Here is a 461,373-nt window from a genome sequence, read left to right on the forward strand (position 1 = left end):
GCTGCGATCGCATCCTGTAGCCGCTTGACCGCGTCCAGGCGGCCGACCGACAGCAGCGCCGGAGCCCCGAGCAACGGTTGCCGTGACGTCGCGGGCAGGCACTGCTCGGCGGCGAGCACGGCATTGGGCAGCAGCAGGGCGCGCTTGGGCGGCAGCCGACGCTGTGAGAGGTATTGCTGCCAATACGCCGACAGCAGCACGGTGGGTTGTGCGCTTTGCAGCAGCGGCTTCTCGATCAAGCGATCCCAGCACCACTTGCGCGCGCGCTTGCTCGCTGCAAGATCGTCATCGTAATAGCAATGCGGTGTATAGATCACACGCTTGCCGCGCAGCCGGGCAAGCGCACCGGCGATCGCGGCGATTGGCGTGCGCGCACCGTGCACGTGCACCACATCGGCCCAGCCGACGTGATGCCAGAGCTGCGATGCGGTGGCGCGGACCACCGTATAGCCGTGTGGCGAGATGCCGTCCTCGGCCAACGGGGCCACGATCCGCAGCGTATGCCCGGCATCGGCAAGGGTCACTGCCAGCCCATGGATGTGCCGCGCCACCCCGCCGCCGCCGCTGTGCGGCGCGAAATCCTTATAGACGTGCAGGATACGCATCGCTCAACCTGCGGCCATGCCGGCGGCGGGCGCGGTGTGGTCCCTGCGTGTACGCACGATCGCTCGTCGGGTTGGCAGCGGACATTGGCAATGACGCAACGCGCCGCCCAGTAGCAACCAGAACCCCCCAGCGCCAGACACGGTCATTGCGTTGTCGGACGAGATCAAGGTTGTCGCCATGCCGCACAACAGCCAGAACATCGCCAATGCCAGGTGATTGTCGCGTTGGCGATAGGCGCGCCAGAGCGCGCGCAGGCTCCAGCCGATAAAGCCCAGAAACAGCAGGGCCGTCGGTAACCCCATCTGATACGCGATGGTAAAGATGGCACCTTCGCCACCGCCCAGATCGGTCAACGCCTGACGCGCAGCAACCGCCCCCTGGCGACCCAGCCCGCCGCCCCACAGGACCACTTGGTGCAGATCGGCCAGATTGCGCTGCAGCGCGTACCAGTGGCCGATGGTGGAGCCGTCGCGGAAATTCACCGACGTCACCACAATGCCGTAGGACGCGGCCGCCAGCATCGCCGCGATTCCGCCCACCAGCAGCAGCCGCGCCCAGGGCGATCGCACCAGCCCGCGTGAGCTGACCAGGTAGCCCAGCACCCCGACGATGCCGGCCAGCATGGCGCCCCGTGTGCCCGACATCCACACCCCCACCAGCAAGCCCAGGCACGTAAGCAGGGCGCGCCACGGCCAGCGCCGCTGCCACAGACCCAGTGCCGCCAGTGCCGCGGTAATCAGGAACTGGCCCTGCGCCAGGGGAGCTGCCACCAGTCCACCGGCACGGCGCGCGTAATCCTCGCCGCCGAAGAAGTTCCATGGCAGCCCGGTGTCCGGGTCGGTGTCCTTGGGAAGCACGCCTTTCACCTCGGCCAAGTAGTCCGGCAACCGCACGGTCTGCACCCAGAAATCGGTATGCGCCAAGTCCCACGCACCGAACAGAGCACTGACGATGCCCAACCAGACCAGCCAGCGCGCCCCGCGCCTGACATCGTGCGGATGCGGCATGCACCAATACCCGGCAAGCACCAGCAGCATCGGCAGCAGCAAGGTGCCAAGCGAGCCGACCACGATGCCGGCCGGCAACCCGTGGGCGTATCCGACCGGCGCATAGGCCAGCCCGATCATGCCGAACACCAGGATTATCGCCAGCAAGGCGCGCGGCATGCGCACCGTCGCCAGTGCAATGGCGGCCAGCACGATGAGCGTGCCATCGCGCATCGGCCGCAGCAGGGCGGCCGCCGGCAGCGCCCCGCCGTGGTACAGCCAGGCCACCAGCAGATCGCCCAGGTGGATCGCCAGCAGCACCGCCAGCAGCAGATAGGCGCGTTTCACGGGGTCGCTTCCAGATGGTGCGGCCATCGCGCATCGGCCGCGAAGGTCTGCTGCAGCCAATGGCGTTGCTGCGCGGCGAATCGCGCTCGCGCACCCGCATCGCTGCGCAGCGCCCGGACCAGTGCAGCCAGCGCGTCGGCATCGGCGACCTGATGTGCGGGCCGCCCGACCGCCAACGCATCGTGGGACGCGGAGGCGGGCCAGGCCATGCCGATCACGTAGTGACCGCGGCAGGCGGCCTGCAGCAGCGCGGTGGAACAAAATCCCACCACCAGTGCCGGACCTGCATCCGCCTCCAGGATCGCGTGCGGGGGCGCCTGGCAGCGCCGTTGCAGTGCCGGCTCTGCATACGGATGGGTACCGCGCACTTCCTCCGGATGCAGCAGGATGCGCACGGCCACGCCGTCTGCCTCCAGCGCCGGCAGCGCGTGCGCCAAGGCCAACAGATGCGCGGCAAGGGTGGGTCCATAAATCGGTGTGTGGCTCTGCGACATCAGATACAGCGTGGTCGGCACCGTTGCGGTATCGAGATCGGTCAACGCCATCGCTGGCCCATAGCCGATGGCCGCCGGTGCGACGCCGTGCTTGCGGTAGACCTGCGCACTACTAGGTCCCCACAGCAAATGGTGCCGCGCCCGGACCGGGAAGAACTCGTCGGTTGGCAGACCATGCTGGACGCATACGCTCCGCCAGCCGTCGCCGGCAGCGTGCAGTGCCGCCGCCGCATACATGTCGAAGTCGTTGTGCAGCAGCAGCGTTGCTCCTGCGGGCGCGGCGCCCAGCGTGCGTTGCCATGCGCCATGCCACAGGCGCTGGCGCAAGACGCAGGCGCGCACGATCCAGAGCGAGGCGACCGCCGGCCCGAGCGGCGTGCGGCGCAGGGCCAGCGCGCGCAACGCCGCCTGCCAGCCGGCCCAGGTTGGTCGTGCGGGCAGCTGTCCCTCGACGCTGCCGCGCAGGCGCGGATGGATCAGCACCGTGCATGCCGCACCCTGTCGCTGCAGATCGGCCAGGTACGGCGCCAGGGCGCCCCAGCCGTTGCTGCCCGGCAGGGTTGCCAGCGCCGTCCACTCCGAGAGCACGGGCGGGCGTTGCGGCAGCCGCAGGCACAGCCATGCATCACGCAGGACAGCCAGAGCGGCACGCAGCCCTGCACCGCGTCGGCGGGTCAGGAAGTAGATCTCATGGCGTACCGCGGCCGCCTCCGCGCCGAACTGGGCGTGCACGGCCTGCTGGAAGTCAGCGAAGTCCATCGTGCACCTGGTCCTTGCGCAGCTGGCGGTAGCCACGCCAGCGCTGCAGTTCACCGAACAGACCTCTGCCGAGCACCCGGATCAGGCCGTGCTTGAGCCGCCGCTGCAGCCGGTCCCGCCGGCTCCACCGGACCATGTCCAGCCGTGCGTCGACTGCGTCGACCTCGTGCGAATCGGCCAGCGCCAGCGACGCCGCGGCGTGCGGTTGCGCAGGCTGCCGCAGATGCAGCCAGATGTTTCCAGCCAACACACCACGATCGGAATACGGACCGCAGGAAACGACCTCCAGGCCTGCCGCATTGGCCAGCCGTCGTAGCAACGGCGCCGAAAAATAGCTTAGATGGGCCGGGTGGACATAGTTGCGCGAGCGCCATCCACTCATCAGGTCCGGGACCTCGATCCACGCCTGTCCCTCGGGAACGAGGATGCGCGCCAGCGACGACAGGAACGCGCGCGGGTCGGTCAAGTGCTCAAGTACATGGAAGGCGACCACGGCTTCGAACTCCCCGTCGGCCAGCGTGTCCAGCGCAGGCAGGAAGGTGACCGCCGCGCCATCCAGCAAGACGTGGCGATGTGTCACATCCGGCTCGCACGCCGACAGGCGCAGGTCTGGTCGCGTGGCGGCAGCGGCGCCAAGAAAGGCACCAAAACCCGAGCCCACCTCCAACACCCTGGCTGCCGGTGCAAGGGCGGGCGCGATCCGCTGTAGCCGGTTGTGCGCGATCCAGCGGTCGCCGCGCCACGCAAAGAAGCGCCGCTGGCTCCCCACGGGATTTCCGCGGGAAACAGCTGCCGATAATCGTGGGCATAGAAGTGCTGTAGCGCCGCTTCGGTGAGGTCAGGCGCCAGATACACCGCCGCACACGCACCGCAGCGGCGCAGCTCCTGACCAGTCCCTACATAGACTTCCGCCCAGACCGTGCGTTGCGCTTGCGTGCCGCCGCAACAGCGGCAATGCCCGTGGTCGGGCGTCCACAGCTCCTGTACCGTCGGCGGCGCGTTACGCATAGACGCTCCGATACCACAGCGCGACCGAGACCGCGAACCACAGCGTGCTGTGCGATCGTCCGCTGGCAAACTCCCGGCGCAGCCTCGCGACATTCAGCAGTTCGTTCACGCCTTCCGGCAACGTCGCCAGCGCCTGCTGCAACGGCATGCGATCGACCAGAAACTGTTCGGCATGTCCGAAGCCGGTGCTCTTGCGCTGCGTGGTCACGCGTGCCGGCAGGCGCTCGGCGAACGCGTGCCGCAACATGGCCTTGCCGTGATAGTCGCCCATCCGCTGCAGCGCAGGCGTCGACAACGCGCGTTCGACAACGCGATAGTCCAGGAACGGCGCGCGCACCTCGATGCCGGCGGACATGCTGTTGCGGTCGGTCATGCGCAACACCATCGGCAGATTGGTCGACAGCACGTCGCGACGCAAACGCGCCTCGATATCGACGCGGCGATCAACCTGCAACGACTGCAGCCGGGCGGCTTGGTCGTGCCACAGTGCCGAGGACATGCAGGCCACGCTCGGCCGCTGCCGGCGCAGCAGTGCGCCCAGCGCGCCGGCTGGCAGATCCCATGCAAGACGATTGAGCAGCAGACGCGGGTCCACCGCACCGGTGGACAGCAGCCTGATGGCGGTCGGCAGTCGTGCTTGGTGCAGCGCACTGCGCGCGCTCAAGGCCAGGTACAGGCGCACGTAGCCACCGAACAGCTCATCGGCGCCTTCACCATTGAGCACCACCTTGTAACCGGCGGCGCGGATGGCGCGATACATACGGAAACTGGCGAGTATCGACGGCGTACAGAACGGCTCTTCCTGCGCCGCCACCAGTGCCAGCAGTTCCTCCTCGTCCGGAATCGCGCGGGCGCGATGCACGAAGTGACGCTCGCTCTGCCCCAGCGTTTGCATCAAGCTCGCTGCGGCCTCGGTTTCGTCGAAGCCGGCCTGCTCGGTGTCGTCGTAGCCATAGGTGAAGGCGCCGGCGAAACAGGTGCGTGGCAGCGCACCGGCCTGCACGCTCAGGGTGGTCAGGATTGAACTGTCCAACCCGCCCGATAGCAGTGACACCGTGGGCGCATCCGAGCGCAAACGCAGGCGGGTGGAGTCTTCGAGCAGCTCCATAGTGGCCTGCGCGTCCAGCGGAGCAACTGCACCGGGCAGCGGCCACTGGTGGTACGGCGTGCGCCGGCTATGGCCGGCTGGCGACACCCGGTACAGCCAGCCGGGAGGAACCGCGCGGATGCCGGCGTAAAAGGTGTCGCTGGTGTGGTCGGAGAGACCGGTAACCAGGAAATCGAACACCGCGGCGGGATTGGGTGGCGGGTAGCCCCCCAGGCTGGCAGCGATGGCGCGGATCTCGCTGGCCAGCACCAACTGCCGCCCGTCGTGGTGCAGGTACAACGGTTTGACGCCGAGCCGGTCGCGGCAATAGATCAGATCGCCGCTTGCCTGCTCCAGCAGCACCAGCGCCCACATGCCATTGCAACGCGGGAACAGCCCCTCGCCCCATGCGCGCCAGCCATGCAGGATGACCTCGGTATCGCTGTCGGTGCGGAATTGATGACCCAACCCTTCCAGTTCGCGGCGCAGCTCAAGAAAGTTGTAGATCTCGCCATTGAACACCAGCACGTTGCCGGTCTCGGCGCAGCGCATTGGCTGGGTCGCAGCAGCGCTCAAGTCCAGGATCGCCAAGCGACGGTGGCCTAGCGCCGTCGGCACTGGCTGCTCCAGGCACAGCAGACCCTGCGCGTCCGGGCCGCGACGTGACAAGGCGTCTAGCGCGCGCTCGGCCAGCGCCTGCAACGGCGCCTCCGCAACGAAGCTGCGCAGCGCGACTATGCCGCACATGATGGCCCCCGATGCCGAAAGCAGAACATCGCAATCAAGGCGCAATCATGCATCACGCGCGCGCTGACAACGTGGTGTGCAGCAGGCTGCGGCGCTGCCATACCGTCCACGCCACCGGCACCAGCAACAACGCCGCCAGTGTCATGGTCACCGGGCCGCCACCGAGCGAGACCGCGAGCACCGCCGACAGCAGGGCCGCGTAGCCGCCGGCGTTCAAGCGCAGCCCGCACAGGTGCAGACTCGCCGCCGCCATGGCGAGCACGCACAGGAATCGCAGCCATAGCATCCACTGTGGTGCATGCGCCGCCGCTGCCGCGACCTGCAGGAGCGCGCTGCAGAGCGCGCCGCCCAACAACAACGGAACCATCGTCGCTTCGCGATGGCGTCCGATCAGCAAGGCCGCCAGCACGCTGCTGAGTAGTGTGGTCGCGCCTGCGGCCAGTACCGGGGTGACCCATGGCAGCCACGCGCGCTGCTCGGCGCTGCCCCAGGCGGCTGCAACCACCAGCAGCGCCAACGCGCCCACAGCGGCTGCGCCCAGCACCAACGAGACCAGCGCGCCTGCCCAGTGTTCCCCGGCCGGGCCGCGCGCGTCGGCCACCAAAAGGCGGTTGAACTGGTTGAATACACCACTGGCCCCATTGAGCAGATAGTTCAGGAACAAATACACCGGCAAAAATGCCGGCGCGACCGACGCCAGCAAGAGCGGTGTCAACCGATCGTGCAAGGTGCCGGCGATGCTCAGCAAGGACAGTTGCAGCGCGGGGCGCAGCATGCGCCGGCCGCCACCGCGACGCGGCCATAGCAACTGCAGCGGTGCACCGAACACGGCGATGTTGACCAGGGCCTGCAGTAGATAGCCCAAGCTGACAGCCAGCCCGGCGCCAAGCCCGCCGTCCCAGCCTGGCAGCTGTTGCAGCACGAACCAGGCGAGGATCGTCGCCGGCATCGCCACCTGCTGCACGATGAATCCGGCCAGCATCCGCCCGCGGGCGAGCAGCGGCGCCGAATAGCCCACCAAGCCAAACACCGTCGCCGAGAGCGCCGCCAGCAGATAGCGGAACCCTTCGCCTTGGCCGCGACCGGACCACCAGACGCCGGCGATCCACAGCAGATCCAGCACCAAGGTGGCGAGCAAGCGGTGCCACAGCGCCTGGCGCCAACGCGCGTTCCAGCCAGGTGCCGCAGGATCCTCGCGCAGAAAGAGCGAGGCATAGCCCAGATCGGCCAGGAACAGCACAGTGACCAAGCCAAGATGCGCCAGCCCTACGTCGCCATAGCCCTGCAGGCCGAACCGACGTAGCAACGGCCACTGGAATAGCAGCGCGCAGCCCTGACCGAGCGCATACAGCACTGCGCCGGCAACGAACCCCGCGCGCATGCGTTGCGCGGCGATCATGGCTGCGCGGCGGATGCAGGCGTCGGTACATGGCACAGAAAAGCGCGCGAGGCGGCGCCATAGGCAAACCAGGGCTCAAATGCGATGCCGACGTGGTCCGCGCATTCCTGTAGCGCCCGGCGTTCGCCCTGTCGGTTGTCGGCGCGAAACAGATCGTAGTCGTCGCACAGCAGCACACTGCCCTGCACCAGACGCGGTGCGATCAAGGTCAGTGCGTCGTGTGCCGAGCTGTAGAGATCGCAATCCACATGCACGATTGCTGCGTGCGTGTGGCCGATGGCTGCAGCATTGTCGGCGAACAAGCCTTGCACCAGCTGCAGATCCGGTGCTTTCAAACCAACGGCGGCACAGCGTGCCTGGGCCTGGGCCAGTGAGGCGAGAAAGCTGCCGCCCGCCAAGCTGTCTTCGCCTTCCAGATTGGCCGGCATCCCGGCAAACGTATCGAAACCGTAGAACCGTGGACGCTGCGCCAGAAACGCCGACACCGTTCCCTGCCGACGGTAGGGCAATCGCGCACTGCGCTCGAGATGGCGTCGGTGATGGCGGTAGCACAGCCACGCGTGAGCGAGACTGTTGCCGCGATAGACGCCGAACTCGTAGTAGTCGCCCGTCAGCTGCGTGGCATGTGTATACGCCCATGCCCGAAACAGCGCGCCGAGCGCATCGTTACGGTGCAGGTTCGCGCCGACGCGCAACCGACGATAGGCGAACTTGAGGCGTTCAATGGTCGTCGCAGACAAGCCAGACACCTTCGCAAGAACGGGGAGACCGCAGTGGGAGTATCCGGGCTGGGGACGCGCTAACGCAATTGCAGGCAGCACTTTCCATACAGACAATCGGGCGCATTTGGCCAGCGCCAAAGCTAAGGGGCTGCAGCGCCTATGCGGCGGTGAATGCCTGGTCGGTATGGCGCCGGATTTACGCACTGAGCAGACCCATCTCGAGATGGGCGCGTGGTGCCGCCGCCGCAACCGTTCGACCTGCGATGGTGATGCGCCGATGGTGTCGCACGACAACGCGGGCTGTTTGCACCGCAGGCGTTGCGATCAGCGTGGCAGCGGGCGAGGTGATCGCATCGCGCGGGCTCACGCATGTTGCCCGGCGGTGGGCGCATCGGTGACTCCCAATACGCGCTGCAGTGCCTCGCGCAGACTCCAGCGTGCACGCCAACCCAGCACGCGCGCCGCCTTGCCCGGATCGCCCAACTGATGGAGACGGTCGATACGCCGCTGACGCTGCGGGTCGACTTCCAGGCGCGGCGATCGCCCTAGCACGGCGCCGATCTGCTCCACCAGTTCGGCAACCGAATGCTCAACGCCCGAGCACAGATTGAAGACATCGAAGGCCGGGTCCGGCCGCGCATCGTCGAGCAGTGCGATCAGCCCTGCCGCAGCGTCGTCTGCGTGGAGATAGTCCCGGCACGGTTGCAGGTTGCCCAGGCGCAAGGTTGGCGTCGCGGCCGGATCGGCCGCCAGTTGCGCCAACACGTCCGGTATCAGGTGCGCATTGGGATCGTCATGGGCGATGGTGTTGAACAGCCGCGCCGCGCGCCCGCGCCGGCCGTTCGCGGCAGCGCACCACAAGCGCAATTGCGCTTCGTTGCAAAGTTTGGACAGCGCATAGTTGTCGCGCGCGTCGGTGGCGCTGACGTGTTCGTCCAGCGCGCCGTCGCCCCAGGCGTAGACCGCGCCGCTGGAGGCGATCACGACCTGCCGCAGCGCCGCGTCGCTGGCGGCGTGCAGCACGCTCTCGGTGCCGACCACGTTGACCTGCAGGCAACGCATGCGCTGCGTCTCGCAGGTGGGAATATGGTGGATGGCGGCCAGATGGATCAGCGCATCGGCGCGGAACTCGCGCAACGCGACGGCGACCGTCTCACGCTCGCCCACGTCGGCAACGATGGCCGCATGCAGGCCGTGCGGCAGGGACATGCCGCTGGACAGATCGTCCAGGCCTGCCACCGCGTCGCCTCGCTGCAACAGCGCGCTCGCCACGCGTCTCCCGATCATCCCGGCCGCGCCGGTGACCAGCACCCGCATCATCCAGACCCCAGCGGGCGCGCGTCGGTCGGCCCGAGCAACAGGCCACGCATGCGCTGCGGCAACCACGCAAACAACGGATCGGCGTGCGCCGACCAGGATGCATGCCGGTCGCCATTGCGACGCGCGATCACATACATTGCCAATCCCAACGAGGCGACCAGCAACACCCCAAGGAACACCGCCAGCGCGACCAGCGCCGGCCGGCGCGAGGGTACCGGCGCCGGCGATAACGCCGGGATCGCCCGGTAGCGCACCAATTGCGCGCGCCAGCGCTGTTGCGACAGCGCCAGGTCTATTTCGCTGGCGACCTGCGACAGCGCCGAGCCGGAGGGGGTGCCGCTGCCGAAGACGGCGCGTCGGCAGCTCTGCACCCAGTCTGCCAGGGCCCGGCCCAGATGCAGGCCCGGCGCGCGCTGGTCCACCCGCGCCAGAAAGCGCTGCTTGCCGTCCAGCTGTTCCAGCTCGCGTTCCACCTGACGCAAGGTGGTCCGCGTCCCGGCGATGGTCGATTGCAATGCGACGATCTGCGCCAGCGGCGAAAGGTAGCGTCCACCGCCATCGCCGACCGACACGACCGTGTTGACCTCGTTGCGCCGCAGTTCCGGATAGCGCTCCAGCAACTGCTGCATGTCCGCAGCCTGGCGTTCGTTCTGTTCGATCGCGTAGCGTTGCTGGATCTGGTCGATCTGCAACTGCGGGCGTTGTTCGAGCGTCTGCTGGCGCAGGCTGTCCAGGTAGTCGCGCAACCCGCCCCACAGCACGACCTGGCGCACGTGCTGCGCGATGGCGTCCAGCTGCTGGTTCGCGGCCGCATCGTCGCGTGCATACAACGACACTTCCAATCCCAGCGCGCCGACGCTTTTCGCATCGATGTTGACCTGCTGGCGGATGTCGTCGCGTTCGACCGCGCTGCGGTAGGTCACGCGCGTGTCCCAGTATTTCTTGAGCACGAAGGCGCGTTGCAGGCGTTCGCGCTGCTCCGGCGGCAGCTCGGTCATGCTGGCGAGCGAGGCCGCCACCAACTGACGGTCGGCCAGCATGGGTTGCAGCTTGCGCCATTGTTCCAGGCTCATCTGCGGCGTTTCCAGCAGCGCGGTGACCGCATACAGGGGCCGCGTGGCGACGACCACGCCGGCCAGTACGCCGCACAGCACGGCCAGCGGAATCAGCAGGCGGCCGAACTGTTGGTAGAAGCGCAGCACTTCCAGCAATAGATCGCCCAGGGAGACCTCGTCACGGCGTTCAGGGATCTCGTCTATACCCGGCATCAGATCGTCGCTGCGGTTCAAGGGAGGCATGGAAGCGCCACGCCGTATCGCCAGCACTGTGCCACAGCGATTGCGACGGCGGCAACGCGACTATGCGCGCGCGCGCCCTGCAGTCCGCAGCCCGCACCACAAGGTGGCGGTCAGCACCGCCTCGGTGGCGATCACGGCGATCGCTGCGCCGTGCACACCGTAGCGGCGGGTGAGCAGCAGATTCAGCGCGATGTTGACCACCGCCGCCACACTCGCGCCGAGCACGTACCAACGCTGCTGGTCGCAGGCGATGGCGGCCTGGGTCAGTACGTAGTTCGGCAGCACGAATACGAAGGCGGCAAACAACCAGCCCAGCAGTTGCCCCGCCACCGCGCGATAGGACGCTCCGTACAACAGCTCCATCAGCCAGTTCCCGAGCCAGGCGCCGCTGGCCGCCAGTGCCAGCCCCGCCGCAGCGGCCAGCCACAGGGCGCGATCTTCCAGCCGACGCGCGCGGCCTGCCTGCGCGCGCGCCAGGCGCAGCTGGCGGAACAGCAGCAAGGCGACCGGCATCGCCAGCAACAGCACGCCATCGAACACGCGATACGCGGCGGCATACTGGCCCACCTCCGCCGCAGGCACCGTGTGCTGCAGGATCACCACGTCGCTGCGACGGTACAGACCGGTGGCGGTGTCGATCCAGAAAAAGCCGGCGGCCGCGCGATACGCCAGCGGCTGTGGCCGCCAGTGCGGTCGCTCATGCAGGCCTCGCCCCAGCCAGACATAGGCCAACAGCAGGCCGCCTGCCCACGCAGCAAAGACCACGCCGGGGGCGTGACCGAGCAGCAGCACCGCCGTCACCACCAGCAGCGCGCTGAGTGCGCGCGCACCCGCCAGCCAGCTGGCGTCGCGTTGCCACTGGCCCGCCGCCTTCAATTGCGCCGACACCAGCTGGGTCAACGTGACCGCACCGAAGCACAGCACCGCCCAGACCAGTGCCGGATCGCTGCCGGCGCGCGTCGCCGCCAGGGTTGCGGCGACCAGCAGCAGCGTGGACCACAGCAGATGCCCGCGTGCCAGACCAGGCAGCGCGCGCGCCAGCGTCGCCGGGATTCCGGCCGCAACCCCTTCGCGCAATACCAGGGTGCGCATGCCGGCATCCTGCAACAGCGCCAGCAAGGTCGCCAGATTGAGCAGGTAGGCGTAGCGGCCGAAGCCGGCCGGGCCCATCCCGCGTGCCAGCCACACCGACAGCGCCAGCGAGACCGCAGCGGTGAACAGGATCGACAGCCACTGCGCCGACAAGCCGCGCACGAGGCCACGCCATGCAGGCGACAGATGCGGCGTCACCGGGCGCCGATCCAGATCGGCGCCACTGCCTGGCACGGGCCCTGCGCCACCAACCGCCCCTGGTCCAGGACCAGCACGGTGTCGGCCTGTTCCAGCAAGGCCAGCCGATGGCCGATGAGCAGGACAGTCAGCTCGCCATGCAGGCCCTGGATGGCGCTGCGGATGCGCGTCTCGTTGTCGTGGTCCAGCGCGCTGGTCGCCTCGTCCAGGATCAGCAATGCCGGGCGTTGCAGCAGCGCACGCGCCAGTGCCAGCCGCTGGCGCTCGCCACCGGACAATGGCATGCCGCCCTCGCCGACCGGCGTATCCCAACCCTGCGGCAGGGCATGCACGAACTGGGCAGCTGCCTGCTCCAGCGCAGCGTGTAGCGCCTGTTCGCTTGCATCTGGACAGGCGATCAAGAGGTTATTGCGCACGCTGTCGTTGAGGAGGAAGGCGTCCTGCGAGACATAGGCCACCGAGCGGCGCCAGGCCCGTCGCGCGGCTGCATCCAGCGCCACGCCGTCGATTTCCAGTGTGCCTTGGTCTGGGCCAAGCAGGCCGCTCAGGACATCGGCCAGGGTGCTCTTGCCTGCACCGGAGGCGCCGACCACGGCGGTGGTCGTCCGCGCCGGCAGCAGTAACGACAGATCCTGCAGCGCGGGCGTGCCGCGTCCGGGGTACTGGATCTGGACTGCAGACAGCGCAATCGAGGCTGTCAGCCGGATCGGCGGCGTGGCCTCGGGTAACGGCGGCTCGGCCCAGGTCCGGCTCTCCTGCAGGCGGCCTTCGATCTCGTCGAACGCGGCCATTGCATGCAGGCAATACTGGCGTTGCTGTTGGATGTTGCTCACTAGTGGCAACAGCCGGGCGAAGATTGCGACCAGCACCAGAAGTTCGGCCATGGCCATGTGCAGGAGCTGCAGGCCCGCATAGACGTAGCACGCCAGCAGGACCGCCCCGGCGCCATGGAGCAAGGCCTTGGAACTGCTCAGGCCATGGGCGAACCGCAGCTGCTGGTCGTGCATGGCACGCGCCGTGCGCCCGAATGCTGCCAGGTGGCGCGCTTCGGCGCCCAGGATCTTGGCCAGGCGCAATCCCGACAAGCGGTCATGCAGACCGGCGTGCAAGCGTTGGTTGGCCTGCGTCAGTTGGCGACCCAGCACGACCGTCCCGCGCCGCCGCTGGTCCGTGGACAACAACAGCACCGCCCCACTCAGCAGCGCGACCAGCGCCAGCTGCCAGGACAACGCAATCGCAGCGAGCAGGTAAAGCAAGGCGGTCGTCCCGGCGGCAAGCAGCGCCAGGCCTTGTCCCAGACCCACTTCGGCGCGGCTGACGTCGCTGAGCATGAGGCTGGCGTGGTCGGCGGTGCGCTGACCGACCAACCAGCGCCACTGCGCCCCGAGCAGCGCCGCGAAGCTGGCCATGCGCAGCCGCTCGCCCACATCTTGTTGCAGCTGTGCTGCCGCCCGCTCGCGGCCGAGCTGGATCGCAGTGCGCACCAGCACGACCGTACAGAACAGCAGCAGCAAGGGAATCGGCGAGCTGGTCGGAAGTCCGAGGGCGATGGGGACGCGCAGCAACTGCCCTGCCAGCCCGTCCGTGGCGGCGGCGTCGCCTTGCAAGGCACCGAGCAAGGGCACCAGCAACAGCATCCCGATGCCCTCCGTCGCGCCGGCCAGCACCATCAGCACGAACAGCCCGAGTCGCTGGCGACCTGGCGCCCACCGCAACAGGCGCGCCATGCCGTGCACGACCCTCATCGGGCCTGCCGTGCGCGCGGCACGAAGCAGCCGACGCGGGTGAACCGCTCGCTCGCGCGGCCCCCGGTGACGCGCGCGCTACCAGCGAGCACCCAGGCATGCGCCTGCAGTTGCGCGCCATCGTCGCTGCGCGTCACCCCCAGGCACAGCAAATGGGCGACCCGGAACAAGCCCAGCAGGTAATGTGCGGCCAGCGCCTGCGCCAGACAATTGGAGTCCCAGTAGGTGTAGCGGGCCGCCAGACGGACGGTCCGGCCGATCTGCAGGGCGCGACGTTCAGCACGTGCATCCAGGCCTGGCAGTGCCGGTGGCACGGACACCTGGTCGCCTAGCCAGGGCGCGAGGCGGCGGAAGCCAAGCCAGCGCACTGCCGCACGCACCAGGCCCAACAGAACCCAGGCCGGCACCAGCAGCAGCCGTTCGAACCGGGGCAGCCGGCCGACGGCCGCAAGCATGCGGCAGCCGCGCACGAGCAGGCGGGGCATGCTCACTGCCAGCGGTCCGCGCGCGCTGCGGACCGCTGGCGCAGCACGGCGGTCTCGGCGTCGATGGCGGTGCGCGCGAGCAGACGCGGCTGCGGTGCCTGCTTTCGCGACTGCAGGGCCGACGATGAAGAGAGCATGGCAGAGGGCACGTGTGGGGGAAGGTGGTCGAGCGGATCACGCCTGCGCATCTCCGAACTGGCGCGCGTGTCGAGGCGTTCTCGCTGCCCGCTAGCCTAACAAACGCCAGCGCGGGCAAGCCGGGCGTGCGGGTGTGGCTTCGATCACGGCGCATCGTCCACCAGGATCCAGCTGCTGCTGGCTCGGGCATGCACCGTACTCACGCGCCGCCGCGCTCGTGCCAGGCCAGGAAACCCGCCATCTGCAAGCCGGACGCCAGCAGCTGCAAGTACTCAAAGCGGCGCGCTTCGGCCGCTGCGGCATCCTGCGGCCAGTGGTCCAGCAGCGCCTGCAAGCGCTGCAGGTCCACGACCCGATTGGCCAGCGGCGAAGTGCGCGCTTGGCTCAGTTGCGCGTGCAGCGCATCGCGCTGCGCATTCAACCGCGCGAACCAGTCGCCTTGTTGCACGCCGACCGCACGGTTGGCGTGGATCTCCGGCGGCGCGCCGCGTGCGGCCAGCAAGCGGCGTGGCAACGACCGGCTGACACCATCGCGCAGGAATTGATCCAACGGCAGGCTGCCGAAGAATTCGATCACCCGTCGGTCTGCAAGCGGATAACGCGTGTCGACCCCGGACACCGCGCGCAGCGTGTTGACCAGGTCCATCGGACCGGCATCGCCCAGCATCCACTCGCGGAAGGTCGGCAGGGACGTGTGGCCGCCGCCGAGGCGCAACCGGTATCTGGACCGATCCAGCGACTGCTGCATCCCAAGCGACTGCGCCAGTGCCGGCTGCAATGCAGCCTGCGCTTCCCAGACCGCGGCAGGCAGGCCATGCCACAGGCGCAGCAGCGCAACCGGCGCGAAAGGGCGCAGCAGATAGCGCTGCACGGTCTTGCGCCGACTCAGGCCGAGGCTGCCGGCAAGTGCACCGACCTGTCCGGCCAGCACACGCCATTGCCGCTGACGCGCCAGCTGCGGCAGACGCAACAGGCCGTCGTAGCTGAAGAAGGCGTTGCCCAGTTCGCCGCCCAGCATCACCTGGCTCCCGCGTGCGTGCAGGAACCGGTACAGCGGGAAGAACCAGGCCATGTTCGAGGGCGAACGGACCGGCTGCGCACCCTCGCGCCACCAGCATGCCGGATCGTGTTCGCCCCAGTCCGCGTCGTCGTCGCCGACCAGGTGCCAGTCGATGCCTGGATGGCTGGCGGCCAGCCGCCGCGCGCGCGGCGACTCGTCGTAGTAGTGGGTCGCAGTGGCAGCGGCAGTCGCAGGCAGCGGTTGACGCGTGAGCACCAGCAACGGCGACGGCGCCTGTTGCCGCGCTGCCGACAGCGTGATCGAACCGCTGTCCAGTCCGCCGGTCAGACAGGTGGCCACCGGTCCGCGTGCGCGCAGCGCATCGGCCACGGCACGGTCCAGTACCTCGGCTGCCGCAGCTTCCACTTCGGCATCGTTGCGCAAGCGCAGCGATCCGGCCTCGGGCGGCGACCACCAGCGCTGGCAGTGTGTCGCCTCCGGGGTCAGCACGACCGCATGCGCCATTGGTACCCGGTCGATCGCGCGGTAGATGGTGCGCTCCGGTCGAGCACGGTCCATGATCAGTTTGTCGGCCAGGGCGCGCTCGTCCAGGTCTTTCGGCACCTGCGGAAGTGCCAGTAGCGCCCGCAGGCGAGTGGCGAATGCGATCAGGTGCGGTCCGCGATGCACGAACAGCGAACGCAAGCCAATCGGATCGCGGGCCAGCAAGAGGCGATGCCGGTCCGGCCGATACAGCGCCAGTGCATAACACCCGTGCAGGCGCGGCAGCGCCGCGGTATCCCAGCACTGCAAGGCCTCCAGCAGCAGCACACCATCGGGCAGGGTGACGTTGGCGGGGTGCTGCAGCGCAGACGCAAGTTCCTGGCGCGCGGCCAGCCTGACGTCGGCCGCCAGGACCGCGCCGGATGCCCCCACCCAGGGCATCGCCTCATCGGCATCCTGCGGGGTAAAGACATGTTGACGATGCACGATTGCGACCGGCCCATCCTGCCAGACACGCACCGGGCCTATCCCGCGCGCGTCCAGCGCCTGGCCCAAACGCTGGATGTCGCCCGGCGCAACTGGCGCGCCATCCAGCCGCCAGACGCCGGCGAAATCACTCATGACGCCAGGTGATGCCGATCAGGCTCAGGAGCCGGTAAACGTACCGTTGCCGTCGTCGCCCACGGTTGCGTTGCTCGCCGTTTCATCGATCGACAGGAAGGACACGACGGGTGCTGACCATGCTTTGCGTCCACCCTCGATCGACGTATCGGACAAGACAGCCGGTTGGTTCTCGTGCATCGCGCAATCTCCTTCTTGCCAGTGATGTGACACGGTCGCGTACAACCGAAGGTTCGTGCGCGTCAGCCGCGGGATGCGACCCGGCACACATCTCTACCACGTTGATATACCGTTCGCTCGCCACGCTCGGCGGTAAGCTACACGGGCGGCTCAGGTTACCACCACATGCGGTTCGCGACACCGGCACGTCCAGGTGCGGGGAGCTGCCGCCGTCACGGTGCTGAAAAGTGCTCTTCGTTCCGTTTTGCTTCACGCCCCACGCATCGGCCAGATGACCATCCAACGCTCCCGCTGGCGCAGCCTTTTGCCGATTCCCGTTGCAGTCCGGCTGCTCTATCGCGCGCTGCGCAGCCGCCAGGGCCGCGGATATGCGCGGCTGCAGCTCAGCTCGCCAGTGCCCTTGTTCCAGGATCATGCGACCACCTCGATGGATCGCTATCCCGCGCTGTTCGGGTTCGTCCAGCAGACCCTTGGCGCCGACAGCCAGGCGCGACTGCTGTCGTTCGGCTGCGCCAGCGGCGAAGAAGTCTTCAGCCTGCGCAGCTACTTTCCCAAGGCGATGATTACTGGGCTGGACATCCATCCCGATGCCATCCGCGCCTGCTACCGTCATCTTGGCGCCAGACCCGATACAGGGTTGGGGTTTCGCGTGGCCGGCAACACGGCAGAGGAGGGCGACGGCAGCTACGACGCCATTTTCTGCCTGGCGGTCTTACGTCGCGGCGACCTGGCCGCCCATCGCGGCGATCGTTGCGATCACTTGATCAGGTTCGAGGATGTCCAGGCACAGCTGCTGGATTTCGTACGCTGCCTGCGCCCCGGCGGCCTGCTGGTGCTGCGCCATGCCAATTTCCGCCTGCGCGACACCGAGGCGGCGCGTTGGTTCGACACGGTGCTGTGCCTGCCGACGCCTGCGCGCGCGGACACGCCCCTGTTTGGTCCGGATAACCGGCGGCTGCCGGTGCAGGCCGATGAGCAGAGCGTCTTCCGCCGCCGCGCCACCGCCTGGCCGCCGTGACCAGCCGCGCTTTGCAGCGCGATGCATCCTGGTAAGCTCCTGTTTCCCTATCGACTTGGCCCATGGATGCGCATCGCACCGAGCACGATCGTCGCCAGGACATCCGGTTGTCTAGCCGCAGAGATGGGCGATGAACTCGTCCTCATGAGCACCGAGCACGGGCTGTATCTGTCGCTGGATGCCATCGGCAAGAACATCTGGTCGCACCTGGATCCGCCTTGCGCGTTCGCCACGCTGTGCGATCGCCTGAGTGCGGAATATTCGGCGCCCAGGGCCACCATCGAAACCGACGTGACCGCGATGCTGCACACCTTGCGCGATGCCGGGGCGGTGGAGATGCGCGCCTGACCGACGCATCTGCCCACCAGCCAATGCCCACCACGCAGCTACATCACCACTACGTGCTGTGCGGCTGGCACGTCCGCAGTGCGTTGACGCTGCCCGAACTGCCGCCTTGGTCGGCGACTGCGACGCCTGTCGATGCGGACGTGGTGATCGAAGAGGGAGAGGTTCCGGATCGCCTGGACCTGCACGACCCGGTGGAGTCGTGGTTGAGCGTTGGTCGCGATGGCTCGGTCCTGCTGCAGGTGCCGCAGGTGGTGCGCATCCATGTGCACGCCGGTCGGGCGATGCGCGTGCAGCGGCTAAATCGGCACGATGAGAGTTGGCGGCTGTTTCTGCTCGGTTCGGCGCTGGGCTATCTGTGCCTGCAACGCAGCCTGTTTCCGCTGCATGCTGCCTGCCTGCGCATTGGCACACAGACCGTGGCATTTGCCGGCCACAGTGGTGCGGGGAAATCCACGCTGGCGGCGGCTTTGCTCAAACGGGGCCATGGACTGCTCAGCGACGATCTCACCGTCATTCGCCTCGACTCGGCCGGTGCCATCATGGTGCTGCCTGCGTTTCCGCGGCTGAAGCTCTGGCGCGACACCCTGGAGTCATTGCAGTTGCCGGTGACCGATGCGCCGCCGGTGCGGCCAGGCATGGAAAAGTTCGATCTGCGCCCAAGCGCGGGGTTCGATGCGGCACCGGTGCGCCTGGACGCGGTCGTCGTCCTTGGTGACGCTTCCGAACCGCATCTTCAGCGCCTGTCGCCGCAGCACGCATTGCCGCTGCTGCATGGGTATCTTGCACGCCCGCAGGCGGCCGTGCGGATGGGTCTGCATGCGGCGACATTTGCGCACGCTGCTGCGATCGCCCGCCAGGTCCCTGTCTGGCGCTTGCGGCGTCCGCGCCGCTTCGACGCGCTGGACATCACCGTCGACCTCATCGAAGCCCATGTCGGCGCATGAGCCGGCGCGGGATCGTCTGGCTCGCCTCGTATCCCAAGTCGGGCAATACCTGGGTGCGTTGCCTGATCGCCAGTTTGCGTAGCGGCGCCGCCGCGATGCAGCTCGAAGAGCTGGCACCGGCGCTGCCCAATGCCGCATCGCGGGCATGGCTGGAGCGTCATCTTGACGTGGATATCGGCGATCTGACCCCGGACGAACTACATCTGCTGCGCGGCACGGCCTATCGTCGTTGCGCAATGCAGGCCTCGAGCGTGCTCAAGGTTCACGACCGCTACGATGCCGCGCTGTTCCCCGCCGTGGCGACGCTGGGCATCGTCTATATCGTGCGCGATCCGCGCGACGTCGCACCGTCCTGGGCCGACCACGCCGGCATCGATCTGGATGCTGCCATCGGGCAACTGGGCCAGAGCGCAACCACCGTGAGCAGTACCCTGTCCAGATACCGGCCGCAGGCACGTCAACGCTTCGGCTCATGGTCCGAACATGTGGCCTCCTGGCTGCATGCGCCTGGTCCACGCCTGCTGCTGCGGTATGAAGACCTGTTGGACAACCCGTTGCGGGAAACCGCGCGGCTGGCCGGCTTTCTGGGGCTGTCCACGCAGCCGGTACAGATCGCGCAGGCCGTTGCGGCCTGTCGTTTCGAAGCGCTACGCGACAGCGAGGAGCGTCATGGATTTGCCGAGCGCCAACACGGGCAGGCGCGCTTCTTCCGTCAGGGCCGCGCGGGGGCGTGGCGCAGCGCACTCAGCGCGGCACAGGCGGCACGTGTACGTGCCCAGCATGGCCCCACCATGGCCTGGCTGGGCTACCGGGATGCTTGAGCACGTGCACACAACTCAGCGTGCGTGGGACACGCCGTGCGACCACGCCATCTTCCAGGCAACGCCGGTCTCGTCGTAAGCGCGAAAGCCGAGCCGACGATACAGCTCGAGCGCGGGATTGTGCTTGTCGACCTGCAAGACCACGTTGCGGCCGTCGCGGGTCACTTGCGCCACCAGCGCCTCGATCAACGCCGTGCCGATGCCTTGCCCGCGACGACACGCCAGCAGCAGGATATCCAGTAAGCAGACCGTCGTTGCCGCGTCGCCACCCAGGTACAGCCGCCCGATCACGTGGTCGCCCTCGGTGACGACCAGGAACAGCACCTGCTCCTGACCGAGGATGTAATGACGCCGCTGTGCGTCGAACTGCTGGTCGATGAATGCCTCTCGGGCTGCATCGTCCCACGGCAACAGTGCGAACTCGGCCCAGCGCTGGGTGCGGAACAGCGCGCGCAGCGTGGGCAAGTCCGCCTCGTGCTCGGCACGGATCGCCATGCCCCGTGCCACCAGGGACGCAGGACAGGCGAAGCGCAGCAGTATCACGGCCTTGGCGGGTAGATGCCGTCGGTAGCGCAGATGCAATAGCGGATCGTCGTGAACGGCTGACGATTCTCGTGCGCCTGCACCGCCTGCGAGCCCGACGGAAAGGGGGCCAGCGCGTTAGGCGACAACTGCACCATGGGTGTGGTCGTTGCCGGTGCATACGCCTTGTACGAGGTCGGCGGCGAGGTCGTCGGATTGAGCAAGCGCGACAGATACGAGCTCGAACTCGGCGTGTTGACCGCAGCACCCGGCGCGGTCGCGGGGGGCAGGAACATGGTGGTAATGGAGTGCGTGTGGGCGGGCAACTGCGTCGACGACACCAGGGCCACCGAATCGGTACCCTGCAACTGGCCGATGGTGTAGTTGCTCAGGCCGGGCCCCTGTCCCTGTCCGGTGACCGCGCGGCCGCGCAGGTCCGGCAACCCGAACGTAGTCTGCTTGTCGCCTCCGTAAGCAAAACCGATCACCCCGAACAGCGCCTGATACTGATTGATGCTGACCGTCTGCCCCATGCAATCGAGCCAGCCCTCGGGCGCGAAGTTGTAGGGAAACGCGCGCACTTCGCCGATGAAGCTATTGGACATGTCGAACTCCTTTGCGATAGCCGATCACGGCCGCTGCGGGTAGAACCCGTTCAAGCAGATCAGATAGCTCAGCGTCTGCGTCGCCATGTGGTTGTCGTGCGGCTGGCTGGCGCCGGCCACGTTCACCGCATTGGTCGCAAGCGTACTGGCGGCGGGAGTGGAGCCGGCAGGAGGCGTGAGGTACCCCGTATTGCCGCCCTGAGTGACGGCGGGCAACTGCCCGGTCGGCGTCAGCGAAGACGCTGGCGAATTGAACGCCTGCAGGGTATGGCGATGCGCCGGCATTTCCGCCAGCTGCAGCGACACCGTCTCGGTGCCGAATTGCTGCCCCAGCACGCGCGCGGTCAATTGCGGCGTCGGCGCACGCGCGATGCCCTGCCCTTGCGAGATCGCCACGCGGCCGCGCAGATCCGGCAGGTTGAAGGTGGTCCTGCCGTCGCCGCCGTAGGTAGTACCGATCAGCGAATACAGCGCCATGTAGGTATTGATCTGCAGCTGGCGTCCGTCGCAGAACGCCCAACCCTGAGGTTCGTAGTTGCCGGCGAAGAGGATGATTTGACCGGTATAGGCATCCATGGTGTGGTTCCTTTGTGGCCCGCGTCAGGGGCGCTGCGGATAGATGCCGACCGTGCAGATGCAGAAATTCAGCACCAGCGATGGCTGCATGTTGTTGTGGGCGGCACCGGCACCTTCCTGGCTTACCGAGTCGCCGGCCAGCGGGATCAGCGCACCGGTTGGCGCGTACAGAAACTGCGGCGTTGGGGTTTCGGCATGCAGGACGTTCGCATTGCTGGCCACCGCAGCGGTCGTGGCTGCCGCGGCGACGGCATTCACCATGTGGGTATGCGGCGGAACCTGTGTCGCAGTCAGCGCCACGCCCTCCAATCCGCCATAGGTGCCGACCGTGTAGGACACCGGCGGCGTGGTGAGCGGATTGACGCCCTGGCTGACCGGCGTGCGGCCACGCAGATCCGGCAGGTTGAACGTGGTCTTGCCGTCGCCACCGAACTGGGTGCCGAGCAGCGAGGCCAACGCGACGTTACTGGTGATGGGCAAGGTGCGGCCATCGCACGGCAGCCAGCCAGCGGGCGCCCAGTCGATCGGGAACAGGCGAATTTCGCCCACAAACGCTTCTGTCTCATTCATAGAACGGCTCCTCGACGATCGGCAATATCACGCGCATGTAGGTGGAACCCGGGACCGCCCCAGGTCATAGCGAGGACCTTGCACAACGCTTCCGCCACGCTTCCGCGCAAGCCGCGCCACGGTGAATGCTGTGCTATTAATAGTGCGGGGCATGCACAGCGCATCGGCGCTGGGCCGGCATGAAAGACACGGCCGTCAGGCGGCGCAAAACGGTGTGCATGGATTACCACTTCGCTCAGTTTTCCCCGCAATCCGCAAACGCGGATATGGCCCCTGGCAGCGAACGTAACACAGGCTACCGACGCGCTGGGGTGCGCGCGTTCACCACTTGCGATTCTCGTGCGCCCGCGCGTTGAAGCGCATTGCGCCGTGACGGTCGAGAACGCTTGCGCGACGTGGTCGCCCGCGTTCGGCTACCTGCTGTGGCTCTGGCGGCAACACGATCCTGCTGCTGCAAAACTGCCAGCGGTGGCCACGCCCCCCGATGCGGTTGCCTTCGAACGTTCGCTTGCACAGCATCGAATGGCATTAGCGTTGCCTGCTGCCGACACCCTGGGGCCCAGCATTCCTGTTGCGTTGCGCCAAGCGCTGCGGCGGCGGCAGCGACGCCTGCTGCTGCAGTCCTTGCAGCAAACAGCGGCCATCGGCGAGCTGGTGACGGCGTTGCAGCAGGCGGGTATCCGCTGCTGCCTGCTCAAGGGCTTGGGGTATGTGGCGCAGTTCGGCCGACTGCACCGCCGCGAAGCGTGCGATATCGATGTGCTGATCGAGCCGCAGGCCAGCCAACAGGCGCTGTCCGCACTGGCCGCGTTGGGTTATGTGCTGCAGTCGGACGCTGCATGCGATCCAGTGGAATACTGCCGCTACAACCATGCCCTGCCGCTGCGCCACCGTGACACCGGCGTGGTGCTGGAATTACATCTGCGGTTGGCCAACCACGAGCGCCAGTTCCCGCTCGGCCAACAGATCTGGCGCGATCATCTCGGTACGGTCGAATTGGGCGGTGTGCACGTGCCCACGCTGTCGCCGCCAGCGGCCGTGGTCTATGCCGCGTTTCATGGCACCAAGCATCACTGGCATCGCGCCTTCTGGTTGGTGGACATGGCGCACGCGATGGGCAGTGCGGAGCTGGACTGGGAGGCAGTGCTCGCGCTAGCACGCCGGCTTGGGGTGGAGAGACAGCTGGCACTGAGTGCGTTGCTGGCCGAAGCCAGCCTGGGAATTGCGCTGCCGGCGGCGCTACGGCAGCAGACCGCATTGCTGCGCAAGGCCCGACCGGTCGCCGCTGCGCTGCTACCGTGCTTGGATGCGCTCGGATCTGACCGCGGTGCGGACCTGGCGGTGCGGCTGGGACTGTTCGCCTACCTCAGGCATCTACTGTCGCTGCAATCGACATGGCGCGGCCGCTTGCACGTGCTGCCGGTGCTGCTCGTTCCCACCGACATGGATCGCCAGGCCGTGCCACTGCCCCGCGCATTGCACTGGGCCTACTTCGGTGTGCGCATGTTCCGGTTGGTCAAACAGCATCTGCTCAAACGCCGCCAGATGCAGGGATAGCGCACTCGCTCGAACGACGATTCCTTGGCTTGGCCGGCATTGAAACGCAACGCATCGCCGGGCCGGCCGGACGCTGCGCCCGACGCACGTACGCAGTTCCCAACGCAGACCGCGCTCGCTCCCGACACAGTCCGCATGGTTGTGAACATCCGCGGTCGCCAACGATGGCCCACCACGCGTGGCTGCCGTAGCGCCATGCGGCCGATCCGTCCAAGACGCAGAGCGTTGGCAACGCGCCATGAGTTGGCTGGCAGTACGTCGTTAATCCTGCAGGTCGTGGCGCTTCGGCGTCGGTGCTTCGGTGGTACGGGATTGGTGGACCTGGCGGCATCCATCCAGGGGCGGGCGATGTGTCCAGGCTGTCGCCGCCCGGTCATCCCGATCGGGTGTCGGTAGCACGCACTTGGCAGCACCCCTGCCATCCGGCCTATTGACGACAGCTGTAGTCACGTCTACCGTAGCGACAACTGTAGTCAGGGAGAACGCCATGCGCGGCAAGACCATCGGGGACCAGGAGCTGGCCCTGCTGCAATACATCGAAGAACAGCGGCATGCCAGCGTGGGCGAAGTGGCGGCCGCGTTCGGTGAGCCGCGCGGACTCGCGCGCTCCACCGTGCTGACCATGATGGAGCGGCTGCGGGCCAAAGGTTTCCTGCGCCGCAAGCAGGTCGACGGTGTATACCGCTACAGCGCCACCGCCGGCCAGGACGACGTGGTGCGCGGGGCGGTGGGGCAGTTCGTCGAGAAGACCCTGCAGGGCTCGGTGTCGCCGTTCGTGGCGTGGATGTCGCAACGCGCCGAAGTCAGCGATACCGAACTGGCCGAACTCGAAGCATTGGTCGCCAAGCTGCAGTCGCAGCGCAAGGAGGATTGAGTCATGTCGCCCCTGATCGAAGCGGTGTTATGGAAGCTTGGCGCCACCAGCGTGCAGACCGCGGTGCTGGTGCTGGTGGTGTGGGCGCTGTGCCGCGGCGTGCGCCGCCTTCCGGCAGCCACGCAGACCTGGTTGTGGTGGCTGGTGGGCGTGCAGGCGATGGTGGGCCTGGTGTGGAGCAACCCGGTCCAACTGCCGGTGCTGCCGGCGCACAGCGTGACGAGTGCGCTGGGCTCGGCCGACAGCCTGGCGCCACTGGCAAACGCCACCGCCGCGGCATCCACGGCCGCGCATGCAGGCGCCACCGCGCAGGCCATGCAGGCTGGCGCGTGGTCGACCTGGCCGGTGGTATTGCTGGCGCTGTGGGCGGCCGGCGTGCTGGTGCTGGCCGCCGGCACGGCGCGCGCCTATCTACGCAGTCGTGCATTGGTGCGCGTGGCGCAGCCCTGCAATGACAAAGCCTTGGTGCAGGCGTTGCAGATGGCTGCTGAGGCGCATGGCTTGTCGCGCCCGCCGGCGCTGCGGCTGTCGGCGCAAATCGACTCGCCGCTGTTGATCGGCCCGTGGCAACCGGTGTTGCTGTTGCCTGCTGCACGGTTGCCGCACATGGCCGATGACGATCTGGACATGGCGCTGACCCACGAGTTGATCCATCTGCGTCGCCGCGACCTGTGGTGGGGCCTGCTGCCGGCGCTGGCGCAGCACCTGTTCTTCTTCCACCCGCTGGTGCATCTGGCCGTGCGCGAATATGCGATCGCCCGCGAAGCCGCCTGCGATGCCGCCGTGGTCGCCGGGCACCGCCATTGCCGCCACGACTACGGCCGCTTGTTGCTGCAACTGGGTGTGGCCCCGCGTCCGCGCGGTGGTGTGGCAAGCGCCTCGCCTTCGTTCATCAGCTTGAAGCGCAGGCTGTCGATGTTGCAGGACACCCACGCGTTTCCGCGGCTGGCCGCGGCGATGATTTTGGCCGCGGTGGCCGTTTGCGGTGTACTGCCGCTGCGCCTGGTGGCCATGCCGGTGCCGGCACCGGTGACGTCTGCCGGCATGCAGCCGGTTGTGGTGACTGCCCCGCCAGCGCCACGTGCACAGGTCAGCAGCACGGCAGAGGCTGCCGACGCCGCAGCGCCGATGCGCGCGTTGCCTGCACCGGCGCTGCCGGCTGCGCCTGCGGAAGCGGCCGCCCCTGCCACGCACGGTGTCATCGTCGATGTGCTGGGCGCCGAACCGCTGCATGACGAGGACGCAGACCCCATGGACAGTGGCTGGAATCTCGACCTGGACCGCATCCGCCGCGATGCCAGCCGTGACGCGCAAGCCGCCGTGCACGATGCGTTCGCTGCCGACAACCACGACCTTGAACGACAGCAAGACCGCATGCAGGCCGCACAGGACGCATTGCAGGAAGCACGCGAACAACTGGCCTCCCTCGGCCCGGAACTGGCGCAGGCCAAACAGGAGGCGCAACAGCAAGCGCGCGAAGCCCAGCAGCAGATTCGCGACGTGGCGCAGCAGCATCGTCAGGCGCAATACGCGTATGCCGCCGCGGTGCGACAAGCGGACGCGCTGTCGCGGCACCAGGTCGAACTGGCCAAGCAGGCCGCTCTTCAGGGCCGCGCCGAGGCCAGACGTGGGCAACGCGAGGCAGCGCAAGCGCAGGTAGAGGCCGAAAAAGCGCAAGCAGAGGCAGACCAGGCGCAAGCGGAAGCAGAACGCGCGAACAACTAGACACCATTGACGAAACGCCTGCGCTCACGTCAGGCGGGCGTGGTGGTACGAGGAGTGAGCATGCACCACGCATAGGTTCGGGGACGCATCGCTTCTTGGCGTGCAAATTGCGCCAGCTGCCCGCCATAGCCGACAGCTGTTCGCACCGGCTTGTCGGCTGTCGCAGCGATCCAATCGCGAGAACCAGCGTGGGTCGCGGTAGACCGCAGGTTACCGCGGCGATGGGTTCCGTTGGCCACGGAGCAGCACGGCATGGCATGCAGCGTCACTCCGCATCCGGCCGTGCACGGCCGGCAGACACGCCGCCGCAGCAAGAGCGGAGAACATAACGTAGCGAGCAGTCGTCAGGTGGGCGTGGACGGCGCGATCGGAATCGCAGTGCACGCGCAGTACATGCCGATTCAGCGTACCGGCCGCACTCACCGGGCGTTGAGTGAAGTCACTTTTTGCTGCTTTTAGCCCAGGTCTTGACGCCAGGCACGTGCCTGCGCAATGCGCTGGCATCGCTTCGGTAAAGGCAGCACTTGCAACACCACGGGCCCGCCACAGCCCGGCACTCCTGCGTCACGACGCCTGCAGCGTCGGCAACGCCGTGGCCGCGTGATCGCTGTTTCCATCCGCCTGCGTGCCCTGCGCAGGCGCACTCAACTCACTGTGCCTTTCGTGGAGATCTCATGATCCAGACCACTTCCCCTGTGCTGTGCCTGCGTTCGGCGTTGCTGGTGGCCCTTGCCGCAGTTGCCGGCAGCGCGGCCATCGTACACGCCTCTGCCGTGCCTGCAGTTGCCGGTGTGCGCACCTCACCTGCTGCGCCGGTTTTTGCTGGTTTTGCTACGCCTTCAACGACGCAGGCTGCACCCATTGCCGATGTCGTGCGTGTGGGTGGCATCGCAACGCCTGCAGTAACACCGGAGATGAACTTTGCACGAACCGCGCCGGTTGTCGCTGCGCTGCGCGCGCCTGCGACCACTCCGCTAGCCGCGACCACACCCACGGCACCTGCGCTTGCCATTGCCGGTGCCGCCCGGGCAGCACCAGCAGCGCCCCCGGCCAATGCAGGACCTGCCGGACCTGCTGCACCTGCCATTTCTCCGGCAACACCGGTCGCTCCCACCGCAGCCGCTGCACCGGCACGGCCGCGCGTCGGCACGCATGAATCCTGCGGCCATGCCACTGCAAACACGCAGAGCCAAGGCGATGCCTACGTGCTGGTGCATGGCGAGGGCGAAGTGATGCACGGCACGCCCGATGACCTGCACACGGCGCGCCGCTACGCTGGCGATGGAAGACGCGTGCTGTGGTTTCGCGCCGATGGGAAGCAATACCTGGTGCGTGATCCAACCTTGCTCCATCAACTGGCTGTGGCGTATCTGCGCAGCCAGCAACTGGCCGATGCTCAAGCCAGGTTGGCCGCACGTCAGCAAGCCTTGAGCGAACGGCAGGCTGCACTCGCCGCGCAGCTGTCTGCGCATGCCGAGCCGCGCCTGCTGCAGGCCTCGACACGCACAGCATCTGCCACGACGTCCACCGCGGCGCAGCCGCCTGCGACGCCCGATGCGCTGCAGGCGTTGGCCAGGCAGCAACAGGCACTGGCGCAGCGACAGGCCGTGTTGGCGAGCAAGCAGGCCGGTGCATCCCGCCTGGCCACGCAACAGGCATTGAAGGTATTGCGCGAAGCACTGAGAAGCGGGCTGGCGACGCGTATCGACGGTTAGCCGGACTGCGCCGGTCGCGTGCATGTGCGTGCATCGTGGTGCGCTCGCCGATACTGTGCACAGACACAGGCGGCGAGCAGGCCATGACGTATCGGGTAGTGGTATTGGGCGGCTTCGGCCACTTCGGTGCACGCATCGTGCGTGCGTTGGCTGCAACCGCGCAGATCCACGTCATTGCCGCGGGCCGGCGTCCGGGCGATGCAGCGACCACCTGGCCGGGTGTCGCACCCGGCCGCATCTCCACCTGCCGCCTGGACATCGATGCAAGCGACTTTTCCGCGCAACTGGCGGCCACCGGCGCCGATGCGGTGGTGCATACCGCCGGGCCGTTCCAGGGACAGCAGTACGCGGTGGCCCGCTGCTGCCTGCAGGCCGGCATGCACTACATCGATCTGGCCGATGGCCGCGCCTTCGTCCGCGATTTCGCCGCGGCGATGGACCCCGCCGCGCGCCAGGCCCAGCGCGTGGCGATCAGCGGTGCCAGTACCTTGCCGGCGTTGTCCAGCGCGGTGATCGATGCGCTGTTGCCGCGCTTTTCGGCATTGCACGAGATCGGCATCGTCATCGCGCCCGCACAGGGCACGCCGTTGGGTCTGGCCACCGTGCGTGCGGTGCTGTCGTACTGCGGCACGCCTTTCAACTGGTGGCAGGCTGGCCGCTGGCAGCAGGTGGTGGGTTGGGCGCGCCCCACGCGCGTGCAGTTCGCGCAGCTCGCCCCACGCCTGGCCTCGCCGTGCGATGTGCCCGATCACGACCTGTTGCCGCAGCGCTATCCCGGCGTGCAGACCGTGCAATTTCGTGCGGCGCTGGAAGTGCCGTTCCTGCAGCGCTGCCTTGCCGGCGTCGCCTGGCTACGTCGACGCGGCGTGCCGCTACCGATGCAGCGCCTGGCCGATGTGTTTGCCAACGCCGGACGCTGGTTCGACCGCTTCGGTACCGACCTGGGCGGCATGCGGGTGGAGCTGCGCGGCACCTGCGATGGTAGAGACGGGACAAGCCGCCCGCTGGTGTTGCACTGGGACCTCACCGCCGCGATGCTGCACGGCCCGGAAATTCCGTGTTTCGCCGCTGTTTTGCTGATACGCAAACTCGCTGCCGGGCATCGGTTGCCGATCGGTGCGCATGCCTGCATGGGGCTGCTGACGCTGGCCGAGTTCGAGCAGGAGTTTGCCGCATGGCAGATGAGCACGGCGGTGACGCAAGCGCACCGGTAATCGGGCGAGGCGCAAGACCAGCGCAGCGCCAGGCCTTTGCCGACCACACCAGGCGGGAAACCAAGCTCTCTGTACGCGGCGGGGAGTTCCGAAACCACGTGGCCGGCGCACATCGCTGCGTCGCCGTCCCAACGCAACGTCAGACCTCTAGCACCGTGCGAAACGCGTCCATGTCGTTGAACGTACAAAAATGAAAGCGTGGCACCGTGATCGGTCCCGCGGCTGCCAGCTGTGTGAGCCAGCCGCGCACCGCAGTGCGATACGCCGTCTGCTCTGCCGCATCCAGCGTGTCGCACAGGTAGGCCAGCGAAATATGAAACTGGAAGTTGGTGTAGTCGGGGCGCTGCAAGCGTGTCAGTTGCATCAGCGCTTGGCGCGCCGCTTCCAGGCGCTGCGCGGTTTGCGTGTCGACCGGCTTCAACGGAATCAGCAGATTGTCGTTATTGCCGGTCCTGACTGCCGTCGGGTTGACCAGGAAGCGGCAAGCGCCCAATGGCGGCGCGGCGCGCTCCTTCAACCGCGCCAGATAGGCCACGTTGATGTCCGCCAAGGCATGGTCGCGCGGCAGATCGCTCGGCCAGGGCCCACGCGCACGGTCGATCTCATTGACCCCGCCCAACAAGGTCACGTGGTAGCTGCTCGGCGGCAGCACGGCGAACTTGTGGGCAAAGCGCTGCTCGGGGAATTGGCGGTAGATATTCAGCACGCGGTCGAAGCTGTCGTAGCCATCGCCCTGTTGTTCCAGGTGACCCACAAAGGTATTGCCGGCAAACGGCATCGGCCGTCGCGAGCGCAGAAACTTGCGGCCCACATCCGAGGGCGGCGGCGTCATGGCCCGTGTGGGCAGACCGGTGGTCAGCAGCGAGGCGCCGGTGGCAGCCATCAGGTGACGGCGGCTGATGCGTGTGTCCAGAAACGACGACATGGGAAAACCCTCAGAGTTTGACGTTGACGCCGAGCATCACGGTGGGTGCCATTTTCCAGGCCGATTGCACGTATTCCTGGTGGCGGCCGATGCGGTATTCGTAACCCTGGCCGGTCAGGTTGAGCACATCCAGGCTCACTGCCACTGCCGGCGAGACGTCCCAGGCCAGTTTCAGGTCGAGACGGTCCAGCGGCTGTTGGTAGCGGTTGCGATAAAACTCCTGCTGGTTGCTGTAGTTGGGGTAGCGGTCGTCCCACAGCTCGCCGGTCCGGCTCCAGGCCAGGGTGCCGCGCAGCGGCCCACGGGCGTAATTGAGGGTCAGATTCCACAGCTGCTTGGGCTGCTGCGGCAGCACCGACAAGGTGGTGCGGCTGCCATCGCCGAGCACCACCGGGTAGTCCACGTCCAGGAAGGTGACATTGGCGCCGACCGACAGCCCGGCCAGCGCGGGCAGCCATGGGCCCAGTTCCTTGATCGCGCCGAGTTCGGCGCCGCGCATGCGGACCGGCCGGTCGGTATTGCGCGGTTGGGTGACCAGCACCTGCTCGCCGTCGATGTTCTGCAGCTGGCCGTAACGGAAAATCTCGTTGTCGATGGTCTTGTGGAACAGCGCGATCGACAGCAGGCTGCCGCCGTCGTCGAACGTCCAGTCGTGGCCAAGGTCCAGATTCTGCGAGCGACGCGGCTGCAGGTCCGGGTTGCCCTGGTTGAGCGTGGGCGGGTTGCTGCCCAGCGCGAGCACGCCGCCGTTCAAGGCCATCTGGTCCAGGCGCGGTCGCCCGATCGAGCGCGAGGCGCCGAAGCGTAACGTGCCGTTGGCACTGGTCTGCACCTGGCCGGCCAGCGATGGCAACCAGTTGCGGTAGGTGCGTTGCGCACTGACAGGCGCCCAGACGGTGCCGCTCAATTGCTGGCCGCTGCTGCCAAAGCGGGTCTGCTCCAGGCGCACGCCGCCGGCCAAGCGCCAGCGCTCGCCGCGCCACTGTGCTTGTGCGAAGCCGGCGCGCACCTGCTCATCCACGGTGTAGGTACCGCTGTTCTGCGCGGTGATGTCCGCCACGCCGCGCGCCTGGCCGGACGCCGCATCCCAGCGGGCGTCGGCCAGGTCCGGGTCGATGGTCCACATGGGCGCGTTGCAACCCAGGGCGCAGGTGGGATCGCCCAGCACATCGGCCAGCGAATAAGGCAACCCGCTCCAGGTCGTGCGCTGGAACGCGGTCTGCATGTGCGTGCGCACCTGTCGCAGGCCAAAAGCCAGTCCCAGCCCCCGGCTGTCTTCGTCCATGTTGCGACGTAGCTCCAGTTGCAGGTCGCTCACCCGTTCGGCGTAGGTGGTGCGCTCCTGCTGGTGGTTGAGGTTGGCGTAGCGGGTCGGGTCGTCCGCCAGGGCCGGGTCCAGGGCCGTGAATGCCGGCAGGGTGCCGTTCCAATCGAAGCCGTAAGCCAGGCGGTTCTGCTGGAAGCGGTCCCAGGTCTGCGGGTTGTCCACCGTGGCGCGCGAGGTGCTTGCCCGCAGCGCGCCGCGCCACTGGCCAGGCAGCTCGGCCAGCAGTTCGCCATTGATGCCGGACAGCCCCCGCTTCCAGCGCAGCTGCCCCAGCTCGACGAGCTGGTTGAGATTGTCCAGCGTGCCGCTTTGCGCGCCGCTGCGGGTCAGGCGCGCGCTGTTCTGCACCTGGGCGACCTGGGCATTGCGGTCGGAGGCTTCGTGCTGGTTGAACGTGTAGCCGGACACATGGCCGCTGAGCGGACCGTCCGGCTGCCAATCCACGCGTGCGGTCACGCCGCGCCGTTCGCGGGTGTTGTCGTAGTTGTACCAGCGCCGTTCGCTGGGCACCGCAGCGCCGGTGCCGCCATAGGCCGACGGCGCGCGCGTGCCATCGGCGTTGTACCAGTTCAGGGCGCCGCCATTTTCCTGCTGCGGCACCGAAATCTCACGGCGCCAGATGCTGGCCGCACCCAGAAACGCGAACTGGCCGTCACGCCCGAAGCGCTTGCCCCATTTCAGCTCGCCTTCGCCCACCGGCGTGCGGCCGCCATAACGGCTCCCCATGAGGTTGGCGCCGCCCTTGGCCGAGGCGGTCAGCAGCCCATCGGGCCGGGCAAAGCCGGTGGCGGTGACCAGGTCGGTCACGCCCCCGATCGCGCCGCCGTCGTTTTCCGGCAGCAGCGACTTCACCACATCGATGCGGTCCACGAAGTTCGCCGGCAGCACATCCATCAGCGCCTGGCGGCTGCCGATGTCGTTGCTGGCGAAGGCAAAGCCGTCGATCAGCATGCTGTTGTAGTTGCCGTTGAGGCCGCGCACCGTCACATAGCGCGGTTCGCCCTGGTACTCCACCGTGCTCACGCCGGTGACCCGGCGCAGCGCATCGCCCACATTGAAGTCCGGCAATTGCCCGATGCTGTCGGCGGCGACCGAATCCACGATGGTGGGCGCCGCCTGCTTGGTGGCGATGGCGCGCGTGTTCTGCGACTGGAACGGGTTGCGCACCTGCACCGCATCCATGGTCAGCGCGTCGGCTCCGCCGGACATGTCGGCAGCGGTGGATTGCCAGGGAAGCCAAGCGATCAAGGCCAGCCCCAGCGCCAGCGATAGCGCATGCGGATGCGGCGGGCGAGACACGGCAGCGCAATGGGGTCGGGAAGGGGGATGCAACAGGCGCATGGCACGATACCAACGTCGGTGGCCCCAACGCAGGGCCGCGGACGGATTAAATTAAGCTGCTTAATTAAAGCGATTATGACAACGACGGACGTTCCGCCCTGCATGCCCTCTTTGTTCGCAAACGCAGCCATTCGTTCGCATTACCGTCGTCGCAGCGATGGGCAGGCCGCCGGGTCCAGCGAGCGCCTGCTGCTGGATCTGATCCGCAGGGCCGGGCAGTTCGAGCGTGCGGATCTGCCGCGCGCCAGCGGGCTCAGCGTGCCCGGCATCAAGGGCATCGTCGACCCGCTGGTGGCGCACGGCCTGCTGCAGCTGCGGCCCTCGTTGCGGCGTGGCCGCGGCCAACCGAGCGCGCAGGTGAGCCTGGTGCCGGGGTATGCATACAGCGTGGGGGTGTCGGTGATGGTCGATGGCTTCGCGGTGGTGCTGATCGACTTCGCCGGCCAGGTCCGTGGCATGCGCCAGCTCACGGCCTTCCCGCTGACGCTGGCGGTGGTGCGTGCACGCCTGCCGGCCTTGGTGGAGGCGCTGCTACGGACGGCCGGCGTGGATCGGCAGCATGTGTTCGGCGTCGGTCTGAGCATGACCGGCCCGCGCATCGGCGATGGCACCCGGGTCAATCCGCCCTTGTCGCTGGCAGCGGAATGGATGCAGGTGGAGCTGGACCGGTTTGTCGCCGATTGCCTGCAGCTACCGGTCTGGATGGACAACGACGCCCATTGCGCCGCCCTGGCCGAGGCCGTGTACGGCATTGGCCGCCAATCGCCGGACCTGGTCTATCTGTCGATCTCCGACGGCTTTGCTGCCGGCGTGATTGCTGCCGGCAACGTGCGCCGCGGCGCGCACGGCAATGTGGGCGAACTGGGGCGCATCTCGGCCATCACCGGCATGGCGCGGCCAACGCTGGAAAGCCTGCGCCAGGCGCTGGTCGCCGATGGCCACGCGCTGCCGGACCTGTACACCATGCTGCAGCATTACGATGCGGCGTGGCCGCAGATCGACGCGTGGCTGGATGCAGTGCAACCGACCGTGACGCTTGCGGTGGCGGCGATCATTGCGTTGATCGATCCGCGTGTGATTGTTTTTGGCGCGCGCCTGCCAACCGATCTTGCGCAACGGCTGATCGCCCGCATCGCCTTCGAACCTGCGCCGCGGCGTGGCGTTGCATTGCCGTATCCGACCCTGCAGGTCGGGCAGGTGACGGCGCATGCCACCGTGCTGGGCGCGGCCATGCTGCCGTTCAAGGAAACGCTGTTCTAGCGCGCGTCATGCGCGGCGATGTGCGCGCCAAGCGCTGTGCAACGCGTCCAAACGAGGCATGCGCTGCCCGCCTGCACCACCCGCACAACGCAGGCATCGTTTCGCATCCGGGCGGTACTTTTCGCCTAAATCGCGAATTGTCATATGCCACGCGCTTTACTGGCCGCCCGCCGCGTTTTCGAGGTCATCATGCGTATCGGTCCTCTGCAACCTTCTGTCGCGCACACCGCTGCGCCGGCATTACCAACGCACACCAGTGTGGTCAGCCCGACGCAGGTGCCGCACATGCCGGGCGACATCCCGCCACTGCGAGAAAGGCCGCGTCGCCGAGCCGACAGTGCGCCTCCGCTGGTGCCGTTGAACGACAGCGCGATGACCGGCAAGCCGGCCCTGGTGGCGCTCGACAGCGAGTTCTCCGAGCAGCGTCTGGCCGAAGTGCAGGCGCGCCAGATCACCGTGCAGACACTGCAAACCAAGCTTGCCACGCATCTTGCGCAGGCCGGCACGCCGCTCAAACCCGACAGCATTGCGGCACGCTTTGCCGCCGGGACACTGGAGCCGGTGTATCTGGATACCGCCGCCTTCAATGCCATGTCGCGCGGGCTGCCCGCACGCGCACGTGCGGCCGCTGGCCCGGTGCTGATCGATGCGCAACAAGGCCGCATCATCTTCAATCTGCAGCGCGCGTTTGCGCCTGGCGACAGTTCCAGCGACGCGGCGCTTGCCGCACTTGGCAAGCAGTTGAATCTTTCCGGCCATGGGCTGGCGACGCCGAACTGGCTGCAGCCTGCCGCACGCACGCCGGCGCGGCGCAAGTTGCAGCAAGCCGCGCGCTACCACGGCCACGAGGTGCCGGCCCGCGACGGTGGCGCCGGGTTCTTCAAGGCAAACGACCATCGTCTGCTGGAAGGCAAGCAAGCGCTGTTGCGCAATCATCGACAATCGCTCGTGCACGACCACTACTTCGAAGCACCCAGCACGCGTGCGTTCGGAAAGGACGTCATGGTGCATCGCGGGCTGTTCGATAACCACGCCGGCATCCCGGAAAACTCGCTGGCCTCCATCGATCATGCCTACGAGCAGGGCTACCGCAATCTGGAGCTGGACGTCGAGGTCAGTGCCGATGGCGTGCCGGTGTTGATGCACGATTTCAGCGTTGGCCGCATGGCAGGCGACCCGCAGAACCGCTTGGTGTCGCAGGTGCCGTTTGCCGAGCTGCGTGAAATGCCGTTGGTGATTCGCAACCCGTCTGACGGAAACTATGTCAAGACCGACCAGACCATCGCCGGCGTGGAGCAGATGCTGGAGCACGTGCTCAAAAAGCCCGAGCCGATGTCGGTGGCGCTGGATTGCAAGGAAAACACCGGCGAAGCGGTGGCGATGCTGCTGATGCGCCGGCCGGACCTGCGCAAGGCCGCGGCGATCAAGGTCTATGCCAAGTACTACACGGGCGGCTTTGACCAATTCCTGTCCAATTTGTACAAGCACTACCAGATCAACCCGTTGCACTCGCAGGATGCGCCGCGCCGCGCCGCGCTGGGTCGCTTGCTGGCCAAGATCAACGTGGTGCCGGTCTTGAGCCAGGGCATGTTGAACGACGAGCGCTTGCGCGGCTTCTTTCGAAGCAACGAGCAGGGCGCCGCGGGGCTCGCGGACACCGCGATGCAGTGGCTGGACAGCTGGACCAAGATGCGCCCGGTGATCGTGGAGGCGGTGGCCACCGACGATAGCGATGCCGGCAAGGCCATGGAAGCGGCGCGGGCGCGGATGCGCCAGCCGGACTCGGCCTACGCAAAGGCCGCGTATTCGGTGAGCTACCGGTATGAGGACTTTTCCGTACCGCGCGCCAATCACGACAAGGACTACTACGTTTACCGCAACTTCGGCGAGCTTCAAAAGCTCACTGACGAAGCCTTCGGCGTCAAGCGCACCACGGCCGGTGCGTTTCGCGATGATGGCGAAAGCCTGTTGACCGATCAGCCCGAGGCGGAATTGCTCGCCATCCTGGAAAACCGCACGCTGGCCCGGGGCCATACCGGCAACGAACTCGACGTGCCGCCGGAAACGCCCATCGATATCAACCGGGACGCCGAGATCGTGAAGCAGCGAACCCAGCAATTCCAGGCCAGCTCCATCCCCGCCGACCCGAACCACATCGCCGCGGTTCGCGAAGGCAGACAACGCGATCACACCGCAGACATGGTCAATGACCCTGCAGCAACGCGTGCGATGGACAAGCGCGCCAAAGCGCTTGGTGTGTTGACCGACAAATACCGTGGCGCTCCTGTGACCCACTACCTCAATGAGCAGGCCAAGCAGACGGAGACGGATTGAGCCTTCCAACCTCACGGCTTCGGTTGGTAGGTTGAGCGCTTTGGGCGGCATGCAAGCGCCCAAGCCACGCTCGGGCAGCGTCAGGGATTGCGAGAGCTCATGCGCCCGCCGGCAAGCCAGCGCGCCGGGAGCGATTGGGCGCCTGATCAGGCGCGCTGCAGGGCACTGCGTCCACGTGCCGCGGCGTAGGATGTCGCGGCACGTGGACCTGCATCCGCACTTGCCTCCCATCGATTCATCGGTGGAGGCAAGTGCGTGATCTCTTCGGAGTAACCCCGCAGCCGCCTGCAGTGCGCCATCACTGGGTTGGATGCTTTGCATCGCAAGCATCCACCCATGGCGGATGCGCTATATGCTCGACACACGGCGATGAATGACCGGACGGGTGGTCGTGGATTGCACGCAACGTGCGCCAAGCGCCCTGTAGTGGGGTCAGTCAAGCCGACGTTCTGCCCCACACCACCGACTCACCTCAATCGCTAGACCCGATCAAGGCCTGCACGCCAACGTCAGCGCGTTGCGCTCCTGCGCGTCCACCGCCACCAACCGTTGCATCAGTAGCGACAGCGTCACCACATCCTGGTGGTTGTGCTCGGCCACGCGGCGCAGGTTGCGCGCGCTGCCGCCGCGCAGGTAACTCAACCAGGCGGCCGGGGCCTCGGAGCCGGGCAGGTCGTCTTCGCGTACCACGCGCAGCAGTTGCCGTTCGATGGTGGCGAGCTTGCAGTTCTCCCAGGTGCCGCGATAGCGCCGGCGGGTGGGGAACAGCAGGTCCACATGGTCCAGTGCAGAAAGCGGGTCGCCGCGACGTGCCAGGCGGTAGCGCGTCTTCAGCAGCGGGGCGTCGTAGCAGCGACCGTTGTAGCTGGACAGCACGGTGCGCGGTGTCAGCCAGGTGCGGAACAGATCCAGCATCGCGCTTTCGGCTGCCATCGTGGACATCATCAGTTGACGCACGCGCAGGCCGCTGCCTTGCACGGCATCGACGACCCAGTCGGCCACGCCGATCATGAAGGCGCGGGTGCCGGTACCGCCGGCCAGGCCGGTGGTTTCGGTATCGAAGAACAGCAGGTCCATCGGGTCGACGGCATCGTCGCGTTTGGCGAAGGCCAGCGAGAGCGCCTCGGTGGGAATCGCCTGCGGCAGGAACGCCTGGATCAGGTGCAGGCCGGGCGCGATCTCGTTGCCGGGCAGAGATCGGTCGGTGGATGGCGCGCGGACCGGTGCGTGCGCCGAGACCGCGCGCTCGCGCAGGCCGATCATCTTGCGCAAGCCGGCGATGTCGGTGCGGCGTTGTGCCGGATGTGCCGGCGACATCGATGCGGGCGATGCCGTCGTTGTGCCGCGCGCTGTCGGCCAATGGCTTGCGCCATCCGCATCCACAGCGATGATTGCATCTACATCTACATCTACATCTACATCTACATCTACATCTACAGTCGACGGCAGCGCCGGCTTGTGGCGCACATCGTGCTCCACCCACGCAAATACCGATGCGTCGCGCGCAGGCGGTGCAGGTATGGACGACTGCAAGGCGCGGGGCGTGCGTGTTGATGCGGCGCGTGCCTCGTTCGGGCGACCGGCCACGGCGCCATGACGTGCAGCCGCGTTATCTCGCAGCGGCGGGCGCGCAGTAGGTAACGCGGCGCTGGGGACCGCTGCCCGCTGTGCGCGTGTCGGCATGACCGCATCGGCCTTGCGCGCGGCAGGCGTCAGCCCGCCAACCTGACGGCGCAGCAGGCGCAGACGTTCGGCGCTGACGCCTGGGGCATGACCAGGCGCAGGCGACCTGCCCTGCGTGTCCGCGCCGGCAGCCGGCGGCGCAACCTCACCGACAGGCGCAGCATCCACGGCCTTCGCATCCACCGCCGCCGCATCGTGCAGCGCATCGCCATCGTCAGCCTTCGCCGGCGCAGGCACATCCGCCTGCCCGGCCTGACGCCGCAGCAAGCGCAGCCGGTCCGCGCTCACACTCATGCAAGCACGTCCAGCGCCAGGTCGTCGTCCACCTGCGTGGCATGCCGCAACGGCGCATCGGCATCGAACAACAACGCCAGCACCGTCAGCGCCAGCGACTTGGGCGATTCGCCCTTGGCGGCCTCGTGCGCGGCCAGCACCGGGCCCACGCACGCCGGGCACCCGGCGCTGCAATCGCAACGCCGCACCAGCTCGTCGGCGCGCTGCAGCAGCTCGGCCTGGCGCAGCCACAGCGGCTCGCTCAAGCCCACCCCGCCAGGGAAGTTGTCGTACAGATACACCGTGGGCACGAACGCCTGCTGCAATTCCACCGTGGCCGCATCGCCTTCTTCCACGCCGCGCAGCTGCCCGCGCCCGGTCTGGTCGGCTACCGCAAACCACGCGCCATCGCCATTGCCTACGGCCTTTTGCAGATCGCGCGCATCGGCCATCACCGCCACCGTGGCGACCACGTGCAGCGCGTAGGCAGCACCGAGGAAGCCATCCAGCGCATCCTGCTTGGACGCAAAGGCCTTGCCCAGGGTCGCCTGCGGCAACTGCCACCATACCGCGGTGGTGTGCAATTCCTGGTCGGGCAGATTCACCGGCCCGTAGCCGATGTTTTCGTGCGTGTAGTAGCGGATCTTCTTGTAGCCGGACACGCGCCGCACCACATGCACTTCGCCGTGGTGCGAGTCGCCACGGCCGGCCACGCCGCCGTCGAAGCGGTCCAGCACCTTCAACTTGGTGTAGTCGATGCTGTCGGTGTAGTAGTCCACATGCGTGCGCGTCACGTACGCCTTGCGGCCTTCCCAGTCCAGCCGCTCCACCTGGTACGGCGTGCTCTGCACCATGTGGATGGCGCCTTCGTACAAGGTGAGCGCAGCGGCCGAATAATCCACCTCGGCGATGATCTGCTGCTTGCCGTCGCTCTTGTCCACCACCACGAAATTGCCGTCGGCCACCGAGCGCAGGCTCACCGCATTGGCCGGGTAGCTGTCGGCGATCCATTCCCAGCGGTCGCCTTCCTGGTGGATCACCTCGCTTTCGGCCAGCGCTTCCAGGAACACCAGCGGGTCGATCGGGCCGAATGGCTCGTCGGCGATGAACGGCAGCTCGAAGGCCGCGCAACGGATGTGATCGAACAGGATCAGCGGTTGGTCCGGCGCGGTACGCGCATGTTCGGGCGAGGCATCGGCGAAGAAATCCGGGTGCCGCACCACGTATTGGTCCAGCGGTTGCGAGCTGGCCACCAGCACGCCCAGTGCCGGTTGCTGGCGGCGCCCGGCGCGGCCGAAGCGCTGCCAGGTGGCGGCCACGCTGCCGGGGTAGCCGTTGAGGATCACCACGTCCAGTGCGCCGATATCCACGCCCAGCTCCAGCGCGGAGGTGGAAATGATGCCGTCGATATTGCCCGCACGCATCGCACGCTCTACCTCGCGACGCTCGGTGGGCAGATAGCCGCCGCGGTAGGCGCGAATGCGTGCCGGCTTGCGCGGGTCGTGGTCGAAGATGTCCTTCAGATACTTGGTCAGCACTTCCACCATCAGGCGCGTCTGCGCGAACACCAGCGTCTTCAGGCCGCTCTTGATGGCAATGCGCGCGATGCGGTTGCTCTGCGAACGCGCCGAGGCACGCAGGCCCAGATCCGCATTGACCACCGGCGGGTTCCACAACAGCACATGCTTGTCGCCGGTGGGCGCGCCCGATTCGGTGATGCCATGCACCTGCTCTTCGATCAAGGCCTGCGCGTGCGCATGCGGGTTGCCGATGGTGGCCGAGCACAGGATGAATTGCGGGGTGGCGCCATAGAACGCGCAGATGCGCTTGAGCCGGCGCAGCACGTTGGTGACATGGCTGCCGAATACGCCGCGGTAGGTGTGGATCTCGTCGATCACCACATAGCGCAGGTTCTCGAAGAACTGCGCCCACTTGGTGTGGTGCGGCAGGATCGCCTGATGCAGCATGTCCGGGTTGCTCACCACGATGTCGCCATGCAGCCGAATCGCCTGGCGCGCATCGCCGGGCGTGTCGCCATCGAAGGTGAAGGCTTTCACGCCCAGCTCGCCGGCGCGGTTCAACTCCAGCAGCTCGGCCACCTGGTCCTGCGCCAGCGCCTTGGTCGGGAACAGGTACAAGGCCTTGGCGCCGCTGGTCATCGCCGCGCTCACCACCGGCAGCGTGTAGCACAGCGATTTACCCGAGGCGGTGGGCGTCACGATCGCCACATGCTCGCCGCGCTGGGTCGCCGCCCAGGCATCGGCCTGGTGGCTGTAGAGCTGGCTGATGCCGCGCGCCTGCAGCGCATCGGCCAGCGCGCCGGGCACATCGCCGGGGATCGGCGCATAGCGGCCTGTGCGCCCGGGAATGGTGAAGCTGCCGGTGATGCGGTCGTGGTAACGCCATTCCAGGCGCTCGGTGAGCAAGGCGCCATCGCGGCTGGGCCGGCCGTCGGTGGTGGCCAGCGCGCGTTCGGCGGTTTCGGTGCGGGGAGCGAGGGCAAACGGCGGCATACGGCAAGGGCTCCCAAAGCGGGAGATCAAACGAAAAGGATGTCTCAGGGTATGAGACCGGGGCGCCCGCGCCCAGCCTGCCTCACTGAGCGGATTCAGCAAGCCGGGTATCCTGTCGCCCCCACAGCGTCACGGCTGCCTTGCACGCTGGGGGATCCCCCACACCGAAGAAACGCCGTGCCCGTGCCTGCCAACGTCACTGCTCCGCATTACAAGTCCGTCTCTGCCCGCCGCGCCGATATCGCGGTACATGCCGCCGGCCTGTTGCTGGCCATCGTCGGCGGCGCCTGGATGGTGGTGCGCGCGCACGCCAACCAGACCATGCTGCTGGCCACCTGCATCTATGCGCTGGGGCTGCTGGTGATGTTCGCCTGTTCGGCGGCCTACAACTTCGCCCCGCCGCAGCGCCAGCCGATGCTGCGCAAGTTCGATCACGCCGGCATCTTCGTCATGATTGCCGGCTCCTACACGCCGTTTTTCCTGGTGGCGCTGGACGGCAGCTGGCGCTGGGTGATGATCCTCAGCGTCTGGTGCGTGGCCTTGTTTGGCGTATTCGCCAAGCTGTGCCTGCCCGGCATCGCCAAGGGCTTCTGGGTGGCGATCTATCTGCTGCTGGGCTGGGCCGGCATCGTGGTGATCAACCAGATGATCGCCGGGCTGGACAGCGCGGTGCTGTGGCTCATCGTTGCCGGCGGCGCCTTTTACACCGTGGGCGTCGCGTTCTACGTGCGCAAATCCATGGTCTACAACCGCGCCATCTGGCACGCCCATGTGCTGGGCGGCGCATTGTCGCACTGGTGCGCCATCTGGCTGTGCCTGCGGCCGTTGGGCGAGGGGTGACCACGCAGTGTGGCGTCCTCGGGCCGGCCGCTTGCCTGGCCCGAAGTGATACTTTAGTGTCACTAGCATGCGCACCGAACTTGTCACCACGCTCAAGCGTCAGGCGACCGAACTCCTTGCAGCTGCAGAGCGCGACAAGGAGCCAATCCTGATCACACAGCACGGTTTACCCAGTGCCTATCTGGTGGATGTTGCCAGCTATGAGCGCATGCAGCAGCGCATTGCGCTCCTCGAAGGAATCGCCCGTGGAGAAATGGCAGTCGCGGAAGGCCGTACGCTGAGCCATGAACAGGCACGGCACCGCATGGCGCGATGGCTGAAATAATCTGGTCGGTGCCGGCATTGGCTGATCTGGACGCAATTGCCGACTACATCGCAATCGATAACGCACCCGCTGCAGCGGCGCTGGTGAAACGGGTGTTCGGGCACGTTGAGCAATTGATCGAACACCCGGACAGCGGAAGCCGACCACAGGAACTCAAGCGCTCGCGCTATCGCCAGATTGTCGAACCACCTTGCCGCGTGTTCTACCGCGTGGATGGGCAGCGCATCGTGGTGGTGCACGTCATGCGGTCGGAGCGCGCGCTTCGCGGGAACCGTCTTTCACGCTAAGAGCGGCCAACAAGACCACGGCACAGCCGCCAGGCAGGCGCGGCCGGTGCTTGGTGCGGCATGCACCACGCCGACACTGCGGTTGTGAGTGCGCCGTCCACATCCAGCGGACGACGGCTCGCCACGGCCTGTTCGCCGCTCTATGGCCGGCAGGCGCTCCAAGCGCCTGCCGCATCCCATCATTCCACCACGCGCGGTGCCAACAGGTCGTCCAATCCCACACGGTGCAGCATCTCTGCACGCAGGCGATCGAGGACCGCGAAGCCCACCTCGGCGCCATCGCCCGCCGGGTCGATATGCACCCGGAATGGCCGCTTGCCGAACGGTGCGTTCACCACCTGCACGATCGCCTGCGCCACCTCGGCCACGTCGGCGTCTTCGGGCACCAGGCGCGCAAACGCCTGCTGCACCTGTTCGCCAAAGCCCGCATACGGGCCGGCCTCGTACGCAGCGGCGCGCGCGGCATCGTCCGGCGTCCCGGCATGGGCGAAGTGGTTGGTGCCCTTGGTGAAGGCGCCGGGCACGATGATCGAGGTCTCGATGCCCCAGCGCGTCAACTCGCGTGCGTACTGCACCGCCAAGGCATCCATCGCCGCCTTGGCCGCGAAGTAAGGGCCCAGATACGGGGGGGTGCCGCCTGCCGAGCTGCTGCTGGACACCCACACCAACAGGCCCTGCTGCTGTGCCCGCAATTGCGGCAATGCCGCGCGGTTGACCCGCTGGGTGCCCAGCACGTTGATGTCGTAGACGTGCGCCAGCTGTTCGGCGGTGAACGCTTCGGCCGGGCCGAACACCATGTGCCCGGCGTTGTGCACCACCACGTCCAGCCCACCGGCCTGCGCCACGATGGATGCCACCGCCGCGTCGGCCGAGGCCTGCGATTGCACGTCCAGCTCTAGCGCGTGCAAGGCCAGCTGCTGCTTGCACGCCAAGTCGGCCATCTCCTGCGCCACGCCGGCATTGCGGCCGGCGGTATCGCGCATGGAGGCGTAGACGGTGTGGCCGGCGGCGGCCAGCGCTTGCGCGGCCAATCGGCCAAAGCCGCTGGACGCGCCAGTCACCAGAATGCGTTTGCTCATGTCATTGCTCCTCGAGGGGGAAAACCAGCAGCGTGCGCACTGCAGCGCGCCGCAGCGGGTCAGACCATGCCGCCGTTGGCGCGCAGGACCTGGCCGTTGATCCAGCCGCCATCCGGGCCGACCAGGAACGCCACCGCCGCCGCGATGTCGTCCGGGCAGCCAAGACGTTCCAGCGGGTTGGCCTTGGACAAGCGTTCGATCAACTCCGGCGACTTGCCGTCCAGGAACAGCGCCGTGCCGGTCGGGCCAGGCGCCACCGCGTTGACGGTGATGGCACGCCCGCGCAATTCCTTGGACAGGATCGCCGTCAGCGTTTCCACCGCCGCCTTGGTGGCCGCATACACTCCGTAGGTTTCCAGCTTCAGGCCGACCACGCTGGTGGACAGGTTGACGATGCGGCCCCCGTTGCGCAGCCGTCGTGCGGCCTGGCGCAGCGTGTTGAAGGTGCCTTTCAGATTGATCGCGATGTGTTTGTCGAACAAGGCATCGTCGCTGTCGGCCAGCGTGGCCAGCTGCATGATGCCGGCGTTGTTGACCAGCACATCCACGCCGCCGAACGCAGTCTCGGCCGCGGCAAACAGGCGCGCGACGGCGGCCGGGTCGCTGACATCGGCCTGCACGCTGATCGCGCGGCCACCGTCCGCTTCGATGCTGCGCACCAGTCGATCGGCCTCATCCGCATGGCCGGCGTAATTGAGCACCACGGCAAAGCCATCGCCGGCCAATCGCTGCGCGATGGCAGCGCCAATACCGCGCGAGGCGCCGGTCACCAATGCAACTTTCTGCTGCTGAGTCATGCAAGTTCTTCCGTCATGCCGCGGGCTGCGGCGTTGCGGAAACTATCCAATGCAATGACACGACGATCATCACACTAAACTGCACAGCATTGTTTCCAGCGCCCGAACAGTGGGCAGGGAGTGCCGTGGATCGGTTCGATGCCATGCGGTTGTTCGTGCGGATCGTGGAGCGGCGCAGCTTCACCGCAGCGGCCAACGACATGGAAATTCCGCGCTCCACCGCCACCAAGGTCATTGCCGAGATGGAAGCGCGCCTGGGCGTGCGCCTGCTACAGCGCACCACGCGCGTGGTGCGGCCCACGCTCGATGGCGAGCTCTTCCATCAACCCTGCATGCGCATCCTGGACGACGTGGACGATGCCGAAGGCGGCTTCCGCGGCGTGGCACCCAAGGGGCTGTTGCGGGTGGACGTGCAGGGCACGCTGGCGCGGCACTTCTTGCTGCCCGGGTTGCCGGCGTTCTTTGCACGCTACCCGCAGATCCAGCTGGTGATGAGCGAGAGCGACCGCTGGGTGGATCTGGTGGAAGAAGGCATCGACTGCGTGCTGCGCTATGGCCCGCTGCGCGACAGCGAATTGGTCGCACGCCGCGTGGCCATGCTCGAACGCCTCACCTGCGCCACGCCGCAATACCTGCAATGTTTCGGCATGCCTACGCAGCTGGAAGCGCTGGACCAACACCGCATGGTTGGCTTGCGTTCGATCACCACCGGCGTGGTCACGCCGCTGGAGTTCCAGACCGCCCAGGGGCTGCGTACCTTCGCATTGCCCAGCCCGCTCAGCGTCACCGGGACCGAAAGCTATCTGGCCGGCATCCGGCTTGGCCTGGGCATCGCGCAGGTGCCGCGCTTCCATGTGGCGCACGACCTGCAGCAAGGCACGCTGGTGGAAATCCTGCGCGATACCCCGCCGCCGTCCAATCCGGTGTCGCTGCTGTATTCCCGCGCCCGCCAGCTGTCGCCACGGGTGCGCGTGTTTCTGGACTGGGCCGCTGGCGAATTTGCCAAACAGGCCGGCGTGGCGCAGCCAATCGGCTAATCGCACCGGCGGGCCTTGTATTGCAGGTGGTCGGTGGCATCCGCAACACGGCGCGCGGCGGCAACCTGCACCATCCGCGCATCGCTGTCAGCCATCATCGGCCGCCGTGCACCGCGTGCCGGAGCACTGCAGGCATCGCATGGGCACTGCAGCTGCGTTGACGCCTCACCGCTGTGGCACGCGCACACCCACACCAAACCCTTGCATCGGCAGACACGGTTCCCCAGGCGCGCGCCGCTGCACCCACATATCGCCCATCATCCGGTCCAGCCCACGGTCCAATCCGGTTACCAACCCGGCGCCCGGGGTAAAGGTGAGTTCGCCGAAATACACCTGCCCGTGCTGGATATACCAATCCACTCGCACATAGTCGAAGTCGCTGGCCAGCACCTTGCTCAGTTCCAGCGCCTGCTCGAGAAGTTCCGGCGCACACGGCGGCGCGCGACCGTCGTCGCGGATGCGGTGAAACGCATCGTGCAAGTTGCCGACGAAGAACGTCATCGACAATTTCGGGGTGTCGAAGCGGCCGTAAATCACTTGCAGCACGTACTTGAAGGTGCCATCGGCCTGCCGAAACATATGGAACTTGTAGTCCACCGGCACTTGCTGCGCATCGCCGATGTATTTTTCCACCAGAATGCGTGGCGGAATATCGCGGTAATGGATCTCGCGCACCATGTCGGAAAAATCCGTGCGCATCCATTGGCCGCAACGCGCGATGATGCGGCGTTTCTGCTGCGCATCCGGCTCTTCGCGCACCACTTCCACCATGGCCGCGCCGTGGTTGGCCTTGATCACCGTCTGCTGCCATTGCGGCAAGCGCAGCAAATCTTGCGGATCGGTGGTGTCCAGTAATAGCGGGATCAGATGCGCCTGGCCGATCTTGGCCGCCACATACGGCCGCACCGCAAACTTGTCGGCCAACCGCTGGTATTGCAGGTAATCACCATGCACACACTTGCGGTAGAGGATCTTCTCGTTGAAGCATTTCGGCGCGTACAGATCCGGCAGGCGTCCAAACGTATGCAGGAAGTACAGCCGGTCCTGGTGCCGCCAAGGCAGCGTACGCACCAGGCTGCGCGCGCCCTTGCGCAGCAGGCGCTTGAGGGTGGCCGCATCTGCCGCGGTGCGCGGTAATGCGGCCGGGCGGGCAATGCCCACGGCCAACGCTGGCAGCAACGCGGCCCATGGTTGCCCGGCGGCCCCATGCGCACCCATCGGCTGCGTCTGCAGCCCCATCCTGTTCTCGGCCATATCCAGATCCTTCTTCCGCTATAAAGTGAGAAATCAATCACATTTTGTGTGATGTCTGTCACGATATACGGAAAAAATGAGACGAGGGTTGCGAAACGTCTCAAGCGACCTGATTACGCAAACATCGCATTGCTTATGGCCTAAAACAGCCGAATTTCGTGTCTTGTTGCGTCTGCTTTGACGCGTTGCAGGAGCCAGCGCGAGCGTCCGCGCCGGTTGAGTGCTTATGGACGTAAACACATGGGAAAAACCGGACTGAGTCGTATGGTGAGTGCTCGCCAATACCCGAGGATGTCAGTGCGCGCCCGCATTCAACGCAGCACGTTGTCGCGTGCTGATGCGCCTGCGTTAGTCGACGTCGAAGCTAGTAGGCGCTGTTGTACAGATCGGCGTGCATTGCTTGCGCGGTGCGCGGTCGACAGCCTGGCTTACACACCCGGCTGCATCTCGCGCAGCTGTCTTGACCGCGTCATCGCCGACACGCAAGGTGCAGGCTCCAAGGAGCAACGCAGATGCGGCGATGTGCAACCCGGCATATCCCGCACGCCAACAGGACAGCCTCATGAAATTCGCCAGCATCGCACTGACAAATGCGCCAACGCCAACGCCAACGCCAACGCCTGCACATGCAGCGTCAGTCGCCGCGCCGACAGTCCACGCACGCACCACCAACGACAGCGCCGCCTCGAATAACACGCCGCAGCCATCGATTACACGCGCAGCGCCGACCCATGCCGACACCACGCCGTATCTCTGCCAGCCCGGCGCCTATGCCTGCATCGCTGGCGGCCCGCTGCTGGCCAGCTCGCAGGCAGAAGCGCACTGGCTGATTGCCCACGGCTACCCATCGCCAGCCTAGCACGCACGCTTGAGCAAGCTGGATCTGGCCCAGTTGCAGGCCGAGTCGCAGGCGGGCAATCCCGCGGCCACTGTGCTCTACGGCAGCAGGACCGCACGCAGCAGCCGCTTCGAGAGCGGTGTGGCGATCTTGCGCAAGGCCGCAGCCACCGGAAATATCTACGCATACTATGGGCTGTCCGAGGTCTACAACGGCGACACCCCGCAAAAGAACCTGGTCGAGAGCGCAGCGTATCTGCGGCTCGCCTATCTGCTCGGCGATCGCAAGGCATCGGTGGCCATCGCTCGAAGAGGCTTGAGCGACGTCGAGAACATCGCCGCAGACGAGCGCGCTGCAGTGCTGTACCAGATCTTTGCCAACTCCCCGCGCCCGTCTCCACGGCCGTTTGAGTGATGTGCGATGGTGGGCGACAGGCTGCTGCACGACCCTGGACGCGCGGCCGCGTAGATTGCATGCGCTACTAGCAACGGTGATGCGGTTGCACGTCATGACTAGCGCGGCATCATGCAAGCGAGGTCATGACGCGGGAGCATCATTGGCACGCAGGCACGCAGGCACGCAGGCACGCAGGCACGCAGGCAGCTGGGCAGACCTGCACATCACAATGACGCAGCAGCTGTAGCCTGGAGTCAGCTGGTTGCGCTATCAGCAGATGCTCTTACGGCAAACAACCGCGCACCAATCGCGCGCGCCGTGTCCAAGTGCGATTGCGGAAAGCCCGCATCCGGCACCGTCAGCAGCTCCGAGGTGCGCACCGGCGCACCGCAGAAATCGAAGATGCCGTGGTTGATCTGCATTTTCATCGCACCGAAGTAGCCGTGCCGCGCATAGGTGCGCTCGTCCGCACCGCCGATGGCCAGCATGTGCACATCAAGGTGCTGCAGCTTCTTCACGATCTTGCCCTCGGCGCTTTCATCAAACGCCCAGCCCAGCGTCAACACCCGGTCGATCCAGCCTTTGAGCAGCGCGGGAAACGACCACCAGTAAATCGGGAACACCAGCACCAGCGCATCGGCGCGATCCAACCGCGCGTGTTCGGCCGCTACATCTGGCGCAGGTGCCGCGCGCTTCAAATAAAACGCGATATCGGGCGAGGGTAAAAGCATGATGGGTCCTGCCTGCGCAAATTCGTCTATTTAAAAGGTGGCCGACGCGGGTAACCACTCTAGAACGATTCACATCACCTTAGGTAGCTGCTACTTAGCTAACTTGGTGGAGCTTTGGGAGACGCCAAGCAGAGCCTTTGGCGACACGCAAGCCAAGATTCTTCTTAATTTTTTCTAAAAAAGTCCTAGTTCTTAGCTCATTTCTCAGATTGAGTGCCTCATCAGAGGTTGTTAATATGTTAACTGCGATCTCGGAATAAAGTTCCATGGCTTTCTTTGCATATTTTAGAAGTGAGTTGGAAAAAACCTCCGTTGCCATCTTTTCAAGTGTCAGTTTGCTTAGATCCGATCCAAATTTTATTATCAAATTATAAGCAACAAATATTCCCCAGGGCGTGCCATAAATTCCGAGGATCGCTTTCATCTGTGGATCTCCGCTTATGCTCGTATCTTCAAGTAAATTGGCGCGCTCAGCTTCAATATGGTGGGCTAATATCCATGCAAGATAAACAATTTCCGGACGTAGCCCTCGAGGGAAAATAGACTTGTAGGATCTGTCGAAAAGTTCAGCTTTTTTCGTAACGGCTTCAAGTATGGTGTCCTCGGAAGTAGATGCAAGATATTGGGCTATCCGATCTAGTTCAATTCTTTTATGACTCTTGGTTGCCTTTGCACCCTCTTGCTTAGGAGCATATTGTATGTCTATACGCGAGAAAGCTGTTCGCAGTCCCTCTTGTATCGGATCTAGCAAGCGGACGGCAGAAAGTTTTACAGGATTTTGCGTGTTGTTATATCTTACAATATCAGTAAGAAGTGCTTTCTTCGCTCCGACCACGCGGACAAGAATCTGGCATCTTTCAGCGCCCTTATCATGATGCACCGCTCTTGAAAGACTTACTGTTGATTGGCAGCCATTGACAATCGAGAGCTGGAATATTTTAAACTTTTTCGGAGTTATTTCTTCGAAATTATTCGCGACTATGGTAATGCCATTATTAAGCGCCCAGAAATCGCCGGGTTGATACGCCCAGGATTTCCTAGACATCTCAAGGCCATGGAAAATGGCTGATTCGGAGGTGTCCATGAGCAGTAAGCGGTATACGGATGAGTTCAAGATCGAGGCGGTCCGGCAAGTGACCGATCGTGGGTTCAAGGTGGCAGAGGTCGCCGAGCGACTGGGTGTCACCACGCACAGCCTGTACGCTTGGCTGCGCAAGTTCGGCAAGCCCGGCGTAGTACAGCGCGCTGAGGCGGACCAGAGCGCCGAAGTCCGGCGGCTGAAGATCGAGTTGCGCCGGGTGACGGAGGAGCGCGACATCCTAAAAAAGGCCGCCGCGTACTTTGCCAAGGGGTAAAGGCAAAGTACCTCTTCATGCAAGTCCACCGCGAAGAATTCAGGGTGTGCGCGATGTGCCGGGTTTTGCGGGTGAACCGGGCTGGATACTACGCGTGGCTAAAGTCGCCCGACAGTGAACGCGCCAAGGAAGACGAACGCCTGCTGGGGCTGATCAAGCACCACTGGTTGGCCAGCGGCAGTGTCTATGGGCATCGCAAGATTGCCAAGGATCTACGCGATCTGGGTGAGCGTTGCAGTCGCCATCGGGTGCATCGATTGATGCGCACCGAGGGACTGCGTGCCCAGGTGGGCTATGGCCGCAAGCCGCGCTTCCATGGCGGAACGCCGTGCAAGGCGGCAGCCAACCTGCTGGATCGACAGTTCGACGTGACCGAGCCGGACACGGCCTGGGCGAGCGACTTCACCTTCATCCGTACGCATGAAGGCTGGATGTACCTGGCTGTGGTGATCGATCTGTTTTCCAGGCAGGTCGTCGGCTGGGCGATGCGCGATCGAGCCGATACCGAGTTGGTCGTGCAGGCCTTGCTGTCGGCGGTGTGGCGGCGCAAACCCAGCGCTGGTTGCCTGGTTCATTCGGACCAGGGGTCTGTCTACACCAGCGATGACTGGCGCAGTTTCCTGGCGTCCCATGGCTTGGTGTGCAGCATGAGTCGGCGTGGCAACTGCCACGAGCGCGAAGCCTGCCCTTGGGGCACAACGCACCGGTGGAGAGCTTCTTTGGTCTGCTCAAACGCGAGCGGATCAGGCGGCGGATCTACCCCACCAAGGACGCCGCACGCGCCGAGGTGTTCGACTACATCGAGATGTTCTACAACCCACAACGCCGTCATGGTTCAACTGGCGACCTGTCCCCTGTAGAGTTTGAACGGCGCTACGCGCAACGAGGGTCTTGAGTGTCTACGGAACCCTGGGCGTATCAGGTCGTGAGCTGGCGGTTTCAATTATTTTTTCATTTATGCCTCCTTTTCGCTCGCCTATAAAAAGTCTTACATTCCCTTCAAAAAGACGATTTCCGTGCTTAGTATGTAACCGAGCCAACTCTGAAGCTTTGACGGCGCCCACTACTGCACTTCCAAATCCGTCTCTGATTTGTACGACATCACTATTAAAGATTATTTCATCTTCCGGAACGTTTCGATCCGCTGCTTTGGCAACAAGATGCTTCTCATACAATGTGTCTTGATGTTCATATAAAAATGATACATCTTTTCCATAGGTATTAGCCCGCTCTGTAGTTTCTCTCTGCCGCGCGATCTGATCGGACTTTCCCGCAAGAGTAACCAAACCGAAGACCTTTGCGTAGTTTGTCGGATCAATCTCTGTAAGTTGTTCAAAGATGTCATGCCTGCCCGAATGCTGAAATGAAATTGGATCTTGAATGTTTGAAATTGAAGCAATTAATGCATTCCATTTCTTTTGACTAGCACTTCTCTCAGGGCGGTCAGATACGTAACCTTGAAGCACATAAACAATTTCTTGATCATGGTCGATATAGATGAAATCGCAGCCCGCATCTTCGGCGCCATCCACTGATGCAGAGACAATTGCTTCATCCTCATCAATACCAAGAAGCGTCGTTGCATACCAGGCTGTTATAGCCTTATCTCTACTAATTCCACCGCGACGAGCTATGGCATCAATAGACGATATTAATTCCTTCCTCGCGTCGGAAGATGTTTTCTCTTCTTTAGGGGCCGGATTTTTCTTCTTCAACATTTTAATTTCCATGTTTGTGACATAAAGGGGTCAGGTTCTTAGGTATCCCCACGTTTTTAAAGCACCAGCGTCATCTGCTCACGCACTGCTTCGGGCAGTGTACGTAAGCGTTCTAGCCAGCGTGAGACAGGTTCCATCGGCCAGCGCCTGGCCAGCGCCTGGCGGCCGACACGCAGTGTCGAGTAGAGCTTGCGTGTACTGCTGCGTGGCGATAGCCACTGGGCGATACCGGTGGCTTCGCATCCCAGTCCTGCCAGCCAACTGGCAAAGGTGGCCAGTGTGTTGAGCAACAACAGGATCTGCAACCGCTCGCCGCGACGGGTCAGGCTGTCTTCCATCGCCTGACCGTAGCGATGCGACTTCAGATCACGAAATGCCAGCTCGATCTGCATCCTTCGTGCGTACAGATTGACCAAGTGTTTCGCGCTGGGTGCTTGTAACTGTGGGGAGGCAACGATCAACCACGGCTCGCGTTCACGCGCCGCTGCTTTCAAGCTGGAGGATGCACGCGAGACCTTCGCTGGCGAGCGGCGGTTGCGTTGCTGACGTCCCAGACGTGTCTTGGCATAGAGCACCAGACGGCAATCGAGTGGATCACTGCGATTGGCCTGCATCGGTGGCAATTCGCATGCACGGTTGGACGCCAATGCATGCAGGCGTCGGCTATCGATCCATTGCGCTGCATCATCGGGCACGTCTTGCGGTTTGACCTGCGTGCGTCCGCGAAGACGCCCGACCCAATCCCAGCCCATCGCCGACACCGCGCGAAACCATGGCGTGCGGAATCCGGCGTCCGTGACCAGGATCGGACGCACATCGTCTGGAATCATTCGCCTGAGCTGTTGCAAGAAGCGTTTTTCCGCGCCGGGCGATCCCTGCTGTTTCCCGGCAACCACCATGTCCAGCAAGGTGAGTGTGCGTCCACCGATCGGCACGGCTGCGCGCAGCAGACACCATGACTTGTCCGGCTTCAAATCGCTCCAGTCGATGACGATCACCGGCTGGTCGCCGCGCAACAGCCAATGCGCCATGTCCCGCTCGATCATGGATCGCTCGGCCTGCAACGTGCGATTGCACAGCAGGCGGTCGCATGCCTTGAGGGGCGCACGTACCCGCGTCGCGCCAGGCCACGCGCGTGCGATGTCGATCAGCGTCAGTCGGCCCCCGTGCACTAGCGCTTCAACCGCGCCCAGCAAGGTACGTTGGCGTAACGCATGCATCCCGGAGAGTGAGTTAGACAGGCACTTCTGCAATACTTCGCTGGCGCGCATGGTCGGCACTCTTCTCTGGCTTAATCACCTTGAAGCGTGCCCCATGCGCGCACCTTCTTCCACCGCCTGGCCCACCAAGCGCTTGATCTCGCAGGAAGAAATGTGGGGAAACCTCAGGGTCAGGTTTACTTACCCACCCAAACACCGCTGCCACCCACCCGCAGCAGCCGCCACCTGCTCCCATCCATTGCGCAGCCGCTTCATCGCTTGCCCGCCCACGCATGCATAACCCAGCTGCTTGGCTTCTGCAGTGCCAAGACCCGGCAATGTGATGACGGAGTCCGATGGGGCAGGGCGCCCCTGACGTTGCGCTTCATTGCGCAGCATCATGTTCTCGACGCCTTGGCAGTAACGCACCATGCCCGGATGCGGGTGCGTGCGGTATTGCTCGCAGTTGAAGGGCGTGGTGTCGTGCGCCATCGAGTTATACGGCTGTTGCGTTGGCGCAATGTACTTGCTTGTTGCCGTGCCGGTGGCCGAGCGCATGCCTTGTGCATGCGCCGGCTGCACGTATGCCGCGCCACACAGCACTGACGTTGCCAGCACGAGGCATCGCGCGATGGTGGTGATCCTGTCCATGGTGTTCCCCCTGTATGCACCGATCCTAGCCCACGCGCTGCATGCGCGTGTGGATCAGGTCGCTTGACGGTGCGAGCTTGCGTGCTCGATCACATGGCGCCTTGCTTGCATCGAAGAAAGTGCGTTACCGGGCGGTGCCCAAATCCCCCAGCACATCATCCACCTGCTCAGCCAAGTGCTGCAGGCAATGCGCCCACTGCTGCAGGGGAATGGCCGGCATGCCCATGGCGCCTTCCTCGCGGGTGCGCGGTGTGGCCAAGGTGGCCAGCAGACGCAGTTGGTCGCGTACGCGTAGCAGGTGGTATTGCGTGCCTTCGGACATCCAGTAGCCGGGTTCGTCGTGCATGCCGCTCTCCTTGCCATGGGCTGGCTCCCGCTGCACAACGCAGCGGGATGCCGGGAGGCTAGAAACCGCAGACAGCCGGCGGGCTTATTCCCCTTGCGGGTGTTGTATTCGCCGCCCTCCCGGCGCAAGAACGCCGAGCCGTGCCAGGCCTTTCGGCCAGGCACAAAAAACCCACCAAATTCTCGGAGGTGGGTGCCGCTGTCTGTGTGGAGTTTCTAGGCTCCGAGCGGGAGTGTGCGGGCGGTGGTGGCTAGGGTCAAGTTACAGCGCTCGCCCTGCGCCGGTGCGCAACTAGCATATGCGTACTGCGGGTTTGGCGTGTATCAAGCGGTGTGAGGTGATGCAACGCAGACCGCCATCGGGCTCTGATGGCGTCGTGGTGCTCCGCAAGCGTGCGATCTAGCGGGACAGGCTGCCCTGGTTAGGCTCGTTCATTCCACGCGCCACCTCTTGCTGCTGCGTCAGCGCCCTTTCCTGCGCAATGGCTTGGTTGGCCGCCAGGAGTTTCTGGTCCGACTGTTCCACCGGGGTGCGGATTGCCTGGTCGATCTCCACGTGCACCCGCCTGTGCGCTGGGTCATCCAGCCGCCCTTCTACCGCAAACATGTTGCCGGTCTTGCCCATCACAACATGGTCCACGCGGCTCAACGCATTGTCTGCCAGCGAGCGATCCCCCGCAGCCGGGTAGGCCTCGCGGTTGTCTTTGCACACGGCCAGCAGGCTACGGCTGACGCGCTCGCTCATGTCGTCGTACGGCTTGCCCACACTCTCGTCGATCTTGCGGACACCACTGCGAATCTGCTCCAGCATGCGGTGATCCGGGTGCGCAGGATCGTCCGGCCCGAGCGAGCCCGTTGCAGCAGGCGCACTGGGCACAACCGGAACATAGGTATGGTCGTGCGCGGGATTCACGCTTCCATCCTGGGTATGGTCGAAATGATGCAGCGTGGGCGGCCGGGTACTTGTGTCCTGATACGGAAACGGTGACTTGTTGACGCCTCGGTCCAGCCCTTCGTTCTCGATCAAATGTTCTTTGAGCCCCAGCGCTGCCATATCGATGGTCACTTGCGGCCGGGCACCTTGATACATCACGTTCGCGCGATCTTCGGCCTGCAGGATCTGCTCTACAGCCCAGGTGCCATAGTAATTGGTGTAATCCGCAGTGGGCTGCAGCTGGCCGGCTTGATTGCGGTGCTCGCCGGGGCCTACCGGGCGCTGGCCTGGCTGCGCGTAGAGGGGAGATGGACGGTCGAAGTAGTTTTGACCCATTGCCGCAATATTGCTGGGCGTTTGGGCAAGACTCCCGTCCTGATTGAAGCCGAGGCCAGGGTTTGCCACTGCCTTAGTGGTAAGCGGATCCCTGTGCACGAAATCTAGCGTCCTCGCATTCTTGGTGTTTAACATGAGATCAAGGCCATTGGCAGTCGGATTAGACTGTCTTTCGTGGCTGAGTAACGCATTCCAACCCGCGATTTCTGCTTTCGCTTCGTCCTCGCGTCCCGACTGGATATACGAACGCAGCTCGTTGGTGTAGTCGTGCACAGGAGTCTTGGCGACTGCCTGACTCCTTACATCATTCAGAAAGTTGGCGGTAGCTTTTGTTTTATCCGCATGATTAAAGCTGTGTTGAATTTCATGCCCAAGTACGAACACCATATCTTTCTCAGAGAATCTGCCCTGAGGGTTGCTGGCAGATGCTGTCTGTAAGCCAATCGGCGGCAAATTCATAACCCTGTTGTTGCCATCATAGGTCCCGCCGGCGGAGACACCCGGTCCAACAAATCCAAAGCTCTCAAGTTGTGCACGTTTCGGACTTGATGGATCCGAAGGATCGACGGTGGTTGCCGCTTTCTTAAGCTGATCAGCAAGGAACGGTGATTTGTTTAGCGTGGACTGCAAGTTGTCCACCATATCCTGCGTCACAGGATGACTGACTCTAGCCGCATCTTGATACGTGCTCCGAGCAAACCCCAGAGTCATATGTTGGACTTGCAGCGTAGCCTTTAAATCACTACTAGGAGTTGTGCCTGCTGGCTGAAAGCTTGCCGTCGGGAGCGTGATAACTCCGCTTTGCATGTCGTAACTGCCCACCAAATTTGGGGCTCTATTGGCTGATGACTGTAAGGAAAATCCCTGCAAATGCCCTTGTTTAGCCTCTTTCTCGAACTCTTTGAAAAGCGTTGTGTTGGAGATAATTGCCGTGCGCAGTTGCTGTGCTTGATCCCGCGTCACACTTGGATCAGTTGAAAAACGGGCAAGCGCTGCTTCGAGTTGGGGGCTGACGGCTGCCATCTTTCGTTCCTTGTTGATTAGTTCAACGTACCGATAGATTTGACGCAAAGTCGACCAGGCTCACGGACCACAATGTTCCTCGGGACAACGGAAATAGCGATATCCCCCCCAACTCCATCTTTTGCAAATTTTGTGTAACGCCAATCCTCAAGCTGACCAATCGGTCCGTAAGTAGGTGAGGCATTAAAGCCCATTGCTTCAAGTGCCTTGTCATAATGATCAAAATCAAGCCCGCAGACAGCAGACATATTAGACCAATCGTCTTTATCGTTTTGAAAAGTCAAGTCCACGCCTTTTAAAAGCGAGGGCGATTCCGGAACATAGGTAAATGCATAGCGCCACCCATCTTGCAGATCGATGCTCCAGTACGCCACTGACAGCTCTGCTGGATCTGGTTTCTTAAGAGTGATCCCCATCACTTCCCGGATACGTTCGGGATTCAGGTCATCACGGGAGTCTAGCCCCTCGATCAGTTTCAAGAACCGATTGCCTATTTCTTCAGCGCTAAGCGTAATTTTGTCGCCGGTGACAGCCTCTGGCAAAGTCATGTCAGCGTGCTCCTTCGGAAGCGGCTTCAGTGGTCCATGGGCACAAGCACTTAGTGCAGGTGCGCAGAGTGCGGTTAGGAAGAGCAGGGCTGCTCGGGGGAAGCGCATTAGCAGATCCTAAGGGGTGACAGACGCAGCATACAATGTGTGAATTCATATGTAGAAAAGCTGGCGAGAGCTGCTTCGAGTTGCGGGCTAGGCGTTGCCATCAGCTTCCGTCCTTGGTTAGTTCAATGTTCCAATTGATTTGACACATAGCCTGCCGGGATAACCAGGCACTTCATTTTGAGGAACGAGCGAAATCACAATATCGTTTCCGCTTACGTCTTTCGCGAACTTAGCAAACCGCAAGCTTTGTAGTTGGCCGATCTCACCATGCACGGGCGAATCCACAAATCCCAACTCAATAAGCGAACTTTTGTATTCCTCAAAATCGACGCAGTTACTTTGGAGACTTGAAGATCCTTTATCTTCGTTGACAAAAGACAAGCCAATGCCCTGCTTGAGAGCACGAGATTCGGGAGTAAGCTCCAATAAGTAGCTCCAGCCGTTACTAAGCGCTTAGCCGTGGATATACGACTCAAGACCCTCAGAGGGGAAGGAAAATTTCTTCAGAGAAATGCCAGTGACTTCGCGGACCCGATCGACTGTCAGATCTTTCCTGGAGTCCAACCCGCCCAGCAGTTTCAGAAATCTTTCGCCAATCTCAACAGCGCTGAGCGTAGGGTTGACCATTAAAGTATCAGGCGTCGTCATTGCACGCGGCTCTTTTGGAAGTGGCGAAGTAGGTTTATCAAGTGTATGTGCGCATGCACATAGCGAAGTTACGCAGAGGACGGCAACTGAGAACATTGCAACCTTGGTGGGTCTCATACGCGATCCGTACACGTAGGCAGGTCATCGTACTTGAGCAAGGCAGGTCGCGGGATCACTTACCCGCAAAGGATTCGACTCATATCATCGCTGCTCCACTGAGCACGTGACTCAGCGGCAGATCGGTGCACGCACACCATCTCGAATCCGTCCTGACATAACGTCATCGGCCCGGGTCGAAGTCGCGATGATCTTGAGCAGCCACGTCACCCTGCGGGAACACTACGCGTTCCTCTCTGCTGGTCTTCCATCAACCACAGCTCCGATGTCTTTCAGATGCTGGTGAAGTTAGGGATACTAACTCTTGTTGTCAACAAGCAGATTCTTCGAAAGGCGTGGCCTCCAAACGGTATCGCTTGCTCTAACTCATGCCCTTCAAAGCAGCCGACGTCACCACTCATCGCGTCGCCTCGACGGCATGCCTGTCGCGCTCATGCCGCTGCGCCGCTTCCAGCGCCGCCACGAATCCTGCATCGGCATCGGTACATAGGCTTGTGGTGAAGGTGCCGATGTCTCCTGCAATGCGGAAGCCTTCGCCCAGGCTGCTGCATTGGTGCGGTTCGCATTGCCGCGTGCTGCACCGTGTAGCAGCTGGCGTGAGGCAGCGAAGCTGCGGCCGCGGGTGATGAGATGGTTGCCTTCCGTCTCGCAGCCGTCATGCCAGGCGCTGCCATTAGTGAGTGGCCCCATAGTCCCGGTGCTGGCAAGACGCTCGCCAATATGCATACCCACCTGCAGACCCGGTTCGGTATGCACGCCAGCCTGCTGTCCCATACGCGCGATACCGCGTCAGCGCCGTGTGCCAAAACGCCAACGCCCCGACCAAGTCGGGGCGTTGGTGATCGAGCGCTGCTTACGCTACATCACTGCGTGCGATGTACGCGACGCATAGTCCTGATGCGGTTCACAGCACGGCAGGCATCCGCCTACCGATCATGCAACCGACTTACTTGGTCGATTTGACAGCATCGCGCACGTCATCGGCGACTTCGCCGGCCTTGCGCTGCACCTTGCCGACGTTCTTTTCAGCGGCGCCTTCCAATTCGGTGCTCTTGTCGCCAGTGACACGGCCGATGGCTTCCTTGACCGAGCCCTTGACCTGCTTGGCGGCGCCGTCGATACGGTTCTTATCCATGGGATGTCTCTCGTCGTTTGGGGAACCCGGCCAGTCTGTGCGTGACGGCGTGAGCATGATGTGCGCTTGCGAATGCACTAGTTGCGTTACTGCATTCGCGCCAGCCGCATGCAACCAGCAGGGCCTGGCTAAGCCGAATCTTCAAGCGCACGCAGTGGACATGGTCATTGGCTGCTTGACGCTGGATGCTGTGGTAAGCAATGGCCGTTGCCTCAGCGCAACTCACTCCACGCTTGCAGCCACCAGCCGTTGCCACAGTGCGGCGTTGGCCTCGCTGTCCGGCTCCAGGGTGGCCAGGATGCCGAGGGCGTGGTCTTCGTGCTCGGCGCCATGGCGGGCGAGCATGGCCAGGGCGGCGGCGAGGCGGCCGTAGCGCAATGCCAGGCCGAGCGGGGTGGCGAGCAAGCTGGCGTCGTGTTCGGGGCGCTGTTCGTCCAGCGCGGTGCCGAGCGGTGGCGGCAGTTCCCAGGCGTTGGCAATGGTTTTGGCCACGGTGGCGGTGTGGCGTTCGACCAGGGCGGCGGCCACTTCCAGGTTGTAGGGCACGGCGGGACGTTCGGCATAGGTGTCGCGCAAGACGCGCAGGATCACCACCGCACCCAGGCCCTGCAACAGGCCGGCGAGTTGACCGGACAAGGTGTCGCCGCCGCGTTCGCGCAGATAGGCGGCGGCGGCGGCGGCGGTGCGCAAGGCGTAATCCCACACGGCGGCGGGCAGCCGCGAATACAGCCCGCCATCCAGGCTCAGCACCGGCTGCATGACGGCCGCGGCGACGATCTGGCGCACGCCTTCGGTGCCGATATGCACCACCGCGCGCTCCAGGCTTTCCAGCGGACCGCCTTGCGGGCGGTACAGTGCGCTGTTGGCGATGCGCAGCAGGTTGGCCGCCAATGCGGGGTCCTGCGCGATGATTGCGGCGATGCCGCGGCCGGAGGCATCGGGGTCGTTCACCGCACGCATCAGCTGCGGCAACAGGTGCGGGCGACGCGGCAGCAATTGCGGGCGCAGGTCGACATGTTCGAGCGCGGCGGCGACGGCGGCCAGCACCTCGGCCTGGGCGGGGTCGGCGGGCAGCGTGCCCTCGGCCAGCGATGGGGTGGCCATCACGGCCGCATACATGCGCCGCAACAGCGGGCGCATCGGCGGCGGTTCGATCTGCAACGTCTGCGCAGCGGGCGGCGGGACAGGTTGCCGCAGCGGCGCGGCGGGTGATGGTGCCGGTGCGATCGGCGGGTGCGCTGTGGGCGCATTGCCGGCCGACGTCGGCGCGATGTCATCGGCCTTGGCATCGCGGCGTCGCGCCAGCAACCACCAAAGACCTCCGGCGAGCACAACGGCACCTAGCAGTCCGGCGGCGAGCAGCAACACAGTCACGAGCATCATGGAAAAATCGTCTGATCAGTGCGACGACTATCCGCGAAGCCGGTCGCGGCGGCAATGCGAGCGTTGCTAGGCACTGCGACGGCGTGACGGGCAAGCCCGTACGCGCACGCAGCAAAACCAACGTCGCGTCGTCGCGGGTTCACGCAATGGGTTGCGTACAGCAGGCACCAACCAGACATCCCTCGCCGAAGCCGCCGCCGCCCGGACATGACCATGCGCACGCGGGCCATGGCATGTCGATGATGTGCAATGGCGGGTTGGTCGCTAGCATGCAGAGACGTTCTCTGCCCAAGCGAGTGCCCATGTCCACCGTCACGCTCCACCGCGTCATACGTGCCAGCCCCGAGCGGATCTATCGCGCCTTCCTTCAGGCCGATGCGGTGGCAAAGTGGCTGCCGCCCAATGGCTTCACCTGCACCGTGGAGCATTTGCATGCGCATGTTGGCGGCACCTTCCGCATGGCGTTCACCAATTTCGCCAATGGCGAGCGGCACGCGTTCGGCGGCACCTACCGCGAGCTGCAACCCAACGTGCTGTTGCGCTACGACGATGCGTTCGACGACCCCTCGCTGCCTGGCACCATGGTCACCAAGGTGCAGTTGCATACGCTGCCGTGCGGTGCCGATCTGCACGTGGTGCAGGAAGGCATTCCCGAACAGATTCCGCTGCATGCCTGCTACCTGGGTTGGCAGGATTCGTTGATGCTGTTGGCGCATCTGGTGGAAGCCAATCCGGAGCACTAGGCGCGCCGTGCCATGCGCCGGTGGCGGTGCGCTGCAGCAATGAGGGGCGTGTCTTCAGACTGACCGCTGCGCTGCACGTGGCGCTAACGCGGTGCACGCCACCATGCGTCACCAGCTGTGCAGCCTTAGAGCATCTAGGCAGCTTAAAGGGTGCAGGCATCCGCAGTTGGACCATCTTCGCTGACCGACAGGCACCGCGCATTGCGCGGTGTCTTCGTTTGCGCGACTGGGCGCCTGCCGTGCGTTGCGCGCGAGTCAGCGCAGCACAATGCCTGCATGCGCAGCGGTGGCGGCCTGCGCTACAGCGTGCCCTGCTTCCACAGCTGCACGATTTCCGCAGGTGCATGTTCTTCGGGGATGCGCAGCGGCTCGCTGGCGCCATCCCAGACGATGCTGAAATAGCGGCGATCGCCACCGCCGGCCTGCGGCGCCGGCAGCGCGTGCGCCATGCACTGATCCAGCACGCTGCGCAGCCGCACCCGCTGCGCATCGTCCAGCGCATCCATCGCCAACTGGCGCTCGCGGCGCATGGCCGGAAACGCCGCCACCCCGCCTTCGCGCGCCAGCCGCAAGGTCACGCCCGTTTCCACTGGTGGCCGTTGTGGGCTCATGCGAGCACGCCCACGTCGCGCCAGGCTTGCCGGAGGGCCACAGCTTCGCTGCTGTTGGCGCCGTAGTCGGCGCTGGCCACGCTGGCGGTCAGGTCGGCGAACGTGGCGAAGTCCGCGCTGGCGGCCAGCTCGCCACCGGTGAGCGCGCGATACCAGATGCGCCCGGTCTTCTCCCACGCCGCCCCACCGATCGCGACGGCGGCGCGATAGAACGCGTGGTTGGGAATGCCGGAGTTGTAGTGCACGCCGCCATCGTCCTCTTGCGTGTCGACATAGCCGGCCATGGTCGCCGGCTGCGGATCCTTGCCCAGGGCCGGGTCATCGTACGCGCTGCCGGGCGCCTGCATCGAGCGCAGGCCCACGCCCTGGATGCCGGGCATCAGCAAGCCGGCGCCGATGATCCAGTCGGCCTGGTCGGCGCTCTGGCCCAGCGTGTATTGCTTGATCAGCACGCCGAACACGTCCGAAATCGATTCATTCAAGGCGCCGGACTGGCCTTGATAGATCAGGTTGGCGGTGCGCTCGGTGACGCCGTGGGTGAGCTCGTGCCCGACCACATCGATGGCGATGGTGAAGCGGTTGAACACCTCGCCGTCGCCATCGCCGAACACCATCTGCTCGCCGTTCCAGAACGCGTTGTCGTAGCCGCGCTCGTAATGCACGGTGCCGATCAGCGGCATGCCCGCCGCGTCGATCGAATCGCGCCCGTACACGGTCTGGAAGAAATCGTGGGTGGCGCCCAGGTAGTCGTAGGCTTCGGTCACCGCCACGTCCTGGGTCGCGGGGGCACCTTCGTCACGCGCCAGGGTGCCAGGCAGGGTGGTGCCTTGCTGGGCATCGTAGATGCGCCGCTGCACCGCCTGGGCGGTCTGCTGCGCCTTGGCGTCTGCCGCCGGCGCATCGGCGCGTGCCAGCAAGCCCAGCGCGCGCTGCTGCCGTAGCTGCGCGGTGATCTGCCGCGACAGCAGCGCGCACTGGCGCGCGTGTGCGGGCGCGGCCTGCGCCACGTGTTCGAGCAGATACGGCGGCAGGATCCCGGCGCGGCGCGGGCTGACGAACGTGGACATAAGCGACCTCCACAATGGGCTGCGCTGGCGACTATGCGGGCGCCGGCTTTAGGAATTCGTTAGCCGGAGCCAATTGCCGCGTGCAGTGCGGATCGCGCGGGGTGTTGCGTTCATTCCAGCTGCGACAGCGCCTGCGCAATGGGAGTCTGTCCGTCGATGAAGCCCATCGTTTTGCCGATGCTGCCCGGCGTTGCCAGTGCGGCGGCGATCACCCGCGCCACGTTGGCACGCGAGACGCCGCCGTCGGCATCGCTGCCCGGGTCGCGGGTGATGCGGCCCGAGGGCGGGTCCAGCGTGAGCCGGCCAGGGCCGAGCACGGTCCAGTCCAGCGTGGTACTGCGCAGGTGCGCATCGGCAGCGGCCTTGGCCTGCGCATAGGCGAAGAACGCATCGTCTGGCCCGATACCGTGTTCCAGCCCGGCGCCGAGATAGGACACCATCACATAGCGACGCACGCGTGCCTGCTCGGCTGCGTGCATGGCGCGAATGGCCGCATCGCGATCCACCGCATAGGTGCGCGCTGCATCGCCGCCGCCCGCCCCGGCCGACCACACCACCGCATCGTGACCGGCCAGTTGCGCGGCGATGGCGTCGGTCTGCGCGCGTTCGGTGTCCAATACCACCGGCGTGGCGCCATCGGCAATCACATCGTCTTCGTGTGCGGGGTTACGGAACAACGCAGTGACCTGATGCCCGCCCTGCACCAACAGCGGCGTGAGCAGGCGCGCCACCTTGCCGTGGCCGCCGATGACGAGAATTCGCGACATGGACCTCTCCAACAGCCGCGCGCCAGCATGGCGCGTAAGGAGGCCATCCTCGCCAATGCGGTGATAAGGCGGTGTCATCGGGCACCAGCGCTGCCATAACGCGATAGGGCGCATGCCTTCCGTCTCTGCGCGCCGCAGCCGGTGCTTCCTGGGGGGCGCTCCTCAGTGCCCAGGCGCGGGGCGATCGAACATGCCGGCCAGCATTCCCCGCAGCCGCCACATCTAGGACACTGATGCGCCAGAGTCTGCGAGAGTTGCTGATGCCGATGTCTTCCGAGTTACGCCCGCGCGTTGGCTGTGGCGCCTTCCTTCAGCGGGCCGACGGCCGCTTGCTGCTGGTGCTGCGCGGGCGGGCGCCCGAGCAAGGCCATTGGGGGCTGCCCGGCGGCAAGGTGGACTGGATGGAAACCGTGGAAGCCACGGTGGTGCGCGAAGTGCTCGAAGAAACCGGCCTGCAGGTGCATCCGCAGCGCGTGCTCTGCGTGGTCAGCCACTTCGAGCCGGACATGGACCCGCCGCAGCATTGGGTGGCACCGGTGTATCTGGCCAGCATCCAGGGCCCGGAACAGGCGGTGCTGCGCGAACCGCAGGTGCTGCTGGACATGGGCTGGTTCGCACTCGATGCCTTGCCCGCGCCATTGACCCGCTCGGCCATGCAGGCGGTGCAGCAGGTACAGGCCGAGCGCGCCGCCACGCGGGCATGACTGCGTTACAGCAGCGCTGAGGCGATCGTGCGGCGGGCATGTGCTGCGCCGCGCAGGCCACATGGATTTTGTCGCCGCGCTCGGCTATTTTCTGCGCTGCCGGGGCGAGGGGACAGCGCGCCCGGCGGATCGAATCGCACGGCCGGGATGCCGAACGACTGCGTGGCGCCCGGCCACTCATCAGGGGACACGAATGGAATCGCTCTATCCGCAAGGCCCGGCCGTGGTGCCGGAACAGCTCACTGCGCCCAGCAGCAACTATCGTCGCAACGCCTGGCTGGCCATGTTCGGCCTGGGCGGTTTCATCGCCGTGTACCTGGGCTTGCTGGTGTGGTTCGGCTGGACTGCCTACCGGCTGGTCGCCGGCTTGCTGCAGGGTTCCGGCGGCGAGCAAGCGTTCTGGCTTTGGGTGGTGGCCGCCGGCGCGGCGTTTCTGGCGGTGTTCATGGCCAAGGCGCTGGTGTTCAACAAGCGCGCCGAACGCGACACCCGCGCGCTGGAACTCACCCCCGCCGAGCAGCCGGCGCTGTTCGCCTTCCTGTACCGGCTGGCCGACGATGCCGGGGCACCGCGCCCGCACAAGGTCTATCTGTCTGCGCAGGTCAACGCCGGGGTGTTCTACGACCTGTCGCTGATCAATCTGCTGCTGCCCTCGCGCAAGAATCTGGATATCGGGCTGGGCCTGGTCAATGTGCTCAATCTGGGCGAATTGAAGGCGGTGCTGGCCCACGAATTCGGGCATTTCGCCCAGCGCACCATGGCGGTTGGCCGTTGGGTGTATATCGCCCAGCAGATCGCCGCGCACATCGTGGGCAAGCGCGATGCACTGGATCGCGTGCTGGCCACGCTGTCGCGCATCGACCTGCGCGTGGCGTGGATCGGCTGGGGGCTGTCGTTGATCGTGTGGTCGATCCGCTCGCTGGTCGAAATCGCCTTTCGCGGCGTGGTGCTGGCGCAACGCGCACTCTCGCGCGAGATGGAGTATCAGGCCGACCTGGTGGCCGCATCGCTCACCGGCAGCGATGCGCTGGTGCATGCACTACACAAGCTGGAAGCGGCCGATGATGGCTTCCAGCGCGCGCTGCGCTTTGCCGCGCGCGAATTCGCTCAGGACCGCCCGGTCAAGGATCTGTTCGCCATCCAGTCGCGCATCATCGAACACATGCGCGTGGTATTGAACGACCCCGGCCATGGGGCAGTGCCGGCGGTACCGACCGAGGCAGCGCCGATGCACCGGCTGTTTCATAGCGAAATCGCCCAGCCCTCGCAGATGTGGGCCACGCATCCGCCCAGTGCCGCGCGCGAAGAGAATCTCAAACGCCGCTACATCGCCTGCGCCATCGATGCGCGCCCGGCGATGGAGTTGCTGCATGACGCGCAGGCCCTGCGCGAGCGCGTGTCGCTGGGCATGTTCAACGGCGAAGCGCCCACCTGTGTGGACACTGCCGTTTCGCTGGAGCAGTTGGAACGCGAATTCGCCGCCCTGTCGTTGTCGCGGCGCTACCAAGGGCTGTACCTCGGGCGTTCGTGTACGCGCACGGCGCGCACCCTGGACGAGCTGTATGCCACACCGCTGCCGTCGGGCGATCTGCTGCAGGCATTGGACGGCCTGTACCTGCCCGACGATGGCCAGGCGATCGAACAGCTGCGCGAGCGCGAGCGCCAACGCGCCACCTTGCAAGGCTTGTTGGATGGCGGGCTGCGCGCCGCTGGCGGGGTGGTGACCTGGAAGGGCACCACGTTGTCGCGCACGCAGCTGCCGGCGGTGATCGCCGACCTGGACGACGAGCTGCGGGTGCTGCGTGCGCGCGTCAGCGGCCACGATCAGCGTTGCCGCAGCGTGCATCTGGCGGCTGCCAACCGCATCGGCGGCGGCTGGCCGGCGCTGCTGCGCGGCTACCTGGCGGTGCTGCATTACACCGACCACACCATCGCCGATCTGGAAGACGCCAACCTGCTGTACCTGCAGACCTTCCACGCCGTGATTGCCGATGGCCGCGTCTCGGCCAAGGAATTGCGCCAGCTGGTGGCGGCCTGCAATCAGGTGCAACGCGCGTTGCGTCAGGTGTACGCGCAGGCCGGGCAGGTGCAGTTGAACGCGCCGTTGGCGCACGCCCTGGGCAAGCCGCAGTGGTCGCAGTGCCTGCCGGAATTCGGTCTGGTCGAGGCCGACGACAACAACATCAACGCCTGGATGAAGGCGGCCGGTAGCTGGGTGCAGGTCACCCTGGACGCATTGGGCACGCTGCGCGATGCCAGCCTGGAAGAGTTGCTGCGTGCAGAAAACGCCGTGGCCGAGCGCCTGCGCAACGGCGACACCTTGCCAACCGACGACACGCCCCCGGCAGCGCCAGCCGATTACCCAATCCGCCTGCCGGGCGAGGTGCGCCAGCGCGATCTGCGGCAGAACCTGTGGCAGCGCTTTCTGGCCGCCGATGGCGTGTTTCCGTCGGTGGCGCGGGTGGCGGTGGCCGCAGCGATCGTGGCTGGCGTGTTGTGGGCCGGCGGTGTGGTGGGCATGGCCGAAGTGGTCGCCTACAACGGTTTGCAGCAGACCGTGACGGTGGCCATCGACGGGCAGGCCGCCACCATCCCCGCCAACGGCCGGCATGTGTTTCGTCTGTCGGAGCGCTCGACCCACCATGTCCAAACCCGCACGGCCAACGGCGCGGCGATCGAACGTTTCGATGCGCCCAGTGGCGGCCACGGCGGCCAGTTCGCCTACAACGTGGCCGGTGCCGCGCTGCTGCTGAACTGGCGCGCCAGCTACGGCTCGGCCAGCGAAGACACCACGCGCAGCCTGAGCACTACACGCTGGGAACGCACCCAGGCGCAGGACATCTTCAGCGAGCCGCCGCAGAAGGTCAGCGGCAAGGGCGGCCACTACCGCGACGTGCTGACGGCCGTGTCCGGGCGTTCGCCACACGAGCTGTTGGGCGAGCTGGGCCCGGAGCGCGATCTGGCGCTGGTCACCGCGCACGCACGCTGGGACGATGCGGGCTCGGCGTATCTGGAGCAGTGGATGGAACAATTGCGCCGCGCCGCGCCACACACCGTGCCTGCGCTTCTGGCCGAGCGCCTGCAGCGCAACCCGCAAGATGTGGCGGCGCTGCGCATGCAGCAGGACATCGCCACGCCCGAGCAACGGGCGCAGGTGTGCGGCCGGCAGACCGCCGCTGCGCAGGCGCATCCGGATGCGCCTGCGTTGCAGTACGCGGCGATCCGCTGCCGCAGCGATACGCCCGAGCGCGACCAGGCGTTTGTCGCCGCACAGGCGCGCTGGCCGAACGACCCTTGGCTGCAGCGCGCTGCAGCGGCCGTGCAGGTCGGTCAGCTGCATCTGCCGCAAGCCCAGGCGCTGTACGAACAGGCAGCGCGCGCGCCGGCACTGGCCGATGACGTGCTGCCGCTGCTGGCCCGTGTACAGCGCTACCGCGGCCTGGCGACGGACCTGCCGGGCATGGCGCAGCGGTCGCCATCGCTGGCATCGATCGTGGCACTGGAGGGCGGCGAGCGCACCCAGGGCACGCCGTACCACAGCTATTACGCCCTGGCCCACGGGCAACTGGACACGGCAGTGACAGACGCGGCCGCCGATGCCGACGTGCAGGCGCGCATCGTCCGGCTCGCGGCCGCGTCCCGTGGCGCCAGCGCCGCATTGCTGCAGCAGGCACGCGTGCTACCTGAGCGCGCCGGGCTCGACGCCATCACTGCACCAAGCGCCTGGGCACTGGCCGCGCGCGAGGGCTGGCAAACGGATGCGTTGCGCGCGGCAACTCTGCAAGGCACCGGCGAAGATGGCGCCTACATCGCGCGGTTCTTCGACGCGGTACAGGCCGGTAGCAGCCAACAGCAGGCCGAAGCGGCATTGGGCGGCGTGAGCCTGGTCGGCCGCGGCCTGGCGTACACCATGGCGGCGGTACTGCTGGGCCAGCGCTGCCCGGATGCATGGCGGCGTGGCGCGCAGCAGTTGTTGTTTGCCAGCGAGCGCCCCTATCTGGGCTGATGCAGTGCCCGGTGTACGGCGATGCACTGGCTCAGGCGAGGGCGTGACGTCCCTCGCTCGGACACTGCCGGACGTAGCGCACGGGATGACGCCGCGTTGCCGACAGGACGCCAAGCAAAAAAACAACACCTGCGCTCGCCGTCGCGCGGGTGCGGACCGGCTGCGGCATGCCTTCCATTTCCGACACGCTTCCGGAAAGCCAGCAGGCGCTACGCGTCATCGCGCGTTTTTTCAGCGAGCATCTGGAGCTGCCGTCGCCGCAGTTTCGACGCGCAGCACTAACGCGCTGCTGACACCGGCTAGGCGCAATCCTTACATCTTCTCACCTAGGTTGAGGCCGACTGGCGCTGCACTTGCAGCGTCGACATCGACCAGGAGAAACCGGATGAGTCTGCAAATTCCTCAGGGCGCCTTGGTAGTGGTGGCCGACGGCGGCGAAGCCCGCTGGTTCACCAATACCGGCAACGAAGGCAAGGTCGTGCTGCGCCAGCACGCGCGCACCGACGTGCAGAACGTCGATGACGACGGCCCGGCCGGCAAGGCGCCGCAAGATCTCACCGAAACAGACCTGGACGAAATGACATTCGCCAAGCAACTCTCGCACGCCTTGAACGATGGCGCCTTGAAGCACGAATACACGCATCTGGTGCTGGTGGCCGACCCCACCACGCTGGGCCGCGTGCGCCCGCTGCTGCACAAGGAAACCCAGCAGCGCCTGGTGGGCGACCTGGCCAAGGATCTAACCAACCTGCCGCTGGAAGATATCCAGCGCGCCTTGTCGTAATCAAGCGGAGCATCCAGACGATGGGGTTTGTTCGCGAGTACGCCGCCCAGGCACCGGAACGCAGCGCGGTGGAGGCACAGGCCGGTTTGCAGGTCCTGGAATTCGGTACCGACTGGTGCGGCCATTGCATTGCCGCGCAGCCGCTGTTGCAAAAGCTGTTGGGCGGATACGACGCGATCGATTACCGCAAGATTGAAGATGGAAAAGGGCGGCCGCTAGGCCGCTCCTTTCGCGTCACATTATGGCCCACCATCATCCTGCTGCGCGATGGGCAGGAATTGGCGCGTGCAGTCAGACCGCAAACGCGTGAGGATCTGCAAGACCTGTTATCGGTGCTGGATGCAGCCTGATTGCGCGCAGCATCGTATCGCCCCGAGATGCGCTTGCACGGCGCTGAGAATGGCTCACGACAGTTGGGCCTGACGCAGGCGCAGCAGTTTTCCTATTCGCTGTAACAAGCGAGCATCCGATGCGTCGTGCTGCTTCAGGTGCTACGCAGTGCAGAGCGCGCGCGACACCGTCGCAGCGGATGCGTAGAGCGAACGGGCACGTGCGCATCGCGCACCAGTACAGACGAATCGGCCAGAAACAAGGCGTTTTCCGCGCCTGGCGCCGTCGCGCCTGCATCAATCGACCGGCTGTAGTACCATAGCGCGCTGATCAAGCCCTTGGGCAATGCCCATCCCTTGGTCGTCTGTCCCGCAGCGCCGTTGAATCCACGCGGCCGTCCGGGAATGCCTCCGGTGTCATCCAGTGCAATGCGCTTGCGTGATGTGCCGTGTCCTGTGCGTTGCCAGGGCGAGCGGGTAGCGACGGCCTGCGCCCGGCGAGATATCCCGGGCGCAATTTACGGAGACCATAGATGCACGATGCCCGCGCGATGCGTTCGCACTTTGGCTGGTTCAAACGCCGCCGCCAGCTGCAACTGGATGAGGTCACCGTGGTGGACCGCAGCATGCTGCGCAGGGCCGTCGGCGCTGCGGCGCTCGGCAATGCGATGGAGTGGTTCGACTTCGGCGTGTACGGCTATCTGGCGGTGACGCTGGGCCAGGTGTTCTTCCCGGCAAGCAACCCTACCGCACAATTGATCGCGACCTTCGCCACCTTCACCGTGGCCTTTCTGGTGCGGCCGATCGGCGGCATGGTCTTCGGACCGCTCGGCGACCGCTACGGGCGCCAGAAAGTCCTGGCCGCCACGATGATCCTGATGGCGCTGGGCACCTTCAGTATCGGACTGATTCCGGCCTACCAGCGCATTGGCCTGTGGGCGCCTGCACTGCTGTTGCTGGCGCGCGTGCTGCAGGGATTTTCCACCGGCGGCGAATACGGTGGCGCGGCCACCTTCATTGCCGAATACGCCACCGACCGCAATCGCGGCCTGATGGGCAGCTGGCTGGAGTTCGGCACGCTGGGTGGCTACATCGCCGGCGCCGCCACCGTGACCGCCTTGCACATGAGCGTGACTCCGGCGCAGATGCTCGATTGGGGCTGGCGCGTGCCGTTCCTGATCGCCGGGCCGTTGGGGCTGCTGGGCCTGTACATGCGCATGAAGCTGGAGGAGACCCCGGCATTTCGCGCCCATACCGAACAATCCGAACAGCGCGAGCGGCAGACCGCCGCGCAGGGCCTGACCACGCTGCTGCGCCTGCATTGGCCGCAACTGCTCAAGTGCGTGGGCCTGGTACTGGTGTTCAACGTCACCGACTACATGCTGCTGACCTACATGCCCAGCTACCTCAGCGTCACGATGGGTTACGCCGAGAGCAAGGGCTTGTTGCTGATCATCCTGGTGATGCTGGTGATGATGCCGCTCAACATCGTCGGTGGCATGTTCAGCGACAAACTGGGCCGGCGGCCGATGATCATCGGTGCCTGCATCGCACTGTTTGCGTTGGCGATCCCGTGCCTGTTGCTGGTCGGCAGCGGCAACGATGGGCTGATCTTCGCCGGACTGATGCTGCTTGGCCTGGCCCTGGTGTGCTTCACCAGCTCGATGCCGTCCACCTTGCCGGCGCTGTTCTACACGCCGGTGCGCTACAGCGCGTTGTCGATTGCCTTCAACGTTTCGGTGTCGTTGTTTGGCGGCACCACGCCGTTGGTCACTGCCTGGCTGGTGGAGCGCACCGGCGACCCGCTGGTGCCGGCCTACTACCTGATGGGCGCAGCGGCGATCGGCTTGTTGACCATGCTGTTCGTGCGCGAAACCGCAGGATTGCCGCTACGCGGCTCGCCGCCGGCGGTGGCCAGCGATGCCGAAGCGCGCGCCCTGCTGCAGGCCGACAGCCCGGTGACGGTGGATGCGCAGTTGCCCGTCACCACCGCAGCCTCGATGGGCCAACCGCGCACGGCGTGAGTTGTCAGCTTTTCCGCACGACATGCATCCGCGCCACAGGCGCATATCGTGCTGTTGCAGCAACCGGTGACATAACGCAAGACGCGATGCCGGCGATGGCGCTGCGCATCGCTGCCAACTTGAAGGCGGGGCGAAGGCCGAAATGGGCGAAGATGACGCGATGAGGGCTAACACACCGTCGCCAGCGACCGTTGGCAATCTGCGCAGCAGCTTTGTTGGCTGTTCTTGTTCGACACGCACAGGATGGATTGAAACTTCGCCAAGTTTCAGGTCGGCACGCTGTTGCCCGTGATCGAGGCAGCGCGTTGACCGATGCTGCGGCTCGCCGCTGCCGCCTTTAGCGCGGGGTGTGCGGGTTCTGCGCTGGCAACTCGGGCATGTGCATATCGGCCGACGGCGCGCCTTCGCCGGTTTCCACATAGCGTTTGAGGCTGCTGCCGAGAAAGAAACGCCAGCCCCGCGCGCAGGCCTCCTTGCACGGCGAATCGCGGTAGCCGGACTGCACGAAATCCACCTGCGTGCCCTGGCTGATGGAGCGCAGTTCAAAGCGCATCACCGTGCCTTTCCAGGCATCGGTGTCGAGCATGTTGGAGTCGTGGCAGCGCCAGCACACCAGTTGGTGATCGGCGCCTTCATCGATACTCAGTTCCACGCGCCAGCCCTGCCGGCTCCAGTCCAGGCGCACCAGATCGTCGGCCAGGCTCACTTCGCGGGTCCACCAACGCGCAAGCTGCCTGGGCTCGGACAACGCAGCGCAGACCACTTCCGGCGCGGCGGCAATGACGATGCTGTGGCGGATCTCGCAATTCATCTGGTGAGCATTCGCTGCTTGGACGCCGATGATTTCCGCATTTTAACAGCCAATTGCGCTGCGGGCCCAACAGGGTCCAGTTCGCTTGTGCGGCACTCACATCGCGCTGGGTACCATCGGCCAGGTCCCAACCATGATGAGCAGGCATGACAACGCTTCCGATACCGGTGATGGACGCTGCCGCGCAGCGCGATCTGGCCACGGCCCACGCATTGCTGGAAAACCCCGGCGTGGCAGCGCAACTGGCCAATGCGCTGGGCGCGCCGATCGAGAGCCTGATCACCAAACGGCTTCCCAAGGTGGTGACCCGCAGCATCGACGGCGTGACCCGTCGCGCGCTGCAGGTGGCGATGAAATCGGCGTTGCTGAGCCTGCGCGGCAAGACCGATGCGCAGCAACCGGCATCCACGACGCGGCATACGTTGGCGGTGGCGGTTTCCGGCGGCGCAGGCGGGTTCTTCGGCCTGCCGGGCTTGATGGTGGAGCTGCCGGTGACCACGACGGTGATGCTGCGCTCCATCGCCGATATCGCCCGTGCCGAAGGCGAATCGCTGCACGACCCGGAAACCGCGCTGGCGTGCCTGGAAGTGCTGGCGCATGGCGGCCGCAGTGCCAGCGACGACGGCGCCGAATCCGGCTACTTCGCAGTGCGTGCGGCGATGGCGCAGCAATTGAGCGCCGCGGCCAGCTACGTGGCCGCGCACGGCTTCGCCAGCAAGGGTGCACCGGCGCTGGTCTCGCTGGTCTCGCGCATCGCGGCGAAGTTTTCGGTCAACGTGGGCGAAAAACTCGCCGTACAGGCGGTGCCGCTGGTCGGCGCGGTCAGCGGCGCCACGCTCAATACCGTGTTCATGCGCCACTTCCAGGCGATGGCGCGCGGACATTTCATCGTGCGTCGGCTGGAGCGTCGCTTCGGCGAAGAAGCGGTGCGGCGTGCGTATGAGGCCTTGCCGCCGCGGTGATGCGTACCGCTGCATGCGAAGGTCAGGATAGCTGCGAGGTCATCGTGCAGTGGGTGCGCAGCCATGGATGACGCTCGCAACGCAGTGCGGGCGAAGGGCAGCGGCATCCTGTTCACCGAACGGTTGCCGCCGAGCGATTCCTGCGCGCGACAATCGCCACAACCACGGCAGATGCCGATGATGCCCAAACCGTTTTCGCCAGCGTCCGCGCGCAACCGCGACCCGATTCTCGAGGTACTGCGCACGCATTTTGCCGACCGGCAGCAGGTGCTGGAAATCGGTGCGGGCACCGGACAACACGCAGTGCATTTCGCTGCGGCGATGCCGTGGTTGCAGTGGCAGGCCAGCGATCATCTCGAGCATCTTGCCGGCATGCGGCAATGGCTGGACGAGGCGGCACTGCCGAACACGCCGCCACCGATTGCACTACAGGCCGTGCCCACGCCCACGCCCGGGCTCGCACCGCCGCCCAGCCTGCCGGTGCTGGTTGGCGGCCAGCACGGCTTCGATGCGATCTACAGCGCCAATACCTTGCACATCATGGGCTGGCCGCAGGTGCAGGCCTTGTTTGCCGGCCTGCCGGCGGTGATGGCGCCCGATGCGGTGCTGGCGATCTACGGGCCGTTCAACCGCAATGGGCAATTCACCAGCGACAGCAATCGCGCCTTCGATGCCATGCTGCGCGAGCGCGACCCTGCCTCGGGTATTCGCGATGCCGAAGCGGTGGATGCCTTGGCGGCATCGGTGGGGTTGCAGTTGATCGACGATGTCGCGTTGCCGGCCAACAACCATTGCCGGGTATGGCGGCGCGTGACGGTGGTGAGTTGAATCGCCGGCACTGCTGAGCGTAGTGGATGGGCATGTTGTTGGGTCGGCGCAACGTCTCACCGTGTAGCCTGCGCATCTGCGTGCGGAGGCCAACGCGCGTGCGTAATACGATGCGCAAATGACGCACCCGCAAGCCGTCTGCTTTGAATCGCATCGCGAGATTCGAGACCACGCGTGTCTCTGTGCAGTAGGCTATTGCGTCCTTGGCAACGTCAATCTGCAACGCTGCCTTTCATACGTTCAAGCGCTTGTTACGGCACCCGTTGCGAAGCTCGCCTTCGCTCAAACCACCACAGCGCTGCGGCCACGCTGAGCCAGGCCAGCAGCCACGGCCAGCGCGCGCCGGGTTGTGTGGCAGGTGTGGCGATGGGGGCGAAGGGAGTGCCGCCTGTCAGCGCACTGGTCGCTGCGCGCAGTTGCTGGGCGTACATGGCTTGCGCGTCGTTGGGCGCGCGCACATAGAGCCAGCGTTGCGTGCTGCTGCTCTCCAGGCGATGCCAGCCGGGGGTTGCCGGCCAGTAGCCGGCACAACGCGGCCCATTGCCATTGCGCTCCGGCAGTAATGGGTGGCGCGCCCGGTCAGGGTCGGTCACCAAGGCGTCGGCGCGCAGGTCGCACAGCGTGATGCGTTGTTGCGACCAGCCTTCCTGCACCGGGGTGGGTAGCGCACCGCCCGGGCGGGCGACCGCGGCAGACAACTGCGCCCAGAGCGCGGCGTGCAGATCGCTGCGGCCGGCCAGCACCAGCGCGAAGCTGTCTTCGACCAGGCCGATGCCGATGCGGCCGCGGCCTTGGGCGCGCCACCAGCCCAGGGCGCTGCCATCGTCGGCGCGGGCGGCGATCAGGGCGTCGGTGGCTTGCGGTTGCAGGTCGCGACGTTGCAGCGGCGCCAGCGTCGGGGCGTCGCCGGGGCTGCCGGCAGGGTCGGCAGGTGCGGCAGGTGCGGCCGGCGGCGAGAGTCGCTGCGGTGCGGGCACCGGGCGGCTGGTGCCGCCGCCGCTGACGCCGAGGCCGAGCTCGGCCAGGGCGGTGCGTGTGCCGGCGTCCAGCGGCCCGTCGGTGCGCACCAATACACCCAGGCCGCGCTGGATCGCGGCGCGCATGGTCTGGCGCTGCGCAGTGCCCAGTGCGACCGGGCGGCGCGGGTCGACGATCAGCAGGTCCAGCCGGTCCAGGCTGGCCGCATCCAGCGCGGCGCCCTCGCCGAGCTGCACCCCGGGGCCGACCGCGATCTGGCTACGCACGTCCAGCCCGGCATCGCTGGCCCAGCGGCGCAGGTACTTCAGTTCCGGCTGCGGCGCGCCGGCCAGGAGCAGCACGCGCATAGGCGGCACGGCAGCGATCAGCACCGGCACCTCCACGCGGCTACGTTCTGCGCCGGCGGCATCGCGTGCACGCACGGCGAACAGCACCTGGCCCGGCGCGCGCGCCAGGCCGCGCAGGCGCACGCGGCCGGCGCGGTTGGCCACGGCGCTGTCCACCACCTGCCCGGCCGGATCGAGCAGTTCCACGCGCGCGTCGGGTAGGCCTTGCACCTGCGCGGCCACCGCAATGGTGTCGCCCGGGGTCACTGGCGGCGGTGGCGACACCGCGACCACGCCGCGTGGGGCGGGATCGAGCGTCAGCCGCAGCGGGATGTTCAGGCCCTCACGGTCGCGGGCGGGCAGGCCGCTGCCATGCACGACCAGCGCCGTGGTGCCGGGTGCGCGCCGCAGTGCGGTGGCCAGGTCCGGCACACGCATCACGCCCGGTAATGCAGGTGCCTCGGGCAAGGCGACCCAGCGCGCTAGGTCGCCAGTGGAAACCTGCCCGGCGGCGGTGCCGGCGGTGGCGACATGCAGTTCCCCATCGGTACCGGCGCGTGGCGGGGGCAGCAGCACCGGATAGAGCAATGCAGCGAGCAACGGTTGGGCGGCGAGCAGCAGCCAGAGCCGGGTGCGTAAATACGGTTGCCGTTGGTGCGCCCGCACCAGGCGTATGCAGCCGATGACGGCGATCAGCAGCAATGCCGCGCCGAGCAACCAGGGCAAGGAGAGCGTCATGGTTGGTGCTCCCGGCGCAATGCGTCCAGAGAGCGTCCGTCGTGCAGCGTTGGCGATGCGGTCCTTGCGCACGACAGCGGACCGCTTGCTGCCAGGTCTACAGACACCGTCGGTCCGAACGACCGCTGCACCGGAAGAAGGCGGATCGGGGTGGGACTCACGGCTGCATCTCCTGCCGCAGCGCATCCAGGTAGCGCTGGCCGCGCGGGTCGGGCGCGGCGCGGCGGTGTGGTGCTGCCGGCGGGGCGAGCAGGGTGCGCCAGACCTGGGCGCGCAGCTGGGCGCGGCAACGGGCGCAATCGGGTTCGGCGCGCAGGGTTTCCACGGCGGCGGCCAGGCCCAGCGGGTCGTGCAGGCGGTCTTGCTGGGTCTGCAGCCACTGCGCGTAACGGGCCAGGGTGGCGTCGGACACGGGGGCTGCCTCGCCCAACGCATCCCACAGCTGCAGCGCGGACGGGTCCGGGTCCGGGCGGGTGTCCAGCCCGGCGGCGCGGTCGCCCAGGCCGGTGCGATCGCCGCTCAGCCGGCGGCTGGGGTCGATCGGCGGCAATTGCGTGCCCACGCGCGCCAGGTAGATGCGTTCGGCCTGCTGCACCTGCTTGATGAAGCCCAGCGCCTTGTTGGCGTACGGCAGCGCGCGCTCCGGGTGGCCCTGGCGCAGCTCGCCTTCGGATTGCCACATCTGGTCCAGCGCGGCGCGCAGCAGGGCGCGGGTCTGCGGGTCGAGCAGGGTGGCGGCTTCGGCGTGGTCGTGGGTATGGCCGAATTCGGCCAGTACGTTTTCCGCCTGGCCGAAGCTGCTGCGCTCGGGCCGGCCGTTGCTGCCGCCGTGATCGTGGTCGTGGTCGTCGTCCAGTGCGGCAGCGCCGGGTGTGGCGGCGTGGGCGTCATGAGCGTGATCGTCGTGGTCATGCCCGGCGTGCGTGTCCGAAGCAGCGCCGGGTGCGCTTGGCGCATCGGCTGTGGGCATGTCGGCGGTGGGCAAATCGTCGGCCGGGGCGTCGCTGGTGGGCGGCGCGTCGGCAGTCGGCGGCCCTTGCGGCGCGCCCTCGCTTTCTTCGCCCAGGAACTGGCCGTAGCGCAGCCGCAGCAGGCGCTGGTCCACGCCGATGGCGTCCGAGCGCTTGAGGAAGGTGGCCGCCTCCAGGCGCGGTTTCTCCTTCAGCAGCGCCTCGGCGTCGATGATGATCTGGCGCTGGCTGCGGAAGTAGGCCGGCAAGGTCTGCTTGACACTGGCTTCCAGGCCGGCGGCCATGGTTTGTTCGGGCGGCGGCCAGCGCAGGATCACGCTGGCGCTGCGGCCTTCCTGCGGGCCGGGCTGGCGGGTGTCGTGGACGATGAGCTGGGCAATCAGGTCGTCGCCCGCGGCCATGCCCAGCGCGTGCGGCTCCAGGGTGATGGCGAAGCCGCGTTGCCTGGCCGGGCCACTGCCGGTCAGCGTGCGGCGCTGGGTCCTGAAGGTGATGTTTTCGCCGCTGCCCTGGGCCAGAGTGAGGCGCAGCTCGGCGTTGGTGGCCACCGCGTAGTCGTCGCTGGCCTCGAAGCGCAGCGTCCAGGTGCGGGCGGCCGGGGACCACAGCACCAGGCTCTGCTCGGGCGCGAGCACGCGCACCTGCGGTGGGCGGTCGGGCAGCACGTCCAGTCGATGCAGCTGGCGGTCGGCCGGCGCGCCGTCGATGAGGATGCGGTACAGGCTGGCGCGCTCGGCGACCCAGTGGCCTTGCCAGATATCGCCACGGCCTTGCCGGGCCAGCGCGACGGTGCTGCCGTCGGTGAGCCGCACGGCCACGCTGCGCGGCGCAGGGCCGACCTGCAGTTGCCAGTCCAGCCGGGTGCCGGCCGGCACTTTCGCATCCAGGCCGGGCAGGCGCGCGGCGGGCAGACCGGTGTAGGCCGGCGGGCTGCTGCGCAGCTGCGCCTGCCGCAGCGTGGGCGCGCCGCTGCTGGCACGCGCGGCGGCCACGCGGTCGGTTGGCGGGGTGCGGTGGGTGGCCGGTTGTGGCCACAGCAGCAGCGCGCCACAGGCGAGCACGCCCAGCACGCTCCAGGGCCAGGCGCGGCGCCACGGCCAGGCCGGGCGCAGGTCGCGCGGGCTGCTGCGCAGGCGCTGCTCCAGCCGTTGCCGTTGCAGGGTCTGCAGCGGACCGAGCCGGGTGGCCGGGGCGAACAGCAAATCGCTGCTGTCTTCCAGATCTGCATCGCGATCCAGCCGGTGGATCAGCCAGCTCTGGTCGAGCCGCCGCGCGGCCAGCAGGGCCACGCCGCCCAACGCCAGCAGGCCCAGCAGCAGCGCCACCACGGCTGCCTGCGCACCGGCGCGCCACGCCAGCGCCGCCGGCACCGCCGCCAGCGGCAGTCCGAACAGCAGCACGCCTGCGGCCTGTCGCCGCCGTGCCGCCTGCCACGCCCGCTGCAGTGCCGGCGTGCTCATGCGGGAGTGGACCGGCGCGGCGCGGTGGCCAGCCAGCGTTCGAGCGCGAACAGCAGCAGCACCAGGCCGATTAGCCACGGCGCCAGCGGCCACGGCGCCGTCGTCAGGCGGCTGGCGGCACCGCGTTGCGGTTGCTGGGTCTGTGCCAGCGCGCGCTGCGGTGTGGGCAGCGGCTGCAGGGCGTCGTGCAGGCGGGTGGGGAAATCGGCATCCAGCAGCGCCGGCAGTTGCTGCGGCTGCAGCGGTGCGGCCCAGCGCAACACGCGTCCGCGGCCGAGCGCTGCGGCGTCGAGCAATGGCTCGCCCGACGTAGCCTGTTGCACGGGCTGCAGTGTCGCGGCGAGGTTGGGCGGGACGGGTGTCTGCGCTTCCAGCACCAGCCTCCCACCGGCTGCGACCCAGGCCATCACCGGCGCCGGTGGGGCACTGCGCGAGAGCCATGCCACCACGGTGCCGGGCTGCCAGCGCGAAGGCTGCGCATCGGCCGGCGTGCCCACGGGCAAGCTGCCCGGCAGCGCCCAGGCGGCGTGTACGGCGCGCAGATAGCGCAGGGCCGGCGCGGCGCTGTCGTCGGCAATCGCCTGCAGGCGCAGCGGCGCGGCAGCGGCGGGCGCCGCAAGCGGCGACTGGCCGGGCACGATTTGCCACCGCACCTGATGCGACAGCTGCAGCCGTTGCGCATCCAGCGGGCCCCACTGGGCCGGCACGATCACGCTGAGCGCCGCATCTGGCGGCAGGCTGGCATCGAGCTCGCGCAACAGGCTGGAGACCGGTTGCGTCGCGCCCGCGGGCCTAGCGAGTGTCTTGTGGGTATCGGCATTGGTATCAGCATCGACCGGCGGGAAGCCCGGCGCCAGCCATACCCATTGCGCGTCCGCGGCGTGGCGCAGCTGGCGTGCGGCGGCCACATCCACCCCCGGGCTGAGCGCAATGCGTGGGCGTGCATCGTCATGGCCGCGCACGGCCGGCTCGGCCAGCAGCAGCGCCACGGCAGCGAGCAGCAGCAAGCGCACCAGCAGCAGCGGCCATTCGTCCAAGCGCACGTGGTGGCGTGGGCGCGGCAGCGCACGCAACCAGCGCAACGCGGCGAAGTCGGTCGGCCGGTGTTCGCTGCGCCGGGCCAGATGGATCAGCAGCGGCAGCAGCAACGCGGCCAACGCCGCCAGGCCGGCGGGGAAAAGCAACAGCAAGTTCATCGCGGCACCCGCCTGGCGACATGCTCGCGGCCGACCTGCCAGCTCATCGCTGCGCGCCTTGCCCGAACAACTGGCGCAACGCCGCGTCGGGTGCAGCGTCCAGATACTGCAGTGCATGTGCGATGCCGGCGGCCCGCCAGCGCGCCTGTTGCGCGCGTTGTGCAGCACCGAAGCGTTGCAGATAATCGGCGCGCATGGCCGCGCCATCGCCCAGCAATTCTTCGCCGGTTTCCGGATCGCGAAACCGGTGCCCGCCGCTGAAACCGAAATCGCGTTCGTCGCAGGTCAGCACCTGCAGTTGCATGACCTGGCGGCGTGCGGCAGCGAGTTTTTCCAATGCAATATTCAGGTCTTCGTCGAAGCCATCGCCGATCGACAGCACCAGCGCATGCGTGGCGATGCGTTCCCACAGCGGGCGTACGGCGGTCATGCCCGGCCAACGCCCCCCAGCGCGCAATCCATGCAGGGCCAGCCATAGCCGGTCGCGTTGACGCGGCCCGGCGCCGGCCGGCACTGCCACCAGCCCGCCGCCGTGTACCGCGAACAGGCCGACCTGATCGCCCTGCTGCAGCGCGATCTCTGCCGCGCAGGCCGCCAGCGTCGCCATGGTGTGCAGACGCGTGCCGCCGGGGCGCGCGTGATCGGCCTGGCCGGCGGAGGCAGTGGCATCGAGCACCAACCACAGCGTCAGCGGGCTTTCGCGCTCGGCTTCGCGCACGAAGAAGCGGTCCGAGCGCGCGTAGAGCTTCCAGTCGATCTGGCGCAGCGCATCGCCCGGTTCATAGGCGCGGTATTGCGCGAATTCCAGCCCGGCGCCACGGCTGCGGCTGGCGTGTTGGCCGATGTCGTGCGCACCCTGTGCGTGACGCGCACGCAGCTGCAGACCACGCAGGCGGCTGCGTACGTGGCTGGGAATCAATGCCGGCACGTCCACGCTCACGCCGCGCTAGGCCTCACGCCGGGAATGGCACGGCACGCAGCAATGCGGCGACCACGTCGTCGGCCGTGCGTTGTTCGGCCTCGGCGGCGAACGAGAGCAACAGGCGGTGGCGCATCACCGGTGCCGCAAGCGCCACCACGTCTTCGCGGGTGGCCGCAAAGCGGCCATGCAGCAGTGCGCGCGCCTTGGACGCCAGCACCAGCGACTGCCCGGCGCGCGGGCCGGCGCCCCATTTGATCCACTGGCGCACTTCGTCGCTGGCTTGCGGGCCGGGACGGCTGGCACGCACCAGCCGGTTGATCCAGGTCAGCAACTCCGCGCCCACATGCACCTGCCGCACATGCTGTTGCAGCGCCTGCACGCTAGCGGCATCCATCACCTTGGGCACCTGCGCGCTTGCGCTGCCGGTGGTCTGGGTAAGGATGTCGCGCTCTTCCTGCTCACTGGGGTAATCCACCCGCACATGCAGCAGGAAGCGGTCCAGCTGCGCTTCGGGCAATGGGTACGTGCCGGCCTGTTCGATCGGGTTTTGCGTGGCCAGCACGAAGAACGGCGCCGGCAGCGCATAGGTGGTGCCGGCATAACTCACCGTGCGTTCGCTCATCGCTTCCAGCAATGCGGCCTGGGTCTTGGGCGGGGTGCGATTGAGTTCGTCGGCCAGCAGCAGATTGGTAAAGATCGGCCCTTGCTGGAAGCGAAAATGCCGATGCCCGGTGCCGTGGTCTTCTTCCAGCAACTCGGTGCCCAGGATGTCGCTGGGCATCAGGTCGGGGGTGAACTGCACGCGGCGGAACTGCAGGTCCAATGCCTGCCCCAGCGAGCGCACCAGCAGCGTCTTGCCCAGGCCCGGCGCGCCTTCCAGCAGGCAATGGCCGCCGGCGAGCAGGCCGATCAGCAATTGCTCCACCACCGCGTCCTGGCCCACCACCGCCTGGGCCAGGGCGGCGCGCAGCGTGCCCAGCTGGGAGAGCTGCGCGGCGAGGATGTCGTTGTTGGGGGAGGTCATGGGCAAGTCTCGCTATAGGGTTGCTGGTGTAGGAGCGCGCTTGCGCGCGACGCTTCACCGGTACATCTTCATCGCGCGCAAGCGCGCTGCAAGGTGTCGATCAAAAGGCATCGCGATCGACATGCGGCGATCAATTGGTCAGCGCATACATCACGATGTTCACGCCGAACTTGGTGTTGTCTTCGGCCAGAAAGCGCTTGTTGCGCCAGTCGTAATCCCACTCACAACCGTAATCCTTGTTGCTGTAGAGCACCCCGAGGCGGCCATCGATGCTGATGCCTTTGAGATAGTCGTGCACCAGGTCGTCGCCCCAGCCATTGAGCTCGAAACCGGTTGCCGGCGGGCCATCGGGAAAGGTGAAGAATGCGCGATAGAGCCGATGGTTCTTGGGGAGTTTCTGCAACGCCGTCTTGCCGAAGATCGAGGTCATCTGCGCTTCGAACGAGGTGGCGAACAGGCCATCGATATCGTGATTGCAGTCGTCCACGAACACGAAGCCGCCGTTACGCACATAGCGCTCGAAATTGCGTCGCTCGGCCGGATTGAACTCCACCAGCTTGTGCCCGGACAGATAGCAGAACGGTGCCTGCAACATGCGCGGGTCGGCCAGATCCAGCACGTGTTCCTGCGGATCCACGCGCAGCTGGGTGTAGTCGATCAACGAGGTGATCAGGTTGGACGGCATGCGCGCATCCACATCCCAATCGCCGGAGTCGTAGCGCAACCGGGTGAACCAGAAATCGTAATTGCCGGCCGCGCGCGCGCGCTGCGGCAGCGCCAACGCAGCGACGCCACCAAGCAACAGGCCAAGGAAGTGGCGGCGCGGCGCGGACGACGCCGAGGCGCGTGGACCGGAAACAGGAGGTGCAGGAAAAACATCAGGCTGCGGAGAGCTTGCTGCGCTCTCCGACTCCCGACTCCCGACTCCCCAATCCCGGTCTTCAGTCACACCGCATCCGACAACGAGGTAAACGTGAAGTCCCGCAGCCGCATCGGCGGAATCATCATCACGAAGTTGGATTCGTCGCCGGCCACGCGCACCGGCTTGCCCAATTCGTCGATGTTGTTGAGCATGATCACCGGCGATTCGTTGAAGCGGAAATTCTTCACCGGATATTTGATCTGGCCGTTCTCGATGTAGAAGGTGCCATCGCGGGTGAGCCCGGTCAGCAGCACGGTCTGCGGGTCGACCATGCGGATGTACCAGGTGCGCGTGACCAGAATGCCTTTCTCGGTGCCACGCACCAGCTCGGCGATGTTCTTGTCGCCGCCGGCCATCAACAGATTGCCCGGCTCGCCGACCGCACGCTTGCCGTTTTTCTGCGCCCAGAAGCGCGAGTACTGCAGGTTGGCGATCTTGCCGTTTTCCACGATGGCCATCTTTTCGCGCGGCAGGCCTTCTTCGTCCCACGGCATCACTGCCGCACGCGGGTCCCACGGGTCGGCGGTGATGTTCACGCGCGGGTCGTAGACCTGTTCGCCGAGCTTGTTGCCGCCACCTTTCTTGGACAGGAAGCTGCGGCCTTCGTCGGCGCGGCGCGCGTCGAAGAAATTCATCATGAAGGAGATCAGGCCTGCGGCCGCCGCCGGCTCCAGGATCACCGTGTACTTGCCCGGCTCCAGCGCCTTGGCTTCGGCCGAATCGCTGGCCTTGCGCATCGCGATGCGGATGTCCTGCTCGGCCTTGAAGTCGGCGGCATCCTTCAGATTGCGGCCCACCCAGCCCGAGCCGCGGCCATCTTCGGTGCGCACGGTGCAGGTGTAGTCGAAGCGCGCACCGCGCTGATAGCCAAAGTTGCCCTTGCTGTTGGCAAAAGCGGTAAAGCTCTGGCCGTCTTCGAGGAAGCCGGCCGCGATCAGGCCCTTGCCCTTGCACGGGGCGATCGAATCGGCGGCCACCTGCGCGCGGAACGCCGGATCGATCGCTGCCGTGGATTCGCTGAAGGTGGGGCTGGGCCTGTAGGTCTGCTTGTCGACCGCCGGCATGAATTCCGGGTTTTCCGGTGCCAGCTTGGCCAGGTCTTCGGCACGGCGCACCACGCGCTCCAGCGAGGCGTCGTCGAACTCGTTGATGGTGGCCACGCCCACCCGCTTGCCGAACGCCACCTGCACCTGCAGGTCGGTGTTGTCGACGATGCCGCTGGTGGACACGTTGTTGAGCGCAAAACGGATATTGCCGTCGATCGAGCCGGTGAGGGTGGCGGTGCACTCGTCGGCCTTGGACAGCTTGATGACCTTGTCCAGGATGGCCTTGGCCTGCGCTTCGGTAAGGATGCTCATGTGGGTTTCTCCTGTCAGCCGAGCGAGCGGGCGGTGCTGATGACGTTGATGCCATCGAAGCGGGCGGTGGACGAACCGTGCGAGACCGCCGAGACCTGGCTCGGCTGGCCCTTGCCGTCGAAGAACGAACCGCCCAGGCGGTAGTCGCGCTGGTCGGCCACGGCGCTGCAGGCGTTCCAGAATTCCGGCGTGCGGATCTGGTAGGCCACGTCTTCGAGCATGCGGGTGATGGCGCCGTTCTTGATTTCGTAGAACAGCTGGCCACCGAACTGCGCGTTGTAACGCTGCTGGTCGATGGAGAACGAGCCATCGCCGATGATGTAGATGCCGTTTTCCACGTTCTTGATCAGATCGCTCACGCTCAGCGGCGTCTTGCCGGCGGCCAGCGACACATTGGCCATGCGCTGGAACTGCACGCTCGACCACGAGTCGGCATAGCAGCAGCCATCGGAGGCGGTCTTGCCCAGGATATGCGCCTGATCGCGGATGGCCTGGTAGTCCACCAGCTTGCCGTCGCGGATCAGGTCCCACTGCTTGGTCTTGACGCCTTCATCGTCGTAGCCCACCGCGCCGAGGCTGCCTGCTTGCGTCTTGTCGGCGAGGATATGCACCTTGTCGCTGCCGTACTGGAAACCGGCCTTGAGCTTGTCCAGCGTGGCGAAGCTGGTGCCGGCGTAATTGGCTTCGTAGCCGAGTACGCGGTCCAGCTCCAGCGGGTGACCGATCGACTCGTGGATGGTGAGCCAGGTGTGCGAGGGATCCAGCACCAGATCGTACTTGCCAGGCTTGACCGAGGGCGCCTTGAGCTTTTCCTGCGCCTGTTTGGCCGCCGCAATCGCATCTTCCTTCATGTCGTACGACAAGCCGTAATTGACCACGCCGTTGGGCGAGACGAACTTGCCGGAGGCGGCGCCATCGAGATATTCATAGCCCAGCCCCATCGGCGCGGACAACCCGTCGCGGGTGCGGAACTTGCCGCTGGCCTTGTCGATGGCGGTGACGCTCATCGGGGCCCAGATGCGGTGCACGTCCTGGTCGATGTAGGAGCCGTCGGTGCTGGCGAAATATTTCTGCTCGTTGACCACGAACAGCATCGAGTTGACGAAGTTGGCGCCGGCCGCCGTGGCGGCGGCATTGACGCCCAGCAGCAGGTCCACCTTGTCCTTGATCGGCACGTCCATGGCGTTTTTCTTGATCGGCGTCTTCCAGCTCACCTCGCCCACGCCCGGCGTCGGCGCCAGTTGCACCGGCGTGCCCTGCACCTTGGCATTGGCCTTGGCGATCGCCGCGGCCTGCGCGGCGGCCTTGGCCACGCCCTGCTCGGTGAGCTCGTTGGTGGCGGCAAAGCCCCACGCGCCGCCCACGATGACGCGGATGCCGGCACCGATGGACTCGGTGTTGACCACGTTCTGCACCTTGTCTTCGCGGGTGATCACGAACTGGCGCAGATAGCGGCCGATGCGCACATCGCAATAGCTCGCTCCGGCCTGACGCGCCGCGTTCAAGCCGGCATCGGCCAGACGCTTCTTGCGGCCCACATCGAAGGGCGTGAGCAACTGCTCGGCGGCAATGGCCTTGCCGAAGTAGGCCGGCACGATCAGCCCGCCCATGGTCAGCCCGGTGAGGGCCAGGAAATCACGTCGCTGCACGGGCAACTCCCCAATAGTCCCGCGCGGCGCGCAGGTGGTGTGGTGACACGCACATGGCTCTGCGCGCGGTATCGGCCGATTCTTGCCGGGCGATGAACGCTGCGTCAAATGACTTTCGGCAGGGGTGCATATGCAAACGTTGGCCCGTATGAAGCCGGTGGCACTCCCGGCTTGCGTTGATGCGTGGCGAGCGCGGCTGGCGGTGCGACGACTATTGCCGCGCGTTGGAGACGCAGACTGATTTCTTTCTCAACGAAGGCCGAGCAACAAAAGAGCTTCACCAGACCACCGACCAACTGTCTGGCGCGGTGAGGGCAACGTAGCTTGGACTGACCAGGTTTGGCGCATGCCAAGCGAGTGCAACAGATGAAATCGTAGCGTGTTGATGTGACTAGAAACATCAATCGCAGCGCAACTGATCCACCGACAATCACCCCAACGAACGCGCGGTATTGATCACATTGATGCCATCGAAGCGCGCGGTAGACGCGCCATGCGACACCGCCGAGACCTGGCTCGGTTGTCCCTTGCCATCGAAGAACGAGCCACCCAGGCGGAAATCGCGTTGATCGCACACCGCGCTGCAGGCATTCCAGAATTCCGGCGTGCGGATCTGGTACGCGCCATCTTCCACCAGGCGCGTGACCTGACCGTTTTCGATCTCGTAGAACAACTGCCCGCCGAACTGCGCGTTATAGCGCTGCTGATCGATCGAATACGAACCGCGCCCATGGATGTACAAGCCGCGCTCCACGTTCTTGATCATCTCGGCAACTGCCAACGGCGTCTTGCCCGGCGCCAACGACACATTGGGCATGCGTTGGAATTGCACGTTCGACCACGAATCGGCGTAGCTACAGCCATCGGACGCGGTCTTGCCGAGCAGGTGCGCCTGATCGCGCGTGCACTGGTAGTCGACCAGGATGCCGTCCTTCACCAACTCCCACTGCTTGGTCTTGACGCCTTCATCGTCGTACCCCACTGCACCCAGGCTGCCAGTCTGCGTTTTGTCGGCGAGGAAGGTCACCGCATCGCTGCCCCAGCGGTAACCGGCATCGCGCTTGTCCAGTGTGGCGAAACTGGTGCCGGCGTAGTTGGCCTCGTAACCGAGCACACGATCGAGCTCCAGCGGGTGCCCGACCGACTCATGGATGGTGAGGAACAGATTGCTCGGGTCGATCACCAGATCGTACTTGCCCGCCTTTACCGACGGTGCGGCGAGTTTGGCGCGCGCCTGTCTGGCCGCGGCGATCGCATCTTCGCGCGCGTCGTAACTGTGCCCGTAACCGATCAGCCCGCCCGGCAACTGGTGCTTCTGCTTGGCATCGCCATCCAGATATTCGTAGCCCATGCCCATCGGCGAGGACAACCCGTCGCGGGTGCGGAACTTGCCGCTGGCCTTGTCCACTGCGGTGACGGTGAACGGCAGCCACAACCGGTGCACATCCTGATCGATGTAGGAGCCATCGCTGCTGGCGAAATATTTTTGCTCGTTGATCGCAAACATGCGCGAGGCCACGAAGGTGGCGCCGGCGTTGAGCGCAGCGGCGTTGACGTCCATCAGCAGCGCCACCTTGTCCTGCAGCGGCACTTCCATGGCGTTCTTCCTGATCGGCGTCTTCCAGCTGACCTGCCCGGCCGCCGTGACCGGCGCCAATTGCACCGGCGTGCCGCCCAAGCGCGCATTCGCCTTGGCAATGGCCACCGCCTGCCGCGTGGCGATGGCCACGCCATCGCTGGTCAACGTGTTGGTGGCCGCGAACCCCCAGGCGCCATCGGCCAGCACGCGCACGCCCACCCCGCTGGATTCGGCATTGACCACGTTCTCCACCTGCGCCTCGCGGGTGATCACGAACTGACGCAGATAGCGCCCCACGCGCACATCGCAATAGCTGGCACCGGCGGCCTTGGCGGTGGTGAGCGCGGCATCGGAAAGGCGGCGGTTGCGTGCGGCATCCACTGGCGCAAGCAACTGCTCGGCGGCGATCAGCCGCGTATTGGGCAGCAGCAACCCGGCGGCACCGATGCCGGACAAGGTGAGAAAGGTACGACGATCCACGTGCGGTCTCTCCAATCGATGCGTGCAGCGCGAGAGGCGCACACCAGTATCCGAGCGTTACCGCGGACACCGATTTGGTCAAGTGCTACCGGTGTTCGATCCAAACAATTGCCTGCAACGCAAACCGGAACTGGCCTGCAATAAGCGAACGCGAGCAAGCCTGAATCGCATGCATGGCGGTGGCCCGCGACGACGCAGCCTTGCCTCGGCTGCGGATACAGCGGCGCTTTAGCAGGGCGTGCGCGCGCCGTCCATCGTGCGCAGGGAACATCCGATGACATCCCCGGATCACTGCGCTGCACATGGGCGCATGCGCATCATCGAACAGTGCCGCAAGCATGTCGACGCCCGGCACTTGAGCGCAGTCTCAGGGCATCGCGCTGCGCCGAAGCTTTCGGTCCAGCAGATAGCCGAGTACGCCGCCCAATGTGATTGGCAGCAACGCGTAAACCGGAATGAAGATCAGCGCCAATGCCGACTGTGCATCGGCGCGTAAATCGACGGTCGCATGCGCCCAGGCGAGCACTCCAAAGCCGATCAGGCACGGCACCAACAACGCAATCGGCCGGCGGTACAAGAAGCTGATGCCAAGCAGCGCACTCCAGGCGATCGCATTGAACCCACCCAACAACAGCCAACCGCCCAGGCCGACATCGGTGTATTGCCGTACCCACTCCAGTCCAAATGGCAAGCGTGCTGCGTACGGCAGCACCACGCCGGCGATCACAAGCAAGAGGCGAGCGCTAGCGAAGGTCATACACCGCTTTCCCTCTCTGTCGAAAAGAACACGCAACATCAAACACAGTATGAATGCACTGCCGGTGTCGTTGGTCGAATTGATCTGTCTGCGATGCCGTCGCTTGCGGGCCGGCTCGCAGTGGCCAGCGCTCAGGCCTGCCTGCATGGAGATGATCCATCAGCGGGGGTCATAAACCAAGACACCCGCGCGGGGCGGGTGTCTTGGTGGGATCCAGTTTGCGTGCCTTGCGAGCGGTACCCGCAGCCTTAGGCCTTGTCGGCATCCAGGTGATACCGCGTTGCTTCGGCCACTTCGTTCTTCGAGCCCAGGAACACCGGCACGCGCTGGTGCAGCTGTGTCGGCTGGATGTCGAGAATGCGTTCGCGCCCGGTGGTTGCCGCGCCGCCGGCCTGTTCCACCAGCATGCTCATCGGGTTGGCTTCGTACATCAGGCGCAGCTTGCCCGGCTTGCTCGGGTCTTTTTTGTCCCACGGGTAGATGAAGATGCCGCCGCGGGTGAGGATGCGATGCACGTCGGCGACCATGCTGGCGATCCAGCGCATGTTGAAGTCCTTGCCGCGCGCGCCGTCCTTGCCGGCCAGCAGGTCGCCCACGTAGGCCTGCATCGCCGGTTCCCAGTGGCGTTGGTTGGACATGTTGATGGCGTATTCGGCGGTGTCTTCGGGCACGCGCATGTTGGCCTGGGTCAGCAGGAAGCTGCCTTCTTCGCGCTCCAGGGTGAAGGCGTGGGTGCCGTGGCCCAGCGTGAGCACCAGCATGGTGCTGGGGCCGTAGATGCAGTAGCCGGCGGCGACCTGTTGGGTGCCCGGCTGCAGGAAGTGCTCGTCGCCCGGCTTTTCGGTGCCCTTGGGCGCGCGCAATACCGAGAAGATCGTGCCCACCGAGACATTGACGTCGATATTGGAGCTGCCGTCCAAGGGATCGAACAACAGCAGGAAATCGCCGCTGGGGTATTGGTCGGGCACCGGCTGGCTGTGGTCCATTTCTTCGGACGCGCACGCGGCCAGATGGCCGCCCCAGGCGTTGGCCTCGAGCAGGATGTCGTTGCTGAGTACATCGAGTTTCTTCTGTGCTTCGCCCTGCACGTTGCCGGTGCCGGCATCGCCGAGCACGCCGCCCAGAGCGCCCTTGCTCACGGCGATGGAGATGCGCTTGCAGGCGCGCGAGACGATGGTGATCAGCTGGCGCAATTCCGCATCGATACGGCCGGCGTGTTGCTCTTCGATCAGGAAGCGGGTCAGCGAGGGACGCGACATGGGAACGGGCAGCCTGTGTAGGAAGTGGGCCGCCATTGTCGCCATTGCGGCGTTAGATTTCGATCACTTGATGCGCGGTTTGCATCGCCGGTGATCGAATATGTGCGGATGGCGCGTGCGATAAGCAGGCGCTATCCCGCGCTACCGGCATCCAGCACGCCGTACGTCGGCGGGGGCAAGGCAACAGCAAGCAAAAAACCGGGAGGCTTGCGCGCTCCCGGCTTGATCGCGTCAGCCGATGTAGCCGATGAAGCTCCGCTGCACTACACCCGGCTGACAGTGGCCACGGCCTGGGCCACGTAGTCCAGGTTACGCTGGCTCAGTGCTGCCACGCAGATGCGGCCGGTGCCGACCGCGTAGATCGCGAACTCGTCGCGCAGGCGGTCCACCTGGGTCTTGGTCAGGCCCGAGTACGAGAACATGCCGGCCTGGCGCTGGATGAAGTCGAACTCCGGCGCACCCAGCGTGGCGAGTTTTTCCACCAGCCCGGCGCGCAGGGAATGGATGCGCTCGCGCATCTCGGTCAGTTCCTGCTCCCACAGATCGCGCAGCTCCGGGCTGGTCAGCACGCCGGCCACCAGGGCGGCGCCGTGCGTGGACGGGCTGGAGTAGATCGTGCGGATGATGCGCTTGACCTGCGACTGCACCGCCTTGGCTTCGGCGGCGGTGGCCGAGACCACCGACAGCGCGCCCACGCGCTCGCCATACAGCGAGAACGACTTGGAATAGGAACTGGCGACCACGTAGCTGTCGATGCCTTCGGCAGCCAGCAGGCGCACCGCATAGGCATCGGCCTCGATGCCCTTGTCGAAGCCCTGGTAGGCGATGTCGACGAACGGGAACAGGTTGCGTTCCTTCAACAGGCCGGCCACCTGCTTCCACTGTTCCTTGCTCAGGTCGGCGCCGGTGGGGTTGTGGCAGCAGGCGTGCAGCAGCACCACGGTGCCCGGTTCGAGCTTGGCCAGGTCGGCGAGCATGCCGTCGAAGTTCAGGCCATGGATGGCGGCATCGAAGTAGGTGTAATCGACAACCTCGAAGCCGGCCGCGCCGAACACCGCGCGATGGTTTTCCCAGCTGGGGTTGCTGATGGCGATGGTGGCGGTGGGCAGCAGCTTCTTGAGCAGGTCCGCGCCCACGCGCAATGCGCCGCTGCCGCCGACGGTCTGCGAGGTCGCCACGCGGCCGGAGGTCACCAGCGCAGAGTCGGCGCCAAACAGCAGCTCCTGGGTGGCCTTGTCGTACGCGGCCAGGCCGTCGATGGGCAGATAACCCCGCGGTTTGGCGTCCTGCGCGAGCTGCTGCTCGATCTTGTGCACGGCGCGCAACAGCGGGATGCGCCCGTTTTCGTCGTAATAGACGCCCACGCCCAGGTTGACCTTGTTGGGGCGGCTGTCGGCGTTGTAGGCCTCGGTCAGGCCCAGGATGGGGTCGCCTGGAACCTGTTCCACGTTTGCAAAGAAGGACACGGCATGACTCGCTGAAGGACGAAAGAGTGGGGTACTTCCGGATCGTTGACCGCTGCTGGGCCAAACCACTTCATCGTAGCAGCCCATGGCCGGCGTAGCATGCTTCGTTCCGTACGCAACAATGCACTGACAGTACGGATAAGGGACACTAGGCGCATGTCCAGACTCACCTTGTTGGCCGCCGCCTGCGGCCTGTTCGCCACGGGCGCCACATCGCCTGTCCTGGCCGCCGATCCGGCGCCGCCCGCCGCCACATCGATCCAGCGCCTGCCCGCCGTGCAGGTGGACGCCGCGCGCGTGCGCGGGGTGGACGACTTCGACCTGCCGGCCTCGTTCACCGTGGTGGCGGCCGATGACGACAACCGCCGCGGCGCGCAGGTGTCCGAGCTGCTGGACGGCATTCCCGGCCTGGTGGCGCGCGACCGCCAGAACTACGCGCAGGACACCCAGCTGTCGATCCGCGGCTTCGGCGCGCGCTCCACCTTCGGCGTGCGCGGCGTGCGGCTGTTGGTGGACGGCATTCCGGCCAGCATGCCCGACGGCCAGGGCCAGCTGTCGCACTTCAACGTGCTGGGCGCGCAACGGGTGGAAGTGCTGCGCGGGCCGTTTTCGGCGTTGTACGGCAACTCCTCCGGCGGCGTGCTGCAGCTGTGGAGCGCCGATGGCGAGCCGGACGACCCGTGGCGGCTGCGCGCCACCTACGGCAGCAACGCGACGGTCAACGTCGGCGCGCAAGTGCTCGGCCAGCAGGGCGCGGTGCATTACAACCTGGCCGCCAATCATTTCGACACCGATGGCTTCCGCGCCCATAGCCGCGCCAAGCGTGACTCGGTCAACGCCAAGCTCGGCTTCGATCTGGCCGAGGGCCGCCGGCTGGACCTGGTGCTCAACTATCTGGACGCACCCGACGCGCAGGACCCGCTCGGCCTGACCCGTGCGCAGTTCAATGCCGACCCGGCACAGGCCACGTCGGTGGCGACCCAGTTCGATACCCGCAAGTCGGTGCGTCAGTCGCAGGCCGGGGCCATCTTCACCCAGCGAATGGACGACCAGACGTTGCGCTTGATGGCCTATGGCGGCCAGCGCAGCGTGGAGCAATTCCTGGCGATCCCGGTGGCGGTGCAGCGCAACCCGCTGCATTCGGGCGGGGTGATCGATCTGGACAGCAATTACGAAGGGGCCGATGCGCGCTGGGCCTGGCAGGGCGAGGCGCTGGGCCGGCCGCTGCAGCTGACCGTCGGCACCAATGTCGACCGCCAGCGCCAGCACCGCACCGGTTACGAGAACTTCGTCGGCGACACGCTGGGCGTCAAGGGCGCATTGCGCCGTGACCAGCGCGATGAGGTCGAGAACGTGGACCAGTTCGCGCAGCTGTGGTGGCAGTGGAGCGACCGCTGGTCGGCACTGCTGGGCGTGCGCCATAGCGACGTGCGCTTCGCGTCGGACGACCACTACATCGTGGGCCGCAATCCCGACGACAGCGGCCGGCGCGATTATTCGGCGACCACGCCGGTCGCCGGCATCGTGTTCCGTGCCGACGAGAATCTGCGTTTCTACGCTTCGGTGGGACGCGGCTTCGAAACGCCCACCTTCAACGAACTGGGCTACCGCAGCGATGGCGGCGCCGGCCTGGCGCTGGACCTGGGCGCGGCCACCAGCCGCAACTACGAAGTGGGCAGCAAGTGGCGCGCGCAAAGCGGCGCGGCGCTGGAATTTACGGTCTTCCGCGCCGACACCGACGACGAGCTGGCGGTGGCCAGCAATACCAACGGGCGCAGCACCTATCGCAACATCGGCGCCACCCGGCGCCAGGGCGCAGAGCTCAGCTGGCAGCAACCGATCGGTGCCACCCAGCAGCTGCAGCTGGCCTATACCTTCGTCGATGCCACCGTGCGCGATGGTTACCTCACCTGTGCCAGCAGCGGCTGCGCAACGCCCACCGCAGCGGTGGCCAGCGGATCGCGCCTGCCTGGCGTGCCGCGTCAGCAACTGTTTGCGCGCTGGCAATGGCAGCCGGCGCAATGGCAGTTGGCTGCCGAATCGGTAGCCTCCGGCGCCACCGTGGTCAACGACCTGGCCACCGAACGTGCACCGGGCTACGCGCTGGTGAACCTGGAAGCCTCCCGGCGCTGGAGCACCCCGCAGGGCGCATTGCGCACCTTCGCACGCATCGACAATGTGCTGGACCGGCAGTACGTGGGCTCGGTCATCGTCAACGATGGCAACGGCCGCTACTACGAGCCCGGCCCGGACCGCACCTACACGGTGGGGCTGCAATGGGATTTTGGCGGCTGAGCCGTCAATGGGCGGTGCGCGTTCAACAACACGTCCCGCCCGTAGGAGCGCCCCCGGGCGCGACAAAGCCGTCCCGCCAATGCGCGCGTCGTCACGGCGATGCGCCTCCGCCAAACGGTCGGCCTGCAGCGTGATTTCGGCGGCTAATCCGGCCGCAGGCGGCGCGCATCCAACAACATGCACACCGCCCGTAGGAGCGCCCCCGGGCGCGACAAGGCCATCCCGCCAACGCACGGTCTGCCATCGACATGCCACACCCGTGCCCACCACATCAGGCCCACCATGATCGTCATCGATCACGCCCCCGCAGACTGGTTTCTGTTGCGCGCGGACAACCGCTACTGGCTGGACATCAACTGCACGATCTCGGCCACCGGCTTCTCGCTCCTGCTGGCGTTGAACGCAACCGAGCAGGCCGACGTGCTGGCAGACGGGCATGCCGCCTGCGCACGGCTGGCCGCACAGGTGCAATGGCGGCCGCACGATTTTGCCGCGCGTGATGTCGGCGCCAGTCACGGTGCGCAGGTCGCCGCAGCGGTGCGGGCGTGGCGCGCGGCAGGCACCAGCAACGCTCGCGCATGAATTCATCGCGTTGGGCAAACCGCTTGCGCTGTTCGCCGCGCGCGGCTGCAATGCACCGCGTTGATGCAGCGGTGACTGCCGGCGATGCGATGCACTAAGCTTGCAAGCGCATTCCCCGCACAAGGATGTTTCCGTTGAACACGCGCTACGCCCCGATCGATTTCAGCGACAAGCTCGCCCTGCTGTCGCAGCACTGGTCCCCGCGTGTCGTCGCGGAAATGAACGACTACCAGTTCAAGCTGGTCAAGCTGCAAGGTGCGTTCGTGTGGCATCGGCATGCGGACACGGACGAGGTGTTCATCGTGCTGGACGGCAACATGACCATCGAATTTCGCGACGGCGTGGTGGCGCTGTCGGCCGGGCAGATGCACGTGGTGCCCAAGGGGGTCGAACACCGCCCGGCGGCGGAGCACGAATGCAGCGTGCTGCTGGTCGAGCCGCGCGGTGTGGTCAATACCGGCGATGCGGGTGGCGCATACACCGCAGACAACGACGTCTGGATTTGAGTGTTGTGCAACGCGTGCTGGTGCACGGCGGCCGATCCGGCGCTTGGTTGCGGAGCCCTTGCCCCGTGCGCGCAATGATGCGCTGCAGCACAACGTCCACCACTGCGCGGGGAAAGACGGCTGCGCTGCAATGACGCAGCGCAACAGCGCATGACATGACATTGCGCTAGCGCTCGCGCGGGTATACACGTGCGCATCGGACCACCTCCGCAGGAGCCCATGATGAACGCGCTTGCCTCTGCAAAATCGCTCAACAACGATCCGCACTCCATCTTCAAACCGCGCTACGACAACTTCATCGGCGGCCAGTGGGTAGCGCCGCACAGCGGCCAGTACTTCGACAACACCACGCCGATCAACGGCAAGGTCTTTACCTCGATCGCGCGCTCCACCGCCCCGGATATCGAAGCGGCGCTGGATGCCGCGCACGCGGCCAAGGATGCGTGGGGCAAGACCTCCACCACCGAGCGCTCTAACGTATTGCTCAAGATCGCCGACCGCATCGAACAGAATCTCGAACTGCTCGCGTACGCCGAGACCTGGGACAACGGCAAGCCGGTGCGCGAAACGCTCAATGCCGACGTGCCGTTATGCGTGGACCACTTCCGCTATTTCGCCGGCGCCATCCGCGCGCAGGAAGGCGGCATTTCCGAGATCGACAGCGACACCATCGCGTATCACTTCCACGAACCACTGGGCGTGGTGGGGCAGATCATCCCGTGGAATTTCCCGCTGCTGATGGCGTGCTGGAAACTCGCACCGGCGCTTGCCGCCGGTAACTGCGTGGTGATGAAGCCGGCAGAGCAGACGCCTGCCTCGATCCTGGTGTTGATGGAACTCATCGGCGACCTGCTGCCGCCTGGCGTGTTGAACGTGGTCAACGGCTTCGGCCTGGAGGCCGGCAAGCCGCTGGCCAGCAACCCGCGCATCGCCAAGATTGCGTTCACCGGCGAAACCACCACCGGCCGGCTGATCATGCAGTACGCCAGCCAGAACCTGATTCCGGTGACGCTGGAGCTGGGTGGCAAATCGCCCAACATCTTCTTCGCCGATGTGATGGCCGAAGACGACGATTTTCTCGACAAGGCGGTGGAAGGCTTCGTGCTGTTCGCTTTCAACCAGGGCGAAGTGTGTACCTGCCCGTCGCGCGCGCTGATCCAGGAGTCCATCTACGACGCCTTCATGGAAAAGGCGCTCTCGCGCGTGGCCGCGATCAAGCAGGGCAATCCGCTCGACCCCAACACCATGGTCGGTGCGCAAGCGTCCAGCGAACAGTTGGAAAAAATCCTCTCCTATATCGACATCGGCAAGCAGGAAGGCGCCGAAGTGTTGATTGGCGGCGAGCGCAACACGCTCGATGGCGACCTGGCCGAAGGTTTTTACGTCAAGCCCACGGTGTTCAAGGGCCATAACAAGATGCGCGTGTTCCAGGAGGAGATCTTCGGCCCGGTGGTCTCGGTCACCACCTTCAAGGACGAAGCCGATGCGCTGGCGATCGCCAACGACACGCTGTACGGCCTGGGTGCCGGTGTCTGGAGTCGCGACGCTTCGCGCCTGTATCGGATGGGCCGTGCGATCCAGGCTGGCCGCGTGTGGACCAATTGCTATCACGCCTATCCTGCGCATGCTGCATTCGGCGGGTACAAGCAGTCGGGTATCGGCCGCGAGAATCACAAGATGATGCTCGACCACTATCAGCAGACCAAGAACCTGTTGGTGAGCTATTCGCCGAAGGCGCTGGGGTTTTTCTAAAGATGCCTGCGTGGCTGAGCGCATCGATGGATGCGCACACGAAGGCCAGTCGGCCTCGTTCCGTTGCACCATCGACGCGAAGGCATGCACACGGTCTGTGCGCGCAGGCACGCCCGCACACAACGGCGAGCGTATGGTGTTCGACAAGGCGGCCGCAGTGGCCGTGGGAGTTAGCCGATGCAAGACAGCACCACGCGCGTTGAGCTGCCGGCGCAGGTCACGGCCACGCTGGCGGCATTGCAGCTGATCGACAAGCTGCGTGCTCAGCACGGCGATGTGTTGTTCCATCAATCCGGCGGCTGTTGCGATGGTTCCTCGCCGATGTGTTTTGCGGTTGGCGAGTTCATCGTCGGCGACCGCGACGTATTACTGGGCGAGATTGGCGGCGCGCCGTTCTACATCAGCGCGCCGCAATTCGGATACTGGAAGCACACCCAGCTCATCATCGATGTGGTGCCGGGGCGCGGCGGCATGTTTTCGCTGGAAAACGGCGAAGGTGTGCGCTTCCTGGTGCGGTCGCGGCTGTTCGACGATGATGAGTTCGCACGGTTGCAGCAGGCCGGCCGGGCATGAGCGACGCGGTGCGAGGTTTGCCGCAGTGGCCACGACATGGACTGGTGCCTGTTGGCTTGCCTTACGACACCACGCTTCAGCCAAATAACTGTCGGGAACGAGCCAAATAACTGTCAGGAACGCCAGTCAGTCATCGGTTCCCGTTGATGGCGCGCTTCCCGGCTTCTTGGCCGGCGTCTGGTCATCGGCTGGAATCAGGCGCCCCGGTGCATCGCCAGCGCCGCGATCTTCATGGTGTTCGGCATCGCGCTTGCCGTGCTGTTCGCCCGGCTGGCTGGGTTGGTCGCGTAACGGGTCGCGGGACATGGTGGACTCCTGACAGCAAGATGGGCAGGCAGTTCACCGCGCCCGCGGTGAAGGGCGCGCAAATCGCGCAGCGCAAGCGAATTTCTCACGCATGGCTCACGGCAGCGGCGTTACTGATGTCAGCCCCCAATGCCGCACCGTGGAGCCGCCCATGCGCCCCCAGGATCGCCGTCCCGACCGTCGCCTGTTCAGTGCCCATGTCGAGCCCGCTCCGCCCAGGCGCGCGCATCGCAGTGCACGCATGCCGGACACCGCTGGCGTGGCGCAGGACTTCCACTGCTACAGCCTGGCCGACTACCAGCGCCGCCGTCGGCGTGGTGGGCCCACCTGGCGCGATTTATCGCCGGCCTATGCGTTTGCGCGGATCACCCACGCCGCCGATTGGCCGCGTGGGGCCGATATCGATTGCGAGCAGGCCCTGGCTGCGCAGTGGGACAGCATGCGTGGAGCCTCGCGACTGGACTGGCCGCATGTGCGCGACATTGTCGAGGATGCCTGGCTGGCCCTGGACCACATTCCCGAAGCCGCAATTCATGGAGCAGCGCACTGATGGCACGACCGATCTGGACCGGCACCCTTTCCTTCGGCTTGCTCAACGTGCCGGTGTCGTTGATGTCGGGCGAACGCAAGGTGGATCTGCATTTCCGGATGCTGGATTCGCGCGACAAGAAACCGATCCGCTTCGAACGCGTCAATGCCGACACCGGCGACGAGGTGCCGTGGAAGGAGATCGTCAAGGCATTCGAATACGACAAGGGCAGCTACGTCATCGTCGAAGAACAGGATATTCGCTCTGCGGCGCCGGAAAGCCATGAAACGGTAGAGGTGGAAACCTTCGTCGATGCAGCCGACATCGATCCACGCTATTTCGAAAAGCCCTACATCCTGGTGCCGGGCAAGAAGGCCGAAAAGGGATACGTGCTCTTGCGCGAAACCTTGCGCGACACCGGCAAGGTGGGCATTGCCAAGGTGGTGATCCGCACCCGCGAGTATCTGGCGGCGGTGATGCCGCAGGGCGATGCATTGATCTTGTTGCTGCTGCGTTATCAGCAGGAGGTGGTGGACCCGCAGGATTTCAAACTGCCGGCCGGTGCGGTGGGCGAGTACCGCATCACGCCCAAGGAACAGGAGATGGCCAAGCAGCTGATCGAGTCAATGTCCGGCACCTGGCAGCCGGAGGATTACCACGACGAATTCCGCGGCAAGCTGGAAAAGATCTTGCGCAGGCGCATCCAGGAAAAGGGCGGCACCACCACCGTGGACGTCGAGCCCCCTCAGCACGAAGACGCCACCACCAACGTGGTGGACTTCATGTCGTTGTTGCAGAAGAGCCTGCAGGCCAATACGCGTACGCCAGCCAAGAAATCCAGCACGGCCGACACGGCAAGCGCACCCGCGAAGAAAACGGCAACCAAAAAAGCGGCGAAGAAGGCCGTCAAGAAGGCAGCAGGCAAGACGACCAAGAAGACTGCGGCCAAGACGGCCGCGCCCAGGCGCAAGGCGGGGTAGGCAGGTTCGCAGAACCGACTGCAAGCGTGGCATCCCCGCCTATCGGCGCGCGCTTCGCCGCGACCGGTGGTGCACTTTCGGTCCGCTGCCTGGCTAACCGCTCACAGCAGTCGATTACGCGTTACGGTTTAGCGGCTTTATGGCGAGATCGCATCGGCACGCTCGCGCGTCACCCGGCTCAAAGCGTCGGCGCTGATGTCGGCGATGGAATGCGTGCCGGTCAGCGTCATCGCCACGCGCATTTCCTTTTCGATCAGGGTCAGCAGGTTTTCCACGCCGGCCTGCCCGGCGGCCGCCAACGCGTAGACGAACGCGCGCCCCAGCAATACCGCATCGGCACCGAGCGCGAGCATGCGCACCACGTCCAGCCCGCTGCGGATGCCCGAATCGGCCAGAATCTTCAGCTCGCCCTTCACCGCATCGGCAATGGCCGGTAGTGCGCGTGCGCTGGACAGCACGCCGTCGAGCTGACGGCCGCCGTGGTTGGAGACCACGATGCCGTCGGCACCGAAGCGCACCGCATCGCGTGCGTCCTCCGGGTCCAGGATGCCCTTGATCACCATCGGCCCGGTCCAGAATTCGCGGATCCATTCCAGGTCTTTCCAGGCGATTGACGGGTCGAAGTTGGCGCCCAGCCAGCCGATGTAATCCTGCAGGCCGGTGGGGCTGCCGCGGTAGGCGGAGATGTTGCCCAGATCGTGCGGTTTGCCGAGCAGGCCCACGTCCCACGCCCAGCGCGGGTGCGTCACCGCCTGCAGCATGCGCCGCAGCGAGGCGTTGGGCCCGCTCATGCCCGAGTGCGCATCGCGGTAGCGCGCGCCGGGCGTGGGCATGTCCACGGTGAACACCAGCGTGGTCACGCCCGCCGCCTTGGCGCGCTCCAGCGCATTGCGCATGAAGCCACGGTCCTTGAGCACATAGAGCTGGAACCACATCGGCCGTTCGATGGCCGGTGCCACTTCTTCGATCGGGCACACCGACACCGTGGACAGGGTGAACGGAATACCGCGCGCGGCCGCCGCACGCGCGGCCTGCACTTCGCCGCGGCGTGCATACATGCCGGTGAGGCCGACCGGCGCCAAGGCCACCGGCATCGCCAGGGTTTCGCCGAACAGCTCGGTGCTCAGGCGCAGATCCGACATATTGCGCAGCACCCGCTGGCGCAGCGCCACATCGGCCAGGTCCGAGACATTGCGCCGCAAGGTGTGCTCGGCATACGCGCCGCCATCGATGTAATGGAACAGGAAGGGCGGCAGGCGTGCTTCGGCGGCGGCGCGGTAGTCGGAAGCGGCGGAAATGATCATCGAAGACGGGACGGCAGCGGCAGGGGAGCCGCCGAGTGTAAGACCATCGGTGGCAGGTGGACCGCTGCAGCGGCAGGCCGCACGCGCTGCACGCGGCGTTTCGTCGGGCGCATGGGCGGTTTGGTCGCATCGCGCTGGCATCGGCACGGATCGGTTGCAAGACTGCGTTTGCTGCCGCAGCGGCGCTGGCGCTGGCGCTTGCCGGCGCCGCCCACGTGGGGCATCTGCAGCAACCACATCACGGACGGAGGGCGCCATGCGTGCAGGCACAGCAGCGGGATGGACGGTAAAGATCGGGCTGGCGATCGGTGTGCTTTGCAGTGGTCAGGCGTGGGCGGGCGGGCCGGGTCGGCCGCCCGCGCCGGACGCCATCACACGCACACTCCAGCAACACATGGACGCCGCCGGCATCGTCGGCCTGGGCGCGGCGATCATCCGCGACCGCAAGGTGGTCTGGACCGGCGGCGTCGGTTTTGCCGACCGTGCGCGCGGCACGCCATTCACGCCCGACACCGTCATGAACATCGGCTCGATCAGCAAGACCGTGACCGGCGTGGCGCTGATGCAGGCGGTGCAGGACGGCAAGCTGGCGCTGGATGCGGACATCAACACCTATCTGCCGTTCGCCGTGCGCAACCCGCAGTTTCCGCAGGTGCCGATCACCCTGCGGCAACTGGCCACGCACACCTCCAGCCTGACCGACCGCTGGGAGGTCTACCGCGACACCTATCGCTGGCAAGGCCTGCCGGTCGCGCCGTTGGGCGACTTCTTGCGCGGCTATCTGGCGCCCGGCGGGCGCGACTACCAGGCGCAGAACTACCTGCCGGTCAAACCCGGCACGCATCGCGAATACTCCAACATCGGTGCCGGCCTGGTGGGCTACATCGTCGCGCGCGCGGTGGGCCAGTCGCTGGAGCGCTACACGCACACGCGCATCTTCGCGCCACTGGGCATGCAGCACACTGCCTGGCATGCGGCCGATCTGCCGGCCGCCGCCCAGGCCACGCTGTATGTGAGCCAGTTCGGTGTGAGCGTGCCGATCCCGCCGTACGAACTCACCACCTACCCCGACGGCGGCGTGCGCACCAGCGTCAACGACCTCTCCAGGCTGTTCATCGCCCTGCTCGATGGCGGGCAGTACCAGGGCGTGCGTATTCTGGATACCACCACCACCGCGCAGATGCTGCGTTTCCAGTACACCGCCGCCAACACGCCCGACAATGTCGCCTTGAACGAGAAGAACTCCGGCATCTTCTGGTCCACCAAGTACAACGTCACCCGCATCGGCCACGGCGGCTCGGACCCGGGCGTGCACACCGAGATGCTGTCGGACCTGGCGCACGACAATGCGGTAGTGCTGATCAGCAACACCTCCTTGGACAGCAGCGATGCCAGGGTCAATGCGCAGCTCTTCGACGATCTGTGGGCGTATGCCGTGGAGCTCAGGCAGCAAGCGGCCTCCGCTGCCGGCCGTCGCCGCCCCGCACCGGATTGAGCGCAGCCAGCAGAACGGAAGCGGACCGGGCATGACCTGCGGCCCCGGGGTGGTGTGCCGGTGTGCGCACGCGCTGCAGCCGCGACAGGGGCCGCAGGTCATCGATCCCACCTGCCAGAAGTCACCTTCTGCCTGCGCACCATTGCCGAGCGCCTGCATGGCGGTCAGCATCGCCGCATGAACTCTTCCTTCTGCCACCTGTTGCACCCCCTGCGTCTGGCCGCTGCGTTCACCATTGCCGCGGTCGCGCTGTCGTTCATGCCCGATGCGTCTGCCCACGGCGCCTGGCGCTGGGGCGCACTGGCCGGCTTCACCGCATTGTTCGTGTTGCACACCGTGTTGCCGCAAACGCATGCATTGCGCACGGTGGCCACCCTGCTGCAGGCGGTGTTGGCATTGCTGCTGGTCTGGATAGAGCCGCGTGCCGGCACCGCGCCGGTCCTGCTGGTGATGCTGGTGGCGCAGGCGGGCATGACCTGGCCGCCGTTGCGCGTGCTGCTGCTGGCGCTGGCGTTGAACGCTGGCATGTACGCGGTGCTGGTGCACGCAGGCTTCGATCGCGCCTTGTTGATCGTCAGCATCTATGCCGGCTTCCAGGCCTTTGCCGCACTCACCGCGCATTACGCCCGCAGTGCCGAGCGGGCGCGCGACGCCTTGGCCTACGTCAACGCCGATCTGCTGGCCACCCGCGCGTTGCTGGCCGACAGTGCGCGCGATGCCGAGCGTTTGCGGCTGGCGCGCGAGTTGCACGATGTGGCCGGGCACAAGCTCACCGCCATGCGCATCAATCTGCGCCTGCTCAGCGCCGACCCGGCCCTGGCACAGCGCGACGAGGTAGCGGTGGTGGAACAGTTGTCGGCCGAACTGCTGTCGGACATCCGCAACGTGGTGCAATCGCTGCGCGACGACCAGGGCCTGGACCTGCAGACTGCCTTGCGTGCACTGGCCGCCCCGTTCCCGCGCCCGACGCTGCGCCTGCAGATCGATGCCGACGTGCGTGTCACCGATGCGCGCGTGGCCGAGCTGCTGCTGCGGCTGGTGCAGGAAGCGCTGACCAACGCCGTGCGGCATGCCGATGCCGATGAAGTGGCCGTGCACCTGCACTGCGAAGGCGCACAGCTGCACGTGGACATCTGCGACGATGGCCGCCGCGCCGAGCGCATCCGCGAAGGCAACGGCATTACCGGCATGCGCGAACGCCTGGCCGCACTGCACGGCCAGCTGGACCTTGGCCGCACACCCACGGGCGGCATGCATCTGATCGCGAGACTACCGGTATGAGTTCACGTCGTATTGCCCTGGCCGACGACCAGATCCTGGTGCGCGCCGGCCTGCGCGCGTTGCTGCAGCAGCAGGGCGTGGAGGTGGTGTGCGAGGCCGACGACGGCCAGGGCCTGCTGGATGCGCTCGCCATCCACACGGTGGACGTGGTGCTCAGCGACATCCGGATGCCCGGCCTGGACGGCATCCAGGCACTGGAGCACCTGCGCGCCCGCGGCGACCGCACCCCGGTGCTGCTGCTCACCACCTTCGACGACAGCGACCTGCTGCTACGCGCCAGCGAGGCCGGCGCGCAGGGCTTCCTGCTCAAGGACGCCGCCCCGGAAGACCTGCGCGAGGCGATCGAGCGCGTCGCCGCAGGCGACACCCTGCTGCAGCCGGTCAGCACCGACCCGGTGCGCGCCCGCTACCAGTTCCGCGACCAGCAGGCCCCGCGCGAGACCTTCAGCGAGCGCGAGGTGGCGATCCTGCGCCTGCTGGCCGGCGGCTATTCCAACAAGGAAATCGCCCGCACCCTGTTCCTGGCCGAAGGCACGGTGAAGAACTACGTCTCCACCATCCTGGAAAAGCTGGGCATCCGCGACCGCACGCGGGCGGTCTTGAAGGCGATCACGTTGCGGGTGATTTGAGGGTGGGCAATCGGGAATCGGGAATCGGGAATCGGAAGAGCGGGCGGTTGGGCAGTTTGGACCGGATCAGAAAGCCCTAGAGCAAGGGGGAACCTAAAGCCCCTCTCCCCCTGGGAGAGGGGTTGGGGTGAGGGTACGGGTAACGCTACTTGGTGCCGATGAGACCCCTTCACGGAGTCTTGGCCCGAGCGTCGAACTGCAGTCCTTCCTATGTGACTGTTTCATAAAGATCTATGGGCAACCGTCAGCTTCGGCCAGCAACCGTAAGGTTGCCGTCAGGTCAGGCGCGGACCCACGCACGAAGGTGATCCGGCGGCCAGCGAGGCCGCCCGGGGACGCACCGCGCTCCGGTCTGCTGCGGAGTCCGTCATGCGCCTGGTCCGGTCGTGGTTCGTGTTGATCGTCGTGCTGTCCACCAGCGCCTGGGGCGCGCCGACCCAGGCCGAATTGCCGATCAGCTGGTCCCGCGCTGCGTTGCCGATCCCAGCGGTCCCCGAACGCGACATGTGGGCCGTCGTGGGATACGCGTCGGCAGCGCAGGCGACGGCTGCCCATGCCTGCGATCGGCTGATCAGGCGCTTCGATGGGGACGGTTGGCGCCAAGACCTGGCGAGTCGGCCACGCAAGGTCGGCCAGACCGCTGGCCCTGACCACGCGGGCACGGACACCGGCATGGCCGGTACGTGGTCGACCCGTGGCCAGATCAAGCCGGCCTTCAGCAACGGAACCGAGCGCGACGAGCGGCTGCGCAGGTCGGCCGACATATAGCCGCGCCCGCGTGGTTGCCTGGGATGCGCCATTGCCGCGGCGACGGCCAGAGGCGGGGGCTGCGCTAGCGGTGCAGCGCCCGATCGATGCCAGGTGGAGACAGCAGCACGCCGCAATCCTGCTGGATCGGCCGACGCACGCCAGGCGCGCAGCGACACGGTCGATGCGAAAAGACGTATAAACATCCAAGGTCACCTCGATCTTCCAAGTGGAAGCGCAGTGCTGAGGAACATGACTGGATGAGCCTGTATCGGGTTGTCTGCGCCGTCTTGATGGCGACGTGCTCGCTCCTGACCGCCACCGGCTGTGCGAAGCAACCAACGTTATCGTCGCGCTTGATCGTGAGCGTCGATGCGCCGATGCTGGAAAAAGGCGGCGCGGTCATCGTGTTGGCGCGTCCGATCCCCGACCGCCAGTGGCGCCACCTTGAAAGCGCCACGTCGAGCGACGCCGGGGACGAGAAACAATTTCAGGTCACCGTCGCCTCGCCGGCATCGATCATCGAGCTGCATTACCCTGAGACGGGCACCTATAGTTTCAAACTTCGGCCGGCAGCACGCGCCAAACCACCATTTCTCCAATCGCGTCGGGTGCTGATCGGACAGGCCGACCTGACGGATCCGCAGACAAAACACCAAGTGCATTGGCCTTCGATGAGTGTTGTCCATGTCAGCGGCAACACCTACCCGGAAGGATGGGCGCGCATTCTGGCGTCCACATTCGATGTGCCTTTCGGAAGCGATGCGCCAGACACCTAGGTGATCTCCCATTTTCCTGCCGGTCGCCTGATCGCCCTGACGCCCAAGGCTATCGATCCCTATGTCCGTGACACCAACTGAGTGCCTGCATGAAGGTGCGTCGCGCGTGCAGGAGGTCCGCTGCAGAGCGGCTCCCACCCTTCGTCACACGCGCCAGCGCCGTGACTGTTGCCGTTTGCGACTGCGCCATCCGTCGATCGCGCTGCGGCTCCCGTCCGACGGCGCACCGTCGGACGAAAGTGGACGCGACGATCAGTGACGCCCGAATTCGGTTGGCGAAATTTCCGGGTCGTTGCCGACCTGGGGGTCGCAGCTGAAATGGTTGCCGGTGTGTGTGTCTTTCACCACTACGCTGAAAAAGATCAGTGTCCGATCTCTATTGGCATTGACCACCTGCACACCACGACCGTCGGGGTCGATATGTTGCGGGCCGATCTGCCCCGTCGAATCGGAATTCAGCAGGCTGATGATCTTGAAGCGGTGGGGCACCGATTTGCAGAACGCGTAGCGCAGGGTCACGTCCTGCTCGCCCTTGCCGACGATCAGCAGGTCCGGGGAGAAGCTGTAGAAGTAGGCGCCCCTGCCGGTATTGCCGCCGAACTCAACGTGCGCCACGGTCAGTGTGATGGGGATGATCTGGGGATCGGTCATGACGTTGGTGATTCCTTGAAGAGCGGGGCATAGAGGGAAACGAATCCCGGGTGGCGGTAGCCCGCTTGATACAGCCATCCGAGCTGTTGCGTCACGGCAGCGCGCCGACCCAGATGGATCTGTGCGCGAATCCAGGGGTCGAGCAAGGTCTTGTCGCGACTATTGCCGATATCGGCGCCGAGCACTGCCACCGTCCGTTGCCAGGCGGCGCGTGCACCGACGTGATCGCCGTTGGCGTCCAGCTGTTCGCCATACCAGACCAATGCAGTCGCCAGCGCCGACACGCCGATCAGGTCGGCCGGTTTGGCCTGATGCAGGGCATCCAGCCGCGCCACGATCGCCGCCAGACTGGCCGTCTGGCGGTCGCCACGCAGTCCCTGCACTCGGTTCAAGCGCAGCGCGATGATGGCGTCCAGCCATTCCCATTCCGGCAGCGGCTGGTGCGCCAGCACGCCTGCCAGCGTCTGCCGCGCCTGGGTCAGCTGGCGCGTGGCCGCAGCGGCGTGCCCGTCCAGCGCGGCCACCCAGCCGGCCTGCGCATAGGCATGCGCCAGATCGCGGCGCCAGGTGCGGTTGTCCGGTTGCTGCGCGACCAGCGGTTCCAGCATCCCCACGCTGGCTTGCGCGTCGGCTTGCGCCTGCGCCAGGTGACCGCGTGCCAGCGCCAGATTGGAGGTGCGCACCAACGAGGTGGCCATGCGCCGTCGCCAGGCGTTGGCATCGGGATCGTGCTGCACCAGCAGGCGCAGTGTTTCGATCTGCTCGCGATAGCCCTGTTCGGCCGGTGCCAGCAGGCCCTGGGTTTCCTGCGCCAGACTCAGCCAGGACAGGCTGTCGACAAGCTCGTAGCGCACGGACGCGTTGTCTGGGGTACGCGCCAATACCTGGCGTTTGAGCGCGATCGAGCGGGCGAACAAGCCGATCGCCGTGTTGGCCTGCCCTTCGCTACGCGCCAGCGTGCCAAGATTGTTGAGCGCGTACGACAACTCCAGTTGCCAGTGTGGATCATCCGGCGCGGTGCGCACCAACCATTCGCTGGCGGCCAGATACTGCGACCAATGGGTACGCGCCAACGGAAACTGTTTGCTGCGATAGGCCATGTTGCCCAGCCAATACGCCGTCTGACCTATTTCCGCATGCGCCTCCGCTGCCTCCGGCGCCTGCGTCCACGCCTGCTCGGCAGTGGACGCGGCACGCGTGAATGCGGCCTGCGCCTCCTCCAGCTTGCCCTGATTCATCAGCACTTCGCCGGTGGTACGCAGCGCACGTGCGTGGTTGATCAGATCACCGGTTGCCATGCCCGCCCGGGGCAGGTCTTCCAGATAACGCAGCGCACGGCTGCCGACGCTATCGAGCAGCTTGAGGTTGCCCACGGTGCGCAACTGCTCGGCCAGGTCGCCCAGCATATAGCCCACCAGTTGCTGGGCTTGATCGCGGCGTTGTTCGGCTACTTGCTGGGCCTGGCGCGCCCGCCAGCCGAGCAGCAGCGAGGCGCTGGCCAGCACCACCAGCAGTGCGGCAGCAGCGGCGTACAGACCGCGGCGCTGGCGTTGGGAGCGTTCGCAGGCGCGCAGGAAGGCATGATCCAGTGCGTCCAGATCCTGCGGCATGCGCCGTGCAGCCTCGCGTGCTTCGCTCAGCGGGCGGCCGCTGTTGAGCAAGTGATCGCTGCGCCGGCCTTCGGTGGCCCAGCGCTGTGCCGCCAGTTGCAGCCGCTTGCGTGCCTGCAACAGGCGGCGGTTTTCATGGATCCACTCGGCTGCGCGCGGCCATTGCCGCAACAAGGCTTCGTGCGCGACCGCAAAGCCCGGCTCGCCGGCCACCAGCTCGCTGACGAACAGGCGCGCATGCACGAACGCATCCACCAGCACGCGCGCTGCGCTGCTGGCCGGCAGTGCCGACCACAGCGCACGCCGCGCGGTGACGGCATCGCTGTCGGGGTGGATCACGCTCAGCAGCGTCAGCACCTCGCCCAGCGCGGCCCGCGCATCGGAAGGCAATGCGCGAAACGTCTGTTCGGCATGATGCGCCAGCGCGCCTTCCAGCCCGCCCAGCGCGCCATACGCCGCGAACGTCAGCACGCCGTCGTCGCTGCGCTGTGCGTGCAGGGCATGCAACAGGTGCTGCAGCAACGGCAAGGCATCGGGCTGGCGTGCGGTGGCATCGCGCAGCACATCGTCCAGGCGGCCGGCGCCGCTGTGGTCTTCTTCGAAGCGCAGCCCGGCCATCGCTGCCGGTATGCGAATGATCTGGCCGATCTCGCCATCGCGTGGCGGCAGCAGATCCACGTGCCCATCGCCGCGTTTGAGCTCGACGATGTCCGGCAGTGCATCGATCAGGCGCGGATAGAAATCGCTGCGGGTGAGCATCAGCACGGCCACGTGCGCGCTGGCGCAGAGCGCGTGCAAGGCCGCTGCCAGCGCGGCGCGATCGGCGGCAGTGATGCCGGGCGTGGCCACCATCGCTTCGGCATGGTCGATGACCAGCAGCAGATGGCGCTGGGTGTGCACGTTGTCGCGCGCGTGAGCGCCCTGGCGCATCGCTTCGTCGATGGCCGCATGCAGCGGCGCAGGTTGCTGCAGCCATTCGGGCAGGCGTGCCGTCTGCGCCGGCGACAGCACCGCGCGCCCACCCGGTGCCCATTGCCCCAGTGCGCGTGCGAGCGTGTCCAGCACATCGCCGCCGCGGCATTGCGCCAGGTTGCAGTACGCCACCGCGATGGCCTCCAGCCCATCCAGGCCGCCGGGCTGGCACAGCAACGGCACCACGCCGGCGCGCAGCAACGAGGTCTTGCCGCAGCCGCTGGCGCCGCTCACCAGCACCAGCCCGCGCCGGCTGTGCAATTGCGCGCGCAACGCGCCCAGCACCTGCGCAATGGCATGGCTGCGGCCGAAGAACACGTCTGCATGTGCCGGGTCGAATGCCTGCAGCCCCATGTACGGGTTGCCATGCCCCCACGCCGGCGTACCGATCACCGCACCGCGGTAATCGTCGGGAAACACCACCTTCGGCAGCAGCCGGTAGCCACGCTTGCGGATGGTCTCGATAAAGCGCGGCTGGCGGCTGTCGTCGCCGAGCTTGCGGCGCAGCTGGGCGATGGTCTTGTGCACCGGGTTATCGCCGTAGAAGCTGCCGTGCCACACCTCGATCAACAACTGCTCGGCGCTGATGACCTCGCCGGCGCGCTCGGCCAGCGCGATCAGCACTTCCATCATGCGCGGTTCCAGCGTGATGGTCCGGCCGTCGTCGATCAGCGTCAGCCGCTCCGGCTCGACCAGCAGCGGGCCAAGACGGAACCGCGGAACGGAGCCCAGCTGCGTGACGCGCTCGCTTCGAAGAGACATCGCTCAATAACCGGTCGCACAACTGGAAGGGGCCTCGACAATCGCCATCAGGCGCGGCCAGGCACGGCACGGCAGGGCGGAAACGTAGCACAGCCCGCTGCCGGGTAAGTCGATTGCGGTCGCTGTTCGTTGCGGCGCGCGCGCCGGTGCTGGCGTCAGGCTGCCCTGCGGCGGCCTTCATGCGCTTCCATACAGCGGCGTGTGTTACGCATCAGGCTGTTTCGTGCGCGCCACACGCACTAAGATGCCGCCAGCATCTTGCTGACCAGGAGTCCACGTTGATCATCCATCCCAAAGTGCGCGGCTTCATCTGCACCACCACGCATCCGCTTGGCTGCGAGCGCAATGTGCTCGAGCAGATTGCCGCAACGCGTGCGCGTGGCGTACGCACCGACGGCCCCAAGAAAGTGCTGGTGATCGGCGCGTCCAGCGGCTACGGCCTGGCCTCGCGCATCACCGCTGCCTTCGGGTTCGGTGCGGACACGCTGGGCGTGTTCTTCGAAAAGCCCGGCACCGCCAGCAAGGCCGGCACGGCCGGCTGGTACAACTCGGCCGCGTTCGACAAACATGCCAAGGCGGCCGGGCTGTATAGCAAGTCGATCAATGGCGACGCGTTTTCCGATGCCGCGCGCGAGAAGGTGATCGAGCTGATCAAGACCGAGATGGGCGGGCAGGTCGACCTGGTGGTGTATTCGCTGGCCTCGCCGGTGCGCAAGCTGCCGGGCAGCGGCGAAGTCAAGCGCTCGGCGCTCAAGCCGATCGGGCAGACCTATACCGCCACCGCCATCGACACCAACAAGGACACCATCATCCAGGCCTCGATCGAGCCGGCCAGCGCGCAGGAGATCGAAGATACCGTCACCGTGATGGGCGGGCAGGATTGGGAATTGTGGATCGACGCGCTGGAAGGCGCCGGCGTGCTCGCCGATGGCGCGCGCAGCGTGGCCTTCAGCTATATCGGCACCGAAATCACCTGGCCGATCTACTGGCATGGCGCACTCGGCAAGGCCAAGGTCGACCTGGACCACACCGCGCAGCGCTTGAATGCGCGCCTGGCCAGGCGCGGCGGCGGCGCCAATGTGGCGGTGCTCAAGTCGGTGGTCACCCAGGCCAGCGCGGCCATTCCGGTGATGCCGCTGTACATCTCCATGGTCTACAAGATCATGAAAGAAAAGGGTCTGCACGAAGGCACCATCGAGCAGCTCGACCGCCTGTTCCGCGAGCGCCTGTACCGCGAAGACGGCCAGCCGGCGCAGGTGGACGACGAAAACCGTCTGCGCCTGGACGACTGGGAATTGCGCGACGACGTGCAGGACGCCTGCAAGGCGCTATGGCCGCAGGTCACGACCGAGAACCTGTTCGAGCTCACCGACTACGCCGGCTACAAGCACGAGTTCCTCAAGCTGTTCGGCTTCGAGCGCACCGACGTGGATTACGACGCCGACGTGGCGACGGATGTCAGCTTCGATTGCATCGAGTTGGGCTGAGAATCGGGAATCGGGAATTGCAAGAGCGGTGGCTTGATGCAGCACTGATCTTGGGCGGACATCAAGACTTCGCGATAAGGACAACCGGTACGTTGCCGGTTGTCTTGCTGAGCTGCTGTGACGAATCCCCATTCCCTAATTCCGAATCCCGGCCCCCAATGGACAAACTTATCGCATCTGGTCCTGGCCTTTCTTGTCAGTGGCGTCTGTGCCGTGCTGTTGCGGTTTATCCGTGCGCACGGTGCGCTCAAAGCACTCGCCAATCCTGTGATCACTACGGCCGTGGTCTGCGCCGTTGTGGTGCAGGACGGCTCGGCACCGCCGTGGCAGAACGCGCTATTGATTGCGGCGTTCTTCAGCGTGCCTGCCTCGCTCTGCGTGGTGCTGGTAAGTGCCGCGATGGCATGGCTCATCAACAAGCGCCTCGCACGCAAGCCCGCCTGAAACGCGTCAGCGCCGCGAACAACACCTAGCGGGCATCTGCCAGCTGCCCGCTGGCGCGCAATCGCGCGCCAGTTCCGGATGCGCCGTGCTATCGGCAAAACATTCGAATCCAGTGCCGAAAACCAGCGCTGTCAGCTCTTACGATTCCCAATTCCCGATTCACCGCCTCACATCGAACCGCGCATCGCCCACGCAGGCCTGCACGTCGGCCACCGACAGCGGATTGAAATCGCCCGGAATCGAATGCTTCAAACAGCCGGCGGCCAGGCCGAAGCGCACCGTATCCTCCAGCGACCATCCTTCGATCAGGCCGTGCAGCACGCCGGCCGCAAACGCGTCGCCGCCGCCAATGCGGTCGATGATGGGTGTGAGCTCTTCGCTGGGCGCACGCGCCACCGCGCCCTGGCGCGGCACCAGCATCGCGCCCAGGCTGTGGTGGTCCACGTGATGCGCCACGCGTTGCGTGCAGGCCATCAACTGCAGCTGCGGGAATGCAGCGAAGGCGTGCTGCGCGGCCGCTTCCACGCGCGCTTCCAGCGTGTCCTGCGCGAACTCCCCGCCCAGTACCACGCCGATGTCGCGGTAATCTGCAAACACCACATCCGCACAGGCAAACAGCTGATGCAGGATGCCGCGCGCATCGCCCTGCCAGCGTTGCCACAACTTGGGCCGGTAGTTGCCGTCGAACGACACCTTCACCCCGGCCGCACGCGCAGCACGTGCCGCCGCCAACGTGGCCTGCGCCACCTCCGCGCCCAATGCCGGGCTCACCCCGGACAGGTGCAGCCACTGCACGCCTTCCAGCAGACGCGGCCAGTCGTAGGCATCGGCCGGTGCCAGCGCAAAGGCCGAGTCGGCGCGGTCGTAGATCACCTCGCTGGGGCGATGGATCGCCCCGGTGGTCAGGAAATACAGGCCCATGCGGCCATCCACGCGCCGTACATGGCGGGTATCCACGTCGTGCCGGCGCAGCTCGCCCAGTACCGCGGCGCCCAACGGGTTGTCCGCCACCGTGCTGACCATGGCCACGTCATGGCCGAAATGCGCCAGCGAGACGCCGACGTTGGCCTCCGCGCCGCCGCAGTGCACATCCAGCCGAGGCTGCTGCAGCAGCAGTTCATGGCCAGGCGCCCCCAGGCGCAGCAATAACTCACCAAAACACAGGATACTGGCACGGCTCATACGGCAATTACCTCGGCTGGGTGGTACGTGACGGGTGGGGGCGCCGTCGCGCACTGAGATGGCCATCGGTGTCATTCTAGCCGGCGCGAAATGCCGGCTGCTACGGCCATGATGCGACGTGAAGTGACCGCCTGCACCCGTTTTTCGGAAATTTGGTGGCGTTTTCTGCTGCGCTGCAAGATGTTACGGGACGATTCAGCTGGTAACGTCGTTTTGACCAGCGGTGTCATTGCCGCGTTCAACCCGCTATTTCACATTGTTCATGGACCCTTGGGAGGGGAGGACATGCAATTTCGGACCACCAGCCGGAAGACACCGGTTACCTTGCTTGCGCTGTCGATCGGCCTGGCGCTGAGCGGCCAGGCTGCCGCACAAGACGCCGCCCAATCGCCTGCCGAGCCCGCCGTCGACCTGGACACTGTCACGGTGACCGGTTACCGCGCCAGCGTCGAGAAGGCCCTGGACATCAAGCGCGGCGAAGCCGGCGTGGTCGATGCCATCGTGGCCGAAGACATCGGCAAGTTCCCCGACCTCAACCTGGCCGAGTCGCTGCAGCGCATTCCCGGCGTGGTGATCACCCGCGACGCCGGCGAAGGCCGCGCCATCACGGTGCGTGGCCTGGGCCCGGAATTCACCCGCGTCCGCATCAACGGCATGGAAGCGCTCACCACCGTGGGCGCCGGCGACCAGAGCGGCGGCACCAACCGCGGCCGCGGCTTCGACTTCAACGTCTTCGCCTCGGACCTGTTCTCGCAGCTGATCGCCCGCAAGACGGCCTCGGCCGATGTGGAAGAGGGCTCGCTGGGGGCCACCGTCGACCTGCGCACCGCGCGCCCGTTCGACTACAGCGGCTTTACGTTTGCCGCCAGTGGCCAGGCGGCCTACAACGCCATGGCCGAGAAGGCCAATCCGCGCGTTGCCGCGTTGATCGCCAATACCTGGGCCGACAACACCTTCGGCGCCTTGCTGTCGGTGGCCTACACCGAGCGGCAGGTGCTGGAAGAAGGCTCCAACACCGGCCGCTGGGCCAATGGGACGAGCAACGGCAACTTCAGTGCGGCATCGCCATTTGCGGCCGCACGCTCGGCGGACGTGTACCACCCGCGCTTCCCGCGTTATGTGCAGATGGAACACGACCAGCAGCGCCTGGGCGTGACCGGGTCGTTGCAGTGGAAGCCCACCGACCGCACCACCATCTCGCTGGACGCGCTGTACTCCAAGATCGACGCCACGCGCGATGAGCACTACATCGAGGCCATCTCCTTCAGCCGCGGTCGCGACAGCGGCACGCCGCGGCGCGCCGATCGCGACGGCAAGCCGGCCACCATCGTGCGCAATGGCGAGATCCGCAACAACGCGCTGGTGTACGGCGAATTCGACAACGTCGATATCCGCTCGGAGAACCGCCACGACGAGTGGAACACCGAGTTCAAGCAGGTCAGCCTGGATCTGGAGCACCGCTTCAGCGATGCTTTCTCCGTGTCCGGCCGTGTCGGTACCTCGCGCTCGGCGCACGAGAACCCGGTGCAGACCACCATCATCATGGACAAGTACGACGTCGACGGGTACAGCTACGACTATCGCGGCAACAATCGCGCGCCGGTGCTGAACTACGGCATCGACCCGACCAATCCTGCCGGGTGGGAACTGGCCGAAATCCGCCTGCGTCCGCAGACGGTGGACAACGATTTCGATACGGCGCAGATCGACTTCAACTGGAACATCAGCCCCGGGTTCCGCCTCAAGGGTGGCGTGCTGGCCAAGGACTACACCTTCAGCACGGTTGAGCTGCGTCGCGCCAGCGAAATTGCGGTGCCGACCTTCGCCGATGGCACCCGTATCGTGCCGACGGACCTGACCGAGCAGGCCGGCCTCAAGGGCATCAACGGCAGCCCGTCCAACTGGATCGTTCCCAACCTGGATGCAGTGGCCAACCAGCTCGGCATCTACAGCAACGCCGGCACCTACGCCGTGGCGCCGCGCGCCAACAACACCCGCAGCGTCGAAGAAAAGGACCGCGGCGTCTGGTTGATGGGCGAGTTCTCCACCGACCTGGGCTCCATCCCGCTGTCGGGTAATGTCGGCGTGCGCTATGTGCGCACCGAGCAGGAGTCCACCGGCTATGCGTTGATCAACAACGCGCCGGCGCTGACCACGGTGGGCCGCAAGTACAACAACACGCTGCCCTCGTTCAACCTGGTGGCCGAGCTCGCACCCGACCTGCTGCTGCGCCTGGGCGCGGCCAAGGTGATGTCGCGCCCCGGCCTGGGCAGCCTCACGCCCGGTGTGACCGTGGCGGTGGCCGGTGGCGCACGCACCGTGTCCGGCGGCAACCCGGATCTGGATCCGATCGAAGCCACCAATGTCGATCTTGGCCTGGAGTGGTACTTCAACGAGGGCGCGATGCTCGGTGTCGGCGTGTTCTACAAGGACATCGAAAGTTTCATCCAGACCGCACGCGAAGTGCGCCCGTATGCCAGCAGTGGCTTGCCGGCTTCCTTGCTGGATGGCACCGGCGCCAGCATCAACGACGACTTCACCTTCAGCATTCCGTTGAATACACCCGGTGGCGAGTTGAAGGGCGTGGAAGCGAACTATGTCCAGCCCTTTACGTTCCTGCCGGGCAAGTGGGCCAATCTGGGAGTGCAACTGAACTACACCTGGGTGGATTCGCAGATCCAGTACCTGTCCAGCACCGGCGCACCGGTGATGAAGAACGACCTGACCGGGCTGTCGCGCTCGTCGTGGAATGCGACCTTGTTCTACGAGGGCGAGTCCTTCGCCGGCCGCATCTCGGCCACCAATCGCGACGATTACCTGACCCAGGCCCCCGGCACGGAAGCGGGATTCAACGTCGATGGCGTGCACGGCATGAGCGGCACCACCATGATCGACGCCTCGCTGCGCTACAAGATCAGCAAGCAGCTGGAGCTGAGCCTGGAGGGCATCAACCTCACCAACGAAGCGTCCGACGAATGGGTGTGGTCGCCGCAAACCGGCGAGTTGCCGTTGCAGTACACCGAAACCGGCCGCCAGTACTTGCTGGGCCTGCGCTACAAGTTCTAAGTGCAGCCAAGTCGCGCCAAGTGATCTCGCGCCCGCCACGTACATCGCGTAGCGGGCGCGAGATCGACGTTGCAACGCATCTGTACGACGCACCGCACCCCGCTGCACGCAACCCAGTGGTGGATTGCAACCCGTCCGCGCCGCGCACGACGCACCGCCTGGGTCATCAGCGTGCATCCAGTGGTGACCAAGGTGCGATGCACGGGCAGGCTGGCACTGCGTAGTCTATGCAGGCCATCGCGGCGCCGGGCAGGACATGAGGCAGACCCGTGCCGGCGTGGGGCTGTCATCGCCATGCAGTTTCGAATATTCGCCGCGCGGTGACCCCGTGCGGCGATGCTTTTTGAGGAGTCGGGCAGTGAGCGTGCAGAAGTGGTGGATGGGTGTGCTGTTGTTGATTGCGCTGCCGATGCGTGCGGCCGCTGCCGATGCACCGGAGTTGTTGTTCCGCGTCTCGGCCGACCAGAGCCTGCAAGCCGATGTCGCCCGCGGCGATGGCGTGCCCAATTTCCGCGACAAGATCGCGCTGGTGCCCACCGGTAAACGCGGCAACGCCATCGAATGGGCCGACGACGGCGTGCTGTCGTGGAATGCGCCTGGCAACCTCTACACCCAGCGCGGCACGCTCGGCTTCTTCTGGCGTTCGCGTTACCCGGTCGGCGAAGCGCCATTCGTGATCTTCCGCGTCGGCTACGCCGACCACACCAGCTGGGACATGGCCTGGCTGCGCATCGACTGGAACGGCCACGGCTTCGATGCCTTCGTCACCGATGCCAATCTCGCGCGCACCCGTGTCTCCTTCAAGCTCGACAAGGCTCCGGCCGCCAGCGACTGGACCCACATTGCGTTTGCCTGGGACGAAACCCGCGGCGTGCGCCTGTATGTCGACGGCAAGGAGGCCGCACGCGCAGACTGCGGCGCGCCTTGCGCCAATGGCGGTTCGCTCGATTACGCCGCCGCACTCGACCAGTTCGGCCTGGCCGGCCGGGTGATGTCGCCGCACCAGGTGCAGAGCCGCTACAACTTCCTGCGCGGCAGCGACTTCGACGAGATCCGCATCTACGACCGCATGCTCGACGCCAGCGGTGCCGCTGCGCTTGCACGCCTGCAGGAACCCACCACCGCACCCGCCATCGCTGCGGACGCGCAACATGCCGCCTTCCTGCATCGCTACGGCTGGAACAACGGCCACGCGCCGCCCGCATTGACCGCACCGGTCACCCGCATCCGCAAGGTGGAATTCACCGACGCACGCGATCTCAAGCAATGGATGTGGAAGGCCACCGACGGCATCGCCGAAACCACCTGGCCCGGCGTCTACAACCGCTCGCGGCTGCCGGGGCGCAACGACTATTTCCAGCTGCCAGACTGGAACACCTATGTCGAAGGCGGCAAGGCACTCGACCTCACCCTGCCGGACGAACCCTTCAACCGCATCGAACTACGCGGTGCCGCCTACGGCCAGGCCACCTACGCTGCACCTAATGCACAGCCGCAACCGTTGTTCGCACGCCAGCAAGGCGTGGTGCGCAGCGTGGACCAGTTCGAAGAGCGCCGCGGCGGCACGCTGCGCTTTGCCAACAGCGCGCAGGAAACGCCCATCCAGGAAATCTGGGCCTACAACGTGCAGCCGGGCGAGGTGCCCAACGGCAGCGCGCAACTCAGCTACACCGTGCGCAGCGACATCCAGTCCGACTACGACAACCTCGCCCCCTTGCGCGCTGTCATCGCCGGCCGCTACCCGCCAGGCGAGCGCCAGACCGTCATCGCGCTGCCCACCAAGGCACCGGCGCGCAAGCGCCCAAGCGACAAGGCTGCAGCAAGCGCGCAGCAACCCATCGTGCACATCCTGGTGCCATCCAGCCTGGGCGACCCGCCGCCGGACCAGGCGCTGATGCGCAGCTGGTCCTACGGCTGGGAGAACATGCACGACGGCCTGGACGGCATCGCCATCACCCTGCCGGCGCTGAACCTGCCGGCCACCCACAACGGCAGCATCCCGCTCAACATCCGCATCAAGGACCCCATCTGGCCCGCACGCGACATGATCGATGTCTCGGTCGCCGTCGCCCCCGGCCAGGCCCGCACGCTGTGGCTGGACCTGCGCGACCGCATCCTCAGCAACGACAGCCTGATGCTCAGCATCGCCGCCGCCGCACCCGGCTTCGATGCCAATGCGCTCGACGGCACCCAACTGCAACTGGTGTTCAAGCCGCGCGCCGAGGCCATCACCGAACACGTCGCCGACCGCTTCAACCAGGTCAAGGACAACTGGGGTTTTCTGGTGGAAGAGCACACCACCTCCAAGCGCCAGCTGCTCTACAAGCGCCTGGACGCCGACATCACCGACCTGCTGCGCGTGGACCCGGACAACGCGCTTGGGCGCGAATACTGGAACGACATCAGCTACGCCAACCAGGGCGAGTTGCCTGTCGATTTGCCGGCCGTGCCCAAGGGCGTGCCCGCCTGGGCGTTCTGGCAGCTGCAAGACCTCAGCGCCACCCGTCGCTACATCCGCTGGTGGATCGAGCAGCGCCAGGTGGCCTACGGCGATTTCGGCGGCGGCATCTCCGACGACTCGGACCTGGTGCAGCAATGGCCCGGCGTCGCCCTGATGGGCGTGGACCCGGACATGCTCAACGCCTCCATGCTGGCGCTGTCGGATGCCAACTACCGCAACGGCATGTTCACCAACGGCCTGTCCACCATCGAAACCGACGAGCTGCATTCCTATGAAGAGGGCATCAACCTCAACAGCGCCCTGCTGTACCTCAACTGGGGCGACCCGCGCACCGTCGAGCGCCTGATGCAGACGGTGAAGGCCTTCGACACCATCATCCAGGTCAATCCGCAAGGCCACCTGTTGTTCGCCAGCAACTGGTTCGGCGGCCGCAAGGTCCACCGCGAGCCCAACTGGCAATGGCAAAAACCGTACTCCTTCCCCATCGTGCACCCGGCCATCCTGCTGGGCGGCTATAACGCCGACTCCAACAGCCGCCGCATCGTCACCGGATTAGCCGACGGCTATCTCGCCCATGCCTACACCAACGTCAAGGGCAACTGGGCCCTGCCCAACGAGATCAATTGGCAAACCGGAAAAACCCGCGGCGGCGAACTGTTCGAAGGCAGCGGCGGCGCCGACACCTTGCACACCTTCTGGGCCGCCTACCGCTTCACTGGCGATGCGCGTTATCTCAAGCCCATCGACTACCGCGTCGCCAACAGCGGCCCCAACGGCCTCTCCCTGCTCAACGAAAACTTCCTCGACGTCATGGGCAAGCGCAGCGACTGGAGCGCCAAGCTCATCGACGCCGCAAACAAGGACGACGAAAGCGCCCCGGACTTCCCGCACCACGTGGCCTGGGAGCAGACCGGCAACCTCGATTATCTCGCTTCCATTTACCGCAGCGAGACAAGAGAGAAACTGCAGAACTTCTACATGAACACCGAAGGCCACTGGTGGAGCGACCGCGTGGAATCCCCCACGGTCAACCTGCAACGCGCACGCCTTGGCGGCGTGGCCCTCAAGCGCAACCAGACCTACCCCGGCCACACCGTGAGCTGGCGCTTCGCCGATCCAGAAGCGGCGACCCAGGTCGCTATCGCCATTCCCGCACCCCGGCAAGACCGCTTCACCGTCATCGCCTACAACACCTCCAGTAAACCTCAGCGCGCCAGCATGACCGGCTGGAACGTCGCCCCGGGCCAATGGCGCATCACCCAGGGCGCGGACCGCGACGGCGACGGCAAGCTCGACAGCAACGCCAAGACGCAAGAGGTCGCTTTCGAAAAAAGCGCTTCCATCGACATCGACTTCCCCGCAGGCCGCACCACCGTCCTGCAGCTCGAACGCATCGCAGAAAGCAGCCCAGTCGAACTACGCCCGGACCTGGGTATTGGTCATGGCGATGTGCGCGTGACCGCCGATGCCATTGAGGTCACGGTGCACAGCCTCGGCCACGCCAACGCACCGGCTGGGTTTGTGGTGTTGGAGGATGCGCGTGAGAAGGAGTTGGCAAGAGCCGCGTTCCCAGCACTCGCGGCACCACGCGATCTGAGGCCAATCACCACGCAGGTACGCCTGCCGCTAGCCAACGCCGCAAACCTAAAAGCCACGCAACTGCGCGTCATCACCGATAACAACGTCGCAGAGATTACCGACCTCAACAATAAACTGCCGCTGCCAACCTCAACCACCGCGCCAACGACAAAAAACAGCCCATAACCAAACGCACCGATCCCTTCTCCCGCACGCGGGAGAAGCTGCCCGAAGGGCGGATGAGGGCAAAGCCGATAAAGCCAGCGATCAATCGCGCAACCGCATTGACGCAATCCAAAAACTCGGCGAGGATCGAGGCACGCAGTACTTAATGCAGCCGCAAAGCCACACATTTCTTCAGGGGGGAAGAAACAATGTTGAGCAAGGCATGGAGCATCGTGGCACTGACTGTGGCTGCACTGGGATTATTTGCCGCATCCGCGCAAGCGCGCGTCAGGGCCGCCGGTTCGCACCACACCACCAGTCACGGCGGTCACTACAGCGCAGGCCACGGCGCCTCGCACAAGGGTGGCAGCTACCGCAGCATCAGTACCAACAACCACTATCGGCGTCACAAGTCCTAGCAGGCCTCAAGCCAACGCCACTCGGAAGTGCAGCGTATGCAAGAACTAGGACGCGAAGAATGCGCTATCAAAAATTCCTGAAGCTGATGGCCGGCCTTGCCGGCGTCATGCTCGCGGCGACAGGCGCACTGCTGGTGGCGCTATTTGCAGCAGGCCAGGTACGTGAGGGACAGACGGGCGCATTGATCAGCGGAATTGGATTTCTGGTAATGGCCGCTCCTGCGCTGGCAACGCCGTTTTCCTTACGCGCTGCCAAGCGATTGCTGATGCTGACACTGTGCTGTCTCGCGGCACTCGCGATCTGGCTTTGCTTCTGGCCTAAAGAGGGTGTGACACCGACGCTACACCTGCGAATCGCCGTCCTTGCGTTTCCGGTGCTTCTGACATTCCGCTTGTTTCTGGCTCGCCATCGCAAGATGACGAAAATTAATACTGACAATTGATTCAAGCAGCTGCCACGATGTGGTCCCACTTAATTCAAGCGCTAGGAAAATCGATGGATATGATTCGTGTAGCCTCATCAGCCATCAGCGCTATTGGCTACGACCCAGTCAGCATGCGTATGAAAATTCAGTTCGTGCAAGGCCACACATACGACTTTTGCAGTGTGCCCTCGCACGTGTTTCAGGGGCTTCTCAATGTGGGCTCAAAAGGCGTTTACTACAACGATCATATCCGTGACCGCTATCAGTGCTAACTGATCGGCTACAGCGGGCGTGCGCTAAAATTTATTCCAGCCCAACACGTTTTTGCGTCTTGATTTAATTAGCAATTTAAAATGTCACGGGAAAGTACATGGCAATTCTTTCAGAAGCAGCGCTCGATTTCGCCAAGGCACATATCGAGAAGTACTACGACTCCGACTTTTTCCCAAAGGCTTTCGAATTCGAGGCGCTCTGGCATCAATGGCCCCAAGTCAAGCAGGAGCTGCGAAGCAAGAACATTTCAAAAATGTTGGTTTCCAATCCTTATAACTCGACCATACAAAAAGCACGCGGTGGATACCGAGTAGTCCATCAGTTGGAGCCAATGGAGGCTATCGCATACACCGCTATGGCTTATGAAGTTGGCGGTTCCATTGAGGCGATGCGTGCGCCAGCCACGCACAGAATCGCATGCTCGTATCGGATCAATATTGCAAATGGGAATTTTTTTGTGGGCGGCTCTGGGTGGGGTGATTTCAAAGCTAAGAGTCAAGAGCTGGCTAACGAAAACAAGTTCGCAGCAATAACGGATATTTCTGATTTCTACAATCAGATCTATCTACATCGCCTCCAAAATGCCATAGAAGCTTCTGGCCCAGCTCACAAGTCACTGGCATCAGATATAGAGGACTTTCTGTTGGCCTTGAACAACAAGGCTTCGCAAGGCGTGCCGGTAGGGCCGGCCGCTAGCATCGTTATGGCTGAAGCAGTGCTCATAGATATTGACTCATTCATCTCACAGTGCGGAGTTCTGCATACACGATACGTGGACGACATTCGAATCTTCAGTAATTCAGCAGCCAAGCTTGCCGAAACACTCGAAAAGCTCACGCTCTATCTCTACGAAAACCACCGGCTTACGCTTGCTACTGATAAGACTAAACTCATGCCAAGTGAAGATTTTATAGAAAACCATCTTCACAACCCATACTTAGATGACAAGGATGAGCTAATGGAAGAGCTCGATAATATCAGCCCTTACGGCGGCGAAGATGAAGATGAAGATGAAGGTTTGGACGATGACGATATCGGCGAAACATTAGCTGGTGCATTGTATAAAATACTTGGATTCGATTACATCGACCTAGGGCTGGCGAGGAGTATCATTCGAACGGCAAGGCGCAACAAAATTCCGAACATAATCACGATATTGCTGGAAAACTTCGAATACTTCGCTCCGGTTACTCCCGATATATTTCTGTATCTCGAAGAGTTATTCGATGCGTCGACAGCTGCAATAATAAGAGCAAAACTTGAAAAAGTTTGTGATATGCAGGAAGCGAACTGTGCGCTTGTGCGTATCTGGCTTGAACACTTCATTGCGTCACATTCCAGCCTTCTAGCAAATCAAAAGTTAAGAATTTTCGTGATGACTGGACCAAACATCGAGAACAAAGCCCGCGCCGCAATAACGTTAGGCGACATAGCATGGGTGCGGACCCACAAAGGTCAGATATACAATGTGGGTGCGCGCGCTCGTCGGTCAATCATTAATTCAGCTCGTGTACTGCCAAGCGATGAGCGCAATCCGTGGCTGACCTTAGTCGCTCAAAACGCTGCACTTCCTTTGGAAAGATGGTTAGCCGGTTGGGTTAAAGAAACGGCATGACAATCAGTAAATATCAAGCTTTGGCCATTTTTCTGATTAAATAATAGTCTGGATTCCTCTTGGCCAATAAGGGGGTCAGGTTCTTAGGTATCCCCACGTTTTTAAAGCACCAGCGTCATCTGCTCACGCACTGCTTCGGGCAGTGTACGTAAGCGTTCTAGCCAGCGTGAGACAGGTTCCATCGGCCAGCGCCTGGCCAGCGCCTGGCGGCCGACACGCAGTGTCGAGTAGAGCTTGCGTGTACTGCTGCGTGGCGATAGCCACTGGGCGATACCGGTGGCTTCGCATCCCAGTCCTGCCAGCCAACTGGCAAAGGTGGCCAGTGTGTTGAGCAACAACAGGATCTGCAACCGCTCGCCGCGACGGGTCAGGCTGTCTTCCATCGCCTGACCGTAGCGATGCGACTTCAGATCACGAAATGCCAGCTCGATCTGCATCCTTCGTGCGTACAGATTGACCAAGTGTTTCGCGCTGGGTGCTTGTAACTGTGGGGAGGCAACGATCAACCACGGCTCGCGTTCACGCGCCGCTGCTTTCAAGCTGGAGGATGCACGCGAGACCTTCGCTGGCGAGCGGCGGTTGCGTTGCTGACGTCCCAGACGTGTCTTGGCATAGAGCACCAGACGGCAATCGAGTGGATCACTGCGATTGGCCTGCATCGGTGGCAATTCGCATGCACGGTTGGACGCCAATGCATGCAGGCGTCGGCTATCGATCCATTGCGCTGCATCATCGGGCACGTCTTGCGGTTTGACCTGCGTGCGTCCGCGAAGACGCCCGACCCAATCCCAGCCCATCGCCGACACCGCGCGAAACCATGGCGTGCGGAATCCGGCGTCCGTGACCAGGATCGGACGCACATCGTCTGGAATCATTCGCCTGAGCTGTTGCAAGAAGCGTTTTTCCGCGCCGGGCGATCCCTGCTGTTTCCCGGCAACCACCATGTCCAGCAAGGTGAGTGTGCGTCCACCGATCGGCACGGCTGCGCGCAGCAGACACCATGACTTGTCCGGCTTCAAATCGCTCCAGTCGATGACGATCACCGGCTGGTCGCCGCGCAACAGCCAATGCGCCATGTCCCGCTCGATCATGGATCGCTCGGCCTGCAACGTGCGATTGCACAGCAGGCGGTCGCATGCCTTGAGGGGCGCACGTACCCGCGTCGCGCCAGGCCACGCGCGTGCGATGTCGATCAGCGTCAGTCGGCCCCCGTGCACTAGCGCTTCAACCGCGCCCAGCAAGGTACGTTGGCGTAACGCATGCATCCCGGAGAGTGAGTTAGACAGGCACTTCTGCAATACTTCGCTGGCGCGCATGGTCGGCACTCTTCTCTGGCTTAATCACCTTGAAGCGTGCCCCATGCGCGCACCTTCTTCCACCGCCTGGCCCACCAAGCGCTTGATCTCGCAGGAAGAAATGTGGGGAAACCTCAGGGTCAGGTTCACTTAATAAGTCAACCTGACCCCGTTCCCATATCGGCCAACATCTGACCAGCGCTTCGCGACCGATGCGCAGCGTCGAATTGCACTAGAGAAATTGGGAATGGCTATTCCGCGTAAGTTCTAACTACTCATTCAAGCCGATGCCTCTCCGCGGCGAGGTTAAATCCAGATGCCAAGCACTATGAAGATAGAGTCCGAATTTGTCGAACAGCTTTCTTCAGTTCATCCGCGAGACCTAATTGAGATTCTGCAGTCGGAAGATCGGCCTCACTTTGATAATCATTGGAAGATTTTTAATGAAATCAAACCCGGCGATCTCTACTGCTATCTGTATGGCCGCTTCGGCCCCCCAAACGGCATACAAAATTTCCTGCGTGGCGATCACTCTGAAAATCTTATCCATTGGGAGTGGGCTCTTGCCTCTCAAGGCCGAATCATCCTAGTTCAAGGGCACAATTTCCGAACTGAAATATGGGTTTCGGGAGATGACTTGGGGGCTGAAGCGCTTGATCAGTTGGTGGTGTGTGTCAAGGATGACTTCCCGAAGCATGGCCAAGCTATGGGGAAAGTCCGTAAAACATTGGAGCACTGGGTTGAGTTTATAAATCCATATCACCGAATCCGCAGCTCTGTTGAATGCTTGATGTCCGAAATTGAAGCTCTTGACGTCGAGGAGAAAACAAGCCAGCTTGGCGGCTTCGGCGAGTACGAAAGCCCAGAGCAATGGGCCAACGAATGGGAGCGGCAAGCAGAGATTGTCGCAAAGGCAACGGGTTTGTGCTTTGGTGCGCGGGCAATGCTGCCTGTAATGGCCGAGGCATTCGTGAATCTCCTGATGTATCTGCTTATGAAGCCGAACCTAAAACAGGATGATAGGTTACGGGAGAACTTGATCCGCCAGCCCATCGACGTTCGTATCAAAAGCCTTGCACACAACTGTGTCGGATTTCAGTCCGAGATTGATTACAGTCATGAGTCCTGCAGGCGCTATCACTCCATGGTGAACGAGAGGAATGATTTGCTTCACGGAAACGTAGTAATCGAAAAGCTGAGGTTCAACGAGCTCCACTTTAACGGGCGTGTTCCGGTCTTTGGCTCGTATGCGTCAATGTGGGAGCGAGCTTTCGGAGTGGCAAAAAGATCCGTGGGGTTAGAAGTCCTGCGCGATGAGCGCCAGGTTGTTGAGGGTTTTGTTGAGTATGTGATATCCCGCCTGAACGAGAAAAGGCAAGAGCAAGTTCGTATATTTTGTGCTCGCCGTGATTTGGGTATTTGTCTCGATGATGGACGCCTTGGGGTTTTGTTTTCTGGGCAGTTAGTGGATATGGCACCTGGACCCAGGGTGCGAGGATAAGGCGTGCTCTCGACAAGTCGCTACAAGCAGTTTGATCCGCCGCCAGTTTTCGCTATGGAAAAACGTTGTCTCCCACTCCCCTTAACTTAAGCGTTGGTCAACACCCGTTCCTGGCCGGAAGCGGACGTCTCCGCTAACGTCTGTAACCTATTGACCCATGTCGTCCCGCATGTCAATGGGGTGCCGCGGTCTATGCCGGACCTAGCGGTCGCCACGTTGGAGCCCTTGAGTATGCTGGGCGGCAGACCTGTGGCAGAACAGGCCGAATCCCTTACTGCCGCATCGGCCTGTCGCCCCCTCTCACGGGGACGTGGCGTCGCCACTGCAACATGGTCGTTATCGAATCAAGCGAGAGCTTGTGGCCGCGACCTTCCACGCGCGCGAGGCCGACGACCATTCGGGCAGCGGCGTCACCCGTATTTGGCCGTAACCCGTTGATTTACAGTGGGCGAAAACGTCGTCTTCGACTGCGAATTGCGAGCGTGAAACTTCTTTTGCTGTTGGCATCCAAGATCAAGTCTTACTACTTCTCGTTAGCGCCGTTCAACCCCAGCAACTCTCTGTCGTCGTCGCTCATTGGATTGTCCATAGCATGACGAATCCTGCGTTGACACCACTCGTAAAAATCTGGGTGCTCATGCTGCAGTTGCGCTTGTCCTACCTCGTTGAGATGGATCCTGTAGCAGTAGCGGACTGGGCCAATGGTAAGTGTGGAATGGAAAGCCTCGGGCGCGTGAGATTGCGGGTTGCCTGTGACGATCAGGCCGCCGTGGGCGGCGTAGCTATGGATTGCACCATTCTCTTGTAGACGGCGGTAAGCGACGTCGGCATCTACGCAAAGCAATACATAGTTGTTGTCACTTATACCTATGGCAAAATCTGCAATCGGCTCGTAAAAGGTAGCGCCCATCTCTGCCAAGTGACAGCACATAAGCTTCGCGAAATACCTGAAAACATCCAAATAAAGTGTTCCGCCACTTGCATTGAAGCGGGGGTCTTCATGCACCTTTGCGGGATCCTTCCCCGTTTTCAACAGGTCTGACGCCAGCGCCCTAAATGCATCAAATGCCAAATCAGCCGGCTGAGTTCTCGCGTTATTGCAGGTCCCGCATATGCGAGCGGAAAAATGAAACTGCTTTGAGCTTGGGCTCTGTGCGTGGCGGTAGCGCTCGCCTGGGCGTCCGATAACCATCGGCTGCGCACCAAACTCACTACGAAGCGCTGCGGCCTTGAGCTTATGCTCGCCTGAAAGCGCCTCGGTAGAGCCGCATAGGCAGCATTGGCTAGTAAGAGGTGGGGCAAATGGATCCATAGCTAATCTCCAGGGATGAGGGATCAGGTTCATTTTCCGGCCCCATCTGGGTAAAAACCGGAGTCAGATTCATTTGGGCATCATTCCCCGTTTCTTGTTGAGAATGATGGGGTTGCCAACCATTTGATAATGATAGGTGCGTGCACCTCATCGCCTCAACGCGACGGAACGGGGCCGCGATGTTGTTGCTCCTGCGAGCGCTGCTGTTCCACTGCCAAGTCTTGCGTGCGCTCCTGCGCTAGCCGCTGGTTGACGGACTCCAATTGCGTAAAGCTCTCTTGAACAGGCCGCTGCGCTGCATCAGCCGTCGGCATATGGGCGCGAAGCATTGCCGGATCCTTTGGATCGCCTTGAACTACAAACAGGGTTTGCGCAGCGGGCGAGTCTCTGGTCTTTTCGCTGAGCAGCACGTGATCCACCCGGGTTAGCCCATTGTCTTTGGCTAGCGTCAGCAGACTCGCGGTCATCCGCTCACTGGTTGCGTCGAACGTGCGGCCATTGGCGGCGTCCAGCTGCTCTACCTTGCTCCGGATCTGCTGATGCATGGCGTGGTCCGGGTGCCCCGCTTCTGCAGGCGTCAATGCGCGTCCAGGCTCATTCGGTGCCGCAAGATTGGGAGAACTGACGCCGCGTGTGCCAGCGTTCCTGAGCTGGACCATGCCATAGCCATCCTTGCCAAGGTCAAGGATGTTGAAGGTCTTTGCAGGACCCAGTTCCAGCCCATTGCGCTCCAGCTGCCTGGGGTCCAGTCCCAAGGATTTGAGATCGATGCGGACTTCCGGAGGCTGGCGGTCATGTGCAAGATGCGCGTAGTTCTGCGCGATGTGACTGATCGGATTCACGCCATAGTAGTTCCGGTAGTCGGAATCGCCATGTGGGCCTATGATACGCCCAGGATTTCCTAGACATCTCAAGGCCATGGAAAATGGCTGATTCGGAGGTGTCCATGAGCAGTAAGCGGTATACGGATGAGTTCAAGATCGAGGCGGTCCGGCAAGTGACCGATCGTGGGTTCAAGGTGGCAGAGGTCGCCGAGCGACTGGGTGTCACCACGCACAGCCTGTACGCTTGGCTGCGCAAGTTCGGCAAGCCCGGCGTAGTACAGCGCGCTGAGGCGGACCAGAGCGCCGAAGTCCGGCGGCTGAAGATCGAGTTGCGCCGGGTGACGGAGGAGCGCGACATCCTAAAAAAGGCCGCCGCGTACTTTGCCAAGGGGTAAAGGCAAAGTACCTCTTCATGCAAGTCCACCGCGAAGAATTCAGGGTGTGCGCGATGTGCCGGGTTTTGCGGGTGAACCGGGCTGGATACTACGCGTGGCTAAAGTCGCCCGACAGTGAACGCGCCAAGGAAGACGAACGCCTGCTGGGGCTGATCAAGCACCACTGGTTGGCCAGCGGCAGTGTCTATGGGCATCGCAAGATTGCCAAGGATCTACGCGATCTGGGTGAGCGTTGCAGTCGCCATCGGGTGCATCGATTGATGCGCACCGAGGGACTGCGTGCCCAGGTGGGCTATGGCCGCAAGCCGCGCTTCCATGGCGGAACGCCGTGCAAGGCGGCAGCCAACCTGCTGGATCGACAGTTCGACGTGACCGAGCCGGACACGGCCTGGGCGAGCGACTTCACCTTCATCCGTACGCATGAAGGCTGGATGTACCTGGCTGTGGTGATCGATCTGTTTTCCAGGCAGGTCGTCGGCTGGGCGATGCGCGATCGAGCCGATACCGAGTTGGTCGTGCAGGCCTTGCTGTCGGCGGTGTGGCGGCGCAAACCCAGCGCTGGTTGCCTGGTTCATTCGGACCAGGGGTCTGTCTACACCAGCGATGACTGGCGCAGTTTCCTGGCGTCCCATGGCTTGGTGTGCAGCATGAGTCGGCGTGGCAACTGCCATGACAACGCACCGGTGGAGAGCTTCTTTGGTCTGCTCAAACGCGAGCGGATCAGGCGGCGGATCTACCCCACCAAGGACGCCGCACGCGCCGAGGTGTTCGACTACATCGAGATGTTCTACAACCCACAACGCCGTCATGGTTCAACTGGCGACCTGTCCCCTGTAGAGTTTGAACGGCGCTACGCGCAACGAGGGTCTTGAGTGTCTACGGAACCCTGGGCGTATCAGTTGCCTGGCAAATCAGCTGAAAAGTTAATCAATGAAATGGTTTTGGTGGTTCATTGTCAGACGAGCACGCAGCCTGAGTGCAGCGGAGCACGCGGTTTTCCTTGGCATCGCTCAAGCGCTGTGTCCCATGGAATTGAGGTCTGCCGATGCGGCGGGTCTGATACTGAAGTTACTTGCTCGACCCAATGCGATCGGTCGGCGAGACGAACAGCGTCGAGAGACGCGCCCGCCTTGGTGGCGCCGACCTAGCTGATGCACTCCTTGGTTGGTCCAGCTATCGGCCTGCATCGTGTTGGTCGGCCTTCCCTACGTGGCGCCTGTCACCCGGCAGCGCATTCGATCGCCAACGGCAATGGGAGATGCCGTGCGCACGCCCCACAGCCGCGCTTGTTTGATTTTCGTCAATTCCACCGACACATGAAATTCGCAGGGGGGGTGCTTGACTGCATGGGTCAAGAATCGTTGCGGAGTCGCGCATGAGTGCAGTCACGGGTGGCAGGGTCGGTCGGGCAGCGTGCCGGCAAGCGTCAATACGGCAAGGTTCGGTACGTAGTGATGGTGGTGCGGCGCGCGGTGAGCAAAGGCTCGCAAGACTGCCACGTGGCACGCGTCCGCTGGCTTCCCACGTGACGGTGCGCGTGCGCGCCGTTGCCTGCTGAGGGGGCGCCATGCGCATCTGTGTTCTCAATGAAGCACTGAAGGACGCGAACGGGCTGGAGCAGCGCTGCGTGGCGGCGCGTGAGGCTGGCTGCGCTTACGTGGTGATGGCGGCACCCTTCGAACGCGATGCCGAAGGCCGTCTGATCGAGCCCGCGGCCGGCGCCCAGACGCAGGCGCAGCGCCTGCAAGAGGCAGTGCAGGCGGCGCACAGCGCGGGCGTGAAACTGTTGATCGATGTGCGCCTGGACGAAGTGGGCGGCGCCAGTGCGGTGGTGCGCGACAACCCGCAGTGGTTCCGGGCGCGCAGTACGGCGGTCCCGGACCCGCGTCAGCCGCGTGCCACGCCGGAGGTGGCCGAAGCGCGCTTTGCCTACGCGCAGGAAGGTGCGGCGCTGGTGGAGTGGTGGAGTGCGCGCCTGTTGGAGTGGGTGAGCCAGGGCGTTGGTGGCTTCCGTCTGTTGCAGCCGCAGCAGGTGCCGGTACAGCGCTGGCGCGAGTTGATCGCGCGCGTGCACGCGCAGGCGCCGGAGGTGGTGTTTGCGGCATGGACGCCGGGCCTGGGGCTGGAGGCACTGCAGCAGCTGGCCGGTGCCGGGTTCGATGCGGCGTTTTCCTCGCTTGCCTGGTGGGATGGTCGCGGCAGCTGGTTCTTCGACGAAGACAGTGCACTGCGCGCGTTGGCCGCGCAGGTCGTTGCGGTGCTGGATGCGCCCGATGGCAAGCGCGCCGCGGCGCCCGAGCAGCACTGGCAACTGGCGCTGGCATTGGGCGGGGCATGGTTGCTGGACGATGCGCACCTGTCGGCATTGCCATCGTCGATCCGCGCCACCGACGGACTGCCAACCAGCAATGCAGGCATGCGGTTGCGCCCGCTGCTGCGGGAGGCGACCGGGCTCACCGCGGTGGCGATCGAGCCGCTGGGCGGCTTGCCCTCCCTGTTATTGATCAATGGCGACACCCAGCACGTGGTGCCGGTGCCGGCTTCAGACCTGTTGCGGCTGCTCGGCGATGCCGAGGCCTTGGTGGCCGAAGATGGCCGCACCTTGTCCGGCGCCACGCTGGAGGCGCTGGAGCCGGGCGAGGTGCGCGTGTATCGCAGCGTGCCGGCGCGCCATGTGCTGGCAGTGCCGCGCATGCGCCCGCGTGCGCAGACCGCCGGCACGTGGCCGCGCGTGTGCATCGAGTCGGTGACCCCGTCGGTGGATAACGGCCGTTTTCCGGTCAAGCGCACGGTGGGCGACCGCATTTGTGTGGAGGCCGACGCATTTTGCGATGGGCATGACCGCATCGCGGTGGCAGTGCTGTGGCGTCCGGCCGACGCCAAGGCCTGGGCCAGCGCGCCAATGCGTGCGTTGGGCAACGACCGTTGGCGCGCCGAGTTTCCGTTGGAACGCATCGGCACCTACGAATTTCGCGTAGAAGCCTGGCGCGACGTCTTCGCCACCTTGCATGCGGATCTGGAAAAGAAACGTGCCGCAAATACGGTGCTCCCGGTCGATGTGCAGGAGGCGGTTGCGGCAGTGCAGGCCGCACAGGCGCGCAGCGACGGTGCGCTGGCCGAGCGCTTGCAGACCGTGCTCACCCGCATCGGTGCGCAGAGCGAACCCCTGCAGCAGCTGGCCATCGTGCTGGAGCCGGATACCGCGCAGGCGATGGCGCTGGCCGACGACAAGCCGTTCCGCTCGGAATATCCGGTCACCTTCCGGGTGGAATCCGAGCGCCGCGCGGCGCACTTTTCCAGTTGGTACGAACTGTTTCCGCGTTCGCAAAGTGGCGATGCGAGCCGGCATGGCACGTTCGATGACGTCATCAAGCGCTTGCCGCACATCCGCGCGATGAACTTCGACGTGCTGTACATGCCGCCGATCCATCCGATCGGCCTGAATAACCGCAAGGGCCGCAATAACTCGGTCACGGCGGTGGAAGGCGAGCCCGGCAGCCCGTACGCGATCGGCGCGACCGATGGTGGGCATACCGAAGTCCACGCCGAACTCGGTGGGCTGGAGGGCTTTCGCCGGCTGATCGAGGCCGCGCGCGCGCAGGGCCTGGAAGTGGCGCTGGATTTCGCCATCCAGTGCGCGCCGGACCACCCCTGGTTGAAGGAGCACAAGGATTGGTTCACCTGGCGCGCCGATGGCTCGATTCCGTACGCAGAGAACCCGCCCAAGAAGTACCAGGACATCGTCAACGTCGATTTCTACGCCAGCGGCGCGGTGCCGGACCTGTGGAATACGCTGCGCGACGCGGTGCTGTTCTGGGTCAACGAAGGCGTCACGCTGTTCCGTGTCGACAACCCGCACACCAAGCCGTTCCCGTTCTGGGAGTGGCTGATTGCCGATGTGCGCGGCCGGCGCCCGGATGTGGTGTTTCTCTCCGAAGCCTTCACGCGGCCGAAGATGATGTACCGGCTGGCCAAGTGCGGCTTCTCGCAGTCCTACACCTACTTCACCTGGCGCAACCACAAGCACGAGCTGCAGGCGTACGTGGAAGAGTTGAACGACGGCGTGCCGCGCGAATGTTTCCGCCCGCATTTCTTCGTCAATACGCCCGACATCAACCCGCTGTTCCTGCAGACCAGCGGGCGCAACGGCCATCTGATCCGCGCCGCGCTGGCCACCACGCTGTCGGGTTTATGGGGGATGTACCAGGGCTTCGAGCTCTGCGAAGCCACACCGCTGGCGCCTGGCAAGGAAGAGTATCTGGACTCGGAAAAATTCCAGCTGCGCGCATGGCCCGAACGCGTGCCCGGCGACATCGTCGAGGAGATCACCCGCTTCAACCAACTGCGCCGCATGCATCCGGAACTGCAGTCGCACCTGGGCACGCGCTTCTACCAGGCGCATAACGACCAGGTGCTGTACTACGGCAAATTCCTGGATGCCGGTTACCTGTCGCGCAGCCGCAGCATGGTGCTGGTGGCGATCAATCTGGACCCGCACGCCGGGCAGGACGCCGATATCGAAATCCCGTTGTGGGAACTGGGCCTGCCCGATCATGCCAGCGTTGCCGTGGAGGATCTGTGGGATGGCCATCGTTTCGCGTGGCACGGCAAATATCAACACATTCGTCTAGAGGCAACGCGACCGTTCGCGTTATGGCGCATCCGCGCAGGAGAGGTCGCATGAATGCAGTGGCATCGTTACAAGCCGACGCAGAGCAGTCGGCCGTGGTCGCCGACCAGCGTTGGTACAAGGACGCGATCATCTACCAGGTGCACGTCAAGTCGTTCTTCGATTCCAACGACGATGGCATCGGCGATTTTCCGGGGCTGATTTCCAAGCTGGATTACATCGCCGAGCTCGGCGTGGACACCATCTGGCTGCTGCCGTTCTATCCCAGCCCGCGCCGCGATGACGGCTACGACATCGCCGAGTACATGGCGGTGCACCCGGATTACGGCAGCATCGAAGACTTCGAGCACTTGGTGGCGCATGCGCATGCGCGTGGCATCCGCATCGTTACCGAGCTGGTGATCAACCACACCTCCGATCAGCATCCCTGGTTTCAGCGCGCACGCAATGCGCCAGCCGGCTCGCCCGAGCGCGACTTCTACGTCTGGTCGGACACCGACCAGGAATACGAAGGCACGCGGATCATCTTCTGCGATACCGAAAAATCCAACTGGACCTGGGACCCGGTGGCCGGGCAGTACTTCTGGCACCGCTTCTATTCGCATCAGCCGGACCTGAACTTCGATAACCCGGCCGTGCTGGACGCGGTGCTGGAAGTGATGCGTTTCTGGCTGGATCGCGGCGTGGATGGCCTGCGTCTGGACGCGGTGCCGTACCTGATCGAGCGCGCCGGCACTTCCAACGAAAACCTGCCCGAAACCCACGCCATCCTGCGCAAGATCCGCGCCACGCTGGATGCCGAATACCCGGACCGCATGTTGCTGGCAGAAGCCAACATGTGGCCGGAAGACACCCAGCAGTACTTCGGCCAGAACGCCGACGAATGCCACATGGCGTTTCACTTCCCGCTGATGCCGCGCATGTACATGGCGATCGCGCGCGAAGACCGCTTCCCCATCACCGACATCATGCGCCAGACCCCGGAGATTCCGGAGAGCTGCCAGTGGGCGATCTTCCTGCGCAACCACGATGAGTTGACGCTGGAAATGGTCACCGATTCGGAACGCGATTATCTGTGGCAGACCTACGCCGCCGATCGCCGCGCGCGTATCAATCTCGGCATTCGGCGCCGCCTGGCGCCGCTGCTGGAGCGCGACCGCCGCCGTATCGAGTTGATGACCTCGTTGCTGCTGACCATGCCTGGCACGCCGGTGCTGTATTACGGCGACGAAATCGGTATGGGCGACAACATCCATCTGGGCGACCGCGATGGCGTGCGCACGCCAATGCAGTGGTCGATCGATCGCAACGGCGGTTTCTCGCGCGCCGACCCGGCGCAGCTGGTGCTGCCGCCGGTGATGGATCCGCTGTATGGCTTCCAGGCGGTGAATGTGGAAGCGCAGATCCGCGACCAGCATTCGCTGCTGACCTGGACCCGCCGCGTGCTCAGCGTGCGCAAGCGCTACCAGGCCTTCGGCCGCGGCAGCTTGCGCTTCCTGTACCCGGGCAACCGCCGCATGCTCGCCTACTTGCGCTGCTATCAGGATGAAACCGTGTTGTGCGTGGCCAACCTCTCGCACACGCTGCAGGCCGTGGAGCTGGATCTGTCCGAGTTCGAAGGTCGCGTGCCGGTGGACATCATCGGTGGCGGCAGCTTCCCGCCGATCGGCCGGTTGACCTATCTGCTCACGGTGCCGCCGTTTGGTTTCTATGCGTTCCAATTGGTCAGCGAAGGCACCTTGCCGGATTGGCATGTGCCCAGCCCGGTGCCGCTGCCGGATTACCGCACGCTGGTGCTGCGCAGCGATGCCGACGAAAGCGCCGCACTGCTGCCGCATCTGCCCACCCTGGAAGGCGAAATCCTGCCGGCGTGGCTATCGGCACGACGCTGGTTCTCGGCCAAGGACCAGGTGTTGCGCAGCGTGCGCATCGCGCGCCGCACGCCGCTGCCGGGCGATGAGCCCATGACGCTGCTGGAACTGGAGGTAGCGCTGGAAGACGGCCGCCACGAGCGTTACATGCTGCCGGTGGGCATCGTGTGGGAGCGCGAGCAGCCGAGCACGCTGGCCGAGCAGCTGGCGCTGGCGCGCGTGCGCCAGGGCCGCGAGGTGGGCTATCTCACCGACGCGTTTGCGCTCAAGCCCATGGTGCGCGGTGTGATCGATGCGCTGCGCAGCCATGCGGCGCTGGACTTCTGCGACGGCGACGATGCCGCCCAACAGGGGCAGGTCTGCTTCGAAGCCACGCCGGCACTGGCAACGCTGGACATCCCGCAGGATCCGGAAATCCGCTGGTTGTCGGCCGAACAGAGCAACAGCTCGCTGGTGGTCGCCGACAAGGCCGTGTTCAAGCTGCTGCGGCATGTGGCCGTGGGCGCCAACCCGGAGATCGAGATCGGCCGCCGCCTGACCGAGATGGGCTACGCCAACGCTGCGCCGCTGCTGGGCAGCGTCAGCCGGATCGGCGGGCAGGGCACCGTCACCACCATCGCGTTGTTGCAGGGCTTCATCCGCAACCAGGGCGATGCCTGGCGCTGGACGCTGGACCATCTGGCGCGCAGCTTCGACGAATACGCCACTGCGCAGACCGACGAAGCGCGCGCCGAAGCGGTCGCCGGCTACGATGCCTTCGCCGCCGTGGTGGGCAAACGGCTGGCCGAATTGCACGAAGCGCTGTCGCGCGGCACCGACGATGCCGACTTCGCGCCGCAACGCATCGACCTGCCCACCGCCAACGACGTGGTGGCCGGCGTGGGACGCCAGGTCGAAGAGATGTGGGAGACCGTCAACGCACGCCTGGCCGGCAGCGAAGACAGTGCCGAACGCGAGGCGCTGGAGGCGGTGCTGGCGCAGCGCCCGCAGCTGGATGCCTTGCTCGCCAAGGCGCCGAGCGTGCTGGCCGACTCCTTGCTCACGCGCGTGCACGGCGATTTTCACCTGGGCCAGATCCTGGTGGCCTTCGACGATGTGGTGCTGATCGACTTCGAAGGCGAGCCGGCCAAGCCGCTGGCCGAACGCCGCGCCAAGGCCAGCCCGCTGCGCGATGTTGCAGGCTTCCTGCGCTCGCTCGATTACGCCAGCGAAGTGTCGGCACGTGGCGAGGAAGGCACCGCCGCCCGCGCCGGTGTTGGTGTGGATACGCATCTGGACCAATTCCTGGTGCAATTCCGCCGCCGCTCCACACAAGCCTTCCTAGACGCTTACCATGCCGTGCTCGACGCCAGCGCCCATCCGTGGATTGCGCCGGCGGCGTTCAATGCAGCCACCTTGTTGTTCCTGGTGGAGAAGGCTTGCTACGAAGTGCGTTATGAAGCGGCCAATCGTCCAGGGTGGCTGATGGTGCCGATCGAAGGCTTGCGACGCATCCTGCAACGCGCACGCGCCGGTGCAGGAGACACATGATGAGTGGAGTAATGACAGCAGTGAGCAATCGATGGGATTCCGGCGTGGTACGCGCCCTGGCAGAGGCGCGCCACGGCGACGCGTTTGCGGTCTTGGGTGCGCACCCGTCCGACAAGGGGCGCTTGTTGCGCACCTATCTACCCGGCGCCGACCGCGTCGGTGCGGTGCTCGACGATGGGCAGGTGGTGGCGCTGGACGCCGGCCCGGAGCCGGGCCTGTTTGCCGGCGAGTTGCCGGCGCACGGCGGGTATCGCCTGCGCATCGGCTGGCCCGGTGGCGAGCAGGAGACCGCAGACCCGTATGCGTTCGGCCCGCAGCTCAGCGACTTCGACCTGCACCTGATCAGCGAAGGCCACCATCTGCAGCTGGCCGACGCGCTGGGCGCCAACGTGGTCGAGGTGGAGGGCGTACGCGGCACGCGCTTTGCCGTCTGGGCACCGAATGCCTCGCGCGTGGCGGTGGTGGGCGACTTCAACAGCTGGGACGCGCGCCGTCATCCGATGCGGCTGCGGCATCAGTCCGGCGTGTGGGAATTGTTCGTGCCCGACGTCGGCCCCGGCGCGCATTACAAGTACCAGCTGCGTGGTCCGCACGGGCACGAGTTGCCGGCCAAGGCCGACCCGGTGGCGCGCCGCGCGGAGCTTGCGCCGGGCACTGCGTCCATCGTGGCCGATCCCACGCCGCATCAGTGGAGCGACGACGGCTGGATGGCCACGCGTGCGCGTCGCCAGGCCCACGACGCGCCGATGAGCATCTACGAGATCCACGCCGGCTCGTGGCTCCGCGAAGCAGGGGTTGACCTGGATTGGGATGGGCTGGCCGACCGCCTGATCCCGTACGTGGCCGACATGGGCTTCACCCATGTCGAGTTGATGCCGGTGAGCGAGCATCCGTTCGGCGGCTCATGGGGTTATCAACCATTGGGTCTGTTCGCGCCCACTGCGCGCTTCGGCACGCCCGATGGATTTGCGCGCTTTGTCGACCGCTGCCATCGCGAAGGCATCGGCGTGATCGTCGACTGGGTGCCGGCGCACTTTCCCACCGATGCGCACGGGCTGGCGCATTTCGACGGCACCGCGCTGTACGAGCATGCCGACCCGCGCGAAGGCTTCCACCGCGACTGGAATACGCTGATCTACAACCACGGCCGCCGCGAGGTGTCCGGGTTCCTGATCGCCAGTGCGATGGAATTTCTGCAGCGCTATCACGTGGACGGCCTTCGCGTGGATGCGGTGGCCTCGATGCTGTACCGCGATTACAGCCGCAACGCCGGCGAGTGGATACCCAACATCCACGGCGGGCGCGAGAACTACGAGACCATCGCATTCCTGCGCCGGCTCAACGAGGTGGTGCGCGAGCACACCCCGGGCGCGGTAATGATTGCCGAAGAATCCACTGCGTTTCCCGGTGTCACCGCCGAGGTGGCGCACGGCGGCCTGGGCTTTCACTACAAGTGGAACATGGGCTGGATGCACGACACCCTGCATTACGCCGGGTTGGACCCGATCTATCGCCGCTACCATCATGGCGAGCTGACTTTCAGCATGGTCTATGCGTATTCGGAGCGCTTCGTGCTGCCGATCTCGCACGACGAAGTGGTGCACGGCAAGGGTTCGTTGCTGGGCCGCATGCCGGGCGACGATTGGCAACGCTTCGCCAACCTGCGCGCGTACTTGGGTTTCATGTTCACCCACCCGGGACGCAAGTTGCTGTTCATGGGCTGCGAATTCGGCCAGCCGACCGAGTGGAATCACGACGCCGGCCTGCCGTGGCATTTGCTCGACGACCCTCGCCATCGTGGGGTGCAGACGCTGGTGCGCGATTTGAACCGGCTGTATGTCCAATACCCGGCGCTCCACGCACACGACGACGATCCGTCCGGGTTTGCCTGGGTGGTGGGCGACGATGCCGGCAACAGCGTGGTGGCGTTCCTGCGCAAGGGCAAACGCGGCGACGCACCGGTGCTGGTGGTGATCAACTTCACCCCGGTCGTGCAACACGCATATCGCATCGGTGTGCCACAAGGCGGCCAGTGGCGCGAGGTGTTCAATAGCGACGCCGGCATCTACGGCGGCAGCAACCTGGGCAATGGCGGCAGCGTCACCGCCGAGCAGCAATCCATGCATGGGCACGCGCAATCGCTGCCGCTGCTGTTGCCACCGCTGGGCGCCATCGTGCTGACGCCGTATGGCTGATGCCCCCTGCGCCTCCCACCAGGCAACTGGCCCGGTGGGAGGCGGCAGCTGCGTCACGCATCCAGCTGTCGTTGACGGGGTGGGTCATGCGCTGGCATCGCCTGCATTCCTGCACTCCCACTCGACCGTGATGGCATTGATCTCTCCAGGCCGGGAGTCTCGCAACAGATCATCCAGCAGCAGGTCGTCTCGATGATCGAGCGCAAACGCGGTGATGGCCAGACGGGCACCGGCACGCGGATCGGCGTGATCTCCGATACGCACGGCCTGCTTCGGCCCGAAGCGCTTGCCGCGCTCGAGGGCTGTGCGCACATCATCCATGCCGGCGATGTTGGCAAGCCGCAGGTGCTTGAGGCATTGCGGGCACTGGCACCGCTGCATGCCATCGCAGGCAATATCGATGACAAGCCCTGGGCGGCGGGTTTACCGCAGACGCTGGATCTGCAGATCGATGGCGTGCGCATCCATGTGCTGCACGATCTGAAGACGCTGGCACCGCAGGTGCAGGCCGACGTCGTCATCAGCGGCCATTCGCACAAGCCGCTGGTGCACATGCACGATGGGGTGCTGTATCTCAATCCGGGCAGCGCCGGGCCGCGTCGTTTCAGTCTGCCGATCAGCGTGGCCACGCTATGGCTGGGCGATGGCGCGCCACGTGCGCGCGTGCAGCCATTGGCGCTGGTTTGAAGCCCAAGGCTGAGTTCGCTGACTTGGCATGCACACCGGCGGGGCCATGCTCGTGGACCACGTTGTTGCAAGGAATTCCCATGAATACACGTCGCCAATTCCTTTCTGCTGCCGCGGCCGGTACTGCGGCATTGGCCGCTGCGCCGTTGATGGCGCAATCGTCGGCACCCGGCAGCGTGATGCCCACGCGCGGGAAAACCGATGCGGGCGCATTGCCGACCAATCCGCTCGTCAAGGGCGGACGCTACCGGCCTGGCAGTCGCCTCGGCTTCGGTGGCGTGGCGATCGGTAATGGCTTTGCGCCTGCCACCGACGCACAGAGCGAGCAGACGCTGGCAGCGGTGTGGGAGTCGGGCGTGCGGTATTTCGATACCTCGCCTTGGTACGGGTTGGGCTTGTCGGAGCGACGCACCGGCCATCATTTGCACAACCATCCGGCCGACGATTACGTGTTGTCGACCAAGGTCGGGCGCTTGCTCACCGCGACCGACACGCCGCCCAAGACGATGTGGCAGCAACCGTCGCCGTTCGACTATCGCTACGACTACAGCGCGTCCGGGGTGCGGCGCTCGATCGAAGACAGCCTGCAGCGTCTGGGTGTGTCGCAGATCGACATCGCGTATATCCACGATCTCTCGCCAGAGAACGAAAAAGACCTGGGCATGCCGTGGGAGCAGCGGTTCGCCGAGGCGGTGAAGGGCGCGATGCCGGAGCTGACCAAGATGCGCAAGGAGGGCTTGATCAAGGCCTGGGGCTTTGGCGTCAATCGTCCTGAGCCGGCCTTGCGCGCAATCGAAGAAGCCGACCCGGACATCTTCCTGCTCGCCTGCCAGTACTCGCTGCTCGACCATGCGCAGGCCTTGCATGACACCTTCCCGAAGATCGCAAAGCACGGCGCCTCGGTTGTGATCGGTGCACCGCTGTTGGCTGGCTATCTGGCCGGGCGCGAGCGTTATCTCTACGACGGCACCATTCCGCCATGGGCGCCTGCCAAGCGGCAGAAAGCGCTGGCCATCTGCGACCGGTACGGCGTGGATCTACGCACCGTCGCGCTGCAATTTGCTGCGGCCCCGCAGGTGGTGTCGGCCGTGATTCCCGGTGCGCGCACGGCCGAGCAGGCACGCGCCAATGCGAGCTCGATGCGGGTGGCGATTCCGTCGGCGGTGTGGGAGGCGCTCAAGCGCGAAGGCGTGATCGAGGCAGACGCGCCGGTGCCCGCGGCGCGTTGAGGGCTGAGCCCGCGCGCAGCGTAGGGTGTTCGCGCTGCATGGCAATCAAAACGTCCCGCGTTGAATGAACGGCGCTTGTTGATACAACAGGCGCTCGCCACCACGCGGATCCAGTTCCAACCGGCTTGGCGTGTCGAACACCAGCGTTTCGCGCCGTTTCAAGGAATACGGTTTCCAGTACGGCGCGCCGCGACGATTGGGGTCGCCCTGCCGCGCAAACGCAAGCAGCGCTTCGCTCATCTGCTCGGCCATGCGCTGCGCATCGGCACCATCGCCGGTGCGCGAGCCCGGCTGGCGCACGTTGTCGAACACCAGCGGAATATCCAAGGTATGGAAGGCGCCGAACTTGCCGCCATCCAGCGGCGAACCCCAATCCAGTTGATAGACCCAGGTGGGCGCGCCCTGACGGGCACGCGCTTGTGCTTCTTCGACAGCGCCGCGCCACGAGCGGCCGGCGGTGGTGGCTGCGAAGAACACCTGCGACGGCGTGTACTGCGGATAGAGCCGCCGATATTCGGCAATGACCACCTGCGGCAACAGGTCCACGTATTGCTGCGCCTCCAGCCTGGCCGGCAATTCGTCCCAACTCAGCGCGAAGTTCTTCGCATCGTTGCCGAGAAAGCCGCGTGTTTCATCGCGCGTATTGCCGATCACCATCGGAATACGTGCCGACTGCACCGGCGCCGTCGGCCAGAACGGATGCACCGGCACGTTGCGCGCATCCAGCACCGGGCCGAAATACAGCGCCGTGCTTTCCACCCGCGACGGGTCGCGCACGTGCGCGGCGCCCAGCAGTTGGGCCACAGGCAGCGTGCGCATGCGCGCGATCTCGCTTGGCGAAATCTTCAACGCGTCCAGCAGCAGCTGCGCGCGCTGGGTGGCCGCACGCGGCCCGGCCACGGTGACCTGTTGCCCGCTCATGGTCCAGGCGCGATGAAATAGCCCGCGCGCGGCCGGCATCGCCATCAGCGTGGCGATTTTGGCGCCACCGCCCGATTGCCCAAACACCGTGACATTGCCGGCGTCGCCGCCGAATTCGGCCGCGTGCTGGCGCACCCACTGCAGCGCCTGGATCAGGTCCAACTGCCCCGCATTGCCGGAGTCGGCGAAACTGGCATCGCCCAGCTGCGCCAGCGACAGATAGCCGAACAGGTTGAGCCGGTGATTGACGGTGACCACCACCACATCGCCGCGCTTGCACAGGCGCACGCCATCGTAGAGCGGATCGCTGCCGGAGCCGGTGGTGTAGCCGCCGCCGTGGATATAGAACAACACCGGCCGCTTGCCGCCATCGCGCAGGCCGGGTGTCCACACATTGAGGAACAGGCAGTCCTCACTGGTGGGCTCGCTGGCCTTGGGCTGTGGCGCCGCTGCACCGAAACCGCTGGCATCGCGCACGTGGTGCCACGGCGTTTCCTGCAGCGGTGCCTGGAAGCGTCGCGGAGCGGTGTCGCCGCCATAGGGGATGCCCTTGAACACGCAGACGCCCTGGTCGCGGTAGCCGCGCAGCGCGCCGCCACGCACGCGTGCCAGCGGCGCGCCGTCGTCGCGTGGCGGCGCAAGTACGGCCGCGGCAGCGAAGCCGGGAAGCGTTGCTGCCGCAGTCGCGAGCAGGCCACCACGCAGCAGCGTGCGGCGTCGCGTGTCAGGAGTGGCTTGGGTTGTCATCGCGCCATCTCCTTCGCGGGTGTAGGTGTCGGTGCGGGCTTGGCGACATGCGCGATCCAGGCTTGCGCCAGCTGCGGCCATGCGGACACGGTAAGACCGCTGCCGCTGGCGGTACCGAAGCCATGGCCGCCCTGCGGGAATACATGCAGCTCGCTGGGCACACCGGCGCGTAGCAGCGCATCGTGCATCAGCAGGCTGTTGCGCACCGGCACCACGCTGTCGTCCTGCGCATGCAGCAGAAAGGTAGGTGGCGTGCGCGCGTCCACGTGCAGCTGTGGCGAATAGGCCTGCACCTGCGCCTGGCTCGGGGCGCTGCCGAGCAGGCGTTCGCGTGAGCCTTTGTGCGCGTTGGCGCTGTCCATGTCGATCACCGGGTAGATCAGCAACTGGAAGTCCGGTCGTGCGCTCAGTGCATCGGCCGCGTCGATGGGCGGATACACCTGCGCGGCGTAGCGCGTGCCCAGGCTGGCGGCGACATGGCCGCCGGCCGAAAAGCCCATCACGCCCACGCGCTGCGCATCGATGCCATAGCGCGCCGCATTGGCGCGGATCAGCCGCAAGGCACGTTGCGCATCGGCCAGCGGCACGTCGGCGCCGTTCGGGTGGCCTTCGCCCGGCAGCCGGTAGCGCAGCACGAACAGGGTGATGCCGGCGACGTCGACAAAGCCGGGCACCAGCGCGCTGCCCTCGTTGTCCAGCACGATGCGTTGGTAGCCGCCGCCAGGCGTGACCAGCAGGGCGGTGCCGTTGGGCTGTTTGGGCCGGTAGACCACCAGATACGGCGTACTGACCTGCTGGATGTAGCGATCCGGCTGCGTCGGCTCGCTGCTGCGCTCGACGATGCGCTGCGGTTGCGGCAGCGCCGTATCCCCCGGTGCCAGCGGCGTTGGCCATAGCGCGATCCGGCTGGCTTGTTCGGCGGCAGTATCGGCGCTCGGTCGCTCGGCCGCCGGCGCCGGGCCGGCCAGCAGCGCGCCCAGCACAAGGACCGCCAGGCCATGCCGCGTGGCGCGCGAAAGTGCGGTCAACGCATGCGTTTGGCGTGTCTGTTGCATTCACCCCTCCCAGGGCCACTTCGTCACCGCGACCACAATTGCCGCAGTGCACATTGCCAATGACACCGGTTTACCATATACAGCACACCGTGCCGCTGTCGATTGGCAGTGCAACAAAACACCTATCGGGGAGACACCCTTGAGCAACGACGCCGCCACTCCGCCATCGTCCACACCCGCGCTGTCCGCCATTGCCCAGCGATTTGTGGAAGCACGCCGTGCAGGGGCATCGCTGCCTGACTTTCCCGGGCAAATCCCCGACGATCTGGTCACCGCCTACCAGGTGCAGGACATCGCCATCAGCCAGTGGCACGACCACGTCGTCGGCTGGAAGGTGGGGTACATCGCCGCCGAGCGCCGCGACGCGTCCGGCGACGAGCGTCTGCTCGGCCCGATCTTCTCTCGGAAGGTCTGGAATGCTACCGGTGGAACAACCGAGTTCCCGATCTTTGTCGGCGGCTTCGGCGCAGTGGAAGCCGAATATGTCCTGATGCTCGGTGCCGATGCCCCGGCCGATCAGACCCACTTCACCCCGGAGCAGGCGGCAGAGTTGCCGGCCACGTTGTTCATCGGAGTGGAAATCGCCAGCAGCCCGCTGGCCACCATCAACCAGTTGGGCCCGCGGGTGGTGATTTCGGACTTCGGCAACAACAACGGCCTGATTCTGGGCCCGGAAGTGACCGATTGGCTGGCGCGCGACGAGGCTGCGCTCACTGCCCAGACGCTGATCGACGAAAAGGTGGTTGGCACCGGTGGGGCCACCACGTTGCCGGGCGGGCTGCGCGCGGCCTACGCATTCGCGCTCAGCCGTTCGGCACAGCGCGGGCGTCCGCTCAAGCGCGGTGATCTGATTGCCACCGGCAATGCCACCGGTATCCACGACATCGAAGTGGGGCAGCGTGCCCTGATTCGCTTCGCCGGCATCGGCGATATTTCCTGTACGGCTGTGTCCGCCAGTTGACGGCGGTCCCCGTGACCAGACGCTTGGGAGGGCGCCAATGATCACACGCAGACATTTTCTCGGTGCCGGGCTCGGCGCCGCTGCTGCCGCCCCCTGGTTGGGTGCCGGCGCCACCACGCCGGTTCCCGGCGGGCAGTTGCTCACTGCCACCGATGTGCACGTCGGCGATTACCCCACCGTGGAAGCGGTGCGCTGGTTCGGCAAGCAACTGGAAGAACGCACCAACGGCCGGCTCAAGCTGCGCCAGTACCACTCCGGCCAGCTGGGCCGCGAATCGGAGGCGATCGACATGGCGCGCTTCGGCGCCATCGACATCACCCGTGTGTATTCCGGCGCGTTGAACAACACCTTCCCGCTCACTCAAGCGCTGTGCCTGCCGTATGTGTTCGACTCGGTACCGCATCTGCGTCGCGCCATCGACGGGCATGTCGGCGACAGCGTGCTGCGCAGCTTCGAGCAGCGCGATCTGGTCGGTCTTGCCATCTACGATTCTGGCGCGCGCTGCTTCTACAACACCAAGCATCCGCTGCACCGCCCGGAAGATCTCAAGGGCCTGAAATTGCGGGTGGCTTCGTCGGACATCTTCCTCAAGTTGATGCGCATGCTGGGCGCCAACCCCACGCCGATGTCGCTGGGCGAAACGTTTTCGGCGATGGAAACGCACATGATCGACGGTGCGGAAAACAACATGCGCAGCTTTCAGTCCAGCCGGCATTTCGAAGCCGCGCATTACTGGTCGCAGAGCGAGCATTCCTACGCGCCGGACATCCTGGTGATGTCGCGCCAGAGTTTTCAATCGCTGAGCGCGGCCGACCGCGGCCTGGTGGTGGAACTGGCGCGCGCCTCGGTGCCGGTGATGCGCAACTTGTGGGACGCCTCCGAGACGGTGGCGCGCAAGCAGGTGATCGACTACGGCGTGAAGCTCAACCAGGTCGACATGCCGGCATTCCGCGCTGCCGCTGCGCCGCTGTTGGCCGAATACCGCAAGCAGCCGGAGATCGAAACCCTGTACCGCCGCATCCGCGATTTCGCATAGAGGTGTCCCGATGACCGAACCCGAGACTGTTGCCGTCCCGGTCGCGCCGTTGCAACGTGCGCTGGACCGCGTTTCCGATATCGCCGTGGGCGTGGCCTCATTGGCGCTGCTGGGCCTGGTGGTCGTGCAGGGCTGGCAGGTGTTCACCCGCTATGTGCTCAACGACTCGCCCAGCTGGACCGAACCGGTGACCCTGTTGCTGCTGAGCACCGCACTGAGCCTGGGCGCGGCGGCCGGCGTGCATACCAACCGCCACTTCGGCTTCTACCTGCTGGGCGACCACGTGCCGCCGCTGGTGCGCAAGATGTTCGAAGTGATCCGCCCGCTGATGATCCTCTCCATCGGTACGGTGCTGGCATGGTGGAGCGCGGCACTGCTGGTCGACGGGCTGGATATCAAGATGGCCGGTGCGCAGATGCCGCAGAGCATCAACTACCTGCCGCTGTCGATCGGCGGTGCGCTGATGGTGCTGTTTGCCGTGTTCAAGTTGTGGCGTGTGCTGCGCCCGGTCCATGTCGGAGGAGTGCGCTGATGGGCATCGCCATGTTGTTGGGCACCTTCGTGGTGCTGCTGCTGATCGGCGTGCCGGTGGCCTACGCCCTGGGCGCGGCGGCGCTGGCCACGCTGCTGTATCTGGACCTGCCCATGGTGGTGCTGGTGCAGCAGATTTCCGCCGGCAGCGGCTCGGCGTCGTTGATTGCGATTCCGCTGTTTATCTTCGCCGGCGAGCTGATGCTGCGCGGTGGCATTTCCGAACGCTTGATCGCGTTGGCCTCGTCCTTGGTCGGGCGTGTCCGCGGTGGCCTGGGCCAAGTCAGCGTGCTGTCGTCGCTGTTCTTCGGCGGCGTCTCCGGCTCGGCGATTGCCGATGTCTCGGCAGTCGGCGGCACCATGATTCCGCAGATGATCAAGCGCGGTTACGACCGCGATTACGCGGTCAATGTGAGCATGACCGCTGCGCTGGTGGCCTTGCTGGTGCCGCCTTCGCATAACCTGATCCTGTTCTCGGCCGCGGCCGGTGGCGGCTTGTCGATTGCCGATCTGTTCGCGGCCGGCATCTTCCCCGCGTTGTTGATGACCGCCGCGATGATGGTGACCGGCTATGCGGTGGCGCGCCATCGCGGCTACGGCACCGAAGCCTTTCCTGGTTGGCGTGCGGTGGCCTTGCGCCTGATCGGCGCGCTGCCCGGCCTGGGGCTGGTCGGGTTGATCTTCATCGGGATTCGCGCCGGCATCTTCACCGCGGTGGAAAGCGCCGCCATTGCGGTGGTGTACGCATTGATCGTCACCGCGTTGTTGTATCGCCAATTGCGTTGGGCCGAGTTCTTCGCTGCGGTGACGCATGCGGCGCGCACCACCGGCGTGATCCTGTTCGTGATCGCCACCGCTGCTGTGTTCGGCTGGTTGCTGGCCTATCTGCAGGTACCTGCAGCGGCGGTGAAGTTCCTGCAGGCCATTGCCGACAGCAAGAACACGGTGCTGCTGATGATCGTGGTGATGCTGCTGTTGCTGGGCATGTTCATGGACCTGGCGCCGAAGATCCTGATCTGCACGCCGATCTTCCTGCCGGTGGTCAAGGCCTACGGCATCGACCCGATCCACTTCGGCCTGGTGATGGTGTTGGCCGGCGGTATCGGCCTGATCACGCCGCCGATCGGCTCGGTGTTGTTCATCGGCACCTCCATCGGGCAGATCACCATCGCGCAAAGCATGCGCACCATCTGGCCGTTCTGGCTGGCGGCGTTGTGCGTGCTGTTGATCGTGGCGTTTTTCCCTGAGTTGTCGCTGTGGCTGCCGCGCGCCCTGCGCGCCTGAGCCGGGGTAACTGCGTGATGGCATGACTGGCAGACGGGCGATCGGTACGGCTTGTTCGCGTCGTATCGATCGCCTGCCATCCACCTGCAAGCGTGCCAGACACCGTTGCCGGTGGCAGGGTTCTACCGCATCTGGTTAACCGGTGGCATTGCCCGCCATCGTGGTAAAGCCCGGCATCCGGGACTAGGAGAGAGCATGCGTGTGCGTCCCATTTCATCCCGGTGGCGTTGGCTGATGGCCGGCGGCTTGCTGTTGTGCGCCGGCCTGAGCGCTGCGGCGGACTGGAAGCGCGGTATCGAACACCAGCGCATCGCCGACCAGGGCGATGGCCGCTTTCTCAATCCGGTGCTGGCCGGCGACCATCCCGACCCGTCGGTGCTCAAGGATGGCGATGATTACTACCTCACGCTGTCCTCGTTCGATGCGTACCCGGGCCTGCCGATCTGGCACTCGCGCGATCTGGTCAACTGGCAGCCGCTGGGCCACGCCATCACCCAGAACGTCGGTGCGATCTGGGCGCCTGACCTGATCAAGCACGGCAAGCGCTACTACATCTATTTCCCCGCGCGGCGCGGCGATCAGGGCGAGCGCAGCAATTTCGTGGTGTGGGCCGACGACATCACCGGTCCATGGAGCGCGCCGATCGATATCGGCCTGGGCAAATACATCGACCCCGGCCATGCGGTGGGCGAAGACGGCAAGCGTTACCTGTTCCTGAGCGGCGGCGATTACGTGCAGCTGTCCGATGACGGCCTCAAGGTGGTCGGCACGCCCAGGCACGTCTACGACGGCTGGAAATACCCGGAAAGCTGGGACGTGGAAGGCTATGCCCAGGAGGGCCCCAAGATCACCCGCCACAACGGCTGGTACTACATGACGACCGCCGTGGGCGGCACCGCCGGCCCGCCGACCGGGCACATGGTGATCACCGCGCGCTCGCGCTCGATCCACGGCCCGTGGCAGAACGCGCCCAATAACCCGATCACCCGCACCAGCAGCGCGGATGAGCCGTGGTGGTCGCGTGGCCACGCCACCCTGGTGGAAGGCACCGACGGCCGCTGGTGGATGCTCTACCACGGCTACGAACACGGCTACTGGACGCTGGGCCGGCAGGCCTTGCTCGACCCGATCGAATGGACTCCGGACGGTTGGTTCGCCGCCAAGGGCGGCGATCTGGGCACCCCGCTGAAGAAACCCAGCGGGCAGGCGCTGGCCCACGGGATGGCGTTGTCGGACGATTTCCGTGCGGCCAGACTGGGCCCGCAGTGGGCCTTCTTCGACCCGGCTGCCGACGAAGCCAAGCGCCTGCAGGTGGGCAATGGCGTGTTGCGCCTGCAGGGCAAGGGCACCGCGCCGCGCAATGCCTCGCCGCTGACGGTGATCGCCACCGACCCGGCCTACCAGTTCGAAGTGCAGATGACCGTGGCGCCGGGCGGCCAGGGCGGGGCGTTGCTGTTCTACAGCGACAAGCTCTATGCCGGCGTCGGCAGCAATGGGCAACAGTTCGTCATGCACCGCTACGGCGAAGAACGCCCGGCCACGCTGTCGCCCAGCACCACCGGCGGCACGCTGTGGCTGCGCGTCACCAACAACCGCCACATCGTCACCATTCACAGCAGTCCCGACGGCAAGACGTGGACCAAGTACCCGGTGCAGATGGAAGTGTCCGGTTACCACCACAACGTGGCCGGCAAGTTCCTGGCCCTGAAGCCGGCGCTCTATGCCGCAGGCCCCGGCCAGGTGGAATTCCGCAACTTCCGCTACCGCGCCCTTGACTGACTGACCGTTCTGCATCGGCGGGCATGTCGTGGCGCCGCCTGCTGTGGCAGGCCCGGCACGGCGGACCCGGTGCAGCGGCAGGCCTCGCTCAGGTCTGCCGGCCGTCGGGCCGGTAGAATCCAATCAACTTTACTGGTTGACCGCTATGCCCGCCCGCAAGATGCCTGAAGAGGGAATGCCTGGCCTGCCGAAGGGTCGGGTCGCAACGATCAACGACATCGCGCGGATGTCGGGCGTGTCCAAGAAGACCGTCTCGCGGATCATCAACAATTCGCCACTGGTGCGCCAGGACACGCGCGAGAAGGTCGAGGCGCTGATGCGCGAGGTCGGCTACGCGCCGGATCCGCTCGCGCGTGGGCTGGCGTTCCGGCGCTCGTTCCTGATCGGTATGGTCTACGACAACCCCACCGCGCAATACATCGTGGACATGCAGTACGGCGCGCTGGACGCACTGCGCGGCTCCAGCTTCGAGCTGGTGGTGCACCCCTGCGACAGCCGCAGCCCCGGCTACATCGAAGGCGTGCGCCGTTTCGCCCAGGCGCAGAAGCTGCACGGCGTGATCCTGGTGCCACGCGCCTCCGAAGACCAGGCGCTGGCCGACATGCTGGCCGAGATCGGTTGCCGTTACACCCGCATCGCCTCGATCGCGCTGGACGCCACCTCGCAGACGGTCATCACCCACGACCGCGACGGGGCAGCGGAGGCGGCCGATTACCTGCTCTCGCTGGGCCACCGCGACATCGCCCTGGTCACCGGCCCCAGCGCCTACCGCTCCTCGATCGAGCGCACCTCCGGATTTGCCGACGCGCTGACCCGGCGCGGCATCGAGCTGCCGCCCGAGCGCATCGTCGAAGCCGGTTACACCTTCGAATCCGGCGTGGCGGCGGCCGAAAAGCTGCTGCTGGGCAAGAAACGGCCCACCGCCATCTTCACCGGTAACGACGAAATGGCCGCCGGTATCTACAAGGTCGCCCTGCGCGCCGGCATCAACATCCCGCGCCAGCTCTCGGTGATCGGCTACGACGACAGTTCGCTGGCCTCGCGCCTGTGGCCGCCGCTGACCTCGGTGCGCCGCCACACCCGCGACACCGGCCGCACCGCCGCGGCGATGCTGATCCAGCCCGACAACGCGCCGCAGCTGCCCACCGCCAGCGTGCGGCCGCACCTGATCGTGCGCGACTCCTGCCAGCCGCCGGAGGATTGATCGCCGCGCCGCGCGGGTTCAATCTTCCGGCGCTACGCGCCATCTTCTTCCCAGGAAGAGGGAACAAGCCTCCGCTCGGCCAGCGGCTGGCCCCCATCCGCCCTTCGGGCACCCCCGCTCAAACCCGCACGCTGATCCGGCGCTGTGCGCCACCTTCTCACAGGAAGAGGGAACAAGCCTCCGCTCGGCCAGCGGCTGGCCCCCATCCGCCCTTCGGGCACCTTCCCCCGCCGGCGGGGGAAGGCAGGCCGTCGATCGCTGCTGTAAAGCCCCTCTCCCGCCTGCGGGAGAGGGGTTGGGGTGAGGGTACGAGGGTACGGCGGCAGGCAGCCGTCCGAGAAAGCCAGCTGTGAGCCGAGGGGAAGTCACACATCAACGGTCACCCGCTCAAGCCCCGCACGCTGATTCGGCGCTGTGCGCCACCTTCTCACAGGAAGAGGGAACAAGCCTCCGCTCGGCCAGCGGCTGGCCCCCATCCGCCCTTCGGGCACCTTCCCCCGCCGGCGGGGGAAGGCAGTCCGGCGATGCTGCTGTAAAGCCCCTCTCCCGCCTGCGGGAGAGGGGTTGGGGTGAGGGTACGGCGGCAGGCAGCCGTCCGAGAAAGCCCAGCTGTGAGCGGAGGGGAAGGCACACATCAGCAGTCACCCGCTCAAACCCCGCAACGCTGATCCGGCGCTGTGCGCCACCTTCTCCCAGGGAGAAGGAACGGGCCCCCACACCGCCGACACCCATTTCGTGCACTGCGCAATGACACCGGTTAACCAGAGTCGGTAGAATGGCCCGGTGCAAGCCACTGCCCCCGCGCTTGGCACCGGAGATCGCGCATGTCCCTGTACTGCAAGACCCATTACGCCACCCATCCCGACGCCATCAAGGGCGCCAGCAACGACGACCTGCGCGAGCTGTATCTGCTCGATGGGCTGTTCGTGGACGACGCGGTGACGCTCAAATACACCCACTACGAGCGCTTCGTGCTCGGTGGCGCCGCGCCGCTGGGCAGGACGCTGGAACTGCCCAGACAGACCGAGCCCGCCTCGGCCGCCGGGCATCCGTTTCTGGAGCGTCGCGAGCTGGGCATTCTCAATGTCGGCGCAGGCACCGGCACGGTGATCGTGGACGGCACCGCCTACACGCTGGGGCCGAAGGACGGCCTGTACGTGGCGATGGGCAGCACCGATGTCAGTTTTGCCTCCGAAGACGCGGGCAACCCGGCCAAGTTCTATCTCGCCTCCACGCCGGCGCATGCGCGCTTTGAGACCAAGCAGCTCTCGATCAAGGATGCGGTGGCACTGGAGCGCGGTGCGCTGGAAACCAGCAACGAACGCACCATTTACCAGTACATCGTGCCGGCCACCTGCCAGTCGTCGCAGCTGTTGCTCGGCCTGACCGTGCTCAAGCCTGGCAGTGTCTGGAACACCATGCCGCCGCATCTGCACGACCGCCGCAGCGAGGTGTATTTCTATTTCGACCTCGGCGCCGACGACCGCGTCTACCACTTCATGGGCGAACCCGATGCGCAGCGCCACATCGTGATTCAGAACAACGAAGCGGTGGTGTCGCCGCCGTGGTCCATCCACATGGGCGCCGGCACCTCCAATTACGCCTTCATCTGGGCAATGGGCGGCGAAAACCTGGATTACACCGACATGCATGTGCTGGATATCTGCCAGCTCAAGTAAGGCCTGCGTCCACGCGCCTGCACGCAGGCGGCCGCGCCATGACGCCGCTTTGTTCAAGCCGGTGCCAGTCACGCCGGCGCGATTCAGATGCGCCTTCGGCGCTGCACCCATTCGTATGACGTCATCGTCCGCACACTACGCGGTTCACTCAGCACACCACGGCACATCCAGCAGGAGCGATAAGGTAATGAGCAATCCGTTCAGTCTCGAAGGCAAGGTCGCACTGGTCACCGGTGCCAACACCGGCTTGGGCCAGGGCATCGCGTTGGCATTGGCCCAAGCCGGTGCCGACATCGCTGCCGCCGGCATCCAGGCGCCCACCGAGACCGAAGCGAAGGTCAAGGCGCTGGGCCGCCGGTTCATCGCCATCGAAGCCAACCTGATCAGCATCGAGCCAGTGCAGCGCATCATCGACGAGACCATCGCCGGCCTCGGCGGGCTGGATATCCTGGTCAACAACGCCGGCCTGATCCGTCGCACCGATGCGGTGGATTTCAGCGAGCAGGATTGGGACGACGTGCTCAACGTCAACCTGAAGTCGGCCTTCTTCATGGCGCAGGCCGCAGGCCGTCACTTCATCGCGCAGGGCCGCGGCAAGATCATCAACATCGCCTCGATGCTGTCGTTCCAGGGCGGTATCCGCGTGCCGTCCTACACCGCCAGCAAGTCGGGCATCGCCGGCATCACCCGCCTGCTTGCCAACGAATGGGCCAGCAAGGGCGTGACCACCAATGCCATCGCACCGGGCTATATGGCCACCGACAACACTGCGCAGCTGCGTGCCGACGAAGACCGCAACAAGGCCATCCTGGACCGCATCCCGGCCGCGCGCTGGGGCGTGCCGGCCGACCTGGGCGGCACCGCGGTGTTCCTGGCCAGCAGCGCCTCGGACTACGTCAACGGCGCGATCATCCCGGTCGACGGCGGCTGGCTGGCACGCTAAACGCTCGCGCATGGACGGCTGTCCTTCTCCCTTCGGGAGAAGGTGCCCGAAGGGCGGATGAGGGTCGGCAACTACGCATCAACCAGATGCGCACTTCCGCTCCTGCAATTGCTCTTCCTTCCTGCATCAGCGCGTTGGCCGCTTCAGCAAACAACGCGCACGCCGTCCAAAAAGACCGGCAACCCAACACACACATCATCGCTATCTAGCAACAACTTTTAAAAAAACTTCCCCAACCAATCGGAGCATTCCCATGAAAATCGCACTCATGAATGAGTTTAGTCAGGCCGCCAAGAACCCGGTAATCCTGCAGCAACTCAACGACGTCGCCGGCGAGCAGGGCCATAGCGTCTTCAACGTCGGCATGGACGGCGACAACGACCACCGCCTGACCTACATCCACTTGGGCATCGTCGCCAGCCTGCTGCTGAACTCCAAGGCCGTGGACTTCGTCGTCGCCGGCTGCGGCACCGGCCAGGGCGCGATGATGTCGCTCAACGCGCACCCGGGCGTGTTCTGCGGCTATTGCATCGAGCCGACCGACGCCTACCTGTTCGCCCAGGTCAACAACGGCAACGCACTGGCGTTGGCATTCGCCAAGGGCTACGGCTGGGGCGCGGAAATCAACGTGCGCTACATCTTCGAAAAGGCCTTCAGCGGCGAGCGCGGCATGGGCTACCCGGCCGAGCGTCGCGAATCGCAGCAGGCCAACGCCGGCATCCTGACCCAACTCAAGCAGGCCACCGCCAAGTCGTACCTGGACGGCCTGCGCGCCATCGACCCGGAGCTGATCAAGCAGGCCATCGGCGGCGAGCGCTTCCAGCAGTGCTTCTTCGACAACGCGCAGGATGCAGAGATCCGCAACTTCGTCGCCGGCGTGCTGGGCAAGACCGAAGCTGCTGCTGCGTAATCGCTAAAGCCCCTCCCCGGTGGGAGAGTCAGTCAACGCGATTGAGCTCCTCTCCTGCGGGCCTTCGAGCGCCCACGCCGCAAGGCGTGGGCCGGCGCGCGGAGCAGGGGGAGGTACGGCGGAAGACAGCGAACCCAGGCGGCCAGGCGCACGCGCCGAACCATTGGACGAACGGCCACACCGTTGCATCGCTCACCAACCGCATCAACGCGTCGCTCTGCCGAGCCCAATGAGCGCGCGAAGCGCAATTGCGTCGCCCAAGACCACGCATGCGCTCCACGCGTCAGCACCGTATCGCAAACCGCAACAACACCAGCAACAGCAACAGCGCGCTCACTCAGCGGAGCCCCCATGCATCGACTGCTCATCGCCATGCTGTTGCTCTGCACCGGCATCGCCCATGCCGCGCCACAGCGCATCTTCATCGCCGGAGATTCCACCGCCGCCGAATACGGTGCCGAGCGCGCCCCGCAGGCCGGTTGGGGCCAACTGCTGCAGGACTGGTTCGACCCGGCGCAGTGGCAGGTGCACAACCACGCCAAAGGCGGGCGCAGCACGCGCAGTTTCATCGCCGAAGGGCGCCTGGATGCCATCGCAAGAGAATTGCAACGCGGCGATGTGTTGCTGATCCAGTTCGGCCACAACGATGCCAAGCGCGAAGACCCCACGCGCTACACCGATCCGACGACCGACTACATGCAGTTCCTGCGCCGCTACATCGCCGCTGCGCGCGACAAGGGCGCCACACCCATCCTGATCACTCCGGCCGCGCGCCTGCTCTACGACTTCGGCGCGCTGCTCGACACCCATGGCCGCTACACCCTGGCCATGCAGCAACTTGCCGCGCAGGAACACGTGGGCCTGATCGATCTCAACGCCAGTTCCAGCGACTGGATTCGCGCGCTCGGCGAGCGGGCGGCCAGACCGTATTTCCTGTTCGTGCCCGAACAGGGCAAGGCCGACGGCACCCACTTCAGCCGCGCCGGCGCGACCGCCATCGCCTGCCTGGTGGTGCAGGGTTGGGTCCAGCTGCAGCCGGCGCTCGAGTCGCAGCTGCAGCGCGATGCCGATTGCGGTGCTGCGCCCGACACCGCCACGCAACGTGCTGCACAACCGCGTCCGTCGTTGATCGCACACGAACGCGATCTCGCGCGTCGGCAGCCTGGCCCGCACGGCGGCGCCGGCCCGACCACGGCCTATCCGTTTTTCGCAGACGCGCCGGATCTGGCGTTCGTGCTGCGCAAGCGGGTGCTGCACAAAGGTGCCGGCATCGGCCTGCATCTGCACGACAAGGACGAGATCTATTACATCGTCAGCGGGCGCGGCTTGTACGCGCTGGACGGCAAGCAATACCAGGTCGCTGCCGGCGATGCGTTGTTGACGCGGCCGGGCAGTACGCACGCCTTGCAGCAGACTGGTGAAGAGCCGCTGGTGCTGCTATTGGCCTATCTCGCCAAGCCGGCAGGCTGAGCCTTCGCCCCGGTGCACCGCATCTGCCGGCACTGCACCTGCGCCGCCCATCGCTGTACTGCGGTGTCAGTCGGTCCAGGCCGGCAGCCATCGCCGCGTATTGCGCGGCATGACCTTCGGCATGCTGGCAGGCGACCTCGACCGGCGACAAGATAGGTCATCCCCACCGCGCCGACACGCATGAAAACTCCCTGGTCGCTGCTGTGTGCACTCCTCACGCTGGCCGCTGGCGCAGTGGCCAGCCCGGCGCCTGCAGAGCCTGCTCCGGTTGCGCTGGACCTGGAGCTGGCACCGCACGCAGTCGAGGGCGACGTGAGCACGGTGGAGGTGCGTCTGCGCCTGGCGACGCTTCGCGTTGCGCGCGGCGGCATCGTGGCGCAGCTGCCGATGCAGGTGCAAAACGTGGATACCGCTGCCGAGCACATCGCCGCGATCGAAGCGACCGATGCGCAGGGGACGGTGCAACTTGTAGGGCGTGCGGCCAAGGCGCAGGAAAGCGGTGACCAGGGCCCATTGCGCGTCTGGATCGCGCCACGCGCGCTCAGCGGCCCGCTCAGCCTGCACTACCGTGTCCCAGCCAATGCAACCCGGCCGCCGCGCGGCCCGGCACCGCCGATTTCGTTCCGCAACGATGACCATGCCTTTTCTGCGCTGTCGAGCATGTTTCTGGCACTGCCGCCGCAGGAGCAAAGCTATGCGCTGACCATTCGCTGGGATCTGTCGCAGCTGCCCGACGGCGCCAAGGGAGTCAGCTCGTTCGGCCAGGGCACGGTGCAGGTCGCGCAGATCGACAACAACAGCTTGTCCGGTGTGTTCTTCATGGCCGGGGAGGTTGGACGCTGGCCGGCCGTGCCGCGTGCGGACGGGTTTTCGGTCGCCTGGCAGGGGCAGCCGCCCTTCGATGCGGCCGCGTTGTCCGCGTGGGTGGGCAAGCTGCACGACCAGTTCGAGCTGCTGTTTCCGCAGCCCGCGCCCGCGCCCTACACGATCTTCCTGCGCTACAACCCGGTCAACGCCGGCGGCGGAACCGCATTGAACCAGTCCTTCGTCACCACCTATGGCGAAGGCGACGGGGCCGATCTGGACCTGATCAAGATCACCTTGTCGCATGAGATGTTCCATACCTACCAGCCGCACCTGTCCCGGCATGGGGCCGAGTCCACGACCTGGTTCAGCGAAGGCTCGGCGGTGTTTTACGAGGCGCTTCTGCCGCTGCGATTCGGCTTGCTCACCCCGCAGCAATTCCTGGACACGCTTAACACGACCGCGGCGCGTTACTACACCAATGCGCTGGGAAATCTGCCGAACGCACGCATCGATGAGGGATTCTGGAAGGACACCCGCATCCGCACGCTCGCCTACGACCGCGGCATGTTGTATCTGGCCACGGTAAACGATGCGCTGCGCAAGCGATCGCAGGGCAGGCGTTCGCTGGATGACCTGTTGCGTGCGCTGCTGGAGATCGGGCAGCAGCGCGAGGCAACCCAGGCCGATTGGGAGGCCTTGTTGAAAGCAGAGCTGGGCGACACGGCGGTGCAGGACTTCCACGCCTTCCTGGCCGGAACTGCGCCGCTGCCGGCATCGGATGCGTTCGGGCGGTGCTTCCGTAGGATCAGCAAGCCGCTGCGGCGCTACGTGCTGGGATTTGAGCCGGCGGTGCTGGCCGAACCCAGGCGCATCGTGCGCGGCCTGATGGCGGAGTCTGCTGCTGCACAGGCGGGAGTGCGCAATGGCGACGAGATCGTGCGGCCGGTGCCGCAGGACGGCATCCAGGGCAATCAGACCCAGCACCTGAAACTGCGCTTGCGCCGCGACGGCAAGGAATTCGACGTGGACTATCTGCCACGCGGCGAGCAGGTTGACGCCTGGCAATGGGAGCGCGTCCCCGGTGTGGATGATGCACAGTGCCGGCGGTAGATCGCGCGTTTGGCGTCGACATCAGCACCGCGCCGATGAGGTAGCGGCCAACCCCGCTGCGTCGCCGGCAGTTCAGGCCTTGTCCACCCCGTAGTGCGTCAGCCCCAGGCGCGCCAGTTCAGCCGAGCGGCGGTAGTAGACTTCTTCCCAACCATCCACGCGCTGGCGGTCGGTGTCGTTCATGGCATCGAGAATGTCTTCGATGCTGAGCAGATTCGGATCTTCTTCCAGGCGCTCGAACACCGCGCCCAGGCCCTCGATGGCTTGGCGCGCTTGCACCGCGCCCATGGCGGCCAGCCCCCGCAATGCATCGCTGCGGGTCGCCGCATCCCAACGGTCGAAATAGCGCGCGTAGCCGCTCTCGTTCATGTCCGCATCCAGCCGCGCCAGCGCGATGAGTTCGCGCTCGCCTGGCGACAGCGCATCCATGCGCCCGCGCAACTGGGTGAGCTTGGCCTGCGCACGGGCAGCGCGGCGGCGCCACAGCAACTCGGGCATGTTGAGCAGGCCCTCCGGGGTGGGGGGCGCCACCGCGGGCCAGTTCACCCCGAAGCCGTCTTCGGTGATCTGCCATTGCGCGCGTTGCGGCGGCGATGCCTTGAGCAAGAGCCGGTGCGCCTGGATGGGCTCGTCGATGCGCATGCCGTTGGCCAGGGTGAACAGCAGGCGGGTGTCGTCCAGCTCCAAGCGCCGGATGCGCAGATGCGTCAGGTCCATTGAGCGAAGGCGATGTGGGGAGGTTTGACCTTAGTGCGCGTTGGCGGTGGTGCCGAGTCGGTGCAGGCCACATCGCGGCATCGTGACCGGGCGGCACTGCGGCGCGCCGCGATCGGCGCCGCGTTAGCGCAGCAGTGACCTCACACGTCGCCGTCGCGGCTCCAACCCTCGCCGCTGCCGCGTTGGATCACCCGATCGCCCGGCAGCACGTCACCCGCCGGCATCTGCGGCTGTTGTGCAAGCTCGGCATAGATCGGGGTGAAGTCCGGCGCAGTGGCTTCCATCAACTGCGCAAAGCTGTCGATGACGAAATAGGTCTTCTGAAAGCTGTCGATGCGGTAGCGCGTGCGCATGATGCGTTGCAGGTCGAACCCGATGCGGTTGGGTGCCGGCGATTCCAGCGAATACAGCGATTCGCCCTTGGACGACACGATGCCGGCACCGTAGATGCGCAGGCCCTGGGGCGTGTCGATCAGACCGAATTCCACCGTGTACCAATACAGCCGGGTGAGGTTCTGCAGCGCGTCCGGGCCGATGCCGTGCGCCTTGACCCCGCCGCGGCCATAGGCCTGCATGAAGTCGGCAAACAGCGGGTTCATCAACAACGGCACATGCCCGAACAGGTCATGGAACAGATCGGGTTCGGCGATGTAATCGATCTGATCGGGCCGGCGGATCCACCAGGTCACCGGGAAGCGCCTGTTGGCCAGGTGATCGAAGAAATCCAGCTCCGGCAGCAGGCCCTGCACGCCGACCAGGGTCCAGCCGGTGGCTGCCTGCAGCACGCGATTGAGCGCATCGAAGCGCGGGATGTGCGTCTGGCCCATGCCCATCGCATCCTGCGCCTGCAGGAACTCCTCGCAGGCGCGACCGACCAGCAGCTCGCGCTGGCGCCGATACAAGGTGCCCCAGGTGGCGTGGTCGTCGGCGCTGTAGCCGTCCCACGGCTGCTCCACCACCGCAGTGGTGTAGACCGGGACATAGCCCTTGTCGGTGAGCTGGTTTTCGACGCGTTGCGGAGCGGTAGTCATGCAGCGGCACCTCCCGGTGATCAGGCCTCACCTTAGCCGGATGTCCGCGCAACGGGATTGCGAATCTTGCGTGCCATGTGCATCTTGGCGCAAGATCCGTGCGTCATCCTCTGCTGCTGCGCAACATATGGATCAGCCCATCGCCTTGGACCGCACCGATTTGCGCCTGCTCGCCCTGCTGCAGACGCAGGGGCGCAGCAGCAATGCGGAGCTGGCCGTGCAGGTCAATCTGTCGGCGTCTGCATGCCTGCGCCGCACGCAGCGACTGGAAGCCGCCGGCATCATCGCCGGCTATGGCGCGCGGCTGGATGCGCGCGCGCTAGGGCTGGGCTTGCAGGCGTTCGTGCGTGTGCAGCTGGAGCAGCACGGGCAAGCCGACATCGAGCATTTCGCCGAGGGCGTGCGCGGCTGGGACGAGGTGGTGGCGTGTTGGGCGCTGACCGGCGACATGGATTACCTGTTGCAGGTACAGGTGCGCGACCTGGAACACTTCTCGCGGTTTCTGCTCGATCGCCTGCTCAATGCCACGGGCGTGTCGGATGTGAATTCCAGCTTCGTGCTGCGCACGGTGAAGGCGCCGGAAGGTCTGCCGCTGTCGCATCTGGCCTGAAGTGCAGATCAGCCATGTGGCTTAGGGCAGGGCGCCGCTCGCCCGGTGCAGCCGGCAAGGTGCACCGGCGTGCCGTCGCTTTCCAGACGGACGCAAGAAACGTGCTGCTTGCCACATAAACGATAACGATTTACATTTAACTCACATCTTGGCCGCGTCCGGCCATGTCGTTCGTGTCGCATCGCCAGCCCACGCAGGGTCAGCCAGCCGGTTCGAGTGGACGCCCGCGTGTGCCTGCGCCTTTCCCTGTTGCGTGACGCGCTGCGTCGGCAACGATCGACGAGAACGCCCCATGTCTGCTGCCATCGCTCCCCTTGGCCTGTTGTCTGCCGCGCTGCTGTGCGCACTGTCGACCTTGGCCCCCGCCGCTGCTCATGCCGCCGAGGCCGCCGATGCGACCAACGCCACGACGCTTGACCAGGTCAGCGTCAACGGTACGGTGAGTCGCGCGCAACCGGCCACCACCACGCGGCTGCCGCTGACCCTGCAGGAAACGCCGCAGTCGGTGAGCGTGATCGGGTTGCAGCGCCTGGAAGAGCAATCGCTGTTCAGCATCGACGATGTGATGCGTCATGTCACCGGCGTCAACGTGTCGTTCTACGACACCCAGCGGCCGCTGTATTTCGCGCGCGGTTTCCAGATCACCGACTTCCAGGTCGACGGCCTGCCCACCTACAGCGGCGCCACCAATCAGGAATACGACACGGTCTTCTACGACCGCATCGAGGTGATCCGCGGCGCCAATGGCCTGCTCACCGGCGCGGGCATTCCCTCGGCCACGGTCAACCTGTTGCGCAAGCGCCCTGGCAAGGACTTCGACGCCTCGTTCGGCGTGAGCACGGGCACCTGGGATTTCCGCCGCATGCAGGCAGACGTCAATGCGCCGTTGACCGAAGATGGACGCTTTCGCAGCCGCGTGGTGGCCGCCTGGCAGGATCGCGATTACTACTACGACCGCTACCACGACAACAAGATGTCGGGCATGGCGGTGCTGGAAGGCGACCTGACCGAGAGCAGCACGCTGACCGTCGGCTACCAGCGCCAGGACAACACCCCGGTCGGTTCGACCTGGGGAACGGTGCCGTTCTTCGCGGCCGACGGCTCCTTCGCCAACCTGTCGCGCTCGACCAACATGGCGCCGGAATGGACGCGCTGGCAACGCGAAACCAGCACTGCGTTTGCCAACCTGGAACAACGCTTCGGGCAGGACTGGTTGCTGCGCGTCAACACCGCCCACACCAAGGGCGCCGTGCAGAGCCTGCGCGTCTACGGCACCGGTTACCCGGCCGCCGATGGCAGCGGCGTGTTTTTGCGCGCCAACGCTGGCGAAACGCAGGACACGCGCGATAGCGTGGACGTGTATCTGTCCGGCGGGTTCGCCTTGTTCGGCCGCCAGCACGATGTGGTGATCGGCGGCAGCTGGCAGGACCTGCAATCGACCACCTATACCGTGGCGCAGGCCTATCCCGACGACTGGGCCACCTGCGGCAGCGAACGTTGCTATTTCATTCCCAACATCCGCAACTGGAACGGCGACGCGTCCGAGGTGACCTATGCGCGTACCGGCGCGCGTCGCCAGGCACGCACCACCCAGCGCGGCGTGTATGCCTCCACGCGCTTGCGGCTGGCCGACCCGCTGTCGTTGATTGCCGGCGCGCGGCTGAGCTCCTGGGAAACCCGCACCCAGGCGTTCGATGCCAGCGGCAGCTACACCGGCACCAGCGGCCGTTATGAAGTAAGCGACGAAGTCACCCCATACGTCGGTCTGGTGTACGACATCGTGCCGGATGTGTCGGTCTACGCCAGCTACACCGAAATCTTCAATCCGCAGAACTACCGCGACAAGGACAACAACCTGCTCGCACCGGTGGAAGGGTCCAACCTGGAAGCCGGTATCAAGGCGCAGTTGTTCGATGGCCATGCGATGGCCACCGCCGCCGTGTTCGAAGCCAAGCAGGACAACTATGCGGTGCGCGACATGACCCAGCCGGAAGCTTCGCTGCCGGATGGCAGCTCGGCCTACATCGGCGTGGACGGCACCAAGAGCCGTGGCTGGGAAGTGGACGTCAATGGCGAAGTGCGGCCCGGTTGGACCATCAACGCCGGCTATACCCACGTCAAGGTGACGCGCGCGCCCACCGATGCGATCTACGCCAACCTGCCCGAAGATTATCTGCAGCTCTCCACCCAGTGGCGCCTGCCGGGGACGTGGGACCGGTTGAGCATCGGCGGCGGCGTGAGCTGGCAGAGCGCGGTGCGCGGCTTCAATATCGCACGCCCCACCGGCGACGGCACTGGCGCTACCAGGCCGGTCACCGTGGAGCAGAACCCGTATGCGCTGGTGCATTTCAACGCCAACTACCGCATCAGCGACCAATGGACCGCCACGCTGGCGGTGCGTAACGCATTGGACAAGACCTACTGGGCGAATCTGGATTATCAGAACTACGGCGAACCGCGCTTTGTCAGCGTGTCGCTACGTTGGCGGTATTGAGGCATTGCCGATGAAGTCCGGGCTTGAGACGTTGCCCATCAAGTCCAGGCGTTGCTACCGGTAGGCCTCGCGGCCAGGGCCGCTCCTGCAAGAGCGGTGCTGGCCGTGCCGACGTCGCCGATACACCTAAAGACCCCCGCCCCCGGTAGGAGCGGCCCCGGCCGCGACCCCATCCCGACACATCTCAGCGCACCCGAAAGAACCGCCACGCCGTCGTAGGAGCGGCCCAGGCCGCGCCCGTGTCCGGGCACCCTCAGTGCATCAACACAAGGCATCAACAACGCAGTCGCCCTACGCATCTGGTTCAAATGCGCGCGTCTGGAAACAGGCGCCCACGCCCGCTCAGTTCCGCATGACCTCGCGGGACCCGCATCAACTGCGCATCGCCTCGCACCGCAGCCGCATCACGGCGCCACGCAGGCCTCGTCCTTGCCGCGCAATTTTTCCCAACGCGAGCGTTGTTCCAGGCAGCGCTCGTACGCCTGTTGCCTGGCCGCTTTGGCCTGATCGGCGGCGGTCCGTGTCGCGCTGCTGCGCGCGGCCTGCAGTTGCGCAATCTTGGCGCGAATCTGCGGCATCACCGCCATTGCGGCGCGCTCGCCTTCGAGGATCGCCGCACCACGCTGGTTGAAATCGGCCGAGCCGATATCGTTGACCTTGGGGCGAACGACCACGTCGGCACGTTTGAGTTCGGCCTCGCCCAGGCGCTGGCCCATGATCGAGATCGACTGGTTCACCGTGCCCAGCAGGTCCCCCGGATTCTTGCCGCTGGCCTTGCTGGAAATATCCACGGCCACCACGAATTCGGCACCGAGCTGGCGCGCCGCATCCACCGGCACCGGGCTGACCACGCCGCCATCGACGAAGTGGTACTTACCGATGGTCACCGGCTCGAACACGCCGGGAATGCTGCTGGACGCGCGCACTGCCTGGCCGGCATTGCCGCGCACGAACACGGTGCGTTCGCCATCTTCCAGACGCGTGGCGACCGCCGCGAACGGCTTGCGCAGTTTTTCGATCGGTTTGCCGCCCAGCTGTTCGTTGACGTAGTCCTGCAGTTTCTGGCCTTGCACCAGGCCACCGGAAAACAGCCGCACATCGCGGATGCTGGTCTGGTCGAGCGCAACGGCCTTTTCCTGCATTTGGAACGCATCCATGCCGCTGGCATACAGCGCGCCCACCACGCTGCCGGCGCTGGTACCGGACACCACCACCGGTGCGAAGCCGTTGGCCTCGAGCATCTTGATCACCCCGATATGCGCAAAGCCCTTGGCCGCACCGCCACCGAGCGCGACGCCGATCTTGATGGGCTTGGGGGCTTCGGCCGAAGGTGCCTGCACCACGGGCGCCGGTGTCGCCGGGCGCGGCTCGCCCCCGCAGGCGCTGAGCAGACCGAGCATGGACAACAGGGCGAGCGAGCGGGAGCAGCGGAGCGCGATCATGGCGAAAACGTCGATGGGAAAGGCGAGGGAGAATACACGCGCCCTGCCACTGCTGCTGCGGCGGTATTGGCGTGAGTGGAGCTCATTCAGGACAGCATCGTTTACAGGCGTTGCGCTCCCTTCTCCCCTCGGGAGACGGTGGCGCGCAGCGCCGGATGAGGGTACGAGCGGAGCCTGATGCCTTCCCATACCACGTGTGGCTTCGCCCGTCCCCTCACCCCAACCCCGCTCCGCGCCCCAGCCCACGCCTTGCGGCGTGGGCGCTCGAAGGCAGGCGCGCCGATGGCGCTAGCCCTGCCTTTTCGCCCCGCAGGGAGAGGGGCTGCGGTTCCGTGCGGCGATGGACGTGGCTACGGTCAGGGTGCCGTCGCTGCACCAACGACTTGGTCGCCTGCCTTCTCCCGCCGGGACATTGTCTTCCTTCATGGCGGAGACGGTGGCGCAAAGCGCCGGACGAGGGCGCGCCTCAGCATCTGCCAGTGTCTGGCGCGACAAACGCGTCGCCACGCGCCTTCAGAGGTGACACGACGCTTGCTTCGCCCCCCGAATCCAAATCGTCATCGCGCCAACCCGCCGCGTCACCGCTCAGAACCGGTTATCGCCATCCAGCAAGCGGCCCAGGCCGCCCAGCACCGAGCCCTCGCCGCGCTGTTGGCCACCGCCTTGCGGGGCGGCCTGCAGCATGCGGCCGGCCATGCGCGAGAACGGCAGCGATTGCAGCCAGACCTTGCCCGGGCCGGTGAGGGTGGCCAGGAACACGCCTTCGCCGCCGAAGAACATGCTCTTCAGGCCGGCAACGCGGCGCACGTCCATGTCCACGCCGGCGTGATAGGCGACCACGCAGCCGGTGTCCACATCGATGCGCTCGCCCGGCCCCAGCTCGCGCTCGACGACCGTGCCGCCGGCATGCACGAACACCCATCCGTCGCCTTCGAGTTTCTGCATGATGAAGCCCTCGCCGCCGAACAGGCCGGTGAGGATCTTGCGCTGGAAGGCGATGCCCAGCGACACCCCGCGCGCGCCGGCCAGGAAGCTGTCTTTCTGGCAGATCAACTGCCCGCCATGCTCGGACAGACGCAGCGCCAGCACCGTGCCCGGGTAGGGCGCGGCGAAGGCGACCTTGGCCTTGCCGCTGCCGGCGTGGGTGAACACGGTGGTGAACATGCTTTCGCCGGTGACCACGCGTTTGCCGGCCGACAGCAGCTTGCCCATCAGCCCGCCGCCACTTTGACCGGCATGCGAGCCGTCGCCGAACACGGTGTCCATCTGCACCGCCGCGTCCTTGTACATCAGCGCACCGGCCTCGGCGATGGCGCTTTCGCCTGGGTCCAGCTCGACTTCGACAAACTGCATGTCGTTGCCGACGATGCGGTAGTCGATCTCGTCCGCGCGCCCGCTGATGCCGCTCAACGGCGGTGGTGCGCTAAGGCCGCCCTGCAGTTCGGCCAACTGACGGGCCGGCGTCCAGCCATCGAGCCCGTCGCGCCAGGCCAGCGCATCGGGATGACGCTGCGCATGCGCGCGGGCGCTGGCATCGTCGAGCGGGCCGAGACGGTCGGCCTGTCCGGGATTATGGAAATACCACTGGGCCATCGGGACGACTCCTGTCTGCGTGTGCGGCGAGTCTACGCGCAACCGCCGCGGCGGCGTCCCGTGTCCAAGGTCATGTCTGCAGCGCGTGGTTGTGACGCGGTTGCGGCCGTCCGGAGCGCTTCGCCATCGCGATGTCGAGCATCGTCGGCAGCTCGTGCACGGACACGGCCTGCACGGGCTGCAGGTGGGGTGGCGGTTACTCGCCCACCGTCGCCCAACAGCGCTCGCCATCGCGTTGCACCCGCACCGGGCCGTCGAATACGGCCGACAGGCTGGCATCGGTGAGTAGCGCCTCGCGCGTGCCGTCTGCCACCACCTTGCCGGCGCGCAGCAGGATCACCCGTTCGATCTCCGGCACGATTTCTTCGATGTGATGGGTCACCAGCACCAGCGTGATGCCTTGCCGGGCGAGGTGCCGCATCGTCTCGAGCAGGTGCTGGCGCGCCACCAGATCCAGCCCGGTGGACGGCTCGTCCAGCAGTAGCGCCTGCGGGCGATTGACCAGCGCACGCGCAATCAGCACCCGTCGGGTTTCGCCGGCCGACAATTCGGCAAATTGCCGGTCCACCAGCGGCAATGCGCGTGCCAGCGCCAGCGCTTCGCGCGCACGCGCACGCATGTCGTCGCTGATCTCGCGATGCGGCGGCACCACGTAGCTGGCGAAGAATCCGGATAGCACCGCGCTTTCCACATCCAGTCCGGGCATGTCGGCCAGATTGACGCTCAGATCGCCGGTGACGATGCCCAATTGCGAGCGCAGGCGATCCACCTGCCAGCGCGTTTGTCCCAGCACCTTCACTGCGGCCTGGCCGTCGGCGCGCGCCAGCGGGTACAGCTCGCGCGTGATCAATTTGATGAAGGACGATTTGCCGCAGCCGTTGGGGCCCAGGATCGCGGTGTGCTGCCCCAGGGCGATGCGCAGACTCAGCGCATGCAGCACCCGTACCTGGCCGCGCATCACACTGGCCTGGTCGAGTTCGATCAGCGGGGCGGCGTTGGCAACGGCGGTGGAATCGGCAGCATTTTCGGTGGCAACAGTCATACGGGTGACAGCAGACGGAAGTGGGGAAGGGGGTCTGAACCGCTTTAGAAATGTAGGTGCAACCCTACGCATCCGAAGGGTGAAGTTTGCCGCGATCGCCCCCATCATGTCTGCATCAAATGGAGAGCGCTGCTGTGGAGATGCCGATGTTGTCCGATCCGATCATCGACGTTCTGACCTCCGGCGTGGCAGGGCTGGGCGTGTGGGGCATGCTGGCGGTGCTGCTGGTCTTCACCCAGCTCACCATCTTTGCAGTGACCTTGTACCTGCATCGCAGCCAGGCGCATCGCGGTGTGGATTTCCATCCGGTCATCGCGCATTTCTTTCGCTTCTGGACCTGGTTGACCACCTCGATGATCACCCGCGAATGGGTGGCGATCCATCGCAAGCATCACGCCAAGGTCGAGACCGAGGAAGACCCGCATAGTCCGCAGACCAAGGGCATCGCGCAGGTGTTCTGGCGCGGCGTGGAGTTGTACCGCGAGGCACGGACGCAGCGCGCCGATATCGAGCAGTACGGCAAGGGCGCGCCTAGCGACTGGATCGAGCGGCATCTGTACACGCCGCATGCCAATGCCGGCCCGATTGCGTTGCTGGTCATCAATGCCGTGTTGTTCGGATTGCCGGGGATTGCGTTGTGGGCGATCCAGATGGCGTGGATTCCGTTCTGGGCTGCCGGTGTGGTCAATGGCCTGGGCCACTGGTGGGGCTATCGCAATTTCGAGTCGGCCGACACCTCCACCAACCTCACGCCGTGGGCGCTGTGGATCGGCGGCGAAGAACTGCATAACAACCATCATGCCTTCCCGAGCTCTGCACGGTTTTCGATGCGGCGGTGGGAGCTGGATATCGGTTGGGTCGCGATTCGCGGCTTGCAGGCGCTGGGCCTTGCGAAGGTATTGCGGGTGGCGCCGTCGCTGGATATCCGCCCCAATATCGCCGTGCCCGATGCCGACACGCTCAAGGCGCTGCTCTCGCACCGGTTCCAGGCCATGACCGACTACCAGCGCAATGTGTTCAAGCCGGCGTTGCGCGAAGAGGCGGCCGCCACCGGCGCCAAGCTGCGCGAGTTGCTGCCGCGTCGCCTGCGCAAGGGCCTGGTCGATGACGGGCGCTGGCTCAAGCCGGACGCGCGTGCACAGTTGCAGGCATGGGTGGCGCAGCGTCCGCGCATGCGCACGCTGGTGGAGTATCGTGCGCGGCTGACCGCGCTGCTGGAAGCGCGCAGCCACGATGCGTCCGAACGGCTTCGGCAATTGCAGCAGTGGTGCCATGAGGCCGAGGCCAGCGGCAATGCGGCCTTGCAGGCCTATGCGGCGCGGCTCAAGGGGTATGCGCTGAGTGGTGCGTAAAGCGGGCGCCAGGTGCGCTGTGGTGCGTGTACAGCGGGTGCGTGGTGTGATCGTGCGAACCTTCGTGATCGTGGGGTTGGCCGCTCTGCCGGCGGTTGCCGCGCAGGCCCAGGTCCAGGACAGCCAGCAATATCTGCAGCGCATGGATACCGATGGCGATGGGCGGGTGAGCCTGGACGAATATCTGGCCTGGATGAGCTACGCCTTCGACCAACGCGATACCGACCACGATGGCGTGCTGCAAGGCGATGAACTGCCGGGCCGCCGCGACAAGCCGATCACCCGTGCGGCGCATCGCGCCACCCTGATCGCGCGCTTCGCCCGGCAGGATGCCGATGGCGACGGCTACCTGAGCGCACGCGAATTGCTCGCGCCGCCGCGCTGATGCGCGCTTTGCTGATGCGCATCTTCGCGCGTGGCTGACGCTGCGTTCGGCAAGCTCGGCCGCATGTTCACTCTCGACCAGGTCAGCCGCCGCTACGGCCAGGCCATCGCGCTCGATGCTGTCTCGCTGACGTTCGCCAGCGGCATTACGACCGCATTGATCGGTCCCAGCGGCGCTGGCAAATCCACCGTGCTGCGCATGTTGGTCGGGCTGGAGTGGCCGGACAGCGGGACGGTCGCCTTCGATGGCACGCCGTTGCAGCGCGCCAACCTGCAGGCGCAACGGCAACGCATCGGCTACGTCATCCAAGAGGGCGGCTTGTTTCCGCATCTGGATGCGCGCAGCAACGTGATCTTGCTGGCACGGACGCTGGGCTGGACACGGGAGCGCATCGATGCGCGTCTGGATGCCTTGTGCGCTCTGTGCCAGTTGCCAGCGGAGTTGCTGGCGCGCTACCCGGCCGAACTCTCCGGCGGCCAGCGCCAGCGCGTCGGCCTGATTCGTGCACTGATGCTCGACCCGCCGGCCTTGTTGCTGGACGAACCGCTCGGCGCGCTCGATCCCATCGTGCGCTACGACCTGCAGGCGCAGATGCGCGAACTGTTCGCGCAGTTGGGCAAGACCGTGGTGCTGGTCACCCACGATGTGGCCGAAGCCGCCTATCTGGCCGACAACCTGGTGCTGATGCGCGTCGGCCGCATCGTGCAGCAAGGCCGTGCGCGCGATCTGCTGGAGCAGCCGGCCGATGCCTTCGTGCAGCGCTTTCTCACCGCCCAGCGCAGCATTGGCGATGCCGCATGATGGCGCGTGCGCTCATCGCCGTGGTGTTGCTGATCTGCAGTGTCGGCGCGCAGGCCGCGCAGGTCACCATTGGTTCGAAGAACTTTACCGAGGCGGTGATCCTTGGCGAAATCGCCACCGCTGCCGGCAGGCGCTATGGTGTAGACGTGCAGCACCGCGCACAACTCGGTGGCACGCGCATCCTGTGGCGCGCGCTGGAGACCGGGCAGATCGACGCGTATGCCGAATACACCGGTACGCTGGCACAGGAGCTGCTGCAATTGCCCAACGCCAGCCAGGCCGAGCTACGCGCCGCACTCGACGCACGCGGGCTGGCGATGACCGATTCGCTGGGTTTCCAGAACACCTATGCCTTCGGAATGAAGCGCGAACGTGCGCAGGCATTGGGCATCGTCTCGTTGTCGGATCTTGCACGACATCCCACCCTCAAGATCGGTCTGAGCAATGAGTTCATGCAGCGGGCCGATGGCTGGCCGGGCGTGCGCGCGGCGTACGCGTTGCCGCAGGCTGCAACCGGGTTGGATCACGACCTGGCCTATCGCGCGCTGCAGAGCGGGGCGATCGGGGTCACGGATCTGTACAGCACCGATGCGGAGATTCCGTACTACCAGTTGCAGGTGCTGCGCGACGACCGCCGCTATTTCCCGGATTACCAGGCGATTTTTGTCTATCGCAAGGAGCTGGCGCAACGCTCGCCGGCGATGTTGCAGGCATTGCGGGGGCTGCAAGGACGCATCGATGAAGCGACCATGCAACGGCTCAATGCACAGGTCAAACTGGAGCGGCAGTCCGAAGCGGCGGTTGCCGCGCACTGGTTGGGCGTCACGCCGGCCTCTGACACGGACTCGCGCTTGACGCGCCTGCTGCAGCATACGCGCGAGCATCTGGCGCTGGTTGGCAGTTCGCTGGGTTTCGCCTTGCTGCTTGCATTGCCGCTGGGCGTGCTGGCGGCGCGGCGTCCGCGCCTGGGACAGGTGGTGCTGTCGTTGACCGGCGTGCTGCAGACGCTGCCGTCGCTGGCCGTATTCGTCTTCATGATTCCGTTGTTCGGCATCGGCGCCAAGCCGGCGATTGCCGCGTTGTTTCTGTATAGCCTGCTGCCGATCGTGCGCAACACCCACGCAGGGCTGACCTCGATCCCACGCGAACTGCGCCAGACTGCGCATGCCATCGGATTGCCAGCGTGGACACGCCTGTGGCGTGTGGAACTGCCGCTGGCACGCCGCACGATCGTGGCCGGCATCCAGACCGCTGCAGTGATCAATGTGGGCACCGCCACGCTGGGCGCGCTGATCGGGGCAGGCGGCTACGGCCAACCGATTCTCGCCGGTATCCGCCTGGACGATCTCGGTCTGATTCTGGAGGGCGCCATTCCCGCCGCCGTGCTTGCGCTGCTGGTGCAGGCACTGTTCGAAGGAGTGGAGCGCTGGGCAACGCCGTCCGGGTTGCGGATCAGCCAGCGGCAGTGACATGCGGCCTGCCTCGGCAGCAGCGGGTTTTGCATTGCGGCGCGATCGGGAGTGTCCTGTCGTCGGCAAGCCTGCCCCGACACCGACTGTGTCAGTTCGCTGAAGACCGCGCGCCGCCGCTTTACTGCCGCTGATCCTTGCGCCAATTGTCATGCGCAGGGCTCACTGGCCTTCGATGAAACCTTCCGGTGCTACTGACCGCGCGCAGGCCTGCATCGCTGCAGATGCCGGGCCTTCGATGTCGGCGTGCGCCGCGCCTCACCTATCGGGTAGCGCTGCAACGACCTGTGACAACGCGTGGTCGGTGACGCTCAAATGCGGTGCGATGCGCAGACGTCCATGCCGACGCGTGCAGACCACACCACCGGCGCCGAGCGCCGTTGCCACCGCATCCAACGCTGCTGCCGGCGGCTGCAGTGCGGTGAGATGCGGCGCATGTCCAGGCGTGCACCAGCTGCCCAAGCCGCGCGCCTGCAGGGCGGCGTCCCAATGCGCGGTCAACTCGCCCAACGCGGCTGCGATACGCGCCGGCTGCCACGCGTTGAGTTGTTGCAAGGCCACCGTAGCCATTGCGATCCGCAACGGGTCGGCCACTCCGCCCGCATCGAATCGCCGTGCACCGCCGCGATATCCCGGCGCGTTGGCCGCCGGAAATTCCCAACTGCTGCCCGCATCGCGGCCGATCCAGTGTTCTTCGATCGGCAGCCCGTCTGTACGCCACTGCGGTGCCACCCACAGCCACGCCAATCCCATCGGCCCGAGCAACCATTTGTGCCCGACGCTGACCACGAAATCCGGTTGCCAGCGGAGCAGATCGGGTGGCAACACCCCCAGGCTCTGGCTTAGGTCCAGCACCAGGGCAGCCCCGCGTGCATGCACGGCGGCACTGATGCGGTCCAGATCCAGCATTCGCCCGTCCAGCCAGTATGCATGCGGCAAGCTCGCAATCCGCAGCGCAGGCGTCTCGGCAATGACCTGCAGCACCGCATCGGTCAAGTTGCCGCCAGCGGCCGTGGGCACCGGCACAAGACGCGCGCCGGCCTCTGCGCAGCGGCGCTGCCAGATCAACAGATTGGAAGGGAATTGCCCTTCCAGCACCAGCACTGCGTGGCCGGGTTGCACGGGCAGATTGCGTGCGGCCGTGGCCAAGCCGTGCGCGGCCGACGGCACCATGGCCACCGCATCGGCATCGCCATCCAATAGCGCGGCCGCAAGCCCGCGCAATACTTCGATCTGCTGCAACCACGCATCGAACGGCAACCGCCATGGTGCGGCCATTGCGTCAACCGCCTGGTGCGCCACCGTCTGCATGGCGCGCAACAACGGCCCGCGCGACGCCGCATCCAGATAGATGACCCCGGAAGGCAGCGCAAATGCCTGCTGACGCTGGGCCCAGTCGAGGGGTGCAGCAAGCGTACTGGACAGAGATGGCGATGACATGTCTACAGCTTACCGCTGGCTGCCACGTTGCCGACACAGCACGTTCACGGGCGCTACCCAAGCATATGGCGATGTCTGCACTCTCTCCTCTGCTGGGCCACCTCCAGCAACAGCAGTTGACGCTGCTGGAACGCTACGCGCAGACCCGCGCGCTGAGCGACCGTCTCGCCGCACCCTTGAGCGCCGAAGACGCGATGGTGCAGAGCATGCCGGATGCGAGCCCGAGCAAATGGCATCTGGCGCACACCACCTGGTTCTTCGAACGCTTCGTGCTGCAGGCCGATCCGGCGTACCGCGTGTTCGACCCGGCCTGGGATTTCCTGTTCAACAGCTACTACCAGAGCGTGGGGCCGATGCATGCGCGGGCGCGCCGCGGCGTGCTGTCGCGCCCTTCGTTGCAGCAGGTGCGCGACTACCGTGCTGCGGTCGATATGCAGATGCAGCAGCGCTTGCGCGACGGCCTGCTCGATGCGCAGGCCTGCACCATCGTGCAGCTCGGTATCCAGCACGAGCAGCAACACCAGGAGTTGCTGCTGACCGATATCAAGCATGCGCTGTGGAGCAACCCGTTGCAGCCGGCCTACCGCGACCTGCCCACGCCGCCTGCGGCCGTCGCCAGCCCGCTGCGCTGGCATGCGCGCGACGAGCAGATCGTCCAGATCGGCGCCGCCGCCTGGCCACAGGCCGACAGCTTCGCCTACGACAACGAATCGCCACGCCATCGCGTGCTGGTCGGTGCGCATGCGCTGGGCAGCCGTGTGGTCACCAACGCCGAGTTCCAGCACTTCATCGATGATGGCGGCTACCGCAGTGCTGGTGCCTGGCTCAGCGATGGCTGGGCGATGGTGCAGGCGCAAGGTTGGCAACATCCCTTGTATTGGGATGCCGATGGCCGCGAGTTCACCCTGCACGGTTGGCGCACGCGCGATCCGCATGCGCCGGTCTGCCACCTGAGCCTGTTCGAAGCCGATGCGTTCGCACGCTGGGCCGGTGCGCGCCTTCCCACCGAAGCCGAGTGGGAGCAGGCTGCGACCGGCGTGCCGGTACAGGGCAATTTCGTCGACACCGATGCGTTGCATCCGCGTGGCGCCGAAGCAGTGGACACCGGTATGCAGCAGCTGTTCGGCGATGTCTGGGAGTGGACCGGCAGCGCGTACCTGCCGTATCCAGGCTTTACCCCGTGGCCCGGGTCGCTGGGCGAATACAACGGCAAATTCATGAATGCGCAATGGGTCTTGCGTGGTGGCAGTTGCGCCAGCCCGGCCAGCCATCTGCGTGCCAGTTACCGCAACTTCTTCTCCTCCGATGCGCGTTGGCAATTTGCCGGCGTGCGCCTTGCCAAGGATCTGCCTTGAACGTCGCCGCCCATGCCATGCAACGCGCGCACGCCGCGCTGACCGACCTGCGCCCGCAGCCGGACGACATCACCGCCGATGCACTGGCGGGGTTGTCGCAAACGCCCAAGACGCTGCCGTCGAAATATTTCTACGATGCGCGCGGCTCGCAACTGTTCGAAGCCATTACGCAGCAGCCGGAGTATTACCTCACCCGTACCGAACTGAGTTTGCTGGAAGCCAGCATGGGCTCGATCGCACAGGCGATCGGCGCTGGCGTACACGTGGTCGAATACGGCAGCGGCAGCGGCCGCAAGACCGAATTGCTGCTGCAGGGCCTGCGCGATGTGGTGGCCTACACGCCGCTGGAAATCTCGCGCACGGCGCTGCTGGAAAGCACCGCGCGGCTGGCCCAGCAATTTCCGCAGATCCAGATGTTGCCGGTGTGCACCGACTTCACCAAACCGCTGCGCTTGCCCGATGCGCAGCGCCCGGCGCGGCGGCACGTGGTGTTCTTCCCCGGCTCGACGCTCGGCAATTTCGCCGATGCTGCCGCGATCGAACTGCTGGATGCGATGCGCCAGACCATGGGCAGCGACGGTTGCGCCCTGATCGGTATCGATCTGGACAAGGACGCCGGGCTGATCGAAGCGGCCTACAACGACGCAGCCGGCGTCACCGCCGAGTTCACCCTGAACCTGTTGGCGCGGCTCAATCGCGAGATCGGGAGCGATTTCGATCTGGACGGCTTTCGTCACCACGCGGTGTACGTCCGTGAGCGCGGCCGCATCGAAACCTTCCTGATCAGCCAGCGCGCACAGCGCGTGCGGGTCGGCGGCAAGGACGTCGCGTTTGCCGAAGGCGAAGCGATGCAGGTCGAATACAGCTGCAAGTACACCGACGCGCGCTTTGCCGAACTGGCCGCCGCAGCCGGGCTCAAGGTCACCCACGGCTGGAACGATGCCAAGGATTGGTTCGGCCTGCGCCTGCTGCGCCCATTGTGATGCTGCGGGGCGGGCGTGCAATCGCCCGATGATGCGCAGGTTGCCGCGTCGATCCGGCGCTTGCTTGCGCAACGTCGGCCCGAGCAATCGATCTGTCCCTCGGAAGTGGCGCGCGCGTTGAGCGATGACGCAGCGGTGTGGCGAAGCCTGATGCCCCAGGTGCGTGCGGTGGCCGCAGCTGCCGCCTGCGCTGGCGTCGTTCGTATCACCCAGCAAGGCAGAACGGTGCAACTGCCCGATGTTCGCGGACCGATTCGCCTGATGCGCGGGCCGCATTTCGACTGACGCCCCATCGATTGGATGCGCCAGCTACCATGTGTAACGGGATTCGCCGCTCGGTGGTTTGAGGATATGCGTGGTCGGGATGCGTCCGGCCGGGATGGCCCACTGCAGGCCGTCGTGCAGCAATGCGATCTTGGCCTGCGCGCCGGCCAGGCTGAACTGCCCCACGTCTTCGACTTGGCGCGCCGCACCGATGTCCTGACGCAGCCTGCGCAAGCGTGCTTCCAGTTCGCCATCGGTGAGCGGTTCGATGCCATCGCTGGCGCCGGACAGCACATCTTCGAGCCTCGCTTCGGTGACGAACTGCACCGCACCAGCGCAATCCTCGCCCACATGCGACAACAGGGCGAGCGGATTGCGCGGCGAGACCTGGAACCTGGAGGCCCAGCGTTGCAAGGTGGCTTCGTTGTCTGGCAGCAGGCCCCACAGCACTGCACTGACCGCCTCGGTCGGGTGATGTTCCCTGCTGAGGGGAAGGTTCAAAGACAGCGGTATCGCACTCTTTGAATGCTGCCAGTCCGGCGCGTAGGTGAATCGTGGATGCCCGTGCGGGTCGGACGCGAGGTGCCCGATCGTTTGGTTTTCGATCAGCGCGACCAGTCTCACGGAACGCCCTTCTTTTTGGAAGATGGCGAGATGACCTTGGATATTTTCTCTGCCTCGCCGATCTTCAAACTATCAGCTACTGTCTCGCCAATCTTCAAGCGATTCGTTGCTGAGAACTGCTTATGCAAGTGCTCATTGGCTGGATTCTTTTTAACGCTTGCACCGATAATCGGGGGAGATTTATCTAAGCCAGTGTTTTTCAGCGCATCGAACGGCGAGAATTGATTCTTGAAGATGTTGTTGTTGAACGCATTGAAAACGGTCGTTCCCAATGGTGGATTGGCCCGGTTATGTTCAATGATCGCGTCGAGATTGATCGGCGTTACGGTGTCGCGATCAGGCACGCCCACCTCCGAAACCTGGGCAACGCCTGGGCCCAACATCAACTCCAGCCCCAGCGCCTGCAGTGCCCGCAGGATCAATTGCAACTCCGCGCGCGGCTTGCCTTTCTCGATATCGACGATCCATTGTCGGCTCACGCCGATTTCGTGGGCCAGGCGAGCCTGATCCCAGCCCAGGCGCTTGCGCCTGGCACGGATGATATTACCGATATCGGAAGGCGTGCGGACAGTATCCATGAGCGCAATGTAAGCGATCGACGACATTGCTGCAATGTCGTCGATCGCTTACATCAACTTGCATTTTTCCACGCAAGGGCCCGGCCATCTCCACACGTCATGTCGTCGAGCGACTACATCAACAAAATGTAATCGTTCGGCGACGTCAAGCCGCCTGCACCACATGCAACGCCTTGGGATTGCGCCACTGTGCCAGCAGCGCGGCTTCGCGCGCCTTGGCTTCCTGCAGATGCGCATGCTTGACGTGGCCATAGCCACGAATGTGCTCCGGAATGCTGGCGATCTGCGCGGCCAAACCCACGTTATCGGCGTCCAGCCGTTCCAGCAGCATGTGCACGGTTGCGCTGTAATCGGCAATCAGCTGACGCTCGCCACGCCGTTCTTCGCTGTAGCCGAAGACGTCGAGCTTGCCGCCACGCAGGAACTTCAACCGCGCCAGCAGCTTGAAGGCGGTGAACATCCACGGCCCGTACTCGCGTTTGATCAGGTTGCCGTGCGCGTCTTTCTTTGCCAGCAACGGCGGCGCCAGATGGAAGCGCAGCGTGTAGTCGCCCTCGAACTGTTGCTGCAACCGGCGCTGGAAATCGCCACGCGTATACAGCCGCGCCACCTCGTATTCGTCCTTGTAGGCCATCAGCTTGAAGGCGTAGCGGGCCACCGCCTCGGTCAACGCGTTGCTGCCGGGCGCGCGCTGCAGCTCGTGTGTGCGTACGCGCTCGACCAGGCTGCGATAACGTTGCGCGTAGGCGGCATCCTGGTAGTCGGTCAAGAACGCGACGCGACGCGCGATGGCCTCGTCCAGCGAGTGCGCCAACTGCTCGTCGTCCAGCGGCGCGGCCGGCGCAGCGACCTCGCCATGCAGCGTGCTGCCATCGGTCTGCGCCAGCGCACGCGGCGCGCTCTGGCCGCTGAGATCGTGCTCTTCCCAGCTGCCTGGTCCGCGTGCGTACGGTGTATCGCCATGCAGATGTGCAGGCGCGTCGGCACCGGCCAGACCCGCAGCGCGTTGCACCGCCGGCAGATCGATCGCCGCCAGGCGCCCCCAGGCGAACGCCTGCTGATTCATCGCAACGGCTGCGCCATTGAGTTCGATCGCGCGCATCAGCGCCGCATGCGACAACGGCACCAACCCGTGCTGCCATGCGTAGCCGAGCACGAACAGATTGCTGGCGATGGCGTCGCCCAGCAACGCCGTTGCCAACTGCGTGGCATCCAGCAACAACGGCTCCTGACCACCGAGCGCGGTGCGTACACCGGCGATGATCTCGGCAGCGGGGAACTGCAGGTCCGGTTGCGTGGTGAATGTGCCCGGCATTGCTTCGTAGGTGTTGAGCACCACCTGGGTGCGGCCATCGCGTACTTTGGAAAGTGCCCAATAATCGTTGACCACCACCATGTCGCAGCCCAGTACCAGGTCTGCTTCGCCTGCCGCGATGCGCACGGCATGGATGTCGGCGGGCTGGCGTGCGATGCGGATATGCGTGGTCACCGCGCCGCCCTTTTGCGCCAGGCCGGTCTGGTCCAGCACCGTGGCGCCCTTGCCTTCCAGATGCCCGGCCATGCCGAGCAGCGCGCCGATGGTCACCACGCCGGTGCCGCCGACGCCGGTAATCAGGATATTCCAGGGCCGTTCCAGCGTGGTGCGCCTGGGCGGCTCGGGAAGCGCGTCCAGCAGCGTGCTGGCGTCGCGCCGCTTGCCCTTGCGCGGCGCACCGCCATGCACGGTGACAAAGCTCGGGCAGAAGCCGGAGACGCAGGAATAATCCTTGTTGCAGTTGGACTGGTCGATCTGGCGCTTGCGCCCGAATTCGGTTTCCTTCGGCAACACCGACACGCAAAAACTTTTCTCGCCACAATCGCCGCAGCCTTCGCACACCAGCGAATTGATCATCACCCGCTTGGGCGGATCGATCAGTTTGCCGCGCTTGCGACGGCGACGCTTTTCGGTCGCGCAGGTCTGGTCGAAGATCAGGATCGACACGCCTTTGACGGTACGCAGATGCTGCTGCACTGCGTCCAGTTCGCCACGATCGTGAAACGCGACCTCAGGCGGAAACAGGTCGCGTCGCCGCGTCCACTTGCCGATGTCGTCGCTGACCACCGCAATCTCATGAATGCCTTCGGCGCGCAACTGATGTGCAATGTCGGGCACGGTGAGCGTGCCGTCCACCGGCTGCCCGCCGGTCATCGCCACCGCATCGTTGTAGAGAATCTTGTAGGTGATGTTGACGCCAGCGGCGACCGACTGCCGGATCGCCAGCGAGCCGCTATGGAAATACGTGCCATCGCCCAGGTTCTGGAACACATGCGGGGTGCCGGTAAACGGTGCCTGCCCCGACCACGTCACCCCTTCGCCGCCCATGTGGGTGAAGGTGTCGGTGGCGCGGTTCATCCAGGTCACCATGTAGTGGCAACCGATGCCGCCCAGCGCGCGCGAGCCTTCCGGCACGGCGGTGGAGGTGTTGTGCGGGCAGCCCGAGCAGTAATGCGGCACGCGCGGGAATTGCGCGCGCGGCAAGGCCATTTCCGCTTCCTTGGCATCCATCCAGCGCAGGCGCTGCTGGATCGAATCGGTATTGATCGTGCTCGATTGCAGCAGGCGCAGGATGCGCCTGCCGATCACCGCCGCGATGGTGGCCGGTGTCAGTTCGCCGGTGGATGGCAGGATCCACGCGCCTTGCTCATCGTACTTGCCGACGATGCTCGGCCGCGCACCGGCACTGGCCGGCCAGTTGTAGAACAGCTCCTTCATCTGGCGCTCGATGAAGGCTTTTTTCTCTTCCACCACCACGATGTCTTCCAGGCCCTGCGCAAACGCGCTGATGCCCACCGGTTCCAGCGGCCAGGTCATGCCGACCTTGTAGACGCGGATGCCGATCTGCGCGCAGGCCTGCGCGTCCAGGCCCAGATATTCCAGCGCCTGCAACACATCCAGGTAGCTCTTGCCGGTGGTGACGATGCCCAAGCGTGCGTGCGGTGAATCCAGCACCATCTTGTCGATGTGGTTTGCGCGCGCAAAGGCTTGCGCGGCGGCAATCGCATAGCGATGCAGGCGCATCTCCTGATCCACCGGCGGGTCCGGCCAGCGGATGCTCAAACCGCCCGCCGGCAGCGCGAAATCCTCCGGCAGCACGATGGTGCGGGCGAACGGGTCCACGTTCACCGAGGCGGACGATTCCACCGTTTCGGCAATCGTCTTGAAGCCGATCCAGCGCCCGGTGTACCGGCTCATCGCCCAGCCCAGCAGGCCCATGTCCAGGATGTCCTGTACTCCGGCCGGGTTGAGAATGGGCATCATCGCGCTGACGAATTCGTCTTCCGACCCGTGCGGCAGGGTCGAGCTGCGGCAGGCATGGTCGTCGGCGGCCAGTGCCAGCACGCCGCCAAACGGCGAGGTGCCGGCAGCATTGCCGTGCTTGAATACGTCGCCGCTGCGGTCCACGCCCGGCCCTTTGCCGTACCACATGCCGTAAACGCCCTGCACTTTCGCGCCGGGGAACAGGTTGGTCTGCTGGGTGCCCCACACCATGGTGGCGGCAAGGTCCTCGTTCAGGCCCGGAGTGAAGGTGACCTTGGCCGCGTCCAGGTGTTTGCGCGCCCGCCACAGTTCCAGGTCCAGCCCGCCCAGCGGGCTGCCGCGGTAGCCGCTGATGAAGCCGGCGGTCTCCAGCCCGGCAGCGTCATCGCGCAGGCGCTGCAGCAGCGGCAGCCGCACCAGCGCCTGCACACCGGACAGGTAGATGCGCCCATCGGTGCGCGTGTACTTGTGGTCCAGCGTGTAGTCCGCATCTACCCGGCCGAGCTCCGGCGTGTTGGCAGAGTCGGGAGAAGAAAGCGCAGCAGTACTGGTCATGGCGTGCCCGAAAAGGGTGGCTGGGCCCCCGGTGCATGTCATCTGAAACTATCTGATGCACCCGACGGATTCCAAAACGGCGGTGCAAAGTGTAACAGCCAGCTTTCACGCACCTGTCCCTGTGCGGATGCGCAGCCGACGCGCTGCGGGTAGGATGGGGATGGGAAGGGGTCGTTTGCTGTCAGGGGAAAACACAGTGAAAAGGAAATACGCGTGGGCCGCTCTGGCCCTGCTCGGAGGGGTGTGGTCGTTGGCGCAGGCGCAGAGCTTGCCCAAGCCCAAGGAGTTCTATTTCGACGAAGACCGCAGTACCACCAAGGCGGTGGTGGCCGTACAAGGCCAGGGCGATGCAGTCGTCGACCGGCTGGCGGCGATGGTGCAACGTGACGCGCGCGCGGCCGATCCACGCGCGCAGTTGGCGGCGCTGGCCTACGCCGGTGGGCGTACCCAGTTGGGCGATGAGTTGTATCAGGGCGCGCTGGCGCTGGTCTCCAACGGCAGCCAGCAGTACCGGGCCATCACCTGGAACTATGGGTGGGACCTGCTGCGTGCCGACCAGCCCGACAAGGCACTGCAGCAATGGGCCAATCTGGCCAATGGCCGTCCGGCCACGCCGGAATGGCTGCCAACCACGGCTGCACTGGCGCTTTGGCGCGCCGGGCGCAAGCAGGAGGCGGTCGAGTGGTATGCGGCAGCCGTGCGCACCTGGCCGGACCGTTGGAGCAGCCCCGCCAACTACGCCAGCCTGTTGCCGGAATGGCGCGAAGCAGAGCGCGCCAGCCTGGCCGAGGTTTTCGCGGCCTGGCAGGCCAACCCGCCAGCGTTTCCGTAAGTGCCTCGCCGCGCTGCGGGGAGTTCCTGCGGCGCGGATTGTGCAGCGGGCTGATGCTGGGCTAGGCATTTTTGCCGGTCAACCAGGCCTCTCTCTGGTGCGTCGGCGTGCCGCTTACTTGAAACGAGACGCATAGCGCCGATTCCGCCATCTCGGTGAACGGCCGACCGGGTCTGTGCGCCTGAGTGGAACGATGGCTGAGCGCTTTGCTTTCCAAGGTTGCGAGGTCGATGCGGGAGAAGCAAAGCGCTGGTCTGTGGCCTGGCAGCAGGGTCTTGCCCGCCCACCAATCGCAGGACACACGCCGCAACTACGTCCCGCAATCGGCGAGGGCACCGCGCATTCGACGCTGCGAGTTTGCTGCAGGGCCTGGTCCGCCCGCCATCACGGGACACGTGGCAAGGAGGTGCCTGTCCAACGCACTGTCTGGAGCGCTTGGGGCACCGCGTGTTCGACATGCTGGCTTCCGCTATGGAAACAATGCCGCAATTGAGGCTTCAAGAGGTGAGCGGAGCTTGGCGGCGTGCACCTTGCACCCCAGCCAGGCTAACGCATCCAACGATGCGCACCGCGCGCTATGCGATCCTGTGCATCGCTTTCCAACGGACACGATCGCGCATGGCGATAGACGCATTTGCATTGATTCTGGCCATGTTGGGGCTGGGCCTGCTGTTCGCCCGCCTGCGGGTGTTGCCGGACAACAGCGCCGATGTGCTCAATCGCATCGTGCTGTACATCTGCCTGCCGGCGTCGGTGCTGACCTATGTCCCGCGCCTGCATCTGGACGCTTCGCTCGGTGGGGTGATTGCCACGCCATGGCTGCTGACCGCCATCATCGTGCCGCTGCTGTGGGGCTGCAGCCGCCTGTTGCGCTTCGGCCGCGCCGAATACGCCGCGCTGCTGATGTGTGTGGTGTTTACCAATTCCAGCTTTATCGGCTTTCCGATGGTGCGCGCGCTGATCGGCGATCACGCGCTGCCGTATGCAGTGGTCTACGACCAGTTCGGCACCTTCGTGTTGCTGTCCACGTTCGGGCTGTATGTGCTGGCCCGGTACAGCGGCGACACCCCGCCGACCGCACGCCTGATCGTGATGCGCGTGCTGCAGTTCCCGCCGTTGTGGGCGCTGCTGTTCGCCTTGACCCTGATGCCCGGGCAGCCGCCGGCCTGGATTGGCTCGGGCCTGAAGAACCTGGCCGATGCGATGTTGCCGCTGGTGATGCTGTCGGTGGGCTTTTCGCTGCAGCTGCGCCTGCCTGCCGACGAACTCAAGCCCTTGGCCGTCGGCCTGGTGTTCAAGCTGCTGCTGATGCCGGTCCTGGCCTTGCCATTGTCCTGGGTGCTGGGCCTGCGCGGGCAGATGCTGCAGACCAATGTGCTCGAATCGGCCATGCCCACCATGATCACCGCCGCCGCGCTGGCCATTTCGCACCGGCTGGCGCCACGCCTGGCTGCAGCGATGGTCGGCTACAGCATCCTGCTGTCGCTGCTGACGCTGCCTGCGTGGGCCTGGCTGCTGGCGCGGCTGGTGGCATAAGGCCGTCATGCTGGCAGCAGCCAGAGCGCGGTAGTGCTGCGCGCGCTTGCGCTTGTTCGAGCTGTGGTACGCCAACGGCTGCAAGATCGGCGCCATGCTGCATTGCGACGCCGCGGCCGAGCGATACGCGTGGACGATCTTGCGCCGTGCCAGGCTCCCATCGTTGCCACGCACAGCTGCGGCACAAGGCCTTGCGCTCATCGGCTGGAGGTCTGCGCTGTCGTCGGCTGTCCCGCAGCAGTGCGTTTAACGCGTTTCGACTACTTCCTCACCTTGCCGCGGTGTACGCTGCCGGCTTGCTCCCGGAAGCGAGGCGTGCATGAAGACAGTCCTGGTGGCCGCCTCCAAAGGCGGCGTCGGCAAGACCACGATCGCCACCAATCTGGCCGCACATGCGGCGTTGCAAGGCCAGCGCACCGTGCTGGCAGATGCCGATCCGCAAGGCTCGTCCACCCGCTGGGCAGAGCGCCGCGCCAGCCTGGAAAGTGCGGTCTTGCCGATCGATGCCACCAAGCGCCGCAGCTGGCAGAGTGCCGTGCCGGACGGCACCGATACCCTGATCGTCGATGCGCCGGCCGGCGCCATGGCCGAGGACCTGAGCGGATTTCTCGACCACGTCGATGCCATCGTGGTGCCGGTGTTGTCCTCGGCGCTGGATATCGAAGCGGTGGTCGGATTTCTCAACACGCTGGCCAAGGTGCCGCGCGTGCATCAGCGCAAACTGCCGGTGGGCCTGGTGCTCAATCGTGCCCGCCCCTGGACCCAGACGTCGCAACAGGCCGCCGACATGATCGGCAGCTGGCCGTATCCGCTGGTGACCCAACTGCGCGACACCCAGGCCTATGTGGTGATGGCCGGGCTGGGACGCAGCTTGTTCGACTACCGCTCGGCGCAGGTGCGCGACCATCAACAGGACTGGGAGCCGCTGTTCAAGTGGCTCAGGAAGTCCTAGAACCGGAAAGTTCCTATGCGCGAATTGATCTTGTTGCGACACGCCCACGCCGAACCGGCCGATACCGGCCAGGCCGATTTCGATCGCCCGCTGTCGCCGCATGGCATCGCCGAGGCCGAAGCGGCCGGGCGTTGGTTACGCGAGCAGCGGCTGGTGCCCGACCGGGTGCTGTGCTCACCGGCCCGCCGCGCCCGCGAAACCCTGGAGGCGGTGCTCGAGCTCACCGGCTATATCGAACAACGGCTGGACGAACGCATCTATGAGGCCACGCCCGGCACCCTGGCCAGCCTGGTGGACGAACATCGCGAGGCCGAGCGCCTGCTGCTGGTGGGCCACAACCCTGGCCTGGAACGGCTGGCCGCGCTGATGCACAGCGGCCAGACCGGCGATTACCGCGGCATGCCCACCGCCTCGATCGCGTTGCTGGCATTGCCGCTGGACGCCACCATCGAGCCGGGCATCGCCCGCCTGACCGCCTTCTGGTGGCCTTGATCCGTGTCATCGTCGCTGCGCTGGTACGCCTGGCTCGCGCTCTGGGTCGTGTTCCCCTGCATGGCGCAGCAGAAGGTGCAGTCCATCGACCCGGCGCAATCGCGCTTCGGGTTCGAGATCAAGACGCGCTTCGGGACGAAGATCGAGGGGTTTTTCCCGCGTTTTCGCGGTGACGTAGTGACGTTGGCCGATGGGCGTCAGCAGGTGCGTTTCCGGCTGGACGCCACTCAGGTGGAGATCCCCGGCAAGGACCGGTACACCAGCTGGATGCGCGGCGAAGATTTTTTCGACGTTGCGCAGTACCCGGTCGTCGAATTCGAGTCGCTGCCGTATGTCGACGAAGTGGTGAAGCAGGGGGGCGACATCGTCGGCAACCTGACCATCCGCGGAATCACGCATCTGGAAACGCTGCATGTGGTGCCGGCCGAATGCACGCGGCCGGGCTATGATTGCGACGTGATCAGTCGAGGGACGGTCCTGCGTGGACGTTACGGAATGAATGCGTGGCAGATGGCCCTGGGCGACAGGGTGACGTTCATTCTGCGTGGGCGCTTGCAGGAGGCGCGGCGTCCGTGACGTATCTGTTGAGGGTTTGCGTGCTGGCAACGTTGTTGCTCGGCACCGGATGCGCCAGCCTGTCACAAACCGAACGCAACCGTGCCGCCGGTGTCGCCGCTGCGGCACGCAGCACGGTGGTCAATTGCACCCAGGCCAATCGCTGTGCGCAACCCTCGCCATTGCGCGCGCTGGGCGGCGAAGCGATCACCGCCTCCACACCAGGAGCGCCGCGGCATTACGCCACCATCGTCGACCATGGCGAAGAATCGCTGGTGGCCCGGCTCAACCTGATCCGCAGCGCCACCCGCAGCATCGATCTGCAGACCTACATTTTCGATAAGGACGACAGCGCGCGCATGGTGCTGGACGCACTGGTGGACGCCGCCCAGCGCGGGGTCAAGGTGCGCATCCTGATCGATCAGTTGTCGGCGATCGCCGATCTGCAGATTCTCGGTGCGCTCGCCAGCAGCCATGAAAACCTGCAGCTGCGCATCTACAACCCCACCTTCGGCAAGGTCAAGCTCAATTACTTCGATTATGCTGGCAGCGTGCTGTGTTGCTTCCGCCGCTTCAACCAGCGCATGCACAACAAGCTGCTGGTGGTGGACGACGTGCTGGGCGTGGTCGGTGGGCGCAATTACCAGGACGACTATTACGACTGGGACAGCGAGTACAACTTCCGCGACCGCGACGTGATTCTGGCCGGGCCGGAAGTGCGCGCCATGGCCGCCAATTTCGATGCGTTCTGGCGTGCCCGGCGCAGCGTACCGGCCGAGCGTCTGAACGATGTCGGGCGCCTGCTGCTGGAGCAGGGCGTGCCGACGATGCCGCCGGCCGAGTTCCGCCGGCCCGACCGGGTGGCGCGAGTGGACCGCGAAGCGCACGACCCGCAATTCGTGCGCGACGCCTTCGTGACCCCGGCCATGCCGGTGAAGCGTGTGCTGTACGTGGCCGATCTGCCGCAAAAACACCGCCGGGAACATGCGGCCAAGGCAGTGTCCACGGCGCCGGAACTGGATGGCCTGATTGCCGGCGCGCAGCAGGAAGTGCTGCTGCAGACCCCCTACCTGGTCTTGTCCGACCAGGCGCAGGCGATCTTCCGCACGTTGCGCAAACACCCGCAGCCGCCGCGCATCGTGGTGTCGACCAATAGCCTGGCCGCCACCGACAACCCCATCGTGTATGCGCTGTCGTACAAGTTCAAACGCCGCAACATGCGCGAGCTGGGCTTCAATGTGTACGAGTTCAAGCCGTTTCCGCTCGATGCCCCGGTGGATTACGCCAACCTGGTGACGGACCCGCTCAACCCCGCCTCCGACGTCAATCAGGACAGCCGCAACAATCGCCTGATCGGCGGCAGCGCAGCGGGCAATGCGATGCGCGGCAGCAGCGGCCCGGAGGGCAACGCCAGCGCGAGCGCCGGCAGCGTGCTGCGCGGCAGTGGTGGCGGCCGTGCGCCGGGCGGGAGCGAAGTCGATCGGCGCGTGTTGCGGACCGAAACGCGGCCCTCGTTCCTGGGCACGCGCGCGGTCAACAAGCCGCTGCCGGTGACCCGCGCCGGTGCGCGGATGGGCTTGCATGCCAAGTCGTTGGTGGTGGATCGCCGCATCGGCGTGATCGGGACGCACAACTTCGACCCGCGCAGCGAAAACTACAACACCGAAGCGGCCGTGGTGATCGACGATGCGCGCTTTGCGCAGGCGTTGGCTGCCAGCATCGAACGCGACATCGCTCCGGAAAATGCGTGGACGGTGGCGCCGCGCGAAAAGCCGCCGGTGCTGAGCGGGTTGAACTACAGCGTGGGCAAGGTCTCCGAAGCCTTGCCGGTGCTGGACTTCTGGCCATGGCGCTACGCCACCAACTACCAGTTCCAGCCCGGCCCGGATTGTCCGTTTCCGCTCAAGCGGCAGGACCCGCAGTTCCGCCAGTGCTATGTGGCGGTGGGCGATTTCCCGGAGGTCAATGTCGGCCCGAAGTGGCTGCTGGTGCGCATGCTGACCGCTTTCGGCGCCGGGCTGGTACCGATTCTCTGATCGGCTGGCGTGCCACGCAGGTCGCAGCAGCGGATGCCTGACCGTGCAGCACGTTGTGGTTGGATGGACGCAGTTTGGCTGCGGATCGGCTCCTGGACGCCGGAAATCGTCGAAGCGGCTGCAGTTGCCACGGGCCAGGGTCGCGCAACGCAGCGGCGCCGCCAACGAATGCTGTCGGACGCCGGTACCACTGCCCAGTTGCATCGCACCCCAGGCGGCAGGATGCTCTTGCGCTTCCCGCTTCCCGCTTCCCGCTTCCCGCTTCCCGCTTCCCCATTCCCGCTTCCCGCTTCCCCATTCCCCATTCCCCATTCCCCATTCCCCATTCCCCATTCCCCATTCCCCATTCCCCATTCCCAGCCCATGACCTTCCGCGAACCCGTCGATCTAGCCGCCCTCAATGCCGCCAGCCGCGATACCTTGATCGAGCATCTGGGCATCGTCTTCACCGAGGCCGGTGACGATTGGCTGCGCGCCACCATGCCGGTGGATGCGCGTACCAGGCAGCCCTATGGCCTGCTGCACGGTGGCGCCTCGGTGGTGCTGGCCGAGACGGTGGGCAGCAGCGCCGGCAACCTGTGCGTGGATATGACGACCCAGATCTGCGTGGGCCTGGAGATCAATGCCAATCACCTGCGCGCTGCCACCCAGGGGCTGGTGATCGGCACTGCGCGGGCGGTACATGTGGGGCGTAGCACGCATGTCTGGGACATCACCATCGAAAACCCGGCCGGCAAACGCGTCTGTGTGTCGCGATTGACCCTGGCGGTGGTTCCACGCAGCAATGGCTGAGCTCGCCCGGCAGCGGCATGCATGGAACAGCGTCATCCGCTGCCGGCACTGCGCGGCGGCCACGCTGCTGTCACAATGGTTGCGCCTCCTTCCCCCGTTACCGGTTCCGTTCGTCGAATGAGCGAGTCATCCCTGGACGCCACGCGCGACGCTGGCGGCGCGTTGCGTTGGTTCCGGTATCTCTACCGGGTGCCACTGTTGTTGCTGCATCTGTGTCTCGGCCTGCCGGTCACCATGCTGTGCGTGGTGGTACCGGCGCTGGCGCGGATCCGCATCGGGCACGACGACACTCTGGAGGAGCGGATGATCCGCTGGTGGCAGGGCACCTTGATGCGCGTGTTCGGCTTCCGCCTGCGTCGCTTCGGGACGCCGCTACCGGGCGCGACCCTGTTCGTGGCCAACCACGTCAGCTGGGTGGATATCTCCATCCTGCACAGCCAGCGGGTGATGGGGTTCGTGGCCAAGCGCGAAATTGCCGGCTGGCCGCTGGTGGGCTGGCTGGCGACCAAGGGCCAGACCATCTTCCACCAGCGCGGCAATACCGAATCGCTGGGCGGGGTGCTGCAGGAAATGCTGCTGCGCCTGCAAAGCGGCAAGCCGGTGGGGGTCTTCCCGGAAGGACGTACCCGTGGGGGTACCGAAGTGGGCCCGTTCCATGCGCGCATCTTCCAGGCAGCGGTGGAAGCCGGCGTGCCGGTACAGCCGGTGGCGCTGCGGTACGGGTTGCGCGGCAACGCGCAGGCGGTGGTGGCCTTCGGTGAGCGCGAGAGTTTCTTCGCCAATATCGTGCGCCTGCTGGGCGAGCCGTCGCGGCTGGCCGAAGTGCATTTTCTCGAGCCGATTCGCGCGCTGGATATCGAGGGCCGTCGTCGCATGGCCGAGACCTCGCGCCAACGGATCGTCGCAGCGATGGAGTCCTAGCCGACGATGCGCACGCGCCTCTCCCCTGCGGTCAGCCGCAACGCCGGTGCGATACGCGCATGAACGCCTCCGACTACTTGCCGCCGCGCTGGCTGCGCAATCCGCACGTGCAATCGGTGCTGGGCAGCAGCGCCCTGCGGCGCATCCGCAGCCGCCAGTTGCTGGCCGCCAGCGGCGCTGTCACCAGCGAACATATCCTCGATGGCGGCGACGGTGTGCGCCTGCAGGGCTGGATGAGCGTCCCGCCCGGCGATGCGCCGCCACGCGGCACCGTGCTGTTGCTGCATGGCTGGGAGGGCAGCGCCGATTCCAATTACATGCGCCTGACCGCCGCGCGCCTGCTCGGTCTGGGCTACCAGGTGTTCCGGCTGAACTTCCGCGACCACGGCGGTACCCACCATCTCAATGTGGACCTGTTCCACTCCGACCGCATCGAAGAAGTGGTCAATGCCGCAGGCGATCTGTGGCGGCGTTTTCCTGCGCCGCAATTGCTGGCTGCAGGGTATTCGCTGGGCGGCAATTTCGCGCTGCGGCTGGCGCTGCGTGCGCCCGCCGCCGGCCTGCCGCTGGCGCGCGTGGCGGCGGTGTGCCCGTTGCTGGACCCGGCCGCCACCATGACCCAGCTGGAAAAGGGCCCGCAGTTCTACGATTGGTACTTCCGCCGTAAATGGCGCGAATCGCTGCTGCGCAAGCGCAAGCTGTTCCCCGAGCAGCACGGGTACGACGACGCCACCCTGGCGCTGGACATGCGCGGGCTGATGGCCTGGCTGGCGGTGAAACACACCGGGCATGGCTCGCTGGAAGCGTACTTCGACAGCTATTCGATTGCCGGCCAACGCCTGGCCAACCTGCAGGTGCCGGTCGACATCCTGATGGCCGAAGACGACCCGGTGATTCCGTTCGAAGATTTCGCTGCCTGGCAGTTGCCGGCGCATGCGCAGCTGGAAATCGCGCGCTGGGGCGGGCATTGCGGCTTTCTGGAAAACGCCCGCGGCGACGGCTTTGCCGAACGTTGGGTGGCCGAGCGGCTGGCGTCAGCGGGGCAATGATGTCGAGACGACATCCGTCCATGGATGCAATGGTCGCCGTTTTGGCAGTGGTTGTCGGTTGCGCGATGGTCTACTTCAGCGCGATCAGCCTCTACACCTATCTGCAGACCGGGGAGATCCTGTTCCGCTCACGCGCAGGATCGGTTTCCGTGGGCGCCCATGCTGCGCTCTGGCATCTGGGCCAGGTGGTGTTTGGGGCGTTCTGCGTGGCCTATGGCGCGAGCGTGCTGCATCGAAAGTTGGCATGCGTTTCAACCTCTGGCCGTGGCGAACGAGCGATATGAGTTCGCACCGCCGATAACGCCCACCTTGCACGCCGGCGCAGCGCCAGACGGCAGCGTCCGTTGCACATGCAAGCCGCCGCAGCGCGCATCGTTACAATAGCGGTTTGTCCGGGACCCGCCGCCGCCATGCAAGACGCCATTCTTCAAGCCCTGCGCCGCGATGCGGCCGACGATGCGGTGGCGCTGGCCCGCGAGTGGGTCACCAACGCGCCCGACCACGCCGCCGCCCACCGCTGGCTGGCGCTTGCGCTGCAGCAGCAAGGGCAGCCGGCGCTGGCGCTGGACAGCATCGACACCGCGCTGACGCTGACGCCCGAAGACGCCGACCTGCACCTGCTGCGCGCCGGCGCGTTGCTGGCCACGCGCGATCTGTCTGCCGCCGATGCCGCGCTGTCGCGCACCACTGCGCTGGATCCCAACCAGTTCAATGCCTACGTGATGCAGGCGCATCTGGCGGTGGCGCGCGGCGATCTGGACGAGGCCGAACGGCTCAGCCGCACCGCCGCGCGGCTGGCGCCGGAACATCCGCAATTGCTGGCGGTCGATGGCGTGGTCGAGATGCGCCGCGGCCAGGACGACCGCGCGCTGTCGCTGCTGACCCGCGCTGCCGAGCAGTTGCCCGACGATGCCCGCGTGCTGTTTTCGCTGGGCTTTGCGTATCTACAGAAAGAGCATTTCGCGTTCGCCGAGCGTGCCTTCGAGCGCGTGATCGAGCTCAATCCGCCCGGCACCGCGCTGCGCGCCTTCATTGCCCAGCTGGCCCAGCGCCAGGGCCGCCTGGACGACGCGCTGGCGGCGATGCAGGGCGTGCTCGACCAGCCCGACGGCGATCTGCCGGCCATGCGCCGGCTTGCCGGCGAGATGGAACTGCAGGCCGGTCGCCCCGATCAGGCCGCCGCGCACCTGCGCCTGGCACTGGCGCACTGGCCGGCCGACCGCCGCACGCTGCACGCGCTGCTCACCGCCTGGGAGCGGCTGGGCGCGGTGGACGACGCGCGCGACACCCTGGATGCGGCGCTGGCCACCTCGGCCACTGCGCACGACCTGTGGCTGGCGCGCCTGGCAGTAGAGCCGGTCGGTGGGCCGCAGGCGCAGGCAGTGATCGAGCGCTGGCTGCTGGCCATGCCCGAACACCTGCCGGCCCTGGAAGCGCTGATGCGCGTGCACGACATGCAGGGCCAGGCCGACGAGGCGGAAATGGTGGCGCGCCAGATCGTGGCGGTGGAGCCGGGCCGCATCAGCGGCGAGCAGCGCATTGTCGAAGCCTTGCTGCAACGCGATCCACCGGCGGCGATCGCCTGCGTCGAATCGTTGATCGAATCGCTGCCTGCACCGCAGCAGACCGTGCTGCGGCCATGGTTGGGCAATGTGCAGGACCGCGCCGGCCAGCCCGATGCCGCCGTGGGTACCTGGATGCAGTTCCACCGCGAACAGGCCCAGCATCGGTTGCCGTTGCCGCCGCAGGCAGCCAGGCAGCCGACGCAGTGGCCTGCGCTGGGCAGCATTCCCGACACCGTCACCGCACGCCCGCTGTTCGTGTGGGGCACGCCCGGCTCGCATGTCGAACGCCTGGTCGCGGTGATGGGCGCGGCCACCCCGCTGGTCCGCGGCGACCGCTATGGCATCACGCCGCCATCGGATGCGCTGCAGAGCTACCGCACCCTCGAACAGCTGGCCTCCGGCGAACTGGCACCGACGGCGCTGGTGGAAGGCTGGAAGGCGCAACTGCCGCGCCGCGGCATCGACGATGGCAATGTCATCGACTGGTTGCTGTGGTGGGACAACACCTTGTTGACCGCGCTGCGCCCGCACCTGCCCGAGGGCAGGCTGGCGATTGCGCTGCGTGACCCGCGCGACATGTTGCTGGACTGGCTCTCGGCCGGTGCGTCGGCGCCGCTGGCACTGCAATCGCCGCAACAGGCCACCGACTGGTTGCTGATCGCGCTGGAACAGCTGGCCACGCTGCACGAGCGCGACCTGTACCCCCACCGCATCATCCGGCTGGACGGGATCGAAGACGACCCGCAGGGAATTTCGACGGCCCTGGAACAGGCGTTCGGGCTGAGCTTCCCGCTGGTCGAACCGCGTGGCCCGGCGCGGTTGGCCTCCGGCCGCTGGCGCGATTACCGCGGCGTGCTCGGCGCCCAGTTCGATCTGCTCACCCTGATCGCGGTGCGCTTCGGTTACCCGCAGGACTGAGGCGCCATCAACGCGGTCGCGCCCCACGGCAGGTGGGCGTGGCCGCAGTCGCGTCGTCGCATTGTGTGCAGGCGCGGTACGTACGCGGCGGTAAACCCGGCCGAGCGCATCAGAAGGTTCCATGGCGGCGTCTTCCGCTGTGGCGCAGACCCAGGCACCCTGATCCGTATCGCTTCCCTCGGAGACCCGCCATGCGTCTGACCAGCAACAGCATCGAAAACGGCAAGCCCATCGCGGTGGAGTTTGCCGCCGGCACGCCGGAGGGCTTTGCGCCCAACCGCAATCCGCACCTGGCCTGGAGCGAGACGCCGGCCGGTACGCAGTCGTTTGCGCTGCTGTGCCTGGACCCGGACGTGCCGACCGTGCCCGACACCGTCGGCCGCGACGACTTGCAGATTCCCGTCGAGCAGCCACGCACCGATTTCGTGCATTGGGCCATGGCCGATATCCCCGCCGATGTGCATGAGATTGCGGCGGGCAGCTGCAGCGACGGCTTCGTGGTCAAGGGCAAGCAGCAGCCAGCCGGCCCGGCCGGTGCCCGGCAGGGCCTGAATTCCTACACCCAGTGGTTCGCCGGCAATGCCGACATGGCCGGCGACTACCGCGGCTACGACGGCCCGTACCCGCCGTTCAACGACCTGCGCGTGCACCGGTATTTCTTCCGCGTGTTCGCGCTGGACGTGGCCAAACTTGGCTTGCCCAGCAGCTTCACCGCCGCCGACGTGCTGTCGGCGATGCAGGGTCATGTGCTGGCCGAAGCGGCGTTGTACGGCACCTACACGCTGAACCCATCGCTGCGCTGAGTGATCGCGCCGATGGCGGCGGTCGCTCCATCCTCCATGACGCCAGCCACGTTCGGCCGGCGCCGCAGCACAGGCAATCCCCCTTGAAAGCATTCCAGATTGGCAATCAAACCGGCCTTGAGAGCCTGGTTGCGGTCGAGATGCCCGAACCAGTTGCAGGAGCCGGTGAGGTCATCGTCGCTCCGCGACTGGTCGGGCTGATCAACCGCGACCTGCAGATCCTGAAAGGCACCTACGGCGGCAAGCTTGCGCCTACGCGCGTTCCGGTTGCCGAGGGTGTGGGCATCGTGACCTGCGTCGGTGCCGGCGTCGGCCAGGTCGTGCCAGGCGACCGTGTCGTCAGTGGGCACTTTCCAACCTGGCTGGATGGCAGGTTCCGCGCCGAGATGTTCGCCCACGACCTGGGCGTGACCCATGACGGCTGGCTGGCCGAAAAGGTGTCGCTGCCCGCCAGCGCCCTGATCAAGGTGCCTGCGTCGCTGGAGGACGCGGATGTCGCTGCGCTGGCATCGGCCGCGGTGACCGCCTGGCACGCCCTGGTGGAAGTGGCCAGGATCAAGGCCGGCGACCTGGTGCTGTGTCTGGGAACCGGTGGCGTCTCGATGGCCGCGCTCCAGCTGGCCAAGCTCCACGGCGCCCGCGTCGCCATCACCTCGTCCAGCGACGACAAGCTCGAGCTCGCACGCCGCCTGGGCGCCGACATCACCGTCAACTACCGCACCCACCCCGACTGGGCCGAGGCGGTGATGCAGCTGTCCGGCGGCGGCGCGGACGTCGTCATCGAGACCGGCGGGCAGGACACCTTGGGCCAGTCGATCAAGGCGGCGGCCGCGAACGCGACCATCGTGGTGGTCGGCGTCACCCCGGGCGCGGCGTCGCCAATTCCCGATTACGTGGCGTTGATCCGCAAGAACGTGACCATCCGCGGGATCGCCAACGGAAGCCGGGCGATGTTCGTGGACCTGCTGCGGGCGATCGAGCAGCACCGCATCAAGACCCTGCACAGCAAGACGTTCCGGTTCGACGAGGCGCCCCAGGCCTTGGACTATTTCGCCAGGGCGCAACACGTGGGCAAGGTCCTCATCCGGTTGTGATGCGGGGCGGCGGCGGCGCGTGCGAGGCCGTTGCCGGCCCAATGCTGCGGCCGCGCTAGCTGCCGGCCTCGATCATCTGGTCGAGCACGTACACCGGTTTGGCGCCAGGCTCGCTGCCGGCCGGGTAGCGGGTCACGCGCAGCAGGGTGCGTATGCCGTCTTCATGGACGAAACCCTCGATCGCGCCGTCGTAGGGCTGCCATGATGTTGCGGCCTGTACGGTGGCAGGTGCGTCCGGGGCGTGCTCGCGCACTTGCAGGCAGCGGCGCGCAGGGTCGGAAACGCAGGGCACGGTCTCTGCGGCTACTTCGATCAACAGCGTCTGCCCCGGCCCGCCATACCGGGTGTCCGCAGTGGGCGTGCCGCCGAAGATCAGCACAGTGCCGTCGCTGCGGGTCAGGGTCAGGCGGGGCGCAGCTGCTGCGTTGTCCATGATCACTGCGAAGCGCCCGGACAACAGGTCGCTGGCCGCGCGCTCCTGCGCCATCCGGCGTGCATCGGCGCACATTCGCTTGCTCGAGACCACCCGGCCAATCTGCACGTGCGCCTCGGCCACGCTGTAGTTGGCGCCCAGCGCGTTGCAGGTCTGGCTGACCTGGATGCGCTGATCGCTGAAATCCAGTTGCACTGGCGGCACGCCGTCGACGAACAGGCTGCGCAAGGCCGTGCCATGCGCATCGCTGGCCCGCTGCAGGTGCCAGTGCTGCGCGCGCAAGGCGGCGCGCAACGGGACATTGTCCGTGTCAGGGGGGACGGCGACCGGCGCCCGCGCAGCAGCGTGGCTGAAGCCGGGCGGGTCCGGCGATGCACCCGACCCGCAGGCCGTCACGCCTGCCGCCAGCAATGCTGGGGCCAAGAACACGGCACGCATGCGCAGCTCCCGGTGATCGATGCGCCAGTGATACCGCCAGCGTGCGCCCGGGGCAATGACCGGCGTCACGACGTGGACGCCCCAAAGCCGCCAATCAAGCGAGTGCATCCAATATCAGGCGGGGCGGCCGCTGCCCGGAATCGGCTGGCAGCGCTCGTACGCGGCAGTGCCGAACGCGCCACCCACAACTTCTTGGGGACGGCGCTTTACGTTGCTGGCCGCCCCTGGCTGCACATCGCACCCGTCTCGGAGTGCAGGCAGGCGGTGCCGTGGCGTGTCAGCCCGCAGCCGCCGGCAGCCACAGCAGCAGGGCGGCGCCCAGCAGCATGCGGTACACCGCAAACACCGTGAAACGGTGCTTCTTGATATAGCCCAGCAGCCACTTCACCACCACAAAGCCGGTGATGGTCGCCGCCACGAAGGCCACGGCCACGTCGGCCCAGTTTTCGGTGCCGAAACCGCCTTCCTTGTACATCTCCAGCAGCGCGTAACCGCTGGCCGCGAACATGGTCGGAATGCCCACCATGAACACGAAATCCGCCGCTGCCGAGCGCTTGCTCAGGCCCAGCAGCATCGCGATGAAGATCGTCGAGGCCGAGCGTGACGTACCGGGAAAAACACCGGCCACGACCTGCGCCAGGCCCACTGCGATGGCCACCTTCCAGGTCACCACATCGCGCTCGGGCAGCTTGCCGGCGAAGTGTTCGGCCACCAGCATCCACACCCCGCCGATCAGCAACGCCCAGGCGACCGGTTGCAGCGTTTCGGGCAATTGCCAGCCGGCCTTGCGCACGATCAGCCCGACCACCGCTGTGACCAGGAAGGCCACGCCTACCTTGAGCACGTAGTCGCGGTTGGCGCGTTCGCCCAGGCCGGTGGCCAGGCTCCACAAGCGCTGCCGCAGCGCCAGGCAGATGGCCAGGATCGCGCCGGCCTGGATGACGATATTGAAGAAGTCAGAACGGCGTCCGAGCCATTGTTCGGCGATCAGCAGGTGGCCGGTGCTGGAGATCGGCAGAAATTCGGTGAGGCCTTCGAGAATGCCCAACAACAGGGCGGAAATCAGATCGGACATCGGACTGGGCAGGGGTGAGGGAGGCGCCAGGATAGTGCATTGCGGCATGCACCACATCGGTGCGGCGTGTCCATTTTTGCACCTCAATAGTGCAATACGGATTTTACGGTCGCGAGCGATGTAAGCAAAATCAAGGGCTTGTGAAGTGCCAGGGCTTGGCACGGTCCCTGCCGTAGTCCCGCCCACGAGCCACTTAACTCCTGCCTGAGGTTTCTTCCGATGTCCGTGGAAAATGTTGAAAAGCTGATCAAGGACAACAAGGTCGAGTTCGTCGACCTGCGCTTCGTCGATATGCGTGGTGTACAGCAGCACATCACCTTTCCGGTCAATATCATCGAGCCGGCGCTGTTTGAAGAAGGCAAGATGTTCGACGGCAGTTCGATCGCGGGCTGGAAGGGCATCAACGAGTCGGACATGGTGTTGCTGCCGGACGCGGGCACCGCGTATCTGGATCCGTTCTTCGCCGATCCGACCATCGTGCTGACCTGCGACATCCTCGACCCGGCCACCATGCAGAGCTATGAGCGCGATCCGCGCGGCATCGCCAAGCGCGCCGAGGCCTATCTGAAATCCTCCGGCACCGCCGACCAGGCGTTCTTCGGCCCGGAGCCGGAATTCTTCATCTTCGATTCGGTGCGCTTTGCCAACGACATGGGCCACACCTTCTTCCAGGTGGGTTCGGAAGAAGCGGCCTGGAACACCGGCGAAAAGTACGACGGCGGCAACAGCGGTTACCGCCCGGGCGTGAAGGGCGGCTACTTCCCGGTTCCGCCGACCGACAGCCTGCACGACCTGCGCGCGGAAATGATCAAGACGCTGGAACAGGTCGGCATCGAAACCGAAGTGCACCACCACGAAGTGGCCACCGCCGGCCAGTGCGAGATCGGCACCAAGTTCAGCTCGCTGGTGCAGAAGGCCGACGAACTGCTGACGATGAAGTACATCATCAAGAACGTCGCCTACCGCAACGGCAAGACCGCCACCTTCATGCCCAAGCCCATCGTGGGCGACAACGGCTCGGGCATGCACGTGCACCAGTCGCTGGCCAAGGGCGGCGTCAACCTGTTCACCGGCGACGGCTACGGCGGCCTGTCGCAGCTGGCGCTGTGGTACATCGGCGGCATCTTCAAGCATGCCCGCGCGATCAACGCCTTCGCCAACTCCGGCACCAACAGCTACAAGCGTCTGGTCCCGGGCTTCGAGGCGCCGGTGATGCTGGCCTATTCGGCGCGTAACCGTTCGGCGTCGTGCCGCATTCCCTGGGTCACCAATCCGAAGGCGCGCCGCATCGAAATGCGCTTCCCCGATCCGTTGCAGTCCGGCTACCTGACCTTCACCGCGCTGATGATGGCCGGCCTGGACGGCATCAAGAACCAGATCGATCCGGGCGCACCGAGCGACAAGGACCTGTACGACCTGCCGCCGGAAGAAGAGAAGCTGATCCCGCAGGTTTGCTCCAGCCTGGACCAGGCGCTGGAAGCGCTGGACAAGGACCGCGAGTTCCTCAAGGCCGGCGGCGTGATGAGCGACGACTTCATCGACGGCTATATCGCGCTGAAGATGCAGGAAGTCACCAAGTTCCGTGCTGCGACCCACCCGTTGGAGTACCAGCTGTACTACGGCAACTGAGTTCCACCGCGGTGATGGCGGAGGCCCCCCTCCCACCTCCGCCATCGCCGCACACTTGTTCGAGCGATCCGTGGCCCCGGCCGTGGATCGCAGGGGTATTGAGAGAGCACATCGTTCGCGGCGCGCGGGCCTGACCTCTCCCACGAGGCGGATGCATGACATCTGCTGGGGTCCGCGCAATCGCGAACGATCGGATGCCGGGGTAGGCATCCAGGTGACTGACACCGCCGGGCGGCGCAATGCCGGCCGATTCTTTCCACCATTCGGGGTATGCGCATGAAATTGATCACCGCCATCATCCGGCCGTTCAAGCTCGACGAGGTCCGCGAGGCCTTGTCTGCAGCAGGCGTGTCGGGCATCACCGTGACCGAGGTCAAGGGCTTCGGGCGCCAGAAAGGCCACACCGAGCTGTACCGCGGCGCTGAGTACGTCGTCGACTTCCTGCCCAAGATCAAGATCGAAACGGTGGTCACCGACGACCGCCTGGACGCGGTGGTCGAAGCGATCCAGAACGCCGCCGGCACCGGCAAGATCGGCGACGGCAAGATCTTCGTGACCGCGATCGAGCAGGTGGTGCGCATCCGCACCGGCGAGATCGGCGCCGATGCGCTCTGACCCCACCAGCCCCGGAGTTCGTATGAAGACAGCTCTTTTTGCCGGGTGGAAAGCCCGGTTCTACAGCGTGTGCATGCTGATGCTGTTCAGCGCGCTGATGGTGGGCGGCATGGGCAGTGCGCATGCGCAGTCCACGCCGCAGGTCACCCCGCTGCCGACCGAGCCGGTCACCACCGAACCGCTGCCGTCGGCGCAGCCGGCCGCCCCGCCGGCCGCCGCCGCCGAAGCCGCACCGGTCGTGGAGAAGGGCGATGTCGCCTGGATGCTGACCTCCACCTTGCTGGTGTTGCTGATGGTGGTGCCGGGCCTTGCGCTGTTCTACGGCGGCATGGTGCGCGCCAAGAACGTGTTGTCGGTGCTGATCCAGGTGGCGGTGGTGTTCTCGCTGCTGACCGTGCTGTGGGTGTTCTACGGCTACAGCCTGGCGTTCTCCGGCGAAGGCGCGTGGATCGGCAATCTGGACAAGGCGTTGCTCAAGGGCGTCACCATCGAAACCCTGGCGGCGACCTTCACCAAGGGCGTGAGCCTGCCGGAATACGTGTTCGTGGCGTTCCAGGCGACCTTCGCCGGCATCACCGGCGCGCTGATCGTGGGCGCCTTTGCCGAACGCGCCAAGTTCGCGGCGGTGCTGCTGTTCTCGGCGATCTGGTTCACCTTCGGCTACCTGCCGCTGGCGCACATGGTCTGGGCCACCGGTGGGTATCTGTTCGGGTTGGGCGCGTTGGATTTCGCCGGCGGCACCGTGGTGCATATCAACGCCGGCGTTGCCGGCCTGGTCGGCGCCTACTTCGTCGGCAAGCGTGCCGGACTGGGACGTGAGGCGATCAAGCCGCACAACGTGACCCTGACCTTCGTCGGTGCCTCGCTGCTGTGGGTGGGCTGGTTCGGCTTCAACGCCGGTTCCAACCTGGAAGCCAATGCCGGTGCGGCGCTGGCCTTCCTCAACACCTTGCTGGCCACTGCCGCTGCCATCCTGGGCTGGTCGCTGACCGAGAAGATCATCAAGGGCAAGTCGTCCGCCCTGGGCGTGGCCTCGGGCATGGTGGCCGGCCTGGTCGGCATCACCCCGGCCTGCGGCACGGTCGGCCCGTTCGGCGCGATCGTCATTGGTCTGGCGGCCGGCGTACTGTGCGTGTGGGGCGTCACCGGCCTGAAGCGCCTGTTGGGCGCGGACGACAGCCTGGACGTGTTCGGCGTGCATGGCCTGGGCGGCATCATCGGCGCCATCCTGACCGGTGTGTTCTCGGCGGCCTCGCTGGGCGGCCAGAAGGGCGGCGATTACGACATCGTCCACCAGGTCGGCATCCAGGCGCTGGGCGTCGGGATCACGGTCGGCTGGATCGGCGTGGTGTCGGTGGTGGGGTTCGTGGTTGCCAAGCTGGTGTTCGGCCTGCGCGTGAGCGAAGAAGCCGAGCGCGAGGGCCTGGACATCACCTCGCACGGCGAAGCCGCGTACGAGTCGTGAGCATGCACACCCGCGGCCGCGCTGCCGCGGGTGGCGCAACGACCCGGCCGGGAACGCCCAGCCGGGTCCGTTTTCCCCCGTCGCCCGTTGGGCGCGGAACCACTGCCGAGGTGCCTGCATGACCAGCCCCACGCCCGTGACTGCCGGCGCGGATGCACGCTGGAGCGGTGCGCCCCGCCGCCGTCTGGCCAGCATTGTTTCAACGCACGCTTCGCGTTGCGCGCCATCCGCGCATTCCCATTCTGTTTGCACTAAATTGGTGCAATGGTGACGTCCTCTTCCATGCCATCGCTGGACAGCCTGGGCACACCGGTCGCCTGGGCCGACCGCGAGGGCCGCGTGCTGGGCGTCAACCCGGCGTTTGCCCGCTGGCTCGGGGTCAGTGCACGGCGGTTGGTCGAACAGCCCCTGGCCGCGCTGGAAGTGCAGGGCGATGCGCTGGCGCGCTTCCTGCTCAACGACGAGCGCGACATATTGCGTCTGCACCGGCTGGCGCTGGGCCTGCCCAACGACGCGCCGCGCTTTGCCGAAGGCTGGCTGTCGCGGCTGGACGATGGCGGCTGGCTGCTGGAAACCCACCCGGTCGACGAATTCCCCGCGCTCGATCCCACCCACGCCCTGCCCAACGCCTTGAGCGCTGCGCTCAAAGGGTTGGCGCACGAACTGCGCAATCCGCTGGCCGGGCTGAAGGGCGCCGCGCAGCTGCTGGCACGCCGCGCGGCCGGGCGCGACGAAGACGAACGCGAGCTGATCGAGCTGATCGGCACCGAGATCGAGCGCCTCAATACCTTGCTCGAACGGCTGCTGTCGCCCACCCCGGCGCGCCCGCACGACCGCCTCAACATCCATGTGGTGCTCGAACGGGTGTTGCGCCTGGCCGAAGCCGAGGGCGGCTGGTCGGTGCAGGTGCAGCGCGACTACGACCCCAGCATTCCCGACATTCTGGGCGATGGCGACCGCCTGACCCAGGCGGTCTGGAACCTGGTGCGTAACGCCTTCCAGGCCGGCGCCACGCGCGTGACGCTGCGCACCCGCGTCGAGCATGGCCAGCGCATCCGCGACCGCGTGCATGCGATGTCGCTGCGGCTGGAAATCATCGACGACGGCGGCGGCGTGCCGGAAGAACTGGCCGAGCACCTGTTTCTGCCACTGGTCAGCGGCCGCGCCGAAGGCAGCGGGCTGGGCCTGGCGCTGGCCCAGCAGGTCTCGCGCGAACACCACGGCACGCTGACCTATCGCTCGCGTCCGGGCCATACCGTTTTCACCCTGCTGCTGCCCGAGCTGGCCGGCGATCACGACAAGGAGCATCTGCATGGCTGAGACCGCCGCCGTATCCCACATCTGGGTGGTCGACGACGACCGGTCGGTCCGTTTCGTGCTGTCCACCGCCTTGCGCGATGCCGGCTACGCCGTGGACGGCTTCGACAGCGCCGCTGCCGCGCTGCAGGCGCTCGGCATGCGGCCCACGCCGGATTTGCTGTTCACCGACGTGCGCATGCCCGGCGAAGACGGCCTGACCCTGCTCGACAAACTCAAATCCAAACACCCGCACTTGCCGGTGATCGTGATGTCGGCCTATACCGACGTTGCCAGCACCGCCGGTGCCTTCCGCGGCGGCGCGCACGAGTTCCTGTCCAAGCCGTTCGACCTGGACGACGCGGTGGCACTGGCTGCGCGCGCGCTGCCGGACGCCGATGCCGGCGTCGAAGAAATCGTCGCCACGCGGCTGGCCGAGGGCTCGGCCTCGTTGATCGGCGACACGCCCGCGATGCAGGCCTTGTTCCGCGCGATCGGACGCCTGGCGCAGGCGCCGCTGTCGGTGCTGATCAATGGCGAAACCGGTACCGGCAAGGAGTTGGTCGCGCGCGCGTTGCACAACGAATCCCCGCGCGCGCGCAAACCCTTCGTCGCGCTCAACACCGCCGCCATCCCGGCCGAATTGCTGGAAAGCGAGTTGTTCGGCCACGAAACCGGCGCGTTCACCGGGGCGACCAAACGGCATATCGGCCGCTTCGAACAGGCCGATGGCGGCACGCTGTTTCTGGACGAAATCGGCGACATGCCGTTGCCGCTGCAGACCCGCCTGCTGCGCGTGTTGGCAGAGAACGAATTCTTCCGCGTTGGTGGGCGCGAATTGATCCGCGTCGATGTGCGCGTGATCGCCGCCACCCACCAGGACCTGGAGGCGCTGGTCGAACAAGGCCGCTTCCGCGCCGATCTGCTGCACCGCCTGGATGTGGTGCGCCTGCAATTGCCGCCGCTGCGCGAACGGCGCGGCGACATCGCGCAACTGGCCGAAAATTTCCTGGCCATGGCCGGGCGCAAACTCGACATGCTGCCCAAGCGGCTGTCGTCGGCCGCGCTGGAAGACCTGCGCCAGTACGACTGGCCCGGCAACGTGCGCGAACTGGAAAACGTGTGCTGGCGCCTGGCGGCGCTGGCGACCTCGGACATCATCGACGTGGTCGACGTGGACGCCGCACTGGCGCGCGGCGGCCGTCGTCACCGCAGCGGTCGCAGCGATGGGCAGTGGGACGACATGCTTTCCAGCTGGGCCGCGCAACGCCTGAGCGAAGGTGCCCAGGGCCTGCACGCCGAAGCGCGCGAGCGCCTGGACAGGACCTTGCTCGAAGCGGCCTTGCAACTCACCCAGGGCCGCCGCGCCGAAGCTGCCGCCCGCCTGGGCCTGGGCCGCAACACGGTCACCCGCAAACTCGGCCCGGGGCGCAAACGTCGCTGATTTGGGTCTAACGCCCCTCTCCCATGAGAGAGGGGTTGGGGTGAGGGTGCCTGTGCCTGTGCCGATGCAAGCGCGACTGCACGCGCACCGATCCAACGAGGCCTTGATCGAGCCGAGCCTGCCCGACATTGCCCCCGGCAAGCGTCGATGCGTGGCACGCCGCCGCATCCGGTGGCTGTCGATAACGCCACCGCAGCCCTGCCGTGCCGACGCCGTCGTCCAGGCAGTTCGCACCGTGCCTGGCGCCGCGCACACCATCTGGCAATCCGACCCAGCACACCAACCCCGTAAACTCCTGCGCTGCCAGCGGGTGCATTTCATGACACGTGAACATGCGCCCGCATAGGTTTCCAGCCTGATCAGGAGAACTGCTCGATGCGTTACCGGTCGCCCACGATCGTTGCCCTCACCGCGCTGGCGCTGGCCGCCTGCAGCAGCACGCCGCCGCCGCCCAAGGCGCCTCCGGCGCCAGCGGCGCGGGTGGTGCCTGCGCGCCCGGTGCAGCAAGCCGAGGCTGCGCTGGCATCTGCCTCGGGCAGCCTGGTCAGCGGTCGGGTGGTGCTGGTGCCGGCGCTACAGGGTATCCGCCTCACTGGCACCATCGGCGGCTTGCGGCCGGGCGGTGTGTCCGGATTCCATGTGCACGAACGCGGCGATTGCAGCGCGGCCGATGCCAGCAGCGCCGGCGCGCATTTCAACCCGGGTGGTGCGCTGCACGGGCGTGCCGGCGGCGGCGCGCATCATCTGGGCGATATGGACAATCTGCGTGCAGACGCCGAAGGCGTGGTGCATCTGGACATGATTCTGTCCGGCATCAGTCTGGGCGACGGCGCTCCGACGGATGTGATCGGCAAATCGCTGATCGTGCATGCCGACCCCGACGACTATCGCAGCCAGCCCAGCGGCAATGCCGGTGCGCGCCTGGCCTGCGGCGTCATTCGCGTCACCCAATGGGGCACGCCCCCTTCGCAGCCCTGAGTCGGGGCATCAACGGCTGCAGTTGCGGCCTTTCTTCAGGAGTTCTCCATGCGTATTGTTCCGACCACCTTGTTTCTGGCCACCGCCCTGGTGCTGACCGCGTGCAAGCGCGACGAACCGGCGCCGGCCGAGCCGGCACCTGCACCGCAGGCCAGCACGCCGGCCGAAGCGGCGCACGGTGGCGAACACGCCGCTTCCATGGTCACCGAAGCAGCAGCCACCACCACCGCAACCGCCGAGCTCAAGCCGACCAAGGGTAATGACGTCAAAGGCACGGTGACGTTCAAGACCGTCGACGGTGCGCTGCGTGTCACCGGCCAGCTCAGCGGCCTCAAGCCCAATACCGAGCACGGCTTCCACATCCACGAGAAGGGCGATTGCAGCGCACCGGACGGCAGCAGCGCCGGCGGTCACTTCAACCCGTCCCAGTCCGATCACGGCAATATCAGCGCCGACCCGCACCACGGTGGCGACATGCCCAACATCACCGCCGACGCGCAGGGTAACGCCAGCATCGACGGCCCGGTCTCCAGCAACGTCAACCTCGGCAAGGCCGACCAGTTCGATATCGCCGGCCACGCGGTGATCGTGCATGCCGATGCAGACGACTACAAAACCCAGCCCACCGGCAACGCGGGCGGCCGCCTGGCCTGCGGCGTGATCACCACTGATAACGCGCAGGCGCCGGCCAAGTAAGTGCTCTGCGACCGTTGTCGATGCACGGCAACGGTTGAATAACGACGAACGCTGTGGACGATGTCGGCCGACGTGCCGATGGATGTGCAGGCAGCGCGGGAGCGCACACACCAACGCCGTGGCGATATCGTCGCGGCGTTGGCGTTTGATTAGGCGCGTGGTGCAGCGTCGAAGCTTCGGTCCGACCACGCTATGGCGCGCGTGCGGATGCATGCGCCTGGATGCGGCGGCTTGCCGATGCAGTAAGCGCAACCCGTGCGCATCCAGCGCAGCGATTGTTGAACGATCGCCGCGAACGCCGCCTTCCACTGCCCCTGGCGATCACCCGGCACTCGCTTGCGGGCGGTCATTGTGCTTCCCCAGACGCAGTTATCTGTTGTCCAAGGCCGGTCCGGCCAGAGCCAGGCGAGCAAGCGGACGGTTCGCCTGGAGGCAGTGCATGGCGTTCAAGGAGATCGAACCGGTGGCATCCAGCCTCCAATCGCGCGTTGTTGATCGATCACCGCATGCGGCTCACCCGGCAGCGATCACTCAATAATTCGCCCACAAGCCCGGTGTTGCCAATTCCAGCAGATGCGCATCGGGATCGCGGAAGTAAATGCTTTGCCCGCCGCCCGGCCATTGCGTACGGCCTTCGATGGCGACCCCGCAGGCATGCAGGTGATTTTCCCAGCCGGGCAGGGCATCGGTTGCGATGGCCAGTGCGAAATGCTGGCGCCCGTTGCCGTCATGCGGCGGAATCGTGCCGCCCGGCAGCGTAACCGTCGCCGAGGTGCTGCCTTGCAGGAACAGCAGCAGGACCTGCGCAGGCGCGATGGCGTAGGCAGCCATGCGCGTATCGCGATGCATCGGTTGCAGCCCCAGCACGCGGGCGTAGAAGGCGCATGCCCGCTCCAGGTCCGCAACATACACGCCGGTTTCCAGCACGCCCTGCAGCGCTGGGGGCAAGGCCGCCGGCGTCTGGCTCACGCCGCCAGCGCCTGCCGCGGATCCTGGCCCGGCTCGATATGCACGTACAGCACCGGCAGCCCATGCGCTTCCAGCACGGCGGCCATCTGCCGCTGGCGCGCCAGATAGTGCTCATATACGCCGCGCAGGCGTTCGCAGTCTTCGCGGTCGTGCGCGTAATAATCGCACCAGCCTGCCGGGTCGAACAAGGCGATGCGCACTTCGCCGTCGATGTAGCGCAACACCGGTTCGGGGGGCTGCTCCAGCCACTCTTCGGTATGCGGTGCCAGCAGTGCGGCTTCGATGAGGGGCCACAGCGGCGCCAGGCCCTGATTGTCGTACTGCATCGACATCATCGCCGCCAGATCGTTGGCGGTGAGATATCGCGCATGCTCGATGCGGGCGCCGAAGCTTTCCTGCGCCAGCAAGGCGGTGTCGGCCTGCGCCATGCCCTGAGCAAGCAAGATTTCTTCCATTGCATCGGCCACGGTGGCAACCGTCTGCGGGTCGCCGGACAGCAGGAACGGCAGCACGCGCAACCCACCGCCGACCAGTTGCGCATCGGCCTGGAACGGCAGCGGAATCTCGCCTTGCGCGTCGGCACCGAAGGCCAGCACCCGCGGGCCCTGGTCGCGCCCGGGTGCACGCGCCTGCAGCTCTTCCAGGCGCCGATGCAGCGGCCAGCCGGGCCGCAACACTTCCGACGGATCGAAATGCGCCAATGCCACGCTCAGTTCCAGATCGCGGACTTCCGGGATCCACTGCGCCAGGTCGCGGCCGATGCGTTCGGCCAGCATGCCGGCCTGCGCCGGCGCCAAGGCGCCGCGCTCGGGGGCGCTTCCGCCGGTCAATTCCAGCGCCAGCACACCCATGGCGGTTACGCCGTGTTCGGTCTTGCTCATGATTCGCGGTTGGCCCATCACGGGGTCGAAGCTACACTGCGGCCATTATGCCTGCCGGCCCTGTGCAGGCCATGTCCCCGAGTCCCCCATGCCAGGTCAACCGATGCCCGCAGCCCGTCCCGTCGCCATTCTGGGCGGCGTTCGTATCCCGTTCTGTCGTCAGAACACCGCCTACGCGGACGTGGGCAACCTGGGCATGTCGGTGCGCACGCTGGGCGCGTTGGTCGAGCGCTTCGGGTTGCATGGGCAGCAATTGGGCGAAGTGGCGATGGGCGCGGTGATCAAGCACTCCGCGGACTGGAACCTGGCGCGCGAGGCGGCGCTGTCGTCGGGTCTGTCGCCGCTGACGCCGGGCATCACCCTGCAGCGCGCCTGCGGCACCAGCCTGGATTCGGTCATCACCATCGCCAACAAGATCGCGCTGGGGCAGATCGACTCGGGCATCGGCGGCGGCTCCGACACCACCTCCGAAGTGCCGATCGTGTACGGCAAGAAGTTGCGCGCACGGCTGCTGGCCGCCAACCGCGCCAAGGCCACCGGCGACAAGCTCAGGGCGCTGCTGCGCGGCTTCAAGCTGGCCGAGCTCAAGCCCGAATTCCCCGGCGTGGCCGAGCCGCGCACCGGCAAGAGCATGGGCGACCATTGCGAGGACATGGCCAAGGAATGGAACATCTCGCGCGATTCGCAGGACGAATGGGCGGTGGCCTCGCACCACAAGCTGGCCGCTGCCTATGAGCGCGGTTTCTTCGACGCGCTGATCGCGCCGTTCCGCGGCGTCTCGCGCGACAACATCCTGCGCGCCGACACCTCGCTGGAAAAACTCGCGACCTTGCGACCGGCCTTCGACAAGACCTCCGGCCGTGGCACGTTGACCGCTGCCAATTCCACCCCGCTCACCGATGGCGCCGCCGCGGTGCTGCTCTCCAGCGAAGCCTGGGCGTTGGCGCATGGCCACACGCCGATGGCCTACCTGCGCGATGCACAGGTGGCGGCAGTCGACTTCGTGCATGGCGAAGGCCTGCTGATGGCGCCCACCATTGCGGTGCCGCAGATGCTGGCGCGCCAGGGCCTGACCCTGCAGGACTTCGATATCTACGAAATCCACGAGGCCTTCGCCGCGCAGGTGCTGTGCACGCTGCGCGCGTGGGAGAGCGAGGACTACTGCCGCAACCGGCTGGGCCTGGACGCGCCGCTGGGCCGCATCGACCCGGACAAGATCAATCCGCTGGGCTCGTCGCTGGCCACCGGCCATCCATTCGCCGCCACTGGCGCACGCGTGGTGGCCACCGCTGCCAAGCAGTTGGAAGAGCGCGGCGGCGGCCGCGCGTTGATTTCGATCTGCACCGCCGGCGGCATGGGCGTGGTGGCCATCGTCGAGCGCTGATGCCACTGCGCGGTACGGGATTGGGCATGGGTGATCCGGGATTCGCAGGCGCAGTCGCCGCCTTTGCGAATCCTCTCCTTCATTCCATCGCTGCGCGTGGCAACAACGCAACGTCAACTTCTTCGAAGGAGTAGATGCCCACTTGGCGAGCATTCGCCTTGTTCTTGGGGGTGCAATGCGGCGGTACGCACATCGCATACCGCCGCTGTCTCCACTACAGGATGCGATCGTCCGCTGCGTGCGGATCGATTGGCGCGGGGTCGTACGTGGTGATGACCGGCTCGCGCAACGACTGCCGTGGCATGAGGTCCTGCACCGGTTCGCCACGTGCGGCGCGCAAGGCATTGGCATAGCAATGCTGTGCCGACAGCAGGTCGCCGGAGGCGCCAAAACCGTGTCCCAGTTCTTCCCAGGCCTCGCTGCCGGCGCCGCCTGCGATGGCGCGATGCAGGAATTCCTCGGCCTGCGACCACTGCTGCTGTTGACGCGCGAGCCGCGCCAGTGTCAGCAACAGCCCTGGGCTGTCGGGATATTGGGTCAGCCAGCGCTGCGCGCTGGCGCGGCGCGAATCGTATTTTTCCAGCGGCAGCACGCCGTACAGGCGCACCAGCGATTCGTCCCATTGCGCGTCCAGCGCATGCTCCAGGCTGTGCACGGCGGCATCGTCCCAATGCAGCACGGCCGCACGTTGCGCGTAGGCGCCCACCACTGCCGGCGTGGTGCGTAATGCTTTGGGCAATGCTTCCCAGCGCTCGGCCAGTGCATTGGCGTCGCTGGCCTGCAACAGGGTCTGCTCGGCCAGCGTCGCTTCCAGCGTGCTGTAGGCATCGGGCGCCAAGACCGCCTGCTGACGCAGCGCACCGAGCTGGCCATAGGCTTCGTCGGCGCGACCGATCTGCGCCAGGGCGTGGGTGCGCAACAGCAGGCCGCGTGCCGGCAACGGCTGCGCGTTGGCGCTATCCACTGCATTGATTGCGTCGACCGGGCGCTGGCGCGCCAGGTGCCGCTCGCCCTGCAACAGCGCATATCCCGTCGGGTCGCGCTCGGCCAGTTGCTTTGCAAGTGCCGTGGCCGCCGCATCGTCGCCGCGCGCATCGGCCACGCGCACTGCGCTGGCCAGGGCAATGCCGCTCACCTCGTCGTCTTCGCTGGCACTGACCAGCAGCCGCTCGGCGCGTTGCCATTGGCCATGATCGGCAGCGCGCAGACCTTCGATCAAACGCGCACGGCCCTTGTTGCGGCGGTACTTGCCCCACACGCGGAACGGCAGGCTGATCAACGTCCATAGCAACCACAGCACCAGCAAGGCGATCAGCAGGATCAGCAGCGCCTGCGGCATGGCGGCGTGATAGTCGTTACCTCCCACACTGACAACGACGTTGCCAAGGTCGTAACTGTTCTGGTGCGATAGCCACTGTGCGCCGAGCACGCCCAGCGCCACGGCAACCAGCAGAATCAAGACGGTACGCAACACTTTCATTGGGTGGATCTCCCTTCACGCATGGCCTGCAGTTGCAGCAGGGTGGTGCCCAGTTCCGGCAGGCGCGGACGCAGTGGCGCTTGTTGCAGGCTGCGCAAGCGCGCACGCAGCTGACGACGTTGCGGCGAATCCGGCCAGAGCCGGGTAGTCCAGGTCTCCACGCGGCGCAGCGATTGCGCAAAACCGGCGGCATCGCCACGTTCCGCGGCCGCGCGGGCCAGGCTGATTTCGATCTGCACTGCATCGCGCGCAGCATGCCGGTCGCCGCCGGTAAGCAAGGCGTCGCCGCGGCTGGGACGGATGTCCACGAGCGGCGCCAGCGCCTTTTGCCACCACGGTTGCGCCGCGTCGCTGGCCTGCGCGGTCTGTTCCGGCAGGCGCTGCAACTCGGCGGCCAAGGCGTCCAGATTCTTGCCGGCCTCCGCCTGCGGGCCGGCCCCGAGACGCTCCAGCGCATCGCGTTCCTGCACCAATGCCTGACGCAGATTGAGATAACCGGGGTCGTCGATGCCGCTGAGTGCGCCGTTGGCCAGCGCATAGGCGCGCCGCGCGCCATCGGCATCGCCGGCGATGCTCAGGCGCTGCTGGCCAAGCCGCAGCAGCAGCTCCACTTCATCCAGGCGCAGCGCCTGTGCGCCATGACGGTTGGGGTCGGCCAGCTTTTGCACGGTGTCTTCGAGCAATGCGCTGCGCTGACTCAGGCCCAGCATCTCGTCGCGCAGGACGCGGTTGGTGGCCGCCGCGTCCTGCAGACGCTCGTTGGCCAGGCGCTGATCGCGGCGCAGCGTTTCCAGCATTTGCTGGGTGCCGTCCCAGCGTTGCTGCTGCGCCTGCGCGGCCTGCAGCTGCGTTGCCTGATAGTTCTGCCACGCGCGCCAGCCCAGCAGCAGCGCCACACCGACGGCCGCCACGGCCACGACAAGCAGCAGCCATGCCAAGGGAAAGCGTCGCGCAGGAGCGGGCATTTCGGTCATTCGGACATCCTCGGGCAGTCACGACCGGCGCAGGCGCCGCAGTCATCGCACACAGCATGGCGTGCAGCGCCGGACGGCGGCAAGCTGTGCTTGAGTTCGCAGTTCAGCAAGGTCGCGGTGGTGTCATGATCGCCGCCTCAGCAGCAGCGGCGAGCTGCAGCGGCAACGGGCCTTCTGCGCGCATGCCATGCGCGAAGCCGGCGGCATGTGCGGCGTCGAGCATACGATCGCTGGATGCCACGACCGGACGCTGTTGCCACGCAGCGACCAGTTCGGCAGGCAGCTGTTGCAGGACCAGCGTCAGCGCTTCGGCGCTACTGAGCGCCAGCACGCTGCGCGGCAGTGCAAGCGACAACGCCTGGATGGCCGAGGCGCGCAAGCGCAGCGGGACGCGTTGATAGACATCGGCACGCACGATGCGCGCACCGCGCTGCTGCAGCGTTGGCGCCAGCATGCCGCGTCCGCCGGGGGCGGTGATCAGCCCGACGGCCTGTAGCGGCGCCTGCAGCAACGGCAGCGCAAGCAGGCCTTCGCTGTCCATGCGCGCCGGCCGCACCACGGTGTCGATGCCGCAGGCGTGCAATGCGCGCGCAGTGCCGTCGCCCACGCTGACCCAGTGCGCCTGCGCCGGGCGCTGCAGCGGCGCCAGACGATGCGCCGCCTGCACTGCCGCCGGGCTGGTGAAAATCGCAATCGGTGCTGCCAGCGCCTGCCGCAGCGCGTCTCGCGCTTGTGCGGTGTCATGGGTCTGCAAGCGCCATGGCGACAGCGCAAGTACCCGTCCGCCATGCCGCGCAACTGCGCGCCGTAGCGGCGCATGTTCACCGCTGGGGCGCAGCGAGATCAGGGTCCAGGCAGCATCGGAATGGGCAAGGCCGGTCATGGCGTGATTATGCGAGAGCGCCGGTCACCTGCGGCGCGATGTCGCCGCATCCAGGGGTGCCAGTGCGCATCGATGACGAAGTGCCGGCCGCCGGAGCGATGTTTTTGGCACCCTGACTGGCGCCCTTCGACTCGATCCAGAACCTCTTGCAACCGCTGGGAATCCGGTCACGATCCTGGCCAACAACCGTGCTGGAGCGGCGAAGTGATCAAGTCCTACCTTATCAATATGCAGCGCAGCGGCGACCGGCTGCAGGCCATGTCGGCGCGCTTGGATGCGCTGGGCCTGCCGTTCGAGCGCATTGCTGCCGTCGATGGCGCCACGTTGACGGACGAGCAGATCGCCGACTTCGTACGCGAGCGTCCACTGGAAGGGTCGGGCGATGCCTTCAGCACCGGCCCACGCAAGTGGACAGCGTCCAACATCGGCTGCTTTCTCAGTCATCAGGCAGCGTGGCGCATTGCGGCCGATTCCGACGACGCCTACACGGCGATTTTCGAAGACGACATGCATCTGTCCGATGCGCTGCCGGCGCTATTGCGCAGCACCGATTGGCTGCCCGGCGGCAACAGCATCGTGCGGCTGGAGCCGTCCTACAACCGCATCAAGCTCGATGCCAAAGTGGCGGATGTCGCCGGGCGCCATCTGCGCCTGGTGCGGCCATCGAGGTATCAGCATTGTTGGCCGGTGTGCGCCGGCGCGCTGATCATCAGCAGGGATGCGGCGCGATTGCTGCTGGCTGCAAAGGCGCGCTGGCACACCATGGCCGATATTTTTTTGTTCGGGTGGAGCGAGTCGCCAGTGGCGCACCAGCTGTCCACCTATCAACTCTCGCCGGCTGCGTGCATCCAGGACAAGTTCTTCCACGCAGCTGCGGAAAACATCGTATTTACCAGCACGATCGATGCGCCGCTGACGCACGCACAGAAGCAGCGCAGTACGCATTGGAAAGCCAGGGCCACCGCGCTGTTGCGGGTGGCGCAGGGCTATCGCAAGGTGGTCTTTGCGCCATAGCGCGGCAAACAAACCGGCGCGCGCAGGCGTCGGTTCTGCCTGGCGGTTGCGCGGTCGTTGGCTGGCGGTTTTATGCATGGCGCGCTATCTGCAACGCCACCGGCAGGCACGTGGCGGACATCGCTTGCTGACCGAGCGGGCGATCCGGGTTGCACCAAGGTGTCGATACGTTTGTTGCACGCAACCAGAGCGATGCCGGCCTGCACATCGCACGTGGCGATGACTGCATTCACCATGCGGTGCCGCATGTCATGCAGGTGCACAAGACGCTCGCAGAACATTGCGGCATGATGCCGCCCTTCGCCGTCTTCCAGTCTTTGCCGATGACTCCTTCGTGCACGCTCGCATCCGCCCTGCAGTCGCTGCAGCAGCAGTTCATCGCCATGCCGCTGGTCCTGTCGATGGGCATCGCTGTCGACGGCTTGCACGATGGTGCGTTGCGCCTGCGGGCGCCGCTGCAGGCCAACGTCAACGACAAGGCCAATGCATTCGGCGGCAGCCTGGCCTCGCTGATGACGCTGGCCAGCTGGGGGTGGCTGACCCTGCAGCTGCAATTGGCCGGGCACCACGCCGATGTCTACGTCGCCGACAGCCAGCTGCGCTATGTCGCGCCGGTGTACGAAGACCTGGTCGCCAATGCCGAGCCGTCCGAGCTGGGGAGCTGGGAGGCCTTTCTGGCGACGTTCCGGCAGCGCGGCAAGGCGCGCATCGGCATGCGCGCGCAGATCGCGCTGGGCTCCGGTGCCGCCGCGGCCACGTTGAGCGGGCGCTTCGTGGCGTTTCCAAAACGGTAGGATGCCGGCTGGATCCGGGGGAATACGCATGCGTGCAGTCATTACAACGATCGTGCTGCTTGGGCTGGCACTGCTGAGCGGGGTGGCCAATGCCGGCAGCCGTGCCCAGGCGCGTGCGCTGGAAACCACCCAGGCCGCCTACACGGCCGCCGTGCGCTGGAACGATTTCGACGCCGCGCTGGGCTTCGTCGAGCCGGCCTATGCCCAGGCGCATCCGCTCAGCGACCTGGAACGTTCGCGCTACGAGCAGGTGCAGATTTCCGGCTACCGCGAAGTGCGCGTGGGCCAAGACCCCAACGGCGACCTGCGGCGCGAGGTCGAGTTGCGGGTGATCAACCGCAATACCCAGGCCGAACGGCTGGTGCGCAGCATCGAGATCTGGCGCTGGAATCCCGAGCAGAAGCGCTGGTGGCTGGCCAGCGGCCTGCCCGACCTGTGGAAGGGCCAGTAGCCTGCCCTTGCGCGCCGGGCGTCGCGTGCGCCAGCTGTGCGACAATTCCCGCCCGCTCGACTGACCCTGACCCCGTGAATTTCGAAGAGCTGCAGGCCTTTGTCGGCCGCAACCCCATGTTGTCGCTGGCCCTGGTGGGCCTGACCATCGCCCTGATCGTCACCGAGGTCGCGCGCCTGTTCCGCGGCTATCGCGCGCTCAAGCCGGCCGAGCTGACCCGTCTGATCAACAGCGAAAACGCGCTGGTGATCGACCTGTCGCCCACTGCCGACTTCGAAAAAGGCCACATCGCCGGCAGCCGGAACGTGGCGCTGGCCAAGTTCGACCCAGCCGGCAAGCTATTGGCCAACGCCAAGGCCTCGCCGGTGGTGGTGGTCTGCCGCAGTGGCACCACCTCCGCCGGTGCAGCCAAGACGCTGAAGAAAGCCGGCTTCGAACAGGTGTACTGGCTCGAAGGCGGCGTGGCCGCCTGGCAGATGGCCGAGCTGCCACTGATCAAGGGCCGCTGATCGGCCTTGTGCGGCACCCGGCACGCCCCCATTGCTGGCGTGAGAGACTCGCGCTTTCACGTTCGCATCACTCAACGCTGCATCCACCGAACCGTTTCTGGAGTTAGGAATGTCCGACGAAATCCTCAACGGCGCCGCTGCGCCGGCCGACGCCGCTGCTGGTCCCGCCTTCACCATCGAAAAGATTTACGTCAAGGACGTGTCCTTCGAATCTCCGAACGCACCGGCCGTCTTCAATGACGCCAACCAGCCCGAGCTGCAGCTGAACCTCAACCAGAAGGTGCAGCGCCTCAACGACAATGCCTTCGAAGTGGTGTTGGCCGTGACCCTGACCTGCACCGCCGGTGGCAAGACGGCCTATGTGGCCGAAGTGCAGCAAGCCGGCGTGTTCGGCCTGGTCGGCCTGGACCCGCAGGCGATCGACGTGCTGCTCGGCACCCAGTGCCCGAACATCCTGTTCCCGTACGTGCGCACCCTGGTCAGCGACCTGATCCAGGCCGGCGGCTTCCCGCCGTTCTACCTGCAGCCGATCAATTTCGAAGCCCTGTATGCGGAAACCCTGCGTCAGCGTCAGAACGAAGGGACCTCGCTGGCCGATTCCGAGCCGGCTGGCAACGCCTAAGCGTTGATTGCGCCGATGAGCGATTTGACCCACAAGATCGCCGTTCTCGGCGCCGGTTCCTGGGGCACGGCCCTGGCCGCGCTGCTCGCCAGGCATGGTCACCCGACCGTGCTCTGGGGGCGCGACGCGGCGATGGTGGATACCATCGACCGCACCCACGAGAACGCGCGCTATCTGCCGGGCATTGCACTGCCCGACAGCCTGCGTGCCACCACCGACCTGCAGGCGGCGGTCGCTGACGCCACTTGGATCCTGGTGGTGGTGCCCTCGCATGCGTTCACCGAGACGATCCGGCTGATCGCACCGCTGCGCCCGCCCGGTGCCGGCGTTGCGTGGGCGACCAAAGGCTTCGAACCCGGTTCCGGGCGGTTTCTGCATGAAGTGGCGCGTGACATCCTCGGCCCCAGCGTTCCGCTGGCCGTGGTGACCGGACCTTCCTTCGCCAAGGAAGTCACGCTCGGCCTGCCGACCGCCATCACCGTGCACGGCGACGATGCGGCGTTTGCGCAAGTGGTGGCCGACGCGATGCATGGCCCCACTTTCCGCGCCTACACCGGCGACGACATGGTGGGCGCCGAGCTCGGCGGGGCGATGAAGAACGTGCTGGCGGTGGCCACCGGCGTGGCCGATGGCATGCAGCTTGGTCTCAATGCACGTGCCGGTTTGATCACACGTGGCTTGAACGAGATGCTGCGTCTGGCGGCGGTGATCGGCGCTCGTCCGGAGACCTTGATGGGCCTGGCCGGGTTGGGCGATCTGGTGCTCACCTGCACCGGCGATCTGTCGCGCAACCGTCGCCTGGGTCTGGCCTTGGGGCGCGGGCAGAGCTTGGACGAGGCGATCCGCGAGATCGGTCAGGTGGTCGAATCGGTGCAGACGGCCGATGAAGTCATGCGTCAGGCCGAACACCACGGCATCGAACTGCCGATCTCCAATGCCGTGCGTGCGGTATTGCACGGCGAAATCACCCCGGAAGCAGGCTTGAAGGAATTGCTGGCACGCGAGCGCAAGCCAGAGTACCCGCAGACCTTGTTCACCTGAGAACAGCTGACAAAACGCTTCGCTCACCACCAGGCCTGCGTGGCCGGTGCTCGGAATCTCGCGTACCACTCTTTCACTGTGGTTCCGCGCGCACCGTCCACACCCACTGGATGATCGCTCGCTACGTTTTGTTCGCCGCTCCAAGACCGGTAGCGTTTCGGCGTCTATTGCGAAGATGCACGACACAACGCCCGGCACGACCGGGCGTTTTTGTTTGGCCGCGTGCCGCGGCGCAAGCAGGGCTTTGGCGGATCAGACGTCAGGTATGTGGAGGCGCCCAACGCACGCATGGCCAACCCTCGTGGCGCAGGCGCATCGTTGGCGAGGTTCCCTGTGGAAGCGATGCGTATCGCGACGTGCGTGCCCAAACCGCCAAAAGAAAGAAGCCCGGTCGGGGGACCGGGCTTCCAGTGCAACGCGGGAGAGAGATCGCGTTGCAGTCAAACGTGCGGCTTACCAGCTGAAGCGCGGGCCGACCGACCATTCCTTGTTGCCGTCGCCATCCATACGGATGTCGCCGTTGATGCCCCAGTTCTGGTTCAACTTCACCTGGGCGCCAAGACGGCCGTAGAAGTTGTCGCCGATGTCGATGCCACGCTTCTTGGAGAAGTCTTCGTAGCCAGCCAGTGCATAGACTTCGAAGTGCTCGCCGAAGGCGTTACGCAGACCGGCTTCAACGCTGTAGCCGTCGAAGTTGATGTTCGGGGTGTCCAGGTCCAGCTTGCGGTAGGCAACGCGCGCAACGAAGTCGGTGCTCGTGGCGATTTCGTGGTTGAAGCCCACGCCGACGCCCCACTGCTGGAAGTCCGAGTCGGTGTTCTCGAACACGTTGTTGTTGTCGTCAGCGTTCTGCTTGCTGTAATCGCCGAACACATGGAAGTTCGGAGCGATGGCGTAAGAGGCCTTCACGCCCCAGCCGTCCGCATCGCGACCTTCGGTCGGCGTGCGCACGTAATCGCCTTCGACGAAGTTGTAGGAGAGGTTTTCAGCAGCCGAAGCCGCAAACGGCAGAGCTGCGAGAAGGCCGAGGGCCAGCAAAGAAGTCTTCATGATCGGGGTACCTGTACTTATTTGATTGGACCGGCGCTGAGGCGAATGCCGTTCGCTGCCGAGATGTAAATTCTCCGTTATTCGATGGAACGCGACATGAATTTTGGACTGACCAGTTGATGAATCATCGCGCCAGATTCAGCTGCGCTTTCTTGTGTAGTGTGCAGATACGCGCACAGCACGTGCAAAACGTGACGCTCTAGCGCTTACGTTGCGCCGATGTGAGGCGTACGTGCATAAACGCAATAAACCGCTTGGTTTCCAGCGTTTTACCTGCGCTCGCTAGACAAGCACATTGCACTGACGCAGTCGCTGGGAGCATTGCACGCCTGTTGAACACACCTTGTGGAGCTGCATCGTGGCGAAGAAGAGAACGTTGGCGCGCTTTCTGGCCGAGACGCTGCAGAGCGCCGGGGTCGAGCGGATCTGGGGCGTCACCGGCGACAGCCTCAACGGCTTGACCGATGCCTTGCGCGAGATGCAGACCATCGAATGGATGCATGTGCGGCACGAAGAAGTGGCCGCATTCGCCGCAGGTGCCGAGGCGGCGGTGACCGGCCAGCTGGCGGTGTGTGCGGGCAGTTGCGGGCCGGGCAATCTGCACCTGATCAACGGGCTGTTCGATTGCCATCGCAGCCGCCAGCCGGTACTTGCGATTGCCGCGCATATCCCATCGTCCGAGATCGGGCTCAGCTACTTTCAGGAGACCCACCCGCAAGAGCTGTTTCGCGAGTGCAGTCACTTCGTGGAGATGGTGACCAACCCGGCGCAGCTGCCGGAAGTGCTGCATCGGGCGATGCGCACGGCCATCCTGCAGCAAGGCGTGACGGTGGTGGTGATTCCCGGCGATATCGCGTTGCTGGAGGTCGACAAACATGTCTCCAGTGCGTGGCCGGCGCTGCGTCAGCCGCGGGTGCTGCCTGCCGCCGAGGATGTGCGGCAATTGGTCGAGCTGCTGCAGCAGAGCAAGGCAGTGACGCTGTTGTGCGGCAGTGGCTGCGCCGGCGCGCATGACGCAGTGGTGGCGTTGGCCGACACGTTGGGTGCGCCGGTGGTGCATGCGCTACGCGGCAAGGAATACGTGGAGTGGGACAACCCGTTCGATGTCGGCATGACCGGCCTGATCGGTTTCAGTTCCGGTTATCACGCGATGCTCAATTGCGACACCTTGCTCATGCTCGGCACGGATTTTCCGTACCGACAGTTCTACCCGAAGGACGCGACCATCGTGCAGGTGGATCGCGACCCGAGCGCGCTCGGTCGGCGCACGCCGTTGCAGCTGGGCATTGCCGCCGATGTGGGCGAAACCATCGCAGCGTTGCTGCCGCAGCTGCAGCGCCGCGAAGAACGTGGCTTCCTGGAAAAATCGCTTGCGCACTACCGCAAGGCGCGCGAAGGACTGGACGATCTGGCGGTGCCGGCAGATCCCGGGCAGCCACTGCACCCGCAGTTCGTGACCCGGCTGATCAGCCAGATTGCCGATCAGGATGCAGTGTTCACCTGCGATGTCGGCACGCCCACGGTGTGGGCCGCCCGCTACCTGCGCATGAACGGCAAGCGCCGCTTGCTGGGGTCGTTCAATCACGGCTCGATGGCCAACGCGATGCCGCAGGCGCTTGGCGCGCAAGCAGCATTTCCTGGTCGGCAAGTCATTTCGCTATCGGGCGATGGCGGTTTTGCGATGCTGATGGGCGATTTCATTTCGCTGGCGCAATTGCATCTGCCGGTGAAGGTGGTGGTGTTCAACAACGCCTCGCTGGGATTCGTGGCCATGGAGATGAAGGCCGCCGGTTATCTGGATACCGGTACCGAGCTGCGCAATCCGGATTTCGCGGCGATGAGCAACGCGATGGGCATCCTGGGCATTCGTGTCGATGAGTCGTCGCAACTGGAGCGTGCATTGCGCCAAGCCTTCGCGCATTCGGGTCCGGCGCTGGTGGATGTGCGGGTCGCCACGCAGGAGCTGGCGGTGCCGCCGGCGATCAAGCTCGAACAGGCCAAGGGGATGGGCCTGTATCTGCTCAAGGCAGTGATGAGCGGGCGTGGCGATGAGGTCATCGCGTTGGTAAAGACCAACCTGCGTTAATTCAGTTGCACTCACGCACACTGGCTGTCCTCTTCAGGCCGCTTCGTCCATGCCCCGTTCGCTGCTCCGGCAACTGTTGCTGATCTGGATGGTGATCGTGGCCGCCTGTGTGGGCGTGGCCACGATGTTGTACGGCCTGTATCGGCAGACCGAGGGAGTGCGGCTGGAGGAGGCGCGCCAGCAATTGGGCGGGCAATGCGCGCGCATCGTGCAACGCTATGCCGGGGCAAGCGAGGCAGCGCGTCGCGGCGACGATGGCGCGGGCCTGGCAGCGGTGGTGGTGCAGCTGGTGCTGGCCGATGCACCAGGTGTCGAAGGCGGTGTCTGGGACCTGCACAAGGGCTTTGTTGCCTACGCGTACCCGACCTACGACGGCAGCGATCACAAGACCGATATTCCCGCCGCTGAGTGGGCCAACATCGTCAACGCGGCGCAGCAGAGCGTGACGACAAAGCAAGCGGCGCAATACCGTCGCGACGGTCGCCGCGAGGTCCTGCTGATCAGCGCCTGTCCGTTGGCATCCGGCAGCGCGGCATGGACGATGACGCGGGTGCCGGCCAGCAAGGCCGACGCGTGGCGGCCCCTGGTCGTCGGCATGTTGCTGATCTTCGCGATGGTGGCGATATCGGCCATTGCGCTGGGCGTGCTGGTGCGGCGCTGGAGCCAGCGCCTGCAGCGTATCCAGCAAGCGCTGGCCGCCGACACCGAGACGCCGCACATTCCGCCGACCGGGACGCCGGAACTGGACCGGCTGGGCGCGGCGGTCAACGACTATGCGCAGCGCAACGCGCAGGCGCTGGCGCAGACGCGCCGGCTGGCCGCCGAACTGTCGCGGCACGAACGGCTTGCCGCGCTTGGGCGTATGACGGCCACTGTGGCGCATGAAATCCGCAACCCGATTGCCACGATGCGGTTGGCGCTGGAAAACGAGATCGCGCGCGGCGATGCGACGCCGGACGATGCTGCGCATGGCGAGTTGATGCTGGGGCAGATTCGTCGCCTGGATGGTGTGGTCGAGAGCCTGCTCGGCATGGTGCAGCCGATCCGTCTGCAGCTGGAGACGGTGGTGGTGCAGGACTGGCTGGCGACGCTGCTGGAGCACGGTCCGTTACCGCCCGGCACGTCGCCGCCCCGCGTGCTGCTGCCGGCTGCGCCGTTGCGCTGGACCCTGGATCCGCAGCAACTGGGGCGCGCGGTGCACAACCTGCTGCGCAATGCCGCGCAGCACGCCGATCCAGGCAGCGAGGTTACGCTGCAAGCGGCTGCAGTGGAGGGCATGTTGCAACTTCAGGTCTGCAACCGTGGCGCGCCGATCGCAGAACCGATCGCCGCACACTTGTTCGAACCGTTCGTCAGTGGCCGCGCCGACGGCAATGGCCTGGGGCTGGCGCTGGTGCGCGAGATCGCGCGCGCGCATGGCGGACACGCGCGCTACGCACATGCCGACGGGCTGACCCATTTCATTCTGGAGTTGCCATGGCGCGCATCCTGATCATCGATGACGATGCCGCGTTTCGCACCACCTTGCAGGCCACCTTGCGCTCGCTCGGGCATACGGCGGTCGCCGCCGAGAATGGGCCGGACGGGCTGGCCCGGTTGAGCGAAGGCGGCATCGACATGGCGTTTGTGGATTTCCGCATGCCGGGCATGGATGGCATCGCGGTGCTGCGCGCGCGCCTGGACGATGCGCAGGCGCGTCAGGTGCCGCTGGTGATGCTGACCGCCCATGTGTCCAGCGGCAACACGATCGAGGCGATGACGCTGGGCGCCTTCGATCATCTGGTCAAGCCGGTTGGTCGTGCCGACATCGTGGAGGTGGTGGAGCGCGCACTGCTCAGTCGCGCCGAGGCGCAGGCTGCAGCGACAGACGCGTTGTCTGCGCCGGTCGAGGACGACGATGCACTGGTTGGCCACAGCCCGGCGATGCGCACCGTGCACAAGCGCATCGGCTTGGCGGCCGCCTCTGATCTGCCGGTGCTGATCACCGGGGAAACCGGCACCGGCAAGGAATTGGCGGCACGCGCGTTGCATCGCGCCAGCCCGCGCGCCAGTGCGCCATTCGCTGCAGTCAACTGCGCGGCCATTCCGCTGGAATTGATGGAGAGCGAGCTGTTCGGCCATCGCAAGGGTGCGTTTTCCGGCGCCAGCAGCGACCGACGCGGGTTGATTCGCGAAGCCGATGGCGGCACGTTGTTTCTGGACGAAATCGGCGACATGCCATTGCCGATGCAGGCCAAGCTGCTGCGTTTCCTGCAGGAAGGCGAGGTGACGCCATTGGGTGGCAGCGGCCCGCAGAAGGTGGATGTGCGGGTGCTGGCCGCCACCCATCGCGACCTGGCGGCCTGCGTGGCCGACGGGCGCTTTCGTAGCGATCTGCGTTACCGCCTCAATGTGGTGCCGATCGAACTGCCGCCATTGCGCGAGCGTGGCCAGGACATCCTGTTGCTGGCGCAGCACTTCCTGAGCGCCAATGCAGCGCGTGCGCAGAGCCTGTCGCCGGCCGCGCAGGAGCGCCTGCTCGCGCACCGCTGGCCTGGCAATGTGCGCGAATTGCGCAACGTCATGCAGCGCAGCCAGGTGTTGGTGCGTGGCGCCAGCATCGATGCGGCGGATCTGGAGGAAGCGCTGGGCGAGGCTGGCGAGGCGCCGCCAAATGGTGCATCGGCGTTGACCGGCACCCTGCCCGAAGCGGTGGCGCAGCTGGAAAAACGGATGATCCAGTCGGCGCTGGAACAGAGCCAGGGCAATCGGGCAGAGGCCGCGCGCCGGTTGGGGATCCACCGGCAATTGCTCTATCGCAAGCTGGAGGAATACGGCTTGTGACACGCGCGCACGCGTCGATCGCAGACTGCGCGACAGCTGTCCCAAAACCGGACAGGGTGGATGAAATGCAGACGTCTCTCTTCGGCTGTCGGCCAATGAAAGTCATTTCAAAACAATCACTTGCCAATTGGCACGATTGCTGCTTTGCCTCTGGTACGCGGCCCCTTCCCGCCGCGCAGGAGACATCCCATGTTGCGTCAGACTGTTCTTGCAATTGCCCTGGCCTGCACCATCGGCGCCGCCGCCGCACAAGTGGCCGCCCCGCCGCCGCCGCCGGCTCCCAATGGCCCGATCGGCGGTCCGCCGGCCCCGCCGACCCCGGTCGCCGCCACACCGGTGAGCGTGAGCGGTACCGTCGAGCGCTTCCTGCTCAATCCCAATGGTGACGTCGACGGACTGTGGCTGCGCGACGGCACCCAGGTCGGGTTTCCGCCGCATCTGTCCAGCGAGGTGAAGGCGGCCGTCCGTGCCGGCGACAGTGTCGTCGTGAAGGGCTTCCGCCTGGGCAATCTGCCGGTGCTGCAGGTCAGTTCGATCCGCTCCGGCCGTAGCGGCCGCGAGGTGGTCGACCGCCCGCCGACCTTCGGCGCGGCCCCGCCACCGCCGCCGACCCCCGGCCAGCTGACCCCGTTGCAGTCCGATGGCACGATCCAGCGCCTGGTCTATGGGCCTGCCGGCGAGATCAATGGTGCGCTGGTCAGCGATGGCACGGTGGTGCGGATGCCGCCGCATCTGGCGCTGCAGTTTGCCGATCTGCTGCGCGTGGGCGCACCGCTGAGCGCCAGCGGCCTGGGTGTGGCCACCCCGGACGGCCGTGCGATCGAGGCGACCCAGTTGGGGCGTGATCGCTCCTCGCTGCGCGCGCTGTTCACCGCGCCGCGTCCGGACGGCCCGCTGCCGCCGCCCCCGCCGGTCGCTCCAGTCCCGCCGGCCGGCCGTTGAGTCGTACCACCCCTGTCTTGTTCGTTGGTTTCCTCCGCTGGTCACGCAGCCGCGTGGCCAGCGGCTTGACCGGCAATGCCGGTCCTTTTTCGGAGTAACACCATGCATTGGGTCGACCCTGATTTCCTCCCCGCCACCCGCGGCACCCTGGCGCGTTTCCTGCTCAACCCCAAGGCCGATATCGACGGCCTGCTGCTCACCGATGGCACCGAAGTGCACACCCCGCCGCATCTGTCCGAGGCGCTGCTGAAGGCGCTCAAGCCGGGCAGCGCGCTCACCGTGCGTGGCCTCAAGCCGCGCGACGTGGAGATGTTGGTGGCGTTGGCAATCGATCCGGAAGGTGGCAAGCGCATCCTCGATGAAGGCCCGCATGGGCCGCATGCCAAGCCCAAACCCAAGCCACCCGGCAAACCGCCCAAGCCGGAAGTGGCCCAGCACAGCGGCACCATCACCCGGTTGCTGCATGGTCCGCACGGGCAGGTGCATGGCGTGCTGCTGGACGATGCGGTCACGGTGCGGTTTCCGCCGCATGCCGGTGGCGACTTCGCCAAACAGCTGGTGGTCGGCAAGCCACTGGTGGCCGAAGGCGAGACCAAGGCCACGCCGCACGGTGTACTGATCCATGCCCATGCCTTGGGTGGCAAGGCGGCGACGCTGAAGCAGATCGAGCATCCGCCGCACGGGCCCGCGCATAAACCCAAGCCCAAGCCCAAACACTAGGAGCCGGACATGCGGCCACCGCGCGCCACTGAGATGCTTGCCCCCTGGTCTGCCACGTGCGCCTTCGTGCGCGCTCGCAGTGGAGCATTGCCATGCCGATGACCAAGACCAGGCCCCGTGGCACGCGCGCGCTGGAAGCACTGCATTTCAGCGTGGCCGATGTGCAGGACGGGCTGGGGCCGTTCCTCAGCGTGTTCCTGCAATCCAAAGGCTGGTCGGTGGCGGCGATCGGCACGGTGATGAGCGTGGGCGGCATCGCCGGCATGCTCGCCACCACACCGGCCGGCGCGCTGGTCGATGCCACCCGGCGCAAACGCGCCGTGGTGGTGATCGGTTGCCTGGCGATCCTGCTGGCCACCGCCTTGATCTGGCTGCAGCCCACCTCTTCCGGCGTGGTCGCCGCACAGATCGCCTCGGCGTTGGCGGCGGCCGGCATCGGCCCGGCATTGACGGGCATTACCCTGGGGCTGGTGCACGCGCGCGGTTTCGACCATCAACTGGCGCGCAACCAGGTGGCCAACCATGCCGGCAACGTGCTGGCCGCGGTGCTGGCTGGCTGGTTGGGATGGCGTTATGGCTTTGCCGCAGTGTTCCTGCTGACCGCATTTTTCGGCGCCCTGGCGCTGGTGGCCGTGCTGGCGATTCCGGCTGCGGCCATCGACCACCGCGCAGCACGCGGTCTTGCGAGCAACAACGGTGGCGATGCGCTGAGTGGGTGGCGCGTGCTGCTGACGTGCCGCCCGTTGGCGCTGCTGGCGGTGACGCTGGGGCTGTTCCATCTGGGCAATGCGGCGATGCTGCCGCTGTACGGCATGGCGATCGTGGCGGCGCATGCCGGCGACCCGAGTGCGTTGACGGCCACCACCATCGTGGTGGCACAGGCCACGATGGTGGTGGTCGCGCTACTGGCGATGCGCTGGATCCGCGTGCACGGGCACTGGTGGGTGCTGCTGGTGGCGTTCATGGCCCTGCCGTTGCGTGCCTTGGTGGCGGCATCGGTGATCCATGGCTGGGGCGTGTTTCCGGTGCAGATCCTCGATGGGCTCGGCGCCGGCCTGCAAAGCGTGGTGGTGCCGGCGCTGGTCGCACGCTTGTTGCAAGGCACCGGGCGCGTCAATGTCGGCCAGGGCGCGGTGATGACGGTGCAGGGCGTCGGTGCGGCACTGAGTCCGGCGTTCGGTGGCTGGTTGGCGCATGCCTTCGGTTATCGCATCGCGTTTCTGACCTTGGGTGCGATCGCGCTGCTGGCGGTGGCCTTGTGGGCCGGCTGTCGCGGCATGTTGCAGGCAGGGGCCTCCGTGCAGGCCGAGACAATGCTGTGACCGATGCGCAGTGCGCGCACGAAGGTGGCTACCGATCGCTGGCCGTTGCGGCTTGCGCGGTATCGACCGCACTGCGCCGGCGAGGGTGAGCAAGTGCGATCTGATCCGGGGCGTGTCCTGTCGGCCAGGAGGCCCGGCATACGCGCAGATGACGCGGCGCGCAGCATCGCTTCGTTAATCCGGATCGATGCAGTGTCTATCGCCGTCGAACGATGACAGCCGACACCGATGAGGCGTCTTGGCGAGATATCAGGTGCGACAGCCAGGATCTCACCGCGCATGTGGCAATGCGGCCTGGCAGCGGGCAGGTAGGCGCATGTCGTTGCGCACAGTTCCGGCTATTGCGTGCTACTGGCCGCCAGCGAAATTCCATTGCCGCCAGGCTTCGAACACCATCACCGCAACGGTGTTGGACAGATTGAGGCTGCGGTTGTCCGGGCGCATCGGCAGACGTAGCCGGTGCTGCGGCGGAATCGACTCCAGCACCTCGGCCGGCAGGCCGCGGGTTTCCGGACCGAACAAAAACGCATCGCCATCGGCGAACTGCGGTGTGTCGTAGCGCACCGTACTGCGGGTGCTCAGTGCGAATACGCGCTTGGGCGCGATCGCGGCCAGTGCGCTGGGCAGGTCGGCGTGCACCTGCAATGGTGCGTATTCGTGGTAGTCCAGGCCGGCGCGCTTGAGCTGCTTGTCGCTGAGGTCGAAGCCGAGCGGCTCGATCAGGTGCAGGCGCGCGCCGGTATTGGCGCACAAGCGAATCACATTGCCCGTATTGGGCGGAATTTCGGGCTGAAACAGGATGACATCGAGGACAGGTGCTGACATGCGCGCAAGTGTAGCTGCGCGCCCGCTTAAAGGCTGATGGCGGCGTTGACCAGCGCTTCCAGTTCGGCCGGCGAGGGCTGCAGTTGCGGCGTCGGCAGGTTCACGATGACCTGCCCCATCAGTGCACCGATGGCGCCAGCTGCCTGGCTGGAGGCGCTCTGCGCGCTGGCGGCGGCGTTGCGTACCACCAGGTCGGCACGCTGCTCGGCCGAAGGGCGCACCTGCACCGCCGCCAAGGTGACGATGCGCGGGCCGGCCTGTTCGGAGGCCAGGGCGGCCACTTGCTCGGCCGAGGGGCGCACCTGCACGGCGGCCAGGGTGTGGATGCCGCTGTTGCGTTCCAGTGTCTGCTGGGCGATCTGGTCGGCGGCCGGGCGAACCTGCACGGTCTCCAGGGTGGTCAGGCTGGTGGCCTGGGCAAAGCCGGCCAAGGTGGCGCCAGCGAACAGGGCGGTGGAGAGGGCGATGCGCAGGGTCTGGGTCTTCATGGCGAGGTCTCTTGGTGTTGTTAGGCAGTGGTGTGGTAGTAAGGTAGTACACCGTTTCGGTATGCACAAGAACTTTTGCATGACTTTTGATTTTGTTCAGCGAAAAGTCAGTTTCAGGTGCGGCCCGTGGTTGCGAAATAAAGCAGAGCAAACGGTGTGCCAACTAAAGATCATTGTTTTTGAAGGGTTTTCAGACGGGTAGAGGTGTCCGCGTCCGGACACCCGGACGCGTTGCACGGCGGCGGACATCGCGCTCGAACGGGTACCCGCGCTCAAGGCAAGGCGGTTCGGCGCGCTGAATGGGTGGATTGCGTGTGCTACCGCGCGCCGGATCGCCAGCAGGCAACTGCGGCACAATCCGGCTTTCCCCACAGGTGTGATGACTTATGCGCGTGCTGATGCTGTCTGTTCTGGTTGCCACCTCCACTGCGGCGTGCACCTGGGTGCCGATCGAACAAAGCGGCAAAAGCGTGCGGGTGCTGCCCGCAGGCCCTGTGCCAGCGGGGTGTCAGCAGCAGGGCGAAGTGGTGGTGACGGTCAAGAGCAAGGTCGGCTTCTACAACCGCAACCCGCTGCGCGTGCAGGAAGAGCTGGAAACGCTGGCGCGCAACGAGGCCCCCGGCGCCAACGCCAATGCGGTGCAGGCGCAAGGCCAGCCGGCCGACGGCAGCCAGCGTTTCAACGCCTTCCGCTGCCCGCCGCGCTGAACCGTTGGGCTGGGGCGCAGGCGTTTCAAATGTAAAGATGCGGTAAAACCAGCCAGCGGCTAGACTAGCGCCCCCTCGCCTGACGCCATGGCGCTACTTCGATGCTCTTCCAGAATGTCTCCATCGCGGGACTGGCGCATGTTGATGCGCCGCACACGCTGACTTCCAAGGAAATCAACGAACGCCTGCAACCGACCTACGACCGCCTCGGGATCAAGACCGACGTGTTGGGCGACGTTGCCGGTATCCATGCACGGCGCTTGTGGGACCAGGATGTCCAGGCCTCGGACGCCGCCACCCAGGCCGCGCGCAAGGCGCTGATCGACGCCGGTATCGGCATCGAGAAGATCGGCCTGCTGGTCAACACCTCGGTGAGTCGCGACTACCTGGAGCCGTCCACGGCGTCCATCGTGTCCGGCAACCTGGGCGTGGGCGACCACTGCGTTACCTTCGACGTGGCCAACGCCTGCCTCGCCTTCATCAATGGCATGGACATCGCCGCGCGCATGCTCGAGCGCGGCGAGATCGACTACGCCTTGGTCGTGGATGGCGAAACTGCCAACCTGGTGTACGAAAAGACCCTCGAGCGCATGACCTCGCCGGACGTCACCGAGGAGGAGTTCCGCAACGAACTTGCCGCGCTGACCCTGGGGTGCGGTGCAGCAGCCATGGTCATGGCGCGTACCGAGCTGGTGCCCGACGCCCCGCGCTACAAGGGCGGCGTGACCCGCTCGGCCACCGAGTGGAACAAGCTATGCCGGGGCAACCTGGACCGCATGGTCACCGATACCCGCTTGCTGTTGATCGAAGGCATCAAGTTGGCCCAGAAGACCTTCATGGCCGCGCGCCAGGTGCTGGGTTGGGCGGTGGACGAGCTGGACCAGTTCGTCATCCACCAGGTCAGCCGCCCCCACACCGCCGCCTTCGTGAAGTCGTTCGGCATCGACCCGGCCAAGGTCATGACCATCTTCGGCGAGCACGGAAACATCGGTCCGGCCTCGGTGCCGATCGTGTTGAGCAAGCTCAAGGAGCTGGGCCGCCTGAAGAAGGGCGACCGCATCGCGCTGCTGGGCATCGGCTCGGGCTTGAATTGCTCGATGGCGGAAGTGGTTTGGTGATGCGTGGTTGCACGGCATGCCTTGCTGCATGCCGTGCAACCTCGCCGCTTAAGAAAAAAAGTGCTATCTAAGTTTCCTTGCAAGAACCATTGCTGCCTGTAAGGAAAGAAGATGCCGCATCGCACGACTGGGCATTATGTTGCCGGAGCCCTTGCCGGCAGCCGCTATCAAGCGTTCGTGCCCAGCCCACTGCCGCCGGAGCCGGCATTGGACTTCTCCCTGGTTGCGTTGGTTGCGCGCAAGGAGCTTGCCGATCAGGCATTGGGGCGATTGGATGGCATCACGCTGATGCTGCCGGACCCGGAGCTTTTCCTCTATCAGTACGTGCGCAAGGAAGCCTTGCTGTCATCCCAGATCGAGGGGACGCAATCGTCACTTTCGGATTTGCTGTTGTTCGAAATGGACGCGGCACCGGGCGTCCCCATCGACGATGTTGAGGAAGTCTCCAACTACGTTGCTGCCCTCAATCATGGTCTGCGTCGCCTGCGAGAGGACGATTTTCCGCTATCGCTGCGGTTGATCCGCGAAATGCATGCGTTGCTGCTGCAGGGTGGCCGCGGCGCCAGCAAGCAGCCCGGCGAGTTCCGTCGCAGTCAGGTATGGGTAGGAGGGGCATCGCCCGCACTCGCCCATTTCGTTCCGCCACCGCCAGATGCACTGCCCGATACGCTAGCGGCACTCGAACAGTTTCTGCATGCGTCGCAGGGCCAGATGCCCTCGTTGGTGAAAGCTGCCCTTGCGCACGTGCAGTTCGAGACCATCCATCCTTTCAGCGATGGCAACGGAAGGCTGGGACGGCTCCTGATTACCCTGATTCTGTGTAGCGAAGGTGTGCTGCGAGAGCCGAGCCTGTACCTCAGCCTGTATTTCAAGCGGCGCCGCGCCGATTACTATGACCGCCTCAACGCAGTCCGGCTCAATGGCGACTGGGAAGGGTGGCTGGGTTTCTTTCTGGACGGCGTGGCCGAAACCGCCCAGCAAGCTGTCGATACTGCACAGCGGTTGCTGGCGCTGTTGGCGCGCGATCGTGCACGCATCGCAGCGCTAGGCCAGCGAGCAGGCAATGTGGGCTTGGTGTTTGAGCAATTCGCGCGGCGTGTGGTGCTGGCGGTACCGCAGGTTGCGCCGCACCTGTCGCTGAGTGTGCCGACCATTCGCGCAGCGGTACGCACGCTGCAAGAGTTGGACATCGTCAACGAACTCACAGGCCAGCAGCGGCATCGCATCTTTGCCTATCAGGCGTATCTCGACATCCTCAGCGAAGGCGCGCAACCGCTGTGAGCGATTTCCTCGCACACCACTGTTGCAAACAGTTCAACCTTGCAGCGATGGTGAGGTGCGATGTCTTAGACGAATCGCCAGACGCATTTCAGTCCCTGCTTTACATCGAGAGATCATGAACTACCCCGGCTATCCCTTTCCCCCCAAGCGCCTTGAGGTGCGCCCCGGCGTTGCGATGTCGTATCTGGACGAAGGCCCGCGCGATGGCGAGGTGGTTGTCATGCTGCACGGCAATCCGTCGTGGAGCTATTTGTGGCGGCATCTGGTGAGCGGCCTGTCCGATCGCTACCGCTGTATCGTGCCCGATCACATCGGCATGGGGCTGTCCGACAAGCCCGACGATGCGCCCGACGCGCAGCCGCGCTACGACTACACGCTGCAATCCCGCGTGGACGATCTGGACACCTTGTTGCGGCATCTGGGCATCACCGGGCCGGTGACGCTGGCGGTGCACGATTGGGGCGGCATGATCGGTTTCGGCTGGGCGTTGTCGCATCACGCGCAGGTCAAGCGGCTGGTCATCACCAACACGGCTGCGTTCCCGCTGCCGGCGGAGAAGCCGATGCCATGGCAGATTGCGATGGGTCGGCACTGGCGGCCGGGCGAGTGGTTTATCCGCACGTTCAATGCGTTTTCGTCCGGCGCGTCGTGGTTTGGCGTCTCGCGGCGCATGCCGGCCGATGTGCGCCGCGCTTACGTGGCGCCGTACAACAACTGGCGCAACCGCATCTCCACCATCCGCTTCATGCAGGACATACCCCTGTCGCCGGCCGACCAGGGCTGGTCGTTGCTGGAGCGCTCGGCGCAGGCATTGCCCGCGTTCGCCGACCGCCCGGCCTTTATCGCCTGGGGCCTGCGTGATATCTGTTTCGACAAGCACTTTCTGGCCGGCTTTCGCAGGGCGCTGCCGCAGGCCGAAGTGACTGCATTCAACGATGCCAATCACTACGTGCTGGAAGACAAGCACGAGGTGCTGGTGCCGGCGATTCGCGCGTTTCTGGAGCGCAATCCGCTGTAACGCCTCGCAGATGGCAGCGCGCCGCGGCGCGTTAGCCATGCCGCACTCAAGGGCTGAAATTCCTGAAGTGGATCCCGATGCAGCGCACCGGTCATGCCGGCAATGTGCCGGCTGAGCTTGTTGCCAGCACGACACGCGTGCTGCGCTACGGTTCACACCGCCGGCAGCGGATTGCGTTGCGCATCGTCCACGCCCACCCAATCGGCGTCGGTCAGCGCGTGCAGGCCATGCGCCAAGCGCGATTTATCGCATTGCGCACTGCGCTGCCCGAATTCCAGCGAGGCCGGCACGGCCGCGCAGGACGACGGGCGGCGGTCGTGGATGCTGCAGCGGCTGTAGCGACCGATGTCTGCGTCCAGCGCGATACAACGCGGCTGCGATTGCGAGGTGCCGCGCATCGCCCGCTCATGCGTGCGTAGCGCCTCGGTCAGCTCGATCGGCACCCTGCCGCCCAATGCGGGATCGGCTTCGCTCCAATGGAAACTGACGCGGAAATAGGCGCAGCAGGCGCCGCAGGTAAGGCAGGGGTGTGCCATGGAATGCCGGGCCTGGCGCGGCGAAATCGCGTGGGAAGCGCGGCATTTTGACCGAACCGCGCCGCGATACAAGTAGCGTGCTGCGGTGACCGGTTAGCGATTCAGATGCGCTCCGCCACGCCCGGGTACGCGGCGCTCCGCAGGTGCCATAGCGCTCTGGCATGCGCTGCGAACGCGTTGCGGCGGTTGGGTCGGCCACTGCCGCGCATCGATGCGTCATGCCGCCGCACGATGAGGAGCCGCGCTTGCGCCCGCGTCGCGCGTTGCCTTCAGGCAGCCTGCAAGCGGCCGGCGCCATCGGCGCATGGGTGATAATGCGCCGATGACGACCCTCTGCAATATCGCGGCCACCCTTCCGCAACTGGCGCGCGAGCGCCCCGACCAGATCGCCATCCGTTGCCCGGGCGGTCGCGGCGCCAATGGGTTTGCCGCCTACGATGTGACCTTGAGCTATGCCGAGCTGGATGCGCGCAGCGATGCGATTGCCGCCGGCCTGGCACGCCACGGCATCGGTCGCGGCGCGCGTGCGGTGGTGATGGTGCGGCCGTCGCCGGAATTCTTCCTGCTGATGTTCGCCTTGTTCAAGGCTGGCGCGGTACCGGTGCTGGTGGACCCCGGCATCGACAAACGTGCGCTCAAGCAGTGTCTGGACGAAGCGCAGCCGCAGGCATTTATCGGCATTGCGCTGGCGCAGCTGGCGCGTCGCCTGTTGCGCTGGGCGCGCTCGGCAACGCAGATCGTTACCGTCGGCGGACGTTACGGCTGGGGTGGAGTCACGCTGGCGCGGGTGGAGCGCGATGGCGCCGGCGCAGGCAGCCAGCTGGCCGACACCGCGCCGGACGATGTGGCGGCGATCCTGTTCACCAGTGGCTCGACCGGTGTGCCCAAGGGGGTGGTGTATCGCCACCGGCATTTCGTTGGCCAGATCGAATTGCTGCGCAACGCATTCGGCATGCAGCCCGGCGGGGTGGATCTGCCGACGTTTCCGCCGTTCGCCTTGTTCGATCCGGCGCTGGGGCTGACCTCGGTGATTCCGGACATGGACCCAACGCGCCCGGGCAGCGCCGATCCGCGTAAGTTGCACGACGCGATCAACCGCTTCGGCGTGACGCAGTTGTTCGGTTCGCCCGCCTTGATGCGCGTGCTGGCCGACTATGGGCAGCCGCTTCCCAACGTGCGCCTGGCGACTTCCGCCGGTGCGCCGGTGCCACCGGATGTGGTGGCGAAGATCCGCGCGCTGCTGCCGGCCGATGCGCAGTTCTGGACCCCGTACGGCGCCACCGAGTGCCTGCCGGTGGCCGCGATCGAAGGTCGCACCCTGGACGCCACGCGCGCCGCCACCGAGGCTGGTGCCGGCACCTGTGTGGGCCATGTCGTGCCGCCCAACCAGGTGCGCATCATCGCCATCGACGATGCGGCCATTGCCGACTGGAGCGGCGTGCGCGAGCTGGCGACCGGTGAGGTCGGCGAGATCACCGTCGCCGGGCCCACCGCCACCGATACCTATTTCAACCGTGATGCGGCCACGCGCATCGCCAAGATCCGCGAATGCTGCAGCGATGGCAGCGAGCGTGTCGTGCACCGCATGGGCGATGTCGGATATGTCGACGCCGAAGGGCGCTTGTGGTTCTGCGGGCGCAAGACCCACCGCGTGGAAGCCGCCAGCGGCCCGCTGTACACCGAACAGGTGGAGCCGGTGTTCAACGTGCATCGGCAGGTGCGGCGCACCGCGCTGGTTGGCGTAGGTGCGCCCGGACAACAGCAACCGGTGCTGTGCGTGGAGTTGCAGCCGGGGGTGTCTGCGTCGGCGTTCGCACAGGTGGAAAGCGACCTGCGCGCGCTGGGCGCTGCCCACCCGCACACCGCAGGCGTCGCGCGTTTCCTGCGCCATTCCGGCTTTCCGGTCGACATCCGCCACAACGCCAAGATTGGCCGCGAAACGCTGGCGGTCTGGGCTGCGCAGCAGCTGCATAAGCGCGGCTGACAACAGGTAGCGCGCAGTGGTCAGTCGGGCGTGGAGGGGGCACTCAGAACGGCAGTGAGCGGTACATGCCGATTCCGGCAACGTCCACGCCCGACTGACGTGAGCGCAGGCATGTGTTGGCCGTTCCTGGTCGTCGACGTCCAGACTGCATGGCTACGCGTCGACGAGCAGATCGCCAAGTCGGGTGTGGCCGGCTATGGTGTCGTCCCTCAGAGGCGAGGTGTGGTGCGATGAAGGTATTGGTGACCGGTGGTGGCGGCTTTCTTGGCCAGGCGTTGTGCCGCGGCCTGCGCGCGCGTGGGCACGAGGTGGTGAGCTTCCAGCGCGGCGATTACCCGGTGCTGCAACGCCTGGGCGTGGGCCAGATCCGCGGCGACCTGGCCGACCCGCAGGCGGTGCGGCACGCCTTCGCTGGTATCGATGCGGTGTTCCACAATGCCGCCAAGGCCGGCGCATGGGGCAGTTACGACAGCTATCACCAGGCCAATGTGGTGGGTACGCAGAACGTGATCGAGGCCTGTCGCGCCAATGGCGTGCCGCGGCTGATCTATACCTCCACGCCCAGCGTCACCCATCGCGCCACCAACCCGGTGGAAGGACTCGGTGCCGATGAAGTGCCGTATGGCGACGATCTGCGCGCCGCCTACGCGGCGACCAAGGCCATTGCCGAACGTGCAGTGCTGGCCGCCAACGATGCCCAGTTGGCGACAGTGGCACTGCGACCGCGCCTGATCTGGGGGCCGGGCGACAATCATTTGTTGCCGCGCCTGGCAGCGCGTGCGCGTGCCGGGCGGCTGCGCATGGTCGGCGATGGCGGCAATCTGGTCGACAGCACGTACATCGACAACGCCGCGCAGGCGCATTTCGATGCGTTCGAACACCTTGCCGTGGGCGCTGCCTGCGCGGGCAGGGCGTACTTCATTTCCAACGGCGAACCGCTGCCGATGCGCGAGTTGCTCAATCGATTGCTGGCTGCGGTGGATGCGCCGGCGGTCACGTGCTCGCTGTCGTTCAACACCGCCTACCGCATCGGTGCGGTGTGCGAGACGCTATGGCCACTGTTGCGTCTGCCAGGCGAAGTGCCGTTGACGCGTTTTCTGGTGGAACAGCTGTGTACGCCGCATTGGTACAGCATGGAGCCGGCACGTCGCGACTTCGGCTATGTACCGCGCATCAGCATCGAAGAAGGCCTGCAACGGCTGCGATCCTCATCTTCCAACGACATCGCCATCACCCGATAAAGACCGGCATATCCACAAGATACGTCTGCGCCGATTCGGCACGACAACTTCTGGATACCTTGCCATGCTGCATTACGCCATCATCTTCTTCGTCATCGCCATCATCGCTGCTGTGCTGGGCTTTAGCGGTATCGCCGGTGCGGCGACCAACATCGCCTGGATCCTGTTCGTGGTGTTCCTGATCCTGGCAGTGATCTCGATGTTCCGTCGCGGCAAGGTATAACGCTTCGCTGCGATACGTCACGGCAGCGGCGCTGCCGGTTGGCGCTCACAGGGCCCGCTTCCGCAAGGACGCGGGCCCTGTGCGTTATGGCGGAATATGACCGGGTTTTGGCTGATGACAGCTGTTTTCCAGACACTGCACATGCTTGCCACTGGCCAGCACGGCATCGCCGATCGCGCAAACTCCAGCCGCCGATGCAGCGCCATCGAGGCGGGGTTGGCCAGCATCAGATTGACCTCGCACACCAGCCGCCGCTGTCTTACTGCATGTGGCTGACGGATGAGTTCGTCATGCAGCTGCGTAGCAGATCGCGCCGACGTGCATGCGCGCCATCACGATGCGATCGACATACACAACCCGTGCAAAGCGATCGGCCATCCCCCCGAAATTCGCAGTGGCATGACGCGCGTCCTGGTCCAGCGCGAGCAATCGATACCGATCAGCACCGGCTCGAAGCGTCGCGGGTCCAGCGCATCCAGGATATCGCGCGCCGATTGCAACGAGACCTCGTGCTCGGCCGATTTGCCTCCGAAGATGAGGCCGACCCGAATCGTGCGCATTGCCTGCTCCTGCCATTGGAAGTGGACAGGATGCCTGTGGCGTATGCGCTGAAGGACGTCTTGCCGCAGACAGTGCTGGCGAACAACGCCGGCATGCCCGATGCGCCTGACCATGCGCCGCCGTGCCTAGCAACGACCGCACGACCGCTACACCGGCAGCCGGCGCACGTGCCACACCGCCGTCAAGCAGCTGCGACATGCAGGGGCGGTAGAATGCGGGCATGCCCGGATCACTCTTCAACTCCCTCAAGCCGCTCGCCGGCCAGGCCCTGCAGGCAGCGCTCAACCGTGCGCTGGCGCTGGACCCGGATACCCGCGAGGCCCTGCTGCCGCTGGAAGGCCAGCGCATCGCGTTGACCCTGGAGGCGCCTGCGCTGGCCCTGCAGATTCGCGTGCACGAGCGCCGGTTGCTGGTCGGCCCGGTCGATCAGGCACAGGAACCCGACCTGGCGGTGCGCAGCAGCCTGGCCGGCTTGCTCGGGCAACTGCCGTTTCTGGCCAATGCACGTCGCACCGGCGCGCCGGCCGGTCGGCTCAAGGTTTCCGGCGATGCCGAACTGGCGCGCCAGCTGCAGCAACTGGCCGGCCGCTTCGACCCGGATTGGCAGTTGCCGTTCGTTGCGGTGTTCGGCGACATCCTGGGCGTGCAGATCGCCGGCGCGGTGCGCGCAGCGCTGCAGCAGGCACGGCGCAGTGCGGTGGATCTGGCGCAGAGCGCGGCCGAATTCGTCACCGAAGAATCGCGCGATGTGGTGCCGCGCGCCGAGCTCGAGGCGTTCCACGACGACGTGGACGAACTGCGCGATGACGTCGAACGGCTGGCCGCGCGCGTAAGCCGCCTGCGTGCGAGCGGAGGCGCGGCATGAAGGCGATCCTGCGGGCCAGCCGCATCGGCCGGGTGATCCTGCGCTATCGCCTGGACGCCTTGCTGGAAGGCACCCCGGCCGAGCGCTGGCTGCGTTTGGCCAAACCCTTCGTGCCGCGTGCCAGCGCCGAAATCGCCGCGCAATCGCGCGGTGCGCGGCTGCGCTTGGCGCTGCAGGAGCTGGGACCGATCTTCGTCAAGTTCGGGCAGATTCTGTCCACCCGGCGCGATCTGATTCCGGCCGACGTGGCCGAAGAACTCACCTTGCTGCAGGACCGGGTCAAGCCATTCGATGGCCAGGCCGCGCGCCTGATCGTCGAAGCCGCACTCGGCCTGCCGGTGAGCGTGGCGTTTGCCAGCTTCGATACCGTGCCGCTGGCCTCGGCGTCCATTGCGCAGGTGCATGCAGCCACATTGCCGCCCGATGCCAACGGCGTGCGCCGCGAAGTGGTGGTCAAGGTGCTGCGCCCGGAGATCGAGCGCCAGATCGACGCCGATATCGCGTTGCTGCACTCGCTGGCCACCTTGGTCGAGCGCACCCACCCGCGTGCCGACAAGATCCGTCCGCGCGAAGTGGTGGCCGAGATCGAAGGCACGCTGGCCGCCGAACTGGATCTGCAGCGCGAAGGCGCCAACGCCAGCGTGTTGCGCCGGTTCTGGGAAGGCTCGGACGATCTGTATGTGCCGGAAGTGATCTGGTCGCACACTGCTGAGCGCGCGCTCACGCTGGAGCGCGTGTACGGCATTCCGTCCGACGACATCGCCAAGCTCGACGCGGCCGGCATCGATCGCAAGGCGCTCGCGGCCAAAGGCGTGCGCGTGTTCTACACCCAGGTATTTCGCGACAACTTCTTCCACGCCGATGCGCACGCCGGCAACATCTGGGTCGATTCGGATCCGGAACGCCGCCTCAATCCGCGCTTCATCGCGCTGGATTTCGGCATCATGGGCCAGCTCTCGCAGGAAGATCAGTACTACCTGGCGGAGAACTTCATGGCGATCTTCCATAAGGATTACCGCCGCATGGCCGAGTTGCACGTGGAGGCTGGCTGGATGCCCAGCAACGTGCGCATCGACGAACTGGAAGCGGCAGCGCGCTCGGTGTGCGAGCCGTATTTCAACCGCCCGCTGTCGGAGATTTCGCTGGCGCAGGTGCTGATCAAATTGTTCCGCGTGGCGCAGCGGTACGAGTTGACGTTGCAGCCGCAGCTGATCCTGCTGCAGAAAACGCTGCTCAATATCGAAGGCGTGGGCCGGCAACTGGACCCCAGGCTGGATATCTGGGCGGTGGCGCGACCGGTGCTCGAACGCATCCTGCGCGAGCGTTACAGCCCGCGCCGCGTGCTGCGCGAACTGAGCAAGCGTCTGCCGGAGATCATGACCCATGCGCCGGACATGCCGCGGCTGGTGTACAGCTGGCTGACGCAGCAGGTGGAGGGTCGCCATCAGATCGCCATCCGCTCGCCCGAATTGCTTGCCCTGGACCTGAGCCTGCGCAAGCTGCAAACCCGCGTGGTGACCGCCATCACCGGCAGCGGGTTACTGGTTGTCGCGGCCGTGCTGTACGGCCTACATCCGGATGGCTGGTATCTGGGCACGGTGCCGGTGTGGAGCTGGATCAGCGGCGGCGCCGGTTCGGCCGCGCTGCTGGTCGCCTGGTTGCGGCGATAGGAGACGACCATGTCCGACGCAACCGATGCCTTGGACGCAAGCACACCGGTTGCCGGGATTGCCGCGCTGGATGCGCCACCGCGCACGCAACATTCCAGCTATCCGCCGGTGTTCGCCGCGCAGATGGGCGGCCGCCAGAAGCGCGCACTGGGCGAGGTGTTCGGGCTGCGCAACTTCGGCGTCAACCTGACCACGCTGGCGCCGGGTGCGCGCTCGGCGCTGCGGCACGGGCATTCGCAGCAGGACGAATTCGTCTACATCGTCAGCGGCGCGCCCAGCCTGATCACCAACGCCGGCGAGCAGTTGCTGCAGCCGGGCATGTGCGTTGGCTTCCGCGCCGGTGATGGCGATGCGCATTGCCTGATCAATCGCAGCCAGGCGGTGGTGACGTACCTGGAAGTGGGTGACCGCAGCCCCGGCGATTGCGTGACCTATCCGGACGATGACCTGATGCTGGTCCCCATGGCGGATGGGCAGCGCGCGTACCGGCACAAGGACGGCACGCCCTACTGAGCGCGCGGGTGGTGATCCATCTGTTGGCTTTGAATGATGCACACGCCACGCCACGCTACGCGCATCGCCCGCTCTGACGCTGGCGTGGTTCGGTCGCGTGAGATGCGAAGCAGCCACCCGCGCATTGGGCAGGCATCAGCTGCGTGGTAGCGCGCAGCAACCGCACCGTACGAGCGGTGCGGGCCGCAGCCGTTGCCGTGCGCGTGGCCTGGCGACGACACAGTCGTTTGTTCGCTGCGGCAGCGCGGCGATGCAGTGGCATGCGGTGTCGGCGATGCGGATAATTCGCCGGTGAGCATATCCCCCAAACATCTGCAGATTCTCTACCAGGACGATGTCCTGGCCGTCGTCGACAAACCCGCCGGCCTGATGGTCCATGACAGCAAGCTGGCGCGTGGAGAGGACGACTTCCTGGCCGACCGCCTGCGCGAGCAGCTGGGCAAGCCGATCTTTTTGGTGCACCGGCTCGACCGCGCCACCAGCGGCTGCCTGCTGTTGGCCTTCGATCGCGACAGCGCCAGTGCGCTGGGCAAGGCTTTGATGGCCGGCGAGGTGGAGAAACAGTATCTGACCGTCTGTCGCGGCTGGCCGGCCGAGGAGCGCTTCATCGTCGACCATGACCTGGACGGCGGTCCGGGCAAGCCGGTCAAGAAGCCGGCAGTGACGCATTTCCAGCGTCTGGCCACCGGCGAGCTGGAGATTCCTTCCACCGGGTTCACCACCTCGCGCTACGCACTGCTGCGCTGTCAGCCGCAAACCGGCCGCTTCCGGCAGATTCGCCGGCATATGAAGCATCTGTCGCATCACATGATCGGCGACACCAGCCACGGCGACGGCCGCCACAACCGCAGTTTCCGCATGCTCGGCATCCACCGCATGTTGCTGCACGCCGAACGCCTGGAATTTCCGCATCCGGCCGATGGCAGGCGCATCGGCGTCACCGCGCCGCTGGATGTCGAATTTTCCAAGGCCTGCGCGTTGTTTGGGTGGGAGATGGCGGGGTTGGGAGTCATGCAGACGGCGTGATGTGGCGTGCCTGGTTCGCAGATCGAGACGTTCACTCAGTCTGCTAGACATCTGCGCAAACGTCCCCTCACCCTAACCCCTCTCCCGCCGGCGGGAGAGGGGCTCAAGCGCGTGGGCGGGAGAGGGGCTCGAGTGCGTGGACGGGAGAGGGGCTCGAGTGCGCGGGCGGGAGAGGCGCTCGAGCGCGCCGCCCAATGCTCGCCTGCCGTGCTGCTTGCTTCCCCCGCTTGCGGGGGAAGGTGCCCGAAGGGCGGATGGGGGCCTGCTTGCAACAGGCGCTCTCCCGCGGGGAGTAAGGAGGCACCGTGTTCTTCCGTCACCGAAAGGTAAAGCACCGCCATCACCAACAACGCAATCCCACACCCACACTCGCACCCACACCGGTCGCAGCGATCACGCGGTTCCCACTCCCCAATCTCGATTCTCCAATCCCGCTCTCAGGGCTTCTTGGCCGGCGCAGGTTCGTTGACGATCTTCTCCAGATCCTTCTGCAGGTCGGCAAACAGCGGCAGCATCCTTTGCTGGATGGCGCCCATCAGGTTCTGGGTCAGGGCGGGGGTCTTGTCGAGCAGGCTCTGGCCGGCCGAGCTCTCGTAGAACTCGGCCATGGCCAGCACGTCCTCGCGCGAGAACGAGCGCTTGTAGATATCCACATACATCGGCCGCAGTTCCGACCACGACAGCGCCTTGCGCACGGTCTGGCGGGTGCGTTCCTGGATGCGTTGCAGCTGCGCCTGTTGGTCGGCGTCGAGCTGGCGCTGTGCGGTGAGCTGGGCGAATTGCTGCTGCTGCAATGCTTCGATCTGCGGCAGCATCGTGTCCAGCATGGTCTGCGCACGCGAGGCGGCCAGCAGGCGGTTGATGTCGGCATCGCTGGGCGCTTGCGCCCACGCGGCCGGGGCGGCCACGGCCAGCAGGGCCGACAGCAGCAGCCGGCACGCGAGGCGGCGCGCGGCAGCGAGCGAAGAAGTAGGTGTCATCGGAGCATCCTGCAAACGGGGGACCGGCCGCAGCATACGGGAAGCCGGCGTTCGCGCGCGCGTCCACGCCGCTGCCGATACAATCGGCGCTCATGGCCAGCGACCCGATCCAGATCACCCCCAGCCTGACGATTCCGCCCAGCGAACTCGTCGAGCGCTTCGTGCGTGCCAGCGGCGCGGGCGGGCAGAACGTCAACAAGGTGTCCACTGCGGTGGAGCTGCGTTTCGACGTGGCGGGGTCGCCCTCGTTGCCTGAGCCCTTGCGGGCCCGGTTGCTGTCGCGGCGCGACCGCCGCATGACGGCCGACGGTGTGCTGGTGATCGACGCGCAACGCTTCCGCACCCAGGACCGCAACCGCGACGATGCGCGCGAGCGACTGGTCGAAATCATCAGTGCGTGCCTGTCGGTGCCCAAGCGCCGGGTCGCCACCAAACCGAGTCATGGTGCCAAGCTGCGGCGGCTGGATGCCAAGCGGGAACGCAGCCAAATCAAGCGTGGACGCTCGGCGTCCCACTGGGAGTAAGCGTGAGTCAAGCCGACCCGTCGTTGCCACCGGTAACACAGGCCAACATCCTGCTGCAGCCATCTCCGCCCCGGATGCCACGCGCCCATGGCCGCTTCATCCGCTGGCTTGGCCGTACCGCCTTGCGCGTGACCGGCTGGCGCCTGCTCGGGCGGCTGCCCGACGAGCCCAAGCTGGTCATGATCGTGGCCCCGCATTCGTCCAACTGGGACGGGTTTGTGGGATTTGCGGCCAAGTTCGCGCTCGGCTTCGACGTGCGCGTGCTCGGCAAATCGCAGTTGTTCTGGTGGCCGCTGGGTCCGCTGTTGCGCAGGCTTGGCGCCATCCCGCTGGACCGCAGCTCGCCGCAGGGCACCATCGGCCAGGCGGTGCGATTGATCCGCAACTCCGAGCAAATGTGGTACGTGATCACGCCCGAAGGCACACGCAAGCGCGTGGAGAACTGGAAGGCCGGCTTCTGGAAGATCGCCTCCGATTCCAAGGTGCCGATCCTGCCGGTGTATTTCGACTACCCCAGCAAGACCGTGGGCATCGGCGAGCCGTTCTGGACCGGTAACGACATGGCCGCCGATATCGCCGCCATTCGCACCTGGTACCGGCCATGGCGCGGCAAGCATCGCGATACGTTGTGAGTGGCGTGGCGCGCGGTTGAAGGATGGCCGGCGTTGCTTGGTGAATCCGGTCCGCCTGACGTGAAACATTCACTCCATCGAGGAACTTCATGATCGCTAAGTCCGCACGCGCGTTATGCCTGTCGCTCTTTCTGCTGCTCATCGCCGGCCCGGCGCTTGCAGCCACGCCGATGCTGGTCATCCATGGTGGCGCGGGCGTGGAGAAATCCAGCCTTTCTAAGGACGAGCAGGCGCAGGCGCGCGAGGCGATGCAACGCGCACTGCGTGCCGGGCACGCGGTGCTGCAACGTGGCGGCAGTGCAGTGGATGCAGTGGCCGCCACCATCACCGTGCTGGAGGATGCGCCGCAGTTCAACGCTGGCCGCGGTGCGGTGTTTACCCATGACGGCAGGAACGAACTGGACGCGGCCATCATGGATGGCGCCAGCGGCAAGGCCGGTGCGATTACCGGCGTGCACACGGTCAAGAACCCGATCCTGCTGGCACGCAGCGTGATGGACCGCTCCAAGCACGTGATGCTGGTCGGCGACGGCGCTGAAGCGTTCGCGCGCGAGCAGGGCATCACCCTGGTAGACCCGGCCTATTTCCGCACCGACAAGCGCTGGCAGCAACTGCAGAAAGCGCTCAAGGCCGAGGCCGGCGACCGCCAGGCGCAGGCCGAGCTGGATCTGGAGACCGCCAAGCATTTCGGCACCGTCGGCGCGCTGGCGCTGGACCGCGACGGCCATCTGGCTGCCGGTACCTCCACCGGCGGCATGACCAACAAGCGCTATGGCCGGGTCGGCGATGCACCCATCATCGGGGCCGGCACCTATGCCAACAGCCAATGCGCGGTGTCCGGCACCGGCTGGGGCGAGTTCTACATCCGCGCCGTGGCTGCCTACGACATCTGTGCGCGCATGAAATACGCCGGGCAATCGCTGCAGCAGGCCGCCGAGACCGTGATCGACCAGCAGATCCCGAAGGCCGGCGGGGACGGCGGCGCCATCGCGCTGGATGCACAGGGCAACCTGGCGTTTCCATTCAATACCGAGGGCATGTACCGCGGCTGGATCGGCGCCGACGGCACCGCGCATGTGGCGATTTTCAAGGACGAGACGTTGTAACGCCGCCATCCCCAACCGCGGCCTTCCACCCAATCCAACGGCACATGCCAGCGGTCGCGAAACCCGCTAGCGTGCCCGGCTGCACTACCCACTCAGGAATCACACGCCATGTCGCGTACCGTCGTTCTGGCCGCTGCCATCACCCTGGCACTGGCTGCTTGTTCTGGAAAAGAGTCGTCTGGCCAGGAGTCCACCACCGTGCCCGAGAAAACCGCCCCGGCTCCGGCCGCGGATGCTGCATCCAACCCCTTGCTGACCGCCAGCACGCTGCCGTTCCAGGCGCCGCCGTTCGACAAGATCCAGGACGCCGATTATCTGCCGGCGTTCGAAGAAGGCATGCGCCAGCATCTGGCCGACATCCGCAAGATCGCCGATAACCCAGAAGCGCCGACCTTCGACAACACCATCGAAGCGATGGAGCGCGGCGGCGAAACGCTCACGCGCGTGTCGCGCATCTTCTTCGGGCTGGTGCAGGCCGATACCAGCGACGCACGCCAGAAAATCCAGGAAGAGATCGCGCCCAAGCTGGCCGCGCATCAGGACGAGATCAATCTCGACCCCAAACTCTTCGCCCGCGTCAAGACCATCTACGACCAGCGCGACACGCTGAATCTGGATCCGGAGCAGAAGCGTCTGGTCGAGCGCGACTACGAAGAGCTGGTACGCGCCGGCGCGCAGTTGTCCGATGCCGACAAGGACAGCCTGCGCAAGCTCAACGTGGAAGAAACCACCCTCTCCACGCAGTTCCATACCCGCCTGGTCGCCGCCTCGGCTGCCGGCGCGGTGGTGGTGGACGACAAGGCCAAGCTCGATGGCCTGAGCGAAGGCGATATCGCCGCCGCGGCCGATGCCGCCAAGGCCCGCAAGCTCGATGGCAAGTATCTGCTCACTCTGCAGAACACCACCCAGCAGCCGGTGCTGGCGTCGCTGAAAAATCGCGAGCTGCGTGCCGAGGTATTGAAGGCCTCTGAGACGCGCGCGGAAAAGGGCGATGCCAACGACACCCGCCAGACCATCCAGCGGCTGGCGCAGCTGCGCGCGCAGAAGGCCAAGTTGCTCGGCTTCGACAACTACGCCGCCTACAGCCTGGGCGACCAGATGGCCAAGACGCCGGATGCCGCGCTCAAGCTGCTGACCGACACCGTGCCGGCTGCCACTGCCAAGGCACGCCGCGAAGCGGCCGAGATGCAGAAGGTCATCGACGCGCAGAAAGGCGGCTTCAAACTCGCCGCCTCCGATTGGGACGTCTACGCCGAGCAGGTGCGCAAGGCCAAGTACGACCTGGACGAATCCCAGATCAAGCCGTACTTCGAACTGGACAACGTGCTCAACAACGGCGTGTTCTACGCCGCCACGCAGCTGTACGGCATCACGTTCAAGCAGCGCACCGACATCCCGACCTATCACGCGGATATGAAGGTGTATGAGGTGTTCGATGCCGACGGCACCTCGATGGCGTTGTTCTACACCGACTACTTCAAGCGCGACAGCAAGTCCGGTGGCGCGTGGATGGACGTGTTCGTCGAGCAAGACGGCCTGACCGGTGCCAAGCCGGTGGTCTACAACGTGTGCAACTTCACCAAGCCGGCCGCCGGCCAGCCGGCGCTGCTCAGCTTCGACGACGTCACCACCTTGTTCCATGAGTTCGGCCATGCGCTGCATGGCATGTTCTCCAAGGTGAAGTACCCCTCGATTGCCGGCACCAGCACCTCGCGCGACTTCGTGGAATTCCCCTCGCAGTTCAACGAGCACTGGGCGTCCGATCCGAAGGTCTTCGCCAACTACGCCAAGCACTACCAGACCGGCGCAGCGATGCCGGCCGAGCTGGTGGAAAAGATCAAGAAGGCCAAGACCTTCAACAGCGGCTACGCCACCACCGAATACCTGTCGGCGGCGCTGCTGGATCTGGCCTGGCATACCCAGCCGGCCGATGCGCCGCTGCAGGACGTGAGCAAGTTCGAAGCCGATGCCTTGAAGCGCTTCAAGGTGGATCTGGCCGAAGTGCCGCCGCGCTACCGCAGCAGTTATTTCGATCACATCTGGGGCGGCGGGTATTCGGCCGGGTACTACGCGTACTTCTGGTCGGAAGTGCTCGACGACGATGCGTTCGAATGGTTCAAGGAAAACGGTGGCCTGACCCGCAAGAACGGCGATACCTTCCGCGCCAAGATCCTCTCGCGCGGCAATACTGTCGATCTGGCCACGTTGTACCGCGATTTCCGCGGCAAGGACCCCAGCGTCAAGGCGCTGCTGGAAAACCGCGGGTTGACCGAGTGAGCGATGTGCGTGCGTAGGCATGCATGCCTCGCCAGTGCGATTGGCAAACAAAGACGGGATGGCCATGGCCATCCCGTCTTTGTTCGTGCGCATGTGACGCGCTATATGACGGTGGTGCCACTTTCAGGATCAGCATTCAGTTTTTCAACGCACCGTGCGCGGGTACATGCCACATCTTGCCGGTCGTATCCGCATGCCTGCCGCTGCAGTGCGAGACGCGCAGATCGAGACGCGAGGCAGTGGCACTAGCGATGTCGAAGAGCCTGACGTTGCCGATGTTTGCGTCACGCTGTGCACGCAGTCACCAGGACGCCGGCAAGCACCATGGCGTAGCCACACCGCAGCCCGCCACTTATGGCGTTGCCACCAACCCATCCGACGCGCTCGCCGCAGCGTCCTGCGGCCACCAACGCACGCGGTTGCCGGGGGCATTCAAGTCCACGCGCTCGCCCATGCACGGGGTGATCAGTGCGACACCAGCGCAGTCGGCCAGCGCCACGATCCGGTCCAGCGGTTCCTGCCACGCGTGCATGGCCAGATCGAAGGTGCCGTTGTGGATCGGCAGCAGGCTACGGCCGCCGACGTCGATGAACGCCTGCAGGCTCTGCTCCGGCTGCATGTGCACGTGCGGCCACATGTGGTCGTAGGCGCCATTTTCGATCAATGCGACATCGAATGGCCCGAGCCGCTCGCCGATGGTCTTGAAGTGCGGGCCATAGCCGCCGTCGCCACTGAAGAACAGGCGCAGGTCGCCTGCCTGGATCACCCAGGAACACCATAGCGTGCGCCCGTTGTCGAACAGCCCGCGGCCAGAAAAATGTTGCGACGGGGTGGCGGTGAGCTGCAGGCCGGCGACGCTGATCGACTCCCACCAATCCAACTGCCGTACCTTGGCCGGGTCCACGCCCCAGCGCACCAGCAGGTCGCCCACGCCCAACGGGGCGACAAACACGCCGACACGGTCGGCCAGCGCGCGGATGGTGGCGCGGTCGAGATGGTCGTAGTGGTCATGCGACAGGATCACCCCGGCCAACGGCGGCAGCGCATCCAGTGCAATCGGCGGGGCGTGGAAACGCTTGGGCCCGGCGAATGGCACCGGCGAGGCGCGTTTGGAAAACACCGGGTCGGTCAGCCACAGCCCGCCCGCCAGCTTCATCAGCAGCGTGGAATGGCCCAGCCGGTACAGGCTGCGATCCGGCGCGGCCAGCAGGTGCGCGCGTGTCAGCGGCTGCACCGGCAAGGGCGCGGCGGGCACCGTGGTGCGGGGCTTGCCGAACACCATGGCCCACATCAGGCCGAGCTGCTCGCGCAGGGTCATGACGGTGGTCGGCAACGGCATCGCATTACGGAAGCGGCCAGCGCGAAACTGTGGCGAATCGGCGTAGGGGGAAGGACGTGGGGGAGCCATGGGAAGTCCGAGCAAGACGTGGGAGAGCAGAAGAAGTACGAGCGATCAGGCAACGGCGATGCAGCAAGCACTCGGTGCACTTGGCGTAAGGATCGGCATGGACGGGACGTACAGCCAGCTTCCTACACACCAACTGCGGCGGGATGACAACGGCGGATCACACCAGTGCCAGGAGAGATTACACTGGACAGTGTAGTTTTATTTTCGTGAAAGTAAACTGCCAGGTGTAAAATCGCCAGATGTCGACCGCACCCTCCCTTCCGGCCAAGCCCCAGCGCCTGACCGACCGCAAACGCAACGCCATCGTCGAGGCCGCCATTGCCGAGTTCCGGCAGCACGGCTTCGAAGCGACCAGCATGGACCGTGTAGCCGCCACTGCCGGCGTTTCCAAACGCACGGTCTATAACCACTTCCCCAGCAAGGACGCCTTGTTCGGCGAGATTTTGCGCGGGCTGTGGCAACGCAGCGCCGAGGCGGTGAATCTGGCGTATCGGCCCGATCAACCGCTGCACCTGCAGTTGATCGCCTTGCTGCAACAGAAGCTGCGGCTGTTGGACGACCCGGCGTTCATCGATCTGTCGCGCGTGGCCATCGCCGAAGGCATCCACTCGCCGGCGCGGGCGCGCGAGTTGCTGTCGCAGCTGGGCAGCAAGGAAGAGGGCACCACCACCTGGCTGCGTGCCGCACTGGCCGACGGCCGGCTGACAGGCGTGGAGCCGGACTTCGCCGCGCAGCAGTTGCAGGCGCTGGTGAAGGGCTTTGCGTTCTGGCCGCAGATCACCCTGGGCCAGCCGCCGCTGTCGCCGCAGCAACAGACGCAGGTGGCCGAATCGGCGGTGGCGATGTTCCTGGGGTTGTACGCGCGCAAGTGAGCACGCGTCGGCACGCTCGCTTGCGCGTTTAGGGCGGCAACCGAACGTAGCGAGCAGTCGTCGGGTGGGCACGCCGGCGCACTCAGAGGCGCAATGGACGAGTGGTACACGCCGATTCCGGGCACCGGCCGCGCACGCCTGGCGGTGCGCGCAGGCGTTTGGTCGCTGCTCTCTTAGTCCTTCGACCACACCGCCAAGGGATAGCCATGCGGGTCGGCAAAGTGAAAACGTCGCCCGCCCGGAAACGCGAACACCGGTTGGGTGATCTGCCCACCTGCCGCTTCGATGCGTGCCTGGCTGCGTGCCAGATCATCGGAGGCGAGCACCACCAGCGCGCCACCCGGTTGCGGCGTGCCGTGGAAGAAACCGCCGCTCAGGCGGCCGTCGCGGAATTCGCAGTAGTCGGGGCCGTAGTCCTGAAATGTCCAGCCGAAGGCCTGCCCATAAAAGGCTTTGGCGACGGCGATCGAGTCGGCGGCAAATTCCAGATAATCGATGCGGTGCTGCGTGGCGTCGGTCATGGCGTGCTCCTGAGTAAGTGCACAGCATGCGGATGGCGCACGCCGGTGGCTTGGCGAAAACGGCCAACTCAGCGTGCGTGCTGCTGCACCAGTGCGCGCGGGCTCAGCCCGGTGAGCTGACGTGCATCGCGCACCAGGTGCGGTGCATCGCCGTAGCCGGCGTGCAGCGCGGCCTCGGTCAAGTTGCGGTGCCCTCGCACGATCCGCAGGAAGCGCTGCAGGCGCAGGACGCGCTGCAGCGTCTTGCTGCCGTAGCCGAATGCGTCCTGACAGCGGCGGCGCAGCGAACGCTCGCTGATCCCCAACGCATCGGTCAATGCGCTTAGCCGTGTCGGCGTGCCGACGGCCAGTTGTTCGAACAGCCAAGCCATCTGCGGATCGCGCGCTGCGGCGTGCTGTTGGCAGAGTGCCTGCAAGGTCTGTAACGGATCAGCACCGTCTTCCAGGCGATGCTGCCACATGCGGCCCTGCACGCCCCATAACGATTCCAGCGCGACGCGTTGGTCGGCAATGGCGTGTAACGGCAGCTGCAGCAGACCGGCCGCCACGCCCGCCGCCAGACGGACACCGGTCAACGTCGTGCCTGCTGCCACCGATGCAGGATTGGCCATGCGATCCGGTCCGGCGACGAATACTTCGCTGCCATCCCAGATCAGATCGACGCTGCCATCGGGCAACACCAGCACCGGTTGCGTCGCGCGACCGCCCTGGCGAAATTGCCAACTGCACTGTAGCCGCGCGCGTAACGCAGCCGGCGCCGCGCTTTGGGCATAACACGACTCAGCTGGGTTCGATGTGACGGAACCCTGCGGGGAAGCGGATGCGGGCATGTGCAGTGCCGCAACCTCGAGCGCGCGGTGATCCAACGCCATGCGCTCGGCCGCAGCGCAGTTGCATGCACGGTATCCGGCCTGACGCGGCACCGCAGCACCATCGCGCCCTCATCAGTGAGGCGAGTTGCTTGCGGCCAGCGCATCGGCCGCTGCGTGCCGCCTGCCCTGGAACCAGGCCACCATCGGCGACGCCATCACCGTGGTCACCAGCGTCATGCCGAACAACAGCGTAAACAGATCCGGCCCGATCACGCCGCTATCCAGTCCGATCTTGATCACCACCAACTCCATCAGCCCGCGTGCGTTCATCAGCGAGCCCACGGTGAGACTGTCGCGCCATCGATGGCCGCTCAGGCGCGCACCCAGCGTGCAGCCGAGCAACTTGCCGCTCACCGCCATGCCGATCACCAGCACAAGTCCGCTCAGGCCGGCGCCGGCGAACGCGCCAGGGCTGGTGGCTTGACCGGCAACGGCGAACAGCACCGGCATCAGCAAGGTGATGGCCAGCGGCTCGATGCGCCCGGCCAGATGCTCCAGCAGGCGGTCATCGCGCGGCAGGCAGATGCCGAACAGGAAGGCGCCAAAGATCGCATGCAGCCCGATCCACTCCGCCAGCGCGGCGCATGCCAGCAGCCCGATCAACGCCCATACCAGCGCGCTCGGTGCATACCGGCCGTCATGCGCGCGGGAGCGCAGCAGGCGCGCATAGGCAGGCTTGAGCACACCGAACACGCCGGCGATCAGGACCAACGCACCGATGGCCGTGAACGCCACACCGCCATGCGCGTTGTTGCCGGTCAGGGTCAGCACGATCGCCAGGAAGATCCATACCGTGGCATCGTCGATCACGGCCGCGCCCAGCGCCAGGCGGCCGGCCGGCGTCCGCGTCATGTTGCGGTCCTTGAGGATGCGTGCCAGCACCGGAAATGCCGTCACCGACATCGCCGCGGCAATGAACAGCGCGAACGGCCAGAAGCTGACGCCTTGCGGTGCGAAGCGCGGGAACAGCCACGGCGCGGCAGCCAGACCGAGCAGCAGCGGCAACACGATGCCGGCCACGCCCACCAGGACCGAGGCACGCACTTGCGTCTTGGTGCCTTCCGGCGCACGCAATTCCACGCCGACCACGAACATGAAAAGCACCACGCCCATCGTGGCCAGGCCGGACAGCGGCGGCAGGGTTTTGGCGGCGAACAACGCCGTGTGCAGGTCGGGCAGCCAGGCACCGAATGCGATCGGACCGAGCAACAGCCCGGCCGCCATTTCGCCGATGACCGGCGGCTGCCCAATGCGTTGCAACAACGCACCGCACAGGCGCGCAGCGCCCAGGATCACCGCCAACTGCACCAGCAACAACGTGGTTTGATTCATCGCCTCAGCATTCCAGTGGTTGAGTCGGCTCGGCCCTCGCGTCCTGCAGGTCATCGGCCAGTTCCCCCAGACCGACGGCACAGCGATGCGCCGCATGCGCTGGCTGCTAGTTTATGCGTGACGACGCGCTGCGATCACGTTGGTGATCGACACGCGCAGGCAATGCGCTTGAAGTGAGATGCTGATGGCCCGATGCACGCACCGGCATCTTGTCGCGTTCGCTCGCATTGCTGGATGGCACACGCGCTTAGCGCGCTTCATCGAGCGTCTTCCGGCGCATGCGCGTGCTGGATGGCGTGACGCGTGCTCGCATCGCCAGGCGATAACGCTGGGCCATATCGAACGGCTCAACGCTCCGAATCGCCGCTCTCGTCATAGCCACGCGGGGTGAACAGATCCGGCTGGATCAGCTCGATAAACGCGCGTGCTTGCGGCGACAGATACTTGCCCTTGCGCACCACCACGCCGTAACTGCGGGTCGGGAAAAAGTCCTTCAGCGAGCGCGTGGCCAGCTTGTCGCGGTCGGCCTCGGTGAGGCAGATGGCGGTGACGATGGAAATACCCATGCCCATTGCCACGTATTGCTTGATCACCTCCCAGCCGCCCACCTCCAGCGCCACGGTGTAGGGCACGCGCGCCTGCTGGAAGATCAGATCGACCAGGCGGTAGGTCACCTGCCGGCGCGGCGGCAGGATCAATGGATACGGCGACAGATCCTGCAGCGAGACCTCGGCCTTGCCAGCCAACGGATGGTCGGGCGGGGTGATCAGCAATTGTTCGAAACGGTAGACCGGCGCGTAGTTGAGGTCGGCCGGCACGTCCAGCATCGAGCCGACCGCCAGATCCACCGCGTCTTCGCGCAGCAGGTCGGTGCCATCGGCGCTGATGGCGTTGTGCAGGGTCAGACGCACGTCTGGATGGCGCGCGCGGAAGTTGGCCACGATGCGCGGCAGCAGGTACAGGATGGTGGAGCTGTTGGCGGCGATATTGAGTTCGCCGGCATCGAGCCCGCGCACCTTCTCGCGAAAGCTCGCTTCCAGCCCATCGAGGCTTTCCACCAGCGGCTGCGCCATGTCGTACAGCAACTGGCCCTCGCGGCTGGGCGCCATGCGTCGCCCGGAGCGCTCGAATAACGGCACGCCCAGATCACGCTCCAGCGCTTGCAGCTGCAAGGTCACCGCCGGCTGGCTGACATAGAGCGCCTCAGCCGCACGTGAGACAGAGCCCAGACGCACCGTCTGGCAGAACGCGCGCAACGGCTTGAGCCGATCGGATTTGTAGGAGAATCGAGGGGTTGGCGCCATGGTACTACTCTGCGCGGGTTTAATATAAGCCAGACTTATTTACAGCATTGATAAAACTGCTTTGTCAAATAGTTGTATCGGGCGCACGGTGCAGGTCCGGATGCACAAGGACCTCCACATGGCTGCCACCGCGTTTGCTCCCCGCCCCAACGACCACGCCACGCCCGGCATTGCGCTGACCACCCAGATCGCCGGCCAGGCGGAGCTGCTGCCGGCCGCTGCGCTTGCCTTGCTGGTCTCGTTGCACCGGGCGATCGAGCCCGGCCGCCAACAGCGTCTGGCCCAGCGGCGCCAGCGCCAGGCCGCCTTCGACGCCGGTCAGCTGCCAGACTTCCGTACCGACACCCAGGCCATCCGTACCGGCGACTGGCGCGTGGCCCCTCTGCCGGTGGCGCTGCAGGACCGTCGCGTCGAAATCACCGGCCCAACCGACCCGAAGATGGTCATCAACGCGCTGAACTCCGGCGCCAAGGTGTTCATGGCCGACTTCGAAGATTCCACCGCGCCGACCTGGCGCAACCTGCTGGCCGGCCAGCGCACCCTGGTTGCGGCGGTGCGCGGCGATCTCAGCTTCGATGCGCCCAACGGCAAGCATTACGCCCTGCGCCCGGAGGCCGAACGTGCGGTGCTGATCGTGCGTCCGCGTGGTTGGCACCTGGACGAAAAGCACGTGCTGATCGACGGCCAGCCGCTGGCCGGCGGCCTGTTCGATGCGGCGTTATTTGCCTTCCACAATGGCCGCACGTTGCTGGCCAAGGACCGCGGCCCGTACCTGTATCTGCCCAAGCTGCAGAGCATGGAAGAAGCCGCACTGTGGGACACCGCGCTGGCGCATATCGAAGCGATGCTGGGCCTGCCGCATGGGCAGATCAAGGTCACCGTGCTGATCGAAACGCTGCCGGCGGTGTTTGAGATGGACGAAATTCTCTACGCGCTGCGCGAGCGCATCGTTGGGCTCAATTGCGGGCGTTGGGACTACATTTTTTCCTACCTGAAAACCTTTCGTGCGCACCGCGACCGCGTGCTGCCCGAACGCGGCCAGGTCACCATGACCCAGCCATTCTTGAGGGCGTATTCGGAGCTGTTGATCAAGACCTGCCACCGCCGCGGCGCGCATGCGATGGGCGGCATGGCCGCGCAGATTCCGATCAACCACGATGAAGCCGCCAACGAACAGGCCATGGCCCGCGTGCGCGCCGACAAGCTGCGCGAAGTGAGCGCCGGCCACGATGGCACCTGGGTGGCGCATCCGGCGCTGATTCCGGTGGCGATGAAACTGTTCGACGAACACATGCCCACCGCGCATCAGCAGCATGTGTTGCGCAACGACGTGCAGGTGACGCGCGACCTGCTGATCGCGCCCTCGCCGGGCAATGTCACCCGCGCCGGCTTCGAAGGCAATGTCGAAGTATGCGTGCGCTATCTGGCGGCCTGGCTGGACGGCAATGGCTGCGTGCCGATCCACCACCTGATGGAAGACGCCGCCACGGCCGAAATCAGCCGCGCGCAGCTGTGGCAATGGTTGCACCACGGTCAGCACCTGGATGATGGCATAGCCATCGATCAACACCTGCTGCAGGCGACCCTGCGCGCACTGCCCGCACGGTTGGGAACCGCCACCGCGCTGCCCGGCGCTGCACGGATCGATGAAGCGATCGCCTTGCTCGAAGAGTTGAGCGGCGCCGACGAACTGGCGGACTTCCTTACTGTACCGGCGTACCGCCTGATCGACTGATCGCCAATGCGGCGACGCCTCGCCACCGGCGTCGCGCAGCTTCCACTTCAACGCAGTCAACGCCCGTTGCGCACGCACGCGCAACGACGGCCTCGCCATGCCGCCTGCCTTGGCATGCCCGCCATTCCTTCCTCGTTCCATCCGTCGTACTTCTCAGGAGAACGCAAGATGAGCACTACACTGCAAAGCGCCGAACAACTGCAGCAGGACTGGTCCAACAACCCTCGCTGGGCCGGCATCGCCCGCAATTACAGCGCTGCCGATGTGGCGCGCCTGCGTGGCACCGTGCATGTCGAGCATTCGCTGGCACGCCTGGGTGCAGAAAAACTGTGGAATTCCCTGCATGCCACACCGTTCGTCAATGCGCTGGGCGCGCTGACCGGCAACCAGGCCATGCAACAGATCAAGGCCGGCCTGAAGGCGATTTACCTGAGCGGTTGGCAGGTTGCCGCCGATGCCAATCTGGCCGGGCAGATGTATCCGGATCAATCGCTATACCCGGCCGATTCCGTGCCGGCGGTGGTCAAGCGCATCAACAATACCTTGCTGCGCGCCGACCAGCTCCATCATGCCGAAGGCAACGATGCCATCGACTTCCTGCAGCCGATCGTGGCCGACGCCGAAGCCGGTTTCGGCGGCGTGCTCAACGCCTTCGAACTGATGAAGGCGATGATCGAAGCCGGTGCGGCCGGTGTGCACTTCGAAGACCAGCTGGCCTCGGTCAAGAAATGCGGCCATATGGGCGGCAAGGTGCTGGTGCCCACGCGTGAGGCGATCGAAAAATTGAATGCCGCGCGCCTGGCCGCCGATGTGCTGGGCGTGCCGACGGTGCTGATCGCGCGCACAGACGCCGAAGCCGCCGACCTGATCACCAGCGATGTGGATGCCAACGATCAACCGTTCACCACCGGCGAGCGTACGGTCGAAGGCTTCTTCAAGACCCGCAATGGCCTGGACCAGGCAATCAGCCGCGGCTTGGCCTATGCCCCGTACGCCGATCTGATCTGGTGCGAAACGGGCAAGCCGGACCTGGAATTTGCGCGCGCCTTCGCACAGGCCATCCATGCCAGGTTCCCCGGCAAATTGCTGGCCTACAACTGCTCGCCGAGTTTCAACTGGAAGAAGAATCTGGACGACGCCACCATTGCCAAATTCCAGACCGAACTGGCGAGCTATGGCTACAAGTTCCAGTTCATCACCCTGGCCGGTTTCCATGCGTTGAATCACAGCATGTTCCATCTGGCGCACGGCTATGCGCGCCGGCAGATGAGCGCATTCGTCGAATTGCAGCAGGCCGAGTTCGAGGCGGCGGAGATGGGATTTACCGCAGTCAAGCATCAGCGCGAGGTGGGCACCGGCTATTTCGATGCAGTGACGCAGGCGATCCAGCAGGGGCAATCGTCCACGACCGCGTTGCGTGGCTCCACTGAAGAAGAGCAATTCCAAAGCGACAAGGCGGCCTGATTGCTGGCAGCACTGCAACGTCGGCGGATGTACATGAGGCAATGCAGTGACGCAGCACCTGGACGCTCAGTTGATGCAGCTGTCTCCATGGCAATGGACGACCAAGGCAAATTCAGCAGGCGCGACATTGCGCCACCCTGGGAGGGGAGGGCTCGGAAAACCGAGCCCTTTTTTGCGCCCACTACCCGTCAATTCGTCTCTTTCTTCATGAGAAGGAGTGTGACCTGGTGCTGAACAAGGGAGTCCTGTAGGATTTGTCCATGGGCTGACGTTGCAGGCCGGCCTAAGGGAAAACCGATGACTTGCCACAACGCCGCAGGCGCACTTGAGCCGACGGGGAGCGCTGCCAAAACGCTCCCCGACGGGCTGCATGCGCTGATGACTGCCGAGGAACTGGCGTTTTTCGCCCGTTTCGGCCGTTTACGCGAGGTGTCCGCGGGCCAGTCGCTGTTCGAGCGCGGTGCCGTAGGCACGCAGATGTACATCGTTGTCAGCGGCCAGATCGACCTGGATTTCGGTGAGGACCTGATGCTCAAGCATCTGGGCCCGGGAGAATTCTTCGGCGAGCTCGGCCTGCTGATCGGCGATCACGCGCGCAGCGCCGGGGCCAGCGCCTCCACCGACAGCCGTCTGATCGAGCTGGCACACGACGATTTCCAGCGCCTGGTCGACCAGGATCCCTCGATGGTGGCGCACTTCCTGCGCCGCTCCATCGTGCGGGTGGTCAACAACGAACAATTGCTGATCCGCCAGCTGCGCCGCCGCAATCACGATCTGGAAGCGGCGCTGGACAACCTGTACGTCACCTCGCACCAGCTCAACCACACCGAAGAACTGAGCCGTACCGACGAGCTCACCGGCTTGCACAACCGGCGCGGCCTGGCGTTGCACCTGCAGGAATGCCGGCGGGCCGGTCACGTGCCGGGCGTCGGCCTGATCCTGATCGACTGCGACCGCTTCAAGCGCATCAACGACGAGTTCGGTCATCTGGCAGGCGACCGCGTGCTGCAGAACGTGGCGCATGCCCTGCGTTCGGTGATCGCCGAAGGCGACTTGGCCTGTCGTCTCGGCGGCGACGAATTCTGCGTGCTCGTCGCACAAGGCACCAGCGAGCTGGTGCACCACATCGGCGAATGCATCGTGCGGGCGGTGGAAGCGCGGCTGTGCAACGGCCAGGGCGAGCAAGGCTGCTCGGTCAGCGTGGGCTCGTGCATGATCGATGCGGACGCGGCGTGGAACGACTGGTACACGCTCGCCGACAGCGCCTTGTACGAGGCCAAGCGGCAGGGCGGCAATGTGCTGTGCATGCAGGAGACGCTGGCCCTGGATCAACCGCCTGCATCGGGTCACCGCTGAGCGATGGGCAGCCGCACCCACGCACGCAAGGACGCGTCGTCGGAAGCGCTCCAGGCGCCGCGGCTGCGCACCTTGTTGTTGACCGATCTCTGCGATTCGACCGCGCTGGTCGAACGTATCGGCGACAACGCTGCGGCTGCTTTGTTCCGCGAGCACGACCGCCTGGTGGTCAAGCTGCAGCAGCACTGGCGCGGCCGCCTGATCGATCGTTCCGACGGGCTGCTGCTGCTGTTCGATCGCCCCATCGATGGCCTGGGTTTCGCGCTGGATTATGCGCGCGGGCTCAAGACCATGGGCGATGCGCATGCGCTCACGCTCTGCGCACGCCAGGGCCTGCATGTGGGCGAAGTGCTGACCTGGCGCAATAGCGACGAAGCGATCAGCATCGGTGCCAAGCCGCTGGAAGTCGAAGGGCTGGCCAAGCCCACCGCCGCACGCCTGATGTCGATGGCACGGCCCGGGCAGATTTTGCTCTCGGCGGTGGCCGAGTCGTTGACCCATCGCGCCGCGCGCGAACTCGGCAATCGCGCCGACCGGTTGTTGTGGAAATCGCACGGGCGCTGGCGCTTCAAGGGCATGCCGACTCCGATGGAGATCTACGAAGTCGGCGAAGTCGGCCTGACTCCCCTGCGCATGCCGAAGAATTCGGCAAAAGCCTGGCGCGACGTGCCGCTGTGGCGCAGGCCGGCCGCGTTGGTGGCCGAGGTGGGGGTGGTGCTGGCGGTGGGAATCGCAGCTTGGTTCTTCATCCGGCCGCAGCCTGCGATTGCCTTTGCCAGTCGCGATTGGGTGGTCGTCGGCGATGTGCGCAATCTCACTGGCAATACCGTGCTGGATGGAGCGCTGGAACAGGCGCTACGCATCAGCCTCGAGCAGTCGCGTTACGTCAATGTCCTGAGTGACATGAAGGTGCGCGACACCGTCACGCGAATGAAGCGCGATCCCAACACGATTGTTCTCGACCGCAGTGTGGCGTCGGAGGTGGCGTTGCGTGATGGTGCCAGCGCAGTTCTTCTTCCGACCGTCGCTGAAGTTGGAGGGAAACTACGTTTCAGCGTAGAGCTGGTGGATCCGCGCACGCAGACAACCGTGTATTCGGAGTTCGTCCAAGGCGATGGCTTACCGTCCGCGCTGTCTTCGGTGGATCAAGTCACACGTAAGCTCCGCCAGGGGCTCGGCGAGATGGTCGCGTCGATCGACAAGAATTCAGTGCCATTGCCTGCCGTCACAACATCGAGTCTGGACGCGTTGCGTGCTTATGCACTGGGCGTGGAAGCGACTGCGAAAGGTCGGTGGCGTGAGGGCCTGGAACTGTTCGATCGCGCGGTCGGAATCGACCCGACGTTTGCGTTGGCTTACCTGGGTGCGGCGCGCATCAAGGTTGCGGTGTCCGACCGCAACGGCGCGCTTCCGTATCTGGACAACGCGGTTCGGTTCCGTCAGCGCTTGCCGGCGCGTGATCAGCTCTATCTAGATGCCTGGATCGCCGAGCTGCGGGCGGTGGACACCGCGCTCCCACTGTGGCGAACGTTGGCGTCCTTGTATCCGGACAATTTCGCCGGTGCCGCCAACACTTCATGGCATTTGTTTGTGGCAAACCGCTTTGCGGATGCGCTGCCATATGCGCAGGCTGCCGATGTCGTACAGGATCCGCTGCGTTCTATTGCGTCCGATCGCATCGGCCGCATCCTGATGGCACAGGGGAAGGTCGAGGCTGCGTTGCAGCGCTTCGAAAACTCGAGCGATGGCGATCGGGCAGGTCCGTTGCGACGCCAAGCCGATGCCTTGGCAGTGCTTGGTCGTTATGCCGAGGCGCAGCGAACCCTCGACCGGATTGTAGACAACGGCTACGCCAACGATGACGTGGTGCCGCTGATCGACCGCACCAGCATCGCGCTGGATCAGGCCAATTGGGCGAACGCGAATGCGGCAGTAGCACAGGCCCTGGAGCGTAGCAAGCACACCGATGATTTCAGCTATCGGCAGTTCCTGGTGATTGGGGCCACCACCGCAGCCATCACCGGTGAAACAGCATCCGTGGGCCCCGGGATGAGTTCGACGTTTGAAGCGCTGGTGGGTGCAATAAAGGCCAATGGCCCGGCCGAGCCAAACCTTCAGGACGACGCTGCGATGGTGCTGTCCCTGGTCAGCCAGGCTCAGCGGAATGGCGACGATCAGTTCACTGCACGCGCGCTTTCGGCGATCAAGCCTGCGCTCGCACACGAAACACCCGTGCTTGCCGACCTACGCGCGATCGTCGAAGCCCAGCATCTGGCGCTGTCCGGCGATCGGGTGGCCGCCATCGCTCGTCTGCCTCCCGGTCCCGACGATCTGTTGCAGATGCGCGTGACCTTGTACACCTTGTTGCATGACAGCGGACGGCACGCGGAGGCACTGCAACAAGCTCGCTGGCTTTCCCTTCAGCGTGGGCGCGCCTACATCGAGGCAAATGCCTCGCAGACGTTACAGCCGCTCAATGTGGCACACACGCGGTTAGCCCGGTTATGGACCGCCGAGTCGCTGTACGCACTGGGGCGTACGCAGGAAGCCCGCGAGCAGGCGCAGGCGTTCGTGCGTGCCTGGCCTGCATCGCATCTGCCTGCTTACCTGCGCAGCAGGGTGGAGCGAATACTTTCGGATTCGAAAGCGAAGATCACGGTGTGATTGGTCTTTTCGGTCAGATAGCTCTGTAACTCGACACGCGCCAGCGCAATGTCTTCCTTTGAAGCGAGTTGACTGGTGGTCATGCAGTAATAAGGTTCTCCGGCACTGGGCACGCCGTCGTTGGCATTGGCTCCGGCAACACCGAGCTGAGCAAGCGCCTGTGCTGGGTTGTCTTGGAAGCAATCGCGAAAATCGTCGTCGTTGGAGAGCAGCTCCAGCAGCCTGTCGGCGATGGATGCATCAAACGGAGGGTGTGCCTTGTCGGCTGGATGGGTCATCGTCTTGTCCGCAGGTGAGGGGGCTGGCGCATGATGTGAGGGGATAGCTGAGACAATATCGACCATGCTCATGCGTCCTTGAGATGTCTCCATGCAGATTCGTCGCTGTGCCACGCTGTTCTTCGAGCTTCGCGACGATGCGACGTTCGATTTTGCTCAACTGCTTGCCGGCGGCGTTGGGCTGCGTCGCCGCACCCGTTGGCTGGCGCTCGCGCCCCACCTCGATGCCGAAGTGGAAGTGGCTGCGCACGAGCGCGACTGGCTAAGTCAACTCAGTCCAACGCGCTGGCAGCCGGTCGATCCGACGCAACCGCTGCTGCCCTGGATGGAGCGGTTGCTCGATCAAGGTCTGGCGATCAGCGACCAAGCCGCGCACGCAACCCATCGGCAGCATGATGAGCAGGTGCAGCAGCAGCGTTGGTGGCCGTTGGCCGCGCTTTGGCATCGTTTTGCACGCTGGAAAGGCGAAGACAGCGTCGCGACAATGGAAGAACAAGGCCTGACAACCGCAGAGGGGATGGTCGATCGCCTGGGCGCGCCGCCTGCCGAGGTCGTGGAGCGTGGGATAGGAGGTGTTGCCGCACGTATCACGCTGCCGCGTGCGGCCACCGGTGCCTTCGATGACCTGTTGTCACGCCGTGTGACCTGCCGCAATTTCGATAAGCAGCGCGCACTATCGCGTGAGTTATTGGGCCACATGCTCGAACGTAGCGTCATGGCGAGTGCGCGTGTTGCGGTGGGGCACGACACCGCGTTTTTGAAAAAGCCGGTCCCTTCGGGAGGAAGCCTGCATCCCACTGAGACCTATTTGCTGATTCAGCGCGTCCAAGGCATGCCAAGCGGGCTGTATCACTACCGTCCAATCGAGCACGCGCTGCAGCCCGTGGCGCCGCCGCCTGAGCCGCTGTCGGATTTCGCACGTCGAGCGCTCTCCGGTCAGCACTGGTTTGCCGAAGCGCCGGTGCTGTTGATTCTGGCGCCACGCTTCTTGCGCAGCTTCTGGAAGTATCGAAACCACGCCAAGGCCTATCGCGCGATGATTCTCGATGTCGGCCATATTGCGCAGACGCTCTATCTGAGCGCCACGGACCTGGGGCTAGGGGCGTTCGTGACGTCGGCCATCAATGAGGTCGACATTGAACAGGCACTGGGCCTGGATGGCCTGCAGGACGGTCCACTCGCCATTTGCGGATTCGGTTGGCGTGCCGAAGAGATGACGAACACCGAGCTGGATCCTAACGGAACGATCTGGCGGTCTAGCCGCAATTTAGACCTATCCAAGGATCTTGAGCAGCACTGACAGGACCTTCCAGCTCTCCGACACATGATCAGGGCAAGGCGGCTGCCTTCGCGGACGGAACTACTGCGCTGCCAGCAACACAAGTAGCGACGTCATCGAGTTGCTTTGGTGCTGTCCCGGATACCGACTTCGGTCGGTGGGCCGGCAACGGCACTAGCTGCTCAGCGCGTCCGCATCACGGGCGGCAGTACCCGCAGAACAGCGAGTACTGCCCTGAATACGATGCGCGGCTGCGCAGGTCAATTACTTCCGAATCGCCTGCGTATGCGTCTTCAAGGCCTCGCCCAGGCCGTTGATCTTGTCGGCGCCTTCCGGGACGGTGATGCTGGAGCCTTCCAGATCCGCACCGATCGGTTGCAAGCGGCCGCCCAGGCACTGGCTCAGGAAGCTTTCGGTCACTGCGTTGAAGGCCTTGCTGTTTTCCGGGCGGCGGAAGCCGTGGCCTTCGTCGGGGAACAGCACGTAGGTGACCGGAATGTTCTTGGCCTTCATTGCGTTGACGATCTGGTCGCTTTCGGCCTGTTTGACGCGTGGGTCGTTGGCGCCCTGGCCGATCAGCAGCGGCTTGCTGATCTTGTCGACACGGGTGAGCGGGGAGCGGTCGGTCAGCCACTGCTTGCCGGCTTCGGTGGCCGGGTCGCCCATGCGCCGGGTCAGCTGCTTGTAGAAGCTGGCCCAGTACGGCGGTACGGTGCCGAGCAAGGTGTTGAGATTGGCCGGGCCCACGATATCCACGCCGCATTTGAAGGCGTCCGGGGTAAACGTCATGCCGACTAGCGTGGCATAGCCGCCGTAGCTGCCACCCATGATGGCGACCTCGTCCGGTTTGGTGACCCCTTGCTTGACCGCCCATTGCACCGCGTCGAGCAGGTCGTCGTGCATCTTGCCGGCCCACTCGCCGTTGCCGGCGTTGGTGAACGCCTTGCCGAAGCCGGTGGAGCCACGGAAATTCACCGCCAGCACCGCATAGCCGCGGTTGGCCAACCATTGCTCGTACGGCCCGTAGCCGTAGCTGTCGCGCGCCCATGGGCCGCCGTGCACGAACAGCACCAACTTGTCGGCCTTGCCGTCGTGGTTGGCATCGGCTTCGGCCGGCAGGGTGAGGTAGCTGATCAGCTTGAGACCGTCGCGTGCGGTCAGCTCCTGTGGCCACATCGGCACCAGCGGCTTGCCCTCCAGTGCGGGCCGTGCGGAGAACAGCTTGGTCAGCTTCCCGCCATCGGCGCGATCGTAGCGGTAGTAGGTGAGCGGGGTTTCTGCCGCGGAATAGCCCACGATCCAGATGCGGTCGTCGAGCGTGCGCGCAGCCACGCTGGCATCGCCGCCGCCAAGGGATTTGAGTTTCTGCAGATCCGCGGCAATGCCGTTGTCCAGCGGCTTCCATTCTTCGCGCAGGTAGTCGGTGGACACCGCCTGCACCGCCCCGGTCTTGGGGTCGTTCAAGGTGGCGCCGACGTCGGCGCGCGGGTTTTCGAACAGCAGCGTGCGTGTGTTGCTGGCCGTGTCGATGGCATACAGCGCTGCGGTATCGCGGTTGCGCGAATCCTGCATGTACAGCGTCTTGCCATCCTCGGTCAGGCCCTCCGGTGCGGTGTTGGTGACATCCTCGAACGGAATGCGGTCCACGCTCTTCCAGCCGTCGCCATCGGGCACCAGCAACTCCCTGCCGGCGTCGTCGGTGGCGCGCGTGGCGTAGCGCAGCTGGTAGCCGCCATCGAGCAGGTACGCATCCAGGCTGCCGGTGTTCTTCTGCACCAGCGTGCGCTTGCCGGAGGCCAGGTCCACGCGATACAGGTCGTGCCACTTGGCATCGCGGTCGTTCATGCCGACCATGATCGACTCGGGATGCTGTGCGCTGACCCGATACACCTCGGCATTGGTTTTCTTGAACGGGGTGAGATCCTTGCTGCTGCCGTCAGTCAAATTGACTGAAAACAGGTGGAAATCTTCATCGCCACCGTTGTCGCGCAGATACAACAAGGTATTGGGTTGATAGGTCCAGAAGTAATTGCGAATGCCGCGTGCGGTGTCCTTGGTGATTGCGCGCGCCTGGTCGGGCGCATCCACCGGCGCCACCCAGACATTGAGCACGCCCTCCAGCGGCGCCACCCAGCTGAGGTACTTTCCGTCCGGACTGATGCTGACATTGGCCCGCTCGGGATTGCCGAACAGCGCATCGCGGGTGATCAGCGCAGGCGGCGCTGCGGGCGCTGTTGTCGCCGGTGCAGGCGCTGCCGCTTTCTCGGGAGCTGGCGCAGGTTTGTCACTGCACGCAGACAGCGCGAGCAGCATGCTGGAAACAAGAAGCAGGCGTTGCATGGGGACTCCGGTGGCAAGGCGGCCGAGCCGGCCGATTTGCCACGCTAGCGGCAGCGTGCGCGCAGGCGAACGTGCCGTTGGTCACCCTGCCATGCGCTGCTACGCAGACGCGGACACAAATTCCACCAGCGCCGCACCGTCATCCACCAGATCGCCCTCAGCCACCAGGTACGCCTGCACGGTGCCATCGCTGGGCGCGTGCAGGGTGTGCTCCATTTTCATCGCTTCCAGCACCACCAGTGCCTGCCCACGGGCGACCGGCTGGCCCACTGTTGCGGGCAGGGACACGATGCGCCCGGGCATCGGTGCGGTCAGTCCGCCGGCCTCCTGGGTAGGCTGGTCGGCTTCTGCCAGTGCATCGTGGTGACGGAAGACGGCCCGTTGCCTGGCCCCGATCAGGGTCAGCGTGGCGCCGTCGCGCAACACCTGTGCACGCCATTGCCGGCCATCCATCTCCACACGCAAGCCCGTCTCGTGCCGGTGGTAGCGCAAGGTATGCATCTGGTCTGCGTTGGTGACTTGCCAGCCATCGGCATCCGGGCGCACAGCGAGTTGGCGGCGCTCGCCGTTCGCTTCCAGGACGATGCGCTGCGCTGCATGCGCACCGATGCGCCAACCGTCCGTGTGCTGCCACGGCGAATGCGGATCGGCCGGATCAACGGCCACTGCCGGCAATGCATCGGCAATCAACACCGCTGCCAGGCACCACCAGGCGTTGTCGGGGCTGCGCGCCTCTGGGAACAGCACGGCGTGTTCGCGCTCGATCAACGCGGTGTCCAGATTCGCCGACGCGAACGAGTCGGTCGCGATCAGGCGCGACAGAAATGCACTGTTGGTGGTGACACCGATCGCGTGGAATTGCGCCAACGCCGCGCGCATGCGTGCCAATGCGGCCGGGCGATCGGTATCCCAGACGATCAGCTTGGCGATCATCGGGTCGTAATAAGGGCTGATGGTGTCGCCTTGCTCTACGCCCGCATCCACACGCACATGCGCACTGGCAGCAGGCATCTGCAACTGACGCAGCGTGCCGGTGGAGGGTAGAAAGCCACGCTCGGCATCTTCGGCGTACAGGCGCGCTTCCAGCGCATGCCCGTGGATGCGCAGCTCGTGCTGCCTGCGCGGCAAGCGCGCGCCTGCGGCAACCCGCAATTGCCACTCGACCAGATCGGTGCCGGTGATCAATTCGGTCACCGGGTGCTCCACCTGCAGACGGGTGTTCATTTCCATGAAATAGAAATCGCCGTCCGGGCCGGCGATGAATTCCACGGTACCGGCACCCACGTAGCCCACCGCCTGCGCCGCATCCACCGCCGCCCTGCCCATCGCGGCGCGCCTGGCCTCGCTCATGCCGGGCGCCGGCGCTTCTTCCAGCACCTTCTGGTGGCGGCGCTGCACCGAGCAGTCGCGTTCGAACAGGTACACCACCTCGCCATGCGTATCGCCGAACACCTGGATTTCGATGTGCCGCGGCCGTTGGACATATTTTTCCACCAGCACGTGCGCATTGCCGAATGCCGACTGCGCCTCACGCTGGCAACTGGCCAACGCGTCGTCGAACGCTGCGCTGGCATCCACACGGCGCATGCCCTTGCCGCCACCGCCAGCACTGGCCTTGATCAACACCGGATAGCCGATTGCATCGGCTTGCGCACGCAAGAATGCCGGCGCCTGTTCGTCACCGTGGTAACCCGGCGTCAGCGGCACGCCGGCCCGTTGCATCAGTGCCTTGGCCGCACTCTTGTCGCCCATCGCGCGAATCGCCGCTGCCGGCGGGCCGATGAAGACGATGCCAGCATGTGCGCAGGCCTCGGCAAATGCCGCGTTTTCCGACAGGAAGCCATAACCGGGATGGATCGCCTGCGCACCGGTGGCGCGTGCTGCTTGTAGGATCGCTTCGCCACGCAGATAGCTCTGCTGCGCGGGGGCGGCGCCGATATGCACTGCCTCGTCCGCCATGCGCACATGCCGTGCATTGCGGTCTGCATCCGAGTACACCGCCACCGTCGCAATGCCCAGGGCGCGGCAGGTGGCGATGACGCGGCAGGCGATCTCGCCGCGATTGGCGATCAGGATCTTGTCGAAGGGCGCTTGCGTTGCTGCGGCGATAGGGTCGCGCTGGGTCATCGGATCAGTCTCTGCACGTCGCCGTAGCGGCGGGTCGTCTTACGAAGATAAACAGCTTGCTGTTGCACACGGACATCGAGCGCAAGCAGGTTGGTTGTCACATGGCGTTGTGTGGCTGCAAGCCACCTGCACAAACGTCCACGATTGCCGGCACGCATACGACAGAACCTCACTCCAGCCTGCACACCAGCACGGGCACCGCAGCATTGCGGCTGCAGTGCGCCAAATGACCTCACATGCGAAACACACCAAAGCGCGTGGGTTCGATCGGCGCGTTCAAGGCCGCCGACAATCCCAGGCCCAGCACGCGGCGCGTATCGGCCGGGTCGATGATGCCATCGTCCCAGAGCCGAGCACTGGCGTAATACGGATGGCCTTGCTGCTCGAATTGCGCGCGGATCGGCGCCTTGAACGTCTCCTCGTCTTCGCCCGACCACGTACCGCCCTTGGCTTCGATACCATCGCGACGCACGGTGGCCAACACACTGGCCGCCTGTTCGCCGCCCATCACGCCGATGCGCGCGTTCGGCCACATCCACAAGAAGTTCGGCGAATACGCGCGCCCGCACATGCCGTAGTTGCCCGCACCGAACGAGCCGCCGATCACCACGGTGAACTTGGGCACCTTGGCGCAGGCCACCGCCATCACCAGCTTGGCGCCGTCCTTGGCGATGCCGCCATGTTCGTATTTGCGCCCGACCATGAAGCCGGTGATGTTCTGCAGAAACACCAGCGGAATGCCGCGCTGCGTGCACAGCTCGATGAAATGCGCACCCTTGAGCGCGGACTCGGAAAACAGGATGCCGTTGTTGGCAATGATGCCGACCGGGTAGCCATGCAGGTGCGCAAACCCGGTGACCAGCGTGCTGCCATAGCGCGGTTTGAATTCGTCCAGGCGCGAATCGTCGACGACGCGCGCAATCACTTCGCGTACATCGAACGGTTTGCGCGTGTCGGCAGGAATCACGCCGTACAGTTCGTCGGCGGCATAGCGTGGCGGCAATGGTGCCTGCAGCGCCAACGACGCGGCAGGTTTGCGCCAGTTGAGCTGCGCGATGATGGCGCGCACGCGCGCCAGCGCCTGCAGGTCGTTGTCGGCAAAATGATCGGCCACACCGGAGATGCGCGTATGCACATCGGCGCCGCCCAGGTCTTCAGCACTGACTTCTTCGCCGGTGGCGGCCTTCACCAGCGGCGGGCCGCCCAGGAAGATGGTGCCTTGCTCGCGCACGATCACCGTTTCATCGCTCATTGCCGGCACATAGGCGCCGCCAGCGGTGCACGATCCCATCACACATGCAATCTGCGGGATGCCTCGGGCGGACAGATTGGCCTGGTTGTAGAAGATGCGCCCGAAGTGATCGCGGTCCGGAAACACTTCGTCCTGCAACGGCAGGAATGCACCGCCGGAATCGACCAGATAGATGCACGGCAGCCGGTTTTGCTGCGCGATCTCCTGCGCGCGCAAATGCTTCTTCACCGTCATCGGGTAATAGGTGCCGCCCTTGACGGTGGCATCGTTGGCGACGATCACGCATTCCACGCCGGACACGCGGCCGATGCCGGCCACCACGCCTGCGCACGGGACCTGGTCCTCGTACATGCCATGGGCGGCCAGGGGCGCGATTTCCAGCAGGGCGCTGCCCCGATCCAGAAGTGCGTCGATGCGCTCGCGCGCCAGCAGCTTGCCGCGTGCCGTGTGCTTGGCGCGTGCGGCGTCGCTGCCGCCACGGGCGGTCTGGGCGAGGGTGCGGCGCAGGTCGTCGATCACCGCGCGCATCGCGGCAGCGTTGTGTTGAAAAGTCTCGCCGCTGACCTGCAGCTGGCTATCGATCACGCTCATGGTGGCTCCGTCAGGCGGTGCGTTCGAACAATTCGCGGCCGATCAGCATGCGGCGAATCTCCGAAGTGCCCGCGCCAATCTCGTACAACTTGGCATCGCGCCACAGGCGTCCGGTGGGGTAGTCGTTGATGTAGCCGTTGCCGCCCAGCACCTGGATGGCCTGGCCGGTCAGCCAGGTTGCCTTCTCGGCGGCGTAAAGAATGGCGCCGGCTGCGTCCTGGCGGGTGGTGCGCCCGGCATCGCAGGCGCGCGCCACCGCATACACATACGCGCGGCAGGCATTGAGCCCCACATACATGTCGGCCAGCTTGGCCTGCATCAACTGGAAGGTGCCGATCGGCTCGCCGAACTGCTTGCGCTCGTGCACATACGGCAGCACCACATCCATCGCTGCGGCCATCAGCCCGAGCGGGCCGCCGGCCAGCACCACGCGTTCGAAATCCAGCCCGGACATCAATACGCGTGCGCCGCCGTTGAGCGTGCCGAGCACGTTTTCGGCCGGTACTTCGCAATCGGTGAACACCAGCTCGCAGGTGTTGGAGCCGCGCATGCCCAGCTTGTCGAGCTTCTGCGCGGTGGAAAAGCCCGGCATGCCCTTTTCGACGATGAAGGCGGTGATGCCGCGCGCGCCGGCGTCCGGGTCGGTCTTGGCGTACACCACCAGCACATCGGCATCCGGGCCGTTGGTGATCCACATCTTGCTGCCGTTGAGCACAAAGCGGTCGCCGCGCGCATCGGCGCGCAGCTTCATCGACACCACATCCGAGCCGGAGCCGGCCTCGCTCATCGCCAGCGCGCCCACATGCTCGCCGCTGCATAGCTTGGGCAGGTAGCGCTGCTTCTGCGCGTGGCTGGCGTTCTTGCGCAGCTGGTTCAGGCACAGATTGGAGTGCGCGCCATACGACAACCCGATCGCACCGCCAGCACGCGAAATCTCTTCCATCGCCACCACATGCGCCAGATAGCCCATGCCGCTGCCGCCGTACGCGTCTTCTACGGTCAGGCCGAGCAGGCCTTGTTCGCCGAGCAGGCGCCATAGCTGGGCGGGGAACACGTTATCGTGGTCGGCTGCCGCGGCCAGCGGAGCGATATGGTGGCTGGCGAACGCGGCCACGCTTTCGCGCAGCAGGTCGATCTCTTCGCCAAGCTCGAAGTTCAAGGACGGCACATGCATGCAACAACTCCACAGGGATCGGGGTGTGCCGGGTGGGAGCGGGCGGACCGCGCGGCGAATACGGCCAGACTAGCGGCCCGCAACAAAAAAGTGAACCAAAATTCAACTATTGAACCAAGAATCACACCATGGCTTATCGACGCTCCGCCCTGATGGAAGAACGCTTGGCCGGCAACCGCGAACGGATCCTGCACGCGGCCCGCGTCCTGATCGCCGAAGGCGGCTACCGCAATGCACCGGTCACCGCGGTGGCCGCGGCCGCGGGCGTATCGACCGGGCAGATTTATCGACATTTCCCGTCAAAAGCCGAACTTTTCGTGGAAGTTCTAAGCGAGGCGGTGCAGCGTGAAATGGCCATCCTGCGTGCCATCGCCGCCACCCAGGCCAGCGCAGCCGAGCGCTTGCGTAGCGCGATCGCCACCTTCGTACGACGGGCGCTGGCCGGGCCGGCGCTGGCATACGCCTTCATCGCCGAGCCGGTGGAGAGCGAGGTCGACGCCGAGCGCATCCGCGGCCGCCGCCTGTTCGGTGAGGTGTTTCGCCAGCTGCTTGCCGAAGGCGTGGCGGCCGGGGAGTTTCCGCAGCAGTCGCTGGACGCCGCGGCTGCCTGCATCGTCGGCGCGTTTACCGAGGCCTTGGTGGGGCCGATCGCTCCCAGCCGTGGCGACCCGCAACAGGGCGAGCAACTGGTCGAAGCGATCTGCGGCTTCTGTCTGCGCGCGGTGGGGGCGGCGCAAACGAGCAGCTGACAGTGCACTGACCGCACATAAGGATGTGCCTCCCGGATGCAGCCGACTGTGCATATACTGTGCACCTACCTTGCCGGAGCCGTGCGATGGTCGCCGTTCTCAATCCACTGGCCTTGACCGAACGCCTGCGCGTGCCGGACCGGACCATCCTGTCGCCCTCGGCCATGGCCAGTCTGCTGGATCTTTCGCAACAGGAACTCGCCGACCTGGCCGGCGTGCACCGCAACAGCCTGCGCGTGCACCCGGAAAGCCCGCGCGTCCAAGACTTGCTGCGTAATCTGTCGCGGCTGCTGGTGGCGATGGCGCAGGTGCAACCGGACGAGCGCCAGGTAGTGTTCCATCTCAAGAACACGCCGATCCCCGCGTTCGAGTTCGCCACCTTGCTGGAAGTGGTCAAGCAGGGGCGCACCGACGATGCGCTGACCTATCTGCGCACGGTCGCCGCAGGGTCCGCCGGTTGAGGCTGAGCGCCCCGGCGTACTGCACGCTCTATCGCGCCTTTACCCCGCGCTGGGCCGCCGAACCACTGAGCGGTGCCGGTGCGGCGCGCTCGGGCGGGCGCTTCAATCGCTTCGGCCAGCCGGCGCTCTATCTGTCGCTGCAACTGGAAACCGCCGCGTCCGAATATGCCCAGGCCGCCCCGTTCCTGCCACCGTTGACGCTGGTCAGTTACGCCGCCGATCTTCCGGCATTGGCCGATCTGCGTCTGCTCGATGCCAGCTGGGATGCGGTGTGGGCCGACTGGGCCGACGACTGGCGCAAGGCGCTGGTCAACAAGATCGAACCGGTGAGCTGGGTGCTCGGCGACCTGTTGCGCGAAGCGGAGATCCCCGGCGTGATCTTCCCCAGCATGGCGCGGCCCGAAGGCGTCAACGTGGTGCTGTTTCTGGACATGCTGCAGCCCGAGCGCGTACTCCGCGTCCTCGACGATGGCCGCCTGCCGCGCGATGGCCGCAGTTGGGGCGATCCGCCGACGGTGGTGTGACTGGGCACGCGTTGATGTGCGCGCACCACGTGCAGCGCGTCACCCGACATCGGTATCGCGAACGTCACCGCACGTGCGTGTGGCGATAACGCAATGCGTAGCGAGGAGGGTCTCAAGGCCTCGCGCTGCAGAAGACGCGGTCGCCCTCCAGAAACACGACGGACGGAACCAGCGCACCCGTTGATTGATGATCAAGTCGATCGCATCTCGCGTCAGCTCGGCAAGCCCGTCGGCCGGTCGCTCGTGTTCTTTACGTGATCGTTGCCGCCGGTTAGGCATGCAAACGCACGTAGTAGACAGCTGGTTAGCCGCGACCAACCTTCAACCAGTCAGCACCTGCACCACGCCCGCCAGCACTGGCGCAGCCACCGCGGCCGGCAGGATCGCCCCGCGCCGATACGGCAGCAGCCACAGCGACAACACCGCCGCACTGGCGGTCAACGTGCCCAGCCACAGCACTGCGCCGATGCCCCAGCCCTGCGCATGCACCGCCAACGCGAAGGTGAGACACAGCAGCAACCAACCCGACACACGCAGTTGGCGCGATCGTGTAGTGCCCAGCAGGCGGCCGCGCAACTCCTGCTGATGCTTGTCCATCGCCAGGCACAGGGCAGCAAAGCCGGAAAAATTCAACGCCAGCAATAACAGCACGCTCATGCGCTTTCCTGGAGCGGCGCGGCTGGTTGTGCAGGCGTTGCGGCAGCAGCGCGCGCGCGTCGCGCCGAAGCCGGCTGCGGCGCTTTCCAACGCTGCAGGCGAAAGCCGGCGATCCCGAGGCAGAGGCCCAGGAACAGGCACACCAGATCTACACCGGCCAGTGCCCATTGCCTGGCCGGCAGCGTCACGCCCAGATGCACATCGGTGGTGATTGCGTTGAGTACCGGCACCAGCGCGAACAATGCCGCGCCCAGATAGAGCTGCCAGCTCCACATCGCACGCCGCGGCCACACGAATGCAGCCAGCAACGCCGTGGCCCACGCAGCAAAAAACACATTGGCCTCCATCGCTGCGCGCGCATCCAGGCTCACTGGCAACACGCGGTTGGCCCAGAAGAAACTGGAAAAGGCGATCGGCAAGCCGGCCACGGTGCCGATGTTGAGTGCGTCCACCAGGCGCAGGCCGAAGCCGATGCGCCCGGCTTTCAGATGCTTGGGGCGTTCTTTCACTGCCCACATCACCACGCCGCTGGCCACCATCAGGCAGCCCAGCAGGCCGGAGCCGAAGAACAGCGCGCGCAGCCATGGCCCGGCGAAATGGGCCAGATGCAGACCCACCATCACCCCGCGCGTCTGGCTGGCACCGCCCGGTTGCCCGCTGCGTTGCAGGCGCTCGCCACTTACGGCATCGAACAGGATGGAAGGCACGTCAGTGGAGAGGTTGTCGGCCAATCGGCTCACCCCGACGGCAGCATGCGCATCGTTGGGCAGTGACACCGCCACGCTGCCCACCTCGCCACCACGCCAATCGCTGCGCGCACGTGCCACGAACTGCTCCAGCGGCAGCATGTGCGCCGGTACACCAGCGGCCTTGCGCGTATCGGCCACCCGATTGGCCGCCTCGTCGTAGAAACGCATTTCATCGCTGGCATAGCGCGCCTTGATACCCCACGGCAGGTACATGAACATCAAGGTCACGATGCCGGTGTAGGTAATCATCGCGTGGTACGGCAACGCGGTCACCGCGCTGACGTTGTGGAAATCCAGCCACGACCGCAGCCCCTTGCCGGGGCGGAAGGTAAAGAAGTCCTTGAAGATCTTCTTGTGCGTAATCACCCCGCTGATGATCGCCACCAGCATGAACATCGCGCAGAACCCCACGATGTAGCGCGCCCACATCACCGGCACGTAATGCAGGTCGAAATGCAGCCGGTAAAAGAATTCGCCGCCCAGCGTGTCGCGTGCGGCGATGTCCTTGCCGGTAGCCGGGTCGATGATCGCCGTGCCGTACATCTGCCGGCGATCGACAGGTTTGCCGTCGGCGGGCGCGGGATTCTGCCAGTACATGCTCACCACCGGAGTGCGCGCATCCGGCAAGGTGATGTTCCAGCTCACTGCATCGGCTGCGTGTGTCTGCAGATACTGCTCGGCACTGCGCAGCGCAGTGGCGGTGCTCACCGTGGTGGTGGGCAACTCCGGGCGCATCCAGCGGCTGATTTCGTCGCGGTAATAACTGGCCGTGCCGCCCATGAAGATCAGCAGCAAGACCCAGCCGACCAGCAGCCCGGTCCAGGTATGCAGCCACGCCATCGACTGGCGAAAGCCCTGCTTCATGCCGCGCTCCGTTGCAGCCACGCGGCCAGCGCAAACATCAGCGTCGCCGGCACCGCGATGCCGGCACAGGCACGCCACACGCTGGCGGTGGCGAAGGCCCATAACGGCGCACACGCGCACACTACGATCCCGATCAGCATGCTGCTCAATACCGCTTCACTGCGCGGCATCGGCAACACCAGCGCCAACAACAGATTGGTGGCGCTGGCCAGCGCGTAGCCGCCGAAGATGGCTGCCAGCGTGCGCGCAAGCACCCCCAGCCAGGGGCGCCTGAACCAGGCAAGCGGCAAGGGCGATGCGCTGGACATCACGCCACCGCGCGCGATGGACGTGGCGCACCTGCCACACCGCAGCGCACCGTTGCCAAACCGGGTGGGACGGCAAACGCATGTGGCCACCGCGTGGGGCGTAGGACGCGCAAGCCAGGCATCGCCGCGACGCAGCGGCGGTGCTTGTTCCATGAGTGCGCGGGAGGTGTGCCGACCACGCTTATTCGGCCAGGAACGTCAGCGTGCTGATGTGGTGCACCATCGACACCTGCTTGCCGGCGATCTCGCGCTTCACCGGTTCCTTGTTGGTGGCCACCAGGATGTGGCGGCCGGCACGCAGGGTAGGTAGCGTCACCTGGCCCTTGGCATCGGAGGTCAGCGTCTTCTGCCACTTCTGCGGGTCGATCACCGTCACTTCCACCTTGGGCAGTGGCTTGTTGCGATAAAGCACGGTCAGCGTATTGCTATTGGCAGCGGTGGGGACCAGTTCGAAATTGAGTTTTGCAGCCGGTGTGGTACGGCCGGCGCGTGCGTAATAGCTCACCGTCTCGAAGCCGCCGGCTTCCCCCTTCCATGGCTCGAACACGCTGTCGTCGCTCAACCACGCATCGCCGCTGCCGGCCAGTGGCGCGGTCAGGAACTCGGCACCGCGCTGCAGCGGGCCGGCCTTGCCGGCAGCGCCGAACACGCTTGGTTTGACCACGCGCTTGATCTCGTCTTGGCCGTGGTCCAGCGCTTCCTGCGCCGGCTCGCCGAAGAAGATGCGCACCGGGCCGCTGCCGTCGCGCTCGATCCAGATTTCGTGGGCCTGGGCGGACAGGCTGATGCTGGCCAAGGCCAGGCAGGACAGCAGGAAGGATTTCATCGCGGCGACTCCTCAAGGACGGGACCGGCGAGGCGAGAACCGCGCCACCGTGGTTGTTGGGAATGATACGCAATTCCCACAACGGAGACCAATGCGCGGCATGCGGCGCTGCCGCAATTGGCCAGCCGGGGCGAGCTTGCCCGCGGACAGGAGCATCCGCCCATCGGGCGTGCAGCGCCCATCGCTGCGAAAACTGTCATGCAGGCTGGTCAGACTGGCGCAAAGTGTGCTCTATACTCCGGCGCTAGCAGAGGTCTTCGACCAACAGCCAGGGGTGAGCGCGTGCGGAATTACGACCTCGAGTTCCTGAAAAAATTCTCGATGGTGATCGGTTTACTCGTGGTGATCACCCTGGGCCTGATCGCCCTGGCAGCGTATTTGCAACGCGCCATCCCCGACGAAGTCTCGCCCACCGCCGCCAAACGCGTGCTGCAACGCATTGCGCCTGCCGGCGCGGTCTACGCCGGTGCGACTGGCGCGTCCGCACAGGCCGCAGCGCAGGCCGCCGCGCTGGCCAAGGCCGCCTCGCAGTCTGCGTACGGCGGTACGACCGACGGCAAGACCATCTTCAACAACCTGTGCACCGCCTGCCACACCACCGGTGTCGGCAAGGCGCCCACGTTGGACCATTCGCATTGGGATGCACGCATCGCCCAGGGCAAGGACACCTTGTACAAGCACGCGATCGAGGGCTATACCGGTCCGGATGGCGGCATCATGCCTCCCAAGGGCGGCAACCCGGCACTGACCGAAGAGCAGGTGCGGGCCACCGTCGATTGGATGCTGGGCAACCTCAAGTAAGAGCTTGGCAAGTTGCCGGGGAAGATGGGTCTGCGATTCGCGCCCGATACAGCCTATCGCCTGCGTTGCGTTGCTCATGGAGCGCGTCGCGGGCAGATCGTGCGCAGGCGCTGCAGCACTGCATTGGTGCACGCGATAGCCGCATCACCGTTGCGCAGCGCACGTGCCTGGCGGTCATTCCCCCTGGTTTGCTAGCCTGTTTCTGCGCTTTTCGTTATCACGCGCCGCCTTCCGGGCGGCGTTTGCGTTTGGATTCACTTACTGGAGTCGTTCGATGTCGCCTCGCCCGCTGGTTGTGCTCGGTTTGGTTGGTCTGTTGGCTCCGTTGCTGTGCAGCGCTGCCGATGGTGCCGCGCAGCGGCTCTCGATTGCCGACGTGCAGGGCGAAGACAGCCGCAGCCCGTACGACGGCCGCGTAGTGGAGGTGGAGGGAATCGTCACCGCCGATACGCGCGTGGGGCTGGCCGGCCTGTTCGTGCAGCAGCCCGGCTTCGAGCCGCGGCGCTCGCATGGCCTGTTCGTCACCGGGGCCGGCAATGCCGAGCTGGCGGTGGGCGACCGCGTGCGCATCGTCGGCACCGTGCGCGAAGTCTCGGCAGGTGGTGAGGCGAGCCTGACCACCGTGGACGCCAGCAGCATCGAGCGGCTTGCCAGTGGCCAGCCGGTGCCGGTACGCATGCTCAGCGGGCCGCCGGCCAACTGGGAAGCGCTGGAAGGCGAACACGTGCGTATCGCCTCGCTCACGCTCAATGGCAGCGACCGCCTGGACACGTACGGCGAGCTGGTCGCCGCGTTCGGCGGACGCCTGTGGCAGCCGAGCGAGGTCGCCGCTGCCGGCACGCCGGCGTTCGTGCAGGTGCAGGCCGATAACGCACGCCGTCGCGTGTTGCTGGACGATGCGCGCAACGGCCGCAGCCCCAGGACGGTGTCGTATCTGCCGGCCGATCCGGTGTTGCGCAGCGGCAGCCTGCTCAAATCGGTCGATGGCATCGTCGACCAACGCTACGACGGCAACTACCGCATCCAGGTGCTGGGCCCACTGACCTTGCCGGCGATGCCTACAGCCGTTGCGCCGCAGGTGGGCGGCGATCTGCGTATTGCCTCGTTCAACCTGGAGAATTTCTTCAACGGCAATGGCCGTGGCGGTGGCTTCCCGACCAAGCGTGGCGCACGCACGCACGAACAATTCCAGGCGCAGCTGGCCAAGTTGGTCGCCACCATCGTGCCATTGGGTGCCGACGTGGCTGCGTTGATGGAAGTGGAAAACGACGGCAACGGCGCCGATGCGGCGGTATCCCAACTGGTGGCCGCGCTCAACGCTGCCGGCAAGGACAAGGATTGGCAGTTCGTCGATACCGGCAGCGGCCCGGGCGACGATGCGATCCGGGTCGGCATCATTTATCGCAGCTCGCAGGTCACCCCAGTCGGCAGGCCGGCCACGCTGACCGGCGGGCCGTTCGAGAACCACAGTCGCGTGCCGCTGGCGCAGGCGTTCCGCAGTGCGCGTGGAGCCACCTTCGTGGTGGTCGCCAATCACTTCAAGTCCAAGGGCTGCGGCAACGCCAGCGGGGCCGATGCCGATCAGCAGGACGGCCAGGCCTGCTGGAATGCCACCCGTACTGAATCGGCCAAGCGGTTGCACCAGTGGTTGCAGACCGACCCCACCGGTGCGCAGACCAAACTCGCCGTGCTGCTGGGCGACTTCAATGCCTATGCGATGGAAACGCCGATGCGCAGCCTGCGCGCCAGCGGCTGGCAGGACGCGTTTGCAGTGGCCGGTGTGAAGCAGCCCTACAGCTACGTGTACGACGGCCTGAGCGGGCGGCTGGACCATGCGCTGCTCAGCCCGGCGATGGCCAAGCAACTGCGGGGCGCGGCCGAATGGCATGTCAATGCGGATGTCATGGATGCCGCCGGCTACGCCAAGCGCAATCTGCCCGGGCCGTGGCGCAGCTCCGATCACGACCCGGTGTTGCTGGGTTTTTCGCTGTAGCGCTGCCGATCATGACAGTGCACGCGGCACGCTGTGCGCGTGCCTGGGCGAATTGGGTACGAGCGTGCTGCTGCAAATCGGGCGGTCATCGATGATTGCGTAGGTCGTCGTCAAGCCAAGCGGGCGCTGCGGACGATGGCGCAAGGGTGATGACGGCGGCAGCATGTTCCACACCGACACCGACACCGACACCGACACCGACGCGGTGCGCGGCGTGCGTTGAGCTGTTCGAGCGCCAGCAGGGCGCATCGACCGGCGGATGCGTGTACCACCTCACTTCCCGCCGGTCGCCGCTCCGGCAATGGCGCTGCATGCCGACCGGTCGCTAGTTCGCGCACGCCCCATGTCGGCGACGCAGCCGCAGATTGAGCAGATGCGTGCTGGCCAGCAGCAGGCTGCCGGCGACCGTGACCGGTGTCTCCAGCGCATCGCCGGCCAGACCGCTCGCTCCAATAACCAGACCGGCCAGCCCGCACAGCGCCAGCACCCAGACCGGCGCCGGCAGCGCGTGCCGGCGGTGCGTGCTCCATAGCGCGTAGCCGCTCAGCGGCACTGCCGCTGTGGCGAACACCACATGTACCCACTCGGCCCGGCTCCAGACACCCAGCAGCGGGAGCGTGGCGGCCAGCAGCGGCAGGGCGAGGCAATGCAACAGGCACAACCCGGACAAGGCGATGGCCGAGCTGTCCAGCAGGGAGGCGGTGGCGCGCATCAGAAGCATCCGGTCGAGTAAGTGTTATATAGTAACACTCCTCTCTTGCCAGGCTCTCAGGATGTCTCTGTCCCCCCAGCGCGATGCGCGCCTTCCCGTCACCGTGTTGTCCGGCTTTCTGGGTGCGGGCAAGACCACCTTGCTCAATCGCATCCTGCACAACCGCGACGGCTTGCGGGTGGCGGTCATCGTCAACGACATGAGCGAGGTCAACATCGACGCGCAGCTGGTTCGCGAGGGCGGCGCGGCGTTGCGGCGCACCGAAGAAACGCTGGTGGAATTCAGTAACGGCTGCATCTGCTGCACGCTGCGCGACGATTTGCTGCAGGAAGTGCGGCGGCTGGCCGAGCAGGGCCGCTACGACTATCTGCTGATCGAATCGACCGGTATTGCCGAGCCGATGCCGGTGGCGGCCACCTTCGCGGTGCGCGATGCCGATGGTTTCAGCCTATCGGACATCGCTCGGCTCGACACCATGGTGACGGTGGTGGACGGCAGCCGTTTCCTGGAGGATTTCGGCTCGGCTGCCACGCTGGCCGACCTGGGCCAGCAAGCCGGCCCGGACGACACGCGCGGGCTGGTGCAGTTGCTGGGCGAACAGGTGGAGTTCGCCGATGTGCTGGTGATCAGCAAGTGCGACCGCATCGACGCGCAGCAGCTGCAACGCCTTCGCGCCGTGCTGCGTGCGCTCAACCGCGACGCGGCAATTGTGGATGCCGCGCACGGGGAAGTGCCGCTGCAGCAGCTGCTGGACACCGGGCGTTTCGATTTCACCCGTGCGCAGCTGGCGCCGGGCTGGATGCAGGAACTGCGCGGCCAGCACACCCCCGAGACCGAGGAATACGGCATCAGCAGCTTCGTGTACCGCGCGCGCCGGCCATTCCATCCACAGCGCTTCGCACGCATGGTGCACAGCGGCTTGCCGCAGGTGATCCGCAGCAAGGGCTTCTTCTGGCTGGCCAGCCGCATGGATTGGGTGGGCGAACTGTCCAGCGTGGGCGGCGCCACCCAGACCAGCGCGGCCGGGTTCTGGTTCGCTGCGCGCCACCGTGTCGATGCGCAGGCAGTCGGCCAGCCGCTGCAGACCAGCATCACGCCGCTGCCCTACACCGATATCGGCTGGCAGCGGCAACAGACGCAGTGCTGGACCGCGCCACTGCCGCAACCGCACGAGGTCGGCGATGCCAGCGAATACGCTGCGATGCAGCGACTGTGGCATCCGCTCTGGGGCGATCGCCGCCAGGAGCTGGCGGTGATCGGCGTGGACATGGATGCACCGCGCACACGGGCCGTGCTGGACGCGTGCCTGCTCAGCGATCAGGAACTACGGCAAGGGCCGGCGCAATGGCAACTGCTGGACGACCCGTTCCCCCACTGGGCGCGGTAACAGCGCACTGCAGCTGCTTGCCAAGCAAGTCGACGCCATCGCCAGCCTCATCGAGCTGGCGACGCTGCAGTTTGAGGTCAGTGGCAACAGTGTCGTGGCTGACGCCGAGGCCTGCGCGGGCGCTGGCGGTCCGTGTATGCTTTGCGCGCAACGACGAAGCGCTCAATCCTCAGTAATAGCCGTTTTCGATCGCCTCCCGATGGGCGTCAAGTTCGTTCTGCTCGGACAGCGCACGCTCTTGCGCCGTCGTGGGGATGCTGTCCATCAAGCGTGGCGCACCCATCCGATGCAGTTGTTCGTCGGTTTGCCTGACTATGTCTTGCAGTGCCAGCACGTTGGTGTAGCCCTGCATCATGCGTTCCAGGCGCCGGATCTTGTCGGGTGGAGCACCGCTTTCCTTCAATGACTCCAGGCGCCGCTGCGCGCGTACGAAATACACTTGCATCTTGGTCATGTCGATATTTTCGCGACGGACCGCAAGCAATGCATGGCGATTGGACTGCATCACATCCCGTTGGACCATGGCTAGCCGATTGCTGGTGGTCTTCGGCGCGGCGATCTTCTCCAATGGCGCCAGCGCTGCCAACATTCCATCGAGCTGCCGATCGCGTACGGCGTCGCGCTCGGCGATCAGGGCCGCACGCATCTCGAACACCGACCTCTCCTCCGGGCCAGGCGCCCGACGCTCTTTGTAGAGGCGCCGACCGATGTGATGGCACTGCTCGTTGAGCGCGGCCAATTCCAGATTCATGATGCGCACGGGGCGTAGCCGCCTGGACGGCGAGGGCGGAGCCGGTGTCGCCGCTTTCGGGGACGCAGCCGGTGCCGGCCGCGAGGGGTGCGTCGGTTGTTGCGGCTGCCATACCTGATCGCGCCTGGCTAAGTCGCGCCTGGCTAAGCTTGGAACGCGCTGTTGCGGCAGTTCCTCGGGGCCGCCCTGACGTTGCTGAAAGCGTTCTGCCGCACGTGCCGCCGACAGCGGTTGCGGCGGTGGTGCTGCCGTGTGCATCGGCACACGACTGCGCGGCGGAGGCATCGCCTCGGGCGCCTGCCATCGCGCATCGACGCCAGCCTGCGGTACCGGTGGGCGCTGGTTCTCGCCTCGCCTGGCAGCGTTCGGTGCGGGTGTGGCCAGCGCAGGCTGGCTCTGCGCTATTTTTGTGGCTGGCGCTCCCATGCACATCGACGGCAACTGTTTGCGTAGCGTCGCAAGCGACTTGCGCGCCGATGCCAGCATGCCTTGCCGCGATTTGGCCGCGCCCTGCGCGGTGCCGGCCTTGGGCGCGTGAGACAGCGAGTGCAGCGACGGCGTCGCCGCGGTCATCGTCGTGTCGGTGGTCGCCGGATTGAGCGGCTCCGGAGCAACCGGATGAGTGCTGCGAAAGAACGAAGTCAAGCGCATCACAAACTCCCGCGGGAATGCACGATCATGCTAGCGACCGCCAACCGGCGCGGAAGGACGATGGCGAACCGGCGTCGCGTAGGCCGAACGCGTGATCCTCAACCCAGACGTATTCCCCAGGCGATTGCCGCGATGGCCGGTGCGGCCAGTGCCAGCCCCAACCAGCCGCGCAGGCCCAGGCGTTCGGCAAATCCCAACTTGCCGACCAGTGCACCCAACACGACGACGCCCAGATTCATGCTGGCAAAAACGGTCGCCGGGCTGTGCGGCAGCACCTGGTGGGCACGTACGTAACAGAGGATGTTGCCGAAATTGAGCGCACCCAACAGCACGCCGGCAAGCATGCTGCGGGTGCTCGGGCGTGCACCACGCGCCCAACGCACGCTCTGCACGCCAAGCATCAGCAAAAAGGCCAGTGCAAAACACAAGGTCAACGAGGTCAGCGATGGTGTACCGGCCTGCGCGATGTGCTTGAGCAACAGGTCGATGAGCGCAAAGCCCATCCAGACGCCAACCAGCCAGGGCAGGCCGGTTGTGCTCGGCAGCGGATCGGTCGCCACGTGCTGACGGGGGCGTCGCACGATGCACGCGATGGCCACCATGCCCAGCGCCAGCCCTGCCAGTTTCCAGCCATTGACCGGTTCGCCGAAAACGGTGAAGGCTGCAGCCAACGAAAGCACCAACGACAAACGTTGCGCAACATCGGTACGTACGATGCCGGCCACCGCGACCGACCGCGCCAGCACCAGGAAGATGGAGGGCAGCGCCACGGCCAGCAGCAGCAACGCCACCCAGGGAGCGGTCGTGGAGCGCAGCGTGTCCAGCGCAGGATGCAGGATCAGCCAGGCCAGGAGTGCGGCAGTGGCGTAGTTCCAGGTAATGGCCTGAAACACGTCGATCCGGTGGCGTGGCGCAAGCTTCAACAGCACCGACACCAGGACACTGCAGACAACGGCAAACAGCAGAAAATGCATGGGCAACGCAACGAAGTGTGCAGGCAGGGCGATGAACGCGGCCGGCGGGGCGGCTATTATGCAGGCATGTCCAATCCCTCATTCCCCACCGAATCGGCTGCGTTGACCTTGGAAGGGCCGGTTGGCCCACTGGATGTCGCGGTCGATCTGCCCGAGCCGGATGTTGCCGCGCACGCGGTCACCGCCATCTTCTGCCATCCGCTCTCCACCGAGGGCGGCAGCATGCACAACAAGGTCGTCACCATGGCGGCGCGCGCACTGCGCGAGCTGGGCATCACCGTGGTGCGCTTCAATTTCCGCAGCGTCGGCAATTCGGCCGGCGCATTCGACCATGGGGTTGGCGAGCAGGACGATCTGCGTGCGGTTGCCGAGTGGGTGCGTGCGCAGCAGCCAGGCCACACCTTGTGGTTGGGCGGTTTCAGCTTCGGCGCGTATGTCGCGTTGCGCGCCGCCTGCTCGCTCCAACCGCAGGTGCTGATCTCGATCGCGCCGCCGGCCGGGCGCTGGGATTTCAGCGACATCCAGCCGCCGGCGCAATGGTTGGTGATCCAGGGCGATGCCGACGAGATCGTCGACCCGCAAGCGGTCTACGACTGGCTGGAAACGCTGGAGCAGCAACCCGAGCTGGTGCGCATGCCCGACACCAGCCATTTCTTCCACCGCAAATTGATCGACCTGCGCGGTGCGATCCAGCATGGTGTCCGGCGCTGGTTGCCGGCCGCAGTCTGACCGCGGCACGGCCCACGCGTATCGCCCGGCGATGCGCTGTTGAGCGGTCCGGGCGACAGCCGGCCCGCGGAGAATGCAATGAGTGAGATGACCCCGTCGCAGCGCTACGCCGCCGGCGTACAACGCGGCGACTGGCGCGCCGACCCTGCGCAGCAGGCGGCCCTGGCGGAGCTGGACCGCATCCACGAGGCGCTGGTGGACAGCGCGCAGGATGGATGGCTGGACCGGCTGTCGGCATTCTGGAAGAAGCCCGAGCCGGTACGCGGCTTGTACTTCTGGGGCGGTGTCGGGCGCGGCAAGACCTTTCTGGTCGATCTGTTCTACGACGGCCTGCCGATCGAGCAGAAATACCGCACCCACTTCCACCGTTTCATGCGCGGCGTGCACGAGCAGTTGCGCGAGCACGCCGGTCAAAGCGATCCGCTGGCACGCATCGCCCAACAGTGGCGCGAGAACCTGCGCGTGCTGGTGCTGGACGAATTCTTCGTTACCGATATCGGCGATGCGATGCTGCTGGCACGCTTGCTCGAACGCTTGTTCGCCGAAGGGGTGACGCTGGTGACCACGTCCAACACCGCGCCGGAAAACCTCTATGCCAACGGCTTGCAGCGCGACAGTTTCATGCCGGCGATCGGGTTGCTGCAGAAGTTCTGCGTGGAGCTTTACGCGGAAGGCACCGAGGATTACCGCATGCGCGCGCTGACGCGCTCGCCGGTGTATCGCGCGCCGTTGGATGCGCAGGCCGACGATTGGCTTGCGCAGCGTTGGGCCGAGTTGAGCGGCAACGCCGAAGCGCGCGCCGGCAATATCGAAATCGAGGCGCGCAAGATTCCGGTGCGCGCACGCGGCAAGAGCATCGCCTGGTTCGATTTTGCTGCGCTCTGCGAAGGCCCGCGCGGTCCCAGCGACTACATCGAGATTGCGCGCGAGTTCACCACCGTGTTGCTGGGCGGCATCCCGCACTTCGACCGCATGAACGAAGACGCCGCGCGCCGCTTCGTCAACCTGATCGACGAGCTGTACGACCGCCATGTCAATCTGGTCTGCACCGCGCAGGACGCGCCGCCGGCCTTGTACAGCGGCCAGCGCCTGGCCGGCGCGTTCGAGCGCACCGCTTCGCGCCTGATCGAAATGCAGAGCGCGGAGTATCTGGCAACGGCGCATCGCGCGTAAGCCGGTCATCGGATAGGCGAGGACCTGTGCGATTGCCATTGCCGTGCATGTGCGGTGGTGGCACTGCACTGCCGGCAGAGTGATCGCTCAACATCGCTGACGACGATAGTCGGCGTCGTTGCTGGTGCGTCTTTCCAATTCCTTCGTGGATCCAATGAGGCGCCGCGGGCGCTGCCGTGCGTATCCGGCGATCGCGATACGTGCCGCCGCCATGTCCCGGGCGGCTATGGCATCTCCCCCCAGCGCTGCTCCTGCAACGCCACTGCGAGGTCGCAGTGCCAGTCCAAGTCGAAAGTCCCGACGGAAAAACGCCGAGCAGGCACCGCAAATAAATCGCTTGCAATTAGATCGTGTGCTATGTAAATTGCAGCCATGGACACCGCCACAGCCACCACTGCCCGCACCGATGCACTGCTGCAGCTCGATAACCAGCTGTGCTTCGCGTTGTATTCGGCCAACCTGGCGATGCACAAGCTCTACCGCGGCTTGCTGAAGGCGCTGGACCTGACCTACCCGCAGTACCTGGTCATGCTGGTGCTGTGGGAGACCGACGAACGCAGCGTGTCGGAGATCGGCGAGCGCCTGTATCTGGATTCGGCCACGCTGACACCGTTGCTCAAGCGCCTGCAGGCGGCCGGGTTGGTGAGCCGTACGCGTGCGGCCAACGACGAGCGCCAGGTCATCATCGCGCTGACCGAGACCGGCCGTGCGTTGCGCAGCAAGGCTGGCGCCGTACCGGAACAGGTGTTTTGTGCATCGGCCTGTTCGTTGGACGAACTGCGTCAACTCAAGCAGGAATTGGAGAAGCTACGCTCCAGCCTTGGCGCCGGGTGAGCTCCTGGCGTGCCGCTCGGTTTTGCAACATGTCGTACACGATTCAATCGTCAACTATTGAACCCTCATGCGCCCTAGCGCTCACTCTGGAGAACCACCATGGCCTCACCTGAAAAAGTCCTCTACACCGCCCACGCCACTGCCACCGGCGGCCGCGAAGGCCGTGCCGTGTCCTCGGACAAGGCGCTGGACGCCAAGCTGTCCACCCCGCGCGAGCTCGGCGGCGCCGGCGGCGACGGCACCAACCCCGAGCAGCTGTTCGCAGCCGGCTACGCTGCCTGCTTCATCGGCGCGATGAAGGCCGTGGCCGCCCAGGACAAGCTCAAGCTGCCGGGCGAAGTGAGCATCGACAGCAGCGTCGGCATCGGCCAGATCCCGGGCGGCTTCGGCATCGTGGTGGAACTGCGTATCGCCGTGCCGGGCATGGACAAGGCCGAACTGCAGACGCTGGTCGACAAGGCCCATCAGGTCTGCCCGTACTCCAATGCGACCCGCGGCAATATCGACGTCACCCTGACCCTGGCCTGATCCACGCCAGCATCGCCACGCGCAACACGTGGTGGAGTCAGCAACGGCCCGGCGCATGCGTCGGGCCGTTGTGTTGCAGCAGGCGGCGCTGCCCTGAACAGCGCAGGCGATCGGCATCGCGGTGCCAGCACTGACTGGCATGCGCATCGACCTTGGCATACCGGCCGATGCGGCCCACGTCAGGGTGCGCCTGCCCGGGCTGGCGATGGGCGTCGCTGCCCGGCACACTGTTGCGATGACGGTACCTGCTTCTGCGACCCCGGTCGGACCTTCCTGCGCATGAGCGCACCGCGTCCCACCTTGTTGCTGCTCCCCGGCCTGCTCAACGATGCGCAGTTGTGGCAAGCGCAGCGCGTCGCGTTGGCCGATGTCGCCGACTGCGTGGTCGGCGACATCACCCAGGGCGACAGCATGCGTGCGCTGGCAATGCAGCTGCTGGCGCAGATGCCGCTGCGTTTTGCATTGGCCGGATTTTCGTTGGGCGGCTACGTCGCGCAGGAGATCCTGCGCATCGCGCCGGAGCGTGTGGAGCGGCTGGCCTTGCTGGACACTTCCGCACGTGCCGATCCGCCCGAGCGTGCGGCGCAGCGGCGCGCGCAGGAAGCGAGCGTGCGTGGCGCCAATGCCTTCCACGGGTTCGGCGAGCGGCTGCTGCGCCACTACGTGCATCCCTCGCGCTGGCAGGACGAGGTCTTGCTGGAGCGGGTGCGTGACATGACCCAGCGCCTGGGCGTGGAGGTGTTCCTGCGGCAGAACCGGCTGCAGCGGGAAGACGGCCGCGCGTTGCTGCGCGCCTATCCCGGTCCGTTGCTGGTGCTATGCGGCCAGGGCGATGCGATCACTCCGCCTGCATTGCATGAGGAAATGGCCGCACTAGCTGCACACGCGCGTCTGGTGCAGGTGCCTGCGTGTGGCCATTTGTCGCCACTGGAGCAGCCGCGGGCGGTGTCGGACGCACTGCGGGAATGGCTGCTCGCCTGACGCTGTAACCACCGAGCTGAGGCGGCCATGCCGTGGCCATGCGGCAGGATGGCGTCGGCCAGTGCGCGAGGCTTTGAACCGCCGGTTGGGGGCGGTGATCGGCGCGCCATCGGCCGATGCAGTGCATGCCTTGATGCATGCAAGCTGTCGTGGCCAGTCACGGTGGTCATCCTGCCGCAGCGAGCCGTTGTGATGCGAGCCGTTATGAAGCCGGCGTTGTGCTGCCATCTGGCCTGCAAGGCCGCTTGCGCTGCAGCGCGAGGTCAACGCGCGGCTGTCGCCACAGCGCTGGACACCGCTGCATCGGCATCGTGTTTCTGCTGATGCGTGTTGAGTTCCAGCATCTGCAGCCGCTCGCCCTGGAAGCGATAGTCCAGCGCCTGCTGCACCCCGTACAGCGCCTGCGCCTGCGTGCACAGCGTCTGTGCCTGTGCTTCCAGCGCATCGCTGCGCGCCTGCATCCGCTGTTCCATCTGCGCGTCCAGTTCCGTGCCGCGGCGCTCCAACTGTGCAGTGCGCCCGGTCATGACCGTCCACAGCACGCTGCGGGTCAGGCTACCGGCCAGTGCTTCGGCGGCTTGTTCGACGTTGGCTTCGAAGCGCTCGTCGAACAACGCTTGCTCCCACCGCCCACGCCCGAGGCTGCCATCGACCTGTGCTCGTGCGGCTGTGCGTAGCTGCTCCACCTTGCGCTGCTGGCGCGCGCTGCCGGACAGCACGTGCACCACGCCGTTCAGCGCATCGAAGGTGATGTCGACCACCGACTGGGCGATCGACGCCACTGCCGGCATCAGCGCGCGCGTGCCTTGCTCCAGTTCGCGCAGGCGTTGCGCGTCGGCGGCGCTGACCGGCTGCGGCTGGCGGTCCACGTTGAGCTCGCCACCGTGGAAAAAGATCTCGCGCGGCAGGCCCTGCTTGCGGCGCAGCCAGATGCCGCCGGTGTCTGCCAGCACGTCGTAGGAAGTGCTGACATCGCATCGCTGCGAGGACAGCCGCGGGGCTGTGGTCTGGGCCTGCGCGGCGCAGGCCACCAGCAGCCACAACGGTGCGAGGAACACGGGACTGCGCATGAGGCTGGCCCTGGAATCGGGGCCTGCAGCATTGCGCACGGCGCAGGACGTCGCCATGGGCAGGAAGTCAGGGTGCCGGTAGTGCACGCGATGGCAGACGCTAGTCGCGAAGCGTGAACCCGGTCGAGCATCGGCGCAGTGACAGCATTCAAACGACTAGCTCACTTGATTCTCACGACCGATGGTGTGAATTATGTTGCACAGCAGCATCGGAGCCGCACAATGCTCGACCCACGCATCGAAAAGGTAGACCTGGCGCTTACCGAGATTGCCCAGGACCCATCGGAAAAGGTGGCATTGTGGCAATGGGCATGCCGCGAGATGCTGCACGAGACGTTGATCGGCATGCACCAGCTTTCGCACTTGGCCGGCATCGCAAGGCAGGTGGCCAACGACTGGCGCGAGCCGGTGGATGTCATCGCTCCTGCAAAGCCCTACCTGGCCGCATCTGCGCTTGCCGATCGCCGTCTGCCGCAGGTGCTCGACGGCCTGGGCAGCACGCACGACGACAACGACCGCGCCACCTTATGGCGGCTGCGTTACGCGAGCCTGATCGCTTCGACCTTGCAAGGCATGCAGGCGCTTGCGGAAAAGCACCGCATCGACCGCCAGGCGATGGCGATCGGGTCGTTGAACTAGCGGCGATCGGTCCGCACCTCGCGGTTATGTGTCTTGCACGTGGGTAGCAGCTGACGCTTGCGCGTCCGTTCAAAGGCCCATCTCACCGGGCAGCATTACCGGATCATCTTCAACCCGAGGTTTCTACACGGGCCGTGCATCACGACACGGTCTTGCGCACAGGTTGCCGGTGCCGCGCAGCCGAATTCCGCCGTCTCCCAACAACGTATCGCGCAGCAAAGGTGTTCGGCGGGCCGCCATCAGCCCATCAGGCCGATGACAGCGTGCCGCTGAACGATAGGCAGCTGTTCGCCTGATCGAAGAGTTCATCTCGCCACCGTGACAGGCGGGCGCCACCCGCTTCGATACCAGAAAGCCTGCCTTGCATTGGTCCGGGCACTGGTGACAAAACGCTTCAGCCGTGTGTGAGAAGTTGGCGCCCAGCTCAAAGGCGGGCGACCCAGGGCATCCAGGCGCGCTGCGTCTTTCAGGATCGCTGTCGTCGTGCGCGGCGAGATGGGCTGTGCGTCATCCAGGCCGTAGGCTTGCCGCGCCGCATCGGCAGCCAGCGCCTTACGCGTCCGCGGCGATAACTCTTGCAGCCTTTGACGCGTACGTTGGACCAGGTCGGGAGCGATGACCGGCGTCGAGGCATAGATCTTGCCAGGTACGGGCGGGGTGCGAACGACGCTCTCCACGCCGCGCAGATGTGCATGGAACTCGGTTTGCGGATCCTCGATTTCGGCTTGCAATGCGCGGGTCCTGGCCAGCGCATCGATCGCACCCGGCTTGTCGAAGCGCTCAATCGGATACGTGGATGTGCGGCGGTATGTTCCGGCCCAGCGCGAATCCCTGAGTAGAACCGCCGGACCATCGGACCACGAGTCGAGAACGACGGCCGAGTCATCCGCCTCTGCCGAGCCTGGGGGCTGGTACAGCGCATACATATGGGCGCACGCTTCGTCACAGACGTTCGTTATCTGCCCGCCGCCCTCCATGCGGACCGCATGCCGGCGTGTGTTGACCGCTGCGTTTTGGTCGCAATTGCCTGCGCTGACAGCCAGCGCGCAACCTGCCATCAAATCGATGTCATGTTTCCCGGGCCAGTAAGACAGGAAACTGTAAGACAGGTAACTACAGGTGGAGCTGCGCCCATCGCTGAGCCGAAAATCGCTCTCGATATTGCCTCGTCCATGGTGCAAGGCCAGCCGTGTCTCGTGCACCGTCGCCGTGGCGTCGGCCAGGCGTTGACGGTCGCGAACGTCTTCGATGGGTCTGCCGCTGAGACGCATTCCGAGTTGGTAGGCGGCCTGCTGGACTTCGTGCGGCTGCAGGGTCGGTTTCCCAGAACGCCCCCGCCTCGCACGGGGAACGCAGCGTGTCGGCAAGCCCTGCAGGCTAGGCGGCACCGACGTCTCGGGAACGGAAGGCGTGTGGGGGGTAACCTGCTCTGAGGCAGGGTTTGGATGTTGCTCAGGTGACGCTGCCACGCTCGACCCTGACGTCGCCGGCCTTGAAACGCATAGTCCCATGTCGCTCTCCGATCATGACCCTGGCGTCAAGTTTGGCAAGCAGCGCTGCGAACGTTGTTGGTTCACCGAAGTCATGTGTGGGATCACGAATGACTGGCGCTGGCGCCCCGCTCATCGCATTGCCTTGGAATGGAGATCGCAAGAGCGAGCGGGTGCGAGGAGCGCGGCGACTATCGCTAGGCGAGAGCGACGACGGCCTTGCCGAAGTTCTTGCCGCGTAGCACGTCGATCAGGCCCTGCGGTGCGCTGTCCAGGCCGTGCAGCACGTGCTCGCGGTACTGAATTTTGTCTTCGCGCAGCCACTGGCCCATTTCGCGCAGGAAGGCAGGCATCAGGCGGATGAAATCGTGCTGGATGAAGCCGCGCACCGTCAGGCGTTTACGCAGCACCTGGCCCATGAAGTCGGGCAGGCGATCCGGGCCGGGGTGGGCTTGCCCGCGGCTGTTGTAGGTCGCGATCACGCCGCAGACCGGGATGCGTGCGAACTCGTTGAGCTGCGGCAGCACCGCATCGAACACCTTGCCACCCACGTTTTCGAAATAGATGTCGATGCCGTTCGGGGTTGCGGCGCGCAACTGCTCTGCAAAGTCGTCGGCGCGGTGGTCCAGCGCCACATCCACATGCAGCGTGTCACGCAGATAACGTACTTTTTCCGCGCCACCGGCAATGGCGACCACGCGCAGGCCCTGCAGACGTGCCAGCTGCGCCACCGTGGCGCCGACCGGGCCGCTGGCGGCAGCGACCACCAGCGTTTCGCCGGGCTGTGGCTTACCGATTTCATGCAGGCCCGCATACGCGGTAAAGCCAGGCATGCCATACACGCCGAGCGCGGTGCTCGGTGGCAGGCTGTCGTCCTTGGGCAGCTTGCGCAAGGGTGTTGTCGGGGTCAGCAGGCTATGCGCCTGCCAGCCGCCGGGCAGCACCAACAGATCGCCAGGATGATAGTCGGCGTGATTGGACGCGATGACTTCGCCAACGGTGCCGCCTTCCATTACGGCATCGATGGCCACTGGCGCGGCGTAGGAGGGGCCTTCGTCCATGCGGCCACGCATATACGGGTCCAGCGACAGGAAGCGATTGCGGACCAGAATCTGATCGTGGCCGGTCGGTGCGACGGGGACCTCTTCGATGCGAAAGTTGTCCGCGCTGGGTTCTCCGTGCGGGCGCGATGCCAGCACGATGCGGCGGTTGATGATGGACGTCATGGGAAATGGCTCGCTAACGGTCCGCGCATGCGCGGTCGGGTGAGCACGGCCGCTGATGCGGCTGCGCGGGGGAGCGCCGTCACGGGCGCAGTGCGTGTACGGCAACGACGCGACATGCCCGCTGATGTACTAGCGGGGTGCTGATGACTCCGGCGCGCTGGCGCTGTCGAGTTGCGCAATCTGATCGGCACTGAGCGCCACGCGTGCGGCTGCCAGCACATCGTGCAATTGGGTCACGCTGGTGGCGCTGACGATCGGCGCGGTCAGGCCGGGGCGCGCGATCAGCCAGGCCAGCGCGATCTGTGCAGGCGTGGCGTTGTGCGTCACGGCCAGATCGTCCAGTGCCTGCAGGATGCGCAGGCCACGCGGGTTGACGTACTGCTTGACCACCGATGCACCGCGTGCGCTGCTCTTTCCGGCATCGTCTGCGCTGCGATATTTGCCGGTGAGAAAGCCGCTTGCCAGCGAGTAGTAGCTGATCACGCCCAGCTCGCGCTCGCGCACCAGGGGCTCCAGTTCGGCTTCGTAACTGGCGCGATCGTACAGGTTGTATTCCGGCTGCAGGCTTTCGTAGCGCGGCAGTTTGTACTGCTCGGAAATATCCAACGCATCGCGCAGGCGCGCGGCGCTGTAGTTGGACGCGCCGATCGCACGCACCTTGCCCTGTTCGATCAAACGGCCGAACGCGGCCAGCGTGGCTTCCAGCGGAATCGATTCGTCGTCTTCGTGCGCCTGGTATAGATCGATCACATCGGTCTGCAGACGCGTCAGCGAATCTTCCACTGCTGCTGCGATGTTGTCCGGCGATAGACCGGGATGCTCGCTCCATTTGGCCACCTTGGTGGCGATCAGCACCTTGTCGCGTTTCCCGCTGCGCGCAAGCCAGCGGCCGATGATGGTTTCCGATTCGCCGCCGCGATTGCCGGGCACCCACCCGGAGTAAGCATCGGCCGTATCGATGAGATTGAAGCCGGCATCCACGAATGCATCGAGCAAGGCGAACGAGGTCGCCTCATCGGCGCTCCAGCCGAACACATTGCCGCCGAAGACGATTGGTTGAACCTGTAGGCCGGAGCGGCCGAGTGCGCGGGGTTGGGTCATCGTGGATGCTCCTGATTCGAACTGGCGACAGGATAGTCACGCACACCGATGTTGCGTGTGACATCTGCGTGGATTCAGCGTTCCGCCGATCGTCCTCAGCAGCTCACAGGATCTGAACATATGGGCGCCGGGACGCCGTAACCGGCCTTGCGCGAATGCACGACGGGCAGATGGCAGGCAGGCCCTGGAGCGCATGCTAGGCTCGCGCTACTTTTTCCCGGATGAGGGTGCTGCGATGATCCGCAACAAGCTGGCCTGTGCATGTGTGATGGGTGTGGTGGTGGCGATGAGCGCGCCGCTGGCGATGGCGGTAAAGCCAGCCGATAGCGCGACCTTGCCGGCGCCCGACGCCGCATTGCAGGCGGCCATCGATGGCAACTGGCGCGACCGCGTGTACGTGCAGCGCGACCAATATCGCCACCCTGGCCAGACGCTGGCGTTCTTTGGCATCAAGCCGACCCAGACCGTCATCGAAATTACGCCGGGCGGCGGCTGGTATTCGGAAATCCTGGCACCGTACCTGCGCGAACAGGGCAAGTACGTGGCCGCCGTGGTCGACCCGGCGTCGGCACCGGAAGGTCGCAGCCGCGAGTACGCGCAGCGTGCGCGCGACGAGCTGGAGAAGAAGTTCCATGCCAAGCCGGAGGTGTATGGCAAGCCGTCGCTCGTATCCTATGTTCCCAAGTCTCCGTCCTTCGGCGTGGACAACTCCGCCGACCTGGTGCTGACCTTCCGCAACGTGCACAACTGGCGCATGGCCGGCACTGCCGAGGCGATGTTCGCCGGCTTCTACAAGGTGCTCAAGCCCGGTGGCGTGCTCGGCGTGGTCGAACATCGCGCCAAGGCCGATGTGCCGGCCGACGACAAGAGCGGCTACGTTGGCCAGGCACAGGTGATTGCAATGGCCGAAGCCGCCGGTTTCACCCTGGTTGGCAAGAGCGAGGTCAACGCCAACCCGCGCGACACCAAGGATTACCCAGGCGGTGTGTGGACGCTGCCGCCCAGCAACAGCCATGACAAGGCCGACGACGCCAAGTACCAGGCCATCGGCGAGAGCGACCGCATGACCTTGAAGTTCGTCAAGCGCTGACGCAGACCTGCATGCCGGCGCGTTGCGCGTGTCGGCATGCAGATGTTTGACGGCATCGGGTTCGTGCAGCGCGTCGCGCAACAGGATTGGCAATGTTGGTGTTGTTGAACAAACCTTACGGTGTGCTCTCGCAATTCAGCGACCGCTCGCAGCCGCCCAAGCGCACGCTGGCCGAATTCGGCTTGCCGCCCGATGTCTATGCCGCAGGCCGTCTGGACCATGACAGCGAAGGCTTGCTGGTGCTGACCGACGACGGTGCATTGGCGCATCGGCTGACCGACCCGCGCCATAAACAGCCCAAGACGTACTGGGTACAAGTCGAAGGCGCGCCACAAGCCGAACACCTGCAGGCATTGCGCGACGGGGTGGCGCTCAACGATGGCCCCACCCGGCCGGCACAGGTGCGCATGCTCGACCCGGCACCGCAGCTGTGGCCGCGCGATCCACCGGTGCGCGTGCGCAAGACGGTGCCCGATGCCTGGCTGGAGCTGCAGATCACCGAAGGCCGCAACCGGCAGGTGCGGCGCATGACCGCAGCGGTGGGCTTGCCGACCTTGCGCCTGGTGCGCGTGGCCATCGGCGATTGGCGGCTGGACGCGCTTGCGCCCGGGCAGTGGCGCGCTGAAGCAACAACCAACGCACGGCCGAGTCGGAGCCGGCGCTGAACCGACGCGCACGCGGTGTGCGAACCGACGGCATCAGCACCGGCCGCGCGTGCCTGGCGGCTGCATAGCGCTGTATGAGCTGATCTCAAGCGCAGAGTGGCAAAACGTCGCCTGCACCCAGACTCAATAATCGAAGCTCACGCTGACCCGCAGCGAGCGCGGCGCCTGCCGCACATTTGCCGCACCATACAGCGGATCCGGCTGTCCTGGATCCAGTTCCGAATATGGATAGCGCCACAACGCAGTTTGCGTATTGAACACGTTGAATACATCCAGATTGAAACCGAGCTTGCCATCGGCAATGTCGGGACGGTAGGCAAGGCCCAGGTCCAGTTGCGTCATCGTCGGCAGGCGACCCTGGCTGCCAGGAGGTGCGGGTTGGCCCTGGTAGTAGTGATAGGCGATGCCGTAACCAGCCGGATCTTCAAAATTGGGACCGTACGAGCCGAGCGGGCTGAACGGCGCGCCGGTGACCACGGCCAGGTTCGCCGACACCAGCCACTGTGGCGAGAGCTGGTAATAGCCGTACACCTTGAGCTGATGGGTGTGGTCGTTGCTCTGCGGGCCGTTGGTATGGTCCATCAGCTGCGCGTAATCCCAGGCCTGAGATGTCGCCACCGCAGTCTGCCCGATGTTGGAGAGCAGCTGACCTTCGGTGGTGCCATAGCTGCGTGAGAAAGTGTAATCGACCTTTGCGTACCAACGGCTGTCGAAGGGATGCTCCAGCGACAGATTGAGCGCGTAGTAGTTGCGCTTGAAGGCGGGCATGCCGAGCTCGGCATTGTTCAGCGGCACGCTGACGTAGTTGCCGCCGGTGTCGACCAGGGTGAAGGTGTTGGCCTTGCCCGGATTGATTAACCAGCAGCTGACCGGATTGCTCTGCTTGGTGACGTTGTAGCCCAGCGCATCGGACTTGGCCAGGACCGCATCGATGTCGCAGTAGTCGTCCACACCGCTCCGCAATAGGCGGTAGGTGCCTTTGGCGCCGTACACCCAGCTCTCGCCCAGCGTTTTGGAAAAGCCCAGAATGAATTCGTCCTGGAACGAGGGCTTGATGCCGGAGGTGGCGACGGTCTTCGGGTCGGGCAGCACGCCGTAATTGTTGTTGGACGATACCGCTTGCGTGAACTGGGTCAGATCCGTGGGGTAACCGTTGGCATCGATGCCGCCGTAGGTGTAGTACGTGGATGTTGCCAAGGTGGCGCCGGCCGCGTTGAAGGCCGGATTCAGCGGCAGCGCCAGGTAGTAGCGCCCGGCATTGCCGAACACCTTGAAATGCCCGTCGCCATCGACGTCCCAGCTGAAGCCAAGGCGCGGTGCCCATTGCCCGCTGGATTGCTTGATGTAGGCATCGCCATCGCGGTTGTAGTTGGTGAATTGGTCCAGTCGCAGGCCCAGATTGAGCAACAGCCGGTCGCTGACCTGCCAGTTGTCTTCGATGTATTGCGCGCGTTGCGCCGAGCGTACCGAGGCCAACGCGCTGGAGATGTATCTGCGCACGTAATAGCCGTCTTCGCCGTTGACGATGCCGCCGGTGGCCGGCACGCCCAGGCCGGTATTGATCGGCACGTTGGGGTTGGATTGCCCATAGATCCAGTAATAGCCGTCGCCGGAGGTCACCGAGCCGCGATTGAGCGCGCGCGCGTTCTGGTTGTCGATTCCGGCAGTGATCGAGTGCTGGCCGATGACGTAATTCAGATCCAGTCGCAGGTTGTCGGTACGGTTGCCGCGATCCGGGTCGACCAGCAGCGAGGTCGTCTGCGCGTTGGTGATCGGGTTGCCGCCGTTGAGTGCGGGATTCTGCAGCGAGGTGTTGGACAGATAGGTCAGCGAGCCGTCGTAGGCGGGGTTGCCGACGTAGTCATCGGTTTTCATCTTGCCGTACAGCGCACTCACGGTGAGGCGGTCGGTAAGATAACCGGTGTATTTGGCGCTCCACAGATTGCCGCCGGTCTTGGTGGTGTCGTCCTGGCCGCGCAGGCTGCCGCGGGTCAGCGCAGCGTAATCGTAGTTGTAGATGCTGCCGCGATACACATTGCGGCTGGATGCGCCGGTGAGTTCCAGCAAGTGATTGTCGGTGATGTTCCAATCCAGTTTGCCGTACCAGCGCGGGCGGTCGTATTGATAGCCGGTGTCGGCGTTGGTGTCTTCCACGCTGTCCAGTTCGCGGCCCTGGCGACGCTCCAGTTCATAGGAGCCGAACACGAACAGCTTGTCCTGGATCAACGGGCCGCCGGCATACACGCTCTGGGTGGACACCCATTGCCGGTCCTGGCTGTCGGGGCGGTACAAGGCGCCGTTGGCCGGGTAGCGCACGTCGTCCTTGTCGGCGCGCGTGGATGCAGGCTCCCAGAGCGCCTGACCACCGAAATGCCATTCGTTGGTGCCGCGTTTGCCCACGGCATTGATCACGCCGCCATCGGAGCGGCCGTACTTTGCGCTGTAGCCGCCGGTGTAGATTTCCTGCTGATCGATACTGCCGTAAGGCAAGGTCAGGCCACCCAGGCCTCGGAGTGGGTCGGTGGTGTTGAAGCCATTGATGTAATACGCGTTCTCCGCAGCAGAAGAGCCACCGAAGCTCACCAATTGCTCGCCACTCGGGCCGCTGTAGGTCCCGCTGCCGCTATTGCCGACTACACCCGGTGCCAGCTGCGCAATCGCTTCGGCCGAACGGCCCAAGGGCAACCGCCGCAGTTGTTCGGCCGTAATGACGGTGCGCGAATCCACGGTGGTGACGTCGATCGCCGCTGCTGCGCGATCTGCAGTGACGCTGACGCCATCCAGTTGGGTCACCGCGCCGAACGACACGTCGGTCGTGGTGCCCACCGTCAGCGTCACCGCCTGGCGCGATGTCAGCACATTGCCAGCGGCATCTTTGGCCACGACCGAATAGGTACCCAACGGCAATTGGCCCAACGCGTAGCGGCCGCGTGCGTCCACCTCGACCTCGCGGGTCAGCCCGGTATCGCTGCGTACCGCAATGCGTGTGGCCGATGTCGGCGCCTGGCCGGCAATGCTGCCGGTGGTGGATTGTGCAAACGCCAACGGCGATGCACTGGCAAACAACAACGCCAGCGCGAGCGCGCTAGGCCGTAACGTGGGAGAGAGAGCCGTCATGAACCATCACTTCTGGAGATCGGGGAAGTGGGAGCACATCGGCCAAAGACACACTGTGATGTTCACACTGCGATGTATGGCGCTGGTTGCGATGTGATCCCCGCGGCTATTAATTACCGCGCAACCCGCTATTCAGAAATGCAGTGTTGTCATGTCGCTAGATCTAATCGCTATGGCAGTTCCTGCGGTTTGTCAGACGCTGACATCAATGCATGGATTGCATGCATGCCATAAACGACAACGCCACGGCGCAGGGCCGTGGCGTTGGGGGTCCGCTTCGGATGTCGGCTTATTCGATGCCGTCGCTCGGGGTCACTGCACCGCGGCGCTGGTAGGCGGCACGCCGTGCATTGGCATTGCTGGCGTGCTCGCGATCCAGGCGATGCACGTTACCGCCGAGCACCTGCTGATCGCGCTGACGCTTGCGGTACACCGCATAGCCGATCAGGCCGAGCCCTGCGACCGCGGCAGCAACCGTGACGGCCGGGTTGCGCTTGACCAGTTTGCTGGCAGCCTTGCCACCGGTGCGCACCGCACCGAGCGCGGCACCGGTCTTGAGCCATTCGCTTGCGCTCGGTCCGAAATGACGCAGGCTGCTGCCGGCGTTGCGTGCCTGATCGCCCGCGTTGGACGCGGCGTGACGCAACTGGTCGCCTGCAGTGCCGGCCAGTTCCAGGGCACGCTCCAGGGCGCGTTCGGTGATCACAGTCAGCTTGCTCATCGGAGGCGTTTCCTTTCTGAGTACGTGATCTGCAGTCTGTGCGCTGATGCGTATAGGCGGCGTTAGCGGAGCTGGGTGCCGTTTGGCTTACGGTTAGGTAGCGCGCCGCGGGAGATTTCGAGCTCCCGTCTGTTTCACCGCCGCTGCGGGTCCATGTGTTTCAGGTGCCACGTGGTTTTGCTCTGTGGGTGGCTGCAGCGGTCCAAGGGTCGTCTGGCCACGGATGCCTCGGATACCGCCCCTTCATCTCTTTTTTTACGTCCGGATACGTAGTCGCCCAGAAACTCTTCAAGTCCTGGGTCACCTGCAGCGGCCGTCCGCCGGGGGACAGCAGGTGCAAGGTCAACGGGATACGGCCGTCGGCGATGCGTGGGGTTTCGGCTAGGCCGAACAGCTCCTGCAGCTTGACCGCCAGCACCGGCGGTAGCGGTTGGCCGGCGTGGTCGAGGGCGTAGCTGATCGGTCGCTCCATGCCGGAGGGCACGCTGATGCGGGTGGGCGCATGGCGGTCGATCGACTGGCGGCGCTCCCAGGGCAGCGCGCTCTTCAGCGCTTCGCCCAGGCTGGCTTCATCCAGCGCGTCCAGTCGGGTCTTGCCGGCGAAGGCCGGGCGTAGCCAGGTGTCCAGCGTCTCCAGTAGCGCTGCATCGGAGAGATCGGGCAGCGCCAGCTCGGGCATCCATCTCCGCAACGACTGCACGCGTGCGCGCCACTGCTGCAGGTTCTCTGTCCACGGCAGGGCGTCCAGGCCGAGTTGACGCACTGCGTCGGTGAGCGCGCCTGCGGCATGCGCCGGATCGACGCGGCCGGCCGGGCGGCTGTCGAGCACGATACGGTCGAAGCTGGATTGGCGGCGGGCGACCAGCGCGCGCTTGTCGGCGTCCCACTGCACCACGTCCTGCTGCACGAAGCGCTCGGGCAGGCTGCGACGCAGGTAGGCTTCGTCCACCGGCGCGGCGCGCAGCAACAGCGCATCCTTGGCTTCGTAGCGCAGCTCGCTGGCCACCAGCCACGGTTCGCCGCGCAGATCGCTATGGTCGAACAGGCGCGCGCTGCGGCCGTTGGCGAGCAGGTAGCGCAGCGGGTCGGCGGGGTGGCGTGCGGCGATGCGATCGGGGAACGCATGCGATAGCAGGTCGCCGAGTGCGTGCGCTTCGACGCTGGACGGCGGGACGCTGTCGCAGCGCAGCCGGCGGCGCCATTGTCTGGCGGCGCTGTCGATGGCAGCCAGGCCACCGCGATTGGCGTCGGCCGCGCTGCGGCCCTGACGAAATGCCGCGAGCGCCCGCCAACGCGCGGCCAGCCCATCGCCACCCTGGCGCAGGGGATCGCGTGCTTCCAGCAGCGCGGCCAGGTCGCAGGCCAGCGCGACACGCGTCGCCTCGCCGGCCTGCGCCAGCATCGCCGCCAGGCGTGGATGCGTGCCCAGCGCGAGCATGCGCCGGCCGAGTGCGGTGATGCCGCCGCTTGCGGTGAGCGCGCCCAGCCGCTGCAGCAGCTCGTGCGCGGCGGCCAGCGCGCCACTGGGCGGCGCATCGACAAAGCGCAGCGCGCTGCTGCCCCAGGCGGCCAGTTCCAGTGCCAGGCCTGTCAGTTCCACTTGCGTGATTTCGGCGCGGCGCTGCGGCTCCAGCCGTTGCGATTGCGGCCACAGCCGGTAGGCCCAGCCGCTGGCGACGCGCCCGGCGCGGCCGGCGCGCTGGTCGGCCGAGGCCTGGGCAATGGCCGCTACGTCCAGCCGCGAAAATCCGCTGTTGGGGTCGTAATGCGGCTCGCGCGCCAGACCGCTGTCGATCACCACGCGTACGCCAGGCAAGGTGACCGACGACTCGGCTACGTTGGTGGCCAACACCACACGGCGGCGGCCTTGCGGGCCGGGCTGCAGTACCTGGCTTTGCGCCTCCACCGACAGCTCGCCATGCAGCGCCAGCACTTGCACCGCCGGATCCAGTACATCTTGCAGTGCGCCATGCACCCGCGCGATCTCGCGTTGGCCGGGCAAAAACACCAACACATCGCCGGGATGTGTAGACAACGCGTGCTCCACCGCGCGGCGCGTCTGCGGCTCCAGCGCTTCGTCGCGGCGCGCCGGAAAGTGCGCGATCTCCACCGGGAAACTGCGACCGGCGCTGCTCAGCCGCGGCGCTTCCAGAAAGCCGGCCAGGCGTTCGCCATCCAGCGTGGCCGACATCGCCACGATGCGCAGGTCATCGCGCACTTGCGCCTGCACATCCAGCGCCAGCGCCAGACCCAGGTCGCCGGCCAGATGACGCTCGTGGAATTCGTCGAACAGCAGCACGCCGACGCTTTCCAGCATCGGGTCGTCCTGGATCAGCCGGGTCAGGATGCCTTCGGTGACGACTTCGATGCGGGTGCGCGCGGAGGTCTTGTTCTCGAAGCGGATGCGATATCCCACCGTCTCGCCAACCGGCTCGCCCAGCTGGCGCGCCATGAACTGCGCCGCGCTGCGGGCCGCCACGCGGCGCGGCTCCAGCATCACGATCTTGCGGCCGGCCAGCCACGGCGCGTCCAGCAGCGCCAACGGCACCTGGGTGGTCTTGCCGGCGCCGGGCGGCGCTTCCAGCACCAGCCGCGGATGCGCGGCGAGACTGTCGCGCATCCGCGGCAATAACGGGGAGATCGGAAAAGCGGGGTCGGTCATGCGCGGGAAGGATACGGGCTGTGGCACGCTGCGGCGACGAGCCAGAGCGTGTTATGTACGTTGAGGTGAGTGCGAAGCGTCCTGTGGCGCGTCGAGACAAGGCGTGCGCTGCGGCCCAGGCTTGGCCGCCTGGGCAAGGCGCGCAACGCGGTCTCGGCGCGCCACAGGGCGCTTCCCGGAGGGTTGGCGGCCAGCGGCGCCGAGTGCGCGCCGCGCGGCTTGGTTTGGCGCCAGCCAAGCCGGCGCCGCGCAGCATCCGCTCCGCACCGCTGACGGCCAACGCATCCCATCTCAACGTGCATAACACGCTCTAAGGTGCGGCTGGGTGGCAACACGCACCGCGTGGGGTGCACGTTGCCGCCATCAGTGGATGGATGCACCTGCGTCAGGCGGATGCAGTGCAGGCTGTGCGTGCAGTGTCATCCATTCCCTGGAAGCGTCGGCGGCGACACATCGCCCCGGGTACTGCTTGCCGACGCATGTCTGCAAGCGCTGGTCGCGCTCGCGTTGCGTGCAGGGCGTTCCAGTGCACCGGTCATCAGGATCGTTGCGCCGGCCAGCCTGGAGCGGAAGCGCTGGGAATCGAAGCACCTCATGCATTGGCGGGTTCGCAGGTCCTGTCGCACGCTCGCTGCGTCGAGGGCGTGGTGCCCTCACCGCGCGCGGGACACGCCGTTAACCCATCCGTGGGGGCTCGATGGCGGCATCCATGCCGCCAACGGTCCCGCAATCGATGAGGGCACCGCGCCGGACAGTCGGCTGAGGGTTTGTCCGAAAACGAAGGGCGCAGCGCAAGACGAGTGCTGGTTGCTTATTCAACACACTGCGTACCGACCAACGCGACTGTTCCTTGCCCGCGTGCCGTCGCGGGACCTTACGCGCACGTACTTGCAGCGTGTCCCGCGATGGTGGGCGGGCAATGGCCTGCAGCCAAGCTTCAGAGCATCCGCTCTATGCGTGATCCAAACCGCGCAGGCCACTGTCCTCGGTGAACACGACAGCCGTACGTCGCATGGCATCGTCGTCAGACCGGCCGAGTCGGCCAAGCGCACCACTCAGACGTCAACCGGCTTCGCGCATCCGGGCGGTCAGGCCCTTGAGGAAGGCGCGCAGCAGCTGGTCGCCGCAGGGGCGGAAATTCTTGTGGCCGGGTTGGCGAAACAGTGCGGAGAGTTCCGGCTTGGACAGCGGGAAACCGGCGCTGGCGAAGATGGCGTGCATGTCGACGTCCTTCAGTTCGAAGGCCACGCGCAGCTTCTTCAACACCAGGTTGTTGCCGACGCGGGTTTCCAGCGGGCGTGGCGGCTGGCTCTCGTCGCGGCCGCGGAAGCGCAGCACCAGACCGTCGAGGAAACGCGCCAGCATCGCATCGGTGCAGGGCTCGAAGCCCGGCTCGTCTTCCTTCTTCAGCCAGGCCTGTACCTGCGGCTTGTCGAGCGCGAACTCGGGGTCGGCCAAGTGGGTGATGTCCACCACCTTGTCGTCGCTGAGGTCGAGCATGTAGCGGATGCTGCGCAGTACATCGTTGTGGATCATGACCGTTCCGGTGCCCCGGCCTGTCGCCGGAAAGCGGCCATTCTACGGGGCTTGAGTGAAACCGGTCTGACACTGTGCGCAGGGGGCTCCGGCGCCGGCAGTGCGAGGGAAGCGCAGACCGTGCAGAAGGGTCCGAACCGCTTGCGCTGCGGCAATATGCAGCGCTCAGCTGCCGCGATAGGTGGAGTACCCGTACGGGGAGAGCAACAGCGGCACGTGGTAGTGGCCGTCGTCCGCGATGCCGAAGGCGATCGGGATGCGGTCCAGAAACGGCGGATCGGCCAGCGCCATGCCGGTGGCCTGCCAGTAGCGGGCGAGGTCGAATTCCAGCCGGTAGCGGCCGGGCTGCAGCGCGAGCGCGGCCAGGTCCGGGCAGCGGCCGTCATGGTTAGTGACGCCCTCGAAGTGCAGCGTGTCGCCGGCGAACAACCGCAGCGGCACGCCTGCGGCGGGGCGGCCGCTGGCGGTGTCCAGCACGTGCGTGGACAGCGTGCTCATGCCACCGCCTGAGCTGGCTGCGGCCATTGGCCGACGAATTCGGGTTGGTCGTATGCCAAGTATTGGTCGACGATGGCCTGGCGGTCGTCCAGGAACAACTGGTCGGCCACCGCGCGCGCCAGCCGCGGCAGTGCGACCTTGAGCCCGGACAAGGCCGCGGCCGAAGGTCCATGGTTGATCAGCGCCGAATAGTTGAACGCGAACAGGCCGTGCAGCAGCGCGGCATCGTCGGGCGTGCGGGGCAGCAGTTCGAAGCCAGGTCCCAGATAGGGATGTGCGTCCAGCACCGGGTTGGCCTGGCCCGGCGGCGGCTGGTAGCGGTCGCCCCAACAGGCGATGCGCCCGGACAGCGCGGCCAGTTCCGGCCGCAGCTGCGGATCGGTGACCAGGCCGGTGGCGACGGCGAGAAAATCGAAGCGGTGTTCGCGCTGCGGCGTGCGCACGACGATCTCGCCATCGCGTTCGGCCACGTCCAGCCATGGCGCACCCAGATGCAGTGCGAAGCCGGCATGCGCACACGCGCGCTGGAAGGTGTCGTTGGTCGGCGGTTGGTTGTGCGCGAAGAAGCTGGCCATCATCCGATACTTGTCTGCATCCGGCAGCGCCAGAAAACGCGGAATGATGCCGGCCTGTTCCATGTGCCGGAACGGATTGATGCGTGGCAATTCGGTGCGGCGCACGAACACCTCGGCACTGGCGACGCCTTGTTCCAGCGCAAAGCAGGCATTGTCGAAGGCAGAGGCGCCGCCGCCCAGAATGCCCACACGCTTGCCGGCCAGTGCGGCGAAATCGATGTGGCTGGACGTGTGCGCGTAGCGATGCGCGGGCAGGGCGCGGCTGATCCACTCGGGCACGACCCACTGGCCCCCGCCCTGAATGCCGGTGGCCAGAATCAGCTTGCGTGCGAGCAGGGGGGCGCCCATCGCCAGATGCAGGCGATGGATACCCGGTGCGAGGTGCGGCTCCACGCGGACCACGCGGGTGGCATTGCGCACCGGCAAGCGCAGCGTTGTGCGATACCAGCGCAGATAATCCATCCAGCGCGCGCGCGGAATCTTGTCCAGCGCGTCCCAAGCGGCGCTGCCGTACTGCGCCTCCCACCACGCGCGAAACGTGAGCGATGGCACGCCCAGATCGATCGAGGTGATGTGCTTGGGCGTGCGCAAGGTCTGCATGCGCGCGTAGGTGACCCACGGGCCTTCCTGGCCAGCCGGGTTTTCGTCGATCACCAGCACGTTGTGTACACGCTCGCGTTGCAGCGCGAACGCCGCGCCCAGGCCGCTCTGGCCGGCGCCGACGATGATCACGTCGTAGACGTGCCCGCTCGGATGCACGCGCGGCTGCACCCAGGCATCGCCGCCGTGGGCCAGGCATTGCAGGTCGTGGGCGAGGGTACGTTCGAGGTGGGCCAGGCTCATGACAGTGCCTCCAGGCGCAGGTGAACGATCTTGCCGATTTCAGCGATGGCGGTGGCGATCTCTGCATTGCGCGATGCATCCAGACGCTGCTCCAGCGCGGCCAGAATGCCGGCCTTGTCGTGCAGCCGCACGCAGATCACGAACGGAAATCCGAAACGGTGGCGATAGGCCTGATTGAGCGCGTGGAAGCGCTTGAATTCGTCTTCGTCGAGCCGGTCCAGCCCTGCCGAAGCCTGCTCTGCGGCCGATGCGGCAGTGAGCGTGCGGTCGATCGCGGCCTTGCCGGCCAGCTCGGGGTGGGCGCGGATCAGTGCGACCTGATCTTGCGGCGATGCGTCGTAGACAACCTGCATCAGGCCGCGATGCACATCGACGAACGGCCGCCGACGCAGCGCACGTTCCACCACCCACGGCGAGTGCTCGAACAAGTCGCGGTAGCGCGCCATGAAGGCGGCATCGTCCAGCCCGGGGTCGTCGACCACGCTCATGCGTGCGTGCCTTGCAGCGAGACATGCGCGGCCACCACCTTCCAGCCGTCGGCAAAGCGCACCCAGCTCTGGCTCTGCCGACCGCGCGCACTGCTGCCCTCGCGAATGAACTCGGCATGCGTGGTGGCGAAATCGTGGCCGAAGCCATGCACCTGTACATGCGCCAACTGGCGCTGCGGCGAACCACCGCGGCCAATGCGAAATGCGCGGATCGCATCGATGCCGTACAGCACTTCGCCCACGCCATAGCGCACCGTGCTGGGCGCTGCATGAAACAGCGTATCCATCGCGGCGATGTCGTCGCGCATCAACGCTGCTTCGTAGGCATGGAAGGCGGCAGTCACCTGCGCGATCACCTCGGGCAGATCGATCTCGGAGGCTGCAATGCTCATGCCGGGTGCACCTGCAGCCAATGGCGCGCGATATCGATGCGGCGCGCAATCCAGGCATCGCCGCTGGCCAGCACATGGTCCACAAAGCGCGCCAGCGCCGCCGCGCGTGCCGGCTTGCCCACGATGCGCCCGTGCAGGCCGATCGACAGCATGCGCCCGCCTTCGCCGCGCAACTGCTCGAAGCTGTCGCGCAAATAGCGAAAGAACGGCTCGCCATCGGCAAAGCCGTTGTAGGCGACGAACTTCATGTCGTTGGCATCCAGCGTGTACGGCACGATCAACTGCGCGCGGCCATGGCGGTGGTCGTAGTACGGCACATCGTCGGCGTAGCTGTCGGCGTCGTAGACAAAGCCGCCTTCTTCGGCAATCAGGCGGGCGGTGTTGGGGCTGGTTCGGCCCTGATACCAACCCAGCGGGCGGCTGCCGGTGACGCGCGTATGCACGGCGATGGCCTCGGCAATGTGCGCGCGTTCGGTGGCCTCGTCCACGTGTTGATAATCGATCCAGCGCAGACCGTGGCTGGCGATTTCCCACTGGGCCGCCTGCATCGCGGCCACCGCATCCGGATTGGACGCCAATGCCTGCGCCACACCGAAGACGGTCACCGGTACGTTGCGTGCGGTAAACAGCCGATGCAGCCGCCAGAAACCGGCGCGGCTGCCGTATTCGTACAGGCTTTCCATTGCCATGGCGCGCGCACCGGCGTGCGCTTGCGCACCGACCATTTCGGACAGGAACGCCTCAGACCCCGCATCGCCATTGAGCACGCAGTTCTCCGCGCCTTCTTCGTAATTGACCACGAACTGCACTGCGATGCGCGCGCTGCCGGGCCATTGCGCCGCAGGCGGCGTGGCGCCATAGCCGACCAGGTCGCGCGCAGCGTTCATGCCTGCACTTCCGCGTGCCAGGCGGCCAGTGCCGCTTCCACCGCCAGGCCGTGCGTGCAGGCATAGCCTTCGGCGCGCAGTACCGCCTCCAGCGCGGCCAGGGTGATCAGCACCTTGTGCTTCATGGCGTTGTAGCCCATCGCGCCAATGCGCCAGATCCTGCCCTGCAGCGGGCCGAACGCCGTACCGATCTCGATCTCGAAATCTTCGCGCATGCGGCGGCGTACCGCCTCGCTGTCGATGCCGGGCGGAATCACCACGCCGGTGACGTTGGTCATGCGATGCGCATCGTCGCCGAACACCTCCAGCCCCAACGCGCGAATGCCGGCGCTGACCGCGCGCCCGGCGGCCGCGTGGCGCGCGAAGCGTGCATCCAACCCTTCCTGCAGGGCTACGCGTGCGCATTCGCGGGCGCCGTACAGCATGGTGGTGGCTTCGGTGTGGTGGTTGAGGCGCTTGTCCGACCAGTAATCCATGATCATCGCCAGGTCGAAATAGTTCGATGCGATGCGCGGGCCGCTGCCGTTGGCGATGTCGGCGCGCACGATGCCGCGTTCGACATGTCGGCGCGCGAAGATCGCTTCTGCGGCGCGCTCGGAGACGGTGATCGGTGCCGAGCCGGATGGCCCGCCCAGGCATTTCTGCAGGCCGCCGGTGACCACGTCGACGTCCCAGCGATCGCTGGCGATGGGCATGCCGCCGATGGTGGCGGTGGCGTCCACATAACTCAGTGCACCGGCTGCGCGGCATAGTGCGCCGACGCCATCGAGCGGCTGCGCCATGGTGGTGGAGGTGTCGCCGTGTACGGTGGCCACCAATTGGGGCGCGACGCGCTCGATCGCCTCGGCAATCGCGCTTAGCGGCAGCACCTGTCCCCACGGCGCATCCACACTGTGCACGTCGGCGCCGAGGCGGCCCAGGATTTCGGTGAGCAACAAGCCGAAGCGGCCGAAGTTGAGCACCAGCACGCGCTCGCCCGGGCTGACCAGCGACACCAGCGCCGCTTCGATACCGGCGCGCGCGGTGCCATCGACCAGGAACGTCCAGCGGTTCTCGGTGCCGAACAACGGCCGATAGAGCGCCATCACCTCGTTCATGTAGGTGGTCATTTCCGGGTCGAACTGCCCCAGCAGATCGGCTGCCATCGCGCGCAGCACGCGCGGATGCGCATTGACCGGGCCCGGACCCATCAACAGGCGCTGCGGGGGATCGAGTTCGCCGAAGGTATGCAGCTGACGCAGATCAGGTGACAAGGGGATCTCCCAGATGGTCGATGAAGTGGCGCATGGCTGCCAGCGCGATCTCGACATCGGCCGGATCGACATGTTCGTCCGGATGATGGCTGATCCCGCCGGCGCAGCGCACGAACAGCATCGCAGTCGGACACAGCGCGGCCATCACCATGGCATCGTGGCCCGCACCGGAGACCAGTTGCCGCGGTGCGATGCCTTGCGCGGCAACCGCCTGTTCCAGCCGCATGATCAGTGCCGGGGCGCAGGGGCTGGCGGCCAGCGTCTGCAGTGGCTCGATCGCGATGGCGATGCCGCGGTGGATGGCGATCTGCGCCAGTGCCTGTTCGATCTGCTGCACGGCCGCATCGCGGCCTGCATCGCTGCCGGCGCGTACGTCCAGCGAGCAGTCCACACGCCCGGGCACCACGGTGGTGGCGCCGGGCGCCACCTGCAGCTTGCCGACCGTGGCGACCAGGTCGCTGCTGCCTGCGCGGGCGATACGTTCGATGGCCAGCAGCGCTTCGGCTGCGGCGCTCAATGCGTCGCGGCGCAGCGCCATGCTGGTGGTGCCGGCGTGCCCGGCGCGGCCCTCGAAGCGCAGCGCGAAGCGTCGCTGCGCGGCGATGGCGCTGACGATGCCGAGCGGCAATCCTTCCGCTTCCAATACCGGGCCTTGTTCGATATGCGTTTCCAGATACGCCAGCACGCTGCCCGGCGCGCGGGCCGCGTGCTGCACGTGGGCGATGTCCAGGTTCCACTCGGCCAAGGCACTGGCCACCGTGATGCCGGCGGTATCGGTGACCGCCAGCGTGGTGGGGTCGAGCGTGCCGGCCACCGCGCGGCTGCAGAACATGGACGCGGGAAAACGCGAGCCTTCTTCGTCGCCGAAGGCGATGACCTCGATGGCGAACGGCAGCCGGCGCCCATGCGCATGCAGCGCCGCGACGCATTCGATGCCGAGCAGGATGCCGAGCGGGCCGTCGTAGCGCCCGGCATCGCGCACGCTGTCCAGGTGGCTGCCGATCAGTAGCGCCGGCGCGTCGGCACGCGCGCCTTCGTAGCGCCCGACCAGGTTGGCCGCTGCGTCCAGTCGCACCTGCATGCCGGCCTGGCGCATCCATTCGCTCACCTGTGCCACGGCGGCGCGATGCGCCGGGGTGAGCCAGGCGCGGAACAGCCCGCCGGGCGTGTCGCTGTAGGGCGGCAGGCCCAATGCGTCGCAGCGGGCGACCGCGCGTGCGCCCGAGCTGTGGACGGGTGAGCTGCGTTGTGCGCTCAGCATGGGGTGCCGTGCGGGTGTGTGGTTGCAAAGGAGCTGCCAGGACCGCGATGCGATAAGTGCTGATGCATGGAGCCTCCGCAGGCGGTGTGGAAAGGGGCGGATATCGCCAACGTTGGTCGCCTCGCAATGGCATCAGGTGCTTGCGCGGCAGGGGCGGCGGCCGTCGAATCGACTATACGAACCGGCCCCCGTTACCCCAAAGCGGTTTTTTTAGGGCCGGGAGTTGCAAAAAATGCGACGGCCGGCTTAAGGCCGGCGTTTTCCTTCTTCGGTCAGGAGAAGGGCCCCGAAGGGGCGGAGGAGGGGGCGGCAGCATCGAGAATGCTGGCCGGCCGTACCCTCACCCCAACCCCTCTCCCGCAGAAGAGGGGCTTTGGGATCCCTTTTTCACCGGCTGCTACAGTCATGTGGATTCCATGAAAGAGATTCACCAATGGCGCGCGACAACTTCAAGGACCTGCTGGCGCTGATCGCCATCGTTCGCGAGGGCAGCTTTACCCGCGCTGCCGCCAAGCTGGGCGTTTCGCAGTCGGCGCTGAGTCACACCATTCGCGGGCTGGAAGCGACGCTGGGTCTGCGCCTGCTGACCCGTACCACACGCAGCGTGGCGCCCACCGAAGCCGGCGAGCGGCTGATCCAGACGGTGGCACCGCGCTTTGCCGAAATTGAAGAGGCGCTGTCTGCGCTCGGCGAAATGCGCAACACGCCCGCAGGCACCGTGCGCATCACCGCCACCGACTACGCCGCGCGCGCGATCCTGTGGCCCAAGCTGTCCAGGTTGCTGCGCGACTACCCCGAGATCAAGGTCGAGATCGTGGTCGACAACGGCCTGACCGACATCGTTGCCGACCGCTACGACCTGGGCGTTCGGCTGGGCGACCAGGTCGAAAAGGACATGATCGCCGCGCGCATCGCACCGGACATGCGCATGGCCATCGTCGCCGCGCCGTCCTATCTCGAACGTCGGCCCATCCCCAAGACGCCGCAGGACCTCACCGCGCACAGCTGCATCAACCTGCGCATGAAAACCGCCGGTGGCATCTACGCCTGGGAGCTGGAAAAGAACGGCCGCGAAGTCATCGTGCGCGTGGATGGCCAACTGACCTTCAACGGCATCTACGAAGCGCTGGACGCGGCGGTGGATGGCTTCGGTATCGCGTTCGTGCAGGAGGATCTGGCGCGCCCGCATATCAAGGCCGGGCGGCTGCGCTGGGTAATGAAGGACTGGTCGCCGACCTGGCCGGGCTTGCATGCGTTCTATCCCAGCCGCCGCCATTCCTCGTCCGCCTTCAACCTCGTCGTGGATGCGCTGCGCTACAAGGGTTGAGGGATCCGCGCCAGGCAGAGGCGCTCGACGCAGGCGCATCTTTGATGAGTGGGCCTCATAAGCCCGTGCGGATCGGCCATCTTTATCGCTGCCCACGGCCTGCGTAAGCTGCACACACCCAGCACGCACACGCCCGAGCCGCAGCACCCGTTGCTGCATTGCGCCCGTGGTGCGTGGCTGCGCTGGCAGGTCGATGCAGTGCATCGCTGCCGCCTGCGGCGCATCCCTTCCGGACACCAGGTGTGCTATCGAGCGCGGCGTCAGCGCGCTTGCGGCGTGGCGTTCGTCTCGCATTCCACTTCGCACAAAGGCTCCACATGCAAGCCAGTTCGCTCGCTACCGATTCAACCTCGCGCACCGCACCCGTCGCAACCCGCCAGACCTGGAGCGCGGTCGGCTCGATGTCGCTCTGCGTTGCGCTGCTGATCGCTTCCGAATTCATGCCGGTCAGCCTGCTCACGCCGATCGCCTCCGATCTGCACGCCAGTGCCGGCATGGCCGGCCAGGCGATCTCGATCTCCGGCCTGTTCGCTGTGGTCGCCAGCCTGCTGATCGCACCGCTGTCGTCGCGCTTCAACCGGCGCCATGTGTTGATCGCGCTGACCGGGATGATGCTGTTGTCGTTGCTGTTGATCGCCAATGCGCACAGCTTCGGAATGTTGATGGTGGCGCGTGCGCTGCTCGGCATCACCATCGGCGGCTTCTGGGCATTGTCCACCGCCACGGTGATGCGCCTCATGCCCGAGCATGCGGTGCCCAAGGCGCTGGGCATCGTGTTTATCGGTAACGCAGTCGCTGCTGCATTCGCCGCGCCGTTGGGCAGCTATCTGGGCGCCAGCATCGGCTGGCGCGGGGTGTTCTGGGGCATGTTGCCGTTGGTGGCGCTGACCATCGTCTGGCAATGGCGCAGCCTGCCGTCGATGCTCGCGCAGGGCGCCACCTCGCTGGGCAGCATCGTCACCTTGTTGAAGCGTCGCTATGTTGCGCGCGCCATGCTCGCGGTAATGCTCGGATTCGCCGGTGCGTTTTCTGCGTTCACCTACTTCCGCCCGTTTCTGGAAACCGTTGCGCAGGTCGATGTATCGCAACTGTCGTTGCTGCTGCTCGGCCTGGGCCTGGCTGGATTCGTCGGTACCTCTGCCGCCACCGCGTTAGTGCCGAAGCGCTTGTTCACCCTGCTCAGCGTGCTGCCGGTCGCGCTGGGCGTGGTGACCATCAGCATGCTGCTGGCCGGTCACCTGGTGTGGGCCGTGGCAGTGGCGATGATTGCCTGGGGCACGCTCAACTCGGCGATGCCGGTGGCTTGGTCCACCTGGTTGAGCCGCTGCGTCAAGGACGCACCGGAAAGCGGCGGCGGCCTGATGGTTGCCGCAATCCAGCTCTCCATCATGCTGGGCGGGGCCGCAGGCGGCGTGCTGCTGGATCATGTGTCGATCGGCGCCACCTTTGTCGGTGCCAGCGTATTGCTGCTGGCCTCGTCACTGGTTGCAGGCCGGGGCGATCGTTTGCAGCCGTGAGTGATGGCGATCGCACGATGCGGCGCGCATTGCGTGGACGGCGGCACGTGCCACGTAACGCCGCCAGAGGCAGTGCTTGGCTACCTCTGGCGGCGCACACCCAAGGTGTCTACGTCGGTATTGCCGCATGGCCGGTGCTGCTGCCATCGAGCAGCGCCGGTCTGATGCCGAGAGGCAACGGAAGACGCTGGCGAGCGCACCGTTCAGCAAACGCAAGCGCGTGTGGCTGTTGTGCCGTCGTGGCGTACTTCTGGCGCTATCTCCAACAGTCCGATCTGAGGTGACGAGCACCTCGCACCAATGGGACTTGTCAGGCTCAATCCGCCGACAGCGAGCCAAGGGTGAAGCCGGAGACGGCATTGACCTTGCCGCGCCAGAGCACCCCACGGTTGCTGGGCAGGGGCTGGCCGCCGGGCGAGAAGCAACGCGATTCGATCAGGTGGATGAACTGCGGCGGCGTGCTGCTCTGCTGCGTGTCGTCTTCGGAGTCGTAGATGCTGGCGTGGCTGGCAAACGCGCGACGAATATCCTCTTTTTCGTCGGCACCGCCCGGATAGGCAGCAGAGAACTCCTGCGCGAACGCCTCGAAATAGCGCTTCCCGCTGACCAATTGGCCGGAAATGACGATGCCTTCGACAAACAGCGTGACGCCGAACTGCACGTCCGAGGTGTTGGCAATGCCGACCAGCTTCTGCAGATACCAATCCACGCTCTGGCCATCGAACGCCAGCTTGACGTCTTCCAGCGAGGGTTGATATTGATCTTGCTCTGTCATGTTGCTCTCCTTTAAGTGGATTCAACGACGCGTTAGCCGTCACGCAGATGTGGATGGCTCGCCCCCGGCGTGCTTAAGCATGGCACACGGACCGCCAAAGTTGCCGTGGTTGGGTTCGCTACGAAGGCTCCCGCACGACGGTCTTGCGACACATGGACGCTTTCATCCGGTGCGCGCCCATGCGCGCGTGGGGCGAGTGGCCGTAGCGGAACGACCGCTGCGGTCACCATGCCGCCACCGCCCCATCCGAGCGCGGATCGCTGGCACCACTCAGGACGCCATCTCGCTCGCGCACCAAGGCACCTGCATGCCCCATCACCGAGCTATACGCCGGCAGCAGTTCCACCGCATGCCCGGCGTTGCGCAGGGCCTGCACGACTGCCGGGTCGAAGCGGTTTTCCAGCTTCAACGACGTGCTGTCTTCGCCCCAGGTGCGGCCGAGCAGCCAGCGCGGTGCGCTGACCGCCTGCTGCAGCGGCATGCCGAAGCGGGCGTAGCGAGAGAACACCGCGGCCTGTGTTTGCGGCTGGCCTTCGCCGCCCATGGTGCCGTAGGCCATGACGCGGCCGTCGTCGAAGGTGGCCAGCGCCGGGTTGAGGGTGTGGAAGGGCTTGCGCCCGGGGACGAGCGCGTTCCAGCCATCGGGGGCGAGGCGGAAGCTGCAGCCGCGGTTCTGCCAGGTGATGCCGGTGCGCGGCAATACCAGGCCCGAGCCGAATTCGAAGTAGGTGGACTGGATGCAGCTGACCGCGCGGCCGTGCGCGTCGATGGCGCCGAACCAGACGGTGTCGCCGGCCTGCGAGGGCTGTGGCCACGGCAATGCGGCGCTCATGTCGATGCGTGCGGCGAGCGCATCGAGTGCGGCGCTGTCGTCGAGCAGGGCCTGCGCGTCGAGCGTCATCCAGGCCGGGTCGCCCAGGTGTGCGTCGCGGATCAGGAACGCTTGCTTGCTGGCTTCGATCAGCCCGTGCAGGTGTGCGTGGCCGTCTGCGCTTTCTACCTTCAGGCGATCGAATAGCGCCAGGATCAACAGCGAGGCGAGCCCCTGCGTGGGTGGCGCGTGGTTGTAGAGACGCGCGCCCTGGATGACAACCGATAACGGCACGCTGGCGTCGGCGCGATGGGCGGCAAGATCGTGTGCGCTGAGCGGGCTGCCGAGTGCGTGCAGATCTGCAGCGATGTCGTGGGCGAGCGAACCGCGATAGAAACCCTCCAGCCCTTCGTCGGCGAGCCGCTGCAAGCTGCGCGCCAGTTGCGGCTGCTGCAGTAGTGCGCCTTCCTGCAATGGAACTGCGTGCGGCTCGAAAATCTCGCGATAGGCGCCGGGTTGTGGGCGCAGTTCTGCGCCCTTGCTGGCGGCAATCTGCGCGCCGCCCAGCGTGACCGGCACGCCGGCGCTGGCGTGATGGATCGCATCGCTCAACAGGCGTTGCAGCGACAAGTTGCCGTTTGCCTGTTGCAGGGCCAGCGCCCAGCCGGAGACGGTGCCGGCCACGGTATTGGCCGCGCCTGGCCCGCGCCACGGAATGTGGGCGTGGCCGCGATAGAAATCCAGTGTTGCCGCCTGCGCCGCGCGGCCGCAGGCATCGATGGCATGCACGCGGCCATCGGGTTCGTGGATGAGCCAGAAGCCATCGCCGCCGATGCCGGTCATGTGTGGGTAGACCACCGCCAGGCAGGCGGCGGTGGCGACGGCCGCTTCGATGGCAGTGCCACCGTCGCGCAAGACATCGCGTCCAGCCTGTGCGGCAAGATGATGCGGTGCGACCACCATGCCGCGGCGCGCGCGCAGGGTCTGCAGCATCAGCGTGGCTCCGGCGGCGGGCTGAAGGCGAGCAGGCCGTCGCGCTCGAGTTGCGCGGCCAGCGCAAACAGGCGGTCTTCCCGGCCGGGCGCGGCGATCAGTTGCACGCCCAGTGGCAGGCGCCCGGGACGCGGCAACGGTGCGGCCAGCACCGGGCAGGCGGCCAGGCCGAGTGGCTGGGTGAAAATACCCAGATTCGCACGCGCGGAGACGGGCAAACCGTCGATCTGGATGGTGTCCTGGTCGATGCGTGGCGCCACGCAGGGAGTGGCCGGCGCGATGAGCACATCCACCTGGTCCCACAGCGCGTGCATGGCATCGGCAAACCACTGCGCGAAGCGGTGCGCATCGGCCACCGCGCTGGCAGGCAGCTGCAAGCCGGCAAGCAGGCGGTCGCGGGTGGCCGGGTCGAACTGCGCGCCGTGCGCGGTGAGCGCGCTGCGGTGACGATGCCCGCCTTCGGCAGCGGTCAGGACGAAGGCCGCGGCGCGTGCGCGTTCGGCCTCGGGCAGGTCGATCGACGCAAGGCTGTTGCAGGCGGCGAGCAGGGCCTGCAGCCCGGCCTCCAGATCCGGATCCAGATTGCGCTGGAACCAGCCGCCCAACCGCGCGACGCGCAGCTTGCCGGCATGGCACGAAGGCAGCGGCTGCCCACGCAGTACGTCGTACACGCAGCGCAGGTCGGCCACCGAGGTGGCGAATGGGCCGACCACATCCAGTGCATCGACAAATGGGAACACCCCATCCAGGGGCACGGCGCCGTGCGTGGGGCGCAGGCCGTAGATGCCGCACAGCGCGGCCGGCACGCGGATGGAGCCGTTGGTGTCCGAGCCAAGCGCGAACGGCACCAGCCCGGCGGCCACCGCTGCCGCCGAGCCGCCCGATGAGCCGCCCGCCAGGTGCTGGTCATCGTGCGGATTGGCAGTCGTGCCGTAATGCGCATTGACCGTGGCGAAGCCGTACGCGAATTCGTCCATGTTGGCGGTACCCACCAACACTGCGCCGGCTTCGCCGAGCCGTTGCACCACCGCTGCATCGCGGCTGGCAGGCGGGCAATGCGCACGCACTGCGGCGCCGGCGGTGGTGACCTGCCCGGCCACATCGAACAGGTCCTTGACCACGAATGGCACGCCGGCCAACGCGCCACCGTCGCTGCCACCGGCAAGCGCAGCCTGCACGCGCGCGGCATCGGCCGCGGCACGCGCAGGCAGCAGGCGGGTAATGGCGCACAGGCGGTCGTTGGCCTGGTTGATGCGTGTCAGCGTCTGGGTGGCCAGTCGCGCGGCCAGTGTGGGCTGGCTGCGCGTAGTGCTGACGATGGAGGCGATCTGGCCGCGTGGGCCGCCGCCCTCATGCGCCGTTGCAGGCGGCCCATGGAAGGTGGCCAGCAGCTGCGCGTGCCCGCGCAGCACTTCGGTATTGCGATCGACGCCGGCCTGCCACTGCGCTGGGAGTTGCATGGATCACCTGTTGGGGAGCGGGGATTTGGGGATTGGGGATTTGTGATTCGAGCGTTTGCTTGGTTGCTGGAAGTACGGGGTCTGCACACAGGGCCTGCTGATACGTTGGGTGATGACGCAACGCTGAAGGGGAATGCGCGAAATGTTGAGACATGCGCCTGCATTGCAAAGACAGCGGATGTGCAGCTTCTATCGCTCGATCTAAGCGCGTAGCGGCGACATGGCGCGTCGTTCTGCCTCATGCCCGGATCGAGCCGCTCTCTCGCAGGGCGAGAAGGCAGGGTGCGCGCCACCGCCGCGCGTGCATTGGAGCGCCCGCGTCGCAAACACGGGCTGGGGGCGCTGGCGGCGTTGGGCGAGGGTGTCACGGCAGTTGGAGATGTGTCACGCATTTGCTTCCACGTAAAGTGCCGCCTACTCAACCGGCGTCGCAGGGCGACCGGCTATCGCACCCTCATCCGCCCTGCGGTCCCCTCTCCCCATCAAGGGGACCGAGGTCCCGATGGGCGAAGGGGGAGGGGCGATCCCACTGCCGGCGGCTGTGGCGCGGTGAGGCGGTCGACCAGCAGCTGCTCCAATGCCGGCACATCCACCGCATGCACCACCGTCTGCGCCTGCTCGCCCAGCCCGGGCTGATACCCCGGCGCCCACGACAAGATATCGCCGTACCCGGCATCGAAGGCAGTGTTGGTGTCGACGTACAGCGTTTCCGTATGCCTCGCCAATTCCGGGCGCAGCCACACGGCCGTGGCCAGTTCGTCCCACATCGGAAAGCCCGGCTCGCGGCGGCGCAGTGCGTGGCCAATCGTGGTGTCGGCCGCACTCATGCGCGCCAGCAACTCGGCGGTGAGTTCGGTGGCGGTGGACGGGTCGACCGGCACCATGGTGATCCGGCGCCACGGCGCGCGCATGACGATGCTGGCCGCTTCGGGGTCCCAGCGGATATTGAACTCGCGTCGCGGCGAATTGATGAATTCGCGTGCGAATTGCTGCGCACTCACGCTGTTGCGTTGCTGCCGCGGATTGAGGCTGCCACCCATATAGACCAGCTCGCGCGCCAGCGTGGCAAAGGCCGGGTCCAGCGATTGCGCCAGTGCCAGATTGGTCAACGGGCCAGTGGCAATGATGCTGACCTCGCCCGGGTACTGACGCACCATGCGCAGCATGAACAACGCGGCCGGCTCGTCTGAGGGACGCACCACACTGGGATTGCCCAATGCCAGATCGGGCACCACATCGTGGGCGTGATAGCGCGGCGCGCTTTGCACGGTGTCGCCGTCCACCCAGTGCTTGGTCCATGCGCCTTTCCACACGAGTTTGCCGTACAGCGCTTCCCAGCGTTCGGTGGCCAACTCGCTGTTGATCAGCGGATGCACCGGGCCGGGAAGCACCGGAATCTGCGGATGGCCAGCCAGTTCCAGCAGGCGGCAGGTATGCGCCAGCACCTCATCGCGCCAGATATTGCCGCTGACGGCACTGATACCCAGCACCTCGACGTCGGGCGACTGCAACAGCAGCAGCTGTGCGGGGGTGAAGCCATCGATGTCGTCTTCGAGAATGACGCGGCGTCTGGATGAGGGGAGGTGCGGGTCGGTCATTGCGTTTTTGTCGTGGAAGGTTGAAGGCATTGCACCGGCGATGGAGTGAGGCATCTGTAGGAGCGTGCCTGCGCGCGACGGGGCGTTACCGGTAAAGTCCGTTCGCGCTCGGGCGCGCTCCTACGTGGAATATGTCGTGTCGTTGTCGGCGCTATCTGTGTTGCAGCAACAGCGTGCGCTCGTACTGGGCCAGGTCGGTTTCCAGCTGCCATTGCAGCCGAGCCTTCTCGCTGCCCTGGCGGAATGCTCGACAGGCAGCATCATCTGTTTCGCGCTGCAACGCAGTGGCGCAGACCTGCGCAGCTTTACCGTCGGCATCCCACAGGCTCGCACCCGGCAGGAAGCTGTAGCGCAGGCCATTGCGGGCCAGCTGTTTGAGGGTGGGGTAGTCGATACCCTGTTCCTCCATCGCGCGTTGGTACTCGTGGGTCATGTCCGCACGCGAGACGCCGGCATCGTCGGTGGACAGCACGACCGGCACGCCGGCACGCAGATACAGCGCCAGCGGATGCGCGGCGCCTTTGATGCCCAGGATCACATCGTTGCTGGTGAGGTTGATCTCCACCGCAACCTGTTCGCGTCGCATGCGTTGCAGCAGTACCTCCGCATCGTCTTCGTAGGGTAGATCCACCCCGTGACCGATGCGGCGCGCACCTGCATCCACCGCCTGCCGGATATGCGAGCGCAGCTGCGCCGGCGGCACCAGCCCCAACGCCAGCTCGCCGGCATGCAGCGACAGCGGCACACCGGGGTAGCGCGTTGCGAAGAAGCGGAACATCGCCATATGCCGCGCGTAATCGGCCAACGCCACTGGATTGTCTTCCGGCGCGACGATGTTCAGCGCCACCGCGCGGCTGCCGCCGGCCGCGATCAGCGCATGCGCCAGCGCCATCTGCCCAAACACCATCGGCTGCGGCAGCACGCGCAACACATACGGAACATAGCGGTACTCGACCGTGCAGCCGGGGCGTGCATCGGCCTGGTCGCAACGCAGTACGCGCCGGACCTGCGCGTCGATGTCGGCAAGATCGCGTTGCGCGGCCTGCACCAGCGGCGCCAGGTCGGGCTGCAACGCACGCAGATTGGCGGCGTCGTCCTCGCCCTTCCACGGCAGCGACTGCATGCGCTTGGCAGCCTGATCCATCTGCGGCGGGTTGGCGATGATTTCCACATACGGCACGCGGTCGCGTGCGGCCTGCTCCAGCACTGCGGCGACGGTGTCGGCGACACGGGTGCGGACCACCGCATCGAACTTGCCGAAGGTGCTGAAGAACTGATCGTGACCGCTGGGTTGCGCCGGGCCGGGCAGGAAGTTGCGCATCGACAGCGAATTCACCATCCGCCCGTACAGCGCGGCGTTGCGTGCCGCCAGGCCGCGCGCGGACTCCTGACCGGCCCCGCACGGCGGCGCGCGCAGGCTCAGGTCGTCCACTTGCACGCAGGCGCCGTCGTCGCTGGCCCATTGCAGATACGTCTCGGCATACACCGAACCGGACAGGTGGTTATGCAGGTCGCCACCTTTCGGCATGGCCTGTAGCCAGGTGCGTAGCTGCGCCGGCTGCGCGGCCGCCTCACGGAACAACCGCGCCACCTGCTGTTGGCGTTGTTGCGCAGGCGCAGGCGCTGGTGCTGGCCGTGCGTGCACGACGATGGGCAAGCACGCCCATACGCTCAGGACCAGACAGCGACGAAGAAATAACATGCAGGAGACTCGTTTGGAGAGACGGTGGCGTGCGACAGCCGGCGACCACATAGCTTGCCTGCCAGCGCGACCCGAGGCCACCCATGTGCGCGCCGGTAAGCAGGCCTGGAACAGGTGAGGCACGCATCATTCCAGCGCATAGCGCAGCACGAACAGGCCCGCGATGGTCCAGGTGGCCGGGTGCACACCCCGCCAGCGGCCGCTGCCGAGTCTGAGCGCGGCATAGGTGATGAAGCCGAACGCAAGCCCCGTCGCAATGGAATAGGTCAGCGGCATGGCGAGCATGCAGATGGCGGCCGGCAACGCGTCGCCCACATCGTCCCACTGGATCTGCGTGCATTCGCGCAGCATCACCGAGGCCAGGTAGATCAGGGCTGGCGCGGTGGCGTAGGCCGGCACCATCGCGGCCAGCGGGGAGAACAGCAGGGCGAGCAGAAATAGGGCGGCAACCACCAGCGCGGTGAGGCCGGTACGCCCGCCCACCTGCACGCCGGCGGCGCTTTCCACATAGGCGGTGGTACTGGAAGTGCCGAGCAGCGCGCCGGCCAGGATGACGGTACTGTCGGCAAGCAGCGCGCGGTCGAACTGGCGGCGCTGCGCGGGCGTGTGCAGCAGGCCGGCGCGTTGCGCCACACCCATCAGCGTGCCGGTGGCGTCGAACATTTCCACCAGCACGAACACCAGCACCACATGCAGTACCGCAGCGAGCGCACCGCCGCCGCCATGGCCGCGCAAGGCGCCGACGATATCCAGCTGCAGCACGGTGGGCGCCAGGCTGGGCGGCAGCGCCAGGACGCCTTCGTAGCGCACCAGTCCCAACGCCAGCGCTGCCCAGGTCACCGCAAGGATGCCGAGCAACATGGCACCCCGCACGCGGCGCACTTCAAGCACGCCGATCAGCAGCAACCCGGCCAGCGCAAGCAGCGGCTCGGGCCGGTGCAAGTCGCCCAACGTCAGCAAGGTCTGCGGATGCGCCACCACCAATCCGGCCTTCTGCAGCCCGATCAAGGCCAGGAACAAGCCGATGCCCGCCGCAATGGCGCTGCGCAAGGTGGTCGGAATGCCATCCACCAACCAGCGCCGCGCGCCGGTAACGGTGAGCAGCAAAAAGAGGCAGCCGGAAACGAACACCAGCCCCAGGGTCTGCTGCCAGCTGTAGCCCAATGTGCCGACCACGCCGAAGGCGAAGAACGCGTTCAAGCCCATGCCGGGCGCCATGCCGATGGGATAGTTGGCCAGCACTCCCATCAACAGCGAACCCAGTGCTGCAGCCAGGCAGGTAGCCACGAACACCGCGCCGTGATCCATGCCGGTGGTGGCCAGGATGTCGGGGTTGACGAAGACGATGTACGCCATGGTCAGGAAGGTGGTGGCACCGGCCAGCATTTCGGTGCGCACGGTGCTGCCGTTGGCGGCAAGCGCAAAACCGGGCCAGCGCATCAGCATGCGCTCGCGATGCAGGGCAGGTTGACGGCAGGACAAAGGAACATCGGCAGACATCTCATCGATACGGGGCGGCGTGCGTGGCAGCGCACGCACGCACGCGGGCGGCCCATCTTGCCCTGTTGCGTTGCGCTTGCCACGGACCTCGGGCACGGATTGCGCTGCAGGAGCGCTCACGCACGGTAGCGCGGACGCGTCACGCGGCATCGCGCATCGTTGCGGCGCAGGTCCCGCCGCTGATGCACGCACGAGAGCGCACGTGCCGTGCGCGATGGCGCGCTCTGTTGCCCGCCATCGTGAAAGGCAAGCGAGGCGTCAGGCTGCGCAAGGTGACTGAACAGTTGCAGTGGCGCCGCGGAAACAGCGTTCAAAGATCCAGCACCAACCGCGGCGAGCGGCTGCGCGAACAGCACACGGTGATCTGCCGATTGGTGGCGCGTTCGGCGTCGCTGAGCACGCTGTCGCGGTGATCTGGCGTGCCAGCCAGCACGCCGGTCAGACAGGCGCCACACATGCCTTGTTCGCACGACAGCGGCACCTCGATACCGGCATCGAGCAGGGCACTGGCGATGCTGCAGTCGGCCGGCACCTGCACCACGCGGCCGCTGGCGGCCAGTTCCACCTCGAACGCGCTGTCGGCATCGTGGGCAAGGCTGGGCGCGGGGGCGGCGAAGTGTTCGCGATGCAGTTGCGCCGCCGTCCAGCCATGCGCCTTCGCCAGCACGGTGAAGTGGTCCATGAACGCCGCCGGCCCGCACAGATACAGCTGATCGCATGCACGCGCCTGGCCCAGTTCCTCGGGCACATGCACGCGTGGGCTCTGCCCGCCATCGCTCAGATGCAGGGACACCTGCCCATGCGTAAAGCCTTGTTGCAGCCGCTGCGAAAACGCCACATCGGCATGCCGGCGTGCGTAGTAATGCAGCACGAAGGGCTCGCCGCGCGCTTCCAGTGCTTCGGCCATCGACAGCAGCGGGGTGATCCCGATGCCAGCGGCCAGCAGCACGTGGCGCTCGCCCGGGTGCAGCGGGAACAGATTGCGCGGTGTGGAGATGCGCAGGCGGTCGCCGGGCGCAAGCTGCTCGCACAGATGCCGCGACCCACCGCGCGAGGCGTCGGCCAGCTTGACGCACAGCAGATAGTGGTCGCGCACATGCGGCGCGCTGGCGATCGAGTACTGGCGAATCAAGCCATCCGGCAGATGCAGGTCGACATGCGCGCCGGCCTCGAATGCCGGCAATTGCGCGCCCACCGGTTCCAGCCGAATCGCGCGCTGGCGGTGACCCTGATCGACGACGTCGGCAACGCGCACTTCATGCAGGCTCATGCGGGTGTCCTCGGCCGTCAGCGCAGGAAGAAGTCGCTATAGCCCTGGCTGCGCAGCCCGCGGCGATACGCGATGGAACTGCGATCGGCGGGAATATGCACTTCCAGCAGCGGGTCCAGTGGCAGATATTCCGGCCGCTGCGCTTCCACCATGGCGCGGTCTTCTTCGAACACGCGCAGGTTGAACGCATGCACGTCTTCCACCGGCAGATGGGTGTCGAAATTGCGCGCGATCGGCACCAGCAGGCGGGTGGTGTGCTTGGACACCGGGCTGGCGGCATTCATGATCACCAACCGCTTGCCCGGCACCGGGAAGTGGATGGTGAGCGTGGCGGTGAAAGGCAGATGCACCTCGAAATGACGCAGCCATTGGAAGTTCGGGTCCACGTCCGGCAGCGGCATGTCCACCGAATAATTCGCCACGGTGCTCAGGTAGTCGGCATTGAAGCCGGTCGGCGTTTCGGTGGTGGTGTAGGCCGGCACTTCGCGCTTGTCCGGCTGGGCGAAGGTGGCGGTGCGCACGAAGGCGAAATGCGCCACGTCGATGAAGCCTTCCAGCTGGCGCGCGGCGCTGCCGCCGATGTCGAAGGCCGGGCACACGATCTGCTGGAAGCCATCTTCGTCCCAGCCCGGCATCGGCGGGATCTGGATGTCCGCATCGCTCACCCCGGCCGGCTTGGCCAGGCACACCCAGATCAGCCCGTAGCGCTCGGCCACCGCATAGGTGTGCAGGCGCATCTTGGCCGGGATGTTCTGGCTGGGGCTGGCGGGGATATGGTTGCAGCGCCCGCCCGCGCCGAAGCGCAGCCCGTGGTAGGCGCACACCACGCCGCCACCATCGGCCGTGCCCATGCTGAGCGGCACCCCGCGGTGCGGGCAGACGTCGCGCGCGGCCACCAACTCGCTGCCCAGCCGATACAGCACCAGCGGCTCGTCCAGCAGGGTGGCCTTGAATGGCGCCTCGCTCACCTCGCTGCTCAGCGCCACCGCATGCCAGTGCTGGGCCAGGCGCTGCCAGTCGGCAGCGTCGAAGGTGCAGTGCAGCGGCAGTGTGGGGACGGCGACATCCATGGGGCGGTCTCTGGCGTGAGGCGGGAGCGGTGCCGATTGACTCTAGGAAGCCGGGGGTGTGTGATCAAACATCGATTTTCAGCCAAGCCATTGCAAAAAATGCAACGTCAACCGAGCCCCGCCGCATGCTGACCTTCTCGCGCTTCACCCGGTATTTCATCGAAGTGGCACGCTGCGGCAGCATCCGCAAGGCCTCCGAGGTACTACACGTCTCGGCGTCGGCGATCGACCGGCAGATCCTCAAGGCCGAGGAAGAACTGGGGGCGCAGCTGTTCGAACGCCTGCCTGGCCGGTTGCGGCTCACCGCTGCGGGCGAGCTGTTGCTGGTGGACGTGCGCGGCTGGGAGAAGGCCTACGCGCGCACGCTGGAGCGCTTCGACGAGCTCAAGGGCCTGCGCCGCGGGCATGTGGAGATCGCCATGATCGACGCGCTCAGCGAGGGCCTGGTGCCGGCGGCGGTGGCGGCGCTGGTGCAGGAGTACCCGGGCATCACCTTCAACCTCTCCACCGCGCGCAACCAGCGGGTGATGGAGATGGTGACCTCGGCCGATGTGGATATCGGCCTGCTGCTGGACCCGGTCAGCAGCGTGGACCTGGAGGTGCGCGCGTTTGCGGACATTCCGCTAGGCATTGCGATGCCGGTGGGGCATCCGTTGAGCACCCGCACCGAGCTGCAGCTGAGCGAGACGCTGGAGCATCGTCTGTTGCTGCCCGCCGCCCCGTTGATCGTCGGCGAGCACGCCAAGGTGCTGTACCAGCGCCAGCACATCGACGTGAAACGGCTCACCCACTGCAACGACGTGCGTACGCTGCGCGGGTTGGTGCGCGCCGGCGCCGGCGTTGGGTTGATGTCGTGGCTGGATGCCGCCCCGGACGTGGCCGACGGACGTCTGGCTTTCGTGCCGTTTCGCCAGCACCTGACCAAGCCGATGACGCTGGCGCTGTGCGTGGCGCCGCAGCGCCAACTGTCACGTTCGGCGCAACTGGCGATCCAGGCGCTGGCAGCGAAGATCGATGCGATGGCGGTGCCGGCGGTGGAGTAGCCCTCATCCGGCGCTGAGCGCCACCTTACTCCCGCCAGTGGGAGAAGGGAGATCGTCAATGCCGCCTGCCTTCCCCCGCCTGCGGGGGAAGGTGCCCGAAGGGCGGATGGGGGCAGTCGGTCGGCACAATCAACTAGCTGCCGACCTAGGCTTGGCCATACCGCGCCCGGGCGTTCAAGCCCGGCCGGCGCGCTTCCCTCCTCCGGCGCTGCACGCCACCTCTCCCGCCAGCGGGAGAAGGGAGGCTCAGCGGAGCTAACCCTCGCTCGTTACACTTACGCGGCTCACCCCCCACACGACACCCGCAGCATGCAATTGATCGATATCGGCGCCAACCTCACCCACGACTCGTTCGACCGCGATCGCGATGCGGTGCTGCAACGCGCACGCGATGCCGGCGTGGCGCAGCTGGTGATTACCGGCGCCAGCCGCGAGCATTCGCCGCTGGCCTTGCAACTGGCGCAGCAACACCCCGGATTCCTGTACGCCACCGCTGGCGTGCACCCGCATCACGCGGTGGAATTCACTGCCGAATGCGAAGCGGAAATGCGCACCCTGCAGGCGCATCCGCAGGTGGTGGCAGTGGGCGAGTGTGGGCTGGATTACTTCCGCGATTTTGCGCCGCGCCCTGCGCAGCGCAAGGCCTTCGAACGCCAGCTGCAGTTGGCGGCCGACAACGGCAAGCCGCTGTTCCTGCACCAGCGCGATGCGCACGAGGATTTCATCGCCATCATGCGCAGCTTCGAGGGGCGCCTGGGTGCGGCGGTGGTGCATTGCTTCACCGGCACGCGCGACGAACTGTTCGCGTATCTGGACCGCGATTACTACATCGGCATCACCGGCTGGCTCTGCGATGAGCGCCGCGGTGCGCATCTGCGCGAGCTGGTGCGCAACATTCCGGCCAACCGTTTGATGATCGAAACCGATGCGCCGTACCTGCTGCCGCGCACGCTCAAGCCGATGCCCAAGGATCGTCGCAACGAGCCGATGTTCCTGTCGCATATCGTCGAAGAGCTGGCGCGCGATCGTGGCGAGGATGTCGCGGTGACCGCCGCCAACAGCACGGCCGCGGCGCGTGCGTTCTTCCGCTTGTCGGCGCCTGCCAGCACCACGAGCGGCTAACACCATGTCGCAATCGTGGACACCACGGTGCGCGGATACCGCACTGCATGCGTGCCGCATGCCGCACCGAGCCGGTCGCATTGACCGGCGGTGAGCGCCGTGCTGCCGTGCGCGGATCCAAGTGGATCGGGCCGCGTCAGTTACGCCGCCAGCAACTCCCACCCCTGCGCATCGCGCAGCCGCAGGCCGGGTTCTGGCGCGTCCACGCTGATGCGCAGGCCGTCGGCCCAAGGCAGTTGCCGTTGTTGCGGAAACCACCGCCGGCGCCGGTCGACCACGATCAACAAGCCGTGGTCATCGCCCAAGGCTGCAATGCCCTCCAGCGGCGGGGCGAAGGGTCGCAGGCCGAAATGATGCGCCAGGCTGCGCGTCACCACCTCGACATTGTGGCTAGGCAAGCCGATTTCGCTCAGGCACAGCAGTTCTTCGCCGCGGAACTGGCCTTCACCGGCCGCTGCATCCTGCAAGGCATTGCGCGCGATCAACTCCAGCACTGCGCCATCGGGCCCGCCGAAGTACACCGAGTGCGACTGCCAGGCGCCGTCCAGGGCGAAGTGCTTGCGACCGTGTGGATCGCTCAGCAAGGTGGCGCGTGCCCCAATCCACTGCGCAGCGGCCTGGAAACGCGACGGGGCCACGTTGAAGGCCAGATGCGCGCTGCCCACCGGGTGCTGCGCCTGCACGCACTCCAGGGTGCTCCAGCCGATGCGCACCGTGTTGCCGTGTACGGGCAACTGCAGCACATCGCGGTAGAAGCGCAGGGTCAGGCCGGGGTCCAGGCAGGGCAGTACCAGATGACGCAAATGCATGGCGGCAATGTCGTTGGAAAACCGGCATTGAACGACCTCAAGCGCAGTTGAGGTCAAGCGTTTCACGCTGCGCGTCGTAACCGGTGGTGAGTAAGTGTCGGTCTGCGGGCTGCCCTTACTGAGTTTCGTCTGCAATTGCTGCATCGATCAATTTCGATGTTCACAGCCACTGGTTAGTTGCCCGACAGTTCGCTGCTTGGCAGGCCGGGCCTTCGCATACGCAAGCGGGATTTCCGTCGGCGTGGACGCGGCATGCGCATCGTTGCCTATGCTTTAAAAAAGCATGGGAGATGCAAAAATGGGAAACTGCCTACGCATACCCGCTGCACACATGGCGCCCGAATTGCGGGAGCATGGCACCCCCGAAGCGTCCACCAGCACCCCCATGTCGCATGCAGGAAGCATGACGGCCGGGCCGCAGGAGCACAGTGCCGTCGAAAGTTGCGCCGGAAGCCAGATTGCCGATATGTGGCTGTCATCCCTGGAGCGACCGGCCCGCAGATCTTCCGGGAGTAGGAGCCAATCCACTGCCCAGTCGCGCCCCCAATCGAAGTTGGAGAAGTTGACCGAGACACGCCGATCGATGCTACAGCGCGCGATAATTCTGGATGACCAGTGGCGGAGTCTTCAGGAACGCTGCGCGGGAACAAGTGTCGGCGGCCGGCAAGCATCCAATCTGGATAATCTTAAGGGAATCATTGATCGGGACAGACAGGCGTTGGAGAGCATGGGTCATGAAGGTGGCTATATCGCTCAACGCCGCCTTGACCGAATTGATCGCAATCTGCTGAACTTTGAGAAAAAAATCGGCAATCAAAAGAAACTGGAATCACATCTTGCAAAATCGAACGATTTTCTGGTCCGCCTGAAGCTGCTGAAACAAGAGCTCTCAACTCGAGGGGAAAAAAGGCACATCTTGAATGATGTCGATTTAAATATAAAAGATTTGGAAGACATCTCGAATGAACTGGCGGGGACTGATGCCAATGGTTCCGGCATCGAATACAACGGCTGCCGTGGGGATGCTATCGCGTACTTCGATAGTGTCACTATATCGCTTGAAGCGATGCTTCGAAGTCAAGACCCAGGCTATTGGGATTATATGCGACCTGCGCTGGCCAATGTCCTAAAGGAAGGTTACTCGCCAAGCAGGCGGAAGGCGGTAAGCGATCCTGGGATGCACGATGGCGCCAGCGATGGCATTTCTTGAAGAGCGAGCCGCAGAGTCTCAATGATCTCCATAGGACGGCGATTGGTATTCCAAAGTGCAGCGACGTAACGTCTGCCTTGGTGTTCCCTGCGCGAGTAACAACCCGGGATTGCCCAGACTTCGATGATCTTGAAAATGATGGGTTCCAACTCAAACGATGCCTGCAGTGAGCGCCGGCCCCTCGCGGCCAGTGCAGGCGGTCGGCAATGACCGGGGCCCAGGATCAACATCGTCCAACGGCATCAAGCAAGAATGTCGCTGTATCGTAGGTCGTGTGGCCAGCGCTAGAGCAACTTTGCCAGCGCCCACAAATGCCGCACCAACGGTGTGGTTTCCAATCCACCCGGCGCGGCGGCCAGGGCCAGTCGCGCCAGCGGCATATGGCCTTCGATATCCAGATAGCGCACGCCGGGCCGCTGCAGCTGCGCGGTGGAGGCGGGCACCACCGAAACCCCCAGCTCGGCGGCTACCAGATTGATGATGGACGACATCTGCGGCGCCTCCTGGGTGATGCGCAAGGTCACGCCGGAGTCGCGGCAGGCGGCGAGGATTTCGTCGTACAGGCTCGAGCCGAAACTGCGCGGAAACAGGATAAAGGGCTCGCCGGCCAGCGCCGCCAACGGCGCGCTGTTGCGCGTGGCCAGGGGGTGCGCGGCCGGCACGGCGATCTTCATCGGCTCGTCGGCAAAGCGCAGCAACTGCAATTCCGCTGGCGTGCTCAGCCCATAGCGCACGAACGCTGCATCCAGACGGCCATCGGCCAGCCCGACCAGCAGGCTGGCGGTATTGGTCTCTTCCAGCAGCAATTCGACCTGCGGCCATTTGCGGCGGAAGTCGCGAATCAGGCGCGGCACCACCGGGCTGAAGGCGGCAGAGGCGGTGAATCCCAGGCGCAACCGTCCGGATTCGCCGCGCGCCACCCGGCGTGCGGTTTCGGCGGCGCGTTCCACATCGGCAAGTACGCGGCGCACCTCGCCCAAAAACGCCTCGCCAGCCGCAGTGAGTTCGGCGCCGCTGTGCGTGCGCCGAAACAATGGCGTGCCCAGCTCGCGTTCCAGGGTCTGGATCTGCTGGCTGAGCGGCGGTTGGCCAATGCCCACGCGCGCGGCGGCGCGGGTGAAGTTGCCTTCTTCGGCAACCGCCAGGAAATAACGCAGGTGGCGCAACTCCATCCATCTGTTCCAGATATGGCAGCTGCCACCATCATATATTGGACAGGGGGTGACGGCAGGCGAATACTCGCCTTCCCACGTCGCACGTGCACTGCTGTGTCTTCTTCCGATCATCGCTCGGGTTCGCTGCCCGACCCATCCACGCGTTCCGACACCGGCGTCGATGCCCCCGCAGGGGTGCGCATTCGCGTGGCGTTGTTTCTGGCCGGCTTTGCCACCTTCTCGCTGCTGTACAGCGTGCAGCCGGTGCTGCCGGAATTCGCGCGCGCCTTCAAGGTGGACGCAGCGACCGCCTCGCTGCCGTTGTCGCTGGCGACCGGTGCGCTGGCGCTGGCGATCTTCTGCGCTGGTGCAGTGTCGGAAAACCTGGGCCGGCGCGGATTGATGTTCGTGTCGATCGCCATCGCGGCAGTGCTCAACCTGATTGCTGCGTTCCTGCCGCACTGGGGCGCGCTGGTGGTGGTGCGTACCTTGTCCGGCATCGCGCTGGGCGGGGTGCCGGCGGTGGCGATGGTGTATCTGGGCGAAGAATTGCCGGCCAGCAAGATGGGGGCGGCCACCGGCCTGTACGTGGCCGGCAATGCCTTCGGCGGCATGAGCGGGCGCATCGTGATGAGCGTGCTGACCGACCACACCGATTGGCGCACCGCATTGGCGGTGTTGAGCGCGTTCGATCTGCTGTGCGCGCTGGCGTTCTTCTGGTTGCTGCCGCCGTCGCGTAACTTCGTGCGCCGGCACGGCATCAACCTGCGCTTTCATCTGCGCGCCTGGGCCGGGCATCTGCGCGATCGCAATCTGCCGTTCTTGTTCGCGCTGCCGTTCCTGTTGATGGGTGTGTTTGTGTGCCTGTACAACTACGCCGGCTTTCGCCTGGGTGGGCCGGAATTCGGCTTGAGCCAGAGCCAGATCGGCATGATCTTCAGCGCCTATGTGTTCGGCATCGTCAGTTCCTCGGTGGCCGGTGCGGCATCGGACCGGTTCGGGCGCGGGCCGGTGGTCACGACCGGCATCGTGTTGTGCGTGCTCGGCGTGGCGCTGACCCTGGCGCACGCGCTGGCGTTGGTAGTGGCCGGTATCGTGGTGGTGACGATCGGGTTTTTCATCGCGCATTCGGCCGCCAGCGCATGGGTGAGCCGGCTCGGTGGCGCGCATCGCAGCCATGCCGCGTCGCTGTATCTGCTGGCGTATTACGCCGGATCCAGCGTGATCGGCGCGCTGGGTGGCTGGTTCTGGCAGCACGGCGGCTGGGGCGCGTTGGTCGGTATGTGCCTGACGCTGTTGGCGATCGCCTTTGCGGCGGCATACGTGCTGCGCCAACGTGCCGACGATGCACGCCCCTATGGCCGCTTTGCCCCGCATCCTGCGCGAGGCGAGTGATGCACAGCGACCGGGGCTTCTAGCGCGCCCGCTTGCGCCGTGTGGTTTGCGCGGCTGAAGACGTGGCAGCCCTCGCATCCGGGGCTGCCTGCGCCAAGGTTGCCGACAGACGCGCACGCCGCCGCTCCAGATCGGCCAGCTGGCGCTCGATCAGCTGCAGGCGCGCGCGATGGGCCTGCGCGGTTTCCGGGCACATCTGCGCGCCTTCCACCAGGCGCATGCAATCGGGAAAGCCAAGAATCTCATCCAGGTTGAAACCCGTTGCAATCAAGCGCTGTATCTGGCGTACCTGTGCAACGCACGCGTGAGGGAAGACCCGGTAGCCGTTGGCGCTGCGCGAGGATGTCAGCAACCCGTGCGCATCGTAATGACGGATCGAGCGCACGCTGGCGCCGGTCTGTTGCGCCAGCGCACCGATGCGCAGCAAGGGTTCGGAACAAGCGGCCATGCGCCTAGCATACGCTGCACGCATGGCTTGACCCTCACATTGGTGTGAGGCTGCAGGATCACGGCTCCTATCGTCTGGAGCTCACCCCGATGTCTGTTCGCCTCTTCCCCGGCAGCCGCATGCTGCCGCTACGCTGCCTGTTGGCCTGCCTGTTGTTGGTGTGCTCGATAGTGGCGACCGCCAGCCCGGGCGCCATTGCTGCCACACGCAGCTATACCGTCACCGCACCCGATGGCGTGCGCCTGGCGGTGCAGGAGCACGGCGCCACCGACGGGCCGGCCATCGTCTTCGTGCATGGCCTGCTCGGTAGTCGCATCAATTGGGATGCACAACTGGCCGATGCGCGTCTGCAGCGGTATCGGCTGATTACTTACGATTTGCGCGGGCATGGCGTCTCCGGCAAACCGGTCGCCGCATCGGCGTATCAAGAGGGCACGCGGTGGGCCGACGACCTGGCTGCCGTGTTGAAGGCCGCAAACGCGCGCGAGACGGTCCTGGTGGGCTGGTCCCTGGGCGGCGCGGTGATCAGCAACTACCTGAGCCGATATGGCGATACCGGGCTTGCCGGCGTGGTGTACGTCGACGGTGTGATCGAACTGCGCGCGGAGCAGTTGGGCGCGCATCCGGCGATCTATCGCGATCTGGTTTCGCCCGATCTGCGTACGCATCTGCAGGCGGTGCAGGATTTCCTGCGGCTGTGCTTCGCCACCCAGCCGCCCATCCCGGTGTTCGAGGCCCTGCTGGCCAGCGCATCGCTGGCCTCATGGGACATGCAGCGTGCCGTGCAAGGCATGTCGGTCGATGTCGCCGGCCTGCAGCGCACGCGCCTGCCGGTGCTGCTGATGTACGGCGCGCGCGATGCACTGGTCGCCACCGAGCCGACGGTGGCGCGTGCGCGCCAGCTGCAGCCGCGCGCGCAGACCGTGCTGTATCCGGACGCCGGGCACGCGCCGTTCCTGGAGGACAGCGCGCGTTTCAATCAGGATCTGCTGCGCTTTGTCGAACACTGAACGCGCCGCGCCTTGAGCGCCGGCAGCCACACGTGGCCAACGGCGCGAATGGATCGGAACCAACTGCGTGGCCATGGCGTGATGCTGTACCGTCCCCGTGCCTGCATCCAGGGCGGCGCGTTGCGCGTATCTCGGTGTGCATCTTCACTCGTCGACGACGGCGTGATGTGCACAGCTATGCGCGAGCAAGCGCGCCGGTCTGGTGGCCGACACGGCGCCGCAGCGGGCCGTGCACGTGGCGCTGTTGCAAAGTGCTCCCATGGCTTCCGGAATGACCACATGACTGCTGTCCCTGCCCACGACCACCACACGCTGCAGGACTTCATCGAGCGCCATCAGCGGCTGTTCGTGCTGACCGGTGCCGGCTGCAGCACCGATTCGGGCATTCCCGATTATCGGGACCTGCAAGGCGGCTGGAAGCGCCCGCAGCCGGTGACGTTCCAGGCGTTCATGGGCGAGCTGTCCACGCGGCAGCGCTATTGGGCGCGCAGCCTGGTCGGCTGGCCGCGCTTCGGTCTGGCGCAACCCAATGCCACCCATCATGCGCTCGCTGCGCTGGAGGCGCGTGGCCAGTTGGAAGTGCTGCTCACCCAGAACGTGGACCGCCTGCATCAGGCCGCTGGTAGCCAGGCGGTGATCGATCTGCATGGCCGGCTCGATGTGGTGCGCTGCATGGGCTGCGAGCGGCGCATGCCACGCACCGAATTTCAAGTGTTGCTTGAGCAGGCCAATCCAGGCTGGGCAGCGCTAGAGGCCGCGCAAGCGCCCGATGGCGATGCCGATCTGGACGATGTGGCCTTCGAGCATTTCGTGGTGCCGCCGTGCCCGGTGTGCGGTGGCGTGCTCAAGCCGAATGTGGTGTTCTTCGGCGAAAACGTGCCGCGCGCGCGGGTGGAGCGTGCCTTCGCGCATCTGCAGGCCGCCGATGCAGTGCTGGTGGTGGGCTCGTCGCTGATGGTGTATTCGGGCTTTCGTTTCGTGCAGACCGCTGCACGCAACGGGTTGCCGATCGCCGCACTCAACTTCGGGCGCACACGCGCGGACGAGCTGCTGACGTTGAAGGTGGAGCAGTCGTGCGCGCAGGCGCTGGCGTTCCTGCACGCGCCGCCGCATTTGCCGCGTGCACGCAGCGTCAATGACGCCAGTGCACGCTCTGCATGACGCAGTGATCCATCGCAGCGGTTGTGCCGGCGCGCGCGGCGCAGTGCAATAAGCACCCCATGTCAGCTGTGGATGCCGCCTTGAGCCAGTTGTTCTCCCCCATCGCCTTCGGTCCGCTTGCGCTCGCCAACCGGATTGTCATTGCGCCGATGTGCCAGTACTCGGCACAGAACGGCCGCGCCAGCGATTGGCACCGCATCCATCTGGGCACGTTGTCGCAATCCGGCGCCGGCTTGCTGATTCTCGAAGCGGCCGCAGTGGTACCGGAAGGGCGCATCAGTTACGCCGATCTTGGGTTGTACGATGATGCGACCGAGCAGGCGCTGGCCGAGGTACTGCAATCGGTACGACGCTGGTCGCCGATGCCGATCGGCATCCAGCTGGCGCATGCCGGGCGCAAGGCCTCGACCGATCTGCCGTGGAAAGGCGGCGAGGCCATCGCGCCCGACCACGCGCATGGCTGGCAGACCGTGTCTGCATCGGCGCTGCCGTTCCGCCAGGGACAGCCGGCGCCGCAGACACTGGATGAGGCGGGAATCGATGCCGTGGTGGACGCCTTCGTCGCATCGGCAACGCGTGCCGAACGGCTGGGCCTGGAGTTGATCGAACTGCACGCCGCGCATGGTTATCTGATGCATCAATTCCTGTCGCCGCTGAGTAACCAGCGCAGCGATGCATATGGCGGTTCGCTGGAAAATCGCATGCGGCTGACGCTGCGCATCTTCGATGCGGTGCGTGCGGCAGTGTCGGAAAAAATCGCCGTTGGCGTGCGTATCTCGGCCACCGACTGGGTCGAAGGCGGGTGGGATGTGCAGCAGAGCATCGCCTTGTCGCAGGCGCTGGATGCACGCGGTGCGCATTACATCCATGTCTCTAGCGGCGGGCTCGATCCACGCCAGCAGATTCCGCTGCAGGCGGGCTATCAGATTCCGTTCGCGCAGGAGATCCGCGCGCAGGTGAACACGCCGGTGATTGGCGTAGGCTTGATCACCGAGCCGGCGCAGGCCGAGGCGATTCTGCAAGAAGGCCAGGCCGATGCGATCGCGCTGGCGCGTGGCATCCTGTACGACCCGCGCTGGCCGTGGCATGCCGCCGCGGCGCTGGGCGCCTCGGTCACTCCGGCACCGCAATACCTGCGTTGCGAACCGCGCGATGCGCGGGGCGTGTTCGCCAACTGATTTGCACCTGACGTCATACCGAACAAGGACACCGCATGCCGATAGGATTTCTGGGCTTGGGCACGATGGGCCTGCCGATGGCGCACAACCTGCTGCGTGGCGGGTTCGCGTTGAGCGTGTGGAACCGGTCGCCCGAACGCGCTCACTCGCTGCGCGATGCGGGCGCCACGGTGGTGGAGCAACCGCGCGATGCCGCGCACGGCCCGCTGCTGTTTTCGATGCTGGCCGACGACAACGCAGTGCGCCAGACCTTGCTGGAGCGTGGCGTGCTGGATGCGCTGCCGGCGGGCAGCGTGCACGTCAACATGGCCACCATTTCGGTGGCGCTGGCACATGAGTTGACCGCCCTGCATGCCGAGCGCGGTGTGGCCTACGTGGCGGCGCCGGTGCTTGGGCGTGTGGAGGTGGCCGAAGCCGGCAATCTCAATATTCTGGCCGCCGGCGATGAAGCGGCCGTGGCCAGGGTGCAGCCGATGTTCGATGCGCTGGGGCAGAAGACCTGGTACATCGGGCGCGCACCGGAGCAGGCCAATGCAGTGAAGCTGGCTGCCAACTTCTGCCTGGCCAGCGCCATCGGCGCCATGGCCGAAGCCAGTGCGCTGGCACGCGGTCATGGCGTGGATGCGACGCAGTTTCTGGGCATGCTCACCAGCACCCTGTTCGCCGCGCCCGCCTACCAGGGCTACGGCCGCCTGATCATGCAGCGCGAATACCTGCCGGCTGGTTTCACCGCCACGCTGGGCCGCAAGGACGTGGACCTGGCCATCCAGGCTGGCGCCGACAAGCAGGTGCCGATGCCATTGGGCGAATTGCTGCGTGCAGGGCTGGACGAGGCCATTGCGCATGGCGACGGCCACGCAGACTGGGCGGTACTGGCGGAAGTCTCGGCGCGGCGCGCAGGGCAGGTAGCCTGATCACCATTGCGGAACTCGGATTGAGTCCTGCGCAAGGCACTTCGCTTCACGCCAAGGCGGCCCACCGCTTGCTCACCTAAACATGCAGCAGACCTTCTAAAATGCCGGCTCGTTACGGCCGCCGCTCCAGGGAGGATGCGATGCAACACCTGCAGATCACGCTCGGTTTGACCGAGCGCGCACTGGCTTGCGCCGGTGGCGCACGATGACCGACGCGCCGGTCGTCAACCAGGGCCCGGTGGGTCCCGACCATCCCGAGCACCCGGACCACTACCTGTTCGCACAGATCCGCGAAGCGGTCGGCGTGCTGGACGCCGAGTTAGGCAAGCCCGTGGACGAGGCGAGCGAGCGCATGGCCGCGCGCCTGCTGCCGCTGGCCAAGCAGCATGGCTTCGATCAGGTGGACTATGTGGTGCTCAGCCGCCATCTGGGCGAAGTCGGCGAGAACGTGTTCCTGGTGCGTGGCGAGCTGTCGGACCCGGCGCATCTGCGTGCACACATCACCACGCAGGAAGCCATGGAAACATCGGTGGACGCATCGCTTGCGCAGCTGGACGAGATCAACCGGCGGCTGATGCTGCGTTTGCCGCGGCGCTGAGTGCCATTGCCAGACGTGCATGGCGGTGTCGCGCAACCGGGATCGGTGCACGCACTGCACTGCCGGGCTATACGTCCTCTTGGCTGCACGTCATCTTGCAGCGCGAGCGCAACGCAACCACGGTCAGAGCGTCAAACATCGGCTGGATCGCACGCCGGTTTTCGCACCTGTTCGCACGGCAAAAGTTACCGACGCAAGCACTGCGTCGGTGATGTCGCGCATTGGCTATCATGCGCCGATGCGCTCCGACTACATCCTCACCCTGTCCTGCCCCGACCGTACCGGTATCGTCTATCGCGTGACCGGGCTGCTGTTCGACCTGGCCTGCAACATCCTCGACGCGCAGCAATTCGGCGACGACGAAAGCGGCCGATTCTTCCTACGCGTGCACTTCGACAAACCGGCAAAGACCGACATTGCCGCCCTGGAGCAGCGCTTTGCAGTGCTGGCTGACGAATTCCAGATGGCATGGCAACTGCACGACGCCCGCCGCCGCGCGCGCCTGCTGGTGCTGGTGAGCAAGCAGGGCCATTGCCTCAACGACCTGCTGTTCCGTGCGCATAGCCGGCAGCTGCGCGTGGACATCGCCGCAGTGGCGTCCAACCACACCGATTTCGCCGCACTGGCCGGCTCCTACGGCATCGCCTTCCATCATCTGCCCGTGAGCGCGGATACGCGCGCAGAACAGGAAGCGCAGTTGCTCGCCCTGGTCGACGCGCTGCAGATCGATCTGGTGGTGCTGGCGCGCTACATGCAGATCCTGTCGCCGCAGCTGTGCCGGGCACTGGCCGGGCGCGCGATCAATATCCATCACAGTTTCCTGCCCAGCTTCAAGGGCGCGCAGCCGTATCACCAGGCGCACGCGCGCGGGGTCAAGATCATCGGCGCCACCGCGCACTACGTCACCGAAGATCTGGACGAAGGCCCGATCATCGAGCAGGACGTCGCCCGCGTGGACCACGCCATGACCCCGCGCGACCTGGTCCGCCTGGGCAGCGACACCGAATCGCTGGTGCTGGCGCGCGCAGTACGCCGCCACGTCGAACACCGCATCGTGCTCAACGGACATCGCACGGTGGTGTTTCGTTGATACCGGGATTCGGGACTCGGGAATCGCAAAATCAAAGGCTAGGCACTTGCCCCGGACAGTTTCGTTCCGCAAGTCGATGTGAAACTACAAGCGTCAGACGCGCCGAAGAGACGCAGCAGCCCCCTACCGATTCCCCATTCCCAATTCCCCATTCACGGCTCAAAGCGATACCCCGCCCCATAGACCGAACGGACCCAGTCCTCGCCGCCGGCGTCGGCGAGTTTGCGGCGTAGATTCTTGACGTGGCTGTCGACAGTGCGGTCGGTGACGATGCGGTGGTCGGCGTAAAGCCGGCCCATCAGTTGCTCGCGCGAGTACACCCGCCCCGGGGCCGCGGCGAGGGTACGCAGCAGGCGGAATTCGACCTGGGTCAGGTCCAGGGCGCGGCCGTCCACGCTGGCGCGACAGGCGTCCTCGTCGATCTGCAGGCCCGGTGCCGGCGCGCCGTGGGGGTCGTGGCGATGCCGGCGCAACACTGCCTGGACGCGCGCCACCACTTCGCGCGGGCTGAACGGCTTGCAGATGTAGTCGTCCGCGCCGATCTCCAGGCCCAGCAGGCGGTCGATTTCCTCCACGCGCGCGGTGACCATGATGACCGGCACCGCGCTTTCATTGCGCAGGTCGCGGCAGATGTCCAGGCCGCCGCGGTTGGGCAGCATCAGGTCCAGTAGCACCAGGTCGGGCTGCTGCGCGCGGAATGCGCCCAGCGCTTGCGCGCCATCGGCGATCCAGTCGTGCGAATAGCCGGCCGCGTGCAGGTACTCGCCCAACACCGCGGCCAGGCGCGGTTCGTCCTCGACGATCAGCACATGCCCGATCGGGGACGCGCTGCTCATGCGACCAGCGCCGGCAGGCGCAGCACCATGCGCAGCCCGCCCAGTGCCGAAGCCTCGGCGTGGATCGAGCCGCCATGTGCCTCGGCGATGTTGCGGCAGATCGCCAGGCCCAGGCCGCTGCCGCCGCTGGCACGATTGCGCGAGGCCTCGGTGCGGTAGAAGCGTTCGAACAGCCGCGCGCGCTTGTCCGCATCCACGCCTGGCGCGCTGTCTTCGACCACCATCTCCAGCACCGCGCCGCGGCGCACGCAGCGCACCTGCACCGTGCCACCGGCGTCGGTGTAGCGCAGCGTGTTTTCCAGCAGGTTGCCCAGCAGTTGCTGCAGACGGCGTTCGTCGCCGTCCACCTGCAGCGGGCCGGCATCGATCTGCGCCTGCACCTGCAGCTGCGCGGCGGCAAAGCGCGCGCGCAAGCCGTCCAGCACGGTCGCCAGGATGACCGCCAGATCGACGGGAGCGCGCCGATACGCCAGCGCACCGACATCGGTCAGCGACACGTCGTACAGGTCTTCGATCAGCTTGCCCAGCTGGCCGACCTGCTGGTGCAGCGACCCCAGCGAGTTGGGTGTCATCGGCCGGATGCCGTCCTGCAGCGCTTCCAGTTCGGCGCGCAGGACCGCCAGCGGCGTGCGCAGCTCGTGCGAGATGTCGGCCATGAAGTCGCGTCGCGCGCGTTCGTTGTGCTCCAGCGCTTGCGCCAGCAGGTTGAAATCGCGCGCCAGCTGGCCCAGTTCGTCGCGCGCCGCGGCGTCGATGCGGGTGGCGTAGTCGCCCGCAGCGAGCAGGTGGGTGGCCTGGGTCAGGCCACGCAGGCGCCGCAGCAAGGTGCGCGACAACAGCCAGCCGAGCAGCGCGGCGACCAGCAGGCAGGCGCCGCCGATCGCCCACCACGCGCGTTGCTGCGCGGCGTAGAAGCGCGCGTCCGCCGCCGCCAGCGCCTTCTGGAACGGCAGCATCGCCATCCAGCCGACGGTGCGGCCGCCAACCACCACCGGGCGCAGGATGTCGTGGCGGCCGACCTCCGGATTGCCGATCACCGGCGTGTAGTCCTGGTCGAGCAGCGCGAAGCGAAACACCGCACCGGTCTGGTCGGAAATCGGCGGCGCCTCGCGTGGCGGGCCGGGGCCACGTTCCGGGCGCATCAGCACGAACCAGGCATCGGGGTTGTCGCGCACGAACTCCCAGTTGCCGTGCCGCGCGTATTCGGCCCTGACCCGCGGCAAGGTCTCTTGCATGCGCTCCACGCCCTGTTCGTTGAGATAGTCCAGGAACTGGCGTTTGACGAAGGCCTGCACGGCGATGCCGTTGATCAGCAGCACCGCCACGCACGCAGCGAGGATGGCGAGAAACAACTTGGCGGTGATACCCAATTTCATCGAAGAGGTGATGCGAAGCGCGGTAACCGCAGCTGCTGCGTATTAGCCGGGTCGCGGCAGTGGAAATCAAGCGCGTTCATGCCGCCGCCGGCAATCTCCAAATTTGCTGCACATTCGCGCCGTAGCGTGGCCACATTCGGATAAACCGTGAGTTCGCCGCATGCTGCCCGTCGCCGCCCATCGTTTTCGCACTGCGTCCCTGCGCTGGCTGTTGCCCGCCGCCGTGACCACGCTCATGGCCGCGTGTTCCTCCAGGCAGCCGCCGCAGATGCCGCAGACGCAGGTCGGTGTGCAGACGCTGAAGGTGCAGCGGCTGGCCGTGGACCAGACCTTGTCCGGCCGCACCGTGGCCTATGTCACCTCGGACGTGCGCCCGCAGGTCGGCGGCATTGTGCGCAAGCGCCTGTTCACCGAAGGCCAGGACGTCCAGGCCGGGCAAGTGCTGTATGAAATCGATCCGGCCAGCTACCAGGCCGCGTACGACACCGCCAAGGGCGATCTGGCGCAAGCCGAGGCGGCGGTGTTGTCGGCCAGGCCCAAGGCGCAGCGCTACCAGACCCTGGTCGGGCTGGATGCGGTCAGCAAGCAGGACGGCGACGATGCGTTGGCCACGCTGCGCTCGAACGAGGCGGCGGTGGTCGCGGCCAAGGCGTCGTTGCAGACCGCGCGCATCAATCTCGACTACACCCGCATCACCGCGCCGGTGTCCGGCCGCATCGGCACCTCCAGCTACACGTCGGGCGCGCTGGTCAGTGCCGGCCAGAGCGAGGTGCTGGCCACCATCAACCAACTCGACCCGATCTATGTGGACGTGACCCAGTCCAGCGCACAGCTGCTGCAGTTGCGCCGCCAGCTCGACGCCGGCCAGCTCAAGGCGGTGGACGGCAAGGCCGAGGTGACGCTGCAACTGGAGGACGGCAGCACCTATGCACACAGCGGCACGTTGGAGGTGGTGGATGCCGCGGTCGATACCGCCACCGGCACCGTCAAGCTGCGCGCGGTGGTGCCCAATCCCGAGCGCCTGTTGCTGCCGGGCATGTATGTCACCGCGAAACTGTCGATGGCCGTGGACGAGCAGGCCATCCTGGTGCCGCAGCAGGCGATCAGCCGCAACAGCAAGGGCCAGGCGGTGGCGCTGGTGGTCGGCAGCGACAACAAGGTCGCGCAGCGGGTGCTGACCACCGGCGATGCGATCGGCGACAAGTGGGTGGTGCGCCAGGGATTGAAGGCTGGCGACAAGGTCATCGTGCAGGGCTTGCAGAAGGCGTCGGTCGGTGCCGAGGTCAAGGCCGTGGAAGTGACCGCGGCCGCGATGGCCGGCAATGCCGCCGCCACCGCCCCGGCGGCCACGCAGGGCACCGCCGCGGCGGCGCCCAAGGCCGACTGAGGAACCGCCATGGCCCGTTTCTTCATCGACCGTCCCATCTTCGCCTGGGTCATCGCCATCGTGATCACCCTGGCCGGCGCGCTCTCGATCCTGTCGCTGCCGCTGGAGCAGTATCCCAACATCGCCCCACCGACGATCAACGTCAGCGCCACCTACACCGGCGCCTCGGCGCAGACCGTACAGAACTCGGTGACGCAGATCCTCGAGCAGCAGATGACCGGCCTGGATCACCTGCTGTACATGTCCTCCAGCAGCAGCTCGGCCGGTACCGCCTCGATCACCCTGACCTTCGAGTCCGGCACCGACCCGGACACCGCCCAGGTGCAGGTGCAGAACAAGGTCTCGCAGGGCGAGGCGATGCTGCCGGAGGCGGTGCAGAGCAATGGCGTGACCGTCACCAAGTCCACCGGCAGCAGCATGTTCATGGTGCTGGCCTTCACCTCCGAAGACGGCAGCATGGACAGCACCGACATCGGCGACTACATGGTGTCCACGCTGCAGGACCCGATCAGCCGGCTCAACGGCGTTGGCGGGGTCAACGTGTTCGGCTCCGAATATGCGATGCGGGTGTGGCTGGATCCGGAGAAGCTGCGCACCTATTCGCTGATGCCCGCGGACGTGAGCAACGCGATTTCGGCGCAGAACGCCGACGTCTCCTCGGGCGCGCTGGGCGCGTTGCCGGCGGTGCAGGGCCAGCAGCTCAACGCCACGGTCACCTCGCGCAGCAAGCTCAAGACCCCGGCGCAATTCGAGGCGATCGTGCTGAAGTCGCAGCCCGGCGGCGCCACCGTGTATCTGCGCGACGTGGCGCGGGTGGAGCTGGGTTCCAAGTCGTATGCATCCAGTTCCAAGTACAACGGCAAGTCGGCCTCGGGCATGGGCCTGGAGCTGGCGACCGGCGCCAACGCGCTGGATGCGGCCAAGGCGGTGGAAGCCAAGCTCGAACAGCTTAAGCCGTACTTCCCCACCGGGCTCACGTACGAAGTCGCCTACGACACCACGCCGTTCGTGCGTATTTCCATCGAGGAAGTGGTCAAGACCCTGCTCGAGGCGATCGTGCTGGTAGTGCTGGTGATGTACCTGTTCCTGCAGAACTGGCGCGCCACGCTGGTGCCGGTGATCGCGGTGCCGGTGGTGCTGCTGGGCACCTTCGGCGTGCTGGCCTTGCTCGGCTATTCGATCAACACGCTGACCATGTTCGCGATGGTGCTGGCGATCGGCCTGCTGGTCGACGACGCCATCGTGGTGGTGGAGAACGTCGAGCGTCTGATGAGCGAGCAAGGCATGTCGCCGCGGCAGGCGACCTACACCTCGATGGGACAGATCTCCGGCGCGCTGGTCGGCATCGCCCTGGTGCTGACCGCGGTGTTCCTGCCGATGGCCTTCTTCGGCGGCGCCACCGGCGAGATCTACCGCCAGTTCTCGGTGACCATCGCCGCGGCGATGCTGCTGTCGCTGCTGGTGGCGCTGACCTTGAGCCCGGCGTTGTGCGCGAGCCTGCTTAGGCCGATCGCGCACGGCCAACAGGTGTCGCGCAAGGGAGTGCTCGGGCGCTTCTTCGGTTGGTTCAACGTGCGCTTCGACCGCGGCGCCGATGGCTATGGTCGCGGTGTGGGCAAGTTGATCGGCCATCGCAAACTCGGCGGGCTGGTCTATCTGGCGCTGCTCGTGGTAATGGCGCTGTTGTTCTGGCGCCTGCCCAGTTCGTTCCTCCCCGACGAAGACCAGGGCATGTTGATGGTGATGTTCACCACGCCGGCCGGCGCCACCCAGCAGCGCACGCAGCAGTCGATCGACCAGGCCACCAGCTTCATCCTCAAGCAACCGGAGGTGGCGGGGATGATGACCATCTCCGGCTTCAGCTTTGCCGGCAGCAGCCAGAACTCGGGCATGGGTTTCATCAAGCTCAAGGATTGGGCGCAGCGCGATGCGCCCGCGCAGGAGATCGCCAACCGCATCACCGGCGCGATGATGGGCACGCTGCCCGATGCGCAGGTGTTCGCATTGTCGCCGCCGGCGATCAACGGCCTGGGCAGCAGTTCCGGCTTCACCCTGGAGCTGCAGGACGTGGCCGGCAAGGGCCACGACGCGCTGGTCGCCGCGCGCCAGCAGCTGCTGCAGCTGGCCAGCGCCGACAAGGATCTGACCGCGGTGCGCTTCAACGGCCTGGAAGACGCGCCGACCTACCGCGTGCAGATCGACGACGCCAAGGCCGGCGCGCTCGGCCTGGATGCGTCTGACATCAACACCACGCTGGCCACGGTGATGGGCGGCAGCTACGTCAACGACTTCCTCAACAACAACCGGGTCAAGCGCGTCTACGTGCAGGGCGAGGCGCGCGCGCGCATGCTGCCCGCCGACATCGGCTGCTGGTACGTGCGCAACAGCAGCTCGGAGATGGTGCCGTTCTCTGCCTTCTCCAGCAGCGCATGGGCGTATGCGCCGCAGGTGCTGAGCCGCTTCAACGGCGTGGAGTCGATGGAGATCACCGGCAGCGCCGCCACTGGCATCAGTTCCGGCGAGGCGATGAACGGCATCGCCGCGCTGGTGGGCAAGCTCGGCAAGGACGTGAGCTACGCCTGGTCGGGCATGTCCTACCAGGAGCAGGCCGCCGGCGCGCAGACCTGGATGCTGTACGCGGTGTCGCTGGTGTTCGTGTTCCTGTGCCTGGCCGCCCTTTACGAGAGTTGGTCGATCCCGATCTCGGTGATGCTGGCGGTGCCGGTGGGCATCGTCGGCGCGCTGCTGGCAACATGGCTGCGCGGGCTCTCCAACGACATCTATTTCCAGGTCGGCCTGCTGGCGACGATGGGCCTGGCGGCCAAGAACGGCATCCTGATCGTGGAGTTCGCCAAGGAACTGGAAGAGAAGGGCCAGCCGCTGATCGAAGCGACCTTGCATGCCGCGCGCATGCGCTTGCGCCCGATCGTGATGACCTCGCTGGCGTTCCTGCTCGGCGTGCTGCCGATGGTGGTCAGCAGCGGCGCCGGCTCCGGTGGACGCCATTCGCTGGGTACCGGTGTGCTCGGCGGCACGCTGGTCTCTACGCTGCTGGGCATCTTCTTCGTGCCGTTGTTCTACGTGATGGTGCGCAGCGTGTTTCCTGGTAGGGCGTCTGATCACGCGACAGCCGCTGAGACGTCCGAGGTGGCCCCGTGATGCGCTACGGCTTTGCAAGTGTCGCAGTGGCCTGCGCCATCGCCTTGAGTGGCTGCGTCAGCATGGCGCCGCATTACGCACGCCCGGATGCGCCGGTGCCCAGCGTGATCGGCAGCACCGGCAGCACCGGCAACGCGGATACCGGCACGCCGAATGCAGCCGCTCTGGATTGGCGGCAGGTGGTGACCGATGCGCGTCTGCAGCAGGTGGTCGCGCTGGCGCTGGACAACAACCGCGACCTGCGCGTAGCAGTACTCAATATCGAGCAGGCACGCGCGCAGTACCGCATTCAACGTGCGAACCTGTTTCCCTCCGTCGATGCCACCGTCTCGCACACCGCGCAGCGCGCCGCGGCAGCGACCAGTTTCACCGGCGCGGCGCAGGTCATCCGCAGCGCCAGCGGCGAGGTGGGCATCAGCAGCTGGGAGCTGGATCTGTTCGGTCGCATCCGCAGCCTCAAGAACGAGGCCCTGGAAAGCTATCTCGCCAGTGAGCAAACCCAGCGCAGCACGCGTCTGAGCCTGGTGGCTGAAGTGGCCAACGACTGGTTGACCGTGGCTGCCGATCAACAGCGCCTGGCGCTCGCGCAGCAGACCCTGGACAGCCAACGCAAGACGCTGCGTCTGACCGAGCTGCAGCACGACAACGGCATCGTCTCCGGTCTGGATCTGGCGCAGATCCAGACCAGCGTGGAAAGCGCGCGCGCTGATGTGGCCAACTACGCCACCCAGCTGGCGCAGTCGCGCAACGCCTTGAATCTGGTGGTGGGCACGTCGGTGCCGGTTGCGTTGTTGCCTGCCAGCGATGCGATCGAGACAGGCGTGGCGCTTGCGCCGTTGCCTGCGCAGCTGGAATCGCGGGTGTTGTTGCAGCGCCCGGACGTGCTGCCGGCCGAACACACGCTCAAGGCCGCCAATGCAGATATCGGCGCGGCACGTGCGGCCTTCTTCCCCACCATCTCGTTGACCGCCAATGCCGGGCGCGGCAGCGATGCGTTATCCAGCCTGTTCGATGGCGACCATACGTGGTCGTTCTCGCCCAGCGTGAGCGTGCCGATCTTCCGTGCCGGCGCGTTGAAGGCCGAACTGGATGTGGCCACGTTGCAAAAGGACATCACCATTGCGCAGTACGAATTGGCGATCCAGACCGCCTTCAGTGAAGTGGCCGATGCACTCGCCGAACGCACGCAGCTTGAAGAACGGATGCATGCGCAACAGGCAATGGTGGACGCCGCACAACGCAGCTTCAGCCTATCGGATGCGCGCTATCGCAATGGCGTGGACAGTTACCTGGTGGCGCTGGATGCGCAGCGCACGCTCTACAGCGCACAACAGACACTGATCAGCTTGCGGCTGACCGAGGCGAACAATCGGGTGACCTTGTACAAGGTGCTGGGTGGTGGCGCCGATGCACAATCGGCCGTGGCATCAACCCAAGGCCCGGCGCCAGCCCTGCAGCGCTAGCGCCGGTTGCAACGCGATGGCCGGCGCACGCCCCGGCCATCGCACCGCAGGTCAACCCGCCTTACCTCGCCGCATTCGCATTCATCACTGCATTGCGGTTGGCATCCAGATACTGCGCCGGGTCGCGCATGCCGGTGGTGTGGCATTGGCCGGTGGTGTGGCCGCGATTCACGCCACCCGGCAGCTGCGCATTGACCTGCTCCACCGTGCCGTCTTCCGGGTCGTTCAACACCAGATCCGAGGCAGCGTTGCAGTAATCGTTGGTGTACCAGTTGGTCTTGGCGAACGAGGTGGTGTAGTAGTTGACCTTGGCGCGTGCATCGGCCGGAATGCCGGCCAGCCAGGCCTTGGCGCCGTCGTAGGTCATATCGCTATTGGTGCCGCAGCCCACGCCGAACCAGGAACCCACCGCGGCCAGCACCCCAGACAGATTGGTACCTTGATACGGCGTGCCCACCGACTGCATCACCCGCCCACCAGTGGCGTTATCCAGCCCGCTCCAATAGTAGGTATACAGGTGCAGCGCAGCCATGCCGCCCTGGCTGTGCGCCACCGTAGAGAACGACGACCATTGGCTGGCGAACTGGGCAAGCCGCTGCGCAAACTGGTCGTTGCTGCGGTTCTGCTTGGCATCCAGGAAGGTCGAGGCATTGGTGAATTGCGCCTGCGGCCACACACCGTTGGAGCAATAGCCGTGCACCAGCACCAATTGCGAGCCGGCGGCCTGAGGCTGTGCCGTCGCCATCGCGGAAGCCAGTGCAGTGGGGCGGGGGCCCATGCGCATGCTCTCGTCGATCGCCGTGCTGGCGTGGGCGAGACTGGCGCGGCGTAGCGCAGGCACTTGCAACGGCAGCGCGCCGGCCTGCACCAGCGGAATGTAATGGTCCGGGTCTTCGATGCGCAGGCTGCGCAGCGTGAACGGTGCCCGCGCACCGGCACGCGCAATCCAGCGTTCGTCCAGGCTCAGGTGCAGCTGGCCTTGCTGCGGCGTCAGCATGCCGGCGATCCAGGCCACCGGTACGTCCTTGCCCTTGGCATCGGTGCCCCAGACCTGGCCGAACACCCTGTAATGCGACGGTGCGTTGCCACGTGCAGCGACCGGTAGCGCAATCGTCAGTTGCGTGCCCTCGGCAGCGCGTGCGCCCAGGGCATTGCCGAGCAGACGCAGCGACGTATCCACCACCGGCACCACGTGCTCGCTGGTCCGCACGAACGGCTGGCCAGCCTGGTCATGCCCATGCACGATGACCTGCGCAATCCAGGTGCCCTCGCTGGTCGGTTGGAACGTGCCGCCGTACACGCCATCGCCAGCGGCGCCATCGCCGTGCTTGCCGTCATCGGCCATCGGCAGGCTGCGCACACCGCCTTGCGGATCGATCACGCGCAGGCTTGCCTGGTCGATCGTTCCGGCTTGTGCCGTCAGCAGCGTGGCGCCGCGTGCATCGTTGCCGCTCAGCAGCGCGTTGAGCGTGAGCGATTGGCCAACCTGCTGCTGACGCGTGCGCAGGTACGAAGCAAGCTGCGTGCGCGCATCGCCTTCCATCAGCACGTAGCCGCGCTGCGCCACCGGCGAGGACGACTGCAGCGTCAACGACCATGCGCCGTTGCGCGCCGACTCCACGGCGTAGCGCATGCCGCTGGTGCCGTGCTCGGCGGTGCCCAACAGCGTGCGCTGCGCGTGCAGCGGTGTCGCCACCGCCGTGGCGCGTGCGCCGGCAAGCTGAGGCGCAGCCACTGCTGCATCCCAGGCCTGATCGCCGGACAGCACCATGAAGCGCAGGTGCCCGTTTTCCACCGGCAAGCTGCCTTGCCAGCGCGCGGATTGACCGGCCGGTGCCAGTTCCACCGGCAGCAACGCACTCTTGGACAAAATCGCCGACTCGGCCGGATCTGGCGCACGCATCTGCGCGAACTCCTCCGGTGGGCCAGCCAATTGCTTGGGCTGCAACTCGGCTGCCGCAAGCGGTGCAGAGAGCAGTGAGAGGGAGCACAACAGCGACGACAGCGACGACAGCGACGGCTTCGGCATGGCAAGATCTCTCCGTGAGCATTGCAGAAGCGATGCCATCGCGCACGGCAACGACACCGGATGCAGCGCCCCCTCGCCGCGATTCGTGGATGGTTATACCGCGCTCTTGTGACAGGTCTGCTGTGCACTGCAACACTCACGGCGCTGCGTGCATGTCGCTAGAAATTAAACGACACCGAGTGCGATCAGGGTCGCGGACGCGGCGTTGTCGCAGAGAAGAATGCAGCGATGAAGACCGAATTCCCCTTCAATCTCGTGCACTGCCGCTGTAGCGGCCAGATTGCCTTGTCCACCATGGGACGCAGCGCATTCAGCCGCTCTCGTCCCGGCCAGCATCGCCACGGACCCATCGCCCGATCAGTAGCGGTGTGACCGCCTCAAGCCTACGTTGACTGGCACACAGACACGTTCGTCTTGACGCCTAATCCGCGGCCACGGAGCTAACCCGATCCTGCGACGCCTCGCACGAGCGATAGTGCGCAACCCACTCCACAGACTGGGCGATGCCGCCGAACGGGAAGAAGTGCAAGCGGACATCTCCATGCGCTTCCGTCAGGCGGCTGACGAGGCGATCGACAAAGCGATCCGGCCCTGCGTTGCCGAATAGCTTGCCAATGGAGATGCCATAGTTTGAGAGCACCGACGCGCAGGCGCCGACGCCGCAGCTTGCCGCATAGCGTGCGAGTACGGCGACACTGGCAGGACCGGGCACGCCCACCCGCACCGGATGCGTCATGCCGCGCGCGCGCAGCGCTTCCAGCCATGTCATGACGATGTCGGCATCGAACCCGAACTGCGTCACGATCAGGGGCGCCATGCCGCGCTCCTGAATGCTGCGACATTTGCGTTCCAGCACGTCCCATTGTTCTGTCGTGCGCATGATCGGATGTCCTTCCGGATGACCCGCCACGCCGATGGTGCGGATGCCTGAGCGTTCGAACACACCCGTCTCGATCAGCGACACGCTGTCGGCAAACGGTCCCTTCGGAGTGGACGGATCACCTGCGATCACCAGGCAACGGGTGACGTCGGCCTCACCGACCAGGCGCGCGATAACTGCCTGCAGTTCCTCGAGCGAGCCGATGCGACGCGCGGAAAGATGTGGCACGGGTTCGAAACCAAGGCGACGCACCCTCTGTGCTGCGGCCAGCCGCGCAGCCTCGGTTTGGCCTGGCAAGTAGGGAATGAACATGTCCGAGCCAGGCAGGATGCGCGGCGCCGCATTGGTCAGCGCGCCGATGTCCTTGACGCTGACCTCCAGCGAATAGGTGTCGGTAATGGTGCTGGCACCGCTCGGCATGTCTGCAGGAATCACGGGTCTTGCGGTCTTGTCATGATGATCGGGTGACATCGCCACCACGCGCTGATCGAGCGGGAGGAGCCCCAAATTCACGTGTGGTCGCCGCTGAACTGGCGAAGGCTCAGTCTTGCTACTCGTCATCGCCATAGAACTTCACGCCGAGTTGAATGCGCTTGCGACCGCTGTCCACACGATGCCGATTGGTATCGCGCAGGGAATAGACGCAACCGCAGTATTCCTGTTGATAGAAGTTCTCGCGCTTGCTGATCTGAATCATGCGCGAGGCGCCACCACCCTTGCGCCAGTTGTACTCCCAATACATCAAGCCGGGATACTTGGCCGCAGCGCGCATGCCGCAGTCGTTGATTTGCTGCATGTTCTTCCAGCGCGAGATACCCAGCGAACTGGTGATCACCGGAAAACCGTGCTCGTGGGCATACAGCGCGGTGCGTTCGAAGCGCATGTCGAAGCACATGGTGCAACGCACGCCGCGCTCAGGTTCGTTTTCCATCCCGCGTGCCCGCTCGAACCAGTTGTCCCGATCGTAGTCGGCGTCGATGAAGGGCACGCCGAACTGTTCGGCAAAACGCACGTTTTCGTCCTTGCGCAACTCGTATTCCTTGCGCGGATGAATGTTGGGATTGTAGAAAAAGATGGTGTAGTCGATGCCGGAGGCCAGCATCGCCTCCATGACCTCGCCAGAGCACGGCGCGCAGCACGAATGCAGCAAGACCTTGGCGTGGCCGTCAGGCAGTGGAAGTGGCATGCGTTGGGCAGTGGCGTCCATCAGTGGGGTCCTTGCGGATAGGCAGTGGCATTGGCCGGCGCACGCGCCAGTTCGATGAAGGCGCGCAGGTAATCGATTGCGATGTCCGCCTCGCGCGCGCCCAGATAGATCTGCTTGGGGATGCCGCGCGCACCCAGCCGCACCGGCACCACGTCCATTCTGGCCGCATATTCCTCGACCAGCCAGCGCGGCATGGCGGCCACGCCGCGGCCGCTGGCCACCATCTGCATCATGATGTCGGTGGTTTCGATGGCCTTGTGGCGCCGCGGCGTGACGCCGGCCGGCAACAGGAATTGGCTGTAGATATCCAGGCGCTCAAGATCCACCGGGTAGCTGATCAGCACCTCGCGTGTGAGCTGCTGTGGCTTGACGTAGGCCGCCGACGCCAACGCATGGCGCTTGGCCACGACCAGCACCTGCTCATAGTGGAACACCGGCTCGAACCTGAGTCCTGGCTTGAACAGCGGGTCGGGCGTGACCAGCAGATCGATCTCGTAGCCGAACAACGCGCCGATGCCGCCGAACTGGAACTTCTGTTTCACATCCACATCCACATCCGGCCACGTGGCCAGATACGGCGCCACCAACTTGAGCAGCCACTGGTAGCAGGGATGGCATTCCATGCCGATGCGTAGCGCACCGCGCTCGCCTTGGGCGAACTGCCCCAGCCGCTCTTCGGCCAGGTCCAGTTGCGGTAGCACCCGGTTTGCCACCGCCAGCAGGTACTGGCCGGCCTGGGTCAGGCGCAGGCTGCGCCCCTCGCGCAACCAGATGTCGGTGCCCAGCTGCTGTTCCAGCTTCTTCATGCTGTGGCTCAGCGCCGACTGGGTCAGATTCAACACGCCTGCGGCGGCGGTCAGCGAGCCTTGCTGCTCGACCTGCTGGACGATGGTGAGATGGATGCGCTCAAGCATTCAAATGATCCGAATTCATGGATTGTTGAAATAACACCATTTTACTTCATTGAATGCCAGCCCTAGCATCGGGACTCGTTGTTCAGTCGCTGCCGTGCGAACGGGTTCGGACGCATGGCGCGGCCAATAGGTCGGGCCGCAATCTTCCTGGCGCACTGCACGACGTCCCCACTGCGTAAGGTTGCCTAGCATGACTGTCAAACACCCACTCCGCGTCGTCGCGGTTTCCGGCGGGATGCAACGCCCCTCCAAGGCTGTTGCCCTGGCAGAACACCTGCTGGAGTTGATCGCCGATCAGGTGCCGTGCGAGCGCCATCTGGTCGAAATTGGGGCGTTGGCACCGCACTTCGCTGGCGCGCTCTGGCGTACCCAAGTCCCTGGCACGGTGGAGCAGGCGCTCTGCCTGGTAGAGCAGGCCGACGTGCTGGTGGTGGCAACGCCGGTCTACCGCGGCTCGTTCACCGGACTGTTCAAGCATTTCTTCGATTTCATCGATCAGGACGCCTTGATCGATACCCCCGTGCTGCTCGCCGCAACCGGGGGCAGCGACCGCCATGCGTTGGTGATCGACCACCAGCTACGCCCGCTTTTCAGCTTCTTCCAGGCACGCACCTTGCCGCTGGGCGTCTACGCAACCGACCGCGACTTTCTGGACTACCGCGTGCACAACGACGCGCTGGCCGAGCGGGCCAGGCTGGCGGTGCAGCGGGCACTGCCGCTGATCGAGCTGACGCGGCACGCGCGGTCCAGCGCCGCGCAGGGCGTGGCTGCGGCCTGAGGGCCCAGCTCGCGGTAGCCAGGGAACCGGATCGGTCGGCAAGCGCGTACTGATCCACTTCCCGGCCTGCATGCCGCCGGCATTTACCCATGACGCAGCGCATGCGCGCGTCCCATCTTAGAAACAAGGCATCGGTTCGCAATGACTCACGTATTGAATTTCACCATCAAGAGCCTGCGCTTCGATGAGGACTACCACCCCTCGGCCACGACGCGCAACACGACCAACTTCGCCAACCTGGCCAGAGGTCAGCGACGTCAGGAAAATTTGCGTAACACGCTGGCGATGATCAACAACCGCTGCAACGATCTGGCGCACTGGGATAACCCCAACCGTGACCGTTACGCGGTGGAGCTGGACATCATCTCCGTCGAAATGCACATCGGCGAACGCGCGCTGGACGATGCGTTTCCGTTGATCGAGATATTGAAACCCACCATCGTCGATCGGCATACCGGTGCGCGCATCGACGGCATTGCCGGCAATAATTTCTCTTCCTACGTGCGCGACTACGATTTCAGCGTGCTGCTGCCAGCGCACAACCAAGATGCGTCCGGCTTCAACATCCCGGACGATTTTGGCGACCTGCACGGCAAGCTGTTCAAGCACTTCGTGCACTCGCCCGCGTACTGCGCGCACTTCCAGAAGTCGCCGGTCATCTGCATCAGCGTCTCCACCAGCAGAACCTATCACCGCACCGGAAACCGGCACCCCATCCTGGGGATCGAATACCGGCAGGACGCGGTTTCGTTGACCGACCAGTACTTCGAAAAGATGGGCCTGCAGGTGCGCTATTTCATGCCGCCCAGCAGCGTTGCGCCCTTGGCGTTCTACTTCTTCGGCGACCTGCTCGGCGACTACACCAACCTGGAGCTGATCGGCACCATCGCCACAATGGAAACGTTCCAGAAGATTTACCGGCCAGAGATCTACAACGCCAACGCTGCAGCAGGGCCGACCTATCAGCCGAGCCTGAAGCATCAGGATTATTCGTCCACCCAGATCGTCTACGACCGCCAAGAGCGCAGCCAGCTCGCCGTGACGCAGGGCAAATTCACCGAAGAACATTTCATCCGGCCCTACGGCAACCTGCTTGCGCAGTGGGCCTCCAGCCGCGCTTCCTAATCAACCAGAACGCACGACATCCCTCATCATGACAAAGCTGCTCCCCACCTCAACCGCCGGTAGCCTGCCCAAGCCGTCCTGGCTCGCCCAGCCCGAAACGCTCTGGTCGCCCTGGAAATTGCAGGACGCCGAACTGATCGAAGGCAAGCAGGACGCGCTGCGTTTGTCGCTGCAGGAACAGCAGCACGCCGGCATCGATATCGTCAGCGACGGCGAACAGACACGTCAGCATTTCGTCACCACGTTTATCGAACATCTCAGCGGTGTCGATTTCGAAAAACGCGAGACGGTCAGGATTCGCGACCGCTACGACGCCAGCGTGCCGACCGTCGTCGGCGCGGTCAGCCGTCCGAGATCGGTGTTCGTGGACGATGCCAAGTTCCTGCGCCAGCAGACCCGCCAGCCGATCAAGTGGGCGCTGCCCGGCCCGATGACGATGATCGACACGCTCTTCGATGCGCACTACAAAAGCCGCGAAAAACTGGCATGGGAGTTTGCCAAGATCCTCAATCAGGAAGCCAGGGAACTGGAAGCCGCCGGCGTGGACATCATCCAGTTCGACGAACCGGCCTTCAACGTCTTCTTCGACGAGGTCAACGACTGGGGCGTCGCCACCCTGGAGCGCGCGGTGGAGGGTCTGAAGTGCGAGACCGCCGTCCACATCTGCTATGGCTACGGCATCAAGGCCAATACCGACTGGAAGCAGACGCTGGGTTCGGAGTGGCGCCAGTACGAAGAGTCGTTCCCCAAGCTGCAGACATCCTCGCTGGACATCATTTCGCTGGAATGCCACAACTCGCACGTGCCGATCGATCTGATCGAACTCGTTCGCGGAAAGAAGGTGATGGTCGGCGCCATCGACGTGGCAAGCACGACGATCGAAACGCCGCAGGAAGTGGCCGAGACACTGCGCAAAGCGCTGCGCTTCGTCGATGCCGACAAACTCTATCCCTCCACCAACTGCGGCATGGCACCGCTCGCCCGGCACGTGGCGCGCGGCAAACTCAGTGCGCTCAGTGCGGGCGCGCAGATCGTGCGTGGAGAACTGTCGGCTTAGCCCAACTGCCACCGCAGTGCGCCACGTGCCGTCGGGCGGCCTGGCGTGTGCGCGAACGCGACAGATGCCGGCCGTGCACATCGGCCACATGAGCGTCGGCGGCTGCGCACCGGCGTCGCCGGCGCCGACTCGTTCCGGCGCCATGCATGCCGCAACGCCAACGGCCCGGGCATCCCATCGCAGGCTGCATGGCGCCAGCCCGGCTCTCAGCCGCTGCGTGCATCGCCACGGCGTGCATACAAGGCCGTCAGCAGCGGCACCAGCAACGAGGTGACGATGACCGCACTGGCCACCAGCGCCGTCGCGGCCGGCGCTGCGGGTGCGAACTGCGGCGCCATGCCGGCGATCAGGGCCGGAGTGGCCACGGCGGCACCGGCCGTGCTGGAGGCGGCCACCCCGGCGGTGCCGTTGCCGCCGCCGATCCAGCGGTCGGCCAGCAGCAAGGGCAGCCCGGTGATCACGACGACCGCCACGCCCAGCAGCACGCCACTTGTGCCGGTGTGGGCGATGGTCGACAGATCCAGCGTGTTGCCGAGCGCGAACCCGAAGAAAGGCACCAGCGTCTTGGTCGCCTGCGCGAAGAACTGCCGCAATTCCGCGTCGAGGTTGCCCAGTGCAAAGCCCAGCAACAGCGGCAGCACCGCCCCGACGAACAGCTGTGGTTCGAAGCTGGCCAGGCCGCTGGCACCCAGGATCAGCATGGAGATCAGCGGGCCCGATTCCAGCGACATCAGCACCACTGCCCCTGCGTCTTCGCTGCTGCCGTATTGCTGCATCAACGCGGCGTACAGCCCGCCGTTGGTCATGTCCATCGCAGCCACCAGCGCCAGGACCGACAGCCCGGCCAGCGGCCCGCTCGACACACCGCCGATGGGAAGCAGCGGTGCGCACAGGACTGCGACGAGCCAGGCCACCGCGATCTTGGTCAGTACCAAGCTGCCCGAACGGCGCAGCACCCGTCCGGAGGCGCGCAGCTGGATGGTTGCTCCCATGCAGAAAAACCACACCGCCAGGATCGGAACCGTGCCGCTGATCAGACCGTTGCTGAAAGACCCCAAGGTGCTGCCGGCCTGCGGCCAGAGCGTGTGGCAAAGCGCCCCGAGCAACAAGGGGACCAGCATCATCCCGCCGGGAAGCCGCTCCACCGTGGCCTTGATACGCATACGCGTTCCAGTGAGCGCGTCACCACGCGCGGGGCTGGCAGCATCGCGCAGGCACCTGCGTGCATGCAGATCCCGGCGCGAACGCACGCAGCCGCACACGAATGCACCGGTCATGACCGCCGCAGCAGCGATGACCGGCGCTGCCGACCTTGCTCAGTAATTGACCTGCAACTGCAGGCGCAGCAAATCGCCTTCAACGACCGGATACGGCGCGGTGCCGACGTCGGTACGCTTCATCTTCGAATAGGCGAACACCAGTTCCAGCGCATCCATCGGCTGCCATTCGACACCGGCTTCCACTTCGTCCAGACGCATGCGCGGGGCATTGGTGTCGAACTTGGAGCCGCCGCGGTAGGTCTGCCATTTCAGGTACGGCAGCAAGGTGCCGTAGTTGAAGTCGTGCTTGAACATGGCCTGCACATAGCCGCCGCTCAGCGAGCGGGTGCGGATGCGGCGCTGGGCCACATCCAGTTCCGGGCCACGGCCCACCGTCCACTCCGCCTGCAGGCCGAACGGCTGCGGGTAATAGATGATGTGCGCGGCCACGCGCTGGTCGGTATAGCCATTGGGCTCGGTGATGGCCGGGGTAAAGCTGCGGCCGCCGATATTCACTGCTGCCGCGGTCGGCACGAAGCGGCCGGCGTAGGCGTCGGCGCCCACTTCCAGATACTGGCCGTTGGCGAACTTGAACGGGTAGGTGGCGTGCACCACCGCGTGCATGCTGTCGTTACGCTCGGCGCGGTTGGCGCCCTGGCCGTTGTACACACCGGCACCGATCACGCCGTAGTCGCCCGACCCCTTCAATCCCGACTTGACCAAGTCCTGGAAGCGGCCCTTGGCCACGGTGGGGCTGTAATAGAACACCGCACCGATATCGCGTTCGTCGCGCAGGCCGGAGTTCAATGCATCGGCGCGATCCAGCGAGAGCCGGTTCTGGCTGGACTGCAGATTTTCCCAGCCGTACGGCATTTTCGATTGACCCACACGCACGCGGTATTCGCGCTTCTTGTCGAAGAAGATATCGGCGTAGGCGTCGCGCAGCTGCGCAAAGTTGGAGGTGGTGGAGCCAGTGGGCGTGCTGGCAAAATCCGGCTGGAAATACAGCGACACATGCTCGTTGAGATCGCCACTCAGCACCAGGCGCGCACGGCGGATGCCCAGGCTCTGGTCGTTGCCGATAAAGCGGTCGCCCGGCGCGCGCAGGTCCTGCGCATCGCCGCCGATGCCCTGGTTGTAACGGATCTGGGTGTAGCCGCGCAGGCTGAGTTTGTCGTACCACTTCTTGCCGGCGTCGCCGGACTTGGCCGGCGCTGGCGTTGCAACCGGCGCCGGCATAGGTGCGACCTGGGCAATGGCGGCGTCCGCGGGCGTGGCGGCGCCCGGCGCGGGCGGCAGCGGTTGTGCGGGCACGGCCGGCATCGCCGATGCCGGCAGCTTGCCGTTTTCGTCCACCTGCACGAAGGTGCCCAACTTGTCGCGACCTGGCGCCGGCTCGGCGAAGATCTGCTTGGTCTTGCGGTCGACGTACAACTCCAGCTCGGCGGCCAGCGTGCTGCCGCTGGCGGTCGCGCTGAGGGCGCACAGAACAGTGGCGAGATTGCGTTTTTTCATTGGTCCGGCTCGTGCAAGGGAAACGGGTCGGCGGCTGCGTCGATCCGGTGCTGCCAAGAGGGCGGCTGCACGGCGTGGAAGCGCCTGCCAGGCGCCGGTCGTCCTGACGTAGCGGCAATGGCAGCAGTTATATTTAGATTTGATGTCAGTTTGGTGACACTGCCGAACCTCGCTGTCGCGCCCTTGTGTCACCGTCGTGTCGGGGCGATGGCAGTTATGCGACCAACGTGAGGCGAGCCCAGCTGCGCGCGATGTGATGAAGGTGGTCGAACAGAACTGCATCCGGAACGTGCGGTCGTGGCATCACGGAGACCGCGCACGCCCTCCCATGCTTTCGGTGTTGCGCATCGTCGATGGTTGCGCGCCATTACCTGCTGGACCCGCCAGCGCGGCGCGTCTGCGCCACCATTGAGCTTTGCAAGCACGCAATTTGCAGCGGCGTCGGCACGGTCACGCTGCGATCTGCAGCGCCCGGGAGTGCGTCGCGCAGCGCCAGGCTGTGCAGGTCTCTGATGTTGGCAGCAACCCGTGCCGCACCGGCTCGATCACCGCAGCACGCGTTGACCAGCCGAGATGCACGGTTGCTGATCGGCCGTTAACGCAGCGCCACTGCCCATCGCCTCGACCAATGCCGTTGGTCCAACGCACTGGCGAGCATCCCGACACACGCAGCCACGCCGACCAGCCGGCCATCGCTGCCGGTCGCATATCGATGAAGCACCACGAGGTTTCGCCGTGATCCCAGGCGGTCATGGCGCACCTGCTCAACGATGCGCGAACCACTGCGTGCCGACGGCTCGGCAGCGCAGTGGTCCCGGCCGTGACTCAGCGCGCTGCGAGCGCCGCCGCCACCGCGTCGCGCAACGGCGTGGTGGGGCGACCGATCAACCGGCTCAGCGTATGGCGATCATCGAACAGGGCGCCGTCGCGCGAAGCGGCCGAGCACTGCGCCAGCACCTGCGCAAAGCCGGCCGGCAGGCCGATCTGCACCAGCGCTGCCGCGTAATCGACTTCCGGCAGGTCGTGATAGGCCACCGGCTTGCCCGACTGCTGCGCCACCTCGGCGGCGTACTCGGCCATCGTGAAAGCGGTATCGCCTGCCAGCTCGTACACCTGCCCGGCCTGCGGTGCATCCGACGCCAGCACTGCTGCAGCGGCCGCGGCATAGTCGGCGCGCGTGGCGGCGCTGATCCTGCCTTCGCCCGCACTGCCGATCACTGCGCCGTGGGCGACCTCTGCAGCGATCGAGCCGGTGTAGTTCTCGGTGTACCAGCCATTGCGCAACAACGCGTGCGGCACGCCGCTCTCGCGCAGCAGCGCCTCGGTGGCCACATGCTCGGCGGCCAGCGACAGCGTGCTGGTGTCGGCATGCAGGATGCTCGTATACGCCAGCAGCTCCACCCCGGCGCGCTTGGCTGCCTCGATCACGTTGCGGTGTTGCGGCACGCGCTGGCCGACCGCATTGGACGAGACCAGCAACACGCGGCCCACGCCGGCGAAGGCCGTGTCCAGGCTTTGCGGGTTCGCATAGTCGGCCTGACGTACCGCGATGTCGCGTTTTGCGAACTCGGCAAGTGACGCGGTATCCCGGGCCGTTGCTACGATGCGGTTTGCAGGCAGATGGCCAAGCAGCGCTTCGACCACCAGCGCACCCAACTGCCCGCTGGCGCCGGTGACAAGAGTCAGGGGGGATATAGAGGTCATGACGGGCTCCGGTAGGTTTGCATAAGAGATTTGGTCTACTATCTAGACCTAACTGATCGCCTGCATAGTGTCAGCGCCGCTCAGGCCTCCGCAAGGAGGCAGTTTTGCTCCCCCTGGTTACCGTGAGATACCCCACGTGAATGCGATTGCCCTGTTCCCGCCGCCGCCGTCCCTGGAAGGACCCTTCGACGCCACCAAGTGCCCAGTGCGCGATGTGCTCGACCAGATCGGCGACAAGTGGACCCTGCTGATCCTGCTGACGCTGATCCCCGGCCCATCCCGCTTCAGTGCCATCCAGCGCGCCGTGCCGGACATCTCCAAGCGCATGCTGACCCAGACGCTGCGCAATCTTGAGCGCAACGGCATGATCACCCGCAAGGTCTACGCCACCAAGCCGCCGAGCGTGGAATACGCGCTCTCCAAGCTGGGAATTGCGCTACTCGGCCCAGTCTCGCAACTGCTCACTTGGGCGGGCGAAAACCACGGCAGCATCCGCGCCGCCCGCGAGCGATTCGATCGCGCACAGCAGGCGGCAGTGGCGTTGGATCCCGACGAAGCCATGGCATAGGCGCGGCGCTGCGTCACCGCGATTCAAGCCAATGCGGTGACGTGGTGCAGCGGCGCTTCCGCGTGCGCCTCGGCTGTCGGCGCTGACTGCAGATGCGCTCGCGGCGTCCTGGCTTACATGTCTCTCATGTGCGGTTTGACGCGTGAGTCAGGCCGCGCTGTGAAGTGCTGTCGGGTGGAATGAATTGTTAGGGCGCCAGCCGGCGACGACACAGCTTCAGTGCAGCCCAGCCAACCGCGCCGCCAGCGATGCCACCCCAAATGATGTCATCTGTGAAGCGATAGCCAGTAAGGTGTGCCACAACGGCACCGATGACGAAGCCGGAAAGCGAGAACCAGGCAACCATCCGTCGGTCCGCCACGGCCTGATCTTCCGCGGCACGCCTACGACGAATCTGTTCTTGCGCCTCCAGATCCGGCTGAAGTATGGCCTGCGCGATTGCGTCTGCTTGTGACTTATCCATGCACTGATCCCCGAAAAACGCGCTAGCGCTCGTAACCCCAAGCTGCCGTATTACTCATGAAGCTCCTAACGCTTGAATTAGCCGCGCGCGATGCGGGCTTGGCTTGAATGAATTTCTAGGCACCGGCCTAAGTAGGTGGAGCCCGCTCTAACTCTGACGTAAATATATCCGCTAGCCAGATGGTGTGGCCCTCCGAGCCGATACACTCGACGGCGAAAGCGGCCTCGCGGCCTGGCTGAACCGCATGCACCAGAACGACTGCTCCAAGGTCACCGATCTGGGGAGACCGTTGGCTGAAGTCATGGTCTATCCGAGCGTCGGGGATGTTTGCGATAACGCGAACTAGGTCGAACTCAGAGATTCGCATTGCAGGATCTAGTATCTGAGTTAAGCCGCGCTGTGAAGCGGCGTGGGCTTGAATGAGCCATTAGGCGGCCGACCGATTAATGGACGCCGCTGGGTGGACCAATGAGGGAGTCGATGCCCTCATCCCGAATAGTGCGCAATGCCTCGTCGAGTGCGGCCTGGTCCGTTGCGAAGAGGTCATCCCAGACGGTGGAGTTGTTGAATTCATCAACAGCCTCAAGAGTCCAGCCGGTGTCGGGTCCGCGATAGATCTCTAAGCGAATAGTACGGCCATCGGTCGTAACGGAGCGACAGAGGGGCGATGTCACAAGCTGATAGTTTTCCATAAATTTCTCTTTACGACCGTCTCTGCGCTTCCGCCTAACATCTCGCCGAATCCGGGTTGCGAGACAAATTCTGCCTGAGTGAATTGTTAGGCCAAATGACGATCACGGCATTTTGACTTCGACCAATTCTTTCAAGTAGGAAAATACATCAGGCCCAGCATCTCCGCCAGAGGACTTATTTGGCGGGGAAGGGCGAGGGTCTTCCTGGCGCACCAGCAAAGAGCTGCTTCCGTCACGCTCGGTCAGCTCATAGGTCATGAAAAAGTAGTGCTCTGGAATGTCTTGCAGATCGGGGCGCGGGAAGAACAACGAGTACGTAAGGCGCGACTCCGGCAAGAACTCAAGAACCGTGCCTTTCTGTTCAAAGACTTGATACGCCCAGGGTTCCGTAGACACTCAAGACCCTCGTTGCGCGTAGCGCCGTTCAAACTCTACAGGGGACAGGTCGCCAGTTGAACCATGACGGCGTTGTGGGTTGTAGAACATCTCGATGTAGTCGAACACCTCGGCGCGTGCGGCGTCCTTGGTGGGGTAGATCCGCCGCCTGATCCGCTCGCGTTTGAGCAGACCAAAGAAGCTCTCCACCGGTGCGTTGTCATGGCAGTTGCCACGCCGACTCATGCTGCACACCAAGCCATGGGACGCCAGGAAACTGCGCCAGTCATCGCTGGTGTAGACAGACCCCTGGTCCGAATGAACCAGGCAACCAGCGCTGGGTTTGCGCCGCCACACCGCCGACAGCAAGGCCTGCACGACCAACTCGGTATCGGCTCGATCGCGCATCGCCCAGCCGACGACCTGCCTGGAAAACAGATCGATCACCACAGCCAGGTACATCCAGCCTTCATGCGTACGGATGAAGGTGAAGTCGCTCGCCCAGGCCGTGTCCGGCTCGGTCACGTCGAACTGTCGATCCAGCAGGTTGGCTGCCGCCTTGCACGGCGTTCCGCCATGGAAGCGCGGCTTGCGGCCATAGCCCACCTGGGCACGCAGTCCCTCGGTGCGCATCAATCGATGCACCCGATGGCGACTGCAACGCTCACCCAGATCGCGTAGATCCTTGGCAATCTTGCGATGCCCATAGACACTGCCGCTGGCCAACCAGTGGTGCTTGATCAGCCCCAGCAGGCGTTCGTCTTCCTTGGCGCGTTCACTGTCGGGCGACTTTAGCCACGCGTAGTATCCAGCCCGGTTCACCCGCAAAACCCGGCACATCGCGCACACCCTGAATTCTTCGCGGTGGACTTGCATGAAGAGGTACTTTGCCTTTACCCCTTGGCAAAGTACGCGGCGGCCTTTTTTAGGATGTCGCGCTCCTCCGTCACCCGGCGCAACTCGATCTTCAGCCGCCGGACTTCGGCGCTCTGGTCCGCCTCAGCGCGCTGTACTACGCCGGGCTTGCCGAACTTGCGCAGCCAAGCGTACAGGCTGTGCGTGGTGACACCCAGTCGCTCGGCGACCTCTGCCACCTTGAACCCACGATCGGTCACTTGCCGGACCGCCTCGATCTTGAACTCATCCGTATACCGCTTACTGCTCATGGACACCTCCGAATCAGCCATTTTCCATGGCCTTGAGATGTCTAGGAAATCCTGGGCGTATCAGCCGTCGGTTCACTGCTCATGAGGGATAACTACTATTGGACCGCCTAAAAGCGGTGTCGCGCCAAAGTATCGACTAAGGCCAGAGGTCTGGAAAGGGGGAATTCCTATCCCATAACAATGACTTGTGGATGGCAACCGATGGTGTTGGCGTCGATGCTGCTTGCGTTATCCAGCGTTTGAGCAAGCACATGCGTACACCCGTGACGATGCAGGCGTAATGACGCCTCCGACTCCGAAGCTGCTGGATCAGGTCCGTGGTCGGCTGCGGCTTCGCCATTACAGTCTGCGGACTGAGCAGGCGTATGTAAGCTGGATCCGACGCTTCATTCTGGCAAGTGGCCAACGGCATCCAGGACAGATGGGACAAGTAGAGGGCGAGGCGTTTCTCACCAAATTGGCGGCGCGGGGCCAGGTGTCGGCCGGCACGCAGGAGGTCGCGCGCTTGCTGTCGATGCTGGAGGGGAATTGTCGGCTGGTGGCAGGGCTGCTGTATGGCAGCGGGATGCGGTTGCTGGAATGCCTGCGCTTGCGGAGCAAGGCGATGGACATAGTTCGCGGCGAAATTGCAGTGCGCGATGGCTGGGACGCGAGCATCTGCGGTATGTGGTCCGCTGGACGGGCTCAGCCGTCTTGATAGTGACGCGGAACATGCGGGGCGAGCGATGCAGTGATAGAACGCTTGCCACCACGTTATCGATATCGACATCGCGTGCTCTGAATAACCAGAGCACGCGATGACGACGGCCAATCGCCGCACTGGCTTGCAGCGACCCAGCGGCTGACTGCAAGCAAGCGGCGATAACTGCGTTGCATCAGCATGGCCCACCGATGCGTCGCATTGCGCTTACCACAAGAAGCCAGCTCACCACGCCGCGATCGCTGGCACTAACCGTCCAGCAGCGCCTTATCCCGGACCGCACCCTTGTCCGCACTGGTCGCCAGCAACGCATACGCCTTCAACGCGGTGGTGACCTTGCGTGGGCGCACCTCCACCGGCTTCCAGCCCTTGGCGTCCTGCTCGGCGCGACGAAGCGCGAGTTCCTCGTCCGAAATCAGCAGGTTGATCGAACGATTGGGAATGTCGATCAGGATCCTGTCGCCTTCGCGCACCAGGCCGATCGCGCCGCCTGCGGCGGCTTCCGGCGATGCGTGACCAATCGATAACCCCGAGGTGCCGCCGGAGAAGCGGCCGTCGGTGAGCAGGGCGCATTGTTTGCCCAGGCCCTTGGATTTGAGATAGCTGGTGGGGTAGAGCATTTCCTGCATGCCGGGGCCGCCCTTGGGGCCTTCGTAGCGGATGACCACCACATCACCTGCGACCACCTCATCGGCGAGGATGCCTTTCACAGCAGCATCCTGGCTCTCGAACACGCGGGCAGTGCCTTCGAACACGTGGATGGATTCGTCCACGCCTGCAGTCTTCACCACGCAGCCGTCGCGGGCGATATTGCCGTACAGCACGGCCAGGCCGCCTTCCTGCGAGAACGCATGTGCGACATCGCGGATGCAGCCGTCGCTGCGGTCGGTATCCAGGCTGTCCCAACGCGTTGCCTGGCTGAAGGCGATCTGCGTGGGAATGCCGGCCGGGCCGGCTTTGTAGAACGTGTGTACGTTTTCATCGTCGGTCTGGGTGACATCCCATTGCGCGATGGCATCGGCCAGCGTGCGTGCGTGCACGGTGGCGGCGTTGGTATGCAGCAGGCCGCCGCGTGCGAGTTCACCGAGAATGGCCATGATGCCGCCGGCGCGATGCACATCTTCGATGTGGTACTTGGGCGTATTCGGTGCGACCTTGCACAGTTGCGGCACGCGCTTGGACAAGCGGTCGATATCCTGCATGCCGAAGGCAACCTCGCCTTCCTGCGCGGCGGCGAGCAGGTGCAGGATGGTATTGGTCGAGCCACCCATGGCGATGTCCAGGGTCATCGCATTTTCGAAGGCTTCGAAGGTGGCGATGCCGCGCGGCAGGGCGGTGGGATCTTCGCCGCCGTACCAGCGGTGACACAGTTCCACCGCCACGCGTCCGGCGCGCAGAAACAGTTGCTCGCGGTCCGCGTGCGTGGCGACCACGGTGCCGTTGCCCGGCAGCGACAGGCCCAGCGCTTCGGTCAGGCAGTTCATCGAGTTGGCGGTGAACATGCCCGAGCACGAGCCGCAGGTGGGGCAGGCGCTGCGTTCGAACTCGGCCACTTTTTCGTCGGAGGCGCTGTCGTCGGCGGCAATCACCATCGCATCGATCAGGTCGAGCTTGTGCTCGGCCAGCTTGGTCTTGCCGGCTTCCATCGGGCCGCCGGAGACGAACACGGTGGGGATATTGAGCCGCAGCGCGGCCATCAACATGCCGGGGGTGATCTTGTCGCAGTTGGAGATGCACACCAGCGCGTCGGCGCAATGCGCGTTGACCATGTATTCGACCGAGTCGGCGATGATCTCGCGGCTGGGCAGCGAATACAGCATGCCGTCATGGCCCATCGCGATGCCGTCGTCCACGGCGATGGTGTCGAACTCTTTGGCCACGCCGCCGACGCGTTCGATCTCGCGCGCGACCAGCTGGCCAAGATCCTTCAGGTGTACATGCCCGGGCACGAACTGCGTGAACGAGTTGGCGATGGCGATGATGGGCTTGTGGAAGTCGCCATCGCGCATGCCGGTGGCACGCCACAGGGCGCGGGCGCCGGCCATGTTGCGGCCGTGGGTGGAGGTTTTGGAACGGTACTCGGGCATGGCGAATTCGACGGCTGATTGGCGAGCGGTGGCTGGCAATTAGAGCGCGTCGTGACTGTTGCTGCTGCAACCGTCACCGCACGCGCAGGGTCCGCACGTTAGCACGCACGCCGGCGTGCACTCGCAGTGCAGCGGCGGGCGTTGCCGGCATGCCGCGCAGTTGCCGCTCCGGCGCCATCGGCTCATGGGCCCGCACCTGCGCAGCGCCGTTGGCCTGTCATGTAATGCGATGTAAACGTATGCGCCCGGGCATGCAGTGGCAGGAGTGCGAACCGGCGCGCAGATCCGGGCGCTGGGGCGCGGCCACTATCGAGAGGGGTCGGTGCGGCCGAGGGGAGCTGCGCCGACGAGGATCTTTCCAACGGCACCGCAGGAGGCGCCCCTATGTCCGACCATCCATCTCCACGCCGTGCACCAGCGGCACCGCCCCACTCCACCACGCCACCGGTCGCCGGCGGCATCACCCGCCGTCGCGTCCTGCAAGGGGCGGCCGGCGCCGCGGTCGTGGCCACTGCCGGCTGGGCAGGCCGCGCAGCCGCGCAAAGCGCCAGCCTGCCGTTCGCTGGCCTCAACCTGTCCGGTTTGGCCTCCAATAGTTATGTGGAAAACGCCGAGATCGGCACGCATTACCGCGCCATCACTGCCCAGCATGTGGCCGCGGCAGGAAGCTGCCCGCTCTTCCGTCTGCCGACCACCGCCGCGCGCTTCACGCGTGGGCAGGGCGCGCCGTTGAACGAGAGCTACTGCAAGCAGGTGCAGGACGCGTTGGACAATATCGCAGCGCGCGGCAAGCGCGCCATCGTGGAGCTGCACGATTACATGCGGCTGCCGCAGCGGGTGGCGGCCAAGAGCGGATACCGGCGCGACGCCAGCGGTGCAGTCGTCGATGCGCGCGGCATTCGTGTGGGCGATCTGGCGGCGGCCGAGCTGTGGGCCGACACCTATCCGCTGCGCAACTTCAATTACGTGGGCTATCTGGACGGTCGCGACCAGCTGCTCAAGCTCTACGAATACCGGGTGATCGGAACGCCGGGGTGCACGCTCTACAACGACGCCGGCCTGCCGGATCTGTGGGCGCGTATCGTCAACCGGTTCAAGCAGCATCCGGCGGTGTTCGGCTGGGGCGTCATGAACGAGCCGTACCAGGGCGCCGAGCGCAATGCGGATGGCACGGTGCTGTCGATGGCCGCACATTGGCAGAAGACCGCCACCGCCTGCTCCAAGACCATCATCGACCGCGATCGAAACCATTTCGTTTTCGTGTGCGGCAACGGCTATGCCAGCGCCCGGCGCTGGCAGGACGATTCGATGGACCTGTTCGACATCCCGGACCCGTACGATCGCATCGTGTACGAGGCGCACAACTATCTCGACAACAACGGCAGCGGGGGCGGCAACTGGATTGGCCCCGGTGGGCGCAACGAGGTGATCCAGCCGGATACCGGCATCAACATGGTCAGCCCGTTTATCGAAGCGCTGCAGCAGGCCGGCAAGCGCGGTTATCTCGGCGAGCACGGCTATCCGGCCGGCAATCGCAGCGCGGAGATCGCCACCACGCGCATGCTGGCGCATCTGCAGGCCTACAACATTCCCAGCACGCAATGGTGCTTCGGCCCCGGGTGGCCGGACGACGACGTGCTTGGCATGAGCCGCGACGTGGGTGCGGACATCCAGGCCAAGGCCAATCTCGCCGCCGTACAGGCGTTCTTCGACGTGCGCCTGTCCAGCTACATTCCGCCCCGCTAGCCGGCAGCGCCGCCGCTGCCGGGAGGTGGCGGCGGCTTACACTGCGGCATGCACATGGACATCCCCTGCCGCGCTGGCTGCGCGGCCTGCTGTATCGCCCCATCCATCAGTTCGGCCATTCCCGGCATGCCGCATGGCAAGCCGGCGGGAGTGCCATGCGTGCAACTGGACGGGCAGGGCCGCTGCCGCCTGTTCGGCCTGCCGACGCGGCCAGCGGTCTGCACCAGCCTGCGTCCGTCCCCGGACATGTGCGGTGCTTCGCGCGCGCAGGCGCTGGCCACGTTGACGGCACTGGAGCACGCCACGCGGCCGTAGCCGCGCGCACCCCGGTACCGTCGCGCCCGCGCCAGACAGGTGCGCCGGTGCTGCGGCTCAGCTGGCGGGTGAGGCGCCCAGGTATTGGTCCTTGAGCCGCACGTAATGTTGCGCGGAGTAATGCAGGCTTTCGATTTCCTTGTCGCTGAGCGTGCGCGCCAAACGTGCAGGATTGCCCAGCCACAACTCGGCTTCGCCGACCACCTTGCCCGGGCCGACCACCGCACCGGCACCGACGAAGCCATAGCGCCTGACGGTGGCGCCATCGAGCACGCAGGCGCCCATGCCGATCAGGCACAGGTCTTCGATGGTGCAGGCATGCAGGATGGTGCCGTGGCCGACGGTGACGTCCTCGCCGATCACGGTGGGGTAGCCGGCCTTGTTGAACGGGCTGTGGTGGCTGACGTGAATGATGGTGCCGTCCTGCACGTTGGTGCGCGCGCCGATCTGCACATGATTGACGTCCCCGCGAATCACGGTGCCCGGCCAGATCGAGACGTCATCGCCCAGGCTCACCTTGCCGATGATGGTGCAGGCAGGATCGACGTAAACGCGGGCACCCAGCTGCGGGGTGTGGTCCAGGAAGGAGCGAATCGGTGTCACGGCATCTCCGTCAGGTCAGCGTGCCGCCCACTGCGGACACGCTGCGGATGATACCTGCGCTGCGGTTGCCGCTGCGGCAGCGGCAATGCGCTGAAGCAACGAACACCCGGATGCAATACGTGCGAGGTCGTTGGCAGACGTGGCCGGGTGGGGCAACGTCCAATGGATTGTGTCGTGCCGGCGGATATTCCAAAAGCCGCGGACAGCACGTCACGCGATGCATCCGAGGACATCGCAGCGCTGGCCAAGCGCGTTGGCGCATTTCCGATAAGCGCACAGCGCTGCGGTCATTCGTCTTGAACCGGGTGTGCAATCGGCTAGCGTGTGCAGTCGGTCGCGACCGACTGCGCATCGGTGATTGCACGCATCGCTGCCCCGCCGCGCAGCCGGCCTTGCACACTGCGCCGTTCAACGCGACTGCAGCGCCTTCGGGCCTATCCTTTCTCGCACTACAGGGCATGCCAATGCGTCAGCACACTGCATCGTTTGGGCACTTCGTGCTGGAGCGCATGACACCGTTTCAGTGGAGGGCCGTGGCGGTGTGCGTGTTGCTGACGATGCTCGACGGCTTCGATGTGATGGCGATGGCGTTCACCGCACCGCACGTGTCGGCGGATTGGCAGCTGTCGGGCAAGCTGCTGGGCATGCTGTTCAGCGCGGGCCTGATCGGCATGGCGCTTGGCGCACTGGGGTTGGCGCCGTTGGCAGACCGCATCGGCCGTCGCGCGCTGACGCTGGCATGTCTGGCGATCCTGACCATCGGCATGGGCATGTCCGCACTGGCCAGCACTGCATGGCAGCTCGGGGCGCTGCGGCTCCTGACCGGTCTGGGGATCGGCGGTATGTTGGCCTGCGTTGCGGTCACGGCAGGGGAGTTTTCCAGCCCCCGTTGGCGCAACACTGCCATCGTGCTGCAGGTGACCGGCTACCCGGTCGGTGCCACGCTGGGTGGCATGATTGCCGAACTGTTGATGCAGCAATGGTCGTGGCCCGCGGTGTTCGTCCTCGGGGCGGTGGCATCGTTGCTGTGTGTGCCGTTGGTGCTTGCATTCCTGCCCGAGTCGCTGGAGTTCCTGATCATGCGCCGGCCACCTGATGCCCTCGCGCGCTTCAACGCCGTGCTGGCCCGGATGGGGCTGCCGCCGCACGACGCATTGCCGCCGCTACCGCCGCAGTCTGCCACGCAGCCACAAGGCTATTCGGCCCTGTTTGACGTTGCCATGCGGCGGCACACGCTGCTGATCGCGCTTGGCTTTTTCTCGCTGATGTTTGCGTTTTACTTCGTGATCAGCTGGACACCGAAGCTGCTGGTGACCGCTGGCTCGTCGGCCACGGAGGGCGTCACGGGCGGGGTGCTGTTGAATCTTGGAGGCATCTGCGGCGGCTTGCTGTTCAGTGGGTTGGCATCGTGCGTGCGGCTGTCGCGCCTGACGGTCGGATCCCTGTTGCTGATGGGCTTGGCGATGCTGGCCTCCGGCCTGTGCAGTACGCAGTTGAGCTGGGCGCTCGCCGTCGCCTTGCTCACCGGGGCAGCGATGTTCGCTGCGGTGGGCGGCATGTACGCCATTGTGCCGATCGTCTTCAACGCTGCGGTGCGCTCGACTGCGCTGGGCTGGGCGATCGGGGTGGGGCGCTTCGGTGCGATTTTGTCGCCCTTCTGTGCCGGGGCGTTGCTGGACGCCGGATGGTCGCCGGCCATGTTGTATCTGGCCTGCAGCGTGCCGTTGCTGTTCGCCGTCGTCGCCGTGCTGGGGATGCGGCTGCCCAACCGCTGAGCGGCCCGCCCACAGCCGCGTCCGGCGTCACCTCCAGGCCTTCCGTCGATCCGGTCGCGCGCCAAAGAAATCGTGCTGTGTGCCGATAACACCGCAGACCGCCAAGTCGTGGCGGCCTTTCCCTGGACATTGTGCAGACCAGCGCCGGCATGCTCAGAACCATCGACTCAGATCAACTCCGCCCCGGCATGTATGTCTACAAGCTGCTGGGCGCGTGGGTGCACCATCCGTTCTGGAAGACATCGTTTCTGGTCGATTCCGACGATGTGGAGAAGATCCATGACAGCCGCATCGAGCAGCTGGTAATCGACACCGCGCGCGGGCTCGATGTGGAGGCGCCCATCACCTCTGGCGCGTCCGCCGAACCGGGCGTGCCGCCGAGCCCGGCGCCTGCCCCGGCGCCGGCAGCGCCCGAACCGCCGGAGCCTGCTGCCACGTCCCGTAGCGTGCGCACCAACAGCGTGACCGCCCAGGTCGGCATCGAAGCGGAGGTGGTGCGCGCGCGGCGCATCTTCGAAGACGGCCGCGACATGGTCGAGGCGATGTTCCGCGATGTGCGGCTGGGGCGCACCGTCGACACAGAAGCGGCCATGCCGCTGGTGGAAGCCATCAACGACTCGGTGCTCCGGCATCCGCAGGCCTTGATCAGCGTGGCGCGGCTCAAGACCGCCGACGACTACACCTATCTGCATTCGATGGCCGTGGCCGGGCTGATGAGCGGTTTGGCGCGCCAGCTCGGCCTGCCCGAATCGCAGGTGGTGGAAGCGGCGATGGGCGGCCTGCTGCACGACATGGGCAAGGCGGTGACACCGTTGGAAATTCTCAACAAGCCCGGCCGGCTCACCAACGAAGAGATGGAGGTCATGCGCAAGCATCCGCTGGACGGGCATCGGCTGCTGGTGGCCGGCGGCGTGCAGAACGCGGTGGTGCTGGAAATCGCGTTGCATCACCACGAAAAGATGGATGGCAGCGGCTACCCGAATCAATTGGTGGGCGAGAATATTTCGTTGATGTCGCGGATGGGCGCGGTCTGCGATGTCTACGATGCCATCAGCTCGGACCGGCCTTACAAACGCGGTTGGGATCCGGCCGAATCGCTCAAGCAAATGGCGTCCTGGAAGGGCCATTTCGATCCTGTGGTGTTCCAGGCCTTCGTGCGCCGGCTGGGGATTTATCCGGTCGGCTCGCTGGTGCGGCTGGAGTCGCAAAAACTTGCGGTGGTCATCGAACAGACGCCCGATGCGCTGCTCAAGCCCAAGGTGCGCGTGTTCTATTCGGCCAAGCTGCGCAGCCACGTGTTGGTGCAGGACATCGACCTGTCGCGTCCGGACTGCCATGACCGCATTGCGCAGATGGAAAGTCCTGCCGAATGGGGCTTCCGCGATCTGGAAAAGCTCTGGCTGCCCTGAGCGGGCTGCACAGGCGTTGAGCCGATGGCCTTCGCTGCAATGCGCGCGGTGCGTCATGCGCGCCGATCACCGTGACACCACCTGCACAGGTAGCGCCCAGCCCATGCGATGCGCTTGCGGTCCTGGCCGCGCCCGCGGCCGCCAAGCCCGCGGGCGCTCCTGCTAGCGAACGCGACCATGCTGCGCTGCAGCTTGGCAAGGTAGTTATGATCAATAACTATTCTGGAACGCAATCACTTGCCGACCGGAATCATGTCTCAGCCTTGCCCGGATCACCGCCGCCCCCCATCAGCCGCAGCGCTGGCCCGCCGTTGCAAGCTGGGTGCGTGGCACGGTGGTGTGGCTGACACACCCACCGCCCGTGCACCAGCAGAGGGCCTGTCCACATCGGCGGGCCCGGTGGCGTCTACAATGCGATGCACGCCGTGGATCGGCGTTGCGGATGCGGCGCTTTGCGCGTACCGGTCCGCCCGCTGCCTTCGTCGCGAGAACCGCCATGCCCGTCACCGCCCTTGCTACGCCCTTGCCCGATGCCGTCACCACGGTGGATCAGGCGCGGCTGCTGCGGTTGCTGGGGTATCGCATCACCCGCACCGAATTGATGGTGCGGCGGATGTTCCAGGAGTGCGTGGCCGCGTTCGACCTCAAGCCGGTCGACTTCTCGCTGCTGATGCTGGTGGATGGCAACCCGGGCATCAACCAGCGCCAGATCGGCGATGTGCTGCACGTGTCGCCGCCGAATCTGGCGATCGTGGTGGCCAGGCTGGTCAAGCGTCGCTTGCTGCGGCAGGTGCGTGGTCGGCAGGACCGGCGCATGCAGCACCTTTCGCTCACCGCGGCCGGTGCCGCGCTCCTGGCCGCCGCCGAGGCCGAAGTACTGCGCATGGAACAGCAACTCAGTGCCGTACTCGGTTCCAGCGAAGCCCCGTTGTTGCGCGCCCTGGACCGTCTGGACCGTCTGGACACGCCGTAACCCGCCTCCGTCGGCGGCCCGCCGCCCGGCAGCGATTCTCAACGAACGTTTCCACTGCACGTGCTGTGCGTAGCGCGGGGCGCGCGCTTGCCTGACGTTTGTGATGTGGCACGCACCGCTGTTCCTTTCCAACGCTGGAGATCCCTGCAGTGATTCGATCATCGGTGATGCGTGGCGCGGGTGTGGCAGCAGGCTGGCGGCTGCGCGCGTTGCTCTGCCTGGCGGCAGGCCTGGCAGCGGGCGCGGCGCCTGCGCAAAGTGCGCCACAGAGCGCGGCGCTGACCAATGGCATCAACACCGGGGGCACCAGTTTCCTGGATGGCTTCACCAGCACCACGCCCGGCTTGGCGGTCGTCACCTATCTGCGGCACAACGCGCTGGATGCCATCAAGGACGCACGTGGCAACGATATCCCGGTGTTCGACAATCCGCGGATCGATTCCACCGTGTTGCTGACCCAGTTCGCTTACGTCACGCCCTATCAGGTATTCGGCGGCTCGCTCGGCATCACTGCGCTGGTGCCGCTGGTCAATCTGGATGCCTCTTTCGGCCGCAACAGCATTGCCACGCTGCGCGACAATGGCGCCGGCGTGGGTGATGTGACGTTCGGACCGTATCTGCAAATGCCACCTTTGATACGAAACGGGCGACCGGTGTTCTCGCAGCGGTTCGAATTCGACGCCGTGGCACCGATTGGCAAGTACGACGGCAATCGCGATCTCAACCAGAGCTCCGGTTATTGGTCGCTCATTCCAAGCTACGCATTCACGGTACTGCCCACGCCCAATTGGGAAGTCAGCGCACGCATCAACTACATCTACAACTTTCGCAGCGAGCGCCGTCCGAATTTGCCGCCAGGCTTCGACTTCCGCAATGGTCAGGCAGGCGATGCGGGATGGATCAATTTCGCCACCTCCTGGGAAGTGGCACCGAAGCTGCGGCTGGGCATCAATGCCTATTACCTGACCCAGTTCCGCGACAACCGCACCAACGACCAGCGCGTGCCGGACAGCCGTCAGCGCGCGTTCTATGCAGGGCCGGGTGGCGTGTGGCGCTTTGATGCGAAAAACATCCTGTTCGCCAACGTCTATCTACCGGTGGAGGTCAGGAATGCCGCGTCCGGCAACAACGTCAATTTCGAGTATGTCCATGTGTTCTAGCGCCGGCACGGCTGGCTCCTTTGGAGGATGGCGATGAATTTGCAGAACAAGACGATCGTGGTGACCGGCGTGGCGTCGGGCATTGGCGCGGAGGTCGCACGGCTGGCACGGTTTCATGGCGCCAAGGTGATCGGGGTCGATCGCACGCCCGTGCAGATGACCCTGCACGGCTTTCATCAGGCCGATCTTGGCGACCCGGCGTCCATCGATGCCCTGGTGAAGGCGTTGCCGAACCAGATCGATGCGTTGGCGAATATTGCCGGCGTGCCCGGCACCGCGCCGCTGGATGTGGTGGCGCGAGTGAACTATCTGGGCTTGCGCCATCTGACCCAGGGGCTGCTGCCGCGCATCGTGTCGGGCGGTTCCATCATCAATGTGGCCTCGATCCTGGGCGCCGAATGGCCGCAGCGTCTGGACCTGCACAAGCAGCTGGCGGCAACCGACAGCTTCGAAAGCGGCAGCGCGTGGCTGGCGGCGCATCCGGTGGCGCACGACACCTGCTACCAATACTTCAAAGAGGCCTTGATCGTGTGGACCTTGCTGCAATCGCGGCCCTGGTTCGCCGACCACGGCGTGCGCGTGAACAACGTATCTCCGGGCCCGGTGTTTACCCCAATCCTGGGCGATTTTGCTGCCATGCTCGGCGAGGAACGCGTCAAGGCAGACGCCAAGCGCATGACCCGCCCGGCGTATGCCGATGAAGTGGCCGAGGGCATCGTGTTTCTCGCATCCGACGCAGCTCGCTGGATCAACGGCATCACCCTGCCGATCGATGGCGGGCTGGCTTCCACAACGCTGTAATCCCCACACGTTTTTAGCAGGAGGCTAGACCATGAATGCTCTTACCAGCGCAACAGCCGCTGCGACCGACACGCCCGCGTGGCATGGCTGCATCTTCAATGGCGACTGGGTTCCCGGTCGTGGTGGCAGCCTGCCCATCCACGAGCCGGCAACCGGCGCCTTGCTGCATGAAGTCGGCAAGGCCGACCTGTCCGATCTCGCCGCTGCCATCGCACAGGCCAAGCAGGCACAGCGTGCCTGGTCCGCAACGCCGCCGCGCGAGCGCGCGGCCGTCTTTCATCGTGCTGCGCAGGCGATGCAGGCGCGCAGTGCCGAAGCCGCGTTGCTGATTGCGCGCGAAACCGGCGGCATCCTGCCCAAGGCGCAGCGCGAGGTGGACGAATCGGTGGTGTTCTACCAGCAGGCTGCCGCAATGCCGTTGCAGGCCAGCGGCCAGATGTTGCCGACATCAGCTGGTCAACTCAGCCTTGCGCGCCGCCTGCCGTTGGGCGTGATTGGGGTGATTTCGCCGTTCAATTTTCCCTTGATTCTGTCGCTGCGCTCGGTGGCGCCGGCGCTGGCGATGGGCAATGCGGTGATCCTCAAGCCGGACCCGCGTACTCCCTACACCGGTGGCGTGATCATCGCGCAGGTGCTGGAACAAGCCGGTCTGCCGAAAGGTCTGCTGCACGTGTTGCACGGCGATGCGCAGCTTGGCCAGGCGCTGGTGGAATCGCCGGATGTCCCGATGATTGCGTTCACCGGCTCCACGGCCGCCGGCCGCTGCATCGGCGAAATCGCCGGACGCCATCTGAAGAAAGTCTCGCTGGAACTGGGTGGCAACAACGCGGTGATCGTGCTTGACGACGCGGATCTGGATAAGGCTGCCTCGGCTGTCGCGTTCGGTGCCTACATGCACCAGGGCCAGATCTGCATGGCGACCGGGCGTGTCCTGGTGCACCGCAGTGTGGCGCAGGCACTGACCCAGCAACTGGCCGAAAAAGCGCGCCATTTGCCGGTGGGCGACCCGGTCAGCGGCACCGTGGCACTGGGTCCGATCATCGATCAACGCCAGCTGCAGCGCGTCGTCGACATCGTCAACGATAGCGTCGCAGCCGGCGCGGTCGTGGAGGCCGGCGCCACCCATGAAGGCCTGTTCTATGCGCCAACCGTGTTGTCCAACGTCCGCCCTGGCATGCGCGCGTTCGACGAAGAAGTGTTCGGCCCGGTGATCAACATCACCGTGTTCGACACCGATGATGAAGCTGCCGAGTTGGCCAACCAGGGCGAGTACGGGCTGGCGGCAGGCATTCTGTCGGCATCGGTCTCGCGGGCGCTGGCCCTGGGCGAGAAGTTGCACACCGGCCTGCTGCATATCAACGACCAGACGGTGGCCGACGAGGTCGTCAATCCATTCGGCGGCACCGGTGCGTCGGGCAACGGCACCAGCGTCGGCGGCCCCGCCGATTGGGAGCAGTACACGCATTGGCAATGGCTGACGATCAAGAACGAAGTGCCGCAGTATCCGTTCTGATCGCAATGGCTTGGTGATGGAGTGGCTGGCTCTGCCTCTCCATCGTTGCAGGATGACGGTATGTGCTGAGCCTATTCGCCTTCGTCGTCTGTGTAGGCCTGGCATCGTTTTTCTAGATGCAGGCGGAAGCTTGGTGAGTCGAGCGCGTGGTGCCCTCACCGCTCGCGGGACACGCCGTGAATCCATCCATGGAGGCTCGATGGCGGCATTCATGCCGCCAAGGAGCTTATAGGGACGCATTTGCAGCGTGTCCTGCGATGGCGGGCGCGCAAGGGCCCTGCAGCACGTCTGCAGATCGTCCCCTACCACGCGCACAGCGATTGAGTGAAGTCGTCCTGTTGGTCGCTTCTATTCACCGACTCGAAAGCGCGTCGGCGAGCAACCGGCGTGCCGTGCGAAGTAGCGACTGAAATAGGCAGCGTCGAAAAATCCAAGGCTGGCGGCAATCTGTTGCACGCTCAGGCTGGTGTAACGCAGTGTGCGGCGTGCTTCCAGCATGATCCTGCGCTGCAGCAGCTGCAATGCGGAGGCGCCAGCCAGGCGCTGGCACAACGCGTTGAGATGACCGGGCGTCACCCCAAGTTGATCGGCATAGCGGGAAATCGGCCAGTGGGCGCGATAGTGCTGGTCGATCAAGTCTTGATAAGCGCGCAGATGGCGTAGCGCCGGGTCCGCGTGCGGGCTGATTGCTGCGGCATGCCGGGCGCGCTCCAGTGCCGTACGCGCCATCCAGATGACCAGCTGCGCCGCTGCGGCCTGCGCTGCGACGTCATAGCCGATCGACCGGCGTGCGTGGTCCTGCGCAATGCTGCCAAACAACACATCCAGCCATTTGCGCGCATGCTGGGCGTGCACAACTGCTGGCGCGGTCATGACCTGTTGCAGTAACGGCGCAGCGTTCAGCGCCGTCCTGACCAGCGGCATGCACAGGGTGATGACGTGGCCACGCACTGCCGGGTCGAAGGCAAAGCCATGCACGCAGAGCGGCGGAAGCCACACCACGCTGGCGCGGCGCAGGCGTTGCGTGCGCCCATCCAGCTGCAGCGTGGCCGGCCCGCGTTGCACATAGACCAGCTGCGCTAAATCCTCGTGTCGATGCGGGACGATCTGCCAGTCGTGCAGCCGGCTGCGTGCGGCGATCGACTCCCAATGCAGCAATTCAGCAGCGTCGGCGTGTTGCTCGCCATACAAGCCGAATGCAGGGACTGCGGCAGTGTCGGGAACGGATGTGGCCATCGTCGAAAAGTCCAAGGACTGCACGGAATCATCCCTTCAATGCGGCGCTTTGGCTACCGACACTGCAGGCATCGCCATCCAGGCCAGGAGCAGGGCATGCGAACGCAGGTTGCGATCATCGGCGCCGGACCATCGGGTTTGTTGCTGGGCGAACTGTTGCGGCTCGCCGGCATCGACTGCGTCATCATCGAGCGGCAGACGCCCCAGCATGTGCTGGCGCGCATCCGCGCCGGGGTATTGGAGCAGGGCAGTGTGGAACTGCTGCAGCGGGCCGGCGTCGGCGAGCGGTTGCAGCGCGAGGGCTTGTTGCATCACGGCTTCGAATTGTGCCTCGACGGTCAGCGCGAGCGCATCGATCTGCTGCGCGGCTGCGGACGTGGCGTTACGGTCTACGGGCAGACCGAGGTCACCGCCGATCTGATGCACGCGCGCCAACGCAGCGGGGCGCCCACGCATTACAACGCGCAGGATGTGACCCTGTGCGATGTGGAAGGCGCGACGCCCGCCGTGGAGTTCACACAGGACGGCCAGCGCAAACGCCTCCACTGCGACTACATCGTCGGCTGCGATGGTTATCACGGCATCAGCCGTGCCAGCATCCCCGCCGAGCGGCTGCGTCTGTTCGAGCGCGTGTACCCATTCGGTTGGCTCGGTGTGCTGGCCGATACGCCACCCGTGCACGAGGAACTGATCTACGCACGCCACCCGCGTGGGTTTGCACTATGTTCGATGCGCTCGCCCACCCGTACGCGCTATTACATCCAGGTGCCAGCCAGCGCACAGGTGGAGGCCTGGAGCGATCAGGCGTTCTGGGACGAGTTGCGTGCGCGGCTCCCGCCTGCGTTGGCGGCGCAACTGGTCACCGGTGCATCGATCGAAAAGAGCATCGCACCGCTGCGCAGTTTCGTTGCCGAGCCGATGCAGTATGGTCGGCTGTTCCTGGCCGGCGATGCTGCGCATATCGTGCCGCCCACCGGCGCCAAGGGGCTGAATCTGGCGCTTGGCGATGTCGGCTTGTTGGCGCAGCTGTTCGAGCGTTGGAAGGCCAGCGGCGATGCTGGTGCGCTGGAGCAGTATTCGACATTGGCCTTGCAGCGGGTGTGGAAGGCCGAACGTTTCTCGTGGTGGATGACCACGCTGTTGCACCGTTTCGACGACGAAGACGCATTCACCGCGCGGCTACACGGAGCGGAGCTGGACTATCTGCTCGGTAGCGAGGCGGGCCGCGCGACGCTGGCGGAAAATTATGCAGGTCTCCCCTTGGCTGCGCTGTCTGATTGATGGGGCATTGGTGATTGCGTAATACCAGCGCCACGTAGCGAGTCCCCATCACTGCGCTCGACTCTATACGGATTCAACGTCGCCTCAGCTCGATAAAAGCGATGCGTGCGCACAACAGCGCGTCCTCACAGACCACCTGAGTGATGCGCGTCAGCCGCACATGCGTCGCTTCCACTGCAGTCATCGCCCGCTCGACCGCAACATCCGGTCCGTCCCGCGCACAGTGCGGCAGTACGCTGGCGGCCCCCACTGGGGTGATGTTTTTCTCACCAACTGTTGCACAAGTATCCAGGTGCATTTCCAGGCGGCTAGCGGGCCGGTGAACGGCACCGGTAGGGTGGCGATGACGCGTTAATGCGGCTGTGCGCACGCGCGCGTCTTCCCCCGCTCAACGGACACGTTGCCGGCATCCCCGCTGAGCGCAATGCCACTCTCCACCCAGGAGTACTCCATGAAGAAGTTGCTCTCCCGTACCTTGTTGCTGGTCATGCTGGTCGCGCCAATGGCTGCGTTCGCACAGACTGCGGTGACGGCCAATCCCAATCATCAGAAGATGCTGCTCGGCAGCACCTGGTATGAAACTGCAAACAAGCGGTTGGTCTACGATTTCTGGCGCACCGTGTTCGAAGCTGGTCAGGTGCAGTACGCGCCGATGTACATGGACAAGAACTACATCCAGCACAATCCGAACGTGGCCAATGGGCGCGATGCGTTTATCGCCTTCCTGACCGCATTCGTGAAGCCGACGCCGGTGCAGCCGCGGGTGCAACTGCCACTGGTCGCCATCACGGCCGATGGCGATCTGGTCACCCTGGTGTCGGTGCGCACCTTGCCCAACCCCAATAAGCCCGGCACCACCTACACCACTACCTGGTTCGACATGTTCCGGATCGAAAAGGGCCTGATCAAGGAACATTGGGACCCGGACACCATCGCCGGCCGTGCCAGCACCGGCGGCCAGTAACAGCTGCTGCACACCAGGCTGCGTTGGGTAGCCCTGCAGTTTTCTATCGTATGGTCAATCAATATAAGCGCCTACCTCACGGTGGGCGCTGTCGTATCGGGGCATCAGTGTCAGCTGATGCGGAACCCCATCGTCGCTTCCACTGCTTGCTGCCAGCCGGCGTACAAGGCTTGGCGCTTGTCGTCGGCCATGGCCGGTTCGAAGCGGCGATCCACTGCCCATTGCTTGGCGATTTCTTCGCGGCTGCTCCAGAACCCGGTTGCCAGCCCGGCCAGGTACGCCGCGCCCAGTGCAGTGGTTTCGGCCACCTCCGGGCGGAGTACCGGCACATTGAGGATGTCGCTCTGGAACTGCGCCATGAAGTCGTTGGCGATGGCGCCGCCGTCGGCACGCAGCTCTTTCAGTTCGATGCCGGAATCGCTCTGCATTGCGGTAAGAACATCGCGGGTCTGGTAGGCCATCGATTCGACTGCCGCACGCACGAAGTGTTCCTTGGTGGTGCCACGCGTCAACCCGAACACGGCGCCGCGAATGTCGCTGCGCCAGTACGGCGCGCCCAGGCCAACGAAGGCCGGCACGATGTACACGCCATCGTTGTCGCCGGCACGCTCGGCGTAGGCCTGCGAGTCGCTGGCCTTGCCCAGCATGCGCAAGCCGTCGCGCAGCCACTGCACCACCGAGCCGGCAACGAAGATCGCGCCTTCCAATGCGTATTCGACCTTGCCGTCGATGCCCCAGGCAATCGTGGTCAACAAGCCAGCCTTGGATGCCACCGCCTTGTCGCCGGTGTTCATCAGCATGAAACAGCCGGTGCCGTAGGTGTTTTTCGCCATGCCCGGCTCGAAACAGGCCTGGCCGAACAACGCGGCCTGCTGGTCGCCGGCGATGCCAGCGATGGGTACCTGTTCGCCGTAAAAATACTGGGTCTGGGTCATGCCATACACCTCGCTGGACGAACGCACTTCCGGCAGCATCTGCGCGGGGACGTCCAACATCGCCAGCAGTTCAGCATCCCACTGAAGCGTGTGGATGTTGAACATCATGGTGCGCGAGGCATTGGTGTAGTCGGTGACGTGCACCTTGCCGCCGGTGAGATTCCAGATCAGCCAGCTGTCGATGGTGCCGAACGCCAGTTCGCCTTTCTGCGCGCGTTCGCGCGCGCCTTCGACATGGTCGAGAATCCACTTGACCTTGGTGCCGGAAAAGTACGCATCGATCAGCAAACCGGTCTTGTCGCGCACCATCTGCTCATGCCCGGCTTCCTTGAGCTGGGCGCAGATGTCCTTGGTCTGCCGCGATTGCCACACGATGGCGTTGTAGATCGGCTGGCCGGTGGCCTTGTCCCACACCACTGCGGTCTCGCGCTGGTTGGTGATACCGATCCCGGCGATCGCGCGCGCATCGATCTGCGCGTTGTTGAGCAGCTCGGTGATGGTGGTATAGACGCTGGTCATGATCTCGCGCGGGTTGTGTTCCACCCAGCCAGGCTGCGGGAAGATCTGGCCGAATTCGCGCTGCGCCACGCCGGCCACCTTGCCCTGGCGGTCGAACAACATCGCGCGTGAGCTGGTGGTGCCTTGATCGATCGCAAGGACGTACTGCTTTTCCATCGAAGATTCCTCGAACAATGCCGGCGGTGGCGCACGGCGAGAAAGGTCGGTTCAGGCGGGTGACGACGCGTGGCCAATAGGGGCTGGCCACAGGTGACCTCACCCACTTTCGGAGTGATTGTTGGCTTGGCGCAGCACCATCACAGCGGATCGAGCGGCTTGGGCCCGCCCTGCAGATGGCGCACCCGCGCCGGCAGGAACGGCAGGATCAGCCACTGGTAAGCCAGCGCGCCGATCGGACCACCGATCAACGGGCCAACGATCGGGATCCACCAATAATTGTCCTTGGCCGGCAAGGCGGCCTCGCCCCAGCCGGCGAAGTACGCGAACAGGCGCGGGCCGAAATCGCGTGCCGGGTTCATCGCCCAGGCTTCCAGATAGCCCATCGACGCGCCCAGCGTGGCGACCAACAAGCCGATCATCAACGCGCCGGAGTTGGCAGTCGGTGCGGCCTCGTTGAACTGCTCGGTGATGGCGAAGATGCCGAAGATCAGGAACGCCGTGATGATGATCTGATCGACCAGCGCATGCATCGGCGTCACCGCCAGCCCCGGTGCGGTGAAGAACACGCCCGCCGCGCCACCAGCCTCACGCGTGAGTTGATGCAGCTGGTTGAAGTGATCGATTACCGGCCCATACAGCTGATAGACGATGGCTGCGCCCAGGAACGCGCCGATGACCTGGGCAACCCAGTAGGGGAGCACCTTCTTCCAGGAAAAGCCGCGGAACAGCGCCAGCGCCAGCGTGACCGCCGGATTGGCGTGGGTACCGGACACCGAGCCCGTGACGTAGATCGCCAGCGTCACCGCCAAGCCCCAGGCGATACACACGCCCCAATAGGCGTTCTGATAGGGGCTGGGGTCGTACAGGATGTACATCGCCGCCACCGAATCGCCGAGCGCGATGATGATGAACATCGCGACCGCTTCGGAGATCAACTCACCCACGAGTTGCCGGCTCATGCGTGCATGCCCGCAAGGTCAATGATGCGGATAACAGCGTGCAGCGCGCTTGCTCGCGCGCAGCGGTGGTTGGTGATGCTCATCTGGGGTGCCCTCCACGTGACTCAGGTGATGCTGGCTGAAGCGCCGGAATACGCTGCCGGGCGACCCGTCCTCGCCGGCAACGCGGTGTGTTCAAGCAGAAACGACGTCGCGTTGCCGGATCGACTGCGTCTGCAGATAGTCTTCCAGGCGCTGCCGCCCGGCCGCATCGATCCGCAGGCCGAGCTTGCTGCGCCGCCACAGGATATCGTCGGCCGCCACCGCCCATTCGTGTTGGCGCAGGTAATCCACCTCGGCCTGATACAGGTCCGCGCCGAAGTGCGTGCCCAGATCGGTCAGGCTCTGCGCATCGCCAAGCAGGTGTTCGGCGCAGGTGCCGTAGTTGCGCACCAGCCGCTGCGCGGTCGCTGCCGGTAGCCAGGGGCGCGCGCGGCCGACGCGTTCCAGCAGGCTGGCGATATCGCGCTGCTCGCCGCCTGGTAATGCCTCGCCACGCGCGGTCCACGCAGGCTTGCGTGTGCCCAGCGCGTGGGTAAGCCGGTCCACTGCCTCTTCGGCGAGCTTGCGATAGGTGGTCAGCTTGCCGCCGAACACGTTGAGCAACGGCGCGCCCTCGGTGACCACTTCCAGCTGGTAATCGCGGGTCACTTCGGCTGCGTTGTCTTCGGCATCGTCCAGCAACGGCCGCACGCCGCTGTAATTCCACACCACATCGGCGGGGGAGATCTGCTGCTGGAAATACAGGTTCACCGCATCGCACAGGTATTGCACTTCGGCCGCATCGATCTTCGGCGCGGCGGGGTCGGCTTCGTAGTCCACGTCGGTGGTGCCGATCAAGGTGAAGTCGTGCTCGTAGGGGATGGCGAACACGATGCGCCGGTCCGGTTGCTGGAAGATGTACGCATGGTCGTGATCGAACAGCTTGGGCACCACGATGTGGCTGCCCTTGACCAGCCGCAATGCATGTTCGTGCGGCACCGAGGCCACGGTGTCCAGGAACGACACCGCCCACGGGCCGGCGGCATTGGCGAGCGCACGCGCCTGCACGGTGCGGCGGCGGCCCTGGCGGTCTTCGAGCTCGGCATACCAGAAGCCCGCATCGCGCCAGGCACCGACACAGCGCGTGCGGGTGTGGATCTTGGCACCGCGCCTGGCGGCGTCCATCGCGTTGAGCACCACCAGTCGCGCGTCCTGCACCCACGCATCCGAATACACGAAGCCGGTGCGCAGCGACTCCTGCAGCGGCGCACCGACCGGGTGCGTCCGCAGCGACAGCCGGCGCGAGCGCGGCAGGCTGCGCTTGCTGCCGCCCAGATGGTCGTACAGGAACAGCCCGGCGCGGATCATCCATGCCGGGCGCAGGTGCGGTTGGTGGGGCAGCAGGAAGCGCAACGGCCAGATGATGTGCGGGGCCAGCCGCAGCAACACTTCGCGCTCGGCCAGTGCTTTGCCGACCAAGGCGAATTCGTACTGCTCCAGGTAGCGCAGGCCGCCGTGAATGAGTTTGGTGCTGGCGCTGCTGGTGTGCGCAGCCAGGTCGTCCTGCTCGCACAGGCACACCGACAGACCGCGCCCGGCCGCATCACGGGCAATGCCCACCCCGTTGATGCCGCCGCCGATTACCAGAAGATCGTACATCTCGCCCATCGGTGCCTCCGTCAGGGTGCGCCGATGAGCGAACCCAAGTTGTCATGTTCGAACATATTCGAACATCGAACCTTGCGGAGACGTGAAGATGTCCGTGGCCTGTGCCAACAGCGTTCGCCACGCAGATCGGCTATGGGAAAACAGGTTTATATGTAGCGGACCTATCAGGCACAGTGGCTTTTGGCAGCTGACACGTAAAAACGCTCAAAAACGAACATGGGCCTCAATCGGTTCCGTCCGCGTCTGCCAGGTGCACCCGGGTGCCGGCCTCGGCCAGCACGCTCGCCAACTCCTGCGGCGGCGGCCGGTCGGTAAACCAGTCGTGCACCTGCGCGATGGCGCCCAGCCGCACCATGGCGTTGCGACCGAACTTGCTGTGATCGGCGGCCAGCAGCACGTGTCGCGAGTGTTCGATGATGGCCTGCGCCACGCGCACTTCCTGGTAATCGAAATCCAGCAGGGTGCCGTCCAGATCGATACCGGAAATGCCGATCACCCCGAAGTCCACCTTGAACTGGCGGATCAGCTCCACCGTCGCCTCGCCGGTCACGCCCTGGTCGCGCCCGCGCACCACGCCGCCGGCCACGATCACCTCGAAGCTGGGGTTGGCGCTGAGCATCACCGCCACGTTGAGGTTGTTGGTGATCACCCGGAGTCCGCGGTGCTGCAGCAACGCGCGTGCGACTTCTTCGTTGGTGGTGCCCAGGTTGATGAACAGCGAGGCATCGTCGGGAATGAAACGCGCGACACGCGCGGCGATGTGCTGCTTTTCGCGGGCCTGCAGTGCCTTGCGTGCGGTGTAGGCCAGATTCTCCACGCTGGAGGGCATGCTGACGCCGCCGTGATAGCGGCGCAGCACGCCGGCATCGCAGAGCAAGGTCAGATCGCGGCGGATGGTCTGCGGCGTCACCTCGAAGCGTGTGGCCAAACCTTCGACCTCGGCAAAGCCCTGCTGCCGCACCAGCGCCACCAATTGCTCCTGACGCGGGTTCAAGGCCGGCGCCGGGACAGTCCTGTAGTGAGTCGACTCCATGCGCAGATGATCGCGCATGCGCGTGAGGATGCAAAACACGCGCGCGTGCGTGCCGCCAGCGGTGACCGCCCGATGGCGAGCACCGGCCTGACACGGCGCCGCCTGCCGCGATCGAGCCTGCGCGCCTGGGCCGCGTACGGCGTAGGCTCGGCAAGCGCGCAGAGAGATCGCTGCCGGCCGTCTGCGCCCGGGGAGAGCGCCAATCACCGCATGGCAAGCCATGCGCAACGACACGCCGTCAGCCAGAGGCCGACGGGGGCGCCTGCAGCTCGCGCCGGAGCAACCGGATACCGTGGAGCGCCCCAGGGCGCGATGGGATTACCGGTAACGCTTCATCGCGCCCGGGTGCGCTCCTACGAACGGGCGGGATCTGGGATTCAGCGCCGCCGTGCTCACCCATGCAGGCGATTGAAGATCGGCACGCCGCAGCGGTAGTGTAGGAGCCGCACATGCCGGGTCCAGACATCCGCCGCGCCGTCGCCCCGACGAGTGCAGCCGGCCGGATGCGGACTCAGCCCAGCTCGCTGCGATAGCCGGTGTCGATGCTGATGCTGCCGCCTACCGCACGCGACACGCAGGCACAGAGCTTGCGATTCTCCCGGCGCTGCTCGTCGCTGAGGAACACGTCGCGGTGATCGATATCGGCGGAGCTGTCCAGCACCTCCACTGCACACAGGCCGCATTCGCCACGGCGACACTCGGCGATCAGCTCCACCCCGGCATCGGCCAATGCGTCCAGCATCGATTCGTTTTCAGCTACCGGCACTTCCAGGCCCAGCCCCGGCAACTTCACCACGAACGCCTGCGCAGGCACCCGCCCGCTATTGCCGAAGGTTTCGAAGTGCAGGCGCGCACGCGGCCGGCCGGCGGCGTGCCAGTGCTGGCGCACCGTTTCAAGCATGCCCAGCGGCCCGCACACATACACCTCGGCATTGGGCGACAGGCGCGCCAGTTCGGCAGCCAGATCCGGCGGGCCGGCGCTGTCGTCGCATTGCAATTGCAAACGTTCGCCCAGCAGTGCTTCCAGCGTGTCGACATACGCCATCGCGCTGCGCGAGCGGCCGGCGTACAGCAGACGAAACGCGCGATGGCGACGCGCCAGCCGCTGCGCCATGCCGATGATGGGTGTAATGCCGATACCGCCGGCGATGAGCAGGATTTCCTCGCCGCTTTCATCCAGCGCGAAGTTGTTGCTGGGCGGCGACATCTCCACCACATCGCCCGGCGCAAGCGTCCACATATGCAACGAGCCGCCGCGGCTGTCGGGCATCTGCCGCACTGCGATCTGGTAGTAGCCATCGGCGCGCGGTTCGCCCACCAACGAATACGAGCGCATATCGTCGCGACCATGCAACTGCACACGGAAATCCACATGGCTGCCCACCTCGAAGCCGCGTGCGGCGCTGCCGGGATCGAGCACGATTTCGCGCACGCCCGGGCAGGCATCGGCAATGCTGACGACGCGGGCGCGATGCCACTGGGTGTCTTTACGCATGAAGGGCTCCAGGCAATGAGGTCTGCCGGCAGGCGCCAGCTGTGACGGCGCTGCAATGCGTCGCCGTGATCGATGACATGGCGGTCCGCATGCGACGTGCTCAGCCCACCATGCGCAACGACAGATCCTGCGCGCGTTGTTCCTGCGCGATCAGGCGGTCGATCACACGCCGCGCCCACATGCCGCCGGCATCGACGTTGAGGTTGTAGAAGGTGTGATCCGGGTGCGCGTCGATGGCGCGTTGTTGCGCTTCCAGCACCGCTTCGTCTTCGCCGAATACTCCTGTCACACCTGCGCGGGTGAGCGTGGTCAGCGACTGGTCGTGCAACGCGTAGTTGCGCATGAACGCCCAGAAGTAATGGCAGGTGGTGTCGGTTTCGGGAGTGATGGTGTTGAGCACGTAGCCGTTGACGCCCTGGCTGCGATCGCCTTCTGGCGCACCGGTGCCGGTGATGGCCACGCCCACATCGATGGCGATGGTGGAGGGCGCCTCGAAACGGATGATCTGCCAGCGATCGACCTTGCCGCGGTAGTCCAGATGGCGGGCGATTTGGCTGGCCCAGAACGGTGGCGGGTCGATATTGCGCATCCAGCGCGACACGACGACGCTGCGATCGCCATGCACCACATCGAACGGCGCTTCGGCCACCTCGTCCTGCCCGATGCTGGAGCCGTGCACGAAGGTCTCGTGGGTCAGGTCCATCAGGTTGTCCAGCACCAGCCGGTAGTCGCACTTGGCATGGATGGTGCGGCCGTCGCCGGCCCAGGCCGGGTCGTGCGACCAGTGCAGATCGGGAATCAGGCGTGTATCGGCCTTGGCCGGGTCGCCCGGCCAGATCCACACATAGCGGTGCTTTTCGGCAACCGGGAAGCTGCGCACGCAGGCCGAGGGATTGATGGTGTCCTGCGAGGGCATGTGCACGCAGCGCCCCTGCGTGTTGTAGACCAGCCCGTGATAGCCGCACACCACATCGTCGCCGCGCAGCTTGCCCATCGATAAGGGCACCAGCCTATGCCAGCACGCGTCTTCGAGCGCGACCACCGCACCGGAGGTGGTGCGGTAGACCACCACGTCCAGGTTGCAGAGCTTGCGCGGGCTGAGCACGTGCTTGATCTCATGGTCCCAGGCAACGGCGTACCACGCGTTGAGGGGAAACAGCGGCTTGGACTGCGACATGACCGTGACTCCTGGGTGTGTAGGCAACCTGGATGGGACGCGGCTTGCGCCGGCCTGGAGCTAGTTGACGCGCAATCGCAACGCTGGCGTCTGCTTGCGAGCGAAGTTATGTATACACCGGAGACAATGTAAGAGCGTTACGCACCTGCCAAAATTGTGCGAATATCGATTTGAATCACCGATTATCGGATTGACCGCTTCGCCGGCCGCGCCTACCGTGACCCCACGCTCGCTGTGCTGGAAGGGAACGCAATGGCCGAAATCGTCGCTCTCGCGGATGCGGTGTCGCAGCTGATCGCCGATGGCGATTGTGTGGCGATGGAAGGCTTCACACACCTGATTCCGCATGCGGCCGGGCACGAGGTCATTCGCCAGCGCAAGCGCGCGCTGCGCCTGGTGCGCATGACTCCCGACCTGATCTACGACCAGTTGATCGGCGCCGGTTGCGCTGCGGCGCTGCGGTTTTCCTGGGGCGGCAATCCCGGCGTCGGTTCGTTGCACCGGCTGCGCGATGCGGTGGAACACGCCTGGCCGCAGCCGCTGCAGATTCGCGAACACAGCCACGCCGATATGGCCAATGCCTATGTGGCCGGTGCGTCGGGGCTGCCGTTTGCAGTGCTGCGTGGGTATGTCGGCTCGGATCTGCCGCGCGTCAACGACAGCATCAAGTTCCTGCAGTGCCCGTATACCGGCCAAACGCTGGCCACCACGCCGGCAGTCAATCCCGATGTCACCGTGATCCACGCCCAGCGGGCCGACCGCCGCGGCAACGTATTGCTCTGGGGCATTCTGGGCGTGCAGAAGGAAGCCGCATTGGCAGCGCGCAAGGTGATCGTGACGGTGGAAGAGATCGTCGACAGCCTCGACGCGCCGCCCAATGCCTGCATCCTGCCGCGCTGGGTCGTCGATGCGGTGTGCGTTGTTCCCGGTGGCGCGGCGCCCTCGTATGCGCATGGCTATTACGCGCGCGACAATCGCTTCTATCTGGCCTGGGATGCGATCGCGCGCGACCGTGCACGCTTCGATGCCTGGATCCAGGCGCATATTCTCGACACCGACGATTTCGCCGGTTTTCAGCGCGTGTATGCGCAGTCGCAGCAGCAGGTGGCCGCATGAGCGCCTACAGCACCAACGAGATGATGACGGTAGCCGCCGCGCGTCGCTTGCCCGACGGCGCGGTGTGTTTCGTCGGTATCGGCTTGCCGTCCACTGCCGCCAATCTGGCACGGCTTACGCATGCGCCCGACGTCACCTTGATCTACGAATCCGGCCCGATCGGTGCGCGCCCGCAGGTGTTGCCATTATCCATCGGCGACGGCGAGCTGGCAGAAACTGCCGACACCGTCGTCTCCACGCCAGAGATCTTCCGCTACTGGCTGCAAGGCGGGCGCGTGGATGTGGGCTTTCTGGGCGCGGCGCAGATCGATCGGCACGCCAACCTCAATACCACCGTGATCGGCTCCTACGATGCGCCGAAAACGCGCTTGCCCGGCGCCGGTGGCGCGCCGGAGATTGCGGCCAGCGCCAGGCAGGTGTTCATCATCATGCGCCAGTCCGAACGCAGCTTCGTTTCGAGGTTGGACTTCATCACCACGGTCGGGCATCTGGACGGTGGCGATGCGCGCGCGCGCGCCGGCCTCCCCGGCGCCGGTCCCACCGTGGTCGTCACCGACCTGTGCGTGATGGAGCCCGATCCCGTGACCCGCGAACTCACCGTCACCTCGTTGCACCCTGGCACCACGCGCGAGCAGGTCAGCGCGGCGACCGGGTGGCCGATCCGGTTCGCCGCCGACCTTGCACACACCACGCCGCCCCGTGCCGCCGAGCTGGACGCCTTGCGCGCGCTGCAGGCACGCACCGATGCAGCGCATGGTGCCCAGGCAACGGGAGCCCAGGCATGAATGAGGTCTATCTGATCGATGGCATTCGCACGCCGATCGGCCGTTACGCTGGCGCCTTGTCCAGCGTACGCGCCGACGACCTGGGCGCAGTGCCGATCGCCGCATTGCTGGCGCGGCAATCGCAGCTGGAGCCGGCTGCAATCGACGATGTATGCCTGGGCTGCGCCAACCAGGCCGGCGAAGACAATCGCAATGTCGCGCGTATGAGCCTGTTGCTGGCCGGCTTGCCGCCTTCGGTGCCGGGCAGCACGCTCAATCGTCTGTGCGGCTCCGGGTTGGACGCGATCGGCACGGTGGCGCGCGGCATTCGTGCCGGCGAACTGGATCTTGCCATTGCCGGTGGGGTCGAATCGATGTCGCGCGCGCCGTGGGTGATGGGCAAGGCCGACAGCGCCTTCGCCCGCACCCAGCAACTGGAAGACACCACCATGGGCTGGCGCTTCATCAATCCGCGCCTGCAGGCCGTCTATGGCACCGAATTGATGGGTGAGACGGCAGAAAACGTGGCGCAGCGGTACGCCATCGCGCGCGAGGACCAGGACGCGTTCGCACTGCGCAGCCAGCAACGCGTGGCGGCGGCGCAGGCAGCCGGTTTCTTCGATGCGGAAATCGCCCCGGTGGCCGTGGCCGGGCGCAAGGGCGGCGATGCCTCCACCGTCGAACACGACGAAGCGCCGCGGCCCAATACCACCGCCGAGATGCTGGCCAAGCTCAAGCCGGTGTTCCGCCAGCCCGGCACCGTCACGGCCGGCAACGCCTCCGGTCTCAACGATGGCGCCGCCGCCTTGCTGCTGGCCTCTGCGCAGGCCGTGCAGACGCATCGGCTGACGCCGCGCGCGCGGGTATTGGGGTTCGCCTCGGCGGGCGTGGAGCCGGCGTACATGGGCATCGGCCCGGTGCCGGCCGCCCAGCGCCTGATGGCGCGCTTGCACCTGCGCATCGCGCAGTTCGACGCGATCGAACTCAATGAAGCCTTCGCTGCGCAGGCGCTGGCCTGCACGCGCGCATTCGGCCTGGCCGACGATGCCGCACACGTCAATGCCAACGGTGGCGCCATTGCGCTCGGGCATCCGCTCGGCATGAGCGGCGCGCGGCTGGCGCTGACCTTGCTGCGGCAGCTGGAGGCGGGCAACGGGCGATTCGGGCTGGCCAGCATGTGCATCGGGGTGGGGCAGGGCGTGGCGCTGGCGATCGAGCGCCTGTGAACCTGCTGTTGCAACCTCCCTCGTCCTTCCCTCGCACCCATGTCGTTCTAGTCGTCTTGCTGCCGACGGAGATTTCAAGATGCGCGATCCCACCACCGACCGACCTGCCATCGCCGACCCGCTGCTCGGTTATCGCCGCAGCCCGCCCGGTACGCAGCCGGCGTACCTGCATCCGGCATACGCCTCCACCACGCTGCGAGGGCCCACGCGTGATCCGATAGACTTGCCGGTCACGTTGTCGGAAGTCACCGGCCCGCGGCTGGATCGGCTCACGCTGGGCGCGCACGCGGCCGATCTCACTGCAGGGTTTGGCGGCGCGCCGCTGGGTGAGCGCATCATCGTCTCCGGCCGCGTGCTCGACGAAAACGGCAGGCCGGTCCGCAACAGCGTGGTGGAAGTGTGGCAATGCAACGCGGCTGGTCGCTACCAGCACGCTGGCGATCAGCACGATGCACCGCTGGACCCGAACTTCCGCGGCACCGGCCAGGTGCTGACCGATGAGCGCGGCCGCTACAGTTTCAAGACCATCAAGCCCGGCGCGTATCCGTGGCGCAATCACTACAACGCCTGGCGGCCGGCGCACATCCATTTTTCGTTGCACGGCGATGGCATCGGGCAGCGGCTGGTCACCCAGATGTATTTCCCCGGCGACCCGCTGCTGGCGCACGACCCCATCTTCAACTGTGTCGACGATGCGCTGGCGCGCGAGCGCATGGTATCCAGTTTCGACTGGGAAAATGCGGTCAGCGAATACGCCTTGGCGTATCGCTTCGACATCGTCTTGCGCGGTCGCAAGCAAACGGTCTGGGAGTGACACGATGAGCCTGCATGCAACGCCGTCGCAAACCGTCGGCCCGTACTACCGGCTCGGGTTGGAGCCGCTGTATCGCCAGCAGATCGCACCTGCGCACGCCGCGGGCACGCATGTGCAGATCAGCGGTCGCATCGTCGATGGCGCCGGCGCGCCGGTGGCCGATGCGGTGCTGGAAGTGTGGCAAGCCGACGCTGGCGGCATCTATGCGCATGCGGCCGACGGTCGCTGCGAGGCGCACGACCCCAGCTTCGACGGATGGGGTCGGGTGCCCACCGATGCGCGCGGGCGTTTTTCCTTCAGCACCATCAAGCCGGGCAGGGTGGCGGGCCCGGACGGCAAGCAGCAGGCGGCGCATCTGACGGTGCTGGTCTTCATGCGCGGCCTGTTGCGCGGGGTGTCGACGCGACTGTATTTCGCCGACGACCCGCAGCTGGGCAGCGACCCGATCCTGGCGCTGGTGCCAGCCGAGCGGCGCGCCACCTTGCTGGCCCAGCCGCATCCAGGCGGTGCCTATACGTGGGACATCCACATGCAGGGCGACGCAGAAACGGTGTTCTTTCGCTATTGATCCGCATGCCGACGTTGAAACGCCGTATGCGTGCGGGGACAGCGCTGCATGCTGCCGGCGCGCTGCGGCGTCAACAGCGCCAGAGGCGCCGCCGCACAAGCGCCGACTGCCGCAAACCGCCAGGGTGTCTCCGGCGGCAAGCAATGCGCCGTGCAGCTCACGCACACATATCAAGAACAGCGCTCGTGGCAGGCAAGCGAACACGCGCACTCGCGTGCATGCACCGCAAGCACGCGTGACCTCATCCACATCACCCCGGCAGTGCCAGGCGCGCCGCATGCATTGCCCTTTAGTCTAGTTGGCACCTTGGTACATCGGTGCGATGCTGCCGGCACGCCTAGAGATGCAATACATGAGTGCGACATCGTCGTTGTTGGGATCCTTGTTCGGCGAGCCCGCGTGCGACGCCTTGTTCGACGATGCCGCGCGCTTGCAGGCGATGCTGCAGTTCGAGTCCGCGCTGGCGCGCGCACAGGCGCAGTGCGGGGTGATTCCCGCCCAGGCCGCGCAGGCCATTGCCGCTGCCTGCGATGTGCAGCACTACGACCGGGCCGCGTTGGCGCAGGCCACGGCGCTGGCCGGCAATCCCGCCATTCCGCTGGTCAAGGCGCTGACCGCGCAGGTGGCCGCGCACGACAATGCCGCCGCGCGCTGGGTGCACTGGGGCGCCACCAGCCAGGACGTCATCGATACCGGCACGGTGCTGCAGCTGCGCGCCGCGCTTGATCTGCTGCTGCCGCGTCTGCACGCCCTGTGCGCCGATCTGGCGGTGCTGGCCGAACGCGAGCGCAACACCGGCTTGCCCGGACGCACCCTGCTGCAGCAGGCCGTGCCGGTCACCTTCGGGCTCAAGGTCGCCGGTTGGCTGGACGCCCTGCAGCGTGCGCAGCAGCGCCTGCACGCCTTGCGGCGCGATGCCTTGGTGCTGCAGTTCGGCGGCGCGGCCGGCACCCTGGCCTCGTTGCAGGAGCGTGGCCTGGAAGTGGCGCAGGCCCTGGCGAGCACTCTGGAGTTGCCGTTGCCCGCGCTGCCCTGGCATACCGCGCGCGACCGCATCGTCGAGGTCGGGTGCGCTTTCGGTCTGCTGGCTGCCACGTTGGGCAAGATCGGCGGCGATGTGGCGTTGCTGATGCAATCGGAGGTGGGCGAAGCGTTCGAGCCTGCCGCCGCCGGCAAAGGCGGCTCGTCGGCGATGCCGCACAAGCGCAACCCGGTCTCCAGCGTGGCAGCGGTTGCCGCAGCCACCCGCGTACCGGGCCTGGTCGCCACATTGTTCAGCGCCATGGCGCAGCCGCACGAGCGCGCGGCCGGGCAATGGCATGCCGAATGGGACACCTTGCCGCAGATCGTCTGCCTCACCGCCGGCAGCCTGGCGCAGATGCAGCTGTGCCTGTCCGGTCTGGAACTGGATCGCACGCGCATGCAGGCGCATCTGGACAGCCACGGCGGGCTGCTCTACGCCGAGGCGGCAGTGTTCGCGCTCGCGTCACACCTGGGCAAGCCGCAGGCGCACGCCCTGGTGGAACAGGCAGCGCTGCGCGCGCAGGCGCAGCAACGGCATTTGCGCGAGGTGCTCGGCGAAGACGCGCAGGTGAGCGCGGTGCTCACGCACGCGCAACTCCAGGCAGTGTTCGATAGCGCTAGTTGGCACGGTATGTCCTCGGTCTGGATCGACCGCGTGCTGGCTGGATCTTCTTCCCGTTGACGGTGCTTCGATGGCTTATCTCCAGTTGCCCACGCATCGCCTGCATTACCGCCTGGACGGCACCGAAGGACGCCCCTGGCTGACCTTCTGCAATTCGCTGGGCACCGATCTGCACATGTGGGACGTGCAACTCGAAGCCTTCGCTCCGCACTACCGCATCCTGCGCTACGACCGCCGCGGCCACGGGTATTCGGAGACGCCGCCCGGCCCGTACAGCGTCGCCGACCTGGGTCAGGACGTGCTGACACTGTGGGACGCCCTGGAGATCGCGCAGAGCGATTTCTGCGGCCTGTCGATCGGCGGGCTCACCGGGCAGTGGCTGGGCCTGCAGGCACCGCAGCGCTTGCGCCGGCTGGTGGTGTGCGCCACCGCGCAGAAAATCGGCAGCGCCGCCACCTGGGAAACCCGCATCGAACAGGTGCGCAGCGAAGGCCTTCCGACGCTGATCGATGCCACGCTGCAACGCTGGTTTACCCCCGAATTCGCCACCAGCCACGCGCAGCGCCTGGACATGATCGCCGCTGCCTTCGTCTCCACTTCGCCGGCCGGCTACATCGCCTGCTGCCAGGCGGTGGCCGATGCGGATTTCCGCGGTGCACTGGACGGGCTGAGCCTGCCGCTGCTGGCGCTGGCGGGCGACGACGACCCGGTGTGCCCGCCGCCTGACCTGCGCGAGATCGCCTATGCCGCGCCGGACGGTCATTACGCCCAGGTGCCCGGCCGCCACATCTGCAACCTGGAGTCGCCGGCCGCGTTCAACCACGCGGTGCTCGGTTTTCTTCAGGGCCAGTGAGCTTTCCCACCTTGCAAGGACACCCCATGCACGAAGACGAACGGTATCAAGCCGGCATGCGTGAACGCCGCCGCGTCCTTGGCGATGCGCATGTCGACCGCGCGCTGGCCGCGCGCAGCGACTTCACCGAGGAATTCCAGGACCTGATCACCCGCTACGCCTGGGGCGGCATCTGGACCCGCGATGGCCTGCCGGCCCACACCCGGTCGCTGATCACCTTGTCGATGATGATCGCGCTGGGCCACGACGAAGAATTCAAGCTGCACGTGCGTGCGGCGCGCAACAACGGCGTGACGCCTGCGCAGATCAAGGAAGTGCTGCTGCAGGCGGCGATCTACTGCGGCGTGCCGGCCGCCAACCACGCGTTCGCGCTGGCCAGGCCGATCCTGGAAGAACAAGCCGCCGACGCCGGCACAGCATCGACAGCGCAACCCGGGTAAGGTCGTCTCGGTGGCGCGGACAGACCGACTGCGCTCACCGCCAGGCGCGCGCGGTCGGTACTCAGTCCCGGCGTGGGCCACTCGTACACTGTGGTGCCTGGCACACCGCCCACTTCGGCCTGCGCGCGCACGTTGGCCGCGCTCAACCCACCGCGTCCGGAGACACCGCATGCCGCGTCGATTTGCCTGCCTGCTGTTACTGTTATTGGCTGCTGCGGCGCTGCACGCACAACCGCAGCCTGGCCCCGGCACCGTGTTGTCGCAGGTGCGCACCGACGATGGGCGGACGCTGGCGGTGTGGTCGCGGGTGCCCGTGCAGCCGCGTGGCACGATCGTGCTGGTGCACGGCCGCACCTGGAGCGCATTGCCCAACTTCGATTTGCAGGTGCCTGGCGAGCCGCGTGATGCGCGCTCTGTCCTTGCGGCGCTCGCGCAAGCCGGGTTTGCCGCGTACGCGGTGGATCTGCGCGGCTACGGCGGCAGCCCACGCGACCGCACGGGCTGGAATACGCCCGCCCGTGCAGTGGCCGATGTCCGCAACGTGCTGGCCTGGGTCGCGCAGACCCATCCCGGCCTGCCGCCGCCCGCACTGCTAGGCTATTCCAACGGCGCGCGGGTGGCATTGCTGCTCGCGCAGCAGCAACCGCAAGAGATTTCCGCACTGGTGTTGTTCGGCTTCCCGGACGATGTGGATACACCACCCGCGTCAGCGGTTCCGGCGGATCGGCCCTTGCGCACACCCACCACGGCCGCAGCGGCCGGCGAGGATTTCATCACCGCCAACGCGGCACCGCCGGTCGTACGTGCGGCTTACGTCGCCCAGGCGCTGGCAGCGGACCCGGTGCGTACCGACTGGCGCGCGATGGAGCAGTTCGCCTTCCACCCCGAGCAGGTCGCGACGTTGCCGGTGCTGCTGTTGCGCGGCGTCGACGACCCGATCGCCACCCAGGCAGACAACGCCCATCTCTACGCACGTCTGCGCAGCGAAGATCGCAGCTGGGTGACCCTGCCGCACGCCGACCACGTGGCCCAGGTCGAAGACAGCCACGCGGCCTGGGTGGACGCGGTGGTGAGCTTTCTGCGCCGGCCGCGCTAGTCCAGCGCCTGCACGCATCCCACGCCACGGACGATGGATCACGCGGCTTTCGTCGCCGTTCTGAGCCGGCATGCGCGCAACAACGGGTGGCAATCACTCCGCACCTGGCGCGCCCAGCGCTGTGCGACCAGTCGTCCGTATGCATCGGCCCACGCGGAATGCGGGGTTGCAATTGCTTGACCTGTGCACCCATCGCTGTACTGCCAGCTCACGCAGCGCAAGCGCAGGCTGCATGCTCCGTCAGCTGCCTTGTCGCGCTCTAGCTCAGCAAGGTTCCCAGCCGCTGCGCCGCCTGCTTCAGCGGTTCCAGCAACTGCGTCTGCATCGTCTGCAGGCTCACCCGCCCGGCCTGGGCGCCGATGTTGAGCGCGGCGATCACCTCGCCGCGCAGGTTGCGCACCGGCACGGCGATCGAGCGCAGGCCGATTTCCAGTTCCTGATCGGTCAGGCACATGCCTTCGCGGCGCGTGCGCGCCAGCACCTCCAGCAGTGCCGAGGCCTGGGTCACCGTGCGGTCGGTCCGCGGACGCAAGGTGGTACGTTCCAGATACGCCTGCAAGGTGTCGCCGGGCAGCGCGGCCAGCAACACGCGGCCCATCGAGGTGCAGTAGGCCGGCAGCCGCGTACCCGGGCGCAGCCCGATCGACATGATGCGCACCGTTTCCGATCGCGCCACGTACAACAGGTCGTCGCCATCCAGCACGCCCAGCGAACACGATTCGTGCAACTGGTCGCGCAGCCCGTCCAGGACCGGCTGCGCGGCCGCGGTCATCGATGAAGACGCCGCGTACGCGCCGCCGATCCCCAGCACGCGCGGCAGCAACACGTAGCCACGTCCTTGCTCGCCCACATAGCCGAGCTTGGCCAGCGTATGCAGCACGCGCCGGACAGCCGCGCGCGAAATGCCGGTTTCCAGGCTGATCTGCGACATCGTCACTTCGCGAGCGTGCTGCGCGAACACGCTCAGTACCACCAGCCCGCGCCCCAGCGAGGTCATGAAGTCCGGATCGCCCTGGGCGGCGGCGATCTGCTGCATCAGCTCATGCGGCAGGCCGCGATCGCTGCCGGCCGCAACCACGGCGGCGGGACGTTTGCGGCGGCTGGAGGCGGGCTCGGGCATAGGAATGCGGCAGCGGACAGGTCCGTGCATGGTAAGCGCTCGCGCCATGGCATGCCCCGGCTCACACTCTGTGCGTGGGCATGTAAGCGCTTCACCCTGCTTGCCGCATAATCGCTGCTGGTTTGTGACGGATCGGTGCTCTTAGTCCATGAAAACCCCCAACGGCCTGCAGCCGCTGATCGACGACGGCGTCATCGACGAAGTGTTGCGACCACTGAAGAGCGGCAAGGAAGCATCCGTCTACGTGGTGAGCGCAGGCGCCGAGATCCTGTGCGCCAAGGTCTACAAGGACATGGCGCAACGCAGTTTCCAGGCGCGCGTGCAGTACCAGGAAGGCCGCAAGGTGCGTGGCAGCCGTCAGGCGCGCGCGATGGGCAAGGCCACCAAGTTCGGCCGCAAGGAAGCTGAGGCCGCCTGGAAGAACACCGAAGCCGATGCGCTCTATCAACTGGTGGATGCCGGCGTGCATGTGCCCAAACCGCGCGGTTACTTCCACGGCGTGCTGCTGATGGATCTGGTCACCGATGACGCCGGTCACAGCGCACCGCGGCTGGGCGAAGTGGAACTGGAGCCCGATCAGGCGCGCGCCTTCCATGCCAGCCTGATCGGCGATGTGGTCAAGATGCTGTCGCTGGGCCTGGTGCACGGCGATCTGTCCGAATACAACGTGCTGGTTTCGCCCGATGGCCCGGTAGTGATCGACTTTCCGCAGGTGGTCAGCGCCGCCGGCAACAATGCCGCGCGCGACATGCTGCTGCGCGACGTGCACAACCTGCGCGATTGCCTTGGCCGTTTCGCGCCCGAGCTGCTGGACACCCATTACGGCGAAGAGATGTGGGCGCTGTTCGAAAAGGGCGAACTGCGCCCGGACAGCGCGCTCACCGGGCGCTTCAAATTCGACACCCGCCGCGCCGATGTACGCGCCGTCCGTGCCTCGATCGAAGATGCGCGCCAGGAAAATCTCATTCGCCAGCAAGGCCGCGAAGCCGCTGCCGAAGACAACGATTAGCAATTGCCAACAGGCCGCTGCGCCAGCTGTCAGGTCCTTAGCAGCGCAGTGGTCGCGATGCAGCGCAGCAAATTCAACGCGCGGGCTGCCGTACCTGCACCGTTGCCAAGCGGCCGATCCACGTGTGGTCGCCTATTTTCCCGGCAATCCTGGGCTTTTCGCATGCATGTCCGGCCAGCAGGTCAATCCGTTAACACTAGTTAACGATGTGAATAGTGACGATTCATAACAATCTGGCAAGCTCGACAACTGCTTATCGGAGAGTTCGTCATGTCGTTTGATCCTGATGTCGTGCGCCTGTTCGCCCAGCTTCAAGAGGCGGCGCAGCCGCCCATGGACACCCTGCCGATCGAAGGCGCGCGCGCGATGATGCGCGCGGTGGGCGCGCAGTTCGGTTTCCAGCGCCTCGAGATGGCCGAGGTACGCGATCTGCAGGCCGATGCCGCTACCGGTGCAGTGCCTTTGCGCGTGTATCGCCCTACGGGGCTCGCAACCGGCCCAGCCCCGACCTGCCTATACGTGCACGGCGGCGGCGGTCTGGTCGGCGATCTGGAGTCCCATGACGATGTGTGTCGGCAATTGGCAGCGCGCGCTGGCTGTCAGGTGCTGGCGATCCATTACCGTCTGGCCCCCGAGCACCCGGCGCCGGCCGGTGTGGAAGATGTCATCGCGACCTTGCATTGGCTGGTTGCGCACCCGGACACGGTCGGCGCCGATGTGCAGCGCCTTGCCGTCTGCGGCGACAGTATCGGCGGCGCCATGGCCGCGGTTGCCGCACTGGCCGCGCGCGATGCCGGAATCGCCTTGCGTTGCCAGCTGCTGGTCTATCCGCTGACCGACGCGCGCCAGGACAGCGGCTTGTATCCATCGCGCTCGCTCAACGCCGGCCTGCCGCCGTTGACTGCGGCAGCGGTGGAATTCTTCAACCGCCATCTGCTGCCGGATATGGCGGTGGCCAACGACTGGCGTGTCTCGCCGATGCTGGCGCCGGATGTCGCCGGCGTTGCGCCTGCGCTGGTCGTGGTCTGCGACCGCGACATGCTCTACGACGAAGGCCGCGCCTATGCCGAGCGCCTGCGTGCGGCAGGAGTGGAAGTCACCCTGCATAGCTTCCCGGGCATGATCCACGGCTTCATCAACATGGGCAGCGTCTTGCGTGCCGCCGGTGAAACGCTGGACCTGGCGGCACTGACGCTACGCCAGCGCCTGCTGCCGGCGATCGAACGCAGGGCCGCCTGACGACCTGCGGCAGCCGTGCCGAGGCTCGCGCTGCCGCAACCCTGGCGGTATCGCTGCAGCTTCGGTGCGTGTGGCACCGCATGCCTGTGCGCCCTGCGACAAGAAGACCTGGATGCAGGCATGCGCCTGCCCGTATGCCGGCGCCGACGGCGCTGCGCACCACGTGGACTGTCATGGTTGTCATCGGCTGCTCGTTGGCAACGCGCAGGTCTTGTCGAATCGCCCAGCATGGCGTCCGGCGTCGATTGAAACGCACTGCCTTCAACCTCGCCCTGCAACTGGGCCACGCGCACGCGGTGTTCAGAAATTGAAGCGGAACGTGGTCATCAAGACGTGGTTTTCCCGATCCACCGCACGCGTGTTGACGAACTGATTCAGGTAACCGACATCGGCGTTGGCAATGGCATTGAATTTCCAGTTGATGCCGACGAATACCCGATTCTGATCGAGACCGCGTTGCGCGCCCCATCGGGTCTGATCCAGATTGACGAACACTTCGTTGAACGCCACCCACGACAATTGCGGACTGAACCCGCTGGGGCGCACCGCGCGGATCATTTGCCGCACGCGATACCCTTCATCGTTGAAGCCTTCGCGGTGACGCTGTTCCAGGCGCGTGCGGCTGGTAATGGTGATATCGGCGATCGGATCGAATTGATATTGAAATTGCCCCCACCAGCGATTTTCGCGGTTGGATGGCTGCCCGGCCGGATGGCTGATGATGGTGTCGTAACCCATCCAGACACTGGCCTTGGGATTGAGCCGGTAGAACACGGCAGGGCGCAAGATCAGTTGATCGAACTGTTCGCCTTCCTCGCGCCAGCGCGGATGGACATCCATGCTCCAGTACAGGTTTTCGACCGGCAGCTTGCCTTGCGCGTAGACGCTCAGCCAGTAACGCCCGTCTTCTTCGGTCTTGGCATGTGCCGGCCAACTGCATGCCACTGTCGATAGCAGCAGAGCGCAGACGCTGCGGAACATCGCCGGCAATAACGTGCTGGATACGTTCATGTGTCGAAATATGTCGTCAGTTGGCAAATCATAGCAATAACGCTCGAGCCCGCTTCGACCGTTGGGTCGGCTCAGGTCGCCTTTGCTCGCCCGCGTGTTCGCAAATCGGGACACGCCATCGTGTCGCGATGACCGGCGCGGTCGCCCGCTGTCGTCAGAGGGATGGATGCCAACGATCACTGGCGACGGGCAGGGCCGTCGCGTCGATCACGCCACTTGGCTGCGTCGCGCGCGCTCCAGATGCACCAGCAGCAGCGAGATCGCCGCCGGGGTCATGCCGGGAATCCGTTGTGCCTGACCGATGTGCTGGGGGCGCACGCGTTCAAGTTTCTGCTGCACTTCGATCGACAGGCCGCGCACGCTGGCGTAATCGAAACCGTCCGGGATCGGCGTGGTTTCGTGACGTTGCTGACGCGCGATATCGTCGCGCTGGCGATCCAGATAACCGGCGTACTTGACGCTGATCTCGACCTGCTCGGCCACCTGCGCATCGTCCACGCCCGGGCCCAGGGTCGGCACCCGCATCAAGGTGGCGTAGGTGAGTTCCGGGCGCTTGATCAGATCCAGCACGTTGGTTTCGCGGCTGACCGTCACGCCCAGCGCGTCGGCCACCTCGCGGCCCAGCGCATTGCCCGGTGTGGCCCACAGTGCAGACAGCCGCGCCGTTTCGCGTTGCACGGCCTCCTGCTTGGCCGCAAAGCGCGCCCAGCGCGCGTCGTCCACCAGGCCCATCGCACGCCCGACGCCGGTCAGGCGCGCATCGGCATTGTCCTCGCGCAGCTGCAATCGGTATTCGGCGCGGCTGGTGAACATGCGGTACGGCTCGGTGGTGCCGTGGGTAATGAGATCGTCCACCAGCACGCCCAGGTAGGCCTCATCGCGGCGCGGCGACCACGCCGGCAGCCCCTGCACGTGGCGCGCTGCGTTGAGCCCGGCGAGCAGACCCTGGGCGGCCGCCTCTTCGTAACCGGTGGTCCCGTTGATCTGCCCGGCGAAGAACAGCCCGCCCACCGCCTTGGTCTCCAGCGAGGCCTTGAGCCCGCGCGGGTCGAAGAAGTCGTACTCGATGGCGTAGCCGGGGCGGGTGATGTGCGCGTTCGCAAAGCCGTGGATCGAGCGCACCAGCGCCAGCTGCACATCGAACGGCAGCGAGGTGGAAATACCGTTGGGATAGATCTCGGCCACTTCCAGGCCTTCGGGTTCGACGAAGATCTGGTGGCTGGTCTTCTCGGCAAAACGCACCACCTTGTCTTCGATCGACGGGCAGTAGCGCGGGCCGATGCCTTCGATCTGCCCCGAATACAGCGGCGAGCGATGCAGCGCGTTGCGAATGATCTCGTGGGTTTGCTCGGTGGTCTGGGTGATCCAGCAGCTGACCTGGCGCGGATGGTCGCTGACCTGGCCCATGAACGACATCACCGGCAATGGGTCGTCGCCGGGCTGCTCGGCCATCACGCCGTAATCGAGGGTGCGCCCGTCGATCCGCGGCGGGGTGCCGGTCTTGAGCCGGTCGATCGCGAACGGGCGCTCGCGCAGGCGCGCGGCCAGCGTGGTGGCCGGCGGATCGCCCATGCGCCCGGCCGCGTACTGCGTTTGGCCGACATGGATCTTGCCGGCCAGGAACGTGCCGGCCGTCAGCACCACCGAAGGCGCTTGGAAACGCAGTCCGGTCTGGGTGATGACCCCACGCACGCTGTCGGCTTCGCTGGCGCCGTGATGAATGATCAGATCGTCCACGGCCGCCTGGAAAACGGTCAGGTTGGGCTGGGCCTCGACGATGCAGCGGATCGCAGTGCGGTACAGGTTGCGGTCGGCCTGGCAGCGCGTGGCACGCACTGCCGGCCCCTTGGAGGCGTTGAGCGTGCGCCACTGGATGCCGGCCAGATCCGCTGCGCGTGCCATCGCCCCGCCGAGTGCGTCGATCTCCTTGACCAGGTGGCCCTTGCCGATCCCGCCGATGGCCGGGTTACAGCTCATCGCCCCCACCGTCTCGATGTTGTGGGTGAGCAGCAAGGTGCGCGCGCCTGCGCGTGCAGACGCAAGGGCGGCCTCGGTGCCGGCATGACCACCTCCGATCACGATGACGTCGTAGCGATAAAAGGAGTCGGACATGAGCGTGGACCAGGAGCGGAAAAGGGAAAACGGCCGCGGAAGTATCGGCTGAAGGGCGGGCCAGGTCACTTGTTCGGTAGAAAATGTGATTCAAATCACATTTACAGCACGTGACCCTCAAGTTGGCATGTTTCGTGCGGATATCCCTACTGCACCCGTCGTGGCATTGCGACATGGGCGCAAAGGCTGGAATTGGAACAGGGGCCAGCCGCGCGTGCGATGGGGTAGCGTAAGGGTCGGTAGTCGGGGGACTGCCGGCCCTTATTTTTTATGATTCCTGCGAGTTTGCGCATGCGCCCCCTGCGCTGCAGCGCCTGCTCGGCAACATCGAACAAAAACAGAAAGCCCCGGCATGCCGGGGCTTTCTGTGTTGTAGGCGCCGATATCCGACAGGGCCGGAACAGGGGGGATCCAGATTTCCCTGTCGGACATCGACATAAGTCATTCAGTGGGGCTGGCCCGGTCAAAAAATGACGTGGCGGGTCACACAGAGCACCTAGCTTGCAGCCAATCGTCAGCTGAACGCAAGCCCCCAATATCGCCAAGTGTGGGCCAGGTCGCAGTCAGCGTCCTACGGAATCTGTTCGCGTGTAGTGCGCGGTGCGGTTTGCCGCTGGATCTCGCGAATGACCCGCGGCGGTGCGCCGATACGCGGTGGCGGCCGCGACGGCGGTGCGCCGGTTGCCGGAGGGCGGTTGGGTTGTTGCGGCCGCGAGCCGCCGGGGCGCGGCCCGTTGTTGAACGAGCCGTTCGGGCGCGGCGGACGGTACTGCGGACGTCGATCGTACTGCCGGTAGTAGTAGCCACCACCACGATAAACCGGGTACACCGGGTAGTCGTACAGGCCGATCGACCCGGCGCCATAGCCATACGGCAGACCGTACGGGTTGCCGTAGAAATACGGGGAGTAGCCGGGCGGATAGCGATACTGCACGGCAGGCGCACCACGGTAATAGCCGCCCGACCCACCGCCGGTGTAGTCGTAGGTTGCGCAGCCGCCCAGGGCCAACAGCCCGGCGGCGAAGATCAGACGGAATTTCATGGATGGTGCCCTCCTGCAACCATGGTGCCACTGTCGAACCGATGCATTGAATCGGTCCTTAATTGTGCGGCATTGCGACGCTTTGTCATCGATCCAGCATGCGCGGCGGTAGGCGTGCGACCCGTGAAGAGGAGGCGATACGTTAATCTTGCAGGCATGATCGAGACGGTCCCCCTTGCCCATTCCGACGTCCTGCAAGCCGCTGCGCGGATCGCGCCGCACTGCGCGCCGACACCGTTGCTGACATCGCACAGCCTAGATGCGCTCAGCAGTGCGCAGTTGTTCTTCAAGGCCGAGCATCTGCAGCGCAGTGGCGCATTCAAGTTCCGGGGTGCCTGCAATGCCGTATGGTCGCTGCCGGACGCGCTGGCTGCGCGCGGTGTGGTCACGCATTCCTCCGGCAATCACGGCGCGGCGCTGGCGCTTGCCGCACGCACGCGCGGCATCGGCTGCCACGTGGTGGTGCCCGAGGGCGCGGTGGCGGCCAAGCTCGCCAATATCTCCCGGAACGGCGCCACGTTGTGGCGTTGCGCGCCGACCATCGCGGCGCGGGAACAGATGTGCGCTGAGGTGCAGGCCGGCAGCGGCGCCACGCTGGTGCACCCGTATACCGATCGTGCAGTGATCGCCGGGCAGGGCACCGCCACGCTGGAGTTGCTGCACCAGAGCGGCGTGCTGGATGTGCTGGTGGCGCCTGTCGGCGGTGGTGGGCTGGCGGCCGGTGCCGCACTGGCGCTGCAGGCTTCGCCGGACTGCGAGCTGGTGCTGGCCGAGCCTGCCGGCGCAGCCGACACCGCGCGTTCGCTGGCGGCCGGGCAGCGGCTGGTCGATTTCGTGCCGGACACCATTTGCGACGGCCTGCGCGGCACCTTGGGCGCGCCCAACTTCGCCGTGCTGCAGCGCGCCGGTGCGCAGGTGATCACGGTGGACGATGCCGCGGTGGTGCAGGCCATGCGGCTGGTCTGGCAGTTGCTCAAGCAAGTGGTCGAGCCGTCTTCGGCGATCGCCCTGGCTGCGGTCCTGGCCCAGCCGGCACGGTTTGCCGGGCGGCGAGTGGGGCTGATCCTGTCCGGCGGCAATGTCGATCTGGACGCCTTGCCTTGGGTCGCGGCGTGAGCAGGCGCTCACGCGGGCTCGGCCTGTGGGGCTGGGGCTGGCGGTTGTGCATGCTGGCGCTGATCTGGCTGGTGGCCGTGGCAGGCTGGATCGTGTGGATCGGCGACCGCGATCAGGCCGCGCCGGCCGATGTGATCATCGTGCTGGGTGCGGCCGCCTACGATGCGCGCCCTTCGCCGGTGTTCGAAGAACGCATCCGGCACGCGCTGGATCTATACGCGCAGGGCTATGCGCCGCGGCTGTTGTTCACCGGCGGCTTCGGCAACGGTGCGCGCTTTGCCGAATCGCAGGTAGCACGACGCTACGCGCTGCGCCACGGCATCCCGCCGGACGCCATCGTGATCGAAACCACCTCGCGCACCACCCGGCAGAACCTGGAACAGGCGCGCACGCTGATGGAGCGGCACGGCCTGCATCGGGCGATCATCGTCAGCGACCCGCTGCACATGGCGCGTGCGCTGCGACTGAGCCAGGAACTGGGTATCGACGCGCTGGCCTCGTCCACGCCGAGCACGCGTTTTCGCAGCTTCCACACCAGCTGGCGCTTCCTGTTGCAGGAGGTGTATTACTTCCACCGCGATCTGGTGGTGCAAGGGTCGTGACCGCAGGCCTATGATGCGGCTTTCCCAGCGGCAGGTTCGAGCATGAGCGAGACCCATCGGCAACACGCCATCGGCCTGGTCCAGGCCTACTACGCAGCATTCAACCGTGGCGACTGGGACGGCATGTTGGCGTTTCTGGCCGAGGACGTCGCCCATGACCTCAACCAAGGTCCACGCGAAATCGGCCGCAACGAATTTGCCGCATTCCTGCAGCGCATGAACGACAGTTACCGCGAGCAATTGCGCGATGTGGTCGTCATCGCCAACGACGATGGCACCCGGGTCGGCGCCGAGTACGTGGTGCATGGCGTCTATCACACCACCGACGAAGGCCTGCCGGAGGCCACCGGGCAGACCTATGTGCTGGTGGGCGGTGCGTTCTTCGACGTGCGCGGCGACAAGATCACCCGCGTGACCAACTACTACAACCTGCAGGAATGGATTGCGCAGGTATCGCGCTGAGCACATCGACCGCATCGGCCAGCGCTGCGTAGGGGCGCACCTGGGCGCGATGAGGCGTTACCGGCAATGCCTGGTCGCGCCCGGGTGCGCTCCTACGTGATTGGTGCGGTATCGCGGCCGGAGCTGCGCCTATGTAGGAGCACGCTTGCGCGCGATGAGGCGTTACCGGCGATGCCGGTCGCGCCAAGTGCGTTCCTAGGTGGGTGGGCGAGGGTTACAGCAGCACGATTCCGACCACCACCAGGATGAAGATGCCCCACTTGAGCACCTGGTACAGCGGGTTGTTGCGTTCCTTCAGCGCCTTGGCCTTGAGGCGTGCGGCGTAGAAATAGCGGAACACGCGATTGATGCCGCCGGTCTTGTCGCCTTCCTGATTGGGCGAGGCGCCGGCCGAGAGCAGGCTGCGGCCGACGAAGCGGTTCACCGCAGCCGCCCAGCGCCAACGCATCGGGCGTTCGATATCGCAAAACAGGATGATGCGGTCCTGGTCGGTGTCGTTGCGCGCGTAGTGGATGTAGGTTTCATCGAACATGGTCCACTCGCCATCGCGCCAGCTGTGGCGTTGCCCGTCGACGTCGATGAAGCAACGGTCGTCGTTGGGTGTGGCCAGGCCCAGGTGCAGGCGCATGGAGCCGGCGAACGGGTCGCGGTGCGGGCGTAGTTCGCTGCCCGGCGGCAGCTCGGCGAACATCGCTGCCTTGACCGTGGGAATGGACTTCAGCAAGGCGGTGGTCTGCGGACACAATTCGGCTGCCGACGGATGCGCGGTGCCGTACCACTTCAGATAGAAGCGCTTCCAGCCACGCCGGAAGAACGAATTGAAGCCGATGTCGGTATAGCCTTCAGCAGCGCGGATCTTCTGCATCTGTTGCAACGCCACCGCTTCGTCGCGGATCAGTGGCCAGCTGGCGCGCAGCGGCGCCAGCTCGGGAAATTCCTTGCCCGGGTCGATGAATGGCGTGGTCGGCACCCGCGAACACAGGTACATCAGCGTGTTGATGGGGGCCATGAAGGTGGAATGGTCCAGCAACTGCCGGCTGAGCCGGTGCCGCACGCGACCGCGGTAATGGATGTAGAGCGCCGATGCGATGAACAACGCGATGAGGAGCCACTTCAACATGGGGGAGGCCGATTGGGGGGCGGGGGGCCGCAAACGTGAAAGTGGCTGCCAAGCAGCGCACGCAGCACTGCTGCGTCGTGTCGGTAGCCACCATCGAACAAGCTGAGCCGCAACAGGGAGGTGCGGCCGTTAACTTCAGAATTCTAGCAAGTGTCTCCGCCGAGCCTGACAGGTGAGCATGAGCGGGGGCGCAATACTCTGTGTCTCACCGGCAGTGGATGCGCGACGACCAACGTTCTGTACCGCCGCTCAGTCGATGCGGCGGCGGATCGGGATGGCGCTGACCGGCACGCTGGCGACCTCATGCCCGTGTTCGCGGATGGGCGCGCCCGGCGCCGGTGCCCAGGCATGGGCGTAGATCACCTCCCAGGAGCTGGGCAGGGTGCCGTCCGGCCGCCGCAGCGGTTCGTAGGCAGCGCTGGCGGCCACGAAGCGACCGCGTCCGGTCAAGGTGGCACGGCGGTTGCTGAGTGCATTGGTTGCCCCCATCGCACGCAGTTCGCGCATCAGCGCGGGCAGATCGTTGTAGGTCAGGGTGAACAGGTCGCGGTCCAGCACCGGGTCGCGGAACCCGGACATCAGCAGGGCATCGCCGAATTGGGCGATCGGCGGAAAGCGGCTGACGTGCGGGGCCGGGTCGCTCTGCGCAAAGGCATCGCGCAATTCGATCAGTGTTTCCGGGCCGAAGGTGGAGCACAGCAGCAGCCCACCCGGGCGCAACGCGCGGCGGAAACCGGCGAACACGGTCGGCAGGTCTTCCACCCACTGCAGGCACAGATTGCTGAAGATCACATCCACGCTGCCGTCGGCGACCGGTAGCGCGCGCGCATCGGCGCACACCTGCGTAAACGGCTTCCACCAGCCCGCGGCCTTGCGCGCCTGGCGCAGCATCGGCATGGCCTGATCCAGCGCGATGACCTGCGCCTTGGGCCAGCGCTTCTTGATTGCAGCGCTGGCATGGCCGGGGCCGGCGCCGACATCCAGCGCCACCTTGGGCACCTGCTCGCCCAGGTAGTCGAGCGATTCGAGCAGGCGGGTTTCCGCTTCGCGTTGAAGTGCGGCTGCGGCGGTATAGGTACTGGCGGCACGCGCAAAGGCGCGCCGGACGTGGCGGGGGTCGAAAGTACTGGTCATGGCGCCGCTATTGTCGCCCCAGGGCTAGGGCGGAGGGAATCGATGCGTGGTGCGCGACGACGCCACGCTAGAACGTGCCGGGATAGCTGCCGCCATCGATCAACAGATTCTGTCCGGTGATATAGCCGGCCTGCGCGCTGCACAGAAAGGCGCAAGCCGCGCCGAACTCGTCCGGCTCGCCAAAACGCGCCGCTGGAATGCCCGCACGCTTGCGTTCGGCGACTTCGTCGGCACTGCTGCCCTGTTGCTGCGCGATGGCGGCGAAGTTGCCGCGCAGGCGGTCGGTGGCGAACTGCCCAGGCAACAGGTTGTTGATGGTGACGTTGTCGGCCACGGTGCTGCGCGCAAGCCCGGCGACGAAGCCGGTGAGGCCGGCGCGCGCGCCATTGGACAGGCCAAGGATGTCGATCGGCGCCTTCACCGCGCTGGAGGTGATGTTGACGATGCGGCCGAAGCGGCGTGCGCGCATGCCATCGACGGTGGCGCGGATCAGTTCGATCGGCGCCAGCATGTTGGCGTCCAGCGCGCGCAACCAGTCGGCGCGTTCCCACTGGCGGAAATCGCCTGGCGGCGGGCCGCCCGCGTTGTTGATCAGGATGTCGACCTGCGGGCAGGCCGCGAGTGCGGCGCTGCGCCCTTCCGGCGTGGCGATATCGGCAACCACGCAGCGCACTTCGCCAGAGCCGGGCAATGCGCGCAAGGCATCGGCGGCGTGCTCCAGTGCCTCACGGCCGCGCGCGGCGATCACCACATTGCCGCCTTCGCCGGCCAATGCACGTGCGCAGCCCAGACCCAGCCCTTTGCTTGCGGCGCAGACCAACGCCCAGCGGCCAGCGATTCCCAGATCCATGCGAGTGTCCCTCGATCAGCGATGTCGCATGATCGACGATCGGCTCATGGCACGGACGCAACGAAGCGTTGCAGTGCCTCGCTCACCTGATCTGCATGACCAAGAAACGGCGCGTGACCACCGCCGGCAATGGTGAGCGCCTGCGCGTGCGGGCTGAGCGCGGCGGCGGCATGCATGCCGGCGGCAGGCACCAGGCGATCGCGTTGCCCGGCGATCCACAGGCTGGGGCGTGCGAGCTGCGGCACGGTGCGGCGCAGATCGGTGCGTTCGAGCAGGGTGAGCCCTTGCTGCAACGCTTCCGGTGCCGGTTCGCCGCGCGCGGTCAGCGTCTCGCGCAGGCTGCGCAGTTCGCTGCGTGCATGCGCCGAGCCGAGCGTGTCCAGCGCAAGAAAACGCTCCAGCGTGCCGCGATAGTCGCGCGACAACTCCACGCCGAATTGCACGAACACCTCGCGCTGGACGGCACTCGGCCAATCGCTGCCACGCACGAAACGCGGCGTGGCGGCAATCATCGCCAACCCACGCACCTGCGGCAGGGTGGCGGCCGCATGCAGCGCAAACAGCCCGCCCAGCGACCAGCCCAGCCATACCGCCGGCGGTGTGGCGGCCGCAATTTCTGCAACCACATAGGGCAAGGCCAGCGGTGTGCTGTCGTCGCGACTGAAGCCGTGCCCGGGCAGGTCGACCAGATGCAATTGATAGTGCGGCGCCAGGCGCTCCACCAGCGGTGCGAACACGCCGCCGTGCAGTGCCCAACCGTGCAGGAGAACCAGCGCAGGCCCGTGGCCGATGACATCGATATGCATGCGCGCATTGTCGCCGATTGTGGCGTGCCGGCACGCATCGCGGGATACGCGCTGGTGATTGGAGGCACACAGATCCGATGTTGGGTGCAGGGTCCTGGCGTCAATGCGTGGCGGCTGCACGCAGTGCGAGGATTCTCGGGGCCAGCAACGCCCACTGCGCACGCGCATGGCCGCACCAGCGCCAGCGCGCCGGCCAGTGCCGGCGCCGTGCGCGCCGCGCCTGGATCGCCGCCGCCAGCCAGTCGGGATCGAAGCCGTCCCAGACGCCGGCCACGCTGCGCAGATTGCCGATCAGCACCGGGTGCACCTCGTACAACAACATCGTGCGCAACTGTTCCAGGGCGAAGGGCGAGGCAGCCAGGACGCGTGCGATGCCGTCGTCGTCGCAACTGTCGCTGTCCAGGTACAGCCGCGACAACGCTTCCCACACGCGACGTTGCGCCGCCGTGGCTGTGCCTGGTGTCGCGCGTGACATGTCAGTGCCGGGGTGCGATCGGATACCGGCACGCACCGGTTGCACGGCTGGTCCAATGCAGGCAAACCATCGCCCAATGCACGGTCAGCGCGCCGTGGTCGCCTGCCACGCAGGTGCGTCGTGCGATCGCTGCATTGGCTGAGTGGCCCGCGCGTGTCTGCGTGCAGGCCAGCCACGCGCTGCCACTCGCCTCAGGCAGAGGCACGCAGCGGCTGCCGACTGACCACATCGCGCGCCTGCACGATGGCCTCGATCAGTGCCTGCACCTGCTGCTGCGTATGCAGCGCAGACAAGGTGACGCGCAAGCGCGCCTTGCCTTCGGGCACGGTGGGCGGACGAATGGCACCAACCATGAAACCTGCGTGTTCGAGCGCAGCCGACATCGCCATCACGGTTGCTTCCTCGCCGCATAGCAGTGGCTGGATCGGCGTGTCGGAGGCCATCAGTTCGAAGCCGTGCTTGCGCGCGCCATCGCGGAACGCACCGATCAATTCGACCAGGCGCGCACGCCGCCAATCGTCGCGACGCGCCAGGCGCACGGCCGCCAGGGTGGCCGCGACCTGCGCCGGCGGCAATGCGGTGGTGTAGATGTAGGGGCGCGCAGTTTCGGCCAGATGGCGCACCAACGCCTCTTCGCCCACCACCACCGCGCCGTAGCCACCGAGCGCCTTGCCCAGGGTGACCAACTGCAACGGCACTTCGGCCACGCCCAACCCGGCATCGGCGACGCAACCGCGCCCTTGCGGACCGAGCACGCCAACACCGTGCGCGTCGTCCACATAGAACAGCGCTTGCTGCATGCGTGCCACCAGGCTCAAGGCGCGCAGCGGCGCGACATCGCCGTCCATGCTGAAAACGCCGTCTGTGGCCAGCATCGCCGCGCCTTCGGGCGCGCCCTTGAGCTGGCGCATCGCGCCTTCCACATCCAGGTGCGGATAGCGCCGCAACCGGCAACCGGCCAGCCGCGTGGCATCGAGCAGGCTGGCGTGATTGAGCCGGTCCTGCACGCAGACATCGTCTTCTTCGCTGAGCAACGCCTGTTGCACGGCCAGGTTGGCGATGAAGCCGCTGCCGAACAGCAACGCCGACGGATAGCCCAGCCATTCGGCGATTTCGCGTTCCAATGTTTCGTGCGCGGTGTGGTGCCCGCAGATCAGATGCGAGGCGGTGGCGCCGGCACCATCGCGGGCAGCGGCATCCTGCAGCGCGGCGACCACTTCGAACTGTTGCGACAAGCCCAGGTAGTCGTTGGAACAGAAACCGGTCAGCCAACGGCCGTCGATCTCCAGCCGCACGCCATCGCGCCGGCCCACCTGCCGTCGCACCCGCACCCGTTCCTGGGCCACACGCAATTTACGCAGCGACGAAATCCGTTCGTGCAGATCGGGGCGAGCCATGGGGGCGTTCAACGGCAGGGAAGGCCGGCTAGCGTAGCGTGCCGGGCTCAGGGCGCCCAGCCGCCACCGACGACCGGTGCCCGGTGCCGGGTCAGGCGGCGTGCTCGCAGGCCGCGCTACGGGTGATCTCCGCATGGACGGTGCCGGGGTGATCGTGCTCGGCCGCATCGACGGTGACCTGCATCGGGCGCAGGCCCAGGCGCTGGAACAGGGCCTGGTCGCGCTCGGTGTCCGGGTTGCCGGTGGTGAGCAGTTTTTCGCCGTAGAAAATCGAATTGGCACCGGCCAGGAAGCACAGCGCCTGCAGTTCGTCGCTCATCGTCTCGCGGCCGGCGGACAGGCGCACCATCGATTTCGGCATGGCGATACGGGCAACGGCGATCATGCGCACGAACTCGAACGGATCCAGCTGCTGGGTGCCGTGCAGCGGAGTACCGGGTACCTGCACCAGCTGGTTGATCGGCACCGAATCCGGATGCGCCGGCAGCGTGGCCAGCGCCAGCAGCAGACCGATGCGGTGTTCGCGGGTTTCGCCCATGCCGACGATGCCGCCGCAGCAGGTCTTCAGGCCGACATCGCGCACATGCTCCAGCGTGTTCAGGCGGTCTTGGTACTGGCGGGTGTGGATGATCGAGTCGTAGTAATCCGGCGCGGTGTCCAGATTGTGGTTGTAGTAGTCCAGCCCAGCGTCCTTGAGCGCACGCGCCTGGCCGGCGTCGAGCATGCCGAGCGTGGCGCAGGTTTCCAGGCCCATGGCCTTCACCTCGCGGATCATGGCGGCCACCTTGGGAATGTCGCGCTCCTTGGGCGAGCGCCAGGCGGCGCCCATGCAGAAGCGCGAGGCGCCGGCGGCCTTGGCCTGGCGCGCCTTGGCGACGACCTCTTCGGTCTCCATGAGCTTCTGCGCGCTCACGCCTGTGTCGTAGCGCTGCGCCTGCGGGCAATACGCGCAGTCTTCCGGGCAGCCGCCGGTCTTGACCGAGAGCAAGGTGGACACCTGCACTTGCGCCGGATCGAAGTGCGCGCGATGCACGCTGGCCGCGCGGTGCAGCAACTCCGGAAACGGCAGATCGAACAGCGCCTGCAGCTCTTTGCGATCCCAGTCATGGCGGAGGACAACAGACATCGGAGTTTCCTGACAGTCAGCGGCTTGGAAGCCAGGCAGTCTGGTGAGCATGCAAGAGACTGTCAACTTCAATCAGGTCCGATCGGTTTACAGATGGCCGCAGCGGGTGCTGCGACTGTTGCTGCCGAGCCTGTGCCTGGTCTGCGCGGAGGCCGGCACGCCGGACGGCGATCTATGCCCTGCATGTCGCGCCGCCTTGCCCGATCATGGCCACGCCTGCCTGTGCTGCGCCACGCAGCTGTTCGCCTCCGACGCGGTGGTGCTGTGCGGGCAGTGCCTGCAGCACCCACCAGCGCTGCAGCGGGTGCATGCCTGTTTTACCTATCGCTGGCCGGTGGATGGGCTGCTGCGGCGGTTCAAGTTCCATCAGGACCTGGCGGCCGGCCGCCTGCTGAGCGAACTGATGGCCCGGCGCTGCGTGGGGCTGCCGCGCCCGCAGGCATTGGTGCCGGTAAGCCTGCACCGGCAGCGCCTGCGCCAGCGCGGTTACGACCAGGCGCTGGAGCTGGCCCGACCGCTGGGCCGCGCGCTGCAGCTGCCGTGCCAGCCGTTGCTGCGCCGGGTTCGCGCGACCGCACCGCAATCCGAACTGGATGCGGCCGAGCGGCAGCGCAATCTGCGCGATGCGTTCGAGGTCCGCGGCGCCTTGCCGGCGCATGTGGCCTTGGTGGACGACGTGATGACGACCGGCGCGACGCTCCACGCCGCGGCCAAGGCCTTGCGCAAGGCGGGTGTTCAACGGGTGGATGCCTGGGTCTGCGCGCGGGTGCCGTGATCTAGCCGGCGGCCGCCGGGTGCGCGAGGCTTCGCCCGCACCCTCACCCCAGCCTCTCTCCCGCAGGAGACGGGCTCTTTGTCCGACGGCACAGCGCGATGGATAGCGATGCGGCTTCGGCGGGTGGATGGCCAGAAGAGATTGAGGAATAGAGCAGTTGAAGCTGGTGGCGGGCTTGAATCCTTGCTCGCAATTTCAAGATCTGACCTTCAATCGACGAATTTCCCATCCCCAATCCCCGATCCCGCATCTAACGCCCTGCCACCGCCACTGCGATGCCGACGAAGATCGCCAGGCCAACCCAGTTGTTGTGCAGGAAGGCGCGGAAGCAGGGGCCGCGCTCGCGGTGGCGGGCGATGCGGAATTCGTAGGCGACCAGCAGCGCTGCAGCGCCCAGGCCGGCCCAGTACGCAGCGCCGAGATCAGCGCGCAGGCCGACCATTACCAGCGTCGCGGCCATCAGCGCATACAGGATGCCTTGCGCGATCAGATCGAATCTGCCGAACAGGATGGCGGTGGACTTGCTGCCCATGCGGATATCGTCGTCGCGGTCGACCATGGCGTACCAGGTGTCGTAGGCGGTGGCCCACAGGATGTTGGCGGCATACAGCAGCCAGCCCAGCAACGGCACGCTGCCTTGCACGGCGGCGAAGGCCATCGGGATGCCCCAGCCGAACGCCATGCCCAGATAGACCTGCGGCAGGTGGGTATGGCGCTTGAGATAGGGGTAGCTGGCGGCCAGGAAGACGCCGGGCACGCTCAGCATCACGGTCAGCCAGTTGAGCGTGAGCACCAGCGCGAAGGCCACCAGCATCAGCGCCACGAATACCCATAATGCCTCGCGCCCGGAGACCGCGCCGGTGGCCAGCGGACGCGATTTGGTGCGCTCCACGTGCGGATCCAGCCAGCGGTCGGCGTAATCGTTGATCACGCAACCGGCCGAGCGGGTCAGCCACACCCCGGCGGTGAACACGAAGAGCGTCCACAGCGGCGGCAGGCCGTCGGCGGCCAGCCACAACGCCCACCAGGTGGGCCAGAGCAGCAGCAGGCTTCCGATCGGGCGGTCGCCACGGACCAGCTTCCAGTACTGGCCCAATCGCTGCGGCCACGTCAGCGCGCGCGCTGCGGGCAGTTGTTCGACACCATGCTTGCTCATGCTGCAAAGGGTAGCAGCGCGGCTTGGCCGTGGTCATGTGGGCGCGAGGTGGGCGCTGCCCGGGCGGCAATTCTGGGAAAGCCCTGCGTCCGCGATGGCAGGCTGTTCACGGGTGCGGCTGGCCTGAACGACGTGGTCGCAAGCGGCTAAGCCGGACGTTGGCGCAGTCAGGCGTGCGGCGGGTATGCGGCTACAACGCAAGCTCGGCAGTGACCGCGCTCGGGTGCGTGCTCAACCGCACGGTCAGGCTGGTGACGTTGAGCGGGCTTGCGTTCTGCAGACTGCCGCTTGAGACGGCGACACCGTTGCACGGCCTGGGTCCGGTGCGCTCGAACCTGGGCATCGGGTTGCGACCTACCGACTGCCCGGGCCGAGAGGCCGGTGTCATGACGTCTCCAGTGACGCCGTGGCTCGCCCAGGTCCTGCGCCGCCCGGCCCCATCACGCGCATGCCGGCTGTTCTGGCATAATGTGCGGCCAGGCGCTCGTAGCTCAGCCGGATAGAGTAGTGGCTTCCGAAGCCATTGGTCGGGGGTTCGAATCCCTCCGGGCGCACCAAATTCCGTTCCAGGCGTGTCCTGGGATGAACAAAAGCCCTCGAGAGATCGGGGGCTTTTTGTTGTCTGTACATCGAAAGGTCTATCCGGATCCATTGGCATCCGGACTGGTCGGGCCACAGATGGGAGCACCAGCCCTCAACGCAGACGCGCAGCGGATAGATGTCCCATGCAGTCAAGCGGCTTCATGGAACGCTTCAACGACAGCGAACAACGCGGCGTTCTGGATATGCACGGGTTCCGCGGCGTGAGCGAAGCGATCAAACAGACCGGCCGACGCTTGGCTGGTTGCCGGCATCCAATAAAGACTGCATGGGCTCGGCGGGCAAACACCCGCCGAGCTCTGCGATCAACATCGCCAGCATGCCTGCCGTTTAAAGTGCCGGGCGCGATATCACCGGTCTCCAGGGCCTAACGGATGTCCCATTCCCTGAGCAGTACACGGGCCCGCTGCTCGATGAAGCGGTTCGCGTTGGCCTGCGCACGTTCGGACTCCTGCTTGGCCTCTGCGTCCCCGATGCCACCCTGCTGCGCTTCTTCGAACTGCGCCATCGTCCACGTGATCGCCGCATCCTGCGCCGCTTGTCCCTCCACATCGTGCATGGAAATATAGGCCTTCAATGGCGGCCACATCTCCACACGCCCGGTGAGTTCATTCCTGCTGCGCAGCAGCATCTCCCTGGAAAGCCCCAAGTCTGGATTTTGCAGGGCGTCCTGCAGCAGGCCCAGTGCAGTCTGGTGGTCCTGCGTGTGCATGAGCTTGTGCTTGAGCATCTCGGCAAACGCGGTTTTGACGTCTCCTCGCACGGCGGGCCCGAAACCGCCCACCTGCGTCATGCCATCCATGTTGAGCGTCTTGAGGGTGTGGTCGCTCAAAAATTGGCCGAAGCTGCTGCGGAATTCGGGTGAGCGAATGGCCTCGGTCACCACCTGGTCCAGCAGGGGCATGTCGGCCGGCGTGATGGATGCGCCGGAGATCCTGGCAGTTTGCGCCAAGCCTTGCGTCCACTTGTCAAAACGCTCGCCCAGGTCGGCATCGACAGTGCGCAGCACGCGCGCGAACTCGGGCATGCGGTTCCACGATGCCCCGGCCTGCTGCGCCGCCGGCACGGGCGCGCGCCGCCTTCTCTCGGCCAGTCGCTGTGCCGCGCGCTGTGGCTCGCGCGCAGCGCGCTCCGGGTCGCGGATTTGCAGCAATTGGCCTGCCAGATGATCCGGTACCTTGATATCGCATTGAGCGGGCAGTCGTGCCAGCGACTGTGGAAGGGTCTGCAGGCCGGTGCCGCGCAGGTCCAGCAGTTGCAGCTGGGCCAGATCCCCCACGCTGTCGGGCAGCTGCCGCAGCGCAGCGCAATTTTTGAGCGAGAGTTCCGTCAAGCCGCGCAGTTGGCCGATGTCTTCAGGCAAATGCGCCAGCCGGCGGTTGGACGACAGGGTGAGTTTTTCCAGCCGATGCAGCTGGGTGAGGCTGCCAGGAAGCTGCTCTAGCTCGGAATTCGATGCCACCTCCAGCGACCTGAGCCCCTGCATGAGGCCGATGTTCTCAGGTAACTCGCGAAAATGCGAAGAGTGCGGCATGCGCAACTCGGTCAATCCGCTCAGTTCAACGATGCTGGCCGGCAGACGCGCATAGTGCCCGCCACCTAGCGTGAGGCTGCGCAGACCCTGCATGCGGCCAATGCCTACGGGCAATTCGTCCAACGGGATCATCGTCAATTGAAGGGTTCTGAGATTGGACAGGCGCGTCAACGAGGGTGGCAGCGTTTTCAGGCCCAGCGCGCCAGCGATCTGCAAATGGCGGAGCTGGTGCAGCTGCCCCAGGCTGTCTGGCAGCGATTGGAGCCCGGTATGGAGCAGCGTCAATTTCTGTAGCGCGTCGAGCCGGCCGATCGCGTCAGGCAGCGTCGTGGCAGGCAGGCCGTAGTCGAGGACAAGCTCGGTGCTATGGCGAGTCGCTGCACGGCGGATTGCATCTGCGACGCTTTGCAGTACTTCCCGCGACGTATCTCTCTGCCCGTCGTGCAGGTTGTAGCCCGTTCGAACCCTCTCTGCCATCGGTAGGCTTTGCGCAAGCCAATCGTCGATGTCGTGCTCGATGCTGCGCGGTGGCGCAGAAGAGGCTCCCGCGAGTGCAGCCGGCTGGCCCGACGCACGCAGAGGCGATCGGAAAGGGCTCCTTTGCCCCGCGTTTCTAGGCGCCGCCGCGCTTTCGCGCCGCCGTGGCCGCGCGAGCAGAGGGCTCAGCAAGCCCTCTGCGGCCGAAGGCTGATGTGAAGGCCTGTCTTCAGCCGGTGCTTGATCGGCAGTGTCCGTTCGCGGACGAGAGCGCAGTAAGCGATTTATATTGAACATGGAGGTATCTCCTGCGTAGTCGGCTGGCTGCAGCGTTTGCGGAATGCAGGCTACTGCGATGCGACTGTCATCACTGCACCAAAGCGAAGAGGTTGTATCGCCTGGCGAATCAGACGCTTGTGTCCACGGGCGCAGCTGTGCTGCGTATCTGCTCACCGAACGCGGTGAATGGTTCGAGGTTCGATTTAATCGGTTTTCAGCGTGAAACACACGAGGGCAACAGGGGACCGATCAGGTGGTGCGCCACATCGTTCGCGACTCAGGATCCACGCGTGTCGACCGTCTTCATTGCAAGCATGTTGATGCTCCCGGGACAGCCTCCGGCATCCCGTCACTTAATCGCCCGCAGGCACATTACGGCTGCAGCGGCGCCGGAACGTGCCTCCAGGCACCTAGAGGCACGTTCATACGAAGGTTGCCAAGCGAACCGCAACCCATCATCGCAGCGCGACCCCGCAGCACGTCGTGGCAGATCGACCGGCGTTGCCGCAACGCCCACGTTCACGATCACCAACGCCGGCTGCAGGACGTCTAACGCAAATGTCGCTGTGGCATGCGCGTTATCTACGACGCACTCTGATATTCCTCAGGTTCTGTCGCAGGTCTCCCTCGAAATTGTTGGCAACGTTCGTGGGAACAATCTGCTTACCCATCGGGATGCCGCCGGCGTTTTCCATCTTCTGGTGGATCTCTCCTTCTTTCTGCTTGTCCAGTCGATATTCTTCGTAATGCAAGCCCGCCAAGACGGGCGTCTTGAGAATTTCAACCGATTTACTGATGGCAGTGCCGCCGACATAGCCTTTTGCGAACTCCGCGGCGCTCGGCCGTTCGGCCGCCGTTCTACCCGCACCTTTGGCCACGCCCTTGGCAGTTCCCTTGGCCGCGGCTTCGGCGACTCCCTTGGCGACCGCCTTGGCTCCGATTCTGGCCGTGGGTCCGCCGACTGCTCCAACCACTGCTCCGGCCATATTGATGCCGGCCAGCTTCAAGGCAAGCGACATGTCGCCACCTTGAATCGCGGTGTCGACCACCTGCGCCGCCTGCGCCTCGCTTTCCAATGCAATCGACGCCGCATCGGTAATTTCGCCGATGATGGGAATCCCATTCAATGCGCTGAGGCCAACGGACATCCAGTCCAGGATCTTGCTGTCCCACTTGAGGAACTCGTGCAAGCCCTCCTGGAACACGCCGACGTCTTTTTTGGGCTTCTTGATCGCGGGCGGATCGTCCTTGCCCATCAGCATGTCCGAGACGGCCTTTTGCTGCTCGGCCGAGCTGGCATCGTGCGTGACCGGCTTGTCCACGGTCTTGTTGGCTGCGCTCATGTTGTCGTAGAACCGCCGGAAATCGTCCTGGCTGATCTTGCCCGAGTCGACGACATGACCACCCCCGAAGAAGCGATGTGGCTTCTTGTAGCCGGTGATCGAGTTGTTCAACAACCCGAACAGCAACGGATCGTTCAACAACTGCGTCGCGGCCTCTTTCACCGCGGGGTCGGCCTTGTCGTCCTTGGAAATGGAGTCGAGCTTGTCGCGGGTCACTTCCTTGCCATCGCCGTAAAAAGCGTCTTGATGACTGTTGATGGTGTCCAGCGTCTTCTGCTCGTCCGCCGTCAGGTGAATCTCGGAGCTGGCTTTCTGCAGGAAGTCCGGTTTGCTCATCGAGCCGGAGTCTCCTGCCAGCGCTTTCCACTGGTCGGGATGATCACGAAAATACTGTGCGGCAGCGATGACCTGCGGCGGACATTTCTTGGTGCTGCTTTCGCCATCCACCAGAGACTTGAAGGTATCCTGATTCAGATCGTCCGGCAGATAGTCCGAATAGCGGTACAGCTCACGCATGGCATCGCTCTCGTTCATTACCGACGCCTTGGTCTTGTCCGGGCTGTCCGAGGCCACGTAGTTCTGTGTGTAGTTCTTTGCTTGCTTGTCGGCGTACTCGGCGACCTGCGCATGGTGGGAGACGAACTTGCCGAGATCGCCGTCTTTGATCTTGCCGCCGCACTTGCCATCACCTTGCGAGCCGATCGCGAAGAACAGCCGCGGGTCCGACTGCAAGTCCGTCAATGCCTTCTTCAGATCCGGTGGTGTCGACGGGTCGTTGATCTTTGCATCCAGATCGGACCACTTGAGTGGGCACTGATCCTTATGGCGATTGAGCGTACTGACGATTTCCAGCTCATTCTGGGTGAGCGTTCCACCATCCCAGGTGACCGATGAGCCATCGACGGCGGGAGGTGGCGTCGATCCCTTGATGTCCTTGGGGTTGAACTGGTCGTTCTTCCCGCCCATCGCCTTGACCTGCGGATGCGAATCGGAGAAATCCCAGAGATCCTGCGCCTTGATCTTGCCGCCGCACTTGCCGTCTCCCTGCGAACCGATCGCAAAGAACAAGCGCGGGTCCTGCTTCAGTCCCTGCAATGCGGCCTTCAGGTCGGCGGGCGTGGAAGGGTCGTTGATCTTGTCATCGAGATTCTTGTATTCGAGCGGCATCTGATCCTTGTGGGCATTCAAGGTCGAAACGATCTGCAGCTCCGATGGTGTGAGCGTGCCACCGTTCCAGGTGACCGTTGAGCCCTCCAATGCTGGTGGCGCGTCCTTACCCTTGATGTCCTTGGGATCGAAGTCGTAGCCCAGCGATGGCCACGAGGTGCGCTTCTCGATCGGCTGGTTGGCTTGATCGTCCGATGCAGAAGACGGGGTGCTGGCATCGCCGCTTGGCGCGCTTGTTGGTGCATCGGCCGACCCATTGCCTGATGTACTCGTTGGCGCGTTGGTTTGGAGGGCTGCCAGCAGCTGGTAGATCAGCAGAAAGATGTCGTCCATCGTCGACGGCAGATCGGAGTCATCCTTGGACGAATCCGACCCCAACAGCTCCGACGAATCGGACTCGTTTAGAGGAGTGCCCAGCAATTGGCTGGGGTTGCTCCCGGTAGAAAGTGTATTGAGCGACATATGGGCGGCCTCGCAATGGCAGAATTGGCAGAAGCACCTGCGTATAAGCTTTCTCTTATACGGCCGCACGGGTGCGCCCATGCGGTGTAGCCGTATGTTGCCAATCTGCGCGATGGGCACCTTGGTCGACGAACTATTTTGGCGAAAAAAGCGCAAAAATCGGTGCGTCGATGCCCTATTCAGGGGCTGCTCGTTCGCGCGCAGCTGCCCGACAGACGAGTGCTCCTGCTGTGGCCTGTCCCATCATGACTATCGGGTTGATACGGCGTTGCAAACCGATGAGTGCCAAGAATGCATGTCATGAGGATTGTCCGGATTATCCGGCTGCTCCAGACGGCATTTGCACTGATTATGATGATGGAGATCGCTGAAATTGAAGTTGATGATGTGCGCAGATAGTTAGTATTTGTGTCATGCGTTGTGTGCATGTAGGCCGCCAGGGTGCGAGACCTCCCTGCGTCGCCTGTATGTGCAGCCAGAGGGCCGGATGATTCACCGGATCAAGGTCGCTCTTGTCCCGCCGATGTCCGCTCTAAAAGTGTGGCGCAGGTTTTGGTCGGCCAATTTGCGGTGACCCAACTTCGTGTACAGCGCTGGTGGTTCGCTGTGCTTCGCTCGGGCGCGAAGTGCGGCGCAAGCCAATCTGGCGCGCGCAATTGGTGCATTGGCACTACCTGTTGGTGCATGAATGCGGTATCGAAAATGCCCTCATGGAGTATCTCTTATGTTGGAATCGCATAATCGGAAATCAGCGAATACCGCGTTTCTTATCGGCCTGAGCGCATGTCTCGGATTGCCGGGCAAGCTTGCGCAGCGGCTCGGCGAAGGCGAAACCATTCTGGGGCCGGCCGGCATGCTGTGCCGTGTCCATAGTTCAATTCCGCTCGGCGGACCGGCAGTGAAGCGGGTCTGTTGAGGCCTGTCGGCCAGTTGGGCTTGAGTGCGCTCGCCATTGGCGGAGCTGGCATCGTGCAAAAGGCACTGCTTGAGACGAGCAAAGCCGGGGCGCGTACCGGCCAGATGAGCGTGCCGGATCTGCTTGGCGGAGAGCAACGCTTGAACCTGCTTTCGTTGGCACTGCCCGACAAAACACGTCGGCCCGCACAATGGTCCGACGCTGTCCATTTTCCGCTCCGTTATCTGCTGGAAAGCGGGATGGAAGCCCTGGCGTTGGCAAAGCAAGGTTTCAACAGCGCCAATGTGGTCTCCCAGAGGGTACGTGACCTCTTTGCCCGCCACATGCTGAGCAATGTCGTTGCCAGCTTCGGCTCGCTTGGGGCCTCGCGCATGATCGTCTCACCGTTGCGTGGAGGGAGCCACATCCGTGTCGCTGGCGAGCCAGTCAATTCCTTGCCTGTTGTCTTGCAGCAGGCCGTCCAAACCCTGTTCAACGATACGTTCTGGAATGCGCTCAAAGCCAGGAACGGTGCCAATACCGCTCAGGCGACGCGACTGGATAACGCGCGTGCCGCGCTTGCAGCCGAGCATCCACGCACCATCGCACAGACGCTTGAGGCTCTGGCAGAGCCCATCGACCAGACGATCGTCGCGCTTTCCGGACCGACACCTGCCCAGACGCGTGCCATGGAGGAGGGGACGCTTGCTGCGCCTGCCTGGGGCGCGCGGTCGGGCATTGCGTACGGCCCTGGAGACATTGCGCATGGAGATCGGCACGCAGTCCCTCTCGATTGCGACCATCGAGGCCGTACGCACCGCGCTGCGTAACCATTGGAGGCAAACGTCTAGCGCATTGCCACGCGACGCGCTCACCCAGGCGCTGGATGAGCGGCTGAAAACGCTCAAGCGTGCGTTGCAAGAAAGCGAGGAACTGTGTCGGTGGGAAACTGGGCGAGCATGAGCGCTCAGCCAATGCGTTGATCCTTGTGCGCCTCGCACACCGCCGCCACGGACGTATTCGCCATCGCGTCTGTAGCCTGGTGGTGGCGGCCGCAAGGTGCACAGCTACCCGTAGAGATGGCATACCGTCACCTCGTCCTCCAAGCAGCGTGACAGGAAGATCAGTGCACGGAGGCAGGCGCTGACTCTGTGAACCGGTTGCGCAGTCGCTTCGGTCTGCATCGATGCCACTGCGGAACTCGAACTGGACAGAGAACTCGCCGGCAAGGTCGCCGTGTCTTTGCCCTGCAAGATCGCCGCGGCGACTGGCACTGCACAGATCCAGGACAGGTGCGGGACTTAGCTGCCGGACCACGCACTGCTCCTACGGTAGCGGGCGCACCGATGTTTTGGCGCAGGAGAGAGAGGCGATGGTTCCCTGCAGAGTATCTGCCGGGGAAGATGCAGGCGCGTCACGCTCGACATGCTCAATTGCAGCATTCAGTGGGCGCTATTCGTGAGATCGTCCAGATTGCGCACCAAGCCAGTTTGTCGTGCCATGGCCGATCAGCGTTGCTGGAGCCATGATTGGCTCTGGCAGCAAGATGTTTGCCAGCCTTTATCAGGCGCGCAACCACAGATAGTTCCCCGTCGCGATTCCTTCGAACATTTCATCGTGCGCAACGAAGATATTGTTATTCCAGTAACGGCCGTGCTCGGCGTAGTGGGCAAGCAGATCGCATATCCATGCTCCGTCTACATCATCGTCCAGCGGCACGCGCACGATCAGGACGATGACGCCGGCATCATTGAGTCCAAGCTGTGCCTGGTCTTGCGCGTACACGGACAGATTGGCTTCCAATAACAGCCGGTAAACCGTCAATGTCCGTCCGGCAGGTGGCAGTCCGTAGGAGATGCGCAGATACAGTGCCTGTTCTTGCACCTCGTCGTCGGGCTGTGGCGTCGGCTCGTGGAGATAGACCTCAAACCCTTCTACCCAAAGCACACGCCTGCTGAGCACAGACTGCACATCCGGTAGGTCCAATGCCTCGCACATCTGTCGAACGATGGTTTCGAATCGCGCGCTGCTCATCAGTGGCGGTACATGCGCAGGACCCCCTACAAGTCCTGCGCATGCCAATGGCGATTACTGGCCAACGAGCTGCTTGGCGTTGTCGCCGGCCTTGCCGATGAACTTGTTCAGCGCCACGTTGAAGTCCAGATCATTTTTAAGCTGCGTGATCTTGTTGTTCATGGACTTCTGGGCCTCGTCCGAGGCGTTCATGTCACTGATCAACGAACTCATCTGCCCGTTCGCGCCCGTGAGTGCAGCCTCACCAGAGATTCCACCGGACACACCCCCGGTGTAGGCGTCCGTGCCCTGGTCAAAACGCGATTTGATTGAACTGATTTGCGGTAATAATTCCATACCAAGCCTCCTTCGTATTGCATGTAGTGATGCGCCTGCTGGCGCGTTGTGCTTGGTCGAAGCGACCAAGAAATCGATTTACGACATGCCGGCGATGTGCGCGACGATGTTGCGTGCTGCAGTAATACCGTCATGCACGGCATTGAAGTCGTTGCGTGAGGTCTGGTCGCTCGCCGCAGACCAGCGCACGCGAATCTGTTGCGCGGTGGCATCGAGCGCTGCCTCGAGGTTGCGCAGCCGCTCGCCAGAAGGATCCGCCGCCTTGGTCTGCAAAATCTTGCTCATATCTTGGGTGACCGTATCGGTCATGGCATCGAACATAGTGGACTCTCATTGCGCCGCCTGCTGCGGCAGGGATGTCATGTGTTTGGTACCGTCCGGTGTTTCGACATAATGCAGGCCGTCGGCGAGCAATGCCGCGTCGTAGTTCTCCGGTGGTTTCACGGACGGGTCTTGCTGGCTGATCTCCACGTGTAACGAACGCACTTCAGGGCCCAGGTCGCTACGCACATCGGCAATGCGGCGGCTTGCACGTTCGGCATTGTCGCTGCTGCCGGAAACCGAGAAAACGCCATTGCCGTTGTAACGGACGCTGAGCGCGGGATCGGCCAGGCTGTCGCGCAGCGTCGCCAGTACTTCGTCCACCACGGCCACATTGACGGCAACGCCTGGATCATAACGATGCACCTGCGTGCGCAAGCGGGCAGCATCGGCGCTGCTGGGGACCAGCCCCTCGATCAGCACGCGCGTGCCGACGCGTTCAGCGTGCGCTTCGCGAAAACCGAGCTGTTTCAACAAGGCTTTGGCCTGATTGACAGCATTTTCTGGACGTTGCCCGGTGGCGGCATTGGATAGAAATGCGGGTTGCAACGAGGGGATCAACGCTGCTGCAGAAAGCGCTAGCATGGCACCCACCGCAGTACGCAAGACTTTGCGCCTGGACGTGCGCGGCGCCGGCGTGGGGGCTGGGGAAAGCAGCTGCTCCAGCAGCGCCACATCGTCTGGCCAATCGGCACCAGCATCGCCAATACACAGCACCAGGGGACCGAAGCGAACTGGCTGAAACGCAACAAAGGACGTTTCTGGCACCGTGTCGCTGCTATAGCGGATCTGACCATCTTGGTCTACCTCGATAATGAGTGAGCAACCAGGCCAATCGTCTATTCGGATATCGGTTTGGGGATCGCTCCCCAGGGTGTAACGACCTTGTGCCAAATCTAATCGTGCGCCTGCATGGGTTCCTGTCAGTACGCGAAGCTGCATGGTCATGGGCGAACCTCCTGAGCCGCCTGTTGTGGTAGCTCAATCAGTAGTGTGTTCAGACGTGTGACGGCGTGTGTACGATCGACCTGCCTGCGCGGCTTTTCCGCATTCAGCAGTATCAGTGGAAGCAATAGGTGAAAATTGCGTAGCGCCGGCACCGGTTCCAACTCTGACGGCATCAGCTCCATCAAACGTTTCCGTAAAGCCTGCAGGTTTTCTGTTGGGGTGGCGCTGCCGGACGAGCGAAAATGCTCGCGCATCAACCTCCACACCGTCGTGGTCAACGAGGCGATGGCAGGATGCGAAACGCCGATGGCGCGCAACTCGACAAGCGCAGCGGCAAGCGCGTGTCGCCTGACCATTGGGTCGGCGTCGCGGGTCATCACATAGCGATCGAGAATTCCGTCGATGCGTGCATCGACGCCGTCGCTCAAAGCCGCTGGCGCGCCAGCTTGCCACGGTCCTGTCTGCGGATCGTCGGCATGCGCGTTGCGGCCACTGCCGTGCTGATCGCCCTGGCCCTGCTCACGCCCTTGGGCCGCAGCGACGGCCACGCTCACCCGCCCGCGCAGTATGCACTCGCGCTTGGCTTCGTTCTCTTCCTGCTCGGTGGCATCGAGCTCATCTTCCTGGCCGTCCAGCGAACGGACGCCGCGTCGTCGCCTGCGCGGTGGCGCAGGACGCAGCCGCGGTATGTGTGTTGCAGCGTCGGTGGGCGAAGCTGCGGCCGTGCCTGCGGAGTTCGCATGGTGATGCGAGGTGCCATGCTCGGTCGAAACCGAGGGCGGCAAGGTGCCGGGAGAAATGCGACGGATCATGGGAACGCCGCCTGCATCAATGCCTGGCCGAACTGCATGATCGCCGACGCGCCCCACGGCGCCGTCACCGCAATGGCGGCCACCACCACCACCAGCTTGAGCGCGAACGAAATCGATGCGTCCTGCAGCGACATCACCGCCTGGATGAAGGCGATCAACAGCCCGGCCAGCGCAGCGACACCGACCACCGGCAAGGAGACCTTGAGGCAGAGCAGCAACGCTTCGGAGGTAAATCGCACTAGATCGTCGTGGTCCATGGCATCACCGATAGCTCAGAACCAGGCCATGAATCAGCATTGACCAGCCATCCATTGCGACAAACAGCAGCAGCTTGAATGGGATCGCCACATTGGTCGGGGTGACCTGCGAAAGGCCCATCGCCATCAGGGCGTTGGCCACCACCAGGTCGATGACGATAAACACCAGATACAACAGAAAGCCGATGCGGAAGGCTTCGGTCAATTCGCTGAGCGTGAAGGCCGGCGCCAAGACAAGCAGGTCGTCCGACTTGAGCGTGGCGGCCTTGTCCTTGGGCCAGATCTGTTGTGCGGAACGCATGAAAAAGGCTTTTTCGCGTTCCCGTGTGTGTTTGAGGAGGAATTGCCGAAACGGCTCCCGGCAGGCGTCGAGCAGGACCACCACACGGCTGTTATCGGACCCGGCACCGTAGTTCTGCGCGGCCTTGAACGCCTCCATACCCACCGGTGCCATCACAAAGCACGACACCAGCAACGCAACGCCATTGAGGACCATGTTCGGCGGCACCTGCTGTACCCCGATCGCATTGCGCAGCAGACCGAGCACCACCACGATCTTGGTGTAGGAGGTGACCACCATCGCTGCGAAGGGCAGCAGGCCCAGCATGATGACCACCAGCAGCAGCGAGCCAACGTCAGGCATCTGCATGCGTGCTCTCCGACATGCTGAGGATCTGCACGCCAAGATGTTCGCCCACTGTCACTAACCTGCCGATGCCGATGGTCTGGCCGTAAACGACCAGGCGGATGTCGGCTTGATCCACCGGCACCGACAACTCCAGGATCTGCCCGGGCTGCAAACCCGACAACGTCGATAGAGACAGCGCAAGTTGGTCCACTTCCAGCTGCACCGGCAGTTCCAGTTCCGCAACGTTGCTGGCGGACTGTGCGACTTCGGGCTCAAACGTATCGTGCTGCATGGTGGGGGTGGCCTCCAGAATCATCTGTTGCAGGTTCAGGCGTACCGGAGCGCGCAAGACCGCGCCCCCGGCGATACCCCAGAGCACCTCGCCGCTGGTGGCCGCAGCCGAGGCCGTGCAATGCAGCAAGACATCGCCAGGCCGCAGCGACTGCAGCAGCGCCGCCGATGCGGTGCGCTCGCCGATGCGCAGGCGCGTGTTGACGCGCAGTGCGGCCAGCCACACTGGCAGTGGCGCGGGCGCCGCCAAGGCGGCAACTGCGGTCCGCAGCGTGGCCAGCAGGGGGGCGCTTGCCGTCAGCGCAATCGCATCGAGATCGCCCAGTGTGATGCCGATGCCGTGGCAGTCGTCTGGCTCTGCATCGCGCTCGAAGGCGATGACCTCGGCAGCGCCCAAGCCCAGCGGCGCAAGAGCGCCGAGGCGATCGGCCAGCAATATCCCCGCGATCGAAACGCGGAGTGCGTGGTCGTCCTCGTTCAGTAGCAGCGCCAGGCCGTCGCGCGCGGCAATCCGCACATCCATCTGGCCGGTGTCCAACTGCAGGCGCAGGCGGGCCGCATCGTTCGGTGAGATGCGACGGCGATGCGTGGCGAAGCCGCATTGGCGTGCGGCGCGTGGATCGCCGAACACCCTGCTCAGCTGTGCGCGCTCGGGCGCAACGCGCCTCAACGCCTGAGAGAGTGCACGTGCCGGTGGAGCCTGGCTCTGCTCGGTTAGCAAGATGGAGTTCCTCCAAATGGCTTTCTGTCGCCAGTGCCGCGTTAGACAACCTCGATGCTGATCTGGAGCGTGCTACTCAGCGTGGAGTTCAGTGCAGCCTCCAGACGCTGCCTTCCGCACCAAAGTAACTCGCGCGCGTCCGGCGAACTGGTATTGAAGCGAAGCGATAGCTGGTCCGGCGAAAGCCGCAAAAACAACGTCGTCTGTGCGACGAGCCCTTGATCGATATCCAGCCAGGCTTCCCAGCTCCCTGCGCTGCGCACTGGCGTGGCGTTGCAGAACTCGGCCACCCGCAGCGCGATGTGGTCGATCGCCATCTGGGCGCGCTGCGTGCGTATCCACTCGGTGGCGATATGTCGCCCAACCGCGCCATTGTCGGTGCCTTGGAGTGGCTCTTGGTATTTCGTGCCATCGACAGGTAATGCCGGGTCCGTTGTTGCGGGCGCGCCGTCATGGGCTTCGGTGAACCTGTCCTCGGCATCGGGCTCCGGTCGATCCTCGTCGCACTGCGGCGGCAGCACCATGCAGGGAAGCGCGAGCTGCGCGCTGCGCAGTCGCTGGCGCAGTTGCAGGAAGCTGGAGCGCTGCGCCGACCGGGCCGGCGTGGCAGGAGCCGCCTGCCGCTGCAGTGCGCCGCTGACCGGCAGGATGCGCACATGGCGGAGGGGCGGCTTGCGCATCACACCACCACCCTGCCGATCGGCTGTAACTGCACCTCCGAACCCAGTTCCTGGAACGAATAAACCTGCAGCCACGTCAGCCGTGCTTCGATCATGCGGCGCACATAGCGGCGTACGTCCATCGATGCGACCACCGCCAGCGGATGCTGCGCCTGGTCGCCCACGATGCGTTCCACCTGTTCGACAAGCTGGTTCGCCTGCTCGGGCGGAAGGGCCAGGAAATTGCCGGCCGCGGTCGCGCGAATGGATTGCCTGATCATTTGTTCCACAGCATGGTCGAGCATCACCGCAGGCAGCTGCCCGGTGCCTGCGGTTGCGGTATGCGCAAGATAACGGCTGAGATCGCAGCGCACATATTCGGTCAACATCAGAAGGTCCTTTTCCTTCGGACCCCATACCACCAGACTCTCCAGAATGCTCTTGATATTGCGCACCGGAATCCTTTCTTCCAGCAGACGCCGCAACACATCGGCAATGCGTTGTGCGGGCATCGCCTTGTTGACCTCCGCAACCAGCCCGGGATAGTCCACAGCCACCTGCTCCAGCATCCACTGGGTTTCCTGGATGCCGACGAACAGGTGCGCGCGCGCGTGCAGGGGTGCGATGGCCTGGCGGGCCAGCGCCGCTTGCATGTCGTCGGTGTCCCCCAATTCGGCGCGTGTCTCGGGGACATCGTGAATCAACACCTCGTATTGCATGTCCTGCAGGGACTCGCTCTGCCATATCGCGATTCCGGGAAACGGCAAGCCCAGCAACTCGACCAACTTGCGGCGCTCGCTTTCGATCGCCTGATCAAGCCGCGCGGGGTCGAGCAGATTGGCCAGCTGCGGCGACAGACGCATCGACAGGGGTGAGGCGAAATCAGGGGCGTTTTTGCGAATATGTGGCGCCTCGCCCTTGGCGCCTTTACGGCTCGTCGAAGGCAGTTTGCGCTGATCGGTGCCGCTGATATCGCGTTGCTTGCGCCAGATCGTATAGCCGCCGGCGCCGACGGCCGCTGCCAGCAGCAGGAACAGCACGGCCGGGAATCCAGGGACGAACGCAAAGCAGGCCAGCAGCACGCTCGCTGCCATCAGGGCGCGCGCATTGCTGGTGAGCTGACGGCCGATATCGAGCCCGAGCGAGCTGAGCCTTGTCTCGTTCTCGTTGGCCACGCGGGTGATCATGACGCCGGCAGCCACCGATATCAGCAGTGAGGCGATCTGCGACACCATGGCATCGCCCACCGACAGGATCGCAAAGCGGTTGGCCGCTTCGCCCGCGGTCATGCCGTGGTACGTCACGCCGACCACGATGCCGGCCAGGATGTTGACCATGGTAATTACCAGGCCGGCGATCGCATCACCCTTGACGAATTTCATGGCGCCGTCCATGCCGCCGTGCAGTTGGCTTTCCATGGCCAGCCGTGCGCGTTTGCGGCGTGCTTCATCTGCGGTCAGGTTGCCGCCGCGCAGGTCGGCATCGATACTCATCTGCTTACCGGGCATTGCGTCCAACGTGAAGCGTGCACCGACCTCGGCAACGCGTTCGGAGCCCTTTGCGATCACGATGAACTGCACGGTGGTGATGATCAAGAAAACGACCAGGCCTACCACCAGATTGCCGCCGACCACCAACTCGCCAAAGCTCTCGATAATATGGCCCGCCTCGGCGTGCAGCAGAATCGACTTCGTCGAGGCGATATTCAAGGATAACCGCAGCAGTGTGGTGAACAGCAGCAGGGAAGGAAACGACGAGAGCGAGATCGAGTCGGGCACATACATCGTGACCATCAACAGCACCACGCTCAGGGTGATGTTGATGCCCAGCAGCGTATCGATCAGCGGCGTTGGCAGCGGCAGGATCATCAGCCCGATGACCGCCACCACCAAGGCGGCGATGGCGACTTCGCCGCTGTAAGCGAAATACCTTGTCGCTCGCACGCGATCTCCTAGCATGGCAGAGCTCCATCGCCGTCGCTGTGGTCGCGACCGAGTTCATCGACCCAGCGCAACACCACTGCAACCGTTTCGAACAGTGGTTCGGGCACTGCGTCGCCCAATTCAACCTGATACAGCGCACGTGCCAGTGGCGGATTGGCAACGATCGGAATGCCCTGGTTATGCGCGAAGGCGCGCAGCTCCAGCGCGCCGTCGTCCACGCCCTTGGCCACGACCTGCGGTAGGCCGAAGTCATCGGGCTCGTAGGCCAGTGCCACCGCGTAATGGGTCGGGTTGACCACCATCACCTTGGCCTTGGCGACGCGTTCGCGCGGGTCGCCAAACACCATCTGATTGGCGAATTCCTTGCGCTTGCCCTTGATTTCCGGGTCGCCCTCGCTCTCCTTGACTTCGCGCTTCTGCTCGTCCTTGCTCATTCGTTTGTCGCGGATGAACAGCCAGTGCTGCACGCTCCAGTCTGCGGCGCCGACCAGTACGAACAGCAGCACGCCCAATGCGAATAGCATCCCCAGCGTCCGCCAGGCAATCTGGGCAATGTCGGGTGGTGTCTGGTAGGCAAGGCCAATGATCATCGGCATGAGGATGCGGATACCGGCCCACAGCACCACGCCAATCAAGATGGCCTTGATGATCAACTTCAGTAGATTGATGAGGCTTCGCAACGAAAAGAGTTTCTTGACCCCGGTTGCGGGATTGAGGGAATCGAACTTGGGCGCCACCGGCTTGAGGGAGGCATTCAGCCCAGTCTGGAAAGCACCGCCTGCCACGCCAGCCACCAGGCAAGCAACCAGCAAGGGGAGCATCAACACCAATCCCTGGATGCCGATATGGCCCAGTGCGCGGTTTATTGCCGTTGCATCGCGTGTATTTTCCGGGAAATCGAAGCCGATCGTCATCAATGCGCGCATGTGGTCGGAGAAGTAGTCGCCGGCCGATTTCATGACCATTAGCGCGCCAAAGAGCACCGCGGCTGCAGTGACGTCCGGGCTGACCGGAACTTCCCCGTCCCTGCGCGCATCCCGCAGTTTCTTCTCGGTCGGCTTCTCGGTTTTTTCTTCCGACATTGCCCTCTCCTTCCGCGATCGCTGCGCCCCCGATTGTGGTGAGCTGTGGTGGAACGATCCGCTTGACAGGCGAATGTGTGGGTAGCCTGGCGAAGCCGGAATGGTTTGTTCGCCAGCGAATTCCGATATTCGCTTCCGAAAGGATCCGGCCGCCGTGGCGCGCGTAGCTTTCCCCCCGTGTACGGTCCGCATGTCATTAAAACGAGGTGCAGTGTGGAGAAGATTCAATGTCCCGGGTCGGTCGTGAGTGGGCTCATCGAACTGATCACGGTCGGACTCACCCATGACAAGATTCAGGACGCTGCCGCGGTCCTGGCCGCAGTCCGAGTACTGCGGCCAGAGCTGAAGGCGCTGGACACGTTCGATGCATGGATTTCCATCAAGCGCGGTAATTACGTGGAAGGCGCGCGCCTGCTGCGCGAACTGGAAGGCGACGCCGGCTCCAAGCCGCTGTGCAGGGCCTTGTACGCCTGCTGCCTGTTCGCGATGGGCGACCAGTCGTGGCATGGCGTCGCGGACGGGCTGATCGAAGAAGACGCCGATGCCGACGCGGTGGCCCTGGTCAAGGCGCTGTCCGGACGACGAACCCCAACGGCTGCGCCGGCGGAAGTGCCGGTCGAATCCTCAGCACCGATGGAAGTTCCAAATTCGCAATACCTGCGTGCCTGAGTGACGCCAGTCCCGACCCCATAGGAGTATGCGATGACGCTCATTCCTCCTGTCCAAGCGATTGCCGGCACCAGTATTACCTCCACTCAAGCGCTGTCGCCGGTGGCAGCGCCCAACCAAGCGCTTGTGAATCGCTTTCAAGCGCTGATGCAGTCCTCTAGCCCCTTGCCGCCCGCCATGCAGCGGGTGGGCAACCCGAGCATGATGAGCCGCGTGGTCGATGTGCAGAACGATGGCGTGCGGACCATCGCCGAGCATATCGATGCCTTCAGCATGCAGGCACCGACCATGGGGCTGCAGGAAATGGCAGCGCAGCAGATCAAGTTGATGCACGAGCTGACCATGGTCGGCTTCAACCTCAATGTCAGCGTCGGCGTGGCGCAATCGGGAAAGAACGCCGTGCAGACACTGGTCAAGAACCAATAGCATGCGCGCGCTGAGATACCTGGTGGTGCTGCTGGTGGCGCTGCTGCTGTCTGCGTGCAGTCAGCAGCTGTATTCCGGGCTCACCGAAAACGATGCGAACGACATGCTCGAGGTGCTGCTGCATGCGGGCGTGGACGCGTCCAAAGTCACGCCAGACGACGGCAAGACCTGGGCGATAAACGCACCGCACGATCAGGTGTCCTATTCGCTGGAGGTGCTACGCGCGCACGGGTTGCCGCATGAGCGGCACGCCAATCTCGGCGAGATGTTCAAGAAGGATGGCTTGATCTCGACACCCACCGAAGAACGCGTACGTTTCATCTATGGCGTGTCCCAGCAGCTGTCGCAGACCTTGTCGAATATCGATGGGGTCATTTCGGCCGATGTGGAAATCGTGCTGCCCAACAACGACCCGCTTTCCACCTCGGTAAAGCCTTCCAGCGCTGCGGTGTTCATCAAGTTCCGCGTCGGTAGCGATTTGACCAGTCTGGTGCCCAACATCAAGACGTTGGTCATGCACAGCGTGGAGGGACTCACCTACGAGAACGTCAGCGTCACGCTGGTGCCGGGCGGAGCGGAGAGCGATGCGCAGTTCACCGCATCGGCACCGCCGAGACCTTCACCGTGGCCGTGGTTGGCCGGGTGTGCGTTGGCGTTGTGTCTGGCGGTTGCAGCGGCGCTGTATTGGTGGCCAAACCCGCAGGCGGGCCGTTGGGGCGGCTGGCAGCGCCTGCGGGAGTTGACGAAAGGCAAAGCCGGGTGAGCGCGGGATGGACAACACGCGGATCGACAATGCGGCACGATGTGTTCAGCGCTGGACGGACGCGTTGGCGCACCTGGCCGAATCGTTGGACGCCGCACGGGTGGCGCATTGGCTTGGCCCGGTGGCGGCGTCGGGCTGGGCAGCGGCGCCCGTCTACCGTCGTATGCGGGTGATCCAGGCGTGGTCGGGATGGTCGGGATTGTCGCCCTCTGCGCTCGGCCTGCATGCGAACCAACTCGCCGTCCTGATGCCCGCGCTATTGGCCAAGGTCCTGATCGCGCGTGCGCTGTTCTCGCGCGGGTTGGCAGTGCGTCGTTGTATCGAGCGCGAGCGTCTGGACTGGCTCGAACAGTGCGTGGGTCCTGCCGTGCTTGAGCACGTGCGCCAGAACGCGTCCGCCGGCCTACCTGTGCCGCTGTTACCGCGCGATGCCGATCAAGCGGCGTGGGTCGGCGACGGTTGGCGTCGGATGCAGGCAGATGGCGTCTGGCCCAACCCGGTTGTTGCCAAGCTGCTGGCGCTGTCCTTGCCCCTGGGCGCCGCGCAGGTGGCGGCTCTCGCAGCAGACGGTGCGAGCGATGCATTCCTGGCCGCGCTTCCTACCCTGATGCCGGAGGCGTCATGCGTCTCTGGTTGAGGTCAACGCCCGATGCCATCGGCCTGGATTGCGATGTCATTCCGCGCGAGGCGCTGGCCTCGGTGCTGGCGCTGGATGCTGCCACTGCCGAGGTGCACGCACGCTGCGAGCAGGCCCTGAGCCAGGCGCAGACACGTGCACAGACGCTGATCGACGAGGCTCAACAGCAGGCCGAGGCGATCCTTCACGATGCGCGCCAAAAGGCCGAGCGCAGCGCACGCCTGGGATATGCAACCGGGCTGCGACGTCAGCTTGATGAGTGGAACGAATCCGGCCTGCGCCATGCCTTTGCCGCCGACACGGCCGCGCAGCGGGCACGCGAGCGCCTGGCTGAGATTGTCGCGCGCACCTGCGAGCACATCATCCTCGGACACGACCCTGCGGCGCTGTATGCGCGTGCGGCGCAGGCCTTGGAAGGTGCCCTGGACGAGGCCAAGGCCCTGCGCGTGAGCGTGCACCCCGACGCGGTGGACGCTGCGCGGCGCGCCTTCGACGCGACCGCCACCGAGGCGGGCTGGACCCTGCAGGTAGAGCTGTGCGGCGATGCCGATCTGGCCGTGGGCGCCTGCGTGTGCGAGTGGGATACGGGAGTGTTCGAGACCGATCTGCGCGACCAGCTGCGCAGTCTGCGGCGCGTCATTCGCCGCGTGTTGGCCGCACCCCAGGAGCCCGTGGATGCTGGCTGAGATGCCCCTGCTGGAGACAGCGCTCGAGCGCGAGCTGGCCACGCTCGCGTTCGGTCGTCGCTATGGCAAGGTGGTCGAACTCGTCGGCACCATGCTCAAGGTGGCCGGCGTGCAGGTCAGCCTGGGCGAGGTCTGCGAGTTGCGCCAACGCGATGGCACCTTGTTGCAGCGTGCCGAAGTGGTGGGCTTCAGCCGCGATCTCGCATTGCTGGCGCCGTTCGGGGAGCTGGTCGGGCTGTCGCGCGAGACGCGCGTGATCGGATTGGGGCGCCCGTTGGCGGTGCCTGTTGGACCGGCCTTGCTGGGGCGCGTGCTCGACGGCTTGGGCGAGCCGTCGGACGGGCAAGGAGCAATCGCCTGCGACACCTGGGTACCGATCCAGGCGCAGGCACCGGACCCGATGCGTCGGCGGCTGATTGAACAACCCATGCCGACCGGCGTGCGGATCGTGGATGGCCTGATGACGCTGGGCGAGGGCCAACGCATGGGCATCTTCGCCGCAGCAGGCGTCGGCAAGAGCACCTTGATGGGAATGTTCGCGCGCGGTACCCAGTGCGATGTCAACGTGATCGTGCTGATCGGCGAGCGCGGACGCGAGGTGCGGGAGTTCATCGAGCTCATTCTTGGCGCCGATGGGCTGGCGCGCAGCGTCGTGGTGTGTGCAACCTCCGATCGCTCGTCGATCGAGCGCGCGAAGGCCGCTTACGTCGGCACCGCCATCGCCGAGTATTTCCGGGATCGGGGCCTGCGCGTTCTGCTGATGATGGACTCGCTGACGCGCTTTGCCCGCGCGCAACGCGAGATCGGTCTGGCCGCCGGCGAGCCCCCCACGCGCAGGGGCTTTCCGCCATCGGTGTTCGCCGAGTTGCCGCGCCTGCTCGAACGCGCGGGCATGGGCGAGAGCGGGTCGATCACCGCGTTCTACACCGTCCTGGCCGAGGACGACACCGGCAGCGACCCGATCGCCGAAGAAGTGCGCGGCATCCTCGATGGGCACCTGATTCTCTCCCGCGAGATCGCGGCCAAGAACCAGTACCCGGCAATCGACGTGTTGGCCAGCCTGAGCCGGGTGATGAGCCAGATCGTCCCATCGGACCACTCCCAGGCCGCCGGCCGGTTGCGGCGCCTGCTCGCCAAGTACAACGAGGTGGAAACCCTGGTGCAGGTGGGCGAATACCGTCAGGGAAGCGATGCCGTTGCCGACGAAGCGATCGACAGGATCGATGCGATCCGCGACTTTCTCAGCCAACCGACCGACCGGCTCAGTGCGTACGAAAGTACGCTGGAGCAGCTGGCCAGCGTGACCGACGATGCGTGAGCCTGCCCACACCTGGTCGGTGCTGCATCAGCTCAAGGCGCGTCGCTGCGAGCGCATGCAGGAACGTTCGAGCGATTGCAGGCGTGCATTGGAACACTGCGACCGTGAGCTCGCCAGGTGCAGACAGGAGGCAGAGGCTTGCACCACGCGCTTGGCCAGTTGCGACGCCGCGCTGATGGACAAGGCCGGTGTGGGTGGTTCGATCGATATCGACACGATCCTGCAGCATGAACGCTTCCGCACCGTGCTGGTCGAGGCCTGTCGCGCTGCCGAGCAGGCGCAGACAGCGGCGAGCCAGTCGTTGCAAAGCGCCCGCGATGAACTGGCGTCCGTGCAGCAGGCGCTGAGCAAGCTGCAGGCACAGGCGCAGGTGTATGCAGACAAAGCCGCCAGTGCACGCCGCGCCCGACAGGCGCAACGCGAGGCAGCGGAAGAAGAAGACGCGATCGAGGCGCTGGTCGCGCTGCGTTCGCACCGCACCGCGCAGCGGGGCGCCCGATGAACGACGCCACCGATGCCTTGCTGGCCATTTCCTCGCAGGGCGTGTCGCTGTTGACCCTGCTGGCATTGTGCGGGGTGCGCGTGTTCGTGATGTTCATCGTGCTACCGGCAACGGCGCAGGACAGTCTGCCCGGAATCGCGCGCAACGGCGTGATCTACGTCCTGAGCTCGTTCATCGCTTATGGGCAACCGGCCGATGCGCTGGCGAAGATCCAGACGGTCGGCCTGGTCGGGGTGGTGTTCAAGGAGGCGTTCATCGGTCTGCTGATCGGGTTTGCCGCATCGACGGTGTTCTGGATCGCCGAGAGCGTTGGCTTGCTGATCGACGACCTTGCCGGTTACAACAATGTGCAGATGACCAACCCGCTCAGCGGCCAGCAAAGCACGCCGGTGTCCACGGTGTTGCTGCAACTGGCCATCGTGTCGTTCTACGCGCTGGGCGGCATGTTGATGTTGCTCGGCGCGTTGTTCGAATCGTTTCGCTGGTGGCCGCTGACCCAGCTTGGGCCGAACATGGGGGCGGTTGCCGAATCGTTCGTGATCCAGCAATCCGACAGCATGATGGCCGCGGTCGTCAAACTGTCCGCACCGGTGATGCTGGTGCTTGTGCTGGTGGATCTAGCGATCGGCCTGGTGGCGCGTGCGGCCGACAAGCTCGAACCGTCGAATTTGAGTCAGCCAATCCGTGGGGTGCTGGCGTTATTGCTGCTCGCCTTGCTGACCAGCGTCTTCATCGCGCAATTCGGCGAAGCGCTTGGTTTCCTGCATTTCCAGCAGCAATTGCACGATGCCGCCAACGTGGGTGGCAAGAGAGCCGCGTCGCACTGATCTTTATTGAGACATTCCCGGCTTTGCACTTCCTACACTGATCGCTACCGACTTCTTCACTTGCCTAGCAGAGGGAACGCCATGGCTCCTGCCTGTACCACAGTCCACCGCCGACGTGCTCCATTGGCCGCCGTCCTGATGCTCAGCCTGCTGCCAGTGTTGTCGCCACATGCCGACGCCGCCCAGGTCCCGTGGCATTCGCGCACGTTCAAATACGTCGCCGACAACAAGGATCTCAAAGAGGTGCTGCGTGATTTGTCCGCCAGCCAGTCCATCGCCACCTGGATCTCGCCAGAAGTCACCGGTACGCTGAGCGGCAAATTCGAAACATCTCCGCAGAAATTCCTCGACGACCTGGCGGCCACCTACGGCTTCGTCTGGTACTACGATGGCGCCGTGCTCAGGATCTGGGGCGCAAACGAATCCAAGAGCGCGACCTTGAGTCTGGGGACCGCATCGACGAAGTCACTGCGCGACGCGCTTGCGCGCATGCGCCTGGACGATCCGCGCTTTCCGGTGCGTTACGACGAGACCGCGCATGTGGCAGTGGTCTCCGGACCGCCAGGGTATGTGGATACCGTTTCGGCGATTGCCAAGCAGGTCGAGCAGGGCGCGCGTCAGCGCGATGCCACCGAAGTGCAGGTGTTTCAGCTGCATTATGCGCAAGCGGCCGACCACACGACGCGCATCGGCGGTCAGGACGTGCAGATTCCAGGCATGGCCAGTCTGTTGCGCAGCATGTACGGCGCACGCGGCGCACCGGTCGCGGCAATACCGGGGCCTGGCGCCAACTTTGGCCGGGTACAGCCGATCGGCGGCGGGTCCTCCAACACATTCGGCAATGCCGCACAGGGTCAAGGCGGCGGAGCCAGCGGCATCCTGGGGCTGCCTTCGTCCTGGTTCGGCGGGGCCTCGTCGTCCGATCGCGTACCGGTCAGCCCGCCGTTGCCCGGCAGTGGAACTGCTGCGACTGCGGGCTCGCCCGCCAGCGTCTGGCCGGAGCTCAGCAAGGGACGGCGCGACGAGTCCACTCCGATCGACGCCGGTGGCGGCGCGGAGCTGGCCTCCGATGCGCCGGTGATCGAAGCCGATCCGCGCACCAACACCATCCTGATCCGCGATCGACCCGAGCGGATGCAGAGCTATGGCACCCTGATCCAACAGTTGGATAACCGGCCCAAGTTGCTGCAGATCGATGCCACCATCATCGAGATCCGCGATGGCGCCATGCAGGATCTCGGTGTCGACTGGCGCTTCCACAGCCAGCACACGGACATACAGACCGGCAACGGCAGTGGCGGTCAGTTGGGCTTCAACGGCGCATTGAGCGGCGCTGCCACCGATGGCGCGACCACGCCGGCTGGGGGCACCTTGACGGCCGTGCTGGGAGACGCCGGGCGCTACCTGATGACGCGCGTGTCGGCGTTGGAGACGACCAACAAGGCCAAGATCGTGTCTTCGCCCCAGGTTGCGACGCTGGACAACGTCGAGGCGGTCATGGACCACAAGCAACAGGCATTCGTCCGGGTCAGCGGATACGCATCGGCCGATCTTTATAACCTCTCCGCCGGGGTGTCGTTGCGGGTATTGCCCAGCGTGGTGCCAGGCTCGCCGAACGGTCAGATGCGGCTGGATGTGCGTATTGAGGATGGCCAGCTTGGATCCAACACCGTGGACGGCATCCCGGTCATTACCTCCAGCGAGATCACGACCCAGGCCTTCGTCAATGAAGGGCAGAGCCTGCTGATTGCAGGATACGCCTACGATGCCGACGAGACCGATCTGAATGCGGTGCCGGGCCTGTCGAAGATTCCGTTGCTCGGTAACCTGTTCAAGCACCGCCAAAAAAGTGGGTCGCGCATGCAACGGCTGTTTCTGCTGACCCCGCATGTGGTGTCACCCTGATGGATGGTGTGCGAAAAGCCATCGGTGGCAGCTGCGAGTGCCTGATACTCGGTGAATACCAAAGCCCGAATAAGGACGGGATTGTTTGAGAAATCATCAGACGGGCCATGCAATCGGCGTGCGTGTGTAGCGACTCAGAGTGCCCAAGACCACCGCCTGGATGATAGTCGGGCGGCGCTGGGAATCTGTATGTGTCACTCGCACATGCTGGTTTTTATACGTGCCCCAGCCTGTCTGAGCGATCACATGGCAGTCGTGTCGCCTGCGAGAGGCGGGTTGCTGGCAGTCAGCTCGGTATCTGGGGTAGACGATGAGGGGCCGTCTATGCCTTGAACTGAGCGCGATTGCGAGCGGGCGCATATCGACGGCCTGAGCCGGCATCATTACGCATGGCCGGTGCGTGGGTGCAGCAGCCTCCAGTCGAGCGATGATGGCGTGATGGTCTGCGATCGCACGCCGAAAAAATCACGCCAGCAACGAAGGTTCACTTGAGAAGGCGTGTCCCAGAACAAAAGATCTGGCGATTGACTGACGCTTTGACGCCGGAACGGCGCTGCTCGCATGCCGATGGCTGTCTGTCGGGCACCTGTTGCGCGAAAAAGACAAGCGCGAGAACTGGTAGCGGATGTACGCGGTTACAGCAATGAGAGCGCCTGCAGGCTGGCGCATGAAGCGACAACCTGCAGGCCGTGGCCGGTAGGGGCGACCAACAGTTCGTTACTGCATCGATCCGGTGTCGCTCGCAAGGCTGGTGCCGAGGCTGGTGCCGAGGCCGCCGCCGAAGCCACCACCAAAGCCGCCGCCGAAGCCACCACCATTCTGCGCCTGGAGAATGTCTCCGACGATATTCATCAGCATCTGGGTGTATTGCGAGGGGGAGCCGTTGGACTGACCGGCCTGCTGCCGATTGCCGCCCTGACCACCAGAGTCACCACCCTGGCCTTGACCCTGACCCTGCTCGGCATTGTTGCTCTGCTGAAGCAGGGCCATGATGAGCTGGGTCAGCAGCTGGTCCAGTTGCTTTTCCGAGATGCCCTGGTTGCCCTGGTTCGAACCAGATTGCGTGTTCTGGCTGGGGTCAACCTGAAAGAAGGACGAGTTGGCGCCGAGCTGTGTGTTCAAAGAATTCATCATGACGATTCCTCTCTGATTAACTGGGATTTGTTTTTCGCTCAACTGCCGGGCGTAAGCGACGGCAGTTGTGGGGCGCGTTTTTCGCCCCGAATGAACAGTAGAAGCGGCAGCCCGGTATCGCCAGAAATTTTGCGAAATTGCGCTTGTACGGGCGAAGAAGGCCAGTGAAAAATGTTTTGGGATCGATAAGAAAATCCCGGGCGCGTGATTGAAGGACGTTTTTTCGCTTGCCTGCTAAGTGTTTCGTCGGCCCTGAGTAAATCACGTACAGGTGGCGTTATGGTGCCGCCGTCGAGCGTTGTGGGTGGTTGCGTGCCGGCGCTCTACTCACCTGGAGACCTGTATTCAATCGAGATCGAGGTAACGGCAAATGAGCGATTCAACGATCGCGTACCAGCATGTCGATCAGCACTCCAATTTGCAGTTGGGGTTCTCGTCCGGGCCTTCGCCAAAACGACGCGTGCGCGCGAAAAGGTCAGGATGTGGTCGTCGGGCAGGAGCTGGTCCGCAGCGTATTTTGTTTGCAGCAGCACTGGCATGCGCGGCGCCTTTCGCGCGCGCGGATTGCTTCGAGGAGGCCGCCGGATATCAGCACGTCAACCCTTGGGTGCTGCGTGCCATTGCCTGGCAGGAATCGCGCGGTCGTGCCGACGCAGTCCATCGCAACAACAACGGCACGGTTGATTACGGGAAGATGCAGATCAACTCCATCCATCTGCGGCGGTTATCCAGCTACGGAATCTCCAGGGACGCATTGATGCATCCGTGCATCAGTGTGTATGTGGCAGCGTGGCGGTTGCGCGAGATGACCAACAAATACGGAAATACCTGGGCTGCAGTAGGGGCCTACCATTCCGAAACGCCGGGGGAACGCGACAAGTATGCGCATGCCATTCACTCGATTCTGCTCAGGCGCGGTGTGATTGCCGAATAGCGCGAAGGCCACTGCAGGCGTGCGTAGATAGGTGCAGCCCAGGTGTGTGGAGAGGCCCGGGCATGAGGTGGCGCAGGATCGTGCAAGGCGGCGACACGCTGATACGAAAATATCTGCGGAAATAGCGCGTTTACCTTGTCGTCGCGCATGCGGTGATTGAAGTGAGGTCAATCTCCGCCGTCCGTCGCCACCTAATGGATCTCAGTGTGTGCTGGAGGCTGCGCGTGGAGCCATCACATGGCTGCCGCACGCGCACTGCCGGTAATCCGGCAGTGCGTGTGCGGCGGTCGGATGCTGGCCTGACCGACGGCTGCTCGATGGCCACCGCGGCGCGCGGTCACGCTTACTCAGCTTGCGTGCGAGCTGCTTCGGCCTCGCGGACTGCCGCTGCAGCCTGCCAGGTGCCGGCAATGATCTTGTACTGCATGCCGGCGGCCATGCCGGACAACGCATTGGAGAGCAATGCGCTGCGTGCTGGCGACAAACCGAGCCAGGTGCCAATCATGTTGACGGCTGTACCAAATGCGATGTTGGAATTGATGGCGGCGGTGCGCGCGACAGAATGATCCATGACCCGCTCATAGTCCTCGCGCCTGGCCTTCAAGGTTGGTTCCCAGATCTGCTGCGTACCGGCTTCGTCGGCCTCGTGCTGGGTGACATTGAGCCAGTCGGCTGTCTCCAGGCCGACATTCAAGGCCGCGTTCACTGCCGCTTGCCGAAAGACGACGTTGGTCGCCTCTCCCATGTTGAAGGGCGACATCAATCCCGCCCAGCGCTGCCTGGCCGATGCAAAGTCTGGTAACTCCAGCTCATTGGATGCCAGGTTGGTCAGGACGTTGGCCATGCCGTAAAACCTGCCTGCACTGGTGACGTGGTGATCGCTGACGCCACCGTTGGTAGGTGCCCGCATTCCCACCATGCGGAACGTCGCCTGGATGGCATCGCGGGCCGCTGCATAGGGGGCGATCTTGAGCTCACCGGCCAGCAGCCTGGCCGCCAGCTCCGGTCGGCCGGAGGCCTTGCCTGCAGCGCCTATGGCGATATTGCTCAAGATGCCGGCCAGCGCGAGCCGGGTGACCAGATCCGAGTAATGCTGCTGCTCGCTCCTCTTGTGGTGACGTTCGTCTTCGGACAGCGCTTCCCACTGCTCAAGATTAAGGTTGTGAAAGCCTCGGGCGGCGGCGTCGGGGTTGCGGTTCTCGCGGTTGCGCCGCAGCGTATGCAGCGCCAGATGCAGCGTACCCGACACCGCCTGCATGGCGACGACCGCTTCGGGTGGGAACTGGCGAGCGTCCCGATTGCAGCGTAAGATCGCTTCGCAGCCAGACGCGTCGATCGGGCGATCATGCGTGATGTGCGGCACGCCGACTCGGCATGGTGCATATGCTGTGCTCAGCTGCCCTTGCAATGACGGGGTGACTTCTTCGCTCGCAATCGAGGCGCCAGGCGTACCTGCTATCCAGCGCCGCCTTGTGGTTTGTATCATCGTCGTCGGCGAGCTTGAAGTTCGCATAAATCCAGGGAATCTGGATGCGCGCCTTGCGAAACGATCATTCCACATCCGAACAACCAATTCGCGTGTGCGGGCCAAATATGTTTGGTGCCGCGGCCGTCTTCGCACGGCCGAAGACAGGCGTGCGCGTCCTGGCAGCGTCGCGCGATGCATCAGTGGGGCCGACGCCGGCGCTCTGGTGCGGATCGATGGCGGTGTGGCGGGGTTCGCTTGTTTGAGCGATCGTCCGGGGCGCGTGGTGCGGACCTGCAAAGCAGGTGGCTGCATGAGATCGCTAAGCCAGCAAGCTGCAATCCCGCCAAGTTTTCAGACTTCCAAGGGATACCGAAGCCCGAACGGTTCAAGGCGAGTCCGATTCGTCTGCAGCCGGCCCACCACATAATGCAGTGCTGCTGTTGGCAGCAAACCAGACGCGTATCTTCAGCGTTGCCTGCGCAATGGGGTAAGGCGTCTAGGCTTACATTGCACCCTGCCGGGTGGGCCCAGCTTATCGCTACGCGGGTTATCCGAGTCGCCGGTAAGTGGCCCGGAAGTCTGGGCCGCCGCTGCATAAGTGCCAGATCGTAGATCGATATGCTTTATAAACGGGCCTGGTGCTTAGGATTGGAAGCGTTCCGCAGGCCCCCTTATTCAGAGCATTCGGCCCGCCGCAGGGTGAGTGCGACGAACCGATGCCGTTTAGGGGGCGCAGCGTTTGGAGTGGCGCTCCGCGCATTGCGGATGACGTACCGCGATGCCATCGGTGCAAAGGTTGGCAGCAGCCGGGGCGATGTGCCAACTTCCACATCAGATCAAAGCATGTCCGGCGGCGGTGCGGTGGCCTTGGAGTGCTGCTTGCCGCGTGCATGTTCGATGGCAGTGCGCAGCTTGCGCGCTGCTCCGGTCACGGCAGAGGCCGTCGTTTCGGCGCTGTTGGTGGCTGCGATTGGCGGCAGGCCGGCGACGTGCGCTTCGATGCTGCAGGTTCGATCCGCCGCGCCGCCGCGCTGGCCGTTCTCATCACGCAAATGCACGTCCACCCGGGTGATGTCGCTGGCGAAATGCGCCAGCTGGGCGGTGCAGGTCTTTTCGACATGCGCCACAACAGACGGATCGTGCGGCACGTGCTTGTCGGTCTGGATCTGAATCTGCATAGAGGATCTCCTTCGCGGTCATCCGCTGCGTCTGCCGCAGCGGTGGCTTGATTCTGCGTCAGCGGCGTGTTGTCGCAAAGTGACAACGCGGCATGCCCATTCATGCGCTAGCAGGGTCCTCCGCCGCCATCGCCGCGGTGCAGCGAGATCGTCCGATCGGTTCGCGGACGCAGACTGCCGCGGCTGAATCATCGGCGCCGGGCGATCGGCTCGATCAAGGGCGGTGCCTTAAGATGCCGGCACCCGCGGTTGCCCGCGCCTGTTCGATGCCTGCCTGTGTCCGAATTCCGATTTACCTGTGGTGCCCGCCAGGGCTTGTTGCGGCGTCTATTGTTGCTGGCCGCGCTGTGGATGGTTTGTATTGGCACGGCTGTGGCCCAGGACGAGGACACGGTGCTGGAGACCGCGCAGACCCAACTGGACAGCATGCAAAAGGTGCTGACCCAAGCCGAAGCGGGGCTGGAAAAATCCGACACCGACCAGTTGCGCAAGCTGGCTGACGATGTCACCGGCGCGCAGCGCCAGGCCCAGGATCTGGCGCGCTCGCTGGAGCCTCCGTTGAAGGAGCTGTCTGTCCGGCTGGCCGGGCTTGGCGAGGAGCAGAAGACCGACCCACCAGATCTACGCGACCAACGCCGCGCGCTCACGCGCGAGCGCAACGGACTGGATGCCGAGCTCAAGCGGGCGAACCTGCTGGCACTGGATGCCAAGGATCTCGCCGACCGGCTCGAAGGCGAGCGCGCCCAGCGCTTCAGCGAGAAGCTCTCCGCGCGCGCTGCCTCGCCGCTGTCGCCCGCGTTGTGGAATGAGATCGCGCAGGAATGGCCCGACGACCGCACGCGCCTGCAGGCGCTGTCCGACGAGGCCGTACAGGCGATGCGCACCGGCACAGCGACCAACGGTATCGCCGGTCTGGTGATCGGGACGCTGGCGGCATTGATGCTGGCATTTCCGTTGCGCATCTTCCTGCGTCATCTGGGGCGGCGGTATGCGGCCTCGCGTGCGCCCGGTGGCCGCTTGCGGCGCTCCGGCCTTGCACTGTGGTTCTTGTTGGTCGGAACCCTGACGCTGGGCATGGCGGCATGGGCATTGGCCGAGAGCGTCCGCGCACTGAGTGAGCTGCCGACGGATCTGGAGCAGCTGCTGAGTGCATTTGTAGTGATCAGTTGCGTGTCGGCCTTCGTCGGTTCGCTCAGCGCCAGCCTGTTGATGAAGCACCAGCCCACCTGGCGTCTGTTCCCGTTGGACGATGCAACTGTCGATCGCTTGCGCGTGCATTGTCTTGCCACGGCGGCGGTGAGCTGGTTTAGCGGTATGGCGATCAGAATCAACGACGTGGCGCGCAGCAGCGGCGCATTGACGATCGCTACCGATGCGGTTGCGGCGCTGTTGTATGCGGGATTGATCCTGTCGGCACTGGCTGGCCTGACCCTGTCGTTGCGCGCTCATGCCGCAAACGTGGGTGCGGCCGATGCGGACAGCAGCGCACCACCGCCGGTGGTGTCGCGTGGCGGCGGTTACATCGTGTTGATCCGTCTGCTGGGTCATCTGGCGGTGGTCTTCGCGTTGGTGGCGGCCTTGTTCGGCTACATCAATCTGGCCCTGTTCGTCGAGCAGCAGATCATCTGGATCACCCTGGTGTGCAGCGTGCTCGCGCTACTGGTGATGTTTGCCGACGACCTGACGACCTGGGTGTTCAAGCCGGAGAGCCGTTTCAGCCGTGCGCTGTCGCATGCACTGAATGTCGGCAGCGGGCGGTTGGTGCAGGTGGGGTTATTGATCTCTGCGGCAGTACGCGTGCTGCTGGTGCTGCTGGGTATTGCCGCGCTGGTGACGCCGTACGGCGCCAACCTCGCCGCAGTGACCGGCTGGTTGGAAAACGTTTCGCACGGTATTGCAATTGGCAAGGAACTTGTCATCACGCCCGGCGACGTGGCCAGGGCGCTGTGCGTGTTCCTGCTCGGCATGGGCCTGGTCCACATCGTGCAGAAGTGGCTGCTCAACACCTATCTGCCCAAGACCGAACTGGATGCGGGAGCGCGGAATTCGATCAGCACGGTGGCGCGCTATCTGGGTTGGCTGATCGTGGCAGTGTGGGGGCTCACGGCGCTGGGTCTGGATTTGAAGCGATTGGCGCTGGTATTGAGCGCACTGTCGGTGGGTATCGGTTTCGGTCTGCAGGCGATTACGCAGAACTTCGTGTCGGGATTGATCTTGCTGGCCGAACGGCCGGTGAAGATCGGCGATTGGGTGCGTATCGGCGATCAGGAAGGCGACGTGCGCAGGATCAGCGTGCGTGCGACCGAAATCCAGGTGGGCGACCGCTCCACGTTTATCGTGCCCAATTCGGAGTTGATCACCAAGAGTGTGCGCAACATGACGCTGTCCAATCCGATGGGCCGTGTGCAGTTGCAGTTCTCGGTGCCGCTGGAAACCGACGTGGCCAAGGTGCGCGACATGTTGCTGGCCTTGTTTGCCGAGCACGAGAAGGTGCTGGCCGAACCGGCGCCATCGGTGTTCATCGATTCGCTGGCCGGCGGGCACGTCAATTTCAATTCGTTCGCCTACGTGAGCAGCCCGCGCGATTCCTATGGCGTGCGCAGCCAGTTGTTCTTCGCGCTGCTGCAGCGCATGGCGACGGTGGGCATTGCGTTGCAGTCGCCGCAGGAGATCCGCTTCAGTCGTGCAGGTGCAGCCGTGGCGCGCGAGGCGGGAGATGGTGCGCCTGCGTCCGATGACTGAGCTGGCGAGATCTGCCAGGGCTGCGCAACGGGGAGTCGATCGGCTTGCGCTGATTGCGCAACCATGCCTGACTATCGCTGGATGCACCTGGGCGCATCAGGAGCGATCCGCCACCGGGATGTCCTTGACCAAGGCCAGGTCGTCCACGCTGACGTCTTCGGTGTAGTCCAGCCAGGCGCGGATCTCCAGGTCTTCCACCGCATGTTCCAGGCCCACCGGCATGCGGATGCGCCCGGCGGCGTCGGGCACGACCCATTGCTGTGCCAGCACGACCTTACGTTCGGAGGACACCGCTTCCACCCAGAACGCGCGCGTGGGCCGGCGCTTGGCGTAGAGCTCGAGCATGTAGCGGCCGGCATCGGTCTTGCGCGCTGCCTGGGTGAGCATGATGGGCTGGCGCACGCGTGGACGCGGGCCTTGCTGGGTGGCCTCCAGCGGCGCGTCGATGGCGATGCCGCGGGCGAGGTCCGGGTCGCGATACAGCTTCATGCTCTGGTGGCGGTCCACCACCAGTGCGCACCAGTCGCCATCGGCCGAGCCGTCTTCGAACGCCGTGCAGCGATCCACATAGGCCAGCGTGCCCTTGGAATGCGTGCGGTCGAACTGACGCGAGGTGTTTTCCAGGTACACCGTTTTCAGGTTGGTGTCCTTGTCGTATTCCAGCAGCACCGGTGGGCGCACCTGTTGCACGCCGACCACCACATCGCCATTGCCATTGATGCGCAGCATGCGCGTACTACGCCCGGTCCACAGCGTGCGCGCGTAGGCCAGATAGCGCGGATAGTCCTTGCCGCTGTCGCGGCTGGCGGCCGCGCTGGCACTGGGTGGGGCATCGCTGGCCAGAAACGAGCGGCCAAAGCCCAGCGTGCGCATGCCAGGTTCCAGCAACTGCAGCAGCGTTGCGCCCGAATCGAGCGTGCTGCCCGCGCGCGTGACGACCTGTTGTGGCGCAATGTCCTCGCCCAGGAACAGCAGCAGGTTCTCGCGCTTCTGCTTGGCCAATACGTCGCTCAGGTCGTTGGGCATGGCCAGATGATCGGAGGCGATGACGATGATGGTGTTTTTGCCATACCGGCTGTTGCGGATGCGCGCGACCAGTTCGCCGATCAAACGGTCGCTGCATTTGATTGCATGCAGCAGACCGATATCGCCCAGTGGGCTGTCGTACTGCTGGCCTTTGCACGCCGATGGCAGGTGGCCGGCCGGATGGTGGGTGTCCATGGTCAGCGTGGTCAACAGGAAGGGTTGGCCGGCACGCGACAGCGTCTGGAAGGTATCCCAGGCATCGTCCAGCAGGACATCGTCGTGCACCCCCCATGCGGAAAAATGCTTCGGCGCGACACCTTGGTCTTGGAAATAGTGCACGTCATGCACCACGTCGAAGCCATGGCTGGACAGGAAACGGCCCTTGCCGGCGAAGCTGGCATCGGCACCGCCCACGTAATGATTGCGGTAGCCCTGGTCCTTGAGGTAATCGCCCAGGCAGCGGGCTTCGGGCAAGAACATGCCCATGCGATCCATGCTGTTTTCATCGCCCGGCGCGGTGGTGAGCGGCACGCCGCACATCGAGGCGACCATGCCGGCGATGGTCCAGCCGCTGCCTTCGGTGGAGGCGAGATTGCGCACGTCCACCGCTTCGGTCGCAACCGCGCGCAAATTGGGCATCAGGCCTGGAAACACCTGTTCGTCGAAGTAGGTGCGCTCCAGGCTTTCGCCGTAGATCCAGACGATGTTCTTGCGCTTGTGCAGCGGTTGCTGCGGCACTTGGTATTCCGGCACCACGGTGGCGTAATCGACCGGGCGCAGCTGGTAGTACAGGCGTTTGCCATCGCGATACAGCGGGCTTGCGGCGATGCCGACCAGCAACATGCCCACGAAGCCTGCGAACACGGCGCCGCCACCACGCGGACGCTGGAAGCGTCGTATCCGCACCAGCAACAGCGGGCTCAGCGAGAGCAACAGCATGCCGACGAAAACCGCGATATAGCCGGAAAAATCGCTCACGCCGGCGCCGTCCATGTCGGCGCGCAGGTGATACAGCGTGGCTGCATTGATGCCGTCGCCGCTGAGCCGGTCGACCAATCCCCAGGCGCTGAGCAGCAGCAGAAAGAGCGACAACAGGCCAGCCTTGAGCCATGCCAGACGCGGAGAGGCGACCAATAGCCACAGCAAGAGCAACAACGAAACCAACAACATCCAATGCATGCGCAGCGTCCGTGGGGGAATGATGCGAGCGCGTACCGGACGCCTTGCTCGCCATGTCCTGTGCGCCACCTGCCATGTGACACCCGGATGACGGACTATGCCGCGCCCAAGCTGACTGAAATGTTTGTTGTGGCCAAGACCCGGCGTGACCTCTGGCCCCGCATCGCCGGACAGCGGTTACGCATAGCCACGTACCAAGCCGCGCGGCGCTGCTGAAACGCAGGTGGCGCCAAGATGCATTGCGCCCATGCGTGATAGTGGTTGTGCTCGCTGCGGCGTTGCCACCCTTAGCGAGAAGATGTGCGCAAGCGATGGTGCGCGCAGGACGCTTGCAATCAGTTACACCGAGCACGATGCAACGCGCGCGATGATCACAAACACCTGACTACGGGGCACCAAGGCGCCCACATGCTGCAGCTGGTCCTGACGACTAGCGGTGCCCGCGCTCTTCGCGCGCACGCACGCGGCGGTCGAACAGCAGCGCACTGACCACGATGCCCAGGCCCAGTACCACCCCGAGCAGGAACAGCACCATCGCAATGGCCGGATAGCCCCACAGCTTCAAGCCGGTTTCGATGCGCATCATCTGCGCCGACGCCATGATCAGCGCGGCCGTGACGATGCCCGCCGCAACGCGGTTGGCGATCTTCTGCAGGCTTTCCATCAGGTGCGATTCTTCCAGCCCGGTGACGCGCATCTGCAGGCGGTTTTCCGCAGCCAGCGACAGGATCTCGGACATGCGGCGCGGTCCTTCGCGCACCAGATGCTGCAGTTCCATCGCCTCGCTGGCCAGGTTGGCGGCGGACAGGGACTTCTTCAGGCGCGCGCGCATCACGTGCTGCAGATGGCGCTCGACGATGCGGCGCGTATCCAGCGTGGGCGACAACGCGCGGCACACGCCCTCCAGGTTCAGCAAGGTCTTGCCGAGCAGGCTCAACTCCGGCGGCGTCCGCAGGCCGGTCGAGGTGGCGATGCGCACCAGATCCAGCACCACCCGGCCTTCGGAGGTGGCATCGTGCGCTGCGTAGCGCGCGATCATCTGCCCGGTTTCGCGCTGGTAGCGCTCTTCGTCGTAATCCTCCAGCCGCGTGCTCAGCGCAATGGTCTCTTCGGCCACTTCCTCGCCGCGCCCATCGACCGCGGCAAACAGCAACTTGAGCAGGCGCTCGCGCAGGCGCGGCGGCACATGCGCCACCATGCCCAGGTCGAAGATGGCCAGGCGCCCGTCCTGCAGCACGCGCAAATTGCCCGGATGCGGGTCGGCATGGATTTCGCCATGCACGAACATCTGGTCCAGATACCCCTTGACCAGTTCCGCGGCCAGCTCGTCCATGGGCTGTTCGGTGCGACGCAGGCCGGAGATCTTGTCCACGCGCACGCCTTCGGCCAGCTGCATCGTCAGCACCTTGCGGCTGCTCAGGTCCCACACCGGCTGCGGCACCCACAGCAAGGGGAACGGCTTGAGGTGCTTGCCGAAGCGCGCCAGGGTTTCGGCTTCGTCTTCGTAGTTGAGCTCGGCGCGCAGGGTCTTGCCGAATTCGCCCAGCCAGTCGGCAAAGCGCACACGCCGGCCGATGCCGGTCAGGCGGTCGGCGGCGGTGGCGAAGCTCTTGAGCACGTCCAGATCCGAACGCACCTGCGCGGCCACTTCGGGTTTCTGCACCTTGATCGCCACTGGCGTGCCGTCGCGTAGCGCAGCGCGGTGCACCTGCGCCAGCGAGGCGCAGCCCAACGGGACCGGGTCGAAGAACGAGAACGCCTTGTTGACCGAGACCCCGAGCTCTTCTTCGATGATCTGGCGGATGCGCTCCACCGGCACCGAGCTGGTGTTCTCCTGCATGCGCTCCAGCGCGGTGGCAAATTCCGGCGGCACGATGTCCGGCCGGGTCGACAGCATCTGCCCCAATTTGACGAAGGTGGGCCCGAGCGATTCCAGGTCTGAGACGAACTGGTCCGGGGTGCCTTCTGCGGGCACCTCGTATTCGTTGATGGCCGCCGGGTCCAGGTTCATGCCAGCGAACACGCCCGAGCCGCGATAGCGCAACAACAAGCGCAGGATCTGCGTGCGCCGGCTCATGCCGCCAACCACGGCATGATCTGCCGGGCTTGCGGCCGGGGCGCGGTGCGGGTCGTTCTGACTCAAGGCCATCTCCGGGGCGTCGTGCAGGCGGCGAGTGTGGCCAGCGACGGGTCGTCGCGTAGTGAATCCGCGCGCCCCCGCACACCGCAGGCAAACCTGCCCAAGGCGAGTACGAACGGCCGCAAGCGCAGGCGCGGCGGTGCCTGCATCGCCCCGCCAACAGCATGCAACGACCGCGCAATGGCCGCTCATCACCCCACGCAGGTGCGGGATCGGCGAGAATTTGCGACCACCCTAGAAGGACCTCCGCATGGCCGGTGCCAGCCTGTTCACCCTGCTCGACGACATCGCCACGCTGCTGGACGACGTTTCCATCCTGACCAAGGTTGCGGCCAAGAAGACCGCAGGCGTGTTGGGCGACGATCTGGCGCTCAATGCGCAGCAGGTCACCGGCGTCACCGCCGACCGCGAACTGCCGGTGGTGTGGGCCGTGGCCAAGGGCTCGCTGGTCAACAAGATGATCCTGGTGCCGGCGGCGTTGGCGATCAGCGCGCTGGAAGCGTGGCTGCGCGGGCGCGGCTACAACGTCCCGTTGGTCATGCCGCTTATGATGATCGGTGGCGCCTACCTGTGCTTCGAGGGCGTGGAAAAGCTGGCGCACAAGTTTCTGCACAACGATGAGCAGGAAGCGCAGCGGCATGCCGAACGCACCCGCGCGCTGGCCGACCAGAACGTGGACGTGGTGGCGCTGGAAAAGGACAAGGTGAAGGGCGCGATCCGCACCGATTTCATCCTCTCGGCGGAGATCATCGTGCTCTCGCTGGGCGTGGTCTCGGAGGTGTCCTTCGGGCAGCAGGTGGCGGTGCTGGTGGCCATTGCGCTGGCGATGACCATCGGCGTCTACGGCGTGGTCGCCGCGATCGTGAAGCTGGACGACCTGGGCCTGTACCTGACCAGGAAGGGTGCCGCGCTGGCGGCCCTGGGTCGCGGCATCCTGGTGGCGGCGCCGTGGTTGATGAAGTTCCTGTCGGTGGCCGGCACGCTGGCGATGTTCCTGGTCGGCGGTGGCATCCTGGTGCACAACATCCCGGTGCTGCATCACCTGGTGGTGGACCTGGCCGAGTCGTCCGGCAGCATGGGCTGGCTGGTCGAAGCGCTGGGCAACATGCTGGTCGGCGTGGTCGCCGGTGCGCTCGTGCTGGGCGCGGTGATGCTGTTTCAGAAGCTGCGCGGGAGCAAGCCCGCGCATTGATGCGCGGCGAGCCGCCAGACAAGCCAGCACGGTAAACACCGCGCGGCGATTGCTCGGGCGCACCGGGGTTCGCCGCCGGTCTAATCGGCGTTGATCACCCGGTTCTTGCCGGCGGCCTTGGCGTCGTACATGGCGCGGTCTGCGCGGCGGATGACCTCGTCCTGGGTCTCGTCGGTCCCGCGTAGCGCCACGCCGGCGCTGAAGCTGATGAACACGCGCACGTCGTCATGCAGCAGCGAGCGCTGCGACAGTGCGCGTTGCAGACGGATCACTGCCGCACTGGCCTCGAAAATGGTCGAGTCCGGCAACAGCAGGACGAATTCCTCGCCGCCGAAGCGGGCGATGGCGTCGGTGGTGCGCAGCACGGCCTTGGCCACCTCCACGGTATGGCGCAGCGCGGCGTCGCCGCCGGCATGGCCGTGGGTCTCATTGAGGCGGCGGAAGTCGTCCAGGTCCAGCATCGCCACGCACAAGGGCTGGCCACTACGCTGGGTGCGCACAGCCTCACGCTGGAACAGTTCTTCGAAGCCGCGCCGGTTGAGCGCACCGGTGAGTTGGTCTTCGCGCACCAGGCCGGCGACGTCCTTGAGCTCCTGTTCGAGCGAGGCGATGCGCTGTTCGGAATCTTCCACCTGCCGGCGTGCCGCGAGCAGTTCGTCGCGCGCCGCCAGGGCCTGCGCCTGCACGCCGGCGGTGTCCTGCAGCAGATCCTGCAGCAGCCGGTTGAGATCGGGAATGCCGCGCGCCTCGCCGATCGCCTGCGAATACCCGGCAACGCGGTCGTGGTATTCGCCAGTGCTCGTGGCCATGCCGTCCAGCCGGTCGACGAAGGACACCATCATTTCGCGCATGGCGGTCTTGGACTCGGCGATCCCCTGCTTGAGCAGACCCTGCTTGTAGGTCACCTCGCGCAAGGTGCCGCGTGCCTGTTCGATGGAACTGACGTCCAGCGGGCCGGAAATCAGTTGCCGCACCACCGTGATCTGTCCCTGCAACCAGCTGCGATCGTCGAGGAGTTCGCCGACGTTCTCCAGCAATAGGTCGAACAAGCCCAATAACAGGTTCTGTTGTTCGCTGGCATCTTCGGCGCGCAGGCCGATCTGGTGGCTGAGTTCGCGCAGGCGTTGTTCCAGCGTGATCAGCTCGTGTCCCGGGCGCCAGTGGCGCAGTGCCGATGCCAGCGTTTGCGCCTCTTCGGCCAGCTCGGGGCTGCGTTGCAGCAGCGTGGCCAGGGCATTGCCCAGCGCGTGGCGCAGCAGGTCGCGCAGTTGCTCGGCCTCCGTGCGGCCTTCGGCCAGCGAATCGCCGATGTCGATGGTGCGGATGTATTTGTCGATGAGTTGTCGCAACGCACGGCCATAGCCGGGCCAATCGCCGGCCGCATACGCCGCGCTCAGGCGCACGCCCATGTCGCCGAGCTCGCCATGCAGGCTGGCGATGCCTTCGGCGAACGCGAGCAGCAGCGCTTCGGGATGCGCGGCATGCGAGAACAGCCGTATCAGCAATGCAGTGGCGGCAGCCGGGTCGTGTGCGCCGGACTTGGCCTTGGCCGGCACCAGCTGGTGCGCGGCCAGGCCGTGACCGCCGCGCTCGCCATTGATCACCGTCGGCAGGGCAGCGGCAGGGCGCGCAGTGTCCGTGCCGCCCCAGGGCAACAGGCGGCGCAGCCCGCCACGGGGGCGGCTTGGGTGTTCGGGCTGGTCTGCCATGCGCCAGGGTCTCGAGAGGTCTTGTGCTAACGCTCGATATCGGCGCGCAGCAGGGGCGCTTGAGCAAGCCGGGCCATAGCGCGCACCGACGACCTGCAGGCCAGTGGCGAAGCACGGTCGCGATAAACGAAGCGAGACGTCGATGAACCGGTTAGCCAGATGAGGGCGAGCGCAGCCGAACGCTCCCGTATTCGGTGCATGTCACGGCCCACGCACCGATACGGGGATGTCATCGCACTGCAATGTGGCACTTATGCCTTGCGGCATGCGCAACTGTGCGTAAAGGAATGTGGGCTGTCGCAGAAAAGTCAGCACGTGTTCACGCATATTTTATTTGGTCGGGGTGTAGATTCCTCTGCAAGGGCGACGTGGAGTACGCGCGTAGCCCACGCTCCTCACTCGTAGCAAGTCGTCTGGCTGAATCGGCAGACGGCGGTTTTCGCTTCGCCGTTTTTTCCGTCTCCACCCACATTACGACGGACGTTTAGATGGTTGCCATGATGCCGCTTCACGCTACTACCGCACGCTTAGAGCGCAGTACGCTGCTCCCGACTCTGAAGAAGAGCGGGCGGCCGCGTGATGCGCGTGGCCGCTTCATCCGCCACCACGAGCGCTTGCCGGTCTCGTTGGCAGACACGCGCGGCGCCTTGTTCGTGGTGTCGGAAATGGCGGACTTCATCAAGGCTGGCGGGTTGGGCGACGTGGCGGCCGCGCTGCCGCGCGCGCTGCGCCACCGCTACGACGTCCGCGTGCTGATTCCCGGCTACCGTGCCGTGCTCGAGCGCGCAGGCAAGGTGGAGATCGTTGGTCGCGTGTTGGCGCATGCCGCGCTGCCGGCCTGCGACATCGGCCGCATCGTGCAATCGGACGGGCTGCCGATCTACATCCTGTTGTCCAAGGAACTGTTCGAGCGCGACGGCTCGCCCTATGTGAGCACCAGCGGTTCGGAGTTCGAAGACAACGCGATTCGCTTTGCCACCTTGTCGCATGCCGCCGCGCAGATCGCGGCCGGCCATGCCGGCCTGGGCTGGAAGCCGCGCCTGCTGCATCTGAACGACTGGCCGTGCGCGCTGGCGGCCGGCTATGTGCGCTGGTCCGGCGGCACCACGCCGTGCCTGCTGACCATCCATAACCTGGCCTACCAGGGCCTGGTGCCGTATTCGATGGCCGCCGCGCTGGGCATCCCCGCCGAGCGGGTGGCCGAGTTGGAGTTCTACGGGCAGATGTCGTTCCTGCGCGGTGGCATCGTCAACGCCGACCACGTCAACACGGTCAGCGTCAGCTACGCCAAGCAGATCACCGGCCCGGCACAGGGCTGCGGCCTGGACCGGCTGTTGGCCGGGCGCGCCGCCAAGGGCGCGCTCACCGGCATCGTCAACGGCATCGACGCCAGCTGGGACCCGCGCACCGACCAATACCTGGATTCGCACTTCAGCGTGAACCAATGGCAGGGCCGCCAGGCCAACGCAGCGCAGGTACGCAAGGCATTCGGGCTGCGCGAGAGCGCTGGCCCACTGTTTGCGGTGGTCTCGCGGTTGGTGCATCAGAAGGGCCTGGACCTGATCTGCGAGGTGGCCCCGCAAATCGTGGCCGCTGGCGGCCAGATCGCGGTGATCGGCGGCGGCGAGCCGGAGATCGAACAGCAGGTGGCCGAGCTGACCAGGCGCTATCCCGGCCAGGTGGGCGCCTTCATCGGCTTCGAGGAAGGCCTGGCCCGGCGGATGTTCGCCGGTGCCGACTTCCTGCTGATGCCCTCGCGCTTCGAGCCCTGCGGCCTGAGCCAGATGTATGCGCAGCGCTTCGGCTGCCTGCCGATCGCCCACGCGACCGGCGGGCTGATCGATACCGTGGACGACGGCGTGACCGGCTTCCTGTTCCAGCACGCCAGCGTCGAAGCCCTGCGCCGCTGCCTGGAGCGCGCCTTCCGCACCTTCCGCCTGCCCAGCCTGTTGTCTGCGATGCGGCGCGCAGCCATGCTGCGTCCCAGCGGTTGGGACGTGGCAGGCAAGAAATACCTCTCGCTCTACGAACACACCGCTGCCACCGCGCCCGCGCTCGCGACGGTGCCATGAGCGAACGGCAGGGCGGGCAGGAGCAGCGCACGGAAGCGGACGGCGTGACCACGGAAGGGATCTCGGAAATGTCGCAGACCCTGCAAGCCCTGGCCGACGGCTTGCCGGCCGATGCCTTTGCGGTGCTTGGACCGAAGCTGCTGGCCGATGGCCGCCGTCAGGTGCGCGTGTTGGCCCCGGGTGCCGAGGCGATGGGCTTGATCGACCCCCGCGGCAAGCTGCTCGCGCGCATGCAGGCCAGCGCCATCGATGGCGTCTTCGAAGGCACTCTGGCGGTCGATGGGCCGTACCGGCTGCGTATCGTGTGGCCAGACCGGGTGCAGGAGGTCGAAGACCCGTACGCGTTTGCGGCCACGCTGGACGAATCGCTGTTGCTGCAGATCGCTGCAGGCGACGGCCAGGCGTTGCGCCGTGCGCTGGGCGCGCAGCATCTCCACTGTGGCGACGTGCCGGGCGTGCGCTTCGCGCTGTGGGCACCCCATGCCCAGCGCGTGGCGGTGGTCGGCGACTTCAACGGATGGGACGTGCGGCGGCATCCGATGCGGCAGCGCATCGGTGGCTTCTGGGAACTCTTCCTCCCGCGCGTGGACGCTGGCGCCCGGTACAAGTATGCCGTCACCGCAGCCGATGGGCGGGTGCTGCTCAAGGCCGACCCGGTGGCGCGGCAGACCGAATTGCCGCCGGCAACCGCATCGGTGGTGCCCAGCGCCGCCACATTCGCCTGGACCGACGCGGCCTGGATGGCCAACCGCGACCCCGCCGCCGTGCCGGGGCCGCTGTCGATCTACGAGGTGCATGCCGCGTCCTGGCGTCGCGACGGACACAACCAGCCGCTGGACTGGCCAACCCTGGCCGAGCAGTTGATTCCCTATGTGCAGCAGCTCGGCTTCACCCATATCGAATTGCTGCCGATCACCGAACACCCGTTTGGCGGTTCCTGGGGCTATCAGCCGCTGGGCCTGTATGCGCCCACCGCGCGCCATGGCAGCCCGGACGGCTTTGCGCAGTTCGTCGACGCCTGCCATCGCGCCGGTATCGGCGTGATCCTGGATTGGGTCAGTGCGCACTTTCCCGATGACGCGCACGGGCTGGCCCAGTTCGACGGCGCCGCGCTGTATGAGCATGCCGACCCGCGCGAAGGCATGCATCGCGACTGGAATACGCTGATCTACAACTACGGCCGGCCGGAAGTGACCGCTTACCTGCTGGGCAGCGCGCTGGAATGGATCGAGCATTACCACCTCGACGGCCTGCGCGTGGATGCGGTGGCCTCGATGCTGTATCGCGACTACGGCCGTGCCGAAGGCGAGTGGGTGCCCAACGCGCATGGCGGCCGCGAGAATCTGGAGGCGGTCGCGTTCCTGCGCCAGCTCAACCGCGACATCGCCACGCAGTTCCCCGGCGTGCTCACCATCGCCGAAGAATCGACCGCCTGGCCGGGCGTGACCGCCGCGATCAGCGATGGCGGCCTGGGCTTCACGCACAAATGGAACATGGGCTGGATGCACGACACGCTGGGCTACATGCAGCGCGATCCGGCCGAACGTGCGCATCACCATAGCCAGCTCACCTTCGGGCTGGTGTACGCATTCGACGAACGCTTCGTGTTGCCGCTCTCCCACGATGAAGTGGTGCACGGCACCGGTGGCCTGCTCGGGCAGATGCCGGGCGACGACTGGCGCCGCTTCGCCAACCTGCGCGCCTATCTGGCCCTGATGTGGGCGCACCCGGGCGACAAACTGCTGTTCATGGGCGCCGAATTCGGGCAATGGGCCGACTGGAATCACGACCAGTCGCTGGATTGGCATCTGCTGGATGGCGCGCGGCATCGTGGCATGCAGCAACTGGTGGGCGATCTCAACGCCGCACTGCGCCGCACGCCGGCGCTGTATCGCGGCACCCATCGCGCTGAAGGCTTCGACTGGAGCGTGGCCGACGATGCGCGCAACAGCGTGCTGGCGTTCGTCCGCCACGATCCTGACGGTGGCGCACCGTTGCTGGCAGTGAGCAACCTCACCCCGCAACCGCACCACGACTATCACGTGGGGGTGCCGCGTGCCGGCCTCTGGCGCGAGATCCTCAACACCGACAGTGCCCATTACGGCGGCAGCAACCTCGGCAACAGCGGTCGCTTGGCGACCGAGCCGGTGGGCATGCATGGGCATGCGCAACGTCTGCGCCTGACCCTGCCGCCGCTGGCCACGATCTATCTGCAAGCGGAGAAATAACAATGAACCAGCGCGATGCGATCACACCGGCCTGGGGCGCCTGGCCGGCGGGTGAGGGACAGGTGCGCTTTGCGCTCTGGGCTCCAGAAGCCAAGAACGTGGACGTGGTCTTCGCCAACGGCGCGCGCAGCGCGCTGCAGGCGGGACAGGACGGTTTCTTCAGCGCCCTCATCGACTGCGCCGCCGATGCGCGTTACCGCTACAGCGTCGACGGCGGCGAGCCGGTCCCGGACCCGGCCTCACGCTGGCAGCCCGAAGGCGTGCACGGCCCCAGCGCGGTACAGCCAACCGACGGCTATGCCTGGCAAAACACCCAGTGGCAGGGGCGGCCGTGGGACGAGGCGGTGATCTATGAAGTGCATGTCGGCACCTGCGGCGGCTATGCCGGTGTGCAGGCGCAATTGCCGCAGCTGGCGGCAATGGGCATCACCGCCGTCGAACTGATGCCGTTGAGCGCGTTTCCCGGCGCGCACAACTGGGGCTACGACGGCGTACTGCCGTATGCACCGGTGGAAGCCTATGGCACACCGGACGAACTGAAGGCGCTGATCGATGCCGCGCACGGGCACGGCCTGATGGTGTTGCTGGATGTGGTCTACAACCACTTCGGCCCGGACGGCAATTACCTGCACAGCTACGCCGCGCCGTTCTTCAACGAAGACAAGCCCACCCCGTGGGGCGCGGCGATCGATTTCCGCAAGCCGCCGGTGCAGCGGTATTTTCTCGATAACGCGCTGATGTGGCTGCACGAATACGGTTTCGACGGCCTGCGCCTGGATGCGGTGCATGCGATATCGCCGAACGCGTTCCTGGATACCTTGCGCGAGACCATCGAGGCCAGCCTGCCGGCCGGGCGGCACGTGCATCTGGTGCTGGAAAACGAGGCCAACCAGGCCTCGCAACTGCAGCGTGGCTATACCGCGCAGTGGGACGACGACTTCCATAACGCACTGCACGTGCTGCTCACTGGCGAAGAGGAGGGCTATTACGCTGCGTTCGCCGACAAGCCGACTGAACACCTGGCGCGCGTGCTGGGCGAAGGGTTTGCCTATCAGGGCGAGCCAGACCCGCGCGGCCATGTGCGGGGCGAACCCAGTGGCGCCTTGCCACCGCACAAGTTCGTGGTGTTTGCGCAGAATCACGACCAGATCGGCAACCGCGCCCGCGGCGAGCGGCTGACCGTGCTGGTGTCGCCGCAACGTTTGCGCGCGGCCTTGGCGCTGACCGCATTGACGCCGATGATTCCGCTGTTCTTCATGGGCGAACCGTGGGGCGCCAAGCAACCGTTCCTGTTCTTCACCGACTTCGGCCCACCGTTGGACGAGGCGGTGCGCGAAGGGCGTCGGCGCGAGTTCGCGCACTTCGCCGCGTTTGCCGATGAAGCCCAGCGCGCCACCATTCCGGACCCGAACAGCCATGCCACGTTCGCGGCCTCGCGTTCGCCGATTGCCGATGCCGCGCATGGCGACGGCGCGCAGTGGGCAAGCTGGTTCAAGGCGCTGCTGGACGTGCGTCGTCAGTGGCTGGTGCCGGGGCTGGCGCAAGCGCGCGCCGTGCGTGCCAGCGTGCTGGCCGATGGCGCGGTGACCGCCACCTGGGAGTTGCCGGGCGGGCTGTGGCATATCGCCTTCAATGTCGGCACACAGCCGGTGCCATTGCCGCCGCTGCGCGGACGCGTGGCGCATGTCGAAAACGTGGCTGCCGATGCGCGGCAATTGCCGGTCGATGGCTTCATCGCCTGGCACGAGGCGCAGGCATGAGTGCGCGCGATCACGGTGGGGACGACCTCGGCACCCTGGCCGCCGCGGCCGGGGTGATGGTGGATTGGGTGGATGCCAGCGACCAGCCGCGGCAGGTCTGCGAGCAATCGGTACATGCAGTGCTCAGCGCGTTGGAACTGCCGGCCGCCACCGCGGCGCAACGCGCCGATAGCCTGCGCCGCTGCCAGGCGCAGGCCACTGAAGCCGCACCACTGTTGACGGTGCAGGTGGGCCAGCCGCTGCCGTTGCGCGTGGCGGCACACGCCGGTGGCCGCTGGACCGACGACAGTGGCGCCAGCGAAGACGCACGCGCCGATGCGCAAGGACACCTGCGCGCGCCGCGGCGTTTCGGTTACTGGACGCTGCAGATCGGCGCGATCACCCAGCAGGTGGCCGTGGCGCCGCCACGCTGCTTCAGCGTGGCCGATGCCTGTGGCCAACCATCGCCGCGTGCCTGGGGCATGGCGCTGCAGGTGTACTCGGCACGCAGCCTGGATGACGGCGGTATCGGCGATGCCGCCGGCACGGTGGAATGGTTGCGGTACGCGGCCTTGGCCGGCGCCGACGCCCTGGCATTGAGTCCGGTGCACGCCTCGCGCCCGGTGACGGGCGCTTACAGCCCGTATTCGCCCAGCGATCGCCGCTTTCTCGATCCCTTGCATGCCGCACCGGTGCGCATTCTTGGCGAACTGGCGCTGGATGCAATCAACGCGGTGCCCGGCCTGCGCGAACGTTTCGATGGCTTGCACAACGCTGCATTGATCGACTGGCAGGCCTCGGCGCACGCCAAGTGGGAATTGCTGCGCCAGTTGTACACGCGCGTTTCGCCCGATCATGCCGATCTGGTCGCCTTCCGCAACGCAGGCGGCGCAGCACTGGAGGGCTTTGCACGCTTTGCTGCGCAGGATTTCGGCGACAACGATCCGCAGCTGCATGTGTTCACGCAATGGCTGGCAGCGCGCAGCTGGTCCGATGCGCAGCGCGAGGCGCACGAGCGCGGCATGAAGATCGGTTTGATCGCCGATCTGGCGGTGGGCTTCGACCCCAACGGCGCCGAAGCCGCTGCAGCAGCCGACACCGTGCTGCGCGGCCTGGTACTGGGCGCGCCGCCGGATGCCTTCAATGCCGATGGTCAGCATTGGGGCATCGGTGCGTACTCGCCCACCGCGCTGCGGCGCAGCGGCTACGCGCCGTATATCGCGCTGCTGCGCGCGGTGCTGCACGACCGCGGCGGCATCCGCATCGATCACATCCTGGGCCTGATGCGGCTATGGGTGGTGCCCGATGGCGCCAGCTCCAACGAAGGTGCGTATCTGGCCTACCCGTTGCACGATCTGCTCAACCTGCTCGCGCTGGAATCGTGGCGGCACCGGGCGATCGTCATCGGCGAGGATCTGGGCGTGGTGCCGCCGGGTATCCGCGAAGAACTCTCGCAGCGTGGGGTGATGGGCATCGATGTGTTGATGTTCACGCGCAACGATGATGGCGCATTCGTCTCGCCGACGCTGTGGCGACCGGACGCGATCGCCACCACCACCACGCACGATCTGCCCACGCTCACCGGCTGGCGCACCGGCCGCGATATCGAATGGCGGCGCAAGCTGGAATTGATCCAGCCTGCACAGGCCAGCGACGATGCCGCCGCGCGCGACAAGGACGTGGCACGGCTGGATGCCGCTGTCGAACACGCCGGCCTGAGCAATGCGCGCGCCCCGCTGCTGGGCGCGTTGCGCTTCACCGCCACCAGTGTCTCGCCGCTGGCCTTGTTGCCGGTGGAAGACGCACTGGCTCTGGACGAACAACCCAACCTGCCGGGCACCGTCGAAGTGCATCCCAACTGGCGTCGACGCCTGCCCGATCCCTTGCCGCATGCGCGCCTGAGTTCGGCGCTGCAGGGCTTTGCCGAGGCGCGTCGCGTCGCGGCCGTTTCGGAACCGCATCCATGATCGACCTCCGCGCTACCGCCCGCCTGCAGCTGCATGCCGGCTTCACCCTGCACGATGCGCTCGCGCAGGTGCCGTACTACGCAGGCCTGGGCATCAGTCACCTGTACCTGTCGCCGATCGGCACGGCCGTGCCGGGCTCCACGCATGGCTACGACAATATCGACCCGACCGTGGTCAATCCCGAACTCGGCGGCGAAGACGCCTTGGTGGCGCTCTCGCAGGCCGCGCGCGAACACGGCATGGGCCTGATCGCCGACATCGTGCCCAACCACATGGCCACGCATGCGCAGAATGGGTGGTGGTGGGATGTGCTGCGCAATGGCCGCAGCGCCAGGCACGCCGACTGGTTCGACATCGATTGGCGCGCGCCCGGGCGCGACGGCAAGCTGTGGCTGGCAGTCCTGGATCGCCCCTATGCGACGGCGCTGGCCGAAGGCCTGATCACGCTGGTGATCGAAGACGACGGCAGCGCAGCGTTGGCGCATTACGACCAGCGTTACCCGATTCGTCCGCAGACGCTGGACATCCCCGAAAAAGCCGCACGTGCGCAGTGGCTGCGCGACTACAACGACGGCGCCAAACGCGGCGACGGCCGCCTGCACAAGTTGATCGAACGCCAGCCGTATCGCCTGAACTGGTGGCGCGTGGGCAATGACATGCTCAACTACCGCCGCTTCTTCGATATCACCTCGCTGGTGGCCTTGCGGGTGGAATTGCCGGCGGTGTTCGACGCGGTGCACGCGTTGCCGCTGCGGCTGGTGGCCGAAGGCCATCTGGACGGCTTGCGCATCGACCATGTGGATGGGCTCACCGACCCCACCGGCTATGTGCGCAAGTTGCGCAGCCGGCTGGATGCGGCCGGCCGCACGCGTGGGCTCAAGCCCGGCACATTGGGCCTGTACCTGGAAAAGATCCTCGCACCGGGCGAGCACCTGCCGGCCGACTGGCCGTGCGATGGCACCACCGGTTACGACTTCATGGACCAGGTGGGCGGCGTGCTGCACGACGCGGCCGGCTTCAAGCCATTGGCGCGCGCCTGGCAGAAGGTGAGCGGGCGCAGTGGCGACTTCGCGCAGGAAGAACGCACCGCCCGCGATGAAATCCTGCGTGGCCCGCTGCAGAGCGAATTCAATCGCGCCGTGGGTGCATTGTCGGCGTTGGCGCGGCTGGATCCGCCCACGCGCGAGTTCAGCCCGCAGATGCTGGCGCGCGGCTTGTGCGTGTTGCTGCGCTGGTTCCCGGTGTACCGCACCTATGCCGGTGCCAAGGGTATCACCGGCAGCGAAGCGGAGCGTTTGCGCGCCACCGCGGCAAAGGCGCGCGACGGGATGCCGGAGTCGATCGTGGCCGCCGTGGATGCGATCGAGCGGTGGCTGCTCGACGATGCCGGCGCAGACCGTGCGCAGATCGCCTTGCGGCGCATCCTGCGCCGTCGCGTGGAGCAGCTGTCCGCACCGCTCAATGCCAAGGCGGTGGAAGACACCGCGTTCTACCGGCATGGCGTGCTGCTCTCGCGCAACGAGGTCGGCAGCCACCCCACCCATTTCGCCAACGAAGCGGCCGAGTTCCACGCGCAGAATCTCGAGCGTGCCAAGCATTACCCGCGCGCGTTGCTGGCCACCGCCACGCACGACCACAAGCGCGGCGAAGACCTGCGCATGCGGCTGGCGGTGTTGTCCGAGCAACCGCGCTGGTGGATCGAGCAGAGCGCCCAGTTCGATGCGCTGGCCGACGCGCTGGCATCGCCGGCCCTGGCCGGTGGCGACCAGCAGATGCTGTGGCAGACCCTGGTGGCGGCGTGGCCGATCGGCCTGGGCGCCGACCAAACCGAACCGCTTGCCGACTACGCCGAGCGCATCGCGCAATGGCTGCTCAAGGCGGTGCGCGAAGCCAAGCTGCACACCAGCTGGACCGACGGCGCGCCGACCTACGAGCAAGCCGTGCAGGCCACCGTGGAGCAGGTGCTGTGCAGCCGCGCCGGGCTGCCGCTGCGGCGCGCGCTGCTGCGCGCCAGCAACCACATCGCTGCCGCTGGGGCACGCAACAGCCTGGTGCAAACCACCTTGCGCCTGACCGTGCCCGGCGTGCCCGACCTGTACCAGGGCACCGAAGGCTGGGATCTGTCGCTGGTGGACCCGGACAACCGCCGCCCGGTCGACTACGCCCAACGCCAGCAGTGGCTGCAGCAGGCGCGCGACTGGAACACGTTGCTGCGCAGCTGGCGCGATGGCGCGGTCAAGGCGCGCCTGACGGCGCTGTTGCTGCAGTTGCGGCGCGAATTTCCAGCGCTGTTTGCGAAGGGCGACTACCAGCCCTTGACCGTGACCGTCAGCGGCGATGCGCAGGTGCTGGCGTTCCGCCGCCAGTACCGCGGTCAGTCGCTGGTGGTGGCCGTCACGCGGCTGGGCGCTGGCGTCGAGGGCGAGGGCGATCTGCCGTTGCTGGTGGCGCCTGCCGCCTGGGGTCAGGCGTCGTTGGCATTGGGCGAGGGCACATACCGTAATGTGCTCGATGGCAGCACGCTGCAATCGCAGCGCGGCCGCGTGGCGCTATCTACGCTGTTTGCACGTGCGCCGGTGGCAGTGTTGTTGTCCCAAGAAAATTGACCCCCCGAGAGAAACGTACGCAATGAATGACATGGAACGGCAGGCGCGGCTTGCCCAGTTGGCACGGCAGATTTGGGAGGCGGAGGGCCGCCCGGACGGGCACGCGGACCGCCATTGGGCCATGGCCGAGCGGCTGGTGGAGGCTGAAGAGCGCGCCGCCGAACAGGCCGCCGAGTACGCGGCCACACCGATCGCTGCACGCCAGTAACGGCGTGTCTGGCCGCGTGCATGGGCCGGCCTGTTGCGGGCCGGGCCATGTGCTGCGGATCGCTCCGCCAGTGCAAAATCGCGCACCGTTTGCGTTCACCGTTCTAAGGAGTCACCGATGGCCACTCGCAAGTTCACCCAGCGCTCGCGCATTCGCGAAGGCCGTCCCAACCCGCTCGGTGCCACCTGGGATGGGTTGGGCGTCAACTTCGCGCTGTATTCGCGCAATGCCACCCGGGTGGAGCTGTGTCTGTTCGACGAACGTGGCCGCGAACAGGAGCGCATTGCGCTCCCCGAATACACCGACGAGGTCTGGCACGGCTACCTGCCCGATGCACGCCCTGGCCAGTTGTACGGCTACCGCGTACACGGCCCATATGCGCCCGATGCCGGGCACCGCTTCAATCACAATAAATTGTTGCTGGACCCGTATGCCAAGCAGATCGTTGGCGAACTCAAATGGGCGCCGCACCTGTTCGGCTACACCATCGGTCATCGCGACAAGGATCTGAGCTTCGACCGCCGCGACAGCGCCGCGTTCATGCCCAAGTCTGCGGTGATCGACCCGGCTTTCACCTGGGGCCAGGACCGCCCGCCGCAGACGCCGTGGAACCGCACGGTGATCTACGAAGCGCACGTACGCGGCCTGAGCATGTTGCACCCGGCGGTGCCGCCGGAAGAGCGCGGCACCTTTTCGGCGCTGAAAACCGACGAATTGATCGACCACATCAGTTCGCTCGGCGTCACCGCAGTGGAATTGCTGCCGGTACATGCATTCGTCGACGATCAGTATCTGCTGGAAAAAGGCCTGCGCAATTACTGGGGCTACAACACGCTGGGCTTTTTTGCCCCGCAGGCGCGTTACATGTCCACGCGCACCGTGGCCGAGTTCAAGCAAATGGTGGCGCGCCTGCATCACGCCGGCCTGGAAGTGCTGCTGGACGTGGTCTACAACCACACTGCCGAAGGCAACGAGCTCGGGCCCACGCTCTCGTTCAAGGGGATCGACAACGCCAGCTATTACCGCCTGGCCGACGATCGCCGCTTCTACATCAACGATACCGGTACCGGTAACACCTTCGACCTCACCAATGTCGGCGCGCTGCGCATGGTGATGGATTCGTTGCGTTACTGGGTACAGGAAATGCACGTGGACGGCTTCCGTTTCGACCTGGCCAGCATCCTGGGCCGCGAACGCTATGGCTTCGATCCGTCCGGCAGTTTCCTGGATGCGGTGCGCCAGGATCCGGTGCTCAGCCAGACCAAGTTGATCGCCGAGCCGTGGGATATCGGACCCGGCGGTTATCAGGTAGGCAACTTCCCGCCCGGCTGGGTGGAATGGAACGACAAGTTCCGCGACAACGTGCGCGCGTTCTGGCGCGGCGACGGCGGCCAGCTGGCCGAGTTGGCCACGCGCCTCACCGGTTCTGCGGACCTGTTCGATCACAGCGGCCGCCGCCCAACCGCATCGGTCAATTTCGTCACCGCGCATGACGGCTTCACCCTGCGCGATCTGGTCAGCTACGAAGGCAAGCACAACCTCGCCAATGGCGAAGACGGCAGGGACGGCAGCGACCACAACATCTCCTCCAACTATGGCGTGGAAGGCGAGACCAACGACCCGGCGATCAAGCAGCTGCGTCGCCAGCAGATGCGCAACCTGCTCGCCACCTTGCTGTTGTCGCAGGGCACGCCGATGCTGCTGGCCGGCGATGAGTTCGGCCATAGCCAGAACGGCAACAACAACGCGTATTGCCAGGACAACGAGCTGACCTGGATCGACTGGACCGCCGCCACCAAGGCCGCAGCCGCCGACCAGGCCGCATTCGTGCGCCGATTGATCCGCATCCGGCAGCGCTACCCGCTGCTGCATCGCGCGCGTTTCTTCGACGGCAAGTTCGACGAAGCGCTAGGCCTGAAGGATCTGACCTGGCTGGCGCCCAATGGCACCGAGATGGATGAAGCCGGCTGGCACGACCCGGAAGCACGCGCGCTGATGCTGCGTCTGGATGGTCGCTCGCCGACCACCGGCCTGCGCGAGATTGCCGCCAACGTGACGCTGTTGATGCTGATCAATGCCGCCTCCACCGCCGTGTCGTTTACGCTGCCGGCCATGCACGACGAACATTGGCGCGTGCTGGTGGACACCGCACGCCACGGCGGCCGCGTGGTGGCCGGTGGCAGCGAATGGAAGGCCCCGGCGCATTCGCTGACGCTGCTGGCCGTGGAGCGCGACCGCATCGTCAGCAGTGCGCGGATCGTCTCCGAAGGAGCGCGCTGATGGCGAGGATGGCCTGATGGATGTCCTGTTGGCAGGGGCGACCGGCCTGGTCGGCAGGCACGTGCTGCAGCAATTGCTGGGCGATACGCGTTGCACCGGCGTGGTCGCGATCACGCGGCGGCCGTTGGCGCAGATCCACCCCAAGTTGCGCAACCAGGTGATCGACTTCGAACGGCTCGATCACTGGACGGCACCGCGCATGGAAGCGGCCATCTGTGCGTTGGGCAGCACGATGAAACAGGCCGGCTCGCGCGACGCGTTCTATCGTATCGACCACGATTACCCGCTCGCCATCGCGCGCGCCGCCTGCGCGCAAGGCACCTCGGTCTTCGTGCTGAACTCCGCGGCCGGCGCCAACGCGCAGTCGCGCATCTTCTACAACCGCGTCAAGGGCGAGCTGGAACGCGATCTGCGCGAGATCGGCTTCCCCTCGCTCACCTTCGTGCGGCCCGGCCTGATTGGCGGCGAACGCGAAGAACCTCGCACCGGCGAGCACATCGGCAGTATCGTCCTTGGCGCACTCGGCCCGCTCCTGCCGCGGCGTTTTCGCATCAATCCGGCCGAACGGATCGCGGCGGCGATGGTGTCTGCTGCGCTGGCACCGGCGCGGGGTGAGCACAGCGTCGAGGCGGCGGAGTTGGCTGGCTAACGCTGTCTCGCTTTTTTGTTGCAAGGACGTCGGATACAGGCGACAAGCCGCCGTGTCGTGGGGCGTGCCTGTGCGCGACGACGGGTTGCCGACGGAGCTTGGTCGCGCGCAGGCACGCTCCTAGGGATCCGCGTGCCGCCGAGGGGCATCGTCGCGCCAGCCCTAATACGCGCTCGCTTTCCCAACGACTGGCCACCATCCATCAGCATTTGCGTTCGTCGCGAGGACGTTGCGCATGGATGAACTGATTGCCTGCAGTATGTAGGAGCGTGCCTGCGCGCGACGAGGGATTACCGATGACGCTTGGTCGCGCGCAGGCACGCTCCTAGGGATCCGCGTGCCGCCGAGGGGCATCGTCGCGCCAGCCCTAATACGCGCTCGCTTTCCCAACGACTGGCCACCATCCATCAGCATTTGCGTTCGTCGCGAGGACGTTGCGCATGGATGAACTGATTGCCTGCAGTATGTAGGAGCGTGCCTGCGCGCGACGAGGGATTACCGATGACGCTTGGTCGCGCGCAGGCACGCTCCCACGAATCCGCGTACAGCCGATCGGTATCTCCGCCAGCAGATCGTGCTTACACCCCCAACGACTGCCCGCCATCCACGGCCAACACTTGCCCGGTGATCCAACTTGCCTGTGGCGATGCCAGAAACAACGCCGCGTCGGCAACATGCTGCACCTGTCCGAAGCCACCGAACGGGATGCTGTCGCGGATGCGTGCGTATAGCTCCGGCTGCTCGCGGCTGCGCGTGTCCCAGAGCCCATCGGGAAACTCGATCGATCCAGGCGCGATTGCATTGACGCGGATGCGCTCGCGCGCCAACTCTGCAGCCAGGGTGGTGGTGTAGTAGTTGAGCGCGGCCTTGGCGGTGGAATAGGCGATCGCGCGCGGGGTAGGGCGTTGTGCGTTGATCGAGCTGATGTTGAGGATCACCGCGGCATCGCTGCGACGCAGATACGGCAGCGCGGCGCGGTTGCAGCGCACTGCGGCCATCAGGTCGATCTCCAGGCCGGCCTGCCAGCTTGCATCGTCGTTGCCATGGCCGAAGCCGGAAGCGTTGTTGATGACCACGTCCAGCCCATCCAGCGCTTGTGCTGCGGCGTGCACGTAGGCATCGATCTGCGTGGCGTCTGCCAGGTCGCAAGGCAGTGTATGCACCGGGGCGCCCTGCGCTGCCAGTGCGTCTGCAGCCTGTGCAAGACCGGCGGCATTGCGCGCGCAGATCGAAACCTGCGCGCCATGACGCACGAACGCCTCGGCGATCGCCAGGCCGATGCCACGGCTGCCGCCAGCAATCAATACGCGTTGCGGACGGAGTGCGGTGTTCGACATGGCGGCTGCTCGGTTTGGAAAGCCGCATTATCCGATAGCCGCGCGCTTCGGGGTTGCCACGCGTATCGCCAGCGCGGCACGGACGACGATCGCGCTGCACGCTTGCGCTGTACGGGCACATTGGCTGCAGCGGTTCGCATCGCCGCATTGCGCAGCGCCGCAGAAAACAGGCATGCGCAAACGCACGCAGCAACACCGCGTACGGTGGCGACCGCTGTCATATCGCTGCCACGTACGATCGGCGTTGCCTGCCCCGCCTGCCTCATCACTGCCGGCGATCAGCTCATGCGTTTTTGATTGCTTGGCGCTAACCAAACGTTTACACACCGGCGACGCGCTGCGGGCACAACGTGCGAGTCATCAAGCGGAATTTGCACATGGAAACCCATATCACCGTGATCGGCGCCGGCTTCTGCGGCACCGCGCTGGTCCGTGCACTGGCGCAGACGGCCGATGCGCAGGTACGCATCACCCTGGTCGGCGTGGCCGAGACCTTCGGTAGCGGGATCGCCTATGGCGCAGCGCGGCCGGAGCATCTGCTCAACGTGCGTGCCAAGGATCTGGGCATCGACGCGCAGGCGCCCGGTGCCTTCGCCGACACCCTGCATCTGGGCGAGAGCGGCCGGTTGGAGTTCCTGCCGCGGCTGGCTTATGGCGACTATCTGCGTAGCGAGCTGGATGCGGCGGTGAGCGGCGCGCAGGCCTCGATCATGCGGCTGTCGCAGGAAGCAGTGGCGGTGGAGCGCGTGCGCAAGGGTTTCCGCGTGTTTCTGGCCAATGGCGATGCCTTCCAGAGCGATCGCGTGGTGCTCGCAGTCGGCGCCTTGCAACCGCAGGCGCTGGCGGGTATCGGCCCACGCTTGAGCGTGCATCCGCGGTATATCGGCTGGCCGTGGCAGGGCGAGGCGTTGGCGCGTTTGTCGCCGGACGACGATGTATTGATCGTCGGCACCGGGCTGACCATGGTGGACGTGGCGCTGACCTTGCACACGCGCGGTCATCGCGGCCGTTTGCTGGCGATTTCGCGGCGCGGACTGGCCCCGCAGGCGCATCTGCGCCAGCCCGGCGCGCCGCTCGAATTGCCGCCGCATCTGCAGCGTGCGCTCAAGGACGCCGACCTGCGCGGTCTGCTGCGCGGGGTGCGTCAACTCAGCGCGGTGGTCGATGACTGGCGTCGCGTGGTGGATGCGCTGCGCCCGCATCTGCAGTCGCTGTGGCAGCGTCTGGAGTTGAGCCAGCGTGCGCGCTTCCTTCGGCACCTGCGCCCCTATTGGGAAGTGGCGCGGCATCGCGTTGCGCCCGGTGCCGCCGAACAGCTGGCGCAGTTGCAGGCATCGGGCCAGTTGCAGATCGTCTCTGCGCGCCTGCTGCGTGCGCGCTGGGTGCCCGATGGCGTGGAAGCGGTGATTCGCCCACGCGGCTCTGCCGATGCGCAGACTGGTCATTACGATGCAGTGATTCGCGCCACCGGGCTGGATACCGACATCGATCGCACCAGCGATCCCTTGATCGCCGGCATGCGCGAAGCGGGTCTGTTGCGCGCCGATCCGTTGGGCCTGGGCGTTGACACCGATGCGCAGTTGCGCGTTCGCGACAACGCCGGTCAAATCGTGCCGGGACTGTATTGCGTCGGGCCGCTCTTGCGGGGGAGGTACTGGGAAATCACCGCCGTGCCCGAGCTGCGCGTGGCCACGCGTGCGCTGGCCGACCGCTTGTTGCTGGGCGCGACGCCAGCGTTACAGCCCACGCCCGAGCAAGTGCGGCGCGAGGTCAATGCGCGCCTGTAGGTGCAGAGATTGGGGGAGGTCTTTGACGATCTCGACTGCGTATCGCACCGCCCGCGCATGCGCAGTGGTGGCCGACATGTGGATCTGTGCACGGCGTCCACCCGCAAGCGCACTCATGCCGCGCGATGCGTAGTGCCGCGCGCCCATGCAGAACAAACTGGGTCATGTTGGTGGTCCTGGGCGCATGCAAGCCCGGGCCGCCGCATCCCTCTCTGCCTGGAGTTTGCTATGCCACGTCTTGTTCCTGCCGCGCTGTTCGCCACGCTTTGCGCGTGTGCGCTGCCTGCCCTGGCCACCGAATCGCTGAATAACCGCGCCGAGGTTCTCGCTGCCCTGGACGCCGGATACGATGTCAGTGTGAGCACCGACCTTGCACGTTGCACGCCCGAAGAAGGCACGCCGGCCACCCAGACCCGCGGCGGCCGCCACATCGATGCCTATCGCATCACCGCAGACGGTACCGTGGCCTTTTCCGATGCGCATTTCACCGTGGCCAACGACGGCAAGCCGATCCAGCAGTTCATGCGCTACCAATTGCGCCCGGATGACACGCTGCGCTTCACCACCTACATGTACGACTTGCCGGGCCTGCAGCAACGCGGGCCGGTGTTGGCGTATCAATGCAAGATCAATGCAGGCGTGCGCTTCCACGCCGATTGAGCATGGCTGACAAGACATCTGATCGCGCGGTTGGTCAGCTCTTGCGGTTGCATGCGCGCGGCGGCATCGGCAGCAGTGGGGTGCCACGTGCGCAGTTACCCCTCAACGGCAGCGTGCCGCGTCATTCACTCGGTTGCCGTCGTGTCGTCGTGTCGACGATTGCTGTCCACTGCGACAGCGATTGCACCCGCATCCGCTCCGCCGGCCTGCCAACCGCCGCCCAGCGCCTTGAAGGTCGCCACCGCGCTGTGCGCCGCGTCGGTACGCGCCTGCACCAGCGCGTCGGAGGCGCTTAGCAGGCTGTCGTCGGCGTTGAGCACTTCGATCAGGCTCACCGTGCCTTTTTCGTAGGCCAGCGCAGAAGCGCCGCGCGCCTTGCCGAGTGCGTCCACGCCTTGCGTCAGCACCACTGCCTGCTGCTCGCGTTTGATCAGTGCGGTGAACGCATTTTCGACGTCTTCGGTGGCGCGCAACACCGCCAGGCGATAAGCCGCCAGTTGTTCGGCTTGCTGGCCTTTGGCCTGTGCGATCTGTGCATTGAT

General features: G+C 65.4%; 387 protein-coding genes, 1 tRNA gene, 3 other RNA genes and 13 pseudogenes (2 of these 404 running past the window's edge). 214 read left to right on the plus strand and 190 right to left on the minus strand.

What is annotated here, in order from left to right; translation table 11 throughout:
• The 14 genes from AMD14_RS00715 to AMD14_RS24945 all read right to left on the minus strand — a co-directional run.
• Positions 1-605: the 5' portion of a glycosyltransferase family 4 protein gene (locus tag AMD14_RS00715; protein ID WP_005929055.1), read on the minus strand. The gene continues 475 nt to the left of window position 1, outside the view; the window shows 605 of its 1,080 coding nt (coding positions 1-605); its start codon is at positions 603-605; its stop codon lies beyond the left edge, outside the window.
• 3 nt (positions 606-608) lie between these two features.
• Positions 609-1,940, minus strand: coding sequence for an O-antigen ligase family protein (locus tag AMD14_RS00720; RefSeq protein ID WP_015462687.1), 1,332 nt, complete (start codon positions 1,938-1,940; stop codon positions 609-611).
• Positions 1,937-3,193 (minus strand): hypothetical protein, encoded by a 1,257-nt coding sequence (locus AMD14_RS00725; protein ID WP_003482103.1) that lies wholly within the window; start codon positions 3,191-3,193, stop codon positions 1,937-1,939. Before AMD14_RS00725 ends, AMD14_RS00720 begins: the two co-directional genes overlap by 4 nt.
• Entirely contained in the window at positions 3,180-3,962 is a 783-nt protein-coding gene (locus tag AMD14_RS00730; RefSeq protein ID WP_011050051.1) for a class I SAM-dependent methyltransferase, read from the minus strand. The genes AMD14_RS00725 and AMD14_RS00730 overlap by 14 nt, the downstream gene beginning before the upstream one ends.
• 231 nt (positions 3,963-4,193) lie before the next feature.
• Positions 4,194-6,035, minus strand: a complete 1,842-nt coding sequence (gene asnB, locus AMD14_RS00735) for an asparagine synthase (glutamine-hydrolyzing) (RefSeq protein WP_011050052.1) — start codon at positions 6,033-6,035, stop codon at positions 4,194-4,196.
• Between the two features lie 52 nt (positions 6,036-6,087).
• Positions 6,088-7,434 carry a hypothetical protein gene (locus tag AMD14_RS00740; protein ID WP_015462688.1) on the minus strand — a complete coding sequence of 449 codons (1,347 nt, stop codon included), beginning with the start codon at positions 7,432-7,434 and terminating at the stop codon, positions 6,088-6,090.
• On the minus strand, positions 7,431-8,360 hold the full coding sequence (locus AMD14_RS00745; protein ID WP_230598892.1) for a TylF/MycF/NovP-related O-methyltransferase: 930 nt from the start codon (positions 8,358-8,360) through the stop codon (positions 7,431-7,433). The genes AMD14_RS00740 and AMD14_RS00745 overlap by 4 nt, the downstream gene beginning before the upstream one ends.
• A gap of 159 nt (positions 8,361-8,519) precedes the next feature.
• A complete protein-coding gene (locus tag AMD14_RS00750) occupies positions 8,520-9,476 on the minus strand; it encodes an NAD-dependent epimerase/dehydratase family protein (protein ID WP_005929035.1) in 957 nt (318 codons plus the stop codon).
• Complete coding sequence (locus AMD14_RS00755) at positions 9,473-10,774, minus strand: hypothetical protein (RefSeq protein WP_223293148.1); 1,302 nt, start codon at positions 10,772-10,774, stop codon at positions 9,473-9,475. Before AMD14_RS00755 ends, AMD14_RS00750 begins: the two co-directional genes overlap by 4 nt.
• A 60-nt stretch (positions 10,775-10,834) precedes the next feature.
• Positions 10,835-12,100, minus strand: a complete 1,266-nt coding sequence (locus AMD14_RS00760) for a lipopolysaccharide biosynthesis protein (RefSeq protein ID WP_015462691.1) — start codon at positions 12,098-12,100, stop codon at positions 10,835-10,837.
• A complete protein-coding gene (locus AMD14_RS00765; protein WP_011050056.1) occupies positions 12,061-13,809 on the minus strand; it encodes an ABC transporter ATP-binding protein in 1,749 nt (582 codons plus the stop codon). The genes AMD14_RS00760 and AMD14_RS00765 overlap by 40 nt, the downstream gene beginning before the upstream one ends.
• Entirely contained in the window at positions 13,806-14,294 is a 489-nt protein-coding gene (locus AMD14_RS00770; protein ID WP_003482085.1) for a lasso peptide biosynthesis B2 protein, read from the minus strand. Before AMD14_RS00770 ends, AMD14_RS00765 begins: the two co-directional genes overlap by 4 nt.
• A gap of 337 nt (positions 14,295-14,631) precedes the next feature.
• Positions 14,632-16,557 carry an asparagine synthetase B family protein gene (locus AMD14_RS00780; RefSeq protein ID WP_011050057.1) on the minus strand — a complete coding sequence of 642 codons (1,926 nt, stop codon included), beginning with the start codon at positions 16,555-16,557 and terminating at the stop codon, positions 14,632-14,634.
• Positions 16,558-16,581: 24 nt separating this feature from the next.
• Positions 16,582-16,737, minus strand: coding sequence for a hypothetical protein (locus tag AMD14_RS24945; RefSeq protein ID WP_005929016.1), 156 nt, complete (start codon positions 16,735-16,737; stop codon positions 16,582-16,584).
• A gap of 271 nt (positions 16,738-17,008) precedes the next feature.
• Here AMD14_RS24945 and AMD14_RS00785 point away from each other — a divergent pair, with 271 nt between their 5' ends.
• The 4 genes from AMD14_RS00785 to AMD14_RS00800 all read left to right on the plus strand — a co-directional run bounded on the left by AMD14_RS00785 (position 17,009) and on the right by AMD14_RS00800 (position 19,868).
• On the plus strand, positions 17,009-17,755 hold the full coding sequence (locus AMD14_RS00785; protein ID WP_015462693.1) for a class I SAM-dependent methyltransferase: 747 nt from the start codon (positions 17,009-17,011) through the stop codon (positions 17,753-17,755).
• Between the two features lie 144 nt (positions 17,756-17,899).
• Positions 17,900-18,103, plus strand: a complete 204-nt coding sequence (locus tag AMD14_RS00790) for a PqqD family protein (protein ID WP_005929011.1) — start codon at positions 17,900-17,902, stop codon at positions 18,101-18,103.
• 23 nt (positions 18,104-18,126) lie between these two features.
• Positions 18,127-19,047, plus strand: a complete 921-nt coding sequence (locus AMD14_RS00795) for an HPr kinase/phosphorylase (protein WP_011050060.1) — start codon at positions 18,127-18,129, stop codon at positions 19,045-19,047.
• Entirely contained in the window at positions 19,044-19,868 is an 825-nt protein-coding gene (locus AMD14_RS00800; RefSeq protein WP_003482072.1) for a sulfotransferase domain-containing protein, read from the plus strand. The genes AMD14_RS00795 and AMD14_RS00800 overlap by 4 nt, the downstream gene beginning before the upstream one ends.
• A 15-nt stretch (positions 19,869-19,883) precedes the next feature.
• Here the strand turns inward: AMD14_RS00800 and AMD14_RS00805 are convergent, their stop codons facing one another.
• From AMD14_RS00805 to AMD14_RS00820, 4 genes are read right to left on the minus strand one after another with little or no spacing between them, the layout of a single operon-like run.
• Positions 19,884-20,363 (minus strand): GNAT family N-acetyltransferase, encoded by a 480-nt coding sequence (locus AMD14_RS00805; RefSeq protein WP_015462694.1) that lies wholly within the window; start codon positions 20,361-20,363, stop codon positions 19,884-19,886.
• 44 nt (positions 20,364-20,407) lie between these two features.
• The gene (locus tag AMD14_RS00810) at positions 20,408-20,995 is read right to left on the minus strand and encodes a phage tail protein (protein ID WP_003482068.1); all 588 of its coding nucleotides are present in this window, start codon (positions 20,993-20,995) and stop codon (positions 20,408-20,410) included.
• Between the two features lie 24 nt (positions 20,996-21,019).
• Complete coding sequence (locus AMD14_RS00815) at positions 21,020-21,571, minus strand: phage tail protein (RefSeq protein ID WP_003482067.1); 552 nt, start codon at positions 21,569-21,571, stop codon at positions 21,020-21,022.
• Between the two features lie 24 nt (positions 21,572-21,595).
• The gene (locus AMD14_RS00820) at positions 21,596-22,141 is read right to left on the minus strand and encodes a phage tail protein (RefSeq protein ID WP_011050062.1); all 546 of its coding nucleotides are present in this window, start codon (positions 22,139-22,141) and stop codon (positions 21,596-21,598) included.
• A 369-nt stretch (positions 22,142-22,510) separates the two neighbouring features.
• On the opposite strand from AMD14_RS00820, the gene AMD14_RS00825 reads away from it, so the two are divergent.
• The 3 genes from AMD14_RS00825 to AMD14_RS00835 all read left to right on the plus strand — a co-directional run bounded on the left by AMD14_RS00825 (position 22,511) and on the right by AMD14_RS00835 (position 26,297).
• Positions 22,511-23,698, plus strand: coding sequence for a nucleotidyltransferase family protein (locus AMD14_RS00825; RefSeq protein ID WP_015462695.1), 1,188 nt, complete (start codon positions 22,511-22,513; stop codon positions 23,696-23,698).
• Positions 23,699-24,185: 487 nt separating this feature from the next.
• Positions 24,186-24,572: a BlaI/MecI/CopY family transcriptional regulator gene (locus AMD14_RS00830; RefSeq protein WP_003482061.1), complete on the plus strand. Its 387-nt coding sequence runs from the start codon at positions 24,186-24,188 to the stop codon at positions 24,570-24,572.
• 3 nt (positions 24,573-24,575) lie between these two features.
• A complete protein-coding gene (locus AMD14_RS00835; RefSeq protein WP_011050064.1) occupies positions 24,576-26,297 on the plus strand; it encodes a M56 family metallopeptidase in 1,722 nt (573 codons plus the stop codon).
• 318 nt (positions 26,298-26,615) lie between these two features.
• Here the strand turns inward: AMD14_RS00835 and AMD14_RS22520 are convergent.
• Positions 26,616-26,692, minus strand: a non-coding RNA gene (locus AMD14_RS22520) — sX9 sRNA.
• Positions 26,693-27,266: 574 nt separating this feature from the next.
• Positions 27,267-27,455, minus strand: a pseudogene (locus AMD14_RS25625) (hypothetical protein); the annotation flags it as partial.
• A 47-nt stretch (positions 27,456-27,502) separates the two neighbouring features.
• Between AMD14_RS25625 and AMD14_RS24480 the strand changes: the two are divergent.
• Together AMD14_RS24480 and AMD14_RS00845 are read left to right on the plus strand one after the other, a co-directional pair.
• Positions 27,503-28,012 carry a hypothetical protein gene (locus AMD14_RS24480; RefSeq protein WP_033484709.1) on the plus strand — a complete coding sequence of 170 codons (510 nt, stop codon included), beginning with the start codon at positions 27,503-27,505 and terminating at the stop codon, positions 28,010-28,012.
• A 32-nt stretch (positions 28,013-28,044) separates the two neighbouring features.
• Positions 28,045-29,226: a saccharopine dehydrogenase family protein gene (locus tag AMD14_RS00845; RefSeq protein WP_040107546.1), complete on the plus strand. Its 1,182-nt coding sequence runs from the start codon at positions 28,045-28,047 to the stop codon at positions 29,224-29,226.
• A gap of 139 nt (positions 29,227-29,365) precedes the next feature.
• On the opposite strand, the gene AMD14_RS00850 is transcribed toward AMD14_RS00845, so the two are convergent.
• Positions 29,366-30,151, minus strand: coding sequence for a DUF1868 domain-containing protein (locus AMD14_RS00850; protein ID WP_011050067.1), 786 nt, complete (start codon positions 30,149-30,151; stop codon positions 29,366-29,368).
• Positions 30,152-30,161: 10 nt separating this feature from the next.
• Complete coding sequence (locus AMD14_RS00855; protein ID WP_015471522.1) at positions 30,162-32,819, minus strand: TonB-dependent receptor; 2,658 nt, start codon at positions 32,817-32,819, stop codon at positions 30,162-30,164.
• A gap of 102 nt (positions 32,820-32,921) precedes the next feature.
• Here AMD14_RS00855 and AMD14_RS00860 point away from each other — a divergent pair, with 102 nt between their 5' ends.
• A complete protein-coding gene (locus AMD14_RS00860; RefSeq protein WP_011050069.1) occupies positions 32,922-34,079 on the plus strand; it encodes an ROK family protein in 1,158 nt (385 codons plus the stop codon).
• A gap of 144 nt (positions 34,080-34,223) precedes the next feature.
• Complete coding sequence (gene avrBs2 / locus AMD14_RS00865) at positions 34,224-36,413, plus strand: type III secretion system effector avirulence protein AvrBs2 (protein ID WP_040107547.1); 2,190 nt, start codon at positions 34,224-34,226, stop codon at positions 36,411-36,413.
• Positions 36,414-36,902: 489 nt separating this feature from the next.
• Here the strand turns inward: avrBs2 and AMD14_RS00870 are convergent, their stop codons facing one another.
• Complete coding sequence (locus AMD14_RS00870) at positions 36,903-38,390, minus strand: ribonuclease H-like domain-containing protein (protein WP_011050071.1); 1,488 nt, start codon at positions 38,388-38,390, stop codon at positions 36,903-36,905.
• The gene (locus tag AMD14_RS00875; protein WP_015462699.1) at positions 38,387-40,882 is read right to left on the minus strand and encodes a DEAD/DEAH box helicase; all 2,496 of its coding nucleotides are present in this window, start codon (positions 40,880-40,882) and stop codon (positions 38,387-38,389) included. The genes AMD14_RS00870 and AMD14_RS00875 overlap by 4 nt, the downstream gene beginning before the upstream one ends.
• A 177-nt stretch (positions 40,883-41,059) precedes the next feature.
• Here AMD14_RS00875 and trhA point away from each other — a divergent pair, with 177 nt between their 5' ends.
• The 4 genes from trhA to AMD14_RS22540 all read left to right on the plus strand — a co-directional run bounded on the left by trhA (position 41,060) and on the right by AMD14_RS22540 (position 42,471).
• Complete coding sequence (trhA, locus tag AMD14_RS00880) at positions 41,060-41,722, plus strand: PAQR family membrane homeostasis protein TrhA (RefSeq protein WP_005912558.1); 663 nt, start codon at positions 41,060-41,062, stop codon at positions 41,720-41,722.
• Positions 41,723-41,789: 67 nt separating this feature from the next.
• Entirely contained in the window at positions 41,790-42,047 is a 258-nt protein-coding gene (locus AMD14_RS00885) for a type II toxin-antitoxin system Phd/YefM family antitoxin (protein WP_003487884.1), read from the plus strand.
• Positions 42,035-42,334: a type II toxin-antitoxin system RelE/ParE family toxin gene (locus AMD14_RS00890; protein ID WP_003487886.1), complete on the plus strand. Its 300-nt coding sequence runs from the start codon at positions 42,035-42,037 to the stop codon at positions 42,332-42,334. The genes AMD14_RS00885 and AMD14_RS00890 overlap by 13 nt, the downstream gene beginning before the upstream one ends.
• A 60-nt stretch (positions 42,335-42,394) precedes the next feature.
• Positions 42,395-42,471, plus strand: a non-coding RNA gene (locus AMD14_RS22540) — sX9 sRNA.
• Between the two features lie 42 nt (positions 42,472-42,513).
• On the opposite strand, the gene AMD14_RS00895 is transcribed toward AMD14_RS22540, so the two are convergent.
• Entirely contained in the window at positions 42,514-43,413 is a 900-nt protein-coding gene (locus AMD14_RS00895) for an SDR family NAD(P)-dependent oxidoreductase (protein WP_011050073.1), read from the minus strand.
• Between the two features lie 59 nt (positions 43,414-43,472).
• A complete protein-coding gene (locus AMD14_RS00900) occupies positions 43,473-44,210 on the minus strand; it encodes an SDR family oxidoreductase (protein WP_003487890.1) in 738 nt (245 codons plus the stop codon).
• 125 nt (positions 44,211-44,335) lie between these two features.
• Between AMD14_RS00900 and AMD14_RS00905 the strand changes: the two genes are divergently transcribed.
• A complete protein-coding gene (locus tag AMD14_RS00905; protein WP_011050074.1) occupies positions 44,336-45,247 on the plus strand; it encodes a LysR family transcriptional regulator in 912 nt (303 codons plus the stop codon).
• A gap of 165 nt (positions 45,248-45,412) precedes the next feature.
• On the opposite strand, the gene AMD14_RS00910 is transcribed toward AMD14_RS00905, so the two are convergent.
• Positions 45,413-46,486 carry an ATP-grasp fold amidoligase family protein gene (locus tag AMD14_RS00910; RefSeq protein WP_040107715.1) on the minus strand — a complete coding sequence of 358 codons (1,074 nt, stop codon included), beginning with the start codon at positions 46,484-46,486 and terminating at the stop codon, positions 45,413-45,415.
• A 577-nt stretch (positions 46,487-47,063) separates the two neighbouring features.
• Between AMD14_RS00910 and AMD14_RS00915 the strand changes: the two are divergent.
• Positions 47,064-47,753: pseudogene (locus AMD14_RS00915) on the plus strand (hypothetical protein).
• 236 nt (positions 47,754-47,989) lie between these two features.
• Here the strand turns inward: AMD14_RS00915 and AMD14_RS00920 are convergent.
• Entirely contained in the window at positions 47,990-48,466 is a 477-nt protein-coding gene (locus AMD14_RS00920) for an NAD(P)H-dependent oxidoreductase (RefSeq protein ID WP_011050078.1), read from the minus strand.
• 94 nt (positions 48,467-48,560) lie between these two features.
• Entirely contained in the window at positions 48,561-49,550 is a 990-nt protein-coding gene (locus tag AMD14_RS22550) for an AIPR family protein (protein ID WP_223293149.1), read from the minus strand.
• On the opposite strand from AMD14_RS22550, the pseudogene AMD14_RS22555 reads away from it, so the two are divergent.
• Positions 49,549-50,716, plus strand: a pseudogene (locus AMD14_RS22555) (IS3 family transposase). The gene AMD14_RS22550 and the pseudogene AMD14_RS22555 sit on opposite strands and share 2 nt — an antisense overlap.
• A 4-nt stretch (positions 50,717-50,720) precedes the next feature.
• On the opposite strand, the gene AMD14_RS22560 reads toward AMD14_RS22555, so the two are convergent.
• From AMD14_RS22560 to AMD14_RS00985, 10 genes are all read right to left on the minus strand, one after another.
• A complete protein-coding gene (locus AMD14_RS22560; protein WP_234705908.1) occupies positions 50,721-51,539 on the minus strand; it encodes an O-GlcNAcase in 819 nt (272 codons plus the stop codon).
• 56 nt (positions 51,540-51,595) lie between these two features.
• Positions 51,596-52,810, minus strand: a complete 1,215-nt coding sequence (locus AMD14_RS00945; protein WP_011050083.1) for an IS4-like element ISXac1 family transposase — start codon at positions 52,808-52,810, stop codon at positions 51,596-51,598.
• A 129-nt stretch (positions 52,811-52,939) separates the two neighbouring features.
• Positions 52,940-53,389, minus strand: coding sequence for a hypothetical protein (locus tag AMD14_RS00950; protein ID WP_015471531.1), 450 nt, complete (start codon positions 53,387-53,389; stop codon positions 52,940-52,942).
• A 124-nt stretch (positions 53,390-53,513) separates the two neighbouring features.
• On the minus strand, positions 53,514-53,735 hold the full coding sequence (locus tag AMD14_RS00955; RefSeq protein ID WP_005921785.1) for an XAC0095 family protein: 222 nt from the start codon (positions 53,733-53,735) through the stop codon (positions 53,514-53,516).
• Positions 53,736-54,134: 399 nt separating this feature from the next.
• Positions 54,135-55,967: an XVIPCD domain-containing protein gene (locus AMD14_RS24485; RefSeq protein WP_040259385.1), complete on the minus strand. Its 1,833-nt coding sequence runs from the start codon at positions 55,965-55,967 to the stop codon at positions 54,135-54,137.
• A 77-nt stretch (positions 55,968-56,044) separates the two neighbouring features.
• Positions 56,045-56,683, minus strand: a complete 639-nt coding sequence (locus AMD14_RS00965) for a hypothetical protein (RefSeq protein WP_015462706.1) — start codon at positions 56,681-56,683, stop codon at positions 56,045-56,047.
• A gap of 117 nt (positions 56,684-56,800) precedes the next feature.
• A complete protein-coding gene (locus AMD14_RS22580) occupies positions 56,801-57,109 on the minus strand; it encodes a hypothetical protein (protein ID WP_011050087.1) in 309 nt (102 codons plus the stop codon).
• 729 nt (positions 57,110-57,838) lie between these two features.
• A complete protein-coding gene (locus AMD14_RS00975; protein WP_223293151.1) occupies positions 57,839-58,204 on the minus strand; it encodes a hypothetical protein in 366 nt (121 codons plus the stop codon).
• A gap of 190 nt (positions 58,205-58,394) precedes the next feature.
• A complete protein-coding gene (locus tag AMD14_RS00980; RefSeq protein WP_011050089.1) occupies positions 58,395-58,583 on the minus strand; it encodes a CsbD family protein in 189 nt (62 codons plus the stop codon).
• A 222-nt stretch (positions 58,584-58,805) separates the two neighbouring features.
• A complete protein-coding gene (locus AMD14_RS00985) occupies positions 58,806-59,966 on the minus strand; it encodes an HDOD domain-containing protein (protein WP_015462708.1) in 1,161 nt (386 codons plus the stop codon).
• Between the two features lie 242 nt (positions 59,967-60,208).
• Between AMD14_RS00985 and AMD14_RS00990 the strand changes: the two genes are divergently transcribed.
• Positions 60,209-60,709 carry an SRPBCC family protein gene (locus tag AMD14_RS00990; protein ID WP_043929551.1) on the plus strand — a complete coding sequence of 167 codons (501 nt, stop codon included), beginning with the start codon at positions 60,209-60,211 and terminating at the stop codon, positions 60,707-60,709.
• Positions 60,710-61,008: 299 nt separating this feature from the next.
• Here the strand turns inward: AMD14_RS00990 and AMD14_RS00995 are convergent, their stop codons facing one another.
• The 3 genes from AMD14_RS00995 to AMD14_RS01005 all read right to left on the minus strand — a co-directional run bounded on the left by AMD14_RS00995 (position 61,009) and on the right by AMD14_RS01005 (position 63,154).
• Positions 61,009-61,320 carry a protealysin inhibitor emfourin gene (locus AMD14_RS00995; protein WP_005917446.1) on the minus strand — a complete coding sequence of 104 codons (312 nt, stop codon included), beginning with the start codon at positions 61,318-61,320 and terminating at the stop codon, positions 61,009-61,011.
• Positions 61,317-62,387 (minus strand): M4 family metallopeptidase, encoded by a 1,071-nt coding sequence (locus tag AMD14_RS01000; protein ID WP_011050092.1) that lies wholly within the window; start codon positions 62,385-62,387, stop codon positions 61,317-61,319. The genes AMD14_RS00995 and AMD14_RS01000 overlap by 4 nt, the downstream gene beginning before the upstream one ends.
• A 110-nt stretch (positions 62,388-62,497) precedes the next feature.
• Positions 62,498-63,154, minus strand: a complete 657-nt coding sequence (locus AMD14_RS01005; RefSeq protein WP_011050093.1) for an SDR family oxidoreductase — start codon at positions 63,152-63,154, stop codon at positions 62,498-62,500.
• 233 nt (positions 63,155-63,387) lie between these two features.
• Here AMD14_RS01005 and AMD14_RS01010 point away from each other — a divergent pair, with 233 nt between their 5' ends.
• From AMD14_RS01010 to proP, 6 genes are all read left to right on the plus strand, one after another.
• Complete coding sequence (locus AMD14_RS01010; RefSeq protein WP_015471538.1) at positions 63,388-63,858, plus strand: NUDIX domain-containing protein; 471 nt, start codon at positions 63,388-63,390, stop codon at positions 63,856-63,858.
• Positions 63,859-64,141: 283 nt separating this feature from the next.
• Positions 64,142-67,864: a M48 family metallopeptidase gene (locus AMD14_RS01015; RefSeq protein ID WP_040107716.1), complete on the plus strand. Its 3,723-nt coding sequence runs from the start codon at positions 64,142-64,144 to the stop codon at positions 67,862-67,864.
• Positions 67,865-68,031: 167 nt separating this feature from the next.
• Entirely contained in the window at positions 68,032-68,157 is a 126-nt protein-coding gene (locus AMD14_RS25455) for a hypothetical protein (protein ID WP_016848949.1), read from the plus strand.
• A 92-nt stretch (positions 68,158-68,249) separates the two neighbouring features.
• Positions 68,250-68,648, plus strand: a complete 399-nt coding sequence (locus AMD14_RS01025; protein ID WP_011050095.1) for a host attachment family protein — start codon at positions 68,250-68,252, stop codon at positions 68,646-68,648.
• 20 nt (positions 68,649-68,668) lie between these two features.
• Complete coding sequence (locus tag AMD14_RS01030) at positions 68,669-68,998, plus strand: thioredoxin family protein (RefSeq protein ID WP_011050096.1); 330 nt, start codon at positions 68,669-68,671, stop codon at positions 68,996-68,998.
• 512 nt (positions 68,999-69,510) lie between these two features.
• On the plus strand, positions 69,511-71,001 hold the full coding sequence (proP, locus tag AMD14_RS01040; protein ID WP_015462711.1) for a glycine betaine/L-proline transporter ProP: 1,491 nt from the start codon (positions 69,511-69,513) through the stop codon (positions 70,999-71,001).
• 337 nt (positions 71,002-71,338) lie between these two features.
• Here proP and AMD14_RS01045 read toward each other — a convergent pair whose 3' ends face one another.
• Positions 71,339-71,812: an SRPBCC family protein gene (locus AMD14_RS01045; RefSeq protein WP_015462712.1), complete on the minus strand. Its 474-nt coding sequence runs from the start codon at positions 71,810-71,812 to the stop codon at positions 71,339-71,341.
• A gap of 170 nt (positions 71,813-71,982) precedes the next feature.
• On the opposite strand from AMD14_RS01045, the gene AMD14_RS01050 reads away from it, so the two are divergent.
• Positions 71,983-72,774: an EcsC family protein gene (locus AMD14_RS01050; RefSeq protein ID WP_005930121.1), complete on the plus strand. Its 792-nt coding sequence runs from the start codon at positions 71,983-71,985 to the stop codon at positions 72,772-72,774.
• Positions 72,775-72,945: 171 nt separating this feature from the next.
• Positions 72,946-73,602 (plus strand): DUF938 domain-containing protein, encoded by a 657-nt coding sequence (locus AMD14_RS01055; RefSeq protein WP_040107717.1) that lies wholly within the window; start codon positions 72,946-72,948, stop codon positions 73,600-73,602.
• A gap of 251 nt (positions 73,603-73,853) precedes the next feature.
• On the opposite strand, the gene AMD14_RS01060 is transcribed toward AMD14_RS01055, so the two are convergent.
• The 12 genes from AMD14_RS01060 to AMD14_RS01115 form a co-directional block, all read right to left on the minus strand.
• Entirely contained in the window at positions 73,854-75,830 is a 1,977-nt protein-coding gene (locus AMD14_RS01060; RefSeq protein WP_011050100.1) for a carboxypeptidase-like regulatory domain-containing protein, read from the minus strand.
• A complete protein-coding gene (locus AMD14_RS01065; RefSeq protein WP_015471542.1) occupies positions 75,802-78,075 on the minus strand; it encodes a hypothetical protein in 2,274 nt (757 codons plus the stop codon). Before AMD14_RS01065 ends, AMD14_RS01060 begins: the two co-directional genes overlap by 29 nt.
• Complete coding sequence (locus AMD14_RS01070; RefSeq protein WP_011050102.1) at positions 78,072-79,271, minus strand: BatA domain-containing protein; 1,200 nt, start codon at positions 79,269-79,271, stop codon at positions 78,072-78,074. The genes AMD14_RS01065 and AMD14_RS01070 overlap by 4 nt, the downstream gene beginning before the upstream one ends.
• 43 nt (positions 79,272-79,314) lie before the next feature.
• The gene (locus AMD14_RS01075) at positions 79,315-80,211 is read right to left on the minus strand and encodes a DUF58 domain-containing protein (RefSeq protein ID WP_011050103.1); all 897 of its coding nucleotides are present in this window, start codon (positions 80,209-80,211) and stop codon (positions 79,315-79,317) included.
• A gap of 13 nt (positions 80,212-80,224) precedes the next feature.
• On the minus strand, positions 80,225-81,217 hold the full coding sequence (locus AMD14_RS01080) for an AAA family ATPase (RefSeq protein ID WP_003487936.1): 993 nt from the start codon (positions 81,215-81,217) through the stop codon (positions 80,225-80,227).
• A 130-nt stretch (positions 81,218-81,347) separates the two neighbouring features.
• The gene (locus tag AMD14_RS01085) at positions 81,348-82,166 is read right to left on the minus strand and encodes a DUF4159 domain-containing protein (protein WP_011050104.1); all 819 of its coding nucleotides are present in this window, start codon (positions 82,164-82,166) and stop codon (positions 81,348-81,350) included.
• Positions 82,163-83,497, minus strand: coding sequence for a TldD/PmbA family protein (locus AMD14_RS01090; RefSeq protein ID WP_003487940.1), 1,335 nt, complete (start codon positions 83,495-83,497; stop codon positions 82,163-82,165). Before AMD14_RS01090 ends, AMD14_RS01085 begins: the two co-directional genes overlap by 4 nt.
• Before the next feature lie 14 nt (positions 83,498-83,511).
• On the minus strand, positions 83,512-85,146 hold the full coding sequence (locus AMD14_RS01095; RefSeq protein WP_003487942.1) for a TldD/PmbA family protein: 1,635 nt from the start codon (positions 85,144-85,146) through the stop codon (positions 83,512-83,514).
• Positions 85,147-85,576: 430 nt separating this feature from the next.
• Entirely contained in the window at positions 85,577-87,205 is a 1,629-nt protein-coding gene (locus tag AMD14_RS01100; protein WP_015462716.1) for a TldD/PmbA family protein, read from the minus strand.
• 367 nt (positions 87,206-87,572) lie between these two features.
• A complete protein-coding gene (locus AMD14_RS01105; protein ID WP_005921233.1) occupies positions 87,573-87,962 on the minus strand; it encodes a hypothetical protein in 390 nt (129 codons plus the stop codon).
• Positions 87,963-88,210: 248 nt separating this feature from the next.
• Positions 88,211-89,221 (minus strand): class 1 fructose-bisphosphatase, encoded by a 1,011-nt coding sequence (locus tag AMD14_RS01110; protein WP_003487947.1) that lies wholly within the window; start codon positions 89,219-89,221, stop codon positions 88,211-88,213.
• Positions 89,222-89,484: 263 nt separating this feature from the next.
• On the minus strand, positions 89,485-90,687 hold the full coding sequence (locus AMD14_RS01115) for an amino acid aminotransferase (RefSeq protein WP_045714531.1): 1,203 nt from the start codon (positions 90,685-90,687) through the stop codon (positions 89,485-89,487).
• A 156-nt stretch (positions 90,688-90,843) separates the two neighbouring features.
• Between AMD14_RS01115 and AMD14_RS01120 the strand changes: the two genes are divergently transcribed.
• From AMD14_RS01120 to AMD14_RS01140, 5 genes are all read left to right on the plus strand, one after another.
• Positions 90,844-92,982, plus strand: coding sequence for a TonB-dependent receptor family protein (locus tag AMD14_RS01120; protein ID WP_015471544.1), 2,139 nt, complete (start codon positions 90,844-90,846; stop codon positions 92,980-92,982).
• 282 nt (positions 92,983-93,264) lie between these two features.
• Positions 93,265-93,564 carry a hypothetical protein gene (locus AMD14_RS01125; RefSeq protein WP_015462718.1) on the plus strand — a complete coding sequence of 100 codons (300 nt, stop codon included), beginning with the start codon at positions 93,265-93,267 and terminating at the stop codon, positions 93,562-93,564.
• Positions 93,565-93,689: 125 nt separating this feature from the next.
• The gene (locus AMD14_RS01130) at positions 93,690-94,070 is read left to right on the plus strand and encodes a cupin domain-containing protein (RefSeq protein ID WP_003487955.1); all 381 of its coding nucleotides are present in this window, start codon (positions 93,690-93,692) and stop codon (positions 94,068-94,070) included.
• 222 nt (positions 94,071-94,292) lie between these two features.
• On the plus strand, positions 94,293-95,822 hold the full coding sequence (gene adh / locus AMD14_RS01135) for an aldehyde dehydrogenase (RefSeq protein ID WP_015462719.1): 1,530 nt from the start codon (positions 94,293-94,295) through the stop codon (positions 95,820-95,822).
• A gap of 177 nt (positions 95,823-95,999) precedes the next feature.
• A complete protein-coding gene (locus tag AMD14_RS01140; protein ID WP_003489961.1) occupies positions 96,000-96,395 on the plus strand; it encodes a DUF779 domain-containing protein in 396 nt (131 codons plus the stop codon).
• A gap of 126 nt (positions 96,396-96,521) precedes the next feature.
• On the opposite strand, the gene AMD14_RS01145 is transcribed toward AMD14_RS01140, so the two are convergent.
• Positions 96,522-96,701, minus strand: a complete 180-nt coding sequence (locus tag AMD14_RS01145) for a hypothetical protein (protein ID WP_003489962.1) — start codon at positions 96,699-96,701, stop codon at positions 96,522-96,524.
• Positions 96,702-96,852: 151 nt separating this feature from the next.
• Here AMD14_RS01145 and AMD14_RS01150 point away from each other — a divergent pair, with 151 nt between their 5' ends.
• A complete protein-coding gene (locus AMD14_RS01150; protein ID WP_005915959.1) occupies positions 96,853-97,251 on the plus strand; it encodes a hypothetical protein in 399 nt (132 codons plus the stop codon).
• Complete coding sequence (ku, locus tag AMD14_RS01155; RefSeq protein ID WP_003489964.1) at positions 97,251-98,210, plus strand: non-homologous end joining protein Ku; 960 nt, start codon at positions 97,251-97,253, stop codon at positions 98,208-98,210. Before AMD14_RS01150 ends, ku begins: the two co-directional genes overlap by 1 nt.
• 137 nt (positions 98,211-98,347) lie before the next feature.
• On the opposite strand, the gene lldD is transcribed toward ku, so the two are convergent.
• A complete protein-coding gene (gene lldD / locus AMD14_RS01160) occupies positions 98,348-99,514 on the minus strand; it encodes an FMN-dependent L-lactate dehydrogenase LldD (RefSeq protein ID WP_011050112.1) in 1,167 nt (388 codons plus the stop codon).
• A gap of 394 nt (positions 99,515-99,908) precedes the next feature.
• Between lldD and AMD14_RS01170 the strand changes: the two genes are divergently transcribed.
• From AMD14_RS01170 to AMD14_RS01190, 5 genes and pseudogenes are all read left to right on the plus strand, one after another.
• Positions 99,909-101,009 carry a serine hydrolase domain-containing protein gene (locus tag AMD14_RS01170; RefSeq protein ID WP_003489971.1) on the plus strand — a complete coding sequence of 367 codons (1,101 nt, stop codon included), beginning with the start codon at positions 99,909-99,911 and terminating at the stop codon, positions 101,007-101,009.
• Positions 101,010-101,186: 177 nt separating this feature from the next.
• Positions 101,187-102,290: a sensor histidine kinase gene (locus AMD14_RS01175; protein ID WP_015462720.1), complete on the plus strand. Its 1,104-nt coding sequence runs from the start codon at positions 101,187-101,189 to the stop codon at positions 102,288-102,290.
• Entirely contained in the window at positions 102,287-102,919 is a 633-nt protein-coding gene (locus tag AMD14_RS01180; RefSeq protein ID WP_011050114.1) for a response regulator transcription factor, read from the plus strand. Before AMD14_RS01175 ends, AMD14_RS01180 begins: the two co-directional genes overlap by 4 nt.
• A gap of 369 nt (positions 102,920-103,288) precedes the next feature.
• Entirely contained in the window at positions 103,289-103,687 is a 399-nt protein-coding gene (locus AMD14_RS01185) for a hypothetical protein (RefSeq protein WP_015462721.1), read from the plus strand.
• A gap of 290 nt (positions 103,688-103,977) precedes the next feature.
• Positions 103,978-104,526 (plus strand): annotated as a pseudogene (locus AMD14_RS01190) (hypothetical protein).
• 171 nt (positions 104,527-104,697) lie between these two features.
• On the opposite strand, the gene AMD14_RS01195 reads toward AMD14_RS01190, so the two are convergent.
• A complete protein-coding gene (locus AMD14_RS01195) occupies positions 104,698-105,096 on the minus strand; it encodes a hypothetical protein (protein WP_003489978.1) in 399 nt (132 codons plus the stop codon).
• Positions 105,093-108,440, minus strand: coding sequence for an nSTAND1 domain-containing NTPase (locus AMD14_RS01200; protein WP_011050118.1), 3,348 nt, complete (start codon positions 108,438-108,440; stop codon positions 105,093-105,095). The genes AMD14_RS01195 and AMD14_RS01200 overlap by 4 nt, the downstream gene beginning before the upstream one ends.
• A 278-nt stretch (positions 108,441-108,718) precedes the next feature.
• Between AMD14_RS01200 and fabV the strand changes: the two genes are divergently transcribed.
• Complete coding sequence (gene fabV / locus AMD14_RS01205; protein WP_015462722.1) at positions 108,719-109,927, plus strand: enoyl-ACP reductase FabV; 1,209 nt, start codon at positions 108,719-108,721, stop codon at positions 109,925-109,927.
• Positions 109,928-110,085: 158 nt separating this feature from the next.
• A pseudogene (locus AMD14_RS01210) lies at positions 110,086-110,371 on the plus strand (hypothetical protein).
• A 159-nt stretch (positions 110,372-110,530) separates the two neighbouring features.
• On the opposite strand, the gene AMD14_RS01215 reads toward AMD14_RS01210, so the two are convergent.
• On the minus strand, positions 110,531-111,553 hold the full coding sequence (locus tag AMD14_RS01215; RefSeq protein ID WP_011050121.1) for a sugar kinase: 1,023 nt from the start codon (positions 111,551-111,553) through the stop codon (positions 110,531-110,533).
• 71 nt (positions 111,554-111,624) lie between these two features.
• On the minus strand, positions 111,625-111,783 hold the full coding sequence (locus AMD14_RS24825; RefSeq protein WP_157380103.1) for a hypothetical protein: 159 nt from the start codon (positions 111,781-111,783) through the stop codon (positions 111,625-111,627).
• A 55-nt stretch (positions 111,784-111,838) separates the two neighbouring features.
• Between AMD14_RS24825 and AMD14_RS01220 the strand changes: the two genes are divergently transcribed.
• The 6 genes from AMD14_RS01220 to AMD14_RS01245 all read left to right on the plus strand — a co-directional run bounded on the left by AMD14_RS01220 (position 111,839) and on the right by AMD14_RS01245 (position 121,555).
• Positions 111,839-114,619 (plus strand): TonB-dependent receptor, encoded by a 2,781-nt coding sequence (locus AMD14_RS01220; RefSeq protein WP_011050122.1) that lies wholly within the window; start codon positions 111,839-111,841, stop codon positions 114,617-114,619.
• A gap of 358 nt (positions 114,620-114,977) precedes the next feature.
• Positions 114,978-118,844 (plus strand): LamG-like jellyroll fold domain-containing protein, encoded by a 3,867-nt coding sequence (locus AMD14_RS01225; protein WP_015462724.1) that lies wholly within the window; start codon positions 114,978-114,980, stop codon positions 118,842-118,844.
• Positions 118,845-119,032: 188 nt separating this feature from the next.
• A complete protein-coding gene (locus tag AMD14_RS01230; protein WP_015462725.1) occupies positions 119,033-119,242 on the plus strand; it encodes a hypothetical protein in 210 nt (69 codons plus the stop codon).
• A gap of 59 nt (positions 119,243-119,301) precedes the next feature.
• Entirely contained in the window at positions 119,302-119,685 is a 384-nt protein-coding gene (locus AMD14_RS01235) for a hypothetical protein (RefSeq protein ID WP_011050124.1), read from the plus strand.
• Between the two features lie 119 nt (positions 119,686-119,804).
• Positions 119,805-119,939, plus strand: a complete 135-nt coding sequence (locus tag AMD14_RS25150; protein ID WP_230598901.1) for a KTSC domain-containing protein — start codon at positions 119,805-119,807, stop codon at positions 119,937-119,939.
• A 98-nt stretch (positions 119,940-120,037) separates the two neighbouring features.
• Positions 120,038-121,555 (plus strand): RNA-directed DNA polymerase, encoded by a 1,518-nt coding sequence (locus AMD14_RS01245; protein ID WP_040259423.1) that lies wholly within the window; start codon positions 120,038-120,040, stop codon positions 121,553-121,555.
• A 101-nt stretch (positions 121,556-121,656) separates the two neighbouring features.
• Here AMD14_RS01245 and AMD14_RS01250 read toward each other — a convergent pair whose 3' ends face one another.
• The gene (locus tag AMD14_RS01250) at positions 121,657-122,871 is read right to left on the minus strand and encodes an IS4-like element ISXac1 family transposase (protein WP_011050083.1); all 1,215 of its coding nucleotides are present in this window, start codon (positions 122,869-122,871) and stop codon (positions 121,657-121,659) included.
• Positions 122,872-123,178: 307 nt separating this feature from the next.
• On the opposite strand from AMD14_RS01250, the gene AMD14_RS01255 reads away from it, so the two are divergent.
• A complete protein-coding gene (locus AMD14_RS01255; protein ID WP_223293152.1) occupies positions 123,179-124,351 on the plus strand; it encodes a hypothetical protein in 1,173 nt (390 codons plus the stop codon).
• A 523-nt stretch (positions 124,352-124,874) separates the two neighbouring features.
• Here the strand turns inward: AMD14_RS01255 and AMD14_RS01260 are convergent.
• Together AMD14_RS01260 and AMD14_RS01265 are read right to left on the minus strand one after the other, a co-directional pair.
• Entirely contained in the window at positions 124,875-125,663 is a 789-nt protein-coding gene (locus AMD14_RS01260) for a hypothetical protein (protein ID WP_011050127.1), read from the minus strand.
• Between the two features lie 155 nt (positions 125,664-125,818).
• Positions 125,819-126,547: pseudogene (locus tag AMD14_RS01265) on the minus strand (XVIPCD domain-containing protein); the annotation flags it as partial.
• A gap of 62 nt (positions 126,548-126,609) precedes the next feature.
• Between AMD14_RS01265 and AMD14_RS01275 the strand changes: the two are divergent.
• The 6 genes from AMD14_RS01275 to AMD14_RS01300 all read left to right on the plus strand — a co-directional run bounded on the left by AMD14_RS01275 (position 126,610) and on the right by AMD14_RS01300 (position 139,024).
• A protein-coding gene (locus AMD14_RS01275; RefSeq protein WP_087943921.1) for an IS3-like element ISXac3 family transposase occupies positions 126,610-127,754 on the plus strand; the annotation gives its coding sequence in 2 pieces (ribosomal slippage) (positions 126,610-126,847 and positions 126,847-127,754; 1,146 coding nt in all).
• 695 nt (positions 127,755-128,449) lie between these two features.
• A complete protein-coding gene (locus AMD14_RS01280; RefSeq protein WP_011050130.1) occupies positions 128,450-131,566 on the plus strand; it encodes a maltotransferase domain-containing protein in 3,117 nt (1,038 codons plus the stop codon).
• Positions 131,563-134,913 carry a maltose alpha-D-glucosyltransferase gene (gene treS, locus AMD14_RS01285; RefSeq protein WP_011050131.1) on the plus strand — a complete coding sequence of 1,117 codons (3,351 nt, stop codon included), beginning with the start codon at positions 131,563-131,565 and terminating at the stop codon, positions 134,911-134,913. The genes AMD14_RS01280 and treS overlap by 4 nt, the downstream gene beginning before the upstream one ends.
• Before the next feature lie 11 nt (positions 134,914-134,924).
• Positions 134,925-137,108: a 1,4-alpha-glucan branching protein GlgB gene (glgB, locus tag AMD14_RS01290; protein WP_005912115.1), complete on the plus strand. Its 2,184-nt coding sequence runs from the start codon at positions 134,925-134,927 to the stop codon at positions 137,106-137,108.
• Between the two features lie 192 nt (positions 137,109-137,300).
• Positions 137,301-137,795, plus strand: a complete 495-nt coding sequence (locus tag AMD14_RS01295) for a metallophosphoesterase family protein (protein WP_011050132.1) — start codon at positions 137,301-137,303, stop codon at positions 137,793-137,795.
• Positions 137,796-137,875: 80 nt separating this feature from the next.
• Positions 137,876-139,024, plus strand: coding sequence for an aldo/keto reductase (locus tag AMD14_RS01300; protein WP_015462732.1), 1,149 nt, complete (start codon positions 137,876-137,878; stop codon positions 139,022-139,024).
• A gap of 45 nt (positions 139,025-139,069) precedes the next feature.
• Here the strand turns inward: AMD14_RS01300 and AMD14_RS01305 are convergent, their stop codons facing one another.
• Together AMD14_RS01305 and AMD14_RS01310 are read right to left on the minus strand one after the other, a co-directional pair.
• Positions 139,070-140,692: a carboxylesterase/lipase family protein gene (locus AMD14_RS01305; RefSeq protein WP_015462733.1), complete on the minus strand. Its 1,623-nt coding sequence runs from the start codon at positions 140,690-140,692 to the stop codon at positions 139,070-139,072.
• A complete protein-coding gene (locus tag AMD14_RS01310) occupies positions 140,689-141,747 on the minus strand; it encodes an alpha/beta hydrolase (RefSeq protein ID WP_003489867.1) in 1,059 nt (352 codons plus the stop codon). Before AMD14_RS01310 ends, AMD14_RS01305 begins: the two co-directional genes overlap by 4 nt.
• A gap of 139 nt (positions 141,748-141,886) precedes the next feature.
• Here AMD14_RS01310 and AMD14_RS01315 point away from each other — a divergent pair, with 139 nt between their 5' ends.
• The 11 genes from AMD14_RS01315 (at position 141,887) to AMD14_RS01365 (ending at position 155,461) form a co-directional block, all read left to right on the plus strand.
• Positions 141,887-142,708, plus strand: coding sequence for a 2-keto-4-pentenoate hydratase (locus tag AMD14_RS01315; protein WP_011050136.1), 822 nt, complete (start codon positions 141,887-141,889; stop codon positions 142,706-142,708).
• Positions 142,709-142,745: 37 nt separating this feature from the next.
• Complete coding sequence (locus tag AMD14_RS01320; RefSeq protein WP_003489869.1) at positions 142,746-143,744, plus strand: TRAP transporter substrate-binding protein; 999 nt, start codon at positions 142,746-142,748, stop codon at positions 143,742-143,744.
• Positions 143,745-143,754: 10 nt separating this feature from the next.
• Positions 143,755-144,276, plus strand: a complete 522-nt coding sequence (locus AMD14_RS01325; RefSeq protein WP_015462734.1) for a TRAP transporter small permease — start codon at positions 143,755-143,757, stop codon at positions 144,274-144,276.
• Positions 144,276-145,559, plus strand: coding sequence for a TRAP transporter large permease (locus AMD14_RS01330; RefSeq protein ID WP_011050138.1), 1,284 nt, complete (start codon positions 144,276-144,278; stop codon positions 145,557-145,559). The genes AMD14_RS01325 and AMD14_RS01330 overlap by 1 nt, the downstream gene beginning before the upstream one ends.
• A gap of 195 nt (positions 145,560-145,754) precedes the next feature.
• Positions 145,755-147,338: a family 43 glycosylhydrolase gene (locus tag AMD14_RS01335; RefSeq protein WP_015471554.1), complete on the plus strand. Its 1,584-nt coding sequence runs from the start codon at positions 145,755-145,757 to the stop codon at positions 147,336-147,338.
• 145 nt (positions 147,339-147,483) lie between these two features.
• Positions 147,484-148,542: a LacI family DNA-binding transcriptional regulator gene (locus AMD14_RS01340; protein ID WP_007968130.1), complete on the plus strand. Its 1,059-nt coding sequence runs from the start codon at positions 147,484-147,486 to the stop codon at positions 148,540-148,542.
• A gap of 824 nt (positions 148,543-149,366) precedes the next feature.
• Entirely contained in the window at positions 149,367-150,221 is an 855-nt protein-coding gene (gene kduI / locus AMD14_RS01345; protein ID WP_011050141.1) for a 5-dehydro-4-deoxy-D-glucuronate isomerase, read from the plus strand.
• Positions 150,222-150,408: 187 nt separating this feature from the next.
• Complete coding sequence (gene kduD, locus AMD14_RS01350; protein WP_005912133.1) at positions 150,409-151,164, plus strand: 2-dehydro-3-deoxy-D-gluconate 5-dehydrogenase KduD; 756 nt, start codon at positions 150,409-150,411, stop codon at positions 151,162-151,164.
• A gap of 253 nt (positions 151,165-151,417) precedes the next feature.
• Positions 151,418-152,074: an RpiB/LacA/LacB family sugar-phosphate isomerase gene (locus AMD14_RS01355; RefSeq protein WP_005912134.1), complete on the plus strand. Its 657-nt coding sequence runs from the start codon at positions 151,418-151,420 to the stop codon at positions 152,072-152,074.
• Positions 152,075-152,425: 351 nt separating this feature from the next.
• The gene (locus AMD14_RS01360) at positions 152,426-153,544 is read left to right on the plus strand and encodes a GDSL-type esterase/lipase family protein (protein WP_015462736.1); all 1,119 of its coding nucleotides are present in this window, start codon (positions 152,426-152,428) and stop codon (positions 153,542-153,544) included.
• Positions 153,545-153,724: 180 nt separating this feature from the next.
• Positions 153,725-155,461, plus strand: coding sequence for a M61 family metallopeptidase (locus AMD14_RS01365; protein WP_015462737.1), 1,737 nt, complete (start codon positions 153,725-153,727; stop codon positions 155,459-155,461).
• Between the two features lie 72 nt (positions 155,462-155,533).
• On the opposite strand, the gene AMD14_RS01370 is transcribed toward AMD14_RS01365, so the two are convergent.
• Together AMD14_RS01370 and phhA are read right to left on the minus strand one after the other, a co-directional pair.
• The gene (locus tag AMD14_RS01370) at positions 155,534-156,178 is read right to left on the minus strand and encodes a DMP19 family protein (RefSeq protein ID WP_003490472.1); all 645 of its coding nucleotides are present in this window, start codon (positions 156,176-156,178) and stop codon (positions 155,534-155,536) included.
• 140 nt (positions 156,179-156,318) lie between these two features.
• Positions 156,319-157,209, minus strand: coding sequence for a phenylalanine 4-monooxygenase (phhA, locus tag AMD14_RS01375; protein ID WP_011050144.1), 891 nt, complete (start codon positions 157,207-157,209; stop codon positions 156,319-156,321).
• A gap of 127 nt (positions 157,210-157,336) precedes the next feature.
• Here phhA and AMD14_RS01380 point away from each other — a divergent pair, with 127 nt between their 5' ends.
• A complete protein-coding gene (locus tag AMD14_RS01380; RefSeq protein WP_003490476.1) occupies positions 157,337-157,819 on the plus strand; it encodes an Lrp/AsnC family transcriptional regulator in 483 nt (160 codons plus the stop codon).
• Between the two features lie 292 nt (positions 157,820-158,111).
• Positions 158,112-160,313 (plus strand): TonB-dependent siderophore receptor, encoded by a 2,202-nt coding sequence (locus tag AMD14_RS01385; RefSeq protein WP_011050145.1) that lies wholly within the window; start codon positions 158,112-158,114, stop codon positions 160,311-160,313.
• 404 nt (positions 160,314-160,717) lie between these two features.
• On the opposite strand, the gene AMD14_RS01390 is transcribed toward AMD14_RS01385, so the two are convergent.
• The 3 genes from AMD14_RS01390 to AMD14_RS01400 form a co-directional block, all read right to left on the minus strand.
• Entirely contained in the window at positions 160,718-161,755 is a 1,038-nt protein-coding gene (locus AMD14_RS01390; protein WP_011050146.1) for a patatin-like phospholipase family protein, read from the minus strand.
• 585 nt (positions 161,756-162,340) lie between these two features.
• Positions 162,341-163,348: a TIGR00266 family protein gene (locus AMD14_RS01395; RefSeq protein WP_011050147.1), complete on the minus strand. Its 1,008-nt coding sequence runs from the start codon at positions 163,346-163,348 to the stop codon at positions 162,341-162,343.
• Between the two features lie 196 nt (positions 163,349-163,544).
• The gene (locus AMD14_RS01400; protein ID WP_003490538.1) at positions 163,545-164,390 is read right to left on the minus strand and encodes an ABC transporter ATP-binding protein; all 846 of its coding nucleotides are present in this window, start codon (positions 164,388-164,390) and stop codon (positions 163,545-163,547) included.
• 146 nt (positions 164,391-164,536) lie between these two features.
• On the opposite strand from AMD14_RS01400, the gene AMD14_RS01405 reads away from it, so the two are divergent.
• The 4 genes from AMD14_RS01405 to AMD14_RS01420 all read left to right on the plus strand — a co-directional run bounded on the left by AMD14_RS01405 (position 164,537) and on the right by AMD14_RS01420 (position 168,397).
• Positions 164,537-165,742: a DesA family fatty acid desaturase gene (locus tag AMD14_RS01405; RefSeq protein ID WP_011050148.1), complete on the plus strand. Its 1,206-nt coding sequence runs from the start codon at positions 164,537-164,539 to the stop codon at positions 165,740-165,742.
• A 37-nt stretch (positions 165,743-165,779) separates the two neighbouring features.
• A complete protein-coding gene (locus AMD14_RS01410) occupies positions 165,780-166,127 on the plus strand; it encodes an EF-hand domain-containing protein (protein ID WP_011050149.1) in 348 nt (115 codons plus the stop codon).
• A 63-nt stretch (positions 166,128-166,190) separates the two neighbouring features.
• Positions 166,191-166,928: an ATP-binding cassette domain-containing protein gene (locus AMD14_RS01415; protein WP_011050150.1), complete on the plus strand. Its 738-nt coding sequence runs from the start codon at positions 166,191-166,193 to the stop codon at positions 166,926-166,928.
• Positions 166,925-168,397 (plus strand): ABC transporter permease/substrate-binding protein, encoded by a 1,473-nt coding sequence (locus AMD14_RS01420; RefSeq protein WP_015462740.1) that lies wholly within the window; start codon positions 166,925-166,927, stop codon positions 168,395-168,397. The genes AMD14_RS01415 and AMD14_RS01420 overlap by 4 nt, the downstream gene beginning before the upstream one ends.
• Before the next feature lie 258 nt (positions 168,398-168,655).
• On the opposite strand, the gene AMD14_RS01425 is transcribed toward AMD14_RS01420, so the two are convergent.
• Positions 168,656-169,837: an aminotransferase class V-fold PLP-dependent enzyme gene (locus AMD14_RS01425; RefSeq protein ID WP_011050152.1), complete on the minus strand. Its 1,182-nt coding sequence runs from the start codon at positions 169,835-169,837 to the stop codon at positions 168,656-168,658.
• Positions 169,838-169,902: 65 nt separating this feature from the next.
• On the opposite strand from AMD14_RS01425, the gene egtB reads away from it, so the two are divergent.
• From egtB to AMD14_RS01440, 3 genes are read left to right on the plus strand one after another with little or no spacing between them, the layout of a single operon-like run.
• Positions 169,903-171,192: an ergothioneine biosynthesis protein EgtB gene (egtB, locus tag AMD14_RS01430; RefSeq protein WP_040107555.1), complete on the plus strand. Its 1,290-nt coding sequence runs from the start codon at positions 169,903-169,905 to the stop codon at positions 171,190-171,192.
• Entirely contained in the window at positions 171,189-172,175 is a 987-nt protein-coding gene (gene egtD, locus AMD14_RS01435) for an L-histidine N(alpha)-methyltransferase (RefSeq protein ID WP_011050154.1), read from the plus strand. Before egtB ends, egtD begins: the two co-directional genes overlap by 4 nt.
• Before the next feature lie 15 nt (positions 172,176-172,190).
• Entirely contained in the window at positions 172,191-172,460 is a 270-nt protein-coding gene (locus AMD14_RS01440) for a DUF3253 domain-containing protein (RefSeq protein ID WP_015462742.1), read from the plus strand.
• Between the two features lie 24 nt (positions 172,461-172,484).
• On the opposite strand, the gene AMD14_RS01445 is transcribed toward AMD14_RS01440, so the two are convergent.
• The 3 genes from AMD14_RS01445 to AMD14_RS01455 all read right to left on the minus strand — a co-directional run bounded on the left by AMD14_RS01445 (position 172,485) and on the right by AMD14_RS01455 (position 177,494).
• On the minus strand, positions 172,485-173,063 hold the full coding sequence (locus AMD14_RS01445) for a HipA N-terminal domain-containing protein (RefSeq protein ID WP_011050155.1): 579 nt from the start codon (positions 173,061-173,063) through the stop codon (positions 172,485-172,487).
• Entirely contained in the window at positions 173,060-173,641 is a 582-nt protein-coding gene (locus AMD14_RS01450; protein WP_011050156.1) for a helix-turn-helix transcriptional regulator, read from the minus strand. The genes AMD14_RS01445 and AMD14_RS01450 overlap by 4 nt, the downstream gene beginning before the upstream one ends.
• A 145-nt stretch (positions 173,642-173,786) precedes the next feature.
• Positions 173,787-177,494, minus strand: coding sequence for an indolepyruvate ferredoxin oxidoreductase family protein (locus tag AMD14_RS01455; RefSeq protein WP_011050157.1), 3,708 nt, complete (start codon positions 177,492-177,494; stop codon positions 173,787-173,789).
• 196 nt (positions 177,495-177,690) lie between these two features.
• On the opposite strand from AMD14_RS01455, the gene AMD14_RS01460 reads away from it, so the two are divergent.
• The 13 genes from AMD14_RS01460 to AMD14_RS01525 all read left to right on the plus strand — a co-directional run bounded on the left by AMD14_RS01460 (position 177,691) and on the right by AMD14_RS01525 (position 191,039).
• Entirely contained in the window at positions 177,691-178,326 is a 636-nt protein-coding gene (locus AMD14_RS01460; RefSeq protein WP_016849078.1) for a tetratricopeptide repeat protein, read from the plus strand.
• Positions 178,327-178,944: 618 nt separating this feature from the next.
• Positions 178,945-179,862: an AEC family transporter gene (locus tag AMD14_RS01465; RefSeq protein ID WP_011050159.1), complete on the plus strand. Its 918-nt coding sequence runs from the start codon at positions 178,945-178,947 to the stop codon at positions 179,860-179,862.
• Positions 179,863-180,181: 319 nt separating this feature from the next.
• Positions 180,182-180,814 carry a ParA family protein gene (locus AMD14_RS01475; RefSeq protein ID WP_003488448.1) on the plus strand — a complete coding sequence of 211 codons (633 nt, stop codon included), beginning with the start codon at positions 180,182-180,184 and terminating at the stop codon, positions 180,812-180,814.
• 15 nt (positions 180,815-180,829) lie between these two features.
• A complete protein-coding gene (locus tag AMD14_RS01480) occupies positions 180,830-181,306 on the plus strand; it encodes a SixA phosphatase family protein (protein ID WP_003488452.1) in 477 nt (158 codons plus the stop codon).
• A gap of 3 nt (positions 181,307-181,309) precedes the next feature.
• A complete protein-coding gene (locus AMD14_RS01485; protein WP_003488454.1) occupies positions 181,310-181,882 on the plus strand; it encodes a YceI family protein in 573 nt (190 codons plus the stop codon).
• Positions 181,879-183,897 carry a phospholipase D family protein gene (locus tag AMD14_RS01490; protein ID WP_003488455.1) on the plus strand — a complete coding sequence of 673 codons (2,019 nt, stop codon included), beginning with the start codon at positions 181,879-181,881 and terminating at the stop codon, positions 183,895-183,897. The genes AMD14_RS01485 and AMD14_RS01490 overlap by 4 nt, the downstream gene beginning before the upstream one ends.
• A gap of 363 nt (positions 183,898-184,260) precedes the next feature.
• Positions 184,261-184,689, plus strand: a complete 429-nt coding sequence (locus AMD14_RS01495; protein WP_011050160.1) for a hotdog fold thioesterase — start codon at positions 184,261-184,263, stop codon at positions 184,687-184,689.
• 21 nt (positions 184,690-184,710) lie between these two features.
• Positions 184,711-185,610 (plus strand): lysophospholipid acyltransferase family protein, encoded by a 900-nt coding sequence (locus AMD14_RS01500; protein ID WP_007968095.1) that lies wholly within the window; start codon positions 184,711-184,713, stop codon positions 185,608-185,610.
• Between the two features lie 59 nt (positions 185,611-185,669).
• On the plus strand, positions 185,670-186,659 hold the full coding sequence (locus tag AMD14_RS01505) for a YheT family hydrolase (protein ID WP_011050162.1): 990 nt from the start codon (positions 185,670-185,672) through the stop codon (positions 186,657-186,659).
• Between the two features lie 20 nt (positions 186,660-186,679).
• Positions 186,680-186,943: a hypothetical protein gene (locus AMD14_RS01510; RefSeq protein WP_003488462.1), complete on the plus strand. Its 264-nt coding sequence runs from the start codon at positions 186,680-186,682 to the stop codon at positions 186,941-186,943.
• Between the two features lie 126 nt (positions 186,944-187,069).
• Positions 187,070-189,142 carry a tetratricopeptide repeat protein gene (locus tag AMD14_RS01515; protein WP_015462744.1) on the plus strand — a complete coding sequence of 691 codons (2,073 nt, stop codon included), beginning with the start codon at positions 187,070-187,072 and terminating at the stop codon, positions 189,140-189,142.
• A 191-nt stretch (positions 189,143-189,333) separates the two neighbouring features.
• Positions 189,334-189,945 carry a YbhB/YbcL family Raf kinase inhibitor-like protein gene (locus AMD14_RS01520; protein WP_003488468.1) on the plus strand — a complete coding sequence of 204 codons (612 nt, stop codon included), beginning with the start codon at positions 189,334-189,336 and terminating at the stop codon, positions 189,943-189,945.
• A gap of 83 nt (positions 189,946-190,028) precedes the next feature.
• Positions 190,029-191,039 (plus strand): zinc-dependent alcohol dehydrogenase family protein, encoded by a 1,011-nt coding sequence (locus AMD14_RS01525; RefSeq protein ID WP_011050164.1) that lies wholly within the window; start codon positions 190,029-190,031, stop codon positions 191,037-191,039.
• Between the two features lie 55 nt (positions 191,040-191,094).
• Here the strand turns inward: AMD14_RS01525 and AMD14_RS01530 are convergent, their stop codons facing one another.
• Together AMD14_RS01530 and AMD14_RS01535 are read right to left on the minus strand one after the other, a co-directional pair.
• On the minus strand, positions 191,095-191,910 hold the full coding sequence (locus AMD14_RS01530) for an META domain-containing protein (RefSeq protein ID WP_011050165.1): 816 nt from the start codon (positions 191,908-191,910) through the stop codon (positions 191,095-191,097).
• Positions 191,911-192,187: 277 nt separating this feature from the next.
• On the minus strand, positions 192,188-192,985 hold the full coding sequence (locus tag AMD14_RS01535; protein WP_003488476.1) for an undecaprenyl-diphosphate phosphatase: 798 nt from the start codon (positions 192,983-192,985) through the stop codon (positions 192,188-192,190).
• A gap of 219 nt (positions 192,986-193,204) precedes the next feature.
• On the opposite strand from AMD14_RS01535, the gene glnA reads away from it, so the two are divergent.
• From glnA to AMD14_RS01570, 7 genes are all read left to right on the plus strand, one after another.
• A complete protein-coding gene (gene glnA, locus AMD14_RS01540; protein ID WP_003488480.1) occupies positions 193,205-194,614 on the plus strand; it encodes a type I glutamate--ammonia ligase in 1,410 nt (469 codons plus the stop codon).
• A 276-nt stretch (positions 194,615-194,890) separates the two neighbouring features.
• Positions 194,891-195,229 carry a P-II family nitrogen regulator gene (locus AMD14_RS01545; RefSeq protein ID WP_002808480.1) on the plus strand — a complete coding sequence of 113 codons (339 nt, stop codon included), beginning with the start codon at positions 194,891-194,893 and terminating at the stop codon, positions 195,227-195,229.
• Between the two features lie 22 nt (positions 195,230-195,251).
• A complete protein-coding gene (locus AMD14_RS01550; RefSeq protein WP_033482816.1) occupies positions 195,252-196,694 on the plus strand; it encodes an ammonium transporter in 1,443 nt (480 codons plus the stop codon).
• 264 nt (positions 196,695-196,958) lie between these two features.
• Positions 196,959-198,014: a two-component system sensor histidine kinase NtrB gene (locus tag AMD14_RS01555; RefSeq protein WP_003488485.1), complete on the plus strand. Its 1,056-nt coding sequence runs from the start codon at positions 196,959-196,961 to the stop codon at positions 198,012-198,014.
• On the plus strand, positions 198,007-199,434 hold the full coding sequence (gene ntrC / locus AMD14_RS01560; RefSeq protein ID WP_011050167.1) for a nitrogen regulation protein NR(I): 1,428 nt from the start codon (positions 198,007-198,009) through the stop codon (positions 199,432-199,434). Before AMD14_RS01555 ends, ntrC begins: the two co-directional genes overlap by 8 nt.
• 375 nt (positions 199,435-199,809) lie before the next feature.
• On the plus strand, positions 199,810-200,412 hold the full coding sequence (locus AMD14_RS01565) for a superoxide dismutase family protein (protein ID WP_015462747.1): 603 nt from the start codon (positions 199,810-199,812) through the stop codon (positions 200,410-200,412).
• A gap of 48 nt (positions 200,413-200,460) precedes the next feature.
• Complete coding sequence (locus AMD14_RS01570; RefSeq protein WP_003488491.1) at positions 200,461-201,108, plus strand: superoxide dismutase family protein; 648 nt, start codon at positions 200,461-200,463, stop codon at positions 201,106-201,108.
• Between the two features lie 149 nt (positions 201,109-201,257).
• On the opposite strand, the gene AMD14_RS22605 is transcribed toward AMD14_RS01570, so the two are convergent.
• The 3 genes from AMD14_RS22605 to AMD14_RS01580 all read right to left on the minus strand — a co-directional run bounded on the left by AMD14_RS22605 (position 201,258) and on the right by AMD14_RS01580 (position 202,958).
• Positions 201,258-201,458, minus strand: coding sequence for a hypothetical protein (locus AMD14_RS22605; RefSeq protein ID WP_045124161.1), 201 nt, complete (start codon positions 201,456-201,458; stop codon positions 201,258-201,260).
• A gap of 181 nt (positions 201,459-201,639) precedes the next feature.
• The gene (locus tag AMD14_RS01575; RefSeq protein ID WP_015462748.1) at positions 201,640-202,077 is read right to left on the minus strand and encodes a VOC family protein; all 438 of its coding nucleotides are present in this window, start codon (positions 202,075-202,077) and stop codon (positions 201,640-201,642) included.
• Positions 202,074-202,958 carry a hypothetical protein gene (locus AMD14_RS01580; protein WP_003488496.1) on the minus strand — a complete coding sequence of 295 codons (885 nt, stop codon included), beginning with the start codon at positions 202,956-202,958 and terminating at the stop codon, positions 202,074-202,076. Before AMD14_RS01580 ends, AMD14_RS01575 begins: the two co-directional genes overlap by 4 nt.
• 88 nt (positions 202,959-203,046) lie before the next feature.
• Here AMD14_RS01580 and AMD14_RS01585 point away from each other — a divergent pair, with 88 nt between their 5' ends.
• Entirely contained in the window at positions 203,047-204,342 is a 1,296-nt protein-coding gene (locus AMD14_RS01585) for an acetyl-CoA C-acetyltransferase (RefSeq protein ID WP_005912193.1), read from the plus strand.
• Between the two features lie 214 nt (positions 204,343-204,556).
• On the opposite strand, the gene AMD14_RS01590 is transcribed toward AMD14_RS01585, so the two are convergent.
• From AMD14_RS01590 to AMD14_RS01600, 3 genes are all read right to left on the minus strand, one after another.
• Positions 204,557-205,822, minus strand: a complete 1,266-nt coding sequence (locus AMD14_RS01590) for a heme biosynthesis protein HemY (RefSeq protein ID WP_011050172.1) — start codon at positions 205,820-205,822, stop codon at positions 204,557-204,559.
• Positions 205,819-206,796, minus strand: coding sequence for a uroporphyrinogen-III C-methyltransferase (locus AMD14_RS01595; protein ID WP_003488502.1), 978 nt, complete (start codon positions 206,794-206,796; stop codon positions 205,819-205,821). The genes AMD14_RS01590 and AMD14_RS01595 overlap by 4 nt, the downstream gene beginning before the upstream one ends.
• 103 nt (positions 206,797-206,899) lie before the next feature.
• Positions 206,900-207,679, minus strand: coding sequence for a uroporphyrinogen-III synthase (locus AMD14_RS01600; RefSeq protein ID WP_011050173.1), 780 nt, complete (start codon positions 207,677-207,679; stop codon positions 206,900-206,902).
• A gap of 204 nt (positions 207,680-207,883) precedes the next feature.
• Here AMD14_RS01600 and AMD14_RS01605 point away from each other — a divergent pair, with 204 nt between their 5' ends.
• From AMD14_RS01605 to AMD14_RS22610, 7 genes are all read left to right on the plus strand, one after another.
• Positions 207,884-208,693, plus strand: coding sequence for a glycosyltransferase family 25 protein (locus AMD14_RS01605; protein ID WP_005912201.1), 810 nt, complete (start codon positions 207,884-207,886; stop codon positions 208,691-208,693).
• Between the two features lie 323 nt (positions 208,694-209,016).
• Positions 209,017-209,487: a YiiD C-terminal domain-containing protein gene (locus AMD14_RS01610; RefSeq protein WP_015471581.1), complete on the plus strand. Its 471-nt coding sequence runs from the start codon at positions 209,017-209,019 to the stop codon at positions 209,485-209,487.
• A gap of 28 nt (positions 209,488-209,515) precedes the next feature.
• Positions 209,516-209,938 carry a hypothetical protein gene (locus AMD14_RS01615; protein ID WP_003488512.1) on the plus strand — a complete coding sequence of 141 codons (423 nt, stop codon included), beginning with the start codon at positions 209,516-209,518 and terminating at the stop codon, positions 209,936-209,938.
• Between the two features lie 74 nt (positions 209,939-210,012).
• On the plus strand, positions 210,013-210,447 hold the full coding sequence (locus AMD14_RS01620) for a rhodanese-like domain-containing protein (RefSeq protein ID WP_005912207.1): 435 nt from the start codon (positions 210,013-210,015) through the stop codon (positions 210,445-210,447).
• Between the two features lie 109 nt (positions 210,448-210,556).
• Positions 210,557-211,069 carry a protein-export chaperone SecB gene (gene secB, locus AMD14_RS01625; RefSeq protein WP_003488515.1) on the plus strand — a complete coding sequence of 171 codons (513 nt, stop codon included), beginning with the start codon at positions 210,557-210,559 and terminating at the stop codon, positions 211,067-211,069.
• 15 nt (positions 211,070-211,084) lie between these two features.
• Positions 211,085-212,110, plus strand: a complete 1,026-nt coding sequence (locus AMD14_RS01630) for an NAD(P)H-dependent glycerol-3-phosphate dehydrogenase (protein WP_003488517.1) — start codon at positions 211,085-211,087, stop codon at positions 212,108-212,110.
• A gap of 60 nt (positions 212,111-212,170) precedes the next feature.
• A non-coding RNA gene (locus AMD14_RS22610) (sX9 sRNA) lies at positions 212,171-212,247 on the plus strand.
• A gap of 316 nt (positions 212,248-212,563) precedes the next feature.
• Here the strand turns inward: AMD14_RS22610 and AMD14_RS01635 are convergent.
• Positions 212,564-213,160 carry an OmpO family porin gene (locus tag AMD14_RS01635; RefSeq protein WP_003488520.1) on the minus strand — a complete coding sequence of 199 codons (597 nt, stop codon included), beginning with the start codon at positions 213,158-213,160 and terminating at the stop codon, positions 212,564-212,566.
• 376 nt (positions 213,161-213,536) lie between these two features.
• Between AMD14_RS01635 and poxB the strand changes: the two genes are divergently transcribed.
• From poxB to AMD14_RS01665, 6 genes are all read left to right on the plus strand, one after another.
• Complete coding sequence (gene poxB, locus AMD14_RS01640; RefSeq protein ID WP_171843852.1) at positions 213,537-215,246, plus strand: ubiquinone-dependent pyruvate dehydrogenase; 1,710 nt, start codon at positions 213,537-213,539, stop codon at positions 215,244-215,246.
• Between the two features lie 49 nt (positions 215,247-215,295).
• Entirely contained in the window at positions 215,296-216,738 is a 1,443-nt protein-coding gene (locus AMD14_RS01645; RefSeq protein ID WP_011050176.1) for a sensor histidine kinase, read from the plus strand.
• Entirely contained in the window at positions 216,723-218,069 is a 1,347-nt protein-coding gene (locus tag AMD14_RS01650) for a sigma-54-dependent transcriptional regulator (protein WP_015462750.1), read from the plus strand. Before AMD14_RS01645 ends, AMD14_RS01650 begins: the two co-directional genes overlap by 16 nt.
• 189 nt (positions 218,070-218,258) lie before the next feature.
• Positions 218,259-219,011: a hypothetical protein gene (locus AMD14_RS01655; RefSeq protein ID WP_011050178.1), complete on the plus strand. Its 753-nt coding sequence runs from the start codon at positions 218,259-218,261 to the stop codon at positions 219,009-219,011.
• A 102-nt stretch (positions 219,012-219,113) separates the two neighbouring features.
• Positions 219,114-219,731: a hypothetical protein gene (locus AMD14_RS01660; RefSeq protein WP_003488352.1), complete on the plus strand. Its 618-nt coding sequence runs from the start codon at positions 219,114-219,116 to the stop codon at positions 219,729-219,731.
• A 92-nt stretch (positions 219,732-219,823) separates the two neighbouring features.
• On the plus strand, positions 219,824-221,053 hold the full coding sequence (locus AMD14_RS01665) for an MFS transporter (protein ID WP_005928629.1): 1,230 nt from the start codon (positions 219,824-219,826) through the stop codon (positions 221,051-221,053).
• A gap of 348 nt (positions 221,054-221,401) precedes the next feature.
• On the opposite strand, the gene AMD14_RS01670 is transcribed toward AMD14_RS01665, so the two are convergent.
• Positions 221,402-221,878 (minus strand): tRNA (cytidine(34)-2'-O)-methyltransferase, encoded by a 477-nt coding sequence (locus tag AMD14_RS01670; protein ID WP_003488348.1) that lies wholly within the window; start codon positions 221,876-221,878, stop codon positions 221,402-221,404.
• A 26-nt stretch (positions 221,879-221,904) separates the two neighbouring features.
• On the minus strand, positions 221,905-222,366 hold the full coding sequence (locus tag AMD14_RS01675; RefSeq protein WP_011050180.1) for an XAC0231 family protein: 462 nt from the start codon (positions 222,364-222,366) through the stop codon (positions 221,905-221,907).
• Between the two features lie 386 nt (positions 222,367-222,752).
• Here AMD14_RS01675 and AMD14_RS01680 point away from each other — a divergent pair, with 386 nt between their 5' ends.
• From AMD14_RS01680 to AMD14_RS01695, 4 genes are all read left to right on the plus strand, one after another.
• The gene (locus AMD14_RS01680; RefSeq protein WP_003488921.1) at positions 222,753-223,073 is read left to right on the plus strand and encodes a DUF4156 domain-containing protein; all 321 of its coding nucleotides are present in this window, start codon (positions 222,753-222,755) and stop codon (positions 223,071-223,073) included.
• A 101-nt stretch (positions 223,074-223,174) separates the two neighbouring features.
• A complete protein-coding gene (locus AMD14_RS01685) occupies positions 223,175-224,191 on the plus strand; it encodes a 3-oxoacyl-ACP synthase III (protein ID WP_005912222.1) in 1,017 nt (338 codons plus the stop codon).
• Between the two features lie 111 nt (positions 224,192-224,302).
• Positions 224,303-225,472, plus strand: coding sequence for a Fic family protein (locus AMD14_RS01690; protein WP_003488925.1), 1,170 nt, complete (start codon positions 224,303-224,305; stop codon positions 225,470-225,472).
• Positions 225,473-225,587: 115 nt separating this feature from the next.
• Positions 225,588-226,490, plus strand: coding sequence for an alpha/beta fold hydrolase (locus AMD14_RS01695; protein WP_005912225.1), 903 nt, complete (start codon positions 225,588-225,590; stop codon positions 226,488-226,490).
• A gap of 152 nt (positions 226,491-226,642) precedes the next feature.
• Here AMD14_RS01695 and AMD14_RS01700 read toward each other — a convergent pair whose 3' ends face one another.
• On the minus strand, positions 226,643-227,026 hold the full coding sequence (locus AMD14_RS01700) for a YkgJ family cysteine cluster protein (protein WP_005912227.1): 384 nt from the start codon (positions 227,024-227,026) through the stop codon (positions 226,643-226,645).
• A gap of 322 nt (positions 227,027-227,348) precedes the next feature.
• Between AMD14_RS01700 and oleC the strand changes: the two genes are divergently transcribed.
• From oleC to AMD14_RS01715, 3 genes are all read left to right on the plus strand, one after another.
• A complete protein-coding gene (oleC, locus tag AMD14_RS01705; RefSeq protein ID WP_011050182.1) occupies positions 227,349-229,010 on the plus strand; it encodes an olefin beta-lactone synthetase in 1,662 nt (553 codons plus the stop codon).
• 230 nt (positions 229,011-229,240) lie between these two features.
• Positions 229,241-230,251, plus strand: a complete 1,011-nt coding sequence (gene oleD, locus AMD14_RS01710) for a 2-alkyl-3-oxoalkanoate reductase (RefSeq protein WP_011050183.1) — start codon at positions 229,241-229,243, stop codon at positions 230,249-230,251.
• A 64-nt stretch (positions 230,252-230,315) separates the two neighbouring features.
• Positions 230,316-230,474, plus strand: a complete 159-nt coding sequence (locus AMD14_RS01715) for a DUF1328 domain-containing protein (protein WP_003468167.1) — start codon at positions 230,316-230,318, stop codon at positions 230,472-230,474.
• 84 nt (positions 230,475-230,558) lie between these two features.
• On the opposite strand, the pseudogene AMD14_RS25155 reads toward AMD14_RS01715, so the two are convergent.
• Positions 230,559-230,779 (minus strand): annotated as a pseudogene (locus AMD14_RS25155) (hypothetical protein); the annotation flags it as partial.
• Between the two features lie 123 nt (positions 230,780-230,902).
• Positions 230,903-231,034 (minus strand): annotated as a pseudogene (locus AMD14_RS25160) (D-alanine--D-alanine ligase); the annotation flags it as partial.
• A 221-nt stretch (positions 231,035-231,255) separates the two neighbouring features.
• Here AMD14_RS25160 and AMD14_RS01730 point away from each other — a divergent pair.
• The 4 genes from AMD14_RS01730 (at position 231,256) to AMD14_RS01745 (ending at position 235,109) form a co-directional block, all read left to right on the plus strand.
• Positions 231,256-231,900 carry a ubiquinone biosynthesis accessory factor UbiJ gene (locus AMD14_RS01730; RefSeq protein WP_011050185.1) on the plus strand — a complete coding sequence of 215 codons (645 nt, stop codon included), beginning with the start codon at positions 231,256-231,258 and terminating at the stop codon, positions 231,898-231,900.
• Positions 231,897-233,570, plus strand: coding sequence for a ubiquinone biosynthesis regulatory protein kinase UbiB (gene ubiB / locus AMD14_RS01735; protein WP_011050186.1), 1,674 nt, complete (start codon positions 231,897-231,899; stop codon positions 233,568-233,570). Before AMD14_RS01730 ends, ubiB begins: the two co-directional genes overlap by 4 nt.
• A 9-nt stretch (positions 233,571-233,579) precedes the next feature.
• Positions 233,580-234,083, plus strand: a complete 504-nt coding sequence (locus AMD14_RS01740) for a cupin domain-containing protein (RefSeq protein WP_003488945.1) — start codon at positions 233,580-233,582, stop codon at positions 234,081-234,083.
• Between the two features lie 255 nt (positions 234,084-234,338).
• The gene (locus AMD14_RS01745) at positions 234,339-235,109 is read left to right on the plus strand and encodes a pseudouridine synthase (RefSeq protein WP_040155764.1); all 771 of its coding nucleotides are present in this window, start codon (positions 234,339-234,341) and stop codon (positions 235,107-235,109) included.
• A 437-nt stretch (positions 235,110-235,546) separates the two neighbouring features.
• Here AMD14_RS01745 and AMD14_RS01750 read toward each other — a convergent pair whose 3' ends face one another.
• Entirely contained in the window at positions 235,547-236,125 is a 579-nt protein-coding gene (locus AMD14_RS01750; protein ID WP_033482871.1) for a DUF2059 domain-containing protein, read from the minus strand.
• A gap of 56 nt (positions 236,126-236,181) precedes the next feature.
• Between AMD14_RS01750 and arfB the strand changes: the two genes are divergently transcribed.
• The 4 genes from arfB to dcp all read left to right on the plus strand — a co-directional run bounded on the left by arfB (position 236,182) and on the right by dcp (position 240,628).
• Positions 236,182-236,613, plus strand: a complete 432-nt coding sequence (gene arfB, locus AMD14_RS01755; RefSeq protein WP_005912264.1) for an alternative ribosome rescue aminoacyl-tRNA hydrolase ArfB — start codon at positions 236,182-236,184, stop codon at positions 236,611-236,613.
• 2 nt (positions 236,614-236,615) lie between these two features.
• On the plus strand, positions 236,616-237,245 hold the full coding sequence (locus tag AMD14_RS01760; RefSeq protein ID WP_005912266.1) for a lysophosphatidylcholine acyltransferase: 630 nt from the start codon (positions 236,616-236,618) through the stop codon (positions 237,243-237,245).
• An 89-nt stretch (positions 237,246-237,334) separates the two neighbouring features.
• Positions 237,335-238,351, plus strand: coding sequence for an isoaspartyl peptidase/L-asparaginase family protein (locus AMD14_RS01765; protein WP_015462754.1), 1,017 nt, complete (start codon positions 237,335-237,337; stop codon positions 238,349-238,351).
• Positions 238,352-238,459: 108 nt separating this feature from the next.
• Complete coding sequence (dcp, locus tag AMD14_RS01770) at positions 238,460-240,628, plus strand: peptidyl-dipeptidase Dcp (protein WP_003488952.1); 2,169 nt, start codon at positions 238,460-238,462, stop codon at positions 240,626-240,628.
• Between the two features lie 352 nt (positions 240,629-240,980).
• On the opposite strand, the gene AMD14_RS01775 is transcribed toward dcp, so the two are convergent.
• Complete coding sequence (locus AMD14_RS01775) at positions 240,981-242,036, minus strand: MBL fold metallo-hydrolase (RefSeq protein ID WP_015471588.1); 1,056 nt, start codon at positions 242,034-242,036, stop codon at positions 240,981-240,983.
• On the opposite strand from AMD14_RS01775, the pseudogene AMD14_RS01780 reads away from it, so the two are divergent.
• Both AMD14_RS01780 and AMD14_RS01785 read left to right on the plus strand, forming a co-directional pair.
• Positions 242,035-242,266 (plus strand): annotated as a pseudogene (locus AMD14_RS01780) (hypothetical protein). The gene AMD14_RS01775 and the pseudogene AMD14_RS01780 sit on opposite strands and share 2 nt — an antisense overlap.
• 9 nt (positions 242,267-242,275) lie before the next feature.
• The gene (locus AMD14_RS01785; RefSeq protein WP_005912268.1) at positions 242,276-242,908 is read left to right on the plus strand and encodes a TetR/AcrR family transcriptional regulator; all 633 of its coding nucleotides are present in this window, start codon (positions 242,276-242,278) and stop codon (positions 242,906-242,908) included.
• A 173-nt stretch (positions 242,909-243,081) separates the two neighbouring features.
• Here the strand turns inward: AMD14_RS01785 and AMD14_RS01790 are convergent, their stop codons facing one another.
• From AMD14_RS01790 to AMD14_RS01805, 4 genes are all read right to left on the minus strand, one after another.
• Complete coding sequence (locus tag AMD14_RS01790; protein ID WP_003488955.1) at positions 243,082-243,429, minus strand: VOC family protein; 348 nt, start codon at positions 243,427-243,429, stop codon at positions 243,082-243,084.
• Between the two features lie 68 nt (positions 243,430-243,497).
• The gene (locus AMD14_RS01795; protein ID WP_011050192.1) at positions 243,498-244,259 is read right to left on the minus strand and encodes a helix-turn-helix domain-containing protein; all 762 of its coding nucleotides are present in this window, start codon (positions 244,257-244,259) and stop codon (positions 243,498-243,500) included.
• Positions 244,260-244,373: 114 nt separating this feature from the next.
• The gene (locus AMD14_RS01800) at positions 244,374-245,633 is read right to left on the minus strand and encodes a cation:proton antiporter (RefSeq protein WP_011050193.1); all 1,260 of its coding nucleotides are present in this window, start codon (positions 245,631-245,633) and stop codon (positions 244,374-244,376) included.
• 347 nt (positions 245,634-245,980) lie between these two features.
• Positions 245,981-246,937, minus strand: a complete 957-nt coding sequence (locus AMD14_RS01805) for a LysR family transcriptional regulator (protein ID WP_003488961.1) — start codon at positions 246,935-246,937, stop codon at positions 245,981-245,983.
• A 118-nt stretch (positions 246,938-247,055) separates the two neighbouring features.
• On the opposite strand from AMD14_RS01805, the gene aceB reads away from it, so the two are divergent.
• The 4 genes from aceB to AMD14_RS01825 all read left to right on the plus strand — a co-directional run bounded on the left by aceB (position 247,056) and on the right by AMD14_RS01825 (position 254,156).
• On the plus strand, positions 247,056-248,672 hold the full coding sequence (aceB, locus tag AMD14_RS01810; protein ID WP_040259712.1) for a malate synthase A: 1,617 nt from the start codon (positions 247,056-247,058) through the stop codon (positions 248,670-248,672).
• A 168-nt stretch (positions 248,673-248,840) separates the two neighbouring features.
• Positions 248,841-250,136 carry an isocitrate lyase gene (aceA, locus tag AMD14_RS01815; protein WP_003488965.1) on the plus strand — a complete coding sequence of 432 codons (1,296 nt, stop codon included), beginning with the start codon at positions 248,841-248,843 and terminating at the stop codon, positions 250,134-250,136.
• Between the two features lie 297 nt (positions 250,137-250,433).
• Positions 250,434-251,492 carry a GGDEF domain-containing protein gene (locus AMD14_RS01820; protein ID WP_011050195.1) on the plus strand — a complete coding sequence of 353 codons (1,059 nt, stop codon included), beginning with the start codon at positions 250,434-250,436 and terminating at the stop codon, positions 251,490-251,492.
• Positions 251,493-251,495: 3 nt separating this feature from the next.
• A complete protein-coding gene (locus AMD14_RS01825) occupies positions 251,496-254,156 on the plus strand; it encodes a putative peptide modification system cyclase (RefSeq protein ID WP_015462757.1) in 2,661 nt (886 codons plus the stop codon).
• Here AMD14_RS01825 and AMD14_RS01830 read toward each other — a convergent pair.
• Positions 254,096-254,434, minus strand: a complete 339-nt coding sequence (locus tag AMD14_RS01830) for an NHLP-related RiPP peptide (protein WP_015471596.1) — start codon at positions 254,432-254,434, stop codon at positions 254,096-254,098. The two genes, AMD14_RS01825 and AMD14_RS01830, sit on opposite strands and share 61 nt — an antisense overlap.
• A gap of 91 nt (positions 254,435-254,525) precedes the next feature.
• On the opposite strand from AMD14_RS01830, the gene AMD14_RS01835 reads away from it, so the two are divergent.
• Positions 254,526-255,734 (plus strand): putative peptide maturation dehydrogenase, encoded by a 1,209-nt coding sequence (locus AMD14_RS01835; protein ID WP_015462758.1) that lies wholly within the window; start codon positions 254,526-254,528, stop codon positions 255,732-255,734.
• A 243-nt stretch (positions 255,735-255,977) separates the two neighbouring features.
• Here AMD14_RS01835 and AMD14_RS01840 read toward each other — a convergent pair whose 3' ends face one another.
• The 4 genes from AMD14_RS01840 to AMD14_RS01855 all read right to left on the minus strand — a co-directional run bounded on the left by AMD14_RS01840 (position 255,978) and on the right by AMD14_RS01855 (position 263,197).
• Positions 255,978-258,053, minus strand: coding sequence for a S9 family peptidase (locus AMD14_RS01840; protein ID WP_011050199.1), 2,076 nt, complete (start codon positions 258,051-258,053; stop codon positions 255,978-255,980).
• A 99-nt stretch (positions 258,054-258,152) separates the two neighbouring features.
• Positions 258,153-260,180 carry an acetyl/propionyl/methylcrotonyl-CoA carboxylase subunit alpha gene (locus AMD14_RS01845; RefSeq protein ID WP_011050200.1) on the minus strand — a complete coding sequence of 676 codons (2,028 nt, stop codon included), beginning with the start codon at positions 260,178-260,180 and terminating at the stop codon, positions 258,153-258,155.
• A gap of 232 nt (positions 260,181-260,412) precedes the next feature.
• Positions 260,413-262,023 carry a carboxyl transferase domain-containing protein gene (locus tag AMD14_RS01850; RefSeq protein ID WP_011050201.1) on the minus strand — a complete coding sequence of 537 codons (1,611 nt, stop codon included), beginning with the start codon at positions 262,021-262,023 and terminating at the stop codon, positions 260,413-260,415.
• A 10-nt stretch (positions 262,024-262,033) separates the two neighbouring features.
• Positions 262,034-263,197: an isovaleryl-CoA dehydrogenase gene (locus AMD14_RS01855; RefSeq protein WP_011050202.1), complete on the minus strand. Its 1,164-nt coding sequence runs from the start codon at positions 263,195-263,197 to the stop codon at positions 262,034-262,036.
• A 128-nt stretch (positions 263,198-263,325) separates the two neighbouring features.
• Between AMD14_RS01855 and AMD14_RS01860 the strand changes: the two genes are divergently transcribed.
• The 3 genes from AMD14_RS01860 to AMD14_RS01870 all read left to right on the plus strand — a co-directional run bounded on the left by AMD14_RS01860 (position 263,326) and on the right by AMD14_RS01870 (position 264,931).
• Positions 263,326-263,946 (plus strand): TetR/AcrR family transcriptional regulator, encoded by a 621-nt coding sequence (locus AMD14_RS01860; protein ID WP_005912293.1) that lies wholly within the window; start codon positions 263,326-263,328, stop codon positions 263,944-263,946.
• Between the two features lie 86 nt (positions 263,947-264,032).
• Positions 264,033-264,407 (plus strand): hypothetical protein, encoded by a 375-nt coding sequence (locus tag AMD14_RS01865; protein ID WP_005912295.1) that lies wholly within the window; start codon positions 264,033-264,035, stop codon positions 264,405-264,407.
• On the plus strand, positions 264,404-264,931 hold the full coding sequence (locus tag AMD14_RS01870; protein WP_011050204.1) for an RES family NAD+ phosphorylase: 528 nt from the start codon (positions 264,404-264,406) through the stop codon (positions 264,929-264,931). Before AMD14_RS01865 ends, AMD14_RS01870 begins: the two co-directional genes overlap by 4 nt.
• A 321-nt stretch (positions 264,932-265,252) precedes the next feature.
• Here the strand turns inward: AMD14_RS01870 and AMD14_RS01875 are convergent, their stop codons facing one another.
• The 4 genes from AMD14_RS01875 to AMD14_RS01890 all read right to left on the minus strand — a co-directional run bounded on the left by AMD14_RS01875 (position 265,253) and on the right by AMD14_RS01890 (position 268,335).
• Complete coding sequence (locus tag AMD14_RS01875; protein ID WP_011050205.1) at positions 265,253-265,588, minus strand: DUF3325 domain-containing protein; 336 nt, start codon at positions 265,586-265,588, stop codon at positions 265,253-265,255.
• Positions 265,585-267,201, minus strand: a complete 1,617-nt coding sequence (locus tag AMD14_RS01880; protein ID WP_011050206.1) for a PepSY-associated TM helix domain-containing protein — start codon at positions 267,199-267,201, stop codon at positions 265,585-265,587. The genes AMD14_RS01875 and AMD14_RS01880 overlap by 4 nt, the downstream gene beginning before the upstream one ends.
• Positions 267,198-267,509, minus strand: a complete 312-nt coding sequence (locus AMD14_RS01885) for a DUF3649 domain-containing protein (protein WP_015462760.1) — start codon at positions 267,507-267,509, stop codon at positions 267,198-267,200. Before AMD14_RS01885 ends, AMD14_RS01880 begins: the two co-directional genes overlap by 4 nt.
• A 181-nt stretch (positions 267,510-267,690) precedes the next feature.
• Entirely contained in the window at positions 267,691-268,335 is a 645-nt protein-coding gene (locus tag AMD14_RS01890) for a DUF4198 domain-containing protein (protein ID WP_011050208.1), read from the minus strand.
• Between the two features lie 282 nt (positions 268,336-268,617).
• On the opposite strand from AMD14_RS01890, the gene AMD14_RS01895 reads away from it, so the two are divergent.
• Positions 268,618-269,136, plus strand: coding sequence for a c-type cytochrome (locus AMD14_RS01895; protein WP_005912306.1), 519 nt, complete (start codon positions 268,618-268,620; stop codon positions 269,134-269,136).
• Positions 269,137-269,410: 274 nt separating this feature from the next.
• Positions 269,411-271,129, plus strand: a complete 1,719-nt coding sequence (locus tag AMD14_RS01900; RefSeq protein WP_033480135.1) for an ExeM/NucH family extracellular endonuclease — start codon at positions 269,411-269,413, stop codon at positions 271,127-271,129.
• Positions 271,130-271,454: 325 nt separating this feature from the next.
• Here the strand turns inward: AMD14_RS01900 and AMD14_RS01905 are convergent, their stop codons facing one another.
• Complete coding sequence (locus tag AMD14_RS01905; protein WP_015471602.1) at positions 271,455-271,850, minus strand: MerC family mercury resistance protein; 396 nt, start codon at positions 271,848-271,850, stop codon at positions 271,455-271,457.
• A 52-nt stretch (positions 271,851-271,902) separates the two neighbouring features.
• Between AMD14_RS01905 and AMD14_RS01910 the strand changes: the two genes are divergently transcribed.
• A complete protein-coding gene (locus AMD14_RS01910) occupies positions 271,903-273,228 on the plus strand; it encodes a GTP-binding protein (protein ID WP_011050210.1) in 1,326 nt (441 codons plus the stop codon).
• A gap of 169 nt (positions 273,229-273,397) precedes the next feature.
• Here AMD14_RS01910 and xopR read toward each other — a convergent pair whose 3' ends face one another.
• Together xopR and AMD14_RS01925 are read right to left on the minus strand one after the other, a co-directional pair.
• A complete protein-coding gene (gene xopR / locus AMD14_RS25460; protein ID WP_011050211.1) occupies positions 273,398-274,630 on the minus strand; it encodes a type III secretion system effector protein XopR in 1,233 nt (410 codons plus the stop codon).
• A 98-nt stretch (positions 274,631-274,728) separates the two neighbouring features.
• The gene (locus tag AMD14_RS01925; protein WP_005912317.1) at positions 274,729-275,604 is read right to left on the minus strand and encodes an EamA family transporter; all 876 of its coding nucleotides are present in this window, start codon (positions 275,602-275,604) and stop codon (positions 274,729-274,731) included.
• 66 nt (positions 275,605-275,670) lie between these two features.
• Between AMD14_RS01925 and AMD14_RS01930 the strand changes: the two genes are divergently transcribed.
• The 5 genes from AMD14_RS01930 (at position 275,671) to AMD14_RS01955 (ending at position 279,849) form a co-directional block, all read left to right on the plus strand.
• Complete coding sequence (locus AMD14_RS01930; protein ID WP_011050213.1) at positions 275,671-276,333, plus strand: alpha/beta hydrolase; 663 nt, start codon at positions 275,671-275,673, stop codon at positions 276,331-276,333.
• A 78-nt stretch (positions 276,334-276,411) separates the two neighbouring features.
• Positions 276,412-277,506 (plus strand): cell division protein ZapE, encoded by a 1,095-nt coding sequence (gene zapE, locus AMD14_RS01935; protein WP_003488686.1) that lies wholly within the window; start codon positions 276,412-276,414, stop codon positions 277,504-277,506.
• 372 nt (positions 277,507-277,878) lie between these two features.
• Positions 277,879-278,340 carry a MarR family winged helix-turn-helix transcriptional regulator gene (locus AMD14_RS01940; RefSeq protein WP_005928468.1) on the plus strand — a complete coding sequence of 154 codons (462 nt, stop codon included), beginning with the start codon at positions 277,879-277,881 and terminating at the stop codon, positions 278,338-278,340.
• A gap of 99 nt (positions 278,341-278,439) precedes the next feature.
• Complete coding sequence (locus AMD14_RS01945) at positions 278,440-278,868, plus strand: organic hydroperoxide resistance protein (protein WP_003488682.1); 429 nt, start codon at positions 278,440-278,442, stop codon at positions 278,866-278,868.
• A gap of 279 nt (positions 278,869-279,147) precedes the next feature.
• Positions 279,148-279,849 carry an alpha/beta fold hydrolase gene (locus AMD14_RS01955; RefSeq protein ID WP_011050215.1) on the plus strand — a complete coding sequence of 234 codons (702 nt, stop codon included), beginning with the start codon at positions 279,148-279,150 and terminating at the stop codon, positions 279,847-279,849.
• Positions 279,850-280,112: 263 nt separating this feature from the next.
• On the opposite strand, the gene AMD14_RS01960 is transcribed toward AMD14_RS01955, so the two are convergent.
• Positions 280,113-280,976, minus strand: a complete 864-nt coding sequence (locus AMD14_RS01960; protein WP_040107557.1) for a DUF2884 family protein — start codon at positions 280,974-280,976, stop codon at positions 280,113-280,115.
• Between the two features lie 165 nt (positions 280,977-281,141).
• Here AMD14_RS01960 and AMD14_RS01965 point away from each other — a divergent pair, with 165 nt between their 5' ends.
• Positions 281,142-281,558, plus strand: a complete 417-nt coding sequence (locus tag AMD14_RS01965) for a hypothetical protein (RefSeq protein ID WP_003488673.1) — start codon at positions 281,142-281,144, stop codon at positions 281,556-281,558.
• A gap of 305 nt (positions 281,559-281,863) precedes the next feature.
• Here the strand turns inward: AMD14_RS01965 and xopE are convergent, their stop codons facing one another.
• The 3 genes from xopE to AMD14_RS01980 all read right to left on the minus strand — a co-directional run bounded on the left by xopE (position 281,864) and on the right by AMD14_RS01980 (position 285,375).
• Positions 281,864-283,069, minus strand: coding sequence for a XopE/AvrPphe family type III secretion system effector (xopE, locus tag AMD14_RS01970; protein WP_011050218.1), 1,206 nt, complete (start codon positions 283,067-283,069; stop codon positions 281,864-281,866).
• Positions 283,070-283,245: 176 nt separating this feature from the next.
• Entirely contained in the window at positions 283,246-284,274 is a 1,029-nt protein-coding gene (locus AMD14_RS01975) for an NADPH-dependent curcumin/dihydrocurcumin reductase (protein ID WP_011050219.1), read from the minus strand.
• Positions 284,275-284,403: 129 nt separating this feature from the next.
• Positions 284,404-285,375 carry an aldo/keto reductase gene (locus AMD14_RS01980; RefSeq protein WP_005923853.1) on the minus strand — a complete coding sequence of 324 codons (972 nt, stop codon included), beginning with the start codon at positions 285,373-285,375 and terminating at the stop codon, positions 284,404-284,406.
• A gap of 235 nt (positions 285,376-285,610) precedes the next feature.
• Between AMD14_RS01980 and AMD14_RS01985 the strand changes: the two genes are divergently transcribed.
• Together AMD14_RS01985 and AMD14_RS01990 are read left to right on the plus strand one after the other, a co-directional pair.
• Positions 285,611-286,465, plus strand: a complete 855-nt coding sequence (locus AMD14_RS01985) for a class I SAM-dependent methyltransferase (RefSeq protein WP_005912328.1) — start codon at positions 285,611-285,613, stop codon at positions 286,463-286,465.
• A gap of 92 nt (positions 286,466-286,557) precedes the next feature.
• Positions 286,558-287,130: a pseudouridine synthase gene (locus AMD14_RS01990; RefSeq protein WP_015462765.1), complete on the plus strand. Its 573-nt coding sequence runs from the start codon at positions 286,558-286,560 to the stop codon at positions 287,128-287,130.
• Positions 287,131-287,253: 123 nt separating this feature from the next.
• On the opposite strand, the gene AMD14_RS01995 is transcribed toward AMD14_RS01990, so the two are convergent.
• From AMD14_RS01995 to AMD14_RS02050, 11 genes are all read right to left on the minus strand, one after another.
• Positions 287,254-290,247 carry a TonB-dependent receptor gene (locus AMD14_RS01995; protein WP_011050222.1) on the minus strand — a complete coding sequence of 998 codons (2,994 nt, stop codon included), beginning with the start codon at positions 290,245-290,247 and terminating at the stop codon, positions 287,254-287,256.
• Positions 290,248-290,536: 289 nt separating this feature from the next.
• Positions 290,537-290,968, minus strand: a complete 432-nt coding sequence (locus AMD14_RS02000) for a hypothetical protein (RefSeq protein WP_003489387.1) — start codon at positions 290,966-290,968, stop codon at positions 290,537-290,539.
• A 160-nt stretch (positions 290,969-291,128) separates the two neighbouring features.
• Complete coding sequence (hrpB, locus tag AMD14_RS02005) at positions 291,129-293,630, minus strand: ATP-dependent helicase HrpB (protein WP_011050223.1); 2,502 nt, start codon at positions 293,628-293,630, stop codon at positions 291,129-291,131.
• A gap of 1,062 nt (positions 293,631-294,692) precedes the next feature.
• Positions 294,693-295,166 carry a YehS family protein gene (locus tag AMD14_RS02015; RefSeq protein ID WP_003489391.1) on the minus strand — a complete coding sequence of 158 codons (474 nt, stop codon included), beginning with the start codon at positions 295,164-295,166 and terminating at the stop codon, positions 294,693-294,695.
• Positions 295,167-295,331: 165 nt separating this feature from the next.
• On the minus strand, positions 295,332-295,691 hold the full coding sequence (uraH, locus tag AMD14_RS02020) for a hydroxyisourate hydrolase (protein WP_005915155.1): 360 nt from the start codon (positions 295,689-295,691) through the stop codon (positions 295,332-295,334).
• The gene (gene hpyO, locus AMD14_RS02025; protein WP_011050224.1) at positions 295,661-297,082 is read right to left on the minus strand and encodes an FAD-dependent urate hydroxylase HpyO; all 1,422 of its coding nucleotides are present in this window, start codon (positions 297,080-297,082) and stop codon (positions 295,661-295,663) included. The genes uraH and hpyO overlap by 31 nt, the downstream gene beginning before the upstream one ends.
• Complete coding sequence (gene uraD, locus AMD14_RS02030; protein WP_011050225.1) at positions 297,079-297,570, minus strand: 2-oxo-4-hydroxy-4-carboxy-5-ureidoimidazoline decarboxylase; 492 nt, start codon at positions 297,568-297,570, stop codon at positions 297,079-297,081. Before uraD ends, hpyO begins: the two co-directional genes overlap by 4 nt.
• Entirely contained in the window at positions 297,567-297,962 is a 396-nt protein-coding gene (gene hpxZ, locus AMD14_RS02035; RefSeq protein WP_011050226.1) for an oxalurate catabolism protein HpxZ, read from the minus strand. Before hpxZ ends, uraD begins: the two co-directional genes overlap by 4 nt.
• Positions 297,959-298,849, minus strand: coding sequence for an allantoinase PuuE (gene puuE, locus AMD14_RS02040; protein ID WP_005915162.1), 891 nt, complete (start codon positions 298,847-298,849; stop codon positions 297,959-297,961). The genes hpxZ and puuE overlap by 4 nt, the downstream gene beginning before the upstream one ends.
• On the minus strand, positions 298,846-300,102 hold the full coding sequence (locus tag AMD14_RS02045; protein ID WP_011050227.1) for a pyridoxal-phosphate-dependent aminotransferase family protein: 1,257 nt from the start codon (positions 300,100-300,102) through the stop codon (positions 298,846-298,848). The genes puuE and AMD14_RS02045 overlap by 4 nt, the downstream gene beginning before the upstream one ends.
• The gene (locus AMD14_RS02050; protein ID WP_011050228.1) at positions 300,092-301,363 is read right to left on the minus strand and encodes an allantoate amidohydrolase; all 1,272 of its coding nucleotides are present in this window, start codon (positions 301,361-301,363) and stop codon (positions 300,092-300,094) included. The genes AMD14_RS02045 and AMD14_RS02050 overlap by 11 nt, the downstream gene beginning before the upstream one ends.
• A 433-nt stretch (positions 301,364-301,796) precedes the next feature.
• Between AMD14_RS02050 and AMD14_RS02055 the strand changes: the two genes are divergently transcribed.
• Together AMD14_RS02055 and AMD14_RS02060 are read left to right on the plus strand one after the other, a co-directional pair.
• Entirely contained in the window at positions 301,797-302,690 is an 894-nt protein-coding gene (locus AMD14_RS02055) for a LysR family transcriptional regulator (protein WP_003489406.1), read from the plus strand.
• Between the two features lie 317 nt (positions 302,691-303,007).
• The gene (locus AMD14_RS02060) at positions 303,008-304,207 is read left to right on the plus strand and encodes an MFS transporter (protein ID WP_011050230.1); all 1,200 of its coding nucleotides are present in this window, start codon (positions 303,008-303,010) and stop codon (positions 304,205-304,207) included.
• A 316-nt stretch (positions 304,208-304,523) separates the two neighbouring features.
• Here AMD14_RS02060 and gvpU read toward each other — a convergent pair whose 3' ends face one another.
• The 8 genes from gvpU to AMD14_RS02105 all read right to left on the minus strand — a co-directional run bounded on the left by gvpU (position 304,524) and on the right by AMD14_RS02105 (position 315,386).
• On the minus strand, positions 304,524-304,982 hold the full coding sequence (gvpU, locus tag AMD14_RS02065; RefSeq protein WP_003489409.1) for a gas vesicle accessory protein GvpU: 459 nt from the start codon (positions 304,980-304,982) through the stop codon (positions 304,524-304,526).
• A gap of 223 nt (positions 304,983-305,205) precedes the next feature.
• Positions 305,206-306,786, minus strand: a complete 1,581-nt coding sequence (locus AMD14_RS02070) for a gamma-glutamyltransferase family protein (RefSeq protein WP_011050232.1) — start codon at positions 306,784-306,786, stop codon at positions 305,206-305,208.
• Positions 306,786-308,246, minus strand: a complete 1,461-nt coding sequence (locus AMD14_RS02075; protein ID WP_015462769.1) for an AtzE family amidohydrolase — start codon at positions 308,244-308,246, stop codon at positions 306,786-306,788. The genes AMD14_RS02070 and AMD14_RS02075 overlap by 1 nt, the downstream gene beginning before the upstream one ends.
• A gap of 482 nt (positions 308,247-308,728) precedes the next feature.
• Entirely contained in the window at positions 308,729-309,844 is a 1,116-nt protein-coding gene (locus AMD14_RS02080) for a nucleoside hydrolase (protein ID WP_015462770.1), read from the minus strand.
• 151 nt (positions 309,845-309,995) lie between these two features.
• On the minus strand, positions 309,996-311,546 hold the full coding sequence (locus tag AMD14_RS02085; RefSeq protein WP_011050235.1) for an adenosine deaminase family protein: 1,551 nt from the start codon (positions 311,544-311,546) through the stop codon (positions 309,996-309,998).
• A gap of 126 nt (positions 311,547-311,672) precedes the next feature.
• The gene (locus tag AMD14_RS02090) at positions 311,673-312,986 is read right to left on the minus strand and encodes an NCS2 family permease (protein WP_011050236.1); all 1,314 of its coding nucleotides are present in this window, start codon (positions 312,984-312,986) and stop codon (positions 311,673-311,675) included.
• Between the two features lie 370 nt (positions 312,987-313,356).
• Positions 313,357-314,316 carry a PDR/VanB family oxidoreductase gene (locus AMD14_RS02100; protein WP_005915182.1) on the minus strand — a complete coding sequence of 320 codons (960 nt, stop codon included), beginning with the start codon at positions 314,314-314,316 and terminating at the stop codon, positions 313,357-313,359.
• Positions 314,317-314,333: 17 nt separating this feature from the next.
• Positions 314,334-315,386, minus strand: coding sequence for a Rieske 2Fe-2S domain-containing protein (locus tag AMD14_RS02105; RefSeq protein ID WP_011050237.1), 1,053 nt, complete (start codon positions 315,384-315,386; stop codon positions 314,334-314,336).
• A gap of 125 nt (positions 315,387-315,511) precedes the next feature.
• On the opposite strand from AMD14_RS02105, the gene AMD14_RS02110 reads away from it, so the two are divergent.
• A complete protein-coding gene (locus tag AMD14_RS02110; RefSeq protein WP_005933786.1) occupies positions 315,512-316,429 on the plus strand; it encodes a LysR family transcriptional regulator in 918 nt (305 codons plus the stop codon).
• 309 nt (positions 316,430-316,738) lie between these two features.
• On the plus strand, positions 316,739-317,551 hold the full coding sequence (locus tag AMD14_RS02115) for a TatD family hydrolase (protein ID WP_003489428.1): 813 nt from the start codon (positions 316,739-316,741) through the stop codon (positions 317,549-317,551).
• Positions 317,552-317,691: 140 nt separating this feature from the next.
• Here the strand turns inward: AMD14_RS02115 and AMD14_RS02120 are convergent, their stop codons facing one another.
• Positions 317,692-318,360 (minus strand): VOC family protein, encoded by a 669-nt coding sequence (locus tag AMD14_RS02120; protein WP_011050238.1) that lies wholly within the window; start codon positions 318,358-318,360, stop codon positions 317,692-317,694.
• A gap of 331 nt (positions 318,361-318,691) precedes the next feature.
• Between AMD14_RS02120 and AMD14_RS02125 the strand changes: the two genes are divergently transcribed.
• Positions 318,692-319,570: a hypothetical protein gene (locus AMD14_RS02125; RefSeq protein WP_040107558.1), complete on the plus strand. Its 879-nt coding sequence runs from the start codon at positions 318,692-318,694 to the stop codon at positions 319,568-319,570.
• Between the two features lie 284 nt (positions 319,571-319,854).
• Here AMD14_RS02125 and AMD14_RS02130 read toward each other — a convergent pair whose 3' ends face one another.
• Positions 319,855-320,742 (minus strand): LysR family transcriptional regulator, encoded by an 888-nt coding sequence (locus tag AMD14_RS02130; protein ID WP_011050240.1) that lies wholly within the window; start codon positions 320,740-320,742, stop codon positions 319,855-319,857.
• Positions 320,743-320,838: 96 nt separating this feature from the next.
• Between AMD14_RS02130 and AMD14_RS02135 the strand changes: the two genes are divergently transcribed.
• Complete coding sequence (locus AMD14_RS02135; protein WP_015471612.1) at positions 320,839-322,119, plus strand: MFS transporter; 1,281 nt, start codon at positions 320,839-320,841, stop codon at positions 322,117-322,119.
• Between the two features lie 19 nt (positions 322,120-322,138).
• On the opposite strand, the gene AMD14_RS02140 is transcribed toward AMD14_RS02135, so the two are convergent.
• A complete protein-coding gene (locus AMD14_RS02140; protein ID WP_003489031.1) occupies positions 322,139-322,567 on the minus strand; it encodes a MerR family transcriptional regulator in 429 nt (142 codons plus the stop codon).
• An 89-nt stretch (positions 322,568-322,656) separates the two neighbouring features.
• On the opposite strand from AMD14_RS02140, the gene AMD14_RS02145 reads away from it, so the two are divergent.
• The 6 genes from AMD14_RS02145 (at position 322,657) to purU (ending at position 328,518) form a co-directional block, all read left to right on the plus strand.
• Positions 322,657-323,577 (plus strand): alpha/beta fold hydrolase, encoded by a 921-nt coding sequence (locus tag AMD14_RS02145; protein ID WP_015462773.1) that lies wholly within the window; start codon positions 322,657-322,659, stop codon positions 323,575-323,577.
• 279 nt (positions 323,578-323,856) lie between these two features.
• A complete protein-coding gene (locus AMD14_RS02150) occupies positions 323,857-324,738 on the plus strand; it encodes an NAD-dependent protein deacetylase (protein ID WP_011050244.1) in 882 nt (293 codons plus the stop codon).
• A gap of 59 nt (positions 324,739-324,797) precedes the next feature.
• On the plus strand, positions 324,798-325,916 hold the full coding sequence (locus AMD14_RS02155; RefSeq protein ID WP_015471615.1) for an NADH:flavin oxidoreductase/NADH oxidase: 1,119 nt from the start codon (positions 324,798-324,800) through the stop codon (positions 325,914-325,916).
• Positions 325,917-325,951: 35 nt separating this feature from the next.
• On the plus strand, positions 325,952-326,830 hold the full coding sequence (locus AMD14_RS02160; RefSeq protein ID WP_011050245.1) for an NAD(P)-dependent oxidoreductase: 879 nt from the start codon (positions 325,952-325,954) through the stop codon (positions 326,828-326,830).
• 205 nt (positions 326,831-327,035) lie between these two features.
• Positions 327,036-327,428, plus strand: coding sequence for an XVIPCD domain-containing protein (locus tag AMD14_RS02165; RefSeq protein ID WP_015462774.1), 393 nt, complete (start codon positions 327,036-327,038; stop codon positions 327,426-327,428).
• A 211-nt stretch (positions 327,429-327,639) separates the two neighbouring features.
• On the plus strand, positions 327,640-328,518 hold the full coding sequence (gene purU, locus AMD14_RS02170; RefSeq protein ID WP_016848804.1) for a formyltetrahydrofolate deformylase: 879 nt from the start codon (positions 327,640-327,642) through the stop codon (positions 328,516-328,518).
• Positions 328,519-328,670: 152 nt separating this feature from the next.
• Here the strand turns inward: purU and AMD14_RS02175 are convergent, their stop codons facing one another.
• Positions 328,671-329,354 carry a response regulator gene (locus AMD14_RS02175; RefSeq protein WP_003489018.1) on the minus strand — a complete coding sequence of 228 codons (684 nt, stop codon included), beginning with the start codon at positions 329,352-329,354 and terminating at the stop codon, positions 328,671-328,673.
• Entirely contained in the window at positions 329,351-330,730 is a 1,380-nt protein-coding gene (baeS, locus tag AMD14_RS02180; protein WP_005932597.1) for a sensor histidine kinase efflux regulator BaeS, read from the minus strand. The genes AMD14_RS02175 and baeS overlap by 4 nt, the downstream gene beginning before the upstream one ends.
• A 160-nt stretch (positions 330,731-330,890) precedes the next feature.
• On the opposite strand from baeS, the gene AMD14_RS02185 reads away from it, so the two are divergent.
• Genes AMD14_RS02185 through AMD14_RS02195 form a run of 3 tightly spaced genes read left to right on the plus strand, consistent with a single transcriptional unit; the run spans position 330,891 to position 336,739 of the window.
• Positions 330,891-332,117, plus strand: a complete 1,227-nt coding sequence (locus AMD14_RS02185; RefSeq protein WP_003489015.1) for an efflux RND transporter periplasmic adaptor subunit — start codon at positions 330,891-330,893, stop codon at positions 332,115-332,117.
• 9 nt (positions 332,118-332,126) lie between these two features.
• A complete protein-coding gene (locus AMD14_RS02190) occupies positions 332,127-335,276 on the plus strand; it encodes an efflux RND transporter permease subunit (RefSeq protein WP_011050247.1) in 3,150 nt (1,049 codons plus the stop codon).
• Positions 335,276-336,739, plus strand: a complete 1,464-nt coding sequence (locus tag AMD14_RS02195; RefSeq protein ID WP_015462775.1) for an efflux transporter outer membrane subunit — start codon at positions 335,276-335,278, stop codon at positions 336,737-336,739. Before AMD14_RS02190 ends, AMD14_RS02195 begins: the two co-directional genes overlap by 1 nt.
• Positions 336,740-336,800: 61 nt before the next feature.
• Here the strand turns inward: AMD14_RS02195 and AMD14_RS02200 are convergent, their stop codons facing one another.
• The 4 genes from AMD14_RS02200 to AMD14_RS02215 form a co-directional block, all read right to left on the minus strand.
• The gene (locus AMD14_RS02200; RefSeq protein WP_015471619.1) at positions 336,801-338,768 is read right to left on the minus strand and encodes a choice-of-anchor X domain-containing protein; all 1,968 of its coding nucleotides are present in this window, start codon (positions 338,766-338,768) and stop codon (positions 336,801-336,803) included.
• 421 nt (positions 338,769-339,189) lie between these two features.
• Positions 339,190-340,068, minus strand: coding sequence for a methylenetetrahydrofolate reductase (locus tag AMD14_RS02205; RefSeq protein WP_011050250.1), 879 nt, complete (start codon positions 340,066-340,068; stop codon positions 339,190-339,192).
• A gap of 130 nt (positions 340,069-340,198) precedes the next feature.
• The gene (locus AMD14_RS02210; RefSeq protein WP_003489004.1) at positions 340,199-340,855 is read right to left on the minus strand and encodes an epoxyqueuosine reductase QueH; all 657 of its coding nucleotides are present in this window, start codon (positions 340,853-340,855) and stop codon (positions 340,199-340,201) included.
• Complete coding sequence (locus AMD14_RS02215) at positions 340,855-341,769, minus strand: LysR family transcriptional regulator (protein WP_011050251.1); 915 nt, start codon at positions 341,767-341,769, stop codon at positions 340,855-340,857. The genes AMD14_RS02210 and AMD14_RS02215 overlap by 1 nt, the downstream gene beginning before the upstream one ends.
• 190 nt (positions 341,770-341,959) lie before the next feature.
• Between AMD14_RS02215 and msuE the strand changes: the two genes are divergently transcribed.
• The 3 genes from msuE (at position 341,960) to AMD14_RS02230 (ending at position 344,729) form a co-directional block, all read left to right on the plus strand.
• Positions 341,960-342,547: an FMN reductase gene (msuE, locus tag AMD14_RS02220; protein ID WP_011050252.1), complete on the plus strand. Its 588-nt coding sequence runs from the start codon at positions 341,960-341,962 to the stop codon at positions 342,545-342,547.
• 141 nt (positions 342,548-342,688) lie between these two features.
• Entirely contained in the window at positions 342,689-343,672 is a 984-nt protein-coding gene (locus AMD14_RS02225; protein ID WP_011050253.1) for a DUF1852 domain-containing protein, read from the plus strand.
• 28 nt (positions 343,673-343,700) lie between these two features.
• Positions 343,701-344,729 (plus strand): methionine synthase, encoded by a 1,029-nt coding sequence (locus AMD14_RS02230; RefSeq protein ID WP_003488997.1) that lies wholly within the window; start codon positions 343,701-343,703, stop codon positions 344,727-344,729.
• A 206-nt stretch (positions 344,730-344,935) separates the two neighbouring features.
• Here the strand turns inward: AMD14_RS02230 and kdgT are convergent, their stop codons facing one another.
• The 3 genes from kdgT to AMD14_RS02245 all read right to left on the minus strand — a co-directional run bounded on the left by kdgT (position 344,936) and on the right by AMD14_RS02245 (position 349,207).
• Positions 344,936-345,892, minus strand: coding sequence for a 2-keto-3-deoxygluconate transporter (kdgT, locus tag AMD14_RS02235; protein WP_005915223.1), 957 nt, complete (start codon positions 345,890-345,892; stop codon positions 344,936-344,938).
• A gap of 153 nt (positions 345,893-346,045) precedes the next feature.
• On the minus strand, positions 346,046-347,503 hold the full coding sequence (locus AMD14_RS02240) for an OprO/OprP family phosphate-selective porin (protein ID WP_003488991.1): 1,458 nt from the start codon (positions 347,501-347,503) through the stop codon (positions 346,046-346,048).
• Between the two features lie 825 nt (positions 347,504-348,328).
• Positions 348,329-349,207 (minus strand): SDR family oxidoreductase, encoded by an 879-nt coding sequence (locus AMD14_RS02245; protein WP_011050255.1) that lies wholly within the window; start codon positions 349,205-349,207, stop codon positions 348,329-348,331.
• Between the two features lie 136 nt (positions 349,208-349,343).
• Between AMD14_RS02245 and AMD14_RS02250 the strand changes: the two genes are divergently transcribed.
• Entirely contained in the window at positions 349,344-349,775 is a 432-nt protein-coding gene (locus AMD14_RS02250; protein ID WP_003488983.1) for a winged helix-turn-helix transcriptional regulator, read from the plus strand.
• Positions 349,776-349,962: 187 nt separating this feature from the next.
• On the opposite strand, the gene AMD14_RS02255 is transcribed toward AMD14_RS02250, so the two are convergent.
• The 4 genes from AMD14_RS02255 to AMD14_RS02275 all read right to left on the minus strand — a co-directional run bounded on the left by AMD14_RS02255 (position 349,963) and on the right by AMD14_RS02275 (position 352,471).
• A complete protein-coding gene (locus AMD14_RS02255; protein WP_015462779.1) occupies positions 349,963-350,238 on the minus strand; it encodes a hypothetical protein in 276 nt (91 codons plus the stop codon).
• Positions 350,239-350,681: 443 nt separating this feature from the next.
• On the minus strand, positions 350,682-350,930 hold the full coding sequence (locus tag AMD14_RS02265; RefSeq protein WP_005915237.1) for a hypothetical protein: 249 nt from the start codon (positions 350,928-350,930) through the stop codon (positions 350,682-350,684).
• 102 nt (positions 350,931-351,032) lie between these two features.
• Positions 351,033-351,326, minus strand: a complete 294-nt coding sequence (locus AMD14_RS02270; protein WP_015462780.1) for an SRPBCC family protein — start codon at positions 351,324-351,326, stop codon at positions 351,033-351,035.
• A protein-coding gene (locus AMD14_RS02275) for an IS3-like element ISXac3 family transposase (protein WP_087943921.1) occupies positions 351,327-352,471 on the minus strand; the annotation gives its coding sequence in 2 pieces (ribosomal slippage) (positions 351,327-352,234 and positions 352,234-352,471; 1,146 coding nt in all). It lies immediately after the preceding gene.
• Positions 352,472-352,751: 280 nt separating this feature from the next.
• Between AMD14_RS02275 and AMD14_RS02285 the strand changes: the two are divergent.
• Positions 352,752-353,114: pseudogene (locus tag AMD14_RS02285) on the plus strand (phage integrase N-terminal SAM-like domain-containing protein); the annotation flags it as partial.
• 305 nt (positions 353,115-353,419) lie between these two features.
• On the opposite strand, the gene ilvD reads toward AMD14_RS02285, so the two are convergent.
• A complete protein-coding gene (ilvD, locus tag AMD14_RS02290) occupies positions 353,420-355,258 on the minus strand; it encodes a dihydroxy-acid dehydratase (RefSeq protein WP_011050257.1) in 1,839 nt (612 codons plus the stop codon).
• Positions 355,259-355,642: 384 nt separating this feature from the next.
• On the opposite strand from ilvD, the gene AMD14_RS02295 reads away from it, so the two are divergent.
• Both AMD14_RS02295 and AMD14_RS02305 read left to right on the plus strand, forming a co-directional pair.
• Complete coding sequence (locus AMD14_RS02295) at positions 355,643-357,004, plus strand: glycoside hydrolase family 5 protein (protein ID WP_011050258.1); 1,362 nt, start codon at positions 355,643-355,645, stop codon at positions 357,002-357,004.
• A 117-nt stretch (positions 357,005-357,121) separates the two neighbouring features.
• On the plus strand, positions 357,122-357,319 hold the full coding sequence (locus tag AMD14_RS02305) for a proteinase inhibitor (protein ID WP_230598902.1): 198 nt from the start codon (positions 357,122-357,124) through the stop codon (positions 357,317-357,319).
• 57 nt (positions 357,320-357,376) lie between these two features.
• Here AMD14_RS02305 and AMD14_RS02310 read toward each other — a convergent pair whose 3' ends face one another.
• Together AMD14_RS02310 and AMD14_RS24950 are read right to left on the minus strand one after the other, a co-directional pair.
• Positions 357,377-357,922 carry a gamma carbonic anhydrase family protein gene (locus AMD14_RS02310; protein ID WP_011050260.1) on the minus strand — a complete coding sequence of 182 codons (546 nt, stop codon included), beginning with the start codon at positions 357,920-357,922 and terminating at the stop codon, positions 357,377-357,379.
• Positions 357,919-358,145 (minus strand): annotated as a pseudogene (locus tag AMD14_RS24950) (hypothetical protein). Before AMD14_RS24950 ends, AMD14_RS02310 begins: the two are co-directional and overlap by 4 nt.
• A 241-nt stretch (positions 358,146-358,386) precedes the next feature.
• On the opposite strand from AMD14_RS24950, the gene AMD14_RS02320 reads away from it, so the two are divergent.
• The 6 genes from AMD14_RS02320 to AMD14_RS02345 all read left to right on the plus strand — a co-directional run bounded on the left by AMD14_RS02320 (position 358,387) and on the right by AMD14_RS02345 (position 365,553).
• The gene (locus AMD14_RS02320; RefSeq protein ID WP_011050261.1) at positions 358,387-359,697 is read left to right on the plus strand and encodes an MFS transporter; all 1,311 of its coding nucleotides are present in this window, start codon (positions 358,387-358,389) and stop codon (positions 359,695-359,697) included.
• Between the two features lie 149 nt (positions 359,698-359,846).
• A complete protein-coding gene (locus tag AMD14_RS02325; RefSeq protein WP_003485645.1) occupies positions 359,847-361,106 on the plus strand; it encodes an HD-GYP domain-containing protein in 1,260 nt (419 codons plus the stop codon).
• A 442-nt stretch (positions 361,107-361,548) separates the two neighbouring features.
• Entirely contained in the window at positions 361,549-362,079 is a 531-nt protein-coding gene (locus AMD14_RS02330) for a MarR family winged helix-turn-helix transcriptional regulator (RefSeq protein ID WP_015462784.1), read from the plus strand.
• Between the two features lie 167 nt (positions 362,080-362,246).
• Positions 362,247-363,239: a SphA family protein gene (locus AMD14_RS02335; protein WP_003485648.1), complete on the plus strand. Its 993-nt coding sequence runs from the start codon at positions 362,247-362,249 to the stop codon at positions 363,237-363,239.
• A 33-nt stretch (positions 363,240-363,272) separates the two neighbouring features.
• The gene (locus AMD14_RS02340; protein ID WP_011050262.1) at positions 363,273-364,040 is read left to right on the plus strand and encodes a coniferyl-alcohol dehydrogenase; all 768 of its coding nucleotides are present in this window, start codon (positions 363,273-363,275) and stop codon (positions 364,038-364,040) included.
• 31 nt (positions 364,041-364,071) lie between these two features.
• A complete protein-coding gene (locus AMD14_RS02345) occupies positions 364,072-365,553 on the plus strand; it encodes a benzaldehyde dehydrogenase (RefSeq protein ID WP_011050263.1) in 1,482 nt (493 codons plus the stop codon).
• Positions 365,554-365,901: 348 nt separating this feature from the next.
• Here AMD14_RS02345 and AMD14_RS02350 read toward each other — a convergent pair whose 3' ends face one another.
• On the minus strand, positions 365,902-366,789 hold the full coding sequence (locus AMD14_RS02350; RefSeq protein ID WP_003485653.1) for a helix-turn-helix domain-containing protein: 888 nt from the start codon (positions 366,787-366,789) through the stop codon (positions 365,902-365,904).
• A gap of 96 nt (positions 366,790-366,885) precedes the next feature.
• On the opposite strand from AMD14_RS02350, the gene pobA reads away from it, so the two are divergent.
• Both pobA and AMD14_RS02360 read left to right on the plus strand, forming a co-directional pair.
• Positions 366,886-368,070 (plus strand): 4-hydroxybenzoate 3-monooxygenase, encoded by a 1,185-nt coding sequence (pobA, locus tag AMD14_RS02355; RefSeq protein ID WP_003485655.1) that lies wholly within the window; start codon positions 366,886-366,888, stop codon positions 368,068-368,070.
• Positions 368,071-368,521: 451 nt separating this feature from the next.
• Positions 368,522-369,034 (plus strand): nuclear transport factor 2 family protein, encoded by a 513-nt coding sequence (locus AMD14_RS02360; protein WP_005912773.1) that lies wholly within the window; start codon positions 368,522-368,524, stop codon positions 369,032-369,034.
• A 110-nt stretch (positions 369,035-369,144) separates the two neighbouring features.
• On the opposite strand, the gene glpK is transcribed toward AMD14_RS02360, so the two are convergent.
• The 6 genes from glpK to AMD14_RS02390 all read right to left on the minus strand — a co-directional run bounded on the left by glpK (position 369,145) and on the right by AMD14_RS02390 (position 377,000).
• Entirely contained in the window at positions 369,145-370,644 is a 1,500-nt protein-coding gene (gene glpK, locus AMD14_RS02365) for a glycerol kinase GlpK (RefSeq protein WP_003485659.1), read from the minus strand.
• 140 nt (positions 370,645-370,784) lie between these two features.
• On the minus strand, positions 370,785-371,606 hold the full coding sequence (locus AMD14_RS02370; RefSeq protein ID WP_007968441.1) for an MIP/aquaporin family protein: 822 nt from the start codon (positions 371,604-371,606) through the stop codon (positions 370,785-370,787).
• A gap of 174 nt (positions 371,607-371,780) precedes the next feature.
• Positions 371,781-373,295 (minus strand): glycerol-3-phosphate dehydrogenase, encoded by a 1,515-nt coding sequence (gene glpD / locus AMD14_RS02375; protein ID WP_015462785.1) that lies wholly within the window; start codon positions 373,293-373,295, stop codon positions 371,781-371,783.
• Between the two features lie 223 nt (positions 373,296-373,518).
• The gene (locus AMD14_RS02380) at positions 373,519-374,346 is read right to left on the minus strand and encodes a DeoR/GlpR family DNA-binding transcription regulator (RefSeq protein WP_003485664.1); all 828 of its coding nucleotides are present in this window, start codon (positions 374,344-374,346) and stop codon (positions 373,519-373,521) included.
• A gap of 493 nt (positions 374,347-374,839) precedes the next feature.
• On the minus strand, positions 374,840-375,823 hold the full coding sequence (locus AMD14_RS02385; RefSeq protein ID WP_003485667.1) for a PDR/VanB family oxidoreductase: 984 nt from the start codon (positions 375,821-375,823) through the stop codon (positions 374,840-374,842).
• 100 nt (positions 375,824-375,923) lie between these two features.
• Complete coding sequence (locus AMD14_RS02390; RefSeq protein ID WP_011050269.1) at positions 375,924-377,000, minus strand: aromatic ring-hydroxylating dioxygenase subunit alpha; 1,077 nt, start codon at positions 376,998-377,000, stop codon at positions 375,924-375,926.
• 252 nt (positions 377,001-377,252) lie between these two features.
• Here AMD14_RS02390 and AMD14_RS02395 point away from each other — a divergent pair, with 252 nt between their 5' ends.
• The 9 genes from AMD14_RS02395 (at position 377,253) to AMD14_RS02435 (ending at position 385,522) form a co-directional block, all read left to right on the plus strand.
• Positions 377,253-378,116, plus strand: a complete 864-nt coding sequence (locus tag AMD14_RS02395; protein WP_005912762.1) for a CoA transferase subunit A — start codon at positions 377,253-377,255, stop codon at positions 378,114-378,116.
• Entirely contained in the window at positions 378,113-378,901 is a 789-nt protein-coding gene (locus AMD14_RS02400) for a CoA-transferase subunit beta (protein ID WP_003485671.1), read from the plus strand. Before AMD14_RS02395 ends, AMD14_RS02400 begins: the two co-directional genes overlap by 4 nt.
• Positions 378,898-380,106, plus strand: a complete 1,209-nt coding sequence (gene pcaF, locus AMD14_RS02405) for a 3-oxoadipyl-CoA thiolase (RefSeq protein ID WP_011050270.1) — start codon at positions 378,898-378,900, stop codon at positions 380,104-380,106. The genes AMD14_RS02400 and pcaF overlap by 4 nt, the downstream gene beginning before the upstream one ends.
• Before the next feature lie 79 nt (positions 380,107-380,185).
• The gene (gene pcaH / locus AMD14_RS02410; RefSeq protein WP_011050271.1) at positions 380,186-380,920 is read left to right on the plus strand and encodes a protocatechuate 3,4-dioxygenase subunit beta; all 735 of its coding nucleotides are present in this window, start codon (positions 380,186-380,188) and stop codon (positions 380,918-380,920) included.
• Positions 380,921-380,924: 4 nt separating this feature from the next.
• Complete coding sequence (gene pcaG, locus AMD14_RS02415) at positions 380,925-381,488, plus strand: protocatechuate 3,4-dioxygenase subunit alpha (RefSeq protein WP_011050272.1); 564 nt, start codon at positions 380,925-380,927, stop codon at positions 381,486-381,488.
• Positions 381,489-381,840: 352 nt separating this feature from the next.
• Positions 381,841-383,193 carry a 3-carboxy-cis,cis-muconate cycloisomerase gene (locus AMD14_RS02420; protein WP_011050273.1) on the plus strand — a complete coding sequence of 451 codons (1,353 nt, stop codon included), beginning with the start codon at positions 381,841-381,843 and terminating at the stop codon, positions 383,191-383,193.
• A 10-nt stretch (positions 383,194-383,203) separates the two neighbouring features.
• Positions 383,204-383,986, plus strand: a complete 783-nt coding sequence (gene pcaD, locus AMD14_RS02425) for a 3-oxoadipate enol-lactonase (RefSeq protein WP_005928893.1) — start codon at positions 383,204-383,206, stop codon at positions 383,984-383,986.
• Between the two features lie 26 nt (positions 383,987-384,012).
• Positions 384,013-384,426 carry a 4-carboxymuconolactone decarboxylase gene (pcaC, locus tag AMD14_RS02430; RefSeq protein ID WP_011050274.1) on the plus strand — a complete coding sequence of 138 codons (414 nt, stop codon included), beginning with the start codon at positions 384,013-384,015 and terminating at the stop codon, positions 384,424-384,426.
• A gap of 169 nt (positions 384,427-384,595) precedes the next feature.
• Complete coding sequence (locus AMD14_RS02435) at positions 384,596-385,522, plus strand: alpha/beta hydrolase (protein ID WP_015462787.1); 927 nt, start codon at positions 384,596-384,598, stop codon at positions 385,520-385,522.
• A gap of 259 nt (positions 385,523-385,781) precedes the next feature.
• On the opposite strand, the gene AMD14_RS02440 is transcribed toward AMD14_RS02435, so the two are convergent.
• Positions 385,782-386,642 carry an IclR family transcriptional regulator domain-containing protein gene (locus tag AMD14_RS02440; RefSeq protein ID WP_008578106.1) on the minus strand — a complete coding sequence of 287 codons (861 nt, stop codon included), beginning with the start codon at positions 386,640-386,642 and terminating at the stop codon, positions 385,782-385,784.
• A gap of 148 nt (positions 386,643-386,790) precedes the next feature.
• On the opposite strand from AMD14_RS02440, the gene AMD14_RS02445 reads away from it, so the two are divergent.
• Positions 386,791-387,651, plus strand: a complete 861-nt coding sequence (locus AMD14_RS02445; RefSeq protein ID WP_003485690.1) for a PA4780 family RIO1-like protein kinase — start codon at positions 386,791-386,793, stop codon at positions 387,649-387,651.
• A gap of 270 nt (positions 387,652-387,921) precedes the next feature.
• The gene (locus AMD14_RS02450) at positions 387,922-388,890 is read left to right on the plus strand and encodes an alpha/beta hydrolase (protein WP_011050277.1); all 969 of its coding nucleotides are present in this window, start codon (positions 387,922-387,924) and stop codon (positions 388,888-388,890) included.
• A gap of 300 nt (positions 388,891-389,190) precedes the next feature.
• On the opposite strand, the gene AMD14_RS02455 is transcribed toward AMD14_RS02450, so the two are convergent.
• The 3 genes from AMD14_RS02455 to AMD14_RS02465 form a co-directional block, all read right to left on the minus strand.
• On the minus strand, positions 389,191-389,871 hold the full coding sequence (locus AMD14_RS02455; protein ID WP_005928878.1) for a DUF2490 domain-containing protein: 681 nt from the start codon (positions 389,869-389,871) through the stop codon (positions 389,191-389,193).
• A 237-nt stretch (positions 389,872-390,108) separates the two neighbouring features.
• Positions 390,109-392,013 (minus strand): tRNA uridine-5-carboxymethylaminomethyl(34) synthesis enzyme MnmG, encoded by a 1,905-nt coding sequence (gene mnmG, locus AMD14_RS02460; RefSeq protein ID WP_011050278.1) that lies wholly within the window; start codon positions 392,011-392,013, stop codon positions 390,109-390,111.
• 571 nt (positions 392,014-392,584) lie between these two features.
• Positions 392,585-393,055 (minus strand): hypothetical protein, encoded by a 471-nt coding sequence (locus tag AMD14_RS02465; protein WP_011050279.1) that lies wholly within the window; start codon positions 393,053-393,055, stop codon positions 392,585-392,587.
• Between the two features lie 156 nt (positions 393,056-393,211).
• Here AMD14_RS02465 and AMD14_RS02470 point away from each other — a divergent pair, with 156 nt between their 5' ends.
• From AMD14_RS02470 to AMD14_RS02480, 3 genes are read left to right on the plus strand one after another with little or no spacing between them, the layout of a single operon-like run.
• Positions 393,212-394,171 carry a pyridoxal-phosphate dependent enzyme gene (locus tag AMD14_RS02470; RefSeq protein ID WP_011050280.1) on the plus strand — a complete coding sequence of 320 codons (960 nt, stop codon included), beginning with the start codon at positions 393,212-393,214 and terminating at the stop codon, positions 394,169-394,171.
• Positions 394,156-394,773: a YdcF family protein gene (locus AMD14_RS02475; RefSeq protein ID WP_005920033.1), complete on the plus strand. Its 618-nt coding sequence runs from the start codon at positions 394,156-394,158 to the stop codon at positions 394,771-394,773. The genes AMD14_RS02470 and AMD14_RS02475 overlap by 16 nt, the downstream gene beginning before the upstream one ends.
• Before the next feature lie 42 nt (positions 394,774-394,815).
• Entirely contained in the window at positions 394,816-395,235 is a 420-nt protein-coding gene (locus AMD14_RS02480; RefSeq protein WP_003485705.1) for a ketosteroid isomerase-related protein, read from the plus strand.
• Positions 395,236-395,449: 214 nt separating this feature from the next.
• Here the strand turns inward: AMD14_RS02480 and lpxO are convergent, their stop codons facing one another.
• From lpxO to bioB, 7 genes are all read right to left on the minus strand, one after another.
• Positions 395,450-396,355 (minus strand): lipid A hydroxylase LpxO, encoded by a 906-nt coding sequence (lpxO, locus tag AMD14_RS02485; RefSeq protein ID WP_005920034.1) that lies wholly within the window; start codon positions 396,353-396,355, stop codon positions 395,450-395,452.
• Between the two features lie 249 nt (positions 396,356-396,604).
• Entirely contained in the window at positions 396,605-397,489 is an 885-nt protein-coding gene (bioC, locus tag AMD14_RS02490) for a malonyl-ACP O-methyltransferase BioC (RefSeq protein ID WP_011050282.1), read from the minus strand.
• A 67-nt stretch (positions 397,490-397,556) separates the two neighbouring features.
• Positions 397,557-398,339, minus strand: a complete 783-nt coding sequence (locus tag AMD14_RS02495) for an SDR family oxidoreductase (RefSeq protein WP_011050283.1) — start codon at positions 398,337-398,339, stop codon at positions 397,557-397,559.
• Between the two features lie 44 nt (positions 398,340-398,383).
• The gene (gene bioH, locus AMD14_RS02500) at positions 398,384-399,145 is read right to left on the minus strand and encodes a pimeloyl-ACP methyl ester esterase BioH (RefSeq protein WP_005920037.1); all 762 of its coding nucleotides are present in this window, start codon (positions 399,143-399,145) and stop codon (positions 398,384-398,386) included.
• Positions 399,146-399,245: 100 nt separating this feature from the next.
• Positions 399,246-399,620 (minus strand): DUF7079 family protein, encoded by a 375-nt coding sequence (locus AMD14_RS02505; RefSeq protein ID WP_015471630.1) that lies wholly within the window; start codon positions 399,618-399,620, stop codon positions 399,246-399,248.
• A 191-nt stretch (positions 399,621-399,811) separates the two neighbouring features.
• Positions 399,812-401,185, minus strand: a complete 1,374-nt coding sequence (gene bioF / locus AMD14_RS02510; RefSeq protein ID WP_171843831.1) for an 8-amino-7-oxononanoate synthase — start codon at positions 401,183-401,185, stop codon at positions 399,812-399,814.
• Entirely contained in the window at positions 401,109-402,143 is a 1,035-nt protein-coding gene (bioB, locus tag AMD14_RS02515) for a biotin synthase BioB (RefSeq protein ID WP_011050284.1), read from the minus strand. The genes bioF and bioB overlap by 77 nt, the downstream gene beginning before the upstream one ends.
• 49 nt (positions 402,144-402,192) lie before the next feature.
• Here bioB and AMD14_RS02520 point away from each other — a divergent pair, with 49 nt between their 5' ends.
• Positions 402,193-402,918 (plus strand): ComF family protein, encoded by a 726-nt coding sequence (locus tag AMD14_RS02520; RefSeq protein ID WP_015471631.1) that lies wholly within the window; start codon positions 402,193-402,195, stop codon positions 402,916-402,918.
• A 250-nt stretch (positions 402,919-403,168) separates the two neighbouring features.
• Here the strand turns inward: AMD14_RS02520 and ubiA are convergent, their stop codons facing one another.
• Together ubiA and AMD14_RS24490 are read right to left on the minus strand one after the other, a co-directional pair.
• Positions 403,169-404,074 carry a 4-hydroxybenzoate octaprenyltransferase gene (gene ubiA, locus AMD14_RS02525; RefSeq protein ID WP_011050286.1) on the minus strand — a complete coding sequence of 302 codons (906 nt, stop codon included), beginning with the start codon at positions 404,072-404,074 and terminating at the stop codon, positions 403,169-403,171.
• Positions 404,075-404,264: 190 nt separating this feature from the next.
• Positions 404,265-404,462, minus strand: coding sequence for a hypothetical protein (locus AMD14_RS24490; protein ID WP_155400517.1), 198 nt, complete (start codon positions 404,460-404,462; stop codon positions 404,265-404,267).
• 92 nt (positions 404,463-404,554) lie between these two features.
• Here AMD14_RS24490 and AMD14_RS02530 point away from each other — a divergent pair.
• Positions 404,555-404,631, plus strand: a tRNA-Arg gene (locus tag AMD14_RS02530).
• Positions 404,632-405,041: 410 nt separating this feature from the next.
• On the opposite strand, the gene xopAE is transcribed toward AMD14_RS02530, so the two are convergent.
• Both xopAE and AMD14_RS02540 read right to left on the minus strand, forming a co-directional pair.
• Positions 405,042-406,685 carry a type III secretion system effector XopAE gene (gene xopAE, locus AMD14_RS02535; protein WP_011050288.1) on the minus strand — a complete coding sequence of 548 codons (1,644 nt, stop codon included), beginning with the start codon at positions 406,683-406,685 and terminating at the stop codon, positions 405,042-405,044.
• Between the two features lie 857 nt (positions 406,686-407,542).
• Entirely contained in the window at positions 407,543-409,936 is a 2,394-nt protein-coding gene (locus tag AMD14_RS02540; protein WP_015471635.1) for an HrpF/NolX family T3SS translocon protein, read from the minus strand.
• A gap of 724 nt (positions 409,937-410,660) precedes the next feature.
• Between AMD14_RS02540 and AMD14_RS22645 the strand changes: the two are divergent.
• Both AMD14_RS22645 and AMD14_RS25165 read left to right on the plus strand, forming a co-directional pair.
• Positions 410,661-410,810: pseudogene (locus AMD14_RS22645) on the plus strand (HpaI protein); the annotation flags it as partial.
• Positions 410,810-411,794: pseudogene (locus AMD14_RS25165) on the plus strand (hypothetical protein); the annotation flags it as partial. The pseudogenes AMD14_RS22645 and AMD14_RS25165, both read left to right, overlap by 1 nt.
• A 600-nt stretch (positions 411,795-412,394) precedes the next feature.
• Here AMD14_RS25165 and AMD14_RS02550 read toward each other — a convergent pair.
• The 11 genes from AMD14_RS02550 to sctU all read right to left on the minus strand — a co-directional run bounded on the left by AMD14_RS02550 (position 412,395) and on the right by sctU (position 420,863).
• Positions 412,395-412,865 carry a CesT family type III secretion system chaperone gene (locus tag AMD14_RS02550; protein WP_005912720.1) on the minus strand — a complete coding sequence of 157 codons (471 nt, stop codon included), beginning with the start codon at positions 412,863-412,865 and terminating at the stop codon, positions 412,395-412,397.
• A gap of 54 nt (positions 412,866-412,919) precedes the next feature.
• Positions 412,920-413,201: an HrpE family protein gene (gene hrpE, locus AMD14_RS24500; RefSeq protein WP_011050291.1), complete on the minus strand. Its 282-nt coding sequence runs from the start codon at positions 413,199-413,201 to the stop codon at positions 412,920-412,922.
• Between the two features lie 78 nt (positions 413,202-413,279).
• Complete coding sequence (hrpD6, locus tag AMD14_RS02560; RefSeq protein WP_005920045.1) at positions 413,280-413,522, minus strand: Hrp regulator HrpD6; 243 nt, start codon at positions 413,520-413,522, stop codon at positions 413,280-413,282.
• A gap of 9 nt (positions 413,523-413,531) precedes the next feature.
• Positions 413,532-414,470, minus strand: coding sequence for an HrpD5 family protein (gene hrpD5 / locus AMD14_RS02565; protein WP_011050292.1), 939 nt, complete (start codon positions 414,468-414,470; stop codon positions 413,532-413,534).
• On the minus strand, positions 414,467-415,282 hold the full coding sequence (locus tag AMD14_RS02570) for a hypothetical protein (RefSeq protein WP_011050293.1): 816 nt from the start codon (positions 415,280-415,282) through the stop codon (positions 414,467-414,469). The genes hrpD5 and AMD14_RS02570 overlap by 4 nt, the downstream gene beginning before the upstream one ends.
• Positions 415,279-415,539, minus strand: coding sequence for a type III secretion system export apparatus subunit SctS (gene sctS / locus AMD14_RS02575; protein ID WP_002802878.1), 261 nt, complete (start codon positions 415,537-415,539; stop codon positions 415,279-415,281). Before sctS ends, AMD14_RS02570 begins: the two co-directional genes overlap by 4 nt.
• A gap of 4 nt (positions 415,540-415,543) precedes the next feature.
• Positions 415,544-416,188, minus strand: a complete 645-nt coding sequence (sctR, locus tag AMD14_RS02580) for a type III secretion system export apparatus subunit SctR (RefSeq protein ID WP_003485742.1) — start codon at positions 416,186-416,188, stop codon at positions 415,544-415,546.
• Positions 416,175-417,128 (minus strand): type III secretion system cytoplasmic ring protein SctQ, encoded by a 954-nt coding sequence (sctQ, locus tag AMD14_RS02585; RefSeq protein ID WP_033480118.1) that lies wholly within the window; start codon positions 417,126-417,128, stop codon positions 416,175-416,177. Before sctQ ends, sctR begins: the two co-directional genes overlap by 14 nt.
• Positions 417,129-417,220: 92 nt before the next feature.
• The gene (sctP, locus tag AMD14_RS02590; RefSeq protein ID WP_015462791.1) at positions 417,221-417,859 is read right to left on the minus strand and encodes a type III secretion system protein SctP; all 639 of its coding nucleotides are present in this window, start codon (positions 417,857-417,859) and stop codon (positions 417,221-417,223) included.
• Entirely contained in the window at positions 417,859-419,796 is a 1,938-nt protein-coding gene (locus AMD14_RS02595) for an FHIPEP family type III secretion protein (protein ID WP_011050295.1), read from the minus strand. Before AMD14_RS02595 ends, sctP begins: the two co-directional genes overlap by 1 nt.
• Positions 419,790-420,863, minus strand: coding sequence for a type III secretion system export apparatus subunit SctU (sctU, locus tag AMD14_RS02600; protein ID WP_011050296.1), 1,074 nt, complete (start codon positions 420,861-420,863; stop codon positions 419,790-419,792). The genes AMD14_RS02595 and sctU overlap by 7 nt, the downstream gene beginning before the upstream one ends.
• A 213-nt stretch (positions 420,864-421,076) precedes the next feature.
• On the opposite strand from sctU, the gene AMD14_RS02605 reads away from it, so the two are divergent.
• From AMD14_RS02605 to sctC, 9 genes are all read left to right on the plus strand, one after another.
• Entirely contained in the window at positions 421,077-421,532 is a 456-nt protein-coding gene (locus AMD14_RS02605) for an HrpB1 family type III secretion system apparatus protein (RefSeq protein WP_011050297.1), read from the plus strand.
• A gap of 33 nt (positions 421,533-421,565) precedes the next feature.
• Positions 421,566-421,958, plus strand: a complete 393-nt coding sequence (locus tag AMD14_RS02610; RefSeq protein ID WP_005912701.1) for a type III secretion protein HrpB2 — start codon at positions 421,566-421,568, stop codon at positions 421,956-421,958.
• 1 nt (position 421,959) lies between these two features.
• Positions 421,960-422,721, plus strand: a complete 762-nt coding sequence (gene sctJ / locus AMD14_RS02615; protein WP_003485754.1) for a type III secretion system inner membrane ring lipoprotein SctJ — start codon at positions 421,960-421,962, stop codon at positions 422,719-422,721.
• 7 nt (positions 422,722-422,728) lie between these two features.
• Entirely contained in the window at positions 422,729-423,358 is a 630-nt protein-coding gene (locus tag AMD14_RS02620; protein WP_005928355.1) for a type III secretion protein HrpB4, read from the plus strand.
• Positions 423,343-424,044: a type III secretion system stator protein SctL gene (gene sctL / locus AMD14_RS02625; protein ID WP_003485757.1), complete on the plus strand. Its 702-nt coding sequence runs from the start codon at positions 423,343-423,345 to the stop codon at positions 424,042-424,044. Before AMD14_RS02620 ends, sctL begins: the two co-directional genes overlap by 16 nt.
• On the plus strand, positions 424,034-425,362 hold the full coding sequence (gene sctN, locus AMD14_RS02630) for a type III secretion system ATPase SctN (protein WP_011050299.1): 1,329 nt from the start codon (positions 424,034-424,036) through the stop codon (positions 425,360-425,362). The genes sctL and sctN overlap by 11 nt, the downstream gene beginning before the upstream one ends.
• Positions 425,355-425,864, plus strand: a complete 510-nt coding sequence (locus tag AMD14_RS02635) for a type III secretion protein HrpB7 (RefSeq protein ID WP_011050300.1) — start codon at positions 425,355-425,357, stop codon at positions 425,862-425,864. Before sctN ends, AMD14_RS02635 begins: the two co-directional genes overlap by 8 nt.
• Positions 425,861-426,691, plus strand: a complete 831-nt coding sequence (gene sctT / locus AMD14_RS02640) for a type III secretion system export apparatus subunit SctT (protein WP_003485764.1) — start codon at positions 425,861-425,863, stop codon at positions 426,689-426,691. Before AMD14_RS02635 ends, sctT begins: the two co-directional genes overlap by 4 nt.
• Before the next feature lie 81 nt (positions 426,692-426,772).
• Positions 426,773-428,596 (plus strand): type III secretion system outer membrane ring subunit SctC, encoded by a 1,824-nt coding sequence (gene sctC / locus AMD14_RS02645; RefSeq protein WP_011050301.1) that lies wholly within the window; start codon positions 426,773-426,775, stop codon positions 428,594-428,596.
• A gap of 717 nt (positions 428,597-429,313) precedes the next feature.
• Here the strand turns inward: sctC and xopA are convergent.
• Positions 429,314-429,727 carry a XopA/Hpa1 family type III secretion system protein gene (gene xopA / locus AMD14_RS02650; RefSeq protein ID WP_011050302.1) on the minus strand — a complete coding sequence of 138 codons (414 nt, stop codon included), beginning with the start codon at positions 429,725-429,727 and terminating at the stop codon, positions 429,314-429,316.
• A gap of 373 nt (positions 429,728-430,100) precedes the next feature.
• On the opposite strand from xopA, the gene AMD14_RS02655 reads away from it, so the two are divergent.
• Positions 430,101-430,664, plus strand: a complete 564-nt coding sequence (locus AMD14_RS02655; RefSeq protein ID WP_040107562.1) for a lytic transglycosylase domain-containing protein — start codon at positions 430,101-430,103, stop codon at positions 430,662-430,664.
• A 343-nt stretch (positions 430,665-431,007) separates the two neighbouring features.
• On the opposite strand, the gene AMD14_RS02660 is transcribed toward AMD14_RS02655, so the two are convergent.
• Together AMD14_RS02660 and AMD14_RS02665 are read right to left on the minus strand one after the other, a co-directional pair.
• Positions 431,008-432,027 (minus strand): hypothetical protein, encoded by a 1,020-nt coding sequence (locus AMD14_RS02660; protein WP_015462793.1) that lies wholly within the window; start codon positions 432,025-432,027, stop codon positions 431,008-431,010.
• A 941-nt stretch (positions 432,028-432,968) separates the two neighbouring features.
• The gene (locus AMD14_RS02665) at positions 432,969-433,310 is read right to left on the minus strand and encodes an HPF/RaiA family ribosome-associated protein (protein ID WP_005912682.1); all 342 of its coding nucleotides are present in this window, start codon (positions 433,308-433,310) and stop codon (positions 432,969-432,971) included.
• Between the two features lie 351 nt (positions 433,311-433,661).
• Here AMD14_RS02665 and AMD14_RS02670 point away from each other — a divergent pair, with 351 nt between their 5' ends.
• On the plus strand, positions 433,662-436,052 hold the full coding sequence (locus tag AMD14_RS02670) for a DUF3772 domain-containing protein (RefSeq protein WP_223293182.1): 2,391 nt from the start codon (positions 433,662-433,664) through the stop codon (positions 436,050-436,052).
• Between the two features lie 96 nt (positions 436,053-436,148).
• On the opposite strand, the gene AMD14_RS02675 is transcribed toward AMD14_RS02670, so the two are convergent.
• Positions 436,149-438,257, minus strand: a complete 2,109-nt coding sequence (locus AMD14_RS02675) for a phosphoglycerol transferase I (RefSeq protein ID WP_011050307.1) — start codon at positions 438,255-438,257, stop codon at positions 436,149-436,151.
• 430 nt (positions 438,258-438,687) lie between these two features.
• Positions 438,688-440,589: an ABC1 kinase family protein gene (locus tag AMD14_RS02680; RefSeq protein ID WP_170913532.1), complete on the minus strand. Its 1,902-nt coding sequence runs from the start codon at positions 440,587-440,589 to the stop codon at positions 438,688-438,690.
• 58 nt (positions 440,590-440,647) lie between these two features.
• Between AMD14_RS02680 and AMD14_RS02685 the strand changes: the two genes are divergently transcribed.
• Positions 440,648-441,589 (plus strand): DUF808 domain-containing protein, encoded by a 942-nt coding sequence (locus tag AMD14_RS02685; protein ID WP_011050308.1) that lies wholly within the window; start codon positions 440,648-440,650, stop codon positions 441,587-441,589.
• Positions 441,590-441,669: 80 nt separating this feature from the next.
• On the opposite strand, the gene AMD14_RS02690 is transcribed toward AMD14_RS02685, so the two are convergent.
• Complete coding sequence (locus AMD14_RS02690; RefSeq protein ID WP_005920058.1) at positions 441,670-443,298, minus strand: GGDEF domain-containing protein; 1,629 nt, start codon at positions 443,296-443,298, stop codon at positions 441,670-441,672.
• 488 nt (positions 443,299-443,786) lie between these two features.
• Here AMD14_RS02690 and glgA point away from each other — a divergent pair, with 488 nt between their 5' ends.
• From glgA to AMD14_RS02730, 8 genes are all read left to right on the plus strand, one after another.
• Complete coding sequence (gene glgA, locus AMD14_RS02695; RefSeq protein WP_015471651.1) at positions 443,787-445,370, plus strand: glycogen synthase GlgA; 1,584 nt, start codon at positions 443,787-443,789, stop codon at positions 445,368-445,370.
• Positions 445,367-447,598, plus strand: coding sequence for a 1,4-alpha-glucan branching enzyme (locus AMD14_RS02700; RefSeq protein WP_015462797.1), 2,232 nt, complete (start codon positions 445,367-445,369; stop codon positions 447,596-447,598). The genes glgA and AMD14_RS02700 overlap by 4 nt, the downstream gene beginning before the upstream one ends.
• 2 nt (positions 447,599-447,600) lie before the next feature.
• Positions 447,601-449,358 (plus strand): malto-oligosyltrehalose trehalohydrolase, encoded by a 1,758-nt coding sequence (treZ, locus tag AMD14_RS02705; RefSeq protein WP_011050310.1) that lies wholly within the window; start codon positions 447,601-447,603, stop codon positions 449,356-449,358.
• Complete coding sequence (locus tag AMD14_RS02710; RefSeq protein WP_011050311.1) at positions 449,355-451,304, plus strand: 4-alpha-glucanotransferase; 1,950 nt, start codon at positions 449,355-449,357, stop codon at positions 451,302-451,304. Before treZ ends, AMD14_RS02710 begins: the two co-directional genes overlap by 4 nt.
• Positions 451,301-453,910, plus strand: a complete 2,610-nt coding sequence (treY, locus tag AMD14_RS02715; protein WP_011050312.1) for a malto-oligosyltrehalose synthase — start codon at positions 451,301-451,303, stop codon at positions 453,908-453,910. The genes AMD14_RS02710 and treY overlap by 4 nt, the downstream gene beginning before the upstream one ends.
• A 22-nt stretch (positions 453,911-453,932) precedes the next feature.
• Positions 453,933-454,118 carry a DUF2934 domain-containing protein gene (locus AMD14_RS02720; RefSeq protein WP_003486435.1) on the plus strand — a complete coding sequence of 62 codons (186 nt, stop codon included), beginning with the start codon at positions 453,933-453,935 and terminating at the stop codon, positions 454,116-454,118.
• A 117-nt stretch (positions 454,119-454,235) separates the two neighbouring features.
• Entirely contained in the window at positions 454,236-456,398 is a 2,163-nt protein-coding gene (glgX, locus tag AMD14_RS02725; RefSeq protein WP_003486432.1) for a glycogen debranching protein GlgX, read from the plus strand.
• Positions 456,399-456,414: 16 nt separating this feature from the next.
• The gene (locus AMD14_RS02730) at positions 456,415-457,047 is read left to right on the plus strand and encodes an NAD(P)H-binding protein (protein ID WP_015471655.1); all 633 of its coding nucleotides are present in this window, start codon (positions 456,415-456,417) and stop codon (positions 457,045-457,047) included.
• A gap of 578 nt (positions 457,048-457,625) precedes the next feature.
• On the opposite strand, the gene AMD14_RS02735 is transcribed toward AMD14_RS02730, so the two are convergent.
• On the minus strand, positions 457,626-458,384 hold the full coding sequence (locus tag AMD14_RS02735; RefSeq protein WP_005920064.1) for an SDR family NAD(P)-dependent oxidoreductase: 759 nt from the start codon (positions 458,382-458,384) through the stop codon (positions 457,626-457,628).
• 377 nt (positions 458,385-458,761) lie between these two features.
• On the opposite strand from AMD14_RS02735, the gene AMD14_RS02740 reads away from it, so the two are divergent.
• Positions 458,762-460,171 carry an FAD/NAD(P)-binding protein gene (locus AMD14_RS02740; protein ID WP_005912665.1) on the plus strand — a complete coding sequence of 470 codons (1,410 nt, stop codon included), beginning with the start codon at positions 458,762-458,764 and terminating at the stop codon, positions 460,169-460,171.
• Positions 460,172-460,399: 228 nt separating this feature from the next.
• Positions 460,400-460,831 carry a VirK family protein gene (locus AMD14_RS02750; protein ID WP_003486419.1) on the plus strand — a complete coding sequence of 144 codons (432 nt, stop codon included), beginning with the start codon at positions 460,400-460,402 and terminating at the stop codon, positions 460,829-460,831.
• Between the two features lie 125 nt (positions 460,832-460,956).
• Here AMD14_RS02750 and AMD14_RS02755 read toward each other — a convergent pair whose 3' ends face one another.
• Positions 460,957-461,373, minus strand: the end of a protein-coding gene (locus AMD14_RS02755) for an efflux transporter outer membrane subunit (RefSeq protein ID WP_011050316.1). 1,095 nt of this gene lie beyond the right edge of the window; the window shows 417 of its 1,512 coding nt (coding positions 1,096-1,512); its start codon lies off the right edge, out of view; its stop codon occupies positions 460,957-460,959.

This window comes from Xanthomonas citri pv. citri (genome assembly GCF_000961215.1).
Taxonomy (GTDB): Bacteria; Pseudomonadota; Gammaproteobacteria; order Xanthomonadales; family Xanthomonadaceae; genus Xanthomonas; species Xanthomonas cissicola.

Excerpts from the sequence above, each read along its gene's own strand:
- AMD14_RS02115 (WP_003489428.1), top strand. The coding sequence starts at position 316,739 with ATGCAATTGATCGATATCGGCGCCAACCTCACCCACGACTCGTTCGAC.
- sctR (WP_003485742.1), bottom strand. The coding sequence starts at position 416,188 with ATGCAGATGCCTGACGTTGGCTCGCTGCTGCTGGTGGTCATCATGCTG.
- AMD14_RS02060 (WP_011050230.1), top strand. The coding sequence starts at position 303,008 with ATGCAAGCCAGTTCGCTCGCTACCGATTCAACCTCGCGCACCGCACCC.
- AMD14_RS02450 (WP_011050277.1), top strand. The coding sequence starts at position 387,922 with ATGTCGTTTGATCCTGATGTCGTGCGCCTGTTCGCCCAGCTTCAAGAG.
- AMD14_RS01925 (WP_005912317.1), bottom strand. The coding sequence starts at position 275,604 with ATGCATTTTCTGCTGTTTGCCGTTGTCTGCAGTGTCCTGGTGTCGGTG.
- AMD14_RS02690 (WP_005920058.1), bottom strand. The coding sequence starts at position 443,298 with ATGGCAGACCAGCCCGAACACCCAAGCCGCCCCCGTGGCGGGCTGCGC.
- AMD14_RS00860 (WP_011050069.1), top strand. The coding sequence starts at position 32,922 with ATGCCCTCTTTGTTCGCAAACGCAGCCATTCGTTCGCATTACCGTCGT.
- pcaG (WP_011050272.1), top strand. The coding sequence starts at position 380,925 with ATGAGCCTGCATGCAACGCCGTCGCAAACCGTCGGCCCGTACTACCGG.
- hrpB (WP_011050223.1), bottom strand. The coding sequence starts at position 293,630 with ATGACCGACCCCGCTTTTCCGATCTCCCCGTTATTGCCGCGGATGCGC.
- AMD14_RS02400 (WP_003485671.1), top strand. The coding sequence starts at position 378,113 with ATGAGCGCCTACAGCACCAACGAGATGATGACGGTAGCCGCCGCGCGT.
- AMD14_RS02195 (WP_015462775.1), top strand. The coding sequence starts at position 335,276 with ATGCGCTACGGCTTTGCAAGTGTCGCAGTGGCCTGCGCCATCGCCTTG.
- AMD14_RS01370 (WP_003490472.1), bottom strand. The coding sequence starts at position 156,178 with ATGGACCTGACGCATCTGCGCATCCGGCGCTTGGAGCTGGACGACACC.
- AMD14_RS02595 (WP_011050295.1), bottom strand. The coding sequence starts at position 419,796 with ATGCTAGGAGATCGCGTGCGAGCGACAAGGTATTTCGCTTACAGCGGC.
- AMD14_RS01830 (WP_015471596.1), bottom strand. The coding sequence starts at position 254,434 with ATGACCCATCCAGCCGACAAGGCACACCCTCCGTTTGATGCATCCATC.
- sctJ (WP_003485754.1), top strand. The coding sequence starts at position 421,960 with ATGCGCGCGCTGAGATACCTGGTGGTGCTGCTGGTGGCGCTGCTGCTG.
- AMD14_RS01215 (WP_011050121.1), bottom strand. The coding sequence starts at position 111,553 with ATGAGCCGTGCCAGTATCCTGTGTTTTGGTGAGTTATTGCTGCGCCTG.
- AMD14_RS01200 (WP_011050118.1), bottom strand. The coding sequence starts at position 108,440 with ATGTCTCTTCGAAGCGAGCGCGTCACGCAGCTGGGCTCCGTTCCGCGG.
- uraD (WP_011050225.1), bottom strand. The coding sequence starts at position 297,570 with ATGAGCGTGGTCGACGACCCCGGGCTGGACGATGCCGCCTTCATGGCG.
- sctN (WP_011050299.1), top strand. The coding sequence starts at position 424,034 with ATGCTGGCTGAGATGCCCCTGCTGGAGACAGCGCTCGAGCGCGAGCTG.
- AMD14_RS22560 (WP_234705908.1), bottom strand. The coding sequence starts at position 51,539 with ATGTTGAAGAAGAAAAATCCGGCCCCTAAAGAAGAGAAAACATCTTCC.
- AMD14_RS01975 (WP_011050219.1), bottom strand. The coding sequence starts at position 284,274 with ATGACGTCCATCATCAACCGCCGCATCGTGCTGGCATCGCGCCCGCAC.
- AMD14_RS01700 (WP_005912227.1), bottom strand. The coding sequence starts at position 227,026 with ATGGCACACCCCTGCCTTACCTGCGGCGCCTGCTGCGCCTATTTCCGC.
- AMD14_RS02700 (WP_015462797.1), top strand. The coding sequence starts at position 445,367 with ATGAGCGAACGGCAGGGCGGGCAGGAGCAGCGCACGGAAGCGGACGGC.
- AMD14_RS01680 (WP_003488921.1), top strand. The coding sequence starts at position 222,753 with ATGCGCGTGCTGATGCTGTCTGTTCTGGTTGCCACCTCCACTGCGGCG.
- AMD14_RS01585 (WP_005912193.1), top strand. The coding sequence starts at position 203,047 with ATGCCAGGTCAACCGATGCCCGCAGCCCGTCCCGTCGCCATTCTGGGC.
- AMD14_RS02120 (WP_011050238.1), bottom strand. The coding sequence starts at position 318,360 with ATGCATTTGCGTCATCTGGTACTGCCCTGCCTGGACCCCGGCCTGACC.
- AMD14_RS02295 (WP_011050258.1), top strand. The coding sequence starts at position 355,643 with ATGTCCGACCATCCATCTCCACGCCGTGCACCAGCGGCACCGCCCCAC.
- AMD14_RS00790 (WP_005929011.1), top strand. The coding sequence starts at position 17,900 with ATGAGCACCGAGCACGGGCTGTATCTGTCGCTGGATGCCATCGGCAAG.
- AMD14_RS01960 (WP_040107557.1), bottom strand. The coding sequence starts at position 280,976 with ATGGCGACGTCCTGCGCCGTGCGCAATGCTGCAGGCCCCGATTCCAGG.
- AMD14_RS01125 (WP_015462718.1), top strand. The coding sequence starts at position 93,265 with ATGATCGTCATCGATCACGCCCCCGCAGACTGGTTTCTGTTGCGCGCG.
- pcaH (WP_011050271.1), top strand. The coding sequence starts at position 380,186 with ATGCGCGATCCCACCACCGACCGACCTGCCATCGCCGACCCGCTGCTC.
- AMD14_RS01660 (WP_003488352.1), top strand. The coding sequence starts at position 219,114 with ATGCATTGGGTCGACCCTGATTTCCTCCCCGCCACCCGCGGCACCCTG.
- AMD14_RS02330 (WP_015462784.1), top strand. The coding sequence starts at position 361,549 with ATGCGGCGCTTTGCGCGTACCGGTCCGCCCGCTGCCTTCGTCGCGAGA.
- AMD14_RS01670 (WP_003488348.1), bottom strand. The coding sequence starts at position 221,878 with ATGTCAGCACCTGTCCTCGATGTCATCCTGTTTCAGCCCGAAATTCCG.
- AMD14_RS00965 (WP_015462706.1), bottom strand. The coding sequence starts at position 56,683 with ATGCGCTTCCCCCGAGCAGCCCTGCTCTTCCTAACCGCACTCTGCGCA.
- AMD14_RS00750 (WP_005929035.1), bottom strand. The coding sequence starts at position 9,476 with ATGATGCGGGTGCTGGTCACCGGCGCGGCCGGGATGATCGGGAGACGC.
- AMD14_RS01580 (WP_003488496.1), bottom strand. The coding sequence starts at position 202,958 with ATGAGCAAGACCGAACACGGCGTAACCGCCATGGGTGTGCTGGCGCTG.
- AMD14_RS01900 (WP_033480135.1), top strand. The coding sequence starts at position 269,411 with ATGTCGCCTCGCCCGCTGGTTGTGCTCGGTTTGGTTGGTCTGTTGGCT.
- AMD14_RS01730 (WP_011050185.1), top strand. The coding sequence starts at position 231,256 with ATGCCCGGATCACTCTTCAACTCCCTCAAGCCGCTCGCCGGCCAGGCC.
- pcaD (WP_005928893.1), top strand. The coding sequence starts at position 383,204 with ATGGCTTATCTCCAGTTGCCCACGCATCGCCTGCATTACCGCCTGGAC.
- AMD14_RS01520 (WP_003488468.1), top strand. The coding sequence starts at position 189,334 with ATGCGTCTGACCAGCAACAGCATCGAAAACGGCAAGCCCATCGCGGTG.
- AMD14_RS01665 (WP_005928629.1), top strand. The coding sequence starts at position 219,824 with ATGCCGATGACCAAGACCAGGCCCCGTGGCACGCGCGCGCTGGAAGCA.
- AMD14_RS01505 (WP_011050162.1), top strand. The coding sequence starts at position 185,670 with ATGAACGCCTCCGACTACTTGCCGCCGCGCTGGCTGCGCAATCCGCAC.
- oleC (WP_011050182.1), top strand. The coding sequence starts at position 227,349 with ATGACGACCCTCTGCAATATCGCGGCCACCCTTCCGCAACTGGCGCGC.
- AMD14_RS02000 (WP_003489387.1), bottom strand. The coding sequence starts at position 290,968 with ATGAGCAAGCTGACTGTGATCACCGAACGCGCCCTGGAGCGTGCCCTG.
- AMD14_RS01300 (WP_015462732.1), top strand. The coding sequence starts at position 137,876 with ATGAATACACGTCGCCAATTCCTTTCTGCTGCCGCGGCCGGTACTGCG.
- ilvD (WP_011050257.1), bottom strand. The coding sequence starts at position 355,258 with ATGCCCGAGTACCGTTCCAAAACCTCCACCCACGGCCGCAACATGGCC.
- AMD14_RS01105 (WP_005921233.1), bottom strand. The coding sequence starts at position 87,962 with ATGACCTTCGCTAGCGCTCGCCTCTTGCTTGTGATCGCCGGCGTGGTG.
- AMD14_RS01390 (WP_011050146.1), bottom strand. The coding sequence starts at position 161,755 with ATGATCGCGCTCCGCTGCTCCCGCTCGCTCGCCCTGTTGTCCATGCTC.
- AMD14_RS01060 (WP_011050100.1), bottom strand. The coding sequence starts at position 75,830 with ATGCGCTGCGGCAGGAGATGCAGCCGTGAGTCCCACCCCGATCCGCCT.
- AMD14_RS01885 (WP_015462760.1), bottom strand. The coding sequence starts at position 267,509 with ATGTCCAGCGCATCGCCCTTGCCGCTTGCCTGGTTCAGGCGCCCCTGG.
- AMD14_RS01195 (WP_003489978.1), bottom strand. The coding sequence starts at position 105,096 with ATGACCGATCCCCAGATCATCCCCATCACACTGACCGTGGCGCACGTT.
- AMD14_RS01910 (WP_011050210.1), top strand. The coding sequence starts at position 271,903 with ATGTCTCTGTCCCCCCAGCGCGATGCGCGCCTTCCCGTCACCGTGTTG.
- kdgT (WP_005915223.1), bottom strand. The coding sequence starts at position 345,892 with ATGCGTATCAAGGCCACGGTGGAGCGGCTTCCCGGCGGGATGATGCTG.
- AMD14_RS01800 (WP_011050193.1), bottom strand. The coding sequence starts at position 245,633 with ATGAATCAAACCACGTTGTTGCTGGTGCAGTTGGCGGTGATCCTGGGC.
- secB (WP_003488515.1), top strand. The coding sequence starts at position 210,557 with ATGTCCGACGAAATCCTCAACGGCGCCGCTGCGCCGGCCGACGCCGCT.
- AMD14_RS02185 (WP_003489015.1), top strand. The coding sequence starts at position 330,891 with ATGCTGCCCGTCGCCGCCCATCGTTTTCGCACTGCGTCCCTGCGCTGG.
- AMD14_RS01090 (WP_003487940.1), bottom strand. The coding sequence starts at position 83,497 with ATGAGCATCCTTACCGAAGCGCAGGCCAAGGCCATCCTGGACAAGGTC.
- AMD14_RS01140 (WP_003489961.1), top strand. The coding sequence starts at position 96,000 with ATGCAAGACAGCACCACGCGCGTTGAGCTGCCGGCGCAGGTCACGGCC.
- AMD14_RS00805 (WP_015462694.1), bottom strand. The coding sequence starts at position 20,363 with ATGGCGATCCGTGCCGAGCACGAGGCGGACTTGCCCACGCTGCGCGCG.
- AMD14_RS24825 (WP_157380103.1), bottom strand. The coding sequence starts at position 111,783 with ATGACACCGCTGGTCAAAACGACGTTACCAGCTGAATCGTCCCGTAAC.
- AMD14_RS02550 (WP_005912720.1), bottom strand. The coding sequence starts at position 412,865 with ATGAGCAGCGCGCGATTCGAAACCATCGTTCGACAGATGTGCGAGGCA.
- AMD14_RS01010 (WP_015471538.1), top strand. The coding sequence starts at position 63,388 with ATGCGCCAGAGTCTGCGAGAGTTGCTGATGCCGATGTCTTCCGAGTTA.
- AMD14_RS01565 (WP_015462747.1), top strand. The coding sequence starts at position 199,810 with ATGCGTTACCGGTCGCCCACGATCGTTGCCCTCACCGCGCTGGCGCTG.
- AMD14_RS02750 (WP_003486419.1), top strand. The coding sequence starts at position 460,400 with ATGCCACGTCTTGTTCCTGCCGCGCTGTTCGCCACGCTTTGCGCGTGT.
- hpxZ (WP_011050226.1), bottom strand. The coding sequence starts at position 297,962 with ATGAGCATTGCAGCCTCCGAGATCGATCTGCCCGAGGTGATCGCGCAG.
- AMD14_RS01600 (WP_011050173.1), bottom strand. The coding sequence starts at position 207,679 with ATGACCGGCCTTGCCCATTCCGATGCTGCCTGGACCCTGATCTCGCTG.
- baeS (WP_005932597.1), bottom strand. The coding sequence starts at position 330,730 with ATGAAATTGGGTATCACCGCCAAGTTGTTTCTCGCCATCCTCGCTGCG.
- AMD14_RS00875 (WP_015462699.1), bottom strand. The coding sequence starts at position 40,882 with ATGCCGCCGTTTGCCCTCGCTCCCCGCACCGAAACCGCCGAACGCGCG.
- AMD14_RS02370 (WP_007968441.1), bottom strand. The coding sequence starts at position 371,606 with ATGAGCCGGCAACTCGTGGGTGAGTTGATCTCCGAAGCGGTCGCGATG.
- AMD14_RS02730 (WP_015471655.1), top strand. The coding sequence starts at position 456,415 with ATGGATGTCCTGTTGGCAGGGGCGACCGGCCTGGTCGGCAGGCACGTG.
- AMD14_RS01630 (WP_003488517.1), top strand. The coding sequence starts at position 211,085 with ATGAGCGATTTGACCCACAAGATCGCCGTTCTCGGCGCCGGTTCCTGG.
- AMD14_RS22550 (WP_223293149.1), bottom strand. The coding sequence starts at position 49,550 with ATGGACACCTCCGAATCAGCCATTTTCCATGGCCTTGAGATGTCTAGG.
- ubiA (WP_011050286.1), bottom strand. The coding sequence starts at position 404,074 with ATGAGCAAGCATGGTGTCGAACAACTGCCCGCAGCGCGCGCGCTGACG.
- AMD14_RS01825 (WP_015462757.1), top strand. The coding sequence starts at position 251,496 with ATGGGCAGCCGCACCCACGCACGCAAGGACGCGTCGTCGGAAGCGCTC.
- AMD14_RS00895 (WP_011050073.1), bottom strand. The coding sequence starts at position 43,413 with ATGAGCAAACGCATTCTGGTGACTGGCGCGTCCAGCGGCTTTGGCCGA.
- gvpU (WP_003489409.1), bottom strand. The coding sequence starts at position 304,982 with ATGACAGAGCAAGATCAATATCAACCCTCGCTGGAAGACGTCAAGCTG.
- AMD14_RS02240 (WP_003488991.1), bottom strand. The coding sequence starts at position 347,503 with ATGAAAAAACGCAATCTCGCCACTGTTCTGTGCGCCCTCAGCGCGACC.
- AMD14_RS02080 (WP_015462770.1), bottom strand. The coding sequence starts at position 309,844 with ATGACCGACCCGCACCTCCCCTCATCCAGACGCCGCGTCATTCTCGAA.
- AMD14_RS00835 (WP_011050064.1), top strand. The coding sequence starts at position 24,576 with ATGTCGCCCCTGATCGAAGCGGTGTTATGGAAGCTTGGCGCCACCAGC.
- AMD14_RS01955 (WP_011050215.1), top strand. The coding sequence starts at position 279,148 with ATGAGCGCACCGCGTCCCACCTTGTTGCTGCTCCCCGGCCTGCTCAAC.
- AMD14_RS00810 (WP_003482068.1), bottom strand. The coding sequence starts at position 20,995 with ATGTCCAATAGCTTCATCGGCGAAGTGCGCGCGTTTCCCTACAACTTC.
- AMD14_RS01120 (WP_015471544.1), top strand. The coding sequence starts at position 90,844 with ATGTCCAGACTCACCTTGTTGGCCGCCGCCTGCGGCCTGTTCGCCACG.
- AMD14_RS00945 (WP_011050083.1), bottom strand. The coding sequence starts at position 52,810 with ATGCGCGCCAGCGAAGTATTGCAGAAGTGCCTGTCTAACTCACTCTCC.
- AMD14_RS01655 (WP_011050178.1), top strand. The coding sequence starts at position 218,259 with ATGTTGCGTCAGACTGTTCTTGCAATTGCCCTGGCCTGCACCATCGGC.
- AMD14_RS02110 (WP_005933786.1), top strand. The coding sequence starts at position 315,512 with ATGCTGACCTTCTCGCGCTTCACCCGGTATTTCATCGAAGTGGCACGC.
- glgA (WP_015471651.1), top strand. The coding sequence starts at position 443,787 with ATGGTTGCCATGATGCCGCTTCACGCTACTACCGCACGCTTAGAGCGC.
- AMD14_RS00820 (WP_011050062.1), bottom strand. The coding sequence starts at position 22,141 with ATGAATGAGACAGAAGCGTTTGTGGGCGAAATTCGCCTGTTCCCGATC.
- AMD14_RS00980 (WP_011050089.1), bottom strand. The coding sequence starts at position 58,583 with ATGGATAAGAACCGTATCGACGGCGCCGCCAAGCAGGTCAAGGGCTCG.
- AMD14_RS01420 (WP_015462740.1), top strand. The coding sequence starts at position 166,925 with ATGATGGCGCGTGCGCTCATCGCCGTGGTGTTGCTGATCTGCAGTGTC.
- AMD14_RS02665 (WP_005912682.1), bottom strand. The coding sequence starts at position 433,310 with ATGCAGATTCAGATCCAGACCGACAAGCACGTGCCGCACGATCCGTCT.
- dcp (WP_003488952.1), top strand. The coding sequence starts at position 238,460 with ATGTCGCGTACCGTCGTTCTGGCCGCTGCCATCACCCTGGCACTGGCT.
- hpyO (WP_011050224.1), bottom strand. The coding sequence starts at position 297,082 with ATGAGCCTGGCCCACCTCGAACGTACCCTCGCCCACGACCTGCAATGC.
- AMD14_RS01220 (WP_011050122.1), top strand. The coding sequence starts at position 111,839 with ATGCAATTTCGGACCACCAGCCGGAAGACACCGGTTACCTTGCTTGCG.
- AMD14_RS02160 (WP_011050245.1), top strand. The coding sequence starts at position 325,952 with ATGCCGATAGGATTTCTGGGCTTGGGCACGATGGGCCTGCCGATGGCG.
- xopR (WP_011050211.1), bottom strand. The coding sequence starts at position 274,630 with ATGCGCTTGACTTCGTTCTTTCGCAGCACTCATCCGGTTGCTCCGGAG.
- AMD14_RS02320 (WP_011050261.1), top strand. The coding sequence starts at position 358,387 with ATGCGTCAGCACACTGCATCGTTTGGGCACTTCGTGCTGGAGCGCATG.
- aceA (WP_003488965.1), top strand. The coding sequence starts at position 248,841 with ATGAGCACTACACTGCAAAGCGCCGAACAACTGCAGCAGGACTGGTCC.
- AMD14_RS01855 (WP_011050202.1), bottom strand. The coding sequence starts at position 263,197 with ATGCATGTGCCGTCCTTGAACTTCGAGCTTGGCGAAGAGATCGACCTG.
- arfB (WP_005912264.1), top strand. The coding sequence starts at position 236,182 with ATGGCCAGCGACCCGATCCAGATCACCCCCAGCCTGACGATTCCGCCC.
- AMD14_RS01030 (WP_011050096.1), top strand. The coding sequence starts at position 68,669 with ATGGGGTTTGTTCGCGAGTACGCCGCCCAGGCACCGGAACGCAGCGCG.
- AMD14_RS01820 (WP_011050195.1), top strand. The coding sequence starts at position 250,434 with ATGACTTGCCACAACGCCGCAGGCGCACTTGAGCCGACGGGGAGCGCT.
- AMD14_RS02130 (WP_011050240.1), bottom strand. The coding sequence starts at position 320,742 with ATGGAGTTGCGCCACCTGCGTTATTTCCTGGCGGTTGCCGAAGAAGGC.
- pcaF (WP_011050270.1), top strand. The coding sequence starts at position 378,898 with ATGAATGAGGTCTATCTGATCGATGGCATTCGCACGCCGATCGGCCGT.
- AMD14_RS02105 (WP_011050237.1), bottom strand. The coding sequence starts at position 315,386 with ATGGATGTCGCCGTCCCCACACTGCCGCTGCACTGCACCTTCGACGCT.
- AMD14_RS02070 (WP_011050232.1), bottom strand. The coding sequence starts at position 306,786 with ATGCTGCAGACCCTGCGCGCGCGCCGCGGCATGGTGGTCGCACCGCAT.
- AMD14_RS02090 (WP_011050236.1), bottom strand. The coding sequence starts at position 312,986 with ATGCGCTGGCCCGGTTTTGCGCTTGCCGCCAACGGCAGCACCGTGCGC.
- AMD14_RS01765 (WP_015462754.1), top strand. The coding sequence starts at position 237,335 with ATGATCGCTAAGTCCGCACGCGCGTTATGCCTGTCGCTCTTTCTGCTG.
- AMD14_RS01250 (WP_011050083.1), bottom strand. The coding sequence starts at position 122,871 with ATGCGCGCCAGCGAAGTATTGCAGAAGTGCCTGTCTAACTCACTCTCC.
- AMD14_RS02225 (WP_011050253.1), top strand. The coding sequence starts at position 342,689 with ATGACTCACGTATTGAATTTCACCATCAAGAGCCTGCGCTTCGATGAG.
- ku (WP_003489964.1), top strand. The coding sequence starts at position 97,251 with ATGGCACGACCGATCTGGACCGGCACCCTTTCCTTCGGCTTGCTCAAC.
- AMD14_RS00990 (WP_043929551.1), top strand. The coding sequence starts at position 60,209 with ATGTGCAATGGCGGGTTGGTCGCTAGCATGCAGAGACGTTCTCTGCCC.
- AMD14_RS00740 (WP_015462688.1), bottom strand. The coding sequence starts at position 7,434 with ATGATCGCCGCGCAACGCATGCGCGCGGGGTTCGTTGCCGGCGCAGTG.
- AMD14_RS02055 (WP_003489406.1), top strand. The coding sequence starts at position 301,797 with ATGGCGCGCGACAACTTCAAGGACCTGCTGGCGCTGATCGCCATCGTT.
- AMD14_RS01515 (WP_015462744.1), top strand. The coding sequence starts at position 187,070 with ATGCAAGACGCCATTCTTCAAGCCCTGCGCCGCGATGCGGCCGACGAT.
- AMD14_RS01360 (WP_015462736.1), top strand. The coding sequence starts at position 152,426 with ATGCATCGACTGCTCATCGCCATGCTGTTGCTCTGCACCGGCATCGCC.
- AMD14_RS02395 (WP_005912762.1), top strand. The coding sequence starts at position 377,253 with ATGGCCGAAATCGTCGCTCTCGCGGATGCGGTGTCGCAGCTGATCGCC.
- AMD14_RS00920 (WP_011050078.1), bottom strand. The coding sequence starts at position 48,466 with ATGCTTTTACCCTCGCCCGATATCGCGTTTTATTTGAAGCGCGCGGCA.
- AMD14_RS00850 (WP_011050067.1), bottom strand. The coding sequence starts at position 30,151 with ATGTCGTCGTTTCTGGACACACGCATCAGCCGCCGTCACCTGATGGCT.
- treZ (WP_011050310.1), top strand. The coding sequence starts at position 447,601 with ATGAACCAGCGCGATGCGATCACACCGGCCTGGGGCGCCTGGCCGGCG.
- AMD14_RS01685 (WP_005912222.1), top strand. The coding sequence starts at position 223,175 with ATGCTCTTCCAGAATGTCTCCATCGCGGGACTGGCGCATGTTGATGCG.
- AMD14_RS00995 (WP_005917446.1), bottom strand. The coding sequence starts at position 61,320 with ATGAGCCCACAACGGCCACCAGTGGAAACGGGCGTGACCTTGCGGCTG.
- AMD14_RS01025 (WP_011050095.1), top strand. The coding sequence starts at position 68,250 with ATGAGTCTGCAAATTCCTCAGGGCGCCTTGGTAGTGGTGGCCGACGGC.
- AMD14_RS02495 (WP_011050283.1), bottom strand. The coding sequence starts at position 398,339 with ATGGATCTGGGAATCGCTGGCCGCTGGGCGTTGGTCTGCGCCGCAAGC.
- AMD14_RS01050 (WP_005930121.1), top strand. The coding sequence starts at position 71,983 with ATGGACGCTGCCGCGCAGCGCGATCTGGCCACGGCCCACGCATTGCTG.
- AMD14_RS01320 (WP_003489869.1), top strand. The coding sequence starts at position 142,746 with ATGATCACACGCAGACATTTTCTCGGTGCCGGGCTCGGCGCCGCTGCT.
- AMD14_RS01415 (WP_011050150.1), top strand. The coding sequence starts at position 166,191 with ATGTTCACTCTCGACCAGGTCAGCCGCCGCTACGGCCAGGCCATCGCG.
- glpD (WP_015462785.1), bottom strand. The coding sequence starts at position 373,295 with ATGGGCGAGATGTACGATCTTCTGGTAATCGGCGGCGGCATCAACGGG.
- AMD14_RS00870 (WP_011050071.1), bottom strand. The coding sequence starts at position 38,390 with ATGAGTGTGAGCGCGGACCGGCTGCGCTTGCTGCGGCGTCAGGCCGGG.
- AMD14_RS02215 (WP_011050251.1), bottom strand. The coding sequence starts at position 341,769 with ATGCTTGAGCGCATCCATCTCACCATCGTCCAGCAGGTCGAGCAGCAA.
- AMD14_RS02685 (WP_011050308.1), top strand. The coding sequence starts at position 440,648 with ATGGCCGGTGCCAGCCTGTTCACCCTGCTCGACGACATCGCCACGCTG.
- AMD14_RS25150 (WP_230598901.1), top strand. The coding sequence starts at position 119,805 with ATGAAAATTCAGTTCGTGCAAGGCCACACATACGACTTTTGCAGTGTG.
- AMD14_RS01305 (WP_015462733.1), bottom strand. The coding sequence starts at position 140,692 with ATGACAACCCAAGCCACTCCTGACACGCGACGCCGCACGCTGCTGCGT.
- AMD14_RS02175 (WP_003489018.1), bottom strand. The coding sequence starts at position 329,354 with ATGAGCAGCGCGTCCCCGATCGGGCATGTGCTGATCGTCGAGGACGAA.
- proP (WP_015462711.1), top strand. The coding sequence starts at position 69,511 with ATGCACGATGCCCGCGCGATGCGTTCGCACTTTGGCTGGTTCAAACGC.
- hrpE (WP_011050291.1), bottom strand. The coding sequence starts at position 413,201 with ATGGAATTATTACCGCAAATCAGTTCAATCAAATCGCGTTTTGACCAG.
- AMD14_RS02210 (WP_003489004.1), bottom strand. The coding sequence starts at position 340,855 with ATGGACGCCACTGCCCAACGCATGCCACTTCCACTGCCTGACGGCCAC.
- bioF (WP_171843831.1), bottom strand. The coding sequence starts at position 401,185 with ATGCGGCCGAGCACGATCACCCCGGCACCGTCCATGCGGAGATCACCC.
- AMD14_RS01530 (WP_011050165.1), bottom strand. The coding sequence starts at position 191,910 with ATGCGTGCCGTGTTCTTGGCCCCAGCATTGCTGGCGGCAGGCGTGACG.
- AMD14_RS01865 (WP_005912295.1), top strand. The coding sequence starts at position 264,033 with ATGGTCGCCGTTCTCAATCCACTGGCCTTGACCGAACGCCTGCGCGTG.
- AMD14_RS01845 (WP_011050200.1), bottom strand. The coding sequence starts at position 260,180 with ATGACCCAGCGCGACCCTATCGCCGCAGCAACGCAAGCGCCCTTCGAC.
- AMD14_RS01995 (WP_011050222.1), bottom strand. The coding sequence starts at position 290,247 with ATGACGGCTCTCTCTCCCACGTTACGGCCTAGCGCGCTCGCGCTGGCG.
- AMD14_RS02740 (WP_005912665.1), top strand. The coding sequence starts at position 458,762 with ATGGAAACCCATATCACCGTGATCGGCGCCGGCTTCTGCGGCACCGCG.
- AMD14_RS01405 (WP_011050148.1), top strand. The coding sequence starts at position 164,537 with ATGTTGTCCGATCCGATCATCGACGTTCTGACCTCCGGCGTGGCAGGG.
- AMD14_RS00885 (WP_003487884.1), top strand. The coding sequence starts at position 41,790 with ATGCGCACCGAACTTGTCACCACGCTCAAGCGTCAGGCGACCGAACTC.
- AMD14_RS01080 (WP_003487936.1), bottom strand. The coding sequence starts at position 81,217 with ATGACCTCCCCCAACAACGACATCCTCGCCGCGCAGCTCTCCCAGCTG.
- AMD14_RS01475 (WP_003488448.1), top strand. The coding sequence starts at position 180,182 with ATGAAGACAGTCCTGGTGGCCGCCTCCAAAGGCGGCGTCGGCAAGACC.
- AMD14_RS01500 (WP_007968095.1), top strand. The coding sequence starts at position 184,711 with ATGGAACAGCGTCATCCGCTGCCGGCACTGCGCGGCGGCCACGCTGCT.
- hrpD5 (WP_011050292.1), bottom strand. The coding sequence starts at position 414,470 with ATGACCATGCAGCTTCGCGTACTGACAGGAACCCATGCAGGCGCACGA.
- AMD14_RS02075 (WP_015462769.1), bottom strand. The coding sequence starts at position 308,246 with ATGCAACTCCCAGCGCAGTGGCAGGCCGGCGTCGATCGCAATACCGAA.
- AMD14_RS01330 (WP_011050138.1), top strand. The coding sequence starts at position 144,276 with ATGGGCATCGCCATGTTGTTGGGCACCTTCGTGGTGCTGCTGCTGATC.
- AMD14_RS01790 (WP_003488955.1), bottom strand. The coding sequence starts at position 243,429 with ATGACCGACGCCACGCAGCACCGCATCGATTATCTGGAATTTGCCGCC.
- AMD14_RS02205 (WP_011050250.1), bottom strand. The coding sequence starts at position 340,068 with ATGCCGAGCGGTGCCAGCACCATTACCGACACCTATTCGCTGGAGGTC.
- AMD14_RS02520 (WP_015471631.1), top strand. The coding sequence starts at position 402,193 with ATGCAAGAGACTGTCAACTTCAATCAGGTCCGATCGGTTTACAGATGG.
- glnA (WP_003488480.1), top strand. The coding sequence starts at position 193,205 with ATGTCCGTGGAAAATGTTGAAAAGCTGATCAAGGACAACAAGGTCGAG.
- AMD14_RS02710 (WP_011050311.1), top strand. The coding sequence starts at position 449,355 with ATGAGTGCGCGCGATCACGGTGGGGACGACCTCGGCACCCTGGCCGCC.
- AMD14_RS02265 (WP_005915237.1), bottom strand. The coding sequence starts at position 350,930 with ATGGAAAACTATCAGCTTGTGACATCGCCCCTCTGTCGCTCCGTTACG.
- AMD14_RS00815 (WP_003482067.1), bottom strand. The coding sequence starts at position 21,571 with ATGGATGCCTATACCGGTCAAATCATCCTCTTCGCCGGCAACTACGAA.
- AMD14_RS01545 (WP_002808480.1), top strand. The coding sequence starts at position 194,891 with ATGAAATTGATCACCGCCATCATCCGGCCGTTCAAGCTCGACGAGGTC.
- AMD14_RS02735 (WP_005920064.1), bottom strand. The coding sequence starts at position 458,384 with ATGTCGAACACCGCACTCCGTCCGCAACGCGTATTGATTGCTGGCGGC.
- AMD14_RS02145 (WP_015462773.1), top strand. The coding sequence starts at position 322,657 with ATGTCTGTTCGCCTCTTCCCCGGCAGCCGCATGCTGCCGCTACGCTGC.
- purU (WP_016848804.1), top strand. The coding sequence starts at position 327,640 with ATGTCGCGCATTGGCTATCATGCGCCGATGCGCTCCGACTACATCCTC.
- AMD14_RS01805 (WP_003488961.1), bottom strand. The coding sequence starts at position 246,937 with ATGGCGCCAACCCCTCGATTCTCCTACAAATCCGATCGGCTCAAGCCG.
- pobA (WP_003485655.1), top strand. The coding sequence starts at position 366,886 with ATGCGAACGCAGGTTGCGATCATCGGCGCCGGACCATCGGGTTTGTTG.
- AMD14_RS01940 (WP_005928468.1), top strand. The coding sequence starts at position 277,879 with ATGGACACCGCCACAGCCACCACTGCCCGCACCGATGCACTGCTGCAG.
- AMD14_RS01395 (WP_011050147.1), bottom strand. The coding sequence starts at position 163,348 with ATGGCCCAGTGGTATTTCCATAATCCCGGACAGGCCGACCGTCTCGGC.
- AMD14_RS01055 (WP_040107717.1), top strand. The coding sequence starts at position 72,946 with ATGCCGATGATGCCCAAACCGTTTTCGCCAGCGTCCGCGCGCAACCGC.
- AMD14_RS22605 (WP_045124161.1), bottom strand. The coding sequence starts at position 201,458 with ATGACCGCCCGCAAGCGAGTGCCGGGTGATCGCCAGGGGCAGTGGAAG.
- bioC (WP_011050282.1), bottom strand. The coding sequence starts at position 397,489 with ATGACCAGTACTTTCGACCCCCGCCACGTCCGGCGCGCCTTTGCGCGT.
- AMD14_RS01985 (WP_005912328.1), top strand. The coding sequence starts at position 285,611 with ATGATCCGCAACAAGCTGGCCTGTGCATGTGTGATGGGTGTGGTGGTG.
- glpK (WP_003485659.1), bottom strand. The coding sequence starts at position 370,644 with ATGGAAAAGCAGTACGTCCTTGCGATCGATCAAGGCACCACCAGCTCA.
- AMD14_RS02360 (WP_005912773.1), top strand. The coding sequence starts at position 368,522 with ATGAAGAAGTTGCTCTCCCGTACCTTGTTGCTGGTCATGCTGGTCGCG.
- AMD14_RS02455 (WP_005928878.1), bottom strand. The coding sequence starts at position 389,871 with ATGTTCCGCAGCGTCTGCGCTCTGCTGCTATCGACAGTGGCATGCAGT.
- puuE (WP_005915162.1), bottom strand. The coding sequence starts at position 298,849 with ATGAACGCTGCGCGCGACCTGGTCGGCTATGGCGCCACGCCGCCTGCG.
- glgX (WP_003486432.1), top strand. The coding sequence starts at position 454,236 with ATGGCCACTCGCAAGTTCACCCAGCGCTCGCGCATTCGCGAAGGCCGT.
- AMD14_RS01000 (WP_011050092.1), bottom strand. The coding sequence starts at position 62,387 with ATGTCCACGTTCGTCAGCCCGCGCCGCGCCGGGATCCTGCCGCCGTAT.
- AMD14_RS01235 (WP_011050124.1), top strand. The coding sequence starts at position 119,302 with ATGCGCTATCAAAAATTCCTGAAGCTGATGGCCGGCCTTGCCGGCGTC.
- AMD14_RS00800 (WP_003482072.1), top strand. The coding sequence starts at position 19,044 with ATGAGCCGGCGCGGGATCGTCTGGCTCGCCTCGTATCCCAAGTCGGGC.
- AMD14_RS02505 (WP_015471630.1), bottom strand. The coding sequence starts at position 399,620 with ATGTCACGCGCGACACCAGGCACAGCCACGGCGGCGCAACGTCGCGTG.
- AMD14_RS01495 (WP_011050160.1), top strand. The coding sequence starts at position 184,261 with ATGACCTTCCGCGAACCCGTCGATCTAGCCGCCCTCAATGCCGCCAGC.
- phhA (WP_011050144.1), bottom strand. The coding sequence starts at position 157,209 with ATGACTACCGCTCCGCAACGCGTCGAAAACCAGCTCACCGACAAGGGC.
- lldD (WP_011050112.1), bottom strand. The coding sequence starts at position 99,514 with ATGATCATTTCCGCCGCTTCCGACTACCGCGCCGCCGCCGAAGCACGC.
- AMD14_RS02620 (WP_005928355.1), top strand. The coding sequence starts at position 422,729 with ATGGACAACACGCGGATCGACAATGCGGCACGATGTGTTCAGCGCTGG.
- AMD14_RS01260 (WP_011050127.1), bottom strand. The coding sequence starts at position 125,663 with ATGGATCCATTTGCCCCACCTCTTACTAGCCAATGCTGCCTATGCGGC.
- AMD14_RS01615 (WP_003488512.1), top strand. The coding sequence starts at position 209,516 with ATGCGTGCAGTCATTACAACGATCGTGCTGCTTGGGCTGGCACTGCTG.
- AMD14_RS01990 (WP_015462765.1), top strand. The coding sequence starts at position 286,558 with ATGTTGGTGTTGTTGAACAAACCTTACGGTGTGCTCTCGCAATTCAGC.
- AMD14_RS00900 (WP_003487890.1), bottom strand. The coding sequence starts at position 44,210 with ATGACTCAGCAGCAGAAAGTTGCATTGGTGACCGGCGCCTCGCGCGGT.
- AMD14_RS01170 (WP_003489971.1), top strand. The coding sequence starts at position 99,909 with ATGGACGCCGCCGGCATCGTCGGCCTGGGCGCGGCGATCATCCGCGAC.
- AMD14_RS02655 (WP_040107562.1), top strand. The coding sequence starts at position 430,101 with ATGAGCGATTCAACGATCGCGTACCAGCATGTCGATCAGCACTCCAAT.
- AMD14_RS02570 (WP_011050293.1), bottom strand. The coding sequence starts at position 415,282 with ATGATCCGTCGCATTTCTCCCGGCACCTTGCCGCCCTCGGTTTCGACC.
- AMD14_RS01365 (WP_015462737.1), top strand. The coding sequence starts at position 153,725 with ATGAAAACTCCCTGGTCGCTGCTGTGTGCACTCCTCACGCTGGCCGCT.
- treY (WP_011050312.1), top strand. The coding sequence starts at position 451,301 with ATGATCGACCTCCGCGCTACCGCCCGCCTGCAGCTGCATGCCGGCTTC.
- AMD14_RS02015 (WP_003489391.1), bottom strand. The coding sequence starts at position 295,166 with ATGATCCACAACGATGTACTGCGCAGCATCCGCTACATGCTCGACCTC.
- AMD14_RS01690 (WP_003488925.1), top strand. The coding sequence starts at position 224,303 with ATGCCGCATCGCACGACTGGGCATTATGTTGCCGGAGCCCTTGCCGGC.
- AMD14_RS02325 (WP_003485645.1), top strand. The coding sequence starts at position 359,847 with ATGCTCAGAACCATCGACTCAGATCAACTCCGCCCCGGCATGTATGTC.
- AMD14_RS00765 (WP_011050056.1), bottom strand. The coding sequence starts at position 13,809 with ATGAGGGTCGTGCACGGCATGGCGCGCCTGTTGCGGTGGGCGCCAGGT.
- adh (WP_015462719.1), top strand. The coding sequence starts at position 94,293 with ATGAACGCGCTTGCCTCTGCAAAATCGCTCAACAACGATCCGCACTCC.
- AMD14_RS01860 (WP_005912293.1), top strand. The coding sequence starts at position 263,326 with ATGGCTTATCGACGCTCCGCCCTGATGGAAGAACGCTTGGCCGGCAAC.
- xopA (WP_011050302.1), bottom strand. The coding sequence starts at position 429,727 with ATGAATTCTTTGAACACACAGCTCGGCGCCAACTCGTCCTTCTTTCAG.
- AMD14_RS01695 (WP_005912225.1), top strand. The coding sequence starts at position 225,588 with ATGAACTACCCCGGCTATCCCTTTCCCCCCAAGCGCCTTGAGGTGCGC.
- sctU (WP_011050296.1), bottom strand. The coding sequence starts at position 420,863 with ATGTCGGAAGAAAAAACCGAGAAGCCGACCGAGAAGAAACTGCGGGAT.
- AMD14_RS01340 (WP_007968130.1), top strand. The coding sequence starts at position 147,484 with ATGCCCGCCCGCAAGATGCCTGAAGAGGGAATGCCTGGCCTGCCGAAG.
- AMD14_RS02465 (WP_011050279.1), bottom strand. The coding sequence starts at position 393,055 with ATGAAATTCCGTCTGATCTTCGCCGCCGGGCTGTTGGCCCTGGGCGGC.
- mnmG (WP_011050278.1), bottom strand. The coding sequence starts at position 392,013 with ATGTCCGACTCCTTTTATCGCTACGACGTCATCGTGATCGGAGGTGGT.
- xopE (WP_011050218.1), bottom strand. The coding sequence starts at position 283,069 with ATGGGACTATGCGTTTCAAGGCCGGCGACGTCAGGGTCGAGCGTGGCA.
- AMD14_RS02445 (WP_003485690.1), top strand. The coding sequence starts at position 386,791 with ATGAAAACCCCCAACGGCCTGCAGCCGCTGATCGACGACGGCGTCATC.
- treS (WP_011050131.1), top strand. The coding sequence starts at position 131,563 with ATGAATGCAGTGGCATCGTTACAAGCCGACGCAGAGCAGTCGGCCGTG.
- AMD14_RS02050 (WP_011050228.1), bottom strand. The coding sequence starts at position 301,363 with ATGCTGAGCGCACAACGCAGCTCACCCGTCCACAGCTCGGGCGCACGC.
- AMD14_RS01555 (WP_003488485.1), top strand. The coding sequence starts at position 196,959 with ATGGTGACGTCCTCTTCCATGCCATCGCTGGACAGCCTGGGCACACCG.
- AMD14_RS01645 (WP_011050176.1), top strand. The coding sequence starts at position 215,296 with ATGCCCCGTTCGCTGCTCCGGCAACTGTTGCTGATCTGGATGGTGATC.
- xopAE (WP_011050288.1), bottom strand. The coding sequence starts at position 406,685 with ATGGCAGAGAGGGTTCGAACGGGCTACAACCTGCACGACGGGCAGAGA.
- sctP (WP_015462791.1), bottom strand. The coding sequence starts at position 417,859 with ATGCGCAAGCCGCCCCTCCGCCATGTGCGCATCCTGCCGGTCAGCGGC.
- AMD14_RS01455 (WP_011050157.1), bottom strand. The coding sequence starts at position 177,494 with ATGACCAGTACTGCTGCGCTTTCTTCTCCCGACTCTGCCAACACGCCG.
- AMD14_RS02470 (WP_011050280.1), top strand. The coding sequence starts at position 393,212 with ATGATCGAGACGGTCCCCCTTGCCCATTCCGACGTCCTGCAAGCCGCT.
- AMD14_RS01510 (WP_003488462.1), top strand. The coding sequence starts at position 186,680 with ATGGATGCAATGGTCGCCGTTTTGGCAGTGGTTGTCGGTTGCGCGATG.
- AMD14_RS02230 (WP_003488997.1), top strand. The coding sequence starts at position 343,701 with ATGACAAAGCTGCTCCCCACCTCAACCGCCGGTAGCCTGCCCAAGCCG.
- AMD14_RS02680 (WP_170913532.1), bottom strand. The coding sequence starts at position 440,589 with ATGAGCGGCCATTGCGCGGTCGTTGCATGCTGTTGGCGGGGCGATGCA.
- AMD14_RS01385 (WP_011050145.1), top strand. The coding sequence starts at position 158,112 with ATGTCTGCTGCCATCGCTCCCCTTGGCCTGTTGTCTGCCGCGCTGCTG.
- AMD14_RS02190 (WP_011050247.1), top strand. The coding sequence starts at position 332,127 with ATGGCCCGTTTCTTCATCGACCGTCCCATCTTCGCCTGGGTCATCGCC.
- asnB (WP_011050052.1), bottom strand. The coding sequence starts at position 6,035 with ATGTGCGGCATAGTCGCGCTGCGCAGCTTCGTTGCGGAGGCGCCGTTG.
- AMD14_RS02255 (WP_015462779.1), bottom strand. The coding sequence starts at position 350,238 with ATGGATAAGTCACAAGCAGACGCAATCGCGCAGGCCATACTTCAGCCG.
- AMD14_RS01890 (WP_011050208.1), bottom strand. The coding sequence starts at position 268,335 with ATGAAATCCTTCCTGCTGTCCTGCCTGGCCTTGGCCAGCATCAGCCTG.
- AMD14_RS02085 (WP_011050235.1), bottom strand. The coding sequence starts at position 311,546 with ATGTTATTTCTTCGTCGCTGTCTGGTCCTGAGCGTATGGGCGTGCTTG.
- AMD14_RS01795 (WP_011050192.1), bottom strand. The coding sequence starts at position 244,259 with ATGCCCGCATCCGCTTCCCCGCAGGGTTCCGTCACATCGAACCCAGCT.
- AMD14_RS01450 (WP_011050156.1), bottom strand. The coding sequence starts at position 173,641 with ATGGATACTGTCCGCACGCCTTCCGATATCGGTAATATCATCCGTGCC.
- pcaC (WP_011050274.1), top strand. The coding sequence starts at position 384,013 with ATGCACGAAGACGAACGGTATCAAGCCGGCATGCGTGAACGCCGCCGC.
- AMD14_RS01945 (WP_003488682.1), top strand. The coding sequence starts at position 278,440 with ATGGCCTCACCTGAAAAAGTCCTCTACACCGCCCACGCCACTGCCACC.
- AMD14_RS02150 (WP_011050244.1), top strand. The coding sequence starts at position 323,857 with ATGACTGCTGTCCCTGCCCACGACCACCACACGCTGCAGGACTTCATC.
- AMD14_RS02100 (WP_005915182.1), bottom strand. The coding sequence starts at position 314,316 with ATGAGCCTGCATGAAGTGCGCGTTGCCGACGTCGTCGATCAGGGTCAC.
- AMD14_RS24945 (WP_005929016.1), bottom strand. The coding sequence starts at position 16,737 with ATGCACGAGAACCAACCGGCTGTCTTGTCCGATACGTCGATCGAGGGT.
- sctS (WP_002802878.1), bottom strand. The coding sequence starts at position 415,539 with ATGGACCACGACGATCTAGTGCGATTTACCTCCGAAGCGTTGCTGCTC.
- AMD14_RS01175 (WP_015462720.1), top strand. The coding sequence starts at position 101,187 with ATGAACTCTTCCTTCTGCCACCTGTTGCACCCCCTGCGTCTGGCCGCT.
- AMD14_RS00725 (WP_003482103.1), bottom strand. The coding sequence starts at position 3,193 with ATGGACTTCGCTGACTTCCAGCAGGCCGTGCACGCCCAGTTCGGCGCG.
- AMD14_RS01130 (WP_003487955.1), top strand. The coding sequence starts at position 93,690 with ATGTTTCCGTTGAACACGCGCTACGCCCCGATCGATTTCAGCGACAAG.
- AMD14_RS01015 (WP_040107716.1), top strand. The coding sequence starts at position 64,142 with ATGTTCGGCCTGGGCGGTTTCATCGCCGTGTACCTGGGCTTGCTGGTG.
- AMD14_RS02200 (WP_015471619.1), bottom strand. The coding sequence starts at position 338,768 with ATGCCGAAGCCGTCGCTGTCGTCGCTGTCGTCGCTGTTGTGCTCCCTC.
- bioB (WP_011050284.1), bottom strand. The coding sequence starts at position 402,143 with ATGTCTGTTGTCCTCCGCCATGACTGGGATCGCAAAGAGCTGCAGGCG.
- AMD14_RS01965 (WP_003488673.1), top strand. The coding sequence starts at position 281,142 with ATGCTCGACCCACGCATCGAAAAGGTAGACCTGGCGCTTACCGAGATT.
- AMD14_RS01775 (WP_015471588.1), bottom strand. The coding sequence starts at position 242,036 with ATGGCTCCCCCACGTCCTTCCCCCTACGCCGATTCGCCACAGTTTCGC.
- AMD14_RS01145 (WP_003489962.1), bottom strand. The coding sequence starts at position 96,701 with ATGTCCCGCGACCCGTTACGCGACCAACCCAGCCAGCCGGGCGAACAG.
- uraH (WP_005915155.1), bottom strand. The coding sequence starts at position 295,691 with ATGGCCGCAGCCAGCTCAGGCGGTGGCATGAGCACGCTGTCCACGCAC.
- AMD14_RS02480 (WP_003485705.1), top strand. The coding sequence starts at position 394,816 with ATGAGCGAGACCCATCGGCAACACGCCATCGGCCTGGTCCAGGCCTAC.
- AMD14_RS24490 (WP_155400517.1), bottom strand. The coding sequence starts at position 404,462 with ATGACACCGGCCTCTCGGCCCGGGCAGTCGGTAGGTCGCAACCCGATG.
- AMD14_RS01045 (WP_015462712.1), bottom strand. The coding sequence starts at position 71,812 with ATGAATTGCGAGATCCGCCACAGCATCGTCATTGCCGCCGCGCCGGAA.
- AMD14_RS02165 (WP_015462774.1), top strand. The coding sequence starts at position 327,036 with ATGACCGACGCGCCGGTCGTCAACCAGGGCCCGGTGGGTCCCGACCAT.
- AMD14_RS01355 (WP_005912134.1), top strand. The coding sequence starts at position 151,418 with ATGAAAATCGCACTCATGAATGAGTTTAGTCAGGCCGCCAAGAACCCG.
- sctL (WP_003485757.1), top strand. The coding sequence starts at position 423,343 with ATGCGTCTCTGGTTGAGGTCAACGCCCGATGCCATCGGCCTGGATTGC.
- AMD14_RS01480 (WP_003488452.1), top strand. The coding sequence starts at position 180,830 with ATGCGCGAATTGATCTTGTTGCGACACGCCCACGCCGAACCGGCCGAT.
- AMD14_RS01535 (WP_003488476.1), bottom strand. The coding sequence starts at position 192,985 with ATGTCCGATCTGATTTCCGCCCTGTTGTTGGGCATTCTCGAAGGCCTC.
- ntrC (WP_011050167.1), top strand. The coding sequence starts at position 198,007 with ATGGCTGAGACCGCCGCCGTATCCCACATCTGGGTGGTCGACGACGAC.
- AMD14_RS01005 (WP_011050093.1), bottom strand. The coding sequence starts at position 63,154 with ATGTCGCGAATTCTCGTCATCGGCGGCCACGGCAAGGTGGCGCGCCTG.
- AMD14_RS01185 (WP_015462721.1), top strand. The coding sequence starts at position 103,289 with ATGCGCCTGGTCCGGTCGTGGTTCGTGTTGATCGTCGTGCTGTCCACC.
- AMD14_RS01835 (WP_015462758.1), top strand. The coding sequence starts at position 254,526 with ATGCAGATTCGTCGCTGTGCCACGCTGTTCTTCGAGCTTCGCGACGAT.
- AMD14_RS01550 (WP_033482816.1), top strand. The coding sequence starts at position 195,252 with ATGAAGACAGCTCTTTTTGCCGGGTGGAAAGCCCGGTTCTACAGCGTG.
- AMD14_RS01150 (WP_005915959.1), top strand. The coding sequence starts at position 96,853 with ATGCGCCCCCAGGATCGCCGTCCCGACCGTCGCCTGTTCAGTGCCCAT.
- AMD14_RS02340 (WP_011050262.1), top strand. The coding sequence starts at position 363,273 with ATGAATTTGCAGAACAAGACGATCGTGGTGACCGGCGTGGCGTCGGGC.
- AMD14_RS02125 (WP_040107558.1), top strand. The coding sequence starts at position 318,692 with ATGGCGCCCGAATTGCGGGAGCATGGCACCCCCGAAGCGTCCACCAGC.
- AMD14_RS01635 (WP_003488520.1), bottom strand. The coding sequence starts at position 213,160 with ATGAAGACTTCTTTGCTGGCCCTCGGCCTTCTCGCAGCTCTGCCGTTT.
- AMD14_RS01610 (WP_015471581.1), top strand. The coding sequence starts at position 209,017 with ATGACTCCTTCGTGCACGCTCGCATCCGCCCTGCAGTCGCTGCAGCAG.
- AMD14_RS02140 (WP_003489031.1), bottom strand. The coding sequence starts at position 322,567 with ATGGCCGCTTGTTCCGAACCCTTGCTGCGCATCGGTGCGCTGGCGCAA.
- AMD14_RS01325 (WP_015462734.1), top strand. The coding sequence starts at position 143,755 with ATGACCGAACCCGAGACTGTTGCCGTCCCGGTCGCGCCGTTGCAACGT.
- ubiB (WP_011050186.1), top strand. The coding sequence starts at position 231,897 with ATGAAGGCGATCCTGCGGGCCAGCCGCATCGGCCGGGTGATCCTGCGC.
- msuE (WP_011050252.1), top strand. The coding sequence starts at position 341,960 with ATGACTGTCAAACACCCACTCCGCGTCGTCGCGGTTTCCGGCGGGATG.
- AMD14_RS02385 (WP_003485667.1), bottom strand. The coding sequence starts at position 375,823 with ATGCGTAAAGACACCCAGTGGCATCGCGCCCGCGTCGTCAGCATTGCC.
- AMD14_RS01380 (WP_003490476.1), top strand. The coding sequence starts at position 157,337 with ATGGATCAGCCCATCGCCTTGGACCGCACCGATTTGCGCCTGCTCGCC.
- oleD (WP_011050183.1), top strand. The coding sequence starts at position 229,241 with ATGAAGGTATTGGTGACCGGTGGTGGCGGCTTTCTTGGCCAGGCGTTG.
- AMD14_RS01400 (WP_003490538.1), bottom strand. The coding sequence starts at position 164,390 with ATGACTGTTGCCACCGAAAATGCTGCCGATTCCACCGCCGTTGCCAAC.
- AMD14_RS01905 (WP_015471602.1), bottom strand. The coding sequence starts at position 271,850 with ATGCTTCTGATGCGCGCCACCGCCTCCCTGCTGGACAGCTCGGCCATC.
- bioH (WP_005920037.1), bottom strand. The coding sequence starts at position 399,145 with ATGCATATCGATGTCATCGGCCACGGGCCTGCGCTGGTTCTCCTGCAC.
- AMD14_RS01280 (WP_011050130.1), top strand. The coding sequence starts at position 128,450 with ATGCGCATCTGTGTTCTCAATGAAGCACTGAAGGACGCGAACGGGCTG.
- AMD14_RS00950 (WP_015471531.1), bottom strand. The coding sequence starts at position 53,389 with ATGGACAGGATCACCACCATCGCGCGATGCCTCGTGCTGGCAACGTCA.
- AMD14_RS02675 (WP_011050307.1), bottom strand. The coding sequence starts at position 438,257 with ATGCATTGGATGTTGTTGGTTTCGTTGTTGCTCTTGCTGTGGCTATTG.
- AMD14_RS01930 (WP_011050213.1), top strand. The coding sequence starts at position 275,671 with ATGTCCAATCCCTCATTCCCCACCGAATCGGCTGCGTTGACCTTGGAA.
- avrBs2 (WP_040107547.1), top strand. The coding sequence starts at position 34,224 with ATGCCACGCGCTTTACTGGCCGCCCGCCGCGTTTTCGAGGTCATCATG.
- AMD14_RS01850 (WP_011050201.1), bottom strand. The coding sequence starts at position 262,023 with ATGAGCGTGATCGATAGCCAGCTGCAGGTCAGCGGCGAGACTTTTCAA.
- sctC (WP_011050301.1), top strand. The coding sequence starts at position 426,773 with ATGGCTCCTGCCTGTACCACAGTCCACCGCCGACGTGCTCCATTGGCC.
- AMD14_RS02540 (WP_015471635.1), bottom strand. The coding sequence starts at position 409,936 with ATGTCGCTCAATACACTTTCTACCGGGAGCAACCCCAGCCAATTGCTG.
- kduI (WP_011050141.1), top strand. The coding sequence starts at position 149,367 with ATGTCCCTGTACTGCAAGACCCATTACGCCACCCATCCCGACGCCATC.
- AMD14_RS01110 (WP_003487947.1), bottom strand. The coding sequence starts at position 89,221 with ATGTCGCGTCCCTCGCTGACCCGCTTCCTGATCGAAGAGCAACACGCC.
- AMD14_RS01715 (WP_003468167.1), top strand. The coding sequence starts at position 230,316 with ATGCTGCATTACGCCATCATCTTCTTCGTCATCGCCATCATCGCTGCT.
- AMD14_RS00890 (WP_003487886.1), top strand. The coding sequence starts at position 42,035 with ATGGCTGAAATAATCTGGTCGGTGCCGGCATTGGCTGATCTGGACGCA.
- AMD14_RS00785 (WP_015462693.1), top strand. The coding sequence starts at position 17,009 with ATGACCATCCAACGCTCCCGCTGGCGCAGCCTTTTGCCGATTCCCGTT.
- AMD14_RS02420 (WP_011050273.1), top strand. The coding sequence starts at position 381,841 with ATGAGTGCGACATCGTCGTTGTTGGGATCCTTGTTCGGCGAGCCCGCG.
- AMD14_RS00985 (WP_015462708.1), bottom strand. The coding sequence starts at position 59,966 with ATGATGCTCGTGACTGTGTTGCTGCTCGCCGCCGGACTGCTAGGTGCC.
- AMD14_RS02335 (WP_003485648.1), top strand. The coding sequence starts at position 362,247 with ATGCGTGGCGCGGGTGTGGCAGCAGGCTGGCGGCTGCGCGCGTTGCTC.
- AMD14_RS02635 (WP_011050300.1), top strand. The coding sequence starts at position 425,355 with ATGCGTGAGCCTGCCCACACCTGGTCGGTGCTGCATCAGCTCAAGGCG.
- lpxO (WP_005920034.1), bottom strand. The coding sequence starts at position 396,355 with ATGTTGAAGTGGCTCCTCATCGCGTTGTTCATCGCATCGGCGCTCTAC.
- zapE (WP_003488686.1), top strand. The coding sequence starts at position 276,412 with ATGAGTGAGATGACCCCGTCGCAGCGCTACGCCGCCGGCGTACAACGC.
- AMD14_RS00955 (WP_005921785.1), bottom strand. The coding sequence starts at position 53,735 with ATGCACGACGAACCCGGCTACTGGATGTCCGAAGGCACGCAATACCAC.
- AMD14_RS25455 (WP_016848949.1), top strand. The coding sequence starts at position 68,032 with ATGCCTTCCATTTCCGACACGCTTCCGGAAAGCCAGCAGGCGCTACGC.
- AMD14_RS00770 (WP_003482085.1), bottom strand. The coding sequence starts at position 14,294 with ATGCCCCGCCTGCTCGTGCGCGGCTGCCGCATGCTTGCGGCCGTCGGC.
- AMD14_RS01230 (WP_015462725.1), top strand. The coding sequence starts at position 119,033 with ATGTTGAGCAAGGCATGGAGCATCGTGGCACTGACTGTGGCTGCACTG.
- AMD14_RS02380 (WP_003485664.1), bottom strand. The coding sequence starts at position 374,346 with ATGCGCGATCATCTGCGCATGGAGTCGACTCACTACAGGACTGTCCCG.
- AMD14_RS01295 (WP_011050132.1), top strand. The coding sequence starts at position 137,301 with ATGATCGAGCGCAAACGCGGTGATGGCCAGACGGGCACCGGCACGCGG.
- AMD14_RS02390 (WP_011050269.1), bottom strand. The coding sequence starts at position 377,000 with ATGTCGCAGTCCAAGCCGCTGTTTCCCCTCAACGCGTGGTACGCCGTT.
- AMD14_RS02155 (WP_015471615.1), top strand. The coding sequence starts at position 324,798 with ATGTCAGCTGTGGATGCCGCCTTGAGCCAGTTGTTCTCCCCCATCGCC.
- hrpD6 (WP_005920045.1), bottom strand. The coding sequence starts at position 413,522 with ATGTTCGATGCCATGACCGATACGGTCACCCAAGATATGAGCAAGATT.
- AMD14_RS01595 (WP_003488502.1), bottom strand. The coding sequence starts at position 206,796 with ATGACCGAAATGCCCGCTCCTGCGCGACGCTTTCCCTTGGCATGGCTG.
- AMD14_RS01875 (WP_011050205.1), bottom strand. The coding sequence starts at position 265,588 with ATGAGCGTGCTGTTATTGCTGGCGTTGAATTTTTCCGGCTTTGCTGCC.
- AMD14_RS01785 (WP_005912268.1), top strand. The coding sequence starts at position 242,276 with ATGTCGACCGCACCCTCCCTTCCGGCCAAGCCCCAGCGCCTGACCGAC.
- AMD14_RS01980 (WP_005923853.1), bottom strand. The coding sequence starts at position 285,375 with ATGACCCAACCCCGCGCACTCGGCCGCTCCGGCCTACAGGTTCAACCA.
- aceB (WP_040259712.1), top strand. The coding sequence starts at position 247,056 with ATGGCTGCCACCGCGTTTGCTCCCCGCCCCAACGACCACGCCACGCCC.
- AMD14_RS02440 (WP_008578106.1), bottom strand. The coding sequence starts at position 386,642 with ATGCCCGAGCCCGCCTCCAGCCGCCGCAAACGTCCCGCCGCCGTGGTT.
- AMD14_RS01310 (WP_003489867.1), bottom strand. The coding sequence starts at position 141,747 with ATGCAACAGACACGCCAAACGCATGCGTTGACCGCACTTTCGCGCGCC.
- AMD14_RS01245 (WP_040259423.1), top strand. The coding sequence starts at position 120,038 with ATGGCAATTCTTTCAGAAGCAGCGCTCGATTTCGCCAAGGCACATATC.
- AMD14_RS01180 (WP_011050114.1), top strand. The coding sequence starts at position 102,287 with ATGAGTTCACGTCGTATTGCCCTGGCCGACGACCAGATCCTGGTGCGC.
- AMD14_RS01740 (WP_003488945.1), top strand. The coding sequence starts at position 233,580 with ATGTCCGACGCAACCGATGCCTTGGACGCAAGCACACCGGTTGCCGGG.
- AMD14_RS01065 (WP_015471542.1), bottom strand. The coding sequence starts at position 78,075 with ATGAGCACGCCGGCACTGCAGCGGGCGTGGCAGGCGGCACGGCGGCGA.
- AMD14_RS01840 (WP_011050199.1), bottom strand. The coding sequence starts at position 258,053 with ATGCAACGCCTGCTTCTTGTTTCCAGCATGCTGCTCGCGCTGTCTGCG.
- AMD14_RS01590 (WP_011050172.1), bottom strand. The coding sequence starts at position 205,822 with ATGAAAGTGTTGCGTACCGTCTTGATTCTGCTGGTTGCCGTGGCGCTG.
- AMD14_RS01465 (WP_011050159.1), top strand. The coding sequence starts at position 178,945 with ATGGCGATAGACGCATTTGCATTGATTCTGGCCATGTTGGGGCTGGGC.
- AMD14_RS01255 (WP_223293152.1), top strand. The coding sequence starts at position 123,179 with ATGAAGATAGAGTCCGAATTTGTCGAACAGCTTTCTTCAGTTCATCCG.
- kduD (WP_005912133.1), top strand. The coding sequence starts at position 150,409 with ATGAGCAATCCGTTCAGTCTCGAAGGCAAGGTCGCACTGGTCACCGGT.
- AMD14_RS02720 (WP_003486435.1), top strand. The coding sequence starts at position 453,933 with ATGAATGACATGGAACGGCAGGCGCGGCTTGCCCAGTTGGCACGGCAG.
- glgB (WP_005912115.1), top strand. The coding sequence starts at position 134,925 with ATGACAGCAGTGAGCAATCGATGGGATTCCGGCGTGGTACGCGCCCTG.
- AMD14_RS00830 (WP_003482061.1), top strand. The coding sequence starts at position 24,186 with ATGCGCGGCAAGACCATCGGGGACCAGGAGCTGGCCCTGCTGCAATAC.
- AMD14_RS01880 (WP_011050206.1), bottom strand. The coding sequence starts at position 267,201 with ATGAAGCAGGGCTTTCGCCAGTCGATGGCGTGGCTGCATACCTGGACC.
- AMD14_RS02435 (WP_015462787.1), top strand. The coding sequence starts at position 384,596 with ATGCCGCGTCGATTTGCCTGCCTGCTGTTACTGTTATTGGCTGCTGCG.
- AMD14_RS01675 (WP_011050180.1), bottom strand. The coding sequence starts at position 222,366 with ATGAAGACCCAGACCCTGCGCATCGCCCTCTCCACCGCCCTGTTCGCT.
- AMD14_RS01070 (WP_011050102.1), bottom strand. The coding sequence starts at position 79,271 with ATGAACTTGCTGTTGCTTTTCCCCGCCGGCCTGGCGGCGTTGGCCGCG.
- sctT (WP_003485764.1), top strand. The coding sequence starts at position 425,861 with ATGAACGACGCCACCGATGCCTTGCTGGCCATTTCCTCGCAGGGCGTG.
- egtB (WP_040107555.1), top strand. The coding sequence starts at position 169,903 with ATGGCGATGTCTGCACTCTCTCCTCTGCTGGGCCACCTCCAGCAACAG.
- AMD14_RS00755 (WP_223293148.1), bottom strand. The coding sequence starts at position 10,774 with ATGCCTCCCTTGAACCGCAGCGACGATCTGATGCCGGGTATAGACGAG.
- AMD14_RS02610 (WP_005912701.1), top strand. The coding sequence starts at position 421,566 with ATGACGCTCATTCCTCCTGTCCAAGCGATTGCCGGCACCAGTATTACC.
- AMD14_RS01425 (WP_011050152.1), bottom strand. The coding sequence starts at position 169,837 with ATGTCATCGCCATCTCTGTCCAGTACGCTTGCTGCACCCCTCGACTGG.
- AMD14_RS02345 (WP_011050263.1), top strand. The coding sequence starts at position 364,072 with ATGAATGCTCTTACCAGCGCAACAGCCGCTGCGACCGACACGCCCGCG.
- AMD14_RS02350 (WP_003485653.1), bottom strand. The coding sequence starts at position 366,789 with ATGGCCACATCCGTTCCCGACACTGCCGCAGTCCCTGCATTCGGCTTG.
- AMD14_RS00855 (WP_015471522.1), bottom strand. The coding sequence starts at position 32,819 with ATGCGCCTGTTGCATCCCCCTTCCCGACCCCATTGCGCTGCCGTGTCT.
- AMD14_RS01750 (WP_033482871.1), bottom strand. The coding sequence starts at position 236,125 with ATGCTGCGGCCGGTCCCCCGTTTGCAGGATGCTCCGATGACACCTACT.
- AMD14_RS02245 (WP_011050255.1), bottom strand. The coding sequence starts at position 349,207 with ATGACCTCTATATCCCCCCTGACTCTTGTCACCGGCGCCAGCGGGCAG.
- AMD14_RS01570 (WP_003488491.1), top strand. The coding sequence starts at position 200,461 with ATGCGTATTGTTCCGACCACCTTGTTTCTGGCCACCGCCCTGGTGCTG.
- AMD14_RS00910 (WP_040107715.1), bottom strand. The coding sequence starts at position 46,486 with ATGGGGCTGCAGACGCAGCCGATGGGTGCGCATGGGGCCGCCGGGCAA.
- AMD14_RS01335 (WP_015471554.1), top strand. The coding sequence starts at position 145,755 with ATGCGTGTGCGTCCCATTTCATCCCGGTGGCGTTGGCTGATGGCCGGC.
- AMD14_RS01650 (WP_015462750.1), top strand. The coding sequence starts at position 216,723 with ATGGCGCGCATCCTGATCATCGATGACGATGCCGCGTTTCGCACCACC.
- AMD14_RS00780 (WP_011050057.1), bottom strand. The coding sequence starts at position 16,557 with ATGAGTGATTTCGCCGGCGTCTGGCGGCTGGATGGCGCGCCAGTTGCG.
- AMD14_RS00795 (WP_011050060.1), top strand. The coding sequence starts at position 18,127 with ATGCCCACCACGCAGCTACATCACCACTACGTGCTGTGCGGCTGGCAC.
- AMD14_RS02670 (WP_223293182.1), top strand. The coding sequence starts at position 433,662 with ATGGTTTGTATTGGCACGGCTGTGGCCCAGGACGAGGACACGGTGCTG.